The 461373-nt window shown below is 60.1% G+C and carries 393 protein-coding genes, 2 tRNA genes, 1 other RNA gene, 2 pseudogenes and 1 riboswitch; of the genes and pseudogenes, 198 read left to right on the top strand and 200 right to left on the bottom strand.

The annotated features are described in order from the left end of the window. Positions 1-124: 124 nt before the first annotated feature. Both hemF and ABIB44_RS01990 read left to right on the top strand, forming a co-directional pair. The gene (hemF, locus tag ABIB44_RS01995; RefSeq protein WP_354582945.1) at positions 125-1042 is read left to right on the top strand and encodes an oxygen-dependent coproporphyrinogen oxidase; all 918 of its coding nucleotides are present in this window, start codon (positions 125-127) and stop codon (positions 1040-1042) included. 73 nt (positions 1043-1115) lie between these two features. Beyond that, on the top strand, positions 1116-1709 hold the full coding sequence (locus ABIB44_RS01990) for a phosphatase PAP2 family protein (protein WP_354582944.1): 594 nt from the start codon (positions 1116-1118) through the stop codon (positions 1707-1709). A 29-nt stretch (positions 1710-1738) separates the two neighbouring features. Here ABIB44_RS01990 and ABIB44_RS01985 read toward each other — a convergent pair whose 3' ends face one another. The 7 genes from ABIB44_RS01985 to ABIB44_RS01955 form a co-directional block, all read right to left on the bottom strand. Next, positions 1739-2449 carry a hypothetical protein gene (locus ABIB44_RS01985; RefSeq protein ID WP_354582943.1) on the bottom strand — a complete coding sequence of 237 codons (711 nt, stop codon included), beginning with the start codon at positions 2447-2449 and terminating at the stop codon, positions 1739-1741. Between the two features lie 63 nt (positions 2450-2512). Beyond that, a complete protein-coding gene (locus ABIB44_RS01980; RefSeq protein WP_354582942.1) occupies positions 2513-3112 on the bottom strand; it encodes a riboflavin synthase in 600 nt (199 codons plus the stop codon). 118 nt (positions 3113-3230) lie between these two features. Beyond that, positions 3231-3554, bottom strand: coding sequence for a hypothetical protein (locus ABIB44_RS01975; RefSeq protein WP_354582941.1), 324 nt, complete (start codon positions 3552-3554; stop codon positions 3231-3233). Between the two features lie 146 nt (positions 3555-3700). Beyond that, entirely contained in the window at positions 3701-5374 is a 1674-nt protein-coding gene (locus ABIB44_RS01970) for a S8 family peptidase (RefSeq protein WP_354582940.1), read from the bottom strand. A 49-nt stretch (positions 5375-5423) separates the two neighbouring features. Further along, the gene (locus ABIB44_RS01965; protein ID WP_354582939.1) at positions 5424-6239 is read right to left on the bottom strand and encodes a hypothetical protein; all 816 of its coding nucleotides are present in this window, start codon (positions 6237-6239) and stop codon (positions 5424-5426) included. Between the two features lie 33 nt (positions 6240-6272). After that, positions 6273-7433: a tRNA 2-thiouridine(34) synthase MnmA gene (gene mnmA / locus ABIB44_RS01960; protein WP_354582938.1), complete on the bottom strand. Its 1161-nt coding sequence runs from the start codon at positions 7431-7433 to the stop codon at positions 6273-6275. A gap of 133 nt (positions 7434-7566) precedes the next feature. Further along, positions 7567-8988 carry a sugar transferase gene (locus ABIB44_RS01955; protein ID WP_354582937.1) on the bottom strand — a complete coding sequence of 474 codons (1422 nt, stop codon included), beginning with the start codon at positions 8986-8988 and terminating at the stop codon, positions 7567-7569. A 138-nt stretch (positions 8989-9126) separates the two neighbouring features. On the opposite strand from ABIB44_RS01955, the gene ABIB44_RS01950 reads away from it, so the two are divergent. The 3 genes from ABIB44_RS01950 to ABIB44_RS01940 all read left to right on the top strand — a co-directional run bounded on the left by ABIB44_RS01950 (position 9127) and on the right by ABIB44_RS01940 (position 11215). Continuing rightward, positions 9127-9801, top strand: coding sequence for a protein-L-isoaspartate(D-aspartate) O-methyltransferase (locus tag ABIB44_RS01950; RefSeq protein WP_354582936.1), 675 nt, complete (start codon positions 9127-9129; stop codon positions 9799-9801). Between the two features lie 101 nt (positions 9802-9902). Beyond that, the gene (locus tag ABIB44_RS01945) at positions 9903-10418 is read left to right on the top strand and encodes an acyl-CoA thioesterase (RefSeq protein WP_354582935.1); all 516 of its coding nucleotides are present in this window, start codon (positions 9903-9905) and stop codon (positions 10416-10418) included. Positions 10419-10471: 53 nt separating this feature from the next. Further along, a complete protein-coding gene (locus ABIB44_RS01940; RefSeq protein ID WP_354582934.1) occupies positions 10472-11215 on the top strand; it encodes a hypothetical protein in 744 nt (247 codons plus the stop codon). 65 nt (positions 11216-11280) lie between these two features. Here ABIB44_RS01940 and ABIB44_RS01935 read toward each other — a convergent pair whose 3' ends face one another. From ABIB44_RS01935 to ABIB44_RS01860, 16 genes are all read right to left on the bottom strand, one after another. Further along, a complete protein-coding gene (locus ABIB44_RS01935; protein WP_354582933.1) occupies positions 11281-12396 on the bottom strand; it encodes a redoxin domain-containing protein in 1116 nt (371 codons plus the stop codon). 111 nt (positions 12397-12507) lie between these two features. Beyond that, positions 12508-13965, bottom strand: coding sequence for an Asp-tRNA(Asn)/Glu-tRNA(Gln) amidotransferase subunit GatB (gatB, locus tag ABIB44_RS01930; RefSeq protein ID WP_354582932.1), 1458 nt, complete (start codon positions 13963-13965; stop codon positions 12508-12510). A 55-nt stretch (positions 13966-14020) separates the two neighbouring features. Further along, positions 14021-14773, bottom strand: coding sequence for a TonB family protein (locus tag ABIB44_RS01925; protein WP_354582931.1), 753 nt, complete (start codon positions 14771-14773; stop codon positions 14021-14023). 42 nt (positions 14774-14815) lie between these two features. Next, the gene (locus ABIB44_RS01920; protein WP_354582930.1) at positions 14816-15742 is read right to left on the bottom strand and encodes an SPFH domain-containing protein; all 927 of its coding nucleotides are present in this window, start codon (positions 15740-15742) and stop codon (positions 14816-14818) included. A gap of 128 nt (positions 15743-15870) precedes the next feature. Next, positions 15871-16842 (bottom strand): LIC11966 family surface protein, encoded by a 972-nt coding sequence (locus ABIB44_RS01915; protein ID WP_354582929.1) that lies wholly within the window; start codon positions 16840-16842, stop codon positions 15871-15873. Positions 16843-17087: 245 nt separating this feature from the next. Continuing rightward, on the bottom strand, positions 17088-17537 hold the full coding sequence (locus ABIB44_RS01910) for an RES family NAD+ phosphorylase (protein WP_354582928.1): 450 nt from the start codon (positions 17535-17537) through the stop codon (positions 17088-17090). A gap of 104 nt (positions 17538-17641) precedes the next feature. After that, on the bottom strand, positions 17642-18085 hold the full coding sequence (locus ABIB44_RS01905; protein ID WP_354582927.1) for an Xre family toxin-antitoxin system antitoxin: 444 nt from the start codon (positions 18083-18085) through the stop codon (positions 17642-17644). A gap of 109 nt (positions 18086-18194) precedes the next feature. After that, entirely contained in the window at positions 18195-18914 is a 720-nt protein-coding gene (gene bshB1 / locus ABIB44_RS01900) for a bacillithiol biosynthesis deacetylase BshB1 (RefSeq protein WP_354582925.1), read from the bottom strand. Positions 18915-19066: 152 nt separating this feature from the next. Further along, positions 19067-20179 carry a peptidoglycan DD-metalloendopeptidase family protein gene (locus ABIB44_RS01895; protein WP_354582924.1) on the bottom strand — a complete coding sequence of 371 codons (1113 nt, stop codon included), beginning with the start codon at positions 20177-20179 and terminating at the stop codon, positions 19067-19069. 99 nt (positions 20180-20278) lie between these two features. After that, positions 20279-21211, bottom strand: coding sequence for a thioredoxin-disulfide reductase (trxB, locus tag ABIB44_RS01890; protein WP_354582923.1), 933 nt, complete (start codon positions 21209-21211; stop codon positions 20279-20281). A gap of 55 nt (positions 21212-21266) precedes the next feature. Continuing rightward, positions 21267-21836 (bottom strand): DUF6985 domain-containing protein, encoded by a 570-nt coding sequence (locus ABIB44_RS01885; protein ID WP_354582922.1) that lies wholly within the window; start codon positions 21834-21836, stop codon positions 21267-21269. 110 nt (positions 21837-21946) lie between these two features. Beyond that, a complete protein-coding gene (locus tag ABIB44_RS01880; RefSeq protein ID WP_035566352.1) occupies positions 21947-22810 on the bottom strand; it encodes a sigma-70 family RNA polymerase sigma factor in 864 nt (287 codons plus the stop codon). A 123-nt stretch (positions 22811-22933) separates the two neighbouring features. Then, positions 22934-25105 carry a polyribonucleotide nucleotidyltransferase gene (pnp, locus tag ABIB44_RS01875; RefSeq protein ID WP_354582921.1) on the bottom strand — a complete coding sequence of 724 codons (2172 nt, stop codon included), beginning with the start codon at positions 25103-25105 and terminating at the stop codon, positions 22934-22936. Between the two features lie 199 nt (positions 25106-25304). Next, complete coding sequence (rpsO, locus tag ABIB44_RS01870) at positions 25305-25580, bottom strand: 30S ribosomal protein S15 (protein WP_208172960.1); 276 nt, start codon at positions 25578-25580, stop codon at positions 25305-25307. A gap of 159 nt (positions 25581-25739) precedes the next feature. Further along, complete coding sequence (locus tag ABIB44_RS01865; protein ID WP_354582920.1) at positions 25740-27194, bottom strand: LptF/LptG family permease; 1455 nt, start codon at positions 27192-27194, stop codon at positions 25740-25742. Between the two features lie 111 nt (positions 27195-27305). Beyond that, positions 27306-27719, bottom strand: coding sequence for an START-like domain-containing protein (locus ABIB44_RS01860; RefSeq protein WP_354582919.1), 414 nt, complete (start codon positions 27717-27719; stop codon positions 27306-27308). Between the two features lie 130 nt (positions 27720-27849). On the opposite strand from ABIB44_RS01860, the gene ABIB44_RS01855 reads away from it, so the two are divergent. Beyond that, positions 27850-27923: transfer RNA gene (locus ABIB44_RS01855), tRNA-Met, on the top strand. A 173-nt stretch (positions 27924-28096) separates the two neighbouring features. On the opposite strand, the gene rplT is transcribed toward ABIB44_RS01855, so the two are convergent. The 5 genes and pseudogenes from rplT to ABIB44_RS01830 all read right to left on the bottom strand — a co-directional run bounded on the left by rplT (position 28097) and on the right by ABIB44_RS01830 (position 32939). Continuing rightward, entirely contained in the window at positions 28097-28441 is a 345-nt protein-coding gene (gene rplT / locus ABIB44_RS01850) for a 50S ribosomal protein L20 (protein WP_354582918.1), read from the bottom strand. A gap of 79 nt (positions 28442-28520) precedes the next feature. Next, positions 28521-28715, bottom strand: coding sequence for a 50S ribosomal protein L35 (gene rpmI / locus ABIB44_RS01845; protein ID WP_046242504.1), 195 nt, complete (start codon positions 28713-28715; stop codon positions 28521-28523). Between the two features lie 209 nt (positions 28716-28924). Next, positions 28925-29482: pseudogene (gene infC / locus ABIB44_RS01840) on the bottom strand (translation initiation factor IF-3); the annotation flags it as partial. Positions 29483-29738: 256 nt separating this feature from the next. Beyond that, positions 29739-31673, bottom strand: a complete 1935-nt coding sequence (gene thrS, locus ABIB44_RS01835) for a threonine--tRNA ligase (RefSeq protein WP_354582917.1) — start codon at positions 31671-31673, stop codon at positions 29739-29741. A gap of 129 nt (positions 31674-31802) precedes the next feature. Continuing rightward, positions 31803-32939, bottom strand: a complete 1137-nt coding sequence (locus ABIB44_RS01830) for a tetratricopeptide repeat protein (protein ID WP_354582916.1) — start codon at positions 32937-32939, stop codon at positions 31803-31805. A gap of 253 nt (positions 32940-33192) precedes the next feature. On the opposite strand from ABIB44_RS01830, the gene ABIB44_RS01825 reads away from it, so the two are divergent. Further along, the gene (locus tag ABIB44_RS01825; protein WP_354582915.1) at positions 33193-35922 is read left to right on the top strand and encodes a T9SS type A sorting domain-containing protein; all 2730 of its coding nucleotides are present in this window, start codon (positions 33193-33195) and stop codon (positions 35920-35922) included. A 44-nt stretch (positions 35923-35966) separates the two neighbouring features. Here the strand turns inward: ABIB44_RS01825 and ABIB44_RS01820 are convergent, their stop codons facing one another. From ABIB44_RS01820 to ABIB44_RS01805, 4 genes are all read right to left on the bottom strand, one after another. Then, positions 35967-36824 (bottom strand): tetratricopeptide repeat protein, encoded by an 858-nt coding sequence (locus ABIB44_RS01820; protein ID WP_354582914.1) that lies wholly within the window; start codon positions 36822-36824, stop codon positions 35967-35969. 339 nt (positions 36825-37163) lie between these two features. Further along, the gene (locus ABIB44_RS01815) at positions 37164-39983 is read right to left on the bottom strand and encodes a DNA gyrase/topoisomerase IV subunit A (RefSeq protein ID WP_502916483.1); all 2820 of its coding nucleotides are present in this window, start codon (positions 39981-39983) and stop codon (positions 37164-37166) included. Between the two features lie 582 nt (positions 39984-40565). Continuing rightward, a complete protein-coding gene (locus ABIB44_RS01810) occupies positions 40566-43601 on the bottom strand; it encodes a DUF7948 domain-containing protein (protein WP_354582912.1) in 3036 nt (1011 codons plus the stop codon). Between the two features lie 294 nt (positions 43602-43895). After that, positions 43896-45833, bottom strand: a complete 1938-nt coding sequence (locus ABIB44_RS01805) for a DNA topoisomerase IV subunit B (RefSeq protein WP_354582911.1) — start codon at positions 45831-45833, stop codon at positions 43896-43898. A 200-nt stretch (positions 45834-46033) separates the two neighbouring features. Here ABIB44_RS01805 and ABIB44_RS01800 point away from each other — a divergent pair, with 200 nt between their 5' ends. Both ABIB44_RS01800 and ABIB44_RS01795 read left to right on the top strand, forming a co-directional pair. Beyond that, positions 46034-47227 (top strand): AI-2E family transporter, encoded by a 1194-nt coding sequence (locus ABIB44_RS01800; protein ID WP_354582910.1) that lies wholly within the window; start codon positions 46034-46036, stop codon positions 47225-47227. Between the two features lie 141 nt (positions 47228-47368). Next, on the top strand, positions 47369-48850 hold the full coding sequence (locus ABIB44_RS01795; protein ID WP_354582909.1) for an exonuclease domain-containing protein: 1482 nt from the start codon (positions 47369-47371) through the stop codon (positions 48848-48850). A 9-nt stretch (positions 48851-48859) separates the two neighbouring features. Here ABIB44_RS01795 and ABIB44_RS01790 read toward each other — a convergent pair whose 3' ends face one another. The 10 genes from ABIB44_RS01790 to ABIB44_RS01745 all read right to left on the bottom strand — a co-directional run bounded on the left by ABIB44_RS01790 (position 48860) and on the right by ABIB44_RS01745 (position 64400). After that, complete coding sequence (locus tag ABIB44_RS01790) at positions 48860-51001, bottom strand: T9SS type B sorting domain-containing protein (protein ID WP_354582908.1); 2142 nt, start codon at positions 50999-51001, stop codon at positions 48860-48862. An 887-nt stretch (positions 51002-51888) separates the two neighbouring features. After that, positions 51889-53799, bottom strand: a complete 1911-nt coding sequence (acs, locus tag ABIB44_RS01785) for an acetate--CoA ligase (protein ID WP_354582907.1) — start codon at positions 53797-53799, stop codon at positions 51889-51891. A gap of 80 nt (positions 53800-53879) precedes the next feature. After that, positions 53880-55793: an AMP-binding protein gene (locus ABIB44_RS01780; RefSeq protein ID WP_354582906.1), complete on the bottom strand. Its 1914-nt coding sequence runs from the start codon at positions 55791-55793 to the stop codon at positions 53880-53882. Between the two features lie 131 nt (positions 55794-55924). Then, positions 55925-56296, bottom strand: coding sequence for a response regulator transcription factor (locus ABIB44_RS01775; protein ID WP_354582905.1), 372 nt, complete (start codon positions 56294-56296; stop codon positions 55925-55927). Between the two features lie 101 nt (positions 56297-56397). Next, on the bottom strand, positions 56398-59280 hold the full coding sequence (locus tag ABIB44_RS01770; RefSeq protein WP_354582904.1) for an ATP-binding protein: 2883 nt from the start codon (positions 59278-59280) through the stop codon (positions 56398-56400). 69 nt (positions 59281-59349) lie between these two features. Further along, on the bottom strand, positions 59350-59598 hold the full coding sequence (locus tag ABIB44_RS01765) for a hypothetical protein (protein ID WP_354582903.1): 249 nt from the start codon (positions 59596-59598) through the stop codon (positions 59350-59352). 98 nt (positions 59599-59696) lie between these two features. Then, positions 59697-61208, bottom strand: a complete 1512-nt coding sequence (locus ABIB44_RS01760; RefSeq protein WP_354582902.1) for an MFS transporter — start codon at positions 61206-61208, stop codon at positions 59697-59699. A gap of 52 nt (positions 61209-61260) precedes the next feature. After that, positions 61261-62766, bottom strand: a complete 1506-nt coding sequence (locus ABIB44_RS01755) for a hypothetical protein (protein WP_354582901.1) — start codon at positions 62764-62766, stop codon at positions 61261-61263. A 183-nt stretch (positions 62767-62949) separates the two neighbouring features. After that, on the bottom strand, positions 62950-63372 hold the full coding sequence (locus ABIB44_RS01750; protein WP_354582900.1) for an IS1/IS1595 family N-terminal zinc-binding domain-containing protein: 423 nt from the start codon (positions 63370-63372) through the stop codon (positions 62950-62952). A gap of 86 nt (positions 63373-63458) precedes the next feature. Then, the gene (locus ABIB44_RS01745; protein WP_354582898.1) at positions 63459-64400 is read right to left on the bottom strand and encodes a M28 family peptidase; all 942 of its coding nucleotides are present in this window, start codon (positions 64398-64400) and stop codon (positions 63459-63461) included. Positions 64401-64457: 57 nt separating this feature from the next. Here ABIB44_RS01745 and ABIB44_RS01740 point away from each other — a divergent pair, with 57 nt between their 5' ends. The 3 genes from ABIB44_RS01740 (at position 64458) to ABIB44_RS01730 (ending at position 68114) form a co-directional block, all read left to right on the top strand. Beyond that, a complete protein-coding gene (locus ABIB44_RS01740; RefSeq protein ID WP_354582897.1) occupies positions 64458-65381 on the top strand; it encodes a flavin reductase family protein in 924 nt (307 codons plus the stop codon). Positions 65382-65514: 133 nt separating this feature from the next. Further along, a complete protein-coding gene (locus tag ABIB44_RS01735; RefSeq protein WP_354582896.1) occupies positions 65515-66351 on the top strand; it encodes a hypothetical protein in 837 nt (278 codons plus the stop codon). A 95-nt stretch (positions 66352-66446) separates the two neighbouring features. Further along, positions 66447-68114 (top strand): formate--tetrahydrofolate ligase, encoded by a 1668-nt coding sequence (locus ABIB44_RS01730; protein WP_354582895.1) that lies wholly within the window; start codon positions 66447-66449, stop codon positions 68112-68114. A gap of 252 nt (positions 68115-68366) precedes the next feature. Here the strand turns inward: ABIB44_RS01730 and ABIB44_RS01725 are convergent, their stop codons facing one another. From ABIB44_RS01725 to tsaE, 3 genes are all read right to left on the bottom strand, one after another. Next, entirely contained in the window at positions 68367-68783 is a 417-nt protein-coding gene (locus tag ABIB44_RS01725) for a hypothetical protein (protein ID WP_354582894.1), read from the bottom strand. A 35-nt stretch (positions 68784-68818) separates the two neighbouring features. After that, complete coding sequence (locus tag ABIB44_RS01720) at positions 68819-70045, bottom strand: alanine dehydrogenase (protein WP_354583680.1); 1227 nt, start codon at positions 70043-70045, stop codon at positions 68819-68821. An 82-nt stretch (positions 70046-70127) separates the two neighbouring features. After that, complete coding sequence (gene tsaE, locus ABIB44_RS01715; RefSeq protein ID WP_354582893.1) at positions 70128-70568, bottom strand: tRNA (adenosine(37)-N6)-threonylcarbamoyltransferase complex ATPase subunit type 1 TsaE; 441 nt, start codon at positions 70566-70568, stop codon at positions 70128-70130. A gap of 218 nt (positions 70569-70786) precedes the next feature. Here tsaE and ABIB44_RS01710 point away from each other — a divergent pair, with 218 nt between their 5' ends. From ABIB44_RS01710 to ABIB44_RS01700, 3 genes are all read left to right on the top strand, one after another. Continuing rightward, entirely contained in the window at positions 70787-73264 is a 2478-nt protein-coding gene (locus ABIB44_RS01710; RefSeq protein WP_354582892.1) for an outer membrane beta-barrel protein, read from the top strand. 131 nt (positions 73265-73395) lie between these two features. After that, positions 73396-74652, top strand: a complete 1257-nt coding sequence (locus ABIB44_RS01705; RefSeq protein WP_354582891.1) for a pyridoxal phosphate-dependent aminotransferase — start codon at positions 73396-73398, stop codon at positions 74650-74652. 77 nt (positions 74653-74729) lie between these two features. After that, positions 74730-75119 (top strand): TonB-dependent receptor plug domain-containing protein, encoded by a 390-nt coding sequence (locus tag ABIB44_RS01700; protein ID WP_354582890.1) that lies wholly within the window; start codon positions 74730-74732, stop codon positions 75117-75119. A 33-nt stretch (positions 75120-75152) separates the two neighbouring features. Here ABIB44_RS01700 and porX read toward each other — a convergent pair whose 3' ends face one another. Next, complete coding sequence (gene porX, locus ABIB44_RS01695) at positions 75153-76721, bottom strand: T9SS response regulator signal transducer PorX (protein WP_354582889.1); 1569 nt, start codon at positions 76719-76721, stop codon at positions 75153-75155. Positions 76722-76991: 270 nt separating this feature from the next. Here porX and ABIB44_RS01690 point away from each other — a divergent pair, with 270 nt between their 5' ends. From ABIB44_RS01690 to ABIB44_RS01665, 6 genes are all read left to right on the top strand, one after another. After that, positions 76992-78221: an HD domain-containing protein gene (locus ABIB44_RS01690; protein ID WP_354582888.1), complete on the top strand. Its 1230-nt coding sequence runs from the start codon at positions 76992-76994 to the stop codon at positions 78219-78221. Positions 78222-78387: 166 nt separating this feature from the next. After that, positions 78388-79428, top strand: a complete 1041-nt coding sequence (gene lpxD, locus ABIB44_RS01685) for a UDP-3-O-(3-hydroxymyristoyl)glucosamine N-acyltransferase (RefSeq protein ID WP_354582887.1) — start codon at positions 78388-78390, stop codon at positions 79426-79428. Positions 79429-79535: 107 nt separating this feature from the next. After that, a complete protein-coding gene (locus ABIB44_RS01680) occupies positions 79536-80930 on the top strand; it encodes a bifunctional UDP-3-O-[3-hydroxymyristoyl] N-acetylglucosamine deacetylase/3-hydroxyacyl-ACP dehydratase (RefSeq protein WP_354582886.1) in 1395 nt (464 codons plus the stop codon). 99 nt (positions 80931-81029) lie between these two features. After that, on the top strand, positions 81030-81836 hold the full coding sequence (gene lpxA / locus ABIB44_RS01675; RefSeq protein ID WP_354582885.1) for an acyl-ACP--UDP-N-acetylglucosamine O-acyltransferase: 807 nt from the start codon (positions 81030-81032) through the stop codon (positions 81834-81836). A gap of 53 nt (positions 81837-81889) precedes the next feature. Further along, positions 81890-82519 (top strand): ABC transporter ATP-binding protein, encoded by a 630-nt coding sequence (locus ABIB44_RS01670; RefSeq protein WP_354582884.1) that lies wholly within the window; start codon positions 81890-81892, stop codon positions 82517-82519. Between the two features lie 164 nt (positions 82520-82683). Then, entirely contained in the window at positions 82684-83046 is a 363-nt protein-coding gene (locus ABIB44_RS01665; protein ID WP_354582883.1) for a hypothetical protein, read from the top strand. A 170-nt stretch (positions 83047-83216) separates the two neighbouring features. Here the strand turns inward: ABIB44_RS01665 and ABIB44_RS01660 are convergent, their stop codons facing one another. Beyond that, a complete protein-coding gene (locus tag ABIB44_RS01660; RefSeq protein ID WP_354582882.1) occupies positions 83217-84056 on the bottom strand; it encodes a DUF4197 domain-containing protein in 840 nt (279 codons plus the stop codon). A gap of 112 nt (positions 84057-84168) precedes the next feature. Between ABIB44_RS01660 and ABIB44_RS01655 the strand changes: the two genes are divergently transcribed. Further along, positions 84169-85497: a competence/damage-inducible protein A gene (locus tag ABIB44_RS01655; protein ID WP_354582881.1), complete on the top strand. Its 1329-nt coding sequence runs from the start codon at positions 84169-84171 to the stop codon at positions 85495-85497. Between the two features lie 30 nt (positions 85498-85527). Here ABIB44_RS01655 and ABIB44_RS01650 read toward each other — a convergent pair whose 3' ends face one another. The 6 genes from ABIB44_RS01650 to dnaG all read right to left on the bottom strand — a co-directional run bounded on the left by ABIB44_RS01650 (position 85528) and on the right by dnaG (position 93499). Continuing rightward, positions 85528-86268: a hypothetical protein gene (locus ABIB44_RS01650; protein WP_354582880.1), complete on the bottom strand. Its 741-nt coding sequence runs from the start codon at positions 86266-86268 to the stop codon at positions 85528-85530. 158 nt (positions 86269-86426) lie between these two features. Next, the gene (locus ABIB44_RS01645; protein WP_354582879.1) at positions 86427-87653 is read right to left on the bottom strand and encodes a bifunctional 3,4-dihydroxy-2-butanone-4-phosphate synthase/GTP cyclohydrolase II; all 1227 of its coding nucleotides are present in this window, start codon (positions 87651-87653) and stop codon (positions 86427-86429) included. A 45-nt stretch (positions 87654-87698) separates the two neighbouring features. Further along, positions 87699-88889 (bottom strand): glycosyltransferase, encoded by a 1191-nt coding sequence (locus ABIB44_RS01640; RefSeq protein WP_354582878.1) that lies wholly within the window; start codon positions 88887-88889, stop codon positions 87699-87701. Beyond that, the gene (locus ABIB44_RS01635; protein WP_354582877.1) at positions 88886-90145 is read right to left on the bottom strand and encodes a glycosyltransferase family 4 protein; all 1260 of its coding nucleotides are present in this window, start codon (positions 90143-90145) and stop codon (positions 88886-88888) included. Before ABIB44_RS01635 ends, ABIB44_RS01640 begins: the two co-directional genes overlap by 4 nt. Before the next feature lie 102 nt (positions 90146-90247). After that, the gene (locus ABIB44_RS01630) at positions 90248-91303 is read right to left on the bottom strand and encodes a potassium channel family protein (protein ID WP_354582876.1); all 1056 of its coding nucleotides are present in this window, start codon (positions 91301-91303) and stop codon (positions 90248-90250) included. A gap of 96 nt (positions 91304-91399) precedes the next feature. Beyond that, positions 91400-93499, bottom strand: a complete 2100-nt coding sequence (gene dnaG, locus ABIB44_RS01625) for a DNA primase (RefSeq protein WP_354582875.1) — start codon at positions 93497-93499, stop codon at positions 91400-91402. Between the two features lie 237 nt (positions 93500-93736). Here dnaG and ABIB44_RS01620 point away from each other — a divergent pair, with 237 nt between their 5' ends. Together ABIB44_RS01620 and ABIB44_RS01615 are read left to right on the top strand one after the other, a co-directional pair. Next, positions 93737-96709, top strand: coding sequence for a leucine--tRNA ligase (locus tag ABIB44_RS01620; protein ID WP_354582874.1), 2973 nt, complete (start codon positions 93737-93739; stop codon positions 96707-96709). A gap of 298 nt (positions 96710-97007) precedes the next feature. Beyond that, the gene (locus tag ABIB44_RS01615) at positions 97008-99545 is read left to right on the top strand and encodes a M14 family metallopeptidase (RefSeq protein ID WP_354582873.1); all 2538 of its coding nucleotides are present in this window, start codon (positions 97008-97010) and stop codon (positions 99543-99545) included. 127 nt (positions 99546-99672) lie between these two features. Here ABIB44_RS01615 and ABIB44_RS01610 read toward each other — a convergent pair whose 3' ends face one another. The 3 genes from ABIB44_RS01610 to ABIB44_RS01600 form a co-directional block, all read right to left on the bottom strand. Beyond that, positions 99673-100023, bottom strand: a complete 351-nt coding sequence (locus ABIB44_RS01610) for an MmcQ/YjbR family DNA-binding protein (RefSeq protein WP_354582872.1) — start codon at positions 100021-100023, stop codon at positions 99673-99675. Between the two features lie 11 nt (positions 100024-100034). Beyond that, positions 100035-100208 carry a DUF6728 family protein gene (locus tag ABIB44_RS01605; RefSeq protein ID WP_354582871.1) on the bottom strand — a complete coding sequence of 58 codons (174 nt, stop codon included), beginning with the start codon at positions 100206-100208 and terminating at the stop codon, positions 100035-100037. A 136-nt stretch (positions 100209-100344) separates the two neighbouring features. Beyond that, positions 100345-101076 carry a phytanoyl-CoA dioxygenase family protein gene (locus tag ABIB44_RS01600; RefSeq protein WP_354582870.1) on the bottom strand — a complete coding sequence of 244 codons (732 nt, stop codon included), beginning with the start codon at positions 101074-101076 and terminating at the stop codon, positions 100345-100347. Between the two features lie 87 nt (positions 101077-101163). Between ABIB44_RS01600 and ABIB44_RS01595 the strand changes: the two genes are divergently transcribed. Continuing rightward, positions 101164-101637: a nuclear transport factor 2 family protein gene (locus ABIB44_RS01595; protein ID WP_354582869.1), complete on the top strand. Its 474-nt coding sequence runs from the start codon at positions 101164-101166 to the stop codon at positions 101635-101637. Between the two features lie 38 nt (positions 101638-101675). Then, complete coding sequence (locus ABIB44_RS01590; protein WP_354582868.1) at positions 101676-102203, top strand: hypothetical protein; 528 nt, start codon at positions 101676-101678, stop codon at positions 102201-102203. 242 nt (positions 102204-102445) lie between these two features. Here the strand turns inward: ABIB44_RS01590 and ABIB44_RS01585 are convergent, their stop codons facing one another. Together ABIB44_RS01585 and ispG are read right to left on the bottom strand one after the other, a co-directional pair. Further along, a complete protein-coding gene (locus tag ABIB44_RS01585; RefSeq protein ID WP_354582867.1) occupies positions 102446-102664 on the bottom strand; it encodes a hypothetical protein in 219 nt (72 codons plus the stop codon). 20 nt (positions 102665-102684) lie between these two features. Further along, entirely contained in the window at positions 102685-104679 is a 1995-nt protein-coding gene (gene ispG, locus ABIB44_RS01580) for a (E)-4-hydroxy-3-methylbut-2-enyl-diphosphate synthase (RefSeq protein WP_354582866.1), read from the bottom strand. Positions 104680-104967: 288 nt separating this feature from the next. Between ispG and ABIB44_RS01575 the strand changes: the two genes are divergently transcribed. Beyond that, entirely contained in the window at positions 104968-106416 is a 1449-nt protein-coding gene (locus ABIB44_RS01575; protein ID WP_354582865.1) for a phytoene desaturase family protein, read from the top strand. A gap of 49 nt (positions 106417-106465) precedes the next feature. On the opposite strand, the gene ABIB44_RS01570 is transcribed toward ABIB44_RS01575, so the two are convergent. The 3 genes from ABIB44_RS01570 to ABIB44_RS01560 all read right to left on the bottom strand — a co-directional run bounded on the left by ABIB44_RS01570 (position 106466) and on the right by ABIB44_RS01560 (position 108502). Next, positions 106466-107449 carry an NAD(P)H-quinone oxidoreductase gene (locus ABIB44_RS01570; protein ID WP_354582864.1) on the bottom strand — a complete coding sequence of 328 codons (984 nt, stop codon included), beginning with the start codon at positions 107447-107449 and terminating at the stop codon, positions 106466-106468. 110 nt (positions 107450-107559) lie between these two features. Further along, positions 107560-108078 (bottom strand): PAS domain-containing protein, encoded by a 519-nt coding sequence (locus tag ABIB44_RS01565; RefSeq protein ID WP_354582863.1) that lies wholly within the window; start codon positions 108076-108078, stop codon positions 107560-107562. A 55-nt stretch (positions 108079-108133) separates the two neighbouring features. Continuing rightward, positions 108134-108502: a hypothetical protein gene (locus ABIB44_RS01560; protein ID WP_354582862.1), complete on the bottom strand. Its 369-nt coding sequence runs from the start codon at positions 108500-108502 to the stop codon at positions 108134-108136. A gap of 187 nt (positions 108503-108689) precedes the next feature. Here ABIB44_RS01560 and ABIB44_RS01555 point away from each other — a divergent pair, with 187 nt between their 5' ends. Continuing rightward, positions 108690-109256 (top strand): hypothetical protein, encoded by a 567-nt coding sequence (locus ABIB44_RS01555; RefSeq protein ID WP_354582861.1) that lies wholly within the window; start codon positions 108690-108692, stop codon positions 109254-109256. A 153-nt stretch (positions 109257-109409) separates the two neighbouring features. Here ABIB44_RS01555 and ABIB44_RS01550 read toward each other — a convergent pair whose 3' ends face one another. After that, entirely contained in the window at positions 109410-111596 is a 2187-nt protein-coding gene (locus ABIB44_RS01550) for a glutamine synthetase III family protein (RefSeq protein ID WP_354582860.1), read from the bottom strand. A 238-nt stretch (positions 111597-111834) separates the two neighbouring features. Here ABIB44_RS01550 and ABIB44_RS01545 point away from each other — a divergent pair, with 238 nt between their 5' ends. Together ABIB44_RS01545 and mtaB are read left to right on the top strand one after the other, a co-directional pair. Next, entirely contained in the window at positions 111835-113697 is a 1863-nt protein-coding gene (locus ABIB44_RS01545; protein ID WP_354582859.1) for an LTA synthase family protein, read from the top strand. A gap of 51 nt (positions 113698-113748) precedes the next feature. Beyond that, complete coding sequence (gene mtaB / locus ABIB44_RS01540; RefSeq protein WP_354582858.1) at positions 113749-115083, top strand: tRNA (N(6)-L-threonylcarbamoyladenosine(37)-C(2))-methylthiotransferase MtaB; 1335 nt, start codon at positions 113749-113751, stop codon at positions 115081-115083. Here the strand turns inward: mtaB and ABIB44_RS01535 are convergent. The 3 genes from ABIB44_RS01535 to ABIB44_RS01525 form a co-directional block, all read right to left on the bottom strand. Next, positions 115080-116009, bottom strand: coding sequence for a hypothetical protein (locus tag ABIB44_RS01535; protein WP_354582857.1), 930 nt, complete (start codon positions 116007-116009; stop codon positions 115080-115082). The genes mtaB and ABIB44_RS01535 overlap by 4 nt on opposite strands. A gap of 58 nt (positions 116010-116067) precedes the next feature. Then, positions 116068-116898, bottom strand: coding sequence for a hypothetical protein (locus ABIB44_RS01530; RefSeq protein ID WP_354582856.1), 831 nt, complete (start codon positions 116896-116898; stop codon positions 116068-116070). 84 nt (positions 116899-116982) lie between these two features. Next, the gene (locus ABIB44_RS01525; protein WP_354582855.1) at positions 116983-118221 is read right to left on the bottom strand and encodes an ABC transporter permease; all 1239 of its coding nucleotides are present in this window, start codon (positions 118219-118221) and stop codon (positions 116983-116985) included. A gap of 212 nt (positions 118222-118433) precedes the next feature. Between ABIB44_RS01525 and ABIB44_RS01520 the strand changes: the two genes are divergently transcribed. Both ABIB44_RS01520 and ABIB44_RS01515 read left to right on the top strand, forming a co-directional pair. Continuing rightward, positions 118434-119711 carry an asparagine synthetase B gene (locus ABIB44_RS01520; protein WP_354582854.1) on the top strand — a complete coding sequence of 426 codons (1278 nt, stop codon included), beginning with the start codon at positions 118434-118436 and terminating at the stop codon, positions 119709-119711. A gap of 421 nt (positions 119712-120132) precedes the next feature. Beyond that, positions 120133-120882, top strand: a complete 750-nt coding sequence (locus ABIB44_RS01515) for a phosphatase PAP2 family protein (RefSeq protein ID WP_354582853.1) — start codon at positions 120133-120135, stop codon at positions 120880-120882. Positions 120883-120894: 12 nt separating this feature from the next. Here the strand turns inward: ABIB44_RS01515 and ABIB44_RS01510 are convergent, their stop codons facing one another. Next, entirely contained in the window at positions 120895-121191 is a 297-nt protein-coding gene (locus ABIB44_RS01510; RefSeq protein WP_354582852.1) for a hypothetical protein, read from the bottom strand. Positions 121192-121375: 184 nt separating this feature from the next. Here ABIB44_RS01510 and ABIB44_RS01505 point away from each other — a divergent pair, with 184 nt between their 5' ends. The 3 genes from ABIB44_RS01505 to fahA all read left to right on the top strand — a co-directional run bounded on the left by ABIB44_RS01505 (position 121376) and on the right by fahA (position 124211). Next, a complete protein-coding gene (locus ABIB44_RS01505) occupies positions 121376-122479 on the top strand; it encodes an Mrp/NBP35 family ATP-binding protein (protein ID WP_354582851.1) in 1104 nt (367 codons plus the stop codon). Positions 122480-122528: 49 nt separating this feature from the next. Further along, positions 122529-122744 (top strand): NifU family protein, encoded by a 216-nt coding sequence (locus ABIB44_RS01500; protein ID WP_198069023.1) that lies wholly within the window; start codon positions 122529-122531, stop codon positions 122742-122744. 180 nt (positions 122745-122924) lie between these two features. After that, positions 122925-124211: a fumarylacetoacetase gene (fahA, locus tag ABIB44_RS01495; protein WP_354582850.1), complete on the top strand. Its 1287-nt coding sequence runs from the start codon at positions 122925-122927 to the stop codon at positions 124209-124211. 100 nt (positions 124212-124311) lie between these two features. On the opposite strand, the gene ABIB44_RS01490 is transcribed toward fahA, so the two are convergent. The 6 genes from ABIB44_RS01490 to ABIB44_RS01465 form a co-directional block, all read right to left on the bottom strand. After that, a complete protein-coding gene (locus ABIB44_RS01490; protein ID WP_354582849.1) occupies positions 124312-124836 on the bottom strand; it encodes a hypothetical protein in 525 nt (174 codons plus the stop codon). 234 nt (positions 124837-125070) lie between these two features. Continuing rightward, positions 125071-127188, bottom strand: a complete 2118-nt coding sequence (ligA, locus tag ABIB44_RS01485; RefSeq protein WP_354582848.1) for an NAD-dependent DNA ligase LigA — start codon at positions 127186-127188, stop codon at positions 125071-125073. A 143-nt stretch (positions 127189-127331) separates the two neighbouring features. After that, positions 127332-127940, bottom strand: coding sequence for a DUF4920 domain-containing protein (locus ABIB44_RS01480; protein ID WP_354582847.1), 609 nt, complete (start codon positions 127938-127940; stop codon positions 127332-127334). A 58-nt stretch (positions 127941-127998) separates the two neighbouring features. Beyond that, entirely contained in the window at positions 127999-128619 is a 621-nt protein-coding gene (locus ABIB44_RS01475; RefSeq protein WP_354582846.1) for a hypothetical protein, read from the bottom strand. A gap of 214 nt (positions 128620-128833) precedes the next feature. Continuing rightward, positions 128834-129589, bottom strand: coding sequence for a hypothetical protein (locus ABIB44_RS01470; RefSeq protein ID WP_354582845.1), 756 nt, complete (start codon positions 129587-129589; stop codon positions 128834-128836). Further along, positions 129586-131460: a S8 family serine peptidase gene (locus ABIB44_RS01465; protein WP_354582844.1), complete on the bottom strand. Its 1875-nt coding sequence runs from the start codon at positions 131458-131460 to the stop codon at positions 129586-129588. The genes ABIB44_RS01470 and ABIB44_RS01465 overlap by 4 nt, the downstream gene beginning before the upstream one ends. Before the next feature lie 95 nt (positions 131461-131555). Between ABIB44_RS01465 and ABIB44_RS01460 the strand changes: the two genes are divergently transcribed. After that, positions 131556-132398, top strand: a complete 843-nt coding sequence (locus tag ABIB44_RS01460; RefSeq protein ID WP_354582843.1) for an OmpA family protein — start codon at positions 131556-131558, stop codon at positions 132396-132398. Positions 132399-132637: 239 nt separating this feature from the next. Here ABIB44_RS01460 and ABIB44_RS01455 read toward each other — a convergent pair whose 3' ends face one another. Together ABIB44_RS01455 and ABIB44_RS01450 are read right to left on the bottom strand one after the other, a co-directional pair. Further along, the gene (locus ABIB44_RS01455) at positions 132638-134083 is read right to left on the bottom strand and encodes a M20/M25/M40 family metallo-hydrolase (protein WP_354582842.1); all 1446 of its coding nucleotides are present in this window, start codon (positions 134081-134083) and stop codon (positions 132638-132640) included. Positions 134084-134236: 153 nt separating this feature from the next. Then, positions 134237-134890: a phosphoglycerate mutase family protein gene (locus tag ABIB44_RS01450; protein WP_354582841.1), complete on the bottom strand. Its 654-nt coding sequence runs from the start codon at positions 134888-134890 to the stop codon at positions 134237-134239. 219 nt (positions 134891-135109) lie between these two features. Between ABIB44_RS01450 and ABIB44_RS01445 the strand changes: the two genes are divergently transcribed. The 3 genes from ABIB44_RS01445 (at position 135110) to ABIB44_RS01435 (ending at position 137556) form a co-directional block, all read left to right on the top strand. Beyond that, positions 135110-135796, top strand: coding sequence for a response regulator transcription factor (locus ABIB44_RS01445; RefSeq protein ID WP_354582840.1), 687 nt, complete (start codon positions 135110-135112; stop codon positions 135794-135796). A gap of 146 nt (positions 135797-135942) precedes the next feature. Beyond that, positions 135943-137322, top strand: coding sequence for a sensor histidine kinase (locus ABIB44_RS01440; protein WP_354582839.1), 1380 nt, complete (start codon positions 135943-135945; stop codon positions 137320-137322). A gap of 36 nt (positions 137323-137358) precedes the next feature. Beyond that, the gene (locus ABIB44_RS01435) at positions 137359-137556 is read left to right on the top strand and encodes a hypothetical protein (RefSeq protein WP_354582838.1); all 198 of its coding nucleotides are present in this window, start codon (positions 137359-137361) and stop codon (positions 137554-137556) included. A gap of 170 nt (positions 137557-137726) precedes the next feature. Here the strand turns inward: ABIB44_RS01435 and surE are convergent, their stop codons facing one another. Then, on the bottom strand, positions 137727-138581 hold the full coding sequence (gene surE / locus ABIB44_RS01430) for a 5'/3'-nucleotidase SurE (RefSeq protein ID WP_354582837.1): 855 nt from the start codon (positions 138579-138581) through the stop codon (positions 137727-137729). A 174-nt stretch (positions 138582-138755) separates the two neighbouring features. On the opposite strand from surE, the gene ABIB44_RS01425 reads away from it, so the two are divergent. Beyond that, a complete protein-coding gene (locus ABIB44_RS01425; RefSeq protein WP_354582836.1) occupies positions 138756-140519 on the top strand; it encodes a M14 family metallopeptidase in 1764 nt (587 codons plus the stop codon). Between the two features lie 434 nt (positions 140520-140953). After that, on the top strand, positions 140954-142459 hold the full coding sequence (locus tag ABIB44_RS01420; protein WP_354582835.1) for an alpha-amylase: 1506 nt from the start codon (positions 140954-140956) through the stop codon (positions 142457-142459). A 111-nt stretch (positions 142460-142570) separates the two neighbouring features. Here ABIB44_RS01420 and ABIB44_RS01415 read toward each other — a convergent pair whose 3' ends face one another. Both ABIB44_RS01415 and ABIB44_RS01410 read right to left on the bottom strand, forming a co-directional pair. Further along, positions 142571-144118, bottom strand: a complete 1548-nt coding sequence (locus tag ABIB44_RS01415) for a sigma 54-interacting transcriptional regulator (RefSeq protein ID WP_354582834.1) — start codon at positions 144116-144118, stop codon at positions 142571-142573. A gap of 123 nt (positions 144119-144241) precedes the next feature. Beyond that, positions 144242-145348: a vWA domain-containing protein gene (locus ABIB44_RS01410; RefSeq protein ID WP_354582833.1), complete on the bottom strand. Its 1107-nt coding sequence runs from the start codon at positions 145346-145348 to the stop codon at positions 144242-144244. Between the two features lie 150 nt (positions 145349-145498). Here ABIB44_RS01410 and ABIB44_RS01405 point away from each other — a divergent pair, with 150 nt between their 5' ends. Beyond that, positions 145499-145780 (top strand): DUF427 domain-containing protein, encoded by a 282-nt coding sequence (locus ABIB44_RS01405; protein WP_354582832.1) that lies wholly within the window; start codon positions 145499-145501, stop codon positions 145778-145780. A gap of 4 nt (positions 145781-145784) precedes the next feature. Here ABIB44_RS01405 and ABIB44_RS01400 read toward each other — a convergent pair whose 3' ends face one another. Further along, positions 145785-146660 carry a sterol desaturase family protein gene (locus ABIB44_RS01400; RefSeq protein ID WP_354582831.1) on the bottom strand — a complete coding sequence of 292 codons (876 nt, stop codon included), beginning with the start codon at positions 146658-146660 and terminating at the stop codon, positions 145785-145787. Between the two features lie 242 nt (positions 146661-146902). On the opposite strand from ABIB44_RS01400, the gene ABIB44_RS01395 reads away from it, so the two are divergent. Then, entirely contained in the window at positions 146903-147664 is a 762-nt protein-coding gene (locus ABIB44_RS01395) for a TIGR04283 family arsenosugar biosynthesis glycosyltransferase (protein ID WP_354582830.1), read from the top strand. 63 nt (positions 147665-147727) lie between these two features. Here the strand turns inward: ABIB44_RS01395 and ABIB44_RS01390 are convergent, their stop codons facing one another. From ABIB44_RS01390 to ABIB44_RS01365, 6 genes are all read right to left on the bottom strand, one after another. Beyond that, positions 147728-149170 carry a dihydrolipoyl dehydrogenase family protein gene (locus ABIB44_RS01390; RefSeq protein ID WP_354582829.1) on the bottom strand — a complete coding sequence of 481 codons (1443 nt, stop codon included), beginning with the start codon at positions 149168-149170 and terminating at the stop codon, positions 147728-147730. A gap of 253 nt (positions 149171-149423) precedes the next feature. After that, positions 149424-150404 carry an acyl-ACP desaturase gene (locus tag ABIB44_RS01385; protein WP_354582828.1) on the bottom strand — a complete coding sequence of 327 codons (981 nt, stop codon included), beginning with the start codon at positions 150402-150404 and terminating at the stop codon, positions 149424-149426. A 146-nt stretch (positions 150405-150550) separates the two neighbouring features. Beyond that, positions 150551-152284 carry a hypothetical protein gene (locus tag ABIB44_RS01380; RefSeq protein WP_354582827.1) on the bottom strand — a complete coding sequence of 578 codons (1734 nt, stop codon included), beginning with the start codon at positions 152282-152284 and terminating at the stop codon, positions 150551-150553. A gap of 98 nt (positions 152285-152382) precedes the next feature. Continuing rightward, positions 152383-153348, bottom strand: a complete 966-nt coding sequence (locus tag ABIB44_RS01375; RefSeq protein ID WP_354582826.1) for a glycosyltransferase family 2 protein — start codon at positions 153346-153348, stop codon at positions 152383-152385. Between the two features lie 10 nt (positions 153349-153358). After that, positions 153359-154651, bottom strand: a complete 1293-nt coding sequence (locus ABIB44_RS01370; RefSeq protein WP_354582825.1) for an MATE family efflux transporter — start codon at positions 154649-154651, stop codon at positions 153359-153361. 92 nt (positions 154652-154743) lie between these two features. Beyond that, on the bottom strand, positions 154744-155730 hold the full coding sequence (locus ABIB44_RS01365) for a hypothetical protein (protein WP_354582824.1): 987 nt from the start codon (positions 155728-155730) through the stop codon (positions 154744-154746). Between the two features lie 167 nt (positions 155731-155897). Between ABIB44_RS01365 and corA the strand changes: the two genes are divergently transcribed. After that, entirely contained in the window at positions 155898-157103 is a 1206-nt protein-coding gene (corA, locus tag ABIB44_RS01360; protein WP_354582823.1) for a magnesium/cobalt transporter CorA, read from the top strand. Between the two features lie 62 nt (positions 157104-157165). On the opposite strand, the gene ABIB44_RS01355 is transcribed toward corA, so the two are convergent. Next, entirely contained in the window at positions 157166-158221 is a 1056-nt protein-coding gene (locus ABIB44_RS01355) for an AAA family ATPase (protein WP_354582822.1), read from the bottom strand. A 211-nt stretch (positions 158222-158432) separates the two neighbouring features. Further along, positions 158433-161192: a hypothetical protein gene (locus ABIB44_RS01350; RefSeq protein ID WP_354582821.1), complete on the bottom strand. Its 2760-nt coding sequence runs from the start codon at positions 161190-161192 to the stop codon at positions 158433-158435. Between the two features lie 153 nt (positions 161193-161345). Between ABIB44_RS01350 and ABIB44_RS01345 the strand changes: the two genes are divergently transcribed. The 3 genes from ABIB44_RS01345 to ABIB44_RS01335 all read left to right on the top strand — a co-directional run bounded on the left by ABIB44_RS01345 (position 161346) and on the right by ABIB44_RS01335 (position 164250). Then, positions 161346-161918, top strand: a complete 573-nt coding sequence (locus tag ABIB44_RS01345) for a hypothetical protein (protein ID WP_354582820.1) — start codon at positions 161346-161348, stop codon at positions 161916-161918. Between the two features lie 218 nt (positions 161919-162136). Then, on the top strand, positions 162137-162676 hold the full coding sequence (locus ABIB44_RS01340) for a hypothetical protein (protein ID WP_354582819.1): 540 nt from the start codon (positions 162137-162139) through the stop codon (positions 162674-162676). A 92-nt stretch (positions 162677-162768) separates the two neighbouring features. Then, entirely contained in the window at positions 162769-164250 is a 1482-nt protein-coding gene (locus ABIB44_RS01335; protein ID WP_354582818.1) for an APC family permease, read from the top strand. Between the two features lie 134 nt (positions 164251-164384). On the opposite strand, the gene ABIB44_RS01330 is transcribed toward ABIB44_RS01335, so the two are convergent. The 4 genes from ABIB44_RS01330 to ABIB44_RS01315 all read right to left on the bottom strand — a co-directional run bounded on the left by ABIB44_RS01330 (position 164385) and on the right by ABIB44_RS01315 (position 167712). Then, positions 164385-165101 (bottom strand): carboxypeptidase-like regulatory domain-containing protein, encoded by a 717-nt coding sequence (locus tag ABIB44_RS01330; RefSeq protein ID WP_354582816.1) that lies wholly within the window; start codon positions 165099-165101, stop codon positions 164385-164387. Between the two features lie 370 nt (positions 165102-165471). Then, positions 165472-165855: a hypothetical protein gene (locus ABIB44_RS01325; protein WP_354582815.1), complete on the bottom strand. Its 384-nt coding sequence runs from the start codon at positions 165853-165855 to the stop codon at positions 165472-165474. A gap of 73 nt (positions 165856-165928) precedes the next feature. Continuing rightward, the gene (locus ABIB44_RS01320; RefSeq protein ID WP_354582814.1) at positions 165929-166711 is read right to left on the bottom strand and encodes a DUF547 domain-containing protein; all 783 of its coding nucleotides are present in this window, start codon (positions 166709-166711) and stop codon (positions 165929-165931) included. A 233-nt stretch (positions 166712-166944) separates the two neighbouring features. Beyond that, positions 166945-167712, bottom strand: a complete 768-nt coding sequence (locus tag ABIB44_RS01315; RefSeq protein WP_354582813.1) for a DUF547 domain-containing protein — start codon at positions 167710-167712, stop codon at positions 166945-166947. Between the two features lie 169 nt (positions 167713-167881). Here ABIB44_RS01315 and ABIB44_RS01310 point away from each other — a divergent pair, with 169 nt between their 5' ends. The 4 genes from ABIB44_RS01310 (at position 167882) to ABIB44_RS01295 (ending at position 172072) form a co-directional block, all read left to right on the top strand. Next, a complete protein-coding gene (locus ABIB44_RS01310; RefSeq protein WP_354582812.1) occupies positions 167882-169213 on the top strand; it encodes an NAD(P)/FAD-dependent oxidoreductase in 1332 nt (443 codons plus the stop codon). A gap of 25 nt (positions 169214-169238) precedes the next feature. Then, complete coding sequence (locus ABIB44_RS01305; RefSeq protein ID WP_354582811.1) at positions 169239-169466, top strand: hypothetical protein; 228 nt, start codon at positions 169239-169241, stop codon at positions 169464-169466. 137 nt (positions 169467-169603) lie between these two features. After that, a complete protein-coding gene (locus ABIB44_RS01300) occupies positions 169604-170968 on the top strand; it encodes a 4Fe-4S binding protein (RefSeq protein WP_354582810.1) in 1365 nt (454 codons plus the stop codon). Between the two features lie 135 nt (positions 170969-171103). Beyond that, positions 171104-172072, top strand: a complete 969-nt coding sequence (locus ABIB44_RS01295; protein ID WP_354582809.1) for a formylglycine-generating enzyme family protein — start codon at positions 171104-171106, stop codon at positions 172070-172072. Between the two features lie 21 nt (positions 172073-172093). Here the strand turns inward: ABIB44_RS01295 and ABIB44_RS01290 are convergent, their stop codons facing one another. The 3 genes from ABIB44_RS01290 to lpxK all read right to left on the bottom strand — a co-directional run bounded on the left by ABIB44_RS01290 (position 172094) and on the right by lpxK (position 175981). After that, positions 172094-172690 carry a MiaE family protein gene (locus ABIB44_RS01290; protein WP_354582808.1) on the bottom strand — a complete coding sequence of 199 codons (597 nt, stop codon included), beginning with the start codon at positions 172688-172690 and terminating at the stop codon, positions 172094-172096. 99 nt (positions 172691-172789) lie between these two features. After that, on the bottom strand, positions 172790-174856 hold the full coding sequence (locus ABIB44_RS01285; RefSeq protein WP_354582807.1) for a putative porin: 2067 nt from the start codon (positions 174854-174856) through the stop codon (positions 172790-172792). Between the two features lie 57 nt (positions 174857-174913). Further along, entirely contained in the window at positions 174914-175981 is a 1068-nt protein-coding gene (gene lpxK / locus ABIB44_RS01280) for a tetraacyldisaccharide 4'-kinase (RefSeq protein WP_354582806.1), read from the bottom strand. Between the two features lie 115 nt (positions 175982-176096). Between lpxK and ABIB44_RS01275 the strand changes: the two genes are divergently transcribed. From ABIB44_RS01275 to groL, 15 genes are all read left to right on the top strand, one after another. Beyond that, entirely contained in the window at positions 176097-176792 is a 696-nt protein-coding gene (locus ABIB44_RS01275; protein ID WP_354582805.1) for a DUF6992 family protein, read from the top strand. 16 nt (positions 176793-176808) lie between these two features. Beyond that, entirely contained in the window at positions 176809-177504 is a 696-nt protein-coding gene (locus ABIB44_RS01270; RefSeq protein ID WP_354582804.1) for a uracil-DNA glycosylase family protein, read from the top strand. A 118-nt stretch (positions 177505-177622) separates the two neighbouring features. Beyond that, positions 177623-178744, top strand: a complete 1122-nt coding sequence (locus tag ABIB44_RS01265) for a Nif3-like dinuclear metal center hexameric protein (RefSeq protein WP_354582803.1) — start codon at positions 177623-177625, stop codon at positions 178742-178744. Continuing rightward, entirely contained in the window at positions 178734-179495 is a 762-nt protein-coding gene (locus ABIB44_RS01260; protein WP_354582802.1) for a zinc ribbon domain-containing protein, read from the top strand. The genes ABIB44_RS01265 and ABIB44_RS01260 overlap by 11 nt, the downstream gene beginning before the upstream one ends. Before the next feature lie 92 nt (positions 179496-179587). Continuing rightward, positions 179588-181150: a DUF3808 domain-containing protein gene (locus ABIB44_RS01255; protein ID WP_354582801.1), complete on the top strand. Its 1563-nt coding sequence runs from the start codon at positions 179588-179590 to the stop codon at positions 181148-181150. 100 nt (positions 181151-181250) lie between these two features. Then, positions 181251-182567 (top strand): anthranilate synthase component I family protein, encoded by a 1317-nt coding sequence (locus ABIB44_RS01250; RefSeq protein WP_354582800.1) that lies wholly within the window; start codon positions 181251-181253, stop codon positions 182565-182567. A gap of 131 nt (positions 182568-182698) precedes the next feature. Continuing rightward, on the top strand, positions 182699-184135 hold the full coding sequence (miaB, locus tag ABIB44_RS01245) for a tRNA (N6-isopentenyl adenosine(37)-C2)-methylthiotransferase MiaB (RefSeq protein WP_354582799.1): 1437 nt from the start codon (positions 182699-182701) through the stop codon (positions 184133-184135). Then, a complete protein-coding gene (locus ABIB44_RS01240) occupies positions 184132-184398 on the top strand; it encodes a type II toxin-antitoxin system HicA family toxin (protein WP_354582798.1) in 267 nt (88 codons plus the stop codon). Before miaB ends, ABIB44_RS01240 begins: the two co-directional genes overlap by 4 nt. A gap of 18 nt (positions 184399-184416) precedes the next feature. Then, positions 184417-184638: a type II toxin-antitoxin system HicB family antitoxin gene (locus tag ABIB44_RS01235; protein WP_354582797.1), complete on the top strand. Its 222-nt coding sequence runs from the start codon at positions 184417-184419 to the stop codon at positions 184636-184638. A gap of 22 nt (positions 184639-184660) precedes the next feature. After that, positions 184661-185953 carry a sigma-54 interaction domain-containing protein gene (locus ABIB44_RS01230; RefSeq protein WP_354582796.1) on the top strand — a complete coding sequence of 431 codons (1293 nt, stop codon included), beginning with the start codon at positions 184661-184663 and terminating at the stop codon, positions 185951-185953. A 31-nt stretch (positions 185954-185984) separates the two neighbouring features. Next, the gene (locus tag ABIB44_RS01225) at positions 185985-186539 is read left to right on the top strand and encodes an LptE family protein (protein WP_354582795.1); all 555 of its coding nucleotides are present in this window, start codon (positions 185985-185987) and stop codon (positions 186537-186539) included. A 201-nt stretch (positions 186540-186740) separates the two neighbouring features. After that, positions 186741-188417 carry a DUF8458 domain-containing protein gene (locus ABIB44_RS01220; RefSeq protein WP_354582794.1) on the top strand — a complete coding sequence of 559 codons (1677 nt, stop codon included), beginning with the start codon at positions 186741-186743 and terminating at the stop codon, positions 188415-188417. A gap of 26 nt (positions 188418-188443) precedes the next feature. Beyond that, the gene (gene secG / locus ABIB44_RS01215; RefSeq protein WP_354582793.1) at positions 188444-188833 is read left to right on the top strand and encodes a preprotein translocase subunit SecG; all 390 of its coding nucleotides are present in this window, start codon (positions 188444-188446) and stop codon (positions 188831-188833) included. A 258-nt stretch (positions 188834-189091) separates the two neighbouring features. Next, positions 189092-189382 (top strand): co-chaperone GroES, encoded by a 291-nt coding sequence (groES, locus tag ABIB44_RS01210; RefSeq protein ID WP_310392474.1) that lies wholly within the window; start codon positions 189092-189094, stop codon positions 189380-189382. A gap of 52 nt (positions 189383-189434) precedes the next feature. Beyond that, positions 189435-191081 (top strand): chaperonin GroEL, encoded by a 1647-nt coding sequence (gene groL / locus ABIB44_RS01205; RefSeq protein ID WP_354582792.1) that lies wholly within the window; start codon positions 189435-189437, stop codon positions 191079-191081. A 346-nt stretch (positions 191082-191427) separates the two neighbouring features. Here groL and ABIB44_RS01200 read toward each other — a convergent pair whose 3' ends face one another. Together ABIB44_RS01200 and ABIB44_RS01195 are read right to left on the bottom strand one after the other, a co-directional pair. After that, the gene (locus ABIB44_RS01200; protein ID WP_354582791.1) at positions 191428-192999 is read right to left on the bottom strand and encodes a peptide MFS transporter; all 1572 of its coding nucleotides are present in this window, start codon (positions 192997-192999) and stop codon (positions 191428-191430) included. A 177-nt stretch (positions 193000-193176) separates the two neighbouring features. Next, complete coding sequence (locus ABIB44_RS01195) at positions 193177-194100, bottom strand: helix-turn-helix domain-containing protein (protein WP_354582790.1); 924 nt, start codon at positions 194098-194100, stop codon at positions 193177-193179. Between the two features lie 239 nt (positions 194101-194339). Between ABIB44_RS01195 and pckA the strand changes: the two genes are divergently transcribed. Then, positions 194340-195965 carry a phosphoenolpyruvate carboxykinase (ATP) gene (gene pckA / locus ABIB44_RS01190; RefSeq protein WP_354582789.1) on the top strand — a complete coding sequence of 542 codons (1626 nt, stop codon included), beginning with the start codon at positions 194340-194342 and terminating at the stop codon, positions 195963-195965. A gap of 49 nt (positions 195966-196014) precedes the next feature. On the opposite strand, the gene ABIB44_RS01185 is transcribed toward pckA, so the two are convergent. Next, the gene (locus tag ABIB44_RS01185) at positions 196015-196302 is read right to left on the bottom strand and encodes a hypothetical protein (protein WP_354582788.1); all 288 of its coding nucleotides are present in this window, start codon (positions 196300-196302) and stop codon (positions 196015-196017) included. Between the two features lie 208 nt (positions 196303-196510). Between ABIB44_RS01185 and ABIB44_RS01180 the strand changes: the two genes are divergently transcribed. Continuing rightward, a complete protein-coding gene (locus ABIB44_RS01180; RefSeq protein WP_354582787.1) occupies positions 196511-197215 on the top strand; it encodes a 16S rRNA (uracil(1498)-N(3))-methyltransferase in 705 nt (234 codons plus the stop codon). Positions 197216-197231: 16 nt separating this feature from the next. Here ABIB44_RS01180 and ABIB44_RS01175 read toward each other — a convergent pair whose 3' ends face one another. The 3 genes from ABIB44_RS01175 to ABIB44_RS01165 form a co-directional block, all read right to left on the bottom strand. Then, positions 197232-197951, bottom strand: a complete 720-nt coding sequence (locus ABIB44_RS01175; protein ID WP_354582786.1) for a hypothetical protein — start codon at positions 197949-197951, stop codon at positions 197232-197234. A 74-nt stretch (positions 197952-198025) separates the two neighbouring features. After that, positions 198026-199465 carry an RtcB family protein gene (locus ABIB44_RS01170; RefSeq protein WP_354582785.1) on the bottom strand — a complete coding sequence of 480 codons (1440 nt, stop codon included), beginning with the start codon at positions 199463-199465 and terminating at the stop codon, positions 198026-198028. Between the two features lie 132 nt (positions 199466-199597). After that, the gene (locus ABIB44_RS01165) at positions 199598-200161 is read right to left on the bottom strand and encodes a hypothetical protein (protein ID WP_354582784.1); all 564 of its coding nucleotides are present in this window, start codon (positions 200159-200161) and stop codon (positions 199598-199600) included. A 209-nt stretch (positions 200162-200370) separates the two neighbouring features. Between ABIB44_RS01165 and ABIB44_RS01160 the strand changes: the two genes are divergently transcribed. The 5 genes from ABIB44_RS01160 to ABIB44_RS01140 all read left to right on the top strand — a co-directional run bounded on the left by ABIB44_RS01160 (position 200371) and on the right by ABIB44_RS01140 (position 205722). Further along, positions 200371-201033 carry a DUF4159 domain-containing protein gene (locus ABIB44_RS01160; protein ID WP_354582783.1) on the top strand — a complete coding sequence of 221 codons (663 nt, stop codon included), beginning with the start codon at positions 200371-200373 and terminating at the stop codon, positions 201031-201033. A gap of 89 nt (positions 201034-201122) precedes the next feature. Beyond that, positions 201123-201671: a biliverdin-producing heme oxygenase gene (locus ABIB44_RS01155; protein WP_354582782.1), complete on the top strand. Its 549-nt coding sequence runs from the start codon at positions 201123-201125 to the stop codon at positions 201669-201671. Further along, positions 201653-203971 (top strand): ATP-binding protein, encoded by a 2319-nt coding sequence (locus ABIB44_RS01150; RefSeq protein WP_354582781.1) that lies wholly within the window; start codon positions 201653-201655, stop codon positions 203969-203971. The genes ABIB44_RS01155 and ABIB44_RS01150 overlap by 19 nt, the downstream gene beginning before the upstream one ends. After that, the gene (locus ABIB44_RS01145) at positions 203972-204415 is read left to right on the top strand and encodes a response regulator (protein WP_354582780.1); all 444 of its coding nucleotides are present in this window, start codon (positions 203972-203974) and stop codon (positions 204413-204415) included. 23 nt (positions 204416-204438) lie between these two features. Further along, positions 204439-205722 carry a response regulator gene (locus tag ABIB44_RS01140; RefSeq protein WP_354582779.1) on the top strand — a complete coding sequence of 428 codons (1284 nt, stop codon included), beginning with the start codon at positions 204439-204441 and terminating at the stop codon, positions 205720-205722. A 32-nt stretch (positions 205723-205754) separates the two neighbouring features. Here ABIB44_RS01140 and ABIB44_RS01135 read toward each other — a convergent pair whose 3' ends face one another. The 4 genes from ABIB44_RS01135 to ABIB44_RS01120 all read right to left on the bottom strand — a co-directional run bounded on the left by ABIB44_RS01135 (position 205755) and on the right by ABIB44_RS01120 (position 209212). Beyond that, entirely contained in the window at positions 205755-206327 is a 573-nt protein-coding gene (locus ABIB44_RS01135) for a 1-acyl-sn-glycerol-3-phosphate acyltransferase (protein WP_354582778.1), read from the bottom strand. 118 nt (positions 206328-206445) lie between these two features. Beyond that, the gene (locus ABIB44_RS01130; protein WP_354582777.1) at positions 206446-207258 is read right to left on the bottom strand and encodes a patatin-like phospholipase family protein; all 813 of its coding nucleotides are present in this window, start codon (positions 207256-207258) and stop codon (positions 206446-206448) included. A gap of 63 nt (positions 207259-207321) precedes the next feature. Next, positions 207322-208170 carry an MBL fold metallo-hydrolase gene (locus ABIB44_RS01125; RefSeq protein ID WP_354582776.1) on the bottom strand — a complete coding sequence of 283 codons (849 nt, stop codon included), beginning with the start codon at positions 208168-208170 and terminating at the stop codon, positions 207322-207324. A gap of 94 nt (positions 208171-208264) precedes the next feature. Next, positions 208265-209212, bottom strand: coding sequence for an acetyl-CoA carboxylase carboxyltransferase subunit alpha (locus ABIB44_RS01120; protein ID WP_354583679.1), 948 nt, complete (start codon positions 209210-209212; stop codon positions 208265-208267). A gap of 304 nt (positions 209213-209516) precedes the next feature. Between ABIB44_RS01120 and ABIB44_RS01115 the strand changes: the two genes are divergently transcribed. Then, a tRNA-Asp gene (locus tag ABIB44_RS01115) sits at positions 209517-209590 on the top strand. Positions 209591-209751: 161 nt separating this feature from the next. On the opposite strand, the gene ABIB44_RS01110 is transcribed toward ABIB44_RS01115, so the two are convergent. After that, entirely contained in the window at positions 209752-210411 is a 660-nt protein-coding gene (locus ABIB44_RS01110) for an NUMOD4 domain-containing protein (protein ID WP_354582775.1), read from the bottom strand. Positions 210412-210544: 133 nt separating this feature from the next. Here ABIB44_RS01110 and ABIB44_RS01105 point away from each other — a divergent pair, with 133 nt between their 5' ends. The 23 genes from ABIB44_RS01105 to ABIB44_RS00995 all read left to right on the top strand — a co-directional run bounded on the left by ABIB44_RS01105 (position 210545) and on the right by ABIB44_RS00995 (position 232926). Next, complete coding sequence (locus ABIB44_RS01105; RefSeq protein WP_354582774.1) at positions 210545-211342, top strand: hypothetical protein; 798 nt, start codon at positions 210545-210547, stop codon at positions 211340-211342. A gap of 468 nt (positions 211343-211810) precedes the next feature. Continuing rightward, a complete protein-coding gene (locus ABIB44_RS01100) occupies positions 211811-212284 on the top strand; it encodes a hypothetical protein (RefSeq protein ID WP_354582773.1) in 474 nt (157 codons plus the stop codon). A 20-nt stretch (positions 212285-212304) separates the two neighbouring features. Further along, on the top strand, positions 212305-212730 hold the full coding sequence (locus ABIB44_RS01095) for a hypothetical protein (protein ID WP_354582772.1): 426 nt from the start codon (positions 212305-212307) through the stop codon (positions 212728-212730). 508 nt (positions 212731-213238) lie between these two features. Continuing rightward, the gene (locus ABIB44_RS01090; RefSeq protein WP_354582771.1) at positions 213239-213415 is read left to right on the top strand and encodes a hypothetical protein; all 177 of its coding nucleotides are present in this window, start codon (positions 213239-213241) and stop codon (positions 213413-213415) included. Positions 213416-213479: 64 nt separating this feature from the next. Next, positions 213480-214022, top strand: coding sequence for a terminase small subunit-like protein (locus ABIB44_RS01085; RefSeq protein ID WP_354582770.1), 543 nt, complete (start codon positions 213480-213482; stop codon positions 214020-214022). Next, complete coding sequence (gene terL, locus ABIB44_RS01080) at positions 214012-215463, top strand: phage terminase large subunit (RefSeq protein WP_354582769.1); 1452 nt, start codon at positions 214012-214014, stop codon at positions 215461-215463. The genes ABIB44_RS01085 and terL overlap by 11 nt, the downstream gene beginning before the upstream one ends. 77 nt (positions 215464-215540) lie before the next feature. Next, entirely contained in the window at positions 215541-216419 is an 879-nt protein-coding gene (locus ABIB44_RS01075) for a phage portal protein (RefSeq protein WP_354582768.1), read from the top strand. Between the two features lie 51 nt (positions 216420-216470). Beyond that, a complete protein-coding gene (locus ABIB44_RS01070) occupies positions 216471-216767 on the top strand; it encodes a hypothetical protein (protein WP_354582767.1) in 297 nt (98 codons plus the stop codon). A gap of 55 nt (positions 216768-216822) precedes the next feature. Then, positions 216823-217563: an HK97 family phage prohead protease gene (locus tag ABIB44_RS01065; RefSeq protein WP_354582766.1), complete on the top strand. Its 741-nt coding sequence runs from the start codon at positions 216823-216825 to the stop codon at positions 217561-217563. A gap of 15 nt (positions 217564-217578) precedes the next feature. Next, complete coding sequence (locus ABIB44_RS01060) at positions 217579-218679, top strand: phage major capsid protein (RefSeq protein ID WP_354582765.1); 1101 nt, start codon at positions 217579-217581, stop codon at positions 218677-218679. Between the two features lie 34 nt (positions 218680-218713). Then, positions 218714-218914 (top strand): hypothetical protein, encoded by a 201-nt coding sequence (locus tag ABIB44_RS01055; RefSeq protein WP_354582764.1) that lies wholly within the window; start codon positions 218714-218716, stop codon positions 218912-218914. Between the two features lie 116 nt (positions 218915-219030). Further along, complete coding sequence (locus tag ABIB44_RS01050) at positions 219031-219528, top strand: head-tail connector protein (protein WP_354582763.1); 498 nt, start codon at positions 219031-219033, stop codon at positions 219526-219528. Positions 219529-219530: 2 nt separating this feature from the next. Then, complete coding sequence (locus ABIB44_RS01045) at positions 219531-219857, top strand: phage head closure protein (protein WP_354582762.1); 327 nt, start codon at positions 219531-219533, stop codon at positions 219855-219857. Continuing rightward, positions 219841-220191 carry an HK97-gp10 family putative phage morphogenesis protein gene (locus ABIB44_RS01040; RefSeq protein WP_354582761.1) on the top strand — a complete coding sequence of 117 codons (351 nt, stop codon included), beginning with the start codon at positions 219841-219843 and terminating at the stop codon, positions 220189-220191. Before ABIB44_RS01045 ends, ABIB44_RS01040 begins: the two co-directional genes overlap by 17 nt. A 3-nt stretch (positions 220192-220194) precedes the next feature. Next, entirely contained in the window at positions 220195-220629 is a 435-nt protein-coding gene (gp17, locus tag ABIB44_RS01035) for a tail completion protein gp17 (RefSeq protein WP_354582760.1), read from the top strand. A 115-nt stretch (positions 220630-220744) separates the two neighbouring features. Then, the gene (locus ABIB44_RS01030; RefSeq protein ID WP_354582759.1) at positions 220745-221068 is read left to right on the top strand and encodes a hypothetical protein; all 324 of its coding nucleotides are present in this window, start codon (positions 220745-220747) and stop codon (positions 221066-221068) included. A 35-nt stretch (positions 221069-221103) separates the two neighbouring features. Then, positions 221104-221460 carry a hypothetical protein gene (locus tag ABIB44_RS01025; protein WP_354582758.1) on the top strand — a complete coding sequence of 119 codons (357 nt, stop codon included), beginning with the start codon at positions 221104-221106 and terminating at the stop codon, positions 221458-221460. 68 nt (positions 221461-221528) lie between these two features. Next, positions 221529-221813, top strand: coding sequence for a hypothetical protein (locus tag ABIB44_RS01020; protein WP_354582757.1), 285 nt, complete (start codon positions 221529-221531; stop codon positions 221811-221813). A gap of 17 nt (positions 221814-221830) precedes the next feature. Further along, positions 221831-224824, top strand: a complete 2994-nt coding sequence (locus ABIB44_RS01015; protein ID WP_354582756.1) for a tape measure protein — start codon at positions 221831-221833, stop codon at positions 224822-224824. A 111-nt stretch (positions 224825-224935) separates the two neighbouring features. Beyond that, the gene (locus ABIB44_RS01010; RefSeq protein ID WP_354582755.1) at positions 224936-228643 is read left to right on the top strand and encodes a hypothetical protein; all 3708 of its coding nucleotides are present in this window, start codon (positions 224936-224938) and stop codon (positions 228641-228643) included. Between the two features lie 124 nt (positions 228644-228767). Further along, on the top strand, positions 228768-231767 hold the full coding sequence (locus tag ABIB44_RS01005) for a hypothetical protein (RefSeq protein WP_354582754.1): 3000 nt from the start codon (positions 228768-228770) through the stop codon (positions 231765-231767). Between the two features lie 264 nt (positions 231768-232031). After that, positions 232032-232535: a hypothetical protein gene (locus ABIB44_RS01000; protein ID WP_354582753.1), complete on the top strand. Its 504-nt coding sequence runs from the start codon at positions 232032-232034 to the stop codon at positions 232533-232535. Positions 232536-232539: 4 nt separating this feature from the next. Further along, positions 232540-232926 carry a hypothetical protein gene (locus ABIB44_RS00995; protein ID WP_354582752.1) on the top strand — a complete coding sequence of 129 codons (387 nt, stop codon included), beginning with the start codon at positions 232540-232542 and terminating at the stop codon, positions 232924-232926. Between the two features lie 183 nt (positions 232927-233109). On the opposite strand, the gene ABIB44_RS00990 is transcribed toward ABIB44_RS00995, so the two are convergent. Together ABIB44_RS00990 and ABIB44_RS00985 are read right to left on the bottom strand one after the other, a co-directional pair. Further along, entirely contained in the window at positions 233110-233757 is a 648-nt protein-coding gene (locus ABIB44_RS00990) for a hypothetical protein (RefSeq protein WP_354582751.1), read from the bottom strand. A gap of 27 nt (positions 233758-233784) precedes the next feature. Beyond that, the gene (locus ABIB44_RS00985; RefSeq protein WP_354582750.1) at positions 233785-233943 is read right to left on the bottom strand and encodes a hypothetical protein; all 159 of its coding nucleotides are present in this window, start codon (positions 233941-233943) and stop codon (positions 233785-233787) included. A 157-nt stretch (positions 233944-234100) separates the two neighbouring features. On the opposite strand from ABIB44_RS00985, the gene ABIB44_RS00980 reads away from it, so the two are divergent. The 8 genes from ABIB44_RS00980 (at position 234101) to ABIB44_RS00945 (ending at position 240043) form a co-directional block, all read left to right on the top strand. Next, positions 234101-234847, top strand: a complete 747-nt coding sequence (locus ABIB44_RS00980) for a VRR-NUC domain-containing protein (RefSeq protein ID WP_354582749.1) — start codon at positions 234101-234103, stop codon at positions 234845-234847. A gap of 540 nt (positions 234848-235387) precedes the next feature. Then, on the top strand, positions 235388-235981 hold the full coding sequence (locus tag ABIB44_RS00975; RefSeq protein ID WP_354582748.1) for a hypothetical protein: 594 nt from the start codon (positions 235388-235390) through the stop codon (positions 235979-235981). A gap of 140 nt (positions 235982-236121) precedes the next feature. Beyond that, positions 236122-236580, top strand: coding sequence for an energy transducer TonB (locus ABIB44_RS00970; protein WP_354582747.1), 459 nt, complete (start codon positions 236122-236124; stop codon positions 236578-236580). A 531-nt stretch (positions 236581-237111) separates the two neighbouring features. Continuing rightward, positions 237112-237576, top strand: coding sequence for a hypothetical protein (locus ABIB44_RS00965; RefSeq protein WP_354582746.1), 465 nt, complete (start codon positions 237112-237114; stop codon positions 237574-237576). Positions 237577-237636: 60 nt separating this feature from the next. Then, positions 237637-237933 carry a hypothetical protein gene (locus ABIB44_RS00960; protein ID WP_354582745.1) on the top strand — a complete coding sequence of 99 codons (297 nt, stop codon included), beginning with the start codon at positions 237637-237639 and terminating at the stop codon, positions 237931-237933. Positions 237934-238051: 118 nt separating this feature from the next. Further along, positions 238052-238426 carry a hypothetical protein gene (locus ABIB44_RS00955; RefSeq protein WP_354582744.1) on the top strand — a complete coding sequence of 125 codons (375 nt, stop codon included), beginning with the start codon at positions 238052-238054 and terminating at the stop codon, positions 238424-238426. A gap of 332 nt (positions 238427-238758) precedes the next feature. After that, positions 238759-239463: a hypothetical protein gene (locus ABIB44_RS00950; protein WP_354582743.1), complete on the top strand. Its 705-nt coding sequence runs from the start codon at positions 238759-238761 to the stop codon at positions 239461-239463. A gap of 190 nt (positions 239464-239653) precedes the next feature. Continuing rightward, the gene (locus ABIB44_RS00945; RefSeq protein ID WP_354582742.1) at positions 239654-240043 is read left to right on the top strand and encodes a hypothetical protein; all 390 of its coding nucleotides are present in this window, start codon (positions 239654-239656) and stop codon (positions 240041-240043) included. Positions 240044-240441: 398 nt separating this feature from the next. Here the strand turns inward: ABIB44_RS00945 and ABIB44_RS00940 are convergent, their stop codons facing one another. From ABIB44_RS00940 to ABIB44_RS00920, 5 genes are all read right to left on the bottom strand, one after another. Next, a complete protein-coding gene (locus ABIB44_RS00940) occupies positions 240442-241938 on the bottom strand; it encodes a hypothetical protein (protein WP_354582741.1) in 1497 nt (498 codons plus the stop codon). A gap of 19 nt (positions 241939-241957) precedes the next feature. Further along, positions 241958-242134: a hypothetical protein gene (locus ABIB44_RS00935; RefSeq protein ID WP_354582740.1), complete on the bottom strand. Its 177-nt coding sequence runs from the start codon at positions 242132-242134 to the stop codon at positions 241958-241960. Between the two features lie 467 nt (positions 242135-242601). Further along, positions 242602-243174 carry a helix-turn-helix domain-containing protein gene (locus tag ABIB44_RS00930; RefSeq protein ID WP_354582739.1) on the bottom strand — a complete coding sequence of 191 codons (573 nt, stop codon included), beginning with the start codon at positions 243172-243174 and terminating at the stop codon, positions 242602-242604. 97 nt (positions 243175-243271) lie between these two features. After that, positions 243272-244315, bottom strand: coding sequence for a hypothetical protein (locus ABIB44_RS00925; RefSeq protein ID WP_354582738.1), 1044 nt, complete (start codon positions 244313-244315; stop codon positions 243272-243274). 716 nt (positions 244316-245031) lie between these two features. After that, on the bottom strand, positions 245032-245415 hold the full coding sequence (locus ABIB44_RS00920; RefSeq protein WP_354582737.1) for a hypothetical protein: 384 nt from the start codon (positions 245413-245415) through the stop codon (positions 245032-245034). Between the two features lie 91 nt (positions 245416-245506). Between ABIB44_RS00920 and ABIB44_RS00915 the strand changes: the two genes are divergently transcribed. Next, entirely contained in the window at positions 245507-245812 is a 306-nt protein-coding gene (locus tag ABIB44_RS00915) for a hypothetical protein (protein WP_354582736.1), read from the top strand. Between the two features lie 82 nt (positions 245813-245894). On the opposite strand, the gene ABIB44_RS00910 is transcribed toward ABIB44_RS00915, so the two are convergent. Together ABIB44_RS00910 and ABIB44_RS00905 are read right to left on the bottom strand one after the other, a co-directional pair. Next, complete coding sequence (locus ABIB44_RS00910; protein WP_354582735.1) at positions 245895-246860, bottom strand: DNA cytosine methyltransferase; 966 nt, start codon at positions 246858-246860, stop codon at positions 245895-245897. Beyond that, positions 246857-248008, bottom strand: coding sequence for a HindVP family restriction endonuclease (locus tag ABIB44_RS00905; protein ID WP_354582734.1), 1152 nt, complete (start codon positions 248006-248008; stop codon positions 246857-246859). Before ABIB44_RS00905 ends, ABIB44_RS00910 begins: the two co-directional genes overlap by 4 nt. Before the next feature lie 165 nt (positions 248009-248173). Between ABIB44_RS00905 and ABIB44_RS00900 the strand changes: the two genes are divergently transcribed. Continuing rightward, positions 248174-248452 (top strand): hypothetical protein, encoded by a 279-nt coding sequence (locus ABIB44_RS00900; protein ID WP_354582733.1) that lies wholly within the window; start codon positions 248174-248176, stop codon positions 248450-248452. A gap of 302 nt (positions 248453-248754) precedes the next feature. Here ABIB44_RS00900 and ABIB44_RS00895 read toward each other — a convergent pair whose 3' ends face one another. The 3 genes and pseudogenes from ABIB44_RS00895 to ABIB44_RS00885 form a co-directional block, all read right to left on the bottom strand. Further along, positions 248755-249618, bottom strand: coding sequence for a site-specific integrase (locus ABIB44_RS00895; RefSeq protein WP_354583697.1), 864 nt, complete (start codon positions 249616-249618; stop codon positions 248755-248757). 165 nt (positions 249619-249783) lie between these two features. Further along, a pseudogene (locus tag ABIB44_RS00890) lies at positions 249784-250032 on the bottom strand (Arm DNA-binding domain-containing protein); the annotation flags it as partial. A gap of 277 nt (positions 250033-250309) precedes the next feature. Beyond that, complete coding sequence (locus tag ABIB44_RS00885; RefSeq protein ID WP_354582732.1) at positions 250310-250825, bottom strand: DUF4112 domain-containing protein; 516 nt, start codon at positions 250823-250825, stop codon at positions 250310-250312. 119 nt (positions 250826-250944) lie between these two features. Between ABIB44_RS00885 and ABIB44_RS00880 the strand changes: the two genes are divergently transcribed. Both ABIB44_RS00880 and ABIB44_RS00875 read left to right on the top strand, forming a co-directional pair. Beyond that, complete coding sequence (locus ABIB44_RS00880) at positions 250945-251430, top strand: hypothetical protein (RefSeq protein WP_354582731.1); 486 nt, start codon at positions 250945-250947, stop codon at positions 251428-251430. Positions 251431-251515: 85 nt separating this feature from the next. Further along, positions 251516-252010 (top strand): hypothetical protein, encoded by a 495-nt coding sequence (locus ABIB44_RS00875; RefSeq protein WP_354582730.1) that lies wholly within the window; start codon positions 251516-251518, stop codon positions 252008-252010. An 88-nt stretch (positions 252011-252098) separates the two neighbouring features. On the opposite strand, the gene ABIB44_RS00870 is transcribed toward ABIB44_RS00875, so the two are convergent. After that, complete coding sequence (locus ABIB44_RS00870) at positions 252099-252659, bottom strand: protein-tyrosine phosphatase family protein (protein WP_354582729.1); 561 nt, start codon at positions 252657-252659, stop codon at positions 252099-252101. A gap of 34 nt (positions 252660-252693) precedes the next feature. After that, complete coding sequence (locus tag ABIB44_RS00865) at positions 252694-253674, bottom strand: ADP-ribosylglycohydrolase family protein (protein WP_354582728.1); 981 nt, start codon at positions 253672-253674, stop codon at positions 252694-252696. A 216-nt stretch (positions 253675-253890) separates the two neighbouring features. Here ABIB44_RS00865 and ABIB44_RS00860 point away from each other — a divergent pair, with 216 nt between their 5' ends. Beyond that, positions 253891-254526 carry a hypothetical protein gene (locus tag ABIB44_RS00860; RefSeq protein WP_354582727.1) on the top strand — a complete coding sequence of 212 codons (636 nt, stop codon included), beginning with the start codon at positions 253891-253893 and terminating at the stop codon, positions 254524-254526. A gap of 67 nt (positions 254527-254593) precedes the next feature. Here the strand turns inward: ABIB44_RS00860 and ABIB44_RS00855 are convergent, their stop codons facing one another. From ABIB44_RS00855 to ABIB44_RS00840, 4 genes are all read right to left on the bottom strand, one after another. Further along, positions 254594-256051 (bottom strand): GH1 family beta-glucosidase, encoded by a 1458-nt coding sequence (locus tag ABIB44_RS00855; protein WP_354582726.1) that lies wholly within the window; start codon positions 256049-256051, stop codon positions 254594-254596. Between the two features lie 196 nt (positions 256052-256247). Beyond that, positions 256248-257243 carry a glycosyltransferase family protein gene (locus tag ABIB44_RS00850; protein WP_354582725.1) on the bottom strand — a complete coding sequence of 332 codons (996 nt, stop codon included), beginning with the start codon at positions 257241-257243 and terminating at the stop codon, positions 256248-256250. A 96-nt stretch (positions 257244-257339) separates the two neighbouring features. After that, entirely contained in the window at positions 257340-258275 is a 936-nt protein-coding gene (locus ABIB44_RS00845; RefSeq protein WP_354582724.1) for a UDP-2,3-diacylglucosamine diphosphatase, read from the bottom strand. Next, the gene (locus ABIB44_RS00840) at positions 258272-258505 is read right to left on the bottom strand and encodes a hypothetical protein (protein ID WP_354582723.1); all 234 of its coding nucleotides are present in this window, start codon (positions 258503-258505) and stop codon (positions 258272-258274) included. The genes ABIB44_RS00845 and ABIB44_RS00840 overlap by 4 nt, the downstream gene beginning before the upstream one ends. Before the next feature lie 230 nt (positions 258506-258735). Between ABIB44_RS00840 and ABIB44_RS00835 the strand changes: the two genes are divergently transcribed. After that, positions 258736-259326, top strand: a complete 591-nt coding sequence (locus ABIB44_RS00835) for a hypothetical protein (RefSeq protein WP_354582722.1) — start codon at positions 258736-258738, stop codon at positions 259324-259326. Positions 259327-259482: 156 nt separating this feature from the next. Here ABIB44_RS00835 and ABIB44_RS00830 read toward each other — a convergent pair whose 3' ends face one another. Next, the gene (locus ABIB44_RS00830) at positions 259483-259809 is read right to left on the bottom strand and encodes a hypothetical protein (protein ID WP_354582721.1); all 327 of its coding nucleotides are present in this window, start codon (positions 259807-259809) and stop codon (positions 259483-259485) included. A gap of 95 nt (positions 259810-259904) precedes the next feature. Continuing rightward, the gene (locus ABIB44_RS00825) at positions 259905-260417 is read right to left on the bottom strand and encodes an NUDIX domain-containing protein (protein ID WP_354582720.1); all 513 of its coding nucleotides are present in this window, start codon (positions 260415-260417) and stop codon (positions 259905-259907) included. 434 nt (positions 260418-260851) lie between these two features. Here ABIB44_RS00825 and ABIB44_RS00820 point away from each other — a divergent pair, with 434 nt between their 5' ends. Both ABIB44_RS00820 and ABIB44_RS00815 read left to right on the top strand, forming a co-directional pair. Then, positions 260852-262339, top strand: coding sequence for a DEAD/DEAH box helicase (locus ABIB44_RS00820; protein ID WP_354582719.1), 1488 nt, complete (start codon positions 260852-260854; stop codon positions 262337-262339). Positions 262340-262525: 186 nt separating this feature from the next. Beyond that, a complete protein-coding gene (locus ABIB44_RS00815; protein WP_354582718.1) occupies positions 262526-263005 on the top strand; it encodes a hypothetical protein in 480 nt (159 codons plus the stop codon). A 122-nt stretch (positions 263006-263127) separates the two neighbouring features. Here ABIB44_RS00815 and ABIB44_RS00810 read toward each other — a convergent pair whose 3' ends face one another. The 3 genes from ABIB44_RS00810 to ABIB44_RS00795 form a co-directional block, all read right to left on the bottom strand. Then, a complete protein-coding gene (locus ABIB44_RS00810) occupies positions 263128-263313 on the bottom strand; it encodes a hypothetical protein (RefSeq protein WP_354582717.1) in 186 nt (61 codons plus the stop codon). Between the two features lie 1104 nt (positions 263314-264417). After that, positions 264418-265437, bottom strand: a complete 1020-nt coding sequence (locus ABIB44_RS20505) for a helix-turn-helix domain-containing protein (protein WP_502916480.1) — start codon at positions 265435-265437, stop codon at positions 264418-264420. 385 nt (positions 265438-265822) lie between these two features. Further along, positions 265823-267571: a L,D-transpeptidase family protein gene (locus ABIB44_RS00795; RefSeq protein ID WP_354582716.1), complete on the bottom strand. Its 1749-nt coding sequence runs from the start codon at positions 267569-267571 to the stop codon at positions 265823-265825. A 360-nt stretch (positions 267572-267931) separates the two neighbouring features. Here ABIB44_RS00795 and ABIB44_RS00790 point away from each other — a divergent pair, with 360 nt between their 5' ends. The 3 genes from ABIB44_RS00790 (at position 267932) to ABIB44_RS00780 (ending at position 271289) form a co-directional block, all read left to right on the top strand. Then, complete coding sequence (locus tag ABIB44_RS00790; RefSeq protein WP_354582715.1) at positions 267932-269749, top strand: M1 family metallopeptidase; 1818 nt, start codon at positions 267932-267934, stop codon at positions 269747-269749. A gap of 98 nt (positions 269750-269847) precedes the next feature. Further along, positions 269848-270768, top strand: coding sequence for a cyanophycinase (locus ABIB44_RS00785; RefSeq protein ID WP_354582714.1), 921 nt, complete (start codon positions 269848-269850; stop codon positions 270766-270768). Between the two features lie 278 nt (positions 270769-271046). Then, positions 271047-271289 carry a hypothetical protein gene (locus tag ABIB44_RS00780; RefSeq protein ID WP_354582713.1) on the top strand — a complete coding sequence of 81 codons (243 nt, stop codon included), beginning with the start codon at positions 271047-271049 and terminating at the stop codon, positions 271287-271289. Here the strand turns inward: ABIB44_RS00780 and ABIB44_RS00775 are convergent. Next, positions 271273-272196, bottom strand: a complete 924-nt coding sequence (locus ABIB44_RS00775) for an isoaspartyl peptidase/L-asparaginase family protein (protein WP_354582712.1) — start codon at positions 272194-272196, stop codon at positions 271273-271275. The two genes, ABIB44_RS00780 and ABIB44_RS00775, sit on opposite strands and share 17 nt — an antisense overlap. A 132-nt stretch (positions 272197-272328) precedes the next feature. Between ABIB44_RS00775 and ABIB44_RS00770 the strand changes: the two genes are divergently transcribed. Both ABIB44_RS00770 and ABIB44_RS00765 read left to right on the top strand, forming a co-directional pair. Beyond that, the gene (locus tag ABIB44_RS00770; protein ID WP_354582711.1) at positions 272329-272748 is read left to right on the top strand and encodes a DUF3127 domain-containing protein; all 420 of its coding nucleotides are present in this window, start codon (positions 272329-272331) and stop codon (positions 272746-272748) included. Between the two features lie 217 nt (positions 272749-272965). Then, the gene (locus tag ABIB44_RS00765) at positions 272966-273595 is read left to right on the top strand and encodes an AlbA family DNA-binding domain-containing protein (RefSeq protein WP_354582710.1); all 630 of its coding nucleotides are present in this window, start codon (positions 272966-272968) and stop codon (positions 273593-273595) included. A 291-nt stretch (positions 273596-273886) separates the two neighbouring features. On the opposite strand, the gene ABIB44_RS00760 is transcribed toward ABIB44_RS00765, so the two are convergent. Next, entirely contained in the window at positions 273887-275440 is a 1554-nt protein-coding gene (locus ABIB44_RS00760; protein ID WP_354582709.1) for an alpha/beta hydrolase-fold protein, read from the bottom strand. Between the two features lie 141 nt (positions 275441-275581). Between ABIB44_RS00760 and ABIB44_RS00755 the strand changes: the two genes are divergently transcribed. The 8 genes from ABIB44_RS00755 to ABIB44_RS00720 all read left to right on the top strand — a co-directional run bounded on the left by ABIB44_RS00755 (position 275582) and on the right by ABIB44_RS00720 (position 282908). After that, positions 275582-276286, top strand: coding sequence for an alpha/beta fold hydrolase (locus ABIB44_RS00755; RefSeq protein WP_354582708.1), 705 nt, complete (start codon positions 275582-275584; stop codon positions 276284-276286). A 96-nt stretch (positions 276287-276382) separates the two neighbouring features. Continuing rightward, the gene (locus tag ABIB44_RS00750; RefSeq protein WP_354582707.1) at positions 276383-277561 is read left to right on the top strand and encodes an ATP-grasp domain-containing protein; all 1179 of its coding nucleotides are present in this window, start codon (positions 276383-276385) and stop codon (positions 277559-277561) included. Positions 277562-277650: 89 nt separating this feature from the next. Next, positions 277651-278754, top strand: coding sequence for a carboxylate-amine ligase (locus ABIB44_RS00745; protein ID WP_354582706.1), 1104 nt, complete (start codon positions 277651-277653; stop codon positions 278752-278754). 123 nt (positions 278755-278877) lie between these two features. Next, positions 278878-279708 (top strand): type 1 glutamine amidotransferase, encoded by an 831-nt coding sequence (locus ABIB44_RS00740; RefSeq protein WP_354582705.1) that lies wholly within the window; start codon positions 278878-278880, stop codon positions 279706-279708. Positions 279709-279729: 21 nt separating this feature from the next. Beyond that, positions 279730-280923, top strand: coding sequence for a hypothetical protein (locus tag ABIB44_RS00735; RefSeq protein ID WP_354582704.1), 1194 nt, complete (start codon positions 279730-279732; stop codon positions 280921-280923). A 74-nt stretch (positions 280924-280997) separates the two neighbouring features. After that, positions 280998-281513: a YkvA family protein gene (locus tag ABIB44_RS00730; RefSeq protein WP_354582703.1), complete on the top strand. Its 516-nt coding sequence runs from the start codon at positions 280998-281000 to the stop codon at positions 281511-281513. Positions 281514-281694: 181 nt separating this feature from the next. Beyond that, on the top strand, positions 281695-281973 hold the full coding sequence (locus tag ABIB44_RS00725) for a hypothetical protein (protein WP_354582702.1): 279 nt from the start codon (positions 281695-281697) through the stop codon (positions 281971-281973). Positions 281974-282038: 65 nt separating this feature from the next. After that, positions 282039-282908 carry a DUF1571 domain-containing protein gene (locus ABIB44_RS00720; protein WP_354582701.1) on the top strand — a complete coding sequence of 290 codons (870 nt, stop codon included), beginning with the start codon at positions 282039-282041 and terminating at the stop codon, positions 282906-282908. Positions 282909-283071: 163 nt separating this feature from the next. Here ABIB44_RS00720 and ABIB44_RS00715 read toward each other — a convergent pair whose 3' ends face one another. Beyond that, positions 283072-283944, bottom strand: coding sequence for an SDR family oxidoreductase (locus tag ABIB44_RS00715; RefSeq protein ID WP_354582700.1), 873 nt, complete (start codon positions 283942-283944; stop codon positions 283072-283074). Positions 283945-284122: 178 nt separating this feature from the next. Here ABIB44_RS00715 and ABIB44_RS00710 point away from each other — a divergent pair, with 178 nt between their 5' ends. The 3 genes from ABIB44_RS00710 (at position 284123) to ABIB44_RS00700 (ending at position 286869) form a co-directional block, all read left to right on the top strand. Then, complete coding sequence (locus ABIB44_RS00710; protein ID WP_354582699.1) at positions 284123-285007, top strand: NAD(P)-binding domain-containing protein; 885 nt, start codon at positions 284123-284125, stop codon at positions 285005-285007. Between the two features lie 79 nt (positions 285008-285086). Then, positions 285087-286361 carry a BaiN/RdsA family NAD(P)/FAD-dependent oxidoreductase gene (locus ABIB44_RS00705; protein ID WP_354582698.1) on the top strand — a complete coding sequence of 425 codons (1275 nt, stop codon included), beginning with the start codon at positions 285087-285089 and terminating at the stop codon, positions 286359-286361. A 61-nt stretch (positions 286362-286422) separates the two neighbouring features. Beyond that, the gene (locus ABIB44_RS00700) at positions 286423-286869 is read left to right on the top strand and encodes a PA2169 family four-helix-bundle protein (protein WP_354582697.1); all 447 of its coding nucleotides are present in this window, start codon (positions 286423-286425) and stop codon (positions 286867-286869) included. A gap of 139 nt (positions 286870-287008) precedes the next feature. On the opposite strand, the gene ABIB44_RS00695 is transcribed toward ABIB44_RS00700, so the two are convergent. After that, entirely contained in the window at positions 287009-289051 is a 2043-nt protein-coding gene (locus tag ABIB44_RS00695; protein WP_354582696.1) for a DEAD/DEAH box helicase, read from the bottom strand. A 426-nt stretch (positions 289052-289477) separates the two neighbouring features. Then, positions 289478-289672 carry a cold-shock protein gene (locus ABIB44_RS00690; RefSeq protein ID WP_208173229.1) on the bottom strand — a complete coding sequence of 65 codons (195 nt, stop codon included), beginning with the start codon at positions 289670-289672 and terminating at the stop codon, positions 289478-289480. A 156-nt stretch (positions 289673-289828) separates the two neighbouring features. Between ABIB44_RS00690 and ABIB44_RS00685 the strand changes: the two genes are divergently transcribed. The 8 genes from ABIB44_RS00685 (at position 289829) to ABIB44_RS00650 (ending at position 300604) form a co-directional block, all read left to right on the top strand. Further along, entirely contained in the window at positions 289829-290236 is a 408-nt protein-coding gene (locus tag ABIB44_RS00685; protein WP_354582695.1) for an acyl-CoA thioesterase, read from the top strand. Positions 290237-290279: 43 nt separating this feature from the next. Continuing rightward, positions 290280-290870, top strand: coding sequence for a hypothetical protein (locus tag ABIB44_RS00680; protein ID WP_354582694.1), 591 nt, complete (start codon positions 290280-290282; stop codon positions 290868-290870). 24 nt (positions 290871-290894) lie between these two features. Further along, complete coding sequence (locus ABIB44_RS00675; RefSeq protein WP_354582693.1) at positions 290895-294293, top strand: UvrD-helicase domain-containing protein; 3399 nt, start codon at positions 290895-290897, stop codon at positions 294291-294293. Between the two features lie 38 nt (positions 294294-294331). Beyond that, positions 294332-294802: an NUDIX domain-containing protein gene (locus ABIB44_RS00670; RefSeq protein WP_354582692.1), complete on the top strand. Its 471-nt coding sequence runs from the start codon at positions 294332-294334 to the stop codon at positions 294800-294802. A 290-nt stretch (positions 294803-295092) separates the two neighbouring features. Continuing rightward, positions 295093-296121 (top strand): ATP-binding cassette domain-containing protein, encoded by a 1029-nt coding sequence (locus ABIB44_RS00665; RefSeq protein ID WP_354582691.1) that lies wholly within the window; start codon positions 295093-295095, stop codon positions 296119-296121. Then, complete coding sequence (locus ABIB44_RS00660; RefSeq protein ID WP_354582690.1) at positions 296114-297523, top strand: HlyD family secretion protein; 1410 nt, start codon at positions 296114-296116, stop codon at positions 297521-297523. The genes ABIB44_RS00665 and ABIB44_RS00660 overlap by 8 nt, the downstream gene beginning before the upstream one ends. Continuing rightward, positions 297520-299109: a TolC family protein gene (locus tag ABIB44_RS00655; protein WP_354582689.1), complete on the top strand. Its 1590-nt coding sequence runs from the start codon at positions 297520-297522 to the stop codon at positions 299107-299109. Before ABIB44_RS00660 ends, ABIB44_RS00655 begins: the two co-directional genes overlap by 4 nt. A gap of 142 nt (positions 299110-299251) precedes the next feature. Further along, the gene (locus ABIB44_RS00650) at positions 299252-300604 is read left to right on the top strand and encodes a leucine-rich repeat-containing protein kinase family protein (protein ID WP_354582688.1); all 1353 of its coding nucleotides are present in this window, start codon (positions 299252-299254) and stop codon (positions 300602-300604) included. 130 nt (positions 300605-300734) lie between these two features. Here the strand turns inward: ABIB44_RS00650 and ABIB44_RS00645 are convergent, their stop codons facing one another. Both ABIB44_RS00645 and ABIB44_RS00640 read right to left on the bottom strand, forming a co-directional pair. Beyond that, a complete protein-coding gene (locus ABIB44_RS00645) occupies positions 300735-301943 on the bottom strand; it encodes a hypothetical protein (protein WP_354582687.1) in 1209 nt (402 codons plus the stop codon). Beyond that, positions 301944-302873 (bottom strand): alpha/beta hydrolase, encoded by a 930-nt coding sequence (locus ABIB44_RS00640; RefSeq protein WP_354582686.1) that lies wholly within the window; start codon positions 302871-302873, stop codon positions 301944-301946. A 151-nt stretch (positions 302874-303024) separates the two neighbouring features. Here ABIB44_RS00640 and ABIB44_RS00635 point away from each other — a divergent pair, with 151 nt between their 5' ends. After that, complete coding sequence (locus tag ABIB44_RS00635; protein ID WP_354582685.1) at positions 303025-303846, top strand: transporter; 822 nt, start codon at positions 303025-303027, stop codon at positions 303844-303846. A gap of 316 nt (positions 303847-304162) precedes the next feature. Here ABIB44_RS00635 and ABIB44_RS00630 read toward each other — a convergent pair whose 3' ends face one another. Next, a complete protein-coding gene (locus ABIB44_RS00630; RefSeq protein WP_354582684.1) occupies positions 304163-305056 on the bottom strand; it encodes a hypothetical protein in 894 nt (297 codons plus the stop codon). A gap of 178 nt (positions 305057-305234) precedes the next feature. After that, positions 305235-308675, bottom strand: coding sequence for a pyruvate carboxylase (locus tag ABIB44_RS00625; protein ID WP_354582683.1), 3441 nt, complete (start codon positions 308673-308675; stop codon positions 305235-305237). A 280-nt stretch (positions 308676-308955) separates the two neighbouring features. On the opposite strand from ABIB44_RS00625, the gene ABIB44_RS00620 reads away from it, so the two are divergent. The 7 genes from ABIB44_RS00620 (at position 308956) to ABIB44_RS00590 (ending at position 315395) form a co-directional block, all read left to right on the top strand. After that, positions 308956-309672: an SDR family NAD(P)-dependent oxidoreductase gene (locus ABIB44_RS00620; protein ID WP_354582682.1), complete on the top strand. Its 717-nt coding sequence runs from the start codon at positions 308956-308958 to the stop codon at positions 309670-309672. A 99-nt stretch (positions 309673-309771) separates the two neighbouring features. Then, a complete protein-coding gene (locus ABIB44_RS00615; RefSeq protein ID WP_354582681.1) occupies positions 309772-311097 on the top strand; it encodes a cryptochrome/photolyase family protein in 1326 nt (441 codons plus the stop codon). 130 nt (positions 311098-311227) lie between these two features. Beyond that, on the top strand, positions 311228-311857 hold the full coding sequence (locus tag ABIB44_RS00610; RefSeq protein WP_354582680.1) for a TetR/AcrR family transcriptional regulator: 630 nt from the start codon (positions 311228-311230) through the stop codon (positions 311855-311857). Positions 311858-311953: 96 nt separating this feature from the next. Continuing rightward, positions 311954-313270, top strand: coding sequence for an ABC1 kinase family protein (locus ABIB44_RS00605; RefSeq protein WP_354582679.1), 1317 nt, complete (start codon positions 311954-311956; stop codon positions 313268-313270). 62 nt (positions 313271-313332) lie between these two features. Further along, complete coding sequence (locus ABIB44_RS00600; RefSeq protein ID WP_354582678.1) at positions 313333-313878, top strand: HEAT-like fold family protein; 546 nt, start codon at positions 313333-313335, stop codon at positions 313876-313878. Between the two features lie 41 nt (positions 313879-313919). Continuing rightward, a complete protein-coding gene (locus tag ABIB44_RS00595) occupies positions 313920-314798 on the top strand; it encodes a dienelactone hydrolase family protein (protein WP_354582677.1) in 879 nt (292 codons plus the stop codon). Between the two features lie 126 nt (positions 314799-314924). Next, a complete protein-coding gene (locus tag ABIB44_RS00590) occupies positions 314925-315395 on the top strand; it encodes an Mpo1 family 2-hydroxy fatty acid dioxygenase (protein ID WP_354582676.1) in 471 nt (156 codons plus the stop codon). Between the two features lie 183 nt (positions 315396-315578). Here ABIB44_RS00590 and ABIB44_RS00585 read toward each other — a convergent pair whose 3' ends face one another. The 11 genes from ABIB44_RS00585 to ABIB44_RS00535 all read right to left on the bottom strand — a co-directional run bounded on the left by ABIB44_RS00585 (position 315579) and on the right by ABIB44_RS00535 (position 326910). Further along, the gene (locus ABIB44_RS00585; protein ID WP_354582675.1) at positions 315579-316298 is read right to left on the bottom strand and encodes a phenylalanine-4-hydroxylase; all 720 of its coding nucleotides are present in this window, start codon (positions 316296-316298) and stop codon (positions 315579-315581) included. Positions 316299-316559: 261 nt separating this feature from the next. Further along, on the bottom strand, positions 316560-317564 hold the full coding sequence (aroF, locus tag ABIB44_RS00580) for a 3-deoxy-7-phosphoheptulonate synthase (protein ID WP_354582674.1): 1005 nt from the start codon (positions 317562-317564) through the stop codon (positions 316560-316562). A 76-nt stretch (positions 317565-317640) separates the two neighbouring features. Beyond that, the gene (gene trpA, locus ABIB44_RS00575; RefSeq protein ID WP_354582673.1) at positions 317641-318420 is read right to left on the bottom strand and encodes a tryptophan synthase subunit alpha; all 780 of its coding nucleotides are present in this window, start codon (positions 318418-318420) and stop codon (positions 317641-317643) included. Positions 318421-318445: 25 nt separating this feature from the next. Beyond that, positions 318446-319654 carry a tryptophan synthase subunit beta gene (gene trpB / locus ABIB44_RS00570; protein WP_354582672.1) on the bottom strand — a complete coding sequence of 403 codons (1209 nt, stop codon included), beginning with the start codon at positions 319652-319654 and terminating at the stop codon, positions 318446-318448. A 78-nt stretch (positions 319655-319732) separates the two neighbouring features. Then, positions 319733-320458: a phosphoribosylanthranilate isomerase gene (locus ABIB44_RS00565; protein WP_354582671.1), complete on the bottom strand. Its 726-nt coding sequence runs from the start codon at positions 320456-320458 to the stop codon at positions 319733-319735. 9 nt (positions 320459-320467) lie between these two features. Then, positions 320468-321289 (bottom strand): indole-3-glycerol phosphate synthase TrpC, encoded by an 822-nt coding sequence (gene trpC, locus ABIB44_RS00560; RefSeq protein ID WP_354582670.1) that lies wholly within the window; start codon positions 321287-321289, stop codon positions 320468-320470. 89 nt (positions 321290-321378) lie between these two features. Further along, positions 321379-322374 carry an anthranilate phosphoribosyltransferase gene (gene trpD, locus ABIB44_RS00555; RefSeq protein WP_354582669.1) on the bottom strand — a complete coding sequence of 332 codons (996 nt, stop codon included), beginning with the start codon at positions 322372-322374 and terminating at the stop codon, positions 321379-321381. Positions 322375-322508: 134 nt separating this feature from the next. Next, complete coding sequence (locus ABIB44_RS00550; protein WP_354582668.1) at positions 322509-323078, bottom strand: anthranilate synthase component II; 570 nt, start codon at positions 323076-323078, stop codon at positions 322509-322511. A 129-nt stretch (positions 323079-323207) separates the two neighbouring features. Continuing rightward, positions 323208-324635 carry an anthranilate synthase component I family protein gene (locus ABIB44_RS00545; RefSeq protein ID WP_354582667.1) on the bottom strand — a complete coding sequence of 476 codons (1428 nt, stop codon included), beginning with the start codon at positions 324633-324635 and terminating at the stop codon, positions 323208-323210. Positions 324636-324984: 349 nt separating this feature from the next. Then, entirely contained in the window at positions 324985-326193 is a 1209-nt protein-coding gene (locus ABIB44_RS00540; RefSeq protein WP_354582666.1) for an alpha/beta hydrolase-fold protein, read from the bottom strand. 27 nt (positions 326194-326220) lie between these two features. Continuing rightward, on the bottom strand, positions 326221-326910 hold the full coding sequence (locus ABIB44_RS00535; RefSeq protein ID WP_354582665.1) for a hypothetical protein: 690 nt from the start codon (positions 326908-326910) through the stop codon (positions 326221-326223). Positions 326911-327464: 554 nt separating this feature from the next. Here ABIB44_RS00535 and ABIB44_RS00530 point away from each other — a divergent pair. The 4 genes from ABIB44_RS00530 (at position 327465) to ABIB44_RS00515 (ending at position 334303) form a co-directional block, all read left to right on the top strand. Next, the gene (locus tag ABIB44_RS00530; protein ID WP_354582664.1) at positions 327465-330488 is read left to right on the top strand and encodes a SusC/RagA family TonB-linked outer membrane protein; all 3024 of its coding nucleotides are present in this window, start codon (positions 327465-327467) and stop codon (positions 330486-330488) included. A 12-nt stretch (positions 330489-330500) separates the two neighbouring features. Further along, entirely contained in the window at positions 330501-332135 is a 1635-nt protein-coding gene (locus ABIB44_RS00525; protein WP_354582663.1) for a RagB/SusD family nutrient uptake outer membrane protein, read from the top strand. A gap of 42 nt (positions 332136-332177) precedes the next feature. Further along, positions 332178-333035 carry a SusE domain-containing protein gene (locus ABIB44_RS00520; protein WP_354582662.1) on the top strand — a complete coding sequence of 286 codons (858 nt, stop codon included), beginning with the start codon at positions 332178-332180 and terminating at the stop codon, positions 333033-333035. A 419-nt stretch (positions 333036-333454) separates the two neighbouring features. Next, entirely contained in the window at positions 333455-334303 is an 849-nt protein-coding gene (locus ABIB44_RS00515; RefSeq protein ID WP_354582661.1) for an N-acetylglucosamine kinase, read from the top strand. Positions 334304-334385: 82 nt separating this feature from the next. On the opposite strand, the gene ABIB44_RS00510 is transcribed toward ABIB44_RS00515, so the two are convergent. Continuing rightward, positions 334386-337247 carry an alpha-amylase family glycosyl hydrolase gene (locus ABIB44_RS00510; RefSeq protein WP_354582660.1) on the bottom strand — a complete coding sequence of 954 codons (2862 nt, stop codon included), beginning with the start codon at positions 337245-337247 and terminating at the stop codon, positions 334386-334388. Between the two features lie 280 nt (positions 337248-337527). Here ABIB44_RS00510 and ABIB44_RS00505 point away from each other — a divergent pair, with 280 nt between their 5' ends. From ABIB44_RS00505 to rnpB, 5 genes are all read left to right on the top strand, one after another. Further along, positions 337528-338448, top strand: a complete 921-nt coding sequence (locus ABIB44_RS00505; RefSeq protein WP_354582659.1) for a DUF2279 domain-containing protein — start codon at positions 337528-337530, stop codon at positions 338446-338448. Between the two features lie 298 nt (positions 338449-338746). Next, the gene (locus ABIB44_RS00500) at positions 338747-339979 is read left to right on the top strand and encodes a Smr/MutS family protein (RefSeq protein ID WP_354582658.1); all 1233 of its coding nucleotides are present in this window, start codon (positions 338747-338749) and stop codon (positions 339977-339979) included. 107 nt (positions 339980-340086) lie between these two features. Further along, a complete protein-coding gene (locus ABIB44_RS00495) occupies positions 340087-341952 on the top strand; it encodes a M1 family metallopeptidase (RefSeq protein ID WP_354582657.1) in 1866 nt (621 codons plus the stop codon). Positions 341953-341996: 44 nt separating this feature from the next. After that, positions 341997-342395, top strand: coding sequence for a hypothetical protein (locus tag ABIB44_RS00490; RefSeq protein WP_354582656.1), 399 nt, complete (start codon positions 341997-341999; stop codon positions 342393-342395). A 16-nt stretch (positions 342396-342411) separates the two neighbouring features. Then, positions 342412-342823: RNase P RNA component class A (gene rnpB / locus ABIB44_RS00485), an RNA gene on the top strand. A gap of 161 nt (positions 342824-342984) precedes the next feature. On the opposite strand, the gene ABIB44_RS00480 is transcribed toward rnpB, so the two are convergent. Then, on the bottom strand, positions 342985-343437 hold the full coding sequence (locus ABIB44_RS00480; RefSeq protein WP_354582655.1) for a c-type cytochrome: 453 nt from the start codon (positions 343435-343437) through the stop codon (positions 342985-342987). Positions 343438-343440: 3 nt separating this feature from the next. Next, positions 343441-344724, bottom strand: coding sequence for a PQQ-dependent sugar dehydrogenase (locus ABIB44_RS00475; protein WP_354582654.1), 1284 nt, complete (start codon positions 344722-344724; stop codon positions 343441-343443). Between the two features lie 255 nt (positions 344725-344979). Here ABIB44_RS00475 and ABIB44_RS00470 point away from each other — a divergent pair, with 255 nt between their 5' ends. Continuing rightward, complete coding sequence (locus ABIB44_RS00470) at positions 344980-346143, top strand: sigma-54-dependent transcriptional regulator (RefSeq protein WP_354582653.1); 1164 nt, start codon at positions 344980-344982, stop codon at positions 346141-346143. Between the two features lie 602 nt (positions 346144-346745). On the opposite strand, the gene ABIB44_RS00465 is transcribed toward ABIB44_RS00470, so the two are convergent. Further along, a complete protein-coding gene (locus ABIB44_RS00465; protein WP_354582652.1) occupies positions 346746-347762 on the bottom strand; it encodes an acyl-CoA synthetase family protein in 1017 nt (338 codons plus the stop codon). A gap of 120 nt (positions 347763-347882) precedes the next feature. Here ABIB44_RS00465 and ABIB44_RS00460 point away from each other — a divergent pair, with 120 nt between their 5' ends. Then, entirely contained in the window at positions 347883-348458 is a 576-nt protein-coding gene (locus ABIB44_RS00460; protein ID WP_354582651.1) for a hypothetical protein, read from the top strand. Between the two features lie 19 nt (positions 348459-348477). Here ABIB44_RS00460 and ABIB44_RS00455 read toward each other — a convergent pair whose 3' ends face one another. Next, entirely contained in the window at positions 348478-350898 is a 2421-nt protein-coding gene (locus ABIB44_RS00455; RefSeq protein ID WP_354582650.1) for an alpha-ketoacid dehydrogenase subunit alpha/beta, read from the bottom strand. Between the two features lie 264 nt (positions 350899-351162). Between ABIB44_RS00455 and ABIB44_RS00450 the strand changes: the two genes are divergently transcribed. Then, positions 351163-351933: a DUF1573 domain-containing protein gene (locus ABIB44_RS00450; RefSeq protein ID WP_354582649.1), complete on the top strand. Its 771-nt coding sequence runs from the start codon at positions 351163-351165 to the stop codon at positions 351931-351933. 308 nt (positions 351934-352241) lie between these two features. Here the strand turns inward: ABIB44_RS00450 and ABIB44_RS00445 are convergent, their stop codons facing one another. Next, positions 352242-353372, bottom strand: coding sequence for a PAS domain-containing sensor histidine kinase (locus tag ABIB44_RS00445; RefSeq protein WP_354582648.1), 1131 nt, complete (start codon positions 353370-353372; stop codon positions 352242-352244). A 271-nt stretch (positions 353373-353643) separates the two neighbouring features. On the opposite strand from ABIB44_RS00445, the gene ABIB44_RS00440 reads away from it, so the two are divergent. The 7 genes from ABIB44_RS00440 to ABIB44_RS00410 all read left to right on the top strand — a co-directional run bounded on the left by ABIB44_RS00440 (position 353644) and on the right by ABIB44_RS00410 (position 360457). Next, entirely contained in the window at positions 353644-355110 is a 1467-nt protein-coding gene (locus tag ABIB44_RS00440) for a BON domain-containing protein (RefSeq protein ID WP_354582647.1), read from the top strand. Further along, positions 355094-355294 (top strand): hypothetical protein, encoded by a 201-nt coding sequence (locus ABIB44_RS00435; protein WP_354582646.1) that lies wholly within the window; start codon positions 355094-355096, stop codon positions 355292-355294. The genes ABIB44_RS00440 and ABIB44_RS00435 overlap by 17 nt, the downstream gene beginning before the upstream one ends. Positions 355295-355321: 27 nt before the next feature. Continuing rightward, positions 355322-356143, top strand: coding sequence for a universal stress protein (locus ABIB44_RS00430; protein WP_354582645.1), 822 nt, complete (start codon positions 355322-355324; stop codon positions 356141-356143). 202 nt (positions 356144-356345) lie between these two features. Next, the gene (locus tag ABIB44_RS00425) at positions 356346-357260 is read left to right on the top strand and encodes a universal stress protein (RefSeq protein ID WP_354582644.1); all 915 of its coding nucleotides are present in this window, start codon (positions 356346-356348) and stop codon (positions 357258-357260) included. 80 nt (positions 357261-357340) lie between these two features. Then, positions 357341-357535 (top strand): hypothetical protein, encoded by a 195-nt coding sequence (locus ABIB44_RS00420; protein ID WP_354582643.1) that lies wholly within the window; start codon positions 357341-357343, stop codon positions 357533-357535. 233 nt (positions 357536-357768) lie between these two features. Further along, positions 357769-358059, top strand: a complete 291-nt coding sequence (locus ABIB44_RS00415; protein WP_354582642.1) for a hypothetical protein — start codon at positions 357769-357771, stop codon at positions 358057-358059. Positions 358060-358063: 4 nt separating this feature from the next. After that, positions 358064-360457, top strand: a complete 2394-nt coding sequence (locus ABIB44_RS00410; RefSeq protein WP_354582641.1) for a phosphoketolase family protein — start codon at positions 358064-358066, stop codon at positions 360455-360457. Between the two features lie 64 nt (positions 360458-360521). Here ABIB44_RS00410 and ABIB44_RS00405 read toward each other — a convergent pair whose 3' ends face one another. Further along, positions 360522-360773, bottom strand: a complete 252-nt coding sequence (locus ABIB44_RS00405; protein ID WP_354582640.1) for a hypothetical protein — start codon at positions 360771-360773, stop codon at positions 360522-360524. 227 nt (positions 360774-361000) lie between these two features. Here ABIB44_RS00405 and ABIB44_RS00400 point away from each other — a divergent pair, with 227 nt between their 5' ends. From ABIB44_RS00400 to ABIB44_RS00375, 6 genes are all read left to right on the top strand, one after another. Then, positions 361001-361759: an MlaE family ABC transporter permease gene (locus ABIB44_RS00400; RefSeq protein ID WP_354582639.1), complete on the top strand. Its 759-nt coding sequence runs from the start codon at positions 361001-361003 to the stop codon at positions 361757-361759. A 9-nt stretch (positions 361760-361768) separates the two neighbouring features. Continuing rightward, entirely contained in the window at positions 361769-362548 is a 780-nt protein-coding gene (locus ABIB44_RS00395) for an ABC transporter ATP-binding protein (protein ID WP_354582638.1), read from the top strand. 185 nt (positions 362549-362733) lie between these two features. Next, entirely contained in the window at positions 362734-363729 is a 996-nt protein-coding gene (locus ABIB44_RS00390; RefSeq protein WP_354582637.1) for an MlaD family protein, read from the top strand. 268 nt (positions 363730-363997) lie between these two features. After that, positions 363998-365458 carry a L,D-transpeptidase scaffold domain-containing protein gene (locus ABIB44_RS00385; protein ID WP_354582636.1) on the top strand — a complete coding sequence of 487 codons (1461 nt, stop codon included), beginning with the start codon at positions 363998-364000 and terminating at the stop codon, positions 365456-365458. 446 nt (positions 365459-365904) lie between these two features. Further along, a complete protein-coding gene (locus ABIB44_RS00380) occupies positions 365905-366126 on the top strand; it encodes a helix-turn-helix domain-containing protein (RefSeq protein ID WP_354582635.1) in 222 nt (73 codons plus the stop codon). A 196-nt stretch (positions 366127-366322) separates the two neighbouring features. After that, positions 366323-366766: a hypothetical protein gene (locus tag ABIB44_RS00375; protein ID WP_354582634.1), complete on the top strand. Its 444-nt coding sequence runs from the start codon at positions 366323-366325 to the stop codon at positions 366764-366766. Between the two features lie 190 nt (positions 366767-366956). On the opposite strand, the gene ABIB44_RS00370 is transcribed toward ABIB44_RS00375, so the two are convergent. Both ABIB44_RS00370 and ABIB44_RS00365 read right to left on the bottom strand, forming a co-directional pair. Beyond that, positions 366957-367721 (bottom strand): phenylalanine 4-monooxygenase, encoded by a 765-nt coding sequence (locus ABIB44_RS00370; protein WP_502916479.1) that lies wholly within the window; start codon positions 367719-367721, stop codon positions 366957-366959. A 380-nt stretch (positions 367722-368101) separates the two neighbouring features. Continuing rightward, the gene (locus ABIB44_RS00365) at positions 368102-370729 is read right to left on the bottom strand and encodes a cation-translocating P-type ATPase (RefSeq protein ID WP_354582632.1); all 2628 of its coding nucleotides are present in this window, start codon (positions 370727-370729) and stop codon (positions 368102-368104) included. 944 nt (positions 370730-371673) lie between these two features. Here ABIB44_RS00365 and ABIB44_RS00360 point away from each other — a divergent pair. The 3 genes from ABIB44_RS00360 (at position 371674) to ABIB44_RS00350 (ending at position 375492) form a co-directional block, all read left to right on the top strand. Then, on the top strand, positions 371674-372198 hold the full coding sequence (locus ABIB44_RS00360) for a VOC family protein (RefSeq protein WP_354582631.1): 525 nt from the start codon (positions 371674-371676) through the stop codon (positions 372196-372198). A 141-nt stretch (positions 372199-372339) separates the two neighbouring features. Further along, a complete protein-coding gene (gene ald, locus ABIB44_RS00355) occupies positions 372340-373467 on the top strand; it encodes an alanine dehydrogenase (RefSeq protein WP_354582630.1) in 1128 nt (375 codons plus the stop codon). A 117-nt stretch (positions 373468-373584) separates the two neighbouring features. Further along, positions 373585-375492, top strand: coding sequence for an LTA synthase family protein (locus ABIB44_RS00350; protein ID WP_354582629.1), 1908 nt, complete (start codon positions 373585-373587; stop codon positions 375490-375492). A 7-nt stretch (positions 375493-375499) separates the two neighbouring features. Here ABIB44_RS00350 and ABIB44_RS00345 read toward each other — a convergent pair whose 3' ends face one another. Further along, a complete protein-coding gene (locus ABIB44_RS00345; RefSeq protein ID WP_354583678.1) occupies positions 375500-375961 on the bottom strand; it encodes a type I restriction enzyme HsdR N-terminal domain-containing protein in 462 nt (153 codons plus the stop codon). A 158-nt stretch (positions 375962-376119) separates the two neighbouring features. Between ABIB44_RS00345 and ABIB44_RS00340 the strand changes: the two genes are divergently transcribed. After that, complete coding sequence (locus tag ABIB44_RS00340; RefSeq protein ID WP_354582628.1) at positions 376120-376890, top strand: AMP nucleosidase; 771 nt, start codon at positions 376120-376122, stop codon at positions 376888-376890. 162 nt (positions 376891-377052) lie between these two features. Beyond that, the gene (locus ABIB44_RS00335; protein WP_354582627.1) at positions 377053-378720 is read left to right on the top strand and encodes an amidohydrolase; all 1668 of its coding nucleotides are present in this window, start codon (positions 377053-377055) and stop codon (positions 378718-378720) included. Between the two features lie 74 nt (positions 378721-378794). Here ABIB44_RS00335 and ABIB44_RS00330 read toward each other — a convergent pair whose 3' ends face one another. Both ABIB44_RS00330 and ABIB44_RS00325 read right to left on the bottom strand, forming a co-directional pair. Then, positions 378795-379319 carry a DinB family protein gene (locus tag ABIB44_RS00330; RefSeq protein ID WP_354582626.1) on the bottom strand — a complete coding sequence of 175 codons (525 nt, stop codon included), beginning with the start codon at positions 379317-379319 and terminating at the stop codon, positions 378795-378797. A gap of 75 nt (positions 379320-379394) precedes the next feature. Further along, the gene (locus ABIB44_RS00325; protein WP_354582625.1) at positions 379395-380840 is read right to left on the bottom strand and encodes an MFS transporter; all 1446 of its coding nucleotides are present in this window, start codon (positions 380838-380840) and stop codon (positions 379395-379397) included. Positions 380841-380950: 110 nt separating this feature from the next. Between ABIB44_RS00325 and ABIB44_RS00320 the strand changes: the two genes are divergently transcribed. Together ABIB44_RS00320 and ABIB44_RS00315 are read left to right on the top strand one after the other, a co-directional pair. Continuing rightward, positions 380951-382342 (top strand): DUF3696 domain-containing protein, encoded by a 1392-nt coding sequence (locus ABIB44_RS00320; protein ID WP_354582624.1) that lies wholly within the window; start codon positions 380951-380953, stop codon positions 382340-382342. 3 nt (positions 382343-382345) lie between these two features. Further along, entirely contained in the window at positions 382346-382837 is a 492-nt protein-coding gene (locus tag ABIB44_RS00315) for a hypothetical protein (RefSeq protein ID WP_354582623.1), read from the top strand. 78 nt (positions 382838-382915) lie between these two features. On the opposite strand, the gene ABIB44_RS00310 is transcribed toward ABIB44_RS00315, so the two are convergent. Further along, positions 382916-383908 (bottom strand): aldo/keto reductase, encoded by a 993-nt coding sequence (locus ABIB44_RS00310; protein WP_354582622.1) that lies wholly within the window; start codon positions 383906-383908, stop codon positions 382916-382918. A 294-nt stretch (positions 383909-384202) separates the two neighbouring features. Between ABIB44_RS00310 and ABIB44_RS00305 the strand changes: the two genes are divergently transcribed. From ABIB44_RS00305 to ABIB44_RS00280, 6 genes are all read left to right on the top strand, one after another. After that, positions 384203-384655: a hypothetical protein gene (locus ABIB44_RS00305; protein WP_354582621.1), complete on the top strand. Its 453-nt coding sequence runs from the start codon at positions 384203-384205 to the stop codon at positions 384653-384655. Positions 384656-384666: 11 nt separating this feature from the next. Then, a complete protein-coding gene (locus ABIB44_RS00300) occupies positions 384667-385344 on the top strand; it encodes an SCO family protein (protein WP_354582620.1) in 678 nt (225 codons plus the stop codon). Between the two features lie 97 nt (positions 385345-385441). Beyond that, on the top strand, positions 385442-385837 hold the full coding sequence (locus ABIB44_RS00295) for a c-type cytochrome (RefSeq protein ID WP_354582619.1): 396 nt from the start codon (positions 385442-385444) through the stop codon (positions 385835-385837). A 230-nt stretch (positions 385838-386067) separates the two neighbouring features. Next, on the top strand, positions 386068-387003 hold the full coding sequence (locus ABIB44_RS00290; protein ID WP_354582618.1) for an enhanced serine sensitivity protein SseB C-terminal domain-containing protein: 936 nt from the start codon (positions 386068-386070) through the stop codon (positions 387001-387003). 164 nt (positions 387004-387167) lie between these two features. Beyond that, complete coding sequence (locus tag ABIB44_RS00285) at positions 387168-388529, top strand: M20/M25/M40 family metallo-hydrolase (RefSeq protein ID WP_354582617.1); 1362 nt, start codon at positions 387168-387170, stop codon at positions 388527-388529. Between the two features lie 67 nt (positions 388530-388596). After that, complete coding sequence (locus ABIB44_RS00280; RefSeq protein ID WP_354582616.1) at positions 388597-389442, top strand: hypothetical protein; 846 nt, start codon at positions 388597-388599, stop codon at positions 389440-389442. 382 nt (positions 389443-389824) lie between these two features. Here the strand turns inward: ABIB44_RS00280 and ABIB44_RS00275 are convergent, their stop codons facing one another. Further along, positions 389825-390685 carry a DUF2911 domain-containing protein gene (locus ABIB44_RS00275; RefSeq protein WP_354582615.1) on the bottom strand — a complete coding sequence of 287 codons (861 nt, stop codon included), beginning with the start codon at positions 390683-390685 and terminating at the stop codon, positions 389825-389827. A 175-nt stretch (positions 390686-390860) separates the two neighbouring features. Here ABIB44_RS00275 and ABIB44_RS00270 point away from each other — a divergent pair, with 175 nt between their 5' ends. Both ABIB44_RS00270 and ABIB44_RS00265 read left to right on the top strand, forming a co-directional pair. Then, complete coding sequence (locus ABIB44_RS00270; RefSeq protein ID WP_354582614.1) at positions 390861-392396, top strand: SDR family oxidoreductase; 1536 nt, start codon at positions 390861-390863, stop codon at positions 392394-392396. Between the two features lie 150 nt (positions 392397-392546). Further along, positions 392547-394424, top strand: a complete 1878-nt coding sequence (locus ABIB44_RS00265) for a prolipoprotein diacylglyceryl transferase family protein (RefSeq protein ID WP_354582613.1) — start codon at positions 392547-392549, stop codon at positions 394422-394424. A gap of 156 nt (positions 394425-394580) precedes the next feature. Here ABIB44_RS00265 and ABIB44_RS00260 read toward each other — a convergent pair whose 3' ends face one another. The 5 genes from ABIB44_RS00260 to ABIB44_RS00240 all read right to left on the bottom strand — a co-directional run bounded on the left by ABIB44_RS00260 (position 394581) and on the right by ABIB44_RS00240 (position 401712). Further along, positions 394581-396764 (bottom strand): TonB-dependent receptor family protein, encoded by a 2184-nt coding sequence (locus tag ABIB44_RS00260; RefSeq protein WP_354582612.1) that lies wholly within the window; start codon positions 396762-396764, stop codon positions 394581-394583. A 200-nt stretch (positions 396765-396964) separates the two neighbouring features. Further along, positions 396965-399541, bottom strand: a complete 2577-nt coding sequence (locus ABIB44_RS00255; protein WP_354582611.1) for a type IA DNA topoisomerase — start codon at positions 399539-399541, stop codon at positions 396965-396967. 261 nt (positions 399542-399802) lie between these two features. Next, the gene (locus ABIB44_RS00250; protein ID WP_354582610.1) at positions 399803-400333 is read right to left on the bottom strand and encodes a GNAT family N-acetyltransferase; all 531 of its coding nucleotides are present in this window, start codon (positions 400331-400333) and stop codon (positions 399803-399805) included. A 206-nt stretch (positions 400334-400539) separates the two neighbouring features. Beyond that, entirely contained in the window at positions 400540-401262 is a 723-nt protein-coding gene (locus tag ABIB44_RS00245) for a GAF domain-containing protein (RefSeq protein ID WP_354582609.1), read from the bottom strand. A gap of 303 nt (positions 401263-401565) precedes the next feature. After that, positions 401566-401712: a hypothetical protein gene (locus tag ABIB44_RS00240; RefSeq protein ID WP_354582608.1), complete on the bottom strand. Its 147-nt coding sequence runs from the start codon at positions 401710-401712 to the stop codon at positions 401566-401568. A gap of 256 nt (positions 401713-401968) precedes the next feature. Between ABIB44_RS00240 and ABIB44_RS00235 the strand changes: the two genes are divergently transcribed. After that, positions 401969-402433: a hypothetical protein gene (locus tag ABIB44_RS00235; RefSeq protein ID WP_354582607.1), complete on the top strand. Its 465-nt coding sequence runs from the start codon at positions 401969-401971 to the stop codon at positions 402431-402433. Positions 402434-402555: 122 nt separating this feature from the next. On the opposite strand, the gene ABIB44_RS00230 is transcribed toward ABIB44_RS00235, so the two are convergent. The 3 genes from ABIB44_RS00230 to ABIB44_RS00220 all read right to left on the bottom strand — a co-directional run bounded on the left by ABIB44_RS00230 (position 402556) and on the right by ABIB44_RS00220 (position 406316). Next, the gene (locus ABIB44_RS00230; RefSeq protein WP_354582606.1) at positions 402556-404010 is read right to left on the bottom strand and encodes an amino acid permease; all 1455 of its coding nucleotides are present in this window, start codon (positions 404008-404010) and stop codon (positions 402556-402558) included. Between the two features lie 151 nt (positions 404011-404161). Beyond that, the gene (locus tag ABIB44_RS00225) at positions 404162-405181 is read right to left on the bottom strand and encodes an LLM class flavin-dependent oxidoreductase (protein WP_354582605.1); all 1020 of its coding nucleotides are present in this window, start codon (positions 405179-405181) and stop codon (positions 404162-404164) included. Between the two features lie 136 nt (positions 405182-405317). Then, positions 405318-406316, bottom strand: coding sequence for an ATP-grasp domain-containing protein (locus ABIB44_RS00220; RefSeq protein WP_354582604.1), 999 nt, complete (start codon positions 406314-406316; stop codon positions 405318-405320). A 453-nt stretch (positions 406317-406769) separates the two neighbouring features. After that, positions 406770-406862: riboswitch (SAM riboswitch) on the bottom strand. Between the two features lie 166 nt (positions 406863-407028). Between ABIB44_RS00220 and ABIB44_RS00215 the strand changes: the two genes are divergently transcribed. After that, the gene (locus tag ABIB44_RS00215) at positions 407029-407457 is read left to right on the top strand and encodes a hypothetical protein (RefSeq protein ID WP_354582603.1); all 429 of its coding nucleotides are present in this window, start codon (positions 407029-407031) and stop codon (positions 407455-407457) included. Positions 407458-407540: 83 nt separating this feature from the next. On the opposite strand, the gene ABIB44_RS00210 is transcribed toward ABIB44_RS00215, so the two are convergent. Further along, positions 407541-409505 (bottom strand): TonB-dependent receptor plug domain-containing protein, encoded by a 1965-nt coding sequence (locus ABIB44_RS00210; RefSeq protein WP_354582602.1) that lies wholly within the window; start codon positions 409503-409505, stop codon positions 407541-407543. A 176-nt stretch (positions 409506-409681) separates the two neighbouring features. Between ABIB44_RS00210 and ABIB44_RS00205 the strand changes: the two genes are divergently transcribed. The 3 genes from ABIB44_RS00205 (at position 409682) to ABIB44_RS00195 (ending at position 413540) form a co-directional block, all read left to right on the top strand. Next, positions 409682-409849, top strand: a complete 168-nt coding sequence (locus ABIB44_RS00205) for a hypothetical protein (RefSeq protein ID WP_354582601.1) — start codon at positions 409682-409684, stop codon at positions 409847-409849. A gap of 15 nt (positions 409850-409864) precedes the next feature. Then, the gene (locus ABIB44_RS00200) at positions 409865-410875 is read left to right on the top strand and encodes an acyltransferase family protein (protein WP_354582600.1); all 1011 of its coding nucleotides are present in this window, start codon (positions 409865-409867) and stop codon (positions 410873-410875) included. Between the two features lie 181 nt (positions 410876-411056). Continuing rightward, positions 411057-413540 carry a M1 family metallopeptidase gene (locus tag ABIB44_RS00195; RefSeq protein WP_354582599.1) on the top strand — a complete coding sequence of 828 codons (2484 nt, stop codon included), beginning with the start codon at positions 411057-411059 and terminating at the stop codon, positions 413538-413540. 107 nt (positions 413541-413647) lie between these two features. Here ABIB44_RS00195 and ABIB44_RS00190 read toward each other — a convergent pair whose 3' ends face one another. The 4 genes from ABIB44_RS00190 to ABIB44_RS00175 form a co-directional block, all read right to left on the bottom strand. Beyond that, positions 413648-414376, bottom strand: coding sequence for a carbonic anhydrase (locus tag ABIB44_RS00190; protein WP_354582598.1), 729 nt, complete (start codon positions 414374-414376; stop codon positions 413648-413650). A gap of 150 nt (positions 414377-414526) precedes the next feature. Next, the gene (locus ABIB44_RS00185) at positions 414527-416173 is read right to left on the bottom strand and encodes a SulP family inorganic anion transporter (RefSeq protein ID WP_354582597.1); all 1647 of its coding nucleotides are present in this window, start codon (positions 416171-416173) and stop codon (positions 414527-414529) included. Positions 416174-416431: 258 nt separating this feature from the next. Then, positions 416432-417832, bottom strand: a complete 1401-nt coding sequence (locus ABIB44_RS00180) for a sensor histidine kinase (RefSeq protein WP_354582596.1) — start codon at positions 417830-417832, stop codon at positions 416432-416434. A 156-nt stretch (positions 417833-417988) separates the two neighbouring features. Then, a complete protein-coding gene (locus ABIB44_RS00175; protein ID WP_354582595.1) occupies positions 417989-418669 on the bottom strand; it encodes a response regulator transcription factor in 681 nt (226 codons plus the stop codon). A 292-nt stretch (positions 418670-418961) separates the two neighbouring features. Here ABIB44_RS00175 and ABIB44_RS00170 point away from each other — a divergent pair, with 292 nt between their 5' ends. The 3 genes from ABIB44_RS00170 to ABIB44_RS00160 all read left to right on the top strand — a co-directional run bounded on the left by ABIB44_RS00170 (position 418962) and on the right by ABIB44_RS00160 (position 422999). Beyond that, positions 418962-419492: a (2Fe-2S)-binding protein gene (locus ABIB44_RS00170; protein WP_354582594.1), complete on the top strand. Its 531-nt coding sequence runs from the start codon at positions 418962-418964 to the stop codon at positions 419490-419492. Between the two features lie 86 nt (positions 419493-419578). Further along, the gene (locus ABIB44_RS00165; protein WP_354582593.1) at positions 419579-420604 is read left to right on the top strand and encodes an FAD binding domain-containing protein; all 1026 of its coding nucleotides are present in this window, start codon (positions 419579-419581) and stop codon (positions 420602-420604) included. 154 nt (positions 420605-420758) lie between these two features. Next, positions 420759-422999 carry a xanthine dehydrogenase family protein molybdopterin-binding subunit gene (locus tag ABIB44_RS00160; protein WP_354582592.1) on the top strand — a complete coding sequence of 747 codons (2241 nt, stop codon included), beginning with the start codon at positions 420759-420761 and terminating at the stop codon, positions 422997-422999. A 104-nt stretch (positions 423000-423103) separates the two neighbouring features. On the opposite strand, the gene ABIB44_RS00155 is transcribed toward ABIB44_RS00160, so the two are convergent. From ABIB44_RS00155 to ABIB44_RS00140, 4 genes are read right to left on the bottom strand one after another with little or no spacing between them, the layout of a single operon-like run. Further along, positions 423104-423418 carry a hypothetical protein gene (locus tag ABIB44_RS00155; protein ID WP_354582591.1) on the bottom strand — a complete coding sequence of 105 codons (315 nt, stop codon included), beginning with the start codon at positions 423416-423418 and terminating at the stop codon, positions 423104-423106. A 2-nt stretch (positions 423419-423420) separates the two neighbouring features. Then, positions 423421-423558 (bottom strand): hypothetical protein, encoded by a 138-nt coding sequence (locus ABIB44_RS00150; protein ID WP_354582590.1) that lies wholly within the window; start codon positions 423556-423558, stop codon positions 423421-423423. Continuing rightward, positions 423539-424129 (bottom strand): ATPase, encoded by a 591-nt coding sequence (locus ABIB44_RS00145; protein ID WP_354582589.1) that lies wholly within the window; start codon positions 424127-424129, stop codon positions 423539-423541. Before ABIB44_RS00145 ends, ABIB44_RS00150 begins: the two co-directional genes overlap by 20 nt. A 47-nt stretch (positions 424130-424176) precedes the next feature. Next, positions 424177-425103 (bottom strand): hydrogen peroxide-inducible genes activator, encoded by a 927-nt coding sequence (locus ABIB44_RS00140; protein WP_354582588.1) that lies wholly within the window; start codon positions 425101-425103, stop codon positions 424177-424179. A 205-nt stretch (positions 425104-425308) separates the two neighbouring features. On the opposite strand from ABIB44_RS00140, the gene katG reads away from it, so the two are divergent. Beyond that, positions 425309-427567 (top strand): catalase/peroxidase HPI, encoded by a 2259-nt coding sequence (gene katG / locus ABIB44_RS00135; RefSeq protein WP_354582587.1) that lies wholly within the window; start codon positions 425309-425311, stop codon positions 427565-427567. A gap of 113 nt (positions 427568-427680) precedes the next feature. Here katG and ABIB44_RS00130 read toward each other — a convergent pair whose 3' ends face one another. The 4 genes from ABIB44_RS00130 to ABIB44_RS00115 form a co-directional block, all read right to left on the bottom strand. Then, entirely contained in the window at positions 427681-428028 is a 348-nt protein-coding gene (locus tag ABIB44_RS00130; protein WP_354582586.1) for a hypothetical protein, read from the bottom strand. A gap of 86 nt (positions 428029-428114) precedes the next feature. Further along, a complete protein-coding gene (locus tag ABIB44_RS00125) occupies positions 428115-428423 on the bottom strand; it encodes a helix-turn-helix domain-containing protein (protein WP_354582585.1) in 309 nt (102 codons plus the stop codon). 6 nt (positions 428424-428429) lie between these two features. Then, positions 428430-428750 (bottom strand): type II toxin-antitoxin system PemK/MazF family toxin, encoded by a 321-nt coding sequence (locus ABIB44_RS00120; protein WP_354582584.1) that lies wholly within the window; start codon positions 428748-428750, stop codon positions 428430-428432. Then, positions 428743-428979 (bottom strand): hypothetical protein, encoded by a 237-nt coding sequence (locus ABIB44_RS00115; RefSeq protein WP_354582583.1) that lies wholly within the window; start codon positions 428977-428979, stop codon positions 428743-428745. Before ABIB44_RS00115 ends, ABIB44_RS00120 begins: the two co-directional genes overlap by 8 nt. Before the next feature lie 533 nt (positions 428980-429512). Between ABIB44_RS00115 and ABIB44_RS00110 the strand changes: the two genes are divergently transcribed. The 3 genes from ABIB44_RS00110 (at position 429513) to ABIB44_RS00100 (ending at position 435376) form a co-directional block, all read left to right on the top strand. After that, positions 429513-430598, top strand: a complete 1086-nt coding sequence (locus ABIB44_RS00110) for an efflux RND transporter periplasmic adaptor subunit (RefSeq protein ID WP_354582582.1) — start codon at positions 429513-429515, stop codon at positions 430596-430598. 142 nt (positions 430599-430740) lie between these two features. Further along, positions 430741-433929: an efflux RND transporter permease subunit gene (locus ABIB44_RS00105; protein WP_354582581.1), complete on the top strand. Its 3189-nt coding sequence runs from the start codon at positions 430741-430743 to the stop codon at positions 433927-433929. After that, positions 433922-435376 (top strand): TolC family protein, encoded by a 1455-nt coding sequence (locus ABIB44_RS00100; protein ID WP_354582580.1) that lies wholly within the window; start codon positions 433922-433924, stop codon positions 435374-435376. Before ABIB44_RS00105 ends, ABIB44_RS00100 begins: the two co-directional genes overlap by 8 nt. Before the next feature lie 118 nt (positions 435377-435494). On the opposite strand, the gene ABIB44_RS00095 is transcribed toward ABIB44_RS00100, so the two are convergent. From ABIB44_RS00095 to ABIB44_RS00075, 5 genes are all read right to left on the bottom strand, one after another. Beyond that, positions 435495-435983: a hypothetical protein gene (locus tag ABIB44_RS00095; RefSeq protein WP_354582579.1), complete on the bottom strand. Its 489-nt coding sequence runs from the start codon at positions 435981-435983 to the stop codon at positions 435495-435497. A 337-nt stretch (positions 435984-436320) separates the two neighbouring features. Beyond that, positions 436321-437202: an SDR family oxidoreductase gene (locus ABIB44_RS00090; RefSeq protein ID WP_354582578.1), complete on the bottom strand. Its 882-nt coding sequence runs from the start codon at positions 437200-437202 to the stop codon at positions 436321-436323. Between the two features lie 255 nt (positions 437203-437457). After that, positions 437458-438378 (bottom strand): helix-turn-helix domain-containing protein, encoded by a 921-nt coding sequence (locus ABIB44_RS00085; protein WP_354582577.1) that lies wholly within the window; start codon positions 438376-438378, stop codon positions 437458-437460. 169 nt (positions 438379-438547) lie between these two features. Beyond that, positions 438548-439429: an NAD(P)H-binding protein gene (locus ABIB44_RS00080; protein ID WP_354582576.1), complete on the bottom strand. Its 882-nt coding sequence runs from the start codon at positions 439427-439429 to the stop codon at positions 438548-438550. Positions 439430-439505: 76 nt separating this feature from the next. Then, a complete protein-coding gene (locus ABIB44_RS00075) occupies positions 439506-440378 on the bottom strand; it encodes a helix-turn-helix domain-containing protein (RefSeq protein WP_354582575.1) in 873 nt (290 codons plus the stop codon). 126 nt (positions 440379-440504) lie between these two features. On the opposite strand from ABIB44_RS00075, the gene ABIB44_RS00070 reads away from it, so the two are divergent. Continuing rightward, a complete protein-coding gene (locus ABIB44_RS00070; RefSeq protein WP_354582574.1) occupies positions 440505-441644 on the top strand; it encodes an XdhC family protein in 1140 nt (379 codons plus the stop codon). Between the two features lie 75 nt (positions 441645-441719). Here the strand turns inward: ABIB44_RS00070 and ABIB44_RS00065 are convergent, their stop codons facing one another. The 13 genes from ABIB44_RS00065 to ABIB44_RS00005 form a co-directional block, all read right to left on the bottom strand. Next, entirely contained in the window at positions 441720-444344 is a 2625-nt protein-coding gene (locus ABIB44_RS00065) for a TonB-dependent receptor (protein ID WP_354582573.1), read from the bottom strand. An 826-nt stretch (positions 444345-445170) separates the two neighbouring features. Beyond that, a complete protein-coding gene (gene preA / locus ABIB44_RS00060) occupies positions 445171-446559 on the bottom strand; it encodes an NAD-dependent dihydropyrimidine dehydrogenase subunit PreA (protein ID WP_354582572.1) in 1389 nt (462 codons plus the stop codon). A gap of 56 nt (positions 446560-446615) precedes the next feature. Beyond that, the gene (locus ABIB44_RS00055; RefSeq protein WP_354582571.1) at positions 446616-447941 is read right to left on the bottom strand and encodes an FAD-dependent oxidoreductase; all 1326 of its coding nucleotides are present in this window, start codon (positions 447939-447941) and stop codon (positions 446616-446618) included. A gap of 175 nt (positions 447942-448116) precedes the next feature. Continuing rightward, positions 448117-448974 (bottom strand): nitrilase-related carbon-nitrogen hydrolase, encoded by an 858-nt coding sequence (locus ABIB44_RS00050; protein ID WP_354582570.1) that lies wholly within the window; start codon positions 448972-448974, stop codon positions 448117-448119. Positions 448975-449125: 151 nt separating this feature from the next. Next, on the bottom strand, positions 449126-450499 hold the full coding sequence (hydA, locus tag ABIB44_RS00045; RefSeq protein ID WP_354582569.1) for a dihydropyrimidinase: 1374 nt from the start codon (positions 450497-450499) through the stop codon (positions 449126-449128). A gap of 113 nt (positions 450500-450612) precedes the next feature. Beyond that, the gene (locus ABIB44_RS00040) at positions 450613-451965 is read right to left on the bottom strand and encodes an aminotransferase class III-fold pyridoxal phosphate-dependent enzyme (protein WP_354582568.1); all 1353 of its coding nucleotides are present in this window, start codon (positions 451963-451965) and stop codon (positions 450613-450615) included. A 234-nt stretch (positions 451966-452199) separates the two neighbouring features. Then, complete coding sequence (locus ABIB44_RS00035; RefSeq protein ID WP_354582567.1) at positions 452200-452337, bottom strand: GIY-YIG nuclease family protein; 138 nt, start codon at positions 452335-452337, stop codon at positions 452200-452202. 121 nt (positions 452338-452458) lie between these two features. After that, positions 452459-453931, bottom strand: a complete 1473-nt coding sequence (locus ABIB44_RS00030; protein ID WP_354582566.1) for a CoA-acylating methylmalonate-semialdehyde dehydrogenase — start codon at positions 453929-453931, stop codon at positions 452459-452461. A gap of 207 nt (positions 453932-454138) precedes the next feature. Then, positions 454139-454765, bottom strand: coding sequence for a cyclase family protein (locus ABIB44_RS00025; protein WP_354582565.1), 627 nt, complete (start codon positions 454763-454765; stop codon positions 454139-454141). A gap of 95 nt (positions 454766-454860) precedes the next feature. Continuing rightward, positions 454861-457497 (bottom strand): MGH1-like glycoside hydrolase domain-containing protein, encoded by a 2637-nt coding sequence (locus tag ABIB44_RS00020; RefSeq protein WP_354582564.1) that lies wholly within the window; start codon positions 457495-457497, stop codon positions 454861-454863. A gap of 90 nt (positions 457498-457587) precedes the next feature. Next, positions 457588-458403, bottom strand: a complete 816-nt coding sequence (locus ABIB44_RS00015; protein WP_354582563.1) for an SDR family oxidoreductase — start codon at positions 458401-458403, stop codon at positions 457588-457590. A 190-nt stretch (positions 458404-458593) separates the two neighbouring features. Next, positions 458594-460696, bottom strand: coding sequence for a WG repeat-containing protein (locus ABIB44_RS00010; RefSeq protein ID WP_354582562.1), 2103 nt, complete (start codon positions 460694-460696; stop codon positions 458594-458596). A gap of 43 nt (positions 460697-460739) precedes the next feature. Further along, positions 460740-461189 (bottom strand): DUF6799 domain-containing protein, encoded by a 450-nt coding sequence (locus ABIB44_RS00005; RefSeq protein WP_354582561.1) that lies wholly within the window; start codon positions 461187-461189, stop codon positions 460740-460742. Positions 461190-461373 lie beyond the last annotated feature (184 nt).

Raw genomic sequence — 461373 nt, 5'->3', positions numbered from 1 at the left:
ACCCGGCCCCGCCCTCGTATCTTTGTCGCCGCTCCGGCATCCGGCATTTGCCGGGGCTGCGGCCACCGTTCGCCACTTTTCGGTGCGCGGTATTTCTCCTGCGCTCCGCGCGTTGCCGCTCTCCGTGACTGCCTCCTCCTCCCCCACCATTCGCCCCGAAATTGAAGCCTGGCTGGCTGATTTTCAACTCCGTCTCTGCCAGCAGCTCACCGCCGCCGACGGCGGCCCCACTGCCTTCCTCACCGATGCCTGGCAGCGCGAAGGCGGCGGCGGCGGCCGCTCGAAGGTGTTGGAAAACGGCCGGATTCTGGAAAAGGGTGGCGTGGGCTTTTCGGCCGTTTGGGGCGCGATGAGCGAGGCCGCCGCCCGGCAGCTGCACATGCCCGACCCGCATTTTTACGCGACCGGCGTGAGCGTGGTGCTGCACCCGCGCAGTCCGCGCGTGCCCATCATCCACATGAACGTGCGCTATTTTGAGGCGGGCAACGGCGAAGCCTGGTTCGGGGGCGGCATCGATTTGACGCCGATTTACGTGGACGAGGCCCAGGCCCGCGCCTTCCACGCGCAGCTTAAAGCCGTGTGCGACCGCCATAACCCGGCTTACTATCCCAAGTTCACGCGCTGGGCCGACGACTACTTTTATCTGCCCCATCGCCAGGAAACCCGCGGCGTTGGTGGTATTTTCTACGATAGATTGACTATTGGGCCCGACGGCACCGCTGAGGAGCTGTTTGCCTTCATGCGCGATGTGGCCGAGCTTTTCGGCTCCTTTTACACCAGCCTGATGGCCGCCAACCACGCCCTGCCCTACACCGAGCGCGAAGAGACCTGGCAAAGCCTGCGGCGCGCCCGCTACGCCGAATTCAACCTGGCCTTCGACCGGGGCACCCGCTTTGGCCTCGAAACCGGCGGCCGCACCGAGTCCATCCTCATGAGCCTGCCCCCGCGCACCGGCTGGGCCTACAACCCGGCCCCGCCCGCGCCCGGCACACCCGAAGCCATTACCCTGGGTTGGTTGCGGAAGGGAGTTGACTGGGTGTAGTGAGTAGTAAGTAGTAAGTAGTGAGTAATGAGTAATGAGTAGTGAGTAAACGTAATTTGGCAGTTCCCTTCTAATGCTTTTTCTCACTACTCAGCACGCACTACTTACCACGGTTAAAGCACTGGACCAGAATCTATTGCTGGCCATAAACCACGCGCACACCACGACCCTGGATGCGCTCATGACGTTTGCTTCGAACCGACTGGTTTGGTTTCCGGCCTACGCGCTGCTGCTGGGCTGGTTAGTTTACTTGTTCCGCCGCCACGCCTGGCTGCTGGTGCCGCTGCTATTTGCCGCCGTAGGCCTCGCCGACAGTATTACGAGCCGGTTATTCAAGCCGTTTTTTGCCCGCCCCCGCCCCTGCCACGATGGCCGGCTGGTAGGCCTGCTGCACCTGCCCGACGGTTGCGGGGGCATGTTTGGTTTCCTGTCTTCGCACGCGGCCAACTCGGTGGCGCTCACCGTATTTCTGGCGCTGGTGTTGCCGGCCGGCCGCTTTCGACCGCTGAAATGGGGCGTAGCCGCGTGGGCCCTACTGCTATCGTACAGCCGCGTGTACCTGGCCGCTCACTATCCTTCCGACGTACTTGGCGGGGCAATTGTGGGCGCACTGCTGGCGTGGCTGGCCGCCACGCTGTTCCGGATTTGCGGTCGGCAAGCCGCCTAACTACGATGAGTCATCAATTGGCAGCGGACCTACTGAAAGGTACGCAGGCCATTATCGTAGTAAATCAACTGACCGTTTTCATCCTGGAAGTACGCCATCGGGTATGCCTGCCCCTGCTTCGTTACTCGCCAAGCTCTCTCCATCTTTTCGGGTTGGCCGCCTTGGCCGCCACTCAGGTTGTAGTAGCCAAGCTCAGCTTCTACGCACTGGTTTTCTATTGTGGCGCGCGGGTCGTATTTACCAATAGCTTCCCTAAAGAGCCACCGTACCTGCGGTACGCTCAGGCGTGGCACCGGGCTAAGGGCTGTTGCCCCGGGCGAACTGCCGGCGCGGTAATGAAATTCTCCGTTCCAGAAGACGAAATTGGTTTGCGCGGTGAACACCTTCAGCCCGTTCACAAACTCGAACACCCGCACTACTTCGCTCAGCACCCGGGTAGGGGCCGAAAAGTTACGGAGCGAATCGCGCTGGTACTGGAAATAGCGCAGGTTAGCATGGCTTAGATGATTACGGTCAAACAGATTGTTCACCAAAACTAGCTGCCCCGTCGGTAGGCTATGCGCCCCAACAGGCTGCGTAATATTCTGAACGCAGCCGTTATCTACCCCAATACCTGCTGCCAGCGGCAGTGCATCATTTTTGGAGCAGCCGGCTAATAGCGTCACGGCCAGCAGAAGGATGAGGATAATTTGGGATTTCATAGGACTGACAATTTGCAACGCAAGCATGACCGTTGCCAATAGCTTGCGGTTGCATTAGGCGTATCAGTTGGTTTTCAAGAAGCTCCAGCCCCATTACCAAGGCTAGTTGGCAGCTCGGCCCAGCAGCTTGGCCACGTACTTGCCCACGATGTCAAATTCCAGGTTCACCGAGTCGCCGGCTCGCAGCTGCTGAAAGCTGGTGTGCTCGTAAGTATAGGGAATAATGGCCACCGTAAAACCCTCATCGGTGCTTTCGAAGCAGGTCAGACTGGTGCCGTTCACGCAGATTGAGCCCTTTTCTACCGTCAGGCGGCCGGGCGCGGACCCGTGCTCAAAGCGGAAAAGCCACGAGCCATTCTGGTCCTGCACGCTCGCGCACACGGCGGTAGCATCGACGTGGCCCTGCACGATGTGCCCGTCGAAACGGCCGGTGGCGGCCAGGCAGCGCTCCAGGTTCAGCAGGCGGCCGGGCTGCCACTGGGCCAGGTTGGTCACGCGCATAGTTTCGTCGATGGCCGTGACGACGTGCGTGCCGGCCATTGCGTCTACGGCTACCACGGTCAGGCACACGCCATCGTGAGCCACGCTTTGGTCAATTTTAAGCTCCCCCGCGAAGGGCGAAGCAATGGTGAAATGGCGGTTGCTGCCCTGGTCGGCCACGGCCAACATGGTGCCGACAGCCTCAATAATTCCGGTAAACACAGTTTCGAAGTAAGCTAAATAGTGAAGTAGTCCCGCGGCCCGGCCTCTATGCTAAGAACGGCACCCCGTTGCCAGAGTGCCGCTTGCTAGTGGAATAACCGGCGGGCCGGCTCAACGGTTATTTGTCGGTTTTCTCAAAGGGCCGCCAGTCGAGCTCGCCGGGCAGGCCGCCGGTCTTCTTGCGCAGAAACACCGTCTGGTCGTCGTCTTCCCGCTTGCCGAAAGTCACATCGGCCCGGCACTCGAGGCAGCGCACCGACGTATACTTAAACTTGCCCTGCGCCACGCGGCTGGTCAGGTCCAGATTGTCGGAGCCGCAGATGCCGCAGGCCGCCACATCGGCGAAGCTGAGCCGCTCGTATTCGGCCACGGTTTCGTGAAAATTATTGCCCTGCACGGTGAAGTGAAACTGGCGGCGCCCAATGCGCTTGGTCGTCATCATCTGCAACATTATTCGGATAGAATTTGATGTGAATTAATGCTTTAAAATTACGAAATAGCTGGCTCAAATACAAGCTGATATCGCAATTTCAGCTTGCAAAAAAAGGACACCTTCCGATGTCCTTTTTTTGCAAGCTGATACCCTGCTTATTGCTGCTGAAAGCGCACCGTCTGACGTACTAGCCCGGCAGTCACTTCGCATAGGTATTGCCCCTTGGACAGCGGCCCGAGCCGTAGCGCAACCTCGCCCGCAGCAGTGGCCGGCAGTTGCTGCCGGGCCACGACTGCCCCACGCATGTCGAGCACGCGCACGGCGAGTGGTACGCCGCGAAGGGCGGCCGGCAGCACCAGCATCAGCGCGCCGGTACCGCGCGGGTTGGGGTACAGCGCCAGGCTTTCGGCCGGGATGGCAGCAGCAGTATCCAGCGGGCTATTGGGATGCAGGCTATTGTAGGCCCGCCCAAAATTGGGCAGGCCGTAGCCCAGCGTATTGTCGGGCGCGGTGGCTTTGCTGGCGGTGCTACGCAGCACGGCAATCACCTGCTGGGCTGTGAGCGTGGGGTTGGCCTGCCAGAATGCTGCCGCCATGCCCGCCAGCACGGGGCAGGCAAACGAGGTGCCGTTGCCGCGGTAGGCCACACCGCTGGCGTTGAGCACGGCCGCCGCCTGCCCCATGGCCGAGAGCGTGGGCTTGATGCGGCCGTCGGCCGTTGGGCCATATGAGCTAAACGCCGCGTGGTTGCCCAGCGAATCCACGGCCCCTACCGTGAGGATGGAATCGGCATCGGCCGGGGCTGAAATGTAGTGCCAGGGCTTGTTGCCCTCGTTGCCGGCCGCGTTCACTACCAGCATGCCCACGCGGGCCGCGATGGTGGCCGCCCGCGAGCTGATGGCCGTACGCCCGTTCATATCGGCATACGTGTAGGCCGGCGAAGGCGCATCGAAATCGGTGTAGCCCAGCGAGGAGCTGATGACGTCGACCCCAGTCGAGTCGGCATACTCGGCGGCGGCCAGCCAGTTGGCTTCCTCCACGGGATGTTCGGAGGGTTCATCTTCGGTGATGCACAGGTGGTAGGTGGCCTTGGGGGCACTGCCCACGAAGTAGCCGGGCTCGTTGGCGGCCATCGTAGATAAAGTGTTGGTACCGTGGCTACCGCGCTGGTACACGTTGGTGCCACCATCCACGAAATTGCGGGTACTGGCCAGGCGCTGCTCCCGAAATAGCGGCTGCATGGCACTCATCTGGTTCACGCCCGGAAAACCCGCGTCGAACACCGCAATCTGCATGCCTTCGCCCCGGTAGCCGGCATCGTGCATGAGCGGCACGCCGATTTGCTGGTTCTGGGCGTAGGCCAAGCCGTAGTAGGCACGGCCTGCCAGCGTGCGGGCGGCGGATTCCGCTGGAGCCTTTACGGGGGCATCGGGCTGAACCGGCCGGGCCGTGCGGTTGAGCGTGGTAGCACGGCGCACGCTGGGCAGGGCCGCGATGCGGGCCAGCGTGGCCGAGTCGCAGCTTACCAGCGCGGCATTGAACCAGCGCGAGGTGTAAACCACCTGCGGCCCACCACTCACGGCCCGAATCTGGGCTACGTAAGCGGGCGTGACGGGCAGGTCGCGCGGGAGCACGGCAATGCCCTGGCGGGTACGCCGGGCAATGGCCCGGGCCGACAGAAACGCCTGGGGCTGGGCCACCGAAAACGGGGTGCCCGCCTTATCGCGGAAATACACCAGATGGCGGCGCACGGTACCCTGAGCGGCGGCCGGCGTGGCGGTAGCGCCCAAGGCCAGCAGCAGCAGCCCGGACAAAAAATATCGCGTCATATTCAGCGGTTAATCAACGAGATGAGTTAGCAGGCCCGCCCAGGCAATTTTACTTCAACTGGTAATCAATCAGGGTTTCGCGGCGGGTAAAGCCACTGGTATACGCGCCGGGCGGAAAAATCTGGTTGAAGGGCGGCGACAGGCTGGTGTAGGTGAAGGCCGCTTTATTGTCGCGCCGGCGGTATACCGGTCCCACCCCCTGGGCATATACCTGCTGGTAGTTTACATGCCGCAGCAGGCTGCTCTCAGTGGCCATGCCGGTATTGGCGGTCGTGATGGTATTGGCATACATTACCGCTGGCAGGCCCGTGTTCCCACCGCCCGTCGTAAACGACTGCCCTACGCCACTATACTGCCGGGTTTCGGCCGTAATGGTATCGTTGTAATTGCTGTTGAAAGCGTTCAGGTTCCAGGAGCGACCCTGGCGCGGCGGAAAAACCAGCTCCACGGTGCGCGTATTGCCCCGGTTGAGGATGAGCGCACTGCCTGGGGAGCTGATGGTGAACACACTGTCGTCGACCCAACTGGCCGTGGCCGTTGCCCGTCGGGCCCGCACCAGCCGGTAGGCCTGCTGCCCGGCCGCGTCAGTGAATAGCCCCGTAATGGATTCACGAAACTGAAACGAGGTAGGCGTGGGCGTACTGGTGGGGTTCGCCAGAGTGGCCACGCTCCACACCGAGTCGCGCACGGCGTACGTCCAGGTATTGCCCACGGCCAACGGGTAGTAGCCGCGCCCGGGGTCGGGCACGGCTTCCGTGGTGTTCGTGCAGCCCGCCAAAGCAGCGGCCGACAGCAAGGTGCCAATGGCCAGGCCCGCCCGCAGGCGCGCCACCACTATTTTTTGGGCAGAAAATAAATTACGCATGGATGTCGGCGGTAAGGACCGGAGGATTAGCAATTAGCGGACGGCAGCCCCGGCTGCGGCGAAAGGTATGGGGAATTCGCCGATGACGTGGCGCTCAATCCAGCCGCCACCCAGCACGTCGTTGCCATCGTAAAATACGGCGGCCTGCCCGGGCGTGATGGCGTGGACCGGCTCTTCAAAATAGACCCGGATTTTTCCTTCCACTTCTTCCAGAAACGCGGGCGCACCGTCATGGTTGTAGCGCACTTTCACCACGGCCGGCACCAGGCCGCGGCTGGTCAGGCTGGCTTCCTTGCCCATGTTGAGCTTGCCCACCACGGTGGCCGTGCTGGCCAGCTCGTCGTAGTTGCCGAGCACCACTTCATTGGTATCGGGGCGAATTTCGAGGACGAACGCGGGGTAGCCCAAGGCCACGCCCAAGCCTTTGCGCTGCCCAATGGTGTAGAACGGGTAGCCCTCGTGCTTGCCGATGACGCGGCCGTTTTTAGTCACGAAATTGCCGCCGGCCACGCGCGCCTCCAGGCCCGGCACGCGGCGGCGCAGGAAGCCCCGGTAATCGTTGTCGGGAATAAAGCAGATTTCGTAGCTCTCGGGCTTGTTCACCAGTTCGGTGAAGCCGCGCCGACGGGCCTCGTCATAGATTTCAGTTTTGCGCATGCCCCCCAGCGGGAACAAGGTGCGGCTCAGGCTTTCCTGGCTCACGCCCCAGAGGGCATAGCTTTGGTCCTTGTTTTCGTCAAGGCCTTTGCTCACCACGAAGCGGCCGGTTTCGGCTTCCTTGCGGATGTTGGCGTAGTGGCCCGTGGCGATAAACTCGCAGCCCAGCTGGTCGGCGCGGCGCAGCAGCGCATCCCACTTAATGTGGGTGTTGCAAAGCACGCAGGGGTTGGGGGTGCGGCCGGCGAGGTATTCGTCGGTAAAGTTGTCGATGACAAAATCACCGAATTCGTCGCGGATATCAATGATGTAGTGCGGAAAGCCAAGCGTGACGGCAATATCGCGGGCATCGTTGATGCTGTCGAGCGAACAGCAGCCGGTTTCCTTTTTCGAGCCGCCCGCACTGGCGTAATCCCAGGTTTTCATGGTCATCCCGACTACTTCGTAGCCTTGCTCGTGCAGCAGCACGGCGGCCACGCTGCTATCAATGCCGCCGCTCATCGCGACGAGTACTCTTCCTTTTACTTCGGTATTCATGGTGGTTTGCAATTCACCCGGAGCTTGAAAGGTTCCGGCCGGCACTGCAAAGGTAACGCTACGCTTAATGGTTAACGATAAACGGTTAATGAGAGGTGTTTCCCATGAACCGCTTACCATTAATCATTCACCATTATTTCCCCCGCCCTTCCACGATAATTTTAAGCGTGTACAGCAGCACCCGGAAATCCATGGCCAGGCTCATATTTTCGATGTAAAGAATATCGAATTTGAGCCGTTCCACCATCTGAGCCACGGTTTCGGCGTAGCCATATTTCACCTGGCCCAGGGAGGTGAGGCCCGGCCGCACCCGGTGCAGGTGGCGGTAGTGGGGTGCGATTTTAACAATCTGGTCGATAAAAAACTGACGCTCGGGGCGTGGGCCCACAATGCTCATATCACCCTTCACCACGTTCCAGAATTGCGGGAGCTCATCGAGGCGCACCTTGCGCATGAAGCGGCCCCACTTGGTAATGCGCGGGTCGTGGTCGGAGCTCAGGGCCGGGCCCGTTTTCTCGGCATCGACGAACATCGAGCGGAACTTAATGATGCCGAACGGCTGACCATTTTTGCCAATGCGCTCCTGCCGGTAAAATACCGGCCCGGGCGAAGAAAGCTTCACCATGATGGCCGTGAAAGCATACACCCAGCAGGCCAGCACCAGAAACAGCCCCGAGCCCACCACGTCAATCATCCGCTTGAGCACCACCTGCCACACGGGCAGCAAATCCTGCTTGATTTCGATGAGCGGCGTGCCGAACAGGTGGTTCACCTTTACCGAGCCCAGCAGCATTTGGTACAGGTCGGGCAGGATGCTGATGCGGGCCGGCGAGCCCTCCAGAAGGGTGAGAATGCCCTGAATGAGGCTGTGCTCGCTGGGCTCGATGGCGATAACGACCTGCTCGATGCCCAGGGCGCGCACTAGGGCTGGCAAGCGCTGGTAGCCAGCCTGCTGAGGCAGGGCGGCGGCCAGCTCCGGGTCGACGCTGTCGCCCACCGGCGTAAAGCCAACCATGCGCAGCCCCAGATGCCGACTGGTCCGGTTCAGCTCATGAAAAGTATTCATGGCCAAGGCATTGGCCCCCACCAACAACGTGGGAAATGAGATGCGCCCCTTGCGAATCTGGCCCTGCACGCTGGTCACGGCCAGGGTGCGCAGGATGGCCGAAATCACAAAATGCAGCAGCAGATAGGCCGTGAAGGTTTTGTAATAGGAGCGGTAGTTGGCCACCCCCTGGTCGTCGAGCAGCAGCGTGAAAAAGATGACCACTGCCCCGAGTAGCGACACCCGCGCCAGCCGGATAATCTCGGCCAAGCGCGACTTGCGAAACACGTCGCGATACTCGCCCACCAGCGTGTAGAGTACCATCCAGAAAATGGCGATGACCACGGCCGAGCCGGTGAGGTCGAACAGGGCCCCTTCGGTGAAGTGGTAGCCCGTTAGCTCGTTGAGCAGGTACTTGCGCAACAGGTAAAAGCACATCCAGGCCACCAGGGCCGCGCCGAAGTCGGCGGCCACGAGCTTGATATACTGAAAACGTCGAAGAAGCTGCAAAGCGGCGGTTTGGGTAGTAATTTCGCGGGCAGTGGCGGCCCACGGTGGCGGGCAAAGGTAGGGGCAACGCGTAGTTGTTGGCTCCTTTGGCCCGGACCGGGCTGGTTTTGGCCCTGTTGCCGCCCCGCCTTTGCCTTCATGACCGGTTCTCCCTCCCCGCTTCAGGATACCTATCGCCACCAGGGCCAGCGCCGCGCCCTGGCCCGCGAGCTGCGCCAGCGCGGCATCGTCGACGAGCGCGTGCTGGCCGCGCTGGCCACCGTGCCGCGCCACCTGTTCTTTGAGCCCGCCTTCGAGGCCCACGCTTACCAGGATAAGGCCTTTCCCATTGGCGAAGGCCAGACGATTTCGCAGCCCTACACCGTGGCCTACCAGACCCAGCTGCTGGGCGTGCAGCCCGGCCACCGGGTTCTGGAGGTGGGTACGGGCTCGGGCTACCAGTGCGCCGTGCTGCTCCAGCTCACTTTGCAGGTCGACAGCATCGAGTTTAATGAGGTACTATTTGCCCGCACGCGGCAGCTGCTGGCAGCACTGGGGGCATCCGGGGCCGCGTTGCATTGCGGCGACGGCTCGGTGGGCCTGCCCGCCCGGGCACCCTTCGACGGTATTCTGGTAACGGCCGGGGCCCCGGGGCTGCCGCCGGCTCTGCTGCGGCAGCTGCGCGTGGGTGGCCGGCTGGTGATTCCGGTAGGCGATGCCCACTCGCAGCGCATGGTGCGCGTCACCCGCGAGGGCCCCGAGAGCTTCGTGCGCGAGGAGTTCGAAACCTTCCGGTTCGTGCCGCTGCTGGGGGCCGGGGGCTGGCGCGGCTGAGAGCGGGCGTCAACCTTGCTAGGCAGCGGCTTGTCAGTCGGCGTACCTTTGCCCCAGAATTAGCCTGGCCGATGCACCGGCCCACTTTCCTTTACCTCACCATGCGCAAGCAAAAACCTGTTTCCGACTCGTTCGTCATCATGACCGAGTTGGTGCTTCCCAACGATACCAACACCCTCCACAACCTGATGGGGGGCCGCATGATGCACCTGATGGACATCGCCGCCGCTATTTCGGCTCAGAAGCACTCCAACCGCATTGTAGTCACGGCTTCGGTCGACAACGTGTCGTTTCGCGATAGCATCAAGCTGGGCAACGTTGTAACCCTCCAGGCCCAGGTGACGCGGGCCTTCAGCTCGAGCATGGAAGTCCATATCGACGTGTGGGCCGAGGACATTCCCAGCGGCACCAAGATGAAAACCAACGAGGCCTTCTTCACCTTTGTGGCCGTCGACCAGTCGGGCCGGCCCATCGACGTGGCAGATGCCGTGCCCGTAACCGAAGATGAAGTCCGGCTTTACGACGGAGCCCTGCGCCGCCGCCAGCTGCGCCTGGTGCTGGCCGGCCGCATGCAGCCCGACGAAGCCCAGGAGCTAAAAGCATTGTTTGCCATTTAAGGGTGTCGTCTGCCCGCGTCCGGTCTATTTATTAATCGATTTTTGCTTCTGCCATGTCGTCCGAAAAACTGGCTTTTCTGCAAAACTTCTACACCGATGTCACGCTCTACGTGCCCGTTGAACCGGCGACGGCGGCCGCACCGGTGGCAGCACCAGCAACATCCGCCACTCCCGCGCCAGCCGGGCCAGTGGCAGCGGCCCGGGCGCATGCACCGGCGGTACCCGCCCCCGAGCCGCGGGTGAGCAGCATGCCAAACACGGGCTTCAGCAAGCCCTCGGCCGGCCTGGAGCGCCTCACCAGCAGCATCCTGTCGCCGCCCGTTGCGGCAGCTCCGGCAGCGGCAGCGCCTCCGGTGCCAGCGGTAGCGGCTGGCGCGCCAGCGGTACCGCCAGTCATGCTCACGCCGTTTGCTACCGTGGGCACCAATGCGGCAGGCGTGCTGCTGCTATGCCGGCTGCCGCGCGAGCAGTTTGTGAAGCTGCACCGCAACGTGTTTCTGAACAAAATGCTGCAGGCCCTGGGCTTCGTGATGGAGGACGTGCTGCTGGTGAACGTGGAAAGCGAGCTGCCCGTGGCCTTGGCCAACCTGCGCCAGCAGCTGGATGCTACGCACATCATCGCCTTCGGCAAAAACCTGCTCGACGTCACCATCCGCAACACCCAGATTTACGAGCCGGTGCTTTTTCCCGGCCTCAACCTCTCCTATATGGCCTCCGCCACCATCGAGCTGGTGGAGTACGACGTGAGTTTGAAAAAACGGCTGTGGCCGGGCTTACAGGCCATGTTTATGCGCTAATAGCCCCCTACGAGAAAGGCCCGTCTGAAATTCAGGCGGGCCTTTCTCGTAGGGAATTGGGCAGTTTATTTCAACACCTCGGCCAGCTTGGCGGCCAGGGCCTCACCGCGCAGGTTTTTGGCGATGATGTGGCCCTGCGGGTCAATCAGAAACGACTGCGGAATGGCTTTGACGCCGTAGGAAGCCCCGCCGGCGCTGTTCCAGCCGGCCAGGTCCGATACGTGGTGCCAGGTCAGACCATCCGCTTCGATGGCTCTCAGCCACTTGGCGCGGTCCTGGTCGAGCGACACGGAGTAAATGGTGAAACCCTTGTCTTTAAACTTGTTGTAGGCCCGCACCACGTTGGGGTTCTCCTGGCGGCAAGGCCCGCACCAGCTGGCCCAGAAATCGAGCAGCACGTATTTGCCGCGCAGGCTACTCAGGGCCAAAGGCTTGCCTTCGGGGGTAGCGAGGCTGATTTCCGGGGCCATCGCGCCTTTGGCCGTGGCGCGCATGGGTTCGAGGTGGGCGCTGAGTTCCTTGGTGAAGGGCGACTCGGGGTTGGCCTTGCGCTGGATGGCGGCCACCGAATCGGCAAACTGAAATTCCTCTTCGGGGTTCAGGAACGCGCCCACGGCAAAGCCACTCACCACCGAAGTGGCATTTTCCCGAATCAGGCCCTTGAGCTTGGCATTGTTGCGCCCCTGAATGGCAAAGTACTCCTTCTCGATGGTTTTCATCTCGTCGGTTTTGCCGGCCTGGCCAGCGGCGTTATACCGCTTGCCCAAGTCTTCGAGCTGGGTTTTGCTACCTTCTATCACCTGCGTAAGCTGGCGCAGCACTTCGGCATCCTTGCTGCCCTTCACGGTGTAGGTCGCGGGCAGGCTTTTGGCGTCGCCGGTTACCTGCACGTGGGTTTTGTTGTCGAGGAAAAGCAGTACTTGGTTGCCCTCATCCACTTTAAGCTGGTAGATGCCGGGAGCCAGGGCCGTGCCCTTGAGGCTGAATTTGCCGGCGGCATCGGTCTTGGCCTGGGTTTTCTCCACGAACTGGCTACCCGTCAGCTCGCCCAAGTGCAGCACGGTGCCGGCGGGGGCATTTTTTAGCTGACCAGCCACTTCGTAGCCGTCGGCAGCGGCGGCATTCTGGCAGGAGTTGGCCAACCCCAAAACAGTGGCAGCCAGAAAAACAGATTTTAGCATTGTGATATTCATGAAATTATTTGCGGCGGCGCGGATGACCATTTAACGTCCTGAAATCAGGTAATTGTTCCGTTGTCGGCCGGCAAGTCTGACGCACAAGCGGCGGTTTCCTTACCCGTCCAGCCCGGCGCGTAGCAGCTGGTTGGCCAGTTTGGGGTCGGCCTTGCCACCGGTCAGCTTCATCAGCTCGCCCATAAACATGCCGGTGAGCGACTTTTTACCAGCCCGGTACTCGGCTACCTTGGCGGGGTTGGCGTCGAGCACCTGCTGCACCAGGCCGGCCAACTCGCCGTTGTCGGCTTGCGTGAGCAGGCCCAGGCTTTCGGCCGCGCCAGTGGCATTGGCCGATGGATGGTCGAGCAAGTGCGGAAAAAGTTGCTTGCTGGCCACCGAATAGTTCAGCTTGCCCGCGTCAATCAACTCGATGATGCCAGCCAGCTGGGCGGCGTCGAGCGGGAAATCGGCCATGGTGAGGGCGCGCTCGTTCAGGTACGACTTCACGGGGCCCATTACCCAGTTGGCGGCGGCTTTGGCATTGGGCGTGAGGCGGGCGAGGTCGTCGAAGTACAAGGCCACTTCCTTCTGGTCAATCAGTACCGAAGCGTCGTAGTCGTTCAGGCCCAGCTCGCCCACGAAGCGGGCGTAGAGCTGCTGCGGCAGGGCCGGCAGCTCGGCGGCCACGCGGTGCAGCCACTCGTCCGAAATTACCAGCGGGGGCAAATCCGGCTCCGGAAAGTAGCGGTAGTCGTTCAGGGTCTCCTTACTGCGCTGGCCGTTGGTGCTGCCAGTGGTGGCATCAAACCCGCGGGTTTCACTATCTACTTCGCCGCCGGCCTCGATGATGGCAATCTGGCGCTCGATTTCGTAGGCAATGGCGCGCTGCACGTTGCGGAAGGAGTTCATGTTCTTCACTTCCACCTTCATGCCGAACTGCGCGGCCCCGTGCAGCATCACCGAGATGTTGGCATCGCAGCGCAGCGAGCCTTCCTCCATGTTGCCGTCGCAGATGCCAAGGTATTCCACCAGCTTCTTGATTTCGGCCAGGTAGGCATAAGCCTCCTCGCCGGTGCGGATATCGGGCTCGCTCACGATTTCGATTAGCGGCACGCCGGCGCGGTTCAAATCCACCAAAGTTTCGGTTTCGCCGGCCAGGTGCATCGATTTGCCCGCGTCCTCCTCCATGTGAATACGGGTGATGCCGATGTGCTTGAGGCTGCCATCGGGCAGCCGCACCTCGAGGTGGCCATCGTAGCAAATCGGGGTTTTATCCTGGGTAATCTGGTAGCCCTTGGGCAGGTCGGGATAGAAGTAGTTTTTGCGGGCAAATAAGTTTTCGCGCCGAATCTGACAATTGGTGGCCAGGCCCATCTTCATGGCAAACTCCACGGCCGTGCGGTTCACCTTGGGCAGCGTGCCGGGGTGGCCGAGGGTAATCACCGAGAGGTTGGTGTTGGGAGCAACGCCGTACTCGTTCTCATCGGCCGAGTACATCTTGCTGTGCGTGAGCAGCTGGGCGTGAACTTCCAGGCCGATAACGGGCTGGTATTTGGCAAGGGTGGCTTCGTCCATAGTAAAAAAAACGCGTTGCTAATGGCAATTCGCCCCTAAAGATAACGGGGCTAGCTTAGCGTATCATGTAGGTAATGGGTACGGTATAGGAAACCGACACGGGTTCGCCATCGAGCCGTCCAGGCGTAAACGCCTTAAGCTTGTGCACCGCCGCTATGGTTTCTGCGTCCAGCGAAGGCGACACCCCCTTCACTATCTGCACGTTTTGTACTTGGCCCACCTCATTCACACTAAACGACACGAAAACCCGGCCCTGCTCCTGGTTGCGCAGCGCCTGCACCGGATAGCGCGTGTTGAGCTGGACGGCCCGCACGATTTCATCTTGGCCGCCGCGCTCGTACACCGGCATCACCTCGTAGGGGTAATAGGGCACTGCGCTGCCGTCTCTGGCAAAGCAGGCTTCGCTGCTGCGCTCGTTGGCCACATATGTTTCGCGGCGCTTCACTTGCCCCTCCGGGTAGTACACCACGAACTCGCCGTTGCGCTTGGCCCCCACATAGTCATCCTTGGTATGGAGCTGGCCGGTTTCGTAATACGTGGTGCGCGGTCCCAGCTTTACCTGGTGCACCATATCGGCGTAAGGGGTAATTTCCAGCAGCTTACCAGCGGCGTTGTATACCCGCTCCGTGCCCGAGAGGCTATCGCGAAACGTGCGTTCGATGCGATGGTGGGCACCCTCGGCGCTGGGCAGCTTCTGGCCGTATTCCCCAATGTACTCGGTCGTTTTCAGCGGGTAGGTTGGATGAATCTGGCCGACGGCCGGGCCAGCAAGCAGTAAAAGGGCACCAAGCAAGATGGGCAAGCGCATATAAATCGGGGCAGTAAAAGCGGTGCTAAAACGGCAGTGGGCCTACTTTACCGGCCGGTTCAACTGCTGCATGGCCATCATCTGCTCGAGGTTTTTGCTCATGCCCTCGTTCGAGCCGTCGAGGAAAATAACGTTGCCCTGCCCCTGCTCGGCAAAGTGCTTAATGGCCTCAGTCCACATCGAAAAGTACACCAGCGAGGGGTCGAGGTGATTGTCGGTGACCTGCTGCACGGCCAGGGCCAAGCCCCTGGTTACCTCCTCGCGGAACAGTGCGACGCCCTGGCCGCGCAGCTGGGCCGCAATTTTCTCGGCCTCCGCCGCGATTTTGATGGCATTGCCCTCGGCTTCGGCGGCCTTGGTTTTGGTGATGAGCAAGGCCTGACCCTCGTTTTCAGCCGCCGCTTTCAGGTTGTTGGAAGCCACGACCTTGGCCATCGAGCGCATGATTTCCTCGTCGAAGGCAATATCGTTGAGCTGCAAATCAATCAGGTGATAGCCCCAGCTTTCAAGCGTGGCGTCCAGCTGGTCCTTCACGTGCAGTACGATTTCCCCGCGCAAACTCAGCACGGCCGCCTGGCGCTGCGTGGCAACGAAGGCCCGGATGCTGCCCTCCACGGTACGCACCAGCGCCTGCATCAGGCTGGCCTCGTTCACGAACTTAAACGCTACGTTCTTGATGGCTTCCTCGCTTTGGTCGAAGGCCGCGTACACCAGCATCGCCTTGAAGTTAACATTGGCCTGGTCGATGGTAATCGCTTGGAAGTTAAGCTCCAGCGAACGGTTCTGAATAGAAATTCGCTTGTAAATCGTTTCCACAAACGGCAGCTTAAAATTGAGCCCCGGCGTCATAATCCGACGATACTTACCAAAGGCGGTAACCACCGCCACCGTGCCCTGCGGCACAATCACGAAGCACAGAAACAGGGTCAGGGCCACTACCATTAGCAGCACAAGTAGGAAGGCAGGCATAGTAAAGAAGCAGAAAAGGGTGAATCAGTGCCGAAATGTCGGTCAAAAAAGCTCAGCAACCTGCCGGCGGCGCGGCAGCGTAACGCATCTATCGTCGGCTGGCCCCGGGCATTACACCCAAGCCGCGATTAGTCGTTCATCACCGGCACGTAAGTATCCATAAAGGCCGAGGCGGTACGGTTGTAGGCGTCGTTGTACTTCTGCTGCTGCTGATTGTAGGTGTTGATGTGCGTGTTAATAGTCTGGGCGTCGGTTTTGGTGAGGTGGTCCTTGTTTTTCATCAGCTCAGCCACCTGCATAAACTGGTTGGCGCACAGCACCACGTACATGTTGGCAAAGTCGCGGGCGGCATTGCGGTAGGCCACATCCTTGCCCCGGAAGCCGGGCAGGGCGGCCAACTCGGCCACGGTTTTTTCGGCTTCGGCGGCCACAGCTACACGGGCAGTTTCAAAAGCCGCCGCGTCCTGGGCATTCATGGCGTCGGTGAGGCGGGCCGTGGATTTTTGCAACCGGAAAAACGGCAGAAATACCTCGTGCTGGTAGTGGTTCACCTCGTTCACGGCCTTGGCGTAGGCCGAGAGCTTGGCCGACTCGCGGGTAGCGCTGAAGGTGAACCCGTGCGCCCGGGCAAAGCGCTGCTGGGCCGCATCCACGCTGTCGTCGACCACCGCCAGCTTCTTATTGGCGGCCTCCTGAGCATCAAAGTAGCGCTGCATGTTTTCGAAGCTTTCGGCACGGCTGCTAGCCAGCGCGTTCACCTTCTTGAAATCAGCCGAATACACTTCCAGCGTCGTCTGAAAAGCCTTAATGGCGGCTACCCGGAACTCATCGTTGCCCTTGAACGGAGCCATGTGCTTGAGTTTGGCCAGCGCCACCTTGTTCTGCTCCACTACTTCGAGACGGCGATTTTCAATCTTACGGTCGTTCTCGCTGTGGGCCGCCTTGCTGATATAGCGCAGGTTTTTCTTGATGAGGTCGACCTGCTCGGCCACGATGGCGTTGTTGTAAGCGCCGGGGTCGGTGGCAGGCGTTTGGGCGGCGGCGGGCCGGGCCAGAGTGGCCAGCAGGCACACACTGGCAACTTGAGTAGAAAGACGCATAAGCGGGAAAGGTGGTGAAAAATTAGGTTATGGGCTCAGGGGATAACTAAGCGGCTTTGTGCAGCAAAAAACGACAATAAAGCATTTTGCCTGGCAATATACCCATCCGTGCTTTCAGCTGTTGAAAATTGTCGACTCCAGCAATAGCTAGCGGTAGCTATTACGGTAATTGAAACCGTATTTTTCCCGGTTTAACGAGTGCATTGCTTCCCAAACACTTCAGCTCTACCTTCAACGCGCAGCAACTACTCTTTTATGCGCGGGTCGAACGCGAAGTCCTCCCGCCCCACAAGGCGAATCTGCCCGAAATCGGGATGGCGGGTATTGAGTACGTAGTTGTATTCGTGAGCGACCACGGACGAAGGCACCCGCAGCACGGCGGCTTGCTGGCGGCGATACCAGTCGGCTCCCAGGGGCTGGCAGCGGGCGTAATGGCGCGGCAACTGCCATTCGGCAGGCATTTGCGCGAGGGTTAGCTCCTCCACGGCCAGGGTGTCGGGCACATCGATACGGATAACCTTGAACAGGTCGTTGAGGCCCTCGCCGCTGCGGTGCACCACGTTTTCGAGGCAGGCCAGCGCACGGCTGCCCGCGGCGTAGATAACCAGCTGGCCGCGCAGGTTCCAGCGGCCGGGGTTGCCGGAGGCAACGAGCTCACCGGCGTATTTGGCCAGGCAAATGCGGTAGATTTCCACTTGCGTTAAGTGTCAGCTGCTCGTTGTCAATTGCTAAATACTCATTCCCGCCCGGTCATAAGGTAACGTGCCCACAACTGATAGCGAGCGATTGACACTGGAAATTAAGCGAAATCGCCGTGAGCAATGCGGTCTACTTCGTCGGCGACTAGGTCGATGCCGCCGCTGGTTTCGAGCAGGGTAAGCGGAAGCTGATTATCGAGGCCAAAGGCGGGCTTGTCAAGCCAGCGGCGAAAAGCCGGCAGAGCACCAAAGACCTCCACGCCCTGTCGGGCCAGCGCCAGTAGCTTCAGAATTTGCTCACTGGCAGCCGGAGCAAGGCGCTTTTTGCTATCGCGGTAGGCGCGCAAAGTTTTGGTGGTGGTGTGCAAGAGCCCGGCTAGCTCGTCGGCATTTAGCTGAATAAGTGCCCCGACGTCGAAGGCCGTTTTAGCGGTGACGCCGTTGCGCGCTTCCATTACCAGCGCAAACGAATCGGCCACAGTGGCCTGCAAACTCAACAGCGCGGGCGAATAAATGGCGGCAGGATGAGCGGCGACGGCAGGCATATGATTAGGCGTATTGTTCCCCAAATATGGGAAATATTTCCCAAATAACAGGAAATATTTCCCTTTTGGTTTCTCCCCTTTCACCGCCACCAACGCAGGGCGGGTACGGCTACAGCAAATCGCCGACTTCGCGCACGCCCACTGGCCGTGCCACCGTAAACCCTTCACCAAATTCAACACCGATAATATGGCCGAATTCCCGCGCCCGCGCCTCCATAAACCGGCCAAATGCCTGGCTGGAAAGATAGGTTTGCGGAGCGTCCAAATCAGGATTGAAAAACTGGGTTTTAAAAGCTTGAATGGCCTCCCACTTCTTGTCCCAGTAGGGCGTGATATCAACTACGAAAGCGGGCGTCAACTGGCGGTCCTGGATGTAGTGGTACACGTTTTTGGGCCGCCAGGCTTCCTGTGGCAGGCCATCATCACCGAGGGTTTCAACCATGCGCAGACCGGCCAGGAAACAGGCATCAACGGCTAGTTGCGCGGCGCGGCCGTGGTCGGGGTGCCGGTCGGTGATGGCGTTGGCCAGCACCACCTCGGGCCGGTAGCGCCGGATGGCGGCAATCAGCGGCAACTGGTGCTCCCGGTCGTTGCGAAAGAAACCATCCGGCATCCCCAGGTTTTCGCGGATATCAATGCCCAGAATTTTATTCGAAGCGGCAGCTTCGGCCGCCCTAATGGCGGGCGTGCCGCGCGTACCCAGCTCACCCCGCGTGAAATCGACAATACCAACTTTTTTGCCGGCGGCCATGCTAGCCAGTAGCGTGCCAGTGCAGGACATTTCTACGTCGTCGGGGTGGGCCCCAAAGGCCAGTACATCGAGTTTCATTTGAGGTATGGTATAGAGTATAAAAACACAGAAAACGTCCTGCTGGGCGAATCCAAAGCAGCTGTTGTCCCGCAAGCAATTTATTTACTAGCCCGCCCGCAAGATGCTTTGGCTAAGCTCAGCACAACGTTTCAGCGCATGTGTTTCCAAAATTATTTAACCCGCAGCCTTTTGCCCGGTTGCAGGGTCCGCACGCCCGGATTCAGCTTCTTCAGGGTGCTCACGCGCACGCCGTAGCGCTCGGCTACTTCCGAAAGCGTGTCGCCGGAGCGCACTTTGTGCGTCACCGTCTGGCGAGCCCGCGAAGGCCGCCCGCTGCTGCTCCGGCTGCGGCCAACGGCCCGGCTGTAATAGTTGAACAGCGCCGAAGTAATCGTGAAATTATCCTTCCGCAGCTTGTAGCCGGGGAAATCGTACATCAGCGCCGGGTTGATGGGGTTGCCTTGGTAGCGCACTTCGAAGTGCAGGTGCGAGCCCGTACTACGCCCCGTGCTGCCACCGTAGCCGATAAGCTGGCCCGCCTTTACGAAGGTGCCCACGGGCACCAGCGCTTTGCTCAGGTGGCCATAAATTGTCTCCAGGCCGTTGTAGTGGCGCACCAGAATGTAGTTGCCGTAGCCGCCACCATCCCAGGCCTGAATGCGCACCACGCCATCGTAGGCGGCGCGCACCGAGTCGCCGGTTTCCAGGTCCAGGTCCATACCATAGTGCCAGCGGTAGCCCCGGAAGGCAAAACCCGAAGTGATGGGCGTGGTCACGAGGGGCATTTTGGCAAAGCGCAACCTAGCTGCGTCGGTGAGGTGCAGCTTCAGCGAGTCGCGGTAGCTGCGGCCATCCACCCGGTAAGGGTTCACGCGTTGGGTATCCCAAATGGAATAGTAGCCCGCCACCTTCACCCACGACGAATCGATGAGCACTTCATCCGACATTTCCACGATTTCCTGCCCGCCCTCGTTTAGCGTCGTCGTGTCTTCGCTCACAATGCTGAGCTTTTTGGCTGGGTTGAAATAGATTGATTTTGCCGCGTCGGAATTGTCGTCGGGCAGTTCCTCGGTTTCGATAACGGTAGTCGTATCGGGGCGCACGTAGCGCATCTTCGGCGTTTTAATGCGGAAGAAATCCGAATTGCCGGTGGTGCCGGCCTTCGCCTTGGTGCGCGGTGCCTTGCGCTGCTGCGCCTGGGCCAGGTTGAGCCCCGCCAGCAGCCAAAGCAATGCCACCAACAGCAGCACCGGACGCCAGAATGTTGTTTTCAGGATAGTCAAAAGCAGATGAATTTAGCTAAATAGCCGTCAGCTATTAGCTATTGGCCCCGTCTGGCGAAGCTAACAGCTAGCAGCCAACGGCTATCAGCTTATAAAATTTTAGTGGATGCCCATGGCAGCCAAATATCGTTCCGCATCCAACGCGGCCATGCAGCCGGTGCCAGCGGCCGTTACGGCCTGGCGGTAGGTATAATCCTGCACATCGCCGCAGGCAAATATCCCGTCGATGTTGGTTTTACTGGTCCCGGGAATGGTCTTCAAATAGCCCTGCTCATCGTGGTGCAGGTAGGGCTGGAAAATGGTGGAGTTAGGCTCGTGGCCAATGGCCACGAAAAAGCCCGTAAGCGCGATTTCGCGGGTTTCGTGGGTAAGCACGTTTTTCACGCGTACGCCTTCCACCGCATGCTCGCCCAGAATCTCATCCGTCACCGTGTTGAAGAGTACTTCAATCTTAGGGTTGTCGAGCACGCGCTGCTGCATGATTTTCGAGGCTTTCATCTCGCTTTTGCGTACAATCATGGTCACCTTGCTGCACAGGTTGGCCAGGTAAGTAGCTTCCTCCGCCGCGGTATCGCCCGCGCCCACGATGGCCACTTCCTGCCCCCGATAAAAGAAGCCGTCGCAAACGGCACAGGCTGAAACTCCCGAGCCATTCAGGCGGGCCTCCGACGGAATACCCAGCCATTTGGCCGAAGCGCCCGTGGCAATGATAACCGTGTCGGCCGTCAGCTCCAGTGTTTCGTCGATGGTGATTTTGCGCGGATGTATCGAGAAATCAACCGCCGTTGCAATGCCGTAGCGAATATCAGTACCGAAGCGGGTCGCCTGCTTTTTCAGGTCCTCCATCATCTCCGGCCCCATCACCCCATCGGCGTAGCCGGGGAAATTCTCCACGTCATTCGTGATGGTGAGCTGGCCGCCGGGCTGCAAGCCCATGTACATAACCGGGGCCATGTTGGCACGAGCGGCGTAGATGGCGGCGGTGTAACCGGCCGGGCCGGAGCCAATAATCAGACATTTAATGTGTTCCATAATCGATACCAGCCTAACGCCGGCAATGGTCAATGCTTTTTGTTCAAGTAACTATTTAATTTCCTGGCCGGCCAAACGCAGCGTAGAATTGCGCCATTAGCGGGTCAGCAATATCCGCCCGGCCATACGCGTGCGCCTCGGTGAGGTGGCCATCGTATTGGCTCAGCCGGGTCAGCATGCGCCCCTGCCGGAATACCAGCGCGATGCCGTGCTCCTCCTCCCAGTCGCATTCGCCTTCAATCTGAATGTAAAAGTCGCGTTCCGCGCCTTCGGTTTCTTCGGTCACCACTAAATTTCGGGGCTGCACATGCTGCCAGATGGCCGAAGGCTCTGGCAAATCAAGTGGCTCTATGTCCGCAGCATCCAGCATTTCCTGGTAGTTGGCCAAAACCACGGCAGTCGCGGCCAGTCGGTCAGCTGGACTCAGCTGCAGGAAGTTGCGCAATGCTGCATCTGCTTCGCGCAGGCAATCAGGCAGCTCTTCTGCTACGCCGTCAAACGTCACCGTCACCAGGGCATTATCGAAGTAAGGAACTGCAACCGGCTCCCGGGTTACCCATAAGTCATCAAAATGACTATCCCGAATGAGGATGCCGACAACCTGGCTTTCCAACGTGTTCATCATAAAAGAAACTTTTTACGACAGCGGACCGCAGTCAATCCTTTGAGGTTGGAATGCTACAAAAAACCCCAACCTTACAGCCGGGGTTTTCCTACAACAAACCTAAGCAGAAGTTAGCCCAGATAAGGCTTCAGCGCTTTCGAACGCGACGTGTGACGCAGGCGGCGAATAGCCTTCTCCTTAATCTGGCGCACCCGCTCGCGGGTCAGATTAAACTTCTCGCCAATTTCTTCCAGCGTGAGGGCCGCCTCACCGTTGAGCCCGAAGTAAAGCGTAATCACGTCGGCTTCGCGCTTGGTGAGCGTGCTCAGGGCGCGCTGCACTTCCTTGCGGAGCGAGTCGTTCATCAGGGCCATATCCGGCGACTCTTCGTCCTCGTTTTCGAGTACGTCGAGCAAACGGTTTTCCTCGCCCTGCACGAAGGGAGCATCCACCGACACGTGACGGCCCGAAATCTTGAGCGTGTCGACCACTTCCGAGGTCGTCAGCTCCAGCACCTCGGCAATTTCTTCAGGCGAAGGCTCGCGCTCAAACTTCTGCTCCAGCTCCGAGAAGGACTTGCTGATTTTGTTCAGCGAGCCCACCCGGTTCAGGGGCAATCGCACGATACGGCTCTGCTCGGCCAGGGCCTGCAGAATCGACTGGCGAATCCACCAAACGGCGTACGAAATAAATTTGAAGCCCCGGGTCTCGTCAAAGCGCTTGGCGGCTTTAATGAGACCGAGGTTACCTTCATTGATGAGGTCACCGAGGCTAAGACCTTGGTTCTGATACTGTTTAGCAACCGACACTACGAAACGCAGATTGGCTTTGGTCAATTTTTCCAGTGCTTGCTGGTCTCCGTCGCGGATGCGCTGCGCGAGCGTTACCTCCTCGTCGGGCGTGAGCAAATCAACCTTACCAATCTCCTGGAGGTATTTATCCAGCGACTGGCTTTCGCGGTTGGTAATCTGCTTACTAATTTTTAGCTGTCTCATTGGGGACTAGGTAAGAACGATATCTGATGGGGTTATACGTAAGAAAAAGCCGTCTGGACAGTCCCCTAAGTCAGAGGTAGCCAACAGGCTTCCTCCGACATTAGTTCGGGAGTGTTAGCGTAACTACGCTTGGGCTTCGCCATTGCTGGCACCTGCCGTTTCCGGCTTGGGCAGCAGCACTTTGCGCGACAAGCGGTACTTGCCGGTTTTCTTATCGATTTCCACCAGTTTCACGTCGATGTCCTGGCCCACTTCCAACAAGCCTTCCAGCGTCTGAATTCGCTCGTGCGTCACTTCGGAGATGTGCAGCAGGCCATCTTTACCAGGCATAATCTCCACGAAAGCGCCGTAGGGCTGAATGCTGCGCACTTTGCCTTTGTACACCTCACCCACTTCGGGCTGCGCCGCAATGGCACGAATCCGGTCGATGGCACCCTGCATGTCATCCTGGTTGGCTGCGTAAATGCTTACGTGGCCCTTTTCGTCCTTCTCCTCGATGATAACCGTGGCGTTGGTATCCTTCTGAATCTGCTGGATAACCTTACCACCCGGCCCGATGATGGCCCCGATGAATTCCTTGTCAATCAGCATTTTGTGCGAGCGCGGCGTGTGGGCCTTCAACTCGGCCGCCGGGGCGGCAATGGTCTTCGCCATTTCGGCGAGGATGTGCAGGCGGCCAGCACGGGCTTGGTGCAGCGCGGCGGTCAGAATCTCATTGCTCAGACCCTGGATTTTAATATCCATCTGGCAGGCGCAAATGCCCTTCTCGGTGCCGGTTACCTTGAAGTCCATGTCGCCGAGGTGGTCCTCGTCGCCGAGAATATCGCTCAACACGGCGTACTCACCGGTTTCCTTGTCCTGCACGAGGCCCATGGCAATGCCCGACACGGCACCCGACACTTTAACGCCGGCATCCATCAGCGCCAGCGAGCCGGCGCAAACAGTGGCCATCGAGCTGGAACCATTGGACTCCAGAATATCCGACACGATGCGGATGGTGTAAGGGTTCTCGTCGTCCGAAGGCAACACCTGCTTCAGCGAGCGGAGGGCCAGGTTGCCGTGGCCAATTTCGCGGCGGCCAGCGCCCCGGTTAGGCTTCACTTCACCGGTCGAAAAACCGGGGAAGTTGTAGTGCAGCATGAACTTGGAGTAACCCTTGGTCAGGGGCTGGTCCACAATCTGCTCATCGAGCTTGGTACCGAGCGTGACGGTGGTCAGGCTTTGTGTTTCGCCGCGGGTGAAGATGGCCGAGCCGTGCGCACCGGGCAGGTAATTGATTTCCGACCAGATAGGGCGAATTTCGGTGAGCTGGCGGCCGTCGAGACGCACCCGCTCCTTCACCATCATATCCCGAATAGCCTTTTTCTCAGCCGAGCCATAGTAGCGGCTGAACATCTTCATGTTCAACTCGGCATCCACGGCCAGCAAATGCTCGAGCACTTGCTTTTTTACCTTGCCAAAGCCCTCCTTACGGCCGCCTTTGCTGGTATTGCCACTGCGGGCCACGTCGTAGGCACCCTGGTACACGGCGTCCAGAATGGTCTTTTTCAGCTCATCGTTTTCCTCATACTTGGGGTACTCACGAGTAGGCGAATCGGCGGTACGGCCCACGGCCTCCGCCAAATCTTTCTGGAGCTGGCACTGGGCCTTGATGGCTTCGTGGCCAAAGGCAATGGCCGCCACCATCTCTTCTTCGCTCACTTCCTTCATAGCACCTTCCACCATGGCCACGGAGTCGGCAGTTGCGCCCACCATCAGGTCCATGTCGGCACGGGCCAGGTCGGAGGTTTTGGGGTTAATTTGGAACTGGCCGTCGATGCGCGCCACGCGCACTTCGGAAATCGGGCCGGCAAACGGAATGTCAGAAATCGACAGCGCGGCCGAAGCAGCCAGGGCGGCCAGGGCATCGGGCTGAACTTCTTTATCGGCTGAGATGAGGGTAATCATCACCTGCACCTCGTAGTGGTAGTCCTTGGGGAACATCGGCCGCAGAATGCGGTCGACGAGGCGGCAGACCAGGATTTCATAGTCGCTTAGGCGGCCTTCGCGGCGCTGAAACGAGCCGGGAATCTTGCCGGCCGAGCCGAATTTCTCCTGGTAGTCAACCGACAGGGGCAGAAAGTCAACGCCGTCGCGCTGGCTCGGGGCCGAAACCACCGTGGCGAGCAGCATGGTATCGCCGAGGCGAACCACGACGGCACCGTCGGCGAATTTGGCCAGCTTGCCGGTTTCGATGGAGATAACGCGGCCGTCGGGCAGCGCCAGGGTTTTGGTAATGGCGTGGGGTTGGGACATCAGCGGGATTTGCTTAGAAAAGCGACAGCGGGCGAGCAGCCAAAAACGAACACCGCGCACGGCCCTCGCTACTCAATATAACACAACGGTGCACCGATGGTAAAACAGCTTTCCGGGATGGCCTCGGGGCCAAACCAACCCGAACAAAAAAAGAGTAGGGAACCTTCGTTGGAAGGCTCCCTACTCTCAGATTCTGGACTTACTTACGGATGCCCAGTTCCTTAATGATGGCACGGTAGCGGTTGATTTCGCGGTGCTGCAGGTAATCCAGCATGCTGCGACGCTTACCTACGAGCTTGAGAAGACCCAGACGAGTGCTGTGGTCCTTCTTGTTCACCTTCAGGTGCTCGGTGAGGTGGGTGATGCGGTGCGTGAAGAGAGCGATTTGCGACTCGGCCGAACCAGTATCGGTTTTTACTTTTTGCAGGCTGTTCTTCTCAAAGATGGCCTGTTTTGCTTCGGTATTTAAAATCATCGGCTGATAGGTTTTACCCCGTCTTAGATTTTAGGATGAAAAAAGAAATTTGACTATCCCATACATTGGGGTGCCGCAAAGGTACGAAATTTAAAACCAGGATAAAAGGAAGGTGGCGAGATTTGTCGGTGGCGTAATACTCATCGCACAAGCTGAGGCTTATGCCACTACCTCCTCTTCCGGCTCCGTGATTTTGCGAAGGGCCGGAATGCCTAGTCGCCGCGGCAGCCGCCGCCAGAAGTCGAGTTCAAGCAGGCCCGAATCGTTGTAGGCTTGGTAAAGGAAGAACAAGCCGGCCGGCAGCAGCACCAGGTTCGACATCCACATGCCAACCCCTACCGGCATCACGAACTCGCGCCCATACTTCTCGCCCATGATGCTGAGCACATAATAAACGATAAAAAAGAGGATGGAAATGAGAATGGGGACCCCTAAACCACCTTTTTTAATGATTGAACCCAGCGGCGCACCAATCAGAAACATAAGTAGCACTGCTACCGACTGGGTGTATTTGCGAAATACCTCGATGCGGAACAGCGCCGAATTTCGGGCGTACTCATCTATGCGCTCGGCGTTGGAGCTACTAAAGGCCATTAGGTTGCGCGCCCGGTTCTGCGCCTGCTCCAGGATGGCGCTGGTAACGGGGGCGAGTTTCGCGGACGCCACCTTGATGGCTTCCGACTTGTGGTTGGCCGCTTGACCCGTGGTATCGAAACGGGCAAAAGTATAGTAGGCATTCATTTGCCGGGGAAGTTGCCGCTCTTCCTGATGCAGCTTGCGCTGCACCGAATCCGTCGCCTCGTGCAGCTGCGCGATGTTGAGCATCATGCGATTGGTCGAGAACAACTCTTTCTGCGTGTGGCCCAATCCAAACGAAGCCAACGAAAACGTCACCACGCTTTTATCAAATCCCTGACGGTAAAAGCTGGCCCCGGCGCGGTCCGAAGCATCGGGCTGCTCTACATATTTGTATCCGTGGAACATTTCCAGGCCTAAATAGCCCCCGTTGAAGCGCGTGAACATTCGGCCCGAGTCAGCCAGCATCACCGTGGCGTTGCCCGACTTTTCGGAATTGTCATAAATCATCACCCCGTGCAAGTGGTCGCCGTTCTCGCCGGTTTTCTTATCCACCTTGATGGTGTAGCCGGGAATGCCGCTGTAGAACACGCCTTCCCGAATATCGAGGGCCAGTTTTTGCTGGCGTACGTCCCAGAGCAAGCTGTACGCATTTAGGTTAGCCTTTGGAACAATGTTCTCATTGAACCAGAAAGCACCCACGGCCAACGCGGCCGTGACCAGCAGCACCGGCCGCAAAATACGCGTAAGCGCAATACCCGAAGCCTTAATGGCCGTCAGCTCGTGGTGCTCGCCCAGATTGCCGTAGGTCATCAGCGAGGAAAGCAATACCGCTAGTGGCAAAGAAACCGGCACAATGAGCACACTGAAATAGAACAGCAGCTGCAACAGCACGCCAGTGCCCAAATCCTTCCCAATGATGTCATCAAGGTACTTGAGCAGCGTGTGAGTAAGCAGAATGAACTGCACAACCGCAAAAGTGAGGAGGAAGGGCCCGGCAAAGGCCTTTAGAATGAGCTTATCGAGCTTTTTGAGCATAAACGAAACCTGATGGACGACTCCGGCCGCGAAATACTAACGCACTGAGGCCAAAAAAAGTACCCCGCCGGCCGGGCCGACGGGGTACGCGGTGCCTTTGAATGGGCAAAGTTAGCCCCCTACCTGCTCGCGCAGCTTGGCCACGAGGCCTTCCCACATTTCCTGATGCTCGGCCGGGTCCTGGGCAGTCGAATAATCAACAACCCGCAGATAAACCTCATCGGTAACCTGCGACGAGTCGAGCGAGAACTCCAAGTAATTGGCATCCGTTAGTGGCTGGCGGTGGTCATCGAGAAATACAAAGCGCACGGCGCGGTTCAGGCGCTGGCCCGAAATTTCGGCGTAGTGGTTCTCGTGGTCCCAGATAAAATTGAGACGCTGGCCCTCCACGTAGCGCACATCGTCGCAAAACCACTGCGTCAGGCCCGAGGCCGTAGCCAAGTAGGGGAAAAGAATTTTGGGCGACGCATTGACGGGGAATTCCGCAACGAAGCGTGCTTTCGTTTGAGTATCAGATAAAGCCATTGGAGGAAGTCGAAAATTCGGCACCCCCATTGGATTGTAAACAATGGGGCGCAACATAAAAACAGTGTTTTTTAGCTAGTGGGCTTGCACGGCGGGTTTTCGTTACCTTACCTTTGCACCCACAAAACCCGGCGGGGTAGCTCAGCTGGTTAGAGCACAGGATTCATAACCCTGAGGTCGGCGGTTCGAGCCCGCCTCCCGCTACGTCGAAAACCGTTTCAGCATTGCGCTGGAGCGGTTTTTTTGTTACCGGTCATTGGTACTCGCTGGTCTGCTCCCCCTTATCTTGATTCCCCAAAATGAGAAAGCCTGAAACAAGAAGACGCTGGACCCGCAAAGGGGCCAGCGTCTTCTTGGTCAATAGCGCGCAGGGGCAGTTATTTTACCTTCTCCACGATGCCCCGGAAGGCAGCAGGGTGGTTCAGGGCCAAGTCCGCCAGCACTTTGCGATTGAGTTCGATGCCGGCCTTTTTCAAGCCACCCATCAGCTGCGAGTACGAGAGGCCGTGCTCACGCGCGCCGGCGTTGATACGCTGAATCCAGAGGGCACGGAATTCGCGCTTCTTTACTTTACGGTCGCGGTAAGCATACAAGAGGCCTTTTTCAACGGCATTCTTGGCTACGGTCCACACGTTTTTGCGACGGCCATAGTAGCCTTTCGCCAAACGCATGATTTTCTTACGGCGATGGCGCGAGGCCACATGGTTGACACTTCTTGGCATAACCTTGAGAGTTTTTGGCAGCCGGCGACAGGTTAAGTCTTAGAGCCGGAAGCCTGGTGAAAATTGTATGTTAGTTAACTCAGATGTTGAGCATCTGGCGCACCCGATTCATGTCGGCGCTACTAACCAGGCCGGTGTGGGTCAGGCCCCGCTTCTGCTTGGTCGTCTTCTTGGTCAGAATGTGCGATTTGAAGGCGTGCTTCCGCTTCACCTTGCCCGTTCCGGTGAGCGCAAAGCGCTTCTTAGCACCGGATTTCGTCTTTACTTTCGGCATTGTCGTGGTTGTTGGAGGGTTGGTTGTTGATTGTTGATTGCTGACTGACCAGAGGTCGGGAAGCCATCTTCAACCGGGTAAAACTATTCAGCAGCTTCGGCGGGGGCCGGGGCAGCGTCGGAGGTCTGTTCAGTAGCTTCGGCTTTTGGCTCGGCGGGCTTGGGGGCTTTCGGCTTGGCCTCGGCCGGAGCGGCGGGCTTGGCGGCGGCTTTGGCCACTACCGCCGCCTTGGGGGCAAGGTAGAGAAACATGCGCTTGCCTTCGAGCTTGGGCAACTGCTCTACTTTGGCCAAGTCCTCGAGGGCCTGGGCAAACTTGAGCAGCAGGATTTCACCCCGCTCCTTGAAGACAATGCTCCGGCCAACGAAATGCACGTAGCTTTTGATTTTCGCGCCTTCGCGCAAAAACTCCTGGGCGTGCTTCACCTTGAAGGCAAAGTCGTGCTCGTCGGTGTTGGGGCCGAAGCGGATTTCCTTCAGCACGACCTTGGTCTGCTTGGCCTTAAGCTCGCGGGTCTTCTTTTTCTGCTCGTATTTAAATTTCGAGTAGTCGATGACGCGGCAGACGGGCGGGGTGGCCGTGGGAGAAATCTCAACGAGGTCGAGGTTTTGCTCCTGGGCCATCTTCCGGGCCTGGTCGGTCGGGTAGACACCTTGCTCCACGTTGTCGCCGACGAGGCGCACTTCACGAGCGGTGATTTTCTGGTTGATTTTGAACGGCTCTTCCACCTGCTGGCGGGGCACGTACCGACGGTTCGGGGCTGCTATGGTTTGGTCCTCCTGCGAAAAAAGTGGCGGGGAATGAGATTCTGGGCGGTTCAAGCCGGGCAAGGCCTAGCTATCAGGGGGCAAATATCGGCATTTTTAATTGGAAAAGCAAGGGCAGCGGCCGAAGGAAATCACAGAAGTGCTTAACTCATTGTCATGCCGAACAGAGTGAAGCACCTTATCATACTGGAACGATTTGTCCTGACGCGATAAGGTGCTTCACTCTGTTCAGCATGACAAACTTGATGTCAACAACTTACATCGCCGTTACCATCTGGCTTTGCACGCTGGCCACGAAGTCTTCGAGGGACATGGAGCCGAGGTCGCCTTCGCCGTGGCGGCGCACGGAGATGACGTTGTCCTGGGCTTCCTTCTCGCCTACTACCAGCAGATACGGGATTTTGCCCATTTCGGCATCGCGGATTTTGCGACCGATGCGCTCGTCGCGGCCGTCGACGGTGCCGCGCAATTCGTGCTGCTCCAGCAAGGCCTTCACCTCGTAGGCGTAGTCGCTGTATTTATCGGAAATGGGGAGTACGATGAACTGCTCGGGCGTGAGCCAGAGCGGGAAGTTGCCGCCGCAGTGCTCGATGAGGACGGCCACAAAGCGTTCGAGCGAGCCGAACGGGGCGCGGTGAATCATCACCGGGCGCTGCTTGGAATTGTCGGCGGCGGTGTATTCGAGGTCGAAGCGCTCGGGCAGGTTGTAATCGACCTGGATGGTGCCTAGCTGCCAGCGGCGGCCGATGGCATCGCGCACCATGAAGTCGAGCTTAGGGCCGTAGAAGGCGGCTTCGCCCAGCTCGGTGGTGGTGGTGAGGCCTTTTTCGGCGGCGGCTTCGATGATGGCGCTTTCGGCCAACGCCCAGTTTTCGTCGGTGCCGATGTACTTGGTTTTGTTCTCGGGGTCGCGCAGCGAAATCTGGGCGGTGAAATCGTTAAAATCGAGCGCCTTGAGCACGTAGAGCACGATGTCAATCACCTTCATGAACTCGTCCTTCACCTGATCGGGGCGGCAGAACAGGTGGGCATCATCCTGCGTGAAGCCGCGCACGCGGGTAAGGCCGTGCAGCTCGCCCGACTGCTCATAACGGTACACGGTGCCGAACTCGGCGAAGCGCACGGGCAGGTCGCGGTAGCTGCGGGGCTCGGTTTTATAGATTTCGCAGTGGTGCGGGCAGTTCATCGGCTTGAGGAAGAATTCCTCGCCGGGGTTGGGCGTTTTGATGGGCTGGAAGGAGTCGGCCCCGTACTTCTCGTAGTGGCCGCTGGTCACGTACAGCTCTTTGGAGCCGATGTGGGGCGTGACGACGGGTTGGTAGCCGGCCTTCACTTGGGCTTTGCGCAGGAACTGTTCGAGGCGCTCGCGCAGGGCGGTGCCTTTGGGCAGCCACAGGGGCAGCCCCGCTCCTACTTTCTCGGAAAAAGCAAACAGCTTGAGCTCTTTGCCGAGTTTGCGGTGGTCGCGGCGCTTGGCTTCTTCGAGGCGCTCGAGGTACTCGGTGAGGTCCTTGGCCTTGGGGAAGGTGATGCCGTACACGCGGGTCAGCTGCTGGCGGTTGGCGTCGCCGCGCCAGAATACGCCACCCACGTTCATCAGCTTGGCGGCTTTGATGGTGCCGGTGTCGGGGATGTGCGGGCCGCGGCAGAGGTCGGTGAAGTTGCCCTGCGTGTAGAAGGTGATGCTGCCGTCCTCTAAGTTTTCGAGCAGCTCGAGCTTGTAGGGGTCCTGCTTGTCGGTGAAGTAGGTGATGGCATCGGCTTTCGAGACGTCCTTGCGCTCGTAGCGGCTTTTGGTTTTGGCCAGCTCCAGCATCTTCTTCTCGATTTCGGGGAAGTCTTCGCTGCTGATGCTGCGGCCTTCGCCGAGGTCAACGTCGTAGTAGAAACCGTTTTCGATGGCCGGGCCGATGGCCAGCTTCACGCCGGGGTACAGGGCTTCGAGCGCCTCGGCCATAAGGTGGGCCGAGGAATGCCAGTAGGTGGATTTGCCGGCGTCGTCGTTCCAAGTGAGAATGCTGACGGTAGCGTTGTCGGGCAGGGCACGGTGCAGGTCGCGCACGTCGCCGTTCACGGTGACGGCGAGGGCGTTGCGGGCGAGGCCTTCGGAGATGCTGGCGGCGACGTCGTAGCCGGTCGCGCCGTCGGGCAGCTGGCGCTGGGAGCCGTCGGGGAGGGTGATGTTGAGCATAATACTAAGTAAAAGGCCCCGCTTGGGGCAGGCAGGGCGCAAGTTAGCACTTGCGCCGGGAGAGCGGGATATTTTTTCAATCCTGAAAACCCCACGAACCTGAAAAGCCCGGCGTTGGTGAAGGTGCCGCTACTGCGCCGGTACCGGGTTCAACACGTTTACCGGGGCCAGCGGTTCTAAGGCCATTGGGCGGGCCGGCCGGCGTACGGCGCGCCGCGCGCTGCGGCGCAGGCTGTCGGGCAGCGTCGCATCTCCCATTTTCCAGGCCTTAAAGGTCCAATGCTGGTTGCCCGGGTTTTCGGCCACCAGCAGGCGGTACTGGGCCAGGGCTTCGGGCAAACGGTTTTGAACTTCGAGCGCTTCGGCGAGCAGGACGCGGGCTTGGGGCAGGCGCGGGTTGCGGCGCAGGGCGCGGGCCATGTGCGCCACCACAGCGGCCGGCTGGCGGGTTTTGGCGGCAGCCAGGCCCAAGCGGTAGTCGGCCCGGTACACGGTGGTGTCGAGCACCAAGGCGCGGCGGTAGTACCACAAGGCGCTGTCGGGGTGGCCCTGCAACTCCAGCTGCCGGCCATAGTCGTAGCGCAGCTGGCCGGAAGCGGTATCGAGCTTCATGCCCTGCGCGGCATAGCGGGCGGCATCGGCCGGAATGCGCCAGGCGTTCAGCAGAAAAGCCAGCTGATGCAAAATCTCGGGCTCGCGGGGGTCGCGGGCCAACGCATCCTGGAGGTATTGCACGGCGGTGCTGGTGTCGTTGGAAGCAGCATAAGCCAAGCCTTTGTAGAAGAGGGCCGCCGGCTGGTCGGGGTCGAGGCGCAGGGTACGGTCAAGGTTGTCGAGGGCGGCGGGATAGTTGCGGGCGGCCAGATGGGTTTCGCCCACCAGCAGCGGCAGCTCGGGGCCTCCAAAACCATGGCCGGCCGCCTGGCGCGCGGCGGATAAGGCTTCGTCGAGCTGGCCCAAAGCACGGTAGGCGCGAGCTTGCAGGAAGTAAAGATTACCGTCGGCGTCGTCGATACCGAGCGCCCGGACCACATCGGCCAGGGCGGCGCGGGGCTGGCCGGCGGCAAGCCGCAGGGAGGCACGGCGGGCGAGCAGGGCCGTATTGCGCGGCTCGCGCTGAATGGCCCCGTTCAGCTCGTCGGCCTGCACGCGGGGGCCGCTTTGCACGGTTGCGAGGTCGATAAGCGTATCGGCCCGCTCGGCTGGCGCTGCCTGGCAGCCGGCGAGCAGGCACAGTAGCCAAAGAAAATGGCGGGAGATTAACATAGGTAACGGCAACTAAAACTCGTTCAAAAGTAGCAGCTTCAAATCGTTGTACTGCCTGGAAGCGAAAACGGAAGGTTAGCGCTACAGCAGCTTATCAGCAGATTTTGGTCAGATAATGATAACTGCAACAGCGTACGGAAGCACCCTGACATGCTGATTAATAACATGCTTTTTACACAGCAGAAACTATTCGCATTACCTTTTCCCTTGGTAGCTTTGCAAGGGGGCCTTTTCCGCCACACAACTATTGTAAATGAAGCACATTCTACCAACTAACCTATTGCGCCAAGGACTGGCGGTAGGGTTAATCGGCCTGTTTTATTCAGGCAGCTATTACTTGGCGCAGCCGCCTCGGGATGATAAGAAAGCAGCATTTGCGGAGCGGCTTTTGGAAAGCGAAGCCGATGAGGAAGGTGATGAGGACGACGACCGCGTTTTCAATGACCGCCCCGACCTCGCCTTGGAGCAGGAGCTGGACCTCACGCGCGACCCTGCCTCCGGCCTGGTTCCCCGGCAGCGGCTGCTAGCCGCCGCACGCTACAACGAAACTATGCTGGCGGCGCGAGCCGGCCAACGGCCAACGGCAGGCGTGCTATCCAACGCGACCTGGACAGAGCGCGGGCCCTCAAACGTGGCCGGACGCGTGCTAAGCCTGTTGGTTGACCCCAGCGATGCCAGCGGCAATACCATCTGGGCCGGTTCGGCCGGCGGCGGCCTTTGGAAGGCTACCAACGCCACCACTGGTAGCATCCAGTGGAAGAACGTTAACTCGTTTCTGACCAACCTGGCGGTTACGACCATCGCGGCGGGCCCGGCATCGCGCCCACCGGCCCTTTATTGCGGCACCGGGGAAGGATACTTTAATGCCGACGCCATTCAGGGCGCAGGCATCTGGAAATCGACCGACGGCGGCACCACCTGGGCGCAGCTGGTCAGCACCAACAATGTCATCTTTGCCTACGTGCAGAAAGTGCTGGTGCACCCGGTTTCGGGCGACGTGTACGCGGCGACCCGCAGTGGCCTTTGGCGCAGCCAGAACGGCGGCAGCACCTGGACCCAGGTACTGGGCCTGGGCGTGGCCCCGGCAACAGCCACGGGTCGCGTAGCCGATATTGAAATTGGTGCTGACAACACGCTGTTTGTGACGATGGGTATTTTCTCCACCGATGGCATCTACCGCTCAGCCACCGGCGATGCCGGCTCCTGGACCAAGCTCAACACCCTAACCGGCTCGGGCTTGCCCACTACCGGCTACCAGCGCATTGAAGTGGCCTGCGCCCCGTCCGATGCCAACCGTGTGTATGCGCTGTTTCAGTCATCGGCCACCGGGACTCCCCTGCTGAACATCTTCCGCTCGCTAGATAAGGGGGATACCTGGGTGGCCATGGCCCGCCCTGGTGCAACGGCCACCGACCCAACTTACGATTTCACCAGAGGGCAGAGCTGGTATGACTTAGCCGCGGCCGTGTCGCCAGCCGACCCGAATGCCTTGTACGTAGGGGGAATAGACCTGTGGTTTACCAGCGAAGCGGGCAAAGCCAAAGCCGACAGCGTAACCTGGGACCACGAGTCGAACTGGACCGCAGCTACTTCTTCCATCTACTATGTGCACGCCGACCACCATGCCATTGCTTTTGTGCCCACTACGGTGGCCCCAGCCAACAAGGCTTTTTTTGGCAGTGACGGCGGGGTAGCTTATTCGGCCGATGCCTCCATCAGCAATGCCAACGAGCCCCAGTTCAGCCAGCGTAACACCGGCCTCAATGTGACGCAGTTCTACGCGCTGGCCATGCACCCAACCAACGCAAACTACTTTTTGGCCGGCGCGCAGGATAATGGAACCCAACGATTCACGGCTGCGGGTATAAACTCGACTACGATGGCCACGGGCGGCGATGGCGGGCTCTGCGCCATCGACCAGGACAACCCGGCTATCCAGTTCACAAGCTACGTTTACAATCAGTACCGGCGCTCGCTCAACGGCGGCGCTAGCTTCACGAACTTCAATATAAGTACCTCACTCGGCTCCTTCATCAACCCCTGGGAATACGATAGCCAGAGCAACATCCTGTACGCCTGCCACAATAACGATACCTACCTGGCCTGGACTAATGCCGGCGACCCCACGGCTACCACCGCCACCACCATTCTCCCCAGCCTAGGTACCGGAATGGGCAAGGTGACCCATATCGCGGTGTCGCCGCTTATCCGCAAGCGCATCTACGTCGGCACTAATTCCGGCCGGGTGTTGCTCGTCGACAGTGCGCATACGCTCACGCCGGTGGTGCGCACGCTGCGCCCCGGCACGGCCGGCACCTCTGTGTCGTGCGTAGCCGTCGACCCAACCAACGAGAAACACCTGCTCGTAACGTATTCAAATTATGGCATCGTGAGCGTTTATGAAACCCGCGATGCCGACGCCGCTACCCCGACCTGGACCAGCGTGGAGGGAGCCTTGCCCGACATGCCGGTACGCTGGGCCCTGTTCGACCCGCGCAACCCCGGCCGGGCCATGCTCGCCACCGAAATGGGCGTGTACTCGACCGAGCTGCTCGACGGTGCCGCCACGGCGTGGGCACCCGCCAGCAGCGGCCTGGCCTACACCCGCGTCGATATGCTGCGCTACCGCCCGGGCGACCAAATGGTAGCAGCTGCCACCCACGGCCGGGGCCTGTTTACCTCCGATGCTTTCTATTCCGCATCAACGCTGGCAGCCAAGCCGACGGCTGCTGACCTCTTCACGTCGGCTTACCCCAACCCATTCAGCAGTGAGCTAAACCTGGACCTGGCCCCCACCGCCGCACGCATGCCTACTGCGGCCTACCTGGCCGATGCCCTGGGCCGGCGCGTGTTCTCGGCCACCGTGCAGCCTGCCAATGGAGCATTGCACCTCACGGTGCCGGCCTCGGTGGCACCGGGCAACTATACGCTGGTCATCAGCCAAGCTGGCCGGCAAACCAGCCGCCGTGTGACGAAGCAATAAGCAGCCGATTCGGCCAGCAAAAAGCCCTGATGAACAACTGTTCGTCAGGGCTTTTTGCTGGCCGAATCGGCTGGAGTTGGGGCGAGGGAAGTGGGGGTATTCTCGGGCAAGGCCTGCACCGGTGGCTTTAGTTTTTCGCCCAGTCGGGCGCGCTGGCGCTGGCGGCGGGCATCGGCACGAAGCAGCGGCGGCAGTAGCTTGCTGCACAAGCGTAGAATCACCAGGTCTTCGCTGGTGATGGGCGCGATTCTCTGGGCCGCTTCGAGGGTCGCAATGGCTCGGCGGCGGCGGCCCTGATACTTGTACATCCGGGCCAGGTCGTAGTGCATCGGCAGGCTCCGTGGTGCCAGGGTCAGCGCTTTTTCGAGGTCGTCCATGGCTTCGCGGCTGTCGCCGCCTTCAGGCACTCCCCCCAGCAGCAACTTGCTGTAGAGGCGTTCGAGCACATTGTAGTGGGCCAATCGGTATTGCCAACGGCCAAGCAGCTGCCAGGCCTCGGCTAAATCGGGCCGGTGCTCAGTAGCCAGGTATACGTGCGAACGTATTTCGCGGAAGGCTTCGAGCCGTGCGCCCGCCTTGTATAAGGTGGCCTGGTTGAATAAGGCCAGCGCCACGGCATAGTTGCTTTCGCCGCCTTCGGGGCGCAAGGCCAAGGCGCGGTCGGCATACTGGCGGGCCGCATCGAAATAAGCTGACTTGCGGGTTTCGTCCGAATAGCGGGACCCGATTTTCACGCTTAACACAGCCGCCTGCCACAGGGCCAGGTAATGCTGCGAATTAATTTTGAGCACCTCCTGGTACACGCCCAGCGCTTCCGAATCTTTGAAAGCATTAGCCAGCGCCGCCGCCTGAAACAGCTTGGTCCGCACGGCGGGCGGGTCGGCCGGCGACTCGGGGGCCACAACCTGAACAGGTTTCGCCAGCTTCGTTTTCGAAGCGGCGCTTGACCGGACTTGCGCAATTACCGGCAATTCCGGGGCACCTATCAGCAAAGCCACGGTACCGCCAACTACCCCAGCCGACAACCGGGACGCACGGAACAACCTCAACCAAGCAAATGTGGGCATAGCAGCAAATAAACGGGCTGGCCCGCAAACGCGGAAGGTCCGCATCAGGTTCGGCCAACGCATCGGCGGCAGGGCAATGCACCCCCAATTTCCAGTCCGGCTAGGCAGCATAATCACCTGCTGCCGTGATACCACGACTCCGAATTCAAAATTTGGGCACGCCCCCCTCCCACCCTAAAACAGTCCCAGCTGCGCCTTGGGCCGTTTCAGAAGTTCCTGGGCGCGCGCTACATCCTCCGCCGTGATGTCGACCGGGCCCTGCGGCTCGGCGGCCGGGCCCTCGGCGGGCTTGCCGGTGGGTGCCGGGGCCACGCGCTTCTTCACCTCGCGGCGCTGGGGCTCGGGGCCTTCGCCGGTGAGCAAGTCGAGGCTATTGATGCGGAAGTAATTGAGCTTGTTGCCCATGGCCTTCCAGCCTTTCACATCGATAAACCCGTGGAGGGGAATCTTTTCAGCTTCCTTTTCGGCCTTCTTGTCCCGTTGGAATTTCACTTCCACCACCGGCTCGGGGTTGGCCGTAGCAGCTAACATTTTCGAACCCTTGGCCTCCGAAATGAACAGGAAGCGCTTATCAAGCGTGCTGGTTTCAATTTTGAACCGCTTCACGTAATGAATTTTCGTCTCCCCCTCCACATACACCGTGCTGATAACCGTGTCGGGCTCCAGCTTGCGCAGCAGTACAATGTTGGGCACGTCGAAGTGCAGGGCCGGGTCGGCGGCTTTCAGCTCGTAGCTGCCATCCTTGTACACCACCAGCACCGTATTATCGGTGTCGAACGTGCCCAGGTAGCGGCCGTGGCCGGTGTGGTTGAGCTTGGCCACCACGCTATCGAAGAAGACTTCGCGGCCGCCCAGCGTCGAGTCGCCCAACGATTTCTGGGTGATTTTTTTGATGGGCTGCTTGGTAACGATGTTGCCCATCGAGCCCTTGCCCTTGATGGCCAGCTCGGCGAAGTCGAAGTCGAACTGCTTCACCCGGGCCGGGGCCTTGTCCGAAAGCAGCACGTTCACAATTTCCGACTCTGAGTTAGGGTTAGCCGTGAGATACAACGATTTACTCCCCTTTGTACCCTTAGTGAGGTCGTAGGATTTATCGCGCGTAATGCCCGACACCAGAAAGCGCTTGGCGAACGAAATACCCGAGGCCCCGTCGATGTACACCATGTTGTACACCAGCCGGTCGTCGTTCTTGTTGTACACGCCCACGTGGATGATGTCCTTGCCCACGAAGGTCTTATCGCCGATTTTGGTCACCATAAACGTACCGTCGCGCTTAATGGCGATGATGTCGTCGAGGTCGGAGCAGTCGCACACAAATTCGTCCTTTTTCAGGCCGTAGCCCACGAAGCCGTCGGCCCGGTTCACGTAGAGCTTCTGGTTGGCGATGGCCACTTTCTGGGCCGTCACCACGTCGAAGGTGCGGAGCTGGGTTTTGCGCTCGCGGCCCGCGCCGTACTTTTTGAGCAGACCCTCGAAGTAAGCAATGGCATAGCGCGTGAGGTTGGCCAGGTGGTCGGCTACCTCGGCCAGCTCGTCGGTGAGGCGCTGCAAGTACTCATCGGCCTTGAAGCCGTCGAATTTTGAGATGCGCTTGATGCGGATTTCGGTCAGGCGCGTAAAGTCGTCCTCCGTCAGCGGGCGGCGCAGCACAATGCGCGGGTCGTCGGACTTAGCCTTCTCGCCTTCGATGCGCACAAACTTGCGCAGGCCCTTCTCAATCGTTTCGAGAATTTCGGCCCAGGTTTCGCACTCCTCAATCTTGCGGTAAATGCGGTTTTCGATAAAAATCTTTTCCAGTGAAGCGTTGTGCCAACGCTCCCATAGTTCTTCCTGCCGGATTTCGAGCTCGCGCTCCAGCAGGCGGAGGGTAGCCCGGGTGCTCTGGCGCAGCACGTCCTCCACCCCCACGAAGCGGGGCTTGTCGTCGATGATGACGCAGGTGTTGGGCGAGATGCTGATTTCGCAGTCGGTGAAGGCATAGAGCGCGTCCATCGTCAGGTCGGGGCTCACGCCAGTGGGCAGCTGCACCTGAATCTCCACGTTGGCGGCCGTGTTGTCGACTACCTTCTTAATCTTGATTTTGTTGGCCTCGCTTGCCTTCACAATGCTCTCCATCAGCGCCGTCGTGGTCGAGCCGTAGGGAATATCGCGGATGATGAGCAGGGTTTTATCGACTTTCTCGATGGTAGCACGCAGGCGAATGCGGGCCCCGCGCATGCCGGAGTTGTAGTTGCTCACATCGGCTAGGCCGCCGGTCGAAAAGTCCGGAAACAGCTGCACCTCGCGGCCCCGCAGCACGTCGATGCTGGCCTTGCACAGTTCGCGGAAGTTGTGGGGCATAATCTTGGTGCTCAGGCCCACGGCGATGCCCTCCACGCCCTGCGCCAATAGCAGCGGGAACTTCACGGGCAGCGTGGTGGGCTCGCGCTTGCGGCCGTCGTAGCTCAGCTGCCACTCGGTGGTGTCGGGGTTGAATACCACGTCGAGGGCAAATTTGCTCAGGCGGGCTTCGATGTAGCGCGGGGCAGCCGCGCCGTCGCCGGTGCGCACGTCGCCCCAGTTGCCCTGGGTTTCGATGAGCAGGTCCTTCTGGCCCAGGTTCACCATGGCATCGCCGATGCTGGCGTCGCCGTGCGGGTGGTACTGCATGGTCTGGCCGATAACATTGGCCACCTTGTTGAAGCGGCCGTCGTCCATCTCCTTCATCGCGTGCAGAATGCGGCGCTGCACGGGCTTTAGGCCATCCTCGATAGCCGGCACGGCGCGCTCCAGAATCACGTAGCTGGCGTAGTCCAGGAACCAGTTCTGGTACATGCCGCGCACCGTGGCCACGTCGTGAATGGTTTCGCCGGGGGCAAACTTGGGTTCCTCCTCGGTCAGCTCTTCGGCCGGAATGGGTTCGGCCACTGGCGCTACCGGTACCAGGCCAAACAGGTCGGCCGAAGGCGGCGCTTCGTCGCCCTCATCGGTCGACGGGTCATTATTTTCGTCCATACCCAACACCTCACCGGTCGCATCGGAGGATTCAGTCGGCTCCTGCGCGTCGGCATCGGCGGCGGGTGAAAAGGCCGAAAGGTCGAAATCTACCGAGTCGCCGGGCTGCAGAAAGTGTTGGTCGGGTGCGTCGGAAGCGGGAGTATCAGTAGTAGCCACGTAAGGGAAGCAAATGAAGACGGCGGAGTTCCGCCAAAAGTACCGGAATCAGCGCGGAGCGCAAGCAACTTAAGCCGCCCCTACCTGGGAAAGTTCCCAATTTTATTAGCTTGCTAACAGAAGCCTCGCTCCTACCACATTACCAAGCGAAAGGCAGCTACGACCCAAATTTCGCTAATTTATCGCCCAAATCCAAGCTAAATAAAATAGCCGGCCGGGCAATATCTGCCCATTGCCAGGCAAGTAGATTAGCAGGGAGTTCCAACAAAAAAGCCCGTACCAAAGGCGCGGGCTTTTCCGTGGAATATGTCGACTAGTCTACCCCTAGCCGACAATGCAAAACTAAGCAATATTTTAAAGATAACGCTCGGGCCACCGGAAAAAGTTATCGAACAACCTATGTTATTGCAATTCAGCCGTTTTTTACCGCATTATTTCCACCCAACCTTTGAGGTTGATGCCGCAAGCCGGCTGGGTAAGCAAATAATAGTAAACCCCGGCAGGATGACCAGCGCCATCCCAGTCGCCGCCATAGGCCGCAGATTCGTACACCAGCCGGCCCCACCGGTTATACACTTTGAGAGCGGGCGTGCCGTAAGAAGCAGGTATTTTAAACAGCGCATTTTGCTTATCGCCGTTGGCCGTGAGGATATTGGGCAGCGGAAATGGGTGACTGAGCCGGATGTCGTACTCAACTACCACTGGGCAAAAACGGCCCTGTTCTATTTCGAGGCGATAGCGGCCGGGCGTGGTAATCGCCAGCGTGGGCGTCTGGGCACCCGTGTTCCACCTATATACAGTACCCACGGGCCGGGGCTTAAGCAGCGAGGGGTCGAGGACAAGCAGGTTGCCGCAGCCCAGCGAGTCCCGCACGATGCGCACTGGCTCCGGAGCGATTTCCTTCACCACAAATTCGATAGTTGTGGGGCACGGGGCACCCTGGTCTATCTCGACGCGGTAGCGGCCGGCCGCGCTAACGCCCAGCGTGGCCGTCTGGGCCCCGGTGCTCCAGGCATATGCCCGCCCGGTCACGGATGGCTGCAGGCGGGCGGGGTCGAGCACCAAGGTGCGCCCACAACCCAGCGAGTCGGGCGCGATGCGGACGGGCGCGGGGGCCACCACTACCACCGGGACCACTAGGGCTACCGAAGCCGGCCCACAGCCAATAATTGAGCGCGTAGCCACCAGACGAGCGGAGTAGGTACCCGCCCGCACGTACTTATGACTCGGAGCCTTGGCCGTATCGAGCGGGCTGCCATCGCCAAAATCCCAGCTATACGCCAGCTTGCTAACGGTGGTATTCACAAACTGCACGGTATACGGCGCGCAGCCCGCCGCCGGAACTGGTACCTGCAACTGAATAGCGCTGTTGCCCAGCGGCTGCATGTTGTACTTAAACGCCGCGCCATCGTTGCCACCGGTTAAACCCGCCGAGTATGCGCCGGGCGTAGTTGGGAAGGCCCGGCCTATGCTGCAGGTGAGGTGATAGAGCACGCCACTGCGCGTTATCTGGTTGGCCGCGGCGTAGTGGAGGTGCGTACTAAAAGAAGGGCTGGAAGAATTATTGGGCTCGCCTACGTAAGTGCCGTACAGCAGCGAGGTGGCATTCTCGGCCAGCGTGGCCAGATAGAGGGTCCGGGGTTGCGTAAATTGCGCGTCCGGAGTCAGCGGGCAGCCGACATTGCCAATGGCCCCGGCATAGGCACTAAAATAAAGCCGACCGCAGTCGTCGCGCCCAAAGGCCGTCACGATATTCGAGCTATTGGACCGGCTCAGCTGTCCCTGGCCAAGCACACTTATCTGGGTGGAGAAGATGGTGTTGAGGGACGGGGTGAGGCTATGGATAAACACGCCCGAAGTAAAGGGCACGACAGCACCGAAAGTACCTGCTGAGCGCGGGTAGGTCCCTTCAGAGGCGCCCGCCACCAACACATTGCCAGCGGCGTCAAAATCTAAAAAGCGGGCAATGTCATCGCTGCTGGTGCCCAGGTACGTTCCGGCGAGCCGCACCCCCGCGGCGCTGTAGCGTAGCACGAACCCGTTGCGGCCGGTGCCTACCGGGGCCGTGGGCAACAGCCCGCCAGTACCTACCGGCAAGTTATTACTGGAAGTTGCCCCGCATACATACACGTCGCCGTTTGGGGCTACTTTCACGTCGTGAACCCGGTCATCGCCGTTGCCGCCGAGGTACGTCGACCAGCGTAAGGCCGTTAGGGTAGGATTGAAGCGCGTGACGATGCCATCCTGCCCGCCCCCGGCCGCGCTCTGCTGCGGATTGAGCGTAGGAAAATCGGTGGAATACGTGGAGCTTACCACCAGCACGTCGCCGTTGGGGTCGACGGCCAGGCCGGCTGGCACCGACGAAACAGGCCCCGTTTCCTCCAAACTGCCACCCAAATACGTTGAGGCTACCAGCGCCGTGCCGGTCGGGTTCAGACGGGTTACCACTAAGTCGCGGGGCGAAAAACTGCCGCCGCCGCTTCCCAGCGTACGGTCATAAGCCCCTGCGGTAATCGGATAGTCAAAGGACGAGGACGACCCCAGGATGAGCAGCTCGCCAGCTGCGTTTATTTCCACATCCAACGGATATTCTTCGCCCCCGCCGGACCCGCCCAAGTACGTGGCGTAAAGCAAGCTGTTGCCCGAAGCCGAAAACTTGGATATACCCATGTTCCCGTATCGGTAGGTCGCTTTGATGGCTCCTACCGTGACAGGATAACCACTGCCCAGCACGTAGCTACCGGTGTACATGTTGCCCTGCGCATCGGCCACAGTCGTGTTGGCGGAGGCCCCGCCCGGGGAGCCTGAGTAAGTCGCGAACACCAGCACGGGGTCGATAACCAGGCGTTGAGTAGGGTCGTAGCCCGCACCCAGCGCAAACCCCACTTCGCGCCCGTGCAGCACAAAGCGGCACGGTACCGAGCGCCGGGCACCGTTGGCGGCCAGCTGCCAGGCCACGGGGGCCTGCTCGCGTAGCTGGCCCACACTGGTGCGCAGCTGCAGGTGGCCTTCCGGCGTGAGGGCCAAGCCATCGAGCCCGTCGTAGCGCAGCCGAATAACGGCCGGACGCACCCCCGGGGCCAACTCAAAATCGTATTCGAGCTGGTTTGCGCCCTGCTGATGCCAGCGCATATCGACACCCGGGTAAGCATTATGGTAGCGCACGCCGGCAAACAGCGGCACCCGGGCGGCCCAGCGCTCGGGCTTATTACCCAAAAAATAATTATGGTAGGTCTGTTGAATTTCTTCGCCCGTGATGGCGGCGGCAGCGGCGGCCCCAACCAGGGTTACCCGAAAGGCGTGGCTGGCCACGGCCGCCTGGGGCTCGCCGGCCGTTGGGCACGCCGGCGATTCGGCGAACAGATGGTAGGTGAAGCAGTTACCCTCTAGGTACAGTTTGCCACCCGGAATACCCACCGCATAACGAATCCGGGGCTCCCACTGCCCCCGATTGGCCACAAAAGGCAGCGGTGCAGCAGTCGGTAGAACTCCCGCCAACACCGTGGCCCCGTGACTGATTTGAAGCGCCAGCAGTAACTTACAAACAATAGAAAAGCGCATGGAAAATGTGGAAATTTATTGAGGAAGGATTTCGGAGCTAAAGATAGGTTTTAGTGACGCGCTACGCTCAATAATCACGATTTTTATTCGGGTACCTGACACCCTTTTTTTTAGCTCACCAGGCGGCGCAACAAAAAAGCCCCCGGAGACTACCGGAGGCTTTCGGAACAGCAGTGCCCACGGGCACAGAAGCTAATCTACTTCCACTACCTCGGCGGCGGGCAGCACGTCGGAAGTAATGAGGTCCTTCTCCAGGCGCAGGTTTTCGATGATGAATTCCTGACGAGCCGGCGTGTTTTTGCCCATGTAATAGGTGAGCACCTGCTGAATGCTGCGGTCGGACTGCAGAATCACGGGTTCGAGCTTGATGTTTTCGCCGATGAACCGGCCAAACTCGTCGGGCGAAATCTCGCCCAGGCCCTTGAAGCGGGTAATTTCGGGGTTTTTGCCCAGCTTGCGCATGGCGTGCTGCTTTTCCTGCTCGTTGTAGCAGTAGATGGTTTCCTTCTTGTTGCGCACCCGGAACAGTGGCGTTTCAAGAATGAAGACGTGGCCGTTGCGCACCAAATCGGGGAAGAACTGCAGGAAGAACGTGAGCAGCAGCAGACGAATGTGCATGCCGTCGACGTCGGCGTCGGTGGCGATAACCACGCGGTTGTAGCGCAGGTGCTCAATGCCTTCCTCAATGTTGAGGGCGTGCTGCAGCAGGTTCAGCTCCTCGTTCTCGTACACGATTTTCTTCTTCAGCCCAAAGCAGTTCAGCGGCTTGCCGCGCAGGCTGAACACGGCCTCCAGCTCCACGTTGCGGCTTTTGGTGATGCTGCCCGAAGCGGAATCGCCTTCAGTAATGAAGAGGGTCGTCAAAAGCTCCTTTTCGGCCCCGTCCTTAGCGTTTTCGCCCAGGTGGAAGCGGCAGTCGCGCAACTTGCGGTTGTGCAGGTTGGCTTTTTTAGCGCGCTGGTTGGCGAGCTTTTTCACGCCGGCCATGTCCTTGCGCTCGCGCTCGCTTTGCTCGATGCGCTTGCGCAGGGCCTCAGCTACCAGCGCATTCTTGTGCAGGTAGTTGTCGAGGTTTTCCTTCACGAAATCGAGGATGAAGCCGCGCACCGTAGGGCCGTCCTCCCCCATATTCACCGAGCCCAGCTTGGTCTTGGTCTGCGATTCGAACACGGGCTCCTGCACGCGCACCGAAATGGCGGCAATAATGCTGGCCCGAACATCGGCCGCGTCGTAGTCCTTCTTATAGAACTCGCGCACGGCCTTCACTACGGCTTCGCGGAAGGCGGCCAGGTGCGTGCCACCCTGCGTGGTATACTGGCCGTTCACGAAGGAATAATACTCCTCGCCGTAGTCGTTGCCGTGGGTCATGGCCATCTCAATATCCGCACCTTTCAGGTGGATGATGGGGTAGCGCAGGTGCTCCACGTCGGCCTTGCGGGCGAGCAGGTCGAGCAGGCCGTTTTCGGAGTAGTACTTCTGACCGTTGAAGTTGATGGTGAGGCCAGAATTCAGGTAAACGTAGTTCCAGACCTGGTTTTCGAGGTACTCCGGGATGAAGCGGTAGTTCTTGAAAATCGTGTCGTCAGGCTGGAAAACTACCAGCGTGCCGTTGCGCTGGCTGGTTTTGCTGGGCTTGGCGTCGCTCGTGAGCTTGCCCTGGGCAAACTCGGCGGCCTTCAGAATGCCTTCACGCACGCTCTGCACCAGGAAGTAGCCGCTCAGGGCGTTCACGGCCTTGGTGCCCACGCCGTTCAGGCCCACCGACTTCTGAAACACCTTGCTGTCGTACTTGCCGCCGGTATTGATTTTGCTCACCACGTCGACCACCTTGCCCAGCGGAATGCCGCGGCCGTAGTCGCGCACCTGCACCTTGGCATCAGAGATTTTGATATCGATGGTGCGGCCGTGGCCCATCACGTGCTCGTCGATGCAGTTGTCGACCACCTCCTTCACCAGCACATAAATGCCGTCGTCGTAGGCCGAGCCGTCGCCGAGCTTGCCGATGTACATGCCGGGCCGCAGGCGGATGTGCTCGCGCCAGTCGAGCGAGCGAATGCTGTCTTCGTTATAGCCGTGGTCGGGGGCCTTGGCGGGGGTTTGCGGGTCGTCGGTGAGTAATTCGTCGTTCATCGGGCAACTGTATTCCAGTTTTGGGGTAAAATAACGCAGAAATCGGCGGGAGGGCAAGCTTTATTGCCAGTTCGTTTAGCACCTCGCACTAATTTCCTTAGTTTGCAACAAGGTCGCCGGGTTGAGGGTTCACGCCCACCGCCCGGCCCATCCCGGCTTTGGCCGGCTCATTCTCTGTCTCACTTCCTTATGCCCTACGTATGTTCCCATCGCTAATCAACCGCACCAGCGCGCGCGCCAACACTTCCGTGCCGCAACCCACCCCGCCCGAAATCCGGCAGTCGCCCGTTGTCTACTATACTTTTCTGCTGATTGGGGCCTCGTTGCTGGTGTTTGTGCTGCACAAGCTCGACGGCATTCTGCTGCCGCTGTTTTTCGCGGCGCTGCTCTCGGTACTGTTGCTGCCACTGGTGCGGCGGATGGAAAAATGGGGCTGGCCGCCGGTATGGGCTATTATCGCGGCGCTGCTGGTGATGGTAGCGGCCATTCTCGGGCTCATCTTCCTGTTTGGCTCGCAGCTCGTGGAACTACGCACCGAGCTACCGCTGCTCCAGAAAAAGCTGATTGTGCTCTTTGATGAAGGCCAACAGTGGGCGCATCAGCGCTTTGGCATGGACGTGATGAGCAAGGACGAACTGATTGACCAGTCGATGAAATCGTTCAAGAAATCAGCGGGTGGCTACCTGGGCAGCACGCTCAGCACCACGGCCGGGGTGCTGAGCGTGCTCACGCTGGTGCCAATTTACATTTTCTGCTTCCTGTATTACCGCGACCACATGCGGCAGTTCATGTTCCGCTTCGTGAGCCCCGACAAGCGCACCAGCGTACTACAGACCCTCGATAATATTCAAAATGTAGTGCAGGCTTACATCTCGGGGCTGCTCACGGTCATCGTCATCGTGGCGGTGCTCAACGCCATTGGCTTGCTGGTGCTGAACGTGAAGTTTGCCATCTTCTTCGCCGCCTTTGCCTCGGTGCTGGCCGTAATTCCCTACATCGGCATTCTGGTGGGGGCGGCCATTCCGGCGCTCGTTACGCTGGTCGAAACCGGGTCGCCGGCCCGGGCGGCAGCCGTGGTGGGCGTATTTCTGGTGGTGCAGTTTCTGGAGGGCAATTTCATCACGCCCATGGTCACGGGTTCAAAAGTGAGCATCAACCCCATGGCCGCCATCGTGGCGCTGATATTGGGCGGCGAGCTGTGGGGCACGGCGGGCATGATTCTCAGCATTCCGCTGGTGGCGGTACTGAAAGTGGTGTTCGATGCGAACAGGAGCCTGCAGCCCTGGGGCTTTTTGCTGGGCGACGTGTCGGAGCTGGATGAAAGCCACCAGCATCGGGCCTTGCCCAAGCTGGGCTTTTTTGGCAAAGTATTGCGCATGGTGAAGAAAATGTAGTGCCCCGAATTCCGCAAGTCCCCGATTTCGCGGGACTCGATGCTCGAACGCGCAGTCTCGCCAAGGCCACGGTACGGGCAAACGCAACCTTCTGCCCGGCTAAAGCTGTTAGCTTAGCTCTCGACCTATCTCCGCGCCGCTTTGTACGCCATCATCGACCTTGAAACCACCGGCGGGCAGCCCACCCAGGACCGCATCACCGAAATTGCCATTTACATTCACGACGGCGAAAAAATCGTCGATGAATATGCTACCCTGCTCAACCCCGGGCGGGCCATTCCGCCGTTCATCACCCAGCTTACGGGCATTACGAATGACATGGTGAGCGATGCGCCCCGGTTCCACGAAGTGGCGCGCAAGGTGGTGGAAATGACCGAGGGCTGCGTGTTCGTGGCCCACAATGTGCGCTTCGACTACTCGTTTCTGAAGAAGGAGTTTGCCGACCTGGGCTACAACTACTCGCGCAAAACATTGTGCACCGTGCGCCTCTCGCGCAGCCTCATTCCGGGCCAGCCCAGCTACAGTCTGGGCAAGCTATGTCAGAACATCGGCATCCCGCTCGAAGGTCGGCACCGGGCCGCGGGCGATGCCCACGCTACCGCCCTACTCTTCGGCAAGCTCCTCAAAATCACGAGTGAGACTGACGACCTGCCCCACGGCACCGACCCCAGCCACACCCTGGCCCGCGTCGATGCCCTGGCCCCCAGCGGCCAAGCGGCCAGCACCAAAAAGCCTTCGGCCAAGCGCGTGGCAGCCGTCCAATCGGCCATAAAGGAGGCGCTGATGCCGCCGCTGCTGCCGGCCTCGGTAGTGGCCAGCCTGCCGCAGGCCACGGGCGTGTACTACTTCCACAACGAAGCGGGCGAGGTGATTTACGTGGGCAAGTCCATTAACATCTACAAGCGCATTCAGCAGCATTTTGCCATTGATGTGAAGTCGCGCAAGAGCCTGGAGTTCAAGAATTCGATTGCCGACATTACCTGGGAGCTGACCGGTTCGGAACTGGTGGCGCTGCTCTATGAGTCGCACCTGATAAAGCTGATGAAGCCGGCCTACAACCGGGCCCAGCGGCGCTCGGTGTTTCCGGCAGGCATCTACCTGCGCACCGACGAGCTGGGCTATAAGCGCCTGGCCTACGGCCGGGCCGATGCGCGGAATGCCGAAATTCCCATTATCGCGCTGGGCAACCAGTACAAGGCCCAGGGTTTCCTGTACCACAAAGTAGCCAAATTTAACCTGTGCCAGAAGCTGTGCGGGCTGTATAAAACCACGGGCCCGTGCTTCGATTTCCAGGTGCACCGCTGCCTAGGGGCCTGCGTGGGCCAAGAGCCGCCCGAGAGCTACAACCTGCGCGTGGATGAGGCCATCGACTCCATCAGCTACGAGCACGAGTCATTCGTAGTTATCGGCCCCGGCCGCACGGAGTTGGAGAAGACCATTGTGCTGGTCGAAAACGGCCGCTACCAGGGTTTCGGGTACGTGGATGAAACGTTCTCGGCGCGCAGGCTGGCCGATTTCCGCGACGTGATTAAGACCTATACGGACAACAAGGATATTCAGCAGATTATCCGAAACCACTTGCGCGTCAAGCGCAAGGGCGAGAAAGTGAAAGTATTTGGCTAGCGTGACAGTTTATCGGTTAACCTCAACCCAGCCTTTGAGTTGGCGGCCAGTGGCAGCTTGTGTCAATTGGTAAAAATATATTCCTACTGGCAGCCCATTGGCGGCCCACAAATTATCGTAGTGCTCTTTTTGAAAGACAAGTACGCCCCACCGATTATAAATCTGGATATTCCAGGCTTGGTATTCTAAGCCCTTCAGCACGAAGGCGTCATTATAACCATCGTTGTTGGGTGTAATGATGTTAGGAATGACATAAGGGCAACCATCGCTAAACGCCACTCGGGTACTGGCACTCGAACTACAACCTCCCGGGCCGGTAACGATTACACTATATCGCCCGGCGGAGCCAACGGTCAACTGGGGAGCAGTTGAACCATCCTGCCAGCGGTAGGTGGTACCTATTGGCTGCGGGCCTGGGTCGAGCACGAGATTTTGGTCGGCGCAATACTTAATTTCAGGCTGCAATGCGGCTATCGGCTTCGGATAAAAGGAAATTCGGATAGAATCGCGGATAGTGCATTGTTGGCCGGTGGTAACTTCAACCCAATACAGACCCGAAGTGGTAGCGTTGAATTCACGGCTGGTACTACCATTTTGCCAGCGGTAGACGGCACTCACATCCGGTGCAGGGGTGAACGTAAGTAGCGCAATGGTACCACTGCAATTGTTAAAGCTACTGGCTACTAAATGCCCAATGGGCCTCGGCACAATGCTCAATGTCTGCGAATAAGTACTTATCACTCCGCTTACCTGACGCATATTCAGGGTAACGGTGTAAGTGCCTGAAGTAAGATAGCGGTGCTGGGCAGTAGCACCCAAAGCAGTATTGTTGGGGTGGGTGGGGTCGCCAAAATCCCAGGTAAAAGTAGCATCGGGAATAACCGGGAATACCGAAGCGGCAAAAAAAGCAGTTTCGCCCTGGCAAATATTGGTGTTGCTTATGCTGAAATTAAACAGTAAGCTCCCCGGCACAGGAGGTCGGGCCATCACATTGGGCAGTCCCAAAAAGCTGCCTTGGCCCGAGCCCGGCCACTGAATACCGTTGGGCCGGTAGCCGCAGGCAGTTCCGGGCGCATCGGGGAAATCGATTACGCCAACCGAAGTTCCCTGGAATCTATCGCCCCACCGGGCAACATATATCTTATCATCGGAACCCAGCTGCAGAGCACCCGCAGATACCCCGTTCAGAAGTTGCGCTTCAATGCCTTTGCCTAATCTGTACTGAATGATATTGTTACCTATGCTGGCGTAAAGCAGGTTGCCGTCGGGGGAGAATTCGACCCCGTAGGCTCCTTCCCACATCAGCGGCTTTGGCAACACCCGCGAGCCGGAAACCACACCTGTACCGTAGTTGAAATCAAATAGCTCCACGTCGCTATTATACTGGGCCATTGCCAATTTTCGGCCATCTCGCGAGACCTTAAGCCAACCAATGGCATTGTAGTTGTGCCGAATGTTATTGCCTCCCTGATGGACTGTACCTCCCGATGAAAGCACCGGCTTAGTCGACAATCCTTGGGCCGTGAGCAGATAGCTAATGAAAACGTTGCTGTTCCAAGCATGGACTATAATCCAGATGTCGCGTTGGTTGGCGTGGCGCACTGCCAAAAGCTTTTCTGTGAGACGGCCGTCGCCCACGGGCACCGATACCGGATTATTTTTGCTAACCAGCTGTCCGAGCCCCCCCTGCAAGCTCATGTCGACGACAGAATAACGCAGCCCGTCTGCAAGATTATTTTCTGCTGCATCAACCGTAAAAATAAAGTACTCGGTGGTGCTGTTTGGGCGGGGCACCACTACGACTCCTTGCGTGGCGGAGTTAGGGATTAGGTCTGTGCGAGTACTGTCTTTGTAAGCCCCGAGGTCGCTGCCATTCACCATGCGGCGGTGCTGCCGGTTCCAAGCGTACACACCGTTTGTGTAGAACAATAAATTGCCCTGTGCGTCTGAAATAGCGGCAGAGCCTTCACCCGATTTCATTACCCCGTTGGTTAATGAGCGTGCCGCACCCGTGGAAAAGGAAATTCCGGCCTGGTTTCCGAAATACCAATTATCAAATTCTTTCTGAGCAAAGCCCGGGCGACTTACCAATAGCAGCATTAGCGTCGCAATAATGAAACGTTGCCGGAAAGGTATTTTTAACATGCCCATGCTCTGAAGAGGAAAGAAGTGACCCGTAATAGCTGATTAAATCACTTGTGTAGCTGCGAGGTGTAAATAAACCATGCATTTTCGGTGTTCTACATAATCGACCAAAAATATATGAAATGGGCTATAAGCCTGTTACAATTCACAAATAGCTGTTAGACAAAAGGAAACAAGCCAAGTTACCGTATTTTTTCACCCACCCAAAGATGTACGAAACGGAACTGACTAATTCCCAGTGGCAATTTATTGCAGAAACAGTGTCCGACACGCACCGCCGCAACCACTCGATGTGCCTGATTATAAATACGTTGGATTGCCAGTGGCGGCTCCTGCCGCGTGAGTTCACAGCTTTCTCCGCTGGTCTACTGTTATTTCCGGCGCTGCCAGGCCGACGGGCGCCAGGCCGACGGGCGCCAGGCCGACGGGCGCCAGGCCCAACTCAACCAAGCCTTTGTGCGCCGCCACCGTCCGCATGCGGCTCCCTTGCGGCAGTCCAGCCCGAGCGTGGCTGTGCTTAATGCCCAATCCATCAAATGTAGCGAGCGAGGCGTTGTAGACAAGGACTTTGACGGCCACAAAAATCCAGGGCCGCCAGCGCCAACTCGTTGTTGACACCGGCGGTCCGCTACTGGCCGCGCATGTCGGACCGGCCCACAAAAACGACTGAGTTAGATTTAAGTGATAGAGTCGCTTTCATCAGCGTTTCTTTATTTCAGCAGTGTCTGGCAGGGTTACTACAAATCAAGTTATTTATAGCCGGGCTGAACGAAGCAACTATTGCGAAACGCTAATTTTGAGAAACCCATTATTAGTTGCTGCGAAGAAGGCTATTGCGAATAATTAATTAGCCAGTTTAAATTGATGTGATTTATCGAAATAGATTCTAATCCCTACTTCTTGCCCGCTACAATCTCATCCACCACGCTCGGGTCCAGCAGCGTCGTTACGTCGCCCAGGTTCGAGGTTTCACCCTCGGCTACTTTGCGCAGGATGCGGCGCATGATTTTGCCCGAGCGAGTTTTGGGCAGGCCCGATACAAGTTGAATTTTGTCGGGCTTGGCGATTTTACCGATTTCGGCCACCACGGTTTCGATGATGCTGGCTTCCCACTGGCTGCGCTCGGAGGCGGTTTTGGGCAGGCCGTCGCGGCAGATGACGTAGGCGTAGATACCCTGGCCCTTCACGTCATGCGGGTAGCCCACCACGGCCGACTCCACCACGTACTCGTTTTGGTTGATGGCATTTTCGATTTCGGCGGTGCCGAAGCGGTGGCCCGACACGTTGATAACATCGTCGACGCGGCCAATGATGCGGAACAGGCCGTTTTCGTCGCGCCGCGCGCCGTCGCCGGTGAAGTAATAGCCTGGGTAGGGCTGGAAATAGGTTTGCTTGGCGCGCTCGTGGTCGCCCCAGGTCGTGCGGATGATTCCCGGCCAGCTACCCTTAATGGCGAGGTAGCCTTCCTGGTCGTTGCCTTCGATTTCGGAGCCGTCCTGCGCCAGCAGCACGGGCTGCACGCCGGGCAGCGGCAAGCCGGCGCGGGCGGGCACGCTGGGCGTGATGCCGGCCAGGGCCGAAATCATAATGCCACCGGTTTCGGTCTGCCACCAGGTGTCCACGATGGGGCAGCGGCCCTTGCCTACGTGCTGATGATACCAGTGCCAGGCCTCCTCATTTATGGGCTCGCCCACCGAGCCGAGCACGCGCAAGCTGTGCAGCGAGTAGCTCAGCACGTTGTCCAGGGGCGTAGCCATCAGGCTGCGGATGGCCGTGGGGGCGGTATAGAAAATGCTGACGTGGTGCTTATCGATGACTTCCCAGAAGCGGCCGGCATCGGGGTAAGTCGGCACGCCCTCAAACTGGAGCGAAGTGCTGCCGGCCAGCAGCGGGCCATACAGCAGGTAAGTGTGGCCGGTAACCCAGCCGATGTCGGCGGTGCACCAGTACACGTCGTTTTCCTCCACCTGAAACACGTTGCGGAAGGTGTAATCGGCCCACACCATGTAGCCGGCGGTGCTGTGCACCACCCCCTTGGGCTTGCCGGTGCTGCCGCTGGTGTAAAGAATAAACAGCGGGTCTTCGGCCTTCATTTCCTCGGCCGGGCAGGTAAGGGCCACGTCTTTTACTTCCTCATGAAACCACACGTCGCGGCCTTCTTGCATGGTTACGGGCCAGCCCAGGTGCTCAACCACGATAACGCGCCGCACGCCGGGGCAGCTTTCCAGGGCCTCGTCGACCACCGACTTCACCGGAATCTGCTTGGGGCCCCGGTTGAGGCCGTCGGCGGTGAGCACGAAGTGGGCGTCGGCATCGTTCACGCGGTCGGCAATGGCGGTCGCCGAGAAGCCGGCAAACACCACCGAGTGCACCGCCCCGATGCGGGCGCAGGCCAGCACGGCCACCGCCAGCGCCGGAATCATGGGCAGGTAGATGATGACGCGGTCGCCCTTCTCCACGCCGTTGTTCAGGAGCACATTGGCAAACTGGCACACCTGCTGGTACAGTTCGCGGTAAGTGAGGCGCAGGTGCCGGGTTTTGGGGTCGTTGGGCTCGAAGATGAGGGCCAGCTTGTTGCCGCGCTGGGCCAGGTGCCGGTCGAGGCAGTTCTCGGTGATATTGAGGCGGGCCCCGTCGAACCACTTGCTCTCGCCGGCGGGCGAAAACTCGCCGCTGCGCACGGTGTTCCACTTGCGACGCCAGGTGAAAGGCTCGGCCACGCCAGCCCAGAAGGTGTCGGGGTCTTCCACGGACTGCTTGTAGTCGGCGTGGTACTGTTCGAGGGTGCGGATGCGGGAGTGCATGTTGGAATGATAAATGGTTAATGGTTAATGGTCAATAGCACCTCTTGCTGAGCTTGTCGAAGCATGACGTGCGGTCGGTTTCAGGCGGTGGCAAACCCTTGCCCAACTCCGCGCCGCGCCAGCGCGGCCCGGATTTCATCGAGGATGAGCGGGTCATCAATCGTGGCGGGCAGGGCAAAGTCTTCGCCATCGGCTAATTGGCGCATGGTTTTGCGCAGGATTTTGCCCGAGCGGGTTTTGGGCAGGCGCGCCACCACCAGCACCTGCTTGAAGCAGGCCAGCCCGCCGATGCGGGCGCGCACTGCTGCCACCAGCTCCTTTTCCAGCTGCTCCTCGCCTATCGTTTGGCCGTCTTTGAGGACGACCAACCCGGCGGGTAGCTGGCCCTTCAAACTATCGGCGAGGCCCAGCACGGCGCACTCGGCCACGGCGGGGTGAGCGGCCAGAATCTCCTCGATTTCGCCGGTGCTCAGGCGGTGGCCGGCCACATTAATAACGTCATCGACGCGGCCCATGATGTAGGTATAGCCCTCGGCATCGCGGTAGCCGCCATCGCCCGAGAGGTAGTAGCCGGGGAAGGTTTCGAGGTAGGCCTGGTAGCGCACGTCGTCCTGCCAGAGCGTGGGGAAGCAGCCGGGGGGCAGCGGCAGCTTCACGGCCACCAGGCCGGTGGTACCGGCGGGCACGGGGTGGCCGGCCTCGTCCAGAATCTGCACGTCGTAGCCGGGTACGGGGTGGCCGGCGCTGCCGGCGCGGGGCCGGGGCATGTCTTCCAGGCCCACCAGGGTAGCCAGCATGGGCCAGCCGCTTTCGGTCTGCCACCAGTGGTCGACCACGGGCACACCCAGCAGCTGGCCGGCCCAGGCGAAGGTGGCGGGGTCGCAGCGCTCGCCGGCCAAAAACAGGTGGCGCAGGCCACTGAGGTCATATTTTTTCGCCAGCAGCCCCTCGGGGTCTTCCTTTTTGATGGCCCGAATGGCGGTGGGCGCGGTAAACATTACCTTGGCTTTGTGCTGCGAAACTAGCCGCCAAAAGGTGCCGGCATCGGGCGTGCGCACGGGCTTGCCCTCGAACAGCACCGTGGTGCAGCCGCGCAGCAGCGGCCCGTACACGATGTAGCTGTGGCCCACCGCCCATCCGATATCGGAGCCGGTGAAGATGGTATCGCCGGGCGCGAGGTCGTAGATGGTGCGCATGCTGAAGTGCAGCGCCACGGCGTGACCGCCGTGGTCGCGCACCACGCCTTTGGGCCGGCCGGTGGTGCCGCTGGTATAAAGGATGTAGAGCGGGTGCGTGGCCGGCACCGGCACGGCGGGCACGGGCGCGGCGCGCAGCAGGTCGGCGTAGTCCACGTCGCGGCCGGGCTGCAACGTGGCCGTCACGAAATCGCGCTGGCACACCACCACGTGGGCTGGCTGGTGGGTGGCTTTGGCGAGGGCCTCCTCCACCAGGGGCTTGTAGGGTATGACGCGGTCGAACTCCATGCCGCCCGAGGCGCAGACGAGGACGCGGGGCCGGGCATCGTCAATTCGCACGGCCAACTCGTGGGGTGCGAAACCGCCAAAAACCACCGAATGAATGGCCCCCAGCCGGGCGCAGGCTAACATGGCCACCACCGCCTCGGGCATATTGGGCATGTAAATGAGAACGCGGTCGCCCAGCTCCACCCCGATTTCGCGCAGGCCACCGGCGAAACGGGCCGTCATATCCAGCAGCTCGGCGTAGGTGTAAGTGCGCAGGGTGTTGGTAACGGGCGAGTCGTAGATGAGGGCCGGCTGGTCGCCCTGGCCGAGTTGCACGTGAGCATCGAGGCAGAGGAAGCTGGTATTCAGCTCGCCGCCCCGAAACCAGCGGTAGGTGCCGTTCTCGTCCTGGCTCAGGGCTTCGGTGAAGGGTTGGTCCCAGGCCAGGTGTTGAGCCTGGGCGGCCCAAAAACCGGCCGGGTCGGCCAGGCTGGCGGCGTGGGTAGCGGCATACGAGCAGGCAGGCTTCATGGCGGGTGGGTATTGGGGATGGCTGTAGAGGCGCGATACTTCGCGTCATACTCTGCACGATTTTCAATGAAAAATCTCGGAGGCACTGCTGCCGAGACGTGGAGTGTCGCGTCTCTACATCGTTCAGGGCGCTACGCTGCCAGCAGCTCGCGCACTTTTTCCATCAGCTGGCGGGTGCTGAAGGGCTTGGGGATGTAGAGGTCGGCCCCGGCCTCGTAGCCTTTCTGCACGTCGGTTTCGCGGCTTTTGGCCGAGAGGAAGATGACTTTGGTACCGGCGCGGTCGGAACGGGCGCGCAGCTGGCGGCACACCTGCAGGCCGTCCACGTCGGGCATCATGACGTCGAGCAGAATCAGGTCGTAAGGCGTATGGTCGATGGCGGCCAGGGCTTCGGTGCCGTTGCGGGCAATGCCAACCTGGTAGCCGTTTTTGCGCATCAGGAATTCGAGCGACATCACGATGTTGGGCTCGTCGTCGACGATGAGAATGTGGGGCGTTTTCATGCGGGTGGAGGTAGTAGATAGGCATAACTGAACGTCATGCGGCGCATACTGCGCATCAAGGCAGCGAACGAAGCAGCTCGCTGGTGGTCGTCATTCAGTCGTCAGGGATTAGTGGTGGCAGGCAAGCTGCTTCGTCCCCTTGCTTGACGTGCAACCTGCTCAGCATGATGTGCTTCTTGGTGGATTTCTTCTTCGGGACGTGCATCTGGCTCTTTTCCCATTAGCGGTAACTCGATAAAAAACCGGGCACCCTGGTCCACGGCGCTCTCGACCCAGATGCGGCCATGGTGCAGCTCCACGATTTTGCGGGTGATGGCCAGGCCCAGGCCAGTGCCTTCGGGCTTCCGGGTGGTCTGGTTCTGGGCCTGAAAAAACTTGTCGAAGATGAGGTGCTGAGCGGCGGGCGAGATGCCCCGGCCATTGTCTTCGATGCAGAGCAGAAGCACGTCGGCGGCGGGCCAGGCCAGCACCGCGATGCGGCCCGTGCCGTCGGCCCGGCAGGCCTTGATGGCGTTGGAAAGCAGGTTGATGAGTACCTGCATCAGGCGGTCGCGGTCGGCGGAGAGCACGGGCAGGCTGGCCGGGGTATCAACGTGCAGCGTTATCTGCTTGTCGCGCAGCAGCTGGCCCACGGCATCGAGGGCTTCGGCCACGAGCCCGGCCACCGGCACCGGAGCGCGGTCGAGGATGGCCTGTCCGGACTCAAACTTTTCCAAATCGAGCACCAGCGAAATAAGGCGGGTGAGGCGCTCGGCCTCGCGGCCGATGGTGAGCTGGAAATTCTGGCGCTCGGCTTCGGCCAAATCGGGGTTATCGGCCAGGATTTCGGCCAGCGCCCGGATGCTGGTGAGCGGCGTGCGCAGCTCGTGCGTCACGGTGTATAGGAACTCATCCTTGCGCTGGTCGAGGGCCTGCAGCTGGTCGTAAGCAACGCGCAGCTCGTCGGTGAGGCGCTGAAGCTGGCGACTCTGCTTCTGCTGCTGGCGGTTGGCTTCGAGCAGCTGCTGGCTCTCCTTGAGAATGCCCACCACGCTGGCGTAGCTAATTTCTTCGGCCCCCGCCACCGAGGCTACCAGCAGGCGCGCCGAAGCTGGCCCGAGGCTACCGGCCAGCAGCTTTTCGGCGTAGGTAAGCAGGCGCGGGTCAGCGGTGATGAGGTGGGCAGGCGGGGAAATGGTGAGGGCCGAACTGGCGTCGGTTGGTATCGGCAGCGCATCCGGGAAACGGTCGGAGAAAGCCCGCAGGGCCTGGTTGGTCCGCTTCTTCCCCAGAAAGCCCAGCAGCAGGGCGCGCACGTCGGGGAAGGGGGTGCGGCCCTGCCAGCCGGCCACTTCCTCGGCCAGGCTCCGGCGCGTGAACACGTCAACGAATACGTCGGCCTGGCGCAGCTCCAGCGCCGTGGGCGGCCAGGCCAGCGAGAGGCCCACATAAAGGCCGATATTGAAGAACCAGCTCCAGAACAGCCCGTGCGAGAGGTAGTCGAGCCCTTCGAGCCCAAACAGCGCGAACGGCCGCAGGGCGGAAATGCCCCCCACTCCTTCCGTGAGCACCGACTCGGGCAGGAACCGGCCCGGCCCTACCAGCGTGGGCAGCACCAGCGTAAAAAACCAGATGGCAAACCCCGCCAGCAGGCCCACCGTAGCCCCGCGCCGGGTACCGCCCTTCCAGTAGAGCCCGCCCAAAACCGCCGGCACGAACTGCGCCACCGCCGCGAACGACACCAGGCCGGTGTTCACCAACGGCAGCTGCTTGCCCACTTCGGCGTAGTAGCCGTAGGCCAGCAGCAGCACCAGCACCACGGCTAAGCGGCGGCTTTCGAGGGCCACGCGGCCCAGGTAGGCAAACCAGCGGGTCTGGTCCTCGGGGCGGGCGGCGGGCACGCGCACCAGCAGCGGCATGAGCAGGTGGTTGCTCATCATCACGCTCAGGGCAATGGTTTCGACGATAATCATGCTGCTGGCCGCTGATAGCCCGCCCAGGTAGGTGAGCAGCGCCAGCCACGAGTGGCCCGCCGCCAGCGGCAGGGCCAGCACGTAAGTATCGGCGTCGAGGCCGGTGTGGCCTAGCTTCAGCATGCCGCCGAAGGCAATTGGCAGCACGAAAATGTTGATGATAATGAGGTAGAGCGGAAACAGCCACATGGCCTTGCGCAGGTGGTTTTCATCCACATTCTCCACCACCGCCACCTGAAACTGGCGCGGCAGCAGCAAAATGGCCGACATGCTGAGCACGAGCAGCGTAAACCACTCGGCCCCGCCCGTGCCCGAGCCCCGCAGCGTGAACAGCTGCCGCAGGGCCGGCACCGCCGCCGCCTGGTCGAACACATCGGTGAACCCGTGAAACAGCCCAAACGTGACGAAGCACCCCAGCACCAGAAACGCCACCAGCTTCAGGAGGCTTTCGACGGCCACGGCCAGCACGATGCCCTCGTGCCGCTCGGTGGCCTCGACGGACCGCACCCCGAACAGAATGGTGAACACCGCCAGCGCCCCCGTGGTGTAAAGGGCCGTGGTGGCCGCCGGGCCGCCCACCCCCGCCCCGCTTCCGGTGAGCGTGACGAAGGAAGCCGCAATGGCCTTGATTTGCAGGGCGATGTAGGGCACGATGCCCAGCACGCACACCGCCGTAACGAGCGCGCCCAGCCCGGCGCTTTTGCCGTAGCGGGCCGAGATGAAGTCGGCAATGGAAGTCAGCCGCTGCTGCCGGCACACCCGGATGATTTTGCGCAGCACCAGCCACCAGGCCGGAGCCAGCAGCGTCGGCCCCAGGTAAATACCCACGAACTCCAGGCCATTGTACGCCGCCCGGCCGACCGAACCATAGTAAGTCCAGGCCGTGCAGTATACGGCCATGCTCAGGGCGTAAACATAGGGGTTGCTCACCAGGCTTTTCCGAGCTTCCGACCGGCGCTCGGCGGCATAGGCCACGCCGAAAAGCAGGACCAGGTAGCCGAACGAAAAGCCAATGACAAGCAGCTTGGACATGTTTTAGTTAGTTGGAGCCTTAAAAGAAGGTCATGCCGAGCGCAGCCGAGGCATGATGTTAGTTTCGAACTAGCCTGCCCCGTTCTCCTCCTCAGCCGCTCCCCGCTTCCGCACCAGCCAGCCGGTCAGGGCCACCAGCGCAATCCAGGTTAGCAGCACGTACAGGTAGAGCACCGGCACCCCGGCCACTCGGCCTTCGTGGTCGAACACGGCCAGCAGGGGATAGTTGAGCAGCACCCCGAAGAGCACCGCCAGAAACAGCAGCTTTGGGCCGCGGCGCGGGGCCGGGCGGGCCGATGATGAGTTGGGGGAAATCATGGCAAATAATAAGCGTAACAGTAAGCCAATCTAAGAAAAAGCCGCCGGCCCAGGGGACCGGCGGCTTTTTAGGCTGTCGCCAGCTGGGCCAACCGCAGCTACGCCGTGGGCTCGGGCACGTCGTCCATCAGCTTCACGTTGCGCACGTCCTTCATCAGCGCCGAGCCAATGAAGAAGCAGAGCAGCGCGATGCCCACCGGATAAATCAGGCCGGTGAGAGAGCTGTAATCCTTCCAGAAAGTACCCGGGGCCTGCTTGGCGGCCCATACCGTAACGGACGTGGCGATGAGCGGCACGAATCCGCCAAACACGCCGTTGCCGATGTGGTAAGGCACCGAGAGGGAGGTATAGCGCACTTTGGTGGGAAACAGCTCGACGAGGTAGGCGGCAATCGGGCCGTACACCATCGTAACGAACAGCACGAGGCAGAAGGTGAGCAGCATCATGGGCACCAGCTGCGGGGTGAGGCACTGCATTACGGCCGGTACGGCGGCCACGGCCTGGCCCGCAGCATCGACGGTGGCGGGAATGGCCGGGGTTTTCTCCGTCAGCGGGCCGGCGAAGGCTTTGAGGCCGTAGAAAATCGGAATCGTGAACACGGCCGCCGACAGCAGCCCAGCCATGATGATGCGCTTGCGGCCAATGCGGTCGGAGAGCGAGCCGAAATACACGAAGAACGGCGCGGCGGCCAGCAGGGCCACGCACAGCACAATGGAAGCCGTGACCTGGTCCATTTTCAGCGTAGCCTGCATGAAGGAGTAGGCGTAGAACTGGCCGGTATACCACACTACCCCCTGGCCCATGGTCACGCCAAACAGGGCAATTAGAACCAGGCGGCGGTTCACGGGGTTCACAAAGGAGTCGCGCAACGGGTTGGTGCTGGTTTTGCCCTCCACTTTGGCTTTGGCAAACAGCGGCGACTCGGCCAGCTTACGGCGAATGTAGTAAGACGCAATAATCAGGAAACCCGAGAGCAGGAACGGAATGCGCCAGCCCCAGTCCTTAAAATCTGCGTCGGGCATGGATTTCTTGGTAATCACAATTACCAGAATGCTGAGGAAGAAGCCGGCGGTAGCCGTTATCTGGATGAAGCTGGTGTAGTAGCCGCGCTTGTTGTCGGGCGCATACTCGGCCACGTAGGTGGTGGCCCCGCCGTATTCGCCCCCGATGGCCAGGCCCTGCAAAAGGCGCAGAATGAGCACAATAGCCGGGGCCAGCCAGCCAATCTTATCGTAGCTCGGAATCAGGCCCGTCACCAGCGTGGCCCCGCCCATGAGCAGCAGCGTCACCAGAAAGGTATACTTCCGGCCAATCATGTCGCCGATGCGCCCGAAGAACAGCGCGCCAAACGGCCGCACAATAAAACCGGCCCCAAATACGGCCAGCGCCCCCAGCAGGGTATCCTCGGGCTTGCCTTTCGAGCCAAACAGCACCGGCCCAATCACGGCGGCAAGCGAGCCAAAGATGTAAAAGTCGTACCACTCGATGACCGTGCCCACCGAAGAAGCGGTAATGACCTGCCAGATTTTACTCGTCGGCGTCGAGTTGTTATCGTGGGCGATGGCGGTGTCCGCCGCTTCGGCGTAGGGCGGGTTCAGACGCTGTTCCATTTCATTTTGAGAAAAAAGGGTTAGGAAAGAAGGCGTAAGCGACGGGCCGGGCCTACAGAAAAATCTGCGTTTGCAGCGTGAGTTCGGTCCGGTACTGGATGTCGTTCACGTTGGTAAAATCGGGGCGCGGGCGGTAGTTCAGGGTCACTTTAGCGTTGTGGCCATCGAGCAGCAGGTTCACGCCGGCATCCATGATGTTCACGCCTCGGGTATCGCCGGAAGTGGTTTTCAGGCCCTCGTAGTTGGCGTGCTGGTAGGCCACGTAGGGCTGCAGGCGGGCCTTGGGGCCGAGCAGTTTTTTGGGCAGCAGCAGGCCCACCTGGCCGTAGAATACTCCCCCGGTGCCCGACAGCGGCACGGCGTTGCCACGCAGCGGGGCGGTGCCGTAGCCAGGGTTTTCGGCCCCCACAAAGCGCACGAAGTTGGGTCCCATGTTGAAGTTGTAGTACACGCCATAAAGCGTGAGGGCTGTGCTCGAAGCCGTATCAATCGGGGCATCATAAAAGGCGTCAAAGCCCAGCATCACCATGTCGTGCTTGTTGGTGCCCACGTTGGCAAACGGGTCTGCCGTTACGGCCGAGGTGATGTTGACGGCACTGCCCGCCGCGCGGGAGTACATGGCGTCTTTGCTGTAGAGGAAGCCGGAGCCGATGCTAAATACCCGCTTGGTACCCAGGTAAGTACCCTGCGTGTAGGGCAGCAGGTTCGCCTCGGGCTCCAGGAAGTTGTAGCTGAAATAGCCCTGGTACACGTGGCTGGTATTCTGCGGGTTGAAGTTGGCTACCCCCGTGCCGGTGCTCACGGCCGGCGTGGTCGTGGTAGCGGGCGTGGTCACGCCGAGGCTCAGGGGCGTGCTGGCCAGGTTGGTCAGGAAGGCGTCGTCCATTGCCACCCGGTAGTCGAATTTACCCACGCGGCCCTTGGCGTAGATGCCCAGCCAACGGGCAAACTGGTCGGTGGTTTCGATGGTCGGAAAGTTGGTCAGCGGCAGGTCCATGGGCAGAATGCTCGTGGTGCTGGCGTTGGTCAGGCGTGAGATGCCGTTGTAGTAGTGCAGGCCCCCGCCCAGGCTCAGGTACTTGTTCACCTTGTACTCCGTCACGGCTTCGTGAATGAAGAACTGCGGCTTCTTACCGTCGACGGTTGGGGCCACACCCCCACTCACCGAGTTCTGGTTGTTGATACCCAGGTGCGTATAAATCAAAAAGCGCGGATTGAGCTGGGCAATCAGCACCATGCGAGAGCGGCGAATACCGAAGTCCACCTGGCTTTCTTTGGGCTGGCTGGGGGCGCGCAAAGTGCCGGTATTGTTCTCCGTGTAGCGGGCGTATACCTGGGTCCAGAGCAGGAAGCGCAGGTACTTGGAGCCGTCGGGCGAGATGTTGATTTTCATTCCTCCGCCGTAGGGAGCCGACTTGGCTGGGGCTACCGGCGTGGGGGGCGCGGCCGGGGCGGCGGGCGGGGCCGATGTGCCCGTAGCGGGCGGAATAACCTGGCCGAAAGCTGTGCCGGTGAGCATCAGGGCCCCGAGGGCTAGTGCGTAGCGAGTGTGTCGCATGGGGTGGGAAAGATGGTGGAACAGAAACGTGGCGGGCCGTGAACTTCATCATCGACTTGCAATGACCCCATTTCGGCCGCCGCACCGCCGGCCGAAGCCATTGGTTTGGTGAAGTAGCACCCATTCTGCGCCGCCAGCTACCCGGCCGCTATCGTTTTGCTCAGCAACTATATCTGCGACTATCTATCCCGCCCGAAACCGCTCCCAACGAATCACCATGAACTTGTCGCCCAGCTCCGTCACCACCATTCCGGCCCCTTTCAGGTTGCCGGGCTGCTGGAAAAACTCAGCCAGCTCCTTGTGATTAAGGATTTTGTAGGTCGGATGGTAGTCGGTTTGCCGGGGAGCCTTTACGCCGTACTTCTTCACCCAATTCATCACGCTCACATGGCTCACGCCCAGCAGGCGCTCAATCTCCCGGTAGCTTACGCCTTCAATGTAAAGCTGCAGGGCCTTGATAACGTAGTAGCTATCGACCTCGCGGCCCACTTTAGCCACCGTGTAGTGGTAGCCGCAATCCCGACACTTAAACCGCTGCCGCTCATTAATTACGCCACTCTTGATGGCTTCTGTCGAATCACATTTGGGGCAGGCGGGCGCAATCATGAGACACTATCGTTTGGGGATTAGACCAAAGCTACAGCTATTTAGCAAACATATATCAGTTTAGCAAATAAGAAGTAGCATTACGCTCAATAGGCACCGACCAAGACAGTGGCCATCAGCGCATCCACGGCCAGCCCGAGGCGGCGCATATCCAGCCGGGCCAGGGTATCGCCCGCCTGATGATAGCGGCGGTTGCGGTAGAAAGCCGTATCGGTGAGCAGCACGGCCGGGTAACGAAATTTCCAATAGTTGAGATGGTCGGAGAAGTCGATTCCCGGCAGCCAGGCGGGGGCCTTGAAGCGCTTTACGGGCAGCGCGGCCGCCGCTCGGTACCCGCGCGCAAACCGTCGCCCGAAGCGGCCATTGCCGAATTTCTGGGCCACCGTCAGGTAGTTGCCCCGGCTGCCATAGATAAATTTCAGGGGCCCGATGGGGTAATGCTGCGAGCCCCGGCGGTCGTCGTAATATCCCAGCATTTCGAGCGCCACCATGCCGCGCACCGGTACCCCGGCGGCATTCAGTGCGGCGGCGTGCACGTAGCTGCCCATCTGCGGAGTGCGAAAAAACGGCGGCTCCTCCAGCGTATAGGCCACCAGGTCGATGCGGTACGGCAGGTGCGGCTGTTGGCCCAGCAGGCGGGCCAGCTCCAGCAACGCGGCCACGCCGGTACCGTTGTCGTCGGCCCCCGGCTGCTCGCCGCACACGTCGTAGTGCGCCCCGATTATCAGCCGCGGCCCCTCGGCCGGACCAAAAGAGGCCAGCACATTGCGGTAGCTACCCCCCTCTACTACATAGGGCTGCTCCCCGACTTCGTAGGCCCCGGCTGCCCGCAGCTGCCGCGCCAGATAGGCCGCTACCGAATCGAGTACGACCGGGTGCTGGTAGTTTCGCGGCTGCGGCGTGGTCGTGAGAAACAGCAGGTGCTGCCGCAGTCGCGCCGTATCGGCGGCGGGCCCTGGCGCGGGTAAGCCAATGGCACCCACGCGCCCCACCAGCAGGAGGAGGAGCCCCAGCAAAGATGTTTTCATGCGGGCAAGCTACTTAGCTTTGACCTATTGTTTAGCCGCTTTGCATTTCCTCATCCAATGTCCACTCCCGCCCCGGTCTTCCACTCCCTTACCCCCGCCGACCTCACCCCCGCTCAGTGGCACCCGTTTCTGGTGGGGGCAGTGGCCCCGCGCCCGGTGGCCTTCGCCAGCACGATTGATGCCGAAGGCCGCGTAAACCTGAGCCCCTACAGCTTTTTCAACGCCTTCAGCTCGAACCCGCCCATTCTCGTGTTCTCGCCTGCCAACCGCGTGCGCGACAACAGCCAGAAGCACACCCTGCAGAACGTGCGCGAGGTGCCCGAGGTCGTTATTAATATCTGCGATTACGCGCTGGTCGAGCAGATGTCGCTGTCCAGCACCGAATACGCCAAGGGCATCAATGAATTCACCAAAGCCGGCCTCACCGAGCTGGCCTCCGAGCAGGTGCGCCCGCCGCGCGTGGCCGAAGCCCCCGCCGCTTTCGAGTGCGTGGTGGAGCAAATTATCGAGTTGGGCCAGAACAACGGGGCTGGCAACCTCATCATCTGCCGGGTGGTGCGGGCCCATTTCCGCCCGGACATCCTGCTGCCCGACGCCACCGGCATCGACCCATTTAAGCTCGATGCCGTGGCCCGCCTCGGTGGCGACTGGTACTGCCGCGCTAGCGGGGCCAGCCTATTCGAAGTACCCAAGCCTAACCGCCACATCGGCATCGGCATCGACCAGCTGCCTGAGCATCTGCGCACCTCCGCCGTGCTCACCGGCAACGAGCTGGGCCGCCTCGCCAACATCGAGCGCGACGCCCTGCCTACGCCGGAACAGGTAGCCGCTTTTCAAACTGAACCAATGGTGGCCTACCTGCTGAACAAGCACCGCGATGATGACCCGGAGCTGAAGCATCACCTGTTGCAGCTGGGCCGGCATTTTCTGGCCGAAGGGCGGCTGGCGGAGGCTTGGAAGACGCTGCTGCTGGGCCAATAGTAAATGGACTAGGCATTATTCCCCTGCTGGCTTCCGCTGAGTCGAATTATTATCAGCCACGAATTGCATTACCCTACATTCATGCTGGTAAGATTTCAGGCTTATCATCACCACTTCAAATCCTCCCTACGTGATGACTACGAAGATTTTTTATTCAGCACTTTGCTTTGTTAGCTTGTCGTGTCAGGCTCAACGCTCCGCTCAGAAGTTCACACTGGACGACATGGCGATAACGGTGGAAAAATTTGATTCCTTGAATAAAGATGACAACAGATACAATCAAGATAATAAAATTTATAAAGTGGGCAGAAAATTTACGTTCACCTACGATTATCAAGACAAGGCGGGCATTAAAATGAGGATGGCCAAACCTGATACAACTAGCCCAAACGGCGGGGGCTGGAAACTTGTCCGGGCAGAGAGTAATAGTGCTAATTCTGTTTCACAAATTATCCTCTCCGCCAACTCCGGCTTAATGCCGTTTATTCAGGTTTTTCCAGATTACAATCAGACAGTTATATTGTATGATTTCAAACTGGTGAGCGGTGCTTCATGGAATAATGAGATGACCGGCGTAATTGAAAACAGTAAGAACCTGTGGCTCCATCCCCCGAGAACCGGCCTCTTTGGAATCTTAGAGCTAAATCCGTTTCCATATATCAAACAGCCTATTAAAATAGGAGCGGAATGGACCTGGAAACTAGAGTTTGGCGAACAATGGGCCGATAAGCGGTGGTTATTGTGGAAGGGAAAAAACCAAAATAAGATTCAGTATAAAATTACAGGCAAGTCAGTTATAAAAACTAAATTGGGAGTCCTGAAATGCTACGTTGTGGAGAGCGAGGCAACAAGTGCTTTAGGGTCGACAAAATTGGTTTCGTACTACAATAATGAATTTGGATTTATCAAGCTAGATTACACCAATATTGACAAAAGCAAAATAACATTAGAGCTGCAAAGCATGGAATAAAAATTCAGAAACTACAAAGCGGTGCTGTAGCTGCCCCCGCACAAAATGACGGCTTTCCTGTTGTGCTACTGCTAAATCATTCCAACCGCCGCCGCATGTCCGACATTTCCATCGCCGAATCCGTAACTCTGCCGCCCATTAAAGAAGTGGCTGCCCGCCTGGGTATTTCCGAGGACGACCTCGAGCCCTACGGCCGTTTTAAAGCCAAGCTGCCGCTGCACCTGATTGACGCGGAAAAAGTAGCTGCTGCCAAGCTGATTCTTGTAACGGCCATTACCCCGACCCCGGCCGGCGAGGGCAAAACCACGATGTCTATCGGCTTGGGCGACGGCCTGCGTAAGCTGGGCAAAAAGGCCGTGGTGGTACTGCGCGAGCCCTCGCTGGGGCCCGTGTTTGGGGCCAAGGGCGGCGCTACCGGCGGTGGTCGCTCGCAGGTGAGCCCGATGGCGGACATCAACCTGCACTTCACCGGCGACTTCAACGCCGTCGAAAAGGCTAATAACCTGTTGGCCGCTCTGCTCGACAACGCCATCCAGACGCCCAACCACCCGCTCAACATCGACCCGCGCACCGTGCTCTGGAAACGCTGCCTCGACCTGAACGACCGCAGCCTGCGCCAAATCATCATCGGGCTCGGCGGCAAAGCCAATGGGGTGATGCGCACCGACGGCTTCAACATCACAGCCGCCTCCGAGGTCATGGCCATCCTGTGTCTGGCTACCAGCCTAGCCGACCTCAAAGTGAAGCTCGGCAACATTCTCGTGGCGTTCAGCCACACCAACCAGCCGGTCTACGCCCGCCAGCTGCAGGCCGAGGATGCCATGGCCATTCTACTGCGCGACGCCCTGAAGCCCAACCTGGTGCAAACCCTGGAGCAAACCCCCGCCCTGGTACACGGCGGGCCCTTCGCCAACATTGCCCAGGGCACCAACACCGTGCTGGCCACCCGCATGGGCCTTTCGTTGGGCGACTACGTAGTGACGGAAGCCGGTTTCGGGGCCGACCTGGGGGCCGAGAAATTCCTCAACATCAAGTGCGGCTACGCGGGCCTGGCTCCCGCCGCCGTGGTGCTGGTGGCCACCGTGCGCGCCCTGCGTCACCACGGCGGAGCCCCCGCCGCCGAGCTGAATACCCCCGACCTGGCCCGTTGCGAGCGGGGCTTTGCCAACCTGGCCAAGCACATCGAAAACGCCCAGAAGTTCGGCTACCAGCCCGTTGTGGCCATCAACCACTTCATTACCGACACCCCCGAAGAAGTGGCCCTGGTGCGGGAAATGTGCCGCGCCCGCGGCGTGGAGGCCGTCCTCAGCACCAGCTGGTCCGATGGCGGGGCCGGGGCTACCGCCCTGGCCGAGGCCGTGCTGGCCAACATTGCCACCGGCACCAACCACCTGCGTCCGCTCTACGCCTGGGACCAGCCGGTGAAAGCCAAGATTGAAACCATCGCCCGCGAGGTATACGGCGCGGTTGGGGTCGACTACACCGCCCAGGCCGAAGCCGACCTGCGCCGCATCGACCGGCTGGGCCTGGCCGGGCTGCCCGTTTGCATGGCCAAAACCCAGAAGTCGTTTTCAGACAACGAGAAGCTCATCGGTCGACCCGAGGGGTTCCGCGTCACCGTGCGCGAATGTGAGCTGGCGGCCGGCGCGGGCTTCCTCATCCCCATCCTCGGTACCCTGCTCCGAATGCCGGGCCTGCCGCCCGTACCTGCCTCCACCGGCATGGAAATCGACGACGACGGGGTGATTACGGGGTTATCGTAGCCGCGAACAACTGTTGCTGGCTGGCAAGCTTGCCGGACCACGCCGAAGTGCATGAGATGCAACGGGTGGCCGCACGATGCGTTGCGGGATTACCGCTTTGAGAATGGGACAACTACCGCAACGATGACCCGGAACTGAAGAAGCAGCTGCTGCAATTGGGCCGGTAGCTGCTGGCCGAAAGGCGGCTGGTGGAGGCGTGGAAGGGGTTGCTGATAGCAGGAGCCTGGGCGAGCAATACGACCCGATTATTGATTAGTTAAAATCAGATGCTACCAAGTAGTAATCAGCACCCTGCTTGGCTGTATAATATTTGAATTGCACATTATCCTTGGTGATAAACATTGGCCCGTGGTTTTTCTTTACCTCAGCGGCAATGAATTTTTCTGCGTCAGCCATTCCGTTTGATGGGATTTGAGTAAGCACAGCCGTGCATTCACCCTGCTCAAATAAATACCCAACAACCGTGTCATCCGTTGTTTTGAATAGATAAATATCTTCTTCTTTTCTGAAAAATACCTGCTTATAGGTTTCAATAGCGTGCTTTACGTACTCCTTGTCATTATTAAGGCATTGAACTTGTTGTAAAGTTATGGTTGGGGTCTTGTTAGGCTTAGTGCTGTTGCCACAGCTGAATAATAAGGATGTGAAAATTGTAAGGATTATTTTCATAATCTTTTCAAGATTTTAATCTGTTCCGCTTGAATCTAATTCCGCACCGCAATCAGCAATCCTAATTCCTTATACCGTAGGTTAAATTTCTTCGCAATCATGGCATTCGTCAGCGAGCCGCGGTAGATGTAGACGCCGCTACGGAAATGCTCGTTGGTGAACAGCACCTCGTTGATGCCGCCGTGCTGGCTGATTTCCTGGAGGATGGGCGTGAAGATGTTGCTTAGGGCGTTGGTGGCGGTGCGGGGCACGCGCGAGGCGATGTTGGGCACGCAGTAGTGCACCACGTCGTATTTGCGGAACACGGGCTTGCTGTGGCTGGTCATCTCGCTGGTTTCGAAGCAGCCTCCCTGGTCGATGCTCACGTCGATGACGATGGAGCCGGGGGCCATGCTGGCCACCATTTCTTCGGGCACCATGAAGGGAATGCGGCCGTCTTCCACGGCCAGCGCGCCGATGACCACATCGGCCCGGCGGATTTGCTGGCTCAGGGCGAACGTGTCCAGCGTGCTCGTGTAAAGCTGCATGCCCAGGTTGTGCTTAAGGCGGCGCAGCTTGTAGAGGTGGTTGTCGAACACCTTCACCTCGGCCCCGAGGCCGGTGGCGGCGCGGGCGGCGTACTCGGCCACCGTGCCGGCCCCGAGAATGACGACCTGCGAAGGCGGCACCCCAGTGATACCGCCCAGAATAATGCCCTTGCCCTCGTTGGAGCGGGCCAGGTATTCGGCCGCAATCAGCATCACGGTTGAGCCCGCGATTTCGCTCATGGCGCGCACCACTGGGCGGGCCCCGCTGGGGTCTTTCATCAGCTCGAAGCCGATGGCATTGATTTTCTTGCGCGAAAGGGCCGAGATGTAGTCCGGGGTCATCGACCCCATTTGCAGGGCCGAAATCAGAGTTTGGTTGGGGTGCAGCAGCTCAATTTCTTCGAGCGTGGGCGGGGCTACTTTCAGGAGGATATCGGCCTTGAAAACCTCCTCGGTGGAGTAGGCAATCTGAGCCCCGGCTTCGGAATAGGCGTGGTCGGCGTACTTGCTGGGTTCGCCGGCCCCGGCTTCCATCAGTACTTCGTGGCCGGCCGCTACGAGGTGCTGCACGGCTTCGGGCGTGAGGCCAAGGCGGTTTTCCTGGAGTGAGGTTTCACGCGGCATGCCGATGAAGAGCTTGCGCTTACGCGTTTCCACGGCCAGCATCGACTCCTGCGTGAAGTAGGCGCGGCTGGTGGCCAGAGACTCAAATCCGGAAGGTAGCTGCTCGGGCATTGGGGAGGGAATCAAGAATGAAGAATGAAGCAGTAGAAACCTGACCCTGAGGCCTCATTTCTAGTTACTGCATCATCATTTTTTAATATGAATTGTTGATTATTAATTCAATCACCCGGCTTTCGTCAGGCTGCACGGTCAGGTGCACTTCGAGGCGGGGCACCGGCAATAAAGCCGCCACGCGGGCAGGCCATTCCACCAGACAAAGGTACCCCGAATCGAAATACTCACTGCCCCCAATGCGCGCTGCTTCATCGGGAGAATCAATCCGGTAGAAATCAAAATGATACACCGGCTGGTCGCGGCCGTCGCGATACTCGTTAATCAGCGCGAAGGTGGGGCTGCTCACATCGTCGGCTACACCCAGGGCGGCGCACAGCGCCCGGATGAGCGTGGTTTTGCCAGCTCCCATCTCGCCCTCAAAAGCCACTACCGGGCAGCCGGCATCAGCAATGGCGGCGCGGAGCTGCGCGGCGGCGGTGGGCAATTCGGCCAGGGTAGGCAGGGCAATGGAAGATACCATGAGGCGAATTTACCGCCCAACCCGCATTCAGCGGGTGCCGGTTTAGGAATACCGCTTGCATTGTCTCATCTTTAGGTCCTGCTTCGCTCCCTAATTCGTTCAGTACAAATAGCCTATTCTACTGTCCGGCCCCTTTCTACCGGACGGTTTTAGCCAGAAATTTGGGCGAACGGAAAGCAGCGGAGCCTCCTGTCGATTTCTACCCAATCTTCTCGCTTATGCCCGACTTTACTCCGTCGCTGCACGTTCCTTCTTGCCTTGCTGGTAAGCGAATCCGGCAATTTCCGCTGCTCCTGTTGGGGCTAATGCCGCTAGCCGGCGCGGCCCAGCAAACTGTGCCCCTCACCGGCACCGTGCGCGGCGCGGCGGGCGTACCAGTAGAATTTGTGACGCTCACCCTGCATCGAGCGACCGATTCGGTGGTGGTAAAAACCGAGTTCAGCGATGCGCAGGGGCTGTTTCGGTTCGATGCTCCCGGGAACGGGCGCTACTTGGTTTCGGCGGCGCAGGTGGGGTACGGACGCTACTGGAGCCCCGTGCTAACCGTGCTGGCCGAGGGGCTAGCAATGCCTGCCATCACCCTGCGGCCCAGCGGGGCCACGGCGCTGAAAGAAGTAACCGTGACAGCCCGCAAACCGCTGTACGAGCATCAGGGCGACCGCACGGTGGTGAACGTGGCCGATAGCCCGCTGGCCACCGGGGCTACGGCGCTGGAAGTACTGGGCCGCGCGCCCGGCATCAGCAACGACGGCCGTGATAACCTGAGCCTGCGCGGCCGCCAGGGCATGCTGGTGGTCGTGGATGGCAAGCGCGTGCCCCTCACCGGTTCCGAACTGGCCGACTACCTCAAGGCCCTGCCCGCCGAACAGGTGCAAAGCATCGAGCTGCTGACCAACCCGCCGGCGCAGTACGATGCCCAGGGCGGAGCCGGTGTCATTGCCATCAACCTAAAAAGGGACCAGCGACTGGGCACCAACGGCAGCGTCAGCTTGGGCGTGGGCCGTGGCGGCTATGGGCGCTTCACGGGCGGCGTGGCACTCAACCATCGCCGTAAAGCCCTGAATATCTACGGCAACTACACTTACACCGAGCGACGCTACTTTACCCGCTTCGACTTCGACCGGCGCTACGCGGCCACCACCCTGCTGCCCGCCGCCGCCAGCCGCCAGTTCAACGACCAGGTGTCGCAGCTGCGCTCGCACGCGGCCAAGGCCGGGCTCGACCTCACGCTTTCCAAACGCACGCTACTGGGTGCGTCGCTCACGGCCCTGCTGAGCCACATCGATAACAGCGTGGATACCCGGAGCGAATTCCGGAGCCTGGCCGGCGACCCGCTAAGCCGCTACACCTCCGTCACGGCCCAGAATATTGACCGGCCCAGCGGCAGCGGCAACCTGAACCTGCGCCACGCGCTGGCCGACTCGTCCAACGCCGCCGCCCTCACCTTCGATGCCGACTACGGCCGCTACCACACCACGCGGCTATTGGCCCAGCAAGCCGATTATCTGGAGCCTCAGTACCTTGTCAGGCAGCTCACCGGCGACCAACGCAGCGACCTGTCCATCGGCTCCCTCAAGCTCGACTACAGCCAGCCCCTGCCCCACCGCGCGCGCCTCGATGCCGGCGCGAAGGCCACCCGCGTCCGCAGCGACAACACGGTGGCCTTTTTTGATACGGAAACCGGCATCACCACCTTCAACCCGCTAATTTCAAAGGATTTTCGCTATTCCGAAAATGTAAACGCAGCCTACGTGAGCCTGCGTGCGCCAATGGCGCAAACCACCATTCAGGCGGGCCTGCGGGCCGAACAAACCAACACGCTGGCCGAGCTCAGCGGCGAGCCGGCCCGCGAGCGGCACTACACGCAGCTGTTTCCGAGCGTATCGGTAGGGCGCACGCTTAGCCCCCGGCACGCGTTAGGGCTGGCGCTAGCCCGCCGCATCGACCGGCCCAACTATGGGCAGCTGAATCCGCTGCGGTTTTACGTCGACCCCATTTCCTACCGGGCCGGCAACCCCAATTTGGTGGCCCAAACCAGCTATTCGGCCGAACTGACGCACACTTTCCGTCAGAAATTCATCACCGCGCTGGCCTACGTCCGCACCGACTTGCCCATTGTGAGTGCCGTACAGCCTTCGCCCGATGGCGGCCGTCTGGTAGTGAACCAGGACGTGAACCTGACCTCGCAGGACTACGTGGCCCTCACCCTCACGGCCCCGCTGGAGCCCGCAAAATGGTGGACACTCTACGCCAACGGGGTGTTTTACTACTCCCGGTTTCGGGGCAGCCTGGCGGGCACGGCCCTCGACCAGGGCCAGCCGGCCTGCCAGCTTTCGGCCAATAATACGTTCAGCCTGCCCCAGGGCTGGTCGGCCGAGCTGACGGGCACGTTCCAGTCGGGCGAAATATGGGGCTTTGAGAAGTCGACGGCGCGCGGGCAAGTAGGCGTGGGCCTGCTCAAAAACTTCTGGAACAAGCAGGGTTCGCTACGCCTGAGCGCGACCGATATTTTTTACACCAGCCCCGTCAGCGCGACCTCCACGTTCGTCAGCTTTCGCGAAACCTTTGCCCGGCGCGAAGACCTGCGCGTGGCCACGGCCACGTTCACCTACCGCTTCGGCAACAGCAAAGTAGCCGCCGCCCGCAAGCGCGCCGCCGGTGCCGAGGATGAGCTGCGCCGCGCCAACGGCCAGTAGCGCGCTGCGCTAAATGAGGTATTGCTGACTTATTGGTCCATTCGCCATTTCCGTATACTCCATTCCTCACTAAGCGCAGCGTCAGTTATCTTCGTGCGCCGTAGAGACCATTCAGCGGCTTTTTACAGCTTATGCAAGTCTCCAAGATGGCCGCCGGTCTGCGCGGCTCCGAAATTATCCGAATCGGCAACCAGGTTAGTGAGCAGGTGCGCCAGGGGGCGAACATCTGCAACCTGACCATTGGCGACTTCGATTCGAAGATTTTCCCAATTCCGGCCGGCCTTACCGACGGTATTATCGATGCTTACAAAGCCGGCCTCACCAATTACCCGCCGGCGGCCGGGATGGGCGAGTTGCGCCAGTCGGTTTCAACGTTTTTGCAGGAGCGCCAGGGTCTGAGCTACGGCCCCGACGATATTCTGATTGCCGGCGGCTCGCGGCCGCTTATCTACGCCGCCTATCGCGCCATCGTGGATGCTGGCGACCGCGTCATCTTCCCGCTACCGAGCTGGAACAACAACCACTACTGCCACCTCGTGGATGCCACGCCCGTAGCCGTGCCCACCCACGCCGAAAACAACTTCATGCCCACGGCGGCCGACCTGGCCTCGCACGTAGCCGGGGCTACCCTACTGGCCCTGTGCTCCCCGCTGAACCCGACGGGCACGGTCTTCACCAAAGAAGGGCTGGAGGAAATATGCGACCTGGTGCTGGCCGAAAACCAACGCCGCGGCCCCGATGAAAAGCCGCTCTACATCATGTACGACCAGATTTACTGGTTGCTGACCTTCGGTGACACTCAGCACTTCGACCCGGTGAGCTTGCGCCCAGCGCTGCGTCCCTACGTCATCTACATCGACGGCACCTCGAAGTGCTTCGCCGCCACCGGGGTGCGCGTGGGCTACGCTTTCGGCCCGCAAGTGCTCATCAACCAAATGAAGTCCATCCTGGGCCACGTGGGTGCCTGGGCCCCCAAAGCCGAGCAGGTTGCGACCGCCCACTTCCTGCCCCAAACCGCCGCCGTCGACGAGTTCCTGGCTGGCATGAAAACCCGCCTCGACAGCTCGCTCGAAGGTTTTTTCAAGGGCTTAAAAGAATTGAAACAACAAGGTTATCCCGTCGATGCCGTGGCCCCGGCCGGAGCCATCTACCTCACCGCCAAAATCGACGTGCTGGGCCGCACCGCCCCCGACGGCACCGTGCTCGCCACCACCGCCGAGCTCACCTCCTACCTCATCGCCGAAGCCCAGCTGGCGCTGGTACCCTTCTCCGCCTTCGGCTCATCGGCCATCGAGCCCTGGTTCCGCGCCTCGGTGGGTGCTGAGACGGTAGAGTCGATTCAGGCGGCGCTGCCCCGATTGCGGGCGGCGCTGGATAAGCTGAAGTAACAACTAAAGCATGTGGAATTTCTTAATGTAAAGCATCAACTATACTATGAGAAATAAAAATCAATTCCTATATGCAAATGGCTCGCATACTTGTTTTGTCATTGACTGCGCTGATAATTTCGACAGAAATTAATGCGCAAGCTATTTCACCTATTTCAGCCAAGCAGATTCAGCTTTTGCTTGCAACTGCACCCAATACAATAGGCACTTCTAATTCGGACTCGGTTAGGAAAAGGCCTTTCACTTATCGTGACAACAGAATCTCGCAGCCACTTTTGGTTGTTGAGGGAAAAATCGTTGCTTATGAAGCATTGTCTGGAATGAACCCGCAACACATCGAAAATATAGTCGTTGTGAAAGGTGAGGAAGCAATCAAACAGTTTGGTGCAGGCGGAATTAATGGGGTTATTATTCTCACCATGAAGAAACAGCAGGCACTTCGTCACAAAAAAATCCCGCTCAATTGAGCGGGATTTTTTTTGTATGTAATAAAAGGTTGATTACCCCTTGGCCGTCAACGTCACGTACGGAATGATGCACTCCTCGAGCGAGATGCCGCCGTGCTGGAACGTGTCCTTGTAGTAGTTCACGTAATAGTTGTAGTTGTTGGGGTAGGCGAAGAAATAGTCGCCGATGGTGAAGACGTAGGCGGTACTCACGTTTTCGCGGGGCAGGAAAATATTCTCCGGCTTGCGCACCACGTACACATCGCGCGAGTCTTCGAAGCCCAGGTTTTTGCCGTGCTTGTAGCGTAGGTTGGTGTTCGTATTGCGGTCGCCCACAATCTTGTATGGGCGTTTGCAGCGGATGGTGCCGTGGTCGGTGGTGATGATGAGCTTGCCCTTTTTCTCAGAAATGGTTTGCAGCATCTCATACAGCGGCGAGTGCAGGAACCACGAGCGGGTGATGCTGCGGTAAGCCGATTCATCGGCAGCCAGCTCCCGAATCATGGCCATGTCGGTGCGGGCGTGCGAGAGCATGTCCACAAAGTTGTACACGATGACGTTGCACTTGTAGTTGTTGTGCAGGTTGCTCATCTTGCCCAGCAAATCCTTGCCCGCCTGCAGGTTCGTCACCTTGTGGTAGCTGTGCTTCACCTTCTGGTTGTTCTTCTGGAAATTGATTTCCATGAACTCAGCCTCGTGCAGGTTTTTGCCCTCGTCGTCCTGGTCGTCCACCCACAGGTTGGGGTACTTCTTCTGAATTTCGCTCGGCATCATGCCCGAGAATATGGCGTTGCGGGCGTAAGCCGTGGTGGTAGGCAGAATGGCGTAGTACATCTCCTCGCTGTCCACCGTGAACAGCTCGGTGATGATGGGTTCGAGCACCTTCCACTGGTCGTAGCGCAGGTTGTCAATCAGCACAAAGTACACGGGCGTGTCGCCGGTGGCCTTCAGGGTCGGGAACACGCGCTCCTTGAATAGCTGGTGCGACATGAGCGGGGCATTTTTGTCGTCGCCATTCACCCAGTCCTCGTAATCTTCCGTGATGAAGCGGCCGAAGTAGGTATTGGCCTCGTCCTTCTGCATGTTGAAAACTTCGGCCATGCTCTTGCCCTCGGTTTCGTTGATTTCAAGCTCCCAGTACACCAGCTTCTTGTATACGTCGGCCCATTCGGCGGGCGTGAGGCGGTCGGAAAGCTGCATACCAAGCTGGCGGAAATCGCGCTGGTAGCCCGAGTTGGTGGCCTCACTCACGAGGCGCTTGTTGTCGAGCACCTTCTTCACCGACAGCAAAATCTGGCTCGGGTTCACCGGCTTAATCAGGTAATCGGCGATTTTGGCCCCGATGGCCGACTCCATAATGTGCTCCTCCTCGCTCTTGGTAATCATCACCACGGGCACGGTGGGCCGGATGGCCTTAATTTCAGTCAGCGTCTGCAAGCCGGTGAGGCCGGGCATGTTCTCATCGAGAAACACGAGGTCGTAGCTCTTTTCCTGAATCTCTTCGATGGCATCGGCCCCGCTGTTGACGGGGGTTACGTCGTAGCCTTTTTCCTTGAGAAAGAGCAGGTGCGGCTTAAGCAGGTCGATTTCGTCGTCGGCCCAGAGGATGGTGGTTTGTTGCATAGTGAAGTCTTGAGGATTGGGGAACTCAGCTTACGCTGCCCGTTAGTTGGAGTCGTGATTGCGAGCACAACGTTCGGTAGCTCCGAATGAAAATAGCGGGAAGCCCGCGACACGTAAGAAGCAGGCTCGGCCGTGCAAAGTTGCATTTGCCGGAATGGCAGGCCGTAGCTTCGCCTTAGTCTATTGACGAGCGGCGGTGGTAAATGTTGCCTGTTTCTGCTGCCCCGCTCCCGATTCCTATAATTTACTGCCTGCGCCCCGCCTCCCATCGTGAACAAAAAGAAAATCTTCAACGACCCCGTTTACGGCTTCGTCACCATCCCGACGGAGTTTCTGTTCGACCTCATCGAGCATCCGTATTTCCAGCGGCTGCGGCGCATTCAGCAGCTCGGGCTCACGGGATTTGTGTACCCGGGAGCGCTGCACACGCGCTTCCACCACGCCCTGGGGGCCATGCACCTGATGTCGCTAGCCCTGCGCACGCTCAAGGACAAGGGCGTGTCGATTTCGGCGGCCGAGGGCGAGGCGGCCCTGGCCGCCATCCTGCTGCACGACGTGGGCCACGGCCCCCTCTCCCACGCCCTCGAAACCGCCATTTTTCAGGACGTGCCCCACGAGCAGCTATCACTTTTCTTGATGGAGCGGCTCAATAAGGAGTTCAACGGTAAGCTCGACTTGGCCATTGCCATTTTCAAGGGCACGTACGCGCGGCCGTTCTTTCACCAGCTGGTGAGCAGCCAGCTCGACATGGACCGGCTCGACTACCTTAACCGCGACTCGTTTTACACCGGCGTAGAAGAAGGTCGGCCCGGGGCCGACCGCCTCATCAAAATGCTGCGCGTGCACGAGGAGCGGCTGGTGCTGGAGGAAAAAGCCGTGTACTCAGTGGAGAATTTCCTGGTGAGCCGCCGGCTGATGTATTGGCAGGTGTACCTGCACAAAACCGTGACGTCGGCCGAGCAAATGGTGATTCGGACCGTGCAGCGGGCCCGCGACCTGGCCCGGCGCGGCGTGGAAGTGCCCGCCAACAGCTGCCTGAGCTACTTTCTGGGCCGCGCCGTGAGCCTGGCCGAGTTTGAGAAGGACGATAAAATCCTGAGCCATTTTGTGGAGCTCGATGACTACGACATCTGGTCGGCCATTAAGGCGTGGGCCAGCCATTCCGATAAGGTGCTCAGCTACCTGGCCAAGAGCATTCTTCACCGCAACCTGCTCAAGATTGTGCTGGCCCCGGTTCCCTACGAAGACGATTTCAAGCTGGGCATTCAGGAGCTCATCGCCGAGAAATTTGGCCTGCCCATGGAAGAAGCGGCCCTGCTGATGATTTCGGGCCGCCTGAGCAACAGCGCCTACAATGCCAAAAGCCAGGAGCCCATCGAAATCCTGACCAAGCTCGGCGACGTGGTGAACGTGATGGAGGCCTCAGACCTGCCCAACATCAAGGCCCTGAGCCAACGGGTCGAGAAATTCTACATCTGCTACCCAAAGGAAATTGTATAGTGCGCAATTGTCATCCTGAGCGCAGCGAAGGACCTTATCACGCAAGCATGGTTGGCATTACCTCAACCGCCACAGCTGTGATAAGGTCCTTCGCTGCGCTCAGGATGACAACCAGACCAATCTTAGTCCAGACCAAAACAGAAACCGCCCGTTATTTTTGCCGCTTATGGAATTTACCGTTCAGCAAATCGCCGAAGTGCTCGGCGGCACCGTGGAGGGCGACGCAACTCAGCGCATCTCCAGCCTCGCTAAAATTGAAGACGCCCAGGCCGGCTCGCTCACCTTTTTGTCGAACGCCAAATATGAGCCGTTTCTCTACGACACCGGCGCTTCGGCCGTGATTATGGGCCGCGAGCAGGTTCTGCGCCAACCCGTGGGGGCGGCCCTCATCCGGGTCGACAACCCGTACACCGCCTTCAGCCAGCTGCTGGAGTTCTATGCCCAGGCCACCCGCACGGGCAAGCGTGGCGTCGAGCAGCCTTCTTTTATTGCAGAGAGCGCCAGCATTGGCTCCGGCCACTACCGGGGGGCGTTTTCCTACATCGGCGACAATTGCCGGCTGGGCGACAACGTGCTGGTGTTCCCGCAAGCTTACATCGGCGACCGGGTGACCATTGGCGAGGGCAGCATCATTCACGCCGGGGCCAAGGTTTACGCTGACACCGTCATCGGTAAGTACTGCGTTATCAAAGCTGGCGCGGTAGTGGGGTCCGACGGCTTTGGCTTCGCCCCGCAGCCGGATGGCAGCTACAAAGCCATTCCGCAAATCGGCAACGTGGTGCTGGAGGATTTCGTGAGCATCGGGGCCAACGCCACCATCGACTGCGCCACGCTGGGCAGCACGCGCATCGGACGGGGCAGCAAAATCGACAACCTCGTGCAGCTGGCCCACAACGTCGAAATCGGCCAGCACACCGTCATTGCCTCGCAAACGGGCATCGCGGGCTCGGCCAAAATTGGCGACTATTGCGTGCTGGCGGGGCAGGTGGGGATGGCCGGCCACGTGTCGCTGGCCAACAAAACCACCGTCACGGCCCAGTCGGGCGTGGGTAAGAACGTGAAGCAGGAAGGCACCATCCTGCAAGGCTCCACCGCCTTCGACTTCAAGCAGAACCAGCGCGCCCAAATCGTTTTTCGCCGCCTGCCCGAGCTCGAACAGCGCGTGGTGGCACTGGAGAAGGGTCAAAACACGACGGAAAAGCCCTAGCTTTGTAGCCTATTAGTGCTTGGTGCTTGGTGCTTGGCAGTCAGACTTAGCTGTCTTTCCGCCTCATTGCCAAGCACTAAGCACCAAGCACTAAGCACCAAATAAGAATGAACGACAAGCAACACACCATTAAGGCGCCCGTGACGGTGCGCGGCATTGGCCTGCACACCGGCGTAGAAGCGACCATGACGTTTTGCCCCGCGCCGGTGAGCCACGGCTATAAGTTTCAGCGGGTCGATTTGCCCGGCCAGCCCGTGGTGGATGCCGACGTGGACAACGTGGTCGACCTGAGCCGCGGCACGACCATCGAGCAGAACGGGGCCCGCGTGAACACCGTGGAGCACACGCTGGCGGCCCTCGTGGGCCTGCAGCTCGATAACGTGCTGATTCAGCTGTCCGGCCCCGAGCCGCCGATTATGGATGGTTCGTCGGCCGAGTTCATCAAAGCCCTGAACACCGTGGGGTTTGAGGAGCAGAACGCGCTGCGCAACTACTACGAGATTCCGGAAAGCATTCGGTACGTGGACAATGCGCGCGGCGTAGAGATTGCCGCCCTGCCCCTCACCGACTATCGCCTCACGGTGATGGTGGACTATAATTCGCCGGTGCTGGGCTCTCAGCACGCCACGCTCACCGATATTGGGCTGTTCAGCGAGGAGATTGCCTCGTCGCGCACGTTCTGCTTTTTGCACGAGCTGGAGATGCTCTACAAGAACAACCTCATTCGCGGCGGCGATTTGAGCAACGCCATCGTGGTAGTGGACCGCGTGGTGAGCGACGACGAGCTGAACGACCTCGCCAAAATGCTGGGGAAGCCCCGCGTAGCTGTCAAAAAAGAAGGCATTCTTAATAACGTGGACCTACGCCACAAAAACGAGCCCGCCCGCCACAAGCTGCTCGACCTCGTGGGCGACCTCGCCCTGGTGGGCCGCCCCCTGAAAGGCCAGATTCTGGCCGCCCGCCCCGGGCACGCCGCCAATGTTGCCTTCGCCAAAAAAATCAAGAAGAAGATGCTGGAGGCGCGTAGCAACCCGGTGCCGCTCTACGACCCCCTGCGCGAGCCGGTGATGGACATCAACCGCATCATGCAGGTGCTGCCCCACCGCTACCCCTTCATCATGATTGACAAGGTGGTGCACCTGGATGACCAGGTGGTAACGGCCGTAAAAAATGTGTCGATTAACGAGCCCTTCTTCCAGGGCCACTTCCCCGGCAACCCGGTGATGCCCGGCGTGCTGCAAATCGAGGGCCTGGCCCAGACTGGCGGCATTCTGGTGATGAACACCGTGCCCGACCCCGAAAACTACTGGCAGTATTTCCTGGGCATCGAAAATGCCCGGTTCCGCAAGAAGGTGCTGCCCGGCGATACCATCGTGTATCATTGCCAGCTGCTGGCCCCCATCAAGCGCGGCATCGCCAAAATGCGCGGCCAGGCCTTTGTGAATGGCAAGGTGGTATGCGAAGCCGAAATGAGCGCCGCCATCGTCCGCAAAGACGTTTAGTTTCAGTGAACAGTTATTAGTGAACAGTGACCAGTTTTATGCTGCTCCGATTTTACTCAACAACTGCCAACTGTTAACTGCTAACTGTTAACTGATTTTATGATTTCTCCCCTCGCCCATATTCATCCCGAAGCCCGTCTCGCGGCGAACGTCACCGTCGAACCGTTCACGACCATCGCGGCGGATGTCGAAATCGGCGAGGGCAGCTGGATTGGGCCGAACGTAACCATCATGAGCGGCACCCGCATCGGGGCGCACTGCCAGGTGTTTCCGGGCGCGGTAATTGGCGCGGTACCACAGGATTTGAAGTTTGCCGGCGAGCAAACCACGGCCGAAATCGGCGACTACACCGTGCTGCGCGAATGCGTGACCGTTAACCGTGGCACCGTGGACCGGGGCCGCACCGTGGTGGGCAGCCACTGTCTGCTGCAGGCCTACGTGCACGTGGCCCATGACTGCGTGATTGGCAACCACTGCGTGATTTCGAACTCGGTGCAGATTGCCGGCCACGTAACGGTGGGCGACTGGGCCATTCTGGGCGGCACCTCGGCCATTCACCAGTTCGTGAGCATCGGGGCGCACGCCTTTTTGGGTGGCGGCTCGCTGGTGCGGAAAGACATTCCGCCCTTCGTAAAGGCCGCTCGCGAGCCCCTTACCTACGCCGGCGTAAACTCGGTGGGCCTGCGCCGCCGCGGCTACACCGAGGAGCAGGTAACCAACCTGCACAACCTCTACCGCCTGCTTTTTCTGGGCGGCATGAATACCCAGGACGCCATTGCCCGCATTGAAGCAGAGATTGAGCCTTCGGTGGAGCGCGACCACGCCCTGGAATTTATTCGGGCGGCCACGCGCGGCATCATTAAAGGTCCCAAGCGCGATAGAAACGTTGAGGGTGAACTGGACTAGCGCACACAGCTGCCCGCAACCATTGCTCATTGTTAACTGCTCATTGCTAATTGTTGATTGAAGCTTCCGGCCTGGGTAAGCGCTTCCAGCGCGACTGGATTTTCCGGGGCCTCACGCGCACGTTCCGGCCGGGCAGTGCCACGGCCGTGCTTGGGCCCAACGGCGCGGGCAAGAGCACGCTGCTGAACACGTTTTCGGGCCAGCTGCTGCCCACCGAGGGCACCCTCACGTATGCGCTGGCCGGCCGCGCCCTGGCCGTGGAGGACGTACCCCGGCACCTGGCCTACGCCGCCCCCTACTTGGAGCTGTTGGAAGAACTCACGCTGCTAGAGCTACTGCGCTTCCACACCCAATTCAAACCGCTGCGGGCGGGCATCAGCATCGAGCGGCTTATCGATATTATGTACCTCGAAAAAGCCCGACAGCGGCTGATTAGGGAGTTTTCGTCGGGTATGAAGCAGCGGCTTAAGCTGGGACTGGCGCTGTACGCGGAGGCCCCGCTCCTGCTACTCGACGAGCCTACCACCAACCTCGACACCACCGGCGTGGCCTGGTACCAGGAACACGTGCAGGCCACGCGCGCCGGACGCACGCTGCTGCTGAGCTCGAACGTGCCGGCCGAGTACGGCTTCTGCGATGAGCAATTGCTCGTGACGGATTATCAAGTCGAGCGGCTTCGATAATCAATTTGTACTGCCGGGGTAAAACCAGTCCTCTTAGGGTGGAGAGGCATTGTTTTTCGTCATAAAATCCCGGGCTGGCACAACACTAAATCCGCGCCTGCCGTATCTTCGCGGCTGATACCGGCACTTATTTCTTCCACCTATTTTACCCCCCCGCCCCGGCCATGATTGATGAAGACGACCTGGACGACAACCTGCTCGACGACGACGATAACCTGGACTCCTACGCCAAAAAGGGCGGCGCGACGGCCCTCGGCAACACCGAAGACCGGCTCTCGGCCAAATACGCCGACTACCTGATGTGGACCGACACCGGTTCCTCGCACGACGAAGCCCTCGACCTGGCCAACATGAGCGAGGAAGAATTCGTGGAAGCCGAGCGCGCCGAAAACGCCGACCGCGGCGGCTTCACCAGCCTCGATGACGACGAGGACGATTTCGCCGACGATGATGACGACGAGGACGAAGGCTACAGCAGCGGCCGCGGTGGCCGCCGCGGCAGCAGCTCCGACAGCGACGACTATTAAGCGAGTATTAAGTATAAAGCAGCAGATAGTTAGATTAATGCTGGCGTCTTAGCCTGCTACTGATAGTTGCCGAACTTTACGAAGACCCCTATATCAAAAAGCCCCGACTGGAAATTCCAGCCGGGGCTTTTGTCTAACTACTTGCTACTGAAATTTTTCTACTTAACGCCCTATTTCCGGCCGAAAACCGACTTCAAAATGTCGCTGGTGCGGGCGGCGGGGTTTTTGCGAATTTTAGCTTCCTCGTTGGCCAGCAGCACGAACAGGCCATCGACGGCCTTCTGGGTGGTATAGTCGGCCAGGCTGAGGTTGACCGGCTGTTGCAGCGGGATTTTATTGTAGGTGTTGGTGATGGTAGAGTAAGCCCGGCCGGCTCCTACCTGGTCAATGGCCTTTTCGATATCGGGGTGAAAAGCCGTTATCAACTGCGATTGGGTCGATTTGCGCAGGAACTGGGTAGCCGCGTCGGTTTCGCTGCTCGTTACCAGCGAGAGGGCGTCGGTGAAGCTCATGTTAGACAGCGCGCTCAGAAAAATATCCTTGGCCTTGGGGGCGGCGGCCTCGGCGGCGCGGTTGAGCTGGGTTTCGAGCTGAGCGAACAGGTTGGTCATGCCCGGCAGGCGGCCGATGGTGCTTTTCACCAGGTCGAGGTCGGGCGGCGTGGGGATGTGAATGTCGTCGTTCAGGTTGAAGCCATCGGGCTCCGATGCGAACTGCACGGCTTTCACGATGCCTTTGTTGAGGGCTTCTTTCACGCCGGCGCTGGCCTGGTCCTGCGTAAGCGGCGGCAGCGGCGCAGGGGCCGGCGTAGTCGTGGTGGTGGTTTTAGTGGTTGTCGATTTAGCGGCAGCCTTCGCGGCGGCGGCCTTTTTTGCGGCGGCCGTTTTGGCAGCGGCGGCTTTTTTGGCGGCAGCAGCTTTCTTGGCAGCGGGGGTCTGGGCGTGGGCGGCCGGAGCGGCGGTGGCCAGCAGGCCGGTGAGCAGCAGAACGCTGGCGAGTCGGGTCAACATGAAATAAACAACTGCGACGGGAAAACCGGAAGGCCCCTGTGGCTGTCCTTGGGCCGCCGCATGTGCAAATTGAAGACAAATTTGCGGCCAAACCTATTTTCTCGGTTCACTCATGTCCACCACCCCTTCGATTTCCGAACGCTCCAACCCTGCTTTACTAGCCATCGCCCCACCCGATGTCGAGATTATGACCATCGGCGACGAGCTGCTTTACGGACAGGTCATTGACACCAATTCAGCCTTTATGGGCCAGGAACTGGGTAAAATCGGCCTGCGGGTACGCCAGATTTCGTCGGTATCGGACCGGGCCGATGAAATTGTGGCCGCCCTCGACCAGGCCCGGCAGCGGGCGCGGGTAGTGCTCATCACCGGCGGTCTCGGCCCGACCAAAGACGACCTGACTAAGCACGTACTGGCCCGCTACTTCGGCACCGAGCTGGTAATGCACGAGCCCACGCTGCACCACGTGGAAGAAATTTTCAAGCGCTTCCAGCGCCCCATGCTCGAGGTGAACCGCCAACAGGCGCTGGTACCCGCCAACTGCGAGGTGCTGCACAACGCCGTGGGTACGGCCCCCGGCATGTGGTTTGAAGACCAGGGTACCGTGTTTGTGAGCATGCCCGGCGTACCCTTTGAAATGAAGCGCCTGATGACCGACCACGTGTTGCCGCGCCTGCAGGGCATGTTCCACATTGCCCCCATCGAGCATGTGGTGGTAATGACCGCCGGCCTGGGCGAAAGCTTCCTGGCCAAGAAGATAGAGGACTGGGAAGATGCCCTGCCCGCCAACTTCAAACTGGCTTACCTGCCCAGCTTCGGGGCCGTACGCCTGCGCCTGACGGGCACCGCCGACGGCCTGCCCGACCTGCGCGGCCGCATGCTGGCCCTGCTGCCCGCCCTGCGCGAGCGCATTGGCGAATATATTTTCGCTGAAGAAGAAACCACGCTGGAAGCCGCCATCGGGAAGCTGCTGCTCGCCAAAAACCTCACCATCGGCACGGCCGAGAGCTGCACCGGCGGCCTGGTGGCCCAGCGCCTGACCGGTGTTTCGGGCAGCTCGGCCTACTTCCGGGGGAGCATCGTGGCCTATCACAACGACATCAAGCAGCAGGAATTGGGCGTGAAACCTGAAACCCTGGCCGAGTTCGGAGCCGTGAGCGAGGCCACCGTGCGCGAAATGGCCGAGGGGGCCCGCCGTCGCCTGGGCGTGGATGTGGCCGTGGCCACCAGCGGCATTGCCGGCCCCACCGGGGCCACCGACACCAAAAAAGTCGGCACCGTGTGCCTGGCCTACGCCGACGGCACCCAGACCATCAGCCGCGAGTATGTGCTGGACCGGGGCCGGGCGCTGAACACCGAGTACGCCGCGCAGTCGGTGCTCACGCTACTGCGCCAGCAGTTAGCAGGATTGGAGCCAGAAGGGCGAGGCTGGAAACTATAAGCCCGGAAATGTTGGTGTAGGTTGCTAAATTTAGGGTTTGGCAGCCAGCGAATTAGCGAGGCTAACCAGTTCCGATAGCTCGCGGGCACTCCCGGCGCTCAGGCGGTGCGCCTGCGCGTAGGACTGCAGCTGCAAGGCAACAACCGGGAACGCGCCCAGCAATTCCTTCAGCCCTGGCCGCAGCGGCACAAGGTCATCAGCGGTACGGAGCAAGTAGAATTCTTCGCGTAATTCCGGCAGGCTCAGGTAGCGGGTTGGGCTGGGCGGTGGCAGCCCGCGGCTGTTGCCGCCCACCGGAATGCCAAATACACCCGCCCCCACCGTCGCCGGCACGGGGGTATAAGCCACGGTGCGCTGCGCCAGCCGCTGCCGGCGCAACAGCAGGACCGGTCCAGCACCCAGCTGCTCGAAAAAAGCAATTTCCGGCTGCTTCTGATTACGGTCGGGGTACCAGGGCAGCGCCCGAAACAGCCGCACCTGGTTGGGGTCAGCGGCGGCCGAGCCGTCGGCGGCCATGCTCATTTCCTGCTGCACGGCGCAGGCGGCCACTGCCACCGGCGCAAACGTGCGGATGGTACCATCGGGCCGGGCCAGGAACAGCAGGTCGGGCCCAAATTGCAGGGCCACGGGCCCGTCCAGGGTATCACCGCTGAGAAGCACCACCCGGCCCAGTCGAAACTTCAGCCGCAGCGGGCTATTTCCGGCTCCGGATTGGGCCCGCGCCGGGGCTGCAAACAGGCACAACAGGACGAAAAGCAGCAGGAGTTTCATTGCGCCGCAGGCCCCGTTGGTTAGCTAAGTATCAGGGCTACCACCGAATATAAGCATTTGTCGCGCCGCCCGCAATTAGCCCTTGCCTATTAAAAGCAAAAAGTCCCTAATGCTTCGTCGCACGAAGCATTAGGGACTTGGATGGCATCAGTTCACTTTTAGGCAGCCGGAGTTTCGGCCGATACGGAGCGCATTATTTCGTGCCCCATTTTGTCGCGCTTGGTGGTGAGGTACGCCTCGTTGTGCGGGTTGGCGCTGATTTCGATGGGCAGCGTATCCACGATTTCGAGGCCGTAGCCGATGAGGCCGGTGCGCTTCTTGGGGTTGTTGGTGAGCAGGCGCATGGCGGTGATGCCCAGGTCGCGCAGGATGGACGCACCCACGCCGTAGTCGCGCTCGTCGCCCCGGAAACCCAGCTCTTCGTTGGCCTGCACGGTGTCGCGGCCTTGCTCCTGGAGCTTGTAGGCTTTGAGCTTGTTGAGCAGACCAATGCCGCGGCCCTCCTGGTTCATGTACACAATCACGCCGCGACCTTCGCGCTCAATCTGGCGCATGGCCTGGTGCAGCTGCGGGCCGCAATCGCAGCGGCACGAGCCGAAGATATCGCCCGTTACGCACGAGCTGTGCACGCGCACCAGCACCGGCTCCGGCCCGCTGATATCGCCCTTCACCAAGGCCAGGTGGTTGGCCCCGTTGCTGCGCTGGGTGTAAGCGTAGAGGTCAAAATCGCCCCAATCGGTGGGCAGTCGAACCGAGATTTCGCGGTGAATCAGGCTTTCGTTGGCCAGCCGGTACTTGATGAGGTCCTGCACCGACACGAGTTTCAGGTCCCATTTTTTTGCCACGATTTCGAGGTCGGGCAGGCGGGCCATCTCGCCGTCTTCCTTCAGGATTTCGACCAGCACGCCGGCCGGCTCAAAACCCGCGAGGCGGGCCAAATCTACGGCCGCCTCGGTGTGGCCGGCGCGGCGCAGCACGCCTTCCTTGCGGGCCTTGAGGGGGAAGATGTGGCCCGGCTTACCCAGCTCTTCAGGCTTGGTGGCGGGGTCGATGAGGGCCAGAATGGTCTTGCTGCGGTCGGAAGCCGAGATGCCGGTGGTTACGCCGTTCTTCAGCAAATCAACCGAAACCGTGAAGGGCGTGGCGTGCAGGGCGGTGTTGTGGCCCACCATCAGGTCGAGACCCAGGGCTTCGCAGCGGGCTTCGGGCAGGGAGGCACATACCAGGCCACGGCCATGCGTGGCCATGAAATTGATGATTTCGGGAGTGGCGCAGGCGGCGGCGCAAATGAAGTCGCCTTCGTTTTCGCGGTCCTCGTCGTCGACGACGATAACTACTTTGCCGGCGCGGATATCGGCAATAGCGGATTCAATGGAATCAAGCATGGGAAGCAGGAATTTCGGGCCATAACAACCGGGGCCGGCGCAAAGTTAGCCCCGGCTACCCGCCCCCTGCCCAAACAGGGCTTTGAGGCGGGCCGTGGCCCCGGCCCAGGTGTAGCGCCGCTGCACGAAGGCGTGGCCCCGGCCCGCCAGCTCGGCCGCGGCTTTCGGCTCCAGCAGCAGGTCTGCAATGGCCGATGCCAGGGCGGGCGCGTCGGCTCCTACGCGCAGCTCGCGCCCGTCGGTACCGCCCAGGGCATTGTTGGCCAGCGGGGTTGTCACGCAGGGCAATTCCATGGCCATGGCTTCGAGCAGCTTGTTCTGCAGGCCGGTGCCCACCCGCATGGGCGCGGCAAACACCCGCGCCGAGGCATACGCCGCCCGGATGTCCGGCACCCAGCCACTGATTTCGACTTGGGCTGAAGCCAGCGCCTGCACCCGGGGCGCGGGCGTGGTGCCGGCCACCAGCAGCCGCGCCCCGGGGCACTGCCGGCGCACCAGGGGCATAATCTCCTCGGCCAGAAAGCAGGCCGCGTCCACGTTGGGATGGTAGCTCATGTTGCCGCAGAACAGCACCTCGTAGGGCTTGGCCACCTCGGGCTGGGGCTGAAAGTAGTCCGTGTCAATGCCGTTGAGCACGATTTCGATGGCTGCCCGCCCGGGATGGTCAATTAACTGCCGGTCCTGGTCGCTGATAATGGTGCGGTGGGCAAACCAATCGAATGCCGCCCCCTCGTAGGCCAGCAGCCGCCGGGCTTCGAGGGCCAGCACGGGGCGCTGCCAGGCCGGAGTCTGGGTGGCGCGGCGCGCCATGCCGGCCGAAAAAACGTCCATGTAGTCCAGCGTCATCGGCAGCTGGCCGGCGTGGGGCCGCACGTACTCCGCCATGCGGATGAGCTGGCAGTACACGTGGTCGGGCCGGAAATCGCGCAGCAGCCCGTCAACCTGCCGCTGTGCCCCCGCATCGTGGAAATACCCAACCTGGAGTGGGCGGCCACTGGCCAGCGCCCAGGCCAGGCCGCGCGCGATGCCCGGCCGCCGCAGCCGCCGCAGCACCAGCCCGCCCCGGCACAGCGGGCGCACCGCCGCCAGCGCCTCGGCCGGCACCGGCTCATCGCTGAGCGCGAACAGGCAGATTTCGTGCTGCCGGGCCAGCTCGCGCAACTGATAGTAGGCGCGCAGCTTGTCGCCCTTATCGAGCGGGTACGGAAAGCGGGAGAGCAAAACCAGCAGCTTCATTCGGATGGTAGCGGAGCGGGTGAAACGGCCACCACCGCCGGCTGTAACAGGCGCGCATACAGGTCTTCGAAACGCTGCACCACGCGGCGGTTGTCGTAGAGGTCGGCGGCGGTGCGGGCGGCAGCGGCCCCGAGCGAAGCGGTAGCCAACTCGCCGCCCGCCCAGGCCCGCAGGGCAGTGAGCCAGGCGGCCGGCCCATCGCGCAGCACAATGTCGTGGCCGTCGCGCGCGGCAATGCCTTCGGCACCCAGCGTGGTGCTGAGAATGGCCTTGCCGAGCGCCATCCCCTCGATGATTTTCACGCGCATGCCGCCCCCGCTCAGCAAGGGCACCAGCATCAACTCATACTGCTGCATAAAGGCTGGGGCCGCCTCCACGAAGCCGTGCATGTGCACGTTGCCGGCCCGCAGATTCAGTAAGTGGGCGGGGGCATTGCGGCCGGCAATGTGCAGCTCTACCTCGGGAAATTCGGCGTGAAGCGTGGGCCAAACTTCGCGCAGCAGCCACTCCACCCCTTCCTGGTTGGGCAGCCAATCGAGCGAGCCAATCATAAACAGCGTGCGCGGCTTGGGCCGGATGGCCGGGTCAGCCTGCACGCGGCCCAGCTCCACGCCGGCCGGAATGAACACCACCGGCTCGGGGCAGCCCAGGGCTCGCAGGCGGGCGGCATCGGCCTCCGTAATGGCGGCCACGGCATCGAACTGGGGCAGGTAGCGGCGCTCGAAGGCTTCGAGGCGCGTGGCCATGGTGCGCAGAAACAGCCGCTTGAGCGGGTTACCCTCGCGCCGGGCCAGCATATGCCAGATGGTGTTTTCGACGTTGTGAGCGCGCAGCACCAGAGGCGGCACCCGCAACCCCGCACCTTGCTCACGGCCCAGTAGCTCGGCATACCACGCCACGAAGGTGCCCTCGAACTGGATAACATCGACCTGCTCGGTACGCAGAATTTTCAGCAGCTCCTCGCCAACGGCGGCGCTGATGAACCGCTCCACGTTGTAGGGCTGGCGGCTGAAAAGCAGGTTTTTCAGCGCTTTGCCGGCCGAAATATCGGTGTCGACATCCACCAGTACCAGGCGCAGGCCGGGACCGAGGTGGGCCAGGGCAGCGGCCGGCTGCCGGTGCTTGGGCGTGTTGATGGCCAGCAGCGTGACGCGGTGCCCCGCCCGCACCAGGCCGGCCGCCACGTCGTGCATGGCAATGGCCCCGCCATCGTGGGGTGGAAACGGAACGCGGGGGCAAAGTTGCAGAATGTGCACGGAGGTGAGTTAAGAGTTAAGAGTTGAGCGTTAGGAGCTGAGCGTTAAGCGCTGCTGGCGACCAACCAGCTCGTAACTTTTAACTCCTAATTCTTAACTCAGCTACAATTGCCGGAAACGAACCTCAAACGTTTCAATCTGCTCCTCGCTGCCGAGCACCAGGAGCACATCACCGGCCTCGAGCACGTAGTCGACGCCCGGGCTCACGAGCAGCGAGCCATCGGCTTTGCGCAGGCCGATAATCGTGGCTCCGGTGATGGAGCGCACTTCGAGCTCGCGGATGCTACGGCCGTGCAAATCCTTGCGCAGCTGTTCGAACGACATTTCTTCCAACCGCAGCTTATCGGCGCTCAGGCCCGAAATCAGGTCGAGGAAGCGGATGACCTCGGGGCGTACCACCAGCTTGGCCATGTGCGAGCCCCCAATTTCGTCGGGCATCACCACTGAGTCGGCCCCGGCCGAGATTAGCTTGCTTTCCGAGGTTTTGAGCGAAGCGCGGGCAATAATTTTCAGGCGCGGGTTCAGGGCCCGGGCCGAGAGGGCCACAAACACGTTGTCGGCATCCTTGGGCAGCGAGGTGATGAGCGCCGAAGCCCGCTCCACGCCGGCCTGCTTCAGCACGAGGTCGGTGGTGGCATCGCCGAACACGGTGAAGATGCTGCCGCCGGGCACGCCGTCGCCGTCGTAATCCTCACCAGTATGGCCATCGGTGATGTTTTTCATAAGCTCCTGGTTGGCCTCAATCACCACTACGCGGGCCCCGCTGGCGCGCAGCTCCTGGTAGGCCCGCCGGCCATTGCGCCCAAAGCCGCACACGATAACGTGGCCGCTGAAACGCTTTATCTCCTGGTCGGTTCGAATCATTCTGTAAATTTTGCGCAGCTCGCCATCAAAGATAAAGGAGGAAAAAACCGACACCAGGTAGGCCACCACCACCAGGTTGTAGAGAATATAGAAAGAAACGAAAAGCCGGCCCGCCTCCGAAAACGTGTGAATTTCGCCAAAGCCCACCGTAGCCACGGTGGTCACCGTCATATAAAACGCATCGATGAGCCCGTAATGCTCGATGTAGGTGAAGCCGGCCATGCCGATAATCAGGCTCATCGTCGTGAGAACGACGGCCAGAATTAAGCGGTTGATGTTGAAGCGCTGGAGCATTTAGCTAGGTTGGCAAATAGAAAACTAAAGTACGTCATGCTTTATCTGGCGTTCGCGCAGCCGCAGCACGAGGTGCTTTGTTACTTTTTCACTGCATCACGTTCCCCGCGCTACTACCGTGCCCAATAGCGCGGCCAGCTCGTTGTCGAGCTCCTTCAGGCGCTTGATGTCGCCCAGGATTTCGAACATTTCGACGTCTTCGAGCGGGTGGCGCAGCTTTTCGAGGCACTGGTCGAGCTCGCGCTGCACGTGCACCTTGTTGAGGCGCAGCACGGCGTTGTCGCAGGCCAGCTGGGGCAAATCTACTTCGTTGAACACGTAGATTTCCTTGGTGCGCCAGTTGGGGCTGATTTCGTAGCGCTCGGTGGCCAGGTCGGTGATGAGCTGGCGAATGTCTTCGCGCTCGTTCTGGGCCAGCAGGCGGGCATCGGGGAAGCGGCCAGCCAACAACTCCTGCCGGCAGATTTCCCACATCTCAGCGTAAAGCGGCCGGGTGAGCGGGTTTTCGCCGAGCTGGCCCACGAGGTAGGCTGCCACGCTCACTTCGGGGTCGATTTCGCGGCCGGAGTAGAGCACCAACAGGCGCAGCACTTCCCGCTCGCACACCTGCAGCATGTCGGGGGTGTCGTCGTCATCGGCCGTCCGGGCCGGCGCAGTCACAAACGAGGCACCCGCGCCCAAGATTTCCACGGTAGCCTCGGCCCCGCCGTACATCAGCATTTCGGCTTCCTCCTCGTCCGTCATCGGCCGGCCGGCCGGAGCCGAGCGGGGGTTGGAGCTGGGTGGGTAGCCCGAGTTGGCGCTGCCCGCCCCCTGGCCGTAGTTGCCCCGGTTGTCGCCGCTGCCGCCGGGCTTGCTCTGCTGGCCGGGCGATTTCACCAGCTTATTATACTCCGTAATGAGTACCTGCTCATCAATGCCAAACGTAGCCGAGGTCTGCTGCAAAAACACCTGGCGCTTGATAGCATCCGGCACTTTGGCGATGCTATGCAGCACGTCGCGGATGGCCTCGGCCTTCTTCACGGGGTCGCCCGAGGCTTCGCGGGCTACCAGCGTAGTCTTGAAGGTGATGAAGTCCTGGCTCTGGGTTTCGATGTACTCGGTGAAGCGCTGGTCGCCCACTTTGCGGATGTAGGAGTCGGGGTCGTCGCCGTCGGGAAAGAGCACCACCCGCACGTTCAAACCGCCTTCGAGCAGCAAATCAGTGCCGCGCAGCGAGGCTTTGATACCGGCCGCGTCGCCGTCGTATAGCACCGTCACGTTGTCCGAATAGCGCTTGATAAGGCGAATCTGGCCCTCGGTGAGCGAGGTCCCCGAAGAGGCCACCACGTTTTTGATGCCGCCCTGGTAGAGCGACAGTACGTCGAGGTAGCCTTCGACCAGGTAGCAGACTTCCTGCGTTCGAATGGCCTGGCGGGCCTGAAACAAACCATACAGCACGTCCGACTTATGGTAAATATCCGACTCGGGCGAGTTCAGGTACTTCGCCATCTTGTCGTCGCGCTTCAGGGTGCGCGCCCCGAAGCCCACCACCCGGCCGCTGATGTTGTGAATCGGGAACATCACGCGGCCCCGGAACCGGTCGTAGCGCCGGCCGGTGTCGTGGCCCTGGTCGTCGGTGCGTATGACGGTGAGGCCGGTTTTTTCCAGGTATTTCTTGTCGTATCCGGCCGTTTCGCCCGCCTTCATCAGGTCGTCCCAGCTATCGAGCGAGTAACCCAGCTCGAAGGTCTGGATGGTGCTCAAGTTCAGGCCGCGCTCCTTGAGGTAGCCGTAGCCGATGCTCATGCCCTCCTCGGAGTTGAGCAGCAGGCGGTGGAAGTGGTTTTTGGCGAAGTCGGAAACGATGAACTGGGAATCTCGTTCGTTCTGCTCCAGCTGCTGCTGGGGCGTACGCTCCTCCTCCTCAATGGTGATGGCGTACTTCTTGGCCAGGTATTTCAGGGCCTCCACGTAGCTGGTGCCCTCCACGTCCATCACAAACTGCACTACACCGCCGGCCTTGCCGCAGCCGAAGCATTTGTACAGGCTCTTGGCCGGGTTTACCGAAAACGACGGCGATTTCTCGTTGTGGAACGGGCACGGGGCCCACAGGTTCTGGCCCTTGCGCTTGAGCTGCACAAAGTCGCCGACGACTTCCACGATGTCGGCGGTCTGGATAATCTGGTCAACTAACTCTTTGGGGATGCGGGCCATGGGGGCAATTCAGGCTTTTTTGACTTAGCACGTCATGCTGAGCGTAGCCGAAGCATCTCGCTTGCCACCACTAACTCAATCGTTCTACGATTTTGATTACTACCACAAGCGAGATGCTTCGGCTGCGCGGACGCCAGATGAGCATGACGTTCTTTTACTGCGGCAGTATCTGGAGCAACAAATTTCGCCCTACTTTCTCCTACGTCCTACCTTTGTCCGGAATAAACTCCGCGCAAGATGCCCGCATACCGTCCCGAAGAAATCGAAAAGAAGTGGCAGGCCCACTGGAAACAGCACAGCACGTTCCAGACCCAGAACCACTCCGACAAGCCCAAATACTACGTGCTCGACATGTTTCCCTACCCCTCCGGGGCGGGCCTGCACGTTGGGCACCCGCTGGGCTACATTGCCTCCGATATCGTGACGCGCTACAAGCGCCTGAAGGGCTTCAACGTGTTGCATCCCATGGGTTTCGACTCGTTTGGCCTGCCCGCTGAGCAGTACGCCATTCAGACCGGCCAGCACCCCGCGCTCACGACCGATAAGAATATCGAAACTTACGTGCAGCAGCTCAGCAGCCTGGGTTTCAGCTACGATTGGAGCCGCGAAGTGCGCACCTCGGACGCCTCGTATTATAAGTGGACGCAGTGGATTTTCCTCAAGCTGTTTAACTCCTGGTACAACCTCGACACGAATAAGGCCGAGCCCCTCACCGACCTCACCGCTCGCTTTGCGGCCACCGGCAGCGACGGCATCCGCGCCGCCGGCGACGACGGCGACCGCCTCAGCTTCTCGGCCGGCCAGTGGCAGTTGTTCAGTGAAAAGCAGAAGCTGGCCGCCGTGCTCCCCTACCGCCTGGCCTACCAGCAGGACACCTACGTGAACTGGTGCCCCGGCCTGGGCACAGTGCTCAGCAACGATGAAGTAAAGGATGGCCTGAGCGAGCGCGGCGGTTTCCCCGTCGAGCGCCGTCTCATGCCCCAATGGAACCTGCGCATCACCGCCTACGCCGACCGCCTGCTGGCTGGCCTCGACCAGCTCGACTGGCCTGATGCCGTGAAGGAGATGCAGCGCAACTGGATTGGCAAGAGCATCGGGGCCGAAGTCACCTTCCCGGTGCAGGGCTCCGAAACCGCCCAAATTAAGGTCTACACTACCCGCGTCGACACTATTTACGGGGCCACGTTTCTGGTGCTGGCTCCCGAGCACGATTTGGTTAATGAGTTGACCACAGGTGCCCAGCGCGCCGCCGTGGACGAGTACATCGCCGCCACTAAGCGCCGCTCGGAGCGCGACCGCATGACCGACGTAAAGGCCGTGTCCGGCGTCTTCACCGGGGCCTACGCCCTGAACCCGGTGAACAACGAGCCCGTGCAAATCTGGCTGGCCGACTACGTACTGGCCGGCTACGGCACCGGCGCGGTGATGGCCGTGCCCAGCGGCGACCAGCGCGACTACCTTTTCGCCCAGCATTTCGGCCTGCCCATTCCCGCCATTTCCGATGCCCAAAAGGACCTCGACCAGCAGGCCGACCCCACTAAGGAAGGCCGTTACATCAATTCCGGCATCATCAACGGCCTCACCTACAAGGAAGCCACGCCCAAACTCATCGCCTTCCTCGAAACCCAGGGCTTGGGCAAAGGCAAGGTGAATTTCCGCCAGCGCGACGCCATTTTCGGCCGCCAGCGCTACTGGGGCGAGCCCATTCCGATTTACTACAAGGACGGCACCGCGTATGGTATCGCCGAAAGCGACCTGCCCCTCATCCTGCCCGAAATCGACGAATACAAGCCCACCGAAACCGGCGAGCCGCCCCTCGGCCGTGCCGCCAATTGGCTCTACAAGGACAAATACCCCTACGAGCTGAGCACCATGCCCGGCTGGGCAGGCTCGTCGTGGTACTACCTCCGCTACATGGACCCCACCAACGAAGCCCGCTTCGTGTCGGAAGAAGCTGAGCAGTACTGGGGCTCCGTGGACCTCTACATGGGCGGGGCCGAGCACGCCACCGGCCACCTGCTTTACTCCCGATTCTGGTACCTATTCCTAAAGGATTTGGGCCTCGTCAGCAGCGGCGAGCCCTTCCAGAAACTGATTAATCAGGGGATGATTTTGGGCATGTCTGCTTTCGCACTTCGCGAAGGGAATACTTCGCGGTCAAATACGCTCTTAGTAGCTGGAAGCAGAGAACCAGTTTTACTAAACTTTGGTGGCCACGATGATGCAGTTAGGGCAGCATTTTATAGTGCTGATTCATTAGCTGGAAAGTTATTTCATTCTGGAAAGCTAGAACCTGAAGAAGGTCGCGCCTCAAAATTTGGTCAACGTCATGTACCTATTGATTTTATCAAGGGCGACCATAACCTTGATGCTGTTGGTCAAATCGAATTTGAGAAGTGGTTGGGAGAGAGATGTGTTTTCGTGTGCGATACAACATTTTGGTATGATGGGGTATGCTACGATATCGACACTCAAAAGCCTGCCGAGAAGCCAGAAGCGTTTTTAGTAATCCGGGAGGTCGAGAAAATGTCGAAGTCGAAATACAATGTTGTTAATCCTAACGTTCTAATCGACAAATACGGCGCGGATGCGCTGCGCCTTTACGAGATGTTCCTCGGCCCGCTGGAGCAGTACAAGCCCTGGAACACCAACGGCATCAGCGGCGTAAGCGGCTTCCTTAAGAAGCTCTGGCGCCTGTTCCACCCCGAAGACGGCGACCTGGCCGTGACCGATGAGCTCGCCACCCCGGCCGAGCTCAAGGTGCTGCACCGCGCCATCCAAAAGGTCCAGGAAGACATCGAGAAGTTCAGCTTCAACACTTCCGTCAGCCTGTTCATGATTACCGTGAACGAGCTCACGGCCCTCAAATGCCACAAGCGCGCCATCCTGGAGCCGCTGGTGCTGCTGGTGAGCCCGTACGCCCCGCACCTCGCCGAGGAGCTGTGGCAGGAGCTGGGCCATACGGCCGGCAGCATCAGCCACGCCGACTACCCCGAGTTCCGCGAAGAATTCCTGGTGGAAGACACCGTAACCTACCCGCTGGCCATCAACGGCAAGGTGCGCGAGCAGATGCAGTTTGCCGTCGCCGCTACCGCCGCCGAGATTGAAACCGCCGTGCTGGCGTCGGATTTCCTGGCCCGATTCGGGGAGGGAAAATCGGCGAAGAAGGTGATTGTGGTGCCGGGACGAATGGTGAACGTGGTGGTGTAAATAGAACGTCATGCTGAGCTTGCCGAAGCATCACTACCGAGTAAGTAATGTGTTCACATTGCGGCAGAGATGCTTCAGCAAGCTCAGCATGACTATTTATAACCAACAACAAAAGGCCTTTTGCAATTGCATTAGGCCTTTTTTTATCCTGATTCAAAATAACGGTATGGCTCGAATTTGTAGCCTAACTTGTGCTCACAAAATCACCTTCTGACTTCTAATGTATCAGCAGAATTCTTCCCGACTTCACCCGTTGTTTTCTCGAGCTCAACACTTCATACGGCCGATAGTATTGCTTGTGGCCTCGTTGCTCAGCTTTGCTACTCACGCTCAAACCACTGATGCCGCCGGCCCGCTGCTTACCCCCGAGCAATTTCTGGGCTACAAGCTCGGCGCACAGTTCACGCCCCACGCCGAGCTGCTGCGCTACGTGGCCCACATTACCGCTCACTCGCCCGGCCACATGAAGCTGGTGCGCTACGGCAACACCTACGAGAAGCGCCCGCTCGAAGTGGTGCAGATTGCCAATGCCGAAACCTTCGGCCGGCTCGAAGATGTGCGTCACAACAACCTGAAACTGGCCGGCCTGGAAAGCGGCGGCGGCCAGCGCCAGCAGCCCGCCGTGTGCTGGCTGAGCTATAACGTGCACGGCAACGAGGCCGTGAGCTCAGAAGCCGTGATGCAGGTGCTCTATGACCTTGCCAACCCGCAGGACCAGCAGATACAGGACTGGCTGAAAAATACCGTCGTCATTGTCGACCCCTGCATCAATCCCGACGGCCACGACCGGTACGTGAACTGGTACAACCGCGTGCGCAACCAGTCGCCCAACACCAGCCCCGATTCCTGGGAGCACCACGAGCCCTGGCCCGGCGGCCGCTACAACCACTACTACTTCGACCTGAACCGCGACTGGGCCTGGCAAACCCAGCAGGAAACCCGCCAGCGCGTTGCGCTCTACAACCAGTGGCTGCCGGCGGTACACGCCGATTTCCACGAGATGGGCCCCAACAACACCTACTACTTCTCGCCCGCCGCCAAGCCCTACCACGCCGACCTCACGGCCTGGCAGCGCAAGTTTCAGGGCATTCTGGGCGACTACAACAAGGTGGCTTTCGACAAGAACAACTGGCTGTATTTCACCCGCGAAGTCTACGACCTCTACGCCCCCACCTACGGCGACACCTGGCCCAGCTTCAACGGCGCTATTGGGATGACGTATGAGCAGGGCGGCGGCGGCCCCGCTGGCGTGGCCTACGCCCGCCTCGACGGCGACACCCTCACGCTGGCCCAGCGCATTGCCCACCACCACGCCGCCAGTCGCGCCACTATCCAAGCCACCGCCGAGCGCCACGACGACCTGCTGCGCGAGTTCCAGAGCTACTTCGCCAACGCCGCCAGCAAGCCCCAGGGCGAATACAAAAGCTACGTGATGGCCGCCGGCAACGACCCCGGTCAGCTCCGCGCCTTCACCCAATACCTCGACCGCAACCAGATTCGCTACGGCTACGCGCCGAAGCGCACCAAAACGCGCGGCTTCAACTACACCACCGGCAAAACCGGCGACGTGCAAATCGAAGCCCGCGACGTAGTCATCAGCATGTACCAGCCCAAATCGACGCTGGTGAAGGTGCTGTTCGAGCCCAAGTCCCAGCTCGAAGACTCCCTCACCTACGACATCACCTCCTGGGCCCTGCCCTACGCCTTCGGCCTGAAATCCTACGCCGTGGCCGGCCGCCTCGACGCCTCGGGCGGGGCCGCCGCCGCACCCGTGGTGAAAGGCAGCGCCGCCATGGCCGACAAGCCCTACGCCTACCTGGCCCGCTGGAATAGCCTGCAGGACGTGCGCTTCCTCAGCCGCCTGCTGCAACAGAAAGTGAAGGTGCGCTACGCCGAAAAGGCCTTTGAATCGGAAGGCCAGCAATACGCGCCCGGCACGCTCATCATCACCCGCACCGGCAACGAGGGGCTAGGAGCCCGCTTCGACCAATTGGTGCGCGCCCAGGCCGACTCGGCTGGCATCACCGTCATGGCCGTGAAATCGGGTTTTTCAACCACGGGGCGCGATTTGGGCTCCGGGTCGGTGCATTTCGTGAAGCAGCCGAATGTGGCCGTAGTGGCCGGCACGGGCGTCGATGCCACGGCCTTTGGCGAGGTGTGGCACTTCTTCGAGCAGCAGCTCGGCTACCCAATCACAGTGCTCGGCACCGACTACCTCAGCCGCGTTTCACTTAATAAATACGACGTGCTCATCCTGCCCAACGGCGGCGGCTACGGCGACGTGTACAACGACCGCAACCTCGAGAGTCTGAAAACCTGGGTGCGCGACGGCGGCCGCCTCATCGCCCTGGAAGGCGCGGCCAAATTTCTGGCCGGCAAAAAGGACTTCCTCCTGAAACCCAAAACTGCCGACTCGGTCGCCATAAAAAAAGCCGCCAAGGAAAAACCTTACCGCCTGCTGCGCCGCTACGGCGACGCCGAACGGGAGGAAGCGGAGGATGCCGTGCAGGGCAGCATTTATCGCGTGCAGCTCGACAACTCCCACCCACTGGCCTTTGGCTACGGCGACACCTACTTTGCCCTGGTACGCAACCCCCTCAACTACAGCTTTCTGGGAAAGGGCGGCTGGAACGTAGGCGTCATCAAAAAGGACAGCTATTCGGCGGGCTTCACCGGCACCAAGGCCCGCAAGGAGCTCACTGATACTTTCGTGGTCGGCACTCAGGATTTGGGCCGCGGCTCAGTGGTTTATCTGGGCGATAACCCGCTGTTCCGCGCCTTCTGGCAGAGCGGGAAGCTGATGTTTGGCAACGCCGTTTTCCTAGTCGGGCAATAACGCTCCGACCCTATCGTCAGCACGTCATGCTGAACGCAGAGAAGCATCTCAGCCGCAATAGTTAATCATATACTATTACGATAGAGATGCTTCCCCGCGTTCAGCATGACGTTTTTTATTCTATGCGCTATAATTCCAGCACCGCCTTTACCGCTTTAGGCAACGACGACCGCACTAAATCATACGAGTGGTCAATCAACTCGCGCAGCTGACTATCCGGCGCACCGGCTGCAATGAGCACCGTGTTCCAGTGCTTCTTGTTTGAATGGTAGCCGGGCAGCACGTAATCGTGGGCTTCGCGGAGCTCGGCGGCACGCTCGGGGTCGCATTTCAGGTTGATGCTGGCAAACGTGTTGATGTCGGTCAGCGCGAACATCTTACCGCCCACTTTGAACACCAGCGTATCGGGGCCAAAGGGCGTGTGCTCCGTCACTCCTGCTTTCAGCAAGCAGTAATCGCGGAAATCCTCAATGTTCATGTCAACTCAACCTACAGCACGTAGCGGAAAAACATCACCACCAGGCACACCAGGAACATCGCTAAGCTGAGCTTATTGATGAAGTGCATGGTCTTCATGTTGAAGTTGTTTTTCCGGTTCGGGTCGTGCTTGCGGAAATAATAACCGAGCAGGGGGCCGAAGTTAAAGAGGTTCTTGCCGTTCATATCAGAGCATGTTGGAGACTATCTAAGTAACAGCGGCCGCGCCAGAAAGATTTGCTATCGCCTATACTTTAGCGGATAAGGCCAGCGGCATTTGGCATGGAGCTGGATTCTTCACGGGCGCAGGCTGAAGTATGCGCTACAAGACCCGGCGCTCGCGCCAGGCCAGCCCGGCCGGCAACTCTACCGAAGCAAACTCCAGGTGCATTACCCGGCGCGGCCGGTGACTGGTGCTGCGGCTCGAAGCGTGCAGTAGCAGCGGCTTCATCAGCATAGCCCCGCCGGCGGGCACGGCGCACATGGTGGCATCAGGCGTGTGGCCGGCAATGGCAGCGGCCGCCACTACGCCGAGGCGGTGGGTACCAGGCACCACTTTCAACGCGCCGTTGGTAGCATCGCAGTCGTCGAGGTGAATGCGGATGGTAACGATGTCTTCCAGCACCGCAACCGGCGGCTGCACCGCCGCACCTTCGGCTTTGTTTGTCCAGGGACCGAAACCGGGCTGGTCGGCGCGGCGGTTCACGTTTATCATCAGGTCCTGATGCCAGGCCACCAGCCAGTTTGAGCCGGCAGGCTTATCAAAATAAATGGCTTTCACCAGTCGACCGCCCCCCGCCGGGAACAATTCGCCTAGCAGCTGCCGCAACCCTGGGATATTGAGCAGCGGCCAGAGGCCCGGCACCTCACCCAGCAAATCCCGAATGGCAAACACTTCCTGGCTACGCCGAAAGTTGAGGCCGCTAACTGGCGCACTTTCTACGGCGCGCAGCAACGCTGCTACCTCGGCCGGCGCAAAGAGCCCTGGCAACATGGCGAACCCTGCCTCGGCAAATTGCGCAGCCACTGGGTCGGGGAGGAAAGCTGTTTTCATACGTCCGCAAAGCTACATTCGTACGGTCGGCAGCCGCGCAGCCCAAGGCGCTGCGCCGGGCACTTCACCATTCAAAAGTTCTTGATTGTGCATAAATTGATTATCCCACTCCTTTTTGCCGGCGTGCTGGCCACCGCACCCCTCATTGCAAAGGCCCAAAAAGCACCTTCCGAAACGGAGGCTGTGAAGCAAACCGTCACGGCCTTTTTCGATGGTATGCGACGCGGCGACAGCCTCGCCGTGCGCCGTACGCTGGCTCCGGCGGCCGTATTCCACGCTTTTGGTGGAAAACCCGGCCAGCCGCCCACGCTGGAAATAGAATCTATTAGCGGCTTCCTGAAAGCCGTGGGCACGCCTCACTCCGAAATATGGGACGAGCGGGTGCAGTTCGAGCGGGTGCTCATCGATGCCAACCTGGCCAGCGTGTGGGCTCCCTACGAGTTCTACCTGGGCAGCAAATTCAGCCACTGCGGCTACGACTCCTTTCAGCTGGTGAAGCTGGCGGATGGCTGGAAAATCGCGCACGTTATCGACACGCGGCGCAAGGAGAAGTGCCGGTGAGCAACCGTACTTTTGACCAAACTCAACCCGGCGCATTAATGGAACCCAAACGTTATCCGAGACAGCTTTCGCGTGGGGCCAACAACGCGGCTATCGCAATTTCCGAAACGGAGGTCGGCAAATTATTTAACGACGATACTCGTTCCGACATTGGCTCGGAAGCTGAGAAAATGCGTTTTGCGAATGAAGTAAACGGGTTGGTTGTTAAATTCCTTCGCTTGGAAACCAACGAAGCATTGGGCACCGATATGTTGGTTATGGAGCGCATCTACCCCATCGATTTCCGAGCTTATGAAGTGGAAATGCGCGAAATCTGGTTCGACGTATTTGAGGAGGAATTGCAGACGCTGCACACTGCCGGCTTCGTGCATCGCGACTTGCTACGCCCTTCTAACCTGCCAGGCGACCGCTACGATAATATCCTGCTCACGCAACAGGGCCTGCGACTGATTGATGTAGGAATTTCCGTGTTGCAACGGCAGGTTGGCGAGTCGTTTTTTCAGGCGTATATACAGCGCGAACTAGAGGAACTGAAATTGTTTCGGACGTTCTTTCTGGGGCGGTAGTACGATTAATTCTTGCGGGTTATCTGATTTAATCACCGAAAGCGACTAGCCATAATTGCCGGCAAAAACTTGCTTAAACAGAGTTGCCAAATTTGGAATCAATGCTGAAATAGCCGGCGTTAATGCTGAAGTTGTTTATAAAGTCGCCGAAATTAATTAAAACGTCATGCTGAGCTTGTCGAAGCATCTCTACCGCTTCGTAGGCGACGGCTTAACGAAGCGGTAGAGATGCTTCGACAAGCTCAGCATGACCGCTCTCTTGACTTTCTAAACAGCTTCGCTTCTAGCTTTTGTTTTATTTGCAAACTTGACCAACGAAATTTACCGTAATAATCGAGGTGTATTTCAACAATTTTTAATTCCTGAGCTTTTACAAATTTCTCATATTCAATACCGCCAGCATAACTTAATTGTCGGCTGTGCGCAGGCTGTTCGTCGTTAATGAAACTGAAATCAAGCATTTCGAAGGAATAAGAAGAAATTACGCTCCCACCGGCTCCCCCAACACCTCCTTCTCAATCCACCTTCCATCCTCGCGCATCAGCTCAATCAGGTCATCAACGGCCCGTTCTTCGGGCACTGATTTCTTGATGACTTCCTGGCCGCGGTAGAGGGCAATTTTTCCCTTGCCCACGCCTACGTAGCCGTAGTCGGCATCGGCCATTTCGCCGGGACCGTTCACGATACAACCCATGATGCCGATTTTAATGCCCTTGAGGTGGTCGGTGCGCTTGCGAATCATGGCCGTGGTTTCCTGCAGGTCGAACAGGGTACGTCCGCAGCTGGGGCAGCTGATGTATTCGGTTTTGCTCATGCGGGTGCGGGCCGCCTGCAGAATGCCAAATGAGAGCTGGTTAAGCACGTCGATGTCGCGCAGCCAGGTCTCCTGCTCCTGATTGGGCAGCAGGTCAGCGCAGAGGGAAATACCGTCGCCGAGGCCATCGATGAGCAGGCCGCCCACGTCGGTGGCGGCGTCGAGCTGGGTTTGAGCGGGGTTTTCGAGGGTATAGCAGCGACGTACCACCACCGGGCAGGTAATGCCGCCGTTGATGAGCTCGAAAAAGGCCCGGCGCAGCTCTGGCATAGCGTGGGCATTGCCGGTTTCGAGCGTCAGCACCACAGCGTGGTCTACGGCCAAGTGCTGGAGCATCTCGGGCGTGAGGGCTGCCAAGTCCGCCAGCAGGAAGTTGAGCTGGGGGTGACGCTGCGCGGGCGTGGTGGCCAGGTAAGCGTCGGGCGTCATCAGCGGGAAGTGCTCGGGACGGCGGCCCGCGTCGCGCCAGGCAGTAAAGGTCACGATTTCCCTCAGGCCGTTGGGCAGCATATAGGGCACGGGCCGCTCGCCGGTGTAGATGTAGTCGGCCCCGAGGTCGCCCATCTGGAATTTATCGAGAAAGGGCGAATACAGGTGGCCGGCCGCGCGCAGGTCGGCGTATTCCAATTGCGGCAGGCGCGACAAGTCAGCCACCACGCGGGGCACGTTCTGCCCCCCAAAGTTGGCCACTTCGTGGGTGTGGCGGCGGAAATACTGGAACGGATTAATAGGCTCCTCGCCCACCAGCGCTTTGATGGGCCGGGCAGTAGCGGCACGGCCCGTGTACCGGTCAATCAGCATGCGGGCCACGGGGGCTTCGGCTTCGGGGGCTTCGGTGAGCGACACCCGCACGGTATCGCCCAGGCCGTCTTCGAGCAGCGTGCCGATGCCCACGGCGCTTTTGATGCGGCCGTCTTCGGCCTCGCCGGCTTCCGTCACACCCAGGTGCAGCGGGTAAGGCTGCAGGCCTTCCTCGTCGAGCTTCTGCACCAGCAGGCGGTAGGCTTGCACCATTACCTGGGTGTTGCTGGCCTTCATGCTCAGCACCACGTCGTAGTAGTTTTCTTCCTCGCAGAGGCGCAGGAATTCCAGCGCCGACTCCACCATGCCCAGCGGTGTGTCGCCGTAACGACTCAGAATCCGGTCGGATAGCGAACCGTGGTTGGTGCCGATGCGCATGGCGGTGCCGTGCTGCTTACAAATTTGAACCAGCGGCCGGAACCGCTCGCGGATGCGCTCCACCTCAGCCGCGTAGGTGGTATCGGTGTATTCAATCTCCTCAAATTTCTTTTTGTCGGCGTAGTTGCCGGGGTTCACGCGCACTTTCTCCACGATGCGGGCGGCCAGCTCGGCGGCGTTGGGCGTGAAATGAATGTCGGCGATTAGCGGCACGTTGCAGCCACGCTTGCGCAGCTCCTTCTTGATTTCCAGCAGGTTCTGGGCCTCCTTCATGCTGGGCGCGGTGATGCGTACGTACTCGCAGCCGGCCTCGACCATGCGCAGGGTCTGCTCCACCGAGCCCATCGTGTCCATTGTATCCACGGTGGTCATGCTCTGCACGCGGATGGGGTAGTCACCGCCCATCGGCACGCCGCCAATGTTAACCACGCGGGCCACGCGGCGCTTGTATTCGGTGAGGCTGGGGCAATACGTTTTATTCATGAGCCAAAAACCAGGGGAGACCGGCTAAAGTTGCGCCGTGCGGCAAAGGTAAAGCGGGAGCGGCCGGCACCGTAGCGCGGGCGCGCGATTGAATTGGCTGACTGAGCAGCTGGTGCCTTCCTTTCCCCTTGGGCTACGGATAGCCCGGCCCACGCCTGACCAGGTTTCTGCAACGCCCGGGCCGGTCAGCCCGATTTTTGCAATTGAATGAAGAGGCGGTTATGCGGCTTGGAATGAGGCCTTGTCTACGTTCTTTTATACCGCAATACAACCTCAACCCCACCCCACATGAGTACGCCCAGCTATGATGCCGTCGTCGTCGGTTCCGGTCCCAATGGTCTGGCGGCGGCCATTGTGATGCAGCAGGCGGGCTTATCGGTACTGCTGCTCGAAGGCAAGCGGGAAATCGGCGGCGGACTGCGCACGGCCGAACTCACCCTGCCCGGTTTTCGCCACGACATCTGCTCCGCCATTCACCCGCTGGCGGCGGCCTCGCCTTATTTCCAGACCCTGCCGCTGGCCCGCTACGGGCTGGAATACCTCACGCCCCCTATAGCTGCCGCGCATCCATTCGACGACGGTACCGCCGCCGTGGCTGCGTCGCTGCCCGACACCGCCCGCAGCCTTGGCCTTGATGCCGAGGCCTATCAGCGCCTGCTTGGCCCGCTCGTGGCCCAGTGGCCCAACATTGCCAACGACGTGTTAGCTCCGCTGCATTTCCCCCGTCACCCGCTCGATATGGCCCGGTTTGGCCTCTCCGCGCTGCTCCCGGCCACGGTGTTGGCGCGGCGCTTCAGCGACGAAAAAGCCAAAGGCCTATTTGCCGGCATGGCCGCCCACGCCATTCAGCCACTGAGCAACCTTACCACTTCAGCCGCTGCCCTGGTGCTGCTCATTGCGGCCCACCGCGGCGGCTGGCCCCTGCCCAAAGGTGGCTCGCAGGCCATTTCCGATGCGCTGCTGGCGCATTTCATAGCCCTGGGCGGGCGGGTCGAAACCGGGACTTACGTGCGTTCGCTGGCGCAGCTGCCAGCGGCGCGGGCCGTGCTGCTCGATGTCACGCCGGCGCAACTCCTCCAGATTGCCGGGCACAGCCTGTCGAGCATTTACCAGTGGCAGCTGCGGCGCTACCGCTATGGCATGGGCGTATTCAAAATTGATTGGGCGCTGGCCGAGCCGATTCCCTTCACCGCCCCCGAATGTGCCCAAGCCGGCACCATTCACCTAGGCAACACGCTGGCTGAAATTGCCGCTAGTGAGCAGGCTTCGGCGCAGGGGCAGCACGCGGCCCAGCCCTTCGTGCTGCTGGCCCAACAAAGCCTTTTCGACGCCACCCGCGCCCCGGACGGGAAGCACACCGCCTGGGCCTACTGCCACGTCCCCAACGGCTCGCGCGTGGACATGACCGCCGCCATCGAACGTCAGGTCGAACGGTTTGCGCCCGGCTTTCGCGCGCGCATTTTGGCCCGCCACACCTTCGACACCACCCAAATGGAGGCGTACAACCCCAACTACGTGGGCGGCGACATCAACGGTGGGCTGCTCGATATCGGCCAGCTGTTCACCCGCCCGGCCTTGCGGGCCTCACCCTACCGTACCTCGCAGCGGGGGCTGTACCTGTGTTCCTCGGCCACGCCTCCTGGCGGCGGCGTGCACGGCATGTGCGGTTATTACGCGGCCCGCCGCGCCCTGCGCGATATTTTCCGGCTGCCCGCGCCACCGCTGCACGGGGAGTAGAGCAGTCCTGCTCCGGCTGCGCGGAAGCTGGATGATTCTGGCCTTTTTATCAGGCCTTATCCCCGCCCATTTCCAGCACAATCTTACCGATATGGGCGCTACTTTCCATCAGTTCGTGCGCCGCTGAGGCTTCCGCTAATGGGAAGGTTTTGTAGATGACCGGCCGGAATTTACCGGCGGCAATCAGCGGCCAAACGTGCTTTTCTACCTCCGCCGCCAGCGCCGCCTTAAACTCGGCCGAACGGGGCCGCAGGGTGCTGCCCGTAATACTGAGGCGACGACGCATCACCTCCAGCGCGTTGAATTCGCCCTGGGCACCCTGCATGGCATTGATAAAAACCAACCGGCCATCATCCTTCAGCAGCCGCAGGTTTTTAGCAATGTAGTCGCCGCCAATCATGTCGAGCACCACGTCCACGCCCTCGGCATTCAGCACTTCTTCAAAGTCTTCGGCTTTGTAATTGATGGCCCAGTCAGCACCCAGTTCCCGGCAGGCGCTGCACTTGGCCTCATCACCGGCCGTGATGGCTACGGGGCTGCCCAGCGCCCTGGCCAGTTGAATGGCTGTGGTGCCAATACCGCTACTGCCGCCGTGCACCAGCAGCGTTTCGCCGGGCTGCAAGCCACCGCGCTGAAACACGTTATGCCAGACCGTAAACACCGTTTCGGGTAGCGCGGCGGCCTCTACCATACTCAGGCCCGTGGGCACGGGCAAGCAATGCCGAGCATCCACTGCCGCGTACTCGGCGTAGCCTCCGGCGGGCAGCAGCGCACACACCGCATCACCGGGGTGCCAACGGGCGACTTTTGCTCCGCAAGCTTCGACAATACCGGCAACTTCCAGGCCGGGCACCAGGCCGGCTACGTCGCCGCTGCCAGCGTATTTGCCCTGGCGCATCAGTACATCGGGCCGATTGACGCCGGCGGCCAACACCCGTATCAGAATTTCATATGCTGCCAGCTGCGGCTCAAGGTGCGGCTCAAGGTGGAGAACGTTGGGCCCGCCGGGCTGCTCGATGACGATAGCATTCATAAGTAGAGGAAGCAAAGTTTGGCCAGGCATGTGATGCATAAGCAATGGCACCGCTACTAACGGAAAACGGCTCCGAAGAGCCGTTTTATGTCACCTTTATTCACTTAAGCCTACCTTCCGGCCGCCTCGCGCAACTCCCTTACTTCGCGCTCCAAATCCAGCGTCCGGAACATCACCTTGGCTTCAAGGTCCGAGTAAGCGGCTTCGAGCTGCTCGCGCATCTGGTGCTGTTCCTGAATGTCGGTGCAGGTGCCAAACCAGGCGATGATTTCGCCATTCGCGCCCCGCCGCGGCAAGGCCTGGCCCAGAAACCAGCGGAATGACCCGTCTTTAGCCTTGAATCGGTATTCAATGCTATAGTCGTTGCCGGTGGCCAGCGAGCGGCCCCACACCTCGCGGGCGCGGTCACGGTCGTCGGGATGCAGCAGATTATTCCACATATCGGGCCCTACGCTGTCGGCTAGCACAAAGCCGGTAAAATCGGTCCAGCGTTGGTTGAAATAGGTATGAAAACCTTGGTTATCGGTAATCCAAACCAGTTGCGGGATGACATCAGCCAAAAACGTAAACTGTTCAGAACCAACCAGGCCTTGGCCAACATGGGTGGGCAACGTTACATTGGTCGGCATAGGGGCGGAATGGGAATCGCTCACGACTAAAACGAATAATGAAAGTGGAGAAAAATTAGCGGGCCCGGTTCAACTGCAGCTCCATCCCGGAAGCAAAGTAAAGATTGAGCTGGCTTTGCAAACCGTCGGCCGAGCGGCGCAGGCGCGTCACCAGCGCCTGGGTGGCCTCGTTGGGCAATTCAAAATTCAGATACGGGCGGTTGAGCATCTCATCGCGCATCACATCCCACTGCCCGGTTTGGGCGGGGCCGCTACCCGGGCAGCGCGCAACCAGCTTGCCGGGCGCGAGCTCCAGCTGACTGGCCAGCGCCAGCGGACTGGCAGGGTCGTTTTGGTTGAGGACGCGGTTTGCAACCTGCCATTCGCCCCCGAAATAATCGTCGGGCGAGTGTTGTAAGTTTATATCCAGCAGCAAATCTGACATGAGGGAGAAAAAGCAGGACGGAAAACTCGCGCGGCTACAAACGTTACGCGAAGGAACCGGCTTTTGTTGGTGCAAGTACCATTAAGGCAATAATCTTACCATATTGGCATTCGACTCGGCAAACCCCGACAGGGTTCAATACGTTCCTCCGACGCGTTAGCTATTCGGCCGCTAATCCCTTCAACTTATGAAAAAACCGTATTTTCTACCTTCCCTCGCCGGTCTGGCCGGGGCCGCCCGTTTTACTGGCCTGGCAGCCTGGCAAACCGGCCGCCTGTTCCGGCAGCTGGCCGCCCGCGCCCTCGATTCGGTGCAGGATGTGCTGCGCGCCGAAGTCGAAAAAGGCAACCTGAAACTAGTAGCCGATTTTCTGGCTGACAAGGCTCTGCCAGCCGCTCGCGTCCTGCTCATCGAACAGATGACCGTACGGCTACTGCTACGGCTGGGCCTGCGCGGTGCATTGGCCTCTAACGTAGTAGGCTGGGTGTTGCCCTTCGTGGTAGAGAAGCTGATAATGGCTGGTAATAAAAGCGGCTTGTTCGATAAATTGAAGGCCAATTCCACCGTGAGCGAAGCCCTGGGCAAGCTCGATGAGCTGCGCAGTGCCACCTGGAAAATGCTGGTACCCGACCCTGGCAGCAGCGCCGAAATGGTGGAAGATGAAGCCGCCACGCCTCGCCTGCCCCTGCTGCTGGCTGAGGCTAAGCCAACAACTGAGAAACGACTAACGCAGCCACCCGTGGCCGCTGAATAGCTTTCGACAACTCACAAAGCACGGTTGCTGTTTTCCGCAATCGATTGCAGGCGTAAACCAAAAAAAGGCACCCCACTGAGGTACCTCTTTCCCAATCGGGGCGCGGCGAGAATTCCCACCCAACACCGGACCCGATTCCGTTCCGAGGGAGTACTAGCGGCTGAACAACAGCTCGCGGTACTTCACCAGGGGCCAGTCCTCGTCGGCCACCATGCGCTCCAGCTTGTCAACTGCGCGCCGGATGGGCTCGAATTTCGGTTTTACCTGCTCGCAATACGCCACGGCCAATTCGCGGGCATCGCTGAGTTTGTTTACTTGTTTGCGTGCGGCGGTCATTTCGTCTACCGTGGTTTTGATGGTTGACACGTAGCGTGAAATGTCCTTAATCATGTTCAGCGTGGTCTGGCTGTGCTCATCATCAAGGCCCAGGTCGCGGAGGCCGCGCACGTTGTCGATAAGCTTGGTCTGGTAGGCCAGTGCCGTCGGGATGACGTGGTTGACGGCGAGGTCACCCATCACGCGGCTTTCAATCTGAATCTTCTTCTGATATTCCTCCAACAAAATCTCGTGGCGAGCGTGTAGCTCGACGTGCGAGAAAATGCCGTGGCGGGCAAACAGTTCGGCCGCGTCGTTGCGCACCAGCGCATCCAGCGCCTGCGGCGTGGTGGCAATGTTGTTCAGGCCTCGGCTGGCGGCCTCTTCCTTCCACTCATCAGAGTAGCCGTTGCCTTCGAAGCGAATATTTTTCGAGCTGATGACGTACTCGCGCAGCACTTCCACAATAGCTACTTCCTTCTTCTTGCCCTGCTCAATGAGCGCATCAACCGAGCCTTTAAGGTCGATGAGCTGGTCGGCAACGATGGTGTTGAGCACCGTCATAGCCGAGGAGCAGTTGGCCGATGAGCCCACGGCACGCAACTCGAACTTGTTGCCAGTGAAGGCAAATGGCGAGGTACGGTTGCGGTCAGTATTGTCGAGCAGGATGGGCGGAATCTTATCGATGCCCAGCTTGAGGTAGATGTTATCGCCTTTGTCGAGCGGCAGCTTGGCCGTGCGCTCCAACTCATCCAACACGCCATCGAGCATCGAGCCCAGAAACACCGACATGATGGCCGGCGGGGCCTCGTTGGCCCCCAGGCGGTGGTCGTTGCTGGCCGAGGCGATACTGGCACGCAGCAAGTCGGCGTGCGTGTGCACGGCCTTGATGGTGGTGATGAGGAAGGCCAGGAACTGGAGGTTCTCCTTGGGGCGGCGGCCGGGGGCGAGCAGGTTCACGCCGGTGTCGGTGCTCATCGCCCAGTTGTTGTGCTTGCCGCTGCCATTCACGCCAGCAAAGGGCTTCTCGTGCAGCAGCACTTTGAAGTTGTGGCGGTCGGCTACGCGGGCCATCACGTCCATCAACAGTTGATTGTGGTCGACAGCCAGGTTGGCATCCTCGAACGTAGGCGCGCACTCGAACTGATTGGGAGCCACCTCGTTGTGACGGGTGCGCAGCGGAATCCCGAGCAGGTTAGCTTCTTCCTCAAACTCCAGCATGAAGCCGTGCACGCGGGCCGGAATCGAGCCAAAGTAGTGGTCGTCAAGCTGCTGGCCCTTGGCCGGGCTGTGGCCAAACAGGGTGCGGCCCGTGAGCACGAGGTCGGGGCGCGCATCGTGCAGCGCCTTGTCAACCAGAAAGTACTCCTGCTCAATACCCAGCGTGGTGTTTACGCGCGAAACGTCTTTATCAAAGTATTGGCAAACGTCGACGGCGGCTTTCTCCAGCACGGCCAACGACTTCAGCAGCGGGGCCTTGTAGTCGAGGGCTTCGCCGGTGTAGGCCACGAAAATCGTGGGGATGCAAAGGGTTTTGGCCCCTACCGTCTCAATGATGAAGGCGGGCGAAGTGGGGTCCCAGGCGGTGTAGCCACGGGCCTCGAACGTGTTGCGAATACCCCCGTTGGGGAATGACGACGCATCGGGCTCCTGCTGCACGAGGGCCGAGCCCTTAAAGTTCTCAATCGGCCGGCCGTCGGAATTCAGGTCGAAGAAAGAGTCGTGCTTTTCGGCAGTAGCTCCGGTTAGCGGCTGAAACCAGTGCGTGTAGTGGGTAGCGCCCTTGGCCATGGCCCAGGTTTTCATGGCCGAAGCCACGGCATCGGCTACGTTGCGCTCCACGGCAGCTCCCTGCTTGGTAGCCGCCTGCAGTTTTTTGAAGTAGTCGCCGGGCATGGTGGCCCGCATGGCCTCCAGGTTAAACACGTTCTGCCCAAAGGTTTCGGAGCGGCGCTTGCTGCTCTCCACCGTGATGGGATGACGCTGGTTGACTAATTCGAGAGCCTTGAATCGCAGGATTGCCATGTAAAAAAGGAACCGGGTTGAAATACCAGTGGTGGATTGATGGGACAAAGATAAAGCAAAAAAGTATTTTTCTGGAAGTAGACCCAAAAATCTGAACCCTTTTTGAGAAAAAACAACCATTTATTAACCCAACCCCTTCCGCAAACGATACCGAAACGACAATTTCATTTCTAAAATGGCAAACGGTTGCTCATTCCTTGCTGCCCATGCTGCTCTCATCACTTACTATCTTTGGGGCGTGAAAAACCGCTTTGCGTTTCAGCCGCGCTACTTTTTGTTCTGGCTGCTGTTTTTTGAGTTGGGTCGGGGCTTTTTTCTGAGTTACCAGCACGTAGCAGCGGCGAAGCTGCCATCGGCCACGCTGCTGGCAACCTTCTGGTACGGGCTGCGCCTCGATGCCTCAGCTACCGCTTACATATGCCTGCTACCGTTTTTACTGTTGATGCTGGGCAGCTTACTGCCGCGCCTGCCGCTGCGCGGGTTGCTGGCCGGCTATTCGGCTACTATGGGCGTGCTGCTGGCTGTGCTCATGACGGCCGACCTGGAGCTTTATCGCTCCTGGGGCTTCCGGCTCGACGATACGCCGCTGCAATACCTGAACTCCCCGCAGGAAATGGCGGCTTCGGCCGGTAGCGCGCCGCTGGGCCTGCTACTGGCGGCGCTGCTGGCGCTTGGCGGCGCTGGCTGGCTCCTCTATAAAGGCGTGGTAGGCCGGCTGGCCCCGCTACCGGCATGGTTTGGGCGCGGCCGCGCGGCGTTGGCCTGCCTGCTGTACCTGGCGCTGCTGGTGGTGCCACTACGGGGAGGCACCCAGCAGATTCCCATCAACCAGAGCGACGTGTACTTCTCGCGCACCGCGTTTGCCAACCACGCGGCCCTAAACGCGCCCTGGAATCTGATGAGTGCCTTGGTGCTGCGCAACGAAGAACACCCACCGCAACCCTTCATGGCCGACAGCACGGCCCGGCGGCTGGTAGCGGGCCTGTACCCGCTGGCAGTGGGTGCCCCCGAAGCCCCCGACTCGACGACCAGCATACTGGCTGAGGCGCGACCCAATGTGTTGTTTATTATTCTGGAAAGCTTCACCAGTAAGCTTGTGGGGAGCGTGGGCGGCGAAAAGGGCGTGACGCCGGTACTCGATAGCCTGGCTCGTACGGGCGTGCTGTTCGATAATATTTACGCGGCCGGCGACCGCAGCCAGAAGGGCTTGGTATCGCTGCTGTCGGGCTATCCCAACCAGCCGACCACCAGCATCATCAAGTTTCCGCGCAAAACCGAGCAGTTGCCGCACCTATGCCGCTCGCTGGCGGCAGCGGGCTACCGCTCGCACTACTACTACGGGGGCGAGCTGGCCTTCGCCAACATGAAGAGCTACCTGCAAACCGCCGGCTACGAGCACCTGACCGAGCGGGCCGACTTCGCACAGGCCGACCAGAATTCGAAGTGGGGCGCGCACGACGGTGTCCTGTTCGACCGCATGCTGGCCGACCTGCGCCAGCAGCCCACTCCGTTTTTCGTCACAGCCTTCACCCTGAGCAGCCACGAGCCCTTCGATGTGCCCATGAAAACGCACTTTTCGGGGGCGGACGAGGTGAGTCAGTTCCGCAACTCGGTGTATTATACCGACCAGGAGCTGGGCCGCTTTTTGCGCGCTGCCCGGCGCGAGCCCTGGTACGCGCACACGCTGCTGGTGCTGGTAGCCGACCACGGCCACATTCAGCCCGGCAACTCGGCCAACCAAAGCCCCGACAAGTTTCGGATTCCGCTGTTGCTGGCCGGGGGCGCACTACGGCCCGAAGTCCGGGGCCGGCTGGTGCACACCATCGCCTCACAAACCGACGTGGCCGCCACCCTTTTGCGGCAGCTGCACCTGCCCGCCACCCCCTACGTGTGGAGCCGCGACCTGCTGGCCCCCCACCCCCGTCCGTTTGCCTACTACTGCTTCAACAATGGCTTTGGGGCCGTGTCGCCGCTGGGCTCGCTGGCTTTTGATAACGTGGGCCGCGCCGTGTGGGACCGCACGCCCACCGCGCCCGACTGGCAGCTCTACCTGGGCCAGGCCATGCAGCAGCTCACCCTGGAAGATTTCGCCCGCAAATAGCCGAACCGGGTTTCGGGCACGCGGAGCCGTTGCCGTACCTTTGCGCCCGCCATGCCTACTCCCCAATCCGTTGCCTTATACACGCTCGGCTGCAAGCTCAACTTTTCCGAAACCTCGGCCATCGGCCGGCAATTCGAGGAAAAAGGATTTGCCAAAGTACCCTTCGAAGCCGGAGCCGACCTCTACGTTATCAATACCTGCTCCGTGACGGACCATGCCGACCGCAAGTGCCGCAAGGTGGTGCAGCAGGCCCTCAAGCACAATCCCGACGCTTTTGTAGCCATCGTGGGTTGCTACGCCCAGCTCAAGCCGCAGGAAATTGCCACCATCCCGGGGGTGAGCGCGGTGCTGGGCGCGGCTGAAAAATTTCAGCTGGTGGAAATTCTGGCCGATTTCCAGAAGCCTGCGCCGGGCCAGCCCGGGGCCGTGCACGCCTCGCCCATTAGTGAAGCCACCGAGTTCGTGGCCGCTCATTCGTTTGGCGACCGCACCCGCACCTTCCTGAAGGTGCAGGACGGCTGCGACTACACCTGTTCGTTCTGCACCATTCCGCTGGCGCGGGGCGGCAGCCGCTCGGGCAGCGTGGCTAGCGTGGTGGCCCGGGCCGAGGCGCTGGCCACCACCGGCGTGCAGGAAATCGTGCTCACGGGTGTGAACCTGGGCGATTTTGGCTTGCAGGGCCCCGAGCGCGAGCGGCTGGAGAATTTTACCCAACTGGTGCAGGCCCTCGACGGGGTGGCGGGCATTCGCCGCTTCCGCATCAGCAGTTGCGAGCCCAACCTGCTCACCGATGGCGTGCTCGAAACCGTGGCCGCGTCGGCGCGCTTCATGCCGCACTTTCACATCCCGCTGCAAAGCGGTTCCGACAAAATTCTGGGCCTGATGCGCCGCCGCTACCGCCGGGCGCTCTACGCCAGCCGGGTGGCCCGCATCAAAGAGCTGATGCCGCACGCCTGCATTGGGGTAGATGTGATTGTGGGCTTCCCGGGCGAGTCCGAGGCGGATTTTTTAGACACCTACAACTTCCTGAACGAACTGCCCATCAGCTACCTGCACGTGTTTCCGTACTCGGAGCGGCCCGATACCCACGCACCCACCCTGCCCGGCCGCGTGGCCGACCGGGTGCGCCACGAGCGCACCACCCAGCTGCGTAGCCTCTCCGAAAAGAAAAAACGCTACTTCTACGAGCAGCACCTGGGCCTCGAAACGGAAGTACTGTTTGAAGATGATGTAACCGACGGAATGATGGAAGGCTTCACGCCCAACTACATTCGGGTGGCCGTGAAATATGACCCACTGCTGGTGGGCGAGCGCAAAACCCTGCGCCTCACCGCGGTGAATCCGAAGGGCATAATGGAAGCCGAAGAGATAGGTGTTTTCGCCTAAACCATGCTTTGCCGCGCCATGGCCAGCATCTCGCGCAGCATTTGCTGCTGCTCTAGCAGATGCTGATTGCGTAGCTCGGCCAATGCCAGCTGGTGCTGAAGATGTTGGGCATGAATAGCTGCCGCCACGTAAGCTTCGAGGCTGCTGGTTGGCGCAGGCACGAGCAGCGGACTAACTAATGGTGCAACCGGCATGGAAGTGCCATCAGCGACGGGCCGAGCCGGAGCCGGAATTTCAGCCTCCAGAACAGACAGTGGTGCGGTTGCCGGTGCAGCGGCAGCCAGGGTATTGGCGGGTTGGCGGGTGGCCGATATGGACCCTGCCCGGAATGGTCGCGCCGGTCGTTGCGCGGAGGCTGGGGCTACCGCTGCCGGAGCTTCCTGGGCTGCGGCCTCGGCAAGTGGTGCCGAGCCTGAAACAAGCGGCAGCACTGGGTTGCGGGTTGCGGGCTCATCTGCTCCGGGTATCCCGGCCACGGCACTGCTGGCCACAGCGGGCGGGCCCGCCACCACGGCGGTAGCCAGGGCTAAAGTGGCGGCGATTTCCTCGGGGTGCAGGCGGCTGACGGTGGGGCGGCGGGCCGCGCGGGGTGCCACGTCGGTCAGGTCGATGGGCTCGAAATCGGGCTCTGGAGCAGCGGGCTGCGCGGCAGCCACGCTGGGGCCGTTCAGGCCATTGCTACCAACCAGCATGGGCCCACGACCCAGCAGCAACCAGTCTCTGGATACATTTGGGTAAATCTCAAACACCTTGCACATGAGGTCGAAGCCGGGCTTGTTGCGGCCATCAATCAGGTGCTGCACCACACTGGCCGTTTTGCCCAGCGAGATGGCGAAGCTGTTTTTGGTGAGCCCAAACTGCTGAATGAGCTGGGCAAAGCGCTGGTCGATGGACGCAGCGGCAACAACGGGAACGGAAGCGGCCATGGCATTTGCACAAATGAGTGCTTGTGCAAATGTATAACTTTATCGTAACCCGATGCGCTTAGCGCCCTCCCGATGAACTTTTGAGCACGAGTTCAGCCAAGCGGCCCCGGGTTTGCAGGCGGGCGTAGGGAAAGCGGTAAGTATCGTCGGGGGTATCGGCGAGCATGGTGGCCGGCAGCCCTACCCGATAGAACAACAGCAGCGTGTGAGGCGTCAGTGCAAATTCGCCAAGGTCGGGCGCGGGAATTCCGGTGAGCGCGTCGGCAGTGGAAAAGCGCACTCGCCGCGTGGTAAAATCCCAGCCGAACCGCGCGGCCAAGTCGGACCGACCAGCGTGCTCACCCGTCGCGGTATCACCCAAAAACTCTCCGATGCGGCGGTTCACGGCCCCTTCAAGTCGCCGGGCCAGCTGCGCGGGCGGGTCGGCTATCAGCGCCGCCAGCGTCAGGCGCTGTCCGGTGCTTAGGTCGAACACCAAGTACACAGGCCGCTCGTAGTAGTAAGCGCCGTTAATCTCCAGCGTTAGTTTCAGCGAAAGCAGCGAGCCCTGGTTCAGCAAAGTCTGGAAACGCCCTCCGCGCAGGCAGCACGGCTGGCTGGCAATCTGGCGCAACTGCCGTGCCAAGGCCACCGTGGTATCAACTGGCGCGTCGGCGGCGCTCACCACGGCGCGGGCAATGGCGCGGTTAATCCGTTCAGCCGCTAACTCATCAGCCAGCCGAACCTGCGGCAAGCTGAATTGCGCGCCTTTGCCCGCACCCAGCACGGCAAAGATTTCGGCGCGGCCAAGAGCAGGTGTTTGCGCAACAGCGGGGAAGGTGGCACGCACCAGCCACGCCGCCAGCAACATCCCCGGCATAGCACTGCGGCGTGCGAAAAAACCCTTCATGTAGATTGCGGACTGCTGGAATAACTGATTTGCGAAGCAGAAATATACTAGCTCCGGGGCCATAAACCCACGTCGGCCCCGCTCCTACTCGTAGCGCAGCGAATCGATGGGGTCGAGCGCGGCGGCTTTGCTGGCAGGGTAGTAGCCCGAGGCCATGCCCACGCCCACGCAGATAACCAGCCCGACGACCATCCAGCCCCAGGGCACCAGAAACGCGCCCGAACCCACGAAACTGGCCACCGCGTTGCCGCCCATTACGCCGAGCAGAATGCCCAGACCACCGCCAATCAGGCAAATCACGATGGCTTCCATCAAAAACTGAAACCGGATTTGCTTGGCCGTGGCCCCCAGGGCCTTGCGAATCCCGATTTCGCGGGTGCGCTCCGTCACCGACACCAGCATTATATTCATGAGGGCGATGCTGGCCCCGAGCAGCGTGACGAAGGCAATGATGCTGCCGCCGACTTTCATCTTGCCCGAAATGGCATCCAGGTCCTTCACCAGCGACTCGCTGCTTTCGGCCACGAAGCTGTCTTCCTGGCCCAGCTTATCCTGGCGCACGGCGCGCATGATGCCGGTGGCCTGGCCCATCAAAAAATCGAGCGCGGCGGGCTTGTCGGTGGCCGTTTTCACGTCGAAGGTGAGGGCGCGCTGGCGGGGCAGCTGGTTGCCGGCTTCCAGCGGCAGCAGGGCCAGGCGGTCGGAACCGCCGCCGCCAGCCCCACTGCCGCTTTTTTCGAGCAGGCCCACGATGAGGAAACGACGGCCCAGGGCGTTAACGTAGCGTCCCACGGGCGGCACTTTCGGGAACAGCTTGGCCCGGATTTCATCGCCAACAATCAGCACGTTGGCCCCGCTATTCAGCTCGGCCTGCGAGAAAGTGCGCCCGGCAGCCAGGTTATAGCCCTGGATTTTCAGGTAATTCTCATCGCCGGCCACCACCTGCATGTTGGGATTGGTTTTGGTGCCATTGGCTTTCATCTCGACAGCCCCGGCAACAAAGGCCGACAGGCCCACCTGCGCCTGGTCGCCCATGGCGGCCTTGTAGCGCTTGGCCTGCAAAAAATCGATGGGGGGGTAGCGTTTGGCCTGCACCCCGCCCCGCTGAAACCGATTGGTGTAGCCCTTGGCGTGAAGGTCGAAGGAGTTGGCCCCGAGGCTGGCGAAAGTGTCGGAGAGCGAATTTTTCATCGCATCGATACCGGTCAGAATGCCCACCAGCGCAAACAGGCCAATGCTGAGAATAAGGGCCGTGAGAATGGTGCGCAACAAATTGGCCCGGATGGAGCGAAAGGCTTCGCGGATGTTTTCGAGAGAGCTCATGGATAGGTGCACTAGCACGCAGGGTTTGCCGCGTGTTCGCCCAAAGATGGCGGGTAAGCAGCGAAAAGGACACGCTCCTCCTCAGGAAGGCTGCGGAACCAATTTGCGAGCCCGCCCCCTGAGGCAACCTCAAAGTTCGGCGGCCGCTCCTTAACTTGAACCACCCGAGTCGCAACCTCGTTGAGGCAGGGCAACTCTTTGGACTAAAAACGATGCTGCTGAAACGTCTTATCCTGTTTTTGCTCGTGGCCAGCGCCGGCCTCGCCGCCGCGCCGGCTGCCCGCGCCAACCACGTCCTCATCCCGATGGATAACACCCAGAAGGAGTGCCTGAAAGCCTATGGGGTGGCCTTCTGGCTGCTCCAGCGCGAGGTGCCCGTCGACTGGCTGCTCAACTACCGGGGCGGGGCCTTCGCCTTTGAGACCGGGGCCGGTGCCGAGAACGAGCTGGCCGTGCGCGGCGTGAGCTACCAGGTTATCAGCGAAGCCCAGTACACCAGCATTCTCCAGGAAATTGCCGAGCCCAACGCCAACATGGACGTGATGAAGCTGGAGAAGGTGCCCAAAATAGCGGTGTACACGCCCAAGGGCAAGCAACCCTGGGACGATGCCGTAACGATGGTGCTCGCCTACGCCGAAATCCCCTACACCCAGATTTACGACGATGAGGTGCTGAAGGGCGAGCTGCCCAAATACGACTGGCTGCACCTGCACCACGAGGATTTCACGGGCGAGTACGGCAAGTTTTACGCCACCTACCGCAACTACCCCTGGTACCAGCAGCAGGTGCGCGATGCCGAAGCCGCCGCCAAGCGCAACGGCTTCGCCAAGGTGAGCGTGATGAAGGGCACGGTGGCCACCAAAATGCAGGAATTTATTGCCGGGGGCGGTTTCCTGTTCGCCATGTGCTCGGCTACTGACTCGTACGACATTGCCCTGGCCGGCTTGGGCATCGATATGGTGGAAACCATGTACGATGGCGACCCGGCCGACCCCGCCGCGCAGTCCAAGCTCAATTTCAACCGGTGCCTGGCCTTTCAGAATTTCCAGCTCGAGCGCAACCCTTATCAGTACGAGTATTCCAGTATCGACATGCAGCCCAATGAGCGCGGCCTGGGCGAGCAGAATGATTATTTCTCGCTTTTCACCTACTCGGCTAAGTACGACCCGGTGCCCACCATGCTCTGCCAGAACCACGACAAAACCATCCACGGCTTCATGGGCCAGACCACGGCCTTCCGCAAAAGCCTCATTAAGTCGGATGTGATTGTGATGGGCGAAACCAAACAGACCGGCGAGGCCCGCTACATCCACGGCACGCTGGGCAAGGGCACCTGGACCTTTTATGGCGGCCACGACCCCGAAGACTACCAGCACCTCGTGGGCGAAGAGCCCACCGACTTGGCCCTGCACCCCAACTCGCCCGGCTACCGCCTGATTCTGAACAACATTCTGTTTCCGGCGGCCAAAAAGAAGAAGCAGAAAACCTAAGGTCCCGCTGCCCAGCAGTGCCCCGACTATGAAAGTAGCCGGGGCTTTTTTGTTGAATGGCGGTGCCCATCGGCCGTCAGCTACTGAATGCCTCCTGCCCTGCCACTCGGGTTTGCTTGCGGTACTAACGCATTTTTCAGGTTCATGTACGGGATGTGGGGATGCTAAGCTTGGTATCGCCTCATGTGCGAATCGTTGAATGTAGGGACGCAAAGGGTCGCGCCTTTACACCCCGTGTACCATCTTGTAATCTGCACTAGGTCCTCGTTTTGTCGAGCGTACCGGCTATTTCAGCTGCTAACGGGCGACCAGCGCCAGAACGGTTTGGCCGTAGCACCCATAAGTTGTAAATTTCAGGACTCTACCCACTAGCCGTTCGAGAACCGTGTACCGGAAGCTTATTCTTACTTTTCTGATGGGGGTGTTTAGCCTCGCCGGCTTCGCCCAGGCTTTCCTGGCTGCGCCCGATTCGGGGGCGTCGCCCGCACCGCGTCACCCGGGGCGGGCCGTGGCGTGGCGCATTGCCGTACCGTCGGTGCTGGTGGGCGTGGGCGTGCTGGCCCACAGTCCCCGCTTCAACCAAATTATGTATCAGGCCAAGCTCGACATGCAGGCCGAAACGCAGGAAGCTTTTGGCACCCTCGATGCCCACGGCATCGACGACTATACCCGGCACGTACCCTTGGCCATCGCCTACGGCCTGATGGCTACCGGGCATCCCGGTGCGCGCCCGGCCGTGAGCTTCACCCTCATCTACCTGCTGGCCCACGAGCTCGACGAAGGGGTGGTGAGCAACCTCAAGCGCCTGAGCGCCGAGCCTCGCCCCTACGACCCGCGCGACCTCACCTCGTTTCCATCGTCGCACACCTCCCAGGCTTTCCTCACGGCCACGCTGCTGCACGAGCAGTATGGCCGCCAGTATCCGCTGGTGAGCGTGGCCGGCTACGCCGTGGCCACCGCTACCGGCACCATGCGCGTACTCGGCAACAAGCACTGGGCCACCGACGTGCTGGCCGGGGCCGGCATCGGCTTTATGGCGGCCGAAACCGTGTGGCGCGTGTACCCGGTACTGGTGCGGCTATTGCCCACCAAGCTGAGCACGAAGCTGCTGGTAGTGCCTACCTACTCGGCGGGCCAGGGCGGCGGGTTGGCCATGGCGCTGCAATTGTAAGCAGCAGCACTGCTAACGGGTCATCCGGGCCACCGGGCCGGCCGTGAGGGTGGCCGTGGTGCACCACCGGGTAGGCAGCACGGTGTTGTTGGCCCGCAGCTCGATGATGACTTGGGCTGCTACGGTGCTGGTAATGGAAGCGGGCCGCACGGTAATGGTAGCAATGGGAACGCGCTGGCGCGGGGCCGGAACTTTGGCGGCGGTGGGCACGGCCCATTCCAGCACAACCAGAGTTTCTATTTCATCGGCTGCGCTGGCCGGGCCTTCAGGCTCTTTGTAGCTGGGATGGGGGGTGTCGAGGTGTGGCATGACAAAAAAATGCAGAAAAAGATGATAAGGGGCGGGAAAGCGCGGACCATCATCAGTAAATATTGCGAATTATTGGCAATATCCGGCTCGGGCCGCCCGGCATTTTCCCGTTGAGGTGCTAACCCGGCCGCCGCTTCCGGGGTTATCTTTGTGTCCAGCCGGTTTTCGGCACACTCTTTCGCCCATGACAATTACTAAAGAAGCCGTTCTCAAAGCCCTGAGCTACGTGGAAGAGCCCGACCTTGGGCAGGACCTCGTCACGCTCAACATGATTGAGGACATCGAGATAACCGGCCTCACCGTGGCCTTTACCGTGGTGCTCACCACGCCCGCCTGCCCGCTCAAGCAGCTTATTCACGATGCCTGCGAACGCGCCATCCACACGATGGTTGACAAGGAAGCCAACGTGGTGATTACGATGACCTCGCGCGTGACCACGCTGCGCAACAACCGGGGCGACCTGCTGCCCGGCGTGAAGAACATCATCGCCATTGCTTCGGGCAAGGGCGGGGTGGGCAAAAGCACCGTGGCGGCCAACCTGGCAGTGGCCCTGGCCGCTACCGGGGCCAAAGTCGGATTGGTTGATGCCGATATTTCCGGGCCCAGCATGCCCGTCATGTTCGACGTTGAAGACCAGGCCCCGCACGTCTTCCAGGGCCCAAACGGCAAGAACCTGATTCAGCCCATCGAAAAATACGGGGTGAAGCTGATGAGCATTGGCTTTCTGGCCCCGGCCGAAAGCGCCATTGTGTGGCGCGGACCAATGGCTTCGTCGGCGCTCAAGCAGTTTATCACCGAAGTGGACTGGGGCGAGCTCGACTACCTGTTGCTCGACCTGCCGCCCGGCACCTCCGACATCCACCTCACGCTGGTGCAAACCGTGCCCGTAACCGGGGCCGTGATTGTGACCACGCCGCAGAAAGTGGCGCTGGCCGACGCCCAGAAGGGCTTGCAGATGTTTCGACAGCCGCAAATTAACGTGCCCGTGTTGGGCGTGGTCGAGAACATGGCTTGGTTTACGCCGGCCGAGCTGCCCGATAACAAGTACTTTATTTTTGGCGAAAACGGCGGCCGCGAGCTGGCCACCCGCCACGACGTGCCACTGCTGGGCCAGTTGCCGCTGGTGCAGAGCATCCGTGAAAACGGCGACCAGGGCCGGCCGGCCGTGCTCGACCCCGAGTCGGCGGTGGGCAAGCTTTTTGCCGACCTGGCCGAGGCCGTGGCCCGGCAAGTAAGTATTCGCAACAACGTGGCCCCAAAAACGGCCGTCGTGCAGATGAATCCCTAACCTACCCGTGGAAAACCTAACCCCCGTCCCCGTCTTCGACCACCCGCTGATGCCCCGTATCGAGGCCGCGCTAAACACTCTGCGCCCCTACCTGGCCACCGACGGCGGCAACGTGCGCGTAGCCAACATCACCCCCGAAGGCGTGCTCCAGCTCGAATGGGAAGGGGCCTGCGGGGCCTGTCCCATGTCGCCCATGACACGCGCCGGCCTGGAGGACACCGTGAAAAAGGCGGTACCCGAAATCACGGCCGTGGAGGCGCGATAGGCTTTTCCGCTGCTGCCCTCCACGAAGAGAACGTCATGCTGAGCGCAGCCGAAGCATCTCGCTCGGGGCAGTAATCCATTCAATTGAGTTACTTCCACACGCGAGATGCTTCGGCTGCGCTCAGCATGACATTTTTCTAGCCTCATCCGCCTGCCCTTTCCCCTTCCAACCCATTCCCTTATGCCCAACGCGCTGAACTCGCCCACCCTCCGCTCCTGGATTGACATTCGCCCCGACAGCGACTTTCCCATCCAGAACCTGCCGTTTGGCGTGTTTGAAACCGAGGAGCGCGGCCCGCGCCTGGCCGTGGCCATTGGTGGCTACGTGCTCGATTTGTACGCGGCCAGTCAGCTGGGCTTCTTCCAAGACCTGACTGAGCTGGCCGATGCCCAGCCCAAAGTGTTTCGTCGCCGCTCGCTGAACGCCTTTCTGCGGCTGGGCCGGCCCGCCTGGCGGGCCGTGCGCGAGCGCGTAAGCGAACTGCTGCGCCACGATGAGCCCCGCCTGCGCGACCACGAAGAAGCCGTGCATGCCTGCCTGCTGCGCCAGACGGAAGTGCAGATGCTGCGCCCCGTGAAACCAGCCAACTACACCGATTTCTACAGCAGCATCGAGCACGCCACTAACGTGGGCATCATGTTCCGCGACCCGGCCAATGCGCTGCTGCCCAACTGGCGCTGGCTGCCCATTGGCTACCACGGGCGCACCAGCAGCATTGTAGCCTCGGGTACGCCCGTGCGGCGGCCCAGCGGCCAGCGCAAGTCCCCCGATGAAGCCGTGCCCACGTTCGGCCCCAGCCGCCAACTCGACTTTGAATTGGAAATGGCTTTCGTAGTCGGTAGTGGCAATGAGCTGGGTGCGCCGGTAAGTATTGATGACGCCGAAGCGCATATTTTCGGCCTCTGCCTGTTCAACGACTGGAGCGCCCGCGACCTGCAAAGCTGGGAATACGTGCCACTGGGGCCATTTCTGGGCAAGAGCTTCGGCAGCAGCGTGGCACCGTGGGTGGTTACGCTCGATGCGTTGGAGCCCTTCCGCGTGGCGGGCCCGGTGCAGGAGCCAGCCCCGCTGCCCTATCTGGCCCAAAGCGGCAGCCACAATTTCGACGTGCACCTCGAAGTAGCCCTCACCCCCGAGGCCGGCACCGAAATCATTATCAGCCGCAGCAATTTTGGCCTCATGTACTGGAGCATGGCCCAGCAGCTGGCCCACCATACCTCCAACGGCTGCAACCTCGAAGCCGGCGACCTCTGCGCCTCGGGCACTATCTCGGGCACCACTCCCGACTCGCTGGGCTCGATGCTGGAACTGGCCTGGCGCGGAACCCGCCCCTTGGTCCTGCCCGATGGCGCGGAGCGTAAGTTTCTGCTGGATGGCGACACGGTAACGATGCGCGGCCACGCCACGAAGGACGGCGTACGCATCGGCTTCGGGGAGGTGCGCGGCACGGTGTTGCCGGCACTCTGAGTAACCTCGCAATTTTAATCAAGTCCGGTCCCCAACAAAAAGTCCCGCTGGTTTGCAGCGGGACTTTTTGTTGGGGACCGGACTAAAAATGAAAGAAGCATCAGGGGTTTTTGCTGCCGGCTGCTGCTGCCGGGGCGGGCGGCGGCAGGCCCGCCGGCACTTGGTGCACCACTACCACAAAGGGAAACTCCCCCTTCATCTGGCTGTAAAGCGTCACGTCGAAATCGGCAGATTGGTAGCGCACGGCTTCGCAGCTGGGGCAAGTAACGGGCTGGGCAACGAGCTTGCGGGCTTTGAGTTCGGAGCGCAGGTCGCGCAGGCAGCTGGCTTGGGTGGTTTTAAATACCACATCCTGGCCGGGCCGTTGGGGGCGCACCAACATGCGGGCCGTAGGGGCTGATGCGCCCGCCGGGGTAAACGCCCAGGAAGCATCTTTAGCCGCCGGCGTGGCCCCTACGAAAGTCCAATCGACCGAGACATGGTCGGTCACGACTTTGCCCGAGGACTGTGCCATGGGGTCGGCCCCAATAGCCAGCAGGTCGCTCAGGGCAATGCATTGCGCATGCGCCGGCACCGTGAGCACCGCTAGAATAGCCAGGCAACAAATAAAAAGATAAGCTCGCATTGGGTGGGATATAAAAGGCAAAGGTCGTTGATTCGGGCCGATAGACAAAAAGCCGGCCGAATTCCTTTCGCAGTTTCCCTCTAAGATAAAATATTTTTCGCAGCAAAATCGTGTTTCTGGCCAGCCTCAATCCACGACAAGGCCAACGGTAGCGAAATAAGCCTAAAGCTCATGTGAATCGGCACCGGCTATCTCGCCGGCACCAACTTAAGATATCATGAAGCAGGCCTGCGCTTAAAATAGGGAGCCTTGCTGCCCCGGCCCGGCAACTGGCAGAACCACCCCTAACGCTTCGCCCGGAGCCACCGGTCCGGCAGTTTCCGGCTCGGTACCGGGCAACAGGGCCATCAGCTCGGTTTCTGAGATGATGGGCACCTTGAAGCCCAGGGCTTTCTCACGCTTGGCGGGCCCCATGTTGTCGCCGGCCACCAGGTAGCTCAGCTTTTTGCTGATGGAGCCCGTGATTTTACCCCCGTTGGAGGTAATGAGCTGCTGCAGCTCCTCGCGGCTGTGATGCTCGAACACGCCCGAGAGAACGAACGTGAGGCCGGCCAGCCGGTCAGAGGCGGGCACGGGGGCTTCGCCGGTAACCTCCAGCTGCACGCCGGCCCGGCGCAGGCGCTCAATCAGCTCGCGGTTTTCGGGCTGCTGAAACCAGTGGGCGGCGGCCTCGGCAATCACGCCGCCTACTTCGGGCACGGCGGCCATGTCTTCGGCCGAAGCGACCATTAGTGCGTCAATGCTGCGGTAGTGGGCGGCCAGCTTCTGAGCCACGGTTTCGCCCACGTAGCGGATACCCATGCCAAACAACACCCGTGGAAACGGCACTTGCTTGCTGGCCTCAATGCCGGCCAGCAGGTTGTCGATGCTCTTTTCGCCCAGGCGCTCCAGCGTCACCAGCTCGGGCCGGCGGGCGGGCAGGTCGTAGATGTCGGCCGGGGTGCGCACTATTTCCAGGTCGAAAAAACGCCCCACCGTTTCGGCCCCTAATCCGTCAATGTTGAGCGCTTTCCGGCTCACGTAGTGTTCGAGCCGGGCCTTGAGCTGGGGCGGGCAGCCGCGCTCGTTCGGGCAGCGGAAATGGGCCTCGCCCTCGGGGCGCACCAGCGGGGTGCCGCAGGCCGGGCAGGCCGTGGGGTACTCGATGGGAACGGCATCGACGGGCCGGGCGGCCAGGTCGACGCCGGTGATTTTGGGAATGATTTCGCCGCCTTTCTCCACGTACACCGTATCGCCGAGGCGCAGGTCGAGCAGCTCTATTTGATTGGCGTTGTGCAGCGTGGCCCGCTTAACGACGGTGCCGGCCAGCGCCACGGGCGTGAGCACAGCTACCGGCGTAACGGCCCCCGTGCGGCCCACGTTGTACAGCACGTCGTTCAGGCGGGTGCGGGCGGCTTCGGCCGGGTACTTATAGGCAATGGCCCAACGCGGGCTTTTGGCGGTGTAGCCCAGCTGGTCCTGCTGGCGCAGGTTATCGACTTTAATCACGATGCCATCGGTGGCCACGGGCAATTCGAAGCGTTTTTTGGCCCAATAATGCACAAATTCGAGAACCTCCTCCATGGTGGAAGCCCGCCGCCAAGTGTCGGAAACGGGCAGGCCGTACTGGCTCAGGGCTTCGAGGGCGGCGCTGTGGCTGGCGAAGTGGCGGCCGGGCGTGAGGAGCGAGTACGCGTAGAAACGCAGCTTGCGGGCCGCCACCTGGGCCGAATTCTGTAGCTTGAGGGTACCGCTGGCGGCATTGCGCGGGTTGGCCAGCAGGGCCTCGCCATTCTGCTCACGCTCGGCGTTCAGCTCATCGAACACGGGCAGCGGCAGGAATATTTCGCCGCGCACCTCGAAGTCATCGGGCTGGTCGGAACCGGGGCGCAGGGCCAGCGGCAGGGTTTTGATGGTGCGTACGTTGGCCGTGACCACGTCGCCCCGGGTGCCATCGCCGCGCGTCACGCCTTGCGTGAGCTGGCCGTGCTCGTAGCGCAGGCTCATGGCCACGCCGTCAATTTTCAGCTCGCAGACGTAGGCGTAGGGCGCGCCCTCCAGGCCCTTCTGCACCCGCTCATCGAACTCGCGCAGGTCGTCTTCGGAGTAGGTGTTGCCCAGGCTGAGCATGGGAAAGCGGTGCTCGGCCGTGGGAAACTGCTTGGTAATGGTGCCGCCCACGCGCCGGGTGGGCGAGTTGGGCAGGGCTAGGTCTGGGTAGGCAACTTCGAGTACTTGCAGCTCGGCCAAGAGCTGGTCAAACTCCTGGTCCGTAACTTCCGAAATATCAAGCTGATAATACTGATGATTAAGGTGATGCAGGCGCTCGGCGAGGGCCTGCATCTGAGATTGAATGGTTGAGTTTTCGGGCATGGCAAGGGTGCCGGGCGCGGCACTGCGGTGGGGCAATCGGACTGAGCCTGCAAGCTACGGCAACCCATCAAAACACGCACGGCCACAAAAAAAGCCGCCCGGGGGGCGGCTTTGGCAGCGGTTTCAGGCTCAGCGGATAAAGGCTAGTTTAGCACCCGCACGCCATCGGCCAAAAAAGTGAGCTGTTGCTCATCCTGCGTGATGGCGGCTATTTCCTGGTCGGTTTTGCCGGCATCCTGGGCGTAGTGCTGCAACTCGTTTTTGGGCACGGTGCTGCGGTAGGCCCAGCCGCTTACCACTACTTCGTGGCCGCTCAAGTCCTTGGGCACAAAAAAGCCGTAGTCGCGGAACCGGACGCGCATTTCCTGGCCGTCGGCGGTGGGCAGGGTCATCCAGCAGCCGCGGGCCTGGCACACGGCCGAAGCCTTGCCTACCAGCTTCACCTGGGCCGAGTCGCGCTGGCCGAGGGCCACGGGCAGCGCGCTCATGGGCAGCGCCCCAGCGGAGGTAACAGCCGCGCCGTAGGTCTGGCCGGGAATGGCCGGGGCTACCGCAACTCCGGCTTCTTCGTCTTCGCCCTCGGCGGCGGGAGCCATCGCCCCCGCGCCTTTAGGTACGTCGGCATTATGGCCGTTCACCTCCTGCTGGCCCTGCTCGATGGGCAGTACGGGGTTGATGGGTGCAGAGGGAAACAAGCGGAAATAAGCCAGAATCAAAACGAGGACAATGGCGAAAGAAACGAGGAATTTCATGGATTTAGCAAAAAAGTACGAGTTGGTTCCAGACGACCGGACTTAACTCAAAAACAGATTATTGGCTGATAACGACAGCCTTGCCCAGCTTCTGCGAGTAGGCCATGCGGCGCTCGGCCCCACCGGCACCAGTGTAGTCGAAACCCACGGCGGTGGGGTCGTCGCGCAGGGTGGTCCAGGTTTTGGCATCCAACTCGGCGGGCTGCGCAGTGCCGGCGGGTACGGCGGGCTGCGCGAAGCGGCTGGGCGTAAAAAACGAATTCATTCCCTGCAAAATGGCTATTTCCTGGTCGCGCACGCTGGCCGAGCGGGCCAGGCCGGCATCGGCGTGGCTGAGCAGGGCGCGGGCGGGCAGCACCTCGTGCCGAATGGTGTCGCCCATGTTATTGGTCACAATGAAGTGGGCCTGACTGGTGAGCACCCGCTCGCCACGCAGCTGCAACACGAAATTATCGTTGCTGTTAGGGTCGGAAAAAGCGTGGCTGGCGCGCACCGTGTTGAGCACAGTTTTGCCGTTGATGCGGGTACGGCTGCCGGCGGGTGGCGGCGTGTAGGTAGCACGCGGGTCCTTGGTCGAAGTACTGGCCTCGCGCTCAGTGCTGACGCACGAAGTGAGTTGAAGTGAGCAGCTGGCTACCAGCAAGGCCAGGCTCGAAATCTTAAAAAATGGGGCTTTCATATGGGAGAAAAACGCGGGCCGCCGGGGCTCCGGTTGGGCGAAGGTATGGGGGAAATAGAATGCGTTAATATGCCCTTCACGAAAAGGTGCACATCCTGACGCACGAGCAGCATGATTCTTGGCAACGGGCGTTCTACGCAGAAAGGCTAAGCATTGGTTTGCCGGCGTTGCCGGCATCCGAGCAGCGCGGGCAAAACACGTTGTTCCGGCCTGCTCAAAATACGCCAACTTCAATGCCAACCACCCAGCGCGGTAGCTCGGGCCAGGCGGCGTAGTCGCTGGCAAAAGCCGGCGTGAGCCGGTAGCGGGCCACCAGGGCATAGCGGTCGAGCCCCAGCCGCACTCCCGCGCTGCCCCCGAAACGGCGCAGGTAGGGCAAGCCACTCTCGGTGGTTTCGAGAAAACTAATACCCGGCGCGGGCACGTCTTCGGTAGTGTGGCGGGTACCGACGGCCCAACTGCCGCCGGCCAGCAGGTCGAGGTAGCTGCCGATGGCATTGCCCCGGCGGCCGTAATTCAGGCGTAGCGCTACCTCGGTGGCCAGCTGGTGCAGGGCAAGGTTTTCGCGCTGATGCAGCGTGGGCGCGGGCACCCGTTTGCCGGCTTCCTGGGCCAGCTCATAGCGCTGGTAGGCGTAGGCTAAGTCGCCGCACAACGCCACCGACTGGCTCAGGCGCAGCTTCAGCCGGCCTCCCACCCGGGCTTCGGCCGAAGGGAAGCCGTAGCACAGGGCAGCCCCCGTTTCGGCCGGGCCAGCCACCAGCCCCAGCGCCACGTAGCCGTGGCCAAACCAGCGGCGGTTGGGGCCAAACGTAGTTTTCACGGTATCGTTGGCCACGTTGGCCTGCACCAGCACCTGCTGCGCCCGCGCGGTTTGCGCCGCCCCCATAAGCAGCATCAGCAGCAGACTACCGCGCCGAAAAACCAAGCCGGTAAATTGACTTGCCAGGAAATCGAAGTTGCCGCTCATTCCGAATACGTGGCGGTATAGCCCTTGAAGTGAACCCGCAGCACGTCGCCGCCCCGCAACAGGCGGCGCGGCACCTGCACTACTAAGCGCTGCGTCACGGCGCGGGTTTCGTAGCGGCGCAGCACGCCCCGGCGGTCGGCCAGGTTCCAGTAGAGGTAGGCCGGGTAGCTGGGCTCGGGCAGCAGCACCAGCGGTGGGGCATCGGCTGGCACCGGCTTTTCCTGCCCTACCGGCGGGGTGTTCGTGAGCGCAACGGCCGGACCGGCAGTAGCGGCCGGGGCCAGGCTCACTACCGGGTCGTCGGCCAGCAGCGGCAGGTCGGTGGCAGGAGCACGAGCAGCTTCGGGCCGGATAATAACGGCCACCAGGCTATCGTGGGGCACAAAATCGAAAGTGGCCACCACCGGGGCCGGAACTACGCCCGCCGCCGCCCGCGCCAGCCGGGGCCGGCCGTAGCCGTGGGCGTAGTCGAAATACGGGTACAATTCGCCCGCCTGCTCCAGTTGCGCAAACAGCTGCATGGCCGTGAGCTGGCGCTGGCGCTGCCACAGCGCGGCGGCCAGGCCGGCCACGAGAGGCGCGGAAAAAGAAGTGCCTTCCAGCCGCTCGTACCGGCCGCCGGGCGTGGTGGTGAGCACGATGCCGAAGGCCGCCAGATTAGGCTTGCGGCGGCGGTCGGCCGTGGGGCCGTAGGAGCTAAAATCGACGTGCAGGCCGGTTTCGGGGTCGAGGCCGCCGATGGCCAGGGCCGAGTCGGCATCGGCCGGCGTGCCGATGCGTACCCAGTCGTCGTCGCCGTCGTTGCCAGCAGCGGTCACCACCAGCAGGCCTTTGCGGGCGGCCAGGTTGGCGGCGCGGGCAATGAGGCTGCGGCGGCCGTCCATCTGCTCGGGAAAGTAGCGCTGCTCGGTATAAGCCAGCGAGGAGTTGACGATGTCGGCCCCGAGGCGGTCGGCCCACTCCACGGCGGCCAGCCAGGCTTCTTCCTCGGCGTAGCGCTCGCGGTGCAGCTGCTCGGTCCGGGCCAGCAGGTACTCGGCGGCGGGGGCCAGACCCAGCGCCGGGCCTGGCGCGCCGTTGGGGCCGGCGGGCAGGCGGCCGGCCAGGCAGCCCATCACTTCGGTACCGTGGCTACCACCCACGAACACGTCGTCGTGGTTGCGCAGAAAATCATGGGTGGCCACGATGCGCCCGCTGCTGACCAGCTCAGCGAAGGCCGGGTGCGAAGGCAGGCCGCGAAAGCCTACGTCGAACACCGCAATGCGCAGGCCACGGCCCTGCAAGCCCGCCGCGCGCAGGGCCGCCCCGTCGAGGTGGGCCACCTGGCGGCGGGCCAGCAGGTAGTCGTTGGCCGAAATCGTTTCCTTGTCACCGTCGCCAGCCTCCGTTTCCGAAGTACCGGCGGCTTCCAGCTCAGGTGTCAGAGATGCCACATCTACTGTGCGGCCGGGCCAGCGCACTACGCCGCTAACGCCGGGTAGCGCCCGCAGCGCCGCCGCCTGGGCGGGCGTGGCCCGGCAGCTCACGGCATTAAACCAGCGGCTAACCAGCGTGATGGTATCCACTCGGACCTTAATGGCGGCCACGTAATCGGGCCGCACGGGCAGGTCGGTGGCTTCAAAAGCGGGCAGGTGCTGACGGCGGCGGCGGGCAAGGGCCTCGGGGGCGAAGTAGCGCTGCGGGTTGAACCGGACGCCACTCTTCTCCTTCAACGTCACCCAATAGCGCTCAGTGGGTTGCGCAGAATTGGAGGTCGAACCGACAGACCACTTCTGCCCAGCTACCGGGCCGGCCGCGCCCAGCAGCGTCAGGACCAGTCCGACGGCCACCGGCCGCCGCCACGCTTTCAAAAAGAAGGGAAAGAAGTGCATAGAATTTTGCCAAAGGTAACCCCAGCCGGTAGGCTCCGTTTTAAGGCTGGACCTTTTTCAGGTCTAAATATCTTTTTTACTGCTCTTTCCCGCTCATGAACCTTCGCTTATTCCCCACCCTGTTAGTCGGTGCCACCTTGCTGGCCCTGCCGGGCTGCAACCAGAAAGAAATTGCGGCCCTGCAACAGCAGAATACCGACCTCACCAAATCGCGCGACCAGCTGACGCTGGAAAAAACCGCCCTCGCCGCCGACAAAGCCCGGAGCGAGGAAGCACTGCGCAATTCACTGCTCAGCAAAAACCAGCAGGTGAACCAACTGAACCAGAACCTGGGTGATGCCGAAACCGACATCAAAAATAAAAATGCCGACCTGCAGAGCAAGGATGCCGACCTGCAAAGCAAAAACGCCCGCATCGCCGACCTGCAAAATGCCCTGGCTCAGAAAGATGCCGCCACCAAAGCCCTGCGCCAGCGCGTTTCGGATGCCCTGCTGGGCTTCAACGCGCAGGATTTGCAGGTGAGCGTGAAGAATGGCAAAGTATACGTGTCACTGTCGGAGCAGCTGCTCTTTAAATCGGGCTCGATTAGAGTGGACCCCAAAGGCCAGGATGCGCTGCGTAAGCTGGCAGTGGCACTCAAAGACAACAAGGACGTGAACGTGCTGGTCGAAGGCCACACCGACAACGTGCCCATCAAGGGAGCCACCGCCAGTGGGGCCAAAGACAACTGGGACCTGAGCGTGATGCGCGCCACGGAAATCACCCGCCTGCTGACCACCGCCGGCATGGACCCCGCCCAGGTTACGCCCTCGGGCCGTTCGATGTACATGCCCTTGGTGGCCAACGACTCCCCCGCCAACAAGGCCCTGAACCGCCGCACCGACATTATTCTCACTCCCAAGCTGGATGAGCTGTTTTCGATTTTGGGGCAGAACTAGCGTTAATTTTTAAGTACTTAAACGGCCCTTTTTGCTCGCGCGGGAAGGGCCGTTTTTCTAATTTCAATTTGACCCAAATCAAGCTTACTCGCAATTTAAGCAGTCACGCAGAAGTAATCGTATTGAATGGAACGTCATGCTGAGCGTAGTCGAAGTATCGCTATCGCGTGAGTAAATAATTACTGTTGCGGTTGAGATGCTTCGACTACGCTCAGCATGACCGCCTTTTTGCTACGGTTTTACAGCCCGTATTTGCTCAGCAGGTAGATGAGGCCGGCCATGCTGGCCCCGCCAAGCTCCAACTCGCGGCGGTTCACCTTGTCGAACGTGTCAGCGGACGTGTGGTGGATGTCAAAATAGCGCTGCGAGTCGCATTTGTAGCCAATGAGGGCTTTCGGGTGCACGGCAGCCTCCAGGGGCTCGATGTCGGTGCCGGAGTGGCCGGGCAGCAGGTCGGCGGCGTGGTAAGGACGGAATAGCGGGGCCCAGCGCGCGATTTTGGCCGTCGTGGCCGGGTCGGCCTCCAGCGTGAAGCCCCGCGGGGTGAAGCCCCCGCCGTCGCTCTCGATGGCCGCCACGTGGGTTTCCTGGTTCTGCTGGGCCAGGCGGGCGTATTCGTTGCCGCCGCGCGTGCCATTTTCTTCGTTCATAAACAGCACGGCCCGGATGGTGCGCTCGGGCTTGAAGCCGGCGGCGCGCAGCAGGCGCAGGGCTTCCATGCTCTGCACGCAGCCGGTGCCGTCGTCGTGGGCCCCCTGGGCCAGGTCCCAAGAGTCGAGGTGGCCGCCTACGGTGATGATTTCGTTCGGGAATTTGCTACCCTTGATTTCGCCCACTACGTTGAAGCTTTTTTCGTCGGGCAGGGTGATGCACTCCATTTCCAGCTCGAACTGCAGGTCGGGGTTGGCTTTGAGGAGCTGGCTGAGCTGGTCGGCGGCATTGGTACTGAGGGCCGCGCCGGGCACCTTGGCTACGGCTTCGTCGTAGCGCATGGTGCCGGTGTGGGGGTTGTCGTCGCGGGCGCTGGTCATCGAGCGCACCAACGCGCCCACGGCCCCGCGCTTCGCGGCTTCAATCGCGCCCAAGGCCCGCTGGTCTACGGCCCCACCGTAAGCCGCGCCGGGCTCGATGAGCGCATCGTTGAACGGCCGGTTGTAGAACACGAACTTGCCTTTTACAGCCGCCTCGGGCATGTTTTTTACTTCCTCCAGGCTGTGCACTTCCACCACGCCGGCCTTCAGCTTGCCACCGGTGCCCACCGAGCCGCCCAGCGCGCACACCGGCACCTTTACTTCCTTGCCCTTGTTGCCCACAATTTCGCCGCGCTCGCGGCCGCCGCGCACCCAGTGCGGCACCATCACCGGCTGCAGATATACGCGGTCGAAACCGGCTTTTTCCATGGTGGCCTTGCCCCACTCCACGGCCGTCTGGGCCTGGGGCGAGCCCGACAGGCGCGGCCCGATACTACCCGTGAGGTAGCGCAGGTTCTCGTAGCTCTCGCCCCGCAGCAAGGCCTCGTCGAAGAGGCGGCGCAGGGCCAGCGAGTCGGAGCGGTCGGGCCGGGGGGCGGCAGCAACGACTTTAGACGCAGCGGAGGCTTTGGTCTTTTTGCGGGTTTGAGCCGACGCGGTGGGCGCGGCCAGCAGCAGCGCGGCACCCGCGCCCAGCAGTATTCTCTTTAACATAATCGACATGGGACGACGGCAGGAAGCCACGGCAAAACAGCCGCAGCCGGGCGAAAGTACGGCCGCCGCCAGCGTTTGAGCACGCTCGGAATACCGAACGCACGCAAACACCGCCGGCGGCCGGAATGGGTTGGGTTGGGTTAGGGCTGGCTGTTATTTCACGGCCTTGGCTTGCGCCTTGGCCTGAATTTTCATTTCCTTGTCCTTGGTTTTTTGCAGGCGGCTGGCCACCGGCTCGCGGCGCTCGGCCCCGTAGCCGCGGGTTTCGACGGTGGGCTGCATGCCTGGGGCCACGCGCACCGTGAACAGGTAATCATATTCATTGTCCTGGACTTCGTCGACGGGTGGAATGCCGCCAAAGTCGTCGATAAGCGAGAGTACCGTGTTGGAATGGCCCACGATGACCACTGATTTGCCGGCGAAATCTTTCAGGATGTGGTCGGCCAGGTCGCGGCCACGCTTGGGGTCGTAGGTCTGGGGCTCCAGCTTGGTGGCGGCGGCCAGCGGGGCCAGCGTGGCGCGGGTGCGTTTGGTGTCGGTGGTGAAAAGGGCAGCCGGCTGGTGCTTGGCCAGGGTTTGGCTCAGGGCCAAGGCGCGGGCGCGGCCCTCGGCCGAGAGCTCGGGGTCGTCGGCTTTGCCCAAAGTATCTTTTTCGGCATGCCGCACGATGTACACCGTGGTGATGAGCGGCTTGATTTTCATCTTCATTTTCTTGGCCTCAGCCGGGGCCTGGGCTTGGCTGGTGCCCACGGCCAGCAGCAGTAGCAGCGCGCAAAGGCTTGAGAATCGGGTAAGCAAGTGGTTCATAGCGAAAGGAATGGAATAATGGAAGAATGTCGCCCTGGCAAATTACGCGGTTTTTCTGGCCTTATCAGACTTGATAACCTAAAAATCACGTGTGCGCCTTCATCCGTCGTTCAGCAAGGGCTGTCGTATGTTGTGCTTATAAATACTGCCGGACCCGGCAGTACGGCCGGCACACCTCGCCACGGCTTCCCTTTTCCCACCTCTCCTCCTCCCCTTCCTATGCACGTTTTGCTCATCGAAGACGAAAAAAGTCTGCACCAGGAAATGCGCCAGTTTCTGCTTCAGGCCCAGTACCTGGTCGATTCGGCCTACACCTACGCCGAAGCATCGGAAAAACTCTACGTGAGCAGCTACGACTTCGTGCTGCTCGACCTGGGCCTGCCCGGCGGCGACGGCCTCGACCTGCTGAAGGAAGCCCGCCTGAATGATAAGCAGGAGGCCTCGTTCATCATCCTCACGGCGCGTGGTGCCCTCGACGACCGCATCCGGGGCCTCGACCTCGGGGCCGACGACTACCTGCCCAAGCCCTTCTCGCTGCTCGAACTCACCAGCCGGATGCAGGCCATTACGCGGCGCAAGTTCAACCTCAAGCGGCCCGAAATCACTTTTGGCAACGGTTTCAGTATGGATGCCAATGCCCGCACCGTGCGCTACGACAACCAGGAAGTCCCCCTCACTAAAAAGGAGTTCGACCTGCTTCACTACCTGCTGCTGCACCGGGGCCGGGTGCTCACGCGCCTGCAGCTGGGCGAGCACCTGTGGGGCAACGTGCTCGAAGACGATTCCGACTCGAACTACATCGACGTGCACATCAAAAACGTGCGGAAGAAGCTGGCCCAGTTCGCCCCGGCCGAATTTCTGGAAACCGTGCGCGGCATCGGCTACCGGGCGGCGGAGGGGAATTAAAAGTGAAGGCTTAAAAATGAAGAATGAGCAACGGTTATTTGTTGCGGCGTGGTATCCCGGCTGGATTTCACATGGGGAAGTCTGTCCTTTTTAGCGCTGCCTTCCCCAATTTTTAATTTTTAATTCTTCATTTTTAATTGAAGCGCATGCGCCTCGAAGCCAAGCTGGCCCTGTTCAATGCCCTTTCCAAGCTGCTGCTGGTGCTGCTCGGGGCGCTGGTGATTCCGCCCATCGTGCAGCGGGTGGCCGTGGCGCACACCGACTTGCACCTGCGCGATAAGAAGCAGCACGTGCTGGCCCTCATTGCCCGCGATGGTCTGCAAGCTTTTGAACGGGGCGAACGGGCCGAGACCTATGCCGACTACAACATCTTCAAGCAGGAGTACATCACCCTGACGCCCCTGCCGGTGGGCAAGCCCCTGCCCGCCGAGCGCATTTTTGAAGAGCCCCGGCAGGTAGACCAGCAGGTGGAGGATTTTCGCATTCTGAGCTTCGCGCGGCCCGCCGAAACGGTTGGGCAGCCCGCGTTTCGGGTTGAGATTGGCTCCTCGCTCGAAACGGTGGAGCTGCTTACCGGCACGCTGCGCAACCTGGCGCTTTGGGTGCTGGTGGCCGCCTCGCTGCTCACGGTGGTGTCCGACGCGGCCTTCGCGCACTATTTGCTGGAACCACTGCGCGAGCTGACCATCCGCAAGCTGCGGGGCATCCGCCAGCCTTCCGACTTCGATTTTGAGGCCATCGATACGGACACAACGGACTTTCGGCGGCTCGATGACCGGCTGAATTCGTTGATGCGGCAGGTGCAGTCGGCCTTCGCCAAGGAGCGCGAGTTTATGAGCAACGTGAGCCACGAGCTGCTCACGCCGGCCAGCATCCTGCAGTCGCGCTTCGAGAACATGCTGCAGGACCCCACCCTGCCCGAGCAACACGCCCAGCAGATTGTGGAATCGCAGCGCACGCTCTACCGGCTGCGCAACACCGTGCGCACGCTGCTGCTCATCGCCAACATCGAAAACGAACAGTACCTGCGCAACGAAGCCGTGCACCTCTCGGCCGTGGTAGCCGACGTGGCCGAGGAACTGGACGACCGCCGCCAGCAGCGCGACATTGCCCTAGAAGTGGACCTGACCGGCCCCGACGAGCACCCCCACGCCAACGCCAGCCTGCTGCACACGCTGCTGCGCAACCTGCTCTCCAACGCCATCAAGTATAACCGGGCGGGCGGGCGGATTCTAATATTGGGCCGCGCCACGGCCAACGGTGGCTACACGCTGCGGGTGGAAGACACCGGTCCGGGCATCGCACCCGAGAATCTGCCGTTCCTGTTCGACCGGTTCCGGCGGTTTCAGGGCACCGCACCGGGCGCGCCCGAAGGCTACGGCCTTGGCCTGCCCATTGCCCAGACCATTGCCACCTTCCACGGGGCCACGTTGCGGGCCGAATCGGAGCTGGGCCGGGGCACCGCCTTTATCCTCGATTTCCAGCCGTCGGCGAAGCTGGTGGCGGGATTCATGCCGGCTTCATAGGTGGGTTGGTAGTTTCGGGCAGTAATTCAACCGCCCGTGCCCAACCTCATCAAATTCTTGCTTGCAAGCCTGCTGCTGGTCCTCGCAATAGCGGTGGGTACCGAAGTGGCCGCGTTGCACCGCAAGACCCGGCCAGCCGGCCGGCCGCTAGCGGCCCCGGTGGTGGTTCGCAAGTCGGCAGTGGTACCGCTGCTCCGCAAAACCGTACACGCGGTGGCGCACCGCGCGGGCTAACGGGGCTGGCTGGCCAGTTTCCTGAGGAGTCGCGCAAAAGTAACCATACAAAAAAGGCAGTCATGCTTCATCTGGCGTCCGCTTGTCGAAGCATGACGTTCAGAATCAATACACTTACTTCTGCCCGACGACTTAAACTTTTGCTGGCTAGATTAGATAAAACGTCAGCCTTAGTTCTGGTTAGCCACGCCGTAGTCCTCCGAGGCGACGGGCTGAGGCGGCACCGCGGCATCGCCGGACGCAGGTAGCGGCAGCGCCCACTGTTGGCTGAGATGGGCGAGGCCATGCGTGGCCGTGAGGTCGAACTGACAGGGCACGATGGAGACGTAGTTGTTAGCCAGCGCCCACTCGTCGGTGTCGGTACCGAGGTCGAGGTTTTCAAAGGTGCCCATCAGCCAGTAATAAGGCCGCTGGTAAGGGTCGAGGCGGCGGTCGAACTTCTCGGCCCATTTGGCGCGGGCCTGGCGGGCCAGCCGCAGGCCGGCAATGGGCGTATCGGAATTTTTAGGAATGTTCACGTTCAGGGCCGTGCCGGCGGGCACCCCGTGGGCCAAGGCGTGGCGGCACACCTGGGCCACCCACTCGGCGGCGTGCGAAAAGTCGGCATTGGGGCCGTACTCGCAGAGGGAGAAGCCAATGGCCGGCAGCCCTTCGATGGCCGCCTCGATGGCGGCCGACATCGTGCCCGAGTACAGCACGTTCACCGAGGCGTTGGAGCCGTGGTTGATGCCCGACACGACGAGGTCGGGTGTGCGGTCCCGCAAAATGTAATGCTTGGCTATTTTTACGCAGTCGGCCGGGGTGCCCGAACACTCGTAAGCTTCCACTTCGGGCCCGAAAACCGGGTTTTTGGTGAGGCGCAGGGCGCTGCCGATGGTGATGGCGTGGCCCATGCCCGACTGCGGCGAATCGGGGGCAACGACCACTACTTCGGCCCCCAGGGCCAGCACGGTTTCGACGAGGTGGCGGATGCCGGGGGCAGTAATACCGTCGTCGTTGGAGACGAGAATGAGAGGCTTTTTCAAAGGGGAAACGGCGAAGTGAGAAGCGGATAACAAAGGTAGCGGAAGCCCCGGCGGCGCAAGCGCGGCGCAGAGTGGCCCGCCCGGCAGCGAAGCTAACTTTGCGGTTCGCGTCCTCGCGCCGGCAGTGCATCAGCCACACGGCACGGGAACGCGAACTACAAAGTTCGCGCTACTATGTTCACCGTTCTCCTCGCCTCGCTCATGGCCCTTGCTCCCACCCCGCCCACCCCGGCCTGGCGCACGCCCTTCGAAAACGACCCCGCCGGCAATACGACGGCCACCTACGCCGAGTGCCTTGCCTATTATCAGAAGCTGGCCGCCGCTTACCCGGCCCACCTGCACCTGGCCGAAGCCGGCCCCACCGACAGCGGCCAGCCCCTGCACGAAGTGGTGCTGAGTGCCGACGGCGACGCCGACCCTGCCAGCACCCGCCGCAAGAACCGGCGCGTGCTGTTCATCCAGAACGGCATCCACCCCGGTGAGCCCGAAGGCATTGACGCGAGCATGATGCTGGCCCGGGACCTGCTACAGCAAAAGCCCCTGATGAAGCTGCTGGCCGGCGTGACAGTGGTTATCGTGCCCACCTACAACATCGACGGCATGCTGAACCGCAACTCGACCACCCGCGTGAACCAGAACGGGCCGGTAGCCTACGGCTTTCGGGGCAACGCCCGGCACCTCGATTTGAACCGCGACTACATTAAGCAGGAGTCGCGCAACGCCCGCTCGTTCGCGGCGCTGTTTCAGAAGTGGCAGCCCGATGTGTTCGTGGAAACCCACACCTCGAACGGAGCCGACTACCAGTACACCATCACCCTGATTGCCACCCAGCACAGCAAGCTGGCCCCCGCGCTGGGCCAGTACCTGCAAAGCCAGCTACTGCCCGCGTTGTACCAGGGCATGAACCAGAAAAAATGGCCCATGACGCCCTACGTTGACTTCGAGGGCCAAACGCCCGAGAGCGGCCTGCGCGCATTTCTGGAAACGCCGCGCTACTCCACCGGGTACGCGGCGCTGTTCAACACCATCGGCTTTATGCCCGAAACGCACATGCTGAAGGCCTTTGCGTCGCGCGTGCACGCCACTTACGACTTCCTGCGCACCATGCTCGAAACCCTGGACCGGCAGGCCCCGGCCCTGGCCGCCGCCCGCGCCACGGCTGCCGCCGACATGCAGGCCAAGAGCAGCTTCCCCCTCACCTGGGCCCTCGATGAAAGCCAGTCCGAAACGGTGCAGTTTCGCGGCTACGAGGGCAAGATGAAGCCCAGCGAGGTGAGCGGCCAGCCCCGCCTCTACTACGACCGCGCCGCGCCCTACACCCGGCCGGTGCCGTATTTCAACACCTTTAAGGCCACTACCACGGCCAGCCGGCCCACCGCCTACATCATTCCCCAAGCCTGGACGGAGGTGGCCGACCTGCTGCGCCGCAACGGGGCCACGCTGGAGCCGCTGGCCCACGCCGTTACCGTGCCCGTGCAAACCTACTATTTCACCGATTTTAAAACCACGCCCAAGCCCTTCGAGGGCCACTACGTGCACAGCCAGGTGCAGGTGCGCCCCGTGGAGGCCCCGGCCACGTTCGCGGCCGGCGACCTGGTGGTTTACCTGAACAACGCCACCGCGCCCACCCGCTACCTGATGGAAACGCTGGAGCCCCAGGCCACCGACTCGTTCTTCGCCTGGGGCTTCTTCGACAGCGTGCTGCAGCAAAAGGAGCATTTTTCTGATTACGTATTTGAAGACGTGGCTGCCGACCTGCTGCGCCGCGACCCGGTGCTGCGCGAGCGGCTGGAGAAGCTGAAAGCGGCCAGCCCCGCCTTCGCCGCCAACGGACCCGCCCAGCTCGAGTGGGTGTACCAAAACTCGGCCTACCACGAGCCCGGCCACAACCGCTACCCGGTATCCCGCTGGCTGGGACCGGGCCGCGTGGGCGAATAGTGGCGCGTTCAGGCCCGCCCGGCAGCCCTTGCGCAGTAGCAGCAATTCTAAAACCAGGGTCGGGCCTGCACGACGTAGTGGGCAGAACACCTCCGCACCAACAGCTTTTAAACGCAGTATTGGCCGCCAATGAGGCGAGGGTGAAAGTTCGATTTAACGAAGAGGGTTTTTGCGCAAACGTTTGTAATATTTCTAATGAAACCCTTTACTCACCGGGATTAGTGAGTGCTCACCCATTTCTGTTATTTTATTTCTAAATGCCATAATTTATTATTGATACAATTGCAAACGTTTGTATTACGCAAAACTATTGCAATTATCTAAATTTCAATGCCGATAGAGTGGCGCTGCATACATAGTGGAGTTTTTGAACTTTGTACAGATATGGCCCGGCTAATATCTTGCAGTGTTTCTCACTAAAATTCCCACCACATATGAAAGCATTGCTACGCGGCACCAGCCGCGCCGCTTTGGCCGTTGCCCTGCTCACGCTGGGCGGCTGCGCCAAGGAAAACCTCAACCCAAGTGCTGGTACGCCGGCTCCGGTTGCCAGTACCGCCGCCAACGCCACCGTCGTGAACGGGGTGATGATGCAGGGCTTTTACTGGGACGTGCCCACCAGCACGCCCGCCGGCACCTGGTGGCAAAACCTGGGCAGCAAAGCCACGGAATTGAGCCAGGCCGGCATCACGGCCGTGTGGCTGCCGCCGGCATATAAGGGCTCGGGCGCGCAGGATGTGGGCTACGGCGTGTACGACCGGTACGACCTCGGCGAGTTCAACCAAAAGGGCACCGTGGCCACGCGCTATGGCACCTTGGCGCAGCTGCAAGGCTGCATTACGGCGCTGCACGGGCAGGGCGTGCAGGTATACGAAGACATGGTGATGAACCACCTCACGTCGGCCGACGCGCAGGAGCAGTTCAACGTGGGCGGCACCAACTACAACGTGTACACCAGTTTCTACTACCCCGGCCGGGGCAACACCTACAGCAGCTACAAGTGGCACTACTATAACTTCAACGCTACCCAGCAAGCCCCCAACAACGGCTGGTACCAATGGAACGCCTACGACTTCCAGCCCTACGCCAACGGCGATGCCTACGACAACCTGCTGGGTTCAGAAATCCGCTACGCCGACGTGAACCAGCGCAACGAAACCATCAGCTGGGGCAACTGGATGACCACCAAACTCAGCCTCGACGGCTACCGGCTGGATGCCACCAAGCACATGCTCACCTCGTTCGTGAACCAGTGGCTGGATGCGGTGAAGGGCACTTCGGGCCGCTTTGCCGTGAGCGAAGCCTGGTTCCGTAACCTGAGCGACCTGAACAACTACGCCGCCAGCACCGGCGGGCGCACCAGCCTGTTCGACGTGCCCCTGCACTACACCTTCCAGAACATGAGCAGCGGCAACGGGGGCTGGGACATGCGCGGGCTGCAGTTCGCCGGCTTCACGGAAGCCAACGGGCCGCTGTCGGTGTCGTTCGTGGATAACCACGATACTGACCAAACCGGCGGCGCACTTTTTTCGCCGGTCGTTAACCTGAAAATGCTGGCCTACGCCTACATCCTGACCCGTGAAAAAGGCTACCCCTGCGTGTTCTACCGCGACTTTTACGAATACGGTCTGGGCACCCAAATCAAGAAGCTGACCGCCGTGCGCAAGGCCAACGCCTACGGCGCTTCTTATGAATACACCAGCGTCGACGACGCCGACTACTACGCCTACTCGCGGGCCGGCGACGCAACCCACAAGGGCCTGATGCTGGTGCTGAACGACGGCGGCGGGGCTCGTACCAAAGGCATCACCTCGCCCTTCAAAAACGCTACCCTCACCGACAAAACCGGCAACTACGGCGGCACCATCACCACCGACGGCAACGGCTACGGCAATTTCCCGGTGCAGGCCCGCTCGTGGTCGGTGTGGGTACCCAACTAAGCAGCGCTTCGCGCTAGCAATGCCTGCCGAGACGCGAGAATGTGTCTTTACATAAAACGCCCCGCGCACCAATTGGTACGCGGGGCGTTTTTGTGCGGGCCACTGCGGCAATTACCGGCGGCGGCGCGGCTTCTCCTCTTCGTCCTCATCGTCCTCATCATCGCCAAAGGTGGGCATGGTGAACATCGACGAGAGCAAATCCTTAAACTGCGCACCGGCCGTGAGGCGGTTGCGCGAAATCAGGCTGTGCTCGCTCAGGCCGTGGAGCAGGAATTCCATGAGGAAATACGTGTGCTCGGGCGTCTCGTTGGGGTGCAGCTCGGTCACGATATCGCGCAGGCCGGGCACCTGGTCGAGGGCCTTTTTATAATCCTCGGCGCTGGCATCGTGCAGCAAATCCAGGGTATGGCCGTTGCCGAACCACTCCTGAATGGCCTTGTAGGGCGAAACGCGGTTTTTGAGCTTTTTGCTCTTGTCGGGGTCGGGGAAGTAGTTCAGGAACAGCGTGCGGATGGCCTTGCCCATGAGCTTCTCGGCCACGATGCCGGCTCCCTCCTGCTCGCCTTCATACACCAGCTCCACCTTGCCCGTCACGGCGGGCACCGCCGAAATAAAGTCGCCCAGCCGCACGTAGGTGTTGCTTTCGCCATTCACCAGCGCCCGGCGCTCGGCTCCGGCAATCACCTGCTCGTAGGCCGAGATGGTGAGGCGGGCCGATACGCCCGACTTAGCGTCCACGAACTCAGAGCCGCGCGCTTCCACGGCCACCTGCTCCACGAGGTCGTGGATGACTTCGTTGCTCGTCACCATGCCCTTCTGCTCGTCTTTGATGCGGGCTTCCTGCTTTGTGATACGCTTGCCAATTTCAATCGACTTGGGATAGTGCGTGATAATCTGGGCATCAATCCGGTCTTTGAGCGGCGTCACGATGCTGCCCCGGTTGGTATAGTCCTCCGGGTTGGCCGTGAACACGAACTGAATATCGAGCGGCAGCCGCACCTTAAAACCGCGAATCTGGATGTCGCCTTCCTGCAAAATATTGAACAGCGAAACCTGGATGCGGGCCTGCAAGTCGGGCAATTCGTTTATCACGAAAATGCCCCGGTGGGCCCGCGGAATCAATCCGAAGTGAATCACCCGCTCATCGGAATACGGCAGCTTTAGCGTGGCGGCCTTGATGGGGTCGGCGTCGCCGATGAGGTCGGCCACCGACACGTCGGGCGTAGCCAGCTTTTCGGTGTAGCGGTCGTCGCGGTGCATCCAGGCCACAGGCGTGGCGTCGCCGTGCTCGGCAATCAGGTTTTTGGCGAACACCGACAGCGGCTGCAAGGGGTCATCGTTCAGCTCGGAACCAGCCACGATGGGCATGTAATCGTCGAGCAGGTTAATCAGCAGCCGGGCGATGCGGGTTTTGGCCTGCCCACGCAAACCCAGCAGGTTGATGTGGTGCCCGGCCAGAATGGCGCGTTGCAGCTCCGGAATCACGGTTTCGTCGTAGCCGAAAATGCCGGGGAAAACGTCTTCTTTGACGCGCAGTTTGCGAATCAGATTTTCCCGCAGCTCCTGCTTAACGGTACGGGGTTTATAGCCAGACTTTTTAAGCTGGCCCAGAGTGGTGATGTGTGCGGAGTGGTTGGTTGGAAGCGGTTGGTTAGCCATGAAGGGGGTTGAATGTCATCCTGAACAGCGCGAAGGACCTTATCACGTCCGCGCCGTGTGAGTAAATAAGTGCTAATCCGGGCCGCCGTGATAAGTTGCTTCCTTCGTCAGCCTGACAGGTGGTTACAGCGTCTTACGGCGGTTTTTCTTGTAGTCCTCGAACACCAGGTGGCCCAGCCCTTTCAGGCCCGAATAATACGCCTTGCCCTGGTTCACCTCGGTAAACTCCTCCACAAATTTCTGCAGATACGGGTCGGAGGTAATCATGAAGGTGGTAATCGGAATCTTGACGCGGCGGGCGGCGGCGGCCAGGTTCAAGGTTTTGTTCACCACCTTGCGGTCGAGGCCGAAGGAGTTTTTGTAGTAGCCGCCGGCCTCTTTCAGGCATGTTGGCTTACCGTCGGTAATCATGAAAATCTGCTTGTTGGGCGTTTTGCGCTTGCGGAGCAGGTCCATGGCCAGTTCCAGGCCGGCCACGGTGTTGGTGTGGTACGGGCCCACTTGCAGGTAGGGCAGGTCCTTGATTTCAATCTGCCAGGCGTCGTTGCCAAACACGATGACGTCGAGAAAATCCTTGGGGTATTTCTGCTTCACCAGCTCGGCCAGGGCCATGGCCACCTTTTTGGCCGGCGTGATGCGGTCTTCGCCGTACAGAATCATCGAGTGCGAAATGTCAATCATCAGCACGGTGCTGGTCTGGGACTTGTGCTCGTTTTCGCGCACCTCCAGGTCGCCTTCGGTCAGCATGAAGTTGTCGTCGTCCATGCCGTGGTTGAGCTGGGCATTGCGAATGGACTCGGTCATCTGAATCGACTCCAGCGAATCGCCGAAGCGAAACTCGCGCAGGTCGGTGCTCTGCTCGTCGCCCTGGCCGGTGTGGGGCGTGCGGTGGTTGCCGGTGCTGCTTTTTTTGAGCTTACCGAAAATCTCCTCCAGCGCACTTTTGCGGATGCCCTGCTCCGTTTTGGGGGTAATCTTAAACTCGCCCTTTTGCTGCTCATTCTCATCGATATAGCCCTTTTTCTTCAGGTCATCGATGAAGTTGCCCATCCCGTAGTTGTCGTCGGTCAGGCTATACTGCTTGTCGAGCTCGTTGAGCCAGGACAGGGCCTCACCCACATCGCCGGAGGTGATGGTAACAAGCTGCATAAAGAGCTTAAACAACGACTCAAAGCCCTTTTCGGGCTGGTCTTCGGGCACAAAATCGCGGAAGCGGAAGCCAACGGCCATAATAATTCTTCTTTCAGGATAGGCCCGGAAAACAACAACAGCGCGGGCAATGTTCAATTTGAATCGTGCGGTGAGCTTTCGCTCGCCGTAAGGTATCCACCGCCGTCTGCCTTTTGCAGCACGGCAAGCCAACGCTCACCTCACTTTCCCATGAAAGCCATCTGGAACAATACCGTCGTAGCCGAGAGCAACGACACCGTGGTCGTCGAGAACAACCACTATTTCCCCGCCGACTCCATTAAAAAGGAGTTTTTCGAAGACAGCGTTGCTCAAACCAGCTGCCCCTGGAAGGGCCGCGCCAGCTACTACTCGCTGAATGTGAACGGCGAAAAGAACAAGGATGCCGCCTGGTATTATCCTGAACCCAAGGATGCCGCCAAGAACATCGAAGGCCGCGTGGCTTTTTGGAAAGGCGTGACTGTAGAAAAATAGGATGCTACTCGGCCAGCACCACCTGCTGGCCGGGTAACTCCGCCCGGGTGGGCACCGAGCCGTCGGGCCGGGCCCAGGGGCGCAGCGGGGCCAGCGGCAGGGCCAGCAGCCGGACCACGGTTTGGGCGGCCGGGTCGGAATAGGCGGGTACCCCAATGGTAACCTCCTGCTGCGGCACATTGAGGCGCAGAGTCCGGTGCAGACGGTCCCAGAGGGTGAGCACCACCCCGAAGTTGCTGTCCGTTTCGCGCTGCACCTGCGAGTGATGGATGCCGTGGGCGCGGGGAGTTACCAGCAATTTAGCCAGCTGCTTTTCAAAGCCGAAGGGCAGGCGGCTGTTGCTATGATGAAAGGCCGTGCAGGCCTCAAACACAGCCTCAAAGCCCACTACCGTGGCCGGGCGCACACCCAGCAGGGCCGGCAGGCCAGCACGGTACGGAATACTGGCCAGCATCTCGCCGGCGTGGAAACGCCAGGCGGTGGTCAGGTCCATGTCAAGGTCGTTGTGGTGCACGCGGTGCAGGCGCCAGAGCAGCGGCGCGTGCAGCAGCCGGTGCCAGGTGTAGCCAATATAGTCGAGGGCCAGTACTTCCAGGGTGAGGCGCAGGGGCTCGGGAACGCGGGCCAGCAGCGGGCGGCGGGGGGCCAGGTACTGGGCCAAGCCCACCATCGCGGGCAGCAGCGTGAGGCGCATGGCGGGCAGCGAGGGCACCGCTACGCCCACGTTGCGCAGCCAGCGCTCGGGCCGGGGCCGGACGCGGCGGCGAAGTGGGCGACGGGTTTCGAGCACCAACAAGCCCAGGGCCACGACGGCCAGCGCCGGACCGGCCCAGCGGTCGAACCGGCGAAGTAAGTTGGATTCGGTAACGGCAAAGAACATAACGTGCCTGGGGCGAGGTGAAGCCGACAGCTGCCGGTACTTACTGTACGGGTTTTATGAGCCGGCAGGTACAAACACTGGTGCCGTACCGGGTTGTTGGCTGCTACGTGACTCGAGCAACTCGTTCAGCCCAAAATTGCCGCCGGGGGCAACACCAGCCGGATGGGCCCGTAGAAAAAATGGGTGAGACGACGCCACCCGCCGGGCATTCCTTAGTTACGCTTCCCACTTATGCGCTCCTGATGCTTCACTCCACCCCGGCACCGGCCTGCCACGTTGCTACGCCGCATATTGGGGTGCAGGCGGGCGTAAGCATTATTATTCCTACTTACAATGAAGCCGAGATTATCGGTGAGCTGCTGAAGTGGCTGGGACAGCAAGCGGCCCACGACGAAGCCGTGGACATCGTGGTGGCCGATGGCGGCAGTACCGACGGCACCCGCGCGCTGGCCCGGCAATACGGGGCCACTGTGCTGCGCTGCCCGCGCAAAGGCCGCGCCGCGCAACTGAACCACGGCGCTCAGCACAGCAGCGGCAGGCTGCTATACTTTTTGCACGCCGATTCCTTCCCCCCACCCGGCTTTCTGATTGAATTGCGGCAGGCGGCTGCCCAGGGCTATGGCAGCGGCTGCTTTCGGCTGGCATTCGACCACCCACACTGGTTTCTGCGCTTTTCCGCCTGGTGCACGCGCCTACCCATTCTGCTGGTTCGCTTCGGCGACCAAAGCCTGTTTGTGCGGCGCGAGCTGTTCGAGCAAGTGGGAGGTTTCCGCGAAGAGCTGCATTTGATGGAAGACCAGGAGCTGGTGCAGCGGCTGCAGGCGCAGGCACCGTTTCGGCTGCTGCCGCGCGCCGTAACCACCTCGGCGCGCAAGTACCTGGCCAACGGGGTATTCAGGCTGCAAGGGGTTTTTACTGGGCTCGCGGTGCTGTACTGGCTGGGGTTGCCGCAGGCGCAGCTGCTCCGCCTGTATCGGCGGCTGGTGCGGCAGGGCAAGCTGTAGCAAGGCTTGTGGCCGGGTAGCCGGCCCAGTGCGTAGGGTAGCTGCGCGCAGCTACCGGCGCTACTACAGGCGGTAGGCCACATCCAGCGCCTTTTGCAGCAGCGGCGATACCTCGCGGTGTTCCACAATCAGCTTTTGATTGATGCGGGCAGCAACGGGATACGGGTACACTTTGTCGAATAGCTCGCTAATATCCAAGCCGCTGGCATTGGCCAGAATCAATTCCTGCACCAGCTCGCCGGCACCGGGGGCCACCATGGCACCGCCCAGAATGCGGCGCTTATGCCCCGGCACGGGCAGGCGGTTTTTCTCGATGAAGAGCAGCAGGCGGCCGTAGCGGTAGTCGTCTACCACGGCGCGGTCATCGTCGGCAAAGTCAGTTTCCCAACGCTCGTAGGGTGTGCCGCGCCGGTCCAGCTCGGCGGCATCGAGGCCGAAGTGCGCCACTTCGGGGTCGGTGAAGGTGACCCAGGAAAAATGGTCGTAACTCAGGGCCTTCTTCAGGGGCGAGAAGAAATTGAACAGCAGCAGGCGGACGTGCAGCTCGGCCCCGTGGCTAAATTTGAGCGAGTTGGCCGCGTCGCCGGCCACAAAAATATCGGGGTTGGTGGTTTGCAGGTGCTCATCGAGCTTAATGTGGCCCTTCTCGTCCACGGCTACCCCGGCCCGGTCCAGCTGCAAGCCGTCGAAGCTCACTTCGCGGCCGATGGCCACGTAAGCGGCCTCAAACGCCACCCCGAACTCCTCCCCTTTCGCGGGCTTGATGCGAGCTTCAGTGGCCGAAGCAAACGAAGCTACTTCGGCTTCCAGGTGCAAGGCGATGCCCTCGGCACGCAGCCGCGCCTCCAATACCTGGCTGATGCCGGGGTCCTCCTTCTCCAGCAGGCGGGCACCGTGGTGCACAATGGTTACCTGGGAACCCAGCCGTTGCAGAGCCTGCCCCAGCTCCACGCCGTTGGGGCCGCCACCTACCACCAGCAGGCGGCGCGGCAGCTCGCGCAGGTCCCACACGTCCTGGTTGTCGTACAGGCGCACCAGGTCGGCACCGGGCACCTGCAATTGCCGCGGTCCCGAGCCGGTGGCCACCACTATTTTTCGGCCCCGATGCGTCGCGCCGTTGATTTCGACCTCGTGCTCGCCCACGAATTTCGGGCGGCCTATTTCCACCGTGATGCCCAGCTCCCGCAGGTATTCCGGGGTTTCGTGATGACGGATAATTTCCTGCCGCTCGCGCACATATTCCATCACCTTGCTCATATCCACCTCTCCACTCACGGCCAGCCCAAAACGGGCCGCCTGCCGGGCCTGGTGCACCTGCCGCGACACATGAATGAGTGCTTTGCTGGGCACGCAGCCATGGTTGAGGCAGTCGCCGCCCACGTCCTCGGCAGTGAGGTCGATGAGCAATACCTTGAGCTCTATGCGGGCCATGAACAAGCTCAGCCCCAGGCCGGCCGAGCCGGCTCCCAGCACGATGAGGTCAAAATCAAACGAAGAGTCCGTCATTAATAGCAAAAGTGAAGGCAACTGTTATCGGGTGTACGGCAGAGTCAAGCGCGCCGTTAAGCCTGCGGCGAAGCTGGCAAATAGCATTAGCCATTGGGTCAGGGCTTCATTCCATCACTTCCACGGCGGATACGTGCTGGCGAAAAAGCCAATTAATCAATCCATTAAATAATCTCCGGCAAAAGCAAAACCGCCGCTCCCATTTTCCACGAGGGAAAACAGGGGCGGCGGCAAATGCCACTGCGTTGGTGGCTTAGCTAATCCACTTGAATTTATATTCCAGCTTGGGCACGGCCATCCGGTCGCTCACGCGGCGCAGGCGGTTGGGCAGGGCCATCACGTAGTCGCGGGCCTTCTCGGCCTCGCCGGTGAGGTCTTTCAGATGTTCGATGTCCCAGTCGGCAATCAGTGAATCAAGAATATCGGTGTAGTCGGCGCTGGTGTACACGCCTAAGCGTTGGGCGGCGTCGGTGAAGTGGCCGAAGGTTTTGCCCATTTCCACGCCCATTTCGCGCATGTAGTGGGCGGGCATCACAATCTTTTTGCGCATCATGTCCTCGAAAGCCAGCATCATTTCGGAGGGGTCGACCTTAAAAATCTCGGTTACGAAGGACTTGTACACGCGGGCGTGGCGGTTTTCGTCGCCGGCAATCATGCCGCAGATTTTAGAAAGCTGGTCGTCGCCGGCGGTGCGGGCCAGCTGGCCCACGCGGCGGTGCGAAATGTTGGTGGCCTGCTCCTGGTAGCTCGTGTAGATGAAAGCGCGGTACGGGTCGTTGGCCGTGCCCAGGTCGAAGGCGTCGTTGATGAGGTACTGGGTGCTCACTTCAAACTCGCGCATGTTCACGCGGCCGCTCAGGTAGAGGTAGCGGTTGAGCAGGTCGCCGTGGCGGTTTTCTTCGGCCGTCCAGCCGCGAATCCACTCGGCCCAGCCGTTGTTGCGGTCGCGGTTGATGTTGTCGAGCTCGTGAAACCAGGCTTCGTAGTTAGGCAGGGCTTCTTCGGTGATGGTGTCGCCGATGAGCACGGCCAGCAGGTCGTAGCTGAGGCTGCCGGCTTTTTCGCGAAGCTCTTTTACTTCGTCAAAAAAGGTGTCGTGGCGCGAATCGGGCAGGAAATCGGCGGGTTGCCAGCTCTCTTCCACGCTTTTGAGGAAGGTGCTCATGTTCGATTTCACGAACCCTTCCATCTGTTGCAGGACTTCGCCGCGGGTTATCGATATGGAGGTTTGCATGGGATAGGGCGAAAAAGCGTGAGGGGGTGATGAAGAAGAAACGCTTTTCGCGTAACAAAGGTCTGCCCGAACCAGAAGGGGCCGGGTATAAGATTATGGCATTGAGTGGGCCAAAAAGGCAAAAATCGCCCTCGAAGGCGGCAAAATCAAGGTTTGCAGCTGGTTAGTGCACGGTATTCCCGCGGGAGAAAACCCGAACCGTCCGGCGGCGGCAAAGTTTCGGGTACGAGCTGCAAGCCCGGCCCATCGCAGCGGGAGCGGCGGTTGAGCCATTGCGCCGTTTCGGGCGTGAGCAGCCAAACGACCTCAGCAGCAGGCGCAACGCGCCGGGCCAGGTGGCGAAGGCATTCGGTTTGGTCGGGGGTGCCGGTGAGCGCCCGTCGCAGGTGGGCCTGGGAGGCATCGTGCGCGGGCCAGCCGCTAAGCAGCAGTACCGAACCGGGGCCGGGAGAATAAGCGCGGAAGGGCGAAAGGCTTTTTAGCCAATCGTTGGGGCCGGCCAGCACCCGCACCCGCCCTGCCCGGTAGCTGACGGCGGCCAGGGCGCTTTCGTGCCGGTAGCGCTCCCGTTGCAGCACTTGGTGGCGGTGCCAGGTTTTGGCGGTGTACAGGCTGACAACGGCTATCAATGAACCATAAATCAGAAAGCGCCCGAGCGGCTGAAGGTTAGTCCCGAAAAATCCCGCTTCCGGCCCCGCTCGCCGGAAAGGTGGTGCCGCCCGGTCGCCGATATCGGTGGAAGCGGCGGCCGCCGGCAGGAGCGTTTGCAGCCAAAAAATCAGGTTTGTCAGCAGCCAGCAGTCGAGCAGGGGCAGCGCCAGGCGCGGCGGCAGCTTCAGGACGCCTGCCAACGCCACCAGGCCCGCCGCAAAGCCCAGTTGCACCGGCCAGAAGCCCCGCGCCCTCGTCCCGGGCCGGCGCACCATCGCGCCGGCCGTCGCCAGCAACCCCAGCAGCAGGGGGAAATAGTCGCGCACCAGCAGCCCGGCGCGCAGCACCAGCTTGGCCGGCACCACGCGCGCCCAAAAATCGGCAGCCTCAAAGCGGTAGACTGTCCCGCGCAGCACCGGGTCGACCACCGTGGAATCGCCCAAAAGCCAAAGCCCGATGGCGGCGGTGCCCAGGCTGTCGGCCGGGGTGCGCGGGTGCGGGCGCAGCTGCTCGTAGTCGAGAATTCGGGCCAGCCGGGCATCGCGGACCTGCACCCGGGCCTCGGCGGGGGTTTGGTTGAGGGCGGCCAGCCCGAAGGCCAAGCTCAGCAGCAAGCCCGTACTCAGCAGCAGCGGCGCGGCGCGGCGCCAGCTGCCGGCCAGCAGCAGCACCGCCGGCCAAACCGCCCCGTAGGCCAGCCCGGCCAGCCCAGGCCGCACGAGCCAGGCCGCCAGCAGCGCCCCCAGCGCCAGCAGCAGCGGCCCACGCCGCCCGGGCCGCTGCGCCGCGAAGAGCACGCCCCCGGCCGCCAGCAGCAGCGCCACCCGCGCGTGGCTGAACCACAGCCAATGCTCGAGCCAGGCCAGCCCGAAAAACAGCGCTAGCGCCAGCGTCAGCCAGCCCGGCCGCAGCCAGGGCCGTAGCAGTCGCTCCAGCACCGCAAACCACAAGGCGGTAGCGCCCGCGAGCAACGCGGCCAGCAGCAGCCCCAGCCAGGGCACGGCCGGCGCAACCGCGTAGGCCGCCGCCAGCAAATGCCCATAGCCGTGCAGATACAGCGGCACCGAAACCACCGGCCGCGAGGCCAGCACCCCCGAGAACAGCCAGGCCAGCGTGCCATCGTCGCTGGTTTCGAAGTAGCTGCCCAGGCCCAGCACCACGGCCAGCACCAGCAGCAGCGGCAGCAGCACCACGCGGGCAAATACGGCAGAGCGGGAGGTTATCAGCACGGACGATGGATTCGGGAAATAACGGCCCACGACAATTCGGGCAGCACGAAGAAACGGCAGAAACCAGTGCGCCGACCGGCCGGTGGGCAGTTTGGCTCCTAGCCGGCCATGCCGCGCAGCCAGTTCCAGCTAGCCAGGGCCCAGTCGAGAGGCGTGCGGCGGGCTACCTGGCGCAGCAGGACCAGCAAGGGCCGCACATCGGCGGGGGGCGCGTGGCGGCGCACGGCCTGGCGCAGCTCGGAACGCAGGCGCACGGCCAGCGCGGCGAATTCGGCGGGGGTGCGGGCCAGGGCCAGGGCCTTGGCGCACACCCGGGTGGTGGTGGCCAGGTAAGGGTCGTGGCGGCGGTAGGCCCGGGCGCTCATGCTGCGCGGGTGCTTGCGCTTGCGGGTGGTTACGGCATCGAGGTAGCAGAACTGCCAGTCGCGGCTGGCGCGCACCCAAAAATCAAAGTCCTCATAGGCCAGGGTTTCGTCGTAGCCACCCATGCTGGCGAGGCAGGCGCGGCGCATCATCATGGTGGGCGTGCTGATGAAGTAGCGCCGCAGCACCTCGGCAAACACCCAACCGCTGGCCGGCACCGGGCGCAGGCCCGCGCGGCCGTCGGGCCGGTGGTGCAGGCCCAAAAACCGACCCGACTCGTCAATCAGCTCGGCGTTGGAATACACCACCCCCACCGAGGCCTCAGCCGCCCGAAACTGCGCTACCTGCAGCGCCACCCGCGCCGGCAGCAGCACGTCGTCGGTAGCGAAATCTATGATAAAGCCCCCTTTACTCTGAAAGAAAGCCGTATTGAAGGCGCGGCAGTTGCCCACGTTTTCGGGCAGCAGCAGCAGGTGCCAGCTGGGGTTGCGGGCGGCGTAATCCCGAAGAATAGCCGGGCTGCCGTCGGTACTCGCATCATCCACGAGCCATACTTCCAGGTGCGGGTAAGTCTGGGCCAGAATGGAGTCGAGGGCTTCGCGCAAAAACGGCGCGTGGTTGTGGCACAGCGCCACGATGGTTACCAACGGCAACGCTTCGCCTATTGAAGCGGGCGGAATAAGAAGTGAAGAATCGAACATGGCGCGGGTTTCACAAAGAAAACACCGGTAAGCTCCCGGTATTCCGCATTCTTAAATGGACCCAACCGCAGCCGGCCAGCAGCAGGCCATAGCGGGCGGCGTGGGCCAGCACGGCCCCTTGCAGCCCGTAGCGCGGGAGCAGCCAGACCAGCAACCCGGCAAACACCACCGCTGAGCCCGCCTGCACCGCTACGTAGGGCCCCGTACGCGCCCGCGCCGTGAGCTGAAAAATGAAGAGCCAGCTCAGCAGCTTGGCCCAGTCGCCCAGCAGCTGCGGCCCCAACAGCACCTGCGCCCCCAGCAGGCGCGGCGCAAACAGCAGCGGCAGCAGCCAGGCCCGACCGGCATAAATCAGCCCCAGGCCCGCGGCCAGCACCGGGGCCAGCAGCAGCAGCACGCCGCGCAGGTACTGCCGCGCCGCCCCCGGTTGCCCTGCCAGCGCCGCCAGCCGCGGATAGAATACGCTGCCCATCACCGCCGAAAACACCATCGTGTAATTATCCGAAAGCTTGGCCACGGCCTGCCACAAGTCGGTGCGGGCCGGGCCATACGTGGCCAGCAAGTAGTCGCGCAGCACGTAGTCCACGGCCTTGCCGAAGAGCAACGTGCTCACGGCCATCAGCAGGAATTGGCCGAGGCGGCGCAACGCCAGCCGGCTGATGGGCGCGGACGGCCGCAGCCCGCGCAGCAGGCCCGCCCGGGCGGCCAGCCCCAGCGCCGGCAGCAGCGTGAGGCCCTGCGCCAGCAGGTAGGCCAGCAGCACCCGGGGCAGCGGCCAGCCGGCCCCCAGCGCGACGGCAGTGGCGGCGGTGCCCAGCGCGGCCAGCACCACCGTCAGGCCCACGTAGGCCCGCAGGCGGCCGGCGGCCAGCAGCACGCTCCCCAGCAGGGCCTGCCCGGTAATCAGGCCAATGCCCAGCATAAAAGCCAGCAGGCTACCCCAGCCCCAATCCAGCAGCCCGCGCAGGGCCAGTACCAGCCCGCCCAGCAGCAGCGCCGCCGCGTTCAGCACGGTGGCCGCGCCTAGCCAAGCGCGGTAGCGGGGGCTGCCGGGCCGCAGGGGCGCGAGGTATTTCACCAGGCCCACCTGCACGCCATCGTAGGGCAGCGTAGTAAGCAGAGCCATCAGGTTCTGAAACTGGGCCAGCAGGGTGAGGCCGCCGGCCGGAGCCAGCGTGGCCACCAGCTTATTCACGATGAGCGAGCCGCCCGCCCGCGCCAGCACGGCCACGCCCGTACCCAGCGAGCCGCGCACGAAATGGCGGATAGTAGATTTTGGGGCTTCGGGCAGTTCGGCAGGCATACGCTTACAAAGAACGGGCGGCACTGTCACACCGGGCCACATCTGACATGGCGAGTGGAGCGGGACGCGACAGGCACGCCCCCCTGTGCTCCTTATAGTCCTTTTTCCCAGCTCAGTCGCAGGCCCGCCACACCGCCCAAGTGCCGCTTAAACCGCAGCAGCGAAGCGTTTGGGCCGCTATCGAGGGTCGACGTACCCAAGTCGAGCACTCTCATTCTACTGGCGCGGGCGAAGGCGTGCAGGCCCTCGTTCAGCACCACCACCGGGCTCAGGCCGTTGCAGCGCAAGGGGCTAGCGGGGTAGAAGTTGTAAAGCACCGTGGCGCTCACCTGAATGGCCACCGTGAGGGCAGCCCACTCGCCATCGGGCTGGCGCACCGAGAACAGAAAGTGCTCGCGCGGGAAAGCCTTGAATAGCGCCTGCACCCGCTCCAAGGGCAGCGACAGGGCCTGCCCCCGCTCCTGCCGGCACGCCCGGATGAACTCGTAGGCCCGGGGCAGCAGGTAGGCTGGCTCCTGCTCGATGAATAGGCCGGCACGGCGGCATTTGTGCAGCCGGCGGCGCTCGGAAGGATGCAAATGCGCTTCGTAGGCGCGGGCGGGGTCGAGGTGGTAATTCTGCTCGGCCAGGGCTACGCGGTAGCCGCGCTGGCGCAGCACTTCGGCCAACGTAGCCGCGCCGGCGGGGTCGTAGGCGAAGGGGTAGCCGCGCATCATCAGCTGCGTTAAGCCGAGGCGGCGCAGCTCCGCTTCGGCCGCGTCGAGCAGCTGGTGCCCGGCCGCCCGGCCCAGGCCCGGGGCCAGCTGCACGGCTCCGAACGGGGCCTGCGCGGGGCTGCGGGCTAGGCCGGTGGCCGGGTTATAGTTTAGGTGAAGTTGGGCCAGCGTGCGGGCAGCGGCGGTATCTTCGAGGTAGGCACTGAAGCCCGGGCCGGGTTGCGGAGCCAGCGCCAGGTGCGCCGGCCGCAGATACAGGAACGGCTCGAACGCCAGCGGCAGCCGGGGCGGCGGCGGGCCGGCCGGGCCGTGTGGAGCCAACCCTACGGCCAATGCCGCTCCCGACACACCGGCCCCATCCACAACTAAAGAATCCGTACTTTTCAAACCTGCTGGCGCTGCCTTTTTTGGCAAAGTACGGCACGGCAGCGCCGGCCGCCGCCCCCGCTGGCCGGCAATGGCCCGCACATCTTCATCGGGCCACCATCCGTAGGGGGCAATATTGCTTCTTCGCTCACTCCGTTTGCCGCATGAATCCGCTTAGCCCCAACGCGCAGGCTGCCCCCAACCGCTCGCTGGCCCTGCCCGATATGGCCGGGACCACCCCGTTCACCGTCACCGACCGCGAGGCCACCCGCCAGGCCCGGGAAATTCGCGTGGGCCAGCGCCCCGGCACCCTGCAGCTGCGCCCCGATGCCCTCAAGCCGCGGCTGTTTTTGATGTCGTACAGCGAAGACTCGTTCAGCGAGGAGGAATACACTGACCGTTACGATGAGCTGATGGGGTTCCTGCACGAGCACCCCGAGCTGAAGCACTGGATTGATGTGCGCGGCTACGGCGACCTGCCCCTGATTGAGCGCTTTATGCAGGATTTTGGCCTGCACCCGCTCCAGATGGAGGACGTGCTCAACGACTACCAGCGCGCTAAAATCGATGTTTTCGACGACCACCGCCTGTTCATGGTTTCGCGCATGACCGACTTCACCCGCGCCCTTGAAATCGACGACGACCAGCTTTCTCTCTTCACCGGGCCAAACTACGTGCTCTCGTTTCAGGACGACTACGACGACTGCCTCGATTCGCTGCGCACCCGCATCCGGGCCAATTTTAGCACCCTGCGCCGCCAGCCGGTACTGTACCTCGCCTACGCCCTCACCGATGTGGTGCTCGACCACTACTACCCCACCATGGCCGCCATCGGCGACTACATTGAGGAGCTGGAAGAAGCCATTTTTGCCGACAAGCGCCCGCGCCGGCTGCTGGGCCGCATCCTGCGCATTAAAAAGGACGTGGTGCGTTTCCGCCGCCTCGTGTACCCCGAGCGCGACAAGATTGCCGAGGTGCTGCGCCTACCCGAGGAAATCATGCCCGAGAGCCTCAAAATGTTTTACCGTGACGCCTACGACCACGCCATTCAGGCCCTGGACCTGGCCGAAAGCTACCGCGATAACATCTCCTCCCTCACCGACCTCTACATGTCGGACCAGGGCAACCGCATGAACGAGGTGATGAAGGTGCTCACCATCATCAGCACCATCTTTATCCCGCTAAGCTTTGTGGTGGGCCTCTACGGCATGAATTTTCAGCGCGACGACGGCCACGGCCACTTCCTGCCCCACAACATGCCCGAGCTGTATAGCCCCTACGGCTACCCCGTGGTGCTCATCGTGATGACGCTGGTGGTAGCTATGCAGCTGTTTTATTTCTACCGCAAGGGCTGGCTCACGAATCGGTAAAATTGCAATGAGCAATGAGCAATGAGCTAATATAGTCTTCTCTTGCCCATCTACTTAACTGCTCATTGCTCATTGTTAATTGTTAATTGATTCAAAACCTGCGCCACCCGCTCGGCCACCGTGCCCTCCACCAGGGTGTAGGGGATGCCAAAGTAGTCGAGCTGCATCAGTATCATGCCGTGCTGGAAGCTGCGTAGCGCCTCGGGGCCGCGCCAGCCGTCCTGCTCGAAGGGCACGGTGGGCGCGCACACAATGGTGTGGGCGTAGCGCTGCCCGCATACCGCCGCCATGGCTTGCAGGGCCGGGTCGCAACGGTGGAAATAGTAGTAGGAATAGAGCGCGGTAGTGGCCGCGTTGGTATCGCAGAAAAGCCATCGGTGGGCCTGCCGGGCGGCTTCATCTTCCAGCTCGGCATGGCGGCGGGCAATGTAGAGCAGGTCTTCGTACGCGAGGTTGCCGTGCTTCTGCTCGTGCAGGGTGCGGCCGTATTCGGGCACCCATACGGTGTGGCAGGCCTCGGCCAGCGCTGCGCACAACGTTGACTTTCCACTGCTTTCGGCCCCCAGCATCACCACCCGCGGCACCGGCGAAGGCGGCACCACGCCCAGCTGCGCCGCCACCAGCGGGTGCAGGTAATGGGCAGTGTCGGCCGCGTTGGCCCGCACCCGCGTGCCCGAGATGGGTACCTGCGTCCGGGCATTGTCCACGGCCACGTGTGCTACGCCCAGGTGCGCGGCAAAGCCCGGCCCGTAGTCTTCGCTGCTGAATACGACGTCGATACGCAGCCCCTGCCGGGCCAGCCATTGCCGCACAAACTCGCGCTGAACATCGTCGTCGGCCGCATCGGGCGGCACCCCATCGGCGTCGGCCGCAAGGGCGAAAATGCGCAGCGGCGTGGCCCCGATGCGGGGGCCGTCGGCCAGCTCATCGGCCCGGTACAGCTCGCGCAGCCACTGGGCGCGCTCGGCGGCCGGGTGCGTGGGCGAATCGGGATTAGCGTACACCAGCACGAGCAGCTCCGCGACCTGGGCGGCGGCGGTTTCGAGCAGGAGCTGGTGTCCCCGGTGCGGCGGCCAGAACTTGCCCACGACGAGGCCGGTGCGAAACGTTGTGGGCATGTGTTAAGGAGTTAGTGGAATGAAGGACGATGGAATGAGGGGTGGTGATAGTGGACGGTCATTCGGGGCGTAGCCAAAGCATTTCGCTTGTGGTCGTAAACCAACCGTCGAAGAAGATTAGTGGCGGCACGCGAGATGCTTCGGCTGCGCTCAGCATGACGTTCTGTACTTGCATTACTCCGCCAACCCACAATTCAACCTGCCCACCGCCTCACAGTCCCACTTTCAGCTCGGTGCGACGCAGCTCGCGGCCCACGATGCGCACCAGCTGATAGCTGTCGGTGGTGGCATCATAGTCCAGGCCCACGCCGGTGCCGGTGCTGGGCAGGGCCTCGCGGCCCAGGAGCCAGCCGCGCGCATCGTACAGAAATACCTGCCCCGGCCCGGTTTCGGTGATGGCTACCAGGTGCCGGCCGCCGCCGAAATCGAACCACTGCACGCCCCGCGCGCCCGAAGTCACGAAGCGCTGCGTCAGGAGTGGGTCGTTCAGGGTGGGCAGGTAGAGGTCGAGCTGGTTGTTGTCTTCCCGGGCCACGGCGAAGGAGCGGCCGTGCGGGTCGGGCACCAGGCGAAACTGAGCCGTCCGGCTCCAGGTAGCCACTCGCTTTCGGCTAAGTATATCGCCCCCCAGCGTAAACGTCACCAGCTCGCCATGCTGATTGACAACGGTGAGGTGGGTGCGGCTGAGCGTGCTGCCAGCCTGGGCAAACACGTCGCCGGCCAGCCGGGCCCCCACGCTCAGCGGAAAGCCCGGCAGCAGGTTGCCGGCCCCATTATAGGCGTACACGTAGCCGTTTTGCAGCGGGGCCACCACCACGTCGCGCCCGCTCACGTTCAGCAGTGCCGGCCGCCCGGCCAACGGAAAATCGAGCCGCTTGGGCTGCCAGCCCGGAAATAGATGGCCCCGCGCATCGAGCAGCAGCAGGTGATGGCCGGCCGTGGTAGCCAGCAGCCGGGCCGGCTGCCCGCTTACCGGGCCGGCCTGCAGGTCGGCCACGCGCACGGTATCGGGTAGGTGCAGCGGGAAGGGGAGCACGGCCGTGCCATCGGCGGCCAGCAGGTGCAGCCGCGCCCCCGCCCCCAGCAGCAGGCCGCCCGGCACGCCCCCGCCGGCGGGCAGCAGGCTCAGCCCCGCGGCCGGCCCGGCCAGCGTATCCGACCACAGCACGGCATTTTCGGCACTCACGTAGTGCAGCACCCGGGCCGAGTCCTGCACCACCACGGCTGGCACCCGCGTGCCCAATGCCGGCAGCAGCGTGGGCAGCCCCACCAACGCCCGCCGGAACGCCAGCACCCGGCCATTGGCTGCCGCCCCACCGGGCTGGGTGCTGGCCGGGCCGTTGTCGGGGTGCCGTAGTAGCAGCTGAGTGAAGTACTGCGCTTCGGAACTACGCTCGTTCTCGGCGGGCAGCAGCTGAAAGGCCATTTGAGGGAAGCGCTTGAACAGGGCCTCGTTGCGCAGCAGGCCCGCCCGGCGGTCTTCCGTGAGCACGCCCAGCAGGGCGTTCCAGCTGTTGCGCGTGTCGACAAGCACGCTGAGGCGGGCGCGCGGCAGGGTTTCCTGCAAAAAAGCCACCTGCGACGGCGTCTGGGCCCAGGTTTTGCCGGCCACCACGTCAGCCAGATAGCCATTCAGGGTCTGCTCGTCGGCCAGCACCAGGTAGCCATTCACCAGCGCCCCGGCGCGGGCCGTGACTTCGGCCACGCGCGGCGCGGCCGTGCCCAATAGCGGCCCCAGCACGTCGGCCTCGGCAAAGCCCACGGGGTGCACCTCAAACGGCCCTACCCGCGTGAAAGCCGGTGAGTTACCATCGAGACGGCGCAGGCGGGCCAACCACGCGGCGGTGCGGGCCGGGGCCGGGCAGCGCACCAGCGCCAGGCGGCCGGGCCGGCTGCCCGGCGTGGCCGCGGCCAGGTAGGCGACCGCCAATTCGCCGCCAAAGCTGGCCCGCAGGCTGTCGAGGGCGGCGTTTCGGCCCAGCGAGTCGGGCCGGGCATTGGCGGCCGGGGGCCAGGTGCGGGCCGGGTTCGCGGCCAGGTGCAGCAGCAGCGCCGTGCGCATGCTCAACACATCGCTCAATGCCAACGCTTGCACGGGCTGGCCACGCAGGCGGGCTTGCAGGGTACCGGCGGCCGTTTCGGGGTTCGAAAAACCCTGAAGCTGCGCCCGGCTGCCCGCCAGCTTCACGCTGAGCAGGCCCTGCGACACCAGCCCGGTCAACTGGTCGAAGGTGCCGTGGGCCTCGGGCCGAAACAGCACGTCGAAAAACTGCGGCAGGCGGCGGTAGTTCACCAGCAGGGTGGCATCGGTGCCGGGCACTCGCAACAGGTCGGTCGTGGGGAAGGCCGCCTGCACGGTCGGAGCATCGGGATGCGCCAGGCGGCGCACCACGGCTTCCACCAGGCCGGCATTGGTGCTAATCACTAAATGGTTGCGGTAGTTGAGCACGGTGAGGCTGTGCTCGGTTCGCTGCTCGGTGAGGGCGGTCAGCTCCTGCCCCTCGTAGTCGCGGGTAATGAGGCGGTAGCGGGGGTCGCGGCCCAGGGTTTCGAGCAGGCCACGCACCTGGCGGTACTCGGCCACGCGGCTGAGGGGCACCTGGTAGAGCACATCGAATTCGGCCGGCCCCGTTACGTGCACCGAAGTAATCACCAGCTTGCGGCCCAGCAGGTTGAGCAAGGCATTGCGGCGGTGAGCGTTGCCGCCGGCCAGGCTGTCGGCCAGGGCCAGGTGGCCGGCCGCCTGCTGGAAATAGCGCACGGCCGTGAGGTTATCCCAGAGCTCGGTTTCCTGCAGGTGGCGCACCAGGGTGGGGTGGTCGTGGGTCGAAAGCACGAACACGGCATCGTCGGGCACCAGGGCGTAGGGGTCGACGGGCACGGCCGCCAGCGTGCGGCGGTAGTACACGTACGTGGCCAGGCTCAGGAGCAGCAGCAGCGCGATGAGTAACGCCAGAAGCTTTCGGGACATGCGAAGGGAGGGTGGTCGGGGGGCGAAAGTACGAACTGCAACCGTAGGGCGGAGCCAGCTTCGCCGTGGTATGGGCCGTGGCCGGGTGTTGAGGCAACCACCCAGAATCGACCGGACGGCGCGGCAAAGGCGCGGCCCTCCGTAACTTGCTGCGTGACCTTTAGCCCCAAATCCCTTCTGGCCCTGCTGCCGCTGCTGGCCTTGCCAGCGTGCTTCCAGCTGCGCGAGCCCGAGCCCGCTGCCGCCGCCAGCGAGTGGATTCAGCCCACTCAGATTGACATTCTGCTGGCCAACTTCACCACCGCCGTGCAGCACGTGAACGTGGCCAACTACGAGCGCACTTTCAGCGGCCCCGACTACCGCTTCGTGCCCGACCCCACCAGCGCCGGCTCCTCGCCCGCCCTGTTTGCCAACTGGAGCGTGCCCGAAGAAACCACTTACTTCAGCAGCCTGCGCCGCCGCACGCCCGCCAACGCCAACAACACGCTCACCCTCAGCGGCCGGCGCGACCAGCTTTACACCACCGACTCGGCCGAGGTATCGGCCCTCTATCAGCTCCGCATCACGCAGTCGGACACGGCCTTCCACGCCGGCCTGCTCCAGGGCAACATCCGGCTTATCCTGCGCCGCCGCAACAACGAGTGGCGCATCGTGGCCTGGCGCGACCAGCGCACCTCTCCCACCCTGTGCTGGACGGATTTGAAGAAGTACTTCAGCTCGCATTGATGGGTTGGTGGGTTAATGGGTTAATGGGTTAATTGGTTAATGGCAAAAAAGCACGTCATGCTGAGCGTAGCCGAAGCATCTCGCGTGCCGCCACTATTTTTTCCGACGATTGGACTACTGCCACACGCGAGATGCTTCGACTGCGCTCAGCATGACGTGCTTTTTTGCTTGATTCTCACCAAAAAAGCCAACCAAACCGCGTATATTTCGCCTTACTTATGAAGCCGTTGCCGCGCCCCTCGTTTCCGACTATGCTTCTGGCCGCCATCGGCCTGCTGCTCGCGGTGCCGGCCTGCAACCCCTTCGCCCCGGCCCTCGATGAAGTGCCCGCCGACCAGAACGAGCTGCTGGGCAACCCGCTCTACGTGCGCGGCTTCTTCGACCGCTTCCGGGCCAGCTACCAGCTGCGCGATTCCACGCTCTACGGCCAGCTGCTGGCACCCAACTTCCGCTTCACCTACCGCGACTTCGCCGCCAACCTCGACCGCTCCTGGACGCGCGACGTGGATGCCAACACCACCTACCGCCTCTTCAAGGCATCCCGCTCCATCAACCTGCAGTGGACGCAGTACCTGCCCAGCTCCGATACCCTGGCTTCGGACACGCTGGCCACCGTGGAGCGCTCCTTCCTGCTCACCATCGAGCAGCGCGACAACGAGCGGTTTTCCGGCGCGGGCACGGCCCGGCTGGTGCTCATCCGCAAGCACCGCACCGACCCCTGGCGCATGCGCAGCTGGTACGACCGCAGCGAGTTTTAAACCTAAATGCGCCGCATTTTGCCGGGCCTGCCTTTCACGGCGGGCCTTTGCCGTTTCTTTGGGGGAAATTTCCCCTTGTGTCTTTTGATTCTATGACCGAACCGCAACCCGACCAGCCGCATTTTAAGCGCGCTATTAATCTCTTCGATGCCATCATGCTCGTCACCGGCAGCATGATTGGCTCGGGCATCTTCATCGTATCCGGCAACATTGCCCGGCAGGTGGGCAGCGCCGGCTGGCTGCTGGTGGTGTGGCTGCTCACTGGTTTCATCACCATGGCCGGGGCCATCAGCTACGGCGAGCTGGCCAGCATGTTCCCCAAAGTAGGCGGCCAATACGTGTACCTGCGCGAAGCCTTCGGCCGCCTCACGGCTTTTCTGTACGGCTGGACGCTGTTTCTCGTCATCCAGACCGGCGTTATCGCGGCGGTGGCTGTGGCATTCGCTAAGTTCACCGGCGTGCTCCTGCCCTACTTCAGCGTGAAGAACGTGCTGTTTCAGGCCGGCGGGTTCGAGTTCAGCAGCGTGCAGCTGCTGGCCATTGCCCTCATCATCGGCATCACGGCCCTCAACGCGCAGGGGGTACGTACCGGCAAGCTCATTCAAAACGTGCTGGGCAGCACCAAGCTCATCGCACTGGCGCTGCTCATCATCTTTGGCGTGGCCTTAGGCATCAACCACGAAGCCATTGCCGCCAATTTCCACGACTTGTGGGCGGCCACCCGCTACCCGGCCCCCGGCGTGAGCGCAGCCCCCGTGCCCATCAGCGGCGGCGCGCTGCTCATTGCCATTGGCATGGCCATGTCGGGCTCGCTGTTTTCGTCCGATTCCTGGAACAACATCGGCTTCGCGGGCGAGGAAATCCAGAACCCCGAGCGCACGCTGGTGCGCAGCATGGCCATTGGCACGGCCATCGTCACGGTGCTCTACATTCTCATCAATGTGGTGTACTTGCTGGTGTTGCCGCTGCACGGCTCGCCCGAGGCCACTACGCTGGCCGGCCGCGGCATTCAGTACGCCACCGACGACCGCGTGGCCACGGCCGTAGCCGAGTCGATGCTCGGCAAGGCCGGTGCCTACGTCATGGCCGTGCTCATCATGCTCAGCACCTTCGGGGCTAATAACGGCATCATCCTGAGCGGGGCCCGCGCCTACTTCGCCATGGCCAAAGACGGCCTGTTCTTCCCCAGCCTGTCCCGCCTGAACGGAGCCGGCGTGCCCGGCCGCGCCCTGTGGGCCCAGTGCCTGTGGGCCTGCCTGCTCTGCCTCAGCGGCTCCTACGGCCAACTACTCGACTACGTGATGTTCGCCGTGATTCTGTTTTATGTCGTCACCATCATCGGCATTTTCGTGTTGCGCCGCACCCGGCCCGATGCTCCCCGCCCGTACCGCGCCTGGGGCTACCCAGTGTTGCCGGGCCTCTACGTACTGCTAGCCAGCACCTTTTGCATCATTCTACTCATCGCGCCCGACACCGCCGAGTTCTCGCGCCGCGGCCTGGGCCTGGTGGCACTGGGCCTGCCGGTGTACTTCCTGTTTGGCAAGCGCATGGGCGGCGCTGCAGATAAAGGCTAGGAAATACGGATGGGACTTCAACCCCAAAAGGGGGAACGGCCAGTTGGCCGTTCCCCCTTTTGGGGTTTGGAATGACTTCGGAAAAGTAGCCGCTTTGCGTTTCCTTATCCCTCACTCCGCGTTGCTAATCCCGTCTACCGCCGCTTGCGGCCGGCTTTAGCACGGGGAGTCAGGGTCACGTTCACGGACTTGCCACCGCGGGCGGTCACGGTTTCGTCGTCGTAGCCGCCGTAGCCGTAGGTGAGGACGTTGTCGCCGGATGCGGGCACTTCAATGGAATAGCTGCCGCTGGCATCGGTACTGGCAATTTTATTGCTGCCTTTAAGAAAAACTGTGGCCCCGGCCAGGGGGCGGCCGTTTTCATCTTCAATTTTACCGGCGAGCGTTGTCATCGTCGGGGCCGCCGGCTCGGGGGCGGCTGCCGGGGCGGGTGCGGGGGCGGGCGCAGCAGCCGGAGCTACTTCAGCAACCGGGTCGGCCGCAGCGGCCGGGGCCGCAGTCGTGGTAGTGGTCGTGACAGTCGTGGGGGCGGGCTTGGCCGTGATGGTCTTGACGGTGGCGGTAGCGGGGGCTTCCTCGTCGGTTGCTTTGGCGGCGGCGGCGGGGTCTTCGGCGGCCGGCACCGGGGCCGTCACGGCCGCGTCGCTCAGCATAAAGGAAGGCGTAACCGAGGCCATACCAGAGCCCGACCCTTTAGGAATGGCAATGTAGGCTAGCACCAGCGCGATAATCACGCCCAAGAGAATGTAGGTGAGGCGGTTATTACCCCCGGAAAGCACGTCTTCATCCTGAGCCTCCAGGTTGGGGTTGTACTCTTCGTTGGGGGTATTTGGGGTATTGTTCGGGTCCATCGGGTCGGGAAAGGTATTGGGGTGAGAATTTCGTCGAAAGCAGGCTATAAGTAGCGCCCGGCACCACGCGTCCCGGTTGCTAATCCGCGCAAGTTAAGAAGTTGTGCTGCCATTGCGCAATAGTTCCATTCTCACTTGGCTCATTCGGCCCGCCACTGGTGCCAAAAACCCGGTGCGTGACCCCATACAACCGACAAAGCCGGAAGTACCCGCGGATACGGGTACTTCCGGCCGGGCCGAAATTTTACAATTTTTAGGAAGGAAGTGCTGTATCAGATGCCCTTTCGTTACAAGGAAAGTGACCGCTGGATAAATCGGGTGCCAAGGCGCTTGTCCAAATCCTTGTTCGTTGGAACCATAGTACCGGACCTTACTCGGTGCCGGCCCCATCGCCGGGCGGGGTGGCCGGCCCACTGGGGGCATCCTCGCCAAACTTCTGCTCGCGGGTGCGCAGGTTATGGTCGAGCTCGTAGCTGCCTTCTACCTCAAAGCCAGGGCCCTGGGCCTGCTCGCCGGCGTTCTGATGGTCGTTGCCGCCTTGGGGAGTGGTTTCCGAGCCACCGATGTGCAGGTTCTCAAGTTGGTCTTTCTGGTTGCCGCGCTCGGTGTAGCCGTGCGCCCCAGTGTTGCGCAGGGCGCTGGGGTCGTTACTGTCCTTGCCGTTGCTCTGGCTCTCCTTATACTCTTTTTCCTTCTCGAGGGCCTCGTTTTTGGGAATATCCTTTTCGGGTTGGTCTTGCTGGTCAGAATTCATGGGCGGGCGAAATAGTGAACGGTTTAAGTCATTACGCAGCCGGGCCGGTTGCGTTTCGCCCCACCCGCGAGCACTAGTTGCTGGCTTGGTCGTTCAGGCCCCAGTTGTATGGGTAGTATTCGACGGCGAACCAGGTGGGCACGGACGCGCCTTTTTCTTTGCGGAACTGATTCACGTAGAGCACGCCGGTTTTGCCGCTGGTAGAGAAGTCGGCCTCGTACCACTTGAATATTTCGGGCAGCTGCACCAGCTTGGCATCGGGATTCACTTTCACGTAAGCAGGGTCGGCCAGGGCAAATTTGGCCTGGTTGTTCAGCTGCACAAACAATTCGGTGCCTACGTAAGCCGTGCGGTTCAGGCGCGGGCAGCTCTGGGTACCACACACCAGGGCGAAGTGCAGACGCGGGTCGTCGTAAATCTTGCGCAGCTTGTCGGTTTCAATCTGGTCGAGGGTGAGCTGCTCGCCCCCTACTTGGTGTCGGGTTTTATTGAAGAAGCCGGGCATGTCCTGCACCGATTTCAGCGGGTAATTGCGCACGATATCGCCGATGACCAGCACGTTATAAGCATTCAGGTAAAACGCGTACTGGTCAGCCATCGAAGCGTGGGCCGCATCAAAATCGGCGATGGTGTAAAGTAGGGCATCAAGCTGGTCGGGGTCGTGCTGAATGGCGGCATAATTCACTTTGCCCTCCTTGTTGACGTACTGTTGCAGGAAAGCTGTGGTTTGGGCCGTTAGGACGGCTGCGGGCGTGGCAGCGGCGATTTTGGCACGTTGGGCACAAACGGGCAGCACACTCAGCAGCCCAACGGCTACGACCCAAAATTTCAGCAAAGTGAGGAGCGATTTCATCATGATGGGAATTTAGTTTTTTTCTGAAGACCCCTAATCTACTCCCCGGATTTACGCCTGGATTGTCGTTTTTTCAAGATTCCCAATTAGGGAGCATCGCTTTTTCAGCCGGTGAAACGGAAGGGGTTTTCGCCCGTTTTTCCCAGAATAATTCCCAAAATAGTTTCAAAAAAAAGACCCCGCTCCCGGAATAAAATTCGGGAGCGGGGTCTTTGGGAAGCCGGACGGCCGGGAGTTTACTTGCGGTCGTTCAGGGCCCAGTCATAGGCATAATAATCGACGGCGTAGGTGGCCGGAATGGCTTTTTTGTCGCGATACTGATTGATGTAAGCCAGCCCGGTCTTGCCCGAGGCTTTGAACTCAGGCTCGTACCACTTAAAAATCTGCGAAATCAGCACCTTCTTGGCCGCGTCATTCACTCGAATGAATTTAGGGTCCTGCAGCACTTTGCGGGCCTGCACCGTGAGCTGGGCGTCGACTTGGTTGCCCACGAAGGCCTGGCGGCTCAGGCGCGGGCAGCCTTTGGCCCCGCATACCAAGGCAAAATGCACGCGCGGGTCGTGGAATGGCTCGCGCAGCTTTTTAGCCTCCAGGTCGTTGAGGGTCATCTTTTCGCCGGCTACGCTCACCAGGTTTTTATCAAAAAAACCGGGAATTTTCTGTACCGATTCGGCCGGGTAGTTCGCCACCACCTGGTTGATAACCATGATGTTGTAGGCATTCAAGTAAAATGCTTCCCGGTCGGGGGCCGTGGCCGCGCCGGCATCGAAAGTTTCGTAGCGTCGCACCAGCGCTTTCAACTCCAGGGGGTTACGCTTGATAGCACCGTAGTTCACGTTGCCGTACTCGTCGACAAACTTGGCTAAGTAAGCCGACGTGGCCTGCGGTAGCGCCGCCATGGGCGGGGCCGCCACGGCCGGAGCAGTGGTGCCACCCAGCAGCAGGGCCGCCGCCAGGGTCAGCCGGCGGGTTGAACGAAGACTGGAAATGAGGGATTTGAGCATGACAAATTGGGTAAACGAGAAATAAGCAGTTCGCCAGTGTAAGGAACCACGCAACGGTAGTCAATCATTGAGCCACAAACGTACGTAGGGGACTCATTGGTTTGTGCAACGGCCCCGGCATACATTTGGGCACGGCCCGGCTTTGGGCATTTTCCTCCTTCTCGATTCTATGCACCTCGTCATCATCGGCAACGGCATCACCGGCGTCACGTGCGCGCTTGCCGTGCGGCGCTTGCAGCCGGAGGCCCGCATCACGCTGGTATCGGCCGAAAGCGCCCACCACTACTCCCGCACGGCCCTCATGTATGTGTACATGGGCCACCTGCGCTACGAGGACATCAAGCCCTACGGCGACTGGTTCTGGGATGAAAACCGGCTGGGCCTGGTGCACGCCACCGCCACGGCCTTGAATACGGCCGAGAAAATCCTGACGCTCGACAACGGCTCGACTCTCGTCTACGACCAGTTGCTGCTTGCCACCGGCTCTGAAAGCAAACGCTACGGCTGGCCCGGCCAGCACCTGGCCGGCGTGCAGGGCCTGTATAATTTACCCGATTTGGAGGCCATGGCCCGCGATACCCACGGCATCAGCCGGGGCGTGGTGGTGGGCGGCGGCCTCATCGGCGTGGAGCTGGCCGAGATGCTGCACACCCGCGGCATCGAGCCCGTGGTGCTGGTGCGCGATGCCCGCTACTGGGGCTCGATACTACCGCCCGAAGAGGCGCACCTCGTCGACCGCCAGTTTCAGGAAAACCACGTGAACGTGCGCTACGGCACCGAATTGCGCGAGGTTCTGGGCGACGACCAGGGCCGTGTGCGGGCCGTGGTGACCACGGCCGGCGAGGAAATTACCTGCCAATGGGTGGGCCTGGCCACCGGCGTTGCCCCCAACCTGACGCTGGCCAAAACCTCGGACGTAGAAACCGAGCGGGGCATTCTGGTCGATGAGTTCCTGCGAACGAACGTGCCCGGCGTATTCGCGGCCGGCGACTGCGCCCAGCATCGGCAGCCGGCCGCCGGCGAGGTGCACATCGAGCAGCTCTGGTACACCGGGCGCATGCAGGGCGAAACCGTGGCCCACACCATTTGCGGGCAGGCCACGGCCTACCGGCGCGGCATCTGGTTCAACTCGGCCAAATTCTTCAACCTTGAATACCAGACCTACGGCCAGGCACCGGCCGAACCCACGGCCGGGCTCAGCAGCTTTTATTGGGAGCATCCATCGGCGCGGGCGGCGCTGCGCGTTTATTTTGGGGCCGAAGCCCCGCACGCCGTGGTCGGCTTCAACGCCCTGGGCCTGCGCCTGCGCCACGCCGTGTGTGAGCAATGGATTCGCGAGCAAGCGCCCGTGGGCACGGTGCTGGCCCACCTGGGCGCGGCTAATTTCGACCCCGAGTTTACCCGGCAGCACGAACCGGCCATCGTGGCCGATTTCAACCGGCAGTTTCCTGCCCAAGCCCTGACGCTGAAGCAGCGCAAGGGCCTTTTTGCCCGTTTCTAACCCGCTCATCTCCCCAATACTTCCCGTGGATTTCTCCAAGCTATACCGTCCGTCGGCCCTCAACAGCTTCCAGTTCATCGCCCTCACCGGGCTGCTGATGAGCGCCGGCGCGCATCTCATTCTGCACTTTTTTGTGGGCCATGCGCCCGCCGGCTTCAGCTGGCTGTACGTGTGCTGGCTGGGGCTCTATCTGTTTGGCACCCTCAAAAACCTGTTTGGCAAGACCGATGAGCCGCACCATCATCACCATTAGCGAATGTCATGCTGAGCTTGTCGTAGCACCTCCCCCGCCGGAGTAATCATTTTTAGTATTGCGGCAGAGATGCTTCGACAAGCTCAGCATGACGTTGTTTTTTACCCGCTTTCTTTTCCTTAGCCAGTTCCTGCTCCATGACGCCCACCCTCATCTCGCCGCCCCTGCCGGCCTCCTCGCCCGCCGAAAAGCTGCTGCTAACGGGCGTGGCCGCCGGCCTGCTGGCCCTGCTGCTGGCCTGGACCGATACCGACCCCACGCGCCGAACCATCTGGTTCTGGCTGGCCGTGGGCCTGGTGAGCGCCGGCACCCTGGCCTGGAGCTGGCTGAAATACGGGCAGCACCCGGCCGGCGTGCAGCAGGACAACCTCTGGCTGCGGGCCAGCACCGGGCGCGGCGCAGTGGCCTGGGTCACGGGCTTGGTGCTCACGGGCTTCTACGTGGTGCTGTACTGGTTTAGCGCGAATAATGGCCAGGGCAACTTCGGGCTGCTCAACAACTTGGTGCATCCGCTCGACGGCTTCAGCCAGTGGCTGCGCGCCAAGCCGGCCGACCAGTGGTTTCTCTATGGCACCTTCTACACCCTGGCGGTGCTGGTGATGGGCGGCCGGGCCATCTGGAAATACCGGCACTCACGCTACCAGGTTATCCGCACCGTTTCGGTGATGTTCTTTCAGCTGGGCTTTTCGTTTCTCATTCCCGGGCTGCTCCAGTTTTTTCAGAAGCCGGAGTTCTACTTCAACTATTTCTGGCCGCTGCACTACCAGTATTTGTGGCCCAGCGACATCAGTGACCTGATTAAAAACGGGCAGGCGCTGGGCATGTTCATGGTGTTCTGGGGCGCGGTGATGTCGTTCGTGGCCACGCCGGTGCTTACCTATTTCTACGGCAAGCGCTGGTACTGCTCGTGGGTGTGCGGCTGCGGCGGCCTGGCCGAAACTGCCGGCGACCCCTACCGCCACCTCTCCGACAAAAGCCGCACCTCCTGGCGCTGGGAGGTTCGCATTATTTACACCGTGCTGGCCCTCATCATCGGCATTACGGCGCTGCTGTGGGCCCACTTTGCCACCGGCGGGGCACTGCTCGGCGAGGCGGGCACGGTGGCCGCCAAGTGGTATGGCTTTGCCATCGGCTCGGTGTTTTCCGGGGTCATTGGCGTGGGTTTCTACCCCATTATGGGGTCGCGGGTGTGGTGCCGGTTTGGCTGCCCGATGGCGGCCTACCTGGGCCTGCTGCAAAAGCACTTCTCGCGCTTCCGCATCAGCACCAACGGGGCGCAGTGCATCTCGTGCGGCAACTGCTCCAACGTGTGCGAAATGGGCATCGACGTGCAACAGTACGCCCAGCGTGGCGCGCCCATCGTGCGGGCCTCGTGCGTGGGCTGCGGTATGTGCAGCACCGCCTGCCCCCGTGGCGTCCTCAACCTGGAAAATGGCCCACGTGAGGGCCGCACTCAAGCCTCGCCGCTCATTCACGCCGACTCACTGCGGATATTGAGCTAAATGCCGATGAGATTCGGACAAAAAAAGACCCGCCCGTCGCTGTCAGTGTCGGCCAAACTTGCCGGTATTTTTCTGTTGATGAGCATTCTTCCGGCATGTTATTCATCCCATTTTCCTTCGGTCACTTTTCCGGGCTTGTACAGCACTACCACGGGGCTGCAAAACCTGACCCGTGAATTTGGGACCAGCCGGCCCCTTTTTGAGGATGACAAGACAATTTTTTACCGCAAGCCCGCTTGCTCACCCGATACCTCATTTGTGGTGAGAATGGATTGGGCCGGCTTAAAATCATTGCCCGGCGTGGTGCCCATCGGCATGCCCGGCGGTATTTTGCTAGCCAAGGATGGCCGGGCGATTGATGAAACCGAAGTACCCAACATCGAATGGAAGCGCTACCAGCAGCGCCTGGCTGCTTCAGGAACCGACCCTAGCCCGACCCAGCCCGCAGCCACGGCACTGCCCGTACCCGATTATTTCACCAACATTTTCTACGACTACTATCCGGTAGTCGGAATTAGCTACGAGCAAGCTGTGGCATTTTGTAGCTGGCGGGGACGCGTTATTTCCAAGATGGTGAACCGTGGCAAGCCGGGTTCAACCGACAGCCTCGCAGCCGACCACATGCTAGTTGAATGCCGGCTCCCTACCGAAGCCGAATGGCAGCAAGCTGCCCTGGCCAAGCGGGACCTGCCGCACGGTACGCGCTGCCCCGAAGTTGCCGTCGAAGTGAATCCCGAAGCAGCCGGCTACTTGAAGCAGCGCTCCGGAAGCCCGGTTTTTGAACCGCTAATCCGAGCCGATATTCGGGCCTATAACCGAACGCGGCCAACCCGCTCGCCCATTAGCTGCGACCAACCCGGTCCTTACTTTCTGCGCCTCGTCACGCCGGCTTACGTGTACAGCGGCTTGCCCAACGACTATCAGCTATTGAATTTATTGGGTAACGTCGCCGAAATGGTTCAGGAGCGCGGCTATGCCCTGGGCGGCAGCTACCGCGACCCACTGACGGCCTGCACCGTGACTTCGCGCAGTGCCTACATCGGCCCGTCACCCACCGTAGGTTTCCGCTGTATGACGCGGGCCACGTACCCCAATCGCCGTTAGGCAGCGCCGCCGGACACGCGGTTAGTGCATCCGGTCGTCGCGCACGGGCAGGTTGGTCACAATTTCGCCTTCGATTTCCAGCAGCTCCTGCAAGCGGGCATCCACCACGGCGGGGTCGCAGTATTCCTTGGCCAGGTCGACGTAGCTCACGAAGTGGGCTGCTTCCGACACCATTAATTCGTAGTAGAACTTGCTCAGCTCCTGGTCGGCGATGTTCTGCCAGAGGAGCTTGAACCGCTCGCAGCTGCGCGCTTCGATGAGGGCCGACACCAGGAGCTGGTCCATGAGCTGACGGTCGCGAGCGCCGCCTTTACGCACGTGGGCCAACAGCTGCACCACATACTCGTCTTTGCGGGGCCGGCCCAACGGGTAGCCACGCTTACGCATCTCGAGCAGCACGCGCTCGAAGTGGCTCCACTCCTCGGCCACGAGGTCGGTGAGCTCGGCTACCAGCCGGGTTTTCTCCGGGTAATGGATAATCATGCTGATGCCGGTGCTGGCCGCTTTCTGCTCGCACCAAGCGTGGTCGACCAGAATATCCTCGATGTTTTTCTCGGCGATGTTAACCCAGCGCGGGTCGGTGTTTAGCTTCAGCTTGAGGATGGTCTTTTCTTTCATGTTTTTTTAGTTGTCAGTCGCTCGTTGTCAGTTGTCAGACCAATCCATCGGCACCAGTAACTACCAACTAACAACTGAGAACGAGCAACTACTAACCGCTTAATCGAAGAAATTCCAGCGCACCCCGAACTGGAAGCGGCGCGGGTAGGCCGAGTAGTAGGGAGTGGTAAAATAGCCGTCGCGGCCCAGGTTCTGGTTCAGATAAGCCACTTTTAGAAACACCGACACGGTTTTGATATCGGCCGAAAAAAACGCGTTTACTATCGGGTAGGCCCCGATGGTAAATTTGTCCTGCTGGTAGAACTGCTGCGTGCTCGGGCTGTAGTTAAAAGCCTGGTAAGCCGACTGAGCGTACAACTCTACCCCGGTTTGACTGAATAGCGCCTTGCGGAAAATATACGCCTCATAATAGGCGCGCGACTCCGTGACCAGCGCTGGAATGCGCAGGCCGTTCACATCGCCGCCCCGGGTGTAAGTGGCTTGGTTATCAACACTAAAACGCCCCAGCTTTGCCCGGTGCCGCGCCGCCACAATGATGAGTTGGTTGTTGACATTCGATTGTTCGGGCAAACCAAGCGTGTTGTAATAAACCAGATTTTTGATATTCACAAGGCTTGCGCTGGCTTCGAACCGTTGTTCACGCAACGCCAGGACGGCGGGCAGTTTAAGCTGCAGGCGGCCCGTGAGCTGCTGAGTGCTGGTGTTGCCAAACTTGCCGTCGGGAGTGTTTGTAATAGGGTTTTTATAGTTGCCTTCCCAGTCGCTCCAGCGGTAGTGGTTGCCGTAAAACTCCTGCTGGGTGAGCGTGGGCGAGTAGGAATTAATGAGCGCCTCGGCCGATAGCGGCCCGGTACGCACCCGCCCGCGCAGCCAGTATTCAAGCGCGTACGAATCAGTGCTCAAACCGCTCAGCGGCAGCAAGTAGGCTTCGCCGGCCGTTTCGACGGCGTAAATCGTGCGGTAGTTGAACGCCGCCGTGCCGCCCACGAAAAACTGGTGAAAATTGCGGGCCGGCGCGCCCGGCTGCAAATACAGCTTCGTGGCCGTGGCCGAGTCGGCTAGCGTCGAGCTCACGAGCGAGGCCACCCGGTCGCGGGCATACAGGCGGTACTCCACGGCCGAAGTGCGCCCGAGCACGCCCACCGTGTTTTCAACCTGGCTGAATTGCGCGCGGTCGATGGTCGCGCCCCGGCTGCCCAGCACGCGCGGGTAGAAAAAGCTGGGGTCGGAAGCGGGTTTTAGGGCCAGGTCGGCATAGCTGTTGTACTGGCGCTTGAGGTCGAAAGTGTGGTACACGGTCAGGCCCCGGCCCAGCAGCCGATAGGTGTGCGTGAAATACAGCTCGTCGCGGTCCTCGTAATTGATGGCCGTGTTCAGGTACACCTGCTGCTGGCCGTATTTAAACAAATTGCTGAGCACCGGCACCCCGTTGGCATCCACTTCACTGCGGTCGGTGTCGACTTTACCCTGCGCGTTGAGCGTGACGACGGGCCGGATGCCGCCCTGCTCCGCGCCCCGGTGGCGGGCATTGCTGATGTTGAAAAGCAAATGGTACCGCTCGTTTTCCGTCTGAAAACGCCCGAACAGCAGCAGGTTGGAATGCTCAACCAGCGCATCGCGGCTGCCCCTGGCCGGTGCCAGTACCTTGTTCGAAGCAATTCGCTCGTAGTCAATCCCAATGCTGAAATTCTTTTTCAGGCTGCGGCTGTAGCTGATTTCGAAGACCTGCTCGCCCGCTCCCGATTGAATAAATCGAAAGAACGAGTACGGCGAGCGCGAATCGTAGTACGGTACCGTGCGGGCATTGTGGGCATAGCGGTCGAAGGCGTTGCGGCCGTAGCGCGCCCCCAGCTCCAGATTAGCCTCGTAGAGCAGTGGCCGCGAAGCCGTGCCCACCGCGCCCAAATCCTGCTGAAACGTGGTATCGTGCACCCAGAACCGCTGCTGCGGCCACTTCGTGAGGGTGGTATCGACGGGTGTACCGCTGGTGGAATCGCGCAGCACTTCGCTCTCGAAGATGACGCGGGTGGTTTTGGGGCCGTACATCACCCTGGTCGAATCGTCGACCACCTGGGCCCGGGCGGCGGTTGCGAGCAGCAATAGCAGCAGCACGACCAGCCCCAGCCAGCGGCCCGGACTAAGAATAAAAAATGAATTTCGGGGCAAAACCTTCAAACGAAAACAGATAAGACAATAATGAACCACGGCCATCGCCGCCGATAATCAGGGCCGCCGGGCGGGTGCTGGCGGCAGCAACTGGCGCAGCACCGCGTCGCCGTCGCCCAGCAACGCCACCCGCACCGGAATGGTATGGAAAGGCAGCCCCGCCCGGGCCGCCCGCAACGCGGGGTCGAGCAGGCGCGTGGCATCCTTTTCGGTGGTAAAAATAGGCCAGCCCGGCTGCCAATGCGCCCGCAGGCCGGCCAGGTCGGCCGGCGTAAAGGCGTGGTGGTCGGAAAAACAGGCGTGAAAATGAATGGTATAGCCTTGCGCCACCAGGTATTCGCGCATCGGCCCGGGTTGGGCAATGCCGGTGAGCAGCAGGGCCGGTCCCCCACCCGGCGCTGGCTCGGGCGCGAAGCCAACCGCTGCTTCGGCTGCCGACAGCAGCTGGGGTTCCCCGTAGGCATACGCCGAAAACAGCACCGGCACACCGGGCCGGGCATAGCGCCGCACCTGCTGCTCGGCCGCTGCGCGCGCCGCTTCCGGTAGGTCGGCCGGGCATTTAGTAACGATGACGACATCAGCCCGCCCGGCCCCGGCCCGGCTTTCGCGCAGGCGGCCGGCGGGCAGCACGTCATCCTCATAAAAAGGTCGGGCCAGCTCGGTAAGCAAAATATTCAGCGCCGGGCGCACGGCCCGGTGCTGGTAGGCGTCGTCGAGCACAATGATGCTGATTTCCGGATGCTCGCGCAACAGCAGCGTTACGCCGAGGCGGCGCGCTTCGGCCACCGCCACGGGTACCCGGCGGCCGGCAAACTGCCCGTAGTACTGCCAGGGCTCGTCGCCCACGGTAGCGGCCGAATCGGTGGGGCCCGCCAGGCGCGGCCCCGTGGTGCGGCGGCCGTAGCCCCGGCTGAGTATGGCCGGGCGGTGGCCCTGGCGCAGCAGCGCTTCGACCAGCCACATCACGTGGGGCGTTTTGCCCGTGCCGCCCACCCGCAGGTTACCCACGTTCAGCAGCGGCACGGCAAAAGTTTCGGCCCGCTTCCAGCCTCCATCGTACAGCCAGTTGCGAAAGGCCATTACCGCGGCATAAATCCAGGCGAACGGCAACAATAAAAAGGCCATATTGGGCGGCATACGGAGGCTGTTGCCGAAGCAACGGCGCACAAAAGTACGCCGGCCGCCAGTCTGGCCGCACAAATCTGCTTTGAAGCGGTTGCCCGCTACCAACCTTCTCCCCATGTTCATCAATTACCTGCGTTTACCGCTCCTGCTGGGTTGCCTGTTGACATTCACCCGCCCAGCTTCCGCCCAGACCCCAACCGATTCGCTGCGCCGGCCGAACGTTCCCGCTGCTTCCCTGGCGGGTTTTGCTGCCGAGCGCACCCGCCTGGACCAGCGCGGCCTGACCGTTTTGGGTGGCTGGGCCATCAGTAACCTGGTGGTCAGCGGCATTGCTACTGGCCAAACGGAAGGCTCAGCGCACTATTTTCATCAGATGAATATTGGCTGGGGGGCGATAAATCTGGCCCTGGCCGGCGCGGGCTACCTCGGGGCCCGCCGGGCCGCCCGCCTGCCGGCCCCCAACCGGGCCGAAAACGTGCGCGCCCAGCTGCGCACCGAAAACCTTTACCTGTTCAACGCCGGCCTCGACGTGGCCTATCTGGCCACGGGCGTCTATCTGCTCGAAAAAGGCCGCAACCCCACGGCCCCGGGCTCCGCCGACCGTTGGCGGGGCTACGGGCATTCGTTGCTGCTCCAGGGCGGCTTTCTGCTCTTGTTCGACGGCTTTCAATATGCCACTCAGCACCGGCACGGCACCCGGGCCCTCTACCCCTTGCTGAGCCGCGTCAGCATCGGGCCCGGCGCGGTGGCCCTGGTGCTGCCGCTCGGGGCTAGCTTTCGCCACCAGGCCCGGCCCATCAGCTTTCAATAATTCCCTGAATTTTCTCATGCCCAATCTGGCCGCCCGCCTGCCGCACTTCCTGAGCACCTTCCCCCAACCCAGCGTTTTGCCACCGGGAATCGAGGCGCAAAATCCCTTCGTTGCTCCAGATGTGCAGGCACTAGCACAACGCTTCGCCAACAAATTCTACGCCGACGACCAGCCCTACGGGGTAAGACCCCGCGTGGCCCTGTTGGGAATCAACCCTGGCCGGCTGGGCATGGGCCGCACTGGCGTCGCCTTCACCGACCCCGTGGCGCTGAGCGAGATTTGCGGCATTGCCAACGACCTGCCGCGCGGCCGGCCCGAGCTCTCCACGCAATTCGTGTACCGCGTGGTGGAGGCGCTGGGCGGCCCGGCCGAGTTCTATCAACATTTTTTTCTCAGCTCCATCTACCCGCTCGTGCTGCTGAACAAAGGGTTGAACTACAATTACTACGACGCCCCTGCGCTCATCAAAACCCTGTGGCCCGACCTGCAACGCTCCCTCCGGCAACAAGTAGCTGATTTCGGCCTGCGCCGCGACGTGGCCGTGAGCTTGGGCAAGCGCAACGGCGAGTTTCTGATGAAGCTGAACGACGAGTTGGGCTTGTTCGATAAAATTGTCGTGCTCGACCACCCGCGCTATTTGATGCAGTACCGCCGCCGCGATTTGGAGGCCAACGTGGCCAAGTATGTGGAGATATTGGGCAGTATGCTGTAGGGGCGGGGCTTGCCCCCGCCCGTCGTTGAACGAATTCTACCCGGTTTGTTCAGCGACTCAAGCTTGATTTCAACGACGGGCGGAGGCAAGCCCCGCCCCTACACCTGACAACTGAAAAATGCCTACCGTTCAAGACCTCGCCCGCCTGCTCGAAGCGGCCGCCCCCCTCGCCTACCAGGAAAGTTACGACAACGCCGGCCTGCAATGCGGCGACCCGCAGGCCGAAATAACCGGCGTGCTCATCGCCCTCGACTGCACGCCCGCCGTGGTGGCCGAGGCCGTGCGGCGCGGCTGCAACGTGGTGGTGGCCCATCACCCGGTTATTTTCCGACCCCTCAAGCGTCTCACCGGGGCCAATGAAGTGGAGCAGACCATCATTGCCGCCCTCAAAAACGACGTGGCCATCTACGCCGCGCACACCAACCTCGATAACGTGCGCGGCGGCGTGAACGACAAGCTGGCCGAAAAATTAGGGCTTTTGCGTACCCGGGTGCTGGCCCCGCAAAGCGGCACACTGGCCCGCCTCATCACCTACGTACCCAACCGGCCGGAGGACCAGCAAACCGACCTCGCCGGGCGCGTACTGGCCACCCTCTACGCCGCCGGAGCCGGCCAGGTGGGCCAGTATTCGGATTGCAGCTTCCGCACCACGGGCACCGGCACTTTCACGCCCGGCCCGGGTGCGCGGCCGGCCATCGGGGCTCAAAATCAGCCCGAAACAGTGGCCGAAACGCGCCTCGAAGTGCTGCTGCCGCTGCACCGCCAAGCGGCCGTGCTGCGGGCGTTGCGCGCCGCCCACCCCTACGAAGAAGTTGCCTATGAGCTGATTAAGCTAGAGAATGCGCATCTGGAAATTGGGGCGGGCTTGGTGGGCGATTTGCCCGAAGCCCTGGCCCCGGCCGCGTTTCGGCAGCTGCTGAAGCGGCAGCTGCTGGTACCGGTGGTCCGCCACACGGCCTTCGAAAAGCCCATCCGCACCGTGGCCATCTGCGGTGGGGCGGGCGCTTTTTTGATTGGCGCGGCGCGGGCCAGCGGGGCCGATGCCTACGTGACCGGCGACGTGAAATACCACGAGTTTTTTGGGGCCGAGGGCCAACTCATGCTCTGCGACGTGGGCCATTTTGAGAGCGAACAGTTCACCGGCGAGGTGTTTCGGGATTTGCTAACGGCCGGATTTGGACGTACTTTTGCGGTCTTAATCGCTGAAACCCCTACGAACCCCGTTCAATATGACTGCTAAAAGTGCCGCCGTGGCTCCCGCCGACGTTCCCGTAGCCGCCAAGCTCGAAGCCCTGCTCACCCTGCAGAGCCTCGATTCGCAGCTCGACGAAATCCGGCGCGTGCGGGGCGATTTGCCCGAGGAAGTGAGCGACCTCGAAGACGAGATTGCCGGCTACGAAGTGCGCGTGAAGAAGTTCGACGAAGAAATTCAGGGCCTCAACGACACCATCAAGAGCCGCAAGCAGGCCAGTAAGGACGCCGAGTCGCTCATCAAAAAGTACGACGAGCAGCAGCAGAACGTGCGCAACAACCGCGAATTCGAAGCTATTGCCAAGGAAATTGAGCTTCAGCGCCTCGAAATTCAGATTGCCGATAAAAAAATTAAAGAAGCCCAGTACCAGATTGACGTGAAAAACGCCGAAATCAGCGGTACGAAGGGCAAGCTGGACGAGCGCCGCAAGGACCTCGACAACAAAAAAGGCGAGCTCGACACCATCGTGGCCGAGAATGAGGAAGAAGAGCGCGGCCTGATGGCCCAGCGCGACGAAGCCACCAAACCCGTAGAAGACCGCCTGCTGACGGCCTATACCCGCATTCGCGGCAACGTGCGCAATGGCTTGGCCGTGGTGCTGGTCCGTCGCGACGCCTGCGGCGGCTGCTTCAACACGGTGCCACCCCAGCGCCAGGCCGACATCATCTCGCACAAGAAAATCATCGTGTGCGAGCACTGCGGCCGGATTCTGGCCGACGTGGAGGCTCGCATCGTCTAAGCTCGACTTTAAGCATGGTCATCAATCTGATTGACTGAATCAATTCGTAAGAAGGAACGGCCTCGGGTCGTTCCTTTTTTGTTCCTATTCTGATGGCATTTGCGGCAGTTCATTTGGTGGCGGCGAAAACCGGCCCGTTCCGGCGGCGGGCTGCGCGGTTCGGCATCGGGCTGCTGAGCGGGCTCTTGCTGATGGAATTCGGGCCTCCGCAGGCCGCCGTACCCGCAACTCCCCCCCCTACCGCCCTCGAACCCCTCACGCCCAACAGCCGCCGCGCCTATGCCGAGGTGCTGAAGCTGCGGCTCGACGCGGCCCGCGCCATGCTTCGGCCTGAGCTGGCCGCCACGCCCAGGTCTGCCGCGCCGCTGCTGATAGCCAACTGCGCCGATTTCGTGGAGCTGGTCGTTTCGCAGGATGACAGCCGCTACAACGCCCTCACGACCAGCCAGGAAGCCCAACTTGATGCGCTGGATGGGGTTCCGGCCAGCGCCCTACGCGATTACGCCCGGGCCGAAATGACGCTGCACCTGGGTCTGAGCCAGCTGCTGTTCAAGCATATGGTGCTGGGCGGCTTTCACCTGCGTAGCGGCTACCACCAGATGCAGGACGTAGTGCGGCACTATCCCAATTTTGCCCCGGCCCGCAAAACCCTGGGCGTGTGCGAGTTTTCCGTGGGAGCCCTGCCCGAGGGTTACCACTGGCTGCTGCGCCTGCTGGGCCTCACGCCCAGCGTAGAAGCCGGCCTGCACAATCTGGGTGTCGCGGCCGGCCAACCCGGCGATTTCCAGCTCGAAAGCCAGCTGCTGCAAGCCCTGATTCGGGAGAGTTACTACAAGCAGCCGGCCGAAGCCGAGCACCTGACGGCCCGGCTTATGGCCGAGCAGCCCGACAACCTCCTCTTTGCCTACGTGCGCATGAGCGTGGCCAAACGCCAGCACCACGCCGATGCCGCCCTGGCGGCCTACCGCGCGCGGCCCACCGGCCCGGGCTACCTGCCCGTGCCCTACCTGCACCACATGGCCGCCGACCTGCTCCTGTACCGGGGCGAATACGCCGCCTCGGAGCGCGAGAACCTGGCTTTTCTGCGCGAGTCGCGCGGGCAACAGTACCGCAAGGATGCGGCCTTCAAGCTCTACCTCACGGCGTGGCTGGGCGGGCAGCCAGCCACCACGATGGCGCGCTACCGCGCGCTCATCAACCAGCCCGGTCCGGCCGACGTGGAGGAAGACATCTACGCTCAGCATTACTACGACGAGGCCCGGAAGCTGAACCCCGTTCTCACCCGCGCCCGCCTGCAGTCCGATGGCGGCTACGACCGCGAGGCGCTGGCCACGCTACGTGGTTTCCGGCCCACGCCCAGCACGCTCTGGCGCGACCGCATTGAGGCTCCGTACCGGCGGGCACGGGCCTTCCAGGGGCTGGGGCAGCTCGATTCGGCCTGGTTTTATTTTGAAGCGACGCTCAGCGAGGCTGGCCCGAAAGCGCCGTACTACTACGCTCCGCAAGCGGCTTTGCAGCAGGGCTACCTGGCGCAAAGCGTGGGCAACAAGCCAGTAGCCCGCAAGTATTTCCTGAAGGCGCTTGCGTACCCCTGGCACGAGTATAAGAACAGCACCGATGCCAAGGCCAAGCTGGCCCTGCGCGTGCTGAAATAGCGCCGGCGGGCGGCGATTTAATCCGAACTTTGGGCTTCGGCCGCGCTAGCTGGTTTGATGCCTGCCAGCACAAATGGCCGTTCTTCCTGTTGCTGTTCCAGTGTCCAACGTTTCTGCTGTTTCTTCCTGCCTTACCGTGCCGCTGGCCGGGCTGCCGGCCGATTTCCGGGCGCGGGCCCTGCGTTGGGCGGCGGGCTTTGCGCACTGCGCGTTCTTCGAACCCAACGATTTGGCCTACCCCGAGGGCCCGTTCGAGCGCCTGCTGGCCGTGGCAGCGCGCGCCGATGCTGCCCCGCGCACCCTGGCTGAGCTGCAGCCGTGGCTGCGGCAGTCCGGAATGGCTCCGTGCTGCGGCTTCGTGACCTACGACGTCAAAAACGAAATCGAGTGCCTGAGCAGCGCTAATCACGCCGGCTTCAGCTGGCCGCAGCTGCATTTCTTCCGGGCCGAAACCTGGCTGCGCTGGCGCGCCGGTCAGCTCGAAATCCATGGTAATTCGGAAGGGGTTTTGGCCGGTATTATGGGTATTGAATTGCCTGTTTTGGCGGCGCCACAGGTGCCCGTTCTGCGCCCCCGCCTGCCCCGGGCCGAGTACCTGAGCGCCGTAGAAGCCGTGCGCGAAGACATTTTGAGTGGGGAGGTGTACGAACTCAATCTCTGCCAGGAGTTCTATGCCGAAGGGGTAGAACTTGACCCAGCGGACGTTTTTGAGCGCCTAAACGTCATATCGCCGGCCCCGTTCGCGGGCTTTCTGCGCTGGCACAACCATTACCTGCTGTGCGCTTCGCCCGAGCGGTTCGCGGCCCGGCGCGGCAACCAGCTCATTTCCCAGCCCATCAAAGGCACCACCGGCCGCGGCACCACCCCGGCCAAGGACGTGCAGCAGCGCGAAAACCTGTTCCATAACGAAAAGGAGCGCGCCGAAAACCTGATGATTGTGGACCTCGTGCGCAACGACCTCGCTCGCGTGGCCCAAACCGGTACCGTGCGGGTGCCCGAGCTCTTCGGTCTCTACCCCTTCCGCCACGTGTGGCAAATGATTTCGACCGTGGCCGCCGAGTTGCGGCCGGACGTTGATTTGGTCGAGGTGCTGCGCGCCGCCTTCCCGATGGGCTCCATGACCGGGGCCCCAAAAATCAGGGCCATGCAGCTGATTGAGCACTACGAGCGCAGCCGGCGCAGCCTATATAGCGGCAGCCTTGGCGTGGTGTGGCCGGGTGGCGACTTCGATTTCAACGTCGTCATCCGCAGCCTGCAATACCGGGCCGATACCGGCTACCTCAGCTTCCAGGTCGGCTCGGCCATCACCTACGACTCGGTGCCCGAGCGCGAGTACGACGAGTGCCTCCTGAAAGCCCGGGCCATGCTGGAAGTGCTGGGAACAGTTATCAGTGAACAGTCATCAGTGAACAGTTAAGTGGCGGCCTTGCATTGCTCGTTTGCTCACTGATAACTGTTCACTGATAACTGTTCACTGATTCACCTGCCATTCTGTCATTTTAGCCTTGACCGGCGTATCTTTGTCCTCCGCCGAAAAGCGTTTCAAATATGGCCCAACCCCTATTAACCCTTGATTTTCTAGATAAAGCCGCGCCCAACGTTGAGGCGACGCCCAGCGGCGACGTGCGCGTGATGGCCGCTACCCGCACCGGCCGCCAGCGCAAGCTCTACATCGAGAGCTACGGCTGCCAGATGAATTTCTCGGACTCCGAAATCGTGTCGAGCATTCTCTTCGATGAAGGCTTCGACACCACCGACGACCTCGCCAATGCCGACCTCGTGTTGCTCAACACCTGCTCCATCCGCGAGAAGGCCGAGCAGACCGTACGCATGCGTCTCAAGCAGATAAATGCGCACAAAAAGCGCAAGCCCGGCATGCTGGTGGGCGTGCTCGGCTGCATGGCCGAGCGCCTGAAAAGCAAGTTTCTGGAAGAAGATAAAATTGTAGACCTCGTGGTCGGCCCCGATGCCTACCGCGACTTGCCCCAGCTCATCAGCCAGGTCGATGGCGGGCAAAGGGGCGTGAACGTGCTGCTGAGCCGCGAGGAAACCTACGCCGACATCACGCCGGTGCGTCTGAATTCCAACGGCGTGTCGGCCTTCATCAGCATCATGCGCGGCTGTGACAACATGTGCTCGTTCTGCGTGGTGCCCTTCACCCGGGGCCGCGAGCGCAGCCGCGACGCCCACAGCATCATTCAGGAAGCCCGCGACCTGGTGACAGCGGGCTACAAGGAAGTAACCCTACTGGGCCAGAACGTGGACTCCTACAAGTGGGCCTCGGCCGACGGTCTGGAGCACGTCAATTTCGCGCAGCTGCTGGAGCGCGTGGCCCTTATCAGCCCCGAGCTGCGGGTGCGCTTCTCCACCTCGCACCCCAAGGACATCACCGACGAGGTGCTGCACACCATGGCGCGCCACGAAAACATCTGCAAGTACATCCACCTGCCGGCCCAGAGCGGCAACTCCCGCGTGCTGGCCCTCATGAATCGCACCTACGACCGGCCCTGGTATGAAGCGCGGGTGAACCGCATCCGCGAAGTCCTGGGCGAGGATTGCGCCATCTCGACCGACATGATTGCCGGCTTCTGCTCCGAAACCGAGGAAGAGCACGAGGACACGAAGAGCCTGATGCACTTCGTGCAGTACGACATGGCTTACCAGTTCTTCTACTCGGAGCGCCCCGGCACGCTGGCTGCCCGCAAGCTGGCCGATGATATTCCGCTTGAAACCAAGAAGCGCCGCCTGCAGGAGTTGATTGATGTTCAGCAGGTTTACAGCGCCAAGCGCAATGCCCGGGCCGTGGGCCAGGTGCATAGGGTGCTGGTGGAGAACTTCTCCAAACGCTCGAAAGATGATTTGAGTGGCCGCAACAGTCAGAACCAAGTTGTCATTTTCCCAAAAGGCAATTTTAAGAAAGGCGACTACGTGAACGTATTGGTGCATTCGAGCTCGGCCAGTACGCTGCTTGGAAATGCCGTATGAGCCGGCGACAGAAGTTCCTGGCACAGCTACTTTCAGGGCAACACGACCAAACGTTGGACTTTAGTGCGCTGTGCTTGTTGCTTGAAACGCTGGGATTCGAACAAAGAGTACGCGGCAGCCACCACTTGTTTGGGAAAGCAGGCATCGACGAATTAATCAATATTCAGCCCGCCATCGGTAATGCGGTGAAACCGTATCAAGCCAAACAAGTGCGCGCTATTTTGTTGAAATATGACTCCGCGCTGAAATTGGACACTATTTAACGCACTTCATCCCTCGCCATGTTCGACCCTCACCATTACCCGGTTGTCCTGTACTGGAGCGCCGAAGACCAGGCGTTTATCGTGGAAGTACCTGACCTGCCCGGTTGTATGGCAGATGGCGCGACGCAGGAAGCAGCCCTTGCCAACGTGCTAGTTGTTATCCAGGAATGGATGGATTTCGCCCACGAGTTCGGACGGGAGATTCCGGCCCCGCGCGAACGTCTGCAAATAGCTGCCTAGCAGCCTTTAACCCGCTTTACCATTGACAACCCAAGAAATTCAATCCATCAAGCTCCGGTTCGGCATCATCGGCAATGCGCCGACGCTGAACTACGCCATTCAGGTGGCCGCGCAGGTCGCACCCACCGATATGACGGTGCTCATTACCGGCGAAAGCGGGTCGGGCAAGGAGTCGTTTTCCAAGATTATTCACGCCTTGTCGCCGCGCAAGCACGGGCAGTTCATCGCCATCAACTGCGGTGCCATTCCCGAGGGTACGATTGACTCGGAGCTGTTCGGCCACGAAAAAGGCTCTTTCACTGGGGCCAACGAGGCGCGGAAAGGATACTTCGAAGTCACCAACGGCGGCACCATTTTCCTGGACGAAATCGGCGAGATGCCGCTCGGTACCCAGGCCCGCCTGCTGCGCGTGCTGGAAAATGGCGAGTTTATCCGTGTCGGCTCCAGCAAGGTGCAGAAAACCGACGTGCGCGTGGTGGCCGCCACCAACGTGAACCTGCTCGACCGCGTGCAGGCCGGCACGTTCCGCGAAGACCTGTACTACCGCCTCAATACGGTGCCCATCACGGTGCCGCCGCTGCGCGAGCGTGGCGAGGATATATACCTGCTGTTCCGCAAGTTTGCTTCGGATGCGGCCGAACGCTACCGGACCCGGCCCATTACCCTGCTGCCCGACGCGGTGCCGGTGCTCACGCGCTTCCGCTTCCCCGGCAACATCCGCCAGCTCAAGAACATCGCCGAGCAGATGTCGGTGCTCGAAACCGAGCGCGACGTGGATGCCCGCCGCCTGGCCCCCTACCTGCCGCAGGACCAGGTCAGCCGCCTGCCCATGCTGCTCGGCCCGGGCGCGCCCGATGGCGCGGCCACCAACTATTCGGAACGCGACCTGCTCTACAAGATTTTGTTCGACATGCGCCGCGACATGACGGACCTGAAAAAGATGGTGCTGGAGCTAGCCTCGGGCCAGCGGCCGCACGAGGCCCAGGAGCTACTGCGCCAGAACAGCCATCTCTTCAGCAATACCGGCGCGGCAACGGCGTTTGAGGGCAACGCTGGCAATGAGTATTTCCTGCCCGCCGCCACCAACCCCTACCACAGCGAGCCGACCGAAAACTACGACGACGAAACCCCGGTGGAAGACATTCCGCACGAAACCGAGGAGGAAACGCTGTCGCTCGATGTGAAAGAGCGGGAAATGATTCTCAAGGCCCTGAAAAAGCACAACAACAAGCGCAAATACGCGGCCCACGACCTGGGTATCTCGGAACGCACGCTTTACCGCAAACTCAAGCAGTATGACCTGGAGCAAGTTTAGATTAGCGGTTAGCTGTCAGCGGGAGCCCTTTATGCGGCTCCTAGCCGTTAGCTTTTTGAAGGTGTTTGGCAAAAAAGCTATGGGCTATCAGCTGATGGCTATCAGCTTGTTCATGAGCGGCTGCGGCATTTACTCGTTCAACGGCACTAACATCGACCCGGCGGTGCGCACGATTTCTATTGCGACTATTCAGAATAACTCGCCGCAGGGGCCAGCGTTTCTGACCCAGCGGTTCACCGAGGATTTGAAGGATTATTTCCAGCGCAATACCAACCTGCGGCTGGTACCGCGCGACGGCGACCTGCAGTTCGACGGCAATATCATTGCCTACGACTTTGCGCCGGCTTCCATTCAGCAGGTGGCGGGCGTGTCGCAGGCGGGGTCGAACCGCCTCACCATCCAAGTAAAAATACGCTTTACCAATACGAAAGACGATAAGCAAAGCTTCGAGCAGGTCTTTCAGAATTTCGACGACTACGGGGCTGGCCGCAACATCTCCACCATCAACAGCGACCCCACGGCGGTGCGGACGACGACCGACAAAATCATCACCGACATCTTTAATAAGTCGGTAGCCAACTGGTAGGAACTGCCCCCTTTGGTGCGGTAAAAAGCGCGTAATTCATTGTCGGTAACTGCCAGCAGGTTAGCAATGACCGGCCTTTTTGCAATGAAGAAGCTGCGGGCATTTGCGTAAATTGACGTAATGTTGCGCCCCGCTTCGTAGCCCCCAGTGCCTGCGTTGCGGATATAAAGCTATTTTCGTTCTGCCCTTCTCCTCGCCGTCGTGACCCGCGCCACTCTCCTGCACGTTCTGGAACGCCCCACCGCCCTGGGGCCAGCCGAAGTGCGCGAACTCGAGCAGTTGGCCCAGGCTTTTCCTTATTGCCAGACCGCCCATCTGCTACTGGCCAAAGCTGCGCACGACCAGGGTACCATGCTGGCCGGCCAGCGCCTGCGCCGCGCCGCCACCTACGCCGCCGACCGCACCCTGCTCCGCCGCCTGATTGAGCAGGAAGATGACGTGCCGGCAGCAGCAGCCCCGCCAGAACCGGCTGCCCTGCCGGCCGCCCCGCACCCACTCGACCTCGTAGACTGGCCCGACGAATACGTGGCTCCCACCGCAGCGCCCGTTTTGCCCGCGCCGGTGCCCGCCGCGGTAGCGGCCTCAGCTGCTTCCGCGGCACTGCTGCCGGTTACTCCCCCGCTCCTCCCGGCACCTACCGCTCCTGCCCACGCCGTTGCGGAGGCCTTTGAAGCAGCAACCGAAACGGCCACCACGACGGTAACGCCGACATTATCCGAGTTGGTCGCGCTGCCAGAAACAGCACCGGCTCCCCATTCGGAGCCGCAACTTGTTCCGGTTGCGCCGCCTGCCCTGGCCGCACCGGCCGAGCTACCGACCGCCGCCATAACAGCAGTAGTCGAGCTGATTGAGACGCCGGTAATTGCGCCCACACCAATGACAACGGGCCCGGCCGAAACGGCCGTTGCGGCAGTACCCGAAGCGGCTGCTCCAACTGCTCCGGCGGTGTCCGAAATTGCCAGTCCGGCACCAGCAGCCGTAGTTGAGCCAGCATCCGAAACTGTTTCTGCAGTTTCGATACCGGTTGTGGCCGAAACGCCAGCAACAGTGGAAGTGGCCCTACCGCCAGCGGCCCCTATCGCTCCGGAAGCACTTACAGCTGCACCAGCCCCCGCGCCCGCCATTGAGGAGCTGGAAGCCGAGCTGCCGGCCCAGGCCCCGGCCATTCGCCCACCGGTGGAAGTGGGCGAAGCCCGGTTCGAGTTTGGGCTCGCCGACCCCGCGCCGGTTGCCGCCCTACCCACCTACGAGCTTCCCGGGCTGGTTGACGAATGGGCCGCCTCGGCCGTCACCCGCGGCCTGGGCAGCCCCGATGCGTTCGTGCTGGCTATCCCGGTCCCGGTCGTGCCCGTTTTCACTCCGGCGGCCTTCACCGGCGATGCGGTGGTAGGCTACGCGTTGGGCGAAAGCAGCCGCCTGGGCCTGTCGATGCAGCTGCTGGACCTGCTGACGGCCCGGGCCGAAGCCGTTGAAAGCAGTACCGCGCTGGTTGCCGCGGCCCAGCCGCCGGCCAGTGCGCTCCCGCCCACGGGCACCTTCTTCGAGCCCGACCCGCTGCTACTCGGCCATTGGGCCACGCACCGTCCGGCCGCGCCCGAGCTGCCCTCCACCGTCGACCTCATCAACAACTTCCTCAAGCGACAGCCGCGTCTGACGCGACCCGCCATGCTGCCGCCCGCCGCCACCCACCAGGCCGACTTAAGCGTGCGCAGCACCCGCGCCGAGCCCGACCTGGTATCGGAAAATCTGGCCCGCATTTTTGTGCGACAGGGCAAAACCGCCCGGGCCATCGAGATTTATGAAAAGCTGATGGTGAAACAGCCGGAAAAAATGGCGTACTTTGCGCTTCAAATTCAGTCCTTGCAACCTTCTGCGTAATGCGCAGCTTCCTTTTTTAACCCTTCATGTACACTGCGCTCATCATCCTCATTCTCCTGGTATGTTTCCTGCTGGCCCTCGTGGTGCTGGCCCAAAACCCCAAGGGGGGCGGAATTTCCAGCCAGTTTAGCGCCGGTGGCGCGGCCAGCATGATGGGCGTGAAGCGTACCGGCGACCTGCTGGAGAAGCTCACCTGGGGCTTCGCGATTGGCCTGGTCGTGCTGTCGCTCGGCTCGCACATGCTTACCTCGACCGGCGGTGGCCCGGTACGCAGCGTGAACCAGGAGCGCGCCCTGCAAACCAAGTTGCCTGCGCCTTCGGCTCCGACTGGCCCGGCCCCGGCAACCGCTCCGGCTCCGGCACCCGCTGGTACCACCACACCTGCGCCCGCTCCGGCAAACACGCCAGTTCGGTAATAACGGCTTCTTTTCCGAAACCGCGAAAGCCGGTGCCTCCCACTAGAGAGGCACCGGCTTTTTCTTTGGTCATCGTGCCGGCGCTGGAAGCAAACCAGACAGCGCAAAACCGGTTGCGGTTAGCGCCACATCCGCCACTTCTGCCACCTTTTACTGGCAAAAGCTGCCCATTTTGTCAGGTTTGGCGGGCTGGCACGGGAAGTGAGGCAGGGCCATACACGAAGATTTTCCATCTAATCCAACCCAAATACACCCAAAATGGCACTTAGCATGAAACCGCTGGCCGACCGCGTCATTGTTCGCGCCGCCGCCGCCGAGGAGAAAACCAAATCCGGCATCATCATCCCCGATACGGCCAAGGAGAAGCCCCAGCGTGGCGAAGTTGTGGCCGTAGGCGAAGGCAAAACCTCCGATGCTGGCGCTATCATCAAGCCCCAGGTGCATGTGGGCGACCAGGTGCTCTACGGTAAGTACGCCGGCACCGAAATCACCGTCGACGGTGAAGACCTGCTCATCATGCGCGAGTCGGACATTTTCGCCGTGCTCTAGGCCGGTTGAAAACCCTTCATTTTTAATTTTTAATTCTTAATTCCCTCCCGCAGTGGCTAAGAACATTCAATTCGACACCGAAGGCCGCGCCCGCTTGCAGGCCGGTGTGAACAAACTGGCGAACGCCGTGAAAGTGACCCTCGGCCCCAAAGGCCGCAATGTCATTATCGACAAAAAATTCGGCGCGCCCACCATTACCAAGGACGGTGTGACCGTGGCCAAGGAAATTGAGCTGCGCGACCCGGTTGAAAACATGGGTGCTCAGCTCGTGAAAGAAGTGGCTTCGAAAACGGCCGACCAGGCCGGCGACGGTACCACCACGGCGACGGTACTAGCCCAGGCCATCTATACGGCCGGCTCGAAAAACGTGGCCGCCGGGGCTAACCCGATGGATTTGAAGCGCGGCATCGACAAGGCAGTAATTGCCGTGGTTGCCAACCTGAAGTCGCAGTCGAAGAAAATTGAGAACTCCGCTGAAATCGCCCAGGTGGGCGCTATTTCGGCCAACAACGACATGGAAATCGGCCAGATGATTGCCGATGCCATGGACAAAGTGGGCAAGGAAGGCGTCATCACCGTGGAGGAAGCGCGCGGCACCGAAACCGAAGTGAAAACGGTGGAAGGCATGCAGTTCGACCGCGGCTACCTGTCGCCATACTTCGTGACCAACCCCGAGAAAATGGAGGTGGAGTTCGACTCGCCTTACGTGCTCATCTACGACAAGAAAGTGAGCACGATGAAGGAGTTGCTGCCCGTGCTGGAGCAGGTGCTGCAGACCGGCAAGCCCCTGGTTATCATCTCGGAAGATGTGGACGGTGAGGCCCTGGCTACCTTGGTGGTGAACAAGCTGCGCGGCTCGCTGAAAATCGCGGCCGTGAAAGCTCCCGGTTTCGGCGACCGCCGCAAGGCCATGCTGGAAGACATTGCCACCCTCACGGGCGGTACCGTTATCAGCGAAGAGCAGGGCTACAAGCTCGAAAACGCCACCCTGGAGTACCTGGGCACGGCCGAGAAAATCATCATCGACAAGGACAACACGACCATCGTGAACGGCAAGGGTGAGAAGACGGCAATTCAGAGCCGCATCGCCCAGATTAAGGCCCAGATGGAAACCACCACGTCGGACTACGACAAGGAGAAACTGCAGGAGCGCCTCGCCAAACTGAGCGGCGGCGTGGCCATTCTCTACATCGGTGCTTCGACGGAAGTGGAGATGAAGGAGAAGAAAGACCGGGTTGACGATGCCCTGCACGCCACCCGCGCCGCCGTTGAGGAAGGCGTGGTACCCGGTGGCGGCGTGGCCCTGGTGCGCGCCCTGGAATCCCTCGACGGCGTGGACACCCACAATGCCGACGAGCGTACCGGTGTAAACATCATCCGGACGGCCCTGGAGGCTCCCCTGCGCACCATCGTGGCCAATGCTGGCGGCGAAGGCTCGGTAGTGGTGCAGAAAGTGCGCGAAGGCAAAGGCGACTATGGCTACAACGCCCGTGAGGACCGTTATGAGAACCTGGTGGCCGCTGGCATCATCGACCCGACCAAAGTGACCCGTCTGGCCCTCGAAAACGCTGCTTCCATCGCCGGCTTGCTGCTGACGACTGAGGCCGTGATTTCGGACGAGCCCGAGCCTAAGGATGCTGGCCATAGCCACGGCGACGGCGGCATGGGCGGTATGGGTGGCATGGGCGGCATGATGTAGACCGCAGATTATAACGGATTACGCAGATTCGCTATTGCATCAGAGAAAGCCCCGCTGGCAAATGCCAGCGGGGCTTTTTTGCGTTTGGTCAGGAGGTACGAAGCATTGGTTATGACGTGCACCGCGCTGCGCGGGGCGTGCGACGGCTTGGCTTCTGCAAGCAATGCCTTGGCTTGGGCGTACAACGCGCCGGGCGAGACGTGTGAAGCATTGGGCGGGGCGTACAAAGCACCGGTTTTTACCCACTAAGCCTTGGACGACGCATCCGAAGCTGGTGGCTCGGGGCACAAAGAAGCCCCCGCTGCACTGGCAGCGGGGGCTGTTCTGTTTCAAACAAAAGCCCAGCTTACGCCTGCGCTACCGGCGCGGGGTAGTTGCGGGCATCCATCATCTTGGCCAGCTTGCCGCTGATGAGGAACAGGATGGCGGCGGCAGCGGCAGCTGATACGACAAACACCATGAAAAAATCGTAGAGGTTCGTGATGTGGAAACCCAGTAGCACCGGCGCGGGGGCCGTCGATTTGGGGTCGGGGTAGAGGCTGCTCATGTAGCCGGCGAGGTAGTTGGCCGCGGCATTGGCCAGAAACCACACGGCCATCAGCAGCGAGGCAAATTTGGCGGGGGCCAGCTTGTTCACCAGCGACAGGCCGATGGGCGACAGGCACAGCTCGCCCACGGAGTGCAGGAAATAGAGCGCCACCAGGAAGAACATACTCACCTTCACGCCGGGCTGCAGGTCGTGTACGCCAAAGCACATCACCAGGTAGCCAGCAGCCAGAAAAGCCAGGCCGATAGACATTTTCAGGGGGGATGGCGGCTCGGCTCCGCGGCGGCCCAGGGCCGTCCAGACCATGGCCATGAGCGGTGCACCCACCACTACGAAAATAGCGTTCAGGTTCTGGAAAATGCTGGCCGGCAACTCGTAGCCGAAGATGGTGCGGTTCATCTGCTCATCGGCAAAGAAGGTGAGCGAGGCGGGAGCCTGCTCGAATGCCGCCCAGAAGAATACGACGAAGAACGACACGATGAAAATCACCATAATGCCCTTGATATCGGCCCCGCTCAGCGACTTATCACTGAAAATCATGTAAGAAATGCCGATAACGGCCACGCCCAGCAGCGGCGCAATGGTGGGGAATTTGGCCGAATCGAGCCACAGAATACCCAGAATAATGGCCAACAGCACCGGCAGCAGGGCGTACACCCCCATGATGCCACCCGAAATAGCGGGCGTTTCGCCCACCTGCACGCCTTCCGGCGTGTGCAGGTATTTGTCCTTACCCCAGTTGAAGACCACCGTGCCCAGCAGCATGGCAATGCCGCAGGCCAGAAAAGCCCAGCGGAAATCGGCCGGGTTGCCGGTGTCGCCAATGAGGCTGGTGATGGTGTTACCGATAAATGAACCCAGGTTAATGCCCATGTAAAAGATGGTGTAGGCCGCATCCTTGCGCTTGTCGGCGGGGCTGTAGAGGGAGCCCACCATGCTCGAAATATTAGGTTTGAAGAAGCCGTTGCCCACAATCATCACGCCCAGGCCCAAATACAGCAGCCAGTGGCTGAGGGCATGGGTGCTCTCGGGGCCGTAGTTTGAAGCCGAAAAGAAAAGCGTGAACTGCCCCAGCGCCATCAGCAGACCGCCAGTGAGGATGGAACGCCGGTTGCCCCAGTACCGGTCCGAAATAAAGCCACCGATAAGCGGCGTGAGGTAGACCAGGCTGGTGTAGCCACCATAGAACTTCGACGCGAACGCCTTGTCCATCATCATGGCTTTGGTGAGGAACAGCACCAGCACGGCGCGCATACCGTAGTAACTGAACCGCTCCCACATTTCGGTAGCGAAGAGCAGGTAAAGGCCCTTGGGGTGGCTCGTGGATTCCGCGGCGAGCGGGTGCTCGGACTGAGCAGGAACAGTTTGCATAGAAGAAACTAGGGTGGGAAATGAGATGATGAAGAGCAAAACCGGCCCCATTGCGCAGGCAATGCAGTACGGGCACGGTAAATCTAGGAAAGTTTCGGCACTAAGCGGCCGACGCACCAGATGGGAGCAGCCCACAACGGCTGTCATGCTGATTATTCAGTTCTAATCGCATAATGCTCAGGATGGCAAGGCAGCGTCTATTTTTCCGCCCTTTCCTCCTCCCTCGCTGCGGTAGGCCTTGGCGCGATAAGCCGCCGGCGCGAGCCCGGTTTGCTTGCGAAAAAAGCGGGTGAAGTAGCCGGGGTCGACGAACTGCAGCTCGTAGGCGATTTCGGCCACCGAGAGCGATGTGTATAACAGGAAGTTGTGGGCCCGCCGGATGGTGTGGGCCTGCACCACCTGCTGGGCGGTTTTGCCCTTCACGGCCTGGCAGATGCGATTGAGGTGCACCTGCGTAATTTTCAATTCCTGGGCGTAGTCCGAAATCCGGCGGCCGAAGTCGGGCGTGCGCTCGATGGCCTTCTGAAACTCGCGGTAGTAGTGCAGCGCGCGGTTGGGGCTTTCCTGCTTGCGGCGGTTGTGCTGCAACAGGCGGAAGATTTTCACAAACAGCAGCTTGAAGTAGCCGTTCAGGGCAAGCTGCTTGCCAGGCAGCTCAGTCTGGATTTCTTGGTGAATCTGCATCTCCAAATCGAGCAGGTCGCCGAAAGTGACCTCGGTATTGAAATCGGACAGGATGTGCACCGAGTTCATTTCGACCAGCACGCCGGGCGTGGCCTGCAGAATGGTGTCGAGCAGCGCCTCGGAGAGGGTGAGCGTGCGGCCCCGGACCTGCGGGCTGAAGGTGAAGCCGTGCACCGTGTTGGCCGGGATAATAACCAGGCAGGGCGTGCGCAGCGTCACCAACTCGGCGAGTTCGAACGCGGCGCGCCCGGCTTCGAGGAAAAAAAGCTGAAATAGGTTTTCGTGCAGGTGCGGCTTCAGGCCCCAATCGGCGGCTTGGGGGCGCGGCGCAATGAGCTGGCTGGCCAGGTAGTCGTGCGAGAGCAGCGCCTTGTCGTCGCCGTAGAGGCCGTGGTAACGAGCGATGTGCGTAGGCATGGCAGAATTAAAAAGCAGGACAAAGCAAACCTGTAACGCGGGATTCCGTAGGTACCGTTTCGTTGATTTGTCCCTGTAACGCCTGAAAGAGGCCATTGCAAAGTTGAAACCAGTCGATTACTGAGCAACAGGTTTAATTTGTCCCAGTAAAGAAACGAATTGTTTCACTACTGGCAAGTCGTCTGATTCTACCTTTGTGTTCTCAATTGCGAGTATTCCCACCCAACACTTTCCTAGCCATGTCCACCGCTCCCACCAATGCCGCTGATATCCGGAATCGTTTGCAGCCCCTGGGCTTCACCGAAACGGCGACCGTTCACCTTAATTTAACGCCTGCGGAGCTCGTTGAGCACGCTTTGCGCAACGGCGAGGGCAGCCTCACCGACAACGGCGCGCTGATGGCCGACACCGGCAAGTTTACCGGCCGCTCGCCCAAAGACCGGTTCGTGGTGAAGGACGCCAACACCGAAAACAGCGTGTGGTGGGGCGATATCAACATCCCCTTCGCTCCCGACAAGTTCGACCAGCTGCACGCCAAGATGGTGGCCTACTTGGCCGACAAAGACATTTACGTGCGCGAAGCTTACGCCGGGGCCAACCCCGACTACCAGCTGAAGCTGCGCGTAGTGAACGAGCAGGCCTGGCATAACCTGTTCTGCTACAACATGTTCCTGCGCCCCGCCGAAGGCGCGAACACCACCTGGACGCCCGACTTCAGCATCATCTGCGCCCCCGGCTTCGAGGCCGACCCAGCCGTGGACGGCACCCGCCAGCCCAACTTCGCCATCATCAACTTCACCAAGAAGATGATTCTGATTGGCGGCACGGGCTACGCCGGCGAGATGAAAAAGGGCATTTTTGGGGTGCTGAACTACTTGTTGCCCCACGAGCACAACACGCTGAGCATGCACTGCTCGGCCAACGTGGGCTCGACCGGCGACACGGCCGTGTTCTTCGGCCTGTCGGGCACCGGCAAAACGACGCTTTCGGCCGACCCCAACCGCGGCCTCATCGGCGACGACGAGCACGGCTGGACGCCCGATGCAGGCATCTTCAACTTTGAAGGCGGCTGCTACGCCAAGGTGATTGATTTGAGCCAGGAGAAAGAGCCCCAGATTTGGGATGCCATCCGCTTCGGCTCCATCGTGGAGAACACGCGCTTTGTGCCCGGCACCCACACCGTGGATTACGCCAACAAGTCGGTGACGGAAAACACCCGCACCGCCTACCCCATCAACTTCATCGACAACGCTATTGAGCCCGGCGTAGCCGATGCGCCGAAGAACATTTTCTTCCTCACCGCCGATGCGTTCGGCGTGATTCCGCCCATCAGCAAGCTCGATAAGAGCCACGCCATGTACCTGTTCATGTCGGGCTACACCGCCAAGGTGGCCGGCACCGAAATGGGCGTAACGGAGCCGCAGACCACGTTCTCGGCCTGCTTTGGCGCAGTATTCCTGCCCCTGCACCCCACCAAGTACGCCGAGATGTTGGGCAAGAAGATGGACGAGAACCCCGACATTAACGTGTGGCTCATCAACACCGGTTGGACCGGCGGCAGCTACGGCACCGGCTCGCGCATGAAGCTGCCCTACACCCGCGCCATGATTACGGCTGCCCTCAACGGCCAGCTCGACGAGGTGAAGTTCACCAAGCACCCCGTGTTTGGCATGATGGTGCCCGGCGCGGTACCCGGCGTGCCCACCGAGATTCTGGACCCGCGCAACACCTGGGCCGACAAGGAAGCCTACGACAAAACCGCTAACTCGCTGGCCGAGAAGTTCGTGACCAACTTTCAGAAGTACGCCGAGTACGCCAACGAAGAAATCCTGGCCGGTGCCCCACGCGTCGCCGTTGAAGCATAAGTTATTCCCACCCGCTCTCCCCTCTATCACTCACCCGCTAAAAACCCCGTCAGTTGCAGCTGACGGGGTTTTTGCGTTTGTAATAATCATCCAGCCATTGGTCTTCCGGCTGCGCAACAACCCGGTTAACGGTATTGCCGGGCGTGCAATAGGTGGCGGAGTGAAATTTGATAATATCCAATACTTTCGCTTGTAATTCAGGCGTTGGCTTGCCATACTCAATGAGCATATGGGCTGCCCATAAGTTAATAAAATAGTGGCCTTCCTGAGCCAATTGGAAGAATTCAGCCTCACGGCCACCTTCAAAATAACGTTGTGCTATCCCAATAATTTTCACATACGAGGTCTGGATTAGCCGATGAGGCATTGCAGGAAAAATATCTTTAAAATATGCCTCCCGGCATGCCAACAAAAATCACTCTCATCGCCAAATAATTTTAGATTGACTTCTATTTATCGAACTTGACTTTTCATTTTCAGCCGTCAGCAATTCGAAAGGCCAATAAACTTAGACGAATAACGCCTACTGCCCGAACTTCGCGTCCATGCTCACCTGCTTCGCCCCCGACCTTACGCCCACCGCTACCACCTATCAGCTTTCCGAGGAAGAAAGCAAGCACGCCGTGCGCGTACTGCGCCTGGGCACCGGCGATGCCGTGGAGCTGCTTGATGGTCGGGGCGGCCATTACCGCGCCGAAATCGCCGAGGCCAACCCCAAGCGCTGCCAGCTGCTCATCACCGCCCACGATGCCGTGCCACCCCGCCCCTACTTCACCCACGTGGCCGTGGCCCCCACCAAAAACGTCGACCGCATGGAGTGGTTCGTGGAAAAGGCCGTGGAAGTGGGCGTCGAGCGCATCAGCTTCCTGCGCTGCGCCCGCTCCGAGCGCCGCGAGCTGAAGCTGGAGCGGCTGGAGAAAATTGCCATCAGCGCCCTCAAACAGTCGGGCCAGGCCTGGCTGCCGCAGCTGGATGAGATGCAGGATTTTGCAGCTTTCGTGGCCGAAGTGACTCCCGAAACTACCTATATCGCGCACCTGGAGGAGGGCGAGCGCACGGCGCTGGCGCAGGTGGCCGGCGCGGGGCCGGGTTGCTGCGTGCTCATCGGGCCGGAGGGGGATTTCACCCCGCAGGAAATTGCGCTGGCGCTGGGTCGCGGCATCCGGCCGGTAACACTGGGGGCCTCGCGGCTGCGCACGGAAACGGCGGCGCTGGCGGCCGTGTTCACGGCGCAATTGGTGCGTGACTAATCAATTAAGATGCCGTTTAGATAATTATTTTGGCATACATCACTGCCAGTATGGAGGCAATGACTATCAATGAAAGCCACATGCCTTTTTTGGTCTTGCCATCTATGTGCTTGCTCCATTGGGTAACTACCAATGAGTAGCTCAAAAAGCCCAGCAGCAAAGTGCCGCTAATGGCTACTACTATTTTATCAGTAGATACATACACTAGTACCATGAGTACGAGGGTCGCTATCGGCAACAAGCGTAGGGCTTGGGTTGTGACCGGTAAACGTGGCGATGCAACTACTGGTAGAAACCGAGTAAGTTCTTTCTCCAAAGCAGCGGGATTTTCAATTTGGGCGGGAATTAGGATAGTTTGGTTTATCGACCTGCCCTTGACAGCATAGCTACCGTTAGCATCTTTATTCATTTCCTGAATTTCTTCACTAGCGAGCCAAATGATGGGCGTATTTGCTTGCTCCCGCGTGATTCCTTGCTCATCAACGATGAGGCGGTAGCTAAAGAAAAGCGCTTTTTGCCGTTGAATTCCCCGGTAAATTCCAGCGCCAAACAGTACGAGAAACAGCGGAATCATGACGAGCCAGAAGCTAGGCGTATCCTGCTGCGAATTATTAAAATAACTCATTCCTACCCCAACCATCATCGCTAATACCAATAGAGGCATTCCCCTGACAATAATCATTTTTTGCACCTCACCAAAGCGACTTTTTTCTAACTCAAATTGCAGAACACTCATGCTGACTAATAGAATGATACTAGTTATGTAATGATTAGAAAACGAAATACTGATAGCGGCACTATTATACCATCTTAAATAGTAGCCGATGCATCTGCCTGCGTGTCCAATCCTGCCAGCGCTGCTGCCGCCTCTGCCGCTTTTTTCGCTAGCTTCTTCTTGCGCCACGGGGCGTCCTGCTCCCAGTCGCCTGCCATGATGCAGCCGTAGGGCTGGATTTCGTCGATGACGATAGCCAGATTGAAATCGGTGATTTGCTGCTTCACGTCCTCGGCGTTTTTGTAGGCGCTGGGCAGCTCCGAAATATCGATGCGGTTGAAGAAAAAGCGGGCGTCGATGCCCGGCGTTTCTTCGGCGAAAATTTCCTCGTTGGTCTGGCCGATTTTACTGCGCTTGTGGCCGGTGCGGCTCAGGTTACGGCCCGCGCCGTGGGGCGCGAAACCCAGGTTGCTGGCCGTGGTATCGCCGTTCACGATAAGAATGGGCTGGGCCATGTTGAGCGGGATAATGCGCGGGCCGGTGATGTCGGGCATGAACTTTGGGTCGAGCGGGGTCGCACCTTTGGCGTGGTAGAATACGTCGCCATCACGGAACACGAAGTTATGCTCGTTCCAATAGCGCTGCTGCACGGCCGCTTCCAGCTTGGCGGCAATGGCCTCGTGCAGCACCTCGTGGTTGCGCTTGGTCCACTTGCGCACGGTTTGCAGGGCGTTCCAGTAGTTCACGCCTTCGGGCGTTTCACTGGGAATCCAGGCGTTGGCGGGCGCAGTTTCGGGCGAGATTTCGCGGCGAAAAAATTCGGCTACTTTCATGCCGTGGCCATAGAGCATAGCGCCCACGCCCCGCGAGCCATGGTGGGTCACGAGCATGGTGTCGCCGGTGTTTTTGGAGACGCCGACGTACAGAAAGTGGTTGCCATCGCCCTGGGTGCCCAGGTGCTCGCGGGCCATTCTCAGGCTGCGCTCGGAGTTCAGAAACGGGTTGGCTAGCATCTCGGCCAGAATTTCAGCGGGCAGCTCAAACTGATTTTCCGCTGGCCGGCCGCCGGGGCCGAAGTGCGTGATGGCCTGGGCCACGTCGAGAACGGTTTTGGGGTCGGCTTTGCCCAGGTTGGTCAGCATCACCGAGCAGCAGATGTCGGCCGAGTGCATGCCGGGGTGAATGGCATTGCGCGTGGCCACCACGCCGCCCACCGGGATGGTTCCCAGTGGCCCGGCCGGGCAGGCATCGGGCATAATGGCCCCGGCCACCACCGTGGGCGTGCGCATCAGCAGCTGCATCGACTGCTTTACGTAGTCGATGTTGGCTTGCTCCACGACCGTATCGGCCCGGATGTTCTCGTAGAAAGCCACCGGCGCGGCCAGCAGCGGTATCACCGGCGCGGGCTTCACCGCATGGAGGTAGGCGTGCAGGGCGTCGCCTTCGAGGGCGTGGGCATTGATGTGCTCCAGTGCATCCTTGAACCATTTGCCGGGCTTCAGGCCCAAATCGAGTAAGTCTTTGCCGGTAATCATTGGTTGTTTATTTCAGCGATTTATCAGGAGACGGAACTACTTAAGCTGTTGCACAAAAGTAACTTTAGCAGCAAAGGCGGCCATGCTTCATCTGGCGTCCGCTTGTCGAAGCATGGCGTTCTGCACGACTACTTAAGCGGCAGCGGCCGGCTCGGTTGCCGCCGCCGGTACGGGCGTGGCTTGGTAAAAGGCCTGCATAAACCGGCTGCGGTACACCAGCGCCATCACCAGGGCCACGGCTCCGTTGAAGGCGAACCCGAGGGCCAGGCCGAAGGCGTGCATCAGCGGCACTTCGGCGTGGCCGTTCAGCCAGCCCCGGTAGAAGCTGAAGGTTTCGGCAAGTACCAGCAGCGGCAGCAGCCAGAGCAGCCGGCGGCGCGCCGCGTCGGAGCGATTTATCATGCGCATCGCCGTGAGCAGCGTGAGCAGGGCCAGGCCAATGTGCAGCAGGTAGAGCAGCCAGTGCACTTCGCCGGGCACGTAGCCCACGGCATGGCCGAATTTCTGGTGGGCGGCTTCCCAGTGGCTCACCAGCCAGCCCACCTGCCCGAAAATGCTGGCATACGCCTGCACCAGCAGCGCCAGGCAGACAGCCTGCCACACTTTAGCCTTGCCGTGTTGGCCGGCGTCCTGCTGATAATTATAGTAGAGGCCGATGGCCAGAATAAGCAGGGCAATGACTTTAAAGCCGTTCATGAATAATTGCCGGAGAGTTGGTTGGACCGGACGAAAGTAAGCCGACGCGGGCAATTCCCTACCGTGCCAGTCGGCTTCAGCTGCGCCGGCGGCCAGGAACGAATGGGCTACTTGCCCAGCCCCGCTGTTGCCGGCACTTCCGCCCTCCGCCCTGAACTTTCGGCCCGGCCCCGTACTTTGTCAACCGGGGCCCAACGCCCGCATCCGTTATGTTCAAGTCCCTGCTCCTTTCTTTCGCCCTGCTGCTTACCCTCACGGCCGCTGCGCCCGCGCCCAGCTTCCGCATCGCTAAGCTGCATTACGGCGGCGGCGGCGACTGGTACGCCAACAAAACCTCGCTGCCCAACCTCATCCAGTTCTGCAACCAGACGCTGCACGCCAACATTGCGCCCGATGAAGCCACCGTGGAGCTCGACGCGCCCGAGCTGCTGAGCTACCCCTTTATTCACATGACCGGGCACGGCAACGTGAGCTTCACCGATGCCGAGGCCCGCAACCTGCGCCGCTACCTCACGGGCGGCGGCTTTCTGCACATCGACGATAATTATGGGCTTGATAAATTCATTCGGCCCGAAATGAAGAAGGTGTTTCCCGAGCTCGAGTTCGTAGAGCTGCCTTTCTCACACCCCATCTACCACCAGAAATACCAGTTCCCAAGGGGCCTGCCCAAGGTGCACGAGCACGAGGGCAAGCGCGCCCAGGGGTTCGGCCTGCTTTATAAAGGCCGGCTGGTGTGCTTTTATAGCTACGAGTGTGACCTAGGCAACGGCTGGGAAGACGTGGGCACCTACCCCGAGGACTCGCCCGCCACGCACGATGCCGCCCTGCGCATGGGGGCCAACCTAGTGAGCTACGCCCTGACCCAGGATTAGCCAATGGTGCGTTTCCCGGGTTAACTATTCACTTTTGTAGCTTGAACTTCTCGCAAAACCCTTCGGCATCTCCGGCAGCTACTGCCATATTGCCCCGTCTGCGCCTCGAAACCCGGCCATACCATGATGCCATCGAAGCCAATGCCTTTAACCAGGGCCTGACGGCCGGCACCGTTACGGCCGCCCAAACGGCGGAATTTCTGGGCCGCATGTACGGCTTCGTGCAGCCGTACGAGGCCGCACTGCACGAGCACGCCGCGGCCTTCGGCCCCGATTGGCAGCTGGAACAGCGCTACCGCGCCCCGCTCATTCTTGAAGACCTGGCCCGGCTGGGCTATCCGGCCGAGCCGCCGGTGTGCCCCACGATGCCACCGCTCGAAACCCGCGCCCAGCTGCTCGGTTCCATGTACGTGCTCGAGGGCTCGACGCTGGGCGGGCAGGTCATTGCGCGCCAGTTGGCAGCGGCCGACATTGCCGGCCGTAGCTTTTTCGCCGGCCGGGCCGAGCGCACCGGGCCACTCTGGAAGCAGTTTGGCCAGCTGCTGACGGAAGCCGCCGCTACCGAAGACGCGGATGCCATCGTGGCCTCGGCTACTCTCACGTTCCAAACCCTTGCCGCATGGCTTACCCCGCAGTAAAACTGTCCGACGAAACCCTGCTCGGCCAGCCCATCACGCTCACCAACTGCGACCGGGAGCCCATTCACATTCCCGGCCTGATTCAGCCCTACGGCTTCCTGCTGTGCCTTGATGAGCAGACGCGGCTGGTGGTAATGGCCAGCGCCAACACCACCGAGCTACTCGGCTTGGCCCCCGAGGAGCTCGTGGGCTTCGGCCTGGGCCAGCTGATGGAGCCCGACCAGCTGCTGGAAGTGGAGGAGCTCTGGCCGAACATCACCGAGCAGGGCCGCCTGCTGGGCGTGCGCCTCGAGCGCGTGCCGAACCGGCCGTTCTACAAGCTTATTTTGCACCGCTACGATGGCCTGCTGTGGGTGGAAGGCGAGCCCGTGGCCGACAATAACGTCAACGCCTTCAACCTGCCCTCCCTCAACCTCACGCTGGGCAACCTGCTGAGCGCCACCACCACGCTGGAAATGTGCGCCGTGGCCGTGCAGCAGATACGTGCCATCACCGGCTTCGACCGGGTGGCCGTGTACCGCTTCGCCCCCGACGACAGCGGCGAGGTGATTGCCGAGGACGTGCGCCCCGACCTGCCGCCCTGGCTGGGCATGCACTACCCGGCCACCGACATCCCGAAGCAGGCCCGCGCCATGTACCTCAAAAACTGGCTGCGCTTCATTCCCGACGCCTCGTACGTGCCCACCGCGCTGGTGCCGGCCCGGCACCCGGCTAGCAACCGCCCGCCCGACATGACCTATTCGGTGCTGCGCAGCGTGTCGCCCATTCACATCGAGTACCTGCACAACATGGGCTCGGCGGCCACCATGACCATCTCGCTGATTGAGGACGGCAAGCTGTGGGGCATGATAACCTGCCACAACCAGAGCCCACGCCTGGTGAGCTACGAGCTGCGCGACTTGTGCCAGTTCCTGGGTAAAACCATGTCGGCGCTGCTAAAAACCAAGCAGCAGTACGACGAGTTGGCCTACCGCCAGCACATTGCCCTCACCCAGACGCGCCTCTTCGAACTTGTGAGCAACCAGCCCAACTTCGTAGACGGTCTGCACCGGTTCTCGCCTACCCTGCTCGATGTGTTTGACTGCGGCGGGGCAGCTATTTGCTTCGAGGGCGAAACCATTCGGCTGGGCCGGACGCCGACGCCGGAGCAGCTGGAGGAGCTGGTGACCTGGCTCCGCGATTTCGCCCCCGATGAGGAAATATTCAGCACTAATTCCTACGCCGACCTTAATCCGGCGGGACGTGTCATACGGGGCACGGCCAGCGGCATTCTGGCCATTCGGCTGGCCCAGGCACCCGGCGAATACATCTTCTGGTTCCGGCCCGAGCAATTGCAAACCGTGACCTGGGCCGGCCGCCACGAGAAAAACCAAACGACCGTCGACGGCCAGGTTTTTCTCTCGCCGCGCCAGTCCTTCGAAGCATGGAAGCAGACCGTCGAGAACTCGGCCGTGGCCTGGCAGCCACTGGAGCTGCAAGCCGCCCGCGACATTCGCCTCTACATCTCCGACGTGCGGCTGAAGATTTTCAATGAGCTGCAGGCCCAGGCCCGCAGCCTGGCCGCCCTCAACACCGAGCTTGAGCGCAGCAACGACGAGCTTGATTCGTTCGCCTACGTGGCTTCGCACGACCTCAAGGAGCCCCTGCGCGGCATCCACAACTACTCGCTGTTCCTGCTCGAAGACTACGCCGACAAGCTTGATGCCGAAGGTGTGAGCAAGCTGCAAACCCTGGTGCGCCTGAGCAAGCGCATGGAATCCCTCATCGAGTCGCTGCTGCGAATTTCGCGCGTGGGCCGCGAGGAACTGAGCGTGCAGGAAGTGGACCTGAATGAGCTGCTGGCCGGGGTAATTGACCTGCTGACGCCCCGCTTCGAACAAACCGGCACTACCGTGGCCGTGCCCGCCCCCTTGCCCACCCTGCGCTGCGACCCGGTGCGCCTGGGCGAGGTGTTCATCAACCTGCTTACCAACGCCATGCGGTACAACGACCGGGCGGAAAAACACGTAGAAGTTGGCGTGGCCGAGGCCGACCATCCTCCCTATCAGCGGCCGGTCGATACCACTGCATTTCTGGTGCTGTACGTGAAAGACAACGGCATTGGCATCGATTCGCGCCACCACGAGAATATTTTCCGTATTTTTAAACGGCTGCACAGCCAGGAGAAATACGGCGGTGGCACCGGCGCTGGCCTGGCCGTGGTGAAGAAAATGCTGGGACAGCAAGGCGGCGACGTATGGGTCGAATCGGAACCGGGCCAGGGCGCAACCTTCTATTTTACGATTTCTAAGCTGTTATAAGTGACTCATTCCCTCAAACCCGTATTGATTGTGGAGGACAGCGCCGAGGATTTCACGGCCCTGGGCCGCGCCTTCCGCAAGCACGCCCTGCAAAACCCCGTTTTTCGGTGCGAAGACGGCGACCAGGCTCTCGACTATCTGATGGGCTTCGGCAACCGCGACGCGTGGCCCGCGACCCTGCCGGCCATCATCCTGCTCGACCTGAACATGCCCGGCACCGACGGCCGCACCGTGCTCGGCAAACTCAAAGAAACTCCCCGGCTGAATCATATCCCGGTCATCGTCTTCACCACGTCGTCCAACCTCAAAGATATCAACGAGTGCTACCGCCTGGGGGCCAACAGCTACGTCACCAAACCGGTCGATTATTTTGCCTTGGAAGAAAAAGTTCGACTTATTGTGCAATATTGGCTGGAATCCAACGAGTTGCCCTCCATTAATTAGCAGCAGGCCAATTCCCCATCCGCGTGAAAAAGATACTGATTATCGAGGACAACACGCAGGACCGCATGCTCTACCGGCGTTTTCTGGGCCCGCTGCCGGGCCAGGAGGGCCTGGAAATCCACGAAGCCCCGAACGGCATCGAAGGCTTGCTTCGATTTCGGGAAGTACAGCCCGATTGCGTGTTGCTCGACTACAACCTGCCCGATACCGATGGCCTGACCATGCTGGCCCAAATGGCCGAAGTCGTGCCCATGCAGACGCTGTGCGTGGTGATGATAACCGGCGTGGGCAGCGAAAGCCTGGCCGTGCGCGTCCTCAACAGCGGGGCCATCGACTACCTCGTCAAGCAGCAATTCGACCGCGAGCTACTCAACAAAACCATTCGCTTCGCCATCGAGAAAAACGAATGGCGCCAGTATGAGAGCCGCTACCACGGCGAGCTGCGAGGTATCAACCGCCAGTTGCGCGACTCGCTGGCCGAACTCACCCGCACCCGCCAGGCCCTCGACGAGCGCAACGACCAGCTCAACGCCGCCAACGAAGCCGTGGAAGCCCGTAACCGCAAGCTGGCCCGTACCAATCAGGACCTCGATAACTTCGTGTACGCCGCCAGCCACGACCTGCGCCAACCCGTGCACAACCTGCGCGGCCTGTTCGAGGAGCTGCGCCAGTCGGCCGTGTTTCAGGACCCGGAAGAAGCCGTTATCCTGCGCCTGTTCGACAGTTCACTCACCGGCCTCCATACCACTATCACCGACCTGGCAGCCGTGGTACAGGAGCAACGCCGGCCCGGCGAGCAGTCGGCCGAGCTGGTCGCGTTGCCCGCATTGCTACAGGAAATGCTGCAAACTTTAAACGTGGAGATTACGGCCTCCGAAGCCCGCGTCACCGCCGATTTTGCCGCCCTGCCCGACGTGAAATACGCCCGGGGCAACCTGAGCACGATTTTGCTCAACCTAGTCAGCAATTCCATCAAGTACCGCCACCCCGGCCGCCGGCCCGAAGTACGCATCCGCTCCTACGTGTTCGATGGCTGTCCCATACTCGAGGTAGCCGATAATGGCCTGGGCCTGAACCTGGCGCTGTACGGCAACGAATTGTTTCACCTGTTCCGGCGGTTCCATCCCGAAGCGGGCGACGGCACCGGTGTCGGCCTGTTCCTCGTCAACCGCATTGTGGAGTACGAAGGCGGCCAAATCGACGTGGAGAGCGAGGAAGGACAGGGCACCACTTTCCGCGTAAAGCTGTATGCTGCCGAGTCCGAGCCGAAGCTATTTTCCGAGCCCGTACACGATGCAGTCGCTTAACACGAGCTGGGCATTCGCGGAGTTGCGACCGATTAGCGGACGCCCTGGGCCGGGAAGCGGCCCGTTTTGGTGCGGTAGTAGGCTTTGATTCGGGCCTCGTCGGCTTCATAGTCACCGGTTGGCCACACGGCCTCGCCGATACCAGCTTCTTTTTCCTTGTAATCGAGGTAGCCCAGCCGGATGGGCACGTGCGCGCCCAGGGCGGCAAAGTAATAGCCCTTGCGCCAGCGCGGCTGGTAAGCCCGGGTACCTTCGGGCGTGATTAGGATGACCACCTCCTCGTGCGCATCAAATAGCTTCACCATGCCATCCACGAGGCTGTTGTTGCGGCTGCGGTCCACGGCCAGGCCACCAATGGCCTTCACCAGCCAGCCCATGGCCCAGTTTTCGGTCCACTCCTTTTTCACGGTGAAGCGCACGGGCACCCCCATCAGGTAAAACGCCGCCCGCGCCAGGATGATGTCCCAGTTGCTGGTGTGCGGGGCTGCAATCATCATGCTCTTCTTGATTTCCGGATTATGAATCTCGCCCAGATGCCAGCCGGCCACTTTGAAGACGAGCGTGGCCATAGCGTGCCAGAAGGGTGATTTTTCGCGTGGAGTCATGAACAGTAATACGGTACTAAAGAATCGAAAGAGCAGGGAAACGGATTTCGGCCCTAAGCCGACCCAACCGAGTTGCAAAGATGGGGGCCGCCCCGCAATACGCCCCCCCCGACCGGGCCTAGAGCAACGCCGCCAGCGTGGCCGCCTGCGACATCGTGTAACGGTAGCCAATATCGAACAACTCGGGGCCACGCTTGTAGCCCAGCGGGCGGTAATGGCGCAACTCGGGTGGTTCCAGCAGCAGATGGCACTGGGCTTTGCGGGCAGCGGTATTGGCATTAATGGCGAGTTGCAGCGTACGCTCGATGAGCCGGCGGAAGGTCGGAATGCGCGCCTCCGGGTTGATGGGATTGCAGTGCACGCCCACTACGCGCAGGGCAGGTTGGCCCAGTAGCGGCTCCACGGGCAGGTTATTGAGCAGTCCCCCGTCAACCAGCTGCCGGCCCTGGTACTCCACCGGCCGGTAGATAATGGGCACCGCCGACGATGCCAGCAGCGGCGGCAACAACGGCCCACGGCTGAAGTACACCGACTCGCCCGCCATCAAATCGGTGGCTACCAACGTCAACGGTCGGCTCAGCTGCTCAAACGTGAGCGTATTCCCCAAATGTTTCGCCAGCAGCTGCTCTACTGCATCGAACTGCAGCAGCCCAAAACGACTAAAGGCTGGCCGCGTGAGCCGAAACAAATTGGTCGTCAGCAGCAACCGCAGAATCTCGCGCGGCGCAAAGCCCGCCGCATAAAACACGCTGGCAATGGCCCCCGAACTTACCCCCGCCAACTGGCCAATGGGCAACTGCAATTCGTCGAGCGCGGCCAGCACGCCCAGGTGCGCGATGCCGCGCGCTCCACCCCCCGATAAAGCGAGCCCAAGTTGCGGAGTGGTCGGCTGGTGAATGGGCAGATTAGGGAGTTCGGAAGGCAACTGCACGTGCTTATCGGTCGGATTTAGTCCTGATACGTTGTTTTCCCATTACTCCGCCACTTCACCAACTCACAAATCCGCCACCCGCAGGGTTTGGTCGAGGCGCACGCCCTTGTCGGTCAGTATCACCGTGCAGGCCTCATTAGTAGGGTCGTGTTCGAGCAGCAACACCCAATTTTCGGCGGCGGCGCGGCGTAGTACCGCCTCTTTTTCGGGCATCGTAAGGAGCGGGCGCACGTCGTAGCTCATCACGTAGGGCAGCGGAACGTGGGCGGCGCTCGGCAGCAAATCGGCCATAAAAGCGAGTGTGCGGCCTTTGTACTCCATCACCGGTACCATCATTTTTTCGGTGTGCCCGTCGGCCAGAATAATTTCGCGGAATTGCGGCAGCGTGCCGGGCACACCGCCCGTCAGGTCCACAAACTTCAGATGTCCGCTTTCCTGAATCGGCAGAATATTCTCATGGAGAAAACTGGCTTTTTCGCGCGGGTTGGGCGTTACGGCCCAGTCCCAATGCGCCTCATTGCTCCAATACGTGGCGTTGGGAAAAGCCAGTTGAAGCGCCCCATCGGGCCGGCGCTGCACCGAGCCACCGCAATGGTCGAAGTGCAGATGCGTAAGAAAAACGTCGGTAATATCGGTGCTGGTGAAACCCAGCTTGCGCAGCGACTTCTCCAGCGTATCGTCGCCGTGCAGGTAAAAATGGCCGCGAAATTTCTCATCCTGCTTGTCGCCGATACCGTTGTCGATGAGCATCAACCGACCGCCATCTTCAATCAGCAGGCAGCGCATAGCCCAGGTACACATGTTGTTAGCGTCGGGCGGGTTTAGCTTCTGCCACATGCTTTTGGGCACTACGCCAAACATAGCGCCGCCATCAAGCTTAAATAAACCGGTATCGATGGTATGAATAGTCATTTTCAATTAAAAATTAAAAGTGAAAAATTAAAAAAAGGGGTGGCCAACCGCTTGTTGACTCATTTTTAATTTTTAATTCTGAATTTTTAATTTCCTATTCCACCACCACGCCCATCGCCGAGAACTTATCGATGCGCTGCGAAATCCGGTCGGCAGCCGGGATGGCGGCCAGTTCCTTCAGGGTTTTCAACAGCGTGCTTTTCAGCGTTTCAACCATCACCTCGGGTGCGGTATGTGCCCCACCCAGGGGCTCCTTCACGATGCCATCAATCAGCCCGGCCGATTTCATATCCGTCGCCGTTAGCTTAAGCGCCTCAGCGGCCTGCTCCTTGTAGTCCCACGAGCGCCACAGAATGCTGCTGCACGACTCGGGCGAAATCACCGAATACCAGGTATTTTCCAGCATCAGCACCCGGTCACCGATGGCAATACCTAGGGCTCCACCACTCGCCCCTTCGCCGATAATGACGCAAACCACCGGCACTTTCAGCATAAACATCTCTTTGAGGTTGCGGGCAATGGCCTCGCCCTGGCCCCGCTCCTCGGCCTCGAGGCCCGGAAAAGCACCGGGCGTGTCAATGAGGGTCACCACCGGCACGTTGAACTTTTCGGCCAGCTTCATCAGGCGCAGGGCCTTGCGGTAGCCCTCGGGATTGGGCATGCCGAAGTTGCGAAACTGGCGCTGCTTGGTGTTGTGGCCCTTCTGCTGGCCAATGAACATCACCGTCTGACCGTCAATCTCACCGAAGCCACCCACCATGGCCTTGTCGTCGCCCACGGTGCGGTCGCCGTGCAGCTCCACGAACTTCTCAGCCATTCCATCGATGTAATCGAGGGTGTAGGGCCGCTCGGGGTGGCGCGAAAGCTGCACCCGCTGCCAGCGTGTGAGGTTGGCGTATGTTTCTTTTTTGAGGTCTTTGATGCGTTTTTCCAGCGCCGCGACAGCTTCCCCTACTTCTACATCGCTCTCAGCGGCGAGTTTCTGCATTTCGAGGAGTTTGCCTTCGAGGGCGGCAATGGGTTGTTCAAAATCAAGAAGCATCATGAGCAGCGAATGGCTTGGCAAGTGAGTGGGAAGGCGAAAATAGCGGGGGAAATTGGTACGAATGGGACTTTGACCCACAACCGGTATCCGCAAATACCGTCTACACGGCAGTCAACAAAGGTAAAACATCCGTCGTAGCGACACGCGGCAAAAATTAATGTTCCTGAGAAACAACCCCGAAGCTTCCGAAAGACCCTATTTTTAAATAAATATTGGCCCCAGGTTTGCAGGGCGCAGTTTTATTATCCTACCTTTGTAACACCAAAACGGAAAAGCATACGGCTTCTCCACCCAGGCAAACGGTTTGGTAGTTCAGTTGGTTAGAATGCCGCCCTGTCACGGCGGAGGTCGCGGGTTCGAGTCCCGTCCAGACCGCCTTCGAATAGTACAATTTTCACTGTATTATTCCGGTACCGTTAGCGCAAAAACCCTCACAGTCAATTGATTGTGAGGGTTTTTTGTTGAGCTTATATTCGCTCCAAATGAGGGTACCTGGGGCTTGTATCGCATTTCGTATCGCAGTGCTCCTTGAATCCTTAGTTCCAAGTGATACCGTTGATGAGGGAGCTGATGGTTGTGTGGGACATACTGTAGCTGGCTGCCACGGCGCGCATGGACTCCCCTGCTGCCACCCGGCACCGAATGTCGGCTACTTGGTCAGATGTCAGCTTGGACTTGCCCACAGCTCCTTTTCGCTCAACTGGTGCCAGCGTGCGGCCGGTCAGTTTAGTCCAGGTTCTGCCCGCCTTGATTTTGCTCACTACTTCCCGGCTGACGCCGGTTTGTTCCGCGATGGTGCCATTAGCGATGCCCGCGCGCAGCAGAGCGTCGATTTCTAACACCACCGATTCAGTTAGCTCGGTTCTGGCGTGGCGTTCGCCAGCGGCCAGCAGTCCAGTTTCAGCGGCATGACGGGTGTTGCCGCCGCTGGTGGTCCACTCCAGGTTATCAGCGTGGTTGTTATCCCGGCTGCCGTCAATGTGGTTGACGATGTCGCACCCCTCAGGCTTGGAGCAGAACGCTGCGGCCACAATTCGGTGCACTCGGATTTGCTTGCCCTCCCAGGCTATCTGGCGGTAGCCGTTGTCGTTGTGTTGAGGTTTAACTAAGCCGTTAACTCGTACTTGTCCCTTGTTGCTTACTTGGTAGCCCACGAATTCCTTGCAGTCTTTCCAGATTTCGTTTTGATTATTCATGACCTTATAGGGTCGACCAGGACGAAAGTTTGCGACTGTTTTTTCTTTGCACAGCGTGCATCAGATTAATTTTATAAGCTCGATATTGCAATGCCCAAGCTAAAGCAAAGAGATAATGAGAATAGTTGTACTGATGGTAGTTGTCGCTTCTTCGTTGATGCCCTCCTGCAAGCAAAATGCCCAAGAGACCACTAGGGCATTTGTATCTGCCCTCAATAGGTCAGACAAGGATAAAATCACGCAGCTGTCCTCGGAGAAATTTACTTATTCTTTCAAGGGTGCAGAGAAGAAAGATTTATCAGAATTCTTAGATAAACTCGATGAAATAAAGGAACGCCAAATAAACTTTTCGCTGCTCGCCATACATGGCACCGATAGCGTGGTCACTACAGAGGAGCGTATCACGACTATGATGGATTCACTATTACAAGTAAAACCAACCATAGAAATACATAAAACTTATAGAATACAGGATGGAAAAATCAATTCCATTACGCTAGATTCGACTCTTTATGATGAAGAGCACGAGAAATCAACAAATGAAAAAGTCGCCGCTCTTAGTTATTGGGCTGTAGAGACCTACAGTATTCAAAACGGAGAAGGAATTGACAAAAATTACTCGAAGTACTTGACCGAGTACAGCAAGCTGTCTGTTTCCGATAAAAGGAAATACGAAACTTACGCGACATTAATGGGGACTTTTATATCCAAAGGCAACCCATTTTATCGAAAGTTGATTTTTAAAGGAAAAAGTACAGTTGTAATTGTTGATGCACTGTTTGGAATGAGCTATCCTTCTAGCTACGAACTTGATGAAGACTATATTAGAATTCGCACCGACAAAAGCGATTTACTTTTGCACATCAAGGACAATCGCACGCTCATTGGGGAAGGGTTCATTAAAGGCGTATTCAAAAAGCAGGGTTCCTAAAGGCAGTCTTGCCCATGTCACCTAATGCCGTTATAGCCCGCTTGCCCCCATTGCTGACTTGGTAGCCTGCCAATCCCTCGCAGTCTTTCCAGATTTCGTTTTGGTTATTCATTCCCTTATAGGGTCGGCCAAGACGGAAGTTTGATGCGCGTAGATGATTAGCCGCTTTGTCAGTCGGCCGGCTCGGCTTAGCCCATCGGGTAGCCACCTTGTTCGTTCTGCTAGCTTTTCGCGTCCTCTGAGGAGCCCAAATGAGTTTGGTAGCTACTGAGCTTGCGGACGGATTCGAGTACGATACGGGAGCTTATTTGGCTCAGCATGGATTACCAAAATCAGGAATCAATATGATACGACAGGTACGAAACCTACACAGATAATGGTAGCACAGCCTCCCTGCTCCTTGGTGGGCTTGGCCACTTGCTCTACCATCAGTAGGGCTGTTGGGGTTGATGGGTCTATCTTGCGAGCATGGAAAACTATCTACTCGAGGGCGAGGAATTGCTACAGCACTCCCCTAACAACGTCGTCGTACTGACAACTCACCGGATTCGCTACCACGCGGTCAATTCCTCACATGCCCACCTTGTGTCAGTCATGCTTGAAAAGGTTAGCTCCTGCGAGGTACGCTATCAGAGCTCCCCACTCCTGTTAATACTCGGGGTAACATTCGGCGTGTTGGGTGGGATAAGTCTTTTACAGTCTATGTTTGGTGGCGGCGAAATTGGGGCTGCAGGGCTGCTGTTAGGTGTTATTTTGTTGCTCTGCTACGTTATCACCCGGAAGCACATTGTCAGCATTGCTTCCGACGGCGGCGCCCGCATCGGCTTTGAAACCAGTGGAATGAAAAAGGAATCCGTCGTGTCGCTTATCAATAACCTGGAAAAAGCCAAGCATGAGCGCGTGACCACCCTCGCCCGGTCTGCTAATGCGGTATACGCCTAATTTCTAATTCACATCTTACCATGCCTACCAGCGACTACGGCGGCCAAGGTGCCCCAAGCTACAACGAGGGTGATTTCACCGTCAAGTATTACAAAACGTCGCCCATTCTTGGTCGCCAGGAGAAGCAAAAGCGATTTGCGCTGTACGATAAGGCAAAGGCGTTTTATGATGGCATCGATGAGTCAGCTGCCATTTGGAATACCACTCGTGGGGCGGAACTCTGCGAAGCGAAAGACTTGATAGCCTACTTTGCTGCTTGGCTACAACACAAGAAGCAACTGGGCCAGCGGAAGCAAGCCGTTACCATCGCTTCGGATTCAGCTAGTGCGCTGGCTAGGCTACACCATGGCACAAAAGGCACCGAGTGGAATCTGTTGAAAGACACATGGCGCGAGGTGACTCCAGAGGAATATCAACAACTCAAAAAAAGCATTGATGCTATGTAACCTTTTACGTGCCGTTGCTCGTTACCAAATCGCAAACACTTAAACTCGCTGACCAGAGGCGTTTTTTGTTTTTAGCAGCCTTGTATTATTGTGATAGCCCAAAAGCATAGAATAGCGAAAGCTCTCTCTGCGATTTTAGCCACTGGGGCTAACGTCTTAAGAGCATCACAATAATTATGGTATTATGCTAAACTCAATTTTATTGTTTGCATTTACATTTAGTATTAATTTTTCTGGCACATCCTTAGCAACTATTGTTGTTTCTGTGTTGGCAACATTGCCACGAGCGTTTGAAGGACTGGCCACGTTGGTTCGTGCTTTCCGTTGTAAGTGTAAGTAGAGAAGACAAGGGCGACCCTAATTAATTAGGGTCGCCCTTGTTGTTCATAGCAGTCCAAGCCTCCACAGCCCGGGAAATTTATAGTCGCAAAAATATACTATATTTCGTTATTAAAATACGATTGGCATCTTAATTGCTATAGTTATAGCTCACTTTATATTCAAACACATGATGACAATCGAAGAACAGTTCGAGCATAAGAATTCTGTGCGGGCAGACAAGAGCAAAGCTTTAGCAGATTCCGAAAGAAAATTGGTTGCACAAGGCCTTAAGGCACCAAACCTTGTCCGGCTTGTGAGAAAAGCACGCAAAGCAGCTATAACATCCATTATGGGTATTAGCTAGTTTACGCTTCGCTCGGCGAAATGAAAAGCCGCAACCCTCACAAAGGGTGCGGCTTTTTCGTGCCATGTCGAACCCAATAAATAAAGCAGGAACCGCTAAGAAAACGGTGGTCCCTGCTTTCTTAATGGATTCATTTGATGAACTATACGACCAACCAAAGCCAAAGTCTGCGGTCGGCCGCCCAACCATCTACACGGACGAGTTGGCCGACACCATCATTGGCTTACTCAACGATGGCAAGGGCCTGCGCTTCATAAGTGCGCAGCCCGGGATGCCCGCAATAACCACCATCATCCGGTGGCGGGCAGAACATTCTCAATTTAAGCAACTGTACGCGAGGGCTCGGGAGGCGCAGCTCGAACTGATGAGCGAGGACATCCTCGACATTTCTGATAACGGACCGAACGAGGTAGGCCGGGACAAGCTGCGCGTGGACAGCCGCAAGTGGCTGCTTTCGAAGCTGAACCGTCACGTTTACGGCAACACGGTAAAGGTTGAGCTGGAGAAGCCGGAAGTGTCCGACCTCGACCTAACCAAGTTCTCGGCCGAACAGCTCGACTCCTACATCTCGCTGCAAGAAATCGCCAAGCGCGACGATGCAGAGTAGGCTCGACGCGGCATACGCGGAACGGGCACGGCGCAGCTTCTTCTGCTTCTTCAAGGAGTTCTGGAATCAAATCGAGGCCGTCGAGCTGAAGCTGAACTGGCACATTCAGTTCCTGTGTGACGAGTTGCAGCAGGTGTACGAGGCATGGGAACGCAAGGAGAGCCAGCCCGACGTGCTCATCAACTGCCCGTTCGGCGTGAGCAAAAGCACCATTTTGCAGCTTTTCGAGGCATGGGTGACCCTTCGCTGCCCTAGTGTCAAGATTCTCGGCACCAGCTACTCGGCCAAGATTAGCACCAAGAACGCGGGCAAGGCGCGCATGTGCCTGAAGAGTCAGAAGTTTCAGCAGTGGTATCCCGGCCGCGTGGCGTTCGACCGCAACAACGACGGCAAGACCGAGTTCGCCAACCTGGCCAAGGGCATCTACTACACGGCCTCCACGGGCGGCACGGCTACTGGCCAGCACTCGGACTTCATCTTCAACGACGACCCGTTGAGTGCGAAGGATGCCAACTCGATACCCAAGCGCACCACGGCCAACGACTTCCTGGGCGAAACGCTCTCTTCGCGTAAGACCGACAAGGAACGCACGGTTACCGTGACGGTGATGCAGCGCCTGCACCAGGACGACCCCAGCGGCCACCTGCTGGCCAAAAAGCCGGACCTGAACCACATCTGCTTGCCGGCGGAATTGACTACAGAAACACGGGCGCTGGTGAAGCCAGCCAAAGCCATCGCGCTTTACGAGGCGCATGACAACCTGCTGGACCCGGTGCGATTCAACCGTCAGGTGATGCAGAACTACAAGGTAGAGCTAGGCCCTTACGGCTATGCTGCGCAGGTACTGCAGAATCCCAGTGACACCAGCAGCGGCATTTTCAAAAAGGATTGGTTCCAAACCATCACTTGGGAGGATTTCCAGCGCCTCACCGCCAATCAGGAAGTGGAGTGGCACTTCGATGCCGATACGGCCCTCACGGCCAATACCAAGAACGACCCGACGGCACTGCTGGCCAGCTGCTACGTGGACAACACGCTATTTGTCCGGGAGTCCTACGCGGCGTGGCTGGAATACGAGGACCTGCTCAACTTCATCCCGAAGTTCTTAGAGCGCAACGGCTACGACCCGGTCAGGAGTCAGCTCTACCTGGAGCCCAAGGCTAACGGCAAGTCGGTATTCCAGAGCTTTACCAAGCGGGGCAACGTGAACGTGGTGGAGGCTCCGGCCCCGACCGACGACAAAGTGAAGCGGGCGCACTTCGTCGTGCCTTTCTGCGCCAGTAAGCGGGTGGTTTTCATTGATGGAAGCTACATACATAGTATGCAGGCCGAGCTGTTTGCCTTCCCCAATGCCGCGCACGATGACCGGGTGGACACGCTGACGCAGGCGTTGCAGCGGCACCTGGCTCCGGCCAAAAAACAACGCGCCATGTCCTTTTAATGGATTTTATTTCGTCGCTAAAACGCCTGATTCTAGTCCAGGACACCCCAAATCCGGTTGAGACAAAATCCCTGCCGGTGGTCAACCTCCCCCCTGCCGTCAGCTACCCCAACTACCGGCTGCTCAACCCCGGCAGCCTTAGCCCGCTGGCCAACCCGCTTGCCACCAACACCGTGTTCCTCGCCATCCTGGGCCGCATCCAAGCTGCCGCCCGCGTAGTGGACTGGAAGGCGGTTTGGGTGAAGGCCGACGGCATCGAGCAGGACGCGCCTACCAGCCCGATGGCCCGCCTGCTGACGCGCCCCAACGCCGAACAGACCTGGGCGGCCTTCGTCAACCAGTATCTGACGCAGCTGCTGCAACACGGCAACGTGTTCATCTACTGCGACCGCGTACTGGCCCCCAGCCTCAACGCCGGCCAGACCCAGGAGCTGCGCATCATGCCCTACGCCACCGAGGTTATTGGCGGCCAGGGCTGGCGTCAGCCAGTTGTCGGCTACAAGACCCCCCGCGTGGGTGGCGGCTACGACGAATTCACCACAGACCAGGTGCTGCACGTCAAGAAGTGGCAGCTCAACGACAACAGCGCCTACGGCCTTTCCCCGGTCCAGGTAGCGGCCTTACAGCTTCAGAACCTGAGCTTGGCCACCCGCCAGCGCTTAAAGCAGTTGGCCGACGGTGGCCCTAACATCCTGCTGTTCGGCAAGGCTGGTAACGCAGAGGTGGCACCGCTAACCAGCGAACAGAGCAAAGCCCTCGTGCGTGAAATCACGGGCCCGAACAAGCTGACCTACGTGGATGGTGAGTACGGCACGGTGCAGGCGGGCCTCTCGCCGGTTGACCTCGACATCATCAACTCCGTCAAGCTCGATGCCGGCATGGTCTGCGACGTGCTCGGCTTCCCCCACCAGCTGCTTTCCACCAGCGAGGGCAACACGTTCGCCAACGTTAGCTAGGCCACTAAGGCGCTGTACTCGGATTGTGTCTTGCCGCTGCTCTGGGAGCTGATGGATTCTTTGAACCACCGGCTGAGCGACAACAAATTCCAGATTCGGATTGACACCAACGGCGTGGAACCGCTGAAGCCCAACCTAGTCCCGCTGCTGACGGCGCTGGCTACGGCCGACTACCTGAGCGTGCACCAGAAGATTGACATGCTGGGCCTGGAGAAGCCGATTGGCGAGGACGTCTACATCCTGACCCGGAGCGCGAAAGTGGTGAAGGACCTGAAAGAAGCGCCCACGCCGACTGCGCTGGAAGTGCCCAATGCTGCACCAATTACACCAGCTGCACCCGCTGCCTAGCACCGCTACGAAGCGGCCAGAAACGGGCTTATGAAGCTCAGTATATAGGTTACAGATGAGCAAGCAGATAGAATACAAGGATGCCCTGGCGGGCAAAGTGATGGACGTGGATACCACGGGCCGGCGCGTTGTGCTTTACGGCGCGGCCTTCGACTCGATGGACTCCCACCGCGACACCATCCAATCCGGCAGCTTCGCCAAGACCATTGCCGAAACCAAGGGTGAGGTGCCTTACCTAATGCACCACGACCCCAAGCTGGCAGTCGGCCTAACCCAGAGCCTAGAAGAGGACGGCTACGGCCTGAAAGCCATCAGCCTGGTCAGCGACACCCAGCTTGGCCGCGACTGCCTGACGCTCATCAACGATAAGGTGCTCACGCAGAACTCCATTGGATACAAGACGCACAAGTACGCCCCCAACAACCACGGCGGGCGCACCCTACAGGAATTGCAGTTGGTGGAAATCTCCACCGTGACGTTCGCCAGCAACCCTGATGCCAAGGTGCTCGGCATCAAGGCCGCTGTGCAGCAGCTGCTGGAGCAGGAGGCGGTGCTACAGAAAGCGCTGCGCACGGGCCAGCTGGCCGACGAGACCTACCTGTATTTGGAAGAGAAACAGATTGAATTGAAGTCCGCGATACTGGACCTATTGGAGGACAAACCACTCGAAAAGACCGACGAGCCGGAGGCGGAAACGCCCACCACTCTACCTGCGGCCGACGAGCCGGAAGTCAAGCAAGCGGTTGAAATCGCATCACAGTGGCCCGCCCGTTTCTGGGCGGCTTACTCAAAATAGTGCCCTTATGATTAAGTGGAAATTACAGCAGAATCCATCGCTACGGAGGTTAAGAACTCGGTAGACGCCGTTAAGAACGACATGGCAACCGTCCAGGCATCCGTTGATGCGCTGCGCACGGAAGTGAAGAACGCTGCTTCGGCCACCTCGGCCGAGCGCAAGAGTGCTGCTGTTGCCGCACTAGAAACTAAGTCGGCTGAACTGGCCGCGTTCACCTCGGGCAACCGCGTGAACATTGAGGTAAAGGCCGGCGCGGACATGCTCACCGCCGGTACCATCGGTGCCAGCCAAGTGCTCATCGCTACCGGTTCGGCCGTGATGACGCCGAGCCGTCTGACCCACCTGCGGGACTTCATGAACATCGGCCGCCTTAAGTCGCCGGTGTACAAGTATGACCGTGAAGTGGCCGTTGTTGGCGCTCCCGGCATCACGCTGGAAGGCGCTAAGAAGCCTCAGTACCAGTTCCAGACGGTGCCGGTGACGGCCAACGCGGCCAAGATTGCGGGTTACTACAAGCTATCGGACGAGCTGTTGGCTGACGCCCCCGCGCTGGCCCAGTCTTTCGAGAACCGTGGCGTGGAGCTGACCCTCATCGAGGAGGATATGCAGCTGCTCTACGGCACCGGCACCAGCGGCAACCTGCAAGGCATCATGCCTTTGGCCACGCCCTTTGATGCCGGCACGCTAAAGGTGACTAATGCCCAGGACTACGACGTGCTGCGTGCGGCCATCGCCCAGGTTCGCAAGAGCCAGTACCGCGCCAACGCCATCCTCATGAACCCCACCAACGTGGCCGAGATGGAGCTGACCAAAGACAACGAGGGCCGCTATATCCTGCCTGCCATCTTCGGCAGCACGCCGTCGTCCATCTCGCGGGTAACCATCCTGGAGGTTGATGCCATCAACGAGGGCGAGTTCCTGGTGGGCGCGTTCGACATGGGCGTGAACACCTTCATGGTACAAGACCTCAACGTGGCCATCAGCAACCAGAACGAGGACGACTTCGTGACCAACAAGGTGACCGTCCGCATCGAGGAGCGCCTCATCCAGGCCGTGGTACGTCCGTCGGCGTTCGTGAAGGGCACGTTTGCCGCTGCTAAAATCGCACTCACCTAAGCTCCGGCTTAGCGCAACTTGATAACGCATGAAGATGAACGTTAAAACCACCTTCTACCTACAGGGCCGCTTGTGGGTAGAAGGTGCTACCGTCGAGATTGACGGCCACTTGGTTCCGGAACTGGAAGCGCTTGGGTTGGTGGAAGCCGCCAAGCCCGAACAGCCCGCGAAACCGGTCGCCAACTTCGCTACCCGCACCGGGAAACCGGCCAAAGTGGCGGTAGCCAGCAAGTAAGACTATTTACACGAAAACCCTTGGGGGGCCAGCCTTTTAGCGCAAGCTGTGGGTTGCGCCCCCTTCGGCTTTTCAAAACGGCCGGATTCCGCCTGAGACAGTGCCATAAATACGTTATGAACGAACCCATTGACATTGCCTTCCTAAAGCAGTATTGTCGTATTGATTCCGGTCTGGAAGACAACGTGCTGGAAGTATTCATCTCGGCCGCTCGTGAGCTTGCCGAAACCTACTGCAACACTTACTTTATTAGTCAGCTGACGGCCAAGACGTTTCGCATCAACGAAGTATTCGACGTGCCTGTCGCTGCGGTAGTTGCTGTCAGTGGCTTTTACACCAGCGTGCTTGACATTCCAGTTGGCACGAGTTGGTTTGCCGAATACGTGAAGGGATTTACGGTCAACCGAGACTATCCTATCGATTACTTCGACCTGCCGGCTTACACCGTGACCTACGCGGTAACGGTTGACCCCGCCGACGTGCCGGCTGCCGTGAAGGTGGCCATTGCCAAGATTGCGGCAGAGTTGTATGAAAACCGTGAGTTCTACGGTAGCCACCGTGAGATGGGGGTAACCGCGAAAACGCTGCTGGCCCCTTACCGGGTGCTGTCTTAATCATGAGCAACGGCGCAAAATTTCGGGAGCGGGTAACCTTCTACACCCCCGGCGCAACCATTTCCGACGGCGCGGGCGGCTGGGTGGCGACCAGTAGTGAAACTGGTATGACGCTTTGGGCACGGGTCCAGGTGCTGCAAGCCAAGGAGGATTTGATTGACGGTAAAATCAGCTACCGGCAGCCCTACAAAGTCACCATCCGCTTCATCAGCAGCTTAAGCAGCAGTGACCGCATGGCGTGGAACGACCATTCCATCAGCATCACCAGCATCCGGGGCGACGAGCGAAACACCGAAATCTACTTCTACGGGCATGGCGATAACGACTAAGCTGCTGGGTGCTGAAAGCCTGCTGGGCAAGCTGCGAGCCTACGCCAGCAACGCCCCTCAACGAGTACAGACAGCCGTCGTGGCCTCGCTCGAACAGATGGAAGCTGACGCGAAAGGCCTAGCCCCCGTCGACTCCGGCCGGTTGCGTGACAGCATCCACGCCAACCGCAGCGGTCGGCTCTCCGGCAACGTCACAGTAGGGGTCGATTACGCCAAATGGGTGGAACTGGGCAGCGGCCGAAATGCGCCCCAGCCCTTTCTATATCCTTCCTACCACCAGAACAAGGCGGCCTTCCTTGCCAACCTGAAACAGGCTCTAAAATTCAACCTTTAACGCGTGAATAGTGCCGATTCCGTTCTCCAAACCGCGCTTTACCAAACCTTAAGCACTGCTGGCCTCGCCTTGACTGGCGCTCCGGTGCCGGTCTACGCCTACGTGCCCACCGAAGCCTTGGCGCCCTATATCGTACTGAGCCAAGTATCCACGGTACCTGAAAACGGCAGCATGGCATGTCGGCACTGGGAAAGCGTGTTTCAACTCACGGTTTTGACCGAATTCCCGGTCGCTGGCCAGGTTTCTGACCTGCCGGCCCTCGACATTCAAGGCCAAGTCCTGGCCGCGCTTGACGGGCAGTTGCTGCCCCTTACCAACGGCTTTCAGATGCACCCCATTACCATTGCCCAGACCCGCAAGCTGGCGCGTTACAACCAGAAAACGGTTGAGGTTCTGCGATATATAACCGTGAAGATGAAAGTCTACCAAGACAAATAAAAAGTGCCACCCTACTACTTTGGCTAGTGAAATCCTCGCAACGAATGTTGTAATCAAAATCGGCGGAAAAACCTTCGGCTGCGCTCAGAGCGCGTCGTTTTCCACCAAGGTCGAAATGACCGACGTCGTATGCTCGGCTACCGGCGGCTTCAAGAAGCAGGTTCCCGGCATGGAGTCCTGGGACGGCTCGCTTAGCGCTATTGTGCGCACGTTCCCTACTGCGGAAGTGGCAACCAACGTCACCCTGCGCGAGATGTACACCAAGCTGCGCGAGAAAACCCTCGTGGAGGTAGAGTATGAGCTGGGCGGCGTGGACGGCTACGTCTTCACCTCGAAGGCTTACCTGAGCAACGTAGACATTTCGGTCCCCACAGGCTCGGGCGCTGTTACCTGGACGGCCAACCTCGTGGGCGCGGAGCCCCTGCTGCTCGGCGCTTAATCCCGTCGGATAGATAATCCCCCCTTTATCACCTGATGGAAATTAAAGAGAGAGGCTTCGGCAGCATGCTGCTGAACGGCCAGGAGCGCGGGTTCCACATCGGCACTTACCAAAGCAAGGTTTTCTGCGACGTGCGCGGCATCAAGCTGGGTGAATACTTCGAAGAAATGAACAAGTTCAACTTCTCGAACAGCATGGAGAACAACGTATTCGTCTGTGACCTGCTGTATTCGGCGTTGGTGGCCTACGCCAAGTTCAAGAAAGAGCCCATCGATTTTGATGCCGACGAAGTAACCTTCTGGGCCGATGCTGCCGGTGGCGATGAAGTAGCCAAGCTGTTCGTCGTCATGGCGGAAATGCGGCGCGACACGCCAAAAAAGTCGGACGCGTAGTCACCGCGGACACAACCAACCCGAGCGCACCAGCACCAGACGACTACGCTGGTAGCTGGTGCGCTCTTTTGGATTATGCCTGCGGCGAGGTTGGGATACGCGCCAAGGACTTCTGGAAAATGACGTGGAGCGAGTACCAACGCCGCGTCAACGGCTACAACCAACGGCAATGGCACCACTGGGACCGGACCCGCCGCGTGGCCGCTGAAGTCTACAACAACATGAACGAGAAGCCGGTGGATTACAGGAAATACATCACCCTGCCCACCGATGATTTGGAAGGGGAAGCCAACGCCAAGCTGGCAGCCGACCTCGCCTTTTACGAGATGATGCAGAGCCGCGGACGGCTGTAAAAATCGCTGGATGATGCGTGGATTTAGAATACCTGAAGGTTGCGATTGATTGCCAAATTGACGACTTCGAATACGGAATAAAGCAGGCCGAAAAGGGCCTCGGCCGCTTGTCCTCGTCCGCGAAAGACGCGGGCGGCGACCTCACCAAATACGTGACGGCTCCCCTCCTGCTGCTGGGGGGTGCCAGCATCAAGGTCGCCGGCGACATTCAAGCCCTGGAAAAAGGGTTCGCCGCCGTTTACAAGGGCGCGGGCGACGTGGGCGAGGAGCTAAAAAAGGTGCAGGAGGTAGCCAAGCTGCCCGGCCTGGGCCTAAAAGAGGCCGAGCAAGGCTCCATCCGGCTGCAAGCCGTGGGCATCAGCGCCGAGCAGGCCCGCAAGACGCTGCTGGCCTTTGGCAACGCGCTGGCAACCACCGGGGGCGGTAAGACGGAGCTAGACCGCGTCATTACCCAGCTCACCCAGCTCTCGGGCAAGGGCAAGGTGCTCACGCAGGATTTACGCCCCATCATTGAGGCCGCGCCCATCGCGGCAGAGGCACTTAAGAAACTCTACGGCACAGTAGACGCGCAGGCCATCTCGGCATCGCTGGCCAAGGCGGGCACGCTGGCGCTGGCGAAACTGGGTGACTCCGTAGCCAAAAGCATTGGCCTGGAAGACCTGGCCGACAAGATTTCCAGCCAGGTAACCCACATCGCCGATGACTTCGCGTCCCTGTCGCCCGCCTCGCAAAAGGTGGTGCTGGGCTTCGCGGGCGTAGCAGCCAGCACGGGCCCACTCCTACTTGCCCTGGGCACGATTGGCGTAGCGGTACCCAAGATTGTCGAAGGGTTCAAGCTCGTTTCCGGCGTTGGCGGCACCCTCATTTCCTCGCTGAGCCCAGTAACCATTGCCGTCGTGGCCCTTGCGGCGGGTCTGGTCTATTTCGCGGCAACCAGCAAGTCGGCCACCGACGAGTTCCGCGAAGCCAGCCAGAACGCCGACGGCCTCGCCACGAAGCTCACGCCCCTGCTCGACACCTACGACAAGCTAAGCAAGAAGACCAGCCTCACGGCCGAGGAACAGCAGAAGCTGAGCACGACCATCAAGCAAATTGGCCAGGTGACCCCTGGTGCCATCACCGCGACCGACCAGTACGGCTACGCGATGGCCATTAGCACGGTCAAAGCCAAGGAATACCTGGCCGCGTTGAACAACATCGCGGCCAGCAAAGCCAAGGATGCCCTTTCATCGCTCACGGCCAATTACGGCGACCTCACCAAGCGGGTGACCCAGGCGCAAGCGGAGCTGCAGAAGTTGAACACGACCCGCGTCGTCATCAAGCCGCAGTTCAACAGCCAGGGCATCCAGTTGCCGGACCTGAAAATCACGGCCGAATCTGACGCGGGCATTGTTTTCCGCAAGGAGTTAACCGACCGCATCAACGAGACCAAAAAGGCCCAGTTGGAGGCACTGGCCGAAGTTAACAAGGCCCGCACGACCATTGGCCTAAAACCCATCCTGGATAAAGCCGACCAAACCGCCATCGCCCAACAAGAAGCGGCGGCAGCGGCAGCGCGGCGCAAGATTTCCAAGGAGAACCTCGAAGCGGAGATTAAAGAGCTTAACGCGAAGAAAGATGCGTTGGATAAGAACGATGAAAAGGGCGCTATCGCGGCCATCAACATTGAGCTGGCCAAGAAGCAAGCGCTCATCAAAGCCATTGACGAACTGGGCGTGGGCTCCAAGTCCGATGCTAAGAAGGCCGCGAAAGAATTGTCCGATTTGGCCAAGGCCAACCAGGATTTTGCGGCTGGGCTGCGTCAGGTGAACCTTGATTTCAAGGTACAGGGCGAAACCTTCGACGTAGGCGCGGCCAAGGCGCGGGTGTACAAGACCTACCTTGACAGGTTGGTGAGCCTGGACAAAACCGGCAAAGTGGAAGACTCCCCACAGTTCAAAAAGGCGCTGGAAGAATATCAGCTGCTTACCATCGCCAGTGAGCGGTTCCAGGAAACGGCCAAGCTCAAAGGCATCTTTGAGAACACCGAGGCCAGCATTGCCGCCACCGGGGAGCAGGTACTCGCGCTGGGTAAGTACGCCGACGAGAGCAAGGAGCGCGTAAAGCTACTGGAGGCCCAGCTCAGCGACTCGCTGCGCGGCGTGGAAGCATTGAAGAAGGCAGGCGCGGGCGAGAACGATGACTACCTGCTGGCCGAGCGTCAACACGCCAAAGAGTTGACCGACCAGCTGGAAAAAGCACGAGCCGCCGCTGCCGCCGCCAAGCGCGAGGCTGATACCGACAAATTGCTGGAAAACCTTAACGGCGGCACGGGCAGCAAGGCCAGCACCAATTTTGGGGACTTGGCCAGCGGCAAGGCCCAGTCCGACCTGGAAGAGCGAATTCGCAAGTCCCAGGACGCGGTGCATGACCTCCAAAGGGATGGTGCCTCAGACGTACTCATCAAGCAGGCCCAGGACGCGGTGGCGGGCTTAAAAGGCCAGTTGGATTTGACCGATGTGTATGCTGGTGCCGCCCAGCAGGCCGGCAACAGTCTGGGTGAAATCGCCAGTGTCATCCTGGACGGCATCGGCGGCATCATCACCGGCCAAATGAGCCTGACGGATGGGCTGGCCGGTATTTTTGGCAAGACCCTGGGAATCGTCGGTCAATTCATGAAGGATTTCGGCAAGCAGCTCCTGCTGTTGGGTGCCGGCCACGTCGCCCTTGGCATCGCCACTTTTAACCCCGCGCTAGTGGCCTCGGGCGGCCTAGAGCTAGCGGCGGGTGGCGCGCTCTACTTGGGCGGTGCCATCGTGTCAGCCATAGGCTCAGCGGCTACGCCCAGCAGCGGCAAGGCCAGTACGCCGCAAACGTCGGCTTCGGCTACTCCCGGCTCTGGCGCGTCCAGTAAGGACAAGCAAAACGTGAGCATTACGGTCAAATTTGAGCCCGTTGAATTGCGGGCCGATGGTGCCACGCTTCGCTCGGTGATGAAGCTCGACTCTTACCGGTTGACTAACACCCGTTAATCCATTTACCCTAAGCTGCCAAAAGACCCACCGCCAGATGCGCGGTGGGTCTTTCCATTTTCCAGCCGGGCCAATGGAATAGATAGATGTAAGAACACCTTACTCCTTGCAATGCCCAAAATCCTTTTACACGCCTATTGCGTCACCAACCCAGATAATTCCTTCGCCAAGCGGGAAGTATTCTACAGCACGGGCCTCCTGCAAACCGGCGTTACCCCCATCTCCTACGAGCTTACTACTGCCATTACGTGCTCACCCTTTACGCTCCCGCAAGGCACCGTATTGGAACAGTATTGCGCCTTAGCACCCGACGGCACGGGCGTGATGCGCGTGATTACCGCCTCTGGCTTTGAATTCACCAATTACGCCCAGACCGACACGCCCAGCACCCAATGCGACGGCACCTGCGACCTGCGCGCGCCCTACGTTGCCTCCACCCCCACCAGTTCCACCACGGCTACTGATGGCAGCATTCGGCTGGACATTACCACGAGCTATCCCCCTATCACCGTTTACAACCCCCAGCTCGGCAGCCCCACCACGCTGGCGCTTCACAGTTCCGCAGGCACCATCCCCGCCACCTACATCGTGGAATACGCCAACGTGCGGGCGGGCATCTACACCATTCAGATTCAGGATAATGGCAATTGTTACATCCCCACCGCTCCGGTGACAGTAGCGGCTGGTGCTGCTTCCGGTACTGGTACGCCTGGCCTGCCGTCCGACATTGACTGGTTCAAGTACCAAATGATTGGTTCGGTGGCGACATCAAGCACCGGCTTTGCTACGGATTTGAAAGTGAGCGGCTACGCCTGGAACAAGACCACGAAACAGGGGTACGATGTGGCACCAATCCCAGTTAATTACCCGGCTTTTTACGAGTACACCCCACAGTACAAGACTGGCTACATCGCAAAGTACACGCAACGAATTGGGCTTGTAGCGATAACCAATTACTTCCGCGCCAAAAGCGACTTAGTCGCGGCCGATTTTGTCAATAATAGCCGCAAAATACCAACTCCCGGTTCTCTTGGCCAATCGAATAACTTTTGGGAAGCTTTGCCGGTGTTCGGCAAGAGCAAGTTATTTCACGCGGTTTTATTTACCCGAACTTCGCAGGAGTACGACTATTTCTATTCACCACCAGCCACTACAGCATCTTTTGAATACTACTATTACGAAAATGGTGCAATTGTCCGCTATGGCTGGAATGATTTCTACAAAGCGCAGCGCCAGCTAAACTCAAAGGATTTTCCCAGCGGCCGCATTCCCGCCCCAACTGGGGCAAGCGACAGCAACTGGGATAAAATCACCGACTTCGACCCGTTTTACTACGCCATCCCTGAAACGGAAAGCATCGACCAATACGCGCTGGGGGCGCAGGTGCGGCGCGTCCGCTACCACGTTTACGACCCGCTTGATGCCGCCTACGCGCCGACCAGCAGCAGCTCGCTGCGGGTGGTGCCTGGTCCCACCGCACCGCAGCAGGGGGATGATTTTCTCTTGTTTGACGACACCACGCCAGCCGTTGAAACGCTGCTCGGCGACCTGCGCGTCATCGACCTCATTAAAAACGACATCGACAACGCGGGGCAGGAGAACGGCAGCGTGGCCATCCTGGCCACCAGCCCTGCTTTGCCCATTCGGTTCCACCTGCGCAACGGCGTACGCGCCGGCTACGTGCAAGACAACACCACGGGCATCTACGAGAACCTGCCCGCCGGCCACTTCGTGGTGGACATTTACGATGCCGAAAATCGCTATACCAGCGTTGAATTTGACATTGAGGACCGCCACCGGGTGCGCTGGAAACTCACGTTCGACGACGTCCGGGAGCACGCGCTGGAAATTCAAATCCTGGAACGGGACTGGTCTGGCACAGTAACCGACGTGTGCGGCACCGGCTCCCCATTGGAGCTGAGCTGGGACACGGGCGGCGACCCCGGCGGCTACCTGCCTGAAGCGGTGGGCGCCAACCTCAAGTTCGAGGTGCTGACCAGCGTGGCCCAGCAGTTCGTGGACACGGCCAGCAAGGACGACCGCAACCACCGCGTCGACTACTACCGCGACGGCAAGCTGCAATTCCGCGGCTACATCGATGCCACCACCTACCAGGAGGCCATGCTCGGCGCGGGCCAGAAGGTCACCCTACTTGCCACCGACGGCCTGGGCCAGCTCAAAAGCACCAAGTTCATCAACCACCTGCGCGAGCGGCAGACCGCCCGCACGTCGATGCTCTCCATCCTGCTCAAGTGCCTCAGCTTTTGCGATGTCAACCTGCCCCTGATTAGCGGCAACAACCTGCGGGACCGGCTCATGACCGCGAACGGCGAGCCCCTTTTGGAGGCCTACGTGAACCGCAACACCTACGATAAAAAGAACGGCAAGGTCATCGCCGACGAGGACCTCATTGACTGCCGCACGGTGGTTGACGCTATTCTGCGAGTGTTTCACGCGATGCTCTTCCAGGCCGACGGCTGCTGGAAGATTATTGCCTTGAACGAAGTGCACGACCCGTTTGCGGTGCGCGTGTTCACGCCGGCCGGCCGACTCGTTACGGGTGCGGAGTTGACGGATTCAGGCGTTGTTGGAAATGCTACGCCGTTGCGCGTGCTGGAATCGCAGTTTGCCACGGCTGACCGGGAGCTATACTGGATTAACAGCACGCAGAACCGGACCACCATTGCCGCCGCGCAGCTGCTTAAGGCTACCGTGGCCCTGAAGCAGGAAACCAACCTGTTTCGCAACGGCGACTTCCCCCAATGGAACGGTGCCAACACGGCCCCGCTGTATTGGTCGGTGCAGGGCAATCCCACGGTCACGCGCTCAAAGGGCGAGAAGGCCAAGGAATACGCCGTGCAGTTCTCAAACTTTAGCACGACGCTCACGCCTAACAACTACCTGATTTCACCCACCGCGCCGCACCTGCCGGGCCAGGATGAGGATGGCATGGTCGTCAAGTTCAAAGCGCAGTTGGAGCGCACCACGCAGAACCCGGCCGAGCTGACCGCCACGCTCCACTTTCAGGTGGTGTGTGACGGCACGCCCTACGGCCAGCCCTTCCCGGTAACCGTTTCGACCAAGGACAAATGGAAGGAACACACCATTGACCTGCCGTTGGGCCTGCCCGGCAAAACGGTCCGGGTGCGGGTGATAGCCCCGGTTGCCGCCGACGCGGCTAGCGTGGATACCGTGCTCAAGCTGAGCTACGTGGCCATTAGCATTCAGCCCGGCCTCGTGGACTGGAGCGACCAGAAGGAGGATTTCGTGGAGGTGGAAAACGACAGCTCGGTCATTACGGGCATCCGGCTGGACAACGTGGAGCTAGCCCACGCCGACCTGCCCCGGCTGCCAAACGCGGTGGGCAATCCGCTTCCAGCCAAGAAGATGGACGTATATGCTTGGCGGCACGCGGTATCACTCGAAGATTTCACGGCCACCACCGCCTGGAAGCGGCCTAACTACCCCGCCACGGCCCCTTTGCTGGACAACGCGGCCCAGGACCGGATGGCCCTGCGCGCGGCCCCGGCCACTGAGGTATCGGGCGAGGTGGCCGGACCAGGCATTGGGTACCTGCGCATCGGCCTGATGCTAGACATGCCCGAGGACATCGACGGCCGGTTCATTGTGCTGAGCTGCTTCAAGGACGAGCGGCACGGCACGGCCCACATCACGGCCCGCAAGCTAGCCGATGGCACGTATGGTGGAGCCTTTCCACCCACGCCCGACGAGGCCCGGATTGCCACCAAGAACGGCCGGCTCGGCTACCGTATCGCTTTTGACAACGGTACAGAGGGCTTCCGGGTGGCAACGCCCTAGTGCCTAGCGGAACGCGGAAAGGCACTGTCACCGCTGGGCTGACAGTGCCTTTCCGCGTTCCTAAAACTGGATATATACCACGTCGCGGCACCAAGCCTGACCCAAAACAGCGCCTTTACCCCCTTTGCCGGTATCCCTTAACAAGTTTCGCATTAAAGACCTGCCCGCCATTGTGCAAGAGGCAGATTTGGTCAATAAAGTATTAGAAGTCGAGAGCCCCAGCGGCCCCGACCAAAACTATAAGGTGTCCATGTCGACGGTCGTGCAAACCGTGGCAAACAACCTGCCCGGCGCGAACAACGCCAAATCGCTCTACAAGTCGGTGACCCTCTACGACCGCACCGTTCCAGGCGCGTTTGACGATACGTGCCTGACCGAACTGAATCCCGACTTCCTGGCGCTGGGCTGTATCTGCTTCGTGGAGTTCCCCCAGCCCAGCCGTGAGTACCGCCTGCGCTATCATGCCACCAGCTCGCTGATGGCTTACAAGACCGGCACGTTCACCGGCCAGCGCTTGCCCGCCCGCTGGGTAGAGGTTGGCAGCGCGGAGGACGAAACGTCGCGCCTCAACGATTTCAGCCCCTTTACGGCCCGCTACGATAGCGGCGACACGGTGAAGTATGCCCTCAACGGCTCGGTTCGCTACTTCATCGCGAAGGTCGAACTGGTAAAGAGTGCGTTTCCCAACAACCTCATCCCGGCACCGACTGGTGACCTGTCCGACACCAACTGGCTCGAAATCAACGGGGCCAGTAGCAGCGTCATTCGCGACTTCCTGCCGGGTAGCTACAAAAAGGATGAAGTAGTAGTATTCAACCGCAAGCTCCACCGGGCAAAGCAAAGCCTGCTCATCGGCGACTTTGTGAATCAGGCCGGCACTTACGACAACTTCCCGGACCTTGACGTGTGGGAAATTGTTGGCGATGGCGCAAGCATTCAGAATCCATACAATGACGCGGCATTATCCGCCCGGGTAACCGTCATTGAAACGGGGGTGGAGGACCTGAACACTTCGGTTTACAACAATTACAACGAACTAAGCGGTCGCGTTGACGCAATCGTAAGCTTGGCACCCGATTGGGTAGCCGGCACCTACCAGAAGGGGCAATTCGTCACCAGTGCAAGCAAGGTGTTCACTGCAAAGCAGAATATTCAGAACAGCGTGGTTGCGCCCACGCTCACAAACGCTTACTGGCTACAGGTGTCTGGTGGTGGTGCTTTTTCGGTTCAGAATAGCATGTCACCGGCTAGTGCTACGGATGCACCTAGCGTTGATGCGGTGAATGGTGCTTTAATGGATAAGGCTGATAAAACCTATGTTGATACAAAGGATGGTTTTATTGGGAGTCAAATTACAAATTTGCAGGATACCATTTATTATGGTTTGCTTGACAAGGCTGATACCACTTATGTTGACTCAAAGGACACTAACCTTCAAAACCAAATTGATGCCAAGCCGAACAATTCCGACGTGGTTCATAAAGGTGGTAATGAAGCCGTAAATGGTATCAAATACTTTAACGATAAACCACAGTTTAATAATGGTTTTACGTTCGGTGATGGAAGCGTTCAAACTACGGCTTCAACTGGTAATGATTTGAACGCCGTTCACAAGACGGGTGATGAAGTCATTGCTGGCAAAAAGACGTTTGAACAATTGGTAGTCAATCAGAAAGGGTTGATTCCAAAAGGTATTCTTATCAATGGCGCTGAAGTTTACCAAGGCAATGATTCGTCGGAAGGGATTCGTATTGCAACGGGTGTTAACCGTTCCAACAACCGCCAGCTATGGCTTGGTGATAGTGAAGCTTTTGGAAGCACGACGAAAGGATTGCTACGCTACGTAACCGGTAACGATTTGCCTCGCTTTGATGCTATTACGGGTGATGGTACGACTTTCTTGAATCAAGCCATTGGTAATAATGGAGCAAAGGTTATTATCGGTGGTGAAAATTCCCAACCGGGAAGCAAGTTGTCAGTGGTTGGAAACTTGGCAGTTGGTGGAAACTATGCTGGATTATTGGCACCAAGTAACGGAGCTATCATTGAAGGTAACGTAGGTATCGGTACTACTACGCCAACACAAAAACTAGATGTAATTGGAACTGTAAAGGCTTCTGAATACCGATTAGATGGTTTATCATTTGCTAAGAGTAGAGATGGTATGTACCCCGGTGGTAGTTCTAACGGGTATATTGATTTGGTGTTCAACATAGAAGATAGTTGCAAAGGCATTTGGAATTATGCGACATTTTGGCGTTTTGAATCTAATGGAACTAGCAAAGGTGTAACTATTGACAATACTGGTACTATTTATTCTGATGGAGGATTAGTTACACAGTTAATAGTTGAAAGCAAATCAGGAGGATTTAAATTTCCTGATGGTACTATACAATCTACGGCTGCTGTTAGCGGTGGTGGTGGTGTAAGTCAATCGTATGTTGATACAGCTGATACGAACCTTCAATATTTGATTGAAGACTTACAAGCATCTGATATGAATCAAGATGGTAACATTGGCAATCTTCAAACAAGTGTTGCCAGTAATACAAGTCGCATCGGAAACACTGCTTTACTGAATACTAACACACAAAGCAATTTGGTGTCGGCTATCAATGAAGTACAAGCCACAGCGGCGAGCGTTAGCAAGATTGGCAATCTGAATTTACTTCCGACCAATAATAAAAACACGGTGGTTGATGCCATCAGTGAAGTCAGCAATAATGCAGTGTATCAGCTTGGTACTAATACTGGAACGCTGGTAAAAAAAGGATGGAGTAACACCGCCAGTAATTACCAAAGTGCGGTACTGGCTGGTGAAAGCTCTATTGCTTCAGGTGGTTATTCTCTGGTCGCCTCTGGTTATATCAATAAAGCGCAGGGTAATGGCACTAGTATCATGGGTGGCCGTAATAACACCCTCGGTACTGCCGGACAAGAAACGTGGGGAGTAATTATGGGTAGCACATACTGTACAAGTAGCGCATCGTATACCACTATTATCAGCTCAAGCAGCTGCACAATTGCGGCTGGCTGTGATTACACCACACTAATTGGTTGTCACGACCTAAATATTACGACTGGTTCCAATCAAACATACATGAACAATGTGAAAATTGTTTAGCAATAAAAAGACCGCTGATTGGCGGTCTTTTTATTAAGTCTTATGTCTGGTTAATGCGCCTTTAGCCACCAGCGCGACCACGGATACTAGGGCTATTTCCTTTATTTCGTAAGTAAAGTCAAAATCCTTTGTGCCATATTAACCAACCAGAAACCGTACAATTATTAAACCCAGTAAGACTCGCCACATTTTTAGCTGTTTATCGACTCACCAATCGGAATAAATATAGTAGCGCTGCCGCCCAAAAGACCGTTCCTACCACCCTTGCTATTTACCATTCTACTTGCCGCCGTACCCGCGATGGCGACCGCTAACACCCCTGCTGTCTTGGCGCAGTCTATCGGTGAAATTGTCATCTTCATCTGGGGCTCCGCCAGCTTGCTCATTAAATTGTACGAATTGGTCAGCGGGCGGTCAAAAGAGAAAGACAAAGCGGCCAACGAGCGTCTGAAAAAACTGGAGGAAGAATGCCACAACAATACGTTGAAGCACACGGCTTCCCAGTTAGAACGCGAAAAGATTATGGATACCTATAACATTCGTAATCAGAACGTTGAAAACACTTACAACGTCAGGTTTCAGGCGCTAGAGAACAAGATGAGCCAAGTTGATACGCTGATAGTGGAGGTGAACGGCATCAAGACCCGCCAAGAGGTACAGAGTACGCTCATTCAATCCATCGACAGTAAGATGAACGAAATGAAGAGTGAGAGTAGCCGGCAGTTCGACCAGGTGCTCTATCTGCTAAAAGACCGCGGCAATAAGTAATCAAATGGGAATTGTCAAATTCTGGACGGATTGTACGCAAGACCCCAAAACCGGGCTTTACGTGGCTAAGGACAGCTTCAAGTTCACGGGCTTCTACACGGCGCTGGCAATCTTCGTAGGCTCAGCCATTGCATCGGCTTGGCACATCAGTGTGGACACGGGCGGTGCGCTCATCATCATCTTTGCATCCATCGGCATCCAGGTAAGCAAGGGAGTAGAAGGTTATTTCGCCCGTAAAACCGCCGATAGTGCCGGTAATGCACTTGTTCAGGCTGGAACTGAGCAAGCGCCAGTTGAGCCGGTTGTACCCGTAGTGCCATCTAATGCCACAGTCACGGAAACCAAGACGGAACTGGCCGACCAGGAAGCGTCTGCCGCCGAAGCCATTTAACGAGGAAAAGCCACCGTTCAGAATTGAACGGTGGCTTTTTCACTTACTGGATAACCACATCCGATAATTGATAAACGAGACCTTTATACCTCGTTCTACGTGTGTTGTTTGTGCGTCGGTCAAGGTATTTCTTGAGGTACCAGGCGGGCACAAAGTTGATGGCGAAAGCAGTCAGGAGTAACATTAACTGAGAGTAGCATTTTTTGTGTTATAAGAGCGCGGCTCCGTCAGTGCTTTCAACGGTTCCCATCCAAGGCTTATGCGTCCTGCCGCCCGACGGTACGCCGCATAATCTAAATTGAGGTGGTCGGCCAGCTTTTTGAGGCTCCAGTAGCGTCCTTCGTAAGCAATCTTCTCGTGGGTGCGAAGTGTACTTTTCGGTTTTTGTAGTGCCGCTTCCAAATCCCAGCCAATCGACAGGCGGTTTTGTATGCGATTACTGGTCGCCTCGTCGAATCCAAGTTCGTCAAACAGTTCAGACACAGGCAACGTGCGGCCCTGGTACGTCACGTAGACCGTTATGCGCCGGTTGCGCTGCTGTTGTTTGCGGCTTACGAACCGGCAGTTGCTCGGCTCGTAATGGCCGTCATTGTCAATTCTATCCAATGTTAGGCCCTCCCGGTAGCCGTTAGCCAACGCCCACGCCACAAAGGCGGTCTTATCGGTTACCCACTCCGGGCAGACCGTGATGCCACGGCCACCGTACGACGGGTAGTTAACCCAGTTTTCTGAGTAACATCTTTGGAACATCGCGGACCAGACGGCTCGTAGTTTCTTGTCAATCCGGAATTCGTCTTCGGTGTAAAGTGTGATATTGGTGGTGGTTGTCATCTTTCTCGTTCATCGCAGTTTTTTTGTTTAGCGGATGCTGGTCAGGCAGTAGCTGGTGATTACCAAGTCCAGCATCTGCACTAGGTTGCGCTTCTCGCCCGTGTCAATCAAATGCTGGGCGGCAAGCAGTTGTAGCCGTTGTAGGTTCTCCCTGGAAGCTGCTAGGGTAACGTTGCCTTTTTTCATAAATGCGGGGTGCTATTTTGTAGAGTATGTATGGCATACCGGGCACGCCCTTGCCGTTATTTCACTGTTCATTTCGAGCATATTGTTGTACTATCCCACCAAACAATAAATTGTCTTTGAATGCAATAAATAGTCAAAGCATTGCCCACCAACCTTTTTGTCCACCGCACCCTCTCCCACTGCCAAAAAGAACCTCACGAATCTGCTGCGCCGCACCATCTCCGGTGCCACCATCAAAAACCATAAGTACGGCGTGCTACTGACGGCCAAAGGCAAGACGCAACTCATCGCCACGGAAGTTGCTGCCGTTCGCCCGTTCCACGTCACCTTTGAGGTCGGCGTTTGGGATGGGCTTTTCCTTGCCGCTACCAAAGCCAAGGCCGCACTCTCCTACGCTGTCGTTGACCATCTGGGCCTGACAGTTGAGTTGCTACCCTTGACTGCGTTGGACCTGCGCCACCCAGACCATAAAAACGTGGTAACGGCCAGCATCTATTCAGAAGAGCTGGAGGAATTCGTACCCGCCGAAGTAGTCAATATTCCGCGTTCACTGGCCAATATGGCCACGGTCCCTGAATCAAAATGGTCGGAATTTGAGCTTCAGTCAGTTTGCGTGGACCACCTTCGGGAAGTCCGACCAGACCTGCTCATGTTCAGCATCCCCGTGGAGCTGGCGCACAAATCATGGGCGCACCACTTGAAATCGGGCGTGGTGGCTGGGATTTCGGACTGCTGCATCATGGGGCCAAACGGCTCCACTACATGGGTCGAATTCAAAATCAAGACAAACACTCTCCGGGATTCCCAAGCCTCGTTCTGGGACACGTGTGTGCGTTTGGGGCACACTTATCGTGTCTGTTACACGCTGGCCGAGTTCCAGACGCTCATGGTTACGCTTGAATGAGAAAGGCCCCCTCAGTTAGTAACTGAGGGGGCCTTTCTTATGGAACGCAATAAAGAAATCAACACCTCCATATGGTCTGTCTTTTAAAAAGTTTGCTGCTTGCACTCTTTTATTTTTTTTGGCGCAATCATAAAAGAACCGTAAATATCCACTGGCTAAATTCGTTTCAATCACACCTAAACCTATCTGCAATCATGACAAAGGGACAAAAACGCGAACTCAATTTCCGCAACGCTATGACAAGAGATTTGTATCAACTTCGTGTTCAGGGCATCATTACCCAGCAAACGTACGAGGTCTCAATCAACAGCCTTCAGTACATTCACATTCGTAAAAACCAAGGGAGAGAGGCCAGTAGGTAAGGAGCCAAAGGGGCAGAAAAGGGATGTATACAAGATGTTACAATTTTGAAGTACTACAGCTTGGAACTGAAAACCAATATTTCACTTCATTACACACAGAGGCCTGTAATCCTTCCCGTAATATGGCTTACCTTACAGCCAAGTTTCAAAAATCCTAAATCACTCTACCCCTTGTTTCATGAAAAAAAACATTACCTTTTTTTGCTTAGCGCTTATTTTCACGAGTTGTTCAACTGACAAGAAAAAGTCATTAACGACTGAGCAGACAAAAGCAGATTCCACAGCCACAACTCTTGCTGAAGGGCGTAGCATGGTGGCCAAATCAACTGCCCTTCTGGATTCAATGGATGGGGCTAAAACACTTACTTCGGAGCAAATCAACGCAGCAGACGAACAAGCCAACGCGGAGGAGCCGGCATCATCAAGTGATATTGTGGGTGAATACGACATTCACCCCAAAAACAACCATACTTACGACCCCATTAAAATTGAGAAGGAGTACGATGACTACTATGTTTCAGAGGGCTACAAAGGGCGCTGGACACCCCGAAAGCGCCTAATTGATATGGATGTAGAGCAGGTTGAGAGCAAATTCGGCAGAAGCGCTAACCAATTCCTAGAGATGGCCATGGTTTCAGAAGGCGGAATGTCCATTAGTATCTATAAAGTAAAGAAAGGCATGCATTATGATGGTCAAGTATTTAAAACGGATATGATGGTAGACATGAACAATTATGAAGGTATCCATCCGCTTTACAAAAAAGACAAATAGCGCTTCATCTAGTAATGAGGCAAGCCAATTCATGGTTTTACTACATCTTGTAGACATTGGTCTTTTGTGGCATAGCCTCATTATTTGAACGCATTCGAAGCCATCTACTCATATTTCTCTGTTTATAAACATTTTTTGTCATGCGCCTTTTTCTCGCCTTATCATTAGGCTCTATACTCTCCGCTCTTCCTTCCCTAGCCCAGACGATTCCAGCTTCAACGCCAGCCTCCGTTGAGCAGACGACGCAAGTAATTACGACACTTCAGACAGAACCCGAAAAGGTGTATACCGAGGTAGACCAAATGCCCGAGCTTCCAAATGGTGGTGGTTCTGCTGCCATTGTATCGGCTATTCAAAAGGCGGCCCAATACCCACCTACAGCGCTACGAAACCAAGTAGAGGGACGAGTTTTTGTCAGTTTCATTGTTAACCCGCTTGGTGATATTACTGTTGTTCGAGTCGTGAGAGGATTAGGCTCCGGTTTGGATGAAGCCACTATTCGTGCGGTTGGCACCTTGCCTAAGTTAAATCCTGGAAAGCAGGAAGGCCGAGCGGTGTATGTTAACTACACCCTGCCCATTGCTTGGCGCATCCACTAAGGGATTCCCAGTTCTTGCTAGGCATTTTTTAATATTTTGTTTGACTTGGTTCTGTTAATAACCCAAAGCCAACCCACGAAAACGCCCCAACCAATGTTGCATTGGTTGGGGCGTTTTCGTTGACCTCCAATCTTTATTTCATCTGTACACTTGCCTTTCTATCGCCGGGCCTTGTGAGGTTTATACGCCATGCTGTGGAGAAAGTCCTAGCTTTTGTAGCGCTAAAGGACAAAAATAATTAATGGTAGCTGGTTCTGAAAAACCCGTTACGACGAGTGGTTTTCGTGGGCCTTTTGAAAGGATACAAAGTCGTTTTACTAGCCAAATCTGACCCCAGTTGCGTCCGGGCTCTCCTGATTGACTAGTAGCTAGGTCACGAAAATGGATGCGATACAGGAGTCCGAAATGATTAGGATTTTTCACTGAAAATAATTGTAAATTATTAAGATTAAAAGGTGCCAACAGGGCTGCTAGCGCGCTATATTCGACATAGTCAAGCAGTTCAAATCATCCCTGCTGGCACCAAAAACCATGGCAAATGCCAAAAAGAACAAGCAAGTCGCAGCACCGGAAATTGCTGCTGAAATCACCACCGCCCCTACGGTTGAGCCAACCGAAATAGAGCAAACGGAGACTGTCGCTGAGGCTGTCGATACTACCGAGGAAGTGGTAGTTGAAAAAGCAAAGCGTGAGCGAAATTACTCCCAAAGTGCGGTGAATACCGAAGATTTAACTCGGATGAACGCACTTAAGGCTGACATCAAGGAGACGCGCAAAATCAACGTCTCCAATCAGACACTCATTGCAGCTGCCTTGGACTGCTTAGCACAAGAAGCCAACATGACCGCCTTCTTAAAGTCGCTGGCCACGACGGCTGCTGACCGCCAACGGATGAAGGATTTGGCCGCTTATGCTGCGTTGAAAGCGAAGCTCGAAGCGCCTGAGGCCACCGAAGCAGTTACCGAAGAAGCCGCCCAAAAAACGACCGAAGCCTAACCAACGCATGAGCCCTTGCCTTCAAAAAGCAAGGGCTCTTTGTGTACTACCAAATCTCCAATGACAATTTGCCTCTATAAGCCCAAGGCCGAGCCCCAGGTGCTCACGCCGGCCGAGTTCTCTGAAAACATCCGCTACGACCGGCTAATGCCCGTCGAGCGCATCGCGAATCTGCTGGAGTGCGACCCCGGCAAAGTGGACGTGCTTGCTTTCGGCAAAGACTACATTTTCTACTCGGTGTTCGACTGCGTGGCCGGGGTCAATCCCATCGGCATGGAAGTTTTCACGGCGCTCACCGGCCATGCGTGCGAAGACGACGAGCCGCTGCGTGGACCGCTGCTGGTGCTCTGCCTCTAATCCTTTTAATAACGAAGCCGCCAGTGCGCTAACACCGGCGGCTTCTAATAACCCTCACCCCTATCAGGAAGCGAAAGCCGCGCAATATACTGCGCCGGCATTGGCTACCGCCTTGCCCATGATACACAAAACCACATTTTTCGATGCCTTCGTGGCCGCCGTTCTCGACGGCCGCACCCCGGAACTGCCCACGGTTGGTAGCAGCCATTTCGTTGTCGGCCAACCGCTTCACCTGGAAAAAGAATTGGCCGACGACACCAAGGCAGCGCGGCTCATGGCCAGCCTTGAGCGTGACGACACCCGATTTTTGTACAGTCGCTCGCCCTACCGACGAATACGCGGCCCGCTCGTCATGTTGCCAATGCTGCTGCATAGCCGAGTAATCGACCTATTCTGTGCCGAGGTATTCGGTAGCATCATCGTTCTGGCCATCTACGGCAACCGGCCCCAGCTTGCTTACGAGTTGGCCGACAGGCTAGCAACGGCCGCCTAAAACAAGAAGCCCACGTCAATGAAGGCGTGGGCTTTTTTGTGCTCTTTCCAATCGAAATTGGCAATAGAAAAATGACCAAAATCGAAACTGGCACCTCTCAAAGCATCAGTATTTGTCGATTTGCAGCACCGCAGCGGAGTCGGTAGCACAGTCCCGAAGTGTACAGTCTGCTGTATGTTACAGTTAGGTTTTGAAAGCAAGTTCACCAAACAGGTACTCGTGGGGTGTCAGATTTGATATGCGTGTGCAGATTATTGCTTACTTTGAGGCCTTAAAAACAATCGCAGCTCGTAACCTGCGAAAGAACCTTTCGATAAATAGCAATTTAATAAATGGACTTTTCAGAATTTGCGAATACACCTGAGTTTGAAGAGCGGTTAGAGATGTTTCGACGTATGGAAGCCCTCAATAAATCCGAAGAGAGGCGGAAAGCAGCCAATGAGGCGGCTGGCATACCCCATTCTTCATACGGAGCGCCTGGGCTTGATGCCATATTCGACGAACAGGATTGGATAAATATCGGGATACCTCTAGGAATTAAACAAGCAGATTGGCCAACTTATAAGAGACAGCAGCTATTTCTTGAGTTCCAACCCTTCGACAGCCTGGAAGAAATATTAAAAGAATGGCCTCAAAGCACTACCACATTTAGTGAGGTCAAATTTGTTAAGCCTAGTAATTTGGCTGATTGGCAATCTACTCTCTACCGGTGTGCCACAATGGTGAAAGTATTCAAGACGCTTGACCAGCACATGGCCGCAAATACTCACCAGTACAACTTTATTTACGAGTGCAAAACCCTTTTCAAAAGCACCACCCACGTTTTCGGGTACGACCCAAAAAACTTTGCTTTTGTAATAAGAACCGGACTCGGCAGTAGTGGGCAGGTAATTAAAAACAAATCTGTGCCCTTTTATAAGCAGGTAAATAACCAGCTACAGGGTTTGATAAACGAAATGAAAAAAGAGTTGCCCAAGGCCCATTTTGACCAAGTGTTTGCGCTGTATACACTAATTAAAGATAAAAAAAGAGCGTAATGACCCGCTTAAGGCCAGAGCAGACCCGTTGAAGTCTTTGGCAATAATGCTCGGACGTGCTGGTTTTAAATATCGGTCCTCTAGCAAATAGTTTGCGACGTGCGCGGTCTGGGTTGGACCGGGCATTAACAACCACCATCGATGCTTCATTTTGAAGTAGAGTACCGAAACGAATTTAATCTTTCATAATATGCCCATTTTAAAAACAGGTAGGGAAGTACAGCTTGCTGGGGTATACAGTAGAGAAACATATGCACATCCTGACTGGAATTCATTAGAAATAAATGGCCCTAATCAATCCATAAGCAAGGAAATTCTGGATTCTTGCAGAAACATATTTGGTCGCACAACAGCTTATTACTGCAATATTTCAAATGACTTTGACTTAGTGCAAAATCGTTTACCGCCTTATTTTAGCTCGTTTTGGTTGCTAAGTTCCGGTATAACGGATGGTGACTCATCAGAATTAGCAGTTACCATATTTCACAACAAATACCGCATCCTATTAACTTATGATAACCTTCTGACGGAATTAAATGAGTTGGACTGGGATTCTCTTGCTCGAGAAACTTTTTGGTAATAAAAAAATGGATTGCTGCACATGATAGACTTGATTTCAATTTTCAGTTAAGCGCAGCAGGTTAGAGTATCGATTGAGATGGTATTTCGTGAAAGTTTGCAAACTTTCACGAAATACCATCCCAGTACAAGCTCACCATGCTACCATTATCTGTGTTACTTCTGTACCTAGTCCCCAATCTGGGGTAGGTTCAAGCCCATGTCCTTGATGACCTCGAACATCAACTTGCGGGCAAGGACGCGATGATTTCCAGTAGGAACGACTGGTTCTACCAGGGCAAAAGTTGGTATTCTTTTGGCATTGGCTACAAGTTCGCGGACAAGTAATATCAAAAAACGGCTCCAGGCGTTAGCGCCTGGAGCCGTTCTAATCTAGTGCATGTCAAAAGGTGGGCCTGATTAAAGACCTTCGTCCTTGGTAACGAGTTTGGGCAGGCCGAGCATTTCGAGGGTGCCGTAGAACAGCTGCTTGATGCGTGCCCGGTCTTTCGGCCGGCAGATAAAAGAGTCGTGAATGGTCACGAATTCCCCCACGTTGGGGTCGGCTACTGCTTCGACGGCTACGCGGTCAATCAGGATGCGGGCTTCCAACCGCTGCATCAGGAAGGGCAGCATGTTCTCCTTGTTCTCGCATACTTGCTGGCTGTACAAACGGCCACTTGCCGCCTTTTTTGTCTTCCAGATGATGGTCATCTGCTCGCCGTCGTTCAGTTCGCCACACACGGCCACCAGATTCGGCAGCAGCGGCAGGAGCTTCTTTTTTAGCGTCAGTCCTTCTTTCGAGCCGGAGAACAGGCAGCGGAACAGCGACTGCTTGGCTTCGGCCTCACTGATTCCCAGCTCACCGGCTACCCAGGCGTAGAGCTGGCCTGCCAGCGCGTATTGGCAAAACAACCGCACGTCTTCGTGAGCAACGTATGCCGCCTGTAGCGTGGCAATAGCATTGGCCACCTGCGTGGGATTGTCCTGCGCTTTCTCGGTAAGGATGGGCAGGACGTTGGCCGTCATCAAGCAGGCCAGCAACGCGAACTGACTGTTCCGAATATCGATGTTGACGCAGGACTCGCCGGCAATGCGAATAGCGGGGCGCAACACGCTGTTCATGTTGGTAAACGGGCCGTGGAAACGCTCCCCAAACTGGTCGCAAGAATTGCCCTGCCACGGCATTTCGACAATGCCATTCAGCTGTACCCACTTGCGGCCCACGGTCACGTTGTCGATGTACACGACGCCATCTAGCACCGTCACCAGCTTCTTGCCGTTCACCACCACGTCGCCTTCTGCGTACTTGTGGGCTTTGTACAGGCCGTCGAGGATGCTTTTCGCGTGAACCAGGTCGTACTGGCGGCAAACCGCGTCGGACATTTCCAGCACTCGCCTCCGGGCCTCCTGCACCAGCTCTTTTTTGCGCTTGCTGTCTTCGCGCTGCCAGATGTTGAAAATTGCCTTCATGTCGAGAAATTGCTCTTGCTTCCATTCATTGGTGCCCTCGCCCAGCAGGTCGAGGCGTACGCGGTACGCCTTTGAAATGCCGTAGTCCCCGTCGTGCTTTTTGGTCTTGTAAGAGCCGCTGTTGCTCAACTCCTCCTGGCCCGTGATGTCGCGCAGCTTCCACACCTGAAGGATGTTCGCGGCAATGAGCGCATCGAGGACGGCCTTGTATGGGTTGCCGAAGTTGGCCTTGAGGTCGGCACCGTACAGCGCCACGTAACCGCCCTTCATTTTGGCATCTCCCCACGGGTCATTTTCGTGGTTCATCCAGCGCTTCGAGATGTAAGTCAACATGTCGAGGCCTAGGTCTTGGTATTGGCCCGCTAAGGCGGCCAACACTTCTTCTTTGCTACAGTTGCCCGGTATCCAGGCCGAGCAGTGGATGCCGTCGGGTAGACGTTTCATCCACGAGGGTTTGTAGTATTTAACGGGCATTTACATAAGGGTCGATGTTGTAGTGCGCAGCGATGATGCGCGTGAGGGTGGCGGAGACGTTGCCGTCTCCTTTTAGCAGCTCGTGCAGCAGTTGGGGGATGCTACAGGAAATCTTGACTGCGGGGGTGGTGTAGAGGGGTGGGCGGTGGGCTGGTCGTGGGTTCATTCCTATGATATTGATTCCTAATTTTAGTAATCCACTATGGATGAGTTATATACCACCTAACTAGGCCTCTGTTTGGCCATCATGGCTGCAACATTTCCACGCAGGGCTGCAACTTTCCACTATTACCAAAAAGAGGAATCAATATGGTAGGAATGCTCCCTCGGCAGGCCAGCGCCGGTACAATCCCTTGGCCCTGGAGCCTGAGCGTGGGCCCGGCGCCAGCAGGGGCCCCTTGAGCGACGGCGAGCCGAACGTTTACAGCACAGTTCCACCTCCGCCCATTTTATGTGCTGAGCCTGCGTTATTCCCGGGCCGGTTGGATTTGGTCGAGTAAGAACCGGCGAAAGTTCTTACTCGAAACGGCCTGCGCTTGGCGGCGGCCGGCCCTCGACGTGGCGAGGGGCTTTATTCTAAGTGCAGCCCGTGAATGGCGGCACTAATGTGGGTAGAGGGAGAAAAAGGAGCGATTAGTCTAAGAAACGCCACGTCTCCCCTTTAAGCACATTGTAAATGGTAGACCGGCTTTTTCCCACTTCGCGGGCTATTTCCCCAATTGAAACGCCGGCAGCAAACCATTCTTTAATTAACCGAACCTCGTCGGGTGTCAAAAAACGTCCGGTCGCGTAGCCTGGTGCGCCTAGCTCCTGAAGCTTTTGGGTCCTTTCTATCAACCGTTCTGTGATTGATGATTTATGCAACCACACTAGGTTGCTCGCCCGGTTGTCCATCCGGTTACCATTTTTATGGCCGACCTGATTTTTGAAAATCGGCTCGTCATTAAAGATAAACGCGAGCGCGACCACGATATGCACTGCGGCCGTATAGTTAACGCCGTTACGCACAAGTCTGACCACAAATGTTTTAGTCGCAGACTTCATGCGAGCCGCTAAACAATCAGCAGCTACGCAAAAAACCAAACCTTGGTCAGAGACAAGGTAACGGGTTTCGTAGCCCGGAATGTACTTCCAGCGCTGGCCGGGCCAACGTTTATTGAGGTTGCGTAAAAGGGCAGCGGGAACAGGTATTGTGATGGTTTTCATGAGTAAAAGAGTGATTGTGTTGATGCACCTGCGAACGCAGCATGCTTTTGTTAAAAAAGGGATATTTGAGTTGGAGCTTAAAAGCTTCAAGCCCGGTTTAAATCAGCCATTCAATGGCGCTCTTATTGATGGCAAGCAAACGTGGCGTGTTCACCGGCAGAATATGCAAACCCGCAGGATGTATGGGCGTGTCAACGGCTGTCTCCACGTCCCATCCAAGCATGTTGATGCGCGTCTTAATTTGCTTTAGCAAAAACCGGCCGTAGTCTGGGTACACCCGTTCAACAAGTTCCAGTAGCAAGACCCACTCGCCCTTGTATTTCACGTACTGCGCATTGGCATTCGCACGCCGTTGTTTTTCGCGTGATACCCAATGGCAGTTGCCAGGACCGTAAGGCAAGCGTTTGTTTATTCTGACCAGCAGCAAACCCAGTTGGTAGCCGTTTGCCAGCGACCATTCCACAAAAGGACTGGCGCTAGACCACTCGGGGCTAAAAGTTATCCCACGCCCGCCGTAGTGCTTATAGCCCGGCTCATTGGGGTTTGTGGTTCTACTCCAAAAAGAATAATACCAATTCAAGAGGGTGCCCTTGCGAATCCCATCTTCCTGGCGGTCACACCGCCGCCGTGTCGCTTTTATGCGAGTTACCCCCGGGGGCCGTTTGCTATTACGCACAATGGGCATGGTAACGGCAGATTCTGCATCCCACCCTAAATAGCTGACGCGCTTTTTTATAGTCGCGAGCATTTGCTTGGAGTAGCCGGGGTGAAAACGGTCGACCAATGACACCAGCGTGACCTGCTCGCCTTTGTATTCCACGTACTGTGGAGTTGCGCAGCCGGTGCGTCTGGATTCCTTTGCTGAAACCCATTTGCAGTTGTCCGGGCCAAAAGGCAAACCCTTGTCCAGTCGCACCAAATGGTACCCTGCTTGGAACCCGTTGGCCCACGCCCAGACGACAAAAGAGCGGCTATTGCCATCTTTTGTCGTCCACTCTGGGCTGATAGTGACCCCACGGCCGCCGTAGTACTTATAGCCGGGGTCTTTGGGTTTGTAGCAGCGGGCCTTTATTGTAGAAAAGACACTGCGCAGTTTTACGCTCAGCTTTTTTACGTCAATCTCTTGGTTTTCAATAAACATAGGCTTAGTGCTCAGTGCGATGAGCGGCGTCTAGTTGAATTTATTACGGCTGATTTTGGGCAAAGCGATGCCCATCCGCACCTCGAAAGGCCGGTTGACTTTGCCTGTGCGGGTTAGGCAGTTGGCAGGTTTTTATCCGTTATTCACTACACGGATGGTAGGGTCTGAAAGGGAGATGCGCCCAGTATTGGGGTGGCATTAGTGGTGCGTAACCTAAAAAGGCCCCCATTACAGGATACCCGCTCCCCAGCGGGCACACGCAAACGCATTTCAATTATGTGTCGGCCATTACGGGTACCCTCACGATTGAGGGCTGGACACGGCATAGTGGGGCGCTAACCCTAAAAGAGCATTACTTAATTATCAAGAAATGAATGAGGTGGGTGGCAGCAAAAAGGGCGGGGCGGCGGGGGGTGCAGGGTTCATAACCTCCACTACACTCCCATAAAAACTACCCTACATTCTCTTTTTCTTCATTTACTACCGATTGATTATGATGCAAAACAAAAGCCTAGGATTCGGCCCTCCTAGGCTTTAATTTTGTTTCATATTCTCGCTAATACCGAGAGTGTGCACAGTTAAAAAAACAGTTACGTCGCACACTCTTAGACATTTAGCCATCGAAAAGTTCTTGAATGCGTCCAAACGCAAAAATCCCAACCCGTTTTGCGGATTGGGATTTATCTTTTATGACGTAGGATTATGTTGGCGTGGGCTCAAATATTAAACATCTGCTCGCCCTTGTTGCCTGAGTTAATGGATACCGAACGGACCCGTTCGCCTCTTTCCAGCCCACGTTTGTTGTGGAGTTGATTGAAGCCTTCCGCGAGGCCTCGCTTAAACACCTCCGTAAAATACGCGAAGGCGTTAGCGTACTTCACCGGGTTGAAGCTCTGCCAGTTCGCAAACATTGACATGAGGGCGGTTTGGTGGCAATCGTCGCGGTCTTCCTCTGAGTAATACTGCTTCCTGCGAATTGCGTTCTTGGCCAATGTGACTAACAGCTCCTGCGCCTTACTTGTCAGGCGGCCCTGCCCTTTGGAAATGACGATTTCGATGTAGAGTTGCTTGGCATCTACCGGAAGTTTTGTTAGGTTCAAAGCGTGGGTGGCGATTTCACTTTATACCACCTCGGCAGTTGGTTGGCTGAAGAGTAGCGTTAAAGAGCCATAATATGCTCACTTTTGCGTTATGAACGCCACGCTCTACCTCCCCCATCAGCCGCCGCAGCCAGTTCCCGCCGATGGCCTGGCCATGCCCGACCCGGCCACCGGGCTCGTGGGGGTGCCGGCGGCGGTACCTATACTATTAGAGTGCGCAGCCGAACTGGTGGACGTGCTGGCCAGCGGGCCGGGCTTCGTGGCCTACTTGATATTCGACTGCGAGGGCGAAGTGAACCCGGCCGCGATGGCAGCTGTGGGCGAGCTGGCGGGAGTGGGCTTCGAATTGGATGACGAAGACGCGGTGCTGCGCGGGCCGGTGCTGGTAATTCGATGATGAATACAGCGCTAGGCGATTAAAAGTGGAAACGCCACCATATAATTATGGTGGCGTTTTGTTACCAGTTAGTGAGTGCGTTCTAAGCTAATTCAAACGAAATCGATGTTTGACTGGCCTTTGCTTTGGCCTTTGCCTCCTTAGCTTTCTGCTTGGCATAGGTCATGATGCACCTACCCACGTATTCGCCGAGTTTAACAGGCACGGCGTTACCGAGCATCTGCTCGATTGAACCTTTGGTAGCCTTAAAGACGAAGTCTGTGGGGAAGGTTTGAATGAGTGCGCGCTCGGCAGTCGTTAGGGGCCGGACGTTATTCAAGTTTTGCGTTATGTCGCCTGCGTGTGGCTGGTAGTTGGGCGGGATTGGTCGGTTGACACCCCGAATCGTTGGGCTTGGCTCATCAATACTAAAGATACCCCGACGGGCATAGCTGCGCGGGTGCCGATAGTAAGTATCGCTGGGCATAGGTAGGTTTTGCGCAGTGAAATACTGACGTATGGTCAGTTCGTCCTGGCTTTGCCCCTGTTCCAACATTTCGCGCAGGAAGTCATCCTGTTCACCGAGGCGACCTATTAGAAAGTACCGCTTGCGCTTCTGAGGCACGCCGCAGTAGCTGGCATCTAATACGGTCGCCGTAAGGCCATAGCCGGCCTCACGGTACATCTGGATAGCCTGCTTGAGCACCCGTTGGCTTTTAAGGATTCGCTCAACGTTCTCCATGATGAACCACTCGGGCCTCACTTCGGTAACAATCCTAGCGTAGGCTACCGTCAGGTCGGCCCGGCCACCATCTTCATTGCGGGCACCAGCACTAGAAAAATCCTGACAAGGTGGCCCACCAGCTATGAGTTGCGGCCGGTGTCTACTAAATTCTTTAGCGCTAACGTCACCAGAAAGGTCAGTATCGAATATAGGATGGGTAAAATTGTCTTTGTAAACGCTAACAGCTTTGTCCCAGTGCTCGTAGGCCGCAACCACTTTAAAACCAGCATTTTCAAGCCCTCTGGAAAGGCCACCGCAGCCGGCAAACAGGTCAATCGCTCTCATTCCGTCCTCTTTTTTTTTTCTTGCTCTTCAAAAAGCCCTATCGAAGATACAAGTACGGCATCAAAACGGCGCTCTGGGGAAAGGAATTCCTCGCCTCCGTTCAGAATGATTTCCTTGATTTGGTCCCGACGAACGCGAGGGGTACGCAACTCAGCGCAATCCATAATCGGATTTGTCACTCGCCCTGACACAGAAAACGCTTTATCGTTTTTGGTTTTATAACTCAGCGCGTTCTGGATTGCGTGCGGGTTGAATTTGCCGTGTTGTGCATATTCGTGCAGCATGAAGAAAAGCTGGATGACGGCCCGAGTTGGCCGGTCAATGTCCTTCGTTATGGTTGCGGGCGTTGTATAGGCATTTGCCAAGAACAACCGAGTAAAAGCTAAATCGCTCCACACAAATACGTCCAAGCAGTTTTCCGCCAGTTTTGCTCTTTTGCCCATTGTCTTCCAAATAGGCTGTATGAGAGTCGGGCGTTGGTTGTCGATATTGTCTGCAATAATCGCGTGTATGATTTCTCCAATTTTTGGCAGTATCGTGTTCACCTGCGCCGGCTCCCGGTAATTGTTAAAAGCGCCGAAGCTGCCGCTCCTACCAAAGAAACGCATTAGCCGAGGAAGGTCGTGCTGGTAAGTCTTTGCGATACTGCAAGCGAGAAAAATCAAGCTGGGCATCCGTATCACCAGTTCACTTCCCCAGTACTGCTCGTCGAGTGCGTGGGTGGCATCATCGGGTACTACTGTTAGCTTTATCTCGAAGCCCGATAGTACGTCTTGCGTTTCGTGGTCGAGTACTTTAAGGTCAACTTTAGGCGTTTGCCCAGAAGTGACAAACCCCGCATAAGGGCTGTAAGGTGCTTCGTAGTCCAAGTATGCCTCTTTATTCGACAGGTTCAGCCCAAACAACTCAGATGTGGTAATTGCCGACTTTTCGACGGTGCGAAGGTCACTGCCGAGCTTTAAGTAAACCAATGGCAACCCCTGGTTTTCCATGTAAAGCGCAAGCGCGGTCGGGAACGACGAGTTGAATTTGTTCTTGCTCCAAGATGCCTTCTTTTGGAAGTCCCGCTTACTATGCTTGATATTAAAAAGACCCGGTTTGGGATTGGGTGGGGTTTCGTTGAGTGGGGTAGAAACAAAATCAGGCATAGTGATAAGGGTGATTGTTACAAGCAGTTTTAGCCGCTCATAAATCTGGTGAAAGGAATGTGTGGAACAAATATTAGGCGCGTTTTCATAAAAAGCTAATTCTTAAAGTGTGGTGAACGTCAGTTAAAAGAATCTATCACAGTTTTTCGGTAATTATGCGTCACGATGCCGACCGACCACTACGCCTTCCGCGCCATGCAGCTTGATGAGCAGATTTACACCGTGGTCAACGAGGGCGACTACTTCGCCCGGCGGTACGAGGAAGGCGACTTCGGTAAGGCAGCGAACGGCGTGAACCTCTACCACATGGGCACTTACTTTGCTGAGGTGTTCTACGACTACGACCTTAACAAAATCGTGAGCACCCGCACTTTCACCAACGCTAAGTGCCTGGAGGACTACGCCGCCTACATCAAGCTTACTGACCTAGATTTAGGCTCCTGAACTTCTTTTCTGATTTATTAATCCATTTAGTATGAGTGGCCAAAAAAGTACAATTGATTTGAGCAGGAGTAACATAATCCTTTTACTCATTGGTCAACTGGTTTTCTTCGTGTTAAGTAGCACGGCGTATTACAGTGCATGCGGATTATTCTTTGTAGCCGCAATGTGGTGGGGGTTGAGCGATACAAGAAATAATGGAAGTTCACTCAACACGATTATGATATACTTTTTTGGTATGCTCATGGTCGTAGTTTTTGTAGGAAGCATGGTTACCACTATGATGGACTAGCCTTTCTGGGCAATTAGTGGTTCAGTTCCTTGGTCTTGTTCACGAGGTGGCTTCCGGTGACGGCCATATAAGCACCGAGCACTTTAGCGTCGGTGCTGCCAATCATCTCCAGGATTTCAGGCACCGAGAAGCCTTGCGTGAATGCGTTGGTGATGAAGCTCCGACGGCCGCAGTGCGCCGAGAGCAGCTTCCATTTGGGCTCGTGGAACGCCACTGCTTCTTTCAGCTTGTAGCGGTAGTAGTAGACTTCATCGTCTATACCAAGCTTTTGGGCCATTGCCTTAATGCCCTCGTTCATGTTTTGCAGCGTCACGATGTTCAGGTCGCCATTATAGCGGTCCAGGATGGCCCGAATACGCTCGTTCATCGGCACCTTGGCATTGCCGCGGTTCTTCTGCGTGAGGATGGTGAGCAAGCCGTTTTGCACCACCATCTGCTTGCTGCGCACAATGTCGCTCCACCGGAAGCCGGTAAGGCAGCTGAACACGAACACGTCGCGGTACTTCTGCATCTGCGGGGTCAGGCCGTCGGCGTGCCAATACAGGTCGATTTCGTCCTGCGTGAGGTAGACGATTTCCTTTTCCTCGTGGTACACTTTCCACTTCCGGTACGCCTGATGTGGGTGAATGGCGTGCTCTACCTCACTCCACCGAAGGAACGATTTCAACTCCTTGACACGCTTGCCGAAGACGTTGTTATAGCCGCCGCGCTCGTCCAAGAAATACTTTGCTAATTGGCCATACATCGCGCCGTCCATCTTGTCAAAAGTCAATTGCTTGCCGTACCATAATTGGAACTCAATAAGGATACGGGCAAACAGGTTCTTGTCTTTTTTGGTAGAGGCCGCATCGTGTACGGAGCCCTTAGAGTAGAGCATCAATAGCTCTTGGAAGCGGTCTTTTTCGGTGCTTACAATCGTAACCTTCCTACTTACTTTCGTAACAGGCGCGGCAGGTGCGACTACCGTAGCCGGTGCTGGCACTGCAATAGGCGGCGCTGCGACAACACCGTTGAGCACGTCCCTAACCTTTTCTATTGTAGGTTCTTGCCCCAAAAGCAGCAGTTTGCGGGCCGCCGTCATTATGGTGGCTTTCCGTTGGTCGATGATGGCGTTCATCAGGTTACAGTCATCGTGGGACCGCCGCACGGCACCCGCGTCCTGGTCGAAGTGCTCGGGCAGCACGGTCAAGCCCGTTCGTATCGCGAAGTAGGCGTGTTGGTGGGTGTAGCGGACGCTGATGGAGCATTCGCGGGTGCGTGCCGGTGGGCGTATATAAGCGCTAGTTTTCATTGAATTATCCTATTTAGTACAACTCGAAGATAGGCGCTTATTTTGACTCTTTAAGCACAGAATAGCCTTTTTTTGCGCGGCAAATTGTGCTGCTTTTCGTATCGCATTGGAGCAGTCAGAAGGCTAGAAACAGCCCAGAAAGGCACTATTCGAACGAAATCGAGTCCCGTCCAGACCGCTACCGTTTGCAAAAAAGGCCATTTCCTCCTCGGAAATGGCCTTTTTGTTTTCACTAATTAATTCCAACGCGTAATTTCTTGTCGGCTTGTTTAGGCCACTACCCGCCCATCAACGAGTGTATTTCGAGGAAGTGCCAGCCCCAGCGCAGTAGCACAACGCTACCCCAAGCGACCAGCGCAAAAACCACTACAAAAAACAGCAGCAAAAGCACCACCAGGCCCCGGCCGCTGCCGCCGTGCCGGCCTTCGGCGTAGTGGCGGCGTAGCAGCGCTACGTTGCGTTCGTTGCTTTTGTAGGCGAAATCGAATACGTTGCCAAGAATGGGAATGCCGCCTACAACCGTATCAATCAAAATATTAATGGCCATGCGCACTACGACTGCGCCACTGGCCCCGTGACGAAGCATAGTGAGCAGAAGCGCCACCGACACAGCCGTGGTCGAAAGGTCGCCCACGATGGGCAGTAGGCCCAGCAACGGGTCGAGGCCGAAGCGAAAGCGGGTGCCGGGCAGCTGAAACTGACTGTCCATGAGGTGAGCAATGCGCTCGACCCAGCGCAGCCGCTCGTCGGTGTCGTAGGTGGCGGGAGAAACGGATGCGGGGCGGAAGGGCATAATTACCGGAGTTTAGGCCATCATACGGCTTCAGGGAACCAGGCAACTAGGTTCGGGCCGGGTACAACGCTTTTCGCACGGCCTTGTGGGTAGCTTTGCGCAATTCTATCGGCATTTCTATGAGCACTCCAGATACGCCCGCCACCCCGGGTTTCGACCGCGCCCGGGCCGGCCTCTGGGCCAGCCTGCAAAAGCACTTGGCTCCGCTTTACGCGGCCGAAACAGCCTTTTCAAAAGCATCGGACTTTGCCACCGATTTTCCGTTTTCGGTGGGCGATGTGCCGGCGATGGCGCTGGCCGAATACTGGCGCAGCCGCTACACCCTGCGCGACCTCTACACCGACGAAACGGCCCAGCTCGATACGCTCACCAAAGCAATTCGGACCAAGGGCTATTCGGAAGCAGAGAAAAAACAGCTATATCTGCTGCTGCTGGGCTATTTCGATATCGCCGCTTCCATCTTTAGCCTGCTCGAAACCCATATACCCCGGCCCCTGCCACCCGATGAGGAGTGGGCCGAAACCGATGCTCGATTCGACCGAATCCGGAAGTTTGCGCGGCTTAACGTGAAGGGTATTACTGGCCTGCTCACGCTGCCCGGATAGCGCCAGTTGGGCAAGCCGCGAGCATATTTCGGCATTTAGGCGTGCAATTGCGTACAAGGGATTTCATCCTTACGGCCCGATTCTCATGAAACGTTATGCCTCCCTCCTGCCACTGGCCCTGCTGCTTAGCTGCGCCAGCACCGACCGCCCCGCTACTGAAAGTCCGGCTGTATCGATGGTACCGCCGCCAGCTCCCGCGGTACAGCGCGCCTTTGATGTACCTGCCCTGCTGGGCCTGAATGCCGATGAAATTGCCCGGCCCCTCATTAGCCAATCCGTTCGGCCCGACCGCGACCGCACGCCCCGCCAGTCGGAATCCGGCACCACCGAAGCCCTGTACACCTACTGGCGCGATACCACGGCGTTGGAAGTGAGCTACGACCCGGCTACGCTGCGCGTGAACAGCTATTTCATCAAGACGAAAAGCGGCCACACGCCCGACTATGCCACGCTGCTGAAACTGGCCAACGTGAGCAAGTACGACAAGCGCATGCGCATCGAGCCCATTGCCTCCGTGAGCATTCCGCAGCAGTTTACGGGCGTGAAACTGACGCCGGCTACGCCCACGCCGGTGAATTAAACGACAATTCGAACAGGTGGAGCAGTTATCCAGAAGCGCTGCTGGGGTACCTACTCCACTTGTTCAAATTGCTTTCGATTAGCCACTTTTATTCGACGGTAACCGGCATGGGCTCGAAGGCGCGCACGAAGGCAGCCTGCTCGGCGGTTTCGGGGGAGCGAGGCACGCGGTGGTTTTTCTCCACGCCCTTCCACTCCTCGGCGATGCGGGCCAGGGCCTCGTCGCCGCTCAGGCCGAAGTGCTGGCGCAGGTGGCAGCCCACTACCGTGCCCGTGCGGCCCACGCCGCCCCAACAATGCACCACGGCCCGACGGCCGGCGGCGGCGCTGTCTTCGAGCGCGGCCAGCACTTCGCTCAGGCGTTTAGGTGTGGGCACGCTCACGTCGCGGATGGGGAAGCGGCGGAAGCGCACGCTCTCGGCGGCCAAGCCCAAGTGGGCGGCCCGGGCGCGCAACAGGTCCTCGTAGGGTTCGAGCGGCTCGCTGACTTCGGTAAGGTCGTAGAAGTCGCGGATGCCGGCGGCCAGCAGCAGGTCGAGGCGGTGCGCGGTTTCGGCTTCGTGCTGGGCTCCGGGGTATTCGGAAGCCAGCAGCAAGGGGGTGGCCCAATACGAGTTGGGCAGCGGACGGGGGGTGGGAGTAGTATTCATACCAGAAGGTACGGAAAGTTGCGATACTCCCGGCTTAGCAGCCCGCCAGCCGCCCGGCTAGGTCCTCAATATCGGCCCGGCGGGCCAGCACGGCCAGCCAATCGGCCGGAATCGCCGCTTCGCCGTAGGCCAGGCCCGCGAGGCCGCCGGCCACGGCCCCGGTGGTATCGGTGTCGTCGCCAAGGTTCACGGCGGCCAGCACGGTAGCGGCATAGGTGTCGTGTTTCAGCAGGCACCACAGCGCCGCTTCGAGGGTGTCAACGACGTAGCCGGAGGAGGAGATGGCGCTTTCCGGTTGGTCAGGCAATGTTCCGGAAAGCACCCACTGTCGGTAATACCTGGCCTCAACAACCGCAGGAATACTGCCGTTTGCCAGCCACGGATTCGCTAGTTGGCGCATCTGCAAAAAAGCATCTGCGGGTGAGCTGCCTATCAGCAAGCCCCGCGCTACCAACAGATACAGAAAGCAGCCCAGGGTGGAGCGCGGGTGGCCGTGCGTCACGCTGGCCACGTTTTCAGTAAGCGTCCAGGCGGCATCCAAATCTAGGATTTCTGCCCGCCAGGTATCGTGAAAAGCCAGGGGGAGAATGCGCATGAGCGCCCCGTTGCCGTTGTCGGACTCTGAGCTAGGACCGGCGGCAGTGGGAGCAATTCCGCGTTGCAGGCGGCCGATGGCCGTGCTGGTGGCATTGCCCACATCAAAGGTTTTGCCCGTTGCGGTCCAGTAAGCGTTATACCGCCAGTTGATGCTGCGCTGGGCAAAGTCGGCCAAATCGGGCACGGCCGTGCGGCCACCGGGCCGGGCCAGGGTTTCGGCCAGGCAGAAGGTGAGCGAGGAATCGTCGGACCAGGTGCCGGCGGGCTGGCGGTGGGTGCCGAAAGCCCGCATCCCGGTCACGGGGTCCTGCCGGCGGGCGACACGGGACAAAAACTCGACGGGCACTCCGAGGGCGTCGCCCAAGGCCAGACCCAGCAGGGCGGCGCGGACGGCATCTGAAAACGAAGTGATAGTCATAAAAACAGACTGGAGAAGAATGAAGCGCGAAGCTACTGCGGCGGCCGGGCAGTCCGTTCGGCGGTGAGGAGCATGGGCGCGGGGCGGAAATTCAGGAACCCGAATGCAGCACGGCGCTACGCGTCGCGAAGCGTAGTTGCTGGCCGGGAACTAGGTTTGCAGACTGCTAAGCCATTTCGCAGCGAGCTTCCCTCCTACTTTACCGCACCGTCGCCCGTGCCCGATTCCATCTCCGCTGCCACGCCGCCCATTGGTCCTACCCTGGCCGATTTTGCCTGCTTCTACCTCTACGGCCTCACCAATGAGCCGTACCGCCAATCGACTGATTTAGCGAATTTTGGTAACCTGTTCAGCCTCGTCGTTGGCAACCATGGCGGGCTGGGTATTGCCAGCACGTTTCATCCTTACCAATTGGTGAACCCCGCCGGGATTTCGGTGTGGTACACGGCTTACGCGCAATTCTACGCTCAGCCCAACCGCTTCGAGCTATTTGCAGAAATGACGCTGGAAAAGGCGCAGTTTGTGCTGGTGCCGCCGGCTTCGTTCGCCGAATTTCACGTTTGGCCCGATACCCGGCTGACCATTGGCGAAAACCCGATTTTCGGCCGCTTCGTCCCCTTCGTCATCCCTTTTCTGGTGCGTAAAGACCCGGAATTATTGCGCTGGGACCAGGAATTTGTCACCGCCGATGGCGACAAAAACCGCATCAGCCCCTACCTGCGGGCGGTGAACGAAGCCATCCATTTTGTGCAGCCCGCACCGGCCTTCGTGCTGGGCTTCGGCGAGTTCGATGAGCAGCAGCCGGAGCTGCTGATTGAGAAGTTTCTGAGCTGCCGGGATTTACTGCTATAGTGTAGCGTAGGGGCTACGGGTCCGTACTTGGAGGGACGTTCAACCACGCGGACTCGCAGCGCCCACGCTACAGATGTGCGGCTTGCTCAGTGGTCGGCACTGCCGCTACCGTTGCGCCGCCCAGAAAATCCCGGTACCAGCGCCCCGAGTCCTTCACTATCCGTTCCTGCGTTTCGTAGTCGACGTGGATAAGGCCAAAGCGCGGGCCGTAGCCCTCGGCCCACTCGAAATTATCGGTCAGGCTCCAGGCAAAATAACCGCCCACGTTTATCCCTTCCTGTTTCGCGCGCAATACCTGGCCGGTGGCGGCCTGCAGGTAGGCCCGCCGGGCCACGTCGTGCACGCGGCCATCCAAGACGACGTCCTGAAACGCTGAGCCACTTTCAGTTACCAATAGCCTTGGCGCATTGGAATACGCGGCAAACTGCTTTAACATTTGGTAGAGCGACTCCGGGAATACTTCCCAGCCCATGTCGGTGTGCGGCACGCCGCGCTGCCGGGCGGGCACCAGCGCGGCCCATTGCAGCGGTAGCCAGGGCGAGAATTTCACCACTTCGCGGGTATAGTTCTGCACGCCCCAAAAGTCAAAATCGAACGTCATCCGCTGCTCGTCGCCGGGCTTGTGGTAGCGGTCCAGCAGCCAGCGCAAGGCGGGCAGCTCGGCCACGGGGTAGCCCAGGCCAAGAGTCGGCTCCACGAATAAGCGGTTCAGCAGGGCATCGGCGCGGCGGGTGGCGGCTTCGTCGAGGGCGTTGCCGGGGCGGTGTGGCGTGAGGTGGGAGCACGAAAACGTGGTGCCGATTTGGGCCGTGGCGGGCAGCACGGCCCGCAGTGCGCGGCCACCTTCCGCCTGGGCCAGCGTGGCATGATGCGCCGCTGCCAGAAAAGCCCCCAGGTGCCGCCGTCCGGGCGCATGAATTCCCAGCAGGTGCCCGGCACCCACAAATACCATGGGTTCGTTCAGCACGCACCACTGCGGCACCCGGTCGCCGAGGCGGCGGGCCACGATTTGAGCATAGTCGGCAAACCAGTTCACGATGTTGCGGTTGGCCCAGCCGCCGCGGGCTTGCAGGGCGCTGGGCAGGTCCCAGTGGTAGAGGGTGAGCATGGGGCGCAGGTCGCGCTCCAGGCAAGCGTCCACCAGACGGTCGTAGTAGTCGAGGCCGCGCCGGTTCACGGCCCCGGTGCCCTCGGGCAGCACCCGAGGCCAGGCCACCGAAAACCGGAAGTCGGTAAGGCCCATTCCCGCGGCCAGGTCGAGGTCAGTTTCGTAGCGGTTGTAGAAATCAGCCGCTACGCGCCCGTGCTCGTTGCGGCGAATGGTGCCCTTGCGCCGCGTGAAATCGTCCCAGATGCTGGCTCCCTTGCCCTGTTGCTGCCACGCACCTTCCGTTTGATAGGCGGCGGCCGACGCCCCCCACTGAAAATCAGGCCCAAAATCGGCGCGGGAAAATGGTAGCGGGGTCGAAGCCGGGAAGAAGGCGGCCGGTAGGGGCTCTAAATAGCTGGGTGGCAGTTTTAGCATGCGCAGAGCACGGAATGGCGAATAAATATTAGTAGAAAATCAAACAGAACGCCGGGCAGCATCCGGCAGGCAATAGGTACTCAATCGTGCAACCGGAAAGGCTGGTAGTGGCACGCCAGACGCTTCGCCGCTGCTCCGTGCCCAGAATACCCGGCAAAGCGTCCTTTTCTCACCTTGCCAACCCAACGTAATTGCGTTACAGTTGCTCCCGGAGCAATCGGTCGAGCACGGCACCCGTCTGGTCGGGGTAGTCAACGGCGATTACCTGGTCTTGGTGCAGCCACTGGTCGACTTTATCGAGGTTTTTATCCTTGAAGTTCTTAATCACAGGCACACCCATCTTTTCCAGCGCCGCCGCATTGCACTGCTGCTCGTATTGCTGCTTCATGGGCATTACCAGCAGTTTTTTACCAAGGTAAAGGGCCTCGGCCGGGGTTTCGAAACCGGCCCCGCACAGCACACCGGCCGCCCGGGCCAGGCTATCCAGAAACGCCGGGCCGCTCACGGGCCACACCCGCACGTTTCCGTACTCGGCGGGCTCGGAGCTGTGTTTGCTGAACACCTCCCACCGCACGCTGCGGCTCAGGTGCTGCAGGCGCTCCACCAGAATTTCCTCCTCAAACGCCGGCAGATACACCGTGTAGTGGCCCTCATTAATCGGGCTCCGCTCGCGCACCTGCTGGCGGATTACGGGCGTGAATATCTCGGGGGCATAGCGCTGAAAATGAAAGCCGTACTGGGCCGTACTCGGCGCGTAGTGCTTCAGCACGGCGCGGCCAGCGGGGTCTTCGCGGTCGGGGCGCGGGGCGGCGGGGTGTAGCACGGCGCTCTGGTGGCTGAGGGCCACGCAGGGCACGTGGCGCAGCTTACAGGCCCAGCTGCTCACCGGCTCGAAGTCGCTGATGACCAAGTCATAGCTCTCCACGGGCAAGTGCCGCACCTCGTGCACAAACTTCACCGAGTTGAACTGCGCGAAAGTCTTTACGAAGTTGATACCGCCTTTTTTACCAAACGCAAACCCCATGCCCCGGGCTTTGTATTTCACGTCGAATGGCAGTGGCAGGTCGGCCGGCGGGCCGCTCACCAGCACATCGAGCTGCTCGCAGCGGGCTTGGAGCAGCGGCACCACGTCGAGGGCGCGGCTGAGGTGGCCGTTGCCGGTACCCTGGATGGCGTAAAGTATTCGGGACATTTAAGGGGTAATAATCGAAATGATGTTTTCAGACCATCATGCTCATCTGGCGTCCGCGCAGCATGACGTGCTGTTTGTGCTATTCAACCCCCCTATTTACGCCTTAATCTTAAATTCGGCCAACAAGCCCTCCAGTAGCTGCGCCGGGTTGGCATCGGCCAGGGCTTCGGCCGCATCTGCTGCTTCGGCTTCGGGTGTTTGCTGCATGGCCGGGTCGTCGTTGTAATAATAGAGTTGCCAGCCCGCTTCGGCCGTGTACTCCAGCGCCGTGAGGTTTTCGACCCAGTCGCCGGAATTCAGGTAGTCTACCGTTCCCTTTGCAGTAGCCAGCGGCTTGATTTCGGGTTGATGAATGTGCCCGCAGGCCACGTAGCGGTAGCCCTCATCGGCGGCAATGGCGGCGGCGGTTTCTTCAAAGTTGCTCACGGCCGCCACCGCCGATTTCACCCGCTCTTTCACCCGTTTGCTGAGGGCCACGCGCGGGCGGCCCAGCCGGGCCAGCCCGTAGTTCACGAAGCGGTTCAGCAGAATCAATAAATCGTAGCCCTGTCCGCCCAGCCGGGCCAGCCAGCGCGAATGCCGCATGGTCACGTCAAATACATCGCCGTGAAACAGCCAGGTACGGCCGTGGGGCAGGTCAAGCACCAGCTTGTTATCGAGGCGAAAGTTGCCCAGCTTCAGGCCCGCGAACTTGCGCAGCAGCTCATCGTGGTTGCCGGTGAGGTAGTGGATTCTCACGCCCTTGGCGGCCAGGCTGGCCAGGTAGCGCACCACCCGCATGTGGGCCGGCGGCCAGTAGTTTTTACTAAACTGCCAGATATCGATGATGTCGCCATTAAGCACCAGCACCTGCGGCCGGATGCTTTTGAGATAGCGCAGCAGCTCTTTGGCATGGCAGCCATAAGTGCCCAGGTGCACGTCGGAGATAACGGCGACCTGTACCCGGCGCTTACGGTGAATTCGGGGCCGCCCGCCCGCTTCCGACCCCTGATTATTAAGCGATTCCGACAAATTATTTACTATTGAGCTCATGCGGCGGCAGCTGGGTTGAACCGGCCACCCCGCATGGGGGTTGGGCTGCGGCGCGGCCGAATGGCCGGCCCCGGGTGCCGCTGCGCGAGCTTGCCCCCTCCCCCGAACGCCGAGCGCAGGCTGCCGAGCGTGTGCAGCAGAAAGGCCACCCACAGAACCAGCTGAAATAACTCATAGATGAGCCAGCGCCCCAGGCGGCGCAGCCCCAAAAGCAAAGCCGGGAAATACATAGTTTGAAACAGTGAAGACCGATGAAAAATCCTGCTTTCAAAGTTCGTCGCTCCCGATGAAGCCTTTATTACGTTCGGATTAAGCTTTCGTCACCAAGGCGGCCATTCACCCAGTGCAATTTCGCCGGCCGGCCGCGGGCCGGAGTTTACCAAGCCTTTCGTTACTTTGTTGGCCCGATTTTTCGTTGGCCATTCCTCCATCCTACACCCTCTTATTTCATTCCTATCTGATGCATTCGTTACCCCGCCTCGCCCGCCATTTTCTCACCCTGGCCCTGTTGTGCCTGTGCGCCGGTGCCGCCCTGGCCCAGCCCACCGGCAAAGCCGCCAAGGGCCGCAAGCGCTACGCCTTCGCTCAGAAGGACGAAGAATCGCCCTACGTAAAAAACGTCACCAAAAACACCGATGAGGAGCAGGATGTCGACGGCTCGTTCACCCGCGTCGGCTACCGCACCTACACCGAAATGGTGGCCGAGCTCACCCACCTCAAAAAGCTGCACGACTGGGCCGACACCACCTACCAGCGCCGTGTGGGCCTGGTGCCTCCCGGGGGCGTGCTCATGGTCGTTATCCACCGCCAGGGCCCTAAAAACGCCGATTTAGGCAACCTTATCATCACCGTAACCGACAAGGACGGCAAGGAGGTATTCGCCCACACCCCGCCCGCCGGCACCGGCCGCTTCTTCGGCCGCGACCTCTACCAGGCGAAGGCCGTTATCCCCTTCCCCAGCATGGCCCCGCAGGAGCTCGCCGTAAGCATTCGCGACATCAAGCTCTACCAGACGTTCGATTACACGCTGGAAATTCCGGCGGCGCAGTAGCCTTTGTGACGCACATTAATGCTTCCGCAAAACCTATATTTTTGACTGGCCTGCTTTCAGGTGAAGCCTATTGGTTCAAGGTCGCAACAAAACCATTTGCGAACGCTCACAATGCAGCCTACAAGCAGTCACCAAGTTTCTGTGATAACAGTCACACTATAGCTCAGGACCATCCAATTTGGTGAAGCTACCAAAATTGGTCAGAACCAGTCGATTTTCCTTGGGTATCAATACTGCTTCTAATGTACGGTTGTTTTTTTGCACCTTGAGGCACTTACATTTAGAATCATAGTGACCCGTAGTCGACATACTGACTTCATCCAGAGTCCCCGCATAAACTGTTTTCACCTCAAAATTATTGGCTTCCCCTTGGGTAATTGTCAGAATATGCCTATTGCCTTTGTATGTACCAACAAACCTATGCCCATCATCACTGCTACAGCCTATTAGTAATATCCCCAAAGTGAATGTCAGGTATTTCATGCCGGTTTTGATAAGAAGATGAGTAAATGTATAGTTGCAGATGTAAGCTTCTCCTAAAAGCACACCACCCAATTACAGAAGCTCAACCTGCACGCCTACCCCCGCAGCCGCACCCACTGCACCGCAATCACCGACTTGGCATCGCGCAGGGGCTCCGCTACCAGCGCTTCCCAGCCTAGCTCCACCATTTCGATGTGCTCGTGTTCCTCGGCCAGCCCGCCACCAGCGCCGGTTCGGCGGCTCACTTCGGCGTAGTACACGGTAATTTCCTCGGCGCTGGTGCCCGGCGAGGGCCAGATGCACACAATTTCCTCCAGCTTGTCAATCTCATAGCCTAGTTCCTCGTGAATCTCGCGGCGCACGGCCGTTTCGGGAGCTTCCCCGGAGTCAATCATGCCGGCGGCAATTTCCAGAATGTCGGCTTCCGGGCCGATGCGAAACTGGCGGGTGAGCACGTACACCTGCCGGGCCGTGTCGTAAACGAGGGCGGCCACGGCCTTGCCGGGCGCAAATTGCTCGCGCCGGAGCTGGTGCTCGCCGTCCTGAACGATTAACTGGTTGACTTTGTAGTGGCCATTGAATACTTGGGTGCGCTCGACAATCTGCATGTTCGGATTTGTGTGTTGTACCTTTGTTGCCACTAGGGCCGCCGTCGGAGCAGCCCGCTGCCCGGCTGCGTCGGGCAAAGCCCCGCGCCTCGGCTGTCTCCGCGAAGTAAGCGCACCTCACTCCAATTCCTCTTCATTCCGGGAATCGGTCGGCCTCCGACGAGCCGCCCACCCTACCCACGCCCGGCCTTTGCCAGCGTGGCCATGCCCGCCTATGCTACGGCGCAGGCTCAACCACTCATTCTGTGGACGACTGTCCACCAATAACTTCTCAAGGGGAAAGACCAATCATTGAGAGCGTTATTCTGAGCTTGTCGAAGCATCTCTACCGCAATAGTAAATCAGATGACTTACGCAGTAAAGATGCTTCGATAAGCTCAGCATGACGGCCTGAATTAATGAAGCCTTGCCCCGAAATTCACATACCCCTCAACATGACGTTTGACGAGTTAAACCTGATTGACCCTATTCTCAAAGCCCTCAAAGAAGAAGGCTATACCACCCCTACTCCTATTCAGGAGCAGGCCATTCCCCACGTGCTGGAAGGTAAAGACCTTCTCGGCGTGGCCCAGACTGGTACCGGCAAAACGGCCGCCTTTACCGTACCCATCCTGCAGGTGCTGCACCGCACGGCTCAGGTGGCGAGCCACGCGCGGGGTGCCATCCGCTGCCTCGTGCTCACGCCAACCCGCGAGCTGGCCATCCAGATTAACGAAAGCTTCGGGGCCTATGGCCGCCATTTGAGCCAGATTCGCCACACCGTTATTTTCGGTGGCGTGAGCCAGGGCTCGCAGGTGGCGCAGCTCAAGCGCGGCGTGGAAGTACTGATTGCCACTCCCGGCCGCCTGCTCGACCTCATGAACCAAGGCTTCGTGGACCTGCGTCAGGTAGAGGTGTTCGTGCTCGACGAAGCCGACCGCATGCTCGACATGGGCTTCATCAACGACATCAAGCGCATTTTACCCAAGCTGCCCGCCAAGCGTCAGACCCTGTTTTTCTCGGCTACCATGCCCGGCCAGATTCAGGAACTCGCCAGCACCATCCTGCGCCCCAACCCGGTGCGCGTGGCCGTTACGCCCGTCAGCAGCACCGCCGAAACGGTGACCCAGTCGGTGTACCTAGTGGAAAACAACGACAAGCCCGCCCTGCTCCGCCACATTCTGGAGGACAAGGGCATCAAGCGCGTACTCGTGTTCACCCGCACCAAGCACGGTGCCGATAAGGTGGTGAAAGCCCTCGCCGCCAACCAGATTCAGGCCGAAGCCATCCACGGCAACAAGAGCCAGAACCACCGCCAGCGTGCCCTGTCGAATTTCAAAGCCGGCAGCACCCGCGTACTGGTGGCCACCGACATCGCCGCCCGCGGCATCGACGTGGACGAGCTGACCCACGTCATCAACTACGAAATCCCCAACGAGCCCGAAACCTACGTGCACCGCATCGGCCGCACCGGCCGGGCCGGCGCTTTCGGCACCGCTTTTTCGTTTGTTGAGGAAGAGGAGCGCGCCTACCTCCAGGATATCCAGAAGCTCATCAGCCGCCAGATTGACGTGGAAGCCGAGCACCCGTTCGTATCCGGCCGCATCAAGCCCGTGATGCTGCACGGCAATGAGCGCATCATCCGGCCCAAAGGCCCGGCTGGTCGGCCGGCTCGCTCCGGCCCCCGCGAGGGTGGCAACGGCGGCGGCGGCCGCTCCGGCGGTGGCCAGGGTGGCGGGCGCTCAGGAGGCAGCAACGGTGGGAGCCGTCCGAGCGGTGAGCGCAGCCGACCGGCCGCGCCGGCCAGCAGTGGACAGTCGGATACCGCGCGCCGCTTCGGCAGCGGTGGAGCCCGCGTGAACGTGGGTGGCAACCGGGAAGGCGGCGACCAGGGCGGCCGCCGTCGGGGCGATGCCGGCGGCACGCGCCGCGGCTCGTTCTAACGGGGCACTTCAAAGTGCATCCCGCGGGCAGCATGTCCGCGCAGTCGAACCGGAGGTTGGCGTAGCCAAGCGTATCATGCTTTCTGAACGACGCACAAACCATCAAAAAGCAGCAGGCTCCGGAAAACTTTTTCCGGGGCCTGCTGCTTTTTAGGGCTGATACTGCATACTTTTTAACTACTGAAAATGGCTCAGCCCACGCTTCCCGTCATTCAGGCCCTGCGCGACACGGCCCAACGTCTCGCCACTCAGGCACCCTACCAGTGGGGCCATATGGGCAGCTGCAACTGTGGCCACCTCGCCCAGACAGTTACCCGCCTCACCAAAGCCGAAATTCATACCCGCGCCATGCAACGCTACGGTGACTGGGAGCGCCAGATTATCGACTATTGCCCCACCAGCGGCCTACCCATCGACCAGACTATCGACGAGATGCTGGCCCTCGGCTTTACCCGCACCGACCTTACCCACTTGGAACGGCTTTCGGATGCCCGCATCCGCCGGGAAATTCCGTTCGAGCGCCGCAATGCCCTCCGCCATAATCAGCGCGACGATGTGGTGCTATACCTCCGCACCTGGGCCGACCTGCTGGAGCACGACCTGCTGGCCGGCATCAGCCTGCCCAGCTTCGCTACCGCGCCGGTGCCCGAGCTAGTAGCTGTTTAATAAAGCATCGCCCTTGGGCCGGCTGAATCAGCCAGATAAAAAAAGCCCCCGCCAGATTTTTGGCGGGGGCTTTTTTAGTAGGACGAGCGGCAATTGCTGAGAGCAGGAGCCAGCCGCGAGTTTTAGTTACGGGTGACGTTGGAGCGCTGAGCTTCGCGGTAGCCTTCGGCGCGGTGAGCGCGCTTGTAAGCAGCATCGGCCGAAGGTTCTTTCTCCGCCTCGGCGGCATCGGGGGCCTGGGCACAGGAGGCCGTCAGGAGCATGGCCGTTGCGGCGGCCAACCAAAGATTCGTGCGGGTCAGTTTCATACCACGAAGGTAACCCACTGCCGCCAAACGAGCAAAGCCTTGTTTCCTGACATCCCCGTTTTCCAGTCGTTGTAGCCCGGTCGTAGTACTCGGCAAAGGGCAGCTGTGCAATTGTTTACATTTGGCAATCCTGACCCGCTTTCTGTTTTATACAGGAATTCAGCGCACTGGCAGCAACAAGTATAGTCGCGGGTATCCAAACAAGCGCCAGCTTAGACAAGTAGATTGCCAATATAACTAATCAAATAACAACCTGCCCTAGCCAAACCGAACATACGGGCTCATAAGCTTAGTAACCGTGTCTGGCTTAGACTGCAGGAGTTTAACGAATCCAACACAGCCGATTGTCAATTTCCTTAGCACCTCGTTATTTAAGGAAACACTTACCACCCCGAGAATCGCGCTAATAACTTACGCAATGCCAAGCAGGAGCAACTGGTAAAACGAGGCCATCTATTGCTTGAACCAACCTAATTCTTTCATTGCATTAGCTAGTTTAATATTGTTGATATACAGTGATTTATTCAAAAAGCACCTTAATAAATATACTAACTATCATCCTAACCATACATCTTAGCATATAACAAAAACAGATATAACGTTTTCACATTCTTTTGCTACTCTCAAAAGATTGTTGAAATGACAGGTACAAGCATTTAGAAAGACCCTGACAAATTGTGCTTTGATGTACTATTCCAAAACTCAACACTTATCAATTCAGATTAAGCCCTCGGTAATTCCCGATTTTGCTTAATTGATTTATCCAAGTACGAGCTTGACATGAAACCAAACAATAGATTGCATTTAACACGCCGAAAAAGCCGATGAATGGGCTGCCTATCTCGGCGGACGGTAATCATATCACCAGGGGTTAGAACTATCAGGTACATTCTCCAGCGAGCGCGAAAAGCTTATTCCCCGCTGTAATGATATCTGATTACGACAAAGTGCAGGGCATTGCCAGGAGTAGCAGCGACCTGGTTATGTTGGCAATTTTTGCCGTCAGCCACAAGGCTCACAGTTCGGCAAGGTCAGTGGCAGCACGCCTGGCCTGATACGCTAAGCGTCGAACAATAACCCAGTGTACAGCCGGAACTGACGGACTTACTCGGGCTGATAATCGGCGAATGAGCCGTCGCGGTAAAAAATCACAATTCGCCGGATTGGCTTTTCGGCCCCGGTGAACAAGGCCGACGCTGCATCGTTGGCCAGCGTGGGCGTGCTGCCCGATATACCCCCCACTACGGGTACCGGGGTCGGGGACGGCATTTTGCCTGGCGGTATCCCTGCTACCGTAGGTGCAAGGGGTGGGATAACCGTTCCGGACGCGGCCACTGGTGCAGCGCTGGAGGCCAATGGCTCGTCATAATCGGCAGTACGCACCGTAGCAGCTTCTTTACCAGGCAATTCAAAGGCACCATTAGTTACCTCAGCAATTTCTTCGGATGCCATAGCCGAGGCTACCGGGGTTGAAGTCGGTGCGGCAACTGACGCAACGCTGTCTTTCGGGGCCAGCGGTACATCGGCGGTATGCAACAGTGGAGCAGCAATTCCGGCCGAAGTCTGGCCAGTTCCCGGCTGTTTCAGCGAAAACCGGGGCGGCATAGGCGGCCGGGCAGCAGTCGGACTCCGCGGCCAGGGCACTGCGACTACGCCAGCCGCCAATACCGGTGCGCCCGCCGTAGAAGCACCAGGTACACCGGGCACGGCGGCCGCAACCAGTGCTGATTTTGACACAGCCTTATCATCACTAGCTGATTGATTATCCGCATATTGAGCAGAGACTACCGGCTTAACTAGGGCTGATGTTAAGAGGCGCTCGGCAGGGGTTGGTTGGGTTGGGGCCACCGATAATGGCACCGCTGCAGTCTCGGCCGGCTGAGGTAACGACATTGCCGGGGCAGCTTCCCTATCGTTGGTCAGCATGGGTTCAGTTCCATTCAGCAGCCAGGCCATCGACAAGTCGGGCATAGCTGCCAGAATACGCTGCACCACTTCTAGGCTGGCCTTATTACGACCCGACAGGATATGACTGATAATTGGGCGGGCCACCCCAATGAGGTCGGCGAATTGAGTAGGAGTCAGCTGACGGCTCTCCAGCAGGGTTCGGATGCGCTCTACCATGTATTAATTTAGATTACAAATGTAGCACATGGCAAGCGCCGGGAGAAATCGCATCCCTTTATTTACTCGTGTTTACAAATGATATTAAATGCCGTGTTGATTAAATAAACATTTGTAAATCATAGGGCAGCACATTCTTCAATAACAAATGTAACTAGTCATTCAGCCATTACTTTATTCCCGCTATATGCCGGCGTAGCGCAAGTAAATACTCGCATTCCTCCTGCCGTAGGCTGGCTCAATCTATCAGGGTTGGGGGTACCGGCTAAGAACAACTAAAGCCTTTTGAGCGGCTCACCAGCGGACAGACAGGGCACAAAAAAGCCCCGGCGGCTGAAGGGCCACCGGGGCTGCGAGAGCAGGCGCGGCACTAGGCCGGCAACGCCTAGTCGAAGTACTCGCGGGCAAGTTTTTTATCAAGTCCGTAGATATCGTCGCGAAAGTGAGGATGCCCGCTGGCATCGGCCCAGGCAGTGAAATACACCAAGTAGACGGGCAGCTTCTCTTTCAGTGTAATGTACTTCTCGCGGTGCGTGGCGATGGTGTCTAGGATGGTCTGCTTGTCCCACTCGGGCCGGTTGCGGAGCAGGTAGGCAGCCAGTTTCATGGGTTCGGCGAGGCGAACGCAACCGTGGCTAAAGCTACGCGAGCTCTGCGAAAACAGCTCGTCGTGGGGCGTGTCGTGCAGATAAATATCGTTCGAGTTAGGGAAGATGAATTTCACGTTTCCAAGGTCGTTTTTAGGCCCCGGGCGGCGGCGCAACGTGTACTTGAAGGTCTCCTTCGTCACGTTGGCCCAGTCGACACTGGCAGGGTCAATCACAGTCGCTTTGCTACCGTAGCCCTTCACTACCTCCATATCAAGGCGGTCGAGATAGCCTGGGTTGGCCGTGAGTTTATCGCGCAGCTCGTTCTCGATGATACTGAACGGCACGTTCCAGTAGGGGGCCAGCACCACGTATTCCATCTTGTCGCTGAAGACGGGTGTTTCGTGCAGCACTTTACCAACGATAACACGCATGTTGAAAGCCTCTTTATTCTCCTCTACCACGTGCAGTGTGTACTCCGGGATATTCACGAGGAGGTAATTCGGCTCAAATTTTTTGGGAAGCCAGCGCCAGCGCTCCATGTTCAGGATAAGCTGGTCGATGCGCGTGCCAATAGGTACGTTGAGTTGCTTAAGCGTTTCGCCGCGCACGATGCCATCGGCTTTCAGGCCGGCGTCTTCCTGAAATTGCTTCACGGCCATCTCCAGCTTAGGGTCGTAAGTGAGGGCCGCTACGGCAGCGGGCTGGCCGGGTTTGGCACCGGCTGTGACCGGTGCGCTGGCCATCGGCTCGTCGGCACCATTGGGCAGGCGCTTGCGCAGGGCGGCTACGGCCGGCGAATACTGGCCGGGTTTAAGGACGGTATTGGCAGGCAAGATAGGCCAGCCACCGGTCCGCTCCTGGGCGCGATAGGTAGCCAGCGCCTTCTTCAACTGGGCGTATTCAGGATGCAGCGGGGCGAACTCGTAATAATTGTAACGGCTCTTGCGCTCGCCCAGGAAGGTAGCCAGCGCCTTATTGAGCTTGATTTTGTTGGGCTTCACCATCCACGACGTGTCTTTCTTATCGCGCGGATTGGCGATGCCCCGGTAGTAGTCGTTGGCCCACTTCAGATAGGTACCGGTCAGGGCTATATCGACCTGGCGCTCCAAGGCATTGCGGCGTACGGAGTCGTCCCGAACCTTTTCCAGTTCGGCCAACATCTTCGATACATCCTTAATCTGATAGTCTTTAGGGTTCAGACCCTCATCCGCAGCTTTACTTATAATAGCCAGTATATTTTTCGCTTGAGCTACTGGCTCGTGGTTTTTAAACCACCCGAGCTGGAACTTACGGTCGCGGTAAAAGCGGAGGGCGGGCAACAACTGGGGCTTGAAAGCCGGCTCGCCCCGGAAGGCCTTGGTAAGTTGGGTGCTGTCCATACGGGGCTGAGGACCGCCCACGCGGGCAACCGATGAGTCGGTGGCTGCCTGGTCGGCAGTTTCAGTCTGGCTGCGCGAATCGGAGCCGCAGGAAGCGAGGGTAGTGCTGCCCAGCGCGGCTAACAGCAGCCACAGCAGAGAAGTAAATCGGAGTAGGAATGTCATTGAGGGAAATAATGCGGGCGAAAAGCTAGCCTCGGCCGTGGCCTTAGCAAAGCTTGTACTGCCAAGCCGTGGGCGGGGTTGCGCCAGGCTGCTTGAGGCCGTAGGGCTGCAAAGTACGCCACAACGCGGCATCGGTTGATTTTTACTCTACCGGAACCGTGCCAGTTCCGTATAAATTTTCACGAAGGTGCACGTACCTACTATCTCTGCTACCGCGCCGTCGACAGGTTCGGCCATCAGCCTTGAAGCAGGTCTGGCCAATTATGGCTTCCTTCCGACAATACTTCGAAACCATCGGCGCGCAGCCTTTCCCAAAGCCAGCTGCTACTATCCTCATCTTTTTCACTGATTGACTCTCGCATGCTTCCCGCCTCGCTCCTACCCGACCCGCACAGCTATGCCAGCCGAAGCCCCGCGCGGGTACGCCACCTGGCCCTGAAACTGGAAGTCGATTTCAACCAGCAAACCCTGGCCGGCACTGCCACCTGGGAGCTGGCCTACCCTGATACCAATGCCGAGCTGGTACTCGATACCCGCGAGCTGGCCATCGAAACGGTGGAAACGCTGAATGCTGCCGGCCTACCCACGCCCGCCAGATTCCAGCTGGAAGCCGCTGATGCCGTGCTGGGGCAAGCACTGCGCATTGCCCTGCCAGCCGGCACCAAAGCCGTGCGCATTGCCTATCACACAACCCCGACGGCCGCCGCCCTGCAATGGCTGGTCCCGGCGCAAACGGCCGGTACTCAGCCCTTCCTGTTCACGCAGTCGCAGGCCATTCTGGCGCGCACCTGGCTGCCGTGCCAGGACTCCCCCGGCATTCGTTTCACCTACGAGGCCATGGTGCGCGTGCCGGCCCACCTGCTGGCCCTGATGAGCGCCGAAAACCCGCAGCAGCTGAGCCCAAGTGGCGAGTACCATTTCCGCATGGCCCAGCCTATTCCGGCCTACCTGATGGCGCTGGCCGTGGGCGACCTCGCCTTTGCGCCGCTTAGCGGGCGCACGGGCATCTACGCCGAGCCAGCAACGCTACCGGTAGCTACCCACGAATTCGCCGACCTCGAAAAAATGGTAGCAGCGGCTGAAGAGCTGTACGGCCCCTACCGTTGGGAGCGCTACGATTTGCTGGTGCTGTCAGCCTCTTTTCCCTTCGGCGGGATGGAAAACCCGCGATTAACATTTGTAACACCAACCATCCTGGCCGGCGACCGCAGCCTGACCAGTCTGGTAGCGCACGAGCTGGCGCATTCATGGTCGGGCAACCTGGTTACAAATGCAACGTGGGATGATTTCTGGCTAAACGAGGGGTTTACTGTGTATTTCGAACGCCGCATCATGGAACATTTGTACGGCCGCGATTATGCCGACATGCTTCAGGTGCTGGGCAACACCGCCCTCCACCATACCATCGCGGAGATTGGCGCAACCAGCCCCGACACTCATTTGCACCTGCACTTGGCGGGCCGCGACCCCGACGAGGGCCTCACCGAAATTGCCTACGAGAAAGGCTGCGCCCTGCTTCTCACGCTGGAGTCGCTCGTGGGCCGGCCTCGGCTCGATGCCTTTATTAAGGATTACTTCGCCCGGTTTAGCTTTCAGGCGATGGACACGGCCACCTTCTTGTCCTATCTGCGCGCCGAACTGCTCGATGCTGAACCCGGCCTCGAAGCCCGCCTGCACTTGGCAGCCTGGGTGCATGGCCCCGGCCTACCGGCCAACGCGCCAACCGCAACTTCGAGTCGTTTTGCGACCGTCGACCAAGCCCTTGGGAAGTTGGCAGACGGCATGGCTCCGGCTTCCCTCCTGCCCGCCACCGCCGATTGGAGCAGCCACGAGTGGGTCCACTTTCTGCAGGGGCTGCCCGACACGACCACGACCGAAGAGCTGGCGGCGCTTGATGCAGCGTTTAGCTTCACGCATTCCGGCAACGCCGAAGTACTCGCGGCCTGGTTTCCGCACACGCTGCGGGCGGGCTACGCGCCGGCCAACGCAGCCACGGAAAAGTTTCTGCGGCACGTGGGGCGGCGCAAGTTTTTAGTGCCGCTATACCGGGCGCTGCTAGCTGCGCCCGACGGCCCGGCCCGGGCCCGGGCCATTTACAACGAGGCCCGGCCCAACTACCATTCGGTAGCCACCGGCACCCTCGATGCGCTACTAGCCGTGCCGGCCACCCGCGAATAGTTTGCGCATCCGGCCCGAACTTTGCCCCGGACTCCGCTCCCTCCCGGCCGCCGGCCGGACTAACCCGTTTTGCTTCACTTCGTAATTTCCGATTTCCGTTGAAAACCATCACCCCGCTTGGCAAGCTCATCGCCGTAGGCGGCAACGAGGACAAGGGCACTTACCCCAATCCCAAGACCCGCCGCAAGTACTACCTCAACTTTTTCGAGTTGGGCATTCTCAAGCGCATCGTGCTCGAAACCGGCAAGCTTGACCCGCAAATAGAAGTCATCACCACGGCCTCCATGATTCCGGCGGAAGTCGGACCAATCTATACGGGTTCGTTCGCCATGCTCAACTGCCTGAAAGTGGGCATAATGGACATTCGCACGCCCGAGGATGCCCGGCAGCCCGAGTATCTGGAGCGCCTGCTGGCCGCCGACGTAGTGATGTTTTCGGGCGGCAATCAGTCGCGCCTGCGCGAGATGTTCGGCGAAACCGACTTCCTCGACCGCATGATACAGCGCTATTACGCCGAGCCCAACTTCGTGATTGCCGGCACCAGCGCCGGGGCCATGGCCATGTCGCAGCACATGATTCGGGGCGGCTCGGTGCCCGATGCCCTGCTGAAAGGGGCCGTGAAGATGGGTGTCGGCCTGGGCCTGCTGCCCGCCGCCATTATCGACTCGCACTTTGTGAAGCGCGGCCGCTTCGGCCGCCTCATCGAGTCGGTGGCCCTGCATCCCAAACTCATCGGCATTGGTTTGGGTGAGGATACCGGAGTGCTTATCACCGAAGGCAACCTGGTCGAAACCGTTGGCTCTAACCTGGTTATCATTCTCGACGGCCATACTATTCAGCACAATAATGCGGCGGCGGCCAAGAAAGGCACGGTACTCTCCATCGAAAACATCACCATGCACGTGCTGGCCAAAGGCAACGTGTATAACATGAGCGAGCGAAAATTCTATCCTAGTAAAGACATATCAGTGCCCGCCGCAACTCCGGGCGTGGTCGTTGATATTGCGCCCGCTAAATAAAGCAACCCGTCCTTTTCCTCTCCAAAGCCCGCTCATTGCGCCAATGAGCGGGCTTTTTTGGTGCCGTGCTGCTTTTTTTCGTGCGTTCCCTAGCTCCTCCGCTCCAGCGTATGCCGTTGATTTTCCCATCATGCGGGTTCAATTGCAATCTAACAACCTATCGCAACCTTAGCAAGACCGAGGGTTTCTAGTGCTGAAATAAGCCTCGGGAGTTGCCGGCGGGGCAGCCAAACTCCGCTGGCACCCAGGTGGTGCGCTCGGTTCGCTTGTTTGACGAGATGAACTACACCATTGCTGGGGCCTCCAGCCCCAACCAGATTCTTGCAAATCCGAAAGCGGCAGGCCTGCCCGCCCTTCCCACCGCGCAAATGCAGACCGTGCCGACAGCCTACGACCGCCGAATCCGGCCTTTGGTGCATTTTGCTTGGTGGCTGCTTAAGGAAATCAGCAATATCGGAACGTCCTGCATCGCTGCACGCTGCAAGGCGTTCCGACATTTTCAGCTTACTCCTTATAAATAGCCACCATTCCCGCCTCCCCTTCGCGGCGGCTGGCGCGGTACATGCCTTCCGAATTAAAAGGCAACGTCGTATTGCCATCGGCATCAATGGCAATCAGGCCGCCTTCGCCGCCCACCGGTGCAAGCTTGTCCTGCACCACGATGCGGGCGGCTTCTGCGAGACTCAGGCCCTTGTATTCCATCAGGCAGGCCACATCATAGGACGCTACGGCCCGAATAAAATACTCGCCGTTACCCGTGCAGCTAATGGCGCAGCGTGCATCGGCCCAGGTGCCGGCTCCGATAAGGGGCGTGTCGCCGATACGGGCGTAGCGCTTGTTGGTCATGCCGCCGGTGCTGGTCGCGGCGGCCAGGTGGCCGTGCTGGTCGCGGGCTACGGCCCCAACAGTTCCTTTTTTCCAGTTGGGGTCGGCGACGTGGTCGAGCTGCATTTTGCCGGCGGCAATGGCAGCCTGCAGCTGGTCGAAGCGCTTTTGAGTGAAAAAATAGTCGGCGGGTTGCAGCGGCAGGCCGTATTCGCGGGCCAGCTCGTCGGCCCCGGGGTAACCTAGCAGCACATGCTCCGTTTTTTCCATCACCAGCCGGGCGGCACGTATCGGGTTTTGCACCTGGCGCACACCGGTTACAGCCCCGGCCAATTTGGTGTGGCCGTCCATCAATGCCGCATCCATTTCGTGGTGGCCTTCGTGGGTGAACACCGCTCCGCGCCCGGCATTGAAAAGCGGGCAGTCTTCGAGGCTGCGCACGGTGGCTTCTACGGCATCGAGGGCAGCGGACCCATCGCGCAGCAAGTTGTAGCCGATGGTGAGCGCGGCTTCGAGGGCGGCGCGATACTGCTGTTCGTCGGCGGGCGAGAGGGAAGCGCGGGCAATGGTGCCGGCACCGCCGTGGAGAGCAAGGGCGTACATATATATAAGGAGTAAAAAAGCCGGGGGAAATATGCCCACAAAGGTAGCCGGAGGGAACGGTGGCGGGGCCGCTTGCGTTTTTTTTCGTAGGTTTGATGTTCAAGTCTACACATCCAAAAACACCCCATTTTTATGGCATACGACGTAACCGGCCGGCTGCACGAAATATTTGACGAACAGCAGGTAAGCGAAAAGTTTCGCAAGCGCGAGTTCGTGCTGGAAGTCCAGGACGGCCAGTATCCCGAGCATATTAAGTTTCAGATGGTTCAGGACAAAACCAGCCTTATCGACCCCTTTAAAATGGGCGACGAGGTGAAGGTAACCTTCAACCTGCGCGGCCGCGGCTTCAACAAAAACGGCCAGATGCTATACTTCACCAACCTGGAGGCCTGGAAAATCGAGGCTGCCGGCGCGGCCAACTACGGCGGCGGCGGTGGTGGCCAGCAGCAGGCGGCTCCCCGCCCCGCGGCCCAGAACCAGAACCCTACGCTGCGCGCGCAGCCCTCGGCTGCACCCATCGCCAGCGACGACGACAACGACCTGCCCTTCTAGTTAGCAGCTTGCTGAAGAACAAAAAATGCCGCCCAAGAAATTGGAGCGGCATTTTTTGTTCCTCTTTTTCGTTTTTCTCTCGCCGTACCGTAGGGTGCGGAAATTGCCCCAAACCGTGGCTCGCGCTTGACCAACAATTCCGTTCAACGGCAGGCGGGCGCAAGTCCGACAATACCCTTCATTTTGCACAAGTTGTTTTGCGCCGATAATAAACCGCATGGACTTACATGAGCTAATTGCGCGGGGCGAGGGCGAGGAGCTGGAATTTAAGCAGAAAACCACGCACCCGCACCGCATCTCACGCACGCTGGTATCGCTGGCCAACACGCGGGGCGGGCAGGTGCTGGTGGGTGTCGACGACGCCGGCCGGGTGCTGGGCGTGCGCGACGCGGAGGAAGAATTATTTGTGCTGCGCGATGCGGCGGCCAACTACGCCGAGCCGCCCCTTACCAACCTGCGCTACCGTGAAGTGGAGGACGACTCCGCCCGCACCGTGATTATCGTGACCGTGCCCGAGAGCCAGCACAAGCCTCACCGTGCCCTCGTCGGCCCCAATGATTGGCGCGGCTACGTGCGCGTGCGCGACGCCAGCGTGCAAACCAGTGGCCTTACCGAGAAGCTCCTGGAGCGCCAGCAACCCGAGGCGCGGTTCGAGAAAATACCCCTCAACCGCCAGGAGCTGGCTGTCATCGACTACCTCAAAACGCATTCCCGCATCACCCTCGCCCAGTACATGAAGCTGGTGAATTTTGGCAAGCGCCGCGCCTATCAAACGCTGATAAAGCTGGTGCTACACGGCTACATCCGCCACCACGACAAGGAAAAAGAGCCGTACTACACGGTATAGTAGTACACTACCAGAAGCAAAAAACGCCGGAACCCTGCGGGGCTCCGGCGTTTTTTATGGTTGAAATTTTCCTGCTATTCCTGCTTGCGGGCGCGGGCTACTTTCTTCTCGTCCTTCTCCGCTTTTTTCTCCTTTGTGGTTTTAACGGGCTCTTTCTTTTTCTCTTTGCGGGCATCCTGGGCTTTGGCCATGGTTGAAAAGATTTTTAATGAGTGGGTGATTCTGAGATTTCAGCGAACGGTCGGGCCGGCGTGTTTTGACAGGCGAAGGTAGAGACTTTAGCGAAAACGCCTATAAAATGGGCAGATACCGCTCGCGGATAATATGGAGGTGGTGGCGCTCGTGGCCGGGAATGATGTAGAGCAGGGCACGCACGGTGGCGGGGCCGCCGTTGGCAGTGCCGCGCCGGTTTAACTCGTTCTCGCCAAAAGTATCGAATAATGCGATGGTGGAAGCTCGCACGGCATCGTATTCGGCCAGTAGGCTCGCGATGGAGCGGGTATTGGCATTGCTATGGGCTACGTAATCGTCCTGCTCAAACCCATGCAAATCCTGCCCGTCGCCGCGGGCGAAACGGAGAGCGCGGTAGGCAAAAATGCGCTCACTGTCAATCTGATGCAAAAGCATCTGCTTCAGGCTCCACTTGCCATCGGCGTAGGATTTTTCGGCCTGCGCCTCGCTCAACCCGGCGAATAAGGCATGGATTTCCTGCGGCAGGCTGCGCAGCGCTTCGCGCGGGTCCTGGTCGGCCGGAATCTGGTTGATGTAGCTCAGGGCGTAAGGCAGGAAATCACCTTCGGCCGGACGGGTATGGGACATGGAACTAACGAGTGAAAGAGTGGGAAAAAGTGTAGGCACTGCTACAGTTTGAGGAACGGCAATATCGGCAGAAGGCAGCACGAACGAAGCTGCCGAAGCCGGGGCCGAGGCTGTGGGCAGCAAAATTTCGGGAGCCAGATGCGGGTCGAGTTGCAGACGCACCACGGGCAGCGGGGCCGGCAGCGGGGCCCCACCTCCTTCTTTCCCGAAGGCCCAGCGCAGAAAATCCGGCATCACGCGGCCCCAGGTATCGGGGTGGTGGCGGCCGCCCTCCACTTGCACGTAGCGCAGGGCATGGCGGGGGTCGAGTCCGCTGTGAATCAGCGCCTCCAGCAAATCGAGGCAATCTTCAATGGAGTCGATGACGCCGTTTTCATTGCGGTCGCCGCGTTCGTCGAGGGTACCGCTTTGCAGCCAGAAGCCGTGACTGGGGTGCGCCCGACGGGCTTGAATAAGGCCGTGCATAATGCGGTCGGCGGGCGTGTAGCCGGCCCCCACGGCCCGCTGCCGCCACCAGAACGAACCCGAAAATGCGCCGGCCCGCGCAAATATCTCGGGGTGGTGCCACACCATATCTACGGCCGATAACCCGCCGAGCGAAAACCCGGCCATCACGGCGAGAGCCGGGTCGGCGGAGGCATGGTATTTTGCCTGCGCGAATGGCAATAACTCCTTAATAACAAACGCTGTGTACGCCTCCGCCAGGCTGCCGCGTCCATTGAAATCGGGGTGGCCGGCCGTGCCATACTCCTGCACGCGCTGCTCGTTGGCGTGCGGGGCCACCAGCACGAAGGGCCGCAGCGCTCCATCGGCATACAGCGCATCGAGGGTGGCTTGCAGGTGCAGGCGCTCCAAATCCTGCCCATCGTTGAGGTAGAGCACGGGCAGTGGGCCGGGGCCCGCCGGGCCGGGCGGCAGCAGAATGCTCAGCTCTACCTCGCGGCTTAGGAATACCGAAGCCAGTACTTCACGGCACAGACGGGTGCCAACAGACGAGGCGGCGGGCAGAATCGGGTCAGAAAGCATCGGACAAAGTAACGCAGGCGAGCGGAGTTCGTACTTAACAAGGAATAATAACCTACTCCATTCGGTTAGTGCATTATTTCTTGACTAGTTTGCCACGCCGCTACGGCTGTCGTGGTAAGCTCAACTCAAATCCCGACTCCCGTGCAGGAACAACACCGCCGCTTCTACTCGCATCATCTGGGCCAGGATATTGACATGCTGGTGTTTGGCACCTGGGGCTACCCGGTGCTCATTTTCCCCACTTCGGGCGGCCGCGCACACGAGGCGCGCGACTTCAACCTCATCGAAGCGGCCCGCCCATTGGTGGAAGCCGGCCGCGTGAAACTCTTCTGTATCGACAGCATCGACCAGCATTCGTGGTATGCCAAGCATCTGGAACCCCGCATTCGGGTGCAGAACCATGTTTTCTACGACCAGTTTCTGAGCGAAGAGCTAGTGCCGATGCTGCAACAGGAATGCAGTGTGGACAAAATAGCCGTGGCTGGGTGCAGCTTCGGCGGCTACCACGCGCTCAACTTCGCCTTCCGCCATCCCGAGCAAGTAGCGCACCTCTTCCCCATGGGTGCGGCCTTCGACATCCGGCAGTTCGTGGACGGCTACCACGATGACAACGTGTATTTCAACAACCCGCCCGAGTTCATGCCCGGCGCGCACAGCGAGCATTTCCAGTGGATGAACATCGTTCTGGGCACCGCCGAGCATGACTTCTGCAAAGGAGCCAACTATGATATGGCCCGCATTCTGAGCGAAAAAGGCATTCGCTACCGGCTCGATGTCAAGCCCCACGGCACCCACGACTGGCCCGTGTGGCGCGAAATATTTCCGGAGTGCCTGAGCACTATATAGTTGTCAGCTAATCGTTGTCGGTACTTAACCTGATATAACCCCAACGAACGGCTAGCAATTGAAACCGAATAACTAATAACCAAAAACACCTTTCGCATGAAAAAAATTGGCATCCTCTTCGGACAAGAAAATACGTTTCCCCAGGCTTTTGTCGACCGCGTGAACGAGAAAGCGCCGGCCGATATCCGCGCCGAGTTCGTGCAAATCAACCAGGTAGAGCAACACGTGGCGACTGATTACGCCGTCATCATTGACCGCATTTCGCAGGACGTGCCCTTTTACCGCGCTTACTTAAAAAACGCCGCCCTAATGGGCACGGCGGTCATCAATAACCCTTTCTGGTGGTCGGCCGACGAGAAGTTCTTCAATAACGCACTGGCCGTACGCCTGGGCGTGCCGGTGCCCAAAACCCTGCTCCTGCCCAGCAAAGCGCGCCCCACCGACACCAGCGAGCGGAGCTTCCGCAACCTGGAAATGATGGATTGGGAAGCTGCCTTTGCCCACATCGGCTTTCCGGCCTACATGAAGCCCCACTCGGGCGGCGGCTGGAAGAGCGTGTACAAGCTGCACGGCCCCGAAGACTTTTTCCGGGCCTACGACGAGACCAACCAGTTGGTGATGCTATTTCAGGAATCGGTGGAGTTTACCGACTATTTCCGCTGCTACTGCATTGGCGGTAAAGACGTCCTCATTATGCCCTACGAGCCCCGCAACGAGCCGCACCTGCGCTATGCCACCGAAATGAAAACAACGGGCGACGCTGGCAAGAAGCTCCTGGCTACCATGAAAGACTACGTGCTAAAGCTGAACCACGGCCTCGGCTACGATTTCAACACTGTAGAATTTGCCGTGCGCGACGGCATTCCAATTGCCATCGACTTCGGCAACCCCGCCCCAGATGCCGACCTGAACTCGGTGGGCCAAGCCAACTTTGATTGGGTGGTGGAAGCCGCCGCCAACATGGCTATCGAGCGCGCTAAAGCGCAGGTTCCCGGTCAGGACAACCTCACCTGGGGCACCTTCGTGCACCCTACCACCGCTAAAGCCGCCAGTCAGCCTGCTCAGGCTAAACCCAAAGCGGCTCCCAAGACAACGGGCTCGGTGAAACTTGGCAGCCCCGTGCACGAAACCAATGACCTGGGGGCTACCGGCGCGCCCAAATCCAACGCCCGGAAAACCGCCGGGGCCATCAAGCCCGAACCGGCGACCGGTGAGGTGCCCACCGGCGGAAAAGCGTCTGCTGCCCGGAAAGTTGCCCCTAAGAAAAAGGCTTAGCGCCGAATAGCCTAACCGAAGCGCGTTATCTACCTCATTGCCCGCCCGGCCGCAATCCACTGGCCGGGCGGGCTTAACTCCCGCCGCATATGTCGCTTCCCAAGTTCACCCTCGGCATCGAGGAAGAGTTTCAGACCATCGACCCCACCACCCGGGAGTTGCGGTCGCACCTGTCGCAGATTGTGGAGGGCGGCCAGATGACCCTGCACGAGCAGGTGAAGGCCGAAATGCACCAGGCCGTGGTGGAAGTGGGCACCACCATTTGCCACAACATCGATGAGGCGCGCGACCAAGTACTGATGCTGCGCCGCCACGTGATGGAGTTGGCCGAACCACAGGGCCTGAAAATTGGGGCGGCCGGCACCCACCCCTTTTCGCGCTGGCAGGACCAGCCCATCACGCCCGACGTGCGGTACGATAAAATTGTGGAGGAATTGCAGGAGGCCGCGCGGTCCAACCTCGTGTTTGGGATGCACGTGCACATCGGCATTGAGAACCGTGAGATGGGCGTGTACATGATGAATACGCTGCGGTACTTTCTGCCGCATTTGTTTGCCCTCAGCACCAATTCACCGTTCTGGGAAGGGCGCGAAACGGGCTATAAGTCATTCCGCACTAAGGTGTTCGAACGGTTTCCGCGCACGGGCATCCCGGGATTCTTTCACAGCGCCAGCGACTACGACGAGTTTATCGCCCTACTCATCAAAACCGGCTGCATCGACAACGGCAAGAAAATCTGGTGGGATTTGCGCCTGCACCCGTTCTTCGACACCATTGAATACCGCATCTGCGATATGATGCTGCGCGCCGACGAAACCATTTGCGTGGCGGCCATAATGCAGGCGCTGGTAGCCAAAATTTACAAGCTGAAGATGCAGAACCTCAATTTCCGCATCTACCGCAGCGCCCTGGTGAAGGAAAATAAGTGGCGCGCCGCCCGCTATGGCATCGATGGGCGCATGATTGATTTTGGCAAGCAGGAAGAGGTGCCCACGCGCCAGCTTATCTTGGAATTACTCGATTTCATTGATGATGTAGTGGATGAGCTCGGCAGCCGCCACGAGGTAGAATACGTGCTGAAAATGATGGAGATGGGCACCGGAGCCGACCGCCAGCTCCGCGTGTTCCGCGAAACCGGCGACCTGCACCGCGTAGTCGATTTCATCCTTCAGGAAACGGCTCACGGCCTGTAAATCTGCCTCATATCCCCTAACTTTGCCCTGCCAACGCCCGCCATCCGGCGGGCGTTGCTACTTACCGGCAGCACAGGCGGCTATTTACCTACCCGCTTCACCGGCTTTATTAATAGATTGATTATGACAGAGCCCATTCGAATTGCTATCCTGGATATGTATAATAACGTGGCCAACGAGGGCATGCGTTGCATCCGGCAGCTGCTGCACCGCGGGGCCGCCGAGTCAGGCGTAGCGTTTCAGGTTGACACGTATAATGTTCGGGCTGAAAACCATTTGCCGGGCCTCGATTACGATGCCTACATCTCGACCGGCGGCCCGGGCAGCCCCCTCGAATCGGGCGAGCCCTGGGAGGAGCTCTACTTCGCATTCATCGACGCGCTGCTGCTGCACAACCGAACCCAGCCGGTGAAAAAGCATGTGCTGCTTATTTGCCACTCCTTTCAGCTCGTGAGCCGGCATTTGGGATTAGGCGATGTGGGCAAGCGCAAGTCTACTTCGTTTGGTGTCCTCCCGGTGCACCTGACGGCTGCCGGGATGGCCGAACCGGTTTTTGCCGGTTTGCCCGAACCTTTTTACGCCGTCGATTCGCGCGATTATCAGCTTACTAACCTGCATGCCGAGCGGCTGACCCAGTTGGGTGGCCGGGTGCTGTGCCTCGAAAAAGACCGGCCCCACGTCCCGCTGGCCCGCGCCGTTATGGCCATTCGCTTCACGCCGGAAGTACTGGGCACTCAGTTTCATCCCGAAGCCGACGGCGAAGGCATGCTGCGCTACATGCTGACGGAGGAACGTAAGCAGCAGGTTATCACGGCTTATGGCGAAGCCAAATACGAGGAAATGGTTCGCTTACTGGCCGACCCGAGCACCATCGAACTGACCGAGTCCATCGTCCTACCCACGTTTTTGCGTCGGGCACTGGCTCATTTAGTTCCCGTGGCCGCGTTAGCTTAGCCCCGCTCCTACCCTTTTGCCATGATTCCGGAACCCCGCCGCCGCTACAACGCCGCCTTCAAGCCCGCCCGCCACCGGGAAATGATGGCCGACATCGACCGCCAACTGCCCGGCCAACTCGATTTCCGGGTGGCAGAGTCGCCGGTGTTCGTACCCGTGGGGCTGCGTGATAAGCTAATAGCCGCCGGCGAAAGCATCATCGACGTGATTGAGCAGCCGGATTTTCAGGCCCGCACCGAGGCTGCAATTCCGGCCCACCAGCGCGTGCCAGGCAATGAAGGCCGCCCTGAATTTCTGACTTTTGATTTTGCGGTTTGCCGCGATGCCCACGGCGAGCTGGAGCCCCAGCTCATTGAAATGCAGGGATTTCCCTCGCTCTATGCCTTTCAGGCGTGGCTGCCGGGCGAGTTTGGGCGCTTCTTCCCCATCCCCGATTCAGTCTCGGCATTCCTCACAACCACCGACTTTGCCAGCTACCGTGAAGAGATGCGCCACTTCCTGCTGGCCGACGAGCCCGCCGAAAACGTGGTGCTGCTGGAGCTGTTCCCGGAACGCCAAAAAACCCGCGTCGATTTCGCCCTCACCCGCGAGCTGTGGGGCATCGAGCCCGTGTGCCTGACCAAGGTGCGCAAGCGCGGGCGCGAGCTATACTATGAGAAAGACGGCCGGCTGGTACGCATTAAGCGCATCTACAACCGCATTATTTTCGATGAGCTGGCTCGCTATCCCGACCTTAAAACGGAGTTTCACCTCACCGATGCCGATGTGGACGTGACCTGGGTGGGCCACCCGAACTGGTTTTTTCGCGTCAGCAAATTCACGCTCCCGCTGCTGAGCGGCCCATTTGTGCCACCCAGCTATTATCTGCACGAGCTAGCGGAATACCCAACCGACCTCGAAAACTACGTTCTCAAGCCGCTGTACTCCTTTGCCGGCGCGGGCGTGCGCCTGCACGTGACAGCCGCCGACCTCGACGCACTGCCCGACAAGCAGCACTATCTGTTGCAGCGCAAGGTGCAGTACGAGCCCGTGGTGCAGTCGCCCGATGGGCTGGTGAAGTGCGAAATCCGGCTGCTCTACATCTGGCCGGCAGGCGCGGCGCGGCCTCGCCTGCTCACCGGCCTGGCCCGCCTGAGCCGGGGCGAGATGATTGGCGTCGATTTCAACAAGGACAAGGACTGGGTAGGCGGTACGTCACCTTTGTTCGAGCGGTAAGGCGGTGAGCCTATAACACCCGACGCAAGTTGCGCGTAAAGCCCGGCAACAACGTCCTATTTACCATTGCTCCCATGTCATCACTTACCGAAAAAGGTCTTCAGCTTTCCAAAAACGCCATCTTCAACGTCTTCATCGGCCGCGCCACCAAGCTGTTGGGCAAGCCGTTTAAGGTCGTAGCCATCCTCAACGAAACCGCCGACAAGCTATCGAGCAAAGACAGCCAGGACAATAAGTTCAAGCAGCTCTTCGACGTTGCCGCCACCCTCGTGCGGCTGGTACGCAACTACATCAGTGGCGACTACCGCGAGGTAGCTACCGGGACCATCATTTCGGGCTTTGCCGTATTGCTCTACGTGCTATCGCCCATCGACTTGGTGCCTGATTTTATCCCGGTACTGGGATTTCTTGATGACCTGAGCCTGATTAGCTGGTTTCTGGGCAAGTTCCAGGGGGAGATTTCCAAGTTCCGCGATTGGGAAGATACCCGCCAAGACTTGGCTACCAGCAGCTCCGGTCCCGACCTGGCGGCCCGCCCCGCTACCGGCGATGCGCAGCAGCCGATGGTCGCCGAGCTTGGCCATTCATAATTCAACCCGGCCTTCTGCCGATATTTGCTGCCCCGCCCGGCCCGACTGGTTGGCGGGGCCTTTTTTGTTTCTTCGCAGCTCGCGCTCCGACCCATTCCGGCGCTTGTCTGTTTCTATTGCAACGCCTGCTCCGCGCGGGCCGCTTGCTCGCTTGCTGCCTATGCCTACGTTTGTCGTTTCCATGCTATTACCCGAGTCGTTTGATGACGACTTTATCGATTTAATTCCGCGCCACCGGGACTTTATCAACCAGTTGCTGAACGAGAAAATAGTCGAAACCTACGCCATCAGCAGCGACCGCAGCCGGGGCTGGGTCACCATCAACGGCGACGACGAAGCGGCCGTGCGCGCCGTAGTCGAGCAGTTCCCACTCTATCAGTACCTGCATGGCGTGGAAATTGATGAGCTGTTTATTTTCGACACCTTGGCCTCGCGCTTCCCCCACATCAGCCTGAACTAAGGCTGTCGCGCAGCCGGGCAACCAGCCCGCGGTAGCCGTCTTTTTTTCGATTACTCCTCCTTTCTATGTTTGCGAATTTCGCTTCATCATGCCTGGCCCTCCGCTGGGTAGCCCCGCTGGCTTCAGCAATAGTATTAGTTGCCGCGACGCCCGCTGCCGCCCCCATCACCACCGAGCAGCTCACCGCGCGCATGGGGGCCGCCATCGAGGGGCTCAAGTATTTGCGCTGCACCGTGAAGGCCCAGGAACGCATCGAAGGCAGTATTCGTCAGGCGCGCAGCATCATGAAAATCTCCTACAAGCCGCTGCGCATCTACATCAAAAACCAGAAAGGCGTCGAGGTGCTTTGGGTAGCCGGGCAGAACAGCGGCGACGCTTGGGTGAATCCGGCGGCCTTCCCCTACGTCACGCTCAGCCTCGACCCCAATGCCAAGCTCATGCGCAACAATCAGCATCACACGGTGTTGCAGGCGGGTTTCGGCACTATTTCCGACCTACTGCGCACCACCGGCCTGCGCCAGGACATGTCGTTCAGCCGCTCCTTCAAATACGTGGGCGACAGCACCGTGCAGGGCCGCCCCAACTACGTGCTGCGCGCCGACTATCCACAGTTTCGCTACGTGAGCTACAAGGCCGGTGCCAACGAAACCATCGCCTCCGTGGCCGAGCGGTTTGGCTGCGGTGAGTTCCGCATTATTGAGCGCAATGGCCTGACCATCGGCGAGAAAATCCCCGCTGGCAAAGTGCTGCAGGTGCCCAACGCCTACGGCCGCCGCACCATCGTCTGCATCGACCCTAAAACCTACCTACCCACCGTCGTGCAGGTAAACGACGATAAAGGCCTGTTCGAGAAATTCGATTTTTCCGACGTCGTATCCAACCAGCCCATCCCGGCCGAGGAGTTCAGCAAGGATTACAAGGGCTACAAACTTTAATCACGGATTACGCGGATTTTAGCGGATTTCATGGATTTTGTGGGCGGCATCCAGTGTAGCTCGAGCAAAAAGGCTTGCCAATTGGCAAGCCTTTTTGATTTAATCCAGACGATAATCGCCTACAAAATCCGTGAAATCCGCTAAAATCTGCGTAATCTGTGATTTAGCGGCGCATGGTTTTTTCGATTTGGTCCCACATGTCGGGGGTCAGCATCTCGAGCTTGTTGAACTCGCCCGCCCCGTTTAGCCATTCTCCCCCGTCAATGGTCACCACTTCGCCGTTCACATAAGCCGAGAAATCCGACACCAGGTATGCGGCCAGATTGGCTAGTTCCTGGTACTGGCCCACGCGCTTGAGCGGTACGCTGGCGGCCGGGTCGAGCTTGCTGGCCAGCGGCTCCGGAAAGAGGCGGCTCCAGGCACCTTCCGTCGGGAACGGACCGGGCGCGATGGCATTGGAGCGGATGCCGTACTTCGCCCATTCAACTGCTAATGAGCGCGTCATGGCCAGCACGCCGGCTTTGGCCGTAGCCGAGGGCACCACAAAAGCCGACCCAACCGAGGCATACGTCGTCACGATGTTGAGGATAGTGCCGGGCTTTTTATCGACAATCCAGCGCTTGCCCACGGCCAGCGTGCAGTTGTAGGAGCCGCGCAGCACGATGTCCACAATCACATCGAATGCCTTGTGGCTCAGGCGCTCAGTGGGGCTAATGAAATTGCCGGCCGCGTTATTCAGCAGCACATCGACCCCCCCGAATTCCTGAATGGTGCGCTCCAGCATGGCTTCTACCTCATCATACTTGCGCACGTCGCAGGCAATGGCTAGCACCTTGCCGCCGGTTTGCTGTCGTAGCTCATCAGCGGTTTTTTCCAGCACGTCCAGCTTGCGGCTCGTGATGGTAACATTGGCCCCCAGCTGCAAGAAGTAGGTGGTCATGGCCCGGCCCAGGCCGGTGCCGCCGCCAGTAACGATGATGGTTTTGCCGGCCAGCGCGTTATCGCGCAGCATGGGTTGGGTGTAAGGTGCGTTCATGCAGGAAACGGAATAAGATTAGAGTTGGAAGCGCGGGGTTAGGGACCGAAGGTACTAGACGAACCGACCGAAATTTTGTACCCGGCCCGCAAATTCCGTAACCGCTACTTCACCCGGTTAAATATAGGCGTTTCATAATTTATTCGCACCTTCGCAGTTCCAAGCACCTTTTTTGAATATGACTAGTTCCATTTCCGGGGGCTCCACGAGCACGGCTTCGGGGGCGGAATTCCCCAGCGTACTCGTGCTGGGCTGCGGGTGGCTGGGCCTGGCCCTGGCCCGCTCGCTGGTACAGGCCGGCCACCGCGTGGTCGGCACCAGCACCACCCCCGAAAACCTCGACGGCATGCGTGCCATCGGGATTGAATCGCACCTGTTGCGGCTTGGTGCCGACGCTGGCCCCGCCGCCGAAGCCCTCCTGCACCGCCTGCTCGCCGATACCGACGTGCTCGTGCTCAACGTACCGCCGCGCGCGGCTGCGGCCGGAGCCTACCCCCTGCTGCTGCGCCCGGTGCACCGGGCGGTAGCGGCGGCCGGCACCAGCTGCGTGCTGTTCGTGAGTTCGACCAGCGTGTACCCCAACGAGCCGCGCACGATGCGCGAAGCCGATGCCATGAGCACCCGCGACGCGGCTTCCGACGTGCTGCGCGCCGAGGGCCATTTCGTGCCCCGCTACGGCCAGTGGAAAAGCACAGTGGTGCGCCTGGGTGGCCTTTTTGGCCCCGAGCGGGCCCCTGGCCGCTTCCTGGCCGGCCGCCAGGGCCTCGACCAGGGTAACGCCCCCGTCAACCTCGTGCACCTCACCGACGTGGTGGGCGTGCTTTCCGGCATTATTCAGCAAGGCTTGTGGGGCCACACGTTTAATGTATGCGCTAACCAGCACCCGCGCAGGCGCGACTTTTACCCCGCCGCCGCTCAATTCCTGAAGCTGGAATCCCCGGTTTTCAAAGAAGAAGAAGAAACAGCAGTAAGTGGCAAAACCATCGACAGCAGCCTGATTCGGAGTCTACTGCCCTACCAGTTTCAGCACGACGACGTGTTGGCGGCACTTGCTTACTGCTAGCGGCAGGTTCCCCTCCTTTTTTGTTTAACCTAGCGTCAGCCGGCCCACGGCTGCCAACGCTCCGGTGTACCTTTGCCCCGTGAAACAAGACGCTGCCCTACTTCCCGTGGCTGTGCTCGGGGGCGGAGCAGCCGGCTTCTTTGGAGCCATTGCCTGTGCCGAAGCCAACCCGAGCCAGCCGGTTATCCTGCTCGAAAAAACCGGCAAGCTGCTGGCCAAAGTGCGCGTGTCGGGCGGCGGCCGCTGCAACGTCACGCACGCCTGCGAATCGCCCGCCCAGCTTGCGGCGCACTACCCGCGCGGCAGCAAGCCGCTGAAAAATGCCTTCCAGCAATTCGGCGTGCCCGATACCATTGCCTGGTTTGCCAAGCGCGGCGTAGCTCTCAAGACAGAGGCCGACGGCCGTATGTTTCCGACTACCGATTCCAGCGAAACCATCGCCCGCGCCCTCGAAGAGGCCGCCCGACTGGCCGGGGTGCGCATCATCACCAACACCAGCGTCGATGAAATTCAGCCTCACCCAGAAAGCGGTTTTAAGCTGAGGATAAGCGGCACCGGAGCCAGCCAATTCGGGGGCATTCTGGCCGTCAGCCGCCTGCTGGTGGCCACCGGCGGCAACCCCAAAAATGCCAACTACGACTGGCTGCGCGCCCTTGGCCACCACATTGCCGAGCCGGTGCCTTCGCTCTTCACCTTCAACGTACCCGATTCGCCCCTCAGTGAGCTCATGGGCGTGAGCGTGCCCCAGGCCCGCGTAGTGCTGGCCGGCGAAAAGCTGCAATACGAAGGCCCGCTACTCATTACGCACTGGGGCGTGAGCGGCCCGGCCGTGCTCAAGCTCTCGGCTTGGGGTGCCCGCCGCCTCAGCGAGTTGGGCTACGCGGGTACCGCACTTATCAATTGGCTACCAGCGCATACCGACGAAACGCTACGTCCCTGGCTACAACAGTTTCGGCAGGACAACGGCAAGAAAACCGTCGGCAGCAATCCGCTCTTCGGCCTGCCCCAGCGTCTCTGGCGCAACCTCACCGAGCAGGCCGCCATCAGCGCGGAAACCCGGTGGAGCGACCTGCCCGCTAAAGCCCAGAACCGCCTACTGGAGCTCCTGCTTCGCACACCGCTGGCCGTGCGCGGCAAAACCACTTATAAGGAGGAATTCGTGACCTGCGGTGGTATCTCCCTCGACGAAGTTGACCTCAAAACCATGCAGAGCCGCCGTGTTCCCGGCCTATATTTCGCCGGCGAGGTCCTCGATATTGATGGCATTACCGGCGGCTTTAACTTTCAGGCAGCGTGGACTACTGGCTTCCTGGCCGGCCGAGCTATGGCGGCGGCGCTGACCGTGACGGTGTAACCTTCCATGCACCCGAGGAGTAAACAGAGGCATCACTTTCACCTCAAATTACTCTTTCCCCATGGAAGCCAAAGCCACCCAAGCCCTGCTCAACGAATTGGTTGAAACCCTCAAAGATGGCCAGAAAGGCTACGCCGACGCCATGACTGACGTCGAAGATGCTAACCTGAAAGAAACTTTCAAAAAATACGCTGCTCAGCGCGCCGAGTACATCACCGAGATTGAGGACCAGATGTTCAAGCTGAACCTCAAGCCCGACGAAGATTCGTCGGTGACCGGCACCATTCACCGCGCTTGGATTGACCTGAAGTCGGCCCTTACCAGCAAAGACAATAAAGCTGTTCTTAATGAGTGCGAGCGCGGCGAAGACTACGCCAAAAAAGCCTACCAAACTGCCCTGAAAGCGCAGGACCTACCCTCTAACCTGAAATCGGTTATCGAGAAGCAGTATCAGGGCGTAACCGAAGCCCACGACAAAATCAAGTCGCTGCGCGATTCGTCGAAGTAATTGCCGCTGGCTTTTCTGAAGCCAACCCAATAAAAAAGGCCGCTCAATTGAGCGGCCTTTTTTGTAACTAGCTATTTCACTTATACTAAACACATAATCTGGATAACCCAGTTTCACCTAACGGATATAACGGATAGCGTTATTCGTCGAAGCTTTCGTTGCGGGGAGCGCGGGGCTCGGGGCGCGTGTCGTACTCGCGGGGCGTGCCATAGCTCGGCTTGTTGCCATAGCTGGGTTTGTCGCCGTAGCTGCCTTTGTTGCCGTAGGCGGGCTTGTTGCCGTAGCCGCTGCCGCCTTCGCGGCGCTCGCCACCACCATAGCTGGGCTTGTTGCCGTAGCTGCTGCCGCCATCGCGGTTGCCTTTGTAGCCGCCGCCGTAGCCGCTGCCGCCCTCGCGACGCTCGCCGCCGCCGTAGCTGCTACCGCCACGGTTGCCACCTTTGTAGCCACCGCCGTAGCCGCTGCCGCCTTCACGACGCTCGCCGCCGTTGAACGGACGACGCTCACGGTCGCCGCCGAAGCCGCCGGGACCACCCGTGCCGCCCGTGCGGTTGAAGCCTTCCTCTTTAGCGGCACCTTCCTGTACGGGAGTGGCGATGCTGAAGCTTACCGGCGTGCCCTGAATGCTGGTGCGACCCAGCTTGCCCACAATCTCATCGGCGTATTCCGACGGTACTTCCACGAAGCTGAACTTGTCGTAGAGGGCGATGTCGCCCACTTTAGCGCCGGTCAGGTTGCTCGACTCCGAAATCAGGTCCACGATGTCGCGGGGGTGAATCCGGTCTTTCTTGCCCATGGTCACGAACAGACGAGTATAGCCGGGGCGAGCCTGGCCGGCCGCCTTGCTGGCGTCGAGGCTCTGCTGAGCACTCTTGTCCTCCTTCATGGTCATTTTCAGCAGCGCGGCGGCGATGTCGAGCGAAGTAATTTCCTCACTCTGGTCGAGCAGGCGCTGCACGCGGCCCACGTATTTCTCGAGGTTGCCCTTCTCCACGATTTCCTTGATTTGATTCAGGAACAGCGTGGTTTTCACTTCCGATACATCAGCAAACGACGGCACCTGCTCCAGTTTAATCTGGGCCTTGGTGAAGCGCATGATGTCGCGCAGCTTATAGATGTCGCGGCCGCTCACAAACGTGAAGGCCTTGCCCGACTTGCCAGCGCGGCCCGTGCGGCCAATGCGGTGCACGTAATACTCTTCGTCGGCCGGCAGGTCGTAGTTGAATACGGCCTCCACGTTGTCCACGTCGATACCACGGGCGGCTACATCGGTAGCAACCAGCACTTCGATAGTCGACTTGCGGAATTTATCCAGCGTGTTCTGACGCTGCTGCTGGCCCATGTCGCCGTGCAGGCCTTCAGCGAAATAGCCTTTGGCTTGCAGGTCGGCTACGATTTCGTCCACCATGCGCTTGGTATTGGCGAAAACGATGCTCGACTTCAGGTTGTACATGTCGAGAATGCGGGTCAGGACATCCTTTTTCTGGGGGCCGCGCACCTCAAAGTAGCTCTGCTCGATGTTGGTCACCGTCATCGTCTGGTGGTTCACCTTCACTACCTGCGGGTCGCGCTGGTACTTCTTGGTGAGCTCCATGATGGGCTTGCTCATCGTGGCCGAGAAAAACACCGTCTGGCGCTCCTTCGGCATCTTGCTCAAAATGAACTCGATGTCGTCGCGGAAGCCCATATCGAGCATTTCGTCGGCTTCGTCCAGAATGATTTTGGTGGTGTTCTCCAGCTTCAGGGTGCCACGCTCAATGTGGTCCATGATGCGGCCGGGCGTGCCAATCACAATCTGCACGCCGCGCTCCAGGGCGCGGAGCTGACGGTCGTACGGGCTACCGCCGTAGATGGGAACCACCATCAGGCCGCGCTTATACTTGCCCAGCTTCTGGATTTCGCCCGAAACCTGCACCGCGAGCTCGCGGGTGGGGCAGAGCACTAATACCTGCACGTCTTTGCTCTCGGTATCGATGTTATCGATGGCGGGAATGGAGAAGGCAGCGGTTTTGCCGGTACCCGTCTGGGCCTGGCCGATAACGTCCTTGCCGGCGAGCAGCACGGGAATAGCAGCGGCCTGAATGGCCGAGGCTTCCTCGTAGCCCATCTCGGTGATGGCGCGTTGTACTTCCTCGGAGAGGTTCAGTTCGTCAAAGCGAACCACAATTTTTTCAGCTTCCATGATTGGAGTTGATAAGGGGGAAAAGAGACTTAGCTCTGAAAACAGCCGTACTCAGCGACGTTTCCCCTCCTTCTACCTTGTCACAATCAGGCGGGAAAAACAACCAAAAAACTACGCGGCCAATGCGTTAGCGCCTCTCTCGGGCCTGCGCGGACTTTGGGCCGTCCTCAAATGCGGGTGCAAAGGTAGGGTTTTTATTTTGGAAAAGCTACTCTTTGGATGAACATTAATAATGAACGTCATGCTGAGCGTAGCCGAAGCATCTCGCGTGCTTCAGTAATTCAATCGCAAGAAAAGATTCACTACCACACGCAAGATGCTTCGGCTACGCTCAGCATGACGCACTTAGGTTCAAAGTATCGCCCAACGGGCATAAAAAAAAGCCCACCAAAGGCGGGCTTTCTTCTTGCAAAGCTGCGTGCTGGACTAAACCAACGATACTTTTACTGCGTTCGGGCCTTTTTTGCCTTGAGCTACTTCGTATTGAACTTTGTCGTTTTCGCGAATCGAGCTAACCTGAAGGTCGCTGATGTGAACGAAGATATCTTCGCCAGTTTCGTCGTTTTTGATGAAACCAAAGCCTTTGGTGTCATTAAAGAATTTTACCGTTCCGGTTGCCATTGTGGTTGGTTGTGGAGTTTCCCTAAGCGTTTGGGCCACCGTGGCTTGATGTCTTAGGTTGCGTCAAAGATAGGCAGAAATTCCAAATGAGCAAGTCGATAGGTATTTTTTTCGATGGATGCCGACCTTTGCGCGCTCTCCCTTTTTTTATACAGTATGCCCGACGCACCCAACCACGCCTTCTCCCACGAATTTCAAGTGCCGGCCAGTGCCATTGATGCGCTGGGCCACGCCAATAATGTGGAGTACGTGCGCTGGGTGCAGGACGTGGCGGGCGCGCACTGGCTGAGCATCTGCCCAGCCGCTATGCGCGACCAGATTATCTGGGTGGTGCGGGAGCACCGGATACGCTACCTGCAATCGGCCTTCGCGGGCGAGACGTTGCGGGCCACTACCTGGGTGGGCGAAACCAGCGGCGCGACGTCGCTGCGCTACACCCGTCTCACCCGCGCGGCAGATGGCGTGCTGCTGTGCGAGGCGGAAACGACCTGGGTGCTGCTCGACCCGAAGAGCGGCCGGCCGGTGCGCGTGACGGCGGAGATGGTGAGTTGGCTACTGCCTTAGCAGTAATACTTTGCTTCGATAATAGACTTTCAAAAAAATCGCAATGATTTATCGATTAATTCTTTTGGTCATTTTTATTAGTCTTATCAGCGTTGCCGGCGCTAGTGCCCAGAAGCCACGCGAAGTATATCACCTCACTGCTGCGCAAGACACATTAGTCCATCAAATAGCAAATGATGGTACTGTTAAAGGTCGGTACGTAACCAAACTTGGATACACACCCCGGCAATACATCAGGTTTGACTCACTAAAAAAAATATCATCTGCTGATGATATGTTGGTTTTAGCGAATCATTATTCAGCTGCCGTAAAGGTCTATGCCTTCGAAAGCCTGTTAGATAATCAGAACTGGGAAAAAGCACTGCAAATGTTACAACTGTGTTCCAAAGATGAAACAGCATTCTTTCACTTATTTGGATGTATCGGCGGAATTCATACTGTTGGGTATTTTATGGGAATTAATTTAAAACTGCGTCTGAAGAAAAACAACGTTATTCTTCCAATTAAATTACAAGGGCAATTCGAAACAATTCTAGCAAGACTTCCTAGTTATGAAAGAGAGGAAAGAATTACTAAGCGCCAAATAAAAAAAGTGATGGCACAAGCAGATAAAGTAGATAGCATACTTGATTAACTTTTCCTTATAAATTTTCAATACATGCCTCCCTCCTTCCGCATCTACTCTTCTTCTGCCGGCTCGGGGAAGACGTACCAATTAACGAAAGAATACCTGCTGCTGGCGCTGGGGGCCGATGACCCGGCGTATTTCAAGCGGGTGCTGGCCATTACGTTTACCAACGATGCGGCGGGGGAAATGAAGCACCGCATTGTGGATGCGTTGCGGAATTTTGCTTACCCGAACCCCGGCAAGCCGGATGCGCTGCTGGCGGAGGTGGCCGAGGAGTTGGGGCTGTCGGCGGGGGAAGTGCGGCGGCGGGCGGCGGCCACGTTCCGGCTGGTGCTGTACCACTACGCCGATTTTGGGGTGAGCACGATTGACTCGTTTGTGCAGCGGATTGTGACGGCGTTTACCCGGGAACTGGGCTTGCCAGCCACGTTTGAGGTGGAACTGGATACGGACAGCGTGCTGCAAAGTGCGGTGGCGGCGCTGCTCGACAAGGTGAACCGCGACCCGAATAGCGTGCTGCTGTCGCAGACGTTGGCGGAATATGCGCTCGGGCAGGCCGAGGAAGGCAAAAGCTGGAGCCGGCTGCCGGAGGAGCTGGCGGGCTTCGGGCGGGTGCTGTTTAATGAGACGGTACAGGAGGCGGTGGCGCAGCTGGACAAACTGAGCCTGGCCGATTTTCGGCGGCTGGACAAGGAAATCCGGGCGCAGCGGACGGCAATTGAAGCGGCTTTTGTGGAGACGCAGGAGGTGGGAGCAGCTATCCTGACTCAGGCCGAGGTGAGCGTGGACGACTTATACTACGGCAAAAATGGTATTGGCCAATACGTGCAGAAGGGCGTGGCCCTGCTGCAAGCCGATGCCGGGCCGAATAGCTACGTGCGCAAAACTTTGGCCGAGGATAAATGGCACGGCGGAAAAATTAAATCGCCCGCCGATAAGGCCCGCGTGGATGCAGTGCGCGAGCCGCTAACGGCGCTGGTGGCGACGCTGGATAAAATGCGAACCGAGTTTTTACCGAATTATACTCTGTTGGCGGCGATGCAACCGTATTTATTTCACGCTTCGTTATTGAGTGAATTAAATAAAATAGTGGAGCAAATTAGCCGCGAGCGAAACGTGGTGTTGATTTCGGAATTTAACCGCCGAATTGCCAGCATTGTGCTGACCGAGCCAGTGCCATTTTTGTACGAGCGGCTGGGAGAGAAATACGAGCACATTCTGATTGACGAGTTTCAGGACACGTCGGTGCTGCAATGGAATAACCTGCTGCCGCTGGTGGAAAACACGCTGGCCAACGGGCACAGTAGCCTGGCGGTAGGCGATGCCAAGCAGGCCATTTATCGCTGGCGCGGGGGCGAGATGGAGCAGATTCTGCGGCTGCACCAGGGCAACACGGAGGCGCTGGCGGCGCGAGCGCGGGAGCCGGAGATGCGTGAGCTGCTGCGGGGGCGCTACGAGGCGTTTCGCGGGAAGCTGGAGCCGCGGGCGCTGCAGGTGAATTACCGGTCGGCGCGGGAGATTATTGATTTTAACAACTCTTTTTTTGAGGCGGTGAGTGCGCGGCACGAAGCGCTGGGACTGGTGACGGGGATTTATGACGCGCATTTTGGGCAGCAAGTACCGGAATCGCAGCGGACGGACCAGCAGGGCCACGTCGAACTCCTATTTACCCAAAAGGACGCCCCTGCTCTCATTTACGACCCCGCCACCGGCGCTTACACCACCGAGCCCCTCCCCGGCCACGCCCCCGAGGCGCTGCTGGGCTACGATGAAAGCACCTGCTACCTCACGCTGCAACTGGTGGAGCAGGCCCTGCACGACGGCTACGAGCTGGCCGACATTTCGGTACTGTGCCGCACGCGCTACGCCAGTAAAATCATTGCCAAGTTCCTGAAAGAGCGGGGCTACGCTATTATTTCGGCTGATTCCTTGGCGCTGGAATTTGCGGAGGTGGTGAACTTGCTGGTGAGCATGCTGCGGGTGCTGCACCAACCGGCCGATACCCTGGCCCGAGCCGAGGCCCTGCTGCTGGTAGATAAGGTGGTGCGGGGGCTGGCTCCCACGCCCGCGCGCGCCCGGCACATTGCCGACGTGGCGAACGCGGCGGGCGGCACCTCGTTTTTTGATGAGCTGCGGACGCTGGGATACGATGTGAACGAAGCCGAAACCGGCAACCTGGGCCTCTACGAACTGGCCGAGCGACTGCTGAGTCTGTTCGGGCTGCTGGGGCGGAATGGGGAGAGCGAGTACCTGTTTCGCTTCCTCGATTTAACGCTGGAATTCAGCCTTAAATTTGGCAATAACCTAGGCAATTTTCTCACGCATTGGGAGGAGCGCAAAGGGCGCATCAGCATTAACGCGCCGGGCGGGCGGGCGGCCATTACCATCACCACGGTGCACAAGGCCAAGGGGTTGGCGTACGGCGTAGTGATTGTGCCCTTTGCCGACTGGAGTTTGGAACCACACCGGGGCACCCTGCTGTGGGGGCATTTGGAAGCCGATGAAAAGCCCCTGGAAAATATGCCCGACGTGGCGGTGGTGAGCCTCAGCAAAAGCATTCAGCAGACGGTATTGGGGAGGCAGTACGACGAGGAGCGTGAAAAAACCTTCCTCGAAGGGCTGAACACGCTGTACGTGGCTTTCACCCGACCGCGCCACCGCCTCTACGTCATCAGCAAGCGGCCGGAGAACCAGAAAACTACCAAAACCGACGAGTTGGAAGCCGCCACGCCTACTGCGGCCGCCCGCACCGTGGCCGACCTGCTCCACGGCTACTTGTTGGGGCGCGGCGAGTGGCAGGAGGAACAAGTGTCTTTCGTTATTTCCCAAGGCACGCCAGCCGCTAAAAGAGCTATTAGCCAACAGTTATTAGCTAATAGCTATGAGTTGACAAATCTTGCCGCCGCGCCTTGGGAGGAGCGCCTGAAGCTGCGCCGCCACGCCACCACGCTCTTCGATTTTGACGAGCAAAAGGCACAGGGCGAGTGGGACCGCAAGCTGCACTTTGCCCTGCGCCGCCTGCTCACGGCGGCCGATGTGGGACGGGTGGCCGGCCAGCTCGTGGCCGAGGGCATCCTCAACGCCCGCGAGCGGCCGGCGCTGGTGGCCAGCCTCGAAACGCTGGTGCGCGACCCGCGCCTGGCCCCCTACTTCGCCCCGCACCTGAGCGTGGAAACGGAGCGCGAAATATTGGTGGGCGGCGTGAAGCTGCGCGACTACAAGCCCGACCGCGTGGTGCTCGAACCCTCCCTCGAAGCCCACCACCGCCTCGGTGGCCGGGTCACGCTGCTGGATTTCCGGCTGCCCCCGCCGCAGGAGAAACACAAGCGGCTGCTGCGGAATTACGCCACGCTATTTGAGCAGCTGGGATACGCCGAAGTGCGCGGGGTTATTTATTATTTCGGGACGGGCGAAGTGGTGGAGGTGTGAGGAATACATTCATTTCAAATCAACTCAGTCCTTCCCCAATGCTTTCACCCTACCTGGCAAATCTTAGAAATAAAGTCGGCCACGACTTATTGTTGCTGCCTTCGGTCACGGTTCTGGCATTTAACTCAAGCGGGGAAGTGCTGCTGGTGCGCCATTCAAACTACAATGTTTGGGTGGCCCCCGGTGGCATGGTAGAGGTTGACGAATCACCAGCTGCGGCAGCGTGCCGGGAGATGGAGGAAGAAACCGGCTGCCGCGTGGAGCTTAAGGGAATCGTGGGGGTGTATGGCGGGCCTGATTTCCGCGTGCATTACCAGAATGGGGACGAAGTTGCTTATGTGATGACCGTTTTTGAGGGCCTGATTACAGGCGGCGAGTTGCGACCGAATGGGCAGGAGACATTGGAAACAAGGTTTTTCTCGCATGCCGAAACTCGGGCAATTCAGACCGGAGCTTGGCTGCCGGAGGTACTGAGCGATGCATTTGCCAGAAGAGGCCATCAGCCCTAACACTCTCCGACAGTGCGCACCTACAGCGCGCTGCCCACTAAAACCGAGCTTGCAGTTCGCAACTGTACTTGTCCAACCGACTCAATGCCCGAGCCACAGGCTCGCAGCCAACCGGCAGCGCGTCGCAGACGCGCGCCAGCAGTATGGATTGGCCTGCGGGCAGCCCCACCGCAAAACTGCTTCCACGCCGCTTTTTAACCCCTTTTTAACGCCCTTTTAACTGAATCCAAATCAGAGGCCACGCCAGGCGGCGGTAATTTTGTATTCCATTATTACCCTTACGCATCTGCATGGCGGCTCATTCCTCCCACGCTTCTTCTTCGCCCCCGCCCACGCCCTGGCAGCGCTTGGTGCGGATGCTGGACACGGAGCGCGATACCATTCGCTACATCTTTTTTTATGCCCTGGTGGCGGGGCTGGTTAGCCTGACCCTGCCGCTGGGCACCCAGGCGGTGTTCAACCTGGTTTCGACGGGGGCCGTGTTTGCCTCTACCTACATCCTGATTGGGGTGGTGGTGGGCGGCGTGCTGCTGGGCGGCGTGCTGCTATTGGGCCAGATGGTGCTGGTGGAGGCCATCGAGCAGCGGCTATTCGCCAAGGCGGCCATCGAGTTTGCCTACCGCCTGCCGCGCATCAAGGCCGAGGCCCTGGAAGGCCAGAACCCGGCCGAGCTGGTGAACCGCTTCTTCGACATTCTCACGGTACAGAAAGGCCTCACTAAACTGCTGATTAACCTGGTATTTGCCGCGTTCCAAATCTTATTTGGGGTGCTGGTGCTGGCCTTTTACCACCCGGTGTTTATCGCGCTGGGCCTGTTCACCATCCTGAGCATCATCGGCATCTACGCCCTCAACTACCGGCGGGCCCTGAACACGAGCATCGATGAATCAGCCTATAAGTACCAGGTGGTGGACTGGCTGGAGCAGGTGGCCGGCGAGCTGCCGCTTTACCGCGACGATGCCGCCAAGCGCGAGCACGCCCTGGCCCGCACCGACCAGCTCACTGCTGCCTACCTGCGGGCCCGCAACGGCCACTTCCGGGTGCTGAAAGCGTATTTTAATTACGGCATCGCGCTGCGCCTGCTGCTCACGGGGGGGCTGCTGATTGCGGGCACCCTGTTCGTGGTATCGCGGCAGATGAGCCTGGGCCAGTTCGTGGCCGCTGAAGTACTGATTGTGCAAATCAGCAGCGCCATCGAGAAGCTGGTGAGCGGCGTGAGCACCGTATTCGACATGCTGACCGGGGCCGAAAAGCTGGCCGCCGTCACCGACCTGCCCCTGGAAGAGGCCAAATCTCAAACCACCGAAATCCATGCTTAACCTGAGCAACGAAAGCGTGGCCGAAACGGTATGGCGCGAAAAGCCCCGGCAGTCGCACCAGGAATTGCTGAGCGCCAAGCGCGGGCGCTGGCTGGGCCGCACGCTGCTGGTCGTGGGCATCGTATTTCTGATAATCCTGTTTCTGCCCTGGCGGCAAACCATCGAGGGCAGCGGCAGCCTCACGGCCCTCACCCCGCAGGACCGGCCCCAGACCGTGCAAAATGCTATTGCGGGCCGCATCGAGCACTGGGCCGTGCGCGAGGGCCAGCGCGTGCGCAAGGGCGACACGCTGCTCACCATCTCCGAAATCAACTCCGAATACTTCGACCCCAACCTGCCCGAGCGCCTGCGCGAGCAGCTGGCCGCCAAGCGCGGCAACGTGACCGCCAACGCCGCCCGCATCGTGGCCGCCAGCGCGCAGATTGACGCGCTGCAAGCCGGCCTGCGGGTGCAGCTCGAAGCGGCCGCCAACCGCGTGGCACAGGCCCGCAACACCGTCGACATCGACAAGGCCGATTTGGTGGCCGTCATCAACTTCTTCGAAACCGCCAAGAGCCGCCTGGCCCGCTACGAGGTGGGCTATCAGAACGGCCTGTTCTCGCTCACCGACATCGAAACCCGCCGCCTGAAATTGCAGGAGGACCTGGCCAAAGTGAACTCGCAGCGCAACAAGCTCGCCAGCAGCCGGCAGGCCCTGGCCAACGCCATTATCGCGCTGAGTGAGATTCGGGCCAAGTACCAGGAAAACCTGGCCAAAACGCAGTCCGACCGCAGCTCGGCCGTGTCGAGCCGGGCCAGCTCGGAAGGCGAAGTGGCGGTGCTGCAGAATAAAATCAGCAACGTGGAGGTGCGCCGCGGGCTCTACATCGTGCGGGCCCCGCAGTCGGGCATCGTGGTGCGCACGCTCAAGGCGGGCATCGGCGAGAACATCAAGGAGGGCGAGTCCATTGCCACGCTTCAACCCGAAAGCCCCGTGCTGGCCGCCGAAATGTACGTGCGGGCCATGGACGTGCCGCTTATTCAGCGCGGCCGGCGGGTGCGGCTGCAGTTCGATGGCTGGCCGGCTATTCAGTTCTCGGGCTGGCCGTCGGTGGCCGTTGGCACGTTCGGCGGGGTGGTGGCGGTGATTGACGTGGTGAGCAGCACCAACGGCCGCTACCGCCTGCTGGTGCGCCCCCTGCGCGGCACGGGCGACGAGCACACCTGGCCCCGGCAGCTGCGCCTGGGCTCGGGCGTGTACGGCTGGGTGATTCTCGATTCGGTGCCGGTGTGGTACGAAATCTGGCGGCAGCTCAACGGCTTTCCGCCCAGCCTGCAGGCCGAGCCCGAAGGTGGCGGCCCCATCCCGGCCGAGGGCAGCAAGGAGAAATCTGGCGGCAGCAAGGAGGAAAAATCGAAATGAGGAAGTGGACGCTCTTGCGGAAAGCCAGCTTTTGGGCCGCCCTGCTGGGGCCGGCCGTGGGCCTGGCGCAGGTTCCGCGGGCTACGGTCGTACCCCGCGCTACGATTCCGGCCCGGGCCGTGGCCCCGCCCAACCCGGTGCCGCGCCCCCGGCTACCCGTTCCGGCCCGGGCCGTGGCCCCGCCGCCCCCGGTGCCGGTGCAGCCGCGCGAAGCCTTGGCACCCGTGGACACGGCCCGCGTGTTTTCGCTGCGGGACCTGGCCACGGTGGTGTTTGCCAACCACCCCATTGTGAAACAGGCCGCCCTGCTCAGCGAGCGGGCGCAGAGCCAGGTATTGCAGGCGCGGGGCGGCTTTGACCCCAAGGCCACGTCGGGCTTCGACCGCAAAATATTCGGCGGCACCGACTATTATAACAAGTGGGCCAACGAGTTCAAGGTGCCCATCTGGCTGGGCGGCATCGACCTAAAGGCCGGCTACGACCGCTACGTGGGTACCTACGTGAACCCCGAAACCCGCACGCCGCTCAATGGGCTGGCCGGCGTGGGCCTCTCGGTGCCGCTGGGCCAGGGCCTGCTGATTGACGCCCGACGCAGCACCCTGCGGCAGGCCCGCATCATGGTTTCGGCCGCCGAGGCCGACCGGGTGAAGCAAATCAACGACGTGTGGCTGCAAGCCGCCAAGGACTACTGGACCTGGTACTACACTTACCAGCAGGCGGCCCTGATTCAGGAAGGAGTCGATTTGGCCGAAACCCGCTTCCGCGCCATTAGTCAGCGGGTTGATTTGGGCGACCAGGCTCCCATCGACTCCGTGGAGGCCCGCATCACGGCCCAGGACCGCCAGGTGCAGGCCCAGCAGCTGGCCGTGGACCTGCAAAATGCCCGCCTCGTGCTCTCCAACCACCTTTGGAACCGCGACAGCCAGCCCGTGGAGCTGCCCGCTACCGCCATGCCCCAGCCTGCCCGCGTCGACAGCCTGACCCGCCAGGAGTTCACGCGCCTGCGGGAGCGGGCGGCCACCGAGCATCCCACCCTGCGCAAGCTCGACGCTAAAATCCTGCAGCTTGGCGTGGAAGAGCGGTACCGCCGCGAGCTGCTCAAGCCCACCCTCAACGTGAGCGGCACGCTGCTGAGCCGGGGCGATTTCTACCGCCCTGAAGTGCCGGCGAGCTATGATTTCGGCCTGAACAACTACAAGGTGGGCGTCGATTTCGCGCTGCCCATTTTCCTGCGGCAGGCCCGGGGCCAGCTGCAAGTGGTGCGCCTCAACGTGCGCGAAACCGTGCTGGAGCAGCAGCAGAGCCGCCGCACCATCGGCAACCAGCTCACGGCCGTGTACAACTCCCTGCGCGCCTACGAGCGCCAGCTCGCCGTGCAAACCCTCACCATCGCCAACCAGCGCACGTTGCTCAACGCCGAGCTCCAGAAGTACGACCTCGGCGAAAGCACTTTTTTCCTCATCAACGCCCGCGAAACCAAGCTCATCGACCTGCGCATCAAGCAGGAAAGCCTGCGCGCCAGCTACGAGAAGGCAGTGGCCGAGCTGTACTACTACGCGGGAACGCGGTCGGTGAACGGGGAGTAGCGGAGGAGGAGTAGCAGGCATAAACAAGAACGGTCATGCTGAGCGTAGTCGAAGCATCTCTACCGCAGTAGTAACCCATTCGTTTGGATTTGCTTGCGCAGTAGAGATACCTCGGCTGCGCTCAGCATGACCGTTCTTTTTTATGCCATTCCCAACCAGCCGGCCGACCTTTGCGCCCATGCATACCCTCGACCAACTGCGCGCCGGCCAGCTCCACGGCCTCAAACGCCTGGATTTATCGGCCGGCCTCACCGAATTCCCGCGCGAGATTTTCGCCCTCGCCGATACGCTGGAAGTCCTCAACCTCTCCGGCAACGCCCTCGCAGCTTTACCCGACGACCTGCCCCGTCTGCACAAGCTGCAGGTGCTGTTTTGCTCCGATAACCAGTTTACTGAAGTGCCCGCCGTACTCGGCCAATGCCCCAATTTGAGCATGATTGGCTTCAAAGCCAACCGGATACGTACGCTGCCGGGCGCAGCCTTGCCGCCGCAATTGCGCTGGCTTATTCTCACCGATAACGAGTTGGAAGCGCTGCCCGCCGAAATCGGCAACTGCCAGCAGCTCCAGAAGCTGATGCTGGCTGGCAACCGCCTCACCGCCTTGCCCGCCACGCTGGCCAACTGCACTAATCTGGAGTTGCTGCGCATCGCTGCCAACCATCTCACCGAGCTGCCGGCGTGGCTGCTGACCCTGCCACAGCTGGCCTGGCTAGCCTACGCCGGCAACCCATTTGCCGAGGCCGCCGAGGCGGCGGCGCTGGCCCGGCACCCCATTCAGGCCATCGATTGGGCAGAACTGACGCTTGAGCAGCAGTTGGGCGAAGGGGCTTCGGGCGTGATTTACCAGGCGCGGCGGCAGTACCCATCGCCCAGTGAGGTCGCGGTGAAGCTCTTCAAAGGCTCGGTGACGAGCGACGGACTGCCGCGCAGTGAGATGGCGGCCTGCATCAGCGCCGGCCCCCACCCTCACCTGATTGCTGTGCAGGGCCGCGTCGCCCACCACCCGGCGGGGGCCGAGGGCCTGGTGCTCGACCTCATTGCCCCGGCTTTCGGCAACCTGGCCGGGCCGCCCAGTCTGGCCAGCTGCACTCGCGACGTATACGCGGCTAGCACCGAATTTCGGCTTGAAACCGCCCTGCGCATTGCCGCAGGCATTGCCAGCGCAGCGGCGCACCTGCACGCCCAGGGCATTCTGCACGGCGATTTGTACGCCCACAACATCCTCAACACCCCAACCGGCGAGGCCCTGCTGGGCGATTTTGGAGCAGCCTGCTTCTTCACCCCCGAAGACCTGGCACTGGCCACCGCCTTGCAGCGGTTGGAGGTGCGCGCCTTCGGCTGTCTGCTCGAAGAGCTGCTGGAGCACTGCCCGGAGGCTGATGAAGCACCCGCGGCGAGCACGGCTCTCTGGAATTTGCAACGGCGCTGCGTGCAGGCTGAGCTTGCAGCCCGGCCGCTGTTTGCGGAGATTATAGCGGTGCTGGAAGGGCTCTAGCGACGCGACCCTTCGCGCCTCGGCGTTGAACGATAGCAGCCCAGACGGCCATTTAACGGCGGAAACGGGAAACGCAAAGGGTCGCGTCGCAACCTCGCCCGGCCGAATTCAGCCGGCAAGAGCAACGCCCCTATTCCTCCAGCCGGTGGTAGCGGATGCGCGGGAGCAGGCTCGTCGTATCCACGTAAAACGCGAAGCCGCTGCCGCTGCTTTGCAGCTCGAACCGCACTTCGGCGCGGCGCTGTGGGGGCACGAAGCGGGGCATGGCCGCGAAACGCACTTCGGAAGTGCGCGCGGGCGCGGCGGCCGGCACCAGGCGCAGGCCGCGCTGCTCATCGAGCAGGTAATGGATTCCCGCCACGTAGGCGCGTGGGATGGTGTAGCCCAGCTCCTCGTAGAAGCCGGCGTAGCGAAAGCGGCTCAGCACCCGGCCCGTAGGAATGTGGCGTACCTGCGCATTGGGGGCGCGCTGCTGCTGGACGGTGGGCGTGCGGCCGTAGGTCTCGGGCTCGCCGGGCGCGTGGATGAGGTGCGACTTGCCCATGGCATACACCACCAGGAGGGTGCTGTCGGTGAGCAGGAAGGCCCCGGCCAGGTCGGCATCGGCGCGGTGCAGGCGCAGGGGCGGCTGGTTGGGGCGCAGCAGCTCGGAGCCCGTGAGCAGGGCGCGGCCGTTGGGCGTGAGCGCGGGGTCGCAGTCGGCCCCGCTGCCCGGCGCGCGCCCGTCGCTAATGCGCACCACCCGGCCGGTGAGGTCGAGCAGGAGCACGGCCTGCGAGCCCACGTCGCTGTCGGGCACCATAAAATCGAGGGTAAACACCAAGGCTCCGAAAGCGGGGCTGTAGGCCAGCAGCTCGGGGCGGTAGGCTTCGCTCTCCGTCACGATGTCCTGCCCGGCTGCTTTGTAGAAATCGGCTTTCCGAAGCTGGCGGCGGAACACCTGCTGCCCATCCGGCGCGAGTAGCGTAAAGGTGAAGCGCCCCTGGTAGCCCCGCGCCTGCTCGTAGTGGCCCGGGTAGGGCTGGTAAGTGGTTTTTAGGCGCTGGGTCGAGTCGGTTTCGGCTTCGAGGCGCAGGTGATAGGGCTGGCCATTGACGACCACCGCCGTGTCGAGCACCGCCAGCGGGGCCCAGCCCGGACGGGACACTGGCGCGGGAGCCGGAGCCGCCGGCCGGGGCGCGGGCACAGCCACCGGCGGCGGGGCCGCCGAGACCACCGCCACCGACGCTGGCGAGGTCCGCTTTTCGGTGAGGTAGGCTCTCTGCTCGCAGCCCACCAAGGCCACGGCCGACGCCATCATCACAACCAGCGCACCAACAACGGGTAAGGGTATTTTCATCTATTTGGTAAGCCAGCCGTTGGCATCGAGCCAGTTGCGCAGGCGGTCGGTCCAGCGGTCGGGCGTAGTCGAATTATTCAGGCCAAAGCCGTGACCGCCACGGGGGTAAAGATGCATTTCGGCGGGCACTCCGTGGCGCAGGCAGGCCTGGTAAAACACGATGCTGTTATTCACGGACACGGTTTTATCGTCTTCGGCATGCACCAGGAAGGTGGGCGGCGTCTGGGCCGAAACGTACAGTTCGTTGGAGTACCGGCGAATCAGCTCATCGGAGGGACTCTTACCCAATAGGTTGTCGCGTGAGCCACTGTGCCGGAGCGTATCGCTGAAACTGATGACCGGGTAAAGCAGCACCAGAAACGCGGGCCGCACCGATTCGGGCCCCACATTTTCGCCCACGGGCCGGGCGAAGCTGGTGCCGGCCCACGCCGCCAGGTGTCCGCCGGCCGAAAAGCCCATCAGGCCGATGCGCTCGGGATTGAGCTGGTATTTGGCGGCCTGCTGGCGCACGAAACGCAGGGCCTGCTGGGCATCGAGCAGCGGCGTAATCGATTGGTCGACTTGGCTTTGGTCGTTGGGCAGGCGGTATTTGAGCACGAAGGCCGTCACCCCCATTTCGTTCAGGCGCTTGGCCACGTCGTAGCCTTCGCTGTCGATGGCTAGCCGGGCGTAGCCCCCGCCGGGGCAGATGATAACCGCCGTGCCATTGGCCGTGCCCGCCGCCGGGGCAAAAACTGTGAGCGTAGGCTGCACCACGTTGGAAATGCGCACGCGGTCGCCCGATTCGGTTACGCTCGTTTCGCGCACGTCGCTGGGCTGCGAATTGGGGATGGTACCGGAGTACAGCGGCAGAGTAGACTGCGCCTGAACGGGAGCCGCCAACAGCAGCAGCGGCAGCAAGCGGCCCAGAAAAGAACGGAGATGCAACATGCGGCTTGTACGGTCCAGGAGGCGAAATAGGTGCCCGCCAGCCCGCCAAATCCATCCGATTTCCAAATTCATTTTACAAAAATACGCGTATAAAATTCCGGCATTCGCAACCAATTCTGAACGATGGCGTAGCCGAGTCAGTCTTTAAGCCATGCGAAAGACCACTCTGCTGGCCGCCGCCGCCCTTTTGGGCAGCCCCGGCCTCACCCTGGCCCAAAACACGGCTGAAGAAAACAACCCCAATGTTGACGCGCCATTTGTTCGCAACATCCGCGCCGACCGCCCCGGGCAAACCATCACCGCCCAAGTACTGCAGCCCGGACGCTTCCAGCTCGAAACCGGTTTCCAGCGCCAGTTCGGCGGCCCCGGCTTCGCTCAAAGCCTAAGCGGAGCCACCTTGCGCATCGGGTTTTTCAACGGCATGGAGTTGCGCGTGAGCCAGCCCTACTTCCACAGCGGCCCCACGATTCCGACGGAAACCGGCACCGTAACGGCTAGCGGCTGGGCCCCGGCCGTGGTGGGGGCCAAGTTCATGCTCTCGCCCAACTACGACACCCGCACGCAGGTAGCCATTCTGGCCGAATCGGCGCTGCCCGGCACGGGCAGCACCGGTTTGCAGCAGCGCGGGTGGGCTCCGTCGGGCCGCCTGCTCGTGAGCCAGCAGCTCGGCGAGCGGTTCGGGCTCGAAGGCAACTTCGGTTTCAGCCAACCCGGCCTGCAGGTGCAGGATTTGCAGAAAGGTCAGTTTCTCGGTACCCTCGCCCTCAATGGCCCCCTCTGTGCTAAAACCGGCTTCTTTGTGGAGGCCTACGGTTACGGCCGCTCGGGCCTGAGCACCGGCACCACCACCGGCCTCTACTACCGCCCGGTACCGGCCGTGCGCGTCGATTTCACCGCCGGCCGCGTGCTGGGCGGCGCGGCCGCCGGCACCACCACCGTGGGCGGTGGGCTGACGTTCAAAGTTGGGCGGTAGCGCTGCCAGGCAACTTCGCCTCAGACGATACCAACCAGAAAGCCGGCGTTACCACGTCGGCTTACTGCGTTCAGGCTGATTTTGACGTTTCGCTCATGCGTTCCAGCCTCCTGCTTGGCCCCGCTGGCTACTGGCTACACCTCCCGCCCCGCTTAGGGAAATGCTGCAACCCCTCCCCCGCCCATTCGGGATGCTCCCGGCAAGATAGCCCTGCTGAAGCAGATGGTGCAATAGCAAAATGTAAGCAGCTTCTCGCTTAATGATTTAGCGCAGCAGCGTGAAGAGACTGCAAAAGTGAATTAGAAGCATACATGCTTTACTTGCTGCCGCCAGCTCGAGCGAAGTCTTTCAAATTACCCTTATTTACCACCTCGCCACTTCTCAGACCCTTCCCGCCCATCGACATGGCCAATATGGCTCCATCGGTGGGGTCCATTATCACTTGCGCCGTTATGTTGTCCGAAACCGGGAAAATCCGCACGCAGGCATACTGGGCATCGGCAACCTTAACAGCGGCTTCGATGGTCTCGCGCGGCACGAGTTGAAACGGAAACGGGTAAACTTGCTTGATGTCGGCAGCGCTTAGCTTTCCGTTCATTTCTGCCTCGTCAAACAGCAAGGTTTTGACCCGCAGCCGCTTGCCATCTTCGGCCATCTGGTTTTTGCCGCTGGCGCGCTCCTGTAGCTGGTATTGCAGGGTTTTCAGGCAAAAAATAATGTCGCTGGTGTACACTATGCCCGGCGCGATGGGCACCGTCGCGATTGTGCGCTGCGGGCCTTTGCTGACAACACTCAATAAAAAAGCCGTTCTGGCCTCCGAAGAATACAAGGCTCCGCCGCGGGCCGCACCCCCGCCGATTTGCTCAGTCACGGTAAAGTCGGCGTGCTTCAACACCCCGTGCTGGTAATTTTTGTCATTAATCAACGCCGCCATTTCCGACTCGTGCTTAAATTCTACGGAAGGCGAAAAATGCCAGATTGCCGGCGCTAATTCCTGAATGAGGGCATTGTACTTGGTGATAAACGATTTGTAAGCTGACAGTTCGACTGGCTTTTTGGCCAGTTTTTTTAGCTTGTCCGGCATCTCGTCTTTGAGCACGACAATCAGAGACTGGCTTTTCAGGATGGCCAAGTCTTTGTCTGACTGTGCCCGAACGACTAAGCTGCTGCCACTAAAAATAATGGCGAACAGCAAGACAAACTTTTTCATGAAGGGTAATAGGAACTGTCGGGTGTTGTAATAAAAGACGCAATTACGGGGATGGAGCCGCAAAAAAACTAGCTTGGCAAATAATTAAATTCAGCCATCCGCAAGCTAGTTTTTAACCTTAATATTTCCCGAGTTGACTATATGAAATTACAGCTTGCTAACCTGGCCACACCCTCAATTACTCCAGCGTCAGAACCAGGTCGTCGGCGCTCACGCGGCTGCCTTCGGGCAGTATTACTTCGGCAATGGTGAGGTCCTGCGGAGCGGTGATGGTGGTTTCCATCTTCATGGCTTCGATGACGAAGAGGGGCGTGTTCTTGGACGCGGCCTGGCCGGGCTTCACCAGCACTTTGCTCAGCATGCCTTGCAGCGGCGCGCCCAGTTGGCGCGGGTTGGCCTTATCGGCCTTGGCATTGCTTATTTTGCTCACCTCCACCGATTGGTCGCGCACCTGCAGGTTGCGGGTCTGGCCGTTGAGGGTGAAGAAAATGGTTCGCTCGCCCTCCTCGTTGATGTCGCCCACCGACTCCAGCCGCACGATAACCGACTTGCCCCGGGCAATTTCGATGATGGTTTCCTCCCCCGATTTCAGCCCGTAGAAAAAGGTCGAGGTGGGCACTTTGCTCACGTTGCCGTACTTCTGGCGGTGCGCCCAGTATTCCTCAAACACCTTCGGGTAGAGCAGCGACGAGAGCAAGTCGGTAAACTTGCCGTTGGGGAATTTCTCCTGAAAGGAGGTCCATTCCTCCTCAAAATTAATCGGGGCCAGGTGCTCGTTGGGCCGGTCGGTGAACGGAATTTCGTTCTTCAGAATCAGCTTTTGCAGCTCGGCAGGCCAGCCGCCTTCGGGCTGGCCGATGTCGCCGCGAAATAGCTCCCGCACCGACTCGGGGAAGTTCAGCCCCTCCCCTTTTTCCAGCACGTCCTGGGGCGTGAGGCTGTTCGAAACCATGAACAGGGCCATGTCGCCCACTACTTTGCTGCTGGGCGTCACTTTCACAATGTCGCCGAATAGCTGGTTCACGTCGGCGAAGCGCTGCTTCACCTCCTCAAACTTGTCGAGCAGCCCCAGCGAGGCCGCCTGCGGGCGCAGGTTGGAGTACTGCCCGCCGGGAATCTCATGCTGAAACACCTCTGAAGTACCCGCCTTCAGGCCCGACTCGAACGGGTAGTACATCTCGCGCACGGCCTCCCAGTAGTTGCTGAACTCATTGAGCGAATGCTGATTGAACTCGCGGTGGCGCGGCGTGTGGCGCAGCATTTCCACTACCGAGTTGAAGTTGGGTTGCGAGGTGAGGCCCGAAAGCGAGCCCATAGCCACGTCGATGACGTTGACCCCGGCTTCCACGGCTTTCATATAAGTGGCCGCTTGCAGCGACGACGTGTCGTGGGTATGCAGGTGGATGGGCATTTTCACCGTATCGCGCAGGGCCTGAATCAATTCCGTGGCGGCGTAGGGTTTCAGCAGGCCGGCCATGTCCTTGATGCAGAGGATGTGCGCGCCGGCATCTTCGAGCTGTTTTGCCAGCCGCAGGTAGTAGTCGAGGGTATACTTGGTGCGCTTGGGGTCCATAATGTCCCCGGTGTAGCAGATGCTGGCTTCCGCCAGCCGGTCGGTTTTGTTGCGCACGAAGCCAATGCAGGCTTCCAATCCCTTCATCCAGTTCAGCGAGTCGAAAATACGGAACACGTCGACGCCCGTTTCGGCGGCCTGCATCACGAACCGCTCCGTCAGATTATCCGGGTAGGCCTTGTAGCCCACGCCGTTGGCTCCGCGAATGAGCATCTGCAGCAGAATATTCGGGATGGCTTCGCGCAGCTTGGCGAGGCGTTCCCAGGGGTCTTCGTGCAAGAAGCGCAGGGCCACGTCGAAGGTCGCGCCGCCCCAGACTTCAAGCGAGAAGGTCTGGGGGTGCTGCTGGGCGTAGGCGCGGGCCACTTTCAGCATGTCCCAGATGCGCATGCGGGTGGCCAGCAGGCTCTGGTGGGCGTCGCGCAGCGTGGTGTCGGTGTAGTGAATGAGGGGCTCGTTGCGCAGCCACTCCGCGAACTTCTCGGGGCCCAGCTCGTCCAGCTTTTGCCGGGTGCCGGCGGCGGGCTCGGTATACTCGGAGTGCGGCAGGATGGGCCGACGCGGGTTGGCGCGCGGGTCGAGCAGGTGGCGGACGTCGGGGTTGCCGTTCACCACCGTTTCGCCGATGAAGCTAAGCAGGCGGGTGGCGCGGTCCTGCCGCGATTCGAACTGGAACAGCTCGGGATGGTCCTTGATGAAGTCGACGGTGGCGTGCCCCTCCTGAAACTCCGCGTTGCCGACGATATTCTTGAGGAATGGGATGTTGGTTTTCACGCCGCGAATCCGGAATTCATCGAGCGCGCGCAGCATTTTCTGGGCCGCGCCATTCAAGGTGGGCGCGTGGGCCGAGATTTTGACCAGCAGCGAATCAAAGAACGGCGACACCACCGCGCCCTGGTACACCGAGCCTTCATCGAGCCGGATGCCGAAGCCCCCGGCCGAGCGGTAGGCCACAATGGTCCCGTAGTCGGGCTTGAAATCGTTGGCCGGGTTTTCGGTGGTCACGCGGCATTGCACCGCGAAGCCGGTGCGCAGCGGCACCACGTCGGGGCCAAGGCCAATTTCGGGGTCGCTGAGGTTATAGTTGGCGGCGATGTAAATCTGGGTTTTAATCAGGTCGACACCCGTAATCATCTCCGTCACGGTGTGCTCGACCTGGATGCGCGGGTTCACTTCGATAAAGTAAATCCGGTCCTGCTCCGGGTTCACCAGGAATTCCACGGTGCCCACGTTGTCGTAGCCCACGGCCCGCCCGATGCGCAGGGCATACTCATACAGGAGGTGGCGTTGGTGGTCGGGCAGGTTCAGGGCGGGCGCTACTTCCACCACTTTCTGGAAGCGGCGCTGCACCGAGCAGTCGCGCTCGTAGAGGTGCACAAGGTTGCCGTGGTGGTCGCCCACGAGCTGCACCTCGATGTGCTTAGGGCGCTCCACGAATTTTTCCAGGAACACCGTGTCGTCGCCAAAAGCATTCAGGGCTTCATTGCGGGCCTCAAAAAAGCCCTTTTCCATCTGCTCATCGTCGCGGATGATGCGCATGCCACGCCCCCCGCCGCCGCTGGCCGCCTTCAGCATCACGGGGTAGCCGATGCGGTTTGCCTCGGCTTTCGCAGTTTCAAAATCGACGAGGTCAGCTTCGCTGCTTTCAATTTGGGGCACCTGGCACTGCCGGGCCACTTCCTTAGCGCGCACTTTGTCGCCGAGGGCCTCCATCACTTCGGGGCGGGGACCGACGAAAATAATGCCTTCTTCGGCGCAGCGGCGCGAAAGGGTGGCATTTTCCGACAGAAAACCATAACCGGGATGAATGGCATTGACCCCGTTTTTCTTTGCTACCCGAATAATGCCTTCGATGTCGAGGTAGGGCTTCAGCGGCTCGTCGTCGTGGCCAATCTGATAGGCTTCGTCGGCCTTGTAGCGGTGTTGCGAGTACCGGTCTTCATAAGTATACACCGCCACGGTGGGGATGTTGAGTTCGGTAGCGGCGCGCATCACGCGAATGGCAATTTCGCCACGGTTGGCGACCAGAAGTTTGGTTATGTTCATAAAAACAATGGAGCGGTTGGCGCGGATACGGCGAAACTACGCCAAAGGCTGTGCAATCCTGAATACAATCGTTTGCATGAGATGCAATAGCCAGCAGGCCAATTGGAAAGAAGGTATGTTATCAAATCATTACCTGGCCGAACCGGATTACCGGTTTCGCCCCGACCCTGCCCAACCATTTGCCATTTATTAAGTATTCTGCTGGACTTGCCCGCCGCCATCCGGCAAACAACTGGTGCCCGATGGGGTTAGCCAACACCCATTATTCATTCCGCGCTCCATGCAGTTTTCCGACAAAAACATTCTCATCATTGGTGCTTCCTCCGGCATTGGCCTGGCCACGGCCACGTTGCTCAGCGGCCTCAAAGCCAACCTGTTTACGGCATCACGCCACCGCTCGCCAGAGCTGGAAACGCTGAACACCACCCACTTCGAATACGATGCGACGCAGGAAGTGGGCACCACTTTCGATGCCCTGCCCGACGTGCTGCACGGCGTCGTATACTGCCCCGGCAGCATCAAGCTACGGCCGTTCGAGCGGATTCCCGTGGCCGATTTTGCCACCGACTTCGACCTGAACGTGCTGGGCGCGGTGCGCGTGCTGCAAGCCACCATCAAACGCCTGAAAAAAGCCGAGGGCACAGCCTCCATCGTACTTTTCAGCACCGTGGCGGCCGACACGGGCATGAGCTTCCACGCCAGCATTGCCACCGCCAAGGCGGCCGTGGAAGGCCTCACCCGCGCCCTGGCCGCCGAGTACGCCGCCAGCGGGGTGCGCGTGAATTGCATTGCGCCCTCGCTCACCAACACGCCCCTGGCCGCCGCCCTGCTCAACTCGCCCGAGAAGGTGGAGGCCGGCGGCAAGCGTCATCCGCTCCAGCGCATCGGCCAGCCCGAGGATTTGGCTTACACGGCCTCGTTCCTGCTCTCCGACCACAGCTCGTTTGTGACCGGCCAGACCCTGGCCGTCGACGGTGGCATGGGGAAACTGAAATAGGTTTTTTGGTGCTTGGTTGTTGGTGCTTGGTGCCTGGCTCTACGACGCCCGCCAAGCATCAACCCGCCATGCACCAAGCACCAATAACCAAGCACCAACATGAAAATCTGCATCTTCTGGCACCGGCGCGACCTGCGCATCCACGACAACGCGGGGCTGGCGGCGGCGCTGGCCAGTGGCCTGCCGGTGCTGCCGTTGTTCATCTACGACCAGGAAATCCTCGAGCACCTGCCCGAAAAGGCCGATGCCCGGCTCACCTTTATCTACGATGAAGTGGAGAAGCTGGCGCATGAAACTGAAGCGGCGGGCGGTACTTTTCTGGCCCGCTACGGTGCGCCGCTGGCCGTGTTGGAGCAGTTAACGAAGGATTTCGACGTCGCGGCGGTGCACACCAACGAGGACTACGAGCCCTACGCCACCAAGCGCGACACGGCCGTGGGCGAGCTGTTGCAAAAGCGCGGCGTGGATTTCTTGCTTTACAAGGACCAGGTCATCTTCGCCAAAGATGAAATCATGACCAAATCGGGAACCGTACCCAAGGTTTTTGGGGCTTATTTAAAAGCCTACACGGCGAAGCTGACCGATGATATGTTGCTGCCCTACGGTTCGAAAGGCGATTTCAAAGAGGCTAATCTGCACCACGTTTTCAAAGAGAAAGCCGGCCCGCGCCCCACGCTGAAAAGCATGGGTTTCGAGCGCAAGGAGCAATACTTCCCGCCGGTGAAGCTGCCGGCCGAAAGCATCGTGCGCAACTACCACAAAACCCGCAACGACCCCGCCAACGAGCACGGCACCACCCGCGAGTCGCTGAACCTGCGCTTCGGTACGTTGAGTGTGCGCCAGACACTACAACAGGCCAAAGCACTGAACGATAAGCTGCTGGCCGAAATCATCTGGCGCGACTTTTTCATGATGCTGCTCTGGCATTTTCCGAATACCGCGACCGAGAGCTACGACCCCAAAATGCGGCACATTCCTTGGCGCAACAATGAGGACGAATTCCGGGCCTGGTGCGAGGGCCGCACTGGCTACCCGCTCGTCGATGCCGGCATGCGCGAGCTCAACCAAACCGGCTACCTGCCCAACCGCGTGCGCATGACCGTGGCCGGCTTCCTTACCAAGCACCTGTTCATCGACTGGCGCTGGGGTGAAAAGTATTTCGCCGACAAGCTGCTCGACTATGAAATGGCCAACAACGTGGGGAACTGGCAGTGGATGGCCGGCACCGGGGCCATCTCGGCCCCCTGGTTCCGGGTGTACAGCCCCGATAGCCAGCTCGAAAAAGTAGACCCCGAAATGAAATACGTGAAGCGCTGGGTACCCGAAGTGGGAACTTCAAAATACCCGGCGCCCATTGTAGAGCACAAATTTGGCCGCGAGCGGGCGGTTGAAGCCATTCGGGCGGCCCGGCTAGCGGCGGCGTAGCCGCGACCACGTAGTACCTGCATTAGCCTTTTCTTGGAGGGGTTTTTCCGGCGATAACCAAGCCGAAGCAGGGGCCACAAAGTCCGCGTTGCGGGCCGAACCGGATAGCCTCCGAAGTGGTTACACTGCTATGGAAAAAGACCGCATCAAACAAGCCTACCTCGACTTCGTCCTCAACGAAGGCCATCCCCCGCAGTCGGTGTTCAAGCTCACGAAACAGTTGGGCCTGGCCGAAGCAGAATTCTACCAGCACTACCCCAATTTCGAAGCCATAGACCGCGAGATATGGGCTGATTTTGGCCGGCAGGCCCGCGAAACCGCCGCCGCCGAGCCGGTGTGGGAAGGCTACGGCAGCCGCGAGAAGCTACTTGCTTTTTACTACACGCTCCTCGAAATCCTTAAAAATAACCGCTCCTACGCCTTGATGAGCCTACGCCGCTCGCTGCACCGCGTCCCCGCGCTGTCGCCCCGGGTACTGGACGACTTTCGGCAGGACTTTGAATACTTCGTGAGCGACCTGCTCAGCGCCGGCCGCGTGAGCGGCGAAATTGCCAACCGCCCGCTGGTGCAGGAAGGCTACCCACGTTTCTTCTGGCAGCAGGTGCTGTTCGTGCTCGGCTACTTCGCCAAAGACGACACGGTGAATTTCGAGCGCACCGATGCCGCCGTGGAAAAAGCCGTAACCCTGAGCTTTGACCTCGTGGGCCGCAATACGCTGGATTCGGCCTTCGACTTTGTACGGTTTCTGGTGAAGCGGTAAAAATCAGTGAACAGTTATCAGTGAGCAATGAACAATGCCGTTCAATCGAATCCTGACCAACTGTTCACTGCTCACTGATAATTGTTCACTGATTTAATGTCTGACGAACCCCAAACCTCCCTGCCGACCACCAAGGTGGCCCGCGCCGCCCGCTTTGCCAAAACCGGCTTCAACGTCGGCACCAACTACATAAAGCACTACGCCAAAAAAGCCGTTGGGGCCGAGTCGACCACCGAAGACCTACACGCCGCCAACGCAGCCGAGCTCTACGGCACGCTGAGCGAGATGAAAGGTTCCGTGCTGAAAGTGGCCCAGATGCTGGCCATGGAGAAAAATATGCTGCCCACGGCCTACGCCGACCAGTTTGCCAAAGCCCAGTATTCGACCCCGCCCCTCTCGGGCCCGCTGGTAACCAAGGCTTTCCGCGACGCTTTCGGAAAGTCGCCGTACCAGTTGTTCGATGAGTTCGAGCCTGAAGCCCGGCAGGCGGCCAGCATTGGGCAGGTGCACTTTGCCCGTAAAGACGGTAAAGCGCTAGCCGTGAAGGTGCAATACCCCGGTGTGGCCGACAGCATCAAGTCGGATATTCGGCTGGTGAAGCCCATTGCCCTGCGCGTGATGGGCCTCAGCGAGGCGCAGGTCCGGCCTTATCTGGAGGAAGTAGAGACGCGCCTGCTGGAGGAAACCGACTACAAGCTAGAGTTGCGGCGCGGCCAGGAAATTGCCGCCAAATGTCAGGTTTTGAGCAATCTGGAATTCCCGGCTTACTACCCCGAATATTCCACGACGCGCATTTTGACAATGGACTGGCTCGGCGGCCACCACCTGAAGGAGTTTCTGGCCACCAACCCCAGCCAGGCAGTGCGCAACCAGCTGGGCCAGGCGCTGTGGGACTTCTACCAGTTCCAGTTCAACGAGTTGCAGCAGCTGCACGCCGACCCGCACCCCGGCAATTTCCTGATGCGGGCCGATAACGGCGGCACCCTCGGCGTGCTCGATTTTGGCTGCGTTAAGGACGTACCAATGGATGTGTACCAGCTGTTTAAAGACCTGCTAGCCCCCGAAACCTTCGCCGACGATGCCCGCCTTGCAGCCCTGCTCACCCAGGCCGGCGTGCTGCGTGGCACCGATGCGCCGGCCATGCGGGCGCTGTACATGCGCACCATGCGGGTATCGCTCGAGCTAGTGGGTCGGCCCTTCCGCCAGGTTTCGTTCGACTTTGGCGACCCGGCCTACATGGCGGCCCTCTACGCCCTCGGCGACGACCTGATGGCCGACCCCGAGCTGCGCAAGCAGCGCGAGCCGCGTGGCTCCGAGCACTTTATCTATCTTAACCGGACGTATGTGGGCCTCTTTGCGTTGCTGACGGAGTTGGGGGCTTCGATTGAGACCGGGATTTCGGTTACGGTGTAGACTTGCTTGAGCTTGTGCCCTTTCAGGCAGGCACAAGCTTAAGCAGACGTTACTTTGCTTCTATGAACCTCCGCGAAGAGCTGCTGCGGGAACACTCGGCCCAGCAGACGCAGCGGCTGGCGGACTATGCCTGCGCCCACCCTACGGCGCTGGCCGAACTGCTCAAACTGTTCTGGTACGGCGAGGAGCGCGAGCGCCAACTGGCCGCCGACGTGCTTGGCTGGGTGGGCCAGCGCCGGCCCAGGTGGCTGGTGCCCCACTTGCCGGGCCTGCTGGCCGCCGCTCAGCCCGCGACCGGGCAACACCCCGCCGTACGCCGGGCGATTGTGCGGGTGCTGCAGTTCGTGCCCGTGCCCGAGGAATGGCAGGCCCTGGCCTTCGATACCTGCCTCATGCTGTTGCGAGCGCCCCACGAGCCGGTGGCCATTCGCGCCTACGCCCTCACGGCTACCGCCCGCCTGGCGGGGTCTTATCCTGAGTTAGCCGCCGAAGTTATCGACGCCATTGAAAACGTATTGATTACCACCGACTCGACCGCGCTGCGCAGCCGGGCGGACCGCGAATTACCAAAACTTCGCGACCTTGTACGGGAAGTTTTATCCGGTTAGCTGTTGCACCGGCTCATTCGTTTCAATTCCAATCAATCCCCATGTTCACTAAAAAGCTACTCACGCTTGGCGCGGCTCTGCTGGGCCTCACTTTGTCGGCTTCGGCCCAACAAATGGCCAGCTGCTGCACGCGCCCGGCCGGCAACTTGTCGGCCTCGGCAACCGAGTCTTTCGCCATGCTCGCCACCACCAAGGATTTTTCGGGCGGCCACGACGCGCCCCTGCCTTACGAATTCAACGGCGAGGGCAAGATGATTGAGTTTAAAACCCCCGACGGCAGTACCGGCAAGGGTTTCGAAATTAAGAGCGCCAAGCCTTCTAACAAATACCTGTTCGTCATTCACGAGTGGTGGGGCCTGAACGACTATATCAAGAAGGAAGCCGCCACTTTTGCCGCCGAAATGCCCGGCGTCAACATCATTGCCGTCGACCTCTACGATGGTAAAGTGGCCACCACGCCCGAAGAAGCCGGCAAATACATGGGCGAGGTGAAAACCGACCGAGCCGTGGCCATCCTCAAAGGCGCGCAGATGTATGCTGGCCCCAAAGCCCAGCTGGCCAGCATTGGCTGGTGCTTCGGCGGCGGCTGGAGCTTACAGGAAGCCTTGCTCGCCGGCAAGCAAACGGTTGGCTGCGTGATGTATTACGGGATGCCCGAGAAGGACGTGGTGAAGCTAAAAGCCTTGAACTCCGACGTGCTGGGCATTTTTGCCACCCAGGACAAGTGGATTAACCCCGAGGTAGTGGGCCAGTTCAAGAAGAACATGTCGGCCGCTGGCAAGAGTGCCACCATCGAAAGCTACGATGCCGACCACGCCTTTGCCAACCCATCCAACCCCAAGTTCAACAAGGAATATGCCGCCAAAGCCCACGGCCAGGCGCTGAATTACCTGCGCGGCCGCTTCAAGCTGAAAGCGTAAGCCAGAATCTGCCGCAATCGAAAACGCCTTTCCGCTTGGAAAGGCGTTTTTTTTGCTACTTTGCTGAGCCTGAACTCTTAGGCCGTCGCGTGAGCATTTGCCCATGCTACTTTCATCTCCACCGCCATGGCCCCGCTCACCGACCTGCTGTCCGAATACGGCGAAAGCCACCAGAACCCGACCAACAAACTGGTGCACTGGGTATGCGTGCCGCTGATTATGTTCTCGCTCATCGGGCTGCTTTGGGCGGTTCCGGTGCCTGGCTTCGTGCAGCGCATTAGCCCCTGGCTGAACTGGGGCACCCTGGTGATGGCGCTGGCCCTCCTCTACTACGTGCGGCTGAGCGGGCGGCTAGCCCTGGGCATGGTGTTCGTGTGGGTAGTCATGGCGCTGGCGCTACGCGTAGTGGCCGGCACAGCAGTGCTGCCGCTGTGGGCTATTTGCCTCATCATCTTCGCGTTGGCCTGGGTTGGCCAGTTCTGGGGCCACAAAGTCGAGGGCAAAAAGCCCAGCTTCCTCAAGGACCTGCAGTTTCTACTCATCGGGCCACTGTGGCTGCTGCACTTCGTGTACCGCCGGCTGGGCTGGGGATACTAACGCTTCGGATTAGGCTCGGTCTGCCAATTACAACTGAGCGTCATGCTTATCTAGCGTCCGCTTGCCGAAGCATCTCTACTGCTTCGTTGAACGGCTCTTGCGAAGCGGTAGAGACGTTTCGACAAGGAGACGCCAGATAAGCATGACCGCCTTTTTTAGCCTCGCTTACTTAGGCGTGGCAACTTAATTTGACGTAGCAAGCATCCCCGCCAATTCCTCTACGCACTCGGTGAGTTGCTCCCAGGCAGGCAACATGAAGTACTGGTTTTGGTAGCGCGCCCCGGTTACGGGGGTGTGCAGCACGGTTGCCAGGTCGAAGGCGGGGCGCGGGGTGAGCTCGTTCACGCAGTGGTGGATTTCGCCAGCCGATGATAGCAGGCCCGCCCCGTAGAGGCACGGCTTACCTTCGTGCTGCACCATGCCAAACTCGGCAGTGAAAAAGTAGAGTGCCCACAGCTGCTCGCGGGCTGGCGAGTCCGCTGGTTGGGCCACGTAGGCCTGCCCCAGCTCCTGCAGAAAGTTGGCCAAACCCTCATCAAGCAGCATGGGCACGTGCCCGAACAAGTCGTGGAATAAGTCCGGCTCGGGGCTGAAATCGAACGCGTGCATGGGCCGGATGCGGGTTACAATCGGAAACTTCCGCTTGGCCAGCAGGGCGAAAAAAGCCGGCGGCGCAAACGGCCGACCCACCGGAGCCAGCTGCCAGCCTGTTTCAGCCTGCACCATGGCTCCCAACTCATGGATGTCGGGGATGGCTTCGCGCCGAAAGCCCAGCCGGGCCAGCCCTTGGCTAAAAGCCGGCACCGCCCGCCGGTGCAGCAGCGCGGCTTGGCGGTCGAACAGCATTTTCCAGATGAGCTGGTCCTGGCCGAAAGTATTGGCGGGGTTGGAGTTGGTCAACATAGCGTAACGAAAAGGGAACGTGTGGTTAAAGCGAGGCCAAAAAAAAGCCCGATATCCTTTCGGATTCGGGCTTTTGAAGGTTTCTAGGGAAGTTCGGGTGTCATGCCTCATCTTCCGTTAGCGCCAATCGCAGCCCGCACCTGCCCAGTTTAGGGGCAGTCATTAGGGTGTTAATGCAATTGACGAATTGGTGGCGCATGATTGAGACGAATTTAGGAATTGATTTCGAAAATGCAAGCATTTGCGTACATTAATTTTTCTTTATTCCAGCTCGCTACGCAGTTGGTACACGCGCCGCAGATTCCGAATCAGGCGAGCCGATTCGTCGAAATCCAGCGTCTGCGCACCGTCCGAGGCGGCCGTTTCGGGCGTTTCGTGGGTTTCGTACACGATGCCATCGGCCCCGGCTATCACGCCGGCGAGCGCCATCGTGGGCACGTACTCGCGAATGCCGATGCCGTGCGAAGGGTCGACAATGACGGGCAGGTGGCTCTTGGCTTTTAGAATCGGTACCGCATTCAAGTCCAGCGTATTACGGCTGGCTGTTTCGAAAGTACGAATACCGCGCTCGCAGAGAATCAGCTTCTCGTTGCCACCCGAAAACACGTATTCCGCCGACGAAAGCAATTCTTCAATCGAGCCTGAGATACCGCGCTTCAGCAGCACCGGCTTGTCTACGCCGCCAAGGGCATCGAGCAGGTTGAAGTTCTGCGTATTGCGCGCGCCAACCTGGAACACATCCACAAAGTCGTGCATCTCCTCCACCTGCGACACTTGCATCACCTCCGTCACAATTTTGAGGCCGCGCGCCCGGGCCATGCGGTGAAAATCACGCAATCCTTCGAGGCCCAGCCCACGGAAGGCGTAGGGCGACGAGCGGGGCTTGAACACGCCGCCGCGCATCAGGCGCACGCCGTTGGCGACGAGGTGGTCCATCACCTTTTCCATTTGGGCCTCGCTCTCGATGCTACACGGGCCGGCGCAAATGGCCAGTGAGCTACCGCCGATGGTGACGCCGTCGCCGAGGTCGAGCACGGTAGGTTTCACGCGCCACTTGCGGCTCACAAGCTTGTAGTCGTCGCTTACGCGGTGCACATCGCGCACCCCCGGCAGTTGCCCGATGGTACGGATGTCAAATTCCTTTTTGCCGATGGCCACCAGGTAGTGCGCGTGCTGGGTGGTGACTTCGGTGGCTTTGTAGCCCTGCTGCTTCAGGTGCTCGGTGATGGTAGCTACCGAGGCCGATTTTTCGAGTTGGATTATCATGGAATGAACTAGTCGATGAGCACGTCATGCTGAGCGCAGCCGAAGCATGACGGCCTTTTAAATTTAACGGAGTTGATTACGCCTGCTTGATGCTTCGCACGAAACGGCTGGCGGCGGCCGGCGCATCCTCCACGTTCTCCAAAGCCCGGATGAGCGCCGAGCCAATGATGGCTCCCTCAGCGTGCTGGCAGGCGCGGTCGAAGCCAGCCTTCTCGGCAATACCGAAGCCGATGAGGCGGGGATTGCGCAGCTTCAGGGCAGCGATGCGCTCGAAATAGCTGGCCTGCGCCTCCTCATCGGGCAGCGTGGTACCACCCGTGGTGCCGGGGCCGGATACGAGATAGAGGAAGGCTTCGGAAAGGCTGTCGAGATGACGAATCCGCTCTTCCGATGTTTGCGGAGTGATGAGAAATACGGCTTTCAGGCCGTACTTCTTGAAGGTTTCCTGATAGAACTCTTCGTACTCAGCCAGCGGCAGGTCGGGCAGGATGAGGCCATCAACACCCACGGCAGCGGCCTGGCGGCAGAATTCTTCCACCCCGAACTGCATCACCGGGTTGAGGTAGCCCATGAGGAGCACCGGCGTTTCGGGCACGGCGGCGCGCAAGCCCTTGAGCTGCTCGAACAGCACGGGCAGGTTCATGCCATTGGCCAGAGCTACCGTGCTACTGCCCTGAATGACCGGGCCGTCGGCCAGCGGGTCGGAAAAAGGCATGCCGATTTCGAGGATGTCGGCCCCGGCCTCGACCAGCGCCTTGGCCAGCGGAATAGTGTCGTGCAGGCTGGGGTAGCCCGCCGTGAAATACGTGTTGAGCAGGTTCTGCTTGTTCGCGAAAGCGTGTTTGATGCGGTCCATATATACTGTGTTGGAGAGCCGCAGGCTACACCAGCTTGTCCATGTTTTTAAGGTAGGTGTCGAGGTCCTTGTCGCCGCGGCCGGAGAGGTTTACGACCACTACGTCGTCGGGACCAGCGCCGAGCTGGCCAAGGGCAGCCAGGGCGTGGGCCGTTTCCAGGGCCGGAATAATACCTTCGAGGCGGCTACACTCGCTCACGGCCGCCAGCGCGTCGTCGTCGGTAATGGCGATGAACTCCGAACGGCCCACGGCTCCCAGATAAGCGTGCAGCGGCCCGATGCCGGGGTAATCGAGGCCCGCGCTGAGCGAATAGGGCTCCGTAATCTGGCCGTGCTCGTCCTGCATCAGCAGCGTGCGGCTGCCGTGGATGATGCCCGGCGTACCGAGCACCGACGTAGCTGCAGAGTGCCCCGAATGAATGCCGTGCCCGGCGGCTTCCACCGCAATCAGGCGCACCGACGGCTCGTCCAGAAAGTGGTAGAACGCGCCAGCCGCATTGGAGCCGCCGCCCACGCAGGCCACCACAAAGTCAGGCAGCTCAGAGCCGGTTTTCACCAGCAGCTGCTTGCGCATCTCCTCGCTGATAATGGCTTGCAGACGCGCCACCAAATCCGGGTACGGGTGCGGGCCCACGACGGAGCCGATGATGTAGTGCGTATCAACGGGATTGGCAATCCAGTCGCGGATGGCATCGTTGGTGGCGTCTTTCAGGGTCTGGCTGCCGCTGGTTACGCGGCGTACTTCGGCCCCGAGCAAGCGCATGCGCGCCACGTTGGGTGCCTGGCGCTCGATGTCGACCGCCCCCATGTACACCACGCAGGGCATTCCCATCAGGGCGCACACCGTGGCCGTGGCTACGCCGTGCTGGCCGGCCCCGGTTTCGGCAATAATGCGCGTTTTGCCCAGCCGCTGGGCCAGCAGAATCTGCCCCACGGTGTTGTTGATTTTGTGCGCCCCAGTGTGGCAGAGGTCCTCGCGCTTCAGGTAAATCCGGGTGTTGTACTTGGCCGATAGGCGCTTGGCTTCGAACAGCGGCGTGGGCCGGCCCACGTAATCGCGCAGGAGTGCTTGCAGCTCGATTTGGAAATCCGGGTCGGCCATGATTTCCAGGTACTGGGTACGCAGCTCCTCCACGTTGGGAAAGAGCATTTCGGGCACGAAAGCGCCGCCGAACTGACCGTAGTACCCGCGGGCAGTCGGCTGTTGATAGGAAGTGGTGGTGGTGGGAGTCATATCGGTTCAGGCTAGGTTTTATTCCGGGTCGTCATGCTTCGGCTGCGCGTCCGCGCAGCCGAAGCATGACTTTCTTACTTATTCTTTTACACCATTTGCGCGCAGCGCCTTCAGCATCTCACCCACCCGCCCGGCGTCTTTCACACCCGGCGCGGTTTCGAAACTGCTGTTTAAATCGACGCCGGCCAGGCCCGGCAAGCGGAGAGCGGCCAGCTCGGCGGCGTGCTCGATGCCCAGCCCACCGGCTAGCAGGTAGGGCACGGGCAGGTTGTAAGCTTGCAACAGATTCCAGTTGAATGTGGTGCCGTTGCCACCGGGCGCAGCCCCTTTGGTGTCGAAGAGGAAGAAATCGCAGGACGGCACGTAGGGCAGCAGGGCGGCGAAATCAACCGCCTCCCCCACCGAAAACGCTTTCATCACCAGCAGGCCGGCCTCGTTCAGCTCCTCGCACTGCGCGGGCGTTTCCTGGCCGTGTAGCTGCGCCGCCGCGAGGCCGAAGCGGTGCGCTGTGGCGAGGATATTTTCGGTGTTTTCATTCACGAACACGCCGACTTTCCAGATGCTCGGCGGCAGGGCGCGCACCAGCTCGGGAACTAGTACATCCCCCACGAAGCGCGGCGATTTCGGGGCGAAAATGAAGCCCAGAAAATCCGGCTCCAGCGCGGCGGTGGCCGCCAGGGCCGTGGCGTCGCGCATGCCGCACACCTTCACCAGCAGCCGCGCGGCCGGGTCGGGCGGCGCGGTAGCACCGGGCACCCCAGTGGCCAGGGCCAGCGCAGACAGATTGGGACGGGGCGTTTTCATTGCCGGGAGCTATGCTACGATAAGTTCAGTTTTGGGCAGGGCGGCAATTTCCTGAACCAGCGTGGCGCAGGCGTGCTCGGGCCGGGCGTGGCGCATGAAGGCCTCCCCCAGCAGAAAACCCTGGTAGCCCACTTCGCGCAGCTGGTCAATGGCTTTGGCAGACGAGATACCGCTTTCCGAGATTTTCACAAAGTCATTCGGAATAACTTCGGCCAGCGCCATTGAGGTGTCGAGGCTCAGGCTGAAGTCGTGCAGGTTGCGGTTGTTCACCCCAATGAGGTTCACGGCGTCGGCGTTGGCCGAGCGGGCCAGCTCCTCGCCGTCGTGCACTTCGAGCAGCACTTCGAGGCCCAACGACCGGGCCAGGCGGCCCAGCACGTCGATTTCGGCGGGCGTCAGGACGGCGGCAATCAGCAGCACAGCATCGGCCCCAAAGCTCTTGGCTTCGAGAATCTGGTATTCGTCCACCACAAAATCCTTGCGCAGAATTGGGCAGAAATTGAACCGCCGGGCCGTCGTTAAATCCTCGATTTTACCGCCGAAAAACTCGGTATCGGTGAGGATGGACAGGCCCGCCGCGCCGGCCTGCATGTAGCCGAGCGTGGTGCGCTCAACGGGCGCGTACTGGTTAATCCAGCCTTTGGAAGGCGACTTGCGCTTGAACTCGGCAATGAGGCCGCTACCGCCTTCACGCAGCAGATACTTACGCAGCGACAGCGGCTGCGACTGGAAATACAGGCTGGTTTCGAGCAGTTTCACGGGCACCAGCTCGCGGCGGCTGGCTACTTCCTTGCGCTTATGAGCAACAATGGTGTCAAGAATAGTGGACATATAGCGTTAACAGTTAAGTATTGAAATTGATGAGCTAACACGGTAAAAACCGGGTGAAATCATTGGGCTGAGCTTCTGCATTCTGCTTTTCAGCTCACTTCCAGCATCGTTTCGAACGCCCGCCGGGCCGCCCCCGAGTCCAGCGACTCGCGGCTGAGGCCGAGCGCATCGTCCCAGGCCAGGCCGGGGCGGGCGCAGCGCAGCGCCAGGGCCGCGTTGGCCGTCACGACGTTGCGCTGAGCAGCCGTGCCGTGGCCGTCCAGCACGTGCTTGAACAGCTCGGCGGCGGCGGCCACGGTGCTGCCGCCGGCCAGGTCGTCGGACGTGCAGGTGGGCAAACCCAACGTATCGGCGGTCAGCATGCGCTCGCCTTCGAAGGATGAAACGACTTTGGCCGGGCCGGTGAGGGCCAGCTCATCGTAACCATCGAGGGCGTGTACCACGGCGTAGCGGGCCCCGGTGGGCTGCATGAGGTAGTGGTAGATGCGCTGTAATTCGAGGTTGAAAACCCCCAGCAGCTGGGCCGTCGGCCGGGCCGGATTCACGAGCGGGCCGAGGATATTGAAGAAAGTGCGCAGGCCTAGCTCGCGCCGGATGGGGCCGGCGTGCCGCATGGCCGGGTGAAAGGCCGGCGCGTGCAGAAAGCAGATGCCCGCCCGGTCGAGCCGCCGCCGCAATTGGTCGGAGCTGGCTTCGAAATTGTAGCCAAAATGCGCCAGCACATTCGAGGCGCCCGACACCGACGACACGCCGAAATTGCCGTGCTTGGCCACCAGCGTGCCCGTCCCGGCCACAACAAAACAGGCCAGGGTAGAGATATTGAGCGTGTTTTTACCATCGCCGCCCGTGCCCACAATGTCCACGAGTTCGTGGGTGCCCAGTTCCGGGTCGCGGCTGAGGTCGAGCAGAGCCTGGCGGAAGCCGGCCAGCTCGGCCACCGTGATGGGCCGCATGCGGTACACGGCCAGGAAAGCCGCCGTTTCGGCCGGGTTGGCCCCGCCCTCGCCCAGCTGGCGCATGGCGGCGTGGGCCTCGGCGTGCGTGAGGGGCTGGTGGTCGAAAAGCTTGTTAAGAATGTGTTTCAAGGTATTTTTCTTTTTAGAACGTCATGCTGAGCGCAGCCGAAGCATCTCGCTCGCATCGTTAAACGATTAGATTAGTGGTGGCACGCGAGATGCTTCGGCTGCGCTCAGCATGACGTTCTATTTTCCTTACGGTTCTACGCCAGCCAGTTTTCCAGCATCTGCGCGCCGTGCTCGGTGAGGATGCTTTCGGGGTGAAACTGCACGCCGCGCACGTCGTATGCGCGGTGGCGGAAGGCCAGTACCTCGCCGTGAGCGTCGCGGGCCGTTACTTCCAGCGTCGCGGGCATCGACTCGGGCCGCACCGCCCACGAGTGGTAGCGCCCCACCTGAAACCGCTCGGGCAGGCCGACAAACAGGCGCTCGTCGCGCACCGTTACTTCGGCTTCGTTCGCTACGCCGTGCAGCACGGCCGGAATGTTGTAGAGCTCGGCCCCAAAGCTTTCGGCCAAGCCCTGGTGGCCCAGGCACACGCCCAGAATGCGCTTGGTGGGCGCGTATTGCTGGATGATGGCCGGCATCAGCCCCGCCTCCAGCGGAATACCGGGGCCGGGCGACAGCAGAATGGCATCATACTCCTCCACGGCTGCCAGCGTCAGCTGGTCGTTGCGCGTCACCGTCAGGTTGGGGCCGTGGCCGAGCTCGCGCAGCAAGTGCACCAGGTTGTAGGTGAAGGAGTCGTAGTTATCGAGAACGAGAATTTTCATGTGAATTGACGGGGAAAAAACGTCATGCTGAGCGTAGTCGAAGCATCTCTACCGCAGAACTAATCAATGCTGGCTCATCGAAGCGGTAGAGATGCTTCGACTGCGCGGACGCCAGATGAGCATTACTGGCTACCGAACCTCCGCGGCCGCCCGCAGCGCCGCGCGCAAAGCCCCCAGCTTGTGGTGCACCTCTTCCAGCTCCAGCTGCACTTTTGAGGCCGCTACCACACCCGCGCCGGCCTGGAAATACAGCTGGTTGCCGGTGCTCAGAAACGAGCGAATCATAATAGCGTGGTTGAAGCTGCCATCGAAACCCAGGTGGCCCAGGCAGCCACCATAGTAGCCGCGCGCGGTGGGCTCTAGGCCATCAATCAGCTGTATAGCGCGAAACTTGGGTGCCCCGGAGAGCGTGCCGGCCGGGAAGGTATCGGCCACTACCTGCAGGGTATCGGTATTCTCGGCCAACTCGGCCGTGACTTTGCTCACGAGGTGAATGACGTGCGAGTAGAACTGGATTTCGCGCAGCGTGCGCACCTGCACCTGCGTGCCGTGCCGGGCCAGGTCGTTGCGGGCCAGGTCCACGAGCATCACGTGTTCGGCGTTTTCCTTGGGGTCGGCGGCCAGGCGCTGGGCGGCGGCGGCATCGGCGGCATCGTCGCCGGTGCGGCGGTAGGTGCCCGCGATGGGAAACAGGGTGGCTTCGCGCCCCTGCACCAACACCTGCGCCTCGGGCGAGGAGCCGAAGATTTTGTAGTCGCCGTAGTCGAAGTAGAACAGGTAGGGCGAAGGATTGATGGACCGCAGCGCCCGGTACACGCTGAACTCATCGCCCGAGAAGCCCTGCTGGAAGCGGCGCGAAAGCACAATCTGGAACACGTCGCCGCGCAGGCAGTGGGCCTGGCCCTGCGTGAGGCGGGCCAGAAATTCCTCGTCGGTCTGGTTGGTCTGCTCCTCGCCTTCGGTAGCGAAGCCAAAGTTGGGCACACTGGGGTGGCGCACCAGGTTTTCGAGGCGGTCGAGGCCATCGGTTTCGGCGGGGGCTTCGCCGGCTACGCTGTGCTCAAACAGGTGCAGCTCCTGGCGGAAGTGGTTGAAGGCGATGACGTAGCGGTACACGCCGTAGCGGATGAGCGGAATGTCGCCGGCCGGCACCTTGGCGGGGTCCAGCGTCACGTCCTCGAAGCTTTGCACGGCCTCGTAGCCCATGTAGCCAAAGAGGCCGGTGCTGATAAAGGGCAGCTTTTCGGCCGACGCATCGGGCGTGCCGGCGGCGGCGAAGTCGCGCAGGCGACTCAGTGCTTCCCGCGGATGGGCCAGCGTCTCAGTGGTTTCGGACGCGCCGGGCAGCAGCTGGCGCAGCACGCCGCCCCGGTGCAGCTCAAACGTAGCCAGCGGCTCGCACACCAGGTAGCTGAACGCGTTTTGCTGGCCGTGGTAGTCGGCGCTTTCCAGCAGCAGGCAGTTGGCGTACTGGTCGCGCAGGCGCAGAAACAGCCCCACCGGCGTTACAGTATCGGCAAGCAGGCGGCGGGAGCGGGTGGTAAGTTGGTAAGACACGGAGCGAAATGAGAGCTAGTGAGGCGAATGAGAACCTCTGGACGAGACACGGAAACGAAAAAAGCCCGGCGGAGGGCCGGGCTTTTTGTGATTGCAGGTAAAATCAAGTTGACTTCACGAGGCGCACAGGAAGGCCGGTCCGATGTTTCGGAGCTGCCACCACCAAGCCTGGGAAGTACGATGTGCGTTCATGTTGAGAAAAGCGTTTCGGCTGAAACGCGCTGCAAAGATATAGCAACGTTATGGACACTCCGGCTAGCAAACCCGAAATTTTATACGAATCTAGGGCGCCGGGCCCCGGCTAGTGTCAAAGCCAACAGCTGCCTGGCTCGCTTTCACCTGACGTTAATCACCTGCTAATCAGTTTTTGAACGCGTTTTACGGGTGTTGTCAGAAACAAAAACTGGTACGCTGCCGGAAACTCCCGTCGCCAGAACCACTCCTTGTGCTCGCCATCGGCCGGAGCCTGGAACGAAACGTTGGCGGCCGGGACGCCCTCGGCCCGCAGCTCGTCGCGCCATTGGGCCATCAGCGGCAGCATGGTTTCTGACTCTTTCGGCCCGCATACGAAGTAAAACCGGGCCGTGCGCGCCGCCGGGTGCGCTTTGGCATAGGCCCGGAGTGAGTCATTACACACCCAGAAAGCCGGCGAGAACGCGCCAACTTCGCCAAATACCCGGGGATATTTCAGCGCCGCGTATACCGAAATCAACCCGCCCAGGCTGGAACCGGCGATGCCGGTATGCGCCGCATCGGGCCGGGTACGGTAATGGGCATCGACGTAGGGCTTGAGGGATTGGGCCAGAAAATCGACGTAGGCACTCCCCTGCCCGCCCGGGTGCGGCTGGCCTTTCAGCCCTTCGCTGCGCCAGGGGATGTACTCGTCGGAGCGAAACTCATTGCCATTATCAACGGCTACCACAATACTGCCGGTAGCGTCCTGGCCGGCTTTGCGCAGCTGGTCCAGGGTTTCGTCGATGCCCCACTCGCCGCCGAAGCTGGTTGCCGCATCGAACACGTTTTGCCCGTCGTGCAGATAAAGCACGGGGTAGCGGCGCTTCGGCTGGGCCGCATAATCGGCGGGCAAGTACACTAGCACCCGACGCGTACGGCCAAGCTGAGGCATGGCAAACGCCTGGGCCATTACGTGCACTTGTGGGGTAGCAGTATGCTTTGGGGGGGCGGCAGCGGCACCGCTCTGGTCGTCCCAGGCTTGCACCTGATGCTGAATTTCGCGGGCGGAGCTTAAGTCGGCCCGACGATTGGCAATGGGCTGGTTCCGGCCATCAAGCTCGGCGGTGGGCCAGCTGCCGCGCGTGAACTTGTATTCGGCCGCTTCCGGGCTTAGCGGCAGGCTGATTTGGTAAGTCCCGTCGGGATTTTTATGCAGCGCGAAGCGGGGATTGTGCGGGTTCCAGCCATTGAAATTACCCGCCACAAACAGCGTATCGGCTGGCGGCGTGATGGTAGGCACCCGCGTAATTCTGAGCACAACTTGGGCGGCAGCAGGGCCGGCAGCGCCCAGTAAAAGGCTGGCCAGTAAAATTCTGATGGTCATGAACTTTAGAAACGCAGCTTCCGGAAGCTAGCGGATGGTTTCGCCGGTACCGGCACCGCGCTCCGAGTTATCCGTTTTGCGCAGGGTGTAGGCAGCCCGCACCGAGTCGACACCCGGCAGGCCATTCACCTGGAAATCGAGTAAAGCGCCTTTTTTCTGTGGGCCTTTCACAAAGTGGCGGTACTCCTCAGCCGACTCGCGCACCACGTACAAAAAGCCCGAAGACGGTACTTTCAGGCGCGAAAAAAAGCAGCGGCCATCGCCGGTGGGGCGGCGGGTATCCTCGGCCACCATGCTGGTGCCTAACAGGCGGACTTTAGCCGCGTCGGTGCCCGGGAGGGCCAGGTTGCCCAGGCCATCCACAAACACGTCGCGGCGTTGCATGAGATGCTCCAGGTCGTTGGTTTTCAGCAGGGGCAGGTTTTCTTCCGACATAATAAGCTGCTGCACCACCTTGCCGGGAGCAGGCTCCTGGTAGTACACGAGCACGGGCTTTTTCAGCTTCACCTTGTTCACTACCACCGGTGGCGGGCCATCCTCGTTGTCGGAAGCCTTCTGGATGATAATGGGTGCGTAGACCGGCGGCGGCTTGGGGGCATTTTTCGAAACCCCGGATTTGCCTTTTACCGGCTTTTTCAGGTAAGGCCGCGACTGTGCCCAGGCACCCGAGCCAGTGCCGGCCAGCAGCAAAACAAGCAGCAGTAAACGGTTTTTCATGAGATAAGGAAAGGTCAAATGTAGCGGGTTGATGGTGGTGCCGCAACTCAGCCGGTACGCCCGGTTGGCTCCCGGCAAGTCGCCTTCGGCGATACGGCGCATAGCCGCGAGCCGCAAGGCAAACTAAGCGCCAAACTTTGTTGTTGCCCAATTCACACTCCCGGGCAGTGATTTGATATAGGAAGTGTGCTAACGTTTGCAAATTTATTTAACTTTCGTTCCGTGGTTTTTAATTGCGGCTTGCGCTAACGTTTGCAATCATTATCCAATTTTCGACATTCCATTATTCCGCATTTACCCGCGTTTATTGTGTACGCGTCCGTTGTCCGTCGCAATTATTTTTAAATCAGCCGGTTAATTCAGGATTAATTTCATTTTTCTAATACGCTTCCGTCGCTTCAACACCTGCAATCGTTTGGGGGAAAGCAGTTAACGCGCGTCACAATCGTTTGAAAAAAAAGCCCGCAAACGCTCTTTAATACTATTTCTTGGTAACTTGCAGCCCCAAATAATTAGTTTTTTTCCCACCACTTTTTTTTAACCACTCTGTTTCTATGAAACACCCCTATTTCGCCAAGCTGTTGTTCCTGCTGCTGCTCGCGGGACTCGGCTTTTCCACCCGAGCCCAGGCCCAGACTGGCTCCATTAGCGGCAAGGTGCTCGACAGCAAGGGCTCGGGTATTCCCGGAGCGACAGTACTGGTTGAAGGCACGACGCTGGGCAGCTCGTCGAACGTCGACGGCACGTTCAACATCACCAACGTGCCAGCCGGACCGCAAACGCTGACGGTCTCGTTCGTAGGCTACACCTCGTCGCGCATTCCGGTAACGGTTGTGGCCGGCCAGAACGCATCGGCCAGCGCTACGCTGGGCGAAAACACCACCCAGCTAGCCGAGGCCGTAGTAGTAGGCTACGGCACCCAGCGCCGCCAGGACGTGACTGGAGCAGTGACAACCATTGATGCCAAGCAGTTTGTGCAGGGCCAGGTAACGAACCCCGAGCAGCTCATCCAGGGCAAAGTAGCCGGCGTGAGCATCACTACTGGTGGCGGAGCACCCGGCACGGGCACGACTATTCGCATCCGTGGCAACTCATCGCTCACGGCCAACAGCGACCCACTGTACGTTATCGACGGTGTGCCGGTAGATAAGGATGAAATCAAAGGGTCTTCAAACCCCCTCTCGCTGATTAACCCCAGCGATATCGAAACCTTTACAGTACTGAAGGATGCCTCGGCCACGGCCATCTATGGCAACCGGGCCTCGGGCGGCGTAATCCTGATTACCACGAAAAAAGGTCTGAAAGGAGAAAAACTCCGCGTGGAGTTGAACTCGCAGGTGGGCGTATCGACGGTAGCTCGCCGTTTTGAAACCTTATCGACCGACGAGTTCCGCAGCTTGGTTCAGGCCAACGGCGCGCCGTCGCAATACGCGACGCTGGGCACGGCCAATACCAACTGGCAGAACGAGATTTTCCGCACGGCCGGCACTTACGACAACACGGTGAGCCTGATTGGCAGCGCGGCTAAAATACCGTTCCGCGTTTCGTACGGCAACCTCTACCAGGAAGGTATCGTCATCACCAACAAGCTGAAGCGTAACACGGGTTCGGTGAGCCTGAGCCCTACCTTGTTCGACAACCACCTGCGCATCGACATTAACGCCAAAGGCAGCATTGCCGACAACCGCTTCGTTGATAATGGGGCAGTGGGCAACGCCGCTTTGTACGACCCCACCCAGTCCGTACGGGCCGACGGGGCTGCTTTTTCGCGCTATGGCGGCTACTATCAGTACACCAACTCGACCGGCCAGCCGCTGGGTAATGCTCCGGGCAATCCGGTTGCTTCGCTCAATAATTCGAACAATACCAGTACGGTGAAGCGCATCATCGGCAACGTGCAGTTCGACTACAAAATCCACGGCATTGAGGGGCTTCGGGCTAACCTCAACCTGGGCTTGGATGCTTCGCGGGGCCGCGGCAGCAACATCATTCAGCCCACCGATTTTGGTAACTACAACACCGCAGCAGCGGCGGCGACCAATGCTGGCCTGAATGGCCGGTACACCCAATATGCCCAGGATAAGACCATGCAACTGCTCGAAGCCTACTTGGCCTACGGCAAGCAGTTGGGTGGCACCAAGTTCGACGTGCAGGGCGGTTACGCTTATCAAACGTTTGAGCGCAAAGGTCCAAACTTCCTTGATTACCGCTTCGACCGCACTACACAGGTGATTGAAGGTGCTACCCTGACGGTACCTAATTATTACGGCAAGCTGGTGCTGGTATCTTTTTTCGGCCGCGCTACTGCTAATATTAAAGACAAGTACCTGCTGACGGCCACGTTACGTAACGACCAGACGTCGCGCTTCCGTAAAGGTTACCGCAGTGGCTTGTTCCCCGCTCTGGGTCTAGCTTGGCGCGTGAAAAACGAGGATTTCCTGAAGGACAACAACCTGTTTTCGGAATTCAAGTTGCGGGCGGGCTATGGTCGCACGGGCCAGCAGGACGTGGGAGATTACTACGACACGCAACCGCGTTATAAGCTGAGTGAATCCCCGACCACCTACCCGCTCGGCGGCGGTGGCACCTCGGTCATTCCAAATTACAGCGTGCAGGGCTACAACGCTGTGCTGACTTTTGAAAAGACCAACACTTTCAACGCGGGCCTGGACCTGGGCTTCCTCGATAACCGCCTGACGACCACGGTCGACGTGTACGAGCGTCGCGCCACCGACCTGCTGGCTTTGGTAAACTTTTCGGCTGGTTCAAACTTTACTAACCAGCTAAACGCCAACATCGGCTCCATGCGCAACCGGGGCATCGAAGTAGGCCTGAACTACGGCATCCTGCGCAATGAAGACCTGACTTGGGACGTGAACCTGAACGGGGCTTACAATGTTAACAAAATCACCGCGTTGGACCGGCAGGCGGAAGGATTTCCCGGTTACAAGGTGGGCGGCATTGGTGGCGGCACCGGCAATCAGATTCAAATTAATTCCGTGGGCTCTCCCATCAACTCGTTCTTCGTTTCGCAACAGGTCTACGGTGCCGATGGCCGGCCCGTGGAAGGACTGTACGTCGATAAAGACGGCAACGGGATTATCAACGACGCGGACTATGTCCGTTACAAGCAGCCCGCGCCGCTCGTAACGCTGGGCTTCAGCTCGAACGTGACGTACAAAAAATTGTTTTTTGCTTTCACATTACGCAGCAACCTCGGCAACTACGTATATAATGCCAATGCTGCAAACCTCGGTAATTACGCCAATGCGCAGGGTTCTACCCTCTTCGTGAACAACCTGAGCCCCGACGTTCGCAACACTGGCTTCACCCGGCAGCAGTTATTTTCCGATTACTACGTGCAGAATGCTTCCTTCCTACGGGCCGAGAACATTTCGCTGGGCTACAACGCCGGCAAGGTACTCGGAGCCTCTTCACTGCGCATCACGGCCAACGTTCAGAACGCTTTTCTGGTTACCAAATACAAAGGGGTTGACCCCGAAGTATTCAGCGGCATCGACAACAACTTTTATCCCCGCGCTCGCACTTTCACCCTCGGCCTTGCTCTCGGCATTTAATTCCCACCTCACATGAAAAAAGCATTATACCGAGGGCTAACGGCCCTCTCGCTGAGCACGGCCCTGGTTGGTCTCAGCACGTCCTGCACCAAGGACCTCGACCAAACGCCCAAGTACGAGCTTACGCCCGATAAGGTGTACGTGGGCTTGGCCGGCTACAAGCAAGTGCTGGCCAAGCTGTACGGCGGATTTGCCCTCACTGGCCCGACTGGTCCCGGCTCGGGCGACATCGTAGGCATCGACGCGGGTACCTCGGACTACATCCGCCAGTGGTGGAGTGCCCAGGAGCTGACCACCGACGAGGCCGTAGTTGCCTGGAACGACCCGGGCATTCAGGATTGGCACCGTTTGAACTGGGATGCCAGCAACCCCTTGGTGCGCGGCATTTACAGCCGTATCTACTACGAGATTTCGATTTGCAACGAGTTTATCCGCGAATCGTCGGACGACAAACTCAACAGCCGTGTTGGCGGCAGCGAAGTGGCGCAAGCAAAGCTGTTCCGCGCCGAGGCCCGGTTCCTGCGTGCCGTGGCCTACATGCACATTATCGACATGTTTGGTAACGGCCCGTTCGTGACCGACCAGGACGCTATTGGTGCCGGCAACCCTAGCTACGGTACGCGTCAGCAACTCTACAGCTACGTCGAGAGCGAGCTCCAAGCCCTTACCACGGATTTGGCTGCGCCGCGCAGCAATGAGTACGGTCGCGTTGACCAGGCTGCCGCCCACGGCTACCTGGCCCGCTTATACCTGAATGCTGGGGTGTACACGGGTACTCCGCAGTACGCTAAAGCCGCCGAAGAAGCCAAGAAAGTAATCGACTCGGGTTACACCCTGAATACGGTAGCTGCCGCTCCAATTTCATCGGCTTACGGCCGCTTGTTTTTGGCTGACAACCACATGACTACCGCCAAGAACGAAATCATCTGGCCCATTATTTTCGACGTGAACAACGTGCAGAGCTACGGCGGCACTACGTTCATTGTGAATGGTGCCACCAGCGGGGCCGATGCCAACTGGCAGAAGTACGTGGGTGAAACCACTGGCTGGGGCGGGTTGCGCACCACTCGGGCACTATTTGATAAGTTTTTCCTGCAGGGCGGCGATACGGCGGTTGACCGCCGCGGTCGCTTCTGGACTCCTGGTCAAACGCTGGAAATCAGCGACCTGAGCCAGTTCAATCAAGGCCTGGGCGTAACCAAGTTTCGCAACCTGACTTCCGCCGGAGCGCCGCAGAACTTCTCGCTGAACTTCTCGAGCGTAGACTTTCCCATGTTGCGTCTGGCCGATATGATGCTCATTTACGCCGAAGCGGCAACGCGCGGCAATGCTGACCGGGCCACGGCTCTTGGTTACGTTAACCAAATCAGGACGCGTGCTTTCCGCACCGGCGTTGCCAGCGCTATCACTGATGCGCAAATGACCTCGGACTTTATTCTCGACGAGCGCGCTCGTGAAATGCACTGGGAAGGCACCCGCCGCAGTGACCTCATCCGCTATGGCAAGTTCACGGAAGGCACTTACCTGTGGCCCTGGAAAGGCGGCCTCTCCGGCGGCAAAAGCGTGGATAGCAAGTACAAGCTGTTCCCAATTCCGGCGGCCGACCTGACGGCTAACCCCAGCCTGAAACAAAATCCTGGCTACTAAACCTTTTATTACCTGCCCGATGTTATCGGGCAGGTAATATTTTTGTCCTCACTTAACTCTTTGATTTTTATGTATAACGTGTTCTCTAAATCAGCATTCCTGGTAGGTATGCTTTCCATGAGCCTTACCGCGTGTAAGAAGGATGAGATAAAGGTTACCTCTGAGTTTGGCGCTGCTCCCACGTTGGCGGCGAGCACCGCTAATGCGGGCGTGCTTGCCAAAGCTAATGCTGACAATACAGCTGTAACCTATACCTGGACGCCCTACACCATTAAGACTTCGGATGATTCCAAGGTCGCGTCGACGGTAACGTACACGCTCCAGTTCGCTAAAGCGGGCACCAACTTTGCCTCGGTGAAGGAAGTCGATGGCGGAGCGGTTGCGGCTTCGTCGCTGGCAATTAAAACTTCGAAGCTGAACAGCCTGCTGCTGTCTTTGGGCTTGCCGGTTGCCCAGTCGGGCCAGGTTGATGTTCGTTTGAAAACCTTTGTCGCGGGCAATCAGCCTACTCTGTATTCCTCTACGACGAAGCTTACCGCTACGCCTTATGACGAATGCTCGGCTCCAAATGCTGATACCTGGGGCTTGGTTGGACCGGCTGGTGATGGCTGGCCGGGTGCCACTGCCACTGACCGCGAGTTGAAGTGGGACTGCAACGCTAATGCTTACGTGCTGCGCACGACGCTAAACGCTGGCGACTTTAAATTCCGTAAAGACAAGGACTGGGGTGTTAACCTGGGTGCGCTGACGAAGCCGCTGACGCCTGGAGCAGCCCCTACTCCTTTGAAGCCCAACGGCGAGGACATGACCATCACGACACCTGGCACTTACACTGTTAAGCTGACGGTAGTTGGCAGTGGAACTGGTGTTACGGCTGCTACTTTAACTGTTACTCCCTAACTGTCAGCTGGCGTAAACCAGGCTTACAGGTTGCAGAAAGCCGCTGGGAAACCAGCGGTTTTTTTGTGCTTACTCACCTTGCAGCCCTCTCCGACAAACCTGGCCATTCTACCGTTGTGTTCGAATCATCGTACTGCCCTAGCGACAGTGGTTTACCGCTGAGAATTTAGCCGGCGGACAGGAGTGTTTTCAGTACTGGCGCGTATTTAAACCACAAGTAATTAACAGCCTCCCCAAAATTGGCCATATCATTAATAATCAGCTGCTTGCTAATTAATACGAATCAAGAAATTCCAATACCCCGCCTTGGCTTCTGATAAATAAATCAGGAGCAAACGATTGTGCCTTTATGTTCCTGAAATGGATTTAGGGTGGGGGTGCTACTTTCGTTTCCTTTTAATTCCCCCCTCCTCCCGCTTATGATTCTGATTGCCGACGGCGGCTCGACCAAGTGCAGCTGGTGCCTGCTCGATGACGCCCACACCCGCGTGTACTTCAACACCGAAGGGTACAACCCCGATTTCATGGACACGGCCGCCATCGTGGCGTCGCTAAGCCAGAATCTGCCCGATACGCTGCCCCGCGAGCAGGTACGCGATGTATATTTCTATGGTGCCGGCGTATCGTCGGCCCAGAAAGCGGAAGTGATTGCCGCCGCCCTGCGCCAGGTGTTTCCGCAAACCCGGGCGCACGTGACGGAGGACCTGTTGGCGGCGGCCCGTGCCCTGCTGGGCCGAAAGCCGGGTTTTGCTGCCATTTTGGGTACTGGCACAAACTCCTGCATTTTCGATGGGGAGAAAATCACTTACAACGTCGATTCACTGGGATATTTCCTGGGCGACGAGGGCTCGGGCTCATACTTTGGCAAGCGGCTGCTGCGCGACTACCTGCGCGGCCTGCTGCCCGACGGCCTGCAGGATGCCCTGCGTGAAGAGTACAACCTGGGCTCGCGCAACGAGATTCTCGACCGCCTCTACAACCAGCCGCTGCCCAACCGCTTCCTGGCCAGCTTCGCCAAGTTTGCCTACGACCACAACAACGTAAGCTACTGCCGCGACATCGTGCTGGAGGGATTCGAAACGTTTTTCCAGAACCTGGTTCTGCACTACCCGCGCTTTCAGGAGTACACCTTCAATTGCGTGGGCTCGGTGGGCTACAATTTCCGCGACGTACTGACGCAGATTGCCCGCAACCACGGCATGGAAGTAGGCAAGATTATCCGCTCCCCTATCGATGATTTGGTGACCTACCACGAAGAAGGGAATTAAAAATCAAAAATGCAGCATTAAAAATACCCGCCTGACGACTCAGGCGGGTATTTTTAATGCTGCATTTTTGATTTTTAATTCCCTATTCCACTACCAGGCGCTGGGTCTGCTGGAGGTCGTTGGCACGGAGCTGGATGATATACACGCCAGCGGCCAGCGTACCCAGGGGCAGCTCGCGGGTATGCGAACCCACGGCCTCGCGGATGGTGGGCAGCGTGAGCACGGCCTGGCCGAGCACGTTGCGCACGGTGAGGACCACGGTGCCAGCGGTGGGCAGCTCGTAGCGCAGCGTAGTGCTACCCTGAGCAGGGTTGGGCGCGGCCGTGAGGCGCAGGATGCTGGCGGCCACTTCGGTGCGGGTGGGCAGCAGCACGGCCTTGCGGATGCGGCGGCTGGTGTACACGGCGAACTGGCCGGGGGCCAGACTGATGGTCGCGTTCACGTTGCTCACCGTGATGCTATCACCGCTGAGGTAGTTGTACCACTTGCCGGTGGCCTGGAAAGCCGGGTCGATGGTGGTAGCATTCACATCAAAGTTGCCGATGATGGTGACGCTGGTGTTAGCGTTGGCTAGGTGAATGGACTTGGCGGCCCCGGCCAGCTGCTGGGTGTAGGTGGTGGGGTTTTCGAACACGGGCTCAATCTTCTTGAGCGCAATCAGGGCGCGGTAGGTTTCGTAGAGTTTGCGGCGGTTAGCGTCCTGGTAGTAGTTCCACACGGGCTGCTTGGCGCTTAGCTTGCACTGGTCGTTGCCGTAGGGCAAGGGCAAGGTGCCGTTCGAGCAGATGAAGATGGACTTGTCGTAGCCGAGCTCGGCAAACTGCCAAATCATCTTGGGGCCGGGCACGGTGAAGAAGAACGCGGCGGCCTCCTCCATGCGGGCCAGAGCGGTGTTGAGGTCCTTGGTGCTGTAGCTGCCGGCAACGTTGCCGAAAGTCAGGTTCTTGTACATCAGGCGCTCCTCGTCGTGGCTTTCCATGTAAGTCACCAGGTTGGGGTTGTTCCAGCCGCGGCCACCCTGGGTGGTGCTGCCGTAGTAGCCGTAGCTGAAATTGGAGCCGGGCAGGTAGCCCATGGTGGCTTCGTTGTAGTTGTAATTGGCATTGCCCCACAGCATGAAGCCGGCATCGGCCAGCACCTTGCCCTCGCGGTTTTCGGGGAAGTGCTCGAGGATGGGATAAAGGGTGGGGTCCACGCTCGTCAGGTGCTGGTAGTAATCCAGCCAGATGTTGATGCGGGACTGGTCGTAGTCGCCGTACGTGTTGGCGTTGGTTACTTTTTGGGTGAAGCCCCCGGCCAAGTCGAAGCGGTAGCCGTCGATATGATATTCTTGGAGCCAGAAGCTCATCACCTGCTTCGAGAAGTAGCGGGTGTAGGGGCTTTCGTGGTTAAAGTCGTTGTAGACGCTGTACGGGTGCGGAGCCGTCACGTTGAACCAGGGGTTATCGGCGGCAGGGCCGTTGCCGCTGGCGTAAAGCTGCACCATCGGGCTCTGGCCGGTGGAGTGGTTCAGCACCATGTCGAGCACCACGGCAATGCCCCGGCGGTGGGCTTCATCAATGAATTGCTTGAAGGCCAGCTTAGTACCGTAATATTTATCGGGTGCGAAGAAGAAGTCGGGGCTGTAGCCCCAATTGTCGTTGCCATCGAACTCGTTGATGGGCATCAGCTCGATGCAGTTCACGCCGAGGCGCTGGATGTAATTGAGCGTGTCGCGCAGCGTCTGGTAGTCGTGGCGGTTGGTGAAGTCGCGCATCAGCAACTCATACACCACCAGGTCGGGGCGGCTGGGGCGCTGGAAGTTGGTGGTGGTCCACACGTAGGGCGTCTGGCCGGTTTGCAGTATCGATACGATGCCCGTGGTTTTGCCCGTGGGATAGGCCTTCAGGTTGGGGTAGGTAACGGCCGGAATGTACTGGTCGTCGTTGGGGTCGAGGATTTTCTCGGCGTAGGGGTCGGCCACGCGCAGGGTGCCGTCCACGAGGTACTGGTAGGCGTATTCGCGGCCCGGGGTCAGGCCGTTGAGCTGAATCCAGTAGCGGGAGCCGTCGGGCGTGCGGTTCATGTAGCCGGCGTTGTCGGTCTGCCAGTTATTGAACTCACCCAGCACGTAGGCAAACTGCTTGTTGGGAGCCGTAATGTTGAGGATAACCGACGTACCACCGGCCAGGTAAGTCACGCCGTCCTTGGCCCCGGCGGGCAGCGCGGCCGTGTTCACGGCCGGGCGCACCACAAACACCAGCGAATCAACGGCCGTCGAAGTACCCGCCGTGGCCGTAAAGCGCACTACGTTGCGGCCCGACTGGGTAGCCGTTACCGTCGTGCTGAGTGAAGTTGCATTGGCCTGCTGGGCTACCTGCGTCCCGTTCAGGGTGTAAGTCAGCGTAGCCGGGGCCGACGCAGTGCCGGCAATTGAAATCTGGCTGTTCAGGCCCACGAAGAGCGGGTTGCCGCCGCTGTTGGCGGGGCTGGTGATGCGGGCCGAGAGGCCGGCCTGGGTGGCATCAACGAAGATGTCGCCGCCACCGGTGGCGCGGCCCACGATGCTGCCGTCGGCATTTTTGAAAATCATGCCCAGACGCAGCAGCGTCTCGGCGGCCGGAATGGGGTAGTAGCTGCGCGGCGTGTAGGTGATGCGGTACAGGTTGGGGTTGCTGGCGTCGCGGGTCATCAGGGCCGTTGGGTCGGCCGTACCAAAAGAGGGGCTGTGCACATTGCGCCAGCTGGTGTTACTGGCGCTCAGGTTAGTCACGGTGCCGGTCCAGATGTATACGTCGCCGGTGAAGCCAGCCAGCGCGGCGTTGCCCTGGGTGGCATCGTAGGTGATGGTGACCGGTGTGGTGTCAGTGAAGAACACCGGCGAGGTCGTCACCTGCGCCTGGGCGTGGGTGGCGAGGACCAGCAGCGTCAGCAGCAGGCCCGTTATGCGTCGAAATGTTTGCATTGGTTGGTGGGAAGTGGAAATAGATTGAGTTGTAAATGAGAAGCGTAGCAGCGCGCGGGAAGTTCGTTTGAAAGACCTGCGAAAACGTTTGCCAAAGAATTATTTTATTATTTTCGTCGGCAAACCAAGTCGCAAGATACGTATTGGCGGCCCGCCCACCGTGCCCGGCGGCGTACCTTTGGGTGATATTTTACCACTAATGACGCGACGGGGCAGGTTCAGGGTTTGGGGGCGGCAAAGCGCCGTAGCGGTAGCAGCGGCCGGGCTGTGGGCGCTACCGGTGGCTGGCTCAGCGCAAACGCCGCCCGGGCCCGGGGTAGTAGCCGCTCCAACCGCCGACCGCGCCCCGGTCCTGAGCGCAACGCCCACCCCAATTACCCCCGACTCGGCCGCGCTGCGCCGGCAGCGGCTTCGGCTGCTGGTAGGCGGCACGGCCCTGGGCTACGGCGTGCTATACACCGGCCTTACCACGGCCTGGTACACGGGCGAGCGGGTACCGCTGCACTGGTTCAACGACCTGCCCGAGTGGCAGCAGCTGGACAAGTGCGGCCACTTCTGGGGCTCGTTTCAGGAGAGCCGGGGCGCGGTCGATATGCTGCGCTGGGCCGGAATGAGTGAGAAAAAGGCCATTTGGTACGGCTCGTTCGTGGGGTTCGTCGTGCAGAGTCCGATTGAGATTCTCGACGGCTTCGACCCGGCCTACGGCGCGTCGGCTACCGATTTGGCGGCCAATTTCCTGGGCTCGGCCGGGCTGCTGGCCCAGCAGCTGGCCTGGCACGACGTCCGAATTATGCCCAAGTGGTCGTTTCACCTCACCAGCTACGCGGCCCAGCGGCCCAACGTGCTGGGCAGCAACGTGCCCGAGCGCCTGCTAAAGGACTACAACGGCCAGACCTACTGGCTGTGCACCGACGTGGGCGCATTTCTGAAGCCCGGCAACCGCTGGCCACGCTGGCTGCAACCCGCCGTGGGCTACGGCGGCCAGGACATGGTCTATAACGATGATGGAACCAACGCGGCTGCCGGCCTACGCCCCTACCGGCAGTTTTATCTTTCCGTCGACGTGGACCTGCGCCGCATTCCCACCCGCAGCGTGGTGCTGAAGCGGGTATTCTACGCGCTCAGTATTTTCCACCTGCCCGCGCCGGCCCTGGAGTACAACCCGCGCAACGGTTTCGGCTTTCACGGACTCTACTATTAGAGCCAGGGATTACAGCAATTTTGGCAATGTTAACCTGCGATTCACGGTTTTCGGAGCCCATTAAGTTGCTGGCACCGAATGACTGGACAGGGACTTATGGCGGCATTTTAATGGAATAGTGTCGCAGGGATTGCGCTTTAAATAGTGTTAAGGCATCTGTCGCCGCTTCAAAAACGTACTTTTGCAAACCCCGTCCGTGCAGATGGGTCAAAACAAAGCAAAACGGACTACTTCCGGAGGACTACAAATCGTCCACAAAATCCGTGAAATCCGTTTAAATCTGCGTAATCTGTGATTTATGAATGTAGGAGATAGAGTGCGCCTGCTTACCGGCACCGAAGAAGGCATCGTGACCCGCCTGCTCGACAGCGAGCTGGTGGAAGTCGCCATCGATAATGATTTTACTATTCCCGTGCTGCGGCGCGAGGTAGTGGTGGTAGCCCAGGAAGAAGGCAAGAATTTCGACCGCGCCGCGCCCGACTACGGCCCTGGCCAGACGCCCGGCAAAAACGCCAACGCCAGCAAGAAGGACAAGAGCAAGCGCCCGGCGGCTTCGGCCGGCCCACTCCGCCCCCCGCAGCCGTCGTTGCAGGAGGCCCTGGCCGCCGTGGCCTCCAGCGGCGCAGGCGTGGCCAAACCGGCCGGCAGCAACGGGCCCGGAATTCCCGGCGGCAAGCAGCCGGCCGCTGCCAAAGGCCTGTTTCTGGCGCTGGTGCACCAGTCGCCCGAGCTGCTGGGCGTCACGCTCATCAACAACACCGAGGCCGACGTGCTCTTCACCTACGGCGAGGAAACCGCCGCCCGCCCCTACCGCGCCCTGGCCGCCGACAAGCTTGGCCCCAAGGCCAGCACCAAGCCCCTCTCCTTCCTGCACCTGAAGGATTTCGAGACCTGGCCCGCCGTGGTGTTCCAGCTGCTGCCCACCCGCCTGAACGGCGACGCGGCCTACGAGCTGCTCACCAAGCGCCAGGCGTTTAAGGCCAGCACCTTCTACAGCAGCCAGCATCCCGCGCCAGTGATTGGCAAGGACGCCTACCTTTTCCAGCTCGATGAGCGGGCTGCCGCCGCCATCGCGCCCGAAACCCTGGCCCAGGAAGTGCCGGCTGCTCCAGCGGCCGCGCCGGCCAAACCGGCCGGCGTGGATGCCGCCGCCCTGAAGGCCCAGCTTTCGGGCGATGCGCCGGCCAAACCCGCCGCCGTGGTTGCGGCTGCCGCTCCAACTAAGCCCGCCGCAGCCATTGTGGCCCCGCCGCACGAGGTGGACCTGCACCTAGAAGCCCTGCGCCCCGACAACACCGAGGAGCTGAGCAACACCGCCATCCTGCGCCTGCAATTGGATGCGTTTGAGGACACGCTGAGCCGCGCGCTGGCCACCAACATGCACGAGATTGTGTTCATCCACGGCATGGGCAACGGGGTGCTGCGCAAGGAAATCCACCGCCAGCTGAGCCGCAACAAGGACATCAAGTTCTTCGAGGATGCGCGCAAAGAGAAATTCGGCTTCGGGGCCACGCTGGTGCGGCTGAAGTAATTTTTGCTGGTCGGTTGACCATACATAGAACGTCATGCCGAGCGTAGCCGAGGCATGACGTTCTTTTGTGTTCTGGTCGCTCTTTGTTTCGCTGTTTTATCCGCCCCATGCGTCTCCGCTTCTTACTGGCTCTTCTGTGCCTCGCCTTACCTGCCCTGGCCCAGAACCCCCTGCCTTTGCCGCGCAACTTCCAGCCGCTATTTGCCAAGGGCACCCGCGCCGAGAGCGGCCAGCCCGGCCCCAACTACTGGCAGAACTCGGCCGATTACGACCTCACCATTACGTTCGACCCCGCTACCCGCCGCGTGGCTGGCACCGCTACCATCCAGTACCAGAATAACAGCCCCGATGCGCTGGATAAAATCTGGTTCAAGCTCTACCCTAACATTTACCAGAAGGGCGCGCCCCGCGTGAAAGCCTTCGCGCCCGAAGACATTGGCCCGGGCGTGAGCATCATCGCCCTCAGCATCAACGGCGAAACCTTTGATGTGAAAAAGCTGCCCATTCAGGCGACTAATATGCCGGTGCCGCTGCGCCAACCGCTGGCCGCCCACCAAACGGCCACCGTGCGCGTGGCCTACTCCTACATCCTCAACAAAGGCTCGCACCAGCGCACCGGCGAGGTAGAGCCGGGGGCGGCCTTCGTGGCCTACTTCTTCCCCCGCATCGCCGTGTACGACGACCTCGACGGCTGGAATAAGCAGCCCTACACCGGCGACCAGGAGTTCTACAACGACTTTGGCAATTTCAAGGCCGCTATCACCGTGCCCAAAGACTTTGTGGTGTGGGCCACCGGCGACCTCACCAACGCCACCCAGGTGCTGGCCCCCAAGTACGCCCAGCGCCTCGCCGCCGCCGAGCAGAAGGACGCCGTCTCCTTCATCATCACCCCCGAGGAGGCCCGGCAGCGCGGCATCACCGCCGCCAACGCCCAGAACACCTGGCGCTTCGAGGCGAAGAACGTGACGGACTTTGTGTTCGCCACCGCCGACCACTACGCCTGGCAGAGCACCAGCATGGTCGTAGACCCCGCCACCAAGCGCCGCACCCGCGTCGATGCCGTGTACAGCCCCAAGCACAAGGACTACGAAGAGGTCATCCAATTCGCGCGCAAAACGGTGGAGGCCATGAGCTACACCTTCCCGCGCTGGCCCTACCCCTACGCCCACGAAACCGTGTTCGACGGCCTCGACCAGATGGAGTACCCGATGATGGTAAACGACAACCCCACCGACACCCGCGACGACGCCATCACCCTCACCGACCATGAAATCTTCCACACGATGTTCCCCTTCTACATGGGCATCAACGAAACCAAGTACGGCTGGATGGACGAGGGCTGGGCCACCATCGGCGAGTGGGTACTATCCAGCATCATCGAGCCTAAGCTGGATGACGACTACGGCATCGCCCGCTACGCCCAGTTCGCCGATACCGAGCAGGACGCGCCCATCGTCACGCTCAGTACCCAGCAGAGCGGCGTGCCTTTCTTCCTCAACTCTTACCCCAAGCCCGGCCTGGGCTACCTCTACGTGCGCGATATGCTTGGCGATGAGCTGTTCACCAAGGCCCTGCACACCTACATCGCCAACTGGAACGGCAAACACCCGCTACCGCCCGACTTCTTTAACAGCATGAACGCCGGGGCGGGCCGTAACCTCAACTGGTTCTGGCAGCGCTGGTTTTTCGAGGGCGGCTACCCCGACCTGGCCATCGCCCGCGTCGAGAAAACCGCCCCCGGCTACGACATCCGCATCGAAGCCCACGGCCGCAAGCCCGTCCCCGTCGACCTCACCCTCACCTTCGCCGACAACACCACCCAGAAGCTCCACCGCAGCATCAGCGTCTGGGAATCGGGCGAAACGGCCATCACGGTGCCTATCGTCAGTAAGCAGCCCATCCGGCGCATCACCCTGGGCAGCACCCTCGTGCCCGACAGCTACCCGAAGGATAATGTGTGGGAGGGGAAGTAGATTTAGATGCTAATATTGCACACTCTCATTTTAATAATACGAAAATGAATAAGTTGTCCTTTTTATTGTGTTTCTATTTCTTCTACTTTATTAGCTCTCACTCAAAAGCTCAAGGGGTGGGTTACACTAGAGGTGAAATAATTCTTAAATATGGCAATAATTATAAAAGTGGGGTAAGCAAATCCGGCGATAAATACATTGCTTATATCGATAATACATCGAGAACAACCAAGACTTTCTATCTTAACGAAAAAGATAGTTGCTATATGGTAATGAGGTTATACCCAAAGTCAGAAGCAAACTCTGTAATTAAGCTTTTAAACGAAAAATACGTTAAAATTTCTGATGGCGTGCCAATAAGGTATAAAGATTACGAAAGCAGTCTTTCACTGGATGTTTATTTCTCAGAGGAGTTTGTGACTGTAGAAATTCATGGAGACTAATTGTACCTTTGCCCACGTGATGGGTCGCCTCACCGCGGCGTCCGACGCAAGAAGGACGACGAGGAAAGTCCGGGCAACGCAGAGCACCTTGCTTCCTAACGGGAAGGACTGGCGAGTATCATGCTCGCCAGGACAGCCAGTGCCACAGAAAATACCGCCTACGTCGCCTTCGGGTGGCCGGTAAGGGTGAAAAGGTGCGGTAAGAGCGCACCAGCGGGCGGGTGACCGTTCCGGCTGGGTAAACCTCAGGGGTTGAAAGACCAAATAAGCTGGTACGCCGGCGCGGCTTCGGCCGCATCGGCTCCGGGCGGCTCGTCCGGCGCCAGCGGGTAGGTTGATGGAGCCTTTCGGCAACGACTGGCCTAGATAAATGGTGAGGCAGGGGCTTCGGCCCCGGACAAAACCCGGCTTACAGACCCATCACCCAACGTAAAAAGGCCACTCCCGCACGGGAGTGGCCTTTTTACGTTATCCCGGTCCGACCGCCCTAGGCGGTCCGACCGGTTGTTGGGCGAACGAAATTGTGGAATGTTGCCGGTGGTGCTTTAACCGGTCAGACCGCCTAGGGCGGTCGGACCAGTTGGCGACCCTACTTTTTGTTCCCGGCCCGCACCGCCTTCACCTCTCCCACCGTCACCACGCTGGCCTTGTTGCCAAACGAATTGCGCACGTAAGTCAAAACGGCGGCAATCTGCGCGTCGGTCAGCGATGCCTGCGCGGGCATCACGCCGTGGTATTGTTCGCCGCCGATTTCCACGCCCTGCAGGCCGTTGAGCAGCACGTTGGTAAGGCGGGTTTTATCGCCCAATACATAGTCAGTTTTTGCCAGCGGCGGGTTCATGCCGTCCACACCCAGGCCATCGGCCATGTGGCAGGTGAGGCAGTATTGCGTGTACACGGATTTGCCCGGGGCCAGCAGCGCGGCGGGCACGCCGGCCATTTTTTTGGCCGGGGCTTTAACAGCGGGCCTTTTCTGGGCTAGTGTCGGACCTCCAGCCAGAGCCAGCAAGCCGAGAATAATGGATAGCTTCTTCGCGAACATAGCCTATTTCTTGGTGTACATAATGCGGTAAATGGTGCCGGCCTTGTCGTCGCTCACGTAGAGCGAGCCGTCGGGGCCCTGGGCCAGGCCGCAGGGCTTATGGTCGGCGCGGCCGGAGGCGGCTTTGGCGGCGGTACCGGCAAAGTTGTCGGCAAACACTTCCCAAGCGCCCACCGGCTTGCCGTTTTTGAAGGGCTGAAACACGACGTAATAGCCTTTCTGCGGCTCGGGAGCGCGGTTCCAGGAGCCGTGGAAGGCGATGAACGCGCCGTTGCGGTATTTCTCCGGGAACATGGTGCCGGTGTAGAATAGCAGGCCGTCGGGAGCCATGTGAGCGGGGTAGGCCGCCGCCGGCTCCAGGTACTTGGGGTCGGCGAGTTTCTTGCCGTCGCCGCCGTACTCGGGGGGCAGCATTTTCTGGTGCTTCTGGCCGTCGTAGTACAGGTAGGGCCAGCCGGCGTTAGCTCCTTTGGTAAGGGCGTACAGGCACTCGGCAGGCAGCTCGGCCGACTCCTTATCGTCGTAGAGCTCGGGGAAGTTGTCGTGCAGCTGGTCGCGGCCGTGCTGCATCACGAAGAGCTGGTTGTTCTGCGGGTTCCAGTCGAGGCCCACCACGTTGCGCAGGCCGGTGGCGTAGCGGGTGCCGGTGCCGTAGCCTTGGTTGGCCTTATCGGCCCGAAACTGCCAGATACCGCCGGCCGAATCCAGCACCGGGCAATCCTGCCGGCCCAGCGAGCCGCGCTGCCGGTCCTTCACCTGGCAGGAGTTGGAGTAGGCCCCGATGTTGACGTAGAGGTTGCCCACGTTGTCGAGCACGATGGACTTGCTCTCGTGCTGCTGCCGGTTAATGAGGCCGGTCACGATTTTCTCGGGCTGCGCGGGGTTAGTCACTTCCCCCTTTGCATCGAGTTTGTAGCGAAACACCTCCTCATCCGACGACGCATAAAGGAAGCCGTCTTTGGCATACATGCCCGTGCCGCCGTAGCTGCCGAAACCCGTGGGGGCGGCTGTTGCCTTGCCGTTGGCCCCGGGATGCAGCTCCAGAATGCCCTTGCCGTTTTTCACGGCATTCAGCTTCACGTAGATAGTGCCCTGGGGCGTGACGGCCAGGTGCCGGGCGTGGCCACCCGTTTCGGCCACCACCAGCGCGCCGAAGCCGGCCGGCAGCTTCAGGCCGGCGTTGTTGGGGTCGGGGGCCAGGATGACTTTTTGGGTGAGGGAATACAGGCTGCAGCTGCCGACCAGGGCCGCCGCGAACAGCAGCGGGCGGGTTATCTTATTTTTCATGAATAAAACTTGAGTTGAAAAGACCGGGTTGGTAGAACAATAGATGTGCAAGAGTTGAAGTTTCGTCGTTGAACATTCGAAACCCCAAACAACCGTGCCGAACAGGCAACAGCAGCAAGCGAAGTTCAGCGAAGCTAACGATGAAGCGCTAACTGTTGCATCTATCCTCCACCCCGTATCCGTCCTTAACCTCCTAGCGTTGCTTTTCGTTACCTTCGCGCCTCGCTGTTTGCAACAATTCCTGTTCCCGCCCCCATGCCCCGCATTCTCATTATCGACGACGAAAAAGCCATCCGCAACACGCTGAAGGAGATTCTGGAGTTTGAAAACTATACAGTCGACCAGGCCGAAGACGGCCCCGCCGGCCTCGACCTGCTCATCCAGCAGAAGTACGACGTGGTGCTCTGCGACATCCGCATGCCCAAGATGGATGGCCTCGAAGTCCTCACCCGCGCCCAGGCCATGGGGGCCGACGCAGCCTTTATCATGGTATCGGCCCACGGCAACATCGAAACCGCCGTCGATGCCACCAAGAAAGGGGCCTACGACTTCCTCTCCAAGCCCCCGGACCTCAACCGCCTGCTCGTGACGGTGCGCAATGCCCTCGACCGCACCAAGCTCGTGACCGAAACCAAGACGCTGAAAAAGAAGCTCTCCGTCACCAAAGGCTCGGAGATGGTGGGCAACTCGGCCGCCCTCGGGGCCGTGCGCAAAGCCATCGAAAAGGTCGCTCCCACCGATGCCCGCGTGCTCATTACCGGCCCCAACGGCGCGGGCAAGGAGATGGTAGCCCGGCAGCTGCACGAGCTCAGCAGCCGCGCCAACGGCCCGCTGGTGGAGGTGAACTGCGCCGCCATCCCGTCCGAATTGATTGAGAGCGAGCTGTTCGGCCACGAAAAAGGCTCCTTCACCTCGGCCGTGAAGCAGCGCATCGGCAAGTTTGAGCAGGCCGACGGCGGCACCCTGTTTCTGGACGAAATCGGCGACATGAGCCTCTCGGCCCAGGCCAAGGTGCTGCGCGCTTTGCAAGAAAGCAAAATAACCCGCGTGGGCGGCGAAAAGGAAATCTCGGTAAACGTGCGCGTGCTGGCCGCCACCAACAAAAACCTGCTGCAGGAAATTACCGAGCGCAACTTCCGCGAAGACCTCTACCACCGCCTCTCGGTGATTCTCATTCAGGTGCCTGCCCTCAACGACCGCCGCGAGGACATCCCCGACCTGATTCAGAAGTTCCTCAACGACATCGCTGCCGACTATGGCAACAAGCCCAAGAAAGTAGACCCCGCCGCCATGAAGTACCTACAGGCCCTCGACTGGCGCGGCAACATCCGCGAGCTGCGCAACGTGGTCGAGCGCCTCGTCATTATGAGCGACGATACGATTTCGGAAGGTGACGCGAAGGCGTTTGCGGGAAAATAGAAAGCTCATTTTCAATAGTTGAAAAGGTAGCCCCAGAATCGGTTGATTCTGGGGCTACCTTTTTTATCTACCTCACAATGATTCAGTAATCGAAAGTATTGTTCGTTATTTCAAGCTTGAATTTATTCTCAAATATTCTCTAAACCCGACAAATAAGTACGATGTATAGGATAAAGCAAATAGCGCAACAGGAATTATGAAAGTCCAATAATTAAAAAGCTCAATGGGTACTACTATCATCCGCCGAACCAGAGGGGATGCGAGTAAGATAAAACTGATTAAGTCAAAACTTAGCGTCTTCGTCGTTCTTGCTCTATTATAATTTTTGTATATGATACGCAAGCCAATAAATGCTGCCACAACCAGCAACTGGTCAATATTACCAATGTCAAATAGTGTAAACAGTAACCATAAGAAAAATGGCAAGACAATCATTTGACCCATCAGCATAATAAGCAGGTAAGCTGTTATTGCTATTATCAGACAGGTCTTTCGCTGCGTCAACATCAAATAAGGTTGTTGTTTGAATGCATAATCAAGATAGTTTATTTTCAGTAGTGTCATACAAGATAACGCAACTCAGAAACTCATCGATTTGCTTTCTACACCATCTGATTGCACCCGCGCACGTCCGAATTATCCATTCGCCCCAGCACCTCAAAACTCCCATCCGGGTGCATGCGCGCCAAATCCTTGGTTTCAATAAAAGCACAGGAATCCACGTTGGCCAAATCAATGACGTTGATGGCTCCGTCGGGCCGGAACTCGGCTACTGAGAACGGGTCGGAAGGCTCGCGCAGCAGCACCCGCAGCGGTGGCGGGGAGTGGAAACGGCCGTCGCCCAGCGAGTAGGCCTGGCTGAGCATTTCCGTCATGCCGTATTCGGAGTGGATGCCGGCCGGGCCGAACGCCTGCTGCAGTTCCTGATGCAGCTCCTCGCGAATCATCTCGCGGCGGCGGCCCTTCATGCCCCCCGTTTCGAGCACGGTGAGGCCCTGAAGCTCGGGCGCGGGGCCAGTTTCGGCAGCGAAGTCTAACAGCGCATAGCTCACGCCGATGAGCAGGACGCGGCGGCCCGCCACCTGCTTGGCCTCGGCCAGGGCGGCACGCAGGGCGGCGTGGTCGTGCAGGAAAAACGCGGGCTGCGCCTGGCCCGACTGCCGGGCGAAGTAGTCCACCATGGCCACCAGCGACGAGTTGCCCTGCTCCAGGTAGGACGGCAGCAGGGCCAGAAACGTCCAGCCCGAGAGTGGGCCGTAGGACTGCTCGAAAATGCGAGCGGCGTTTTCGCGGTACAGGCTCGGCTCGCGCACCAGGTGGCGGCTGCGCTGCTGCAGGGTCGTGCCGCTGCTCAGGAATTCTTCCTGCGGCTGCCAGCTTGCGGGCCCGGGCCCGGCGGGGTCGGTGCGCACCTCATGGGTTTTAAAAAACTCGATTGGCAGGAAGGGAATATCCGTGAGCCGGGCCACGGCGGCAGGCTCGCGGCGCAGCTGGGCCAGGTACTGCGCATAAGGCGGGCAGTGCGCGGCCTGGTACCGGAACAGGGCCAGGGCCGCGGCCGTGAAGTTGTCGGGCGCTAGGAGCGGCAGGGCACGGATAAAATCGGAACGGAATGACATAAGCAGCATGGGAGCAACAAGGCCAGGGCTGAACCAACCACTACCACTATTCGTTGCGAAGAACGTACTTTGGGGCCGCGGTGGCCGTTAAGCTCCTGAACTCTCACTTCTTTGGTTTCTATGAATCTGTTTCGTACTCTGGGGGCAGTGGCCCTGCTGGGCCTGGGTTGGGCCGGCACCAGCAGCTGCCTGAAGGCACCCGAATTCCCGGTGGAGCCAACCATCACGTTCAATAATCTGAAGAATATCTACGTTCCCCCAATCGTGGCGGGAGCGACGGCCGCCGACACCCTTGAGTTTGCCGTCGATTTCCAGGACGGCGACGGCGACCTGGGCCTCGATGCCGACGATGCGAAAGCTGCGCCCTACAACGCGCAAACCGGGGGCCACAACAACCTCGCTACCAGCAACAATTACTTCATCCAGCCCTTCAAAAAGATAAACGGCAAGTTCGCACCCTTCTACACGCCCAGCGGTTTCCCCGGCGAATACGATGGGCGCTACCCGCGCCTCGAAACTACTACCGACACCAAACCGGCCCCGCTAAAGGGGACACTCCGCTACAAGCTGCGGCTGCCTCTCAACCGCACTTCCTACTCGGCAGGCGACGTGCTCCGATTTGAAATCAGCATCATGGACCGGGCTTTTCATCAGAGCAACACGGTCACGACCACTGAAGTAACGCTGGGCCCATAAGCCCAGCGTTTTTTTTGCGTTAATAAATACCGGGGAACTGCTCCGGCGCGGTCTCACTCATCAGCTCGTACACGGTGTCGAACACGTCTTCGGCGTTGGGCTTGCTGAAGTAGTCGCCGTCGGAGCTGTAGGCCGGGCGATGGGGCTGCGCGGCCAGGCAGCGCGGCTGCGCGTCGAGAAAGCGGTAGGCCTGCTGGCCATCGAGCACCTGCTGCATCATGTAGGCGCTGGCACCGCCGGGCACGTCCTCGTCGGCAAATACCACGCGGTTGGTCTTGGCCAGGCTGTCGGCAATGAGTTGGTCGGTGTCGAAGGGCAACAGGGTCTGCACGTCGATAACCTCGACCGAGATACCCACCTCGGCCAGCTGCCGGGCTGCATCCATCACGATGCGGCACATCGAGCCGTAGGTAACCACCGTCACGTCGGTGCCGGCCAGCAGCACCTCGGGGCGGCCCAGCGGCAGCGTGAATTCACCCACGTTGCTCGGCGTTTTCTCCTTTAGGCGGTAGCCGTTCAGGCACTCAATCACGATGGCGGGCTCGTCGCTGCGCAGCAGCGTGTTGTAGAAGCCGGCGGCCTGCACCATGTTGCGCGGCACGCACAAGTGCATGCCCCGGATGCTGCCCAGAATCATCTGCATGGGCGAGCCCGAGTGCCACACGCCCTCCAGCCGGTGGCCGCGGGTGCGCACGATGAGGGGGGCTTTCTGGCCGCCCTTGGTGCGGTACTGCAGGCAAGCCAGGTCGTCGCTCAGAATCTGGATGGCATACAGCAGGTAGTCGAGGTATTGGATTTCGATGATGGGGCGCAGGCCGCGCAGGGCCGCGCCTATCCCCTGCCCGGCAATGGTGCACTCCCGGATGCCGGTATCGGTCACGCGCAGCTCGCCGAACTTATCCTGCAAGCCCGCAAAGGCCTGGTTCACGTCGCCAATCTTGCCCACGTCCTCGCCGATGGCGAAGATTCGGGCATCGCGCTGGAAGTTGGCATTGAAGCAGGCCTGGAGCACCTCACGGCCATCCACCTGCGCCGCGTCGGCGGCGTAGGCGGCGGGCACTTCTTCGATGTTACCCACGGCCCACTCGCTCTGGCTGAACAGGTTGGAGTTGTAGCGGTCGGCGTTTTCGGCCAGCAGCTGCTCGAGGTGGCGCTGAATGGCGCGGCGGTCGAAGCTGCGCTGCTCATTGCGCACGGCGCGCAGGGCGCGGCGCAGGGTCCGCACCACGTCGGCCCGAATGGGCGTGGGGTTGGCCCGCAGCTGCTCCACCAACTCGTGCATGGTGTTTTCGGTGCCGGTGGCGGCTACTAGCTTATCCAGCATGGCCACGGCCTCATCGCGCTCGGCCTTAATGGGGTCGAAGAACGCGGCCCAGGCGGCCGTGCGGGCCGTTTTGATGACGGCCGCGGCGGCTTTCTCGATGCCGTCGAGCTCCAGCTCGGTGGCGTGGCCTTCGGCCAGCAGCCACTCGCGCAGCTTGTGCAGGCAGTCGTGGTCCTCTTCCCAGCTCAGGCGGTCCTTGCTTTTGTAGCGCTCGTGCGAGCCGCTGGTGCTGTGCCCCTGCGGCTGCGTGAGCTCCGTGACGTGGATGAGGACGGGTACGTGCTGCTCGCGGCATACGGCGGCGGCGCGCTGGTAGGTATCGACCAGGCCGGCGTAGTCCCAGCCGCGCACCACGTAAATTTCGAAGCCTGACTGGCCTTCCCCGTCGCGCTGCAGCCCCATCATAATGTCGCTGATGCTCTGCTTGGTGGTCTGGTATTCGGCGGGCACCGAGATGCCGTAGTGGTCGTCCCACACGCTCACCAGCATGGGTACCTGGAGCACGCCGGCCGCGTTCAGGGCCTCGAAGAACATGCCTTCCGAGGTGCTGGCATTGCCGATGGTGCCGAAAGCCACCTCGTTGCCGTTGGTCGAAAGCGTGTCGAACTGGTGCAGCTCGGGATTCTGGCGGAACAGCTTGGAGGCGTAGGCCAGGCCCAGCAGGCGCGGCATCTGGCCGGCGGTGGGCGAAATGTCGGCCGAGGAGTTTTTAGTGTGGGCGAGGTCGCGCAGGTTGCCATCCTCATCCAGCATGCGGGTGGCGAAGTGGCCGTTCATGGCGCGGCCGGCGGTGGCGGGCTCGGCCTCCACGTCGGGGTTGGCGTAGAGCTGGGCAAAATACTGCTCCCAGGTGAGCTGGCCGATGGCCGCCATAAACGTCTGGTCGCGGTAGTAGCCGGCCCTAAAGTCGCCGTTCTGGAAGGCGCGGGCCATGGCCAGCTGCGGCACTTCCTTGCCATCGCCGAAGATGCCAAACTTGGCTTTGCCCATGAACACTTCTTTGCGGCCCGCCAGCGAGGCGTGGCGGCTTTCCCAGGCCAGGCGGTAATCAGAAAGGAAATCGGCCTTGGTGAGGGGCGCGGCCTGCGTAGGCGCAACGGTTTCGGCAGCGGACATAAATACGGGCTATGGGCGGAGTGGGAATTTTGATATAGAGCGGGCAGCGGGTCGGAACCCGCTGGCAAAAATACGGAATCGCGGCCGGGTGGGTGGCACCGGGGCTTTGCCCGTATATTTGGGCAAGGAACGAGACGGGGAATGAACCGAAAGATTTCGGCCGGCCCGCCGCTTCAATCCGCTGATTTAGTAGCGTAACCGGGCCGGACTGCCGGCTGAAGCTTTCGGTTTTCTTTTTCGAAGCGCTTAATTCGATTTACCGTCATGAAGAAATTTCTTACCCTTTGCCTCCTGCTGCTGGCCGGGGCCAGCCACGCCCAGGGCGTGATGCAGTTCACGACCGACAACCACGATTTCGGCAATGTGCCCGAGGGCACCATGGCGACCTACGAGTTCAAGTTCCGGAACACCGGCAACCAGCCCGTGGTTATTGCCAACGTGCAGGCCAGCTGCGGCTGCACCACCCCCGACTGGACCAAAACGCCGGTGCTGCCCGGCAAAATGGGCGTCATCCGGGCCATGTACAACAGCGCCGGCCGGCCCGGCGTGTTCAACAAAACCGTGACCGTGACCAGCAACGCCGCCGAGGCCAGCAAGGTCCTCAGCATCAAAGGCTCGGTACTGACCAAAGAACAGATTAAGCCCACCCTCACGGCGACCCAGCTGGCGCAGTCGCCCCACCTGGTGCTCGACCGCAGCACCCACGATTTTGGCAAGATGGAGGCCGGCCAGCAGCCGGTGGCACGGTTCACCGTCAAAAACACGGGCAAGACCGAGCTGGTGCTGGGGGCGCTGACGTCGGGTTGCTACTGCGTGGGCTACAAAACCAACCCCGCGCCCATTGCCCCCGGCCAGAGCGAAGTGGTAGAGCTGCTCTATACCCAGCGCCAGCTCGGGCAGGTGAGCGACGCCGTTACCATCACCTCTAACGACGTGAACGGCGATGCCAAAATCACGCTCAGTGCCACCATCGTGCGCGACCTCACCGGCACCAGCATGATGAAGGAAAGCACGACGAGCGTGCCGTTTAAATAACCCAAGGCTTAAGCAGACCCACCTTCAGTAAGCTCCGGAGGAGTGGTACACCGGTAGTAAGCAACCGAGACGTATTAATAAAGCCCAGTGGGGCTACACTCGCTTGAATGACAGCCGAGGGTCGCCCCACTGGGCTTTTTTTTGATTGACAAAGCTTTGCTACCGCCATGTCGCCCCTCTGGGGCTGCCATACTTTACGTTGACGTAATTCTTGTAACTGCTTGCGCACCAGCGAGCAGGTGCGTGGCAACAGTTAATAAGCCCGAAGCAGTTGCCTGCGTTGGTGGCAATGGCTGCGAACGAGCCGGCTATCCGGCTAGCCCCACCAATCCCAATATGGCCGGGCTGCCTTTGGTTTCGGCCCGGGGAATTTCAATGGTGAAGGTGCTGCCATTGCCTTCGCTGCTAACTACTGAGATGTGGCCGTGGTGCCACTCGACGATGGTTTTGCACAGCGCCAGGCCCAGGCCGGTGGTTGCCTCGCCCCGCAGGCCCGGCCGCCGGGCTTTGGTGAACCGCTCGAACAGGTAGGGTTGCATCGCCAGCGGAATGCCGACGCCATCGTCCACGACGTGGATGCGCACGACCCCGGGCCCCGGCTCGATGTGCACCGCGACGTGTCCGGTATCGGGGGTAAACTTGAAGGCATTGCCGACCAGGTTGATGAGTACCTGGGTGAATTTGTTGACGTCCACGTTGGCGTAAATCGGCTCGGTGGGCAGGGTGTAGGTGAAGGCGTGGCCGAGCAGGCGCTGGCCGGTTTGGAGCTGGTCGAGCGGCACGCGCAGCACGGCCCCCACGTCCACGCGGTCCACTTTCAGGTCGGTGTTGGCCGAGGTCAGGAACTCCAGATTAACGAGCTCCCGAATCATCGTCACGCTGTCGCGGCTGGTGGTTTCGAGTACGCTCAGCATATCGGGCACCCGGCTGCTGACGGGCGAAGCCACTTCCTCGCGCAAGAACTGGGCAATCTGCTGCACCATGATGAACGCGCCGCTCAAGTCGTGCGAGAGAATTTCGAGGGTCGCGTTTTTGCGGCTGTTGAACAGGTCGGCGTTTTCCTGGTAGCGCTTCATCACGCTTATATCGCGCAGGGAGCCCCCTAGCAGCACCCGGCCATCGGCGAGCAGCTCGTGCGAGGGCGTGAGGCAAAACCACTGGTGGGGCTGGCCCGGATGGAGCAGCCGCACTTCCACCTCGTCGGGCTGCCGGCCGGCAACCCAGCGCTTCCAGTAGTGGGTCAGGTAGGCCAGGTCGTCGGGGTGCAGGCGCTGGAGCAAGGCCGGCAGCTCGGCATTCACCCCGGCCGTTGTGCCGTTCAGGACCCGCTCGTAGGCCGCGTTCACGAACACGACGCGCTGCACGAGCGGGTCGTAGATAAACTGGATGTGGGAGCTGGCTATCGCCTGGTCCAGAAAGAAGGTGGCGAAATTAGGCATCCCTAAATAATTGGCTTTGTGGATATTCAGTGAAGGTACGGCACTTTGTAAGAAAGCAGGAAGCCAAGCGCAACTACCTGGGAGAAACCGACTACGCGGTTCCGCTCACCGGCCATCGGGAGCAGGTTTTAGGGGCAGGAGCCTTGTACCTGACGGATGTCATGCGATGCGGAAATTCTTGTCATGGGAAAGCCAGTGGGAGGCGGGGACATTTGTGGGAGGCTGGTTTTCACGCCAGTTCGCCTTCTCTCACCTCCAATCCCACCCGCTCATGCAAACTGCCCAACTGCTGCCGCCGCCCGCGCCCACCGAGCGCGTGGCCGATGCCGACATCACGGCCGCTATCCAGACGCTGCTGGCCACCAAAAAAGGCCTCGCCGCGCACCTGATTGCCGTGCAGACCCGCGCGGGTATCGTCGAGCTCACCGGCTTCGTCGATAACCTGCTGGCGCAGCAGCGGGCCGAGGAAATTGTGCTGGCCGTGCGCGGGGTATGTGGCCTGCACAGCGCCATGGCCGTGCGTACCGCCGAGGTGGCCGATGCCGCGCTGCAGCATGCCGTGGCCCGCGCCCTGGCCGACGACCCAGCCACCGACGACTACCAGGTGCATTGCCTGGCCCACCACGGCGTGGTGACGCTGAGCGGCCTGGTGCAGACCTGGGCCGAGAAGCAGCTGGTGCTGCGCGTGGTGCAAGGCGTGCGCGGCGTGCGTGGTTTCGACGGTGAGTCGTTGATGATTCGGGGGGGGGCAATCCTGAATTCCGACGAGGAAATCACCACCCAAATCCGGGAGCGGCTCGATTGGGACATTCGCATAAATGGGGCGCTGGTGGCAGTTTGCACCACCGGGCAGGTGGTGCACCTGTCGGGCACGGTGGGCACGGCCGCCGAAAAGGACCGCCTCATCGCGATTGCCTACCAGGCCGGGGCCACCCGCGTAGATGCCCGCGACCTGTTTGTGGCCTACTGGGCGCTGGGCCGCGCAATCCGCCGCGAGAAATTTGCCCCGAAAGCCGATGCCGCCATTGCGGTCGCCGTCCGCGCCACGCTCCACTTCAACCCCCGGATACGCTCGGCCGAAACGCTGGTGCAGGTGCTCGACGGGGTGGTGACCCTGGCCGGCACCGTGCGCAACCTGCGCACCCGACAGGAGGCCGAACAGGACGCCCGCCACGTCGTGGGCGTGGCCAACGTGCATAATCTGCTGAAAGTGCGGCCCGCCCGGCTGGTGCCCGACGAGGACATTCGCCAGACCGTCGCGGCCGCCCTGGCCCGCGACCCCTACGTGGGCCACCTGGTATTCGGCGTGCAGGTGCACGGCGGGCAGGCCTTGCTCACGGGGCGGGTCGACACGCGTTTTGAACGGGAACAAGCCGCCGAGGTGGCGGCGGGCGCGACCGGGGTGGTCGGCGTGAATAACCAGCTGGACCTGGTGGGCCCGGCCGCCGCGGCCGGGCCGGAATCATCGCTGCTCAACCCCGACCAGTCGCTGGAAGCCCGCATCCGGGCCCGCTACTGCTGGTCGGCGGGGCTGCACGACCAGGACGTGAACGTCCGGGTCGTCAATGGCCGCGCTACGCTCACCGGCATCGTCGACACCTGGCTCGACCGCAAGCTGGCGGCCGAGGAAGCCCGCGAGGCCGGTGCCCACGCCGTGAATAACCACCTGCTCGTGCTCACCAGCGCGCCCCTCAGCAGCAACACCCAAACCCTAGCCGCCCATGGAATCGAAGCTTAGCCCCGGCCGTCATCGCGCCGAAGACGCGGCGTGGTCCATCAGCGCCGGCACGCGGCAGGGCGCGCGGGAGGCCGACGCGTGCATGGCGGCCGACGACTGGTTGTACGCTGCCCCCGGCCCGCTGCCGCCGGGTGAGCCCCGGGCCATTGGCACCACTGCCCCGGCCCGGCCTCCGGCGCACTGATTTTTTCATCCTCCTTTTTTCATTGCCATGACGCCTTCCATCGTTGTTCTGACCGATTTTTTCGCCGTTACCAACCGGGCCTTGTCGTACGCGGCCGGGCTGGCCGTGCCCCTGAAAGCCAGCCTGCTGCTGCTGCACGCCCGCCACGATGAGCTGCTGGCCCCCGCCGCATTTGCCAGCCGGCATACGGCCGAAGGCGAATTGAGAACATTGTACGCCATGGAAAAGCTGGCGAACGAGCAGCCCGTGGCCACGGCGGTGGATATTTCGGATTTCTCCCTGGCCGACGCCGTGCAGGAAGTGGTGGGGCAGCGCCCGCCCCTGCTGGTGGTGCTGGGCCGGGCCAGGGCCGAGCCCAGCCCCGAAGACTTGGTGACGACTACGGCCATGGACCTGCTGCGCCACACGCCTTACCCGCTGCTGGTGATACCGCCGACCGGCTGGGATGCCTTCCCGCCCCGCCGCTTCCTGCTGGCCGTAGATGGCGAACCCTTCAGCCTGGTGGAATACCGCGACGTGCTCAGCCAGCTGCTGCACGCCACCCATGGCACCCTCCGTCTGGTACAGGTAATTGGTGACGGCCAACTGACTCCGAGTGCGGCCGCCGTGCTCGACACGGTACGCGCCAATGACCTGGTGAACGAGCTGACCGAAAGCAGCCTGCGCCAGGTGTATCAGAACACGGTGGTGGGCGGTATCATACAGGAAGCCGCCGGGCAGCAGGCCGATATGCTGGTCGTCATCGCGCGCCGTCACAGCCTGCTGGGCGGCCTGTTCCACCGCAGCGCAACGGCGCAGCTGCTGCGCGAAAGCGCCATTCCGGTGCTGGTGCTACCGGCCGCGGATTAGGCGAGTTTGAGCTTTCGGCTTTGGTATTTGGGCTGAAAAAGGCCGTGATGCAGTTGCGCGCAGCGAAGGATTTTGCCCGCAAAACTGATTCAATCATCCTTGCTGCTTGATTGCTTCCCCGCTAAAGGTGCTTCGGCTGCGCTCAGCATGACTGCCTTTTTTACCTGCTCCCACCCTCACCCTGCAATTACCCCACTCCATCATGGCCCTCACCCTCGTTGTTTTCGCCGGCTTCTACCCCACGCCCCGCCACACGGTGCACTACGCCAATACCCTGGCCCAGGCCCTGCACGGCCCATTGGTGCTCCTGCACGTCAAGCGGGCATCCATGTTCGACCCCTACGCGCTGATGGCCGACAGCTACCACCAGGACGAGCTGAACCGCCAGACCGAAACCGCCGCCGCCCTCTACCGGCTGGCCGAGGAGCTGCACACCCAGCCCACCGTGGAAGTAGCCACCGACCTGCTGCCCGAAGTAGCCCGGGACCTGGCCAAGCGGCATCATCCGGTCCTGTTCGTGCTCAGCCAGCCCGGCCCTAACCAGGCCGACAGCAGCGTGGCCCAGGCCTGCGCCGAGCTGCTGCGGGCCAGCCACCTTCCGCTGCTGCTGGTGCCGGCCACCGCCCCGGCCGACCAGCCGCCGCAGCGCATCCTCATCGCCGCCGACCGTGAGCCCTTCGCCCTGGCCGCCGATGCACAACCCCTGCGCCAGCTGCTGGCGCTGCCCGGCGTGGCGCTCACCGTGGCCCACGTATCGAGCGGGGTCGAAGACGACGCCGGGTGCAGCGCCGCGCTGCGCGCCGTGCAGCTCAGCGGTTTGGTGCAGGGGCTTCCCACGCCCGAGCTGCGCGGCTATCAGCACGACCATTACGCCGATGGCGTACTGGCGGCCGTGCAGGACACCCAGGCCGATTTGGTCGTCGTGCTGGCCCGCGAGCGCAGCTACCTCGGCGAGCTGTTTCACCAGAGCGTAACGGCTCATTTGTTGGCCCATTGCCCCGTGCCGGTGCTGGTGCTGCCGGTGGCTACCCCAGCGGCTACCCCCGATTCCGGCCTGTTGGCCACCGCCGCCCAGGTCACGAATTCGGTGATTTCTGGTTTGATGCCCGCCAACTGATGCACTGCCCGCCAACTGATACACTGCCCACCAACTGCCGGGCCCGGCGTTTTCACTTGCTCATTTTTACTCCTGAACCCATGAAGAAAAAGCCCCTGCTTCCGCCTACCGCCACGCCAGCGGTACCGAAACGAACCACCGAAGCCCCCAATGGCACGCCGCACTACGGCGACTATGGGCATCCGCCGACCAGGCCCGACCCAGCGCCTGCCCCCGACCACCGGACCGAAGGCGGCAACGTGTTCGACCTGCGCAACGAGCAAACCACTCTTTAACCATCCACACCCATGATAACGCCCACACTCATGTTTTCGGTGATGCTGCTGGCCGTGCTGGCCTTGTTCAGCTCCTACGCCCGCGCCACGCAGAGGCCGCCGCGCCCCGTTGTCCGATAGAATGTTACGCCAGCCTTCCCAAATGCAGCTGGCCGTGGAAGCTGGCCCCTAGCGGCAACTCGCCGAGCATCAAATTTGCCAGGTACAGTCTGGCCGAAACCGCCGGGCGGGGCGTGCTTGGCCCTCTCACCCGAATCGGGCTGATTGGCACCACGCTCGCGGTAGCCACCGCCAAGCCGGCCGCCCCCGTGACTTTTTTTGCTCGATTGGCTGGCATTGCACGCCGATTTCGGCACCATCCGGGCGGTGGGGCACCGGGTGGCACACGGCGGGCGCACCACGCGCCCGAGCGCATTGCCCCGGTACTGCTGACTGAGCTGCGGCGGCTCCGCCCATTTGACTCCTTCTACCTGCCCGGCGAGCTGGCCCCTATCGATGCCCTGCAAAAACAGCTAAAGCGCTAATCTTATGCAAACTGAAGCCCTCATCGTAGCGCCCGCCGCCACCCCCCTCCCACCGGAAATGCTGCACCGCATCGATGCTTACTGGCGGGCGGCCAACTACCTCTCGGTGGGCCAGATATACCTGCGCGAGAACCCCCTGCTGCGCGAGCCGCTGGCCCTGGCCCACATCAAAAAGATGCTGCTGGGACACTGGGGCACCACACCGGGCCAAAACTTCATCTACACCCACCTCAACCGCGTCATTAAGGCGCACGATTTGGACATGATTTACCTGTCCGGGCCGGGGCACGGCGGGCCGGCGGTGGTGGCCGGCACCTACCTGGAAGGTACCTACAGCGAGGTGTATCCGAACATCAGCCAGGACGAAACCGGGCTGCAGCGGCTGTTCACGCAGTTCTCGTTTCCGGGGGGTATTTCGAGCCACGCCGGGCCCCAGACGCCGGGCTCGCTGCACGAGGGCGGCGAGCTGGGCTACTCGCTGAGCCACGCCTTTGGGGCGGTGTTTGATAATCCGGACCTCATCGCAGCCTGCGTGATTGGCGACGGCGAGGCCGAAACCGGCCCGCTGGCCACTGCCTGGCACTCCAACAAGTTCCTCAACCCGGCCCGCGACGGCGCGGTGCTGCCCATCCTGCACCTCAACGGCTACAAGATTTCGAACCCCACGGTGCTGGCCCGCATCACGCCCGAGGAGCTCGACCAGCTGCTGCGCGGCTACGGCTGGACGCCCTACTACGTGGAAGGCCACGAGCCCGCCCTGATGCACCAGGCCATGGCCGCGGCCCTAGACGAGGCAGTGGCCGACATCTTGGCCATCCAGCTCCACGCCCGCGAAACCGGCGACCTCACCCGCCCGCGCTGGCCCATGCTGGTGTTGCGCTCGCCCAAAGGCTGGACCGGCCCGGCCACCGTGGACGGCCGGCCCAACGAGGGCACCTTCCGGGCGCATCAGGTGCCGCTGGCCGTGTCGGCCAGCGCCCCGGCCGAGCACCTGGCGCAGCTGGAAACCTGGCTCAGAAGCTATAAGCCGGAGGAATTATTCGACGCCGAGGGCCGCCTGCGGCCCGAGCTGGCCGAGCTGGCCCCCACCGGCCTGCGCCGCATGGGAGCCAACCCGCACGCCAACGGCGGCCAGCTGCTGCGCGATTTGCACCTGCCCGATTTCTGCGACTACGCCGTGGCCGTGCCCGCGCCGGGCGCGGTGCTGGCCAGCGACACGGCCGTAACCGGCCAGTTTCTGCGCGACGTGCTGCGGCTGAACGCGGAGCCGCGCAACTTCCGCGTCTTCGGGCCTGATGAGACGCTCTCCAACCGCCTGGAAGCCGTATTTGAGGCCACCGACCGGCAGTGGAATGCGGCCGTGGAAATCAACGACGAGTTCCTGTCGCCCGACGGGGGCGTACTCGAAATGCTGAGCGAGCACCAGTGCCAGGGCTGGCTGGAGGGCTACCTGCTCACGGGCCGGCACGGGCTGTTCAACAGCTACGAAGCCTTCGTGCACATCGTCGATTCGATGTTTAACCAGCACGCCAAGTGGCTGAAGCTGACGCTGGAAATCCCGTGGCGCCGCCGGCTGGCCTCGCTGAACTACTTGCTCACGAGCACCGTGTGGCGGCAGGACCACAACGGTTTCACGCACCAGGACCCGGGCTTCATCGACCACGTTATTAACAAGAAAGCCAGCATCGTGCGCGTGTACCTGCCGCCCGATGCCAACTGCCTGCTCTCGGTGATGGACCACTGCCTGCGCTCGCGCCACTATGTGAACGTGATTGTGGCCGGCAAGCACCCCGGCCCGCAGTGGCTGACCATGGACGCCGCCCAGAAGCACTGCACCGAAGGCATCGGCCTCTGGCCCTGGGCCAGCACCGACCAGGGCGCGGAGCCCGATGCCGTGCTGGCCTGCTGCGGCGATGTGCCCACGCTCGAAGCCCTGGCGGCCGCCAGCATCCTGCGCGAGCACCTGCCGGAGCTAAAAATCCGGGTTGTGAACGTGGTCGACCTGCTCAAGCTGCAGCGCAGCACCGAGCACCCTCACGGCCTGAGCGATGCCGACTACGACGCCCTGTTTACGCGCGACAAGCCGGTGGTATTCGCCTTCCACGGCTACCCCTGGCTGGTACACCGTCTCACCTACAACCGCGCCAACAACCAGCAGCTGCACGTGCACGGCTACCGCGAGGAAGGCACCGTCACGACGGCCTTCGACATGGCCGTGCTCAACGAGCTCGACCGCTTCCACCTCGTGCTCGACGTGCTCGACCGCGTGCCCAGCCTGGGCAACAAGGGGGCCTACCTCAAGCAGTTTATCAAGGATAAGCTGGTCGAGCACACCCTCTACATCACTCATCACGGCGAGGACATGCCCGAAATCCGGGAGTGGCAGTGGAAAATGTAGTGAAGCAGAACAACACGAAAAAGAACGTCATGCCGAGCGCAGCCGAGGCATGACGTTCCACTAATCACAACCACCCCCAATGCAGCCCACCACCGCCCCTGGCCTCACCGATGCCGCCGCGCGGGCCATGCCCGGCTGCAACGTGCTGCCCGAGGCCAACGGCTCCGGCTTGCTGGCCACTCTGCGCGACGTATTCCGCCTGGGGCCGGGCCGAGAAAGCCATCACGCTTATCGTGGCGCTGCTGGTGGTGGCGGGCACTCCGGTGTACCAGTCGGGGCGCAGCAACGAGGCCCTGGGGGTTTTGCGCGAGCTCACGCAGCCCCGCGCCCAGGGACGCCGCAACGGTACGCTGGCCACCGTGGCGAACCGCTGCGAGAAAGCTGCTGTGCATCAGTCCTACCACAACGAGGCAAGGCAACTTGATTTATATCAGGTTTTCGCCTGCGTTGCGTCATGCAGGCTAGCAAGGGGGGCGAGTACTTTTATTGCTAGTCGCTGGTGACGCATCCACCGGGCGGTTTCCCGTTCCTTAACGCTGTGTCGTGTCCATTAGCTCCATCCTAGTCGAAACCGGCACCATCACCCGGTTTACCGGGCGGGTTTTCCGCGAGGGAGCCCGGCCGCGCTACGAGGTGCGGGAGCTGCTGTACCAATGCTACGTCATTGGCTACCAGTCCTTGCCGCTGGTAGGCCTCACGGGATTTATCATGGGCATGGTGCTCACGCTGCGGCTGCGGCCGACGATGGTGCAGTTCGGGGCCGATTCGTGGATTCCGGTGATGGTGGGCCTAACCATTATTCAGGAGATGGGCCCCATTATTACGGGGCTGATGGTGGCCGGCAAGGTGGGCTCCACCATCGGGGCCGAACTGAGTTCGATGCGCGTGAGCGAGCAGATTGACGCCATGAGCGTATCGGGCACCAACCCCTTCAAGTACCTGGTGGTGACGCGGGTGCTGGCGGCCACCCTCATGGTGCCCGTGCTCACGGTGCTCTCCGACGCCATCGGGCTGTTGGCGGCCTACTTGGGCATTAACATGAGCGGCGTGACCACCGTGGCGCTGTTCACCAACCAGATTGTGGCGCGCCTGACCTTCGGCGACGTGCTGCCGGCGGTGATAAAGACCTTTTTCTTCGGCTTTGCCATCGGGATTATCGGCTGCTACAAAGGCTATTATGCCGACAAAGGCACCGAAGGCGTGGGCCGGGCCGCCAATTCGGCAGTGGTGGCCGGCTCGCTGGCCGTTTTCCTGCTCGACCTGCTAGCCGTGCTCATCAGCACCCTGATGGGGCTTTACTAACCGGCCGCCATGCTCCCCGCTCCCGCACCTGCGCCCGCTGCCGCCCCCGCCGCCAATCCGGCAGAAGCGGTGCTGACGATTGCCGGTGTCAGCCTGGCGTTTGGCGAAAACCATGTATTGCAGAACTTCTCGCTCACGCTGCACCGGGGCGAAAACGTGGTGGTGCTGGGCAAGTCGGGCGCGGGCAAGTCGGTGCTCATCAAGTGCGTCATTGGCCTGCTGCGAACCGATTCGGGCACCATCACCGTGCTGGGCCAGGACGTGGCCACCCTCGACCACGACGGCCTCGACCGGCTGCGCACCAAGCTGGGCTTCCTCTTCCAAAGCAATGCGCTGTACGACTCGATGACGGTGCGCGAAAACCTGCTCTTCCCGCTGCGCCGGCAGTGGCTAACCCACACCCCGGCCCAAGAAGCTGAGCTGGTGAAGCAGGCCCTCGAAGACGTGGGGCTGGCCGATACCGCCGCCAAAATGCCGGCCGAGCTCTCGGGCGGCATGCGCAAGCGCATTGCGCTGGCCCGCACGCTCATCCTGCGGCCCGAAATTATTCTCTACGACGAGCCCACCACGGGCCTGGACCCCATCACTGGCCGTGAAATCGACCACCTCATCCGCAACGTGCAGAAAAAGTATAACACTTCCGCCCTTATCATCTCCCACGACCTGGCCTGCGTTCGCCTCACCGCCGACCGCGTGGCCCTGCTCGCCGAAGGCCGCTGCTACGCGGAGGACACCTACGCGGGCATGCAAGCGAATCCCGACCCGCAAGTGCACGACTTTTTTGTGTGACGATGAGGTAAAAAAACGTCATGCTGAGCGAAGCCGAAGCATCTCTACCGTTCAAGTAATCAGTGTCATTGCAACGAAGCGGTAGAGATGCTTCGGCTCCGCTGCGCTGTGCTCAGCATGACGTTCTTTTTCCACATACCATTAACCGTTCACCATTAACCGTTCACCATTAACCACTACCCCCCATGCCGCAGCGTCCCGTCGGAAATTCTATTCGCCTAGGCGTGTTCGTGCTGGCGGGCCTGGGGTGCCTGCTGGCCGTGCTGTTTCTGCTGGGCCGCAAGCAGAACCTGTTCAGCCGCAGCCTGGTCATTGAGGCGGATTTTCGGAACGTCTCGGGGCTGCTCACGGGCAACAACGTACGCCTGGGCGGCATCACGGTGGGCACGGTGAAGGGGATTACCATCGTGAACGACAGCACCATCCGCGTGGCCATGAGCCTGAATACCGACGCGCAGCCTTTCGTGCGCCGCAACGCGGTGGCCACCATCGGCACCGACGGGCTGGTGGGCAACACCATCATCAACCTGACGGCGCAGCCCGCCCCCGCCCCACCCGTGGCGGCCGGCGACCGGCTCCGCACCACCACCCCGGCCAGCCTCGATGCCATGCTCGGCACCCTCGACATCTCCAACAAAAACCTGGTTGTCATCACCCAACGCCTGCGCCAGATGGCCACTAAGCTCGATACCAGCGCCGTCTGGCAATTGCTGAACGACCGGCAGCTGCCCGCCAACGTGCGCCAGAGCCTGGGCAACGTGATGGCCACCACCACGCAGCTGCGCCAGGCCGCCCAGAACGCGGCCCAGCTCACCAACGGCGTGCGCCGGGGCCGGGGCCCGCTCGGCTACCTGCTGACGGACCAGCAGTTTGCCGGCCAGCTGGGGCACGCCGCCCGGCAGCTGGCCGGCACTTCCGATACCCTGGCAGCCACGCTCACCGGCCTGAAGCGGCAGGTGGAAACCGGCGCGGGCCCGGTGCACACGCTGCTGGCCGACACCGCCGCCGCCCGCCAGGTGCGCCAGACGATGGGCAACGTGGCGCAAAGCACTGCCAAGCTCAACCAGAGCATGACGGCCCTGCAACACAACTTCCTGCTGCGCGGCTACTTCCGCAAGCAGGCCAAAAAGAAAGCCCGCGCCACGGCCGATTCGCTGAAGCGTGTGAGCCAGCCGCATTAGCCCAATCGGTACCGGCAGGCGGGGAATCCAGCACGAAATTATATGCGAAAGCCGGTGGATGTAGCGCCGCTCAATAGTTGCAGCAAAACGTTGCTGGTTGAATGCCCTTTGCAAACCAGCAACGAGGAAGGAACCAGCAACAAAAGCTTCGGCCACAGCAGCGGCTCCGCAGCAGCAGTAACGAAGCAGCATTGCGCTGGCGTTGCGGACAACTGACGAGCACAACGACACGGCGACTTTCCAACCCCATCTTCTTTACCTTATTCCCATGCGTCCGTTAGCTGCCTTGCTCTCCATCGCCTTGCTGACGCTACCGGCGGCCAGTCCGGGCGCGGGGCCTTCCTTAAAACGGAATCCGGTACAGGCGGGGCCTAACGGGCCGGCGGCCCGTATCCGGGCCTTATTGCCCGATACGCTGACTCGTCGCGGGCTTCTGCCACTCGTGCAAGCCCCAGGCAGTAAGGCCTTCTACCGCCACCGGGCCTACGCCCCGGCCTGGTGCGATACTACGCATTTGATAGCGCCGGGCCGCGCGGCGCTGGCCCTGCTTGGCCGGGCCGCAGACTTTGGCTTACAGCCCAAGCGCTACCACATGGGGGCGCTGCACGCGTTGGCTGATTCGCTGGCCCAGCCGCAGTTGCCCGCGCGGCACCACGCGCAGCTGGCCCGGTTCGATGTACTGCTAACGGATGGATTGCTGGCGTTTGCCGTGCACTTGCGCCGGGGGCAGCTCCATCCATTCACGCCCTCACCGCTGGAAAAAGCCGGGGTTCCCTTCGCGCCCGCCTCCTGGCTGGCGTGGGCGCTGGCGGCCCCGGATGTTGTCGGGGCGCTGTTGCAGTGCCAGCCCCAGCAGCGGGAGTACCAGCAACTGCAACAGGCGTTGGCCCGGTGGCGGCGGCAGCCGGCCGGCCGCGATGCCGCCGCCCGGCTTCGGCGGGCCCAGCAAATGGCCGTCACGCTGGAGCGCTGGCGCTGGACAGCCATTCCGGAAACCGAATACGTGCTCGTGAATCTGCCCGCCTACCAGCTGGAAGTGGTGCGCTACGGCCAGGTCCTCCAGACGCACCGGGTGGTGGTTGGCCGGCCCGCCAACCCCACGCCCACGCTCAGCAGCCGGCTCACGTCCTTCACCATCGCCCCGGAGTGGCGGGTGCCCCGCCGCATTGCTACCGGGCAGCTATTGCCGTATCTGCAGGCCAACGCCGAGGCCCATTCGGAACACGATTTCCTGGCCGACAACAACTACCGCCTCTTCGACGCCCAAGGCCGGGAGCTGCACGGTGCGGACGTGAACTGGACGACCGTGACGGCGCAGAATTTCCCTTACACCGTCCGCCAGTGCCCCGGTTGCGGCAACCTGCTGGGCAACGTCATTTTCCCCTTCGCAAATCCCTATGGCCTGTACCTCAACGACGGGCCCGACCCGCAGTGGTTCGAGCGCCCCTACCGCGCCCTGGGCCACAGCTGCCTGCACGTGCAAAACCCCATGCACCTGGCCGCCTACCTACTAGGCCCCGATGCGGCCCACGCCGCGCTGCCCACCGAAGCCCAGTGCGAGGCCGCCCCCAAGCCGCGCAATTTTTTTCTGAAGCGGCCAATGCCATTTCACATCTGCTACGCCACCTGCGCGGTCGTGGCCGGCCAGCTTCGGTTTTATGCGGATATATATGGGCGGGATGAGGGCATGCGCCAGCAGCTGTTTGGGCCCGGCCCACCACCCCGGTAAGTAAACTACAGCACGTCGTGCTGGAATTACCCGCCGCTTTGGCCGGCGTTGGCATTGGCGCGTTAACCGGCATCCTGTTGTATTCCAAAAAAGGCATGGCGCGCCCCCAGCACTGCTGCCACCACCGCACCAACCAGGGACTGCGCCTGCACGACAACCGAAACCGGCTTAAAAGCCCAGTTGCAACAGGCAGCAATAGTGGGCGGCTTGCGTGCTCTGGACGCGGAGTTGGTGCGTATGGGCGGGCCCGATAACTCCGTACGGGCAAACGAAACCGAAATCAAAGCAGGCCAAAACCTGCTTCGGGCTCACGGTACGACTGCCCAGGCAGTGTGCACCCGTGAAATTCCGGGAGTTGCCAATGCCGTGTCAGCTTCATTATACCGCCATTTACGCATCACCACCTGCGTTATCAATCGGCGGCGCTCGCCCTGAATCGCGACTTGGTGAACAACGGGCTGGCCGCCCTGGTGGGTACCGCACCCGAGTCGCTGAGCCGCCCCCTGAACGAGTTCAAGCAAGATGGCCTGATTGCCCTAAACCAGCACACCAGCCAAGTGCTCGAGCCTGACAAGCTGCGCCGACCCACTGGTAGGCGCTTGCTTAAGCAAAAGCCCAAAAATCACGGCTCGCGGCGCTTGCCGAAGATTCGCAACCGCCTGGTTTGAACCGCGTTGCTTATCCCCGCGGCAAAAACGCGTCGACTTCGCTTCGCGCAACGTTGTTTTTGCATCATTCCGCCATCGGCCAAAATTGACAAATCTCATCCCTGGGGCATGAGATTTCGCATGGCCCGGGCATAGCGGGTCGGGTACTTTTGACGAGGCTGCCCGCTACTCATTCGGTACCGGGGTGCCCGCTGCTATGAAAACCTTTTTTTTGCTTTTCGTTGCTAATTCGTGGGGGCTGGCTTCGCACGCGCAGGCCATCCCCGATGCGCAGGTGCCGCCGCTGGCCTTCCTGGCCCTGCAGCAGCAGTACCCGCAGGCCCGGAATGTGAAATGGAAGCGCACCCAAGGCTGGTACCAGGCCAGCTACACGCAAAACCAGGTCCGCCGACTGGTCCGGTTCAGCCCCGAGGGCGACGTGGAAGCCACCGGCACCGCCATTGCGCTGGGCACCCTGCCGCTTCCGGTGCGCCGCACCCTCACTGACCACTACCCGAGCCGCAAAATCTGCCAGGCCGACCAAATTACCAATGCCCGCACCGGGAATCTAACCTACGAGCTGGCCACTTGCGAGAGCTTCATCAGCAACACCATCGTGCTCACTACCAACGGCATGAAAGCACCCCACGCCCGCCAATAATGGCGCGGCGGCATAATCAGTCTGGAGGCACTCAGGTGATAATGCTAAGTTGAGGTCAGGTTGGTGTGTAGAAGTAAGCGTGTTGAATCTGGAACGCCGTGCTTATATGCTAGGGTTACTTTTGCGCGACTATAAAATCATCTGGGTTTACATAGTCGGCGTTGAAGTGGCCACGGTCATGATGCTACCGCTAGCCAACGGATGAGGGCTGTTGGGTCAGCCGCCGCAGCTCGGCCTCCAGCGTGGGCACGCAGTCGGCCAGCTGCTCGTACGAATCGATGATGAAGTACACGTCCTGCATTCGGTCCTTCACGTAGGGCGTGGCCAGGATGTGGGCCACGTCGAATGGGCGGCGGGCCGACTCATCGCTAAGGCAAAACTTCGTTTCGCCGGCCGAGGAGAGGATGCCGGCACCGTAGATGCGCAGCCGGTCGCCCTCGACAATCAGCCCGAACTCGACCGTAAACCAATAGAGGCGCGAGAGCAGCTCCACGGCGTGGACATCGTGCAGGTAGCGCAGGGCCAGGGTGCCCACGGCCTGCAGGAAATCGGCAAAATACTGGTCCGTGAGCAGGGGCACGTGCGCGAATACGTCGTGAAACATATCGGGCTCTTCGAGGTAGTCGAGCTGGGCCGGAGTCCGCAGCCAGGTAGTAGCCGGAAAGCGGCGAGCCGCCAGCAGCTCGAAGAACGTGCGGTCGTCCACGATGCCCGGCACGGCTACCAAGCTCCAGCCGGTGGCCTGGGCCAGCAGCGGGTTCACTTCAGAAAAATCGGGGATTTTAGCGGCCCGAAAATCGACCGTGGGCAGGCCCTCGAGAAAGCGGCTGGAGGCGACCGTGGGCAGCACCTGCATCTGGCGCTCAAAAAGGGTTTGCCACACCCAGCGGTCGGCGGCGGTGTAGTGGGCGTAGTCCTGGTCGCGGAGGGGAGCTGTGGCAACAGCAGTAGGCACGTGGTTCATAAAACGGGCAATGGTCTGATGCCCGATGAAACCCGTGGAAGCAGTTATGGTTCATAGGCGGCACTTTTGCGCCAAATGAGCCGTAACCAAATCTTTCCTGCGCACCGGGCGCAATGGGGTACTTACAACAATGGCGGGTGTTACAGAGAATATGCGTTTGACGGGGCAGTAAAAAATGCTCCTATCAATCAATAAGCAGCAGCAACTGATTTTACTGCCTAAAGCGGAGGAGTTGTTTGCGTGGGTTGAAGAGTCGCGTTGCCACATCGGCCAACCGATTTTCGCATTTCATTTCCCGACGAGTATAACTCCCTGCCCCCCTTTCTGAAGCGCTGCCCTCGCCAAAGCACGCCGCCGGCCAGCCAGCATCGCTACCCCGCGAAGGCCGCTACCACCGGCACCGGCATCGCCGCCGACAGCTGCACGGCCCCGGCCTGCCGCCGGCGGAGGAGCTTTTGCGCCTCCACCACCCAAAACACCACGCTGGCCACGGCCACGGTCAGGGCCAGCTCGGCCGCGCTCAGGGGCTGGGTGCTGAATATGGTGTTGCAAAAGGGCACGTAGATGATGAGCAGATGCAGCAGCACCGTCGATACCACCGCCCCCAGCATGGCTTTGTTGGAAAGCAGGCCGATGGTGAAGATGGACTCGCGCCGCGAGCGAATAGCCAGCGCCAGGCCCAGCTGACTGAAACAAAGCACCGTGAAGGCCATTGTTTGCCAGTGCGGCAGGCCCCGGTGAATGGCCCAGGCCTGCATTCCGATGGTGAGCCCGCCCACCAGCAGCCCCACCACCAGGATAAACCAGCCCAGCCCATCGGCAAAAATGGTCTGGCGCGGGTCGATGGGCGGGCGCTGCATGCTGTTTTGCTCCGATGGCTCGTAGGCCAGGGCCAGGCCCGGCAGGCCGTCGGTTATCAGGTTAATCCAGAGAATATGAATGGCCAGCAGCGGAATGGGCAACCCAAAAAACGGTGCGCAGAACAAGGTGGTGATTTCGCCCACGCTGCCGGCCAGCAGGTAGCGGATGAATTTCAGGATGTTGGCGTAGATGCGCCGCCCGTGCCGCACGGCCTCCACGATAGTCGCGAAGTCATCGTCGAGCAGAATCAGGGCCGCCGCTTCCTTGGCTACTTCGGTGCCATTGATGCCCATGGCAATGCCAATGTCGGCGTTTTTGAGGGCCGGCGCGTCGTTCACGCCGTCGCCGGTCATAGCCACGAACTGGTGCCGGGCCTGCAGGGCGCTGATGATGCGCAGCTTCTGGGCGGGGTCGACGCGGGCATACACCCGCACCTTCTCCACTATTTCGGCGAAAGCCGGCTCGGCCAGCGCCGTTAGCTCGGGGCCGGTGAGCACCAGCTCTGCTTCGGAAGAAATAATGCCCAGCTTTTGGGCAATGGCCCGGGCCGTGAGCTTGTGGTCGCCGGTAATCATGACGGGGATAATGCCGGCGGCTTTGCACGCGGCCACGGCCTGGCGAGCCTCCTCGCGGGGCGGGTCCAGCAGGCTGGCGAAGCCGAGGAAGGTGAGGCCGGTTTCGAGGGCGGCGGGCGTGAGGTCGGTAGGCAGCTTGGGCAGCATTCTGGCCGCGTAGGCCAGCACGCGGTAGCCCTGCGCGGCCTGCGCATCGACGCGCCGGGTGAGGTCAGCAATACTGCCCTGCTGGCCGGCATCGAGCTGCCCAAGTAGCGCGCCGGCGGCCCCTTTGGTGAGCACCAGCACGCCCTGCGGGGTTTGGTGCAGCGTGCTCATGCACTTGCGCTCCGAGTCGAAGGGCAGCTCGGCCAGCCGGGGAAACTGATGCTCCAGGGCGGAGCGGGTGTATTTTTTCTCCTCGGCGTACTGCCCCAGTGCTACTTCGGTGGAGTCGCCCAGCCATTGGTTATTGGCCATGTGGCGGGCATCGGTGTTCAGGGCCAGGGCGGTCAGCAGGGGGTTGCAATCGGCGAGGCCGGCGAGCGCCACGGCCGGCACTTCGTAGAGGTCCCGCACCGTCATCTGGTTCCGGGTGAGGGTGCCGGTTTTGTCGGTGCAGATGTAGGTGACCGAACCCAGCGTTTCCACGGCTGGCAGCTTGCGAATGAGGGCGTGGCTCTTCATGAGCCGGCCCGCGCCCAGCGCCAGCGACACGGTCACGAGCGCCGGCAACGCCTCTGGCAGCGCCGCGATGGCCAGGGAGATGGACACCAGCAGCAGGTTTTCCCAAGGCTCGCCCCGCAGCCAACCCACGCCAAAAAACAGCGCCCCAGCCCCCAGCGCCGCCACTGATAAGCGCTGGCCCAGAGTGCCCAGCCGCTTTTGCAGCGGCGTCATCACTTCGGCGGTCTGGATGAGAGAGGCAATTTTGCCCAGCTCGGTGTGCATGCCGGTCGTCGTCACGTAGGCCGTGGCGCGGCCGTTGGTCACGGCGGTGCCTTTGTAGCCCAGGTTCCGCCGGTCGCCGAGCGGGTACTCGCCGGCGGGCAGCGCGGCCGGAGTTTTCTCCACGTTGCTGGATTCGCCGGTGAGCGACGACTCGTCCACTTTCAGGGCGTGGGTTTCCAGAAAGCGCACGTCAGCCGGAATCACATTGCCGGCTTCGAGCAGCACCACGTCGCCGGGCACCAGCTCGACGGTGGGCACCGTAGTGGGCTGGCCGTCGCGCAACACCAGGGCGTGGCTGGCGGCCATTTTTTGCAGGGCTTCCATCGCCTTATCGGCCCGGTACTCCTGCACGAAGCCGATGACGGCGTTGACCAGCACAATGGCCAGAATAACATAGGCTGACTTGGCCTCGCCAATGAGCACCGACACCCCGGCAGCGGCCAGCAGCACGAGAATCATCACATCGGCCAGCTGGTGCAGCAGCAGCTGGCCAACGGTTTTCCGCGGCGCGGTGGCCAGCTGGTTGGGGCCGTACTCGGCCAGTTGCCGCCCGGCCGTGGCCGCGTCGAGGCCCGCCGGCGAGGTGTGCAGCGCGGCGGCCACCTCAGCAATTGGTGCAACGTGGTAATCCATCGGATAGCTGCTTTGGTAAATTAATTGGTAGTGGCGAGTAGGGGCGGCGGCAGCTTCATTTCCCCATCAAGGCTGGCCGCGCCGCCAGCGGCTTCCTTTTTGCGTTGCTATTTTCTTCTTGACTTTTTGCCAGGCCCGTTTTTTTGAGGCCAACCCACGGCTAACCGCAGGGATAAAGGCCGGACCAAGCCATCAGCCAGGTCAACTATTATCCGGCGCGGAGGCGAGCCCGCCACCACCTCGCGCCGGGGATTGCGTTATCGGTTGCCAAGCACTACCAGGTTGTGCTTGGCCAGCGGCCTTATCACAATCATTAATTATATATAATATAATAATATTTTAACAAGAATCCACTACTAGCCTACCTAAGCCCGGAAACATCCGCAAAGGACCGGAGGGCGGACGATAAACAACCTGCGCAATGTCAGGCCCTGGTATGACTTTCATCAAGGAGCCGGCCGGACGCGCGGACGGTTCATGGCCCGGCGGCATCGGCTGTGCGCCGCACCGCTGGCACCGGCACAATGCCAGCCCCGGCGAGCGGCCACGCTCCTGGCAGGATTGCCGCCAATCGCCGAACCGGTAAAACGCTTCTGCCACTACCCTTTTTAGAGCAGTTCTCGTGTTGCAGTACGGATGATAGCCGCATTATTAAGCGTCTCGGCGATGCGCGAAATCGTCCAGCGGTACGCACGCGAGCCGTGCAACAACGAGACGCCAAATGTTGCGCCTCTACTCCCATCTACCAACCTGCAAATGGCTCTGGGCAATTGACTTCGGTTGGGTTCCGGCCTGGACTTGGCCGGCCCGGCCAGCCTTACGGTGTGCAACTCGCCAGCCTGAGAAATGCGGTAAGTTGAACTGCCACTTTGGCGGGGCTTTTCTTGGAACGATTGTTAGATTAATGTTGGTACATTATTTCTTTCGACTTAATTAACTCCATCATGGAAAACGAAACCCCCAACGCCGCCGAAATGGCTGGTGCTGCTTACCAGGTACCGGCACAAACCCGCATTGGGCACGTCCACTTGCAGGTAACGGACCTCGACAAGGCCCTGGATTTTTATTGCGGCGTGCTGGGCTTTAAGCTCATGCTGCGGTTCGGGCCGCAGGCGGCCTTTATTTCGGCCGGCGGCTACAACCACCACATCGGGCTCAATACCTGGAACAGCCTGGGCGGGCCGCCCGCCCGCAAGCAGGGCGCGGGACTTTATCACACCGCCATCCTGTATGCCACGCGGGCCGAGCTGGCGGGGGCGTTGCGCCAGCTCGTAGCGGCCGACTACCCCATTACCGGCGCGGCCGACCACGGCGTGTCGGAGGCCATTTACCTCGACGACCCCGACGGCAACGGCGTGGAGCTGTACTGGGACCGGCCCCGCGCCGAGTGGCCGATGAGCGCCGATGGCGAGGTGCAGATGTATACCCGCGCCCTCGATTTGAACGCGCTGCTGGCCGAGGCCGTCTAACGCGCCGACGGTCAATTCCGGCGCGGGCCGAAAATGCTGGCTGAACCAAAATCTCGCACCATTGGTACTAGGCGCACCGCGTATCTTTGCGGCTCGAAAGTTCACTACCTCCCCTCACCCCTCTTATTCCCACCTTCGCTCATGATTATTGGCGTTCCTAAGGAGATTAAAAATAACGAAAACCGCGTGGGCCTCACGCCCGCCGGCGTAGCCGAGCTGCGCAAGCACGGCCATACGCTGCTGGTGCAGCACACGGCCGGCGAAGGCTCAGGCTTCTCCGACGACGAATACAAATCGGCCGGTGCCACCATTCTCGATACCATTGCCGAGGTGTACGGGCAGGCAGAGATGATTGTCAAGGTGAAAGAGCCGATTGCCGAGGAGTATCCGCTCATCAAGGAGAACCAGCTGCTGTTCACCTACTTCCACTTTGCCAGCGGCGAGGAGCTGACCCACGCCATGATTGAGCGCAAGGCTGTTTGCCTGGCGTATGAGACCGTGGAACTCAGCAACCGCGCCCTGCCCCTGCTCATCCCTATGAGCGAAGTGGCCGGCCGCATGGCCCCGCAGGAAGGGGCCAAATACCTCGAAAAACCGCTGAAAGGCCGGGGCATTCTGCTCGGCGGCGTACCCGGCGTGAAGCCTGCCAACGTGCTGATACTGGGCGGCGGCGTGGTCGGCACGCAGGCCGCGAAAGTGGCCGCCGGCCTCGGCGCGCAGGTAACCATCATGGACGTAAGCCTGAACCGCCTGCGCGAGCTCGACGACTTCATGCCCAAAAACGTGGTGACGCAGTACTCGAACGAGTACAACATCCGCGAAGCCATCAAAACCTCCGACCTGATTGTGGGCGCAGTGCTGATTCCCGGCGCGAAAGCTCCGCACCTCATCACCCGCGACATGCTGAAGACCATGCGCCCCGGAACCGTAGTCGTGGACGTGGCCGTGGACCAGGGCGGCTGCATCGAAACCTGCCACCCCACCACCCACGAAAACCCCACGTTCATCATCGACGACGTGGTGCACTACTGCGTAGCCAACATGCCCGGCGCGGTGCCATATACCAGCACCCTGGCCCTCACCAACGCCACCCTGCCCTACGCCGTGAAACTGGCCAACCAGGGCTGGCAGGAAGCCTGCCGCCGCGACGAGGCCCTGCGCCTCGGCCTGAACGTGGTGCACGGCGAGGTCGTGTACAAAGGCGTAGCCGACGCCTGGGGCTTGCCCCTGGTGAACGTGGAAACCGTGCTGGAACTGGCGGCGGTGTAAATTAAAAATGGAGAATTAAAGATTAAAAATGCCTTCCCGCTTCATTGCCGGGAAGGCATTTTAATGTTCTCTCAACTGCTAATTTTTAATTCCTAATTCTTAATTTTTTAATTAGCCTTGCTCCCCTCCCCCGCTATCCGCCTGCTGCTGCGCCGCTTTGCGCTGCTGTTGGTTGTTTACACGCTGCTTCGCCTGGGCTTTTTGCTGCTGAACCCCGCTACCTTTCGGGGCATTGCGCCGGGTGCGGTGGCGCTGGCTTTCGGCCACGGGCTGCGGTTCGATGTAGCTGCGCTGCTGTGGCTGAACCTGCCGCTGGTGCTGCTGTCGCTGCTGGTGCCGGTTTCGGCGCGGCGGGGGCAGCAGGGGCTGCGCGGGCTGCTGGTACTGCTGAACATGCCGGGCATTCTACTCAATGTCATTGACTGGGAATACTTTAAGTTTATTGGCCGGCGATTGAGCAACGAGTGGCACACCATCGGGCACGACATTGCGCGGCAGGCCGGGCAAATCGGGCTGCACTATTGGTACCTGGCCATTCCGCTGGCGGGGCTGGTGTATGCGCTGTGGTGGCTGTGCCCCATGCCCACGCGGGCCGAGCTGGCCGCCCCGGCCAGCCGCTGGCGCTGGGTGCAGCGCAGCGTGGAATTTTTGCTGACCGTGGGCCTGGTGGTGCTGGGCCTGCGCGGCGGCTGGCAGCTGAAGCCCCTGCGCACGGGCGCGGCATTCGAGCAGCCGCCCGCCGTGCTGGGCCACCTGGTGCTGAACAGCACCTTTACGGTCCTCAAGTCGTTCGATGAAGTGCCGATTGAGCGGGTGGCTTACTTTCCCGCCACGGCCGCTTTGCGGCCGGTGCTGGCAGCGGCTCCGGTGCCCACTGGCCCGGCCCCGACCGTACCGATGAACGTAGTCGTGCTGCTCCTGGAAAGCTTCGCCTCGGAATATACCGGGGTGGAAAACGGCGGGCAGGGTGGCTTCACGCCGTTTTTCGATTCGCTGGCGGTGGTGCCGCAGGCGCGGCTGCTGCGCGACAACTACGCCAACGGCCGCCGCTCCATCGAAGCGCTGCCGGCCGTGCTGGCAGGCCTGCCTTCGCTGATGGACGAGCCGTTCATCACCTCCAGCTTTCAGACGGCAGAACTGCACGGGCTGGGCGAGATTCTGGGCCGCCACGGCTACCACACGGCCATGTACCACGCCGGGGCCAACGGCACCATGGGCTTCGACATGTTCAGCGGCATTGCCGGCATGCAGCACTACTACGGCATGAGCGAGTATCCCGGCGGCATCGGCAGCCCCGATTACGATGGCCACTGGGGTATTTTCGATGAGGCCTACCTGCAATATTTCAGCCGCCGGCTCACGGCCACCCGGCAGCCGTTTCTGGCCACGCTGTTCACGCTCAGCGCCCACGACCCGTTCACGCTGCCCCGGCAGTACCAAGGTAAGTTTCCGGCGGGCTCGCAGCCCATTCATCCCACCATTGCCTACGCCGATTTGGCGTTGCGGCGCTTCTTCGCGGCGGCCCGCAATCAGCCCTGGTATGCCAACACGCTGTTCATCCTCACGGCCGACCACACCTCGCAAACCGACCAGCCCACCTACCAGAACCTGCTCGGCAACCACAAAACGCCGCTGCTGCTTTTCGCGCCCGGCCTGGCACTCCCAGCGGTTATTCCGCACCGCATTACCGAGCAGGCCGATGTGCCGGCCACGGTGCTCGACGTGCTGGGCCTGCCCAAAGAGCAGAAGCGGCTGCTGCCCTTCGGCTCGTCGGTATTCGACGCGGCCAACCCGGGCCGGGCGCTATTTCGCGACGGCGAGTCCTACTTCCTGGTGCACAGCGACTTCGTGACGGAGCTCACTAATAGAAACGAAGTGCGCCTCTACCCCTACGCGCTCCACTTTATGCCCACCGAGCCCGTAGCGAACCCTAATCCGGCGCTGGTGCAGCAATACGGTAACGAGCTGCGGGCCGCCGTACAGTTCTACGTGAATGGCTTAGTGGATAATCAGTTGTACAAGTAGCGGGAGCTTAACGCACGATGGCTTCGGCAAAAGTCGGAATATCTGCCAGCCGCTCGTTGGCCCTGTTCTCGAAATCGACCCGCCAGCAGTAGTGCACCAGCCCGTTGGTGAGCAGCAGCATTGGCGCGCCAATAGTCTGGTTATACGTGGTGGCCTGTTGGGCCACGGCCTGCGTGATGGGTACTGACGGGGCCTTGCATTCGACCAGCAGCAGGGGCTGGCCGGCCGGGTCGAGGGCCAGCAGGTCAGTGCGCTTCTGGCGCTGGTTGTAGCGCAGGCCGCGCTCCAGGGCCAGCAGGCCGCGCGGGTAGCCCAGGTGGCCGGTCAGATAGTGCACCACGTGCTGGCGCACCCATTCTTCGGGCGTGAGCACGACGTGCTTACGCCGCAGCCCGTCCCAGATGAGCGGTTGATTTGTGGCCGATTGCGTAAGTTTGGGCTCGAAAGGCGGCAGGTCCAGGGCTTGCATCACCTCCAAAAGTAGTGCTTGGTGCTTTGTGCCTGGTGCTTGGTGTTCTTCGCCTCGTGCCAATGGATTGCGAAAGCCAGGGTTCTCACCAGCCAAGCACCAGCGGACGGAGGTCTGCTGTAACTACAGCCAAGCACCAACAACCAAGCACCAACCCAATGAAGACCAAAGAAGAAATTGTAAACAACTGGCTGCCGCGCTACACGGGCGTAGCTCTCGACGATTTTGGCCAGTACATCCTGCTCACCAACTTTAGCAATTACGTGTACATGTTTGCCGACCAGTTTGGGGTGGAGGTAAACGGCCGCGACAAGCCCATGCAGTCGGCCACGGCCAACGGCATCACCATCATTAACTTCGGCATGGGCTCGCCGATGGCGGCTACGGTAATGGATTTGCTGTCGGCCATTAAGCCCAAGGCAGCGCTCTTTCTGGGCAAGTGCGGCGGCCTGAAAAAGACCAAGCTCGGCGACCTCGTGCTGCCCATCGCGGCCATTCGCGGCGACGGCACTTCCGACGACTACCTGCCCAAGGAAATTCCGGCCCTGCCCTCGTTCCGGTTGCAGCGCGCCGTATCGTCGATGATTAAGAAGCACGAGCTCGACTACTACACCGGCACGGTGTACACCACCAACCGCCGCGTGTGGGAGCACGATGCCGAGTTCAAAGACTACCTGCGCCGCGTGCGCGCCTTGGCCGTGGACATGGAAACGGCCACCATTTTCGTGTGCGGCTTCATGAACGATATTCCGCACGGCGCGCTGCTGCTCGTGAGCGACAACCCGATGACCCCCGAGGGCGTGAAAACCTCGGAGTCGGACTCGAAAGTGACCACCGATTTCGTGAAGCGCCACCTGCAAATCGGCATCGAGTCGCTGCAGGAGCTGCAGTTCTCGGGCGAGTCGGTGAAGCACATGCGCTTCGACTAAGCCGGCGCTTTCCGTATCTGAACGTCATGCTGAGCGCAGCCGAAGCATCTCGCTTGCAGTAGTAATTCAATCGCCTAAACGAATTAGTTACTATTGCACGCGAGATGCTTCGGCAACGCTCAGCATGACGTTCTTTTTTAGTGGCACTTCTAATCTTAACCTATGTTTTTTTCTGCCTCTCCCTTTTTTTCCAAACTGGCCGCGCCCCTGCTGCTGCTTACACTACTGGGTGGCTGCGGTGCTAAGCGCGAAGCCGTCGACTTGCTGGTGACCAACGCCACGGTTTATACCGTCGATTCCACGTTTAGCAAAACGGAGGCTTTCGCAGTGAAAGATGGCAAATTCGTGGCCGTTGGTCCGGTGGCCGAATTAAAGGCGAAGTACCAGGCGGCGCAAGAAGTAGACGCAGGCGGCAAGTTTATCTACCCTGGTTTTTACGACGCGCACTGCCACTTCTACCGCTACGCGCTGGCGCTGCCGAGTGCCGATTTGGTGGGCACTAGCTCGTGGAAAGAAGTGATTCAAAAGCTCCAGGAAAACCGGAAGCAATACCCGCAGGCGCCCTGGCTCACGGGGCGCGGCTGGGACCAGAACGACTGGTCCACCAAGCAGTTTCCGACCAAAGACACGCTCGACCAGCTGTTTCCGGACGTGCCCGTGCTGCTCGTGCGCGTGGATGGCCACGCCGCGCTCGTGAACCAGAAAGCGCTGGATTTAGCGGGCGTAACGGCCGGCACGCCCATCAGCGGCGGCACTATTGCGCGCGATGCGCAGGGCCGCCTCACCGGCCTGCTCGTGGACAATGCCGTGCGCCTCGTGAGCAGCAAAATCGCCGACCCGGCTCCTGCTCAGGCGGCGCAGCTCCTACTGCAGGCCCAGCAAAACTGCCTGGCCGTGGGCCTCACCAGCCTGGCCGATGCCGGCCTCGACAAAGCCAACATCGACCAGATGACCGACTTGCAGCAGCAAAAGAAGCTCAAGCTGCGCCTGTATGCGATGCTGAACCCGACGCCGGCCAACAAAGCGTTTTACCTGAAAAGCGGCCCGGTATTCACCGACCAGCTTACCGTCAATTCCTTCAAAGTGTATGCCGACGGGGCGCTCGGCTCGCGCGGGGCCTGCCTGGTGCAGCCGTACGCGGACAAACCCAAGGAAACCGGCTTCTTGCTGTCCACCGAAAAGCAGTTCCGCGACCTCGCCAAAGAGTTGGCTGCGTCCAAGTTCCAGATGAACACCCACGCCATTGGCGACTCGGCCAACCGCATTATCCTCAATATCTACGGCGAGGCGCTGGGCGGCCAGAAAGACCGTCGCTGGCGCATCGAGCACGCGCAGGTCATCACGCCGGCCGATATGCCCAAGTTCGGGCAGTTTGGCATCGTGCCCTCGGTGCAGCCCACCCACGCCACTTCCGATATGTACTGGGCCGGCGAGCGGCTGGGTGCGGCCCGCCTGAAAACGGCCTACGCCTACGCCGAATTGTTGAAGCAGTACGGCCAGTTGGCCCTCGGCTCCGACTTTCCGGTGGAGGACATCAACCCGCTGTTCGGCTTTCACTCGGCCGTGGCCCGACAGGATGCCAAGAACTTCCCCGCCGCCGGCTTCCAGATGGAAAACGCCATCAGCCGCGAGCAGGCGCTGCGTGGCATGACTACCTGGGCCGCTCACGCCGGCTTCGAGGAGAAGCGCAAAGGACAAATCAAGCCCGGTATGCTCGCCGATTTCGTGGTGCTGGATACCGATTTGCTGACCGCGCCGAAGGAGAAGCTGCGCGGCGCGCAGGTGCTGCAAACCTGGATTGGCGGCGAGCAGGTATTTAATCGGAAATAATAAACCCCCAAAGTCGAAAAGGCCTGCTGAACGCTATTCAGCAGGCCTTTTCAGGTTTTTACGACGGCCCTGCGCTACCGTTGCGGAGCCTCGTCGGCCGAGCCGCCGTAGATGGCGGGCACGGGGATATCGAGCAGGCGCAGGTACACGCTCATCTGGCCGCGGTGGTGGATGAGGTGGTTGAGCACCATCACGCGCGCCACCGCAGTGCGGGGCATGGCCATGATGGTTTGCTCGCCGCGGCGCATGGTCCACATGGCGTTGAAGGTGGCATCGTCCACGTCGGCCAGGGCTTTGTGGATGTTCTCGGCATTCACGTCGAAGCGGCCCAGCACCTCGTCGGTGCTGGTCGGCGAGGGAGGCATCTGCACCGTGGCCATATCGGTCGATTCGCCGCCAAGCGACATTTGCAGGAAGCCAACCAAGTTGGCCATGTGCGAGGCCAACGTGCCGAGCTTCATGCTTTTGGCATGGGGCTGCCAGCCAAATTGCTCGGTAGGCACCCGCTCCAGCAGGCGGCGGGTGATGGCCAGCTCGCGCTTCAGCTCCTGGCTGAGCAGCGATTGCATGGAGGGAGTGGCAGTGGTGGGTTCGCTCATAAGATTGGAGAAATAGGATGGAAAGCATGAGGGCGCAGCCCCCGTAAACCAGGACGAACCAGGTGGCCGATTACTTTACCGGGTCATGGGTGCGCCCATTTCGGCACTAGCCGAGGCAGGCGGCGGCGGGGGCAGCGATATTGGCCCCAGCGAGTCTTCGCGCAGCTTTTTGCCGCGCAATGTCAGCAGGAAGCCCAGGCCGAAGATGAAGAACACAATCAGCGAGAGAATGCTGTTGCGCATCGAGCCCGTGATTTGGGCAATCAGGCCGAAGGAAAGCGTGCCGATGACGATGCCGAGCTTCTCCACCACGTCGAAAAAGCTGAAGTAAGCGGCCGAGTTGGGCGTGTTTTCGGGAATAATCTTGGAATAAGTGCTGCGCGACAGGCTTTGCACGGCCCCCATGGTGAGGCCGATGACGGCCGCCAGCGCGTAGAAGCTGAGGCCGGCCTGCACAAAATAGCCGGCCACGCAAATCAGCATCCAGATGAACACCGCGATGCTGAGCGCCCGCGTATTGCCGATGCGGTCCGAGATTTTAGCGAACAGCCAGGCCCCCAGAATGCCCACAATCTGGAGCAGCAGAATGGTGACGATGAGCGAGGTGCTATCGAGCTTCAGCACCTTGTCGCCGAAGATGGTGGCCACGTACATCACCGTTTGCACGCCCATGTTGTAGGTAAAGTAGGCCAGCAGAAAGCGCTTGAGGTTGGGCTGCTGTTTGAGTTGGTCCCAGACCTTGCCCAGCTCGCGGAAGCCGTTGAGCAGCCAGCCATCCTTGCTGACGGGCGCATCGGCGGGGCGGCCGGTATCGGGCGGCAGCGTCAGAAACGGAATCTGGGCAAAGCCCACCCACCAGATGCCCGTGAGCAGGAAGCTCAGGCGCGTGGCTTTGCCGGTGCTCATCCCAAACAGGGCCACGCCTTCGGGACCGCCCGCAATGTGCGGCCCCATGATGATGCCCAGGCAGATAACCAGCAGCAGCACCGAGCCGATGTAGCCCATCGAGAAGCCGCGCGCCGAGAGCGAGTCAAACTTCGCTTCGGAGCTTATTTCGGGCAGGTAGGAATTATAGAACACGATACTGCCGCTGAAGCCCACCGTGGCCGCAATGAAAATAAATGTGCTCAGCGTGAGGTTGTCTTCCGTGAAGAAGTACAGCGCCGCGCAGCTAAGCGCCCCGAGGTAGCAGAAGAATTGCAGGAACAGCTTCTTGCGTCCCGAGTAGTCGGCCAGCGAGGTCAGAAACGGGCTGACCAAGGCAATGAGCAAAAAGGCAAACGAGATGGCATAGGTAAGCAACGACGAGCCCGGCACCTTGAACCCCAGGAAATCGACCACATCGGTGGGGTTGATGGCCTTCGTAATACTACCCCAGTAAATGGGGAAAATGGAGCTCGTGATTACCAGCGGGTATACCGAGTTGGCCCAGTCGTAGAACGTCCAGCCGGTGGTGATGCGCTTGTTGTCTTTTTCGACCGCGCCAGCGGCGGCGGCGGGGTGCGTCGGGGTTGGGGTCATGAGGAAGCGCTGCGAAGGTGAGGAATTGCGCCGTGGAAGGTAACGGGTTTTTACGGTTGGGGTTGGGCGGGTCGGGCGCGCATTCACCGATTGTTCGTTTCCTTCGCAGGATGTTAGAAAAGCTGCGCATCCAAAACTTCAAGTCCTGGCAGGACACCGGCGATATTGCCTTTGGCAGCCTCACCGGCTTCTTCGGCACCAACTCATCGGGCAAGTCCAGCATCCTGCAGTTTCTGCTGATGCTGAAGCAGACGGTGGAGTCATCGGATAGGTCGCGGGTGCTGCATTTGGGGGATGACAAGTCGTATGTGGACCTGGGGACGATGTATGATATTTTACATCAGCATCAGGACCCAGGAGAATTGTCATTCAATTTTGATTGGAAAGATGCAGATACAAATCCTCCTTTTGACGATGTTATCTCAAAATTGATTGAAGAATACTCGGTCACTCCCTACAAATTTTCAGCAGCAATAGAGGCAACAGGCGATAACATTTTTTTACGTCGGTTCTCCTACACTCATTTTAATAGCATTTACAACTTACGCCTACTTGAAAATCCCTTACCAAAGGAGCGTAACTATGAGCTATATCTAACAAATGAATTAACTCCACGCAAAAAAGAAATAGAGGGAATATTTCGAAATCCAATTAATTTTTATGGGGTACCAAATGGTATTTACTTAAATCACCCTTTGATTGAAGATGAATTGCAGCGAGTCGAAGAGTCTTTTTACCATTTTTTTGAATCCATTCACTACTTAGGTCCACTTAGAGAATTTCCCAAGCGTACTTATTTGTGGGGCGGTGAAGAATCCGAAGGCGTTGGCAACCGTGGCGAACGCGCCGTAGCCGCCCTCCTCTCTTCCCGCAACCAAGGTCCGACCATCGCTATGGGTTTTGACCAGCCCAAGCGTACCGTTGAAGAGCACGTGGCCCACTGGCTGAAAGAGCTCGGCCTGATTTATTCCTTCAAAGTGCAGCCCATTGCGCCTAACCGGAAGGAATACGAAGTGCGGATTCAGCGGACGAAGGAGTCGGCGAGCGTGTTTTTGACGGATGTGGGCTTTGGCGTGTCGCAGATTCTGCCGGTGCTGGTGCTGCTGTTTTACGTGCCGGAGGGCAGCACCGTGATACTGGAGCAGCCCGAGATTCATCTGCACCCGGCGGTGCAGGCGGGGCTGGCCGATGTGTTCATCGACGCCATCAAGCGGCGCAAGCTTCAGATTGTGCTCGAAAGCCACAGCGAGCACCTGCTGCAACGCCTGCAGCGGCGCATGGCCGAGTTCACGCTGGAACCCGAAAAAGCCGTTGACCCGGACAGTATCAATCTTTATTTTACGTCCATCAAGGAAGGCCGCTCGGAGCTGACAACGCTGGACCTGGACGAGTACGGCAACATCCGCAACTGGCCCGAAGGCTTTTTCGGCGACACGCTGGGCGAGGCTGCCGCCATGATGAAGGCCGAAATGCGGCGTAAAATGCGTGAGCAACAAGCGTAGCGCATGCACTTCCTGATTGATACCAACGTGGCGGTAACCGCCAACCGGAAATCGGATGCCGACCCGGCCTGTCAGGAGGCTGCCGGACAGCGACTGGTGCAGCTTCAGCAACACGAGATTCTGGTACTGGACGACGCCTTCCTTATTCTGAGCGAATACGACCGGAACCTGCATTCGGCCGGCCAACCGGGTACTGGCGATGCCTTCTATCTCTGGGCGCTGCGGAATCGCAACAATCCGCGCCACTGCACGCAGGTGCGCCTGGAGCTGGCCGAAGACGGCAGTTTCGCCGCCTTCCCTCCCGACCCAGCCCTGACGGCTTTCGACCCCTCCGACCGCAAGTTTGTGGCGGCGGCCCGCACGCATCCGGCCAACCCGCCCATCGTGAATGCCACCGATACGGACTGGCACAAAGACCACGCGGCTCTGACGCGAAACGGGGTCCACATCGAATTTATTTGTCCGTCCGAGATGGTGCGGCCACGCTCCGCCTAGGTTTTCGCTCGGCATATTAACCAAGCAGGCCCGCCGGAATCCGGCGGGCCTGCTTAGCATTGCGATACAACCCGATAATTAACCGTTCACCGAGCCCATCATCGCTGCCGGGTAGCGCAGGCCGGCGGCGGCTTTGCCTTTGGGCGCAATTTCATCGAGTTGGGCCAGCTCATCTCTCGATAATTCTACCTCCAGCGCGCTCAAATTCTCTTCTAAATACTTTACGCGCTTGGTGCCGGGAATGGGCACCACGTCGTCGCCCTGGGCCAGTACCCAGGCCAGGGCCAGCTGGCTGGCGGTGCAGTGCTTCTGCTTCGCGAGGTCGGTGATGCGGGCCACCAAATCGAGATTTTTCTGGAAGTTCTCGCCCTGAAAGCGGGGCGTGTGGCGGCGGTAGTCGTCCTCGGCTAGGTCTTCGAAGCGCTTAATCTGGCCCGTGAGAAAGCCCCGGCCCAGCGGCGAATACGGCACAAAGCCCACGCCCAGCTCGCGCATGGTGGGCAAAATCTCGTCTTCCGGCTCGCGGCTCCAGAGCGAATACTCGGTTTGCAGCGCCGCAATGGGGTGCACGGCCACGGCCCGGCGCACGGTGGCCGGCGCGGCCTCGCTCAAACCCAGGAAGCGCACCTTGCCTTCCTCCACCAGCCGGCTCATGGCCCCTACGGTTTCCTCGATGGGCGTGCTGGGGTCCACGCGGTGCTGGTAGTAGAGGTCGAGGTGGTCGGTGCCGAGGCGCTTGAGGCTGGCTTCGCAGGCGGCTTTCACGTACTCGGGGCGGCCGTTGATGCCGCGTTTGGTGGGGTCGTTCAGGTCGCGCTCGATGCCGAATTTGGTGGCCAGCACCACGGCGGCGCGCCGGCCTTTGAGGGCGCGGCCCAGCAGCTCCTCGTTTTTGAAGGGACCGTACATGTCGGCCGTGTCGAAGAAGGTGACGCCCAAATCGAGGGCGCGGTGCAGGGTGCGGGTGCTTTCGGCATCGTCCTGGCCGGCGTAGAAGTCGGACATGCCCATGCAGCCCAGGCCCAGGGCCGATACGGTGAGGCCAGAGCGGCCCAGTTGGCGGGTTCTCATAAATCGAAAGTGCAGTTGAATGGTTTAGTAGAGAATGAGCAAGCTGGCAGCCGGAGCTTACGAACCCAAGGCCAGCGGAGCCGAGTTACCTATCAAGGTCGAGCTAGTTACCCTGGTTACGGCAAACTATGCCGTTATGATTAAATCCTGGACTCCACCGACCTTCGGTTCGCAGGCTCCGGCTGACAAACCCGCTAACCCCAGGGGTTGATTGCCCGCTTTTCTGAATTCTTACCCGGCTTTCGCTCTCCGGCCTCATCTGTCCCTCATGCCTTCCCGCCGTACCTTTGCCCCGTGAAAAGCATTCTCAAAAACGCCGTTTGCGTGGCCGCCGCGCCCTTCCTGCTGGCCGCCTGTTCCTCGCCCAACCAGCCCACCAGCGAAGGAGCCGCCCCGTCGCCGGCCTCGGCTGCCGAAATGGCCCTGATGGCCACCCACGACTCCCTCATGTTCCAGACCGACGAGCTGATGGCCCTCAAAGGCAAGCTCTCGGGCTACCACTCCGAGGCCCCCGCACCCTACATCCACGGCCTGGCCGCCGCCGACAACGCCATGATGGCCTGGATGCACCAGTATAAGGCCTCCGATAGCGCGGCCACCCCGGCCAGCCGGCTGGCTTATCTACAGCAGCAGCAGCAGGTGCTGGCCGGGGTGCGCCGCCTGTTCCGCTCGTCGCTCGATTCGGCCACGAAATTCCAGGCCCAGCACCCCGCCGCCGGCGACGTGCGGCCTCCCACTTCCAAATAATGCCCATGTTCATGTTGAAACGCCTGTTGTTGCTGCCGGCTCTGGCCGGCACGCTGTTCACCGCCGCCTGCACCGCCCCCCCCAAGGAGGCCGTCGAACTCCCTATCCTGGGCGAGCGCGACGTTCGCCCGCGCGCCGACGGCGGCCCCGCCGATACGCTGACCGTGCCCGTGCCGGCCTTCCGCCTCACCGACCAGGCTGGGCAGCCCGTGAGCAACGCCACCTTTGCCAACCGCGCCTACCTGGCCGATTTCTTCTTCGCCACTTGTCCCGGCATCTGCCCCAAGCTGCAAAGCGAGATGCTCTCGGTGTATAAGCTTTACCCCACCGACCCGCGCCTGGGTTTCCTGTCCATCACCATCGACCCGGCCCACGACTCCCTGGCCGTGCTGCGCGACTACGCCCAGCGCCTGGGCGTGGCCGATGCCAATCGCTGGCACTTCGCCACCCTCGGCGACCGCGCCGCCACCTTCACGCTGGCCAACCGCTTCCTCACCGGCGTGGTGCCCGACGCCCAGTCGCCCGGCGGCCTGGCCCACAATGGCACCCTGGCCCTAATTGACGACCGTGGCTACATTCGCGGGGCCTACGATGGCACCAGCGCCGAAGAAGTAGCCCGCCTCAAAGCCGAGCTCCCCCTGCTGCTGGCCGAGATTGACGCCCGAAAAAAGGGCGTGGCCGGGAAGTAGTTTTTATTGGTTGAACTGCCACAAACAAAAGCACGTCATGCTGAGCTTGCCAAAGCATGACGTGCTTTAATTCCAAAATCCTCACTCCTTCTTCCCCATGCCCCTCCGCCGCCTCCCCGGCTTTCTGCTGCTGCTGCTGGCCCTTCCCGGCTGCTTCAGCAACAACCGCCACCAGGGCGAGAAGCTATATGCCCTGCACTGCGCCAGCTGCCACGGCGAGCAGGGCCAGGGCCTGGCCCGCCTCATTCCGCCCCTGGCCGGGTCCGATTACCTGGTCGACCACCGCGCCGAGCTGGCCTGCCTGCTGCGCAACGGCCAGAACGAAGTCATCGTCGTCAACGGCATCGGCTACCACAATATCATGCCCGGCAACAAGGGCCTGAGCCCCGCCCAGCTCACCAACCTGCTCAACTACATCGAGAGCCATTGGGGCAACGAGGGCGCGCCCCGCACGATTAGCGACGTGCAGGCCCAGATTGACAAGTGCCACTGAGGGAGTAAATGAACTACTAATCAGCCCGTCATGCTGAGCGCAGTGAAGCACCTCTACCGCGCGGGTAATCCAATCGATGGTTTTACTTGCGCGGTAGAGCTGCTTCACTACGCTCAGCATGACGGGCTTTTTTTCGCCTTCCGCGTGAGCTCCAACCCGCCTTTTCCGCGCCTCAAACCCATTTTTCGCCGTAGATTGCGCCCCTTAACCCACTCGCATCCTAACTCATTATGGGCCTATTTGATTTTCTGAAAAATAAACCCGCCGACTCCCCGGCGACTCCTGCTCCCGCTACTCCCAATGCTATGCCGGCCCCGGCCGACAAGCCCGCCGGCGGCCCGCGCTACCAGGGCGCTAAATTCACGGCCCCCATCGAGCCCGAGCCCGTCGTGCCCACCTACCAGGTGCCCGAGCCGATGCCCCTTCCCTTCGAGCCTGAGAACGTGCTGGAGCAGCTGCTGCTGCTGGCTGCCACCGACGAAAACGCCCGTCCTGCCTTCTACCAGGCCTTGTTGCAGGAAGAAATCCTGATGATTCTGGCCCCGATGGAAGGCGTCGAAACCGGCGAGGTCGTTCTGGCCGAAGGCCAGGAAATCCAGCTCCAGGTGCTCTCCGATGGCAAGCTGCCCATTTTCAGCTCGCCCCCGCGCCTGAGCGATGGCGGCATTGATAACGGCCCGGTGAGCTACGTGCGCATCCCCGGTCACGCCTTCTTCTCGATGATTCAGGGCCAGGACTGCGTGTTGAACCCCTTTTCGCCGGCCGGCAAAATCCTACCCAAGGACGAGCTCGCGGCCCTGCTCAATGGCCAGCTCACCGGCCCGCTCTCGCCCGCCGGCGGCGATGCTCAGGTGCTCCTCAGCCAGCCCGCCGAAACGCCTCAGGCCGTGGCCGATGCCGTGGCCGAATGGGCCGCCACCCAGCCCCACCTCGAAGCTGCCTACCTGGCCCAGATGCAGGTAGCCACCAACCCCGACGTGCCCCGCCTGCTGCTCGCCTTCATCAGCAGCAGCCCCGACCCCAGCTTCATGCAGGAGCTTGGCCCGGTGCTGGAAGGCAAAACCGACGTGTTTCAGTTTGTCGATTTGATGCTGCTCAACCCGGAGTCGGAAGAGGGCGTAAACCCGTATTTCCGTACCATTGAGCCGTTTTATAAGGCAGGGTAAACAACTGGTTGGGCGATGCTTTCCAGCACGTCATGCTGAGCGAAGTCGAAGCATCTCTACCGCCACAGTAAATGAATTACTTGCGCGGTAGAGATGCTTCGACTTCGCTCAGCATGACGTTCTTTTTTTCTTTTTGTTCCCAACGCCCGCCCTACCTTCCCCCCATGAAACTCGCCGCCCTCCTCCTCGCCCTCGCGCCCTTCGCCGCCCTCGCCCAAACCAAGCCCGCCCCGCTCCTGCCGCCCGCCGACCCGGCCATTCAAAAGCTGGTGGATGAAATCTCGGCCAAAAACCTCGAAGCCGACGTCCGCAAGCTGGTTTCCTTTGGCACGCGCCACACCCTGAGCGACACGCAGAGCCCCACCCGCGGCATCGGCGCGGCCCGCAACTACGTGCGCGACGAGTTCCTGAAATACAGCAAAGCCGGCGGCGGCCGCATGACCGTCGAGATGGACACCTTCACGGTGAAGCCCGACGGCCGCCGCATCAACAAGCCCGTGCTGATGGCCAACGTGCTGGCCACCCTGCCCGGCACCGACCCCACCGACACCCGTATTATTCTGGTAAGTGGCCACATCGACTCCCGCGTCTCGGACGTGATGAACGCCACCGCCGACGCGCCCGGGGCCAACGACGACGGCTCGGGCACCGTGCTGGTGATGGAGCTGGCCCGCGTGCTGGCCGGCCAGAAATTCCCCTGCACCCTCAAATTCGTGGCCGTGCAGGGCGAAGAGCAGGGCCTCTACGGCTCGGGCCACCTTGCCGAACGCGCCAAAAAAGAGAATTGGAACTTGATTGCCATGCTCAACAACGACATCGTGGGCAACTCCCACGGCTTCGACCCGGTGATTAACGACGCCACCCAGGTGCGGGTGTTCAGCGAAGGTGTACCGGCCAACGAAACACCCGAACAGGCCAAGGTGCGCCGCCAGCTCAGCTCGGAGAACGATGCGCCCAGCCGCCAGCTGGCCCGCTACATTCAGCGCACCGCCCAGCTCTACGGCCGCGGCCATAAAGTGGCCCTCGAGTACCGTCCCGACCGGTTCCTGCGCGGCGGCGACCACACGCCCTTCAACCAGCAGGGCTTCGCCGCCGTCCGCTTCACCGAGATGAACGAGGACTACACCCACCAGCACCAGGACCTGCGCACCGAAAAAAGCCGCCCCTACGGCGACGTGATTGAGGGCATGGACTTCGCCTACCTGCGCCGGAACGCCGGCATTAACCTCGCCACCATGGCCAGCCTGGCCCTGGCTCCGGCCGCCCCGGCCAAGGTCGAAGTCCTCACCGCCGACCTCACCAACCGCACTCAGCTGCGCTGGCAGGCCCCGGCCACCGGCGCTAAGCCCAGCGGCTACGTGGTGCTGGTACGCGAAACCAGCGCTCCACAATGGCAGCAGCGCATTCCCGTATCGGGCCTAACCACCGACCTGAACATCAGCAAGGACAATTTCATCTTCGGCGTGGTGAGCGTGGATGCCGCCGGGCACGAGAGCGTGACCGTGCTGCCCGTGGTGGGGCGGTAAGCTGGCATTCTCGCCTACCGGTTTCCCGCAAAAAGAATCAGTGCCGTTTTTACCGGGACGAAAAAATATGACGCAGCCACTGAGAAAGATTTGCCGGTGGGGCTTCGTGATTGGCTGGCTGGCGCTGTTTCCTACTTTGGTATGGGGGCAATGCGATTTCTCCCCTTGGGTGACTGTTTGGCCTATTCAAGCCGAAATCATTCAGCCTAGGCAATTATTTCTGTTTTCCGGTAGTGGCTTAGGGGGCACGCAGTCGCTGGCGAGCAAGCTGCAACAGTTCACAGGTTCGATTCGGGTGTATTTGTGGTCGTCGCGCGATTCGGTTGACCTGATAATGCTCGACCGGTTGAATTTTCCGGGAGCAGGCACCTTCGAAGACCACACGCAACTCCTGTTGCAACCCAGCCGGCCGTTGCTCCCGGATACTGAATATGAGCTGCGGGCCTTGCGCGGCAGGGAGAACCTATTTTACCTGTTCGCACCAGGACGTCTAGCGCCCGGCCAACGCCGTGCTACTGCTTACCGCTGGAAAACAAGTTCCGTCCCCGATAGCAAGGCTCCCGTTTGGCTCGCTACCCCAACGGTACTGCAAAAAAAGTACGAGGCTAACAGCGAAGGCACTGACAATTATGTATTGTTCTCCAACCCGTTGCGCGACAGCTCGAAATGCCTTATCAAAGCAACTATCCGGGATGCCAACGATGGAGCGTCGGTCACTACCTATTTGCTACCGTGGCAAAATCAATTGCCGATTGGTTGGTTTACCTGTGGGGGCGATATACGCTTTAAGTCGGAAGAAGAGTATTCTGTCCGTTTTGAAGCCATTGATGCTGCGGGAAACCGTGCCTTCGCTAGTGGACAACCAATTCGATTTCGAGCCCCTAAAAAGGTGGCGTGTTGCTGGGGCAAGTAGGAATCTGTGGGTGCGAGAAGGACGGCGTGACCATTGAAGTGGACGCAGGGCGCGCTGGAAATGGAGAAAAGCCCCATCGCCCTGGAACTGCGCCGCATGCAGATGCTCGGGAAATCGGCATAGGCAACAATACCACGACGGTGGTGCTCATCCCGTCCGAGTTCGCCAACGCGGCCAAAAGATTCAGTCTAATGGTGCAGCAGGCCAAGCCGGCTGAGTAACCAAGTCTTATTCAAAAGAGCAGAACGTCATGCTGAGCGAAGTCGAAGCATCTCTACCGGGCAAGTAATTTATTTACTATCGCACGCGAGATGCTTCGACTTCGCTCAGCATGACGTTCTTTTACTGTAAGCGGAAAATTTCTTAGCGAAAAAAGACCCGACTATTTCTTCGCTCCGGCGGCGGCCAGCACCTCCTGGTTCAGGCGCATGTATTCGGCCTTCGACACCTCGTTCTTATCCTCCTTCACCAACTCCAGCGACTTGTTGGCGGCGGCAATGGCCTCCGGGTTTTTGCCCTGCTTTTGCAGCAGCTTGGCCTTCCAATAATAGCCGTAATATTCGGTGGGATTGGCTTTGATGAACTCATCGAGCCAGCCGATAGCGGGCGTCAGGTCCTTGCCGGTGCCGTAGTAATACTGCGCCGCTTGGACGTAGGGCTTCTTTTCACCCTTCATGGCCTGCGCAATCTGGCCCATTACAATCCGGTCGGGGTCGGCCACGATGGGCAGGGCCACCTGCGTGCGGTCCCAGGTCACGACGAGGTCGGCGGAGGCGGGCTTGAGGTTTTCCACGGTCAGCGACATGGTTTCGACGGGCGCGGCCAGCTTCGTTGGCTTGGCTTTCACGCGCAGCACGTCGAGGGCCTGCTTGTAGTCGTAGGTGCCCCACTGGGCGGTGTCGCGGTTCAGGATGAAGGTCCACTCCTTGGCATCGGGGATGGCGAGCAGCGCGTAGGCCCCGGCCGGCACCATCTGGCCGTTGATTTTCACTTCCTCGCCGAAGCGCACTTTGGTAATGGTGTTGGCCCCCGTGCGCCACACCGTGCCATTGGGCACCACGCCGCCGAAGGCCGTGCGGCCCCGCAGCGAAGGGCGCGAGTACGTCAGGTCGATGTAGGAGGTGGAAAAATTCTGGTGGATGCGGGTGGTCGGGCTCAGCGGTGGAATGCTGAGCTTGGTTTGGGCCTGGGCGGCGGTGGCCAGCAGCAGGCCGGCGGCGAGCAGTTGTAGGGCGTGTTTCATGGGGGCAAAGATGCAGCTTCGCGGCGTAGGTTGCGGCTGTTGCGCGCTGGCAGCCAGGGCCTGCGCGAACAACCCGGCGGCGGGGCCGTTCAACTAGTGCGGCTTCCGTTTCCGTCATGCTAAGCAGAGTCGAAGCATGACACCTGCTATTTAAAACTTCTCCCCCCTCCGCTGCATGAAAATTCTCCTTACCGGTGCCACGGGCTACATCGGCCAGCGCCTGCTGCCGCTGCTGGCCGCGGCGGGCCACGACGTGGTATGCCTCGTGCGCGACCCGCGCCGCTTCGCCCTGCCCGATACCTTACCCGAGGCCCTGCACTCGCGCGTGAGCACGGCCACCGGCGACCTGCTGCGGCCCAAAACGCTGGCCGGCCTGCCCACCGACATCGATGCGGCCTATTACCTCGTGCATTCGATGAGCAGCGGCAACGACGATTTTTTCGAGCAGGAGCAGCAGTCGGCCGCCCACTTCGTGGAGTATCTGAATACGACCACGGCCCGGCAGGTAATCTACCTTTCGGGCATTGCCAACGACCACGACCTGAGCCTGCATCTGCGCTCGCGCCGCGCCGTGGAGAACGTGCTGAGCCAGGCCACGCCGGCCAAAATCACGGTGCTGCGGGCCAGTATCATCATCGGCTCGGGGTCGGCCTCGTTCGAGATTATCCGCGATTTGGTGGAGAAGCTACCCGTGATGGTGACGCCGCGCTGGCTGAACTCGCGCTGCCAGCCCATTGGCATCCGCGACATCATGTTTTACCTCACCGAGGTGCTCGACAATCCGGCCTGCTTCGGGCGGGCTTTCGACGTGGGCGGGCCCGACGTACTCACCTACCGGCAGATGCTGCTGGGCCTGGCCGCCGAGCGCGGCTACAAGCGCTGGATTGTAACGGTGCCCGTGCTCACGCCCCGGCTGTCGTCGTGGTGGCTGTACCTGGTTACGAGCACCACGTTTTCGCTGGCCCAAAGCCTGGTCGAGAGCCTGAAAAACGATACCGTGTGCGACCCCGGCAAAAGCATTAATTCCGTGGTGCCGCACACGTCCATGAGCTACCGCGAAGCCCTGGCCCTGGCTTTCACCCGCATCGAGCAGAACGAAGTAGTGAGCAGTTGGAGCGATGCCCTGAGCAGCGGCGTCATGCGCCGAAACTACATGGATGCCATCCAAATCCCCAAAAACGGCATGTTCTTCGACCGGCAGCTGCGGCCCTTCACCCGGCCGGTGGCCGAGGTGCTGGATAATATCTGGCGCATCGGCGGCGACCGGGGCTGGTACAAGACGGACTTTCTCTGGCGCCTGCGTGGGCTGATGGATAAGGCCGTGGGCGGCGTGGGCCTGCGCCGGGGCCGCCGCTCGCCCTCGCGCCTGCGGGCCGGCGACCCGCTCGATTTCTGGCGCGTGCTGGTGGCCGATAAGCCCGGCCGCCGCCTGCTGCTGTACGCCGAAATGAAGCTACCCGGCGAGGCCTGGCTGCAGTTCCGCATCGTGGACCAGCCCGATGGCTCCCACGCCGTGGAGCAGCTGGCCGCCTACCGCCCGCGCGGCCTAGCCGGGCGCTTGTACTGGTACTCGGTGCTGCCCTTCCACGGCATCATTTTCAAAGGCATGGTGAAGAACCTGGTGGAGTACGGGGAAAGCGTAGTACTGCCTTCGCCCCGGCCTGAGCTGGCTCAATCAGGCACTTTGCAAACGGTCATAAAGCCTGAATAACGATGCTTTATTCGTTTATTTTCAGTCTATTAATTCCGAATTTACATTATTCAAAAGTCTGACAATGACGGAAGTTGGGTTGTAATACCTTTAGGTAAAGCGCTAGGTTTGGGGGCTGCTACTAGTCGTATTTGCTTCAACCCAATAGCCATGCTCCTTCCCTCCGCGCCAGACCACGATTATTACACGCCGTTCTACTTGCTGGCCACGCTCACCAACGTGGTGCTGCTGCTGTGGGAAGGCTGGCGGCGGGGCTTTCCGATGCGCCCCTGGCTCACGTTGGTAGCGGCCAGCAGCTTGGCGCTCATCCTGGGCAGCAAGCTCATCACCCACCCGATGGGCGAATGGAGCAGCCTGCTGTTCACCAACGCACCCACGGATACGGCCCGCTCCATTCTGGGCGGCGGGCTGGCAGCGGCGCTGGTGGCGGCGTCTTTACGGCGCTGGCTGGGCCTGAGCTGGGCCGTGCTCGATGCGCTGGCCCTACCTCTGTGCGCGGCCCTGCTGGTGCAATGCGTGGGCTGTGTGCTCACAGGCTGCTGTTTCGGGCTGCCTACTACCGGGGCCTGGGGGCTTACGTACGGGGCCGGCACGCTGCCGTGGTGGGCACAGGTGCAGGCCGGCCTGCTGCCGGCCACGGCCGGCCACAGCCTGCCGGTGGCTCCCACGCAAGTGCTGGCCTTGCTGCTGTGCGCGGCGGTGGGCGGTGTGCTGCTGGCCACCCGCAACCGGCGCTGGCCGGTGGGCTCGTGGCTGCTGCTGCAAACGGGGCTGTTACTGCTGGGCCGTTTTGCGCAGGCGTTCTGGCGCGACCCGGCCGGCGAGCCGGTGCTGGGCACCCTGCACGCCGGGCCGGGCGGGCACTGGCAGGCGCTGCAAGTTGCCTTGCTGCCGCTGGGCCTGCTGGCGCTGGGTATCTGGGCGTGGCGTGTGCGCCGGGGCCAAGCGGTACTGGCCGCCCGCCCGGTGCCGGTGCCCGCGCCTGTGGGAGCCGGCCGCACCCTGATAGTAGTACTCGTTATGCTCGTCCTGACGGCGCTGCTGGGCCACCAGGCCCTCACGCTGCCCGAGTCGCTGGCGGTGCGGGCCCTGCTGCTGACGGTGCTGGTGGCCGAGGCCCATGCGGCCCTCGCCCCGCTGCACCGCCTGGGACCGCGCCTGGTAGGCCTGCCGCTGAGCGTGTTGCTGGCGGGTATGATACTGCTGACCACCGCTCAGGCCCCGGCTCCCGAGCGAACCCCTGTTCCCGGCAGCGGCCCCGCCCGTACCGTGGTTGTGACCGGGGGGGTACTCGGCAACCAGCACGAGGCGAACCAGGATGTTCTGGTCAGCAACTCTGGCTGTAGTGGCGGGCAGCGGCTGGCCCTGCAACAGCAAGTAGCGGCCGTGGGCGGCGAGGTGGCTTTTGAAACCGCCGGTGCGGCCGATGAGCTGGGCCGGCCTTCCACCAAAACCAGCACCTGGGGCGGGGGCCTGTGGGTGGGCCAGCAGCGCATCAACGCTCAGCCCGTACCCGACCTCAACAGCCGCAATGCCATCACCGACCGGGACACTACGTTCCGCCCAGCCCTGTTCGACCTGCACATCTACAAGCAAATACACCGCGAAAACGGCTGGCGCACCGTCGACGCACGGTTCGGCCTCCACGTGGGCCAGCTGGGCTATTTCAGCTACTTTGGCGATGGCGAGTCGCGGGAAAGTGCCTTGCTGATGCCGGAAGTTATGGTGCGAATGGGCAAGCCATCGGTCCTGTTTGGGCAGGCCGACTTTTGCTACGGAGCCGAAAACGTGCTGGGAGCTTACACCTCGCGCCTGGGGCTGGGCTCCGGCTTGGGCATCAGCAACGGGCCGCAGCTGCTGGTGGGCTACGCGCATTCCGTGCACAACCCCAGTCCCGGAATGGGGTTTGCCAGCGCGCTGCTGCGCCTGCCCGGCCGCCCTGGCCTGAGCCTGGAACCCTACTACGCCACCGACCTGGGCCGGCACAACAGCTTCAGTTTGAAACTCAACTACCGGATTGGGCGCTAATCCCGCCACTGCCAACTTACCCGAACACTGGCACCATGCCGCCCCACGCAAAGGCCAACCGAAACTGGTAGCTTTAACGGAAACGACCGCAACGAAGCGCCGCGCTACCGAGCGGCCCGCGACCGGCAGCAGGTGGCCAAAGGAACCGCGCCAGCCTTAAAACTTAGCCGCCAACGTGGCGTAGAAGCTGCGCCCGATGCTGGGAATAATGCCGGGGCCGGGGTACTCGTCGGTGCGGCGGGTGAAGTAGCGGGCATCGGTGAGGTTGTTGACGCCGGCTTTCAGGTCGAAAATGGGGAAGTGGTAGGTAGCCGACACGTCCCAGACGCGGTAGGCGGGCACGAGGCCCCGTAGCGGGTTGTCGTTGTCGGGCGCGGCAATGTTGTTGGCTTCGCCGAACGAAGCGCCGGTGTAGCTGAACTGGCCCGTGGCCGAAAAAGGGCCGTAGCCGTAGGTCAGGCCCACGCGCTCAATCACGCGGGGCGCATATTCCACCCGCTTGCCGACGAATTCGCCGCTCACGTAGCGGGCGTCCACGTAGGCCAGCGAGTTGAAGGCGCTGAGGCGGTGGCGCGTGCCGGGGGCCAGCAGCTTCAGCGGGCTGGTCTCGAGGTAGGTTTCCAGGCCCTTGTGCTCCGAATCGGCCACGTTGGTGCGCAGCGAATAGCTGTCGCCGGTGCGCGGGTCGGTGGCTTCCACGGTGCCGATGCGGCGATTGTACTTGAGGAAAAATGCACCCACGTCGAAATTCAGCCACTCGCCCACCGTGCCCCGGTAGCCCAGGTCGGCGTTGTAGCCGTTGCTGTCTTTCAGATTAGGGTCGATGACGGACGTAACGCCGAAGGGCTGCAGCGCCGAGTAGTCGATGGGCCGGTACGCCTGCGAAATGTTGGCGTACAGCGCCGTGCTGCCCGTGGCCTTAAACTCGCTGCCCACCCCGAACAGCAAAAACGTGCGGCTGCGGGCATCGTCGGTGGTCAGCACGTCGCCGTCCACGTCCTTGTAGCCCTTGGCCTGCGAGCGCAGGTATTCGAAGCGCACGCCGGGCGTGAGGGAGAACCGGTTGCCGAAGCGCAAGATGGTTTCGGCGAAGGGCGCGATGTTCTGGGTGCGGAACTCGAAATCGTACTCGTAGCCCCCGCCGTACAGGTTCAGGTCGTAGTTGGAGGCCGTCGAGCCCGGCCCGCCGCCCTGCCGGTGCATGTAGCCGGTAAAGTAGCGCACGCCAGCCGCCAGGGTGTTATCCATCCCGAAAAGCGCATAATCTGTGCGCAGCCGCAGCTCGTTGGTGAGGCTGCGGAACCGCTCGTTCTCCACCTCGCGGGGCACAAATTGGCCGGTAGCGCGGTCCACGGTGTCGGGGGCGGCCGCGCCGCCGTCCTCGTTGCGCCACACCAGCGCCCGGCCGCTGAGGTTGCCCGAGGTTTTCAGGGCGAGCAAGGTGCGCGGCGACAGCTGGTAGTCGGCCGTGAACGTCAGCACGTTCCAGGGGCTGGTGAGCCAGTTGCGGGCGCGGGTGCTTTGGCGGCTGTTGGCGTTAAACTGCTCGTCGGTCAGGCCGCCGGGCATTTGCAGGCGGTTGCGCAGCAGCGAGTACTCCAGGCCCAGCTGCAGCTTGTCGGTGGCCTGGTAGCGCAGGCCGGCGTAGGCCGTGCCCTGGCGCACGGCCGAGTTGGGCCGCCAGCCATCCACGCGCCGGAACTGGCCGTAGGCGTAATAGTTCAGCTTGCCCACCTGCCCGCCCACGCTGGCCAGCGAGTTGAACAGCCCAAACGAGCCGCCCGTCTGGCGCAGGCCCAGCTCAAATTTTTTATCCTGCGGGCCCCGGCGCATCACGTAGTTTACCGTGCCGCCAAACTGCGGCCCGAACTGCAGCGATGCCGCTCCGCGCGTCACCTCAATGCGCTCCACGCCCTCCATGGCGGGCAGGTAATAAGTTTCGGGGTAGCCGTAGAGGTCGGCCGTGATGTTGGAGCCGTTCTGGCGCACGTTCATTTCCACGCTCTGCACCGGGTTGAGGCCGCGCAGACCAATGCCGTTGGCCGGAAAGCCCGAGCCCTCGGTTTCGGAGAAGTTCATGCCCGGAATGCGGCCCAGAATCTGGCGTGGGTTGTTCAGCGCCGTGTTGGCGTCGAGCGAGTCGAGCACCAGCACCTCGGTTTTCTTGCCGGCGTAAATCACCGCGCCGCCCACTTCGCCCAAATTGCCCAACCCGTTTTTCGACTTGAGCCCCAGCACCTGTACCTCGTCCAGCTTCTGGGTTTTCAAAACCGGCGTTTCCTGGGCCGCCGCGGCGAAGCCGGCGAGCAAGCCCGGCAACAATAAAGCAAAAGTGCGCATGCGCTTCTTATTTGGATTAATTCTAAACAGCCGCAAAGGTAGCGGCAGCCGCCCAACCGGGCAATGCTTGTTAAGAATTATTCTAAATAAGAGTTTATCCGGGAAAAAGCGACCTGCAAGAGCACGTCATGCTTCGACGAGCGGACGCTTGTCGAAGCATGACCTGCCAATATTTTTTGGATATGTCGTAACCACACATTTTACCCAAATACCGGCACCACGCGCCCTTCTTCCACTTTTAAGGCGGCGTCATACTTCTTGCCGGTTTTGGCCGAAAGAAACCCTTTGATAACTCCCGTTTCGCCCTTGCGCAGCAGCTGCTTGAGCTGGGTTTCGGTGAGCTGCTTGCCGCCCCACTCGAAGGCCACCCGAAACTGGCAGTCTTCGCGGAAGCGGGAGCAGCCGTAGGCCGCCTTGCCCTTGAGCATGGTGCCGAGCTTGCACACCGGGCACGGAATCAGGCCCGAATCGGGGGCGGCACCAGGCTTGCTGTCGGCCACTTGCAGCAGGATGGGCTGGAAGCTGGTATCGAGCCCGATAGCGGCGTCGAATTTCTGGCCGTCGGCTCCCACGAAACCTTTCATCACGGGCGTGCGGCCTTTGGCGAGCAGGGTTTTCACCTGCGGGTCGCTGAGCTTTTTGCCATGCACCTCAGCTGGCAGCCGGAAAGAGCAGCCCTCGCGGAAGCGCACGCAGCCGAAGGCCGTTTTGCCGCGCACCACGTGGCCGGTTTTACAGGCCGGGCAGTAGCCCAGGCCGTTGGCGCCGGGCAGCGTGGCGGTGCCAGCTGCTTTCGCGGCGTTGGCACCCGTCATGCCGGCGGGCACTTTGCTACTGCCCGCCTGGGCCTGCTGCACGGCCAGCTCGGCGCTGCCTGAAGTCACCATCCGGCCCCGGCCGTCGTTCTTCACCTCGGCCACCATCTCCTTCACGAGGCCCGAAAGCTCGCCCAAAAAGCCTTCCGATGACAGCTCGCCCCGCTCAATCTGGCGCAGCTTGTGCTCCCACTGGCCGGTGAGCTCCGCTGATTTTAGCGTAGGATTACGAATGAGACCAATCAATTCCACACCCGTGGGCGTGGGAATGATGCGCTTCTTTTCGCGCTTGATGTAGTTGCGCTTGAACAGCGTTTCGATGATGGCGGCGCGGGTGCTGGGGCGGCCGATGCCGTTTTCCTTCATGGCCTGGCGCAGCTCCTCGTCGTCGATGTTGCGGCCGGCGGTTTCCATGCCGCGCAGCAGCGTGGCCTCAGTGTAGTCCTTAGGGGGCTGGGTCATCTTGCTCTCCAACCGGGGCTCGTGGGGGCCGCTCTCGCCCTGCACAAAGTTGGGCAGCACGGTAGCAACCGTGTCGTCATCCGCTTCGGACGTGACGGCGGCGGCTCCGGGGGCAGGCGCGGGTTTGGGGGCGGCCTGCTGAGTAGGGTCGCCGTACACCACGCGCCAGCCGGGGTTCAGAATCTGGCGGCCCCGCACGCGAAAGGGCCGCTCGGCGGCTTCGGCGAGCACGGTGGTGTTGCTCACCTCACAGTCGGGATAGAAGGCGGCGATAAAGCGGCGCGTGATGATATCGTACACGCTGGTTTCCATGCCGCCGCCGGGGCCGGCTGCGCCCGTCGGAATGATGGCGTGGTGGTCGGTGACTTTGTTGTTGTTGAAAACCTTGGGCGTTTTTGGAATCTTGGCGGCCAGCAGCGGCTTGGTGAGGGCATCGTAGCCCGAAATGCCGCGCAGAATGCCGGGGATTTTCGGGTACTGGTCGTCGGGCAGAAAGGTGGTATCGACGCGGGGGTAGCTCACCGCCTTTTTCTCGTACAGGGCCTGCACGATTTTCAGCGTGTCCTCGGCCGAGAGACTGAGCTGGTTGTTGCATTGCACCTGCAGCGAAGTCAAATCGAAGAGGCGCGGCGGAGATTCGCGGCCTTTCTTAATCTCCACATCGGTCACGCGCAGCGGGGCGGGGCGCACGGCTTCCAGGGCTTCGCGGGCTTCTTCCTCGGTCACGAAATAGCCCAGGGCGCGCAGGCGCGACTTCGTGTCGGGCGCGGCGTCGGCGTCTTTGGCCTTGTCGGGAGCGGCCATGTGGCTGAAGAGGGTGCCCCGGTATTCGGTCTTCAGCACCCAGTACGGCTCGGAGCGGAAGTTCTGGATTTCGTGCCAGCGCTCGACCAACAGGGCCAGCGTAGGCGTTTGCACGCGGCCAATGCTCAGCAGCTGCTTATCCTGGTAGGTGGTGTATTTGAGGGTGAAGAGGCGCGTGGCGTTCAGGCCAAGCAGCCAGTCGCCCACGGCGCGGCTTTTGCCGGCCTGGTACAGCGAGTCGAACTCCTTGGCCTCGCGCAGGTTGGCAAAGCCCTGGCGAATAGCTTCTTCCGTCAGCGACGAAATCCAGAGCCGCTTCACGGGCTTGCGGCACTTGGCCTCCTGCAGCACCCAGCGCTGAATCACCTCTCCTTCCTGCCCGGCATCGCCGCAGTTGATGACCTCGGTGGCCTCATCAACCAGCTTTTTGATGGTGTTGAACTGCCGCACCACGCCGTCGTCGCGCCGCATGAGCTTGATGCCGAACTGCTCCGGAATCATGGGCAGGTTATGCAGGCTCCAACGCTTCCACTCGGGCTGGTAGTCGTCGGGCTCCTTCAGCTGGCAGAAGTGGCCGAAGGTCCAGGTTACCTGGTAGCCGTTGCCTTCCATGTAGCCGTCCATGCGGCGGGTGGCCCCCAGCACGTTGGCGATTTCACGGGCGACGCTGGGCTTTTCGGCGATGCAAACTATCACGGATTCTCGGTTGATTTGGGGACTGCGCCGAGGGGTTCACGGCGTGCGGAATCAACAAAAATACGCTGTAAAAAGGTCGTTTGCGCGACTAGTAGCAAGCAGTCTTTGCGGCGGGCTACTAGTTGCGGTACACTTCGGCCGGGGCACCCTGATACTCAAGTAAGCACCTTCGCAGCGGGCCGGGACGGGGGCCGTGAGGCGGTGCCAGCGGCTGGGAACGGGGGGCATCGGCTGTTCAACAGTTTTACTCGCTGCGGGCTACTAAACCGCTACGCCTTGCGGCTGCCATTCTGCCTTTAACACGGCCATCACGATTTTGTCGTGAAACACGCCTTGCCGAAATGCAGCCTGTCGTAGACGCCCTTCCACAACAAAGCCCGCTTTCGCATACGCTTTCAACCCGCCCGTGTTTGATTCGGAAACCGTGAGCATAACCCGATTGAGATGGTGGCTGGTGAAGGCGAGGTGCACGATTTGCTTCGTGACGGCCGTACCCACGCCCTGCCCCCACCAGGCTTTCTCACCGATAAAGATGAAGTATTCGCCCGATTGATTGGTTACGGAAATGCCCGAGAGGCCGGCATAGCCAATTAAGGCGTTGGTTTCCTCCAAATAGATACCCAAGTTCAGGGTGTTGGCCTGCTGTAAGGTGGCCGCAAACCACTGGTCAATCTGCTCCGTGGTCTTCAGGCGTTGGAAAGCCGAGAGCGAATACGCGATGACTTCGGGGTCGCGGACCCACGTGTAAAAGTGCGCAACGTGTTCCGGTTGCAAAGGCGCGAGCTTCACCATGGCCCTGTTCTATCAGTTACCTGCCGTGGAGTAGGCAGGCGCTAAAAGTAAGCAGGGTACAACCCCAAATTTGACGTTCGAACCAACGAACCATTATTATCGGGTGACTGCCATTTTTGACAGCTACTCATTTACCTTCTGCACCAATCTTTTAACCCCGGCTAACGACTAAACTCGCTGCGCTCGTGCACGAGCGAAAGCGCAGGCTACTTCTCCAGTACCCGCAGCAGCTCGCGGTGCAACGACTGGGCCAGGTAGCTGGCCTCGTCGAGGCGGGCGGCGGTGTAGCGGGCGGCATCAGTCGCGTCGGAGTCCACATCGTGGGTGCGGAGCTCGGCCAGAGTGTGCAGGCGGGTGAGCGACTGCTGCACCAGCCCATCGAGCCGCGCGCGCAGAGCGGGGTCGAAGGCCGCGTCGGAAGCGGCAACTGCTTGCAGGGTAAGCATATCCTGCGCCACAAGGCCGAGCTGGGTGAGCAGCTGGCCCTCGGCCGGGCTGAGCTGGCGGGGCTTGCGGTCGATAACGCAGAGGCTGCCCAGGGGCTGGCCGTCGGGCGCGCGCAGGGCCTGGCCGGCGTAGAAACCCAGGTGCTGCTGCTGGGCTATGTAGGGGCTGACGAGGGTGCAGGGCTGGGACGGAATGTTATCAAACACAGTGGGGCCGTCGTGTAGTATTGCCACCGAGCACATACTGTCTTCGCGGGGCACGACGGCGGCTTCGGGCAGGCCCGTGTTGCCGATGAACACCACGTCGTCGGCCCGCACCAGGCTCACGAGGGCAATGGGCACGTCGAAAAGTGTGGCCACCACGCTCACGAATTCATTGAACACGCCCTGGCCCGGGGTGCCCAGCACCTGGTAAGGCTGCAAAGCTGCCATCCGCTCGTGCTCGTAGGATGGGATGAGGTCGGGATACAGATTCAGGGCCATAAAATTTGGGAAAGCTGAGCGCACAACTATACTGGCTATTCAATAGTTTGGCGCGGCGGGGAAGGGTAAAGGTAAGTTAGGGAGGACGGGAAAAGACAATAAGGCATTAATTAAGCCCTATGGAATTCCGGCGCGCAGCCAGCCAGCTTCGGTTTATCTGAGGCATTGATATGCCCTTGGCTTGCTGTTCCAGCCCTTTCATTTCAATAAACCCACAGCCATCCGGTTGGCGCGCCCCTGCTGCGCATTGCTGGTTGGGGAGCGTGCCCGTTGCTTGGCTTGTGCATGGGGGGTGCAGTGTACTCATTCCCTGAGCTTCAGGCTCGAAGCCAACTGGCAGCGCGGCGCAGACGCGCGCCAGCAGGGGAAGCCGCCCCGGGCCGTACCCGAGAGCTGGCCGACGTGGGTGGCGCGGTGGCCACTCAGGGCCGGGTCGAGGGGTTCGGCCACGGCTTTGAAAGGGGTGCTGCCCGCTTACAATGCCTGCAGAATAGACGCGGCAATATCGGCAAACTAGGCGCGGTTGAGGCGCGTGTTGAGGAAGAAATTCTCGAACCAGGCAGCTTATTGGGGTGGGCCATGCGGTAGCTGGGGTTGATAGCTGGGTGGGCAAAAGGAAAAGCTAATTCGGCAATGCCCCAAGTGGCCCCAGCACAACCGCCGGCCAGAGCAGCCGTAGAATCGGGACACCTTCCCTCCCCTTGTTATGGTCCGCACCGTTGTCGGCTTATTCACCAGTCCTTCCGAAGCCGAGTTTGCTACCGCGCAGCTACGGGCGGCCGGCTTTGCCGAGTCCGCCGTGCAGCTGGCCACCCGCGAAACCCTGCGGGCCCAGCACCTGCCCGGCACCGAAACCCCCGAAGACTCCTTTCAGGACGGCCTCGCACGGTTTTTCAAGGATATTTTTAGCGGCAAGCCGCTCGACGATGCCGAGGCCCACATTTCTGCTACGGGTCCCGACCACGCTGTGGTGACAGTAGCCACCACCACCCCCGCCGAAGCCGAAAGTGCCCGCGAACTCCTGGACCGCAACGGGGCCATCGACGTGTACAAGCAGCGCCCCCTCACCCCGGCCACCGCCATCGGAGCAGGCGAGCTTGACCTCGAAGGCGACCTCGGCCGGGTGCGGGATGACGACGAGCTGGACGCCAACGGGCTCACTACGCACTAAAGAACGCCAGGCCGAGCGCCGCCGAGGCCTCTCGCGTGTGGCAGTAATTCAATCGACTGAGTTTACTACAGCACGCAAGATGCCTCGGCGGCGCTCGGCATAACGGACTTGTATGGCCCTTCTCACTCTTGACTATTCTCTGAAGCCAGGCGCAGCTTGCTGTGCTTTTTGCCGTAGCCGAAGTAGATAACCATGCCGATGGCCAGCCACACGATGAGGCGCAGCCACGTTTCCCAGGGCAGCGAGGCCATCATCACCACGCACACCACAATGCCCAGAATAGGCACCACCGGCACCCACGGCGTGCGGAACGAGCGCGGCGCATCGGGGTTGGTTTTGCGCATAATCATCACGCCCAGGCACACCATCACGAAGGCCAGCAGCGTACCGATGCTCGTCATCTCGCCCACGACCGCAATGGGCACGAAGCCCGCAAACAGCGCGATAAAGCACCCCAGCAGCAGCGTGGACTGCGACGGCGTATTGAACTTCGGGTGCAGCCGGGAGAATACCGGCGGCAGCAGCCCATCCTTCGACATGGAGAAAAACACCCGCGACTGCCCCAGCAAATCGACCAGAATAACCGACGTGTAGCCGATGAGAATGGCCATAATCACGGCCGACGACAGCCAGGCGTAGGGCGTTTTCTCAATGGCAATGGCCACCGGGGCGGCGCTGTTCTTGAACTCGGTGTAGTTGGCCAGGCCGGTGAGTACATGGCCGAACAGCACGAACAGCACCGTGCACACCGCCAGCGAGCCCAGGATGCCAATGGGCATGTTGCGCTGCGGATTCTTGGTTTCCTGCGCCATGGTGGCCACGATATCGAAACCGATGAAGACGAAGAAAATGACGCCCGCTCCGCGCAGAATTCCGCTCAGGCCGAACTCGCCAAACTTACCGGTATTGGCCGGGATGTAGGGCTGGTAATTGGCCGGGTCGATGTACTTCCAGCCCAGCGCGATGAACACCAGCACCACGGCCACCTTCAGGGCCACCACCAGCGCATTGAACCAGGCCGAGCCCTTGGTACCCCGCGTAACGATGGCCGTAATGGCCAGCACGATGAGCATGGCCGGCACGTTTACATAGCCGCTCACGGTGCTGCCATCGGCCAGCGTGGCCGACTCGAACGGCGACATCACCAGCCGCGCCGGAATGTGCAGCCCGTACTTACTGAGGAATTTGATGAGGTACTGCGACCAGCTGATGGCCACCGTAGCCGCCCCCACCGAGTACTCAAGCACCAAATCCCAGCCAATAATCCAGGCGAACAATTCGCCCATCGTGGCATACGAATAGGTGTAGGCCGAACCCGACACGGGTACCAGCGCCGCAAACTCGGCGTAGCACAGCGCCGAGAAAGCGCAGCCCACGGCCGCCACAATGAACGAAAGCGTAACCGCCGGCCCCGCGTTGTTCGCCGCCGCGATGCCGGTGAGCGAAAAAAGACCCGCTCCAATAATAACCCCGATACCGATGGCAATCAGGCTCACGCCATTCAGGCTGCGTTTGAGGGTATTGGCCCCGGTTTCAGCTGCTTCCGCTCGAAGCAGCTCTAATGATTTTTTAAGCATGAAAATGTTGAGGACGCACCAGTGGTGCAAACAAAAAAGAACGTCATGCTGAGCGTAGCCGAAGCATCTCTACCACGTAAGTAATTCATTTACTATTGCGGTAGAGATGCTTCGGCTGCGCTCAGCATGACGGTTACTGAAAGACGTGCACCTACGCCAGCACCTGAATAACGGCTTCCGAAAAGCGCTCCATTTCCTCCAGCTGCGGACTGGCCTGCAGCAGGAAAAAATCAACGCCCACGTTCTCGAACTCACCAATCCGGTCCTGCAGCTGCGCCGGGGTGCCGGTGAGGCCGGTGCGCAGGCCCCGGTTTGACACCGAGTAGTCCTGCAGCGACACCTGCTGCTCGAGCTGCGTGCCGGCCAGCCACTGCTGGTAGTTGCCATAGCCGGCCGACGAGGCTTTCACATTGGTAATACGGTCCAGCTCCTTTTTAACGTCCTGCTCGTTGTCGCGCACAATTGTGTAGCCGGCCACGCCAAACTTCATCGGGGGCAGGCCTTTCTGCTCGCGGCGGCGGCGCATGTCGGCAATGCGGGCCCCAATTTGCGCCGGCGAGTCGCCGTGCATCACGTAGCCGTCGCACTGGGTCGAAATCAGGTCTTTGGCCGCTTCCGACTCGCCGCCCGCGTACAGGAACGGGGCTTTGGCGGGCTTGGGCTGCAGCACATTGTCGGCCACCTGGTAGTACTTGCCATCGTAGCTGAAATGGTCCTGCTTCCACACGTTGGTCACCACGTCGAGCCACTCGCGGGTGCGGGCGTACCGGTCGTCGTGCTGCTCGAAGTGCAGGCCGTACTTGGTGGCCTCATCCTTCCACCAGCTCGACACCACGTTCAGCGACAAGCGCCCGGGGGCAATCAAATCAATGTTGGCGGCCTGCTTGGCCAGCAGCGCGGGGTTGTGAAACGTGGGCCGCACGGCCACCATAATTTCCAGCTGCTCCGTCACGGCAGCCAAAGCAGCGGCCGTGCTCCAGGCCTCCAGCGACGCCGCTTCGGTGCCCTTGATGTCGTTCAGGTACAGTTCCGCAATCAGCGTGAGGTCGTAGCCCAGGGCTTCGCTGCGCTGCGCCAGTTTCTTCACGTAGCTCCAGTCGGTGGGCATGTGCTCGTCTTCCACGTTGCGCAGCCAGCCCCCAAATACGGGCATCCAATATCCAAATTTCATGGCTTTTTTAATTAACAGAACGTCATGCTGAGCTAGCCGAAGCATCTCTACCGCAGTAGTAATCAATGCTGCCATAACGAAGCGGTAGAGATGCTTCGACAAGCTCAGCATGACGTTCATTTGTTAGTGAGATGGTTTATGCCGTGGCCAATTCAGCGGCTACGGGAGCCGCTGCCGACACGGCCGGCAGCTGCGTTTCGAGGTAGTCAACAAAACGCGCGTAAGGGTCGAAACCGACTACGTTCACGGCGTCGGCCACGAAGTTGGACAGGGCGTTGATGTCGTAATAGAGCACGTCGCCGGTGCGGTCGTCGATGAGGTATTCGATGCCGCCCACGTTAATTTTGGCGGCGGCCACAATGCGCTCCACGGCCGCAATTACCTCGGCCGGCGGCGTGAAGGCTTCCACCTGAATGCCTTTCTTGGGGGCTTCCGTCAGGCAGAATTCGGCCGACTGCTCCTCCGGAATCTGGCAGATTTCGGCCGGGCACAGGTTGAAGCTCTCGCCGGTCGTGAACACCTTCATGGCGTAGAGAAACTTGCCGTCCAGCATCTCCACCCGATGGATATTGCCGCCGCGAGGTGTCACGTATTCCTGCACCAGCGCGGTTTGGTCGATGCCGAGGTCAATCTGGTTGTTCTCGACGGCCGCCTGCAGGCCTTCCAGGGTGTCGAAGCGGATAATGCCCGCGCCGCTGCCCCCGATGTTCACCTTCACCACGATGGGAAAGCGTAGCTGCCGGGCCGCATCCACGGCCCGCGAGGCATGGTTTATCACCAGCGACTTTGGGTACTTCAGCCCCAGCGACTCGAATAGCGAAAGCTGCCGGGCCTTGTTGGTTTCAATGGCCGTGGCCGCCGAGCCGTTGATGATGCGCGTGCCGATGCGCTCGAGGTGCGTGGCGTAGCCGGCCGTGTGGAAAATACCCTGCCCGTGGCCCCGCAGGTAAGCCGAAGAACTCATGCGGTTCACGACCAGACTGTAGCCGCTCTCCTTCTCGGCGGGGTTGAAGAGGTGATGCGCGGCATCAATTTTTTCGTAGGGCAGGCCCCGGCGCTCCAGCTCCGCAAACAGCGGCTTGAACCATTCGGGGTGCTCGAAATAAATGCCAATGGGCTTTTGAGGGAGTGACATAAAACAGAAAAGTTAATTGAGTTAGTAGCAGGATGCGCCTTTGGCATTCGCCAAATAGCAGCGCTCGCCAAAGCATGAAAAACCAAAAAAATGAGGGATTGAGCTAGCAGTTCTCGGGCGAATTCAGCAGTCCGAAATTCAGGGTAAACACCGGAGGCGCAGGCCAGGCACAGTGCTAGCAAAGTGGACTCCAACGGGCGAAAACACGCCGTGCCGCAACCGAGCTATACCCTGAAAAAGAACTTACGAACGCCACCAGCAGGCATGCGAAGCCGGACGTGCGAAAGCCATCGGCCTTTCCTGCCTACCTACCCGCGAACATCGACTCGGGGAAGGCTAAGCCAGACAACAACAGCAACAACAGCCCAGCCCGGCCACCCGCATCGCAGCGGGCCGGGTAACGAGGGTGAGTGATTGCAAGGGGGAGTTGTTGGCAGTTTCCACGGCAACTTGTTTTTATATGTGCAGGAATTGGCACCTTGCCCGCAATTGCGGATGGTTGCCGGCGCTTCGTTGAGCCTGTCTCTCAGCGCCTCTGTATAAAAACAATCCTTCAGGAGAAAGAATTGATGGCACAAAGGTAGTCCGCAATTTCCACTCCCGCCACACCAACTTCTCCGAGCAACTTCACCACCCTGGCCCGCGTATGGAGGAGGCGTTTGGCTGGTGCGTACTTTTCGCCTTGCAGCAATTGTCCGAATACCACTTATTCATGTCTGATACCGTTGTACACGCCGAGCCTTACGGCAGCCTGCTTTTTGCCCCCGAGGTGCCCTGTTTTATCATCTCCTGGAGTGGCTTTGCCAACAGCGAGCAGTTCCGCTTCCTGATGAACCGCGGCCTGGAACTCTACGAAACCGAAGCCGCCCGCACCAAGCCCCTGGGCTGGCTCGCCGATACCCGCCAGGTACAGGCCGTGAAACCCACCGACCAGGAATGGATGCGCACCGACTGGAACATTCGCGCCCAGCGCGCCGGCATTCACCACGTCAGCTTCGTAGTACCCGAAACGGTGTTCGGCCAGATTTCAGTGCAGAACTATACCCACAACGTGGCTGAAGCCAACAACTACGAAATCGCAACTTCCCAGCACCGCACGCTAAAAGAAGCCAAGAAATGGCTGAAGGCGGCAATTGGTTAGCAGCAGCCAAAAAAAAGAACGTCATGCCGAGCATAGCTCAGCATGACGTTCCTGTGTTAGGGCGTTCTGGCAGTCTGAATGTCCTACCGCCGCAGAGCCAGGCGCACGCCGGCCATTAGCCAGCGGCCGGGCATCTGAGCGCCCAGCAGGTCCGAATAGTGGGCATTGAACAGGTTCTGGGCCTGGCCCACCACCCACAGACGCTCGGGCAGCAGGGCCACGTCGAGGCGGCCGTTGATGACCACGTAATCGGTTGAGAGGGTGAAGTCACCTACCGGGGGCAGGCCGGCACGCTGCTTATATACCCCGCCCAGGCTGGCGGTGAAGCGGCGATGCACCAGGCTCAGGTTGCCGCTCACCAGTTGCCGGGCCACGTTGCTCAAGTACTGCGACGTGATATTGCCGTCCACGTTCAGGTGGGTGTAGGTGTAGCCCAGGCTGCCGTCGAGGCGCAGGCCGGTGGTTAACTGCGCACGCGTAGTAGCTTCGAATTCGAGGCCCTGCGTGCTCACGGCAAACAGGTTCTGGGCGAAGCGGTAGGTGCTGGCCGGGTTCAGGTTGGTGAAGCCGGTGCCGGCCTGCACGGTGCTGCCGGGCGTGGCCACGTAGTCAATCAGGTTGCGGCCGTAGCGGTTGAAATAGGTACCGCGCAGCGTCAGGGCCGGGCAGAGCACGTAGTCGAGGCCACCTTCGTAGCTCCAGGTGCGCTCGGCTTCTAGGCCCGGATTGCCTACGTTGAAGCCATTGGGCACCGTGCCGGGCCGGATGGCCGAATTGTACTGCTCGGTAAAGTTGGCCGCCCGAATGGCCCGGCCCACGGCAGCGCGCACCGTCAGCTTGTCGCCCACCTGCTGGCTGGCCGTGAGCTGGGGCAGCACTTCGGTACCATAGGCCTGGTCGTGGTCGAGGCGCAGGGCGGCGGTCAGGTTCAGGCCGGCGCGGGGCGTGAGGCCGGCCACGGCGAATGCGCCCTGGTGCCACACGGCGTGGTTGCCACGGTCGTTGCTACGCACGCTCCGGCGGTCGGCCTGGCCACCGAGGGTCAATTGCACCTTATCCGAGAGGCGCAGCTGGTGCTGGCCCTGCAGGTTGAGGTAGTGCATGAGGTGGTCGCTGGCGACCGAGGTGGGGGTGTAGAGATAATAGTCGGTGCTGGACGTGCCCACCAGCTGCAACTCGGTGCGGGCGCGGGTGTTCCAGTCGTAGCGTAATTGGCCTTGGTACCAGTCGCGCGAAGTGGTTTCGCGGGCGCGGTCGCCGGCGTTGGTGGTGTAGAAGTTCTGGGCGTTGTAGTCGCGCCGGTCGAAGCTGGCGCGGGCGGCGGCGCTGAGTTTGGGGCTGATTTGGTACGCGCCCGAGAGCGAGTAGGTATTCAGCTTGAAGTCGTTGCGCCCCCCGCCGGGCAGGTTCAGCAGCTGGCCGCTGGCCGTGTTGTTGAGGATGCCGCCGGCCAGGCGCAGGCCCTTATCCTGGCCGTAGAAGCCGGCGTTGGTGGTTTTCAGGTCGTACTCGCCGGCCATGAACGTGCCGCCGATTTCCACGCCATCGGGCCGGTGGGTGGCGGCGAAGGTTTTGGTGACGATGTTGACGAAGCCGCCCACGGCATCGGGGCCGTAGAGGGCCGCGCCGGGGCCGCGAACCACTTCAATCTGCTCAATCTCGGCCGGGGTGATGGGCAGGTAGCCGGCGAAGTGGCCCGTGAGCGGGTCGTTCAGCCGCATGCCGTCGAGCAGGATAAGCACCTGGTTGAACGTGGAGCCGCGCAGGGTGATATCGGCCTGCGTACCGAAATTGCCCCGGCTCTGCATTTCGATGGCGGGCAGCAGCCGCAGCAGGTCGTCGAGCGAGGCTACGGGGTACTGGCTGAGGGCACGGCCGGGTACCACGGTCACGTAGCGGCCGGTCTGGCCGGCCACCTGGGCGAGCCGGGTGCCGTACACGGTCACTTCGTTCAAAGCGCGGGCACTGTCGGCCGGGGCGCTCTGGGCGAAAGCGTTAGCCGTGAAAAGCGTGCAAAAAAGCGGGGTAGTGTAGCGCGTAAGTCGCATTCATTGGTGAGTTGATTCGGGTGCAAACTTACGCCACCGGCATCCCAGGCCCCGCCCACAATACCAACCAGCTCGCCGAATAGAAAAGAGCGGCAGCCGGCAGCCGGCAGTCATCCTGCCTCGTACCGATTCAACTTACCCGCGGATGCAGCGAAGGGCCGTAATTTTGTCTCATTATGTCCTCTCCTTATCGGGAAGCGCTACTTCTGGCGCGCCCCTATTACCCGGCCCTCACTGGCGTGCGCGCCCTGGCGGCCTACCTGGTTTTCGTGCTGCACGCCCGCTCCCCCGCCATGCCACCGTGGCACCGTGGCTGGGCAGTACTGCCAGCCAGTTTTACGTAGGAGTCAGCCTGTTTTTTGTGCTCAGCGGCTTTGTTATTGCCACGCGCTACCAAGGCCGCGTTCAGTTCACATCCAATGTGGTGGCGAAAATACCTCTGGCGGCGCTTTGTCCGGATTTTCCCGCTCTATCTGCTGCTACACGGGCTGCTGCTGTTCATGCACTACGGGCAGTTTCCGCCCGGGCAGGGCAGGCATACGCTCGCGCTGGTGCTATTGAGCCAAAGCTTGTTGCGGGGCTTGTCGAGTACCCTTAAGTACGTAGGAATTCCGCAGGGCTGGTCGCTCACGGTCGAGGGCTGCTTTTACCTGGCTGCGCCGCTGCTGCTGGGGGCCTGGGCCAGGTACGGTAGCCGCGGAGCAGCAAGCTTTGTGGCCGTGGTGATGGGCAGCGGCCTGCTACTGACCTATCTGTGCACGGGGCACCCGGCGTTGCACGGCTTCTTTGGCTCCTATTATCATCTCATCAACTACACGTTTTTCGGGCGCGTGCTGGAGTTCGTTATCGGCGTAGGACTAGCGCGCTGGTGGGCCGGCCGGCCGGCTGCTACTGCCCCCCGCTGGCCGTGGCGCACGGTGGCGGGCGGGCTGCTCATGGGGCTAGCCATCGGGCTGCTGGTGAAACTAGAATCGCCCTCTACCTTCTACGACGGGCTGCTCGACCCAGCCGCCATCGCGGTTCACTTGCTGCTGTTTCCGGCCGGGGCCGTTGTGCTGTTGGCTGGCCTGCTGGCCGAGCACAGCTGGCCGAGCACAGCTGGCCGAGCACAGCTGGCTGCGCGCTTTCCTGAGTACGCGCCTTTTGGGCGTGCTGGGGCGCAGCTCTTACGCGTTTTACCTGCTCCACATTGGGGTTTTCAGCATCTGGTGGCACAGCTCGCGCTTCGAGGGCAGCTCCATGATTTGGCAGTTTCTGGCAGTCGTTGGGCTGTCGCTGGGTTGCCATTACTGGGTGGAAGAGCCACTGCGTCGGCTCCTGCTGCGCCGTGGGCGGCCGCATCCCGTAGCCGCGTACGCTCCGAGCGTTGACTAAACAGTAGTAGCGGGCTGCCGTACGCGCGGCCATATTCAGTCGAATTCCCAATGGTATGCGGCGCACGGCGGGCAGTCTGTTTTTTTCGCTGCTACTTTCGCCCTAGCGGAAGGCAACGTCGCCCCAACCGCCGCGTCCTTCGCGCGAAATTCATTTTCACTCACTCGAAGTTTTTCTATGAAGCACCTTTTCGCGCTGGGCCTGCTGGGTCTGGCGGCCACTACGCCGGCTTTCGCGCAGGCTCCCACCCCACCGGCTGCCAAGCCCGAATCTCCCTACCGCGCTTCGGCTACCAAGGTTAATGACCTGGTGCACACCAAGCTCGACGTGCGTTTCGACTACGCCAAGCGCCATATGCCGGGCAAGGCCTGGATAACCCTCAAGCCCCACGCCTACCCTACCGACTCGCTCCGGCTCGATGCCAAGGGCATGGAAATCAAAGCCGTAGCACTGATGAACGGCAGCCAGCAAACCCCGCTGAAGTACGACTACGCCGACGGGATGAACCTGCGCATCAACCTGGGCCGCACCTTCAAGCCGGGCGAGGAGTACACGGTGTACATCGACTACGTATCGAAGCCCGACGAGCTGAAGGTGAAGGGCTCGGCCGCTATCACCGACGCCAAGGGCCTGTATTTTATCAACCCCGACTCGACGGTGAAAGGCAAGCCGGTGCAAATCTGGACGCAGGGCGAGACCGAAGGCTCGTCGGCCTGGTTCCCCACCATCGACCGCCCCAACCAGAAAACCACCGAGGAAATCTCAATGACCGTGCCCGCCAAGTACGTCACGCTCAGCAACGGCCGCATGGTGAGCAGTACGCCCGCCGGCCCCGGCCTGCGCACCGACGTCTGGAAAATGGAGCTGCCCCACGCCCCCTACCTGTTCATGATGGCCGTGGGCGATTTCAAAATAACGAAGGATACCTGGCGCGGCAAGGAAGTCAATTACTACCTCGAACCCAAGTACGCGCCCTTCGCCAAGCAGATTTTCGGCAATACGCCCGACATGCTGGAGTTTTTCTCCAACCGCCTCGGCGTGGAGTATCCGTGGAATAAATACGCCCAGATTGTGGCCCGCGACTACGTGAGCGGGGCCATGGAAAACACCACCGCCACCCTGCACGGCGAGCAGGTGCAAATGACCGACCGCGAGCTGATTGACCGGGAGTACGGCAGCGAATCGGTGATTGCGCACGAGCTGTTCCACCAGTGGTTCGGCGACTATGTGACGGCCGAAAGCTGGGCCAACATCACCGTGAACGAGACGATGGCCGACTTTTCGGAAGGCCTCTACGCCGAGCACAAGTATGGCAAGGACGCCGCCGACTCTCATTACTACCGCTACCTGCGCCGCTACCTGAGCTCGCCGCGCGATGCCGCCAAAAACCTCGTGCGCTTTCATTACGACGAGCAGGAGGAGGTTTTTGACCTGGTGAGCTACCAAAAAGGCGGGGCCATCATGGACATGCTGCGCACCTACCTGGGCGACGACGTGTTCTTCGCCGGCCTCCAGAAATACCTCAAGGATAACGCCCTCGGCAACGGCGAGGCCCACCAGATGCGCCTGGCTTTCGAAGCCGTGTCGGGCCAGGATTTGAACTGGTTCTGGAACCAGTGGTATTTCGCCCCCGGCCATCCCGTCGTGAGCATCGACTACGCTTGGGACGCCGCCAAAAAGATGCAGTCCGTGACCGTGAAGCAGACCCAGGCCGGGCAGCCCTTCCAACTGCCCTTCACCATCGACTACTACGTGGGCGGCAAGGTGCTGCACCAGCCCGTGACCATGACGGAGGCCACCCAGACCTTCACCATGCCCCTTTCGGCCAAGCCCGACTTGGTGAACGTGGACGCTAACAAGAAAATGCTGTGGCTGAAAACCGACAGTAAGTCGGCCGCCGAGTATGCCTTCCAGTACGCCCACGCGCCATTGTTCGTGGACCGCCGCGAGGCCATCGACTTCGCGGCCAAGGACCAGGCCAACGCTGCCAACCGCGCCACGCTGCTGGCCGCCATCCACGACAAGTTCTACAACAACCGTCTGGCCGCCGTGGAGGCGCTAAAGCTCGATGACAAGGCCGTAGCCAAAGTTGCTGCCCAGGCCCTGCGCAAGCTGGCCGCGACCGAAAAAGAGCCCTGGGTACAGGCCTCGCTGCTCGGCGCACTAGCCAAGCTGAAGGACAAGAAGGATGAAGGGTATTTCAACAAACAGCTCAGCAGCCAGTCGTACAACGTGCAAGGGGCAGCCCTGCGCGCCCTGGCCATGGTGCAACCCGGCCAGGCCCTGAACCGCGCCAGAGCATACGAAGCCACCGCACAAGGGGCGCTGGCGCAGGCCGTAACGGAAGTGTATGCTAAAAACGGCGGCCAGGCCGAGTGGGCCTTCGTGCGCGACAAGTTCGACGCGGCCCGCCCTCAGGGTAAGTTCAACATGATGGAGCCGCTGGCCACCATCACCGGCCGCCTCGACAATGCCGCTGCCATCACCGAAGGCATTACCCGCTTGCAGGAAATGGGCATCAAGTATAAGTCCTACGGGGCCGACCGCCCCATCGTGAACCTGCTGCAAGGCGTGGCCAAAGCCCAGGCCGGCCGCCCGCAGGCCGCTGCTACCCAACAAGCTGTTGACCAGGCCGTGGCCGCCGTGCAGGCCGCCAAGTAGGCCCCAGTCCGGTCATACTGGCACCCACAAAAAAGCCCTGCCGCGTGACGCGGCAGGGCTTTTTTGTGGGTGATTAGCTGCTATTTAGGAAAAGCAGAATAGCGAGCTTACTTGCTTTCAACTACCTCTTCGGTGGCCGGGTCGTGCTTGGGCCCTTCGTAGGAATTGGCGTCTTCGTCTTTCTGGTCGCCGTCGGAGTCGATGGCTTCAGTGGCATAGATGTGCTCCATATCAGTCATCACATCTTCACTGTCAATTTTTAGGTCCTTCAGCACGCCATCGGCGATGTCGTACACGAGGCCGTGCAGGCGGGGCGGGTTGTCGCCGCGCATGGCGTTTTGAATGATGTTGGTTTTGGCCAGGTTGCGCACCTGCTCAATCACGTTCAGCTCCACGAGGCGGCGCAGGCGCGAGGTTTCGTCGCGCTCGCGCAGGTACTCGGTTTCGTGTAGACGGATGACATCGCGGATGTTCACCAGCCAGTTATCAATCAGGCCGTACTGCTTGTTGCTCGCCGCCGCCGCCACGCCGCCGCAGCCGTAGTGCCCGCACACCAGAATATCCTGCACCCCCAGCACTTCCACGGCGTACTGCAGCACGCTCAGCAGGTTCATGTCGCTGTGCACTACCAGGTTGGCAATGTTGCGGTGCACGAACATTTCGCCCGGGCCCGTGCCGGTGATACCGGAGGCCGGTACCCGCGAATCGGAACAGCCGATAAACAGGTACTTGGGCTTCTGTCCATTGGCCAGCCGCTGGAAAAATTCGGGGTCCTCGGCATTTTTGGACGATACCCACTGCTTGTTGTTTTCGAGAATCTCGCTGATACCAGCCATAAAAAAGTTGGGGGATAATGAGAATAAGGCACCGGCGCACCGGCCAGCGGCTATGGGCCAGCAAGGTAGCCCGGAATGAAAAAAAGAGACGATGGGCCACCCGCGACCCATCATTATACGTGAGGGGCCACGGCGGGCGTTTTACCGAAATTAGTGCGCCCCGAGCTGTACCTGGCGGATACCGCGCAGCTCCAACTCGATGCCCCGGGCCGGGGCCGCCTGCCGGAAAGCCTCAATGGCCTCCAGCACATCGTGGTCGATAACGTCGGAGCGGCTGCCGTCGAGGATAACGCGGCTGTTGGCGGGTAGCTGCTCCAGCGTGGTCACGATGCTGGCTTTGTTGAGGAAGGAGACGTGCTCGGGAAGGCGCAGGTGCAGCTGCCGGCCGTCCTCGCCTTCGGCAGCATCGGCGGCCTCGTCGCGGCGCAGGTAGGAGCCGGCCTTGGCGTTATCGCGCAGAATGAAGAAGAAGCCCAGCACCAGCCCGATGCTCACGCCCTTCAGCAAATCGGTAAACAGCACGGCCACAATGGTAATAATGAACGGCGTGAATTGCGCCCAGCCCAACTGCCACTGCTTGCGGTAGAGGGCCGGCGTGGTCAGCTTAAAGCCCACCAGCAGCAACACCGCCGCCAGCGCCGAGAGCGGAATCAGGTTCAGCACCGCGCCCAGAAACAGCAGGCTCGTGAGCAGCAGCAGGCCGTGGATGAAGGCCGAGAGCTTGCTCTGCGCCCCGGCCGCCACGTTGGCCGACGAGCGCACGATAACCGCCGTGAGGGGCAGGCCGCCCAGCAGGCCACTCACCAGGTTGCCCGCGCCTTGGGCCAGCAGCTCGCGGTTGGTGGGCGTATGGCGCTTCTGGGGGTCAAGGTTGTCCACGGCTTCCACGCTGAGCAGCGTTTCGAGCGAGGCCACAATGGCAATGGTGAAGGCCACGCCGTAGGTGGCCGGTTTGCGCAGGGCACTGAAATCGGGAAAAGTCATTTCGCCGGCCAGCTGGCCCAACGACGACAGCACGGGCAGCTTCACCAAGTGTTTGGGGAGCACCTGCAAATCGGGCGCAAAAGTTTTCAGCAGTTGATTGAGGCCGACGGCCACCACCACGGCCACCAGCGCGCCCGGCACCAGCCGTGCCCACGACTGCCGCCGCACGGGGGCAGTATTCCAAAGCAACAGCAGCAGCAGCGACGACACACCCACCAGCACCGAACCGGGGCTGAGTGCCCGCGCCGCCGCGGCAATGGCCGAGAACGTGTTCTGCCCATTGAACTGCAGGAAGTCCATATCCTCAAAATAGTCGGTATCGGCCCCGAGAAAGTGCGGTATTTGCTTCAAAATCAAAATAATGCCGATGGCAGCCAGCATACCGCGAATAACGGCCGCCGGAAAATACAGTGCAATGATGCCCGCCCGCGCCAGCCCCAACCCCATCTGAATAACGCCGGCCACGGCGGTAGCTGCCAGCACCGCCGGCCACGAGCCCAGCGACGAAATGGCCGACAGCACCACCACCGTGAGGCCGGCCGCCGGCCCGCTCACGCTCACCGCCGAGCCACTGAGTACGCTCACCACCAGGCCGCCCACGATGCCCGCAATCACGCCCGCCAGCAGCGGCGCGCCCGAGGCCAGCGAAATGCCCAGGCACAGCGGCAGCGCCACCAGAAATACGACTAGTCCTGCCGGCGCATCCTGCCCAATTGTGCTGAACAGCGAAGCTTTTGGCCGGGGCTCGCTGGGAGTCACCGGAGTTGCGATGGGCGTGCCGGTTTGGGCCGACGAAGAAATTACCTGGGTCATAACCTGATTGTTGGCAGTTCCCCGCCAGCCGCCGAAAATGTGGCTGCCAGAGAGTTCTGAATACAAGGTTACTGGAACACTATTAAGGTCGAATTAAAGGCGAATTAAAAGGAAATTAAAACCGGCAACCGTGCAGGAAAAACCCCGTACGGAGCGCTGCAGAGCATTTTTATCGCACTCACTCCTTAGCTCGGCCAACCATGCGCGGCACACGAATGATGTCCGGCAACGCGCTGCACCACGGTTGCTCAGTTGAGCCTAGGCCCGCCCGGGCACCGGCCATTCCAGCCACACCTGGGCACCCTGGCCGGGCTCGCTCTCCATGCGTACCGTGCCGCCGTGCAGCGCCATGATGCGGGCCGCCAGCGGCAGCCCGATGCCGTGCCCTGGCACTGCCCGGACCGCCGCGGCCCGAAAAAAAGGCACGAACACCTGCTGCAAATCTTCCGCCGACAGGCCGGGTCCTTCGTCGCTCACCAACAGCGACAGCTGCTTGCGGCTGCGAGCCAGCGTGGCCGTCACGGTACCGCCGGTTTGCCCCGAGAACTTGCAGGCATTGTCCAGAATGTTGAGCACCGCCGAGAGCAGCAGCGCCTCGTTGCCGCACACGATGAAAGACTCGGCCTCTCCAAAATCGAGGTCGACCCGGCAGGTAGGGTGGCGGCGCAGCAGCTGCTCGTGGGCCTGCAGCAGCAGCTCATCGAGGCGCACGGCGGCCATGGGCACCTGCGAGGGGTCGTCGGAGGCGCGGGCAATCTGCAGCAGGCCGTTGGTGAGGCTATTGAGCTGCCGGGCCGAATCGAGGGTGCTTTGCAATACGCGGCGGTACTCGGCGGGCGGGCGCTCGGCTTGCAGCAGGGCCACTTCCAGCTCGCCAATGAGGGCCGTGAGGGGCGTGCGCAGCTCGTGCGAGGCGTCGCGCACGAAGGTGCGCTGGCCCACAAAAGCCGCTTCCAGGCGGTCGAGCAGGCGGTTGAAACGCTGGGTGAGCCGGCCGATTTCGTCGGAGCTTTCGCCGGTGCGGGTCAGGCGCTGGCTCAGGTCAGTGGCCGTGATGCCGTCTACTTCGCGCACCATGCGGCGCAACGGAAGCAGGGCCTGGCCGGCAAAGAACCAGCTGCCCGCCCCCGCTGCCGCCACGGCCACTAGCAACCCTAGCGCCAGCAGCCGCCGCAGCTCGGCCAGCTGCTGGCGGCTATCCTCATCCAACGACGAAGCCACCACTACCAGAGGCCCCAGCCGGGCATCGCGGTAAAGCAGGCCCACGGTTTCGTGGTAGTTGGTTTCGGGCTCCAGCACGGCCTGACCGGTGCGGCGCACCTCGGCCAGCCAGGCGGGCGGCGCGGGCCGGGCCGCCCCCTGCCCTTCCCGGAAAACCAGCTGGTTTTTGGCATCGTACACCCGGCCCTGCTCGGCGGGCAGCGTGCGGTAGAGCTGGCGCAGGTAGCGGCGGTACGAGGCTTCGGAGCCGGCATCGGCGCGGTCGTCCTGCCCGGCCACGTAGGCGTGCCCCACCACCAGCGTACGCTTGAACAAGCTCTGGGTGAACTCATTCCGGCGCGACTGCTGCGTGGCAAAGTAGATAACCAGCGCAAATAGCAGCAGCGTCACGGCCAGAATGGACCCGAACTGCAACGCAAGACGGAGGCGAATGGACATGGTTAGAAACTGGATAAATAAGCGGAATGGAAGAACGTCATGCTGAGCGCAGCCGAAGCATCGCTACCGCGACAGTAAACCAATTGCTTGCGCAGTAGAGATGCTTCGGCTGCGCTCAGCACGACGTTCGATGGTTTCCGTTCCTGACCTATCAACTCACCCTTCGTTCTTCATCACGTACCCCATACCCACCAGCGTGTGAATCAGCTTGGGCTCAAATCCCTTGTCCACCTTCTTGCGCAGGAAATTGATGTACACGTCAATCACGTTCGAGCCCGTATCAAAGCTCAAATCCCAGACGTGCTCCAACAAATCGGCCCGCGAAACCACGCGGTTCTGGTTGCGCAGCAGGTATTCGAGCAGCGCAAACTCGCGGGCGGTGAGCTGGATGGCCTGACCAGCCCGCTCCACGCGCTTGGCCCCAGGGTCGAGGGTGAGGTCGGCGAGGTGCAGAATGGCTTTGGGGGCGGGGGCTTCGGTGCGGCGGCGCACGAGGGCGCGCAGACGGGCCAGCAGTTCATCGAAGGCAAAGGGCTTGACGAGGTAGTCGTCGGCCCCGGCGTCGAGGCCGCGGATTTTGTCGTCCGTCTCGCCCAGCGCGGTGAGCATGAGGATGGGCACGCCGGGGTCGTGGGCCCGCACCTGCCGGCACACTTCGAGGCCGCTGAGGCCGGGCAGCATCTGGTCCAGAATCAGGCAATCGTAGCGGTTCTCCTGGGCGCGGCGCAGGCCCAGCAGGCCGTCGGCGGCGAGGTCGACGGTGTAGTCCTGCTCCGTGAGGCCCTGGTGCAGGAAAGCGGCGACCGAGGGTTCGTCTTCAACTAAAAGGATTTTCATGGGGCGGGAAGGTAGCGCTACCGGCCCGAAAATCAGTCCGGCCCAGCCCGGCCGGGGGCTTGGCGCAAGGTCGTCAAATGCCGAATGAAGCCATCCGTTTACTCGATGGACAGTACCGCCCCGGCAGTCGCAGCCACCAGGCATCAGCCGCCTCTTTTATGCGAATCAAGCCAGTACAGAAAAGCAAAACGCCCGCTCATCATTGTCGTATAGCTATTTACACAGAATGAAGTTCTGATGATGTTGCGGGCGTTGCTATGCTGCACGCCATTACCCTATCCCATTCCACCTTATGAGACAACTTACCCAAGCCCCACTGGAAAGCCCGCCCGCAGCTCTGGCCCCCACCCAGCCCGTCAGCCTCCACATCAATGGCCAGGCGCATACCCTACAAATCGCGCCCTGGACCACCCTGCTCGACGCCCTGCGCGAGTACCTCGACCTGACGGGCACCAAGAAAGGCTGCGACCACGGCCAGTGCGGAGCCTGCACCGTGCTTGTCGACGGCAAGCGCATCAATTCCTGCCTGAGCTTAGCCGTGATGCACGAAGATTCTCAAATCACGACCATCGAAGGCTTGGGTGCGGAAGACAAATTGAGCCCGCTGCAACAAGCGTTTATCGACCACGACGCTTTCCAGTGCGGCTACTGCACGCCGGGCCAAATTTGCTCGGCCCAAGGGCTGATTAACGAAGGCAAGGCCAAAACCGAAGCCCAAGTGCGCGAGCTGATGAGTGGCAACGTGTGCCGCTGCGGGGCTTATGTGGGCATTCTGAACGCGGTGATGGAAGTGGTAGGAAGGGAATTAAAAATCGAGAATTAAAAATGACTGCCTGCATCGCAATGGCAACTCATTTTTTAGCATCCGAAATTTTTAATTTTTAATTCTCAATTTTTAATTCAAGCCTGATGAACAGCTTCACTTTTACTCAAGCTCCGGCCGTGGCGGCCGCCGTGCAGGACAAGGCCGCGTACGAAGGCGCAGCCTACATCGGGGGCGGCACCAACCTGATTGACCTGATGAAGGAAAACGTGGCCCGCCCCACGCATCTCATCGGCCTCAAAAAGTTGGGCCTCGATACCATCGAACCCCTGCCCGATGGCGGCCTGCGCCTCGGGGCCCTCGCCACCAACGCCGACACCGCCTGGCACCCCGAAGTGGAGAAGCGCTACCCGCTGCTGAACCAGGCCATTCTGGCCGGGGCCAGCCCGCAGCTGCGCAACATGGCCACCGACGGCGGCAACCTGATGCAGCGCACCCGCTGCTACTATTTCTACGACCTGGCCACACCCTGCAACAAGCGCGAGCCCGGCTCGGGCTGCTCGGCCATTGGCGGCTACAACCGCGTGTGCGGCATTCTGGGCACCAGCGACTCCTGCATCGCCACGCACCCGAGCGATATGTGCATAGCCTTGGCCGCCCTCGACACCACGGTGCGCGTGAGTGGCCCGAACGGCGAGCGCACCATCAAATTCGAGGATTTCCATCGCCTGCCCGGCGACCACCCCGAGCGCGACAATACCCTGGAGCCCGGCGAATTAATCACCGGCCTCGACCTGCCCGCCAAGGGCTTCGAGAAGAACTTCACCTACCTCAAGCTGCGCGACCGCAGCAGCTACGCCTTCGCCCTAGTGAGCGTGGCCGCAGGCCTGGAACTCGATGGCAACACCATTACGGATGCCCGCCTGGCGCTGGGCGGCGTGGCCCACAAGCCCTGGCGCGACCAGGAAGCCGAGGCCTTGCTCATCGGGCAGCCAGCCACGGCCGAAACCTTCGGCCGCGCCGCTGCCAAGGTCCTGGCCGGGGCCAAAGGATACGGGGCCAACACGTTCAAAATTGAGCTGGCCCGGCGCGCTATCGTGCGCGCCCTCAAGCAAGCCACCGAAATGAATGAGGCGGTCGACACCAACGCATTTCAGAACTCCAATCCGTGAACGAGGTAGAGACGCAATATTTTGCACCTCGTCGTTGAACGGCCGGAACCGCGCCGAACCACGCCGAACCACGCAGTTTAAACAACATCAGCAACGACGAGACTCCAACTGTTGCGTCTCTACCCAGTTCGCCAATCCTGAATTTGCCAATATTATGACTCTCCAAACCGACTACATCGGCAAACCCACCAGCCGCGTCGATGGCCCGGCTAAGGTGGCCGGCACCGCCAAGTACGCCGCCGAATACAACGTGCCCAACCTGCTCTACGGCTACGTGGTGAGCAGCCCGATTGCTAAGGGCAAAATTCTGAAAATCAATACCGCGCCCGTGCTGGCGCTGCCGGGCGTGCACCGGGTGTTCTCGCATGAAAACGTACCCACCCTGGCCCTGCTCGACCGCAGCTACAAGGACCTGCTGGCGCCCGGCGGCTCGCCGTTCCGGCCCCTGCACGATGCCGAAATAAAGTACAGCCAGCAGCCGGTGGCTCTGGTGGTGGCCGACACCTTCGAGCTGGCCCGCTACGCGGCCTCCATCCTCAAAATCACCTACGAAGAGGCCGCCCACCAAACCGAGCTGACCACCCAGCTCGACCAGACCTATCAGCCCGGCAAGGGCAAAATCGGCTTCGAGCCGCCCAAGTCGCGCGGCAACTTTGGGCGCGGCTGGGAGCAGGGCGTGGCCCACGTTGAAGGCCAGTATTCGAACCACGCCCAGCACCATAACCCCATGGAAAACTTCGCCACCACGGTGGAGTGGCTCGGCGATAAGAACCTGACTATCTACGACAAAACGCAGGGCGTTTTCAATAGCCAGCAGGTTGTCAAAAACATTTTCGGGCTAAGCAAGGAGCAGGCGCGGGTGATTTCGAAGTACACCGGCGGCGGTTTCGGCTCGGGGCTGCGGCCGCAGTACCAGCTGTTTCTGGCCGTGCTGGCCGCGCTGGAGCTGGAGCGCTCGGTGCGCGTGTCGCTCACGCGGCAGCAGATGTTCAGCTTTGGCCACCGGCCCGAAACCCTGCAGCACGTGGCCCTGGCCGCCAACGCCGACGGCTCGCTGGCGGGCATCAACCACGTGGCCGTGGCCGAAACCTCGCATTTTGAGGACTTTACCGAAAACGTGGTGGGCTGGAGCGGCATGCTCTACGACTGCCCCAATGTGAAGCTGGACTACCGCCTGGCCAAGCTCGATATTTACACGCCGCTCGACATGCGGGCGCCGGGCGCGGCCTTTGGCTCGGTGGCGCTGGAAATTGCGATGGATGAAATGGCCTACGCCGCCGGCCTCGACCCGCTCGAATTTCGCCTCCGCAACTACTCCGACCGCGACCAGGCGCAGGACCTCCCCTATTCCAGCAAGGCCTTGCGGAAATGCTACGCCGAAGGCGCGGCCAAGTTCGGCTGGGCAAAACGTACGCCCGAGCCCGGCTCGATGCGCGATGGTAACCTGCTGGTGGGCTGGGGCATGGGTGGTGGCGTGTGGGATGCCACCAAACTGCCCGCCACGGTCCGCGCCAGCCTTGATGCCGACGGCCACCTCACGGTGAGCAGCGGCACCAACGAAATCGGCACCGGCACCTATACCATTATGACGCAGATTGCGGCCGAAAGCATGGGCCTGCCCATCGAAGCCGTTACGTTCGTGCTGGGCGATACCACGCTGCCCGAGTCGCCCCTGCAAGGCGGCTCCTGGACGGCCGCCTCCGTGGGCAACTCCGTGGCCGAGGCTTGCACCGCGCTCGGCGAAGCCCTGCTGAAGCAAGCCCAAAAGATGGACCACCCGGCCTTCAAAGGCGTTAAAATTGAGGACGTGCAGTTCGCCAACGGCCAGATGCGCCTGCGCACCGACACCACCCAGGCCGCCGTGCTCCGCGACCTGGTGCAGGCCAGCGGCGAGCCCAGAATCGAAGCCGAAAACTCCACCCTCATGGCCAAGCTGGCACTGGTCAAACCGCCGAAATACTCCATGCACGCCCACAACGCGGTGTTTGTGGAAGTGAAAATGGACCCCGACCTTATGACCCTGCACGTCACCCGCGTGGTGAATGCCGTGGCCGCCGGCCGCATCCTCAACCCCAAAACGGCCCGCAGCCAGGTTCTCGGCTCGGTGGTCTGGGGCATCGGCTCAGCGCTGATGGAGGAATCAGTGATGGACCACCGCTTCGGCCGCTACATGAACCACTCGCTGGGCGAGTACCACGTCCCCGTCAACGCCGACATCCACGACATCGACGTGATTTTCGTGAGCGAGGAAGACGACAAAGTCAACCCCCTCGGCATCAAAGGCTTGGGCGAAGTGGGCATGCTCGGCGTAGCCGCCGCCGTGGCCAACGCCATCTACCACGCCACCGGCAAGCGCGTCCGCGACCTGCCCATCACGATTGACAAGCTGCTGTAGAAACTACAGCGGCCAGTGCCGCTGAAGTGATATGAAAACGCCCTGCAACTGATTGGTTGCGGGGCGTTTTTACGTTTGAAAAATTTTATCGCAAGCTACTTTAATTATCGTTTCAAAATAGCCGGATTATTCCTTACAAAGTCTGTGTATTTCAGTTCCCATTTTTCAATTGAAATCACCGTCTCTTCAGTCGAATCATCGAAAAAAATCCAGCGTTGGCTTCGGCTTTTTAGCATTTCAAGAGCAGTGATATCATCAGAAGAAATTTCATCATGCCCAAACCGTCGTGGTCCGGCCGTTAAGGCATTCCACAAAACATATTCCAAACCGTCATACCACCCAGCATAATAACAACGTTCTGATATACAGCTCATCGTATATGCAAGCAACCATTCATCTTCTGTCGTTTCTGGAAGCATCGTTAAGCTTTCACTTTCACCACTTTGCCGTTCTCGGAAACCACCACGTAAGAGTTGGTTTGGCGTTTTTTAATCAAGAGTCGCTCAATCGCCAGTTTGCCGCCTTGGAGCACCTTTTCCTTAATTTCGGTCTGGTTCATGAGTAGTAAATTGATGAATGGTTTGCCATTTGGGTAAATCTACAACCTTGCAGGAAATATTTCCCTGCCCTTCAGCAATCAGCGCGGGCTGCGTTTGGGAGTTATTGATGAGCAGCCAGTAATCTACCCGGCTTTTATAGAGGTGCAGAAAGTTGCGTAGTCCCGCCTGATAACGGCGGGCAACGACCTCGGCGGGAATGTTATGCCCACCCTCCGCCACGCGGGCTCGCACCCGCTCAACGGCCAGTTCAACACTGTCCAGCCAGTAATAAATAAGTGTAATGGTGTAGCCCAGCGCTTTGGCGCGGTCAATCAGCCCCACGAAACTGCGGGTTGCCAGCGTAGTTTCGAAAGCAAAATCCACTCCTTGCGCCATCAATTCCTGCAACCGACGCAACATGATTCTGCCTGCTTCAATCGAAACCTTTTCCGGTTGGAAGGGCGAAAGTCCTCGGGCGATTTCGTCGGCGTTAACAAATTCCTTCACTTGTAGCAACTCCGGCAGCACCGTAAATGAGGCGGTGGTTTTACCGGCTCCATTGCAGCCGGCAATGATATAGAGACTAGTCAATTTATTGAAGTGCTGGTTGAATACTGCGCAAAGAAACTGCTTTTACGCTACCGCCAGCGGATTTTCTCCCCCGACTTACCCGCGCGCAGCCGCTCTGGCACGCTGGCCAGAATCAACTCCCGCAGCGCGGTGAGCAACGTCGTTCGCACGAAGCTGTGGTGCACCACGAGGCTCACCTCGCGCACCGGGGCCGGGGCCACGAAGCGCTTGAGGAGCGGGTTGGTGTCGACCTCGTCCAGCATGGCCAACTCGGGCACCAGCGTGTAGCCGTGGTGGTGACGCACCAGCTCTTTCAACGTTTCGATGGAGCCGCTTTCGTAGGCAATGGCCCCGGTAGAGGTGGTGAGGCCGCACAGGTTCAGGACCTGGTTGCGGAAGCAGTGGCCCTCCTGCATCAGCCAGAGGCCGGGGCTGGAGAGGTCGGCCGGGCGCACGGCATCCCGGGCGGCCAGGGGGTGGCTTTCGGAGGCTAGTAATAGGAAAGGCTCGTCCAGCAGGGGCAGCTCGTGCAGCAGCCGGTCATCGAGCGGGGTTACCAGCAGGCCTACGTCCAAGCGGTAGTCCTTGAGCCGCGCCATAATTTCTTCCGAGCGCAGCTCCTCGATGTGGACGCGCAGGTTGGGGTAGGCCGTGCTGAGGCCTACCAGGAAACGCGGCACCAGGTACGGGGCCAGCGTGGAGATGACGCCCAGGCGCAGGTCGCCAACCACCTCGCCTTTGGCCACTTCCACCAGCTCGCGCAGCTGCTGGGCTTCGCGCAGCACGCGCCGGGCCTGGGCAATAACCTGCGCTCCGATTGCCGTGGGCTCCACCTTGCGCTGGGTGCGGTCGAAAAGCAGGACGCCCAGCTCTTCTTCCAGTTTTTGCACTTGTACGCTTAGCGCGGGCTGGCTCACGAAGCTTTTTTCGGCGGCCAGGCCGAACTGACGGTGCGTATCCAGGGCTACGAGGTAGCTAAGCTGTTGTAGATTCATGGAAGGGAAACCAGGCAATGATATAGGTTTTGATTATAAAGTTATAAACAAAATCGATTTTGATTATGGATTTGCTCGGATTAAATTTGTGGAACGCTGGTGCCCCTGGCACTGCTTTCTCCTCCCGAACTGCCTTCCCTGGTAAGCCCGCAAACTTTCTAACTCAAACCCGTCCCTAACCGGGGCGACTTAAAACACTTCCAACATGAGCGCCAATTTCCACGACCTCCCCCCGGAAAACTCCATCCTGTACGACCTGAACACGCCCGCTGCCCAATGCCCTTTCAGCGGCGGCGCGGTGAAGCAGTCGGCCGGTGGTGGCCGCACCAACCGCGAGTGGTGGCCCAACATGCTCAAGTTGAGCATTCTGCGTCAGCACTCCACCCTTGTCAACCCCATGGACAAGGACTTTAACTACGCCGAGGAATTCAAGAAGCTCGACCTGCATGCCGTGAAGCAGGACCTGTTCGAGTTGATGACCAACTCGCAGGACTGGTGGCCGGCCGACTACGGCCACTACGGCCCGTTCTTTATCCGGATGGCCTGGCACAGCGCCGGCACCTACCGCATTGCCGACGGCCGGGGCGGTGCCGGCTCGGGCGTGCAGCGCTTCGCGCCCCTCAACAGCTGGCCCGACAACGCCAACCTCGACAAGGCCCGGCTGCTGATGTGGCCCATCAAGCAGAAATACGGCAAGCAGCTATCCTGGGCCGACCTGCTGGTGCTGGCCGGCAACTGCGCCCTCGAATCGATGGATTTCAAAACCTTCGGCTTCGCCGGCGGCCGTGAGGACGTGTGGGAGCCGCAGGAAGACGTGTACTGGGGCCCCGAAACCGAGTGGCTCGGCGACAAGCGCTACGAGGGCGACCGGGAGCTGGAAAACCCCCTCGGGGCCGTGCAGATGGGCCTCATCTACGTGAACCCCGAAGGCCCCAACGGCGAGCCCGACCCCGTGCGCTCGGCCCGCGACATCCGCGAAACCTTCGGCCGCATGGCCATGAACGACGAAGAAACCGTGGCCCTTATTGCCGGCGGCCACACCTTCGGCAAAACCCACGGCGCGGCCGACCCCGCCGCCTACGTGGGCCGCGAGCCCGCCGGAGCCAACCTCGAAGAGATGAGCCAGGGCTGGCGCAACAGCTTCGGCAAAGGCCACTCGGAGCACACCATCACCAGCGGCCTCGAAGGTGCCTGGACGAGCACGCCCGCCAAATGGAGCAACGACTACTTCAACTTCCTGTTCGGCTACGAGTGGGAATTGACCCGGAGCCCCGCCGGCGCGCACCAGTGGCGCCCCGTAAACGGCGGCGGCGCGGGCACCATCCCCGATGCCCACGACCCGGCCGTAACGCACGCCCCCTTCATGCTCACGACGGACATCGCCCTGCGCGTCGACCCTCTGTATGAGGTCATTTCGCGTCGCTTTCAGGAGCACCCCGACCAGTTTGCGGATGCCTTCGCCCGCGCCTGGTTTAAGCTCACGCACCGCGACATGGGACCCAAGGAGCGCTACCTCGGCCCCGAGGTGCCCACCGAAGAGCTGCTCTGGCAAGACCCGATTCCGGCCATCACCTACCAGGTGATTGACGACCAGGACGTGGCCGCGCTGAAAGGCCAGATTGCCGCCGCCGGCCTCACGGTAGCGCAATTGGTGTCGACCGGCTGGGCTTCGGCCGTGACGTACCGCGGCTCCGACAAGCGCGGCGGTACCGACGGTGGCCGCCTGCGCTTGGCCCCGCAGCGATACTGGGAAGTAAACAACCCCGCCCAGCTGTCGACAGTGCTGAACAAGCTCGGCGGCATTCAGCAGGACTTCAACAACGCCCAGACCAGCGGCAAGCAGGTTTCGATGGCTGACCTCATCGTGCTGGCCGGCGTGGTCGGCATCGAGCAGGCCGCCAAAAATGCCGGCCACGACGTGACGGTGCCCTTCACCCCTGGCCGCGCCGATGCCACCCAGGAGCAAACCGACGTGTTGTCGTTCACGGCCCTGGAGCCGGCCGCCGATGGCTTCCGCAACTACTTGAAGACGCACCACCGCGCCGCCGCCGAGGAGTTGCTCATTGACCGCGCCCAACTGCTCAACCTGACCGCACCCGAGCTAACGGTGCTGTTCGGGGGCCTGCGTGCCATCAACATCAACTTCGATGGCGCAAACCACGGTGTGTTCACTGACCGCCCCGGCGCGCTCACCAACGACTACTTCCTGAACCTGCTCGACATGGGCACCACCTGGGCCAGCACGTCGGATTCGCAGAATGCCTTCCAGGGCCGCGACCGCAAAACCGGCCAGGTAAAGTGGACCGGCACCCGCGTCGACCTGATTTTCGGCTCGAACTCCGAGCTGCGCGCCTTGGCCGAAGTCTACGCCTGCTCCGATTCGCAGGAGAAGTTCGTGCAGGACTTCGTAGCCGTGTGGGCCAAGGTGATGAACCTCGGCCGCTTCAACCTGGCTACGGCTTAATGCCGCCCGCCAGCGCTGCCGCCCCGTAAGGTGCGGAAGGAGCTAGTGCCTCAAAAGCAACGCCCCGTAACGAATTCGTTGCGGGGCGTTGCTTTTTTTAATATCTGATATTACTAGTAGCCACAATAGAACTGCTGCCTGCTTTTTTCAAAGGCTTTTAGTTCATCTGAATTCAATTCTAATACAATGGACGAATAATCTGAATAATCATCACTTAATTTTTCTTTAAAATACTTTATAACAATTTCAAAAACTTGAGGATGATTCAAATCATCTATTTTAAATGAGGAGTATCGTTTTACAGATTTAGGATATTGCAATCTAAATATTGAATACTGCTCGTAATAAAAATCGGTGATTCTCTCGCTAACTTCTCTCAACAGCTCAGACGGTATTGCAGCATCGACTCTTTTATAATAGTAGTCGTAAATTACATTGAAAAAGTCTTGCTTACTATCCATAGTGCTGTCAGCAATAGGATTTCTCTTGTCGAAAAAAAACGCATAAAGACAACGTATTTAGTATAATTAGAAAAATTAGTTATAAATTAATCCATCGACAGCTTCAAATGCTTACCGAATATTTCCCACTCAATCCGCATGAGCGTGGAGAGGCGAATGTCGCTGGCGTTGTTCTCGATGCGGGAGATGTACGTTTTCATCGTGCCACACTTGGCGGCTAGCTGCTCCTGCGTCATGTTGTTTTCCTTGCGCATTTCCTGGAGCATTGCGCCGAGCTTGCAGGCTTCGTAGCCCTCCTCGAAGGTTTCGCGGGCGCTGGTACCGCGGTAACCGTATTGGTTGTCGATGAAGTCATCGAGGCTGACCAAATTATCATGAGTTGTTAGCTCATTCATTCTAAGCTATGGTAATTGTAACAGCAATTTGAGCCGGTTATTCAAATCACTGATTTCAGTTGCTGAAAGCTTCCCAAGCAGCCCTTTCGCAAGTGCCTTATCCAAAGTTGCGATTTTGCTGGTTCGAATAAGCGAAGGTTTACGGATGCCATTGCTTGCGCTGGGCGGGAGCAGCACGTCGGTATTCTCCTGCCAACCGAGTTGGGTAGTAACGAAGCACACCGTAATGTCCAGGTTTGTGCTGGCAAGTACAACCGCTGGCCGCAGCTTGCTGCCGCTCAAATCGGTGAATGGAAAGGTGATGAGTACAACGTCGCCTTTACCCATCGTAAACTTCTTTCAAATCGGATTCGGTGTATAGGTCTTCCTCCGCGTTCAGAAAGTCGAACGTTTTGCTTCCGGCGGCTAGCTGCTGGATTCCTTGGGCCAGCAATTGCTCTTCGTAGCGCTTGCTCACGAAGTCGGCGAAATCAGAAATCTCCTCGGCTTTGTCGGCGGGAAGCAGGTTAATGGCCTTGATGGTCCGGTCGATAATTGCTTGCTTGCTTATCGTCATGGCTTCAGTAGTTGGATGGATTAAAGGTAACAAAAAACGTACTCCTTTCTTCACCAACGCACCCCGCCTCCAACCCCTAAAGTGCCTCTGGAGGCAGCGGATGCGGGCGGGAAAATTAAAATCACTACGGGCGAGCTTCATTTACGCTTCATGCCGGTGGGGGCAAGTTTGTATTGTCAACCCACGACACAAGCTGCGTTGCCTCGCCCCTCCCACCCTTTGATGCGCGCTTTCGGCTTGGTTTGGCCCCGGCAGGTTTGTTGGTCGGCCAAAGGCGTTCTGCTGTTTGAGCGAAGCCTTCCGCGAAGTATGAATAAGCCCAAGCCGGCGACTCTGGCCCCGATGGATTTTGGGCGGCAGTTCCCGAATTCCCCTCGGACTGCCGGCAAGCCACGGCCCGGCCCCACTGCCTGATTCGCCGCCGGGCAGCCAGCGCTACCAACGCATCGAGGGTTAAGCCAGCCGCCCGGCGCATTTCTCTGAATTACAATCCTATGCAATACCACCCGCCTGTCACGTTACCCAAGGTTCTTATGAAAAGAGTATTCATGCTGCTGAGCTGCGGCGTTTTGTTCTACACCACCAGCTGCAAGGAAGAAAAGAGGGAAGTCGAGGAGCAAATTAAACTGGTCGCCACCAGCCCTTTGCAGAAGGACACCACCATTACCAAAGAGTACGTAGCGCAGGTACACTCCTACCAGCGCATCGAGTTGCGGGCCTTGGAAAAAGGCTACCTGGAGAAGATTTTCGTGGACGAAGGCCAGCACGTTTCGGCGGGCCAAACCATGTTTCAGATTAAGCCCACGATATACCAGGCCGAGCTGAAAAAGTCGCAGGCCGAGGCGCACTACGTGCAAATGGAATATCAGAACACCAAGAAGCTGGCCGACAAGAACATCGTATCCAACAGTGAGTTGGCGCTGGCGCAGGCCAAGTATGACAAGGCCAGCGCCGATGTATCGCTGGCCCAGACGCACCTGCAATTCACCACCGTGAAAGCCCCGTTCGGCGGCATCATGGACCACTTCCAGGGCCGCCTGGGCAGCTTGGTGGATGAGGGCGATTTGCTGACCACACTCTCCGACAACAGCAAAATGTGGGTGTACTATAACGTGCCCGAAGCTGAATACCTGGCTTATAAGGAGCACGCCAAAGCCAGCGACAAAGCGGCGCACGTGAAGCTGCGGATGGCCAACAACGAGGTATTCGACCAGACCGGCATCGTGCAAACCATTGAGGCTGATTTCAATAACGAAACCGGCAACATCGCTTTCCGCGCCACCTTCCCCAACCCCGACGGCCTGCTGCGCAACGGCGAAACCGGCAGCGTGCTGATGACCGTGCCGCTGCAACACGCCCTCATCATCCCGCAAAAAGCCACCTTCGAAATTCTGGAGAAGAAATACGTTTTCGTGGTGGATAAGAGCAACGTGGTGCACCAGCGCGAGGTGGGCATCGCCTCCGAAATGCCCGATTTATACGTCATCAAATCCGGCATCGCCGCCACCGACCGCATTCTGCTGGAAGGCCTGCGCAAGGTGAAGGATGGTGATAAAGTGAGCTATAGCTACCGGGCTCCGGAGTCGGTGATTTCTAATTTGAAGGTGTATAGCGAGTAACGTCCGCTGGTCCGACCGCCCTAGGCGGTCTGACCAGTTGCCGCACCAACGACTCGTTCGCCCTTTAACCGGTCGGACCGCCTAGGGCGGTCGGACCGGGGCAGGGGACACCTTTTCCTACTATCAAACCAGCCAGAAGAATATGTTTAGTAAATTCATTCGTAGGCCAGTATTTGCCATTGTTATTTCGGTTGTCATCCTGCTGATGGGCGGGCTGGCCATTATGAAGCTGCCCACGTCGCAGTTTCCGGAGATTTCGCCGCCCCTCGTGATGGTGAGCGCGGCTTACCCCGGTGCCAGCGCTAAGGTGCTCACCGAGTCGGTGTTGATTCCGCTGGAGCAGGCCGTGAACGGCGTACCGGGCATGAAGTACATGACCTCCGATGCCGTGAGTGCCGGTGAGGCCAACATTCAGATTGTCTTTAACTTGGGCACCGACCCCGACCAGGCCGTGGTGAACGTGAACACCCGCATTGCGCAGGTGCTCAACCGCCTGCCGATACTGGTGCAGCGCGAGGGCGTGATTGTGAACCGCGTGGTGCCTAACATGCTGATGTACGTGAATTTGTACTCGAAAGACAAGAACACGGACATGAAGTATCTGTTCAACTACGCCGGCGTGAACATGATACCCGAGCTGCAGCGCCTCGGCGGCATTGGCCGGGCCAGCATCCTGGGCAGCCGGCAGTACGCCATGCGTATCTGGCTGAAACCCGACCGGATGCGCGCCTACAGCATCTCGGTGGATGACGTGATGAAGTCGCTGGACGAGCAGAGCGTGATTGGCTCGCCGGGCCGTATCGGCCGCTCCGATGGCGGGCAGGCGCAGTCGCTGGAATACGTGCTTTCGTACCAAGGCCGATTCAACGACGTGGAGCAGTATAAGAACGTGATTCTGAAGGCCAACCCCAACGGGGAAAGCCTGCATTTAAAGGATGTGGCCAACGTGGAGCTGGGCTCGGAATTCTACGACATCTATTCCAACCTGAACCAGTACCCGTCGGCGGCCATCGTACTGAAGCAGACCTACGGCTCGAACGCCTCGGACGTAATTAAAGAGGTAAAAGTCAAGCTGGACGAGCTGAAGAAAACCTTCCCGCCCGGCATGGACTACAAAATCACTTACGACGTATCGAACTTCCTCGATGCCTCGATTGAGAACGTGATTCACACCCTGCGCGACGCCTTTATTCTGGTGGCGCTGGTGGTGTTCCTGTTCCTCGGCGACTGGCGCTCGACGCTGATTCCGGCGCTGGCCGTACCGGTATCGCTGGTGGGTTCGTTCATGGCGATGCAGGCGTTCGGCCTCACCATCAACATGATTACGCTGTTTGCGCTGGTACTTTCGATTGGTATTGTGGTCGATAACGCCATTGTGGTGATTGAGGCCGTGCACGCCAAGATGGACGAGCAGCACCTGTCGCCCTACAATGCGGTGCGCCAGGTGGTGGGTGAAATCAGCGGGGCCATCATCGGTATCACCATCATGATGACGGCCGTGTTCATCCCGGTATCGTTCATGAGTGGTCCGGTGGGCATTTTCTACCGCCAGTTCTCCATTACCATGGCCACGGCCATTGTGATTTCGGGCATCGTGGCCCTCACGCTGACGCCGGTGCTTTGCGCCATGATTCTGAAAAACCACCACGGCCAGCCCAAGAAACAAACTCCCTTGCAGCGCTTTTTCGACTGGTTCAACCGCGGTTTTGAGCGGCTGACTAATGCCTACACTGGCCTGCTGTCGCGCATTGTGGCCAACCGGCTCATCACCTTCGGGATGCTGATTGCCTTCGGGCTGGGCATCTGGGCCATTACGGCGAAGCTGCCGGCCGGCTTTATTCCGAGCGAAGACCAGGGCCTTATTTACGCCATCGTGCAGACGCCGCCCGGCACCACCCTGGAGCAAACCAACGCCGTATCGCAGCACCTGCGCGAGCTGGCCAAGGACATTCCCGGCGTGGCCAACATCTCCTCGCTGGCGGGCTACGAGGTACTGACCGAAGGCCGCGGCTCGAACGCCGGCACCCTGCTACTCGACCTAAAGCCGTGGTCGGAGCGCAAGGAATCCATCGCCGAAATCATCGAAAACCTGGAGAAGAAAGCCAAGCAGATTCCCGGCGCGACTATCGAATTCTTCGAGCCGCCGGCGGTGCCGGGCTACGGCGCAGCGGGTGGTTTCCAGCTGCAGCTGCTCGATAAAACCAACTCCGGCGACTACAAGGCGCTGGAAAAAGTGAACGAGGAGTTCATGGGCAAGCTGAAGAAGCGGCCGGAGCTGGCGGGCCTGTTCACCTTCTTCTCGGCCGATTATCCGCAGTACGAGCTGAAGATTGACAACGAGCTGGCCATGCAGAAAGGCGTGAGCATCGGCAACGCCATGAACACGCTCAGCATTATGGTGGGCTCGACTTATGAGTTGGGCTTCATCAAATACCAGCGCTTTTTCAAGGTGTACGTGCAGGCATCGCCCGAATACCGGAAGCTGCCGGAGGACATCCTGAACATGTGGGCCAAAAACGACAAGGGCGAAATGGTGCCGTTTTCGGCCTTCATGAAAATCGTGAAGTCGCAGGGAGCCAATGAAATCAACCGCTACAACATGTACACCACGGCCTCCATCCGGGGCGGGGCCGCCGCTGGCTTCAGCTCGGGCGAGGCCCTGAAAGCGGTGCAGGAAGTGGCCAAGGGCCTGCCCCACGGCTACGACATCGACTGGGGCGGCCTGTCGAAAGACGAAGTGGGCCGCGGCAACGAATCGACTGTGATTTTCCTGGTCGTACTGATATTCGTGTACCTGGTGCTGGCCGCGCAGTACGAAAGCTTCCTGCTGCCGCTGGCCGTTATTTTCTCGCTGGTGGCGGGCGTGTTCGGGTCGTTCCTGTTCATCAAGCTCACTGGCCTGGCCAACGACATCTACGCCCAGGTGGGCCTCGTAATGCTGGTGGGTCTGCTGGGTAAAAACGCGGTGCTTATCGTCGAATTCGCGGCCCTGAAACACGAGGAGGGCATGTCCGTCCGCGATGCGGCCATTGAAGGAGCCAAGGTGCGATTCCGCCCCATTCTCATGACGTCGTTCGCATTCATAGCCGGCCTGATTCCGCTGGTGGTGGCTACCGGCGCGGGGGCCATCGGCAACCGGACCATTGGTAGCTCGGCGCTCGGCGGCATGCTGTTCGGCACCGTGTTCGGGGTCATCATCATCCCCGGCCTATACTACTTCTTCGGCACCTTGGCCGGCGATAACAAACTGATTCGCGACGAAAACGAGTCGCCCATCCTCGAAGGCATTGAGCCCCGCGTGCAACTAGAAGAAATGGAGCCTTATGCTTAAGAAACGAATTTATCAATGCCTCGGCGCGGCCAGCCTGGCCCTCGCTGTGGGGGCCTGCAAAACGCCCGAGCTGGTGGTGAAGAACGAAAGCCGCAACGTGCCGGCCAGCTATTCGACCGCCACCGCCACCTCGTCGGCCACCCTGGACAGCACTAACACCGGCCAGCTCCAGTGGAAACAAGTTTTCACCGACCCCAATCTGCAGGCGCTCATCGAAACCGCCCTGCAAAACAACCAGGAGCTGAACATCACGCTCCAGGAAATCGAGATTGCCCGCAACGAAATTCGCGCCCGCCAGGGCGAGTACCTGCCCTTCGTGCGCCTCGGGGCCCGGGCCGACGTGGAGAAAGTGGGCAAATACACGCTGCAAGGCGCGACCGAGGAGAATATCGACATCAAGGAAGGCCGCCGCACGCCCGACCCGCTCACTAACTTTCAAGTAGGCGCGTTTGCTACCTGGGAGGTCGATATCTGGCACAAGCTGCGCAATGCCAAGAAGGCCGCCGCCATTCGCTACCTGGCCACCGTGGAGGGCAAAAACTTCATGGTTACCAACCTGATTGCCGAAATCGCCAACTCCTACTACGAGCTGCTGGCCTACGACAATCAGCTGGCCATCGTGCGGCAGACCATTGGCATCCAGAGCAATGCGCTGGAGCTGGTGAAACTCCAGAAGGAATCGGCCCGCGCCACCGAGCTGGCCGTGAAGCGCTTCGAGGCCCAGGTGCAGCACACCCGCGCCCTGCAGTTCAAGCTCCAGCAAAGCATCGTGGAGACCGAGAACCGGTTGAACTATCTGGCCGGCCGCTACCCGCAGCCGGTGGCTCGCAACGCGCAGTCGTTCAACGACCAGCTGCCGTTTGCCATTCAGTCGGGCTCACCCGCACAGCTGCTGGCCAATCGCCCCGATATCCGCCAGGCCGAGCAGCAGCTCACGGCCGCTAAAATCGACGTGCAGGTAGCCCGGGCCAACTTCTACCCCTCGCTGGGCCTCACCGGCGGCGTCGGGCTGGCGGCCTTCACGCCCGGCCTGCTGGTGTCCTCGCCCCAGTCGTTGCTCTATGCGCTGGGTGCTGACTTAGCCGGCCCGCTGTTCAACCGTAACGGCATCAAGGCCTTCTACTACAACGCCAACGCCCTGCAAACCCAGGCCGTGTACCGCTACGAAAAGAGCGTGCTGAACGCCTACATTGAAGTATCGAATCAGGTCGCCAGCATTAGCAACCTAGCCCAGAGCTACGATGCGAAAGCCAAGGAAGTGGCAGCCCTTAACCAGTCGGTGGAAATTTCCAACAGCCTCTTCCGCTACGCCCGCGCCGACTACACGGAAGTTCTTTTCACCCAGCGTGAGGCCCTGGAATCGAAATTTGACCTCATCGAAACCCGCATGCAGCAGCTCAACGCCTCGGTAAACGTGTACCGCGCCCTGGGCGGCGGCTGGAAGTAACCCAGCCCCTCAAGTAGCTGAAGCAGCTATTGCCGCAAAAAGAAACGCCCCGCAACTGGTTGATTGCGGGGCGTTTTGGGGTTTAGCTGGGACTTGTGCTTTATTTCAGGTTCCTCTATTAAAAAGGTTGTCCTACACTCTCATTAAATATTAAACAGAATGCTTCACCGGCTTGTCCATACAGCTTCTCATAACCCGTCAAGTTATTTATGTAGTCATTAAGTTGGTCGTTTTTCAATGTCGTAGTCAATTGTAAATCTGAAACCTTAAAAGGAAACTGACTATTGTTCGGATTTGGAGTGTGCAGAAATAATGCATCGCTTGAACTGTCATAGTCAACTAAAACGGCATACAACTGAAAATCCGGTTTTAAATTTTTGGTCTTATCAACCAGTATGTTGAAATGTCTGAACAACTTATCCAAGTGTGGCTTTCTCCTTTTGAAACTATCGTTACCATAGCCATACCAGTCGAAGTGCGTGTGCCATTTATCAAACCACGTATCCGGGCTGTCAAAGTCTAAACTCTTTGCTTTGTCAAAGTCGTTTTCAGTGGCCAGATTTCTATAGTACCTTTTGAGGCCTCTGTGTTTCTTAATCCCGTTCATTTCATTCGATTGAATTATATTTCTGGCAATTGATTTATCTGTTTTTACATTCAATCCTCAATCACCTCAATCCCCAGTTGCTTCAGTCGCCCAAGGTGCCCCTTTATGGCGTTGAGTTGCTCGGGAAGTGTCCCGTAGGTGACTTCCCCGGTTAACCGAAGCGGGCTTTTGGAAAGATAGGACTTGGTGGAATTGCCAGGGAGTTAGGTAAGCGCGGCAATTTATTCACCATCGGCTGAATAGCCCATGCTACAACCCAGAAAATACTAATCGATAGACAGCAAAAAGCAACGCTCCGCAACGAGTTAGTTGCGGAGCGTTGCTTTTTGATTCAGCATTACTTACCAAAATAATCCCCCTGCTCCAAATCAGCCAGCAGGTCCGGCTGGGTGGGTTGCCAGCCCAGCCGCTGCTGCGTGAGGGCGCTGGAGGCCGGCATGTCCAGTCCGACGAAGCGGGCCATCCAGCCGAAATGGTCGGCGGCCTCCTCGGGGGTTTTGGACACGACAGGCAGGTGCAAGTGCCGGCCGATGACGGCGGCGATGTCGTGCATGGGGGTGCCGTCGTCGGCCGCGCCGTGGTAGCGGGCCCCGGCCGTGCCCTGCTCCAGCGCCAGGCGGAAGAGGCGGGCCGCATCGAGCCGGTGCACGGCGGGCCAGCGGTTGCGGCCGTCGCCCATGTAGGCCGCCACGCCCTTTTCGCGGGCAATGTTAATGAGGGTGGGCACGAAGCCGTGGTCGCCGCGGTCGTGCACCGAGGGAGCCAGGCGCACCACCGACGCCCGCATGCCCTGCGCGGCCAGGGCCAGGGCGGCATCTTCCGACATGCGCGGCGATTCGGCCGGGCCATCGTCCTCCGTCACGGGGCGGCCCAGATTGAAGCCCGCCAGCCCGGCCGTGACGACAAGCGGGCGGTCGGAGCCGGCCAGCGCCCCGCCCAGGGCTTCGATGGCGTGCCGGTCGGTTTGGCCGGCGGCTTCGTATTCCACGAAATTGTGGTTGTAGGCCAAGTGGATGACGCCATCGGCGGCCGCCGCGCCGCGCCGCAGGCTGTCGAGGTCATCGAGCGAGCCCATGTGGGCTTCGGCCCCGGCGGCACGCAGCGCCTGGGCCGATTCTTCGGAGCGGGCGAGGCCGAGGACTTGGTGGCCCGCGCCGAGTAATTCCTGAACGACGGCCGAGCCGATAAAGCCCGAAGCGCCGGTTACAAAAACACGCATGTGATTTTCCTTTTAGAGTGCTGAATAATTACGACACAAAGGTCCGGGCAGTGGGCATCGGCGGCATTGCACGGGTCAAACCGTTTGCTGAACAATTCAAACAATAAACAGACATCAACAAAAAGCCCATCATACCGAGCGCTGCCGAGGCATCCCGCGTGTAGAAGTACTCCAATCGATTGAGTTATTACCCCACGCGAGATGCCTCGGCTACGCTCGGCATGACGGGCTTTTCAATTCATACTCCAGCGGTAACTAACCCCGGAAATCTCCCGGCGTTAGGCCACTCTGGCGCTTGAAGAAGTTGCAGAAATGCGCCGCGTCGGCGAAGCCCAGGCTGTCGGCGATTTCAGAGATATTCCAGCTGGTTTGCTTCAGCAATATCCTGGCTTCCTGCCCCACGCGGCTGCTAATGAGGGCGGTGGTAGTGTGGCCGGTGGTTTCCTTCAGCACGCGGTTGAGGTGGTTGACGTGCACGGCAAGTTGGGCGGCGAAGTCGGTGGCGGTGCGCAGGCGCAGGCGCTGCTGCGGCGATTCGAGGGGAAACTGGCGCTCCAGCAAGTCGGCAAACTGGGCCGTCAGGCGGGAAGCGGCAGTATGTGTGGGGGCCGGGGCCGGGGCGGGCTGGAGCTTCTGCACATAGTAAATCATCTCCAGCAGATAGGCGCGCAGCAGGTCGTACTTGTAGGCATAACTGGAGGCAATTTCCTGTTCCATCTTTTGAAAAATGGCGGCAATGGCTCCGAATTCGGCATCCGTTACCCGCACCACGGGGTACGCGCCGGGCTGGTAAAAGGGCAGGTCCTCCAGCGCCGTCCGGCCCTTGGTGGGCTGCAAAAACTCCTCAGTGAAGATGCAGAAATAGCCGGTCTGGTCCTGGTTGTGCGGCTGCCAGCGGTAGGGCACGCGCGAGGAGGCGAACCACAAGGCCCCATCTTCTACATCAACCGTCTGGTCGGCATACTCAATCCGGCTGCGGCCCCGAATCAGGCTGATTTTGTAGAAAGCCCGGCGGTCGAAGGTCATCGGTGGCCGGTCGCGGTTGGCGAGCATCAGGTCGGCCACGTTGAAAACGTTGAACTGGCCGACTTCGCGCTCCTGGTTTGTAGGCAATAGCGCCTCGGCCGCCTCGGGGGCTAGTTTAGTATATAGTTCGAAAAGCGGACGGGGCGGCATGGCGAATGACTGTAAAAATCAAAGGTAAGCCGACGTTCCAATTCGCTTCTAAATACCGTCATGCTGAGCGCAGCCGAAGCATCTCTATCGTGGAAGTAAATCATTTACTATTGCAGTAAAGATGCTTCGGCTGCGCTCAGCATGACAGTTATTAAATAAACAACTATAGCTAAAAAGCCGCCGCGAATTCCCGGGCAAAATCCTCCAGCTTCACCTGGCCCAGCGTGGGGCGGTGCTGCCAGTAGTCTTCGCCCAGTTTGCCGCTGTTGATGCTGGCGTAAATGTCGACGACTTCGTTGGCCCTCGCTGCTGGCACGCCGTGGCTGGTCATGTTTCCCCGCATTTGCTCATCGGTGAAAGCCACCCATTTCAGGTTGGGCTGGCCAATGGCGGTCCCAAATGCCTGCGCTACTTCATCGGCAGTGCGTTCGTCGCTGGCTACGTAGCGCACGTTTTGGCTGGTTGTCGTGGCTGGTTTGGTGAGCTCCTCGGCGGCGGCGGTGGCAATATCTCGCGGGTGTACAAAGGCAACTTTGACATCGCCCGCATAGTTGGCCCCCATCATGCCCGCGCCTTTTATCATCCCCACCGAGGTGTAAAAGTTGGTGTAAAAGGAGGTCGGCCGCAGGTGCGTGAGCCCGATGCCGGGCACCGCTCGCAGGATAACTTCCACATCGTGCGAGCCCAGGATGCCGCCGGTGCCTTCGGCCAGGTGCGCGCCCCAGCTGCTGAGCTGCACCACCCGCCGCACCCCCGATTGCTGGATGGCCTGGGCATAATTGCGCCCGATTTGCTGGTGGTACGCCCGCGAATCGGCCACGGCGAAATGGGGCGGCACCATCAGGTACACCGCGTCGGCCCCAGTGAAAGTGGCCGTGAGGAAATCGACGTCTTCCACTTTACCGATGGCGGCGGTGGCCCCCAGGGCTTCGATTTCCGCCTGCCGGTCCGGCTTGCTGCTGATGACCGTGACGGCGTGTCCCTGCTGCCCCAGCGCGATGGCCAGGGGTTTGCTGATGTTCCCGAGGGAACCGGTGAGGATTATTTTCATACCACAAAGCTCCGGTCCGGCAGCGCGGGCGGAAAGAGCAAAACGGCGGGAATATTGAGCCAAAAGGCGGGAAACATCAGGCCCAGCGCTGCCGGTAGGCGACGGGCGAAACGCCGGCGCTTTTCCGAAAAAACCGGCCGAACGTGGACTGGTCGGCAAAATGCAGCGTGTCGGCAATCTGGCCCACGGTCAGGGTCGGGTTTTGCAGCAACACGTGGGCTTCCAGCAGCACGGCCTCGGCCAGCCACTCCCCGGCGCGCCGGCCGGTGGCTTCCTTCACGGTTTCGGCTAGGTGCTTGGCGGTGATGCAGAGCTTGTCGGCGTAGAAGCCCAGGCCGCGCTCGGTGGCGTAATGGGTGTTGACCAACTGCTTGAATTCGGCGGCAATCAGCTGGCTGCGCGGCTGACCGGCCTTCGACGAGACGTGCTGCGAACTGTATATGGGCGCGATTTCGTGCAGCAAAATCTGCACGAGGCTGCGCAGAATCTCCTCCCGGTAAGCGTGCGGTTCCGCGTATTTCTGCTCAATGGAACGCAGCAGCGTAATAATTTTCTGGGCCTGGACGGGCGGCAACGAAAAAACGTGTTTGGCATCCCGCTCAAAAAAGGAGAAAGTATCGAGGTTCAGGCTGCTGCCCGCCGAAATAAATTCCCTGGTAAAAAAGATGCTCAACGCCTCCAGGTCAGCCGACATAAACGGCCACTGCTTGATGACGTAGGGCGACATCAGCATCACGAAATTGGGCCCGATTTCGTAAGTATCCAGGTTGACTTGCAGGCGGGCGCTGCCGCGCAGGCAAATGCCGATTTTATAGTAGCTGCTGCGGTATGGCAGCGCAATGGGCAGCTGGGGCTGCGTAGAGTCCGGCCCTAAAAAAAAGAACGCCGCCGGCTTTTCCTCGTTTTCGGTGAGACTGTTCAACTGGTAAACGGGGATGCTGGTGCTCATACGGTGTTCAAGGTACACACCCTTAATCGGGGGGGCGCTACCGCCCCAAAACCCCGCTTCCCCGCCAGTGGTTTACATAACCCCGCCCCGCTCCCGGGCGTATTTCCGACAGCCAACTATTGCCCCATGACTGAACTGCAACGCCTGCTTCTGGCCTACGACCGCCACCGCGCCGAGGCCCGCCCCTGCGCCCTGGCTACGGTGGTCGAGGTGCTGGGCTCGGCCTACCGCCGTCCCGGGGCCCGCATGCTCGTCACAGAAGACGGCGAGCTAACCGGGGCCATCAGCGGGGGCTGTCTGGAGGGGGATGCCCGCCAGCGGGCCCGCCAGGCCATTTTCCGGGGCCAACCCGCGTTGGTTACCTACGATACCCGCGACGAGGACGACCCGCGCCACGGTCTCGGTCCCGGCTGCCAGGGCGTGGTCCGCATCCTGCTGGAACCGCTGGATTTTGCCGCCGCTGATAATCCCGTGGAGCTATTGCGCGGCTTCGCCCAACACCCCGAGCCCGCCGTGCTGGCCACGGTGTTTGAAACCGATAATTCAGGCCTGAAGGCGGCCGTGGGGCAACGGGTGCTGCTCTCGGCCACCGGCGCGTTGCGTGGCACGCCGCTGCTGGCCGGCCCGCTGGCCGAGGCCGCCCGCGCCACGCTGGCGCAAGGCTTATCGCAGGTCCTCGATATTGAAACCGATGCCGGCTCGGTGCGGGCGCTGTTGGAGGTGTTGGTGCCGCCGCTGCGCCTCGTAGTGTACGGTGCGGGCAACGATGCCCAGCCGCTGGTGCATTTAGCCGCCTCCCTCGGCTGGCACATTACGGTGCTGGATGGCCGGCCCAATCTGGCGACCGCCGCCCGTTTTCCCGAAGCTGCCAATGTGCGTATTGTACCGGTGCGGGATTTGGAAACCCAGCATCCCGACGCGGGCGCTTACCACGTGCTGCTCAGCCACAACTACGCCTACGACCTGGCCGCACTGCAAACGCTGCTGCCCACGGCCGCGCCCTACATCGGCCTGCTCGGCCCCCGAGTCAAAGCCGGGCGGCTGCTGGAAGAGTTAGGGTTAACCGAAAGCGAAATGGCCGACGTGTTGCAGAACTACCTGCACAGCCCCATCGGCCTCGATTTAGGCAGCGAAACACCCGAAGAAATTGCGCTGGCCATCGTAGCCGAAATTCAGGCCCGGCGGCACCAACGCAATGGCCGGCCACTGCGCGAGCGGGCCGGCACGGTGCATGCCCCAATGATTGCCCTGATTAACGGCAGTTGAACAACCGGATTGGCTCAAAAAAAAGCGGCCCACGTCGGATGACGGGGGCCGCTTTTTTACCAGTGTTGTAGTCTGTTATTTCACGTTAACCAGCAAGCCCAGGTAAATCAGCCGGCCAATTTGCGGCCCGCCGAAAATCTGGATGTTGGTTGCGTTGAAGATGTTCGAGCCGCCTACTTGAAGCGTTGAAGCCAGCCGGGGGATGGTGTAGCCCACGTAGGCATCGGTGGTATGGTAGGTCTGGATTTCGCCGGCGGCAAAGGGCATTTCCTGCTGGTGGCCCTCAATCCAGCGATAGTTTACCGAGTAGGTCAGGTTTTTAAGCACCACGCCGTTGGCCCCCAGGTTGTATTTGTGCTTGGGGGTGTTGAAGTAGGTACGGAAGCCAACAGGCAGGTTGCTGCGGTCGAGCACGTTGAGCGAGTAGTTACCGGTCAGGTTCAGCCCTTTGTTCAGGTAGTAGGTGAGGGCGAAAGTCGCGCCCTGAGTGCGAACTACCTGGCTGTTATTCTGCGAGACAAAGATGATGCGGGCCTCCGGGGTAGTAAAACCAGTACCGTTGACAATCGCACCCTTCACCAGCGCTTCGCTCGGGCGGCTGCCGTTCACGTTGCCCACGAAAGCAATACCACCGATGAAGTCGTTGTAGCGACTATTGAAATAGCTGGCATCGACGTACACGTTGGGCAAAATCGCGCCTTTGTAGCCTACTTCAATCGTGTTCACGTGCTCGAGGCGGAGCTTATCGATGCTGACGGCAAAATCCGCCAGCTTCATCGTCGGGTCGTACGGGTTGTAGGCGCGGCCCTGTGCATCCGTGAAACCGTAGCCTTGGTAGCCATTGCCTACGTTGCCGAGCAGAATAAACGAATTCACGTCGGAATGCAGGTACTGGTCGGTTTGCGAAGGGCTGCGGAAGGCTTGCCCGTAGCTGGCGCGAAAACTGTGCTGGTTGCGGGCCCCCAGCGAGTAAACGGCGGCTACGCGCGGCGAGAACGACGGGCTGAAATTCTTGAAAAAGTCGACCCGGCCAGCGGCGGCCAGCTTCAGGTGGTCGTCGAGTAGGGCGTGCGTAATCTGCGAATACGCCCCATATTCATAATTCGGAATGCGGGAGCCGTCCAAATCCGCAAACAGGAGCCCGTCCGAGCCCAACAGGTACCGCCGGTAAGCCGCGCCCACGATAAGGCCGGTTTTGGGGCCACCCAACTCGAAGCTGCGCTGGGCGCTCACATCGCTCAGGCGCGAGTTGAAGTGCTGGCCGGCTCCGGTGGCCGGGCTGTTATCGCCCGCAACGCGGTTGCGCAGGGAGTTGAAAACCTCGCTCCCCGCCAACGGCTGCGTGGCATTAGCCGCGGCCTGCGCCGTAGCCAACGCCATTTCCACCGACTGCTTACCCACTTGGCGCGCGTTGGTGTAGGCCGCGTTGTACGTGCCGAAATACTGCTGAAAATAGGTTGGCGACTGCGGGTTGGCCGGGTCCACTTTCGATTGCAGAATCTTGGTACCCAGCTGGGTCAGCTCGTAGCTGCTGCCCGTAAAATCCTCGGTCGTGTAGGCTCGAATAAAGCCTTTCGAGCTTTTTAGCTCGAATCGGTACTGGTCGGTGCCCAGGTCTTTGATGCGGAAGCGGCTCAGGTTTTGGTAAGTCGACGTGCCCACTCCGCGCTTGGCCTCCAACGTCAGCTTCAGGTCGCTGTTGATGAGGTAGGAAACGGCTCCCTGCACGCGGTACGAACGGGTAGTGGTGTCGCCGGCTACCAGTTGGCGCTCCGTGTAGCCGGGCATATAGGCGCGCTTGCCGTATAGCTCCGGATTGGCACCCCGCACGTACGGCGCGAACGTCAAATCCAGCTCGCCATAGCGGTTCACGGCATCGTAGCCCAGCGGCGAGCCGGTCGGGTTAGTCGAAGATGTCTGGGCATTGAAGTTGCTGGCAATCCAGTCGTCGGCCCGGAAATAGCTGGCATTCACTTTAAAGGCCAGCTTATCCGTCACCTTCTTGGCGTAGCGCAGCTGCCCATCGAGCAGGTTGCGCTGGCCGCCGCGCAAGCGCACGCTCAGGCCCTCGTACACAAACGGGTCTTTCGAGTTGAAGAGCACCACGCCGCTCAGCGCATTCGAGCCGTACAGGGCCGAGGCGGGACCGTGCACGATTTCAATGCTTTCCATGTCGAGCTCCGGAATGCCCACCAGGTTGCCCGGGCTCAGGTTGAGCGAGGGCAGGGCCGTGTCCATGTAGTCGACCAGCTGAATTACCCGCTCCGACTTGGCCGTGTTGAAACCCCGCGTGCTGATGCTGGTAAACAGCATCGAAGCCGAGTTCACGTCGATGCCCGCCAGGTTGCCCAGGCCCGCCAGCACTTCCGGCGTGCTGATTCGCTCGACCTGCTTGGCCGATACCTTATCAATGGTTACCGGGGCCCGCATGATGTTCTCCTCCACCCGCGAGGCCGAAACCACCGTTTCGCTCAGCATCGTGGCGCTCGGCACCATCGATACACTGAGCTGGTCTTCGGGCTTTTGCAGCACAACCGACTGGGTTTCATAACCTACATAGGATACCACCAACTCCACCGGCCCATTGGCAAACGAGCCGTTTAGGTCGAACCGGCCGTCCTGGTTGGTACTGGTGCCAACGTAAGTGCCTTTGATAAAGACCGTAGCTCCGGGCAGCGGTTCGCCCGTATTCGTCAGCACGGCTCCCCCAATATGACTACCTGTCGGGTCAGTGGTCAGGCGTGCCTTTTTGGCCCTGGCTTTGGCCGGAATGTGCCGTGGTGACGGAGTAGCATCCGGGGCAGCCGTAGCTGCAACCGCCGGAGCCAGCGCAACCACCATTAAAGTACAGTAAATTTTACGCATGAGATAAGCGAACTCGGAATATTAGAAAAGTCAAAATTATATTCCCATCCAACCTTCATTGCCATTTTTCGACAGATGCGTAATCCGGCCGGGCAGACAACTCCCAAACAGGGACTAATCAGTATAATCAATCAGGAACCCATTTTGATTTTTAAATTAATCATGGATTTATTAGCCTGTAGTGGCAATTATCACAAAATACACCCCTAGTAAATTATTCCTTTATCATTGGTACCTAAGTAGTTTATTTTCCAAATTTTGGAATATGATTTTACCACGTAGTGAAATTACCTGCGATATCCGTAATTTAATTAGAGGTATAATGCAAATTTTTGCTCACCTCCTTTTCGAATTTCGCGAGCCGGCAAATCAAGTAACAAGCATAACAGCGCTGGGCCCGATACACCTACCGCCCCGGTAATAGCCCCTTTGCGGAACGACGACAATGGGCCGAGGCGCACAACAAGGCCGGGCGCACACCATAGCGCAAGAACTACGGTCGGAATGCATTATTCCAGCAATAAAATGCAAGCCGAAATCAGCAACAATTCCCGACTTTTCGCACATTTTTTGGCCGCGAACCGCTATAAACCACACGGCTCCCTGCCGGGAGGCAGGGAGCCGTGTGGTTTATAGCGGTTGGTCGATACATACGGGCTGCTTAAGCCTCCGTCGGGGCCACGGTTTCGCCCGAATAAAGGCGGGATTTGCCGGGAAGTGTTTTGTGGCGCTCCTTGCCGAGGGCGGCGCTGGGCTCGGGCACCCAGTGGTGGCGGCCACCGGCATTTTCGTCCTCAAAATTGGTGGGCGCGGTGCCGGCGGCGGTGCGTTCCTTCCAGGTGAGGTGCTGGGTGCCGTCGTCGGTGCGCTCCATGGTGATACACTGCTCGACCGGGCAGACCAGCGAGCACAGATTGCAACCCACGCAGTTTTCGTCGATGATTTCGGGCACACGGGTGCCGGCGTTCAGCCGGATGGCCTGGTGGGCACCATCTTCGCAGGCCGTGTAGCACAGCTGGCAGCCAATGCACTTAGCTTCGTTGATATTGGCGGTGACCTTATACTTCATGTTCAGGTCTTCCCAATGCAGCACATTGGGCAGGGCCTTGCCCACCATGTCGTAGATGGTGTTGAAGCCCTTCTCGACCATGTACTGCTCCAGGCCGGAGGTCATTTCACGAATGATGCCGAAGCCGTAGTGCATGGCGGCCGTGCACACCTGTACGCTGCTCGCGCCGAGCAAGATATGCTCCACTGCGTCGCGCCAGTTCTCGATGCCACCAATGCCCGAAATGGGCAGCTTGATGTCGGGGTGCTGGGCGCAGTTTTTCACCATGTTCAGGGCAATGGGCTTCACGGCCGGGCCGCAATAGCCGCCGTTGGTGCCCTTGCCGTCCACAATCGGGTACGGTGCGAACTGGTCCAAATCAACGCCCACGATGCTCTGAATCGTGTTGATGAGCGAGATGGCATCGGCCCCTCCGCGCCGAGCGGCCAGGGCCGGCTCGGTGATGTCGGAGATGTTGGGCGTGAGCTTGACGATAACGGGCTTGGTGGCCACTTCCATTACCCACTCCACAATCATCTGGAGCACCTTGGGCTCCTGCCCCACCGCCGAGCCCATGCCGCGCTCGCACATACCGTGCGGGCAGCCGAAATTCAGCTCGAAGCCGTCGGCCCCCGCGTCCTGGCTCTGACGCACAATGTCGTGCCACTCCTGGCGGCTCTGCACCATCAGCGAGGCGATGACGGCGTGGTTGGGAAAGCGCTTTTTCACCTCTTCAATCTCGCGCAGGTTGTGCGAGAGCGGCCGGTCCGAAATCAACTCGATATTATTGAACCCCACGAGGCGCTTATCGCGGTAGTTCAGGCCGCCGTAGCGGCTCGATACGTTCACGACGGGCACGCCCAGGGTCTTCCACACCGCGCCGCCCCAGCCGGCATCGAAGGCCTTCATAATCTGGTAGCCGGAATTGGTGGGCGGGGCCGAAGCCAGCCAGAACGGATTCGGCGACTTGATGCCGGCGAAATTGATGGAGAGGTCAGGCATAATTTTTTATTTTTCAGCACGTCATGCTGAGCATTCTGAGAATGTTCAAAGAAAAGCTACTTGCTCAGATAAGCGTGAATACCCCGCGCCGTGAGCTTAGCCTCAGCCGCTGCGTTCACTACCTCAGCCCCGCCATTCCAGGCATCGCCAGAGGCGAAGTATTTTGGGTTCGACGTCTGCCCGGTGTGGGCATTGGCGATGATGCGGCCTTTGCCGTCCAGCTTCAGGCCGGGAATCAGATTCAGGAACTCCGTCTGCTTGGCCTGGCCGGTGGCTTTAATCACCATGTCGCACGGCTCCACAAACTCCGAACCGGCAATTTCCAACACCTTACCATCTCTGGTTTCAGTGCGAATAAATTTCACGCCCGCCACGTAGCCGTTACCCGTAATTTCGATTGGAGCCACGTTGAACAAGCCCTTCACCCCCACTCCTTTAGCTAAGTCGTACTCGAACTCATACGCGCCCATTTCATCCTTAGCGCGTCGGTAAGCCAGAATCACATTCTGAGCTCCGAGACGTGATGACTCCGAAGCGGCGTCCATCGCCGTGTTGCCGCCGCCCAGCACAATTACCTTGCGTCCCACCGCTACTTTGTAGTGATGCTGACGTAATTCAGCAATAAATTCCACCGCGCCGGTGCAGTTAATTTTATCCTCACCCGGCAAACCCAGTTCATTCGTTTTACCAAGCCCGATACCCAGAAAAATAGCATCGTACTGCTCCTCCAATTTCTCCAATTCGGCCCGCGAAGAAATAGCCGAATTAAAATGAGTATGGTAGCCAAACTGTGCCTGCAAATACGCCATCTCCGCCAGCGTTTCTTCGTTGGTTATTTTATAGGGTGCCACGCCATAAACCGTCAGGCCCGAAGGTTGCGCTTTGGCCTCGAAGACGTCTACGCCATAACCCAGCGCCCGTAATTCACAGGCGGCCGAAATACCGGCCGGACCAGCCCCGATAACGGCTACTCGCTTCCCATTATCCGCTCCGGGGCTGAACAGTTTTTCACCACTCTTTATCACCTTGGTAGTGGCGAAACTCTGGAGTCGACCAATCTCAATTGGCTTCACCTCCTGCAGGTTATACACGCAGGCACCTTCGCACAGCACTTCCGTCGGGCACACTTTACCGCAGGCATTGCCGAAGTAGTTAGCTTCGTAAATAGTGCGCGCCGCGCCGGTATCATTGCCCGAATTTATCTGCCGGATAAACTGCGGAATATCAATACCCGACGGACATGCCTTAATACACGGCGCATCAAAGCAAAAGAGGCAGCGGGAGCTTTCATAAAGCGCCTCGGTGCGACTCATCACCGGCTTTAATTGCGCGAAGTTTTCGGCGAATTGCTGCTCAGTAGTAGGTGTAGAAAATTCGGCCATGAATGGGCGGGATTATTCGATGATATTTGGAAACAAATAGAACGTCATGCTGAGCGTAGCAAAGCGGAGTCGAAGCATCGCTACCGTGCAATTATCTAAATCAGTTGCGCGGTAGGGATGCTTCGGCAAGCTCAGCATGACGTTCTAAGTGCGACTTTTTTGCGTGCTACGTGGCCTACAGTTCCACCAGTTTCTCGTAGGTTTCGGGACGGCGGTCGCGGAAGAACTGCCAGGTGTTGCGCACTTCCTCAATCATGTCGAGGTCGAAGTCAGCAATTAGCAGCTCGTCTTTATATTCATCGGCCTGCGCGATAATCTGGCCGCGCGGGTCCACGAAATACGAGGTGCCGTAGAAGCGGCCCAGGTTCCAGGGCTTCTCCTCGCCTACGCGGTTGATGCAGCCCATGAAATAGCCATTGGCAGCCGCATGGGCGGGTTGCTCCAGCTTCCAGAGGTATTGCGAGAGGCCAGCTACGGTAGCCGAAGGATTGTACACGATTTCGGCCCCGTTCAGGCCCAGCACGCGGGCCCCATCGGGAAAGTGACGGTCGTAGCAGATGTAAACCCCAATTTTGGCGTATTTGGTCTGGAATACCGGATAGCCCAGGTTGCCGGGCTTGAAGAAGAACTTCTCCCAGAAGCCGGTGGTATGGGGAATGTGGTTTTTGCGGTATTTACCGAGGTAAGTGCCGTCGGCGTCAATCACGGCAGCCGTATTGTAGAGGAAGCCGGCGGCTTCGCGCTCGTACACGGGCACAATCATCACCATGTTATATTTTTTGGCGTATTCGGCCATGCGGTCCGTCGTCGGGCCGGGCACAGCTTCGGCCGAAGCGTACCAGGCTTTATCCTGGCCAGGACAGAAATACGGGGTATTAAATATTTCCTGCAGGCAAAGAATCTGCACGCCCTGGCGGCCAGCTTCCTCAATCAACGGAATATGCTTGGCTTCCATTGCTTGCATAATTTCGGCAATCGTGCCTTCGCCTTCGGTCATCGGCAGGCTCATCTGAATGAGGCCGGATTTAATCATTCTGGGCATTGGTGGAATGGTTAAGTATTAAGGGTTGAATGTTTGGTCGAGCGCGAATTTTCGCGAGGTTAAAAGTGGTTTCGCAATTTAAAAGACGCAACAACGGAAACAAACCTCGCGCAACCCCTTTTTACCTCGCGTAATTTTGCGCTCAAATGTTCGTTTTGCCGCGCTTAATAAACTGCCCGTAGCCTTTCGAAACTTTGGCTTGGCCGGCATCAACAGCTACTTTGCCGCGCAACAAAACCGTGTCAATTTTGCCGGTTACCTCCCAGCCTTCGTAGGCCGAATAGTCGCAATTCATGTGGTGCGTATTCGCAGAAATAACATGTGTTTTAGTCGGGTCGAAAATTACTAAATCCGCATCGGCCCCAATACTGATGGTGCCTTTGCGTGGGAACATGCCGAATATTTTTGCCGCGTTAGTGGACGTTACTTCCACAAATTTTTGGAGCGTGATGCGGCCCTTATTCACCCCTTCCGAAAACAGCAATTCCATGCGATGCTCGATGGCGGGGTGGCCGTTCGGAATTTTCGAGAAATCGTCCTTGCCCATCAGTTTCTGCTCCCACGTAAACGGGCAGTGGTCGGTACCGACGACGTTCACAAGGCCCTGATTCAGGCCGGCCCAGAGCGTGGCCTGGTCCTTTTTCTCGCGCAGCGGCGGCGACATCACCACTTTCGCGCCGTTGGCTTCGTCCTCGTACAGCCGCGCATCGAGCACCAGATACTGGATGCAGGTTTCGACCAGCACGCGCTGGTTGCGTTCGGTGGCGCGGCGCACCTGGTTGAGTGCGCCCTCACAGGTAAGGTGAACGATGTAGGCATTCACCCCCGTGTAGTTGGCGATGTCGGCGAAGCGGCCCGAGGCTTCTGCCTCCGTCACTTCGGGTTGCGAGAGGTAGTGGTAGAGCGGCGTGAGCTTGCCCTGCGCCCGGTGCTGGGCGATGAGCGTGTCAATCAGGTCGCCGTTGGTGGCGTGGGCCGTCACAAGGCCGCCGTGCGACTTCACCTCTGCCATCAGGCCCACCATCTGGGCATCGTCAATCATGAGCGCGCCCTTGTAGGCCATGAAGGTTTTGAATGAGGTGATGCCCTCGGCAATCATGTCCTTAATTTCCTCCTTGGTATTCGGGTTGAAATCGGTGACGGCCATGTGGAAGCTGTAGTCGCCCACGGCATTGCCGGTGGCGCGGCCACTCCACTCCTCGAAGGCCGAACGCAACGAGCTGCCCTGCTTTTGCAGGATGAAGTCGATGACGGTAGTAGTGCCGCCATGCAGGGCGGCGCGGGTGCCGGTTTCGTAAGTATCGCTGCTGAAGGTGCCCATAAATGGCATCTCCAAATGCACGTGCGGGTCGATGCCGCCGGGCATAATCAGCTTGCCGGTGCAGTCGATGACCTCCGCGCCGTCGGCCGACAGGTTGCGGCCAATAGAAGAGATGGTTTCGCCTTCAATCAGAATATCGCAGACGGCGTCCGAATCGGCGGTGACCACGCGGCCGTTTTTGAGGAGGATGGACATGGGAATTAATTAAAAATTAAAAATGAAGAATTAAAAATTGGAGGACGGGAAATAATAGCAATGCAGAAGCAATGCGGCAGTATATCCCGTTTTTAATTTTTAATTCTCAATTTTTAATCGACGTGCTTATCCGCAATTTCCAGCGCCTCGGAAATAATGGCCAGCCCCTCATCAATTTGCTCTTTCGTAATCGTGAGCGGGGGGCAGATGAAGATGTAGCTCCAGCGCACAAACGTGTACATGCCCAACTCACGGATTTTGGCCGCCACCTGGTTCATGATGGCCATTTGGTCGTTGGTGGCGTTCCAGGGGGCCATGGGCTCTTTGGTGTCGCGGTTTTTCACCAACTCCAGGCAGCCGAAAAGGCCGGTGTTGCGCCAGTCGCCGATGCTGGGGTGATGGCGCTTGAGCTGGGCCACTTGCTGGTCCATGTATTCGCCCATCTCAATGGTGTTTTCGATGAGGTTGTCCGACTCATAAATATCGAGCACGGCCACGGCGGCAGCGCAGGATACCGGGTGCGCCGAGTAGGTGAGGCCCAGCGGCAGGGGCTTGTCGTCGAAGGACTTGGCGATTTTCTCGTCCACCATCACCGCGCCCAGGGGCAGGTAGCCGGCGGTGATGCCCTTGGCCATGCACATCACATCGACTTTCACGCCGTGGTGGTCCGAGCCAAACCACTTGCCGGTGCGGCCGAAGCCCGACATCACTTCATCGGCAATGAGCAGGATGCCGTGCTGGTCGCAGATTTCGCGGATGCGCGTCCAGTAGCCGGGCGGGTACTTGATGCAGCCCGACGTACCCGACTCCCCTTCCAGGATAATGGCAGCCACGCTGCCGGGCCCCTCGTAGCCAATGATGCGCGCCATCGCATCGGCAGCGCGCTGGGCGCACTGCTCGGGCGAGTCGGAGTACCAGGGGCAGCGGTATGAATACGGGTTTTCGACGTGCACCACGCCCGGCATGGCCTGGCTATCAACGGCAAACTTGCGGGGGTCGCCGCCGGCGCTCATGGCCCCGTACGATGCGCCGTGAAACGACTGGTACAGCGTCACAATCTTGTGGCGGCCGGTGTACACCCGCGCCAGCTTGATAGCATTTTCGATGGCCTCGGCCCCGCCCAGCGTGAAGAAAGCCTTGGTGAGGTTAGGGGCGGTGATTTCCGCCAGCTTGCGGCCGAGGTCGCCGCGGGCCTTGGTAATCATGCCGGGGTACACGTAGCTGAGCTCGCGCATCTGGGCGGCCACGGCTTCGGTTACGCGCTGGTCGCCGTGACCAATGTTCACGTTCATCAGCTGCGCTGAGAAGTCGATGTAGCGCTTGCCGTCGCGGTCGTAGACGTACACGCCTTCGGCGCGCTCGGCGTTGATGGGGTTCAGGCCCGTTTGCTTCGACCACGAGAAGAGCGTGTGGTCGAGGTTGTCGTGCAGGATTTGAGTTGGGTCGGGAGCGAGGGTGGTTTCCATGTGGAGGTGCTTTGTATGTAAAACGTCATGCCGAGCGCAGCCGAAGCATCTCGCGTGCTGACGAGAGGAGCATTTCTAGCCGCTCCAGGTTTGTAAATCTATCGGCTCCCAAGTGGGATTAAGTGTGTTTACCAAAAATTCCTTTTGTGCCCGAGCCCATTTTTTAATTTGCTTTTCCCGCGCAATTGCTTGCTTGGCATCGGGACTAACTTCAAAGTAAATAAGCAGATTGAATTAGTAGCGCCCGGTAAATTTACCGGCTTCGCCCAAGCCTTCGCTATGCTGGTAGAGGCGGCGCTCAAAATTGTTGGTTACGCCGGTATAAAGAACGGTTCGGGCCGAGTTTGTGAGAATGTAGATGTAGAAGCTCACCTCGAAACGTCATGCCGAGCGCAGCCGAGGCATCTCGCGCGCATCATTGAACGATTTGATTACTACCACAAGCAAGATGCCTCGGCTGCGCTCGGCATGACGGCCTTTGCCCGACTACTTCCTAGCTCATCCAGTTCACCCGCGACTCGGGGTTCCACTTGGTCGTGGTCTTCTTCAACTGCGTCCAAAATTCAATCGAACTCTTCCCGGTAATATCGCAGGCACCGAACTTGGAGTCACCCCAGCCGCCGAAGGAGAAAGGCTCCCGCGGCACGGGCACACCGATGTTTACGCCAATCATGCCGGCCTGGGCGTGGTCCATCACGTAGCGGGCGCTGCTGCCGCTGCTGGTGAATACGGCGGCGGCGTTGCCGTAGGGATTGGCGTTTTCGATGGCCAGGGCCTCATCCAGCGTGTTGGTGCGCATGATGGCGAGCACCGGGCCGAAGACTTCTTCCTGGGCGATGCGCATATCGGGCGTCACGTAATCAATTACCGTGGCGCCCACGTAGTAACCTTCTTCGTGGCCGGCCACTACGGCATGGCGGCCATCGAGCAGCACTTTTGCCCCGGCCGCTTCGGCCTCGGTGATGTGCTGTTCAATGCGCTCCTTGGCGGCCTTACTGATGACGGAGCCGAGGTTCTGGCCGGCCACAATCTTGCGGGCTTCTTCCACAATTTTGGCCACGATGTCGTCCACGGCCCCCACGCCTACCATCGTGGAGCCGGCCATGCAGCGCTGGCCCGCGCAGCCCGACATCGAGGCGGCCACGTTCGAAGCCGTCATTTCGGGGTGGGCGTCGGGCAGCACCATCAGATGGTTTTTGGCCCCGCCCAAGGCTACGCAGCGCTTGAGGTTGCTGGTGGCGCGGATGTAGACGACTTTGGCAATTTTGGTGGAGCCCACAAAGCTCACGGCCTGAATGTCGGGGTGGTCGCAGATGGCTTCCACAATTTCGCGGTCGCCGTTCACGATGTTCAGCACGCCGTCGGGCAGGCCGGCTTCTTTCAGCAGCTCGGCGATGCGAACGGCGCTCAGCGGCACTTGCTCTGAGGGCTTCAGAACCATGGTATTGCCGAGCACAATGGCATTCGGGATGGTCCAGTGGGGTACCATGTTGGGGAAGTTGAACGGGGCGATGCTGGCCACCACGCCAAGCGGCTTGCGCTCGGCGCGGGCTTCCACGCCCTTGCTCACTTCCAGAAACTCGCCCTGAATGAGCTGCGGCAGTGAGCAGGCAAACTCGGTCAGCTCGATGGCTTTTTCGACTTCGGCGCGGGCTTCATCGAAGGTCTTGCCGTTTTCTTCGCGCACCAGGTCGGCCAGGGCCTTCATGTCGCGCTCCAACAGCGTTTTGTAGCGATAAAAAATCTGGACCCGCTCCTTGATTGGGGTGGCCGACCATGAGGGGAAGGCGGCCTTAGCGGCTTGCACGGCGGCATCGAGCGCGGCGGCGTTACTAAGCGGCAGGGTGGAAATTAATTGCCCATTGAGAGGGCTGAAAACGTCCATCGTGGGCGCAGAGGCGCTTTCTAACGACTGACCCGCCACGTAGTTGCGAATGGCCGGATACTTCAAGGTTTGAACTTCCATGTTACCGTAATGTTATGCGGGGTGCAAGCTAAGGGTTTTGCGGGAGATGGCACGGTTCCGCAATCGTTTCCGAGCGTATTTTTTTACATTATCCGGATGCTGAGCTAAAATAATGCTTTCGAGGCGTAAAGTAAAAGGCGCAGGCTGACATCGGAGTGATGCCGGTCCGCGCCTGGATTTTGTTTAGTTTGGTACCGGCTATGCGCCTTAGCGGGGCCGCAGCAGCACCCGGGCGGGCGCGCCGTCGCTGTCCACGATTTTCAGGGGCAGACACAGCATTTCGTATTCGCCCGGCGCGATGTGCTGCAAGGCCAGCCCTTCGATGACGCAGATGCCGGCATCGAGCAGCGTGTGGTGGGTATCGGGTTTGCCAACCGATAGGTAATCAACCCCCACGCACACCACGCCCAAGTCGCGCAGGTGGCGGGCCGCATCCGCATCGAGGGCCACGAAATCGGGCTGAAAAGGCAACGTACTCCACTCGCTATCGGAAATACGCGTGCGAAAAAGCAGGCGCGCGCCCGGCTCAATTACCAGCTGCTGCACCTCAGCCAGGCTGATGCTGTGCGGGTCGGTGATTGCCACCACGCGGGCCGGGCCCATGAGGCGGGCCAGGTCGATGGTGGTGCTGTCGCCGGCCCCGGCCGTGAAGTGCAGCGGGGCATCGACGTGGGTACCGGTGTGCGCGCTCATCGATACTTCCGTGACGTTGGCCGCCGCGCCGGTAGCAATGCTGAGCGTTTTTTTAACGTGGACCGGGGCGTTATCGGGCCAGTGTACCATGCCATCGCGGATGGGCGTGGTGGCATCAAGCCAGGGCGTGGGAATGGACATTGGAGAGTCATTTTTAAAAAGTGAAAGAACGTCATGCTTCGACTGCGCGGACGCAAGATGAAGCATGACGTTCAGTAAACTTCGGCAAGTACCTGTTACGCCCCGCTACGCGGATGGAGCAGCTTGGCAATCAGCCCGGTCCAGCCGGTTTGGTGGCTGGCCCCGAGGCCGTGGCCGTTGTCGCCGTGGAAATACTCGTGGAACCAGAGGTAGTCGCGGAAGTGGGGGTCGTTTTGCAGCTGCTTATCGTCGCCGAAGCAGGCGCGGCGGCCGGTGTCGGGGTCGCGCAGGAAGAGCTGGGTGAGGCGCTTGGTGAGGGCGTCGGCTACTTCGAGCAGCGTCGCGGTCTGGCCCGAATTGGTGGGATACTCCACCTTGAAATCGTCGCCGTAATAGTGGTGGAAGCGTTGCAGCGACTCGATGAGCAGGAAGTTCATGGGCATCCACACGGGGCCGCGCCAATTGCTGTTGCCGCCAAAGAGGCTGGTTTGCGACTCGGCCGGCTCGTAGTTCACGGTGAACTGGGTTTCGGTGCCCCGGAAGATGAACGGGTGGGCCAGGTGGTAGCGCGAGAGACTGCGCACCCCATAAGGCGAAAGAAATTCGGCCTCATCCAACATGCGGGCCAGCAGGCGTTTCACGCGGTGGCCGCGCAGCAGCGAGAGCAGGTGGCGGGCCCCCTTGCCGGGCTCCTGCCAGCGTGAAACCAGCGACGCCAGATGCGGCCGGTTATCCAGAAACCAGTTCATGCGGGCCAGAAACTGCGGGGCGCTGGCCAGCGTATCCTCGTCAATCACCTCCACCGCGAACAGCGGAATCAGCCCCACCAGGCTGCGTACTTTGAGGAGCTCGTGGCCGCGGTCGGGCGTGTTCAGCGCGTCGTAGTAGAACTCGTCCTCATCGTCCCAGAGGTCCATGTGCTCGTTGGCCACGTTGGTCATGGCCTCGGCGATGTACAGGAAGTGCTCGAAGAACTTGCTGGCCAGGTCCTGGTACACGGGGTTGGTTTTGCTGAGCTCCAGCGCGATGCGCATCATGTTGAGCGCGTACATGGCCACCCAGGCGGTGCCGTCGGCCTGCTCGAGGTAGCCGCCGAAGGGCAGCGGAGCCGAGCGGTCGAACACGCCGATGTTATCAAGCCCCAGAAAGCCACCTTCAAAAATATTGCGTCCGTCGCGGTCCTTGCGGTTCACCCACCAAGTAAAATTCAGTAGCAGTCGATGGAAAATGGTTTCCAGAAAATGCACGTCGCCGTGGCCGCCACGGGCCTTCTGGCACATCTTGAACACCCGCCAGGTGGCGTAGGCGTGCACCGGCGGGTTCACGTCGCTCAGCTTCCACTCGTAGGCCGGCAGCTGGCCGTTGGGGTGCATGTACCAGTCGCGGCACAGCAGCAGCAGCTGTTCCTTGGCAAACTCGGGGTCGAGCTGGGCCAGCGGCAGGCAATGAAAGGCCAGGTCCCAGGCCGCGTACCAGGGATACTCCCAGGTATCGGGCATGGAGATGACGTGGGCGTTGTTGAGGTGCATCCAGCCGGTGCCGTTGCGGCCGGCCAGGCGCTCGGGCGGCGGGGGCGGCAGGGCCGGGTCGCCAGCCAGCCACTGCGGCACGTCGTAATAATAGAACTGCTTGCCCCAAAGCATGCCCGCGAAGGCCTGGCGCTGCACGTTGCGGGCGTCGGGGTCGGCGATGCCGGCCTGCAGCTCGTGGTAGAACTGGTCGGCCTCGGCCAGCCGCAGCTTCAGGGTCTGGTCAAAATCAACAAAAGGGCTTATTTGGCCCGGCGCGGCCAGGCGCAGGCGCACCACGCGGGTCGCGCCCGGGCCAATGGCCAGCTCGTAGTGGGCGGCGGCCTTGGTACCGGTGCGGGCCGGGTTCACGGCCCCGGCCTGGCCGTGCAGCAGGTAGTCGTTGATGCCGTCCTTGAAGAAATGCTCGTCGGAGGGCGCGTGGTAAAGGCGGCCGCTATTGGTGGCATTCTCGCAGAAAAGCAGCCCCGGCGCTTCGTCGCAGTAGAGCGTGAGCGGCCCCAAATCCTGATGCTCGGCGTGGATGTGGCCCTCCGTCGTGGCCGACAGGGCCGGCCGGTAGGCGCTGTTGCCCCAGGCCCAGGTATTCCGAAACCAAAGCTGCGGTAGCAGGTGCAGCGTGGCCGCATCGGCTCCCCGGTTGATGATGGTGAGCTGAATGAGCACGTCCTCGGCGTCGGCCTTGGCAAACTCCACGAACACGTCGAAGTAACGGTTTTCGTGGAAAATGGCCGTATCCATCAGCTCGAACTCGGGCTTGAGCCGGTCGCGGCGGGCGTTTTCCTGCACCAGCCAGTCGTAGGGGAAAGCATGCTGCGGATACTTGTACAGCATGCGCTGGTAGGAGTGCGTGGGCGTGGCATCGAGGTAGTAATACACCTCCTTTACGTCCTCGCCGTGGTTTCCCTCCGTGCCGCTCAGGCCGAAGAAACGCTCTTTCAAAATCGCATCCTGCCCGTTCCAGAGGCCCAGGCCGAAGCAGAGCAGCTGCTGGTCGTCGCAGAAGCCGGCCAGGGCTTCCTCGCCCCAGCGGTAGGCGCGGCTGCGGGCCTGGTCGTGGGTGGTAAAGTTCCAAGCGTCGCCGTTGGCCGAGTAGTCTTCGCGCACGGTACCCCACTGGCGCTCGGCCACGTAGGGGCCAAATTTGCGCCAGGGTTTGGTACCGGCGTTGGCTTCGGCGAGGCGGGATTGTTCGGGATTCATTGATTGTCAGTTAACAGTTGCCAGTAAACAGTTACCGATTGTAGAGCCAACTTCTATTAACTGCTCACTGATAACTGTTAACTGACCTTCTCACCCGCCCGACGAGAACCCGGGGTACAGGGTCATGCCGCCATCCATAAAAATGGTTTGGCCGGTGATGTAGTCGGCTTCGTCCGAGGCTAGCCAGGCGGCGAGGTTGCCCACGTCGTCGGGGTCGCCCACGCGGTTGTAGGGAATGAGGGTGAGGAGGGCTTTTTCTTCCTCGGGCGTGTCGCGGGCCGAGAGGTTGATGGGCGTAGCAATGGCCCCCGGCCCAATGCTGTTGGCCCGGATTTTATGCGGGGCCAGCTCCTGGGCCACGCTTTTCATCAGCTGCATGATGCCGCCCTTACTGGCCGCGTAGTTCACGTGCCCACCCCACGGAATGACTTCGTGCACCGAGCTCATGCAGATAATCTTGCCGGCCGCCTTGCTGATTTCGGGCTGCACGCCGCGCCGGATAAACTCGCGGGCCGCCTCGCGCAGGCACAGAAACTGGCCGGTCAGGTTCACGTCAATCACCTTCTGCCACTGGGCCAGGGTCATGTCGATGAAGGCCGAATCCTGCTGAATACCGGAGTTGGCCACCACAATGTGAATGGTGCCGAAGTGCTCGATGGCCTGCTTGAACATGGCCTGCACCTGGTCTTCCTGGCTCACATCGGCCCGGATGGCCAGGGCCGTGCCACCGGCCGCCTCAATGGCGGCGACGGTGGCATTGGCCCCTTCTTCATCGTGGGCGTAGTTCACCACCACTTTGGCTCCGTGGGCGGCCAAGCCCTTGGCCACGGCCACGCCAATACCGGAGCTGGCCCCCGTAACAAGGGCAATTTGATTGGCGAGACGCCGGGGGTCGGGAGTGGGCATGGGCGAGGGGTTGGGGTTGAAAGAAATGCTGAGCCAATGATACGGGCCGCCGCTGTGGATTCGATGAAGCCACTCCGGCCCCACGGGTCGTTTCCGGTAACCGTACGCGCACGGCCGGGCTTGGTTTGGCCAGCGTGCCCCATCCCCGCTCGACCGGCTGGCAACGCCGGCCGTCGCGACTTGCCCACGGCTATTTCACTTCTTCCCCGCTCTTGTCAATCAGGAAGCTGCGGCCGTTCTGCGTCACGCGGGCTTTGCCGTCGGCGAAGTCGGCGGCCAGCTGGTAGCGGCCGAAGGGCGCGGTGCCGCTGGCCGGGTTCGCCAGGTAATCGGGGTTGATGAACGTGTAGCCGTCGGGTAGCCGCACCCGGGCTAGGCCATTAACAAACGAATAGGCTTCGCGGAAAATGGGCGATGATTCGGTTACCTCGGGGCCGCTGATATAGAACCAGCCGCGATGGTCGAGCACGGCGGCGTGGCCTTCGGCAAAGTCGAGAGCATTAAAAAAGAAGTGGTCAAATTCCTGCCCGCCTTCCTCGAGAAACGAGTAGGCCTCCCCCACCCGCACCCGGGCGTAGCCGCCGCGATAGGGGTTGATGGCATCGTAGGCCGGGGCTACCAGCGTTTTGCCGGCTTCATCCACCAGCCCAAAAGCCCCGTCCTGCTCCACCACTGCCTGCCCGCCCTCAAACGGCGCGGCCGAGGCAAACTGCGCCTTGATAACCGGCTCGCCACTGGCATTGGCGTAGCCCCAGCGGCCATTTTCCTGGTAGGGCACCGGTGCGGTGCTGCCCCGGTGGGCGAAAACCCAGATGCCAACAACCAGGGCTACCACTCCGGCTGCCCCCAGCAGCACCCGGGGCCGGGCCCGCGCCGCCGCGCCCAAGCGCTGCAAGTGGGGCCGCACCGTTGCCCCAGCCGCAAGGGCGCGCGCGCCAAAGGCCCGCAGCTGTTCCGCCACCGGGGTGGCTCCCCGCGAGCCCGCAGCAGCGGGCTGCCTTTCGGAAACCGGCGGCGTGGCACCGGGTGCCACCAGGCGCACGGCGGCCGCAGCGGGGGCAGGCGCAATAACACGCTCCGCAGCGACCGGAGGGGCAACCGGAGCCGGGGCCGGAGCGGCGGCCACCACGGGCGGAGCCAGCGGCAAAGCGGGCTGCACTTCGGGCAGGGCGACTTGCGGGCCCGGGGCCGGGGGCGGCGCACTGGCCATCGGGGCCGCGCTCAGCTGCCCGATGAGCTGGCTCAGCTGCTGGATTTTAGCATCGAGCTCCTGGTTGCGGGTGGCCAGCTCGGCCCGCGAGGCTTCCATTTCGGCTTCGAGGGCGGCTTTCTCGCGGGTTTCGGCCCCGAGGCGCGACACGAGGGCGGTGGCTTCGGCCGCCACGGGCGGGGCCTGGGCCAGCTCGGCGCGGAGCTGGGCAATGCTACGCTCCCGCTCGACCTCGCGGGCTTCGAGGGCATGCAGCTGGGCCTGCACGTCGGCCTGCATTTGCTGGCGGAGCTGCTCGAGGTGCTGCTTTTCCTCGTTGCGGGCCGTGAGGGCGGCATCCGCACCGTAGGGCAGGTCGTCGTCGGGCACGTCGTTGGCCCCCAGCCAGCCCCAGAGGGCGCGGGCTTTTTCACCTATAAAGCTGCTGGCGGCATCGGCGGCGGTTTCGGGCGAAGCAGCGGAGTGGCCCGCCGCGGGTGGGCCATTCGGCGCAGGCGGCGCGGTGGCCGCAAATTCATTCAGCTCGGCGGCCCACTCGGCCAGGTCGGCGGCGGTGAAGTCGATTTCGGGCGTGGCTAGCTGGCCCAGGCGGCGGGGCAGGTCGGCGGGGCCAGCCAGCAGCTGGAAGGCGGCCGGGGCCTCGTTCAGCGCCGCTTCTACGTCGGGGCCAAACGTGAGCGGGGCATCAAACATCACCACGCCACTGATAAACTGCAGGTTGGCCTGCGCGGCTGTGAAGCGCGGCCGCAGCCAGGCCACCAGCGCCGCCTTCTGCTGCCGGAACTGCTCGAAGGGATTGTCGAACGCCTCGCCCCCGGCCAGGGGTGTACCAGCCAGCTGCCAGCCACCGTAGCCCAGCGCCGGAATACTGAGCACCCCGCCGCGCGGCACCAGCACCAGCAGCGTAATGCCGTGCGGCCGCACCACCACGGCATCGAGCGGCGCGGCCCCGTCTTCGAGTACCAGGTTGCCCAGCAGCAGCGAATCGGTGCCGCTGTCGGCGGCCAGGGCAGCGCGCACGGCCGCAAACTGCGCGGCACGGGCGGCATCGACGAAAGGAGCGGCGAGAAAAAGATGAACCATGCAATAATTGACGAACAACAGAAGCAGCGGGCGGCGGCACGAGTTAGTCGTCCTTCCAGTGGCCGTGGCCTTTGCCGTGGTGCTTTTTAGCTTTTTTGAATTTGAAGAAGCCATTGCCCTCGTCGTCGTCGTCGGCGCGGCCGAAGACCTGCTCCAGCAGCGTGGCGGCGGGCACCGCCCGCGCCGGGGCAGCCGAAGCGCCCGGGCCGGCCAGAATCAGCGCGCCGTTGGGCCCGGCCAGCACCGGCACGGGACGGCCGCGCAGGTCGCAGCCCTGGCCCTCGCCCAACTCGGTACGCTGGCCGGTTGCGCTCACCACGAAGCCGTCTTTGGTGACGGTGGCCCCCGTGGGCAGGTGGGCGTCGCGCGTCATGGCGTAGGGCTTGCCGTTGCGGATAACTTCCATTTGGCCATTGCGGCGGCGGAAGCCGTCGTTGCCGGCCGGCTGCTGGGCGTGGGCGGCGGCAGCCAGCAGCAATCCAGCCACTAGCATCAGCCTGCTCCGGCGTAAACAATTCACTGAAAACAACATACGAGAAGCGGGGGGGGGGGGGGGGGCCGGGGGGGGGGGGGGGGGGGGCAAGAAAACGCACAGGGGGACGACGGGCGGGGGGTGTTTTTGGGTAGACGGGAAGGAGGCGGGGAGGGGGGGGTGAGGAGAAAAACACAGGAGGGGT

Origin of the sequence: Hymenobacter sp. UYCo722 (genome assembly GCF_040547115.1) — a bacterium.
In the GTDB taxonomy this organism is placed as follows: Bacteria; Bacteroidota; Bacteroidia; order Cytophagales; family Hymenobacteraceae; genus Hymenobacter.
This window is presented reverse-complemented; position numbering and strand designations above follow the sequence as displayed.

Excerpts from the sequence above, each read along its gene's own strand:
- ABIB44_RS01990 (WP_354582944.1), top strand. The coding sequence starts at position 1,116 with ATGCTTTTTCTCACTACTCAGCACGCACTACTTACCACGGTTAAAGCA.
- ABIB44_RS01975 (WP_354582941.1), bottom strand. The coding sequence starts at position 3,554 with ATGATGACGACCAAGCGCATTGGGCGCCGCCAGTTTCACTTCACCGTG.
- ABIB44_RS01970 (WP_354582940.1), bottom strand. The coding sequence starts at position 5,374 with ATGACGCGATATTTTTTGTCCGGGCTGCTGCTGCTGGCCTTGGGCGCT.
- ABIB44_RS01965 (WP_354582939.1), bottom strand. The coding sequence starts at position 6,239 with ATGCGTAATTTATTTTCTGCCCAAAAAATAGTGGTGGCGCGCCTGCGG.
- mnmA (WP_354582938.1), bottom strand. The coding sequence starts at position 7,433 with ATGAATACCGAAGTAAAAGGAAGAGTACTCGTCGCGATGAGCGGCGGC.
- ABIB44_RS01950 (WP_354582936.1), top strand. The coding sequence starts at position 9,127 with ATGACCGGTTCTCCCTCCCCGCTTCAGGATACCTATCGCCACCAGGGC.
- ABIB44_RS01945 (WP_354582935.1), top strand. The coding sequence starts at position 9,903 with ATGCGCAAGCAAAAACCTGTTTCCGACTCGTTCGTCATCATGACCGAG.
- ABIB44_RS01940 (WP_354582934.1), top strand. The coding sequence starts at position 10,472 with ATGTCGTCCGAAAAACTGGCTTTTCTGCAAAACTTCTACACCGATGTC.
- ABIB44_RS01935 (WP_354582933.1), bottom strand. The coding sequence starts at position 12,396 with ATGCTAAAATCTGTTTTTCTGGCTGCCACTGTTTTGGGGTTGGCCAAC.
- gatB (WP_354582932.1), bottom strand. The coding sequence starts at position 13,965 with ATGGACGAAGCCACCCTTGCCAAATACCAGCCCGTTATCGGCCTGGAA.
- ABIB44_RS01925 (WP_354582931.1), bottom strand. The coding sequence starts at position 14,773 with ATGCGCTTGCCCATCTTGCTTGGTGCCCTTTTACTGCTTGCTGGCCCG.
- ABIB44_RS01920 (WP_354582930.1), bottom strand. The coding sequence starts at position 15,742 with ATGCCTGCCTTCCTACTTGTGCTGCTAATGGTAGTGGCCCTGACCCTG.
- ABIB44_RS01915 (WP_354582929.1), bottom strand. The coding sequence starts at position 16,842 with ATGCGTCTTTCTACTCAAGTTGCCAGTGTGTGCCTGCTGGCCACTCTG.
- ABIB44_RS01905 (WP_354582927.1), bottom strand. The coding sequence starts at position 18,085 with ATGCCTGCCGTCGCCGCTCATCCTGCCGCCATTTATTCGCCCGCGCTG.
- bshB1 (WP_354582925.1), bottom strand. The coding sequence starts at position 18,914 with ATGAAACTCGATGTACTGGCCTTTGGGGCCCACCCCGACGACGTAGAA.
- trxB (WP_354582923.1), bottom strand. The coding sequence starts at position 21,211 with ATGGAACACATTAAATGTCTGATTATTGGCTCCGGCCCGGCCGGTTAC.
- ABIB44_RS01885 (WP_354582922.1), bottom strand. The coding sequence starts at position 21,836 with ATGATGAACACGTTGGAAAGCCAGGTTGTCGGCATCCTCATTCGGGAT.
- ABIB44_RS01880 (WP_035566352.1), bottom strand. The coding sequence starts at position 22,810 with ATGAGACAGCTAAAAATTAGTAAGCAGATTACCAACCGCGAAAGCCAG.
- pnp (WP_354582921.1), bottom strand. The coding sequence starts at position 25,105 with ATGTCCCAACCCCACGCCATTACCAAAACCCTGGCGCTGCCCGACGGC.
- rpsO (WP_208172960.1), bottom strand. The coding sequence starts at position 25,580 with ATGATTTTAAATACCGAAGCAAAACAGGCCATCTTTGAGAAGAACAGC.
- ABIB44_RS01865 (WP_354582920.1), bottom strand. The coding sequence starts at position 27,194 with ATGCTCAAAAAGCTCGATAAGCTCATTCTAAAGGCCTTTGCCGGGCCC.
- ABIB44_RS01860 (WP_354582919.1), bottom strand. The coding sequence starts at position 27,719 with ATGGCTTTATCTGATACTCAAACGAAAGCACGCTTCGTTGCGGAATTC.
- rplT (WP_354582918.1), bottom strand. The coding sequence starts at position 28,441 with ATGCCAAGAAGTGTCAACCATGTGGCCTCGCGCCATCGCCGTAAGAAA.
- rpmI (WP_046242504.1), bottom strand. The coding sequence starts at position 28,715 with ATGCCGAAAGTAAAGACGAAATCCGGTGCTAAGAAGCGCTTTGCGCTC.
- thrS (WP_354582917.1), bottom strand. The coding sequence starts at position 31,673 with ATGCTCAACATCACCCTCCCCGACGGCTCCCAGCGCCAGCTGCCCGAC.
- ABIB44_RS01830 (WP_354582916.1), bottom strand. The coding sequence starts at position 32,939 with ATGTTAATCTCCCGCCATTTTCTTTGGCTACTGTGCCTGCTCGCCGGC.
- ABIB44_RS01825 (WP_354582915.1), top strand. The coding sequence starts at position 33,193 with ATGAAGCACATTCTACCAACTAACCTATTGCGCCAAGGACTGGCGGTA.
- ABIB44_RS01815 (WP_502916483.1), bottom strand. The coding sequence starts at position 39,983 with ATGGACGAAAATAATGACCCGTCGACCGATGAGGGCGACGAAGCGCCG.
- ABIB44_RS01805 (WP_354582911.1), bottom strand. The coding sequence starts at position 45,833 with ATGAACGACGAATTACTCACCGACGACCCGCAAACCCCCGCCAAGGCC.
- ABIB44_RS01800 (WP_354582910.1), top strand. The coding sequence starts at position 46,034 with ATGTTCCCATCGCTAATCAACCGCACCAGCGCGCGCGCCAACACTTCC.
- ABIB44_RS01790 (WP_354582908.1), bottom strand. The coding sequence starts at position 51,001 with ATGGGCATGTTAAAAATACCTTTCCGGCAACGTTTCATTATTGCGACG.
- acs (WP_354582907.1), bottom strand. The coding sequence starts at position 53,799 with ATGCACTCCCGCATCCGCACCCTCGAACAGTACCACGCCGACTACAAG.
- ABIB44_RS01780 (WP_354582906.1), bottom strand. The coding sequence starts at position 55,793 with ATGAAGCCTGCCTGCTCGTATGCCGCTACCCACGCCGCCAGCCTGGCC.
- ABIB44_RS01775 (WP_354582905.1), bottom strand. The coding sequence starts at position 56,296 with ATGAAAACGCCCCACATTCTCATCGTCGACGACGAGCCCAACATCGTG.
- ABIB44_RS01770 (WP_354582904.1), bottom strand. The coding sequence starts at position 59,280 with ATGTCCAAGCTGCTTGTCATTGGCTTTTCGTTCGGCTACCTGGTCCTG.
- ABIB44_RS01765 (WP_354582903.1), bottom strand. The coding sequence starts at position 59,598 with ATGATTTCCCCCAACTCATCATCGGCCCGCCCGGCCCCGCGCCGCGGC.
- ABIB44_RS01760 (WP_354582902.1), bottom strand. The coding sequence starts at position 61,208 with ATGGAACAGCGTCTGAACCCGCCCTACGCCGAAGCGGCGGACACCGCC.
- ABIB44_RS01755 (WP_354582901.1), bottom strand. The coding sequence starts at position 62,766 with ATGCGACACACTCGCTACGCACTAGCCCTCGGGGCCCTGATGCTCACC.
- ABIB44_RS01750 (WP_354582900.1), bottom strand. The coding sequence starts at position 63,372 with ATGATTGCGCCCGCCTGCCCCAAATGTGATTCGACAGAAGCCATCAAG.
- ABIB44_RS01745 (WP_354582898.1), bottom strand. The coding sequence starts at position 64,400 with ATGAAAACATCTTTGCTGGGGCTCCTCCTCCTGCTGGTGGGGCGCGTG.
- ABIB44_RS01740 (WP_354582897.1), top strand. The coding sequence starts at position 64,458 with ATGTCCACTCCCGCCCCGGTCTTCCACTCCCTTACCCCCGCCGACCTC.
- ABIB44_RS01735 (WP_354582896.1), top strand. The coding sequence starts at position 65,515 with ATGACTACGAAGATTTTTTATTCAGCACTTTGCTTTGTTAGCTTGTCG.
- ABIB44_RS01730 (WP_354582895.1), top strand. The coding sequence starts at position 66,447 with ATGTCCGACATTTCCATCGCCGAATCCGTAACTCTGCCGCCCATTAAA.
- ABIB44_RS01725 (WP_354582894.1), bottom strand. The coding sequence starts at position 68,783 with ATGAAAATAATCCTTACAATTTTCACATCCTTATTATTCAGCTGTGGC.
- ABIB44_RS01720 (WP_354583680.1), bottom strand. The coding sequence starts at position 70,045 with ATGCCCGAGCAGCTACCTTCCGGATTTGAGTCTCTGGCCACCAGCCGC.
- tsaE (WP_354582893.1), bottom strand. The coding sequence starts at position 70,568 with ATGGTATCTTCCATTGCCCTGCCTACCCTGGCCGAATTGCCCACCGCC.
- ABIB44_RS01710 (WP_354582892.1), top strand. The coding sequence starts at position 70,787 with ATGCCCGACTTTACTCCGTCGCTGCACGTTCCTTCTTGCCTTGCTGGT.
- ABIB44_RS01705 (WP_354582891.1), top strand. The coding sequence starts at position 73,396 with ATGCAAGTCTCCAAGATGGCCGCCGGTCTGCGCGGCTCCGAAATTATC.
- ABIB44_RS01700 (WP_354582890.1), top strand. The coding sequence starts at position 74,730 with ATGGCTCGCATACTTGTTTTGTCATTGACTGCGCTGATAATTTCGACA.
- porX (WP_354582889.1), bottom strand. The coding sequence starts at position 76,721 with ATGCAACAAACCACCATCCTCTGGGCCGACGACGAAATCGACCTGCTT.
- lpxD (WP_354582887.1), top strand. The coding sequence starts at position 78,388 with ATGGAATTTACCGTTCAGCAAATCGCCGAAGTGCTCGGCGGCACCGTG.
- ABIB44_RS01680 (WP_354582886.1), top strand. The coding sequence starts at position 79,536 with ATGAACGACAAGCAACACACCATTAAGGCGCCCGTGACGGTGCGCGGC.
- lpxA (WP_354582885.1), top strand. The coding sequence starts at position 81,030 with ATGATTTCTCCCCTCGCCCATATTCATCCCGAAGCCCGTCTCGCGGCG.
- ABIB44_RS01665 (WP_354582883.1), top strand. The coding sequence starts at position 82,684 with ATGATTGATGAAGACGACCTGGACGACAACCTGCTCGACGACGACGAT.
- ABIB44_RS01660 (WP_354582882.1), bottom strand. The coding sequence starts at position 84,056 with ATGTTGACCCGACTCGCCAGCGTTCTGCTGCTCACCGGCCTGCTGGCC.
- ABIB44_RS01655 (WP_354582881.1), top strand. The coding sequence starts at position 84,169 with ATGTCCACCACCCCTTCGATTTCCGAACGCTCCAACCCTGCTTTACTA.
- ABIB44_RS01650 (WP_354582880.1), bottom strand. The coding sequence starts at position 86,268 with ATGAAACTCCTGCTGCTTTTCGTCCTGTTGTGCCTGTTTGCAGCCCCG.
- ABIB44_RS01645 (WP_354582879.1), bottom strand. The coding sequence starts at position 87,653 with ATGCTTGATTCCATTGAATCCGCTATTGCCGATATCCGCGCCGGCAAA.
- ABIB44_RS01640 (WP_354582878.1), bottom strand. The coding sequence starts at position 88,889 with ATGAAGCTGCTGGTTTTGCTCTCCCGCTTTCCGTACCCGCTCGATAAG.
- ABIB44_RS01630 (WP_354582876.1), bottom strand. The coding sequence starts at position 91,303 with ATGCTCCAGCGCTTCAACATCAACCGCTTAATTCTGGCCGTCGTTCTC.
- dnaG (WP_354582875.1), bottom strand. The coding sequence starts at position 93,499 with ATGGCCCGCATCCCCAAAGAGTTAGTTGACCAGATTATCCAGACCGCC.
- ABIB44_RS01620 (WP_354582874.1), top strand. The coding sequence starts at position 93,737 with ATGCCCGCATACCGTCCCGAAGAAATCGAAAAGAAGTGGCAGGCCCAC.
- ABIB44_RS01610 (WP_354582872.1), bottom strand. The coding sequence starts at position 100,023 with ATGAACATTGAGGATTTCCGCGATTACTGCTTGCTGAAAGCAGGAGTG.
- ABIB44_RS01605 (WP_354582871.1), bottom strand. The coding sequence starts at position 100,208 with ATGAACGGCAAGAACCTCTTTAACTTCGGCCCCCTGCTCGGTTATTAT.
- ABIB44_RS01600 (WP_354582870.1), bottom strand. The coding sequence starts at position 101,076 with ATGAAAACAGCTTTCCTCCCCGACCCAGTGGCTGCGCAATTTGCCGAG.
- ABIB44_RS01590 (WP_354582868.1), top strand. The coding sequence starts at position 101,676 with ATGGAACCCAAACGTTATCCGAGACAGCTTTCGCGTGGGGCCAACAAC.
- ABIB44_RS01585 (WP_354582867.1), bottom strand. The coding sequence starts at position 102,664 with ATGCTTGATTTCAGTTTCATTAACGACGAACAGCCTGCGCACAGCCGA.
- ispG (WP_354582866.1), bottom strand. The coding sequence starts at position 104,679 with ATGAATAAAACGTATTGCCCCAGCCTCACCGAATACAAGCGCCGCGTG.
- ABIB44_RS01575 (WP_354582865.1), top strand. The coding sequence starts at position 104,968 with ATGAGTACGCCCAGCTATGATGCCGTCGTCGTCGGTTCCGGTCCCAAT.
- ABIB44_RS01570 (WP_354582864.1), bottom strand. The coding sequence starts at position 107,449 with ATGAATGCTATCGTCATCGAGCAGCCCGGCGGGCCCAACGTTCTCCAC.
- ABIB44_RS01565 (WP_354582863.1), bottom strand. The coding sequence starts at position 108,078 with ATGCCGACCAATGTAACGTTGCCCACCCATGTTGGCCAAGGCCTGGTT.
- ABIB44_RS01560 (WP_354582862.1), bottom strand. The coding sequence starts at position 108,502 with ATGTCAGATTTGCTGCTGGATATAAACTTACAACACTCGCCCGACGAT.
- ABIB44_RS01555 (WP_354582861.1), top strand. The coding sequence starts at position 108,690 with ATGAAAAAACCGTATTTTCTACCTTCCCTCGCCGGTCTGGCCGGGGCC.
- ABIB44_RS01550 (WP_354582860.1), bottom strand. The coding sequence starts at position 111,596 with ATGGCAATCCTGCGATTCAAGGCTCTCGAATTAGTCAACCAGCGTCAT.
- mtaB (WP_354582858.1), top strand. The coding sequence starts at position 113,749 with ATGCCTACTCCCCAATCCGTTGCCTTATACACGCTCGGCTGCAAGCTC.
- ABIB44_RS01535 (WP_354582857.1), bottom strand. The coding sequence starts at position 116,009 with ATGGCCGCTTCCGTTCCCGTTGTTGCCGCTGCGTCCATCGACCAGCGC.
- ABIB44_RS01530 (WP_354582856.1), bottom strand. The coding sequence starts at position 116,898 with ATGAAGGGTTTTTTCGCACGCCGCAGTGCTATGCCGGGGATGTTGCTG.
- ABIB44_RS01525 (WP_354582855.1), bottom strand. The coding sequence starts at position 118,221 with ATGAGCTCTCTCGAAAACATCCGCGAAGCCTTTCGCTCCATCCGGGCC.
- ABIB44_RS01520 (WP_354582854.1), top strand. The coding sequence starts at position 118,434 with ATGCTGCTGAAACGTCTTATCCTGTTTTTGCTCGTGGCCAGCGCCGGC.
- ABIB44_RS01510 (WP_354582852.1), bottom strand. The coding sequence starts at position 121,191 with ATGCCACACCTCGACACCCCCCATCCCAGCTACAAAGAGCCTGAAGGC.
- ABIB44_RS01505 (WP_354582851.1), top strand. The coding sequence starts at position 121,376 with ATGACAATTACTAAAGAAGCCGTTCTCAAAGCCCTGAGCTACGTGGAA.
- ABIB44_RS01500 (WP_198069023.1), top strand. The coding sequence starts at position 122,529 with ATGCCCCGTATCGAGGCCGCGCTAAACACTCTGCGCCCCTACCTGGCC.
- fahA (WP_354582850.1), top strand. The coding sequence starts at position 122,925 with ATGCCCAACGCGCTGAACTCGCCCACCCTCCGCTCCTGGATTGACATT.
- ABIB44_RS01490 (WP_354582849.1), bottom strand. The coding sequence starts at position 124,836 with ATGCGAGCTTATCTTTTTATTTGTTGCCTGGCTATTCTAGCGGTGCTC.
- ligA (WP_354582848.1), bottom strand. The coding sequence starts at position 127,188 with ATGCCCGAAAACTCAACCATTCAATCTCAGATGCAGGCCCTCGCCGAG.
- ABIB44_RS01480 (WP_354582847.1), bottom strand. The coding sequence starts at position 127,940 with ATGAAATTCCTCGTTTCTTTCGCCATTGTCCTCGTTTTGATTCTGGCT.
- ABIB44_RS01475 (WP_354582846.1), bottom strand. The coding sequence starts at position 128,619 with ATGAAAGCCCCATTTTTTAAGATTTCGAGCCTGGCCTTGCTGGTAGCC.
- ABIB44_RS01470 (WP_354582845.1), bottom strand. The coding sequence starts at position 129,589 with ATGAGCGGCAACTTCGATTTCCTGGCAAGTCAATTTACCGGCTTGGTT.
- ABIB44_RS01465 (WP_354582844.1), bottom strand. The coding sequence starts at position 131,460 with ATGCACTTCTTTCCCTTCTTTTTGAAAGCGTGGCGGCGGCCGGTGGCC.
- ABIB44_RS01460 (WP_354582843.1), top strand. The coding sequence starts at position 131,556 with ATGAACCTTCGCTTATTCCCCACCCTGTTAGTCGGTGCCACCTTGCTG.
- ABIB44_RS01455 (WP_354582842.1), bottom strand. The coding sequence starts at position 134,083 with ATGTTAAAGAGAATACTGCTGGGCGCGGGTGCCGCGCTGCTGCTGGCC.
- ABIB44_RS01450 (WP_354582841.1), bottom strand. The coding sequence starts at position 134,890 with ATGAACCACTTGCTTACCCGATTCTCAAGCCTTTGCGCGCTGCTACTG.
- ABIB44_RS01445 (WP_354582840.1), top strand. The coding sequence starts at position 135,110 with ATGCACGTTTTGCTCATCGAAGACGAAAAAAGTCTGCACCAGGAAATG.
- ABIB44_RS01440 (WP_354582839.1), top strand. The coding sequence starts at position 135,943 with ATGCGCCTCGAAGCCAAGCTGGCCCTGTTCAATGCCCTTTCCAAGCTG.
- ABIB44_RS01425 (WP_354582836.1), top strand. The coding sequence starts at position 138,756 with ATGTTCACCGTTCTCCTCGCCTCGCTCATGGCCCTTGCTCCCACCCCG.
- ABIB44_RS01420 (WP_354582835.1), top strand. The coding sequence starts at position 140,954 with ATGAAAGCATTGCTACGCGGCACCAGCCGCGCCGCTTTGGCCGTTGCC.
- ABIB44_RS01415 (WP_354582834.1), bottom strand. The coding sequence starts at position 144,118 with ATGGCTAACCAACCGCTTCCAACCAACCACTCCGCACACATCACCACT.
- ABIB44_RS01410 (WP_354582833.1), bottom strand. The coding sequence starts at position 145,348 with ATGGCCGTTGGCTTCCGCTTCCGCGATTTTGTGCCCGAAGACCAGCCC.
- ABIB44_RS01405 (WP_354582832.1), top strand. The coding sequence starts at position 145,499 with ATGAAAGCCATCTGGAACAATACCGTCGTAGCCGAGAGCAACGACACC.
- ABIB44_RS01400 (WP_354582831.1), bottom strand. The coding sequence starts at position 146,660 with ATGTTCTTTGCCGTTACCGAATCCAACTTACTTCGCCGGTTCGACCGC.
- ABIB44_RS01395 (WP_354582830.1), top strand. The coding sequence starts at position 146,903 with ATGCTTCACTCCACCCCGGCACCGGCCTGCCACGTTGCTACGCCGCAT.
- ABIB44_RS01390 (WP_354582829.1), bottom strand. The coding sequence starts at position 149,170 with ATGACGGACTCTTCGTTTGATTTTGACCTCATCGTGCTGGGAGCCGGC.
- ABIB44_RS01385 (WP_354582828.1), bottom strand. The coding sequence starts at position 150,404 with ATGCAAACCTCCATATCGATAACCCGCGGCGAAGTCCTGCAACAGATG.
- ABIB44_RS01375 (WP_354582826.1), bottom strand. The coding sequence starts at position 153,348 with ATGTTCGATTCTTCACTTCTTATTCCGCCCGCTTCAATAGGCGAAGCG.
- ABIB44_RS01370 (WP_354582825.1), bottom strand. The coding sequence starts at position 154,651 with ATGCCTGCCGAACTGCCCGAAGCCCCAAAATCTACTATCCGCCATTTC.
- corA (WP_354582823.1), top strand. The coding sequence starts at position 155,898 with ATGAATCCGCTTAGCCCCAACGCGCAGGCTGCCCCCAACCGCTCGCTG.
- ABIB44_RS01355 (WP_354582822.1), bottom strand. The coding sequence starts at position 158,221 with ATGCCCACAACGTTTCGCACCGGCCTCGTCGTGGGCAAGTTCTGGCCG.
- ABIB44_RS01350 (WP_354582821.1), bottom strand. The coding sequence starts at position 161,192 with ATGTCCCGAAAGCTTCTGGCGTTACTCATCGCGCTGCTGCTGCTCCTG.
- ABIB44_RS01340 (WP_354582819.1), top strand. The coding sequence starts at position 162,137 with ATGAAGCCGTTGCCGCGCCCCTCGTTTCCGACTATGCTTCTGGCCGCC.
- ABIB44_RS01335 (WP_354582818.1), top strand. The coding sequence starts at position 162,769 with ATGACCGAACCGCAACCCGACCAGCCGCATTTTAAGCGCGCTATTAAT.
- ABIB44_RS01330 (WP_354582816.1), bottom strand. The coding sequence starts at position 165,101 with ATGGACCCGAACAATACCCCAAATACCCCCAACGAAGAGTACAACCCC.
- ABIB44_RS01325 (WP_354582815.1), bottom strand. The coding sequence starts at position 165,855 with ATGAATTCTGACCAGCAAGACCAACCCGAAAAGGATATTCCCAAAAAC.
- ABIB44_RS01320 (WP_354582814.1), bottom strand. The coding sequence starts at position 166,711 with ATGATGAAATCGCTCCTCACTTTGCTGAAATTTTGGGTCGTAGCCGTT.
- ABIB44_RS01315 (WP_354582813.1), bottom strand. The coding sequence starts at position 167,712 with ATGCTCAAATCCCTCATTTCCAGTCTTCGTTCAACCCGCCGGCTGACC.
- ABIB44_RS01310 (WP_354582812.1), top strand. The coding sequence starts at position 167,882 with ATGCACCTCGTCATCATCGGCAACGGCATCACCGGCGTCACGTGCGCG.
- ABIB44_RS01300 (WP_354582810.1), top strand. The coding sequence starts at position 169,604 with ATGACGCCCACCCTCATCTCGCCGCCCCTGCCGGCCTCCTCGCCCGCC.
- ABIB44_RS01290 (WP_354582808.1), bottom strand. The coding sequence starts at position 172,690 with ATGAAAGAAAAGACCATCCTCAAGCTGAAGCTAAACACCGACCCGCGC.
- lpxK (WP_354582806.1), bottom strand. The coding sequence starts at position 175,981 with ATGGCCTTTTTATTGTTGCCGTTCGCCTGGATTTATGCCGCGGTAATG.
- ABIB44_RS01275 (WP_354582805.1), top strand. The coding sequence starts at position 176,097 with ATGTTCATCAATTACCTGCGTTTACCGCTCCTGCTGGGTTGCCTGTTG.
- ABIB44_RS01270 (WP_354582804.1), top strand. The coding sequence starts at position 176,809 with ATGCCCAATCTGGCCGCCCGCCTGCCGCACTTCCTGAGCACCTTCCCC.
- ABIB44_RS01265 (WP_354582803.1), top strand. The coding sequence starts at position 177,623 with ATGCCTACCGTTCAAGACCTCGCCCGCCTGCTCGAAGCGGCCGCCCCC.
- ABIB44_RS01260 (WP_354582802.1), top strand. The coding sequence starts at position 178,734 with ATGACTGCTAAAAGTGCCGCCGTGGCTCCCGCCGACGTTCCCGTAGCC.
- ABIB44_RS01255 (WP_354582801.1), top strand. The coding sequence starts at position 179,588 with ATGGCATTTGCGGCAGTTCATTTGGTGGCGGCGAAAACCGGCCCGTTC.
- miaB (WP_354582799.1), top strand. The coding sequence starts at position 182,699 with ATGGCCCAACCCCTATTAACCCTTGATTTTCTAGATAAAGCCGCGCCC.
- ABIB44_RS01240 (WP_354582798.1), top strand. The coding sequence starts at position 184,132 with ATGAGCCGGCGACAGAAGTTCCTGGCACAGCTACTTTCAGGGCAACAC.
- ABIB44_RS01235 (WP_354582797.1), top strand. The coding sequence starts at position 184,417 with ATGTTCGACCCTCACCATTACCCGGTTGTCCTGTACTGGAGCGCCGAA.
- ABIB44_RS01225 (WP_354582795.1), top strand. The coding sequence starts at position 185,985 with ATGCGGCTCCTAGCCGTTAGCTTTTTGAAGGTGTTTGGCAAAAAAGCT.
- secG (WP_354582793.1), top strand. The coding sequence starts at position 188,444 with ATGTACACTGCGCTCATCATCCTCATTCTCCTGGTATGTTTCCTGCTG.
- groES (WP_310392474.1), top strand. The coding sequence starts at position 189,092 with ATGGCACTTAGCATGAAACCGCTGGCCGACCGCGTCATTGTTCGCGCC.
- ABIB44_RS01200 (WP_354582791.1), bottom strand. The coding sequence starts at position 192,999 with ATGCAAACTGTTCCTGCTCAGTCCGAGCACCCGCTCGCCGCGGAATCC.
- ABIB44_RS01195 (WP_354582790.1), bottom strand. The coding sequence starts at position 194,100 with ATGCCTACGCACATCGCTCGTTACCACGGCCTCTACGGCGACGACAAG.
- pckA (WP_354582789.1), top strand. The coding sequence starts at position 194,340 with ATGTCCACCGCTCCCACCAATGCCGCTGATATCCGGAATCGTTTGCAG.
- ABIB44_RS01180 (WP_354582787.1), top strand. The coding sequence starts at position 196,511 with ATGCTCACCTGCTTCGCCCCCGACCTTACGCCCACCGCTACCACCTAT.
- ABIB44_RS01175 (WP_354582786.1), bottom strand. The coding sequence starts at position 197,951 with ATGAGTGTTCTGCAATTTGAGTTAGAAAAAAGTCGCTTTGGTGAGGTG.
- ABIB44_RS01170 (WP_354582785.1), bottom strand. The coding sequence starts at position 199,465 with ATGATTACCGGCAAAGACTTACTCGATTTGGGCCTGAAGCCCGGCAAA.
- ABIB44_RS01165 (WP_354582784.1), bottom strand. The coding sequence starts at position 200,161 with ATGAACGGCTTTAAAGTCATTGCCCTGCTTATTCTGGCCATCGGCCTC.
- ABIB44_RS01160 (WP_354582783.1), top strand. The coding sequence starts at position 200,371 with ATGTTCAAGTCCCTGCTCCTTTCTTTCGCCCTGCTGCTTACCCTCACG.
- ABIB44_RS01150 (WP_354582781.1), top strand. The coding sequence starts at position 201,653 with ATGGCTTACCCCGCAGTAAAACTGTCCGACGAAACCCTGCTCGGCCAG.
- ABIB44_RS01135 (WP_354582778.1), bottom strand. The coding sequence starts at position 206,327 with ATGACTCCACGCGAAAAATCACCCTTCTGGCACGCTATGGCCACGCTC.
- ABIB44_RS01125 (WP_354582776.1), bottom strand. The coding sequence starts at position 208,170 with ATGACTATTCATACCATCGATACCGGTTTATTTAAGCTTGATGGCGGC.
- ABIB44_RS01120 (WP_354583679.1), bottom strand. The coding sequence starts at position 209,212 with ATGCTTCTTGATTTTGAACAACCCATTGCCGCCCTCGAAGGCAAACTC.
- ABIB44_RS01110 (WP_354582775.1), bottom strand. The coding sequence starts at position 210,411 with ATGAATAATCAAAACGAAATCTGGAAAGACTGCAAGGAATTCGTGGGC.
- ABIB44_RS01105 (WP_354582774.1), top strand. The coding sequence starts at position 210,545 with ATGGTAGTTGTCGCTTCTTCGTTGATGCCCTCCTGCAAGCAAAATGCC.
- ABIB44_RS01100 (WP_354582773.1), top strand. The coding sequence starts at position 211,811 with ATGGAAAACTATCTACTCGAGGGCGAGGAATTGCTACAGCACTCCCCT.
- ABIB44_RS01095 (WP_354582772.1), top strand. The coding sequence starts at position 212,305 with ATGCCTACCAGCGACTACGGCGGCCAAGGTGCCCCAAGCTACAACGAG.
- ABIB44_RS01090 (WP_354582771.1), top strand. The coding sequence starts at position 213,239 with ATGATGACAATCGAAGAACAGTTCGAGCATAAGAATTCTGTGCGGGCA.
- ABIB44_RS01085 (WP_354582770.1), top strand. The coding sequence starts at position 213,480 with ATGTCGAACCCAATAAATAAAGCAGGAACCGCTAAGAAAACGGTGGTC.
- terL (WP_354582769.1), top strand. The coding sequence starts at position 214,012 with ATGCAGAGTAGGCTCGACGCGGCATACGCGGAACGGGCACGGCGCAGC.
- ABIB44_RS01070 (WP_354582767.1), top strand. The coding sequence starts at position 216,471 with ATGGATTCTTTGAACCACCGGCTGAGCGACAACAAATTCCAGATTCGG.
- ABIB44_RS01065 (WP_354582766.1), top strand. The coding sequence starts at position 216,823 with ATGAGCAAGCAGATAGAATACAAGGATGCCCTGGCGGGCAAAGTGATG.
- ABIB44_RS01055 (WP_354582764.1), top strand. The coding sequence starts at position 218,714 with ATGAACGTTAAAACCACCTTCTACCTACAGGGCCGCTTGTGGGTAGAA.
- ABIB44_RS01050 (WP_354582763.1), top strand. The coding sequence starts at position 219,031 with ATGAACGAACCCATTGACATTGCCTTCCTAAAGCAGTATTGTCGTATT.
- ABIB44_RS01045 (WP_354582762.1), top strand. The coding sequence starts at position 219,531 with ATGAGCAACGGCGCAAAATTTCGGGAGCGGGTAACCTTCTACACCCCC.
- ABIB44_RS01040 (WP_354582761.1), top strand. The coding sequence starts at position 219,841 with ATGGCGATAACGACTAAGCTGCTGGGTGCTGAAAGCCTGCTGGGCAAG.
- ABIB44_RS01030 (WP_354582759.1), top strand. The coding sequence starts at position 220,745 with ATGACCGACGTCGTATGCTCGGCTACCGGCGGCTTCAAGAAGCAGGTT.
- ABIB44_RS01025 (WP_354582758.1), top strand. The coding sequence starts at position 221,104 with ATGGAAATTAAAGAGAGAGGCTTCGGCAGCATGCTGCTGAACGGCCAG.
- ABIB44_RS01010 (WP_354582755.1), top strand. The coding sequence starts at position 224,936 with ATGCCCAAAATCCTTTTACACGCCTATTGCGTCACCAACCCAGATAAT.
- ABIB44_RS00995 (WP_354582752.1), top strand. The coding sequence starts at position 232,540 with ATGGGAATTGTCAAATTCTGGACGGATTGTACGCAAGACCCCAAAACC.
- ABIB44_RS00990 (WP_354582751.1), bottom strand. The coding sequence starts at position 233,757 with ATGACAACCACCACCAATATCACACTTTACACCGAAGACGAATTCCGG.
- ABIB44_RS00985 (WP_354582750.1), bottom strand. The coding sequence starts at position 233,943 with ATGAAAAAAGGCAACGTTACCCTAGCAGCTTCCAGGGAGAACCTACAA.
- ABIB44_RS00975 (WP_354582748.1), top strand. The coding sequence starts at position 235,388 with ATGAAAAAAAACATTACCTTTTTTTGCTTAGCGCTTATTTTCACGAGT.
- ABIB44_RS00970 (WP_354582747.1), top strand. The coding sequence starts at position 236,122 with ATGCGCCTTTTTCTCGCCTTATCATTAGGCTCTATACTCTCCGCTCTT.
- ABIB44_RS00965 (WP_354582746.1), top strand. The coding sequence starts at position 237,112 with ATGGCAAATGCCAAAAAGAACAAGCAAGTCGCAGCACCGGAAATTGCT.
- ABIB44_RS00960 (WP_354582745.1), top strand. The coding sequence starts at position 237,637 with ATGACAATTTGCCTCTATAAGCCCAAGGCCGAGCCCCAGGTGCTCACG.
- ABIB44_RS00955 (WP_354582744.1), top strand. The coding sequence starts at position 238,052 with ATGATACACAAAACCACATTTTTCGATGCCTTCGTGGCCGCCGTTCTC.
- ABIB44_RS00950 (WP_354582743.1), top strand. The coding sequence starts at position 238,759 with ATGGACTTTTCAGAATTTGCGAATACACCTGAGTTTGAAGAGCGGTTA.
- ABIB44_RS00945 (WP_354582742.1), top strand. The coding sequence starts at position 239,654 with ATGCCCATTTTAAAAACAGGTAGGGAAGTACAGCTTGCTGGGGTATAC.
- ABIB44_RS00940 (WP_354582741.1), bottom strand. The coding sequence starts at position 241,938 with ATGAAACGTCTACCCGACGGCATCCACTGCTCGGCCTGGATACCGGGC.
- ABIB44_RS00935 (WP_354582740.1), bottom strand. The coding sequence starts at position 242,134 with ATGAACCCACGACCAGCCCACCGCCCACCCCTCTACACCACCCCCGCA.
- ABIB44_RS00930 (WP_354582739.1), bottom strand. The coding sequence starts at position 243,174 with ATGAAAACCATCACAATACCTGTTCCCGCTGCCCTTTTACGCAACCTC.
- ABIB44_RS00925 (WP_354582738.1), bottom strand. The coding sequence starts at position 244,315 with ATGTTTATTGAAAACCAAGAGATTGACGTAAAAAAGCTGAGCGTAAAA.
- ABIB44_RS00915 (WP_354582736.1), top strand. The coding sequence starts at position 245,507 with ATGAACGCCACGCTCTACCTCCCCCATCAGCCGCCGCAGCCAGTTCCC.
- ABIB44_RS00910 (WP_354582735.1), bottom strand. The coding sequence starts at position 246,860 with ATGAGAGCGATTGACCTGTTTGCCGGCTGCGGTGGCCTTTCCAGAGGG.
- ABIB44_RS00905 (WP_354582734.1), bottom strand. The coding sequence starts at position 248,008 with ATGCCTGATTTTGTTTCTACCCCACTCAACGAAACCCCACCCAATCCC.
- ABIB44_RS00900 (WP_354582733.1), top strand. The coding sequence starts at position 248,174 with ATGCCGACCGACCACTACGCCTTCCGCGCCATGCAGCTTGATGAGCAG.
- ABIB44_RS00895 (WP_354583697.1), bottom strand. The coding sequence starts at position 249,618 with ATGCTCTACTCTAAGGGCTCCGTACACGATGCGGCCTCTACCAAAAAA.
- ABIB44_RS00885 (WP_354582732.1), bottom strand. The coding sequence starts at position 250,825 with ATGCCCTTCCGCCCCGCATCCGTTTCTCCCGCCACCTACGACACCGAC.
- ABIB44_RS00880 (WP_354582731.1), top strand. The coding sequence starts at position 250,945 with ATGAGCACTCCAGATACGCCCGCCACCCCGGGTTTCGACCGCGCCCGG.
- ABIB44_RS00875 (WP_354582730.1), top strand. The coding sequence starts at position 251,516 with ATGAAACGTTATGCCTCCCTCCTGCCACTGGCCCTGCTGCTTAGCTGC.
- ABIB44_RS00870 (WP_354582729.1), bottom strand. The coding sequence starts at position 252,659 with ATGAATACTACTCCCACCCCCCGTCCGCTGCCCAACTCGTATTGGGCC.
- ABIB44_RS00865 (WP_354582728.1), bottom strand. The coding sequence starts at position 253,674 with ATGACTATCACTTCGTTTTCAGATGCCGTCCGCGCCGCCCTGCTGGGT.
- ABIB44_RS00855 (WP_354582726.1), bottom strand. The coding sequence starts at position 256,051 with ATGCTAAAACTGCCACCCAGCTATTTAGAGCCCCTACCGGCCGCCTTC.
- ABIB44_RS00850 (WP_354582725.1), bottom strand. The coding sequence starts at position 257,243 with ATGTCCCGAATACTTTACGCCATCCAGGGTACCGGCAACGGCCACCTC.
- ABIB44_RS00845 (WP_354582724.1), bottom strand. The coding sequence starts at position 258,275 with ATGAGCTCAATAGTAAATAATTTGTCGGAATCGCTTAATAATCAGGGG.
- ABIB44_RS00840 (WP_354582723.1), bottom strand. The coding sequence starts at position 258,505 with ATGTATTTCCCGGCTTTGCTTTTGGGGCTGCGCCGCCTGGGGCGCTGG.
- ABIB44_RS00835 (WP_354582722.1), top strand. The coding sequence starts at position 258,736 with ATGCATTCGTTACCCCGCCTCGCCCGCCATTTTCTCACCCTGGCCCTG.
- ABIB44_RS00830 (WP_354582721.1), bottom strand. The coding sequence starts at position 259,809 with ATGAAATACCTGACATTCACTTTGGGGATATTACTAATAGGCTGTAGC.
- ABIB44_RS00825 (WP_354582720.1), bottom strand. The coding sequence starts at position 260,417 with ATGCAGATTGTCGAGCGCACCCAAGTATTCAATGGCCACTACAAAGTC.
- ABIB44_RS00820 (WP_354582719.1), top strand. The coding sequence starts at position 260,852 with ATGACGTTTGACGAGTTAAACCTGATTGACCCTATTCTCAAAGCCCTC.
- ABIB44_RS00815 (WP_354582718.1), top strand. The coding sequence starts at position 262,526 with ATGGCTCAGCCCACGCTTCCCGTCATTCAGGCCCTGCGCGACACGGCC.
- ABIB44_RS00810 (WP_354582717.1), bottom strand. The coding sequence starts at position 263,313 with ATGAAACTGACCCGCACGAATCTTTGGTTGGCCGCCGCAACGGCCATG.
- ABIB44_RS20505 (WP_502916480.1), bottom strand. The coding sequence starts at position 265,437 with ATGGTAGAGCGCATCCGAACCCTGCTGGAGAGCCGTCAGCTGACTCCT.
- ABIB44_RS00795 (WP_354582716.1), bottom strand. The coding sequence starts at position 267,571 with ATGACATTCCTACTCCGATTTACTTCTCTGCTGTGGCTGCTGTTAGCC.
- ABIB44_RS00790 (WP_354582715.1), top strand. The coding sequence starts at position 267,932 with ATGCTTCCCGCCTCGCTCCTACCCGACCCGCACAGCTATGCCAGCCGA.
- ABIB44_RS00780 (WP_354582713.1), top strand. The coding sequence starts at position 271,047 with ATGAACTACACCATTGCTGGGGCCTCCAGCCCCAACCAGATTCTTGCA.
- ABIB44_RS00775 (WP_354582712.1), bottom strand. The coding sequence starts at position 272,196 with ATGTACGCCCTTGCTCTCCACGGCGGTGCCGGCACCATTGCCCGCGCT.
- ABIB44_RS00770 (WP_354582711.1), top strand. The coding sequence starts at position 272,329 with ATGGCATACGACGTAACCGGCCGGCTGCACGAAATATTTGACGAACAG.
- ABIB44_RS00765 (WP_354582710.1), top strand. The coding sequence starts at position 272,966 with ATGGACTTACATGAGCTAATTGCGCGGGGCGAGGGCGAGGAGCTGGAA.
- ABIB44_RS00760 (WP_354582709.1), bottom strand. The coding sequence starts at position 275,440 with ATGCTTTCTGACCCGATTCTGCCCGCCGCCTCGTCTGTTGGCACCCGT.
- ABIB44_RS00750 (WP_354582707.1), top strand. The coding sequence starts at position 276,383 with ATGAAAAAAATTGGCATCCTCTTCGGACAAGAAAATACGTTTCCCCAG.
- ABIB44_RS00745 (WP_354582706.1), top strand. The coding sequence starts at position 277,651 with ATGTCGCTTCCCAAGTTCACCCTCGGCATCGAGGAAGAGTTTCAGACC.
- ABIB44_RS00740 (WP_354582705.1), top strand. The coding sequence starts at position 278,878 with ATGACAGAGCCCATTCGAATTGCTATCCTGGATATGTATAATAACGTG.
- ABIB44_RS00735 (WP_354582704.1), top strand. The coding sequence starts at position 279,730 with ATGATTCCGGAACCCCGCCGCCGCTACAACGCCGCCTTCAAGCCCGCC.
- ABIB44_RS00730 (WP_354582703.1), top strand. The coding sequence starts at position 280,998 with ATGTCATCACTTACCGAAAAAGGTCTTCAGCTTTCCAAAAACGCCATC.
- ABIB44_RS00725 (WP_354582702.1), top strand. The coding sequence starts at position 281,695 with ATGCTATTACCCGAGTCGTTTGATGACGACTTTATCGATTTAATTCCG.
- ABIB44_RS00720 (WP_354582701.1), top strand. The coding sequence starts at position 282,039 with ATGTTTGCGAATTTCGCTTCATCATGCCTGGCCCTCCGCTGGGTAGCC.
- ABIB44_RS00715 (WP_354582700.1), bottom strand. The coding sequence starts at position 283,944 with ATGAACGCACCTTACACCCAACCCATGCTGCGCGATAACGCGCTGGCC.
- ABIB44_RS00710 (WP_354582699.1), top strand. The coding sequence starts at position 284,123 with ATGACTAGTTCCATTTCCGGGGGCTCCACGAGCACGGCTTCGGGGGCG.
- ABIB44_RS00700 (WP_354582697.1), top strand. The coding sequence starts at position 286,423 with ATGGAAGCCAAAGCCACCCAAGCCCTGCTCAACGAATTGGTTGAAACC.
- ABIB44_RS00695 (WP_354582696.1), bottom strand. The coding sequence starts at position 289,051 with ATGGAAGCTGAAAAAATTGTGGTTCGCTTTGACGAACTGAACCTCTCC.
- ABIB44_RS00690 (WP_208173229.1), bottom strand. The coding sequence starts at position 289,672 with ATGGCAACCGGAACGGTAAAATTCTTTAATGACACCAAAGGCTTTGGT.
- ABIB44_RS00685 (WP_354582695.1), top strand. The coding sequence starts at position 289,829 with ATGCCCGACGCACCCAACCACGCCTTCTCCCACGAATTTCAAGTGCCG.
- ABIB44_RS00680 (WP_354582694.1), top strand. The coding sequence starts at position 290,280 with ATGATTTATCGATTAATTCTTTTGGTCATTTTTATTAGTCTTATCAGC.
- ABIB44_RS00675 (WP_354582693.1), top strand. The coding sequence starts at position 290,895 with ATGCCTCCCTCCTTCCGCATCTACTCTTCTTCTGCCGGCTCGGGGAAG.
- ABIB44_RS00670 (WP_354582692.1), top strand. The coding sequence starts at position 294,332 with ATGCTTTCACCCTACCTGGCAAATCTTAGAAATAAAGTCGGCCACGAC.
- ABIB44_RS00665 (WP_354582691.1), top strand. The coding sequence starts at position 295,093 with ATGGCGGCTCATTCCTCCCACGCTTCTTCTTCGCCCCCGCCCACGCCC.
- ABIB44_RS00660 (WP_354582690.1), top strand. The coding sequence starts at position 296,114 with ATGCTTAACCTGAGCAACGAAAGCGTGGCCGAAACGGTATGGCGCGAA.
- ABIB44_RS00655 (WP_354582689.1), top strand. The coding sequence starts at position 297,520 with ATGAGGAAGTGGACGCTCTTGCGGAAAGCCAGCTTTTGGGCCGCCCTG.
- ABIB44_RS00650 (WP_354582688.1), top strand. The coding sequence starts at position 299,252 with ATGCCATTCCCAACCAGCCGGCCGACCTTTGCGCCCATGCATACCCTC.
- ABIB44_RS00645 (WP_354582687.1), bottom strand. The coding sequence starts at position 301,943 with ATGAAAATACCCTTACCCGTTGTTGGTGCGCTGGTTGTGATGATGGCG.
- ABIB44_RS00640 (WP_354582686.1), bottom strand. The coding sequence starts at position 302,873 with ATGTTGCATCTCCGTTCTTTTCTGGGCCGCTTGCTGCCGCTGCTGCTG.
- ABIB44_RS00635 (WP_354582685.1), top strand. The coding sequence starts at position 303,025 with ATGCGAAAGACCACTCTGCTGGCCGCCGCCGCCCTTTTGGGCAGCCCC.
- ABIB44_RS00630 (WP_354582684.1), bottom strand. The coding sequence starts at position 305,056 with ATGAAAAAGTTTGTCTTGCTGTTCGCCATTATTTTTAGTGGCAGCAGC.
- ABIB44_RS00625 (WP_354582683.1), bottom strand. The coding sequence starts at position 308,675 with ATGAACATAACCAAACTTCTGGTCGCCAACCGTGGCGAAATTGCCATT.
- ABIB44_RS00620 (WP_354582682.1), top strand. The coding sequence starts at position 308,956 with ATGCAGTTTTCCGACAAAAACATTCTCATCATTGGTGCTTCCTCCGGC.
- ABIB44_RS00615 (WP_354582681.1), top strand. The coding sequence starts at position 309,772 with ATGAAAATCTGCATCTTCTGGCACCGGCGCGACCTGCGCATCCACGAC.
- ABIB44_RS00610 (WP_354582680.1), top strand. The coding sequence starts at position 311,228 with ATGGAAAAAGACCGCATCAAACAAGCCTACCTCGACTTCGTCCTCAAC.
- ABIB44_RS00605 (WP_354582679.1), top strand. The coding sequence starts at position 311,954 with ATGTCTGACGAACCCCAAACCTCCCTGCCGACCACCAAGGTGGCCCGC.
- ABIB44_RS00600 (WP_354582678.1), top strand. The coding sequence starts at position 313,333 with ATGAACCTCCGCGAAGAGCTGCTGCGGGAACACTCGGCCCAGCAGACG.
- ABIB44_RS00595 (WP_354582677.1), top strand. The coding sequence starts at position 313,920 with ATGTTCACTAAAAAGCTACTCACGCTTGGCGCGGCTCTGCTGGGCCTC.
- ABIB44_RS00590 (WP_354582676.1), top strand. The coding sequence starts at position 314,925 with ATGGCCCCGCTCACCGACCTGCTGTCCGAATACGGCGAAAGCCACCAG.
- ABIB44_RS00585 (WP_354582675.1), bottom strand. The coding sequence starts at position 316,298 with ATGTTGACCAACTCCAACCCCGCCAATACTTTCGGCCAGGACCAGCTC.
- aroF (WP_354582674.1), bottom strand. The coding sequence starts at position 317,564 with ATGATAATCCAACTCGAAAAATCGGCCTCGGTAGCTACCATCACCGAG.
- trpA (WP_354582673.1), bottom strand. The coding sequence starts at position 318,420 with ATGGACCGCATCAAACACGCTTTCGCGAACAAGCAGAACCTGCTCAAC.
- trpB (WP_354582672.1), bottom strand. The coding sequence starts at position 319,654 with ATGACTCCCACCACCACCACTTCCTATCAACAGCCGACTGCCCGCGGG.
- ABIB44_RS00565 (WP_354582671.1), bottom strand. The coding sequence starts at position 320,458 with ATGAAAACGCCCCGTCCCAATCTGTCTGCGCTGGCCCTGGCCACTGGG.
- trpC (WP_354582670.1), bottom strand. The coding sequence starts at position 321,289 with ATGTCCACTATTCTTGACACCATTGTTGCTCATAAGCGCAAGGAAGTA.
- ABIB44_RS00550 (WP_354582668.1), bottom strand. The coding sequence starts at position 323,078 with ATGAAAATTCTCGTTCTCGATAACTACGACTCCTTCACCTACAACCTG.
- ABIB44_RS00540 (WP_354582666.1), bottom strand. The coding sequence starts at position 326,193 with ATGACCATCAGAATTTTACTGGCCAGCCTTTTACTGGGCGCTGCCGGC.
- ABIB44_RS00535 (WP_354582665.1), bottom strand. The coding sequence starts at position 326,910 with ATGAAAAACCGTTTACTGCTGCTTGTTTTGCTGCTGGCCGGCACTGGC.
- ABIB44_RS00530 (WP_354582664.1), top strand. The coding sequence starts at position 327,465 with ATGAAACACCCCTATTTCGCCAAGCTGTTGTTCCTGCTGCTGCTCGCG.
- ABIB44_RS00525 (WP_354582663.1), top strand. The coding sequence starts at position 330,501 with ATGAAAAAAGCATTATACCGAGGGCTAACGGCCCTCTCGCTGAGCACG.
- ABIB44_RS00515 (WP_354582661.1), top strand. The coding sequence starts at position 333,455 with ATGATTCTGATTGCCGACGGCGGCTCGACCAAGTGCAGCTGGTGCCTG.
- ABIB44_RS00510 (WP_354582660.1), bottom strand. The coding sequence starts at position 337,247 with ATGCAAACATTTCGACGCATAACGGGCCTGCTGCTGACGCTGCTGGTC.
- ABIB44_RS00500 (WP_354582658.1), top strand. The coding sequence starts at position 338,747 with ATGAATGTAGGAGATAGAGTGCGCCTGCTTACCGGCACCGAAGAAGGC.
- ABIB44_RS00495 (WP_354582657.1), top strand. The coding sequence starts at position 340,087 with ATGCGTCTCCGCTTCTTACTGGCTCTTCTGTGCCTCGCCTTACCTGCC.
- ABIB44_RS00490 (WP_354582656.1), top strand. The coding sequence starts at position 341,997 with ATGAATAAGTTGTCCTTTTTATTGTGTTTCTATTTCTTCTACTTTATT.
- ABIB44_RS00480 (WP_354582655.1), bottom strand. The coding sequence starts at position 343,437 with ATGTTCGCGAAGAAGCTATCCATTATTCTCGGCTTGCTGGCTCTGGCT.
- ABIB44_RS00475 (WP_354582654.1), bottom strand. The coding sequence starts at position 344,724 with ATGAAAAATAAGATAACCCGCCCGCTGCTGTTCGCGGCGGCCCTGGTC.
- ABIB44_RS00470 (WP_354582653.1), top strand. The coding sequence starts at position 344,980 with ATGCCCCGCATTCTCATTATCGACGACGAAAAAGCCATCCGCAACACG.
- ABIB44_RS00465 (WP_354582652.1), bottom strand. The coding sequence starts at position 347,762 with ATGTCATTCCGTTCCGATTTTATCCGTGCCCTGCCGCTCCTAGCGCCC.
- ABIB44_RS00460 (WP_354582651.1), top strand. The coding sequence starts at position 347,883 with ATGAATCTGTTTCGTACTCTGGGGGCAGTGGCCCTGCTGGGCCTGGGT.
- ABIB44_RS00455 (WP_354582650.1), bottom strand. The coding sequence starts at position 350,898 with ATGTCCGCTGCCGAAACCGTTGCGCCTACGCAGGCCGCGCCCCTCACC.
- ABIB44_RS00450 (WP_354582649.1), top strand. The coding sequence starts at position 351,163 with ATGAAGAAATTTCTTACCCTTTGCCTCCTGCTGCTGGCCGGGGCCAGC.
- ABIB44_RS00445 (WP_354582648.1), bottom strand. The coding sequence starts at position 353,372 with ATGCCTAATTTCGCCACCTTCTTTCTGGACCAGGCGATAGCCAGCTCC.
- ABIB44_RS00440 (WP_354582647.1), top strand. The coding sequence starts at position 353,644 with ATGCAAACTGCCCAACTGCTGCCGCCGCCCGCGCCCACCGAGCGCGTG.
- ABIB44_RS00435 (WP_354582646.1), top strand. The coding sequence starts at position 355,094 with ATGGAATCGAAGCTTAGCCCCGGCCGTCATCGCGCCGAAGACGCGGCG.
- ABIB44_RS00430 (WP_354582645.1), top strand. The coding sequence starts at position 355,322 with ATGACGCCTTCCATCGTTGTTCTGACCGATTTTTTCGCCGTTACCAAC.
- ABIB44_RS00425 (WP_354582644.1), top strand. The coding sequence starts at position 356,346 with ATGGCCCTCACCCTCGTTGTTTTCGCCGGCTTCTACCCCACGCCCCGC.
- ABIB44_RS00420 (WP_354582643.1), top strand. The coding sequence starts at position 357,341 with ATGAAGAAAAAGCCCCTGCTTCCGCCTACCGCCACGCCAGCGGTACCG.
- ABIB44_RS00410 (WP_354582641.1), top strand. The coding sequence starts at position 358,064 with ATGCAAACTGAAGCCCTCATCGTAGCGCCCGCCGCCACCCCCCTCCCA.
- ABIB44_RS00395 (WP_354582638.1), top strand. The coding sequence starts at position 361,769 with ATGCTCCCCGCTCCCGCACCTGCGCCCGCTGCCGCCCCCGCCGCCAAT.
- ABIB44_RS00390 (WP_354582637.1), top strand. The coding sequence starts at position 362,734 with ATGCCGCAGCGTCCCGTCGGAAATTCTATTCGCCTAGGCGTGTTCGTG.
- ABIB44_RS00385 (WP_354582636.1), top strand. The coding sequence starts at position 363,998 with ATGCGTCCGTTAGCTGCCTTGCTCTCCATCGCCTTGCTGACGCTACCG.
- ABIB44_RS00375 (WP_354582634.1), top strand. The coding sequence starts at position 366,323 with ATGAAAACCTTTTTTTTGCTTTTCGTTGCTAATTCGTGGGGGCTGGCT.
- ABIB44_RS00365 (WP_354582632.1), bottom strand. The coding sequence starts at position 370,729 with ATGGATTACCACGTTGCACCAATTGCTGAGGTGGCCGCCGCGCTGCAC.
- ABIB44_RS00360 (WP_354582631.1), top strand. The coding sequence starts at position 371,674 with ATGGAAAACGAAACCCCCAACGCCGCCGAAATGGCTGGTGCTGCTTAC.
- ald (WP_354582630.1), top strand. The coding sequence starts at position 372,340 with ATGATTATTGGCGTTCCTAAGGAGATTAAAAATAACGAAAACCGCGTG.
- ABIB44_RS00345 (WP_354583678.1), bottom strand. The coding sequence starts at position 375,961 with ATGCAAGCCCTGGACCTGCCGCCTTTCGAGCCCAAACTTACGCAATCG.
- ABIB44_RS00340 (WP_354582628.1), top strand. The coding sequence starts at position 376,120 with ATGAAGACCAAAGAAGAAATTGTAAACAACTGGCTGCCGCGCTACACG.
- ABIB44_RS00335 (WP_354582627.1), top strand. The coding sequence starts at position 377,053 with ATGTTTTTTTCTGCCTCTCCCTTTTTTTCCAAACTGGCCGCGCCCCTG.
- ABIB44_RS00330 (WP_354582626.1), bottom strand. The coding sequence starts at position 379,319 with ATGAGCGAACCCACCACTGCCACTCCCTCCATGCAATCGCTGCTCAGC.
- ABIB44_RS00325 (WP_354582625.1), bottom strand. The coding sequence starts at position 380,840 with ATGACCCCAACCCCGACGCACCCCGCCGCCGCCGCTGGCGCGGTCGAA.
- ABIB44_RS00320 (WP_354582624.1), top strand. The coding sequence starts at position 380,951 with ATGTTAGAAAAGCTGCGCATCCAAAACTTCAAGTCCTGGCAGGACACC.
- ABIB44_RS00315 (WP_354582623.1), top strand. The coding sequence starts at position 382,346 with ATGCACTTCCTGATTGATACCAACGTGGCGGTAACCGCCAACCGGAAA.
- ABIB44_RS00310 (WP_354582622.1), bottom strand. The coding sequence starts at position 383,908 with ATGAGAACCCGCCAACTGGGCCGCTCTGGCCTCACCGTATCGGCCCTG.
- ABIB44_RS00300 (WP_354582620.1), top strand. The coding sequence starts at position 384,667 with ATGTTGAAACGCCTGTTGTTGCTGCCGGCTCTGGCCGGCACGCTGTTC.
- ABIB44_RS00295 (WP_354582619.1), top strand. The coding sequence starts at position 385,442 with ATGCCCCTCCGCCGCCTCCCCGGCTTTCTGCTGCTGCTGCTGGCCCTT.
- ABIB44_RS00290 (WP_354582618.1), top strand. The coding sequence starts at position 386,068 with ATGGGCCTATTTGATTTTCTGAAAAATAAACCCGCCGACTCCCCGGCG.
- ABIB44_RS00285 (WP_354582617.1), top strand. The coding sequence starts at position 387,168 with ATGAAACTCGCCGCCCTCCTCCTCGCCCTCGCGCCCTTCGCCGCCCTC.
- ABIB44_RS00280 (WP_354582616.1), top strand. The coding sequence starts at position 388,597 with ATGACGCAGCCACTGAGAAAGATTTGCCGGTGGGGCTTCGTGATTGGC.
- ABIB44_RS00275 (WP_354582615.1), bottom strand. The coding sequence starts at position 390,685 with ATGAAACACGCCCTACAACTGCTCGCCGCCGGCCTGCTGCTGGCCACC.
- ABIB44_RS00270 (WP_354582614.1), top strand. The coding sequence starts at position 390,861 with ATGAAAATTCTCCTTACCGGTGCCACGGGCTACATCGGCCAGCGCCTG.
- ABIB44_RS00265 (WP_354582613.1), top strand. The coding sequence starts at position 392,547 with ATGCTCCTTCCCTCCGCGCCAGACCACGATTATTACACGCCGTTCTAC.
- ABIB44_RS00260 (WP_354582612.1), bottom strand. The coding sequence starts at position 396,764 with ATGCGCACTTTTGCTTTATTGTTGCCGGGCTTGCTCGCCGGCTTCGCC.
- ABIB44_RS00250 (WP_354582610.1), bottom strand. The coding sequence starts at position 400,333 with ATGGTGAAGCTCGCGCCTTTGCAACCGGAACACGTTGCGCACTTTTAC.
- ABIB44_RS00245 (WP_354582609.1), bottom strand. The coding sequence starts at position 401,262 with ATGGCCCTGAATCTGTATCCCGACCTCATCCCATCCTACGAGCACGAG.
- ABIB44_RS00235 (WP_354582607.1), top strand. The coding sequence starts at position 401,969 with ATGGTCCGCACCGTTGTCGGCTTATTCACCAGTCCTTCCGAAGCCGAG.
- ABIB44_RS00230 (WP_354582606.1), bottom strand. The coding sequence starts at position 404,010 with ATGCTTAAAAAATCATTAGAGCTGCTTCGAGCGGAAGCAGCTGAAACC.
- ABIB44_RS00225 (WP_354582605.1), bottom strand. The coding sequence starts at position 405,181 with ATGAAATTTGGATATTGGATGCCCGTATTTGGGGGCTGGCTGCGCAAC.
- ABIB44_RS00220 (WP_354582604.1), bottom strand. The coding sequence starts at position 406,316 with ATGTCACTCCCTCAAAAGCCCATTGGCATTTATTTCGAGCACCCCGAA.
- ABIB44_RS00215 (WP_354582603.1), top strand. The coding sequence starts at position 407,029 with ATGTCTGATACCGTTGTACACGCCGAGCCTTACGGCAGCCTGCTTTTT.
- ABIB44_RS00210 (WP_354582602.1), bottom strand. The coding sequence starts at position 409,505 with ATGCGACTTACGCGCTACACTACCCCGCTTTTTTGCACGCTTTTCACG.
- ABIB44_RS00205 (WP_354582601.1), top strand. The coding sequence starts at position 409,682 with ATGTCCTCTCCTTATCGGGAAGCGCTACTTCTGGCGCGCCCCTATTAC.
- ABIB44_RS00195 (WP_354582599.1), top strand. The coding sequence starts at position 411,057 with ATGAAGCACCTTTTCGCGCTGGGCCTGCTGGGTCTGGCGGCCACTACG.
- ABIB44_RS00190 (WP_354582598.1), bottom strand. The coding sequence starts at position 414,376 with ATGGCTGGTATCAGCGAGATTCTCGAAAACAACAAGCAGTGGGTATCG.
- ABIB44_RS00185 (WP_354582597.1), bottom strand. The coding sequence starts at position 416,173 with ATGACCCAGGTAATTTCTTCGTCGGCCCAAACCGGCACGCCCATCGCA.
- ABIB44_RS00180 (WP_354582596.1), bottom strand. The coding sequence starts at position 417,832 with ATGTCCATTCGCCTCCGTCTTGCGTTGCAGTTCGGGTCCATTCTGGCC.
- ABIB44_RS00175 (WP_354582595.1), bottom strand. The coding sequence starts at position 418,669 with ATGAAAATCCTTTTAGTTGAAGACGAACCCTCGGTCGCCGCTTTCCTG.
- ABIB44_RS00170 (WP_354582594.1), top strand. The coding sequence starts at position 418,962 with ATGAGACAACTTACCCAAGCCCCACTGGAAAGCCCGCCCGCAGCTCTG.
- ABIB44_RS00165 (WP_354582593.1), top strand. The coding sequence starts at position 419,579 with ATGAACAGCTTCACTTTTACTCAAGCTCCGGCCGTGGCGGCCGCCGTG.
- ABIB44_RS00160 (WP_354582592.1), top strand. The coding sequence starts at position 420,759 with ATGACTCTCCAAACCGACTACATCGGCAAACCCACCAGCCGCGTCGAT.
- ABIB44_RS00155 (WP_354582591.1), bottom strand. The coding sequence starts at position 423,418 with ATGCTTCCAGAAACGACAGAAGATGAATGGTTGCTTGCATATACGATG.
- ABIB44_RS00150 (WP_354582590.1), bottom strand. The coding sequence starts at position 423,558 with ATGAACCAGACCGAAATTAAGGAAAAGGTGCTCCAAGGCGGCAAACTG.
- ABIB44_RS00140 (WP_354582588.1), bottom strand. The coding sequence starts at position 425,103 with ATGAATCTACAACAGCTTAGCTACCTCGTAGCCCTGGATACGCACCGT.
- katG (WP_354582587.1), top strand. The coding sequence starts at position 425,309 with ATGAGCGCCAATTTCCACGACCTCCCCCCGGAAAACTCCATCCTGTAC.
- ABIB44_RS00130 (WP_354582586.1), bottom strand. The coding sequence starts at position 428,028 with ATGGATAGTAAGCAAGACTTTTTCAATGTAATTTACGACTACTATTAT.
- ABIB44_RS00125 (WP_354582585.1), bottom strand. The coding sequence starts at position 428,423 with ATGAATGAGCTAACAACTCATGATAATTTGGTCAGCCTCGATGACTTC.
- ABIB44_RS00120 (WP_354582584.1), bottom strand. The coding sequence starts at position 428,750 with ATGGGTAAAGGCGACGTTGTACTCATCACCTTTCCATTCACCGATTTG.
- ABIB44_RS00115 (WP_354582583.1), bottom strand. The coding sequence starts at position 428,979 with ATGACGATAAGCAAGCAAGCAATTATCGACCGGACCATCAAGGCCATT.
- ABIB44_RS00110 (WP_354582582.1), top strand. The coding sequence starts at position 429,513 with ATGAAAAGAGTATTCATGCTGCTGAGCTGCGGCGTTTTGTTCTACACC.
- ABIB44_RS00105 (WP_354582581.1), top strand. The coding sequence starts at position 430,741 with ATGTTTAGTAAATTCATTCGTAGGCCAGTATTTGCCATTGTTATTTCG.
- ABIB44_RS00100 (WP_354582580.1), top strand. The coding sequence starts at position 433,922 with ATGCTTAAGAAACGAATTTATCAATGCCTCGGCGCGGCCAGCCTGGCC.
- ABIB44_RS00095 (WP_354582579.1), bottom strand. The coding sequence starts at position 435,983 with ATGAACGGGATTAAGAAACACAGAGGCCTCAAAAGGTACTATAGAAAT.
- ABIB44_RS00090 (WP_354582578.1), bottom strand. The coding sequence starts at position 437,202 with ATGCGTGTTTTTGTAACCGGCGCTTCGGGCTTTATCGGCTCGGCCGTC.
- ABIB44_RS00085 (WP_354582577.1), bottom strand. The coding sequence starts at position 438,378 with ATGCCGCCCCGTCCGCTTTTCGAACTATATACTAAACTAGCCCCCGAG.
- ABIB44_RS00080 (WP_354582576.1), bottom strand. The coding sequence starts at position 439,429 with ATGAAAATAATCCTCACCGGTTCCCTCGGGAACATCAGCAAACCCCTG.
- ABIB44_RS00075 (WP_354582575.1), bottom strand. The coding sequence starts at position 440,378 with ATGAGCACCAGCATCCCCGTTTACCAGTTGAACAGTCTCACCGAAAAC.
- ABIB44_RS00070 (WP_354582574.1), top strand. The coding sequence starts at position 440,505 with ATGACTGAACTGCAACGCCTGCTTCTGGCCTACGACCGCCACCGCGCC.
- preA (WP_354582572.1), bottom strand. The coding sequence starts at position 446,559 with ATGCCTGACCTCTCCATCAATTTCGCCGGCATCAAGTCGCCGAATCCG.
- ABIB44_RS00055 (WP_354582571.1), bottom strand. The coding sequence starts at position 447,941 with ATGGCCGAATTTTCTACACCTACTACTGAGCAGCAATTCGCCGAAAAC.
- ABIB44_RS00050 (WP_354582570.1), bottom strand. The coding sequence starts at position 448,974 with ATGATTAAATCCGGCCTCATTCAGATGAGCCTGCCGATGACCGAAGGC.
- hydA (WP_354582569.1), bottom strand. The coding sequence starts at position 450,499 with ATGTCCATCCTCCTCAAAAACGGCCGCGTGGTCACCGCCGATTCGGAC.
- ABIB44_RS00040 (WP_354582568.1), bottom strand. The coding sequence starts at position 451,965 with ATGGAAACCACCCTCGCTCCCGACCCAACTCAAATCCTGCACGACAAC.
- ABIB44_RS00030 (WP_354582566.1), bottom strand. The coding sequence starts at position 453,931 with ATGGAAGTTCAAACCTTGAAGTATCCGGCCATTCGCAACTACGTGGCG.
- ABIB44_RS00025 (WP_354582565.1), bottom strand. The coding sequence starts at position 454,765 with ATGTCCATTCCCACGCCCTGGCTTGATGCCACCACGCCCATCCGCGAT.
- ABIB44_RS00020 (WP_354582564.1), bottom strand. The coding sequence starts at position 457,497 with ATGAATCCCGAACAATCCCGCCTCGCCGAAGCCAACGCCGGTACCAAA.
- ABIB44_RS00015 (WP_354582563.1), bottom strand. The coding sequence starts at position 458,403 with ATGCCCACTCCCGACCCCCGGCGTCTCGCCAATCAAATTGCCCTTGTT.
- ABIB44_RS00010 (WP_354582562.1), bottom strand. The coding sequence starts at position 460,696 with ATGGTTCATCTTTTTCTCGCCGCTCCTTTCGTCGATGCCGCCCGTGCC.
- ABIB44_RS00005 (WP_354582561.1), bottom strand. The coding sequence starts at position 461,189 with ATGCTAGTGGCTGGATTGCTGCTGGCTGCCGCCGCCCACGCCCAGCAG.